Here is a 461,373-nt window from a genome sequence, read left to right as displayed (position 1 = left end):
GTGTGTTCAGGGACCTTGGTCTTGAGTCTCCGCCGAGTATCAAGAATCGCTTGAAGAAGGTGGCACCACCCAGTTCGAGAGCGTCCACTGACAGCCGACAGACTCGTACTTTTCCATCATTACCATCTTCTTCGCCCGGTCCGACTCCTATGCCGCGAAGAACCGCTCAATCACGGCGGAAGGCACGTGTGTCATCTCGTCTGGAGGCTCAGAAAGTCACTCGGAAGACTGCCCCCGGGGGACCATTCCTGTGAAGCCTGATCCTTCCGGAAGGACGTCCTTCGATCGAGTTTGGCGGGCAACAAAACGAAGTCCGCCCGGCGGCCAACTTGCCCCCGGACGGACTTCGTATGCTGAGGAAAAATGCTCTTCCATCGGGCTTATTTCGGCGAGCTGACCGCCCGCTCCAGATGCCAGTCCTTCACCCCCAGGATATCTTTTAATCCTTCATACGCTTCTCTTCTGGCTGTCAGATCCTGCGCCGTGGCGTCAGTTCGCCTGACCGAGCGGATGAGAAGATTTTTCGGGGTATGCTCAGTTTCAATGAATTCCAGCACCTGCGTTTTATAGCCTTGCAGCTCAAGAAACTGGGCTCGCAGAGCATCCGTGGCCAGAGAGGCAAATCGCTCTTTCAGGATGCCATACTCGGTGAGTCCGATGAGGGACTGGCGGGAAATCGTCTGGCAGATTTCGTGCTGGCAACACGGTACAGCCAGGATGACATTGCTCTTCCAGCGCAGCGCTGCGGCGATGGCATCATCGGTAGCGGTATCGCAGGCGTGCAGAGAAACCGCCAGATGCACCTGCTCAGACGGCACATAAGTCTCGATCCGACCAAGGTGGAACTCAATACCATCGCACTTCAGCGACTCTGCCACCCGTGTACAGTCGTCGATGACATCCGCTTTGACGTCCAGACCGACGATCTTAACTTCGCGTTCGTGAATCCGGGTCAGAAGGTGATGTAAGGCGAACGTGAGATAGCTCTTCCCGCAGCCGAAATCGACGACGTGGATTGGTCCGGTACTCGGGAGCTGAGGAAGGATATCCTCGACGAATTCGAGGTAACGGTTGATTTGGCGAAACTTGTGATACATCGTCGGACGAACCTGTCCGCTGGGCAGCATGACGCCAATCTCGATCAGAAAAGGGCAGGGGATGCCGGCAGGAATCAGGTACTGCTTCTGGCGGTTGTGCCCCTCTCCCTCCGATGGCTGCTGTGTCGGAGGTTTTCTTTTCACCTTTTGAGGCTTGCCGTAGTTCCAGCGAACGGTCAGATCAGCCTGTGTTGTAAACAGGTGAGCGTCGCCAAGATTCACACCGAAGACCGATTTTGTTTGAGCGATTAGCTCGTCCATCGTCAGATTTTCGTGTTTCTCCTGCAATTGCGATCGCACCGCCCACTGGTACTTCGTTTCCCCCCCAACCTCAACCAGACGAACCGTCACTTTGGAGATGGCGGACTCGGATTTTGAAAGGGGCTGACTGAGAACCAGTCGCAGGAACGTCCGTTCGCGGATGGAACCTGCCAGCAACGAGATCAACGTCACGGCCGGTGGTCGCTCCCCACCTGTCGGCTTGGCGGCTTTCTTAGGGTTCTTGCCGGACTTTGTGCGTTGCGGCACCGGTGGTTTTGAGGAAGCCCGAGAGGGGGCGTTAGATCGGGAATTCGGCTTCGCTCGTGGCATGCTGTTTAGTAAGTCTCTCTGGTTTGCAGGAACAGGGCTTTCTTCTCACCCGGCAAGGTGAAATCAAAGCCACAACGTTGGAAAAATTCTTCTGACGAGGTAATCGCCATGACTTCAAAGACATTTTGCGACTTGGCCCGTGCAATACAGGCAGCGACGAGTTCTTTGCCCACCCCCTGTCCCTGATATTGTGCAGAGACAGCCAGACTTCGCAATTCAGCCAGCTTAGCAGAATAGATCTCGAGCGCCGCGAACCCAATGATGGCGTCTCCAGAAATCGCAACAAACCCGTGACGGGTGAGATCAAGCAACTCGTCTCGTGTCCGGGGCAGCAGGCGACCGTTCTCGACGAACGGTTCAATAAATTCCCCCAGCGCTTCGACATCGCTTTTTTCGGCGGCGCGAACGAAGAAACTCGGCTTCAAACGGGTCTCGGGCGGCATGGAAACAACTTATCAATTGAATTAAGGAACTCCCCCTGGTCACAGGAGAGTCAGCAGTTTTGATCCACCATCAGGGACAGTCTTACCTGATCGTCAAATCAGTCAAGCGCAGAATCACCTTGAGAAAAGTATCCCGTGTGCATCAGGCGAATTGCTGAGAGCGGGCCGGTCAGCGTTTCACGATTGTCGCCTTCACTACACCGTCGAGCCGAGGAAACTTTGCATTGAGGTATTCATTCCCATGCATCTGGACCAGCATCTGGTCGGGAGCTTCGCCGTATTGGGCGTTTATGGAATCAACCACTTCCATCCCTTCGACGATGCGTCCAAATGGAGCAAATCCCTGCGCGTCTAAAGCAAGGTTATCCTGATAGTTGACGAAAACCTGTGTCGTTCGCGAGTTCGGGACCCCCGCCTTCGCGAACGTCACGTAGCCCCGTCGGTTCGACTTGATCACCGGATCATCTTTGATTGTCGCCGTTTTCCACTTCGCAGCGACCTGGGGATCACCGTTAATGCCAAACTGGACCATGAACCCTGGCACAACTCGGAAAAACTTGCAGTCATCGTACAGCTTTGAAGTCACCAGCTGATAGAAGCGATCGGCGCCATTCGGGGACCATTCACGCTGGACTTCGATGACAAAATTCCCGGCCGTGGTTTCAAATTTTGCCAGGAAATGTTTCGGTGATTTCTTGAACCGGGGCATTTCCAAAGCAAAGAGATTAATCCCAAAAGCGATGATTACTCCACACCCAATCAGAACCGACCAGAATTTGCTCGTCATCACTTCCTCCTGAAATGTGATATCTACGGCCCATCCTGGACCGATCAGGCTTGATTTTATACCAGATGCCAATCCGAATGAAGCCACGAAAACGGTCCGGCCACCGAATCAAGGCTGCCGGACCGCATCATCATCACCGAGGTTCACATCCACTGTCGCATATCGGCAGAGACTGCTGTTAGAACCGGTCTGGATTGAGGAGCTTTTCCATCTCCGGTGTCTTCATGTTTTCGGGTGTCGCCAAAAATTCTCCCGTTCCGATTCGCTTCTCGACGGACTCTCCACGGATGGATTTCACAATCGCCTGCACAGATTCGTACCCCATTGTGATGGGATCCTGCAGCACGATCCCATGGCACACGCCGTCACTCATGGCACGGATCAGTTCTTCACTGGAATCGAAGGCGATGAACTTCACCTTTCCGGACAGTTGAGTCTCTTTGAGCGCGATGAGTACACCATTGGCATTCGGCTCGCAGACGGCAAAAATCCCGTCGACCCGATCCTTGTAGTTGGTCAGGATCTGCGTCGCTTTATCCAGAGACTGTTCCGGAGTTGTCCCGGCATACTCGTCCGACGACAGCACATGGACATCTGGAAACTGCTCATTCAGGGTCGTCAGAAAACCTTCTTCTCGCTGTTCGGTGCTTTCGCTACCGGCGTTGTACCTCAGCAGGATCACATTGCCTTTCCCGCCTAAAACGTGAGCCATGTGCCGTGCTGCAAGTTCCCCACCCTTGTAGTTGTCAGTCGCCACGTAGGTGACGATGGCAGACTCATCCTGAAGAGCACTGTCGAAGATTGCTACGGGAATCCCGGCCTCCTTCGAGTCTTTCACCGGTCCGATGAGTGCCTGTTTGTCGAGGGGAGCGAGCACGATCCCGTCGACTCGATTCGCGATAAAATCCTGGACAACGTTGATCTGTCCGTCGCGATCATTTTCCAGCAAAGGGCCTTTCCAGAGGATCTCGACATCACCCAGATCCTTGGCCGCCTTAACGGCTCCTGCATGCACCGATTTCCAGAAGACATGCGTCGTCCCTTTGGGGATTACGGCAATTTGCAGCGTCCCGCTGCCCTTGCTGCCCGCGCCCTTCCCAGCGGAATCCAGCCCTGTTGTGGATGCCTGGTCCGCACATCCCATCAGGAAGGCGAGGCAAAGAAACGAACACGCGAAAATTCTCATGGTGCGAATCTCCTGACGAGTAGTGAGGTATTCCACGGACGTTACCGTGTCACCGTAGCGAGTCGCAAGCCGAGTAACAGGTCGCTCGGAACGAGAGCGGCCCGCGATCTCCGTTAGTCCGGAATATTCCAGCCTTTTGGTCCTCTCTGACTTCGATGACAAGCGGTCATTCGTGAGGTCCGCTGACGGCCATGTTCCCGCGAAGTGTTCACTTAAGCACCCACCAGACGCGATTGGCGGTTACTCCGCCAAAGCCTCAAGCAGTTCCCAGCGTTCAAAAGCCGTTGTCAGTTCCTGTTCAATCGCTGCCAGCCGATTGGAAGCTTTGGCAATTTCCCCCTTGTCCTGCTGATAGAAGCCCGGACTCGCCATGGTCTCATGGAGCTCCCGCTGTTCAATCTCCAGCTGTTCGATCCGCCGTGGCAACTGTGTCAGTTCCTGCTGTTCCTTAAATGTTCGACGCCTGACACCGGGTGTAGTCGAGGCGGGATTTGAACGTGCCGCAACGGGTGGCGTTGAGACAGGAGCAGGTCGAACTTCTGGCGATGCCGTGATCGGCTTTCGCTGGGCGAGCCAGTCATCGTAGCCCCCGCTGTACTCCCGAACGTGGCTGTTACCTTCGAAGACCAGCGTATTAGTAACGACGTTATTGAGGAACGCACGATCGTGACTGACCAGAAGGACTGTCCCCGTATAGCCCACGATCAGTTCCTCGAGCAGATCCAGAGTCTCCGCATCGAGGTCGTTGGTCGGCTCGTCCAGTACCAGGACGTTGGACGGCTTGGAAAAGAGACGTGCCAGCAGCAGCCGGTTGCGTTCGCCCCCCGAGAGATAACGCGCGGGACTTCGGGTCCGTTCCGGTGTGAAGAGAAAGTCTTCGAGATAGCCGATGATGTGACGTTGCTGACCGTTAATCGTCAGCATATCTTTGCCATCCGAAACATTTTCCTGTACCGTTTTCTCTTCATCCAGTTGGGCACGAAGCTGATCGAAGTACGCAACTTCGAGATTGGTCCCTCGCTTCACAACGCCGGAATTGGGCTCAAGCTGGCCCAGCAGCAGCCTGAGCAGCGTCGTCTTGCCCGTTCCATTCGATCCAATGATCCCGACCTTGTCTCCCCGCATGATGGTCGTGGTCAAGTCACGAATGATCGATCGACCACTCACTTCGTAAGACAGGCCTTTGACGTCAACAACCAGTGCTCCTGACCGTTCCGCCTCCTGGATTTCGACTTTGACGTTCCCGACTTTCTCGCGTAGCTGCTGCCGTTCTTCACGCAGCTTCTTCAAAGCGCGAACCCGTCCCTCGTTACGGACACGGCGTGCCTTTACGCCGCGACGGATCCATGCTTCCTCGACCGCCAGCTTTTTATCGAACAACGCCTGCTGCTGTTCCTCAGCCGCCAGGGCCGCTTCCTTTCGTTCAAGGAACGTCGCATAGTCACAGGGCCAGTCGAATAAGCGCCCGCGGTCCAGTTCGATAATACGCGTCGCCAGCTTCTGCAGAAAGACCCGGTCGTGGGTTACGAAAATCAGCGTCCCGCTGTACCGCATCAAGAACTCTTCCAGCCACTGGATCGCATCGATATCCAGATGGTTGGTCGGTTCGTCGAGCAGCAGGATTTCCGGTTCTGAAACCAGCGACTTACCCAGCAGGACACGTCGCTTCATACCGGACGACAGGCTGTCGAAACGGGTCAGGGGCTGGAGCTGCATGCGCTCGAGAATCTGCTCGATCCGATGTTCAAGTTGCCAGCCGGTATCGTGATTCAGCGATTCCGCACGGCGTTCCAGTTCCGCCCGGTCCTCATCGCTGTGTATGGCATCCGGATGGTGCAGCAGGTACTGAGCGGCGACAGCACTCCCTTCCGCTCCGAGGCCGTCGGCCACCTCTTCAAAGATTGTCCCGCTACGTCCAACCGGCACATCCTGGATCAGTCGGGCAATTCGAATGCCCGTCTGCTGCTCGATCAACCCCTGATCAGGAGGAAGTTCTCCGATCATGAGTTTCATGAGCGTGGATTTGCCCGCTCCGTTGCGGCCTAACAATCCCACACGTTCGCCACGTTCAATCTGCAGGTCGACGCGAGAAATCAACGGCGGAGAGCCGAATCCAAAACTGACATCTCGAAAACTCAGTAACGCCATCCAATTCCTCGTATTCACATTTCAGTCGACAACTCGGCCCGTCCCGGATTGCAGTTTTATGTCACCTGATCCCAGAACAAAAGCAGGTACACCGACTTCCCTCGGAATGCGCCCGTTTTTGAAACCAACCCGTCTGTTCGCATTCCGGTCAATCAGGCAAATTGCAGTTAAGTCAGCCCGGTGATTCCCCCCGGCAGACACCGCGAACCAACTCGCAAGGAGTTTCGGCTACGCTGCTGACCCTGCCGGGATCAGGATTTCCCCCCGTCCCACCGACAGCAGATCGCCATGGAACAGGTCGTAATCGGACGACATCAGCTCTTCTCTGACAGGGAAGCCATACGATCGCAACAGGCGAAGTAATAAGGGAACCATCTGAGGCTGGTACCGGGCCGCGTAGCGGAAACTGGGAAGTAGTGGAGGCGGATTCTTGCCGAAAATCCCAATGGTCCCCCGTCGCATTCCTGCCCCCGGTCTCTGACCGCAATCGCCGAAGACCAGCACCGAGCCGGCGATTAAACTGGCCGCCAGCATGTCTCCGACAGATCCGGCAACTGCAATCAGCCCTCGCCGCATCCCCAGACCGACTTCGTCTCCAGCGTTTCCCTCGACGAGAATCGTCCCTCCCGTCATCCCTTTGAGCGAACCACGATACGCGGCACCGACAAGGTGACCGGCGTCACCTTTAATACGGATCAGACCGCGATGCATCTGCATCCCCACCCAGCCACCTGCGTTTCCTTCGACCGTGATTTCCCCACCCCGCATCTCACTTCCCAGGTGCCGGCCGACGTTCCCGTGAACGCGGATCGAGCCCGAAGTCATATGAGCCCCGATCCAGTGAACGCCTGCCAGATCTCCCTGCCAGACAATGGTCCCATCACCGGGATCGCCAGCGACGGAAAACATCTCCGCGATCGGCAGCTTCTGATTCCCGTGAAAGATCGAGAACTGCTCGATCTCGGCCAGAGTTTTGTCACGAGTCCAATCGGGAGTGAAACCTTCCACTTCCACCGGCACTGGCGTCTGCGCCCGGTAAGTCATCGTCAGTGCCATGAAGTCCTGTTCCTCTTCCGAAATCGATCGTGTGAGAACCATTTACCTGTCGAAAGTCAGCTGACAATCGCGGTGCGATCACCCAAACTATCCGTGGCTTCGCAAACGTACAATGTCGCCAGACCCCGGGCGAGCCGCAACGCAACAAACAACGCCAGTTGATAAAAAGGGCCGATCCGTGGACAAAGGGGCGATTATCTTGTGCGGTGGCGAATCGACCCGAATGGGTCACGACAAGGCATCGCTGCCGTTTGGACCGGAAACGATGCTGCAGCGCGTCGTCCGCCTGCTGAGTTCCGTTCTTGACTCCTCCCGGATTGTGGTAGTGTCCGCAGCCGGACAACACCTTCCCAACCTTCCACCAGAAGTCCGTCTGGCCCGAGATCAGTACTCCGGTCGTGGCCCGCTCGAAGGATTTGCGGCGGGGTTGCGTCTGCTGCAGTCACAGGTGGACGCCGTCTTCCTTTCCAGCTGCGACTCTCCCCGACTCGTTCCAGGCGTTGTGGAATTATTGTTCCATCGACTTGGCGAGGCAGACATTGCCGTTCCCTTCGACGGGGCTTATGAACACCCCCTTACGGCAGTCTACAGGACTTCCGTTCTGGAACGGGTGGAAACGCAACTTGCGGGAAATCGATTCAGCCTGCGTTCCCTGTTCGATCAGGTCTCAACCGTGAGAGTCCCCACGGATGAGTTGCGTACCGTCGATCCCCACCTCACTACGCTCGCAAACCTGAATTCTCCTGAGGAGTACCGCAAAGCACTCTTGGAAATGGGGTTTGAAAGCGATCACCCCTCGTTTCTTGAGTGATTTGCCCCGTCATTCACTCGGCCATGCAATGATCAGTCCCCTCCAGATCTCTGGTCTGGCTCGATCAGATCAAGATTTTTCCGCTCTCTCGGCTGCGGGTACTCTCCACCAGCAGTGCTATTCCGGCTAAGATACGGCTTGTTCCGTTGAAAATGATTGCCGCAAAGGATGCTCCGAATGCCGATTTTTGAGAGTCGAACAGACCTGCACGGGTCTCTTGACCAGGTGTTTGATTTTCTGATCCGTCCAGCCAATTTGCAGGCGATCGCACCTCCCCAGATGCAGTTCGTGTTTGTAACGCCACCTCCCATTATCGAGCTGGGTAGTCGTCTGAAGGTCAAGGCACAGGTCTACGGGATGGTTCAGGAGCTGACGTACGAAATCGTCGAGCTCAACACACCCACTCAATTCCGTGAGAAGATGGTCGAAGGTCCGCTGAAGCTGTGGCTGCATGACTACATCGTCGAACCGCACTCCTCTTCGGATAAAGTCACATTGATCAACCGGATCGAGTTCGAACCTCCCGGCGGCGTCCTGGGCTTCCTGGTCACCGCAGACAGTATTCTCGAAGCACTCGAAGATGGTTTTGAACATCGCCGGGAAGCCTTGCAGAAACAGTTCCCGCATCCCGGTGCCTGAGAGTCAACCGGCCCAGGCCGGCATCTGGTACCAAGCTTCCTTCAGTCGCTGCCGGGCCCGTCGATAGTCGGGATAGAACTGACCGACAAGGCTCCAGAAGTTCCGTGAATGGTTCATCTCGCGCATGTGGCACAGTTCGTGGATCAGGACGTATCGGACCAGATCCGGGGCGACGAACAACAGTTTCTGATTCAGGCTGATGGTTCCGGTGCTCGAGCAACTTCCCCAGCGGCTCTTCTGGCACCGAATCACCGTTTTGACGTACGCAATCCCCGTCTCTTTGCTCAACTGGCGGAGCAGGGGATTAAGTACGTTGAATGCCTGGCGCCGGGTCCATTGCTGCAGGACCGAGTGGCAGGCGGGAATGTTGTCGATGGCCCCCACCACCCGCAGGCCTCCCTGGCCATCATCAAACAGGGTAATTGTGTCTGACCGACGGGGATGATACTGGACAATCCACGAGCGACCGCAGGCGGCGAATGAAAGCATCTGTGGCAAAGTCTCGGTCGGTTTGATGCGGCGCTGGCGAGCCTGATCGACCTTGGACAGGGCCGTTCGAACCCATTCATGCTTATCCCGCAAAAAGCCGGGGATCAGCTTCCGATCGAAGCCGCGCGGAACGACCACTTCCAACCCCCGGTCTACCGAAACGCGCAGGCTCATATACTTCGCTCGGACGCTTTCGCGAATCCGATATTCGAAATGAGGCTCCGTCATCCCTGGTCGCTCCTCACGATCCCGCTCGCCTTCGTCTGTCCGTCCACCAGGCACCCAGCCGTCCCTGTTTCAAACCTGGTCCATGGGAGGGGACGCAGGTGGAACAGGCCCCCCACAACGCTATGAGCGTGGTCCATTCCGGTGTTCTAAATCAAAATCATTGAAGACGGAAGAGACGTCCAATTGAACCACCGCGTCGTCCCGGAGGAATGTTCCGGCTTCGGTCACCGCATCAGGATGGAAAAGGATCATCAAAAGGACGGGCGTCAAAGTCGTATCTCATCCAGTCATGGGGTAATTCAGGATTACGGTGCTTTGACCGTGAGACAGCAGTCAACCGCTGCAATTCTCGAGCATTCGTACCTTGATATTGCTACCTCACCGTCGCTGTCTCGATGACAATGCTACTTGGAAAATAATCGTGCTCTGGACAGTGCATTGAGCAGAGCCCTTCGTGTCGGAAACTGCTTCTTGAGCTTTAACGCCTGCGATTCGGCGATTCCCGCTTGATCAGTCGATGCAACTGCGTCCCGGAGATCGCAGAGTAACACTACCGCCCGGTGATTTGCATCACTTGTCTTTTCTGCTACGCAGAGTTCAATTTCACGCAAAACCTTTACTGGATCGGAAGCTATTTCGGCGAGTCGCTGCTGACGCATCCTCGCAGCAACGGCCGCTGCTTGCTCTTCAGCCCGTCTCAAAGCCTTCTCTTCAAGTTCCTGCAGTTGGTGCATTGTTCGACGGGGATTGTTTGTCGGCCAAAGTGCGCGCCCCTGACTGCGTCGGAATTGTGCCAACATCTCGGATCTGACCGAGGCACTGTCGCCCCTGAGAACGGAAAGGAGCCAGGTCACTTTAAGCTTTTCCGGCAGTTGACGAATCCAGTCTTCCTCTTGCCTTGATGTCTCGTCGCAACTGGAAACTGGCAACGGAGGACTCTCGATGGCAGCAGCCTCGATCAAAGCCTGACTGAGACCATAGAAATCGGCCAGTGCCTGCTGTGCTGGCGTCAGCGATGTTAATCCAGCCGGGACAGGTGCTTCGTGGGTTTTGTCTGGTCGATGGCTGGAATCCTGAGCGACGGCCAAATGTGCCAGATAAAGCGGCCTCAAGTCACCCTCCATCAACTCTGCCCGAAGTGGTTTCAGAGAGTTAAGCATTTCTTCCGGATCAATCAGATCGCTTTCGCCGCACCCATCGTAATAAGGATCAATGACCAGAATGCCTCCTAAACCGCTCGGATCCTTGACGAACTTCAGTCCTTGTCCCAGCAGATACTTTCTCGTCATCGATCGGTTCGGTAGTCCGGCAGGGAGACGAATCATCAGCTTAGTAATGCCAAAATCAGCGTAGTGCAGATGTATGTCGTAACCACGACGTAACATCTCCAGCGCGTCGCCTCGAAAATCTCCGAAGTGATATTCGTTGCTGAAGGACCATTCCGTGATTTCGGCTCTGGAAGACTGCTTGTGCATGTACCTCAGGTCTTCAGCGGAAACCGGTCCGTCGATGGCCAGAAACCCAATGTACTGATACTCACTCACCCAGCGACCTCCTTCAGCGAAACCCGCAGCTTGCTCGCGACCTTGACGACAAACCTCTCCTGACAGTGCGGAATCGACAATCGAACCCTGTTATTTCAATGAGCATAAGTACTCAATCAAATCCGCAAACTGTTCGGCGGTCAGATTCGCCACGATCCCCTCGGGCATCGCCGAAACCTTCAGCAGGAGTCTCTCTTCGACATCACCTTTCTTTAGTTCCCGCCTGCGACCATCGGCCTCTCGAATGATCGTCGCATCAGCCCGTTCGCTGACGACAAACCCTGCGAAGGTCCGGCCGTCGACCGTCACGAACTGGTAACTCTCATACCCTTGAGCCAGTTTGGCACTCGGTTTGAGGATCGATTCCGCCAGTTCAGGACGCTGGTAACGTTTGCCAATTTCGAACAGGTGAGGGCCTTTCGGAGTCTGACCGTCGGCCGTCGTGTGGCAAGCCGCACAGGCTTGTGTCTTGAACAGAGCCTCCCCGCGACGCGCGTCCCCGCTCGCCAGTAACGTCTGTGCAAGGGCGGAATCGACACTCATGTTTCCCAGTTGCTTCCCGTTCGCAGGATCCGCTTTGGGAACAACCACAATCAGGTCTGGTTCATTCACGACCGATTCGGAATTGCTCGAGATTCCCGCAATTTCAACACCATGCCGCCGCAGTTCCCTTTTTAGGAGCGAGACTGTTTCGGGATCACTGTCTTTCGCGGCGTTGGTAATGACTCCCGCAATCCGGGAACTCATCTCCCACTCGACTCGATCATAGTAGGGGCCACTATTATCCGGCCGAATTCCCCACCAGGAACCGTCGTAGTCGGCTTCGCGGTGGTAGAGACGGATCAGGGACGTGAGGATTCCGTTCCGCAATTCCTCCGTCCTCGCCGTCGCCAGTCGCCGGATCAAACCATCGACTACCCGTGGCTGATGAATCGACCGCAGCACCCACAGAGCACCTACCGAACTCGGTCCATCCAGACCCTCCAGACAGGTTTCGACGGCCTGCAGTTGGACAAGAGCCTGTACCGCCAGATGCGGGATCACTCGTCCGGGATCGGGCTGGTTCTGCAAGGGCCGCTGTGTCGGCATAACTGAGCCGTCCGATCGCATGGTCAACGGCAGGAGACTGGCTGCCGTCTCAGGACAATTTAACCTGCCAAGACTGATCACCGCCTGGGCCCGCACGCGCGGCGAGGGATCATTCAGGCTGTCCACGAAAAGTTGAGGATCCAGTTCAGCCGTCTCACCGGACCGATCCGTTAACGCCCGCAGCACGGACTCACGCAGTGGAGCGATCTCCGCCAGTTTGCCGAGTGCCACATGCGAGGCATTCCCGTCCAGTTGCTTGAGTGTCCAGACGGCTGCCACGCGTCCTTCCAGACGGGCATTGTCGCTCGATGCCAGCTCGATTAGGGCTTTCGTCGTCTCCGCATTTCTCCCACGCGACAGGATTTCACCCTGCGCATGCAGTCGAGTGACCGACTGAGGTGCAGCGAGAGCCTCGATCAACTGATCGACAGATAGCGTGTTCAAATCGGGGAAGGGGACATCCTGCATATCTCGAGGCGTCACCCTGGCGACGAAACCGATGTTCGGCCCAGCGAAAACCGATGCTTCGCCCCCTCGCCAACTGGCGACGTACAGTCGCCCATTTCCATCCATGTCCATTCCTGTCGCACGGGGAATCTCGATGAAGACTTCTTGCTCCAGGTCAAACGTCGGTCCATTTTCCTTGAGCGCGTGCCGGTAGACTTCACTGCGGCCCCAATCGCCAGTCAGCAAAGTATCCTGATACGGTTCAGGCCAGCGAGGATCCTGGATGAACAATCCCCCCGTGCCACCACTATTTCCGAACGTCCCCAGCGTCGGCATGGTCTCGTCAGTGAAGTTCGCAAAGAGTTGGGTGTACCCGTACAGAGCAGACTGCTTCAGCAGACTGACACGCGTATCCCAGCCTGCGCCGTCATTGGTATTGTCACGCGTGAAGAGATTCAGAAAAGGATCGATAGCCAGATCGAATGGGTTACGAAGTCCACGGCAGTAGATTTCCAGTTCCGTCCCGTCAGGCCGAACCCGAACGACGCCGCCCCCCCGCAGGACGATCTTCCGACCATCTTTCCCCTGGGCTTCCTTGATTCCGTAGTCTCCGACACCGATGTAAAGCCACCCGTCGATTCCCATGCGAACACAGTTCGTCGTGTGGTCGCCCCCTCGTTCTGTGATCTGATCCGTCGTGAGACCTGTGACGAGCAACTCGCTTGACTCGGCGATCCCATCCCCATCCAGATCCTGAAAGACCGTCAGATCCGGCGGATGCATGACCCAGACCTTGCCATTGCGATAAGTCACACCGCGTGGATGCTCTACCCTGGCAAAGACTGTCACGTCATCGACTTTGCCGTCGTCATCCTGATCGACACACCGCAGGATCCGCCCCCCACCCGGAGTCCGCCCCAGCGAACCCTGTTCGTCAACAGCCACGTACACCGCGCCGGTCGGCTCGCAGGCAATCGCAACGGGATAACTGACGTTGGGTGGGGCCGCGAAGAGTGTCGCCTCGAACTTGGCCGGAACGTGGACTACTTCTTTGAAGGTCGACTCGTTGATGGCGGGAGCATTCTGGGACGACTGGGGCGGTCCAAAACTAAAGGGCTGAGGTACATAGCCGACTCGTTTCCCTGATAACTGTTCCGAGATCGACGCCAGCCGCTTGTCCACGAATGTCTTGAGATCAGGGGGCTGAGGCCCACCCGCTCCCGGTGGGGGCCCGAACGGAGCCACGGGTGCAGGACGGCTGGCGGTCGCGGCCTGTTCTTTTTCGATGACGCCCGCCGTCGCCTGTTCAATCTCGGCGATCTCCTTCATCAACCGGTCATGAGTAAAAATGGTTGCAACCTGATCTGCCAGCAGCTGGCGATACCGCTCAGTCACCTCGGGAATCTGGAACAGTCGATCGGGCAGCTTGTTCTCGCCCGGATAGGGCTTTTGCAGACTGACATCCATCAATTGGTCAGGAGTGCCAAACAACAGCAGATTCGCGAAAGAAAACTCCAGATCACCCGGGATGAAGTGGAACCGGTTCGAGGCGGGATCAAGGTACAGCGAATAGTTGTGCCCGAGGGCAAGAAAGCTTTCGAGGTTCGAGGTGAGTGCGTTCGCGGAGACATACTTCAGGAACTGATCGAGATCGATGAACGATCCAATCTGGACCTGAAATTCCTCGTCAGAGGCAGTGTTGACCAGTTTTGCAAACGCAATCACCCGCTGTTGTTCTTCCGGCGTCGCCTCTCGCTGGGGACGGTAAAAGGCTTGATAGGCCTCCCAGTTCTCACCCGGAGCATCGATTCCCCGGATCCGGAACGGCTTCATCACCAACCCCTTGTCGGATCCGAAATGTTCCCTCAAAAATCGCGCGTCAATCTCTTCGATGACGGTGTACAGCCCAAGGTATTCCCTGTTGTACCGGCCGGGCACCGTGAGGGTAACTTCTGCAAAGGCCGTTCTCGACGCTGGAACTCCCAGTGCCCGAAACAGATTGAAGGCCAGAGCTTCGCGGGCTTTCGAGGGATCAAGAGGCATCGAATGCAACTGAATCGACGACAGCCCGGCAAACGTCTGCTGCTCAAATCGATCGAACTCAATCTTCAGCGGGCGTTTCAGACCATTCGCCGCCACCAGATAAGTGATGTCACCCGCATAACGAATCCCCACCTTCTTAAACGTTTTTCCCTCAGCGGTGACGTTCCCTTCGGCCCAGCGGAACTCGGTTCCGAACAGGTTTCGATCACTCGGACGTGTCCCCTGCGCGGCGGGGGGTGGGGCACCAAACTGGGCCGGAGGAGGGGGCTGCATCGCTGCGTACTCCTTCTCCGACAACTCCAGATGCAGCGTCCAGACTTTCGCAGGGCCAAACGGACTGGCTGCCGTGGACGGATCGGACTGCGCGAGCAGCGAGGTACTCAGCAGCGACCACAGCACAAGACTCGGCACATGACTTCGCACGCAGAATCGCCAGATCATTCGGCCCTCTCCTGTCGAAAATCGTAGGGTTCTCGCCTGTGACGTCAGAAAGTCAGGAAAGCATCAGAGCGAGACGGGTTATTCAATCGCGACATCGGAATTGAATGGAACAGGATCGGACTGAATGAGATGACCAACACAGACGAGTCATTGAACGGCTTCGTGGGAGCATCCTGATGATGAAACCGACTTCATAACCCGTAACACTCGTAACCCCATAACAACTGGGAGTACGAAACAGTGTCTGCCCCGTTCTCTCAGTTCAAAATCCGCTGCTCAATGAACGACGCTCACCATTAGTTAGGTCGTTCCGTATGAATCAACCAATCCTCATTCAGTTCGACGTGCTTGATAGAGTAACGCCTGAAGGTAAATGTCACATGAATCTTGCCGTCACGTGTCTGAATGATACAAGGATAAGAATACTCGCCGGGATTCGACTCCAGATGGAACGGGGTCTCCCAAGTACGACCTTCATCGACCGACCGGACAATGCTCAGCGGCGTACGGGCCAGCTCCGAATCGTTGAACACTGCGACGACGTGGCCGTTCGCGAGTCGGGTCATCGTGATTCCCGAATCGGGGCACCGCAACGCGGAGGGAGTTGCTTTCGTCCAGGTCTCGCCCCCATCGCTCGATTCGATCTGCGTGATTCGGGGAGCGTGCCGCATCATGCTGAACAGCGATTTGTCATCGCGCTGGATAACGGCGGGCTGGTTTCCCCCGTTTGTAAAGCCTCCCCGGCGCCACTGCTTTCCACCATCAGCACCAATGAGAAAGATGGAACCGGCCACACCATCGACGTTCGCTTCCAGTGGCAGCACCAGATCCCCGGACGCAAGTCGGACGGGTGGATTGCGGGGGACGGCCCGCAGTTTGGCGTCAAGGAACTCGCTGTCCTTGCTCCAGGTGAAGCCATGATCGGTCGAGACGCGCGACATGAGACGGCAGTTATCCCACCCCTGGCCACGCCCTAGCGGTCGGGTGTATTCCATCCGGCACCAGATGATCCAGACACGGTCATGCCCGTCGACAAAAATGACCCCGTTTCCGGGCAGGGGGTCTGGTCCCGAGATCAGAGCCTGTGGTTTTCCCCAGGTTCGCTCTCCGGCCGGACGACGCGAAAGAAACAACGTCTGGTCGTCGGCAGACTCATAACTTCCTCCATACCAGAGGCAGAGCAGATCGCCATTGGCCGCTTCCGTGATCGTCGAACAATGATAGACCGACGCACCCGGGATTCGTTCAAACAGAAGTTCCGAAGAAAACGAGATGGCCCCGTACTTATCGTGCAGCTTCTGCTTCTGTTCTTTCGGCGCCAGAGGCGACGGTGTGACCACCGCTCCCTCGAACTTGGGTTTGATGCCGTTCACCACGGCCGCATCAAACGCCAGTTGACCCGCGCGCGACTCCAGCCCACCCCGATGAACCAGTTTCCCCGTCCCATCGACCAGAGCCACGGAAGGAATCGTGGATATGTCGAGCTTCCGCGACAGCGTCCCGGTGGGATCACGATAAATCGTAAAGATCAGTCCCCGGTCGCGTGCATACTCCGCCAGTTCCTCCGCAGACTCGGCGTTGTTGGAGCAGACGCCGATATACACGACTCCCAGCCGACGATGTTTTCGGTAAAGCGTGCTGATCGCTTCCAGCGACTGATCCACCGCTTCGCTGCGTCCTGAAAGAAACAGGAACGCCGCTGCCGTACGCTCTTTCGTGGGGGCGACGGCGAGTTCTTTTCCCCGTGCGTCCATCAGTGTGATCTCGCCGACATCGTCACCCAGTTCGACTGAAGCGCTTGCGGAATTTCCATTCAGCAGCACGAAACTCCCCACTGCGAGGATCGTGAAGACTTTGAAGCAGCGAAAACTGGTCATTGACAGCTTTTCCGAGTTAGATGATTCGATCACCAGAACATCAAAAGATGATTACACTGTCTCTGCCCGAAATCCATTGAGCGACAATCAAACAAAGACTGATCGGTGATCTCTCTTGAATGGTGGCCGAAGTCGGTCTTCAAGGGGGACCACATGACAGGAACCTAGGTGGTCACAGCTCAGCCAGAACCATTTCGCAACCGCAAGTCCCCGTTCAGGCATCTCCAGTGTGGTCCTGATTGAGTGGTTTCAGCCGGGCACGACGCGAACAGCGCAACTCTTATAAGAAGGCTGCTTCGAATAGGGATCAAAAACCGGGTCGGTGAGCCGATTCGTCCCTTCATAATGCATGGGGATAAACACGACTCCGCTGGGAACGGCGGGTGTGAGGAACGCCATCGCTCGTATCTCGCCTCGCTGGGATTCGACTGTCACCCATGTGTTCGGGGCGATCCCCAGCTTGCGGGCGTCCGCTGGATTCAATTCCACGAAGGGCTGCTCAGGGTAAAGCTTCCGCAAGACAGCGGATTTCGACGTACGAGTCTGCGTGTGCCACTGCGAGGCGGAACCTCGTCCGGTCAGAAGATTAAAGGGATACTTCTCGGAAGGGGGTTCTGTCAGTGGCCGAGGATCTTCAAAGACGAATCGCGCCCGTCCGTTGGGATGGTAGAATTTACCATCTTCAAACAGCCGACGTTCCTGGCGAGCATCCGGCACCTTCCCTGCGTAAGGCCACTGGATACCTCCTCGTTCTTCCAGGAAAGCGTAGTCTGAAATCTGGGAGATATCGCACGGTTGTCCCCGCGAAAGCTCCTTCATGATTTCAAAAACGGCCGCGGGACTGGACCAGCGCCGAAACATCTCTCCGCAGCCCCAGTAGTGCGCAATCAGTTGAAAGATCTGAAAATCGGCAAGGGCGTGACCGGGCGCATTGTGCACCTTCTTTATCACGCCCAGTCTTCGCTCAGAGTTGATGAAGGTCCCTTCTTTTTCACCCCAGCCAGCGGCAGGCAGCAACAAATCAGCCCGGACCGCCGTCTCGGTAGAATGGTACATGTCCTGTACGACGAGAAAATCAAGTCGCTCGAGAATATCGCGCGCCTGGTTCTGGTTGATCCACGAATGGGCCGGATTCGTACAGACGACCCACAAGCCTTTGATTTTCCCCCGCAGAATACCTTCCATAATTTCAGGATAGGCCCAACTGTTTTCCGCTGGAATTCGATTCGGATCAATGCCCAGGACCGATGCGACTTTGGCTCGATCGTCGGGACACTTGAAGTCGTATCCTCCCATCAGGCTGGTTGTGTTGCTGAACAGTCGCGATCCCATTGCATTGCACTGTCCGGTGATGGAGTTGGCCCCGGTCCCCGGTCGCCCAATGTTTCCCGTCATCAGCGCCAGGTTGATGATCGCTTGAGCCGTCCGAACCCCCTGATGACTTTGATTCACCCCCATCGTCCACCAGAACGAAGTTCGGTTCCGGTCGTGAATCGTCTCTGCAAATCGCACGATCTGATCGGGTCGTAATCTCGTTTCGGCTGCGACACGCGAAACCTCAAACGGTTCAACAAACCTTGCAAACTGGTCATACCCTTCCGTCGATTGCTCAATGAATCCTTGATCGACCCAGCCGTTTTCAATCAGAATTCGCGCAATCCCATAGAAGAGAATCTGATCCGATTTTGGTGCGATTGCCAGATGCTGTGTGGCGTACATCGCGGTTTCGGTCATGCGGGGATCGATCACGACGATCTCAGGCGATCGGCGATTTCGCATCACGCGTTCCCACATGATGGGATGGGCCAGACACGGATTGGCTCCCGTAAAGACGAGTACGTCAGACTCTTCGAAGTCCGCGTAGGTGTAGGGGGGGGCATCGAATCCGAAAGCCTGCTTATACGCGACCACGGCTGTCGCCATACATTGGCGCGTGTTTCCATCACCGTGAAGCATTCCCATTCCGAATTTCGCCAGCGCCCCCAGAAAAGCCATCTCTTCCGTGGCGATTTGTCCTGTGCTGAGAAAGGCAATGGAATGAGGTCCATGTTGCTCCTGAATCCCCTTCATGCGGGATACAAACTCGGTCAGCGCCGTGTTCCAATCCACAGCGACCAGTTTACCGCTGGCATTCCGCATGAGGGGTGTCGTCGCTCGATCTGGTGCGTCAAGGACCGTGAGGGCTTCCCAACCTTTGGGGCAGGCCATCCCCAGGTTCACCGGGTAGTCCGTCGATGGAGATAAGTTTGCTGCCACGCCATTGCGAAGATGGATGTCCAGACTGCAACCGGTTGAGCAATAGCCGCAGACCATCTTCGTGACAGCTTCGGGCAGATGACGCGAAGGAAGTTGCCCGAGACCGAATCCGCCAGGTTCCTGCACCAGTTCTCGGGTTAATGCCCCTTCGCGCTGATGAATGAGCGACAACGGAGGAACTTGTCGAAGACTGTCAATCAGCTTACTCATGAGCGTACTCCACCCGGCATGCGGGGGCTCGAGACCGCGGCAAAGAACAGGTAGCGTTCGAACAATTCCGCACCGAGACAGCCGAACCAGATGAGACATATCGTGCTGGCAATCAGCGGTTCCGCAAGGACTGATCCATCCTTCTTCAGCAGATGCAACAACACCACTGGCAGAGCAAGTCCTCCCAGCAACCCCAGGCAGAGTCGCGCCCATGCCACGGGGAGCAGTGGTCCGCAGACAAGCAGGGCCGAACGCTTCAGCGACGTCATCCGCGAACTTAATCGATGTCTCAACAACGCGAGGTCAAACAGCAGCTTTGCCAGATTGAACGCGATGACCAGGGGAACCAGTGAACGACCGATTCCAAGCAGCATCCCTGTTGCGATGTTGACATCGACGAACCATTGCATCAGCAGGCACGAAAGCAACGTCGTCGTCGTCCCCAGCAGCGCAGTCGTCAGTGTAAACCGAATGAGTGTCTGTTCGAGATTCCACAGGTCTCGTTGGGTGAAAACATAAATCATGACCGAACAAAAGACCCCGCTGAGCCCGACCGATGAGACCAGTCCCCCGAGAATCGGCAGGTAGGGGCGGACAAAACGCGCCATCGGCAATGCAGTCGACGAGGGCTGACTGTCAATCCAGCATGCCACCGCATAGAGAACTGCCAGGCACGCGAACAGTCCGAACAACACAATTTCGCGACTCAGCCATGAGTGTCGCCAGCCCAGAATTCCGCGAAAGGCGTAAAGAGGACGCCCCAGATGGCAGGTGCTTGCGGCGAGGGCGAGCAGGCCAAGAATCAATGCACTCGTCGCATGCAGTGGACGAAAGAACGCCGCCAGATCCGCCCCGACCGTCGTATCGAGAATAAACCCAATCGTGAACGCCCCGACCGACAATTGGGTCAAAACCAGCATCAGGATCAACGGCCAATGGGGGTGGGCAGGGCTGATTGAATAATAGTCAGCAGGCAGCATATTCCGCGGAAACTGACGTGAGGTCTTATAGGTCGTCGTCGGCAGTGTCAGACTGGGATCGGGAGCCGCGGGCAGAAAGTTGTTCGCCTCGGAATCTTCGATCACTCGCTGAATGCTCACAACCCGAATGGCGATCGCTTCGTGAGGACATGCCTGCACGCAGGCTGGGGCCTCCCCCTTCGACAACCGATTCGAGCACATGTCGCACTTGCGCACGATCCCTTTCTCTTGATGATATTTGGGAACGTTGTAGGGGCAGGCAAGTGTGCAGTACTGGCAGCCGAAGCATTGATCGTCCAGGTGCTTGACAATGCCCGTCTCGGCATTTTTTTCGTAAGCATCCACAGGGCAGGCACTCATGCATGCGGGCTCGACACAATGATGGCACGCCGCTGTCACATGCTGCATGACAGGATTGAATTCGGTCCCGCCGACAAGCAGTCCCACATCACGCCACGTTTCATTCTGATCCAGTCCATTTAACGAGTGGCAGGCCGTGACGCAGGCTTTGCAACCCGAACAGCGGTCGAGGTCCACCTCAAACGCATACTGCTGCCCTGCTGCGGGAGGTGTCGCCGGGAGAAGCTTCTCATAGTACCTGGCCTGGGCGGGTCTGTTGTCAGTCTGGTGTTCGCGAGAAAAGATCTCAACAGCGCTTAATTCCTGCTGCTGCTGAAGGAGATGGGCGATCAACGAAATGCCATCAGGACGCTCGGGCGGAACCGGAGAAAGATCATGATGAAAATCCTGCAGTGTCAGGGGACGGGTTTGGAGTGTCGTCATGATGCAGTCACCGATTCACGGTGTTCTGCACAGCTCGTTGCCAGGCTGCAACCAATCTCGGTGGCATACACGTCATCAAGGATTTCGACGCGAGGAAGATCCAGGTAGACATTTCCCCCTTCGACTTTGATCGGAAACGTTTTGATTTTGTACTCCGCATCCGACAGGGATTCGCCGGTTTTCAGCGAGAAGGTTTTCTTGTGAAGTGGACAAGCCACTCTCGGGGTCCCGTTCGCATCACCAATCAATCCGCGCGACAGGACGAACGCTTTCTTGTGCGGGCACATGTTTTGAGTGGCGTACCATTCCCCTCGGCTGGAGTAGTTGAAAACCGCGATCTGCGTTTTGCCGTATTTGACTGTCGCACCTCCATCCATGGGAAAGTCATCGACCGCCCCCACTTTGACCCAGCGAGTCTCCGCGTCAGTCACCCGACCGAATTGCCGGTCGACATCTGACTGGAACTGTTCCAGAGAGACAATTTCGTTCGGCCAGTCGGCCGGACGGGTCTGGCCCCGTTCCGTCACGAACTCGATGCAGGGCTCCGTCTCTTCGGTATTGACGAATTGCCGGAATCGCTTGCGCTTTTCGGGGTCATCCACGACCGACTTCCACTCGCACTGATACGTATCAACCAGATGCTGAAGCATGGACTCCAGTTCTGAGGCCAGTCCCAGCGAGTCGTCGATCACAACCGCGCGGATGTGATCGATCCCCCCTTCAAGCTTGTCGCACCAGACCGATGTTCGCGTAAGCTTGTCGGCCGTCGCGATGTAGTACATCAGAAATCGATCGATATACCGAATCGCGGTCTGTTCATCGATCCCCGCTGCCAGAAGTTCGGCATGGCGTGGTTTTGTTCCACCGTTCCCACAGACGTAGAGGTTATAGCCCCCTTCCACCGCGATCAGACCAACGTCCTTCGACTGTGCCTCGGCACATTCCCGGGTACACCCGGAAACGGCCATTTTGATCTTGTGAGGTGAACGAATCCCCTTGTAGCGGTTCTCAACCTCAATCGCGAAACCGACGGAATCCTGCAAACCGTACCGACACCACGTCGTCCCGACGCAGCTTTTGACGGTTCTCAGCGATTTGCCGTAGGCGTGTCCGCTTTCGAATCCGGCATCGACCAGCTTTTCCCAGATGTCGGGCAAGTCCTGAACCTGTGCGCCGAACAGGTCAATCCGTTGTCCACCCGTAATCTTCGTATAGAGATTGTACTCCTGAGCAACCTCACCCAGCACAATCAGCTTTTCAGGAGTGATCTCACCTCCGGGGACACGTGGCACAACCGAATACAACCCGCCTCGCTGCATGTTGGCCAGAAATCGATCATTGGTATCCTGTAAGGCTTCGTGCCGTGGGTCGAGGATATTGTCATTCCAGAGCGATGCCAGAATGGAAGCAATCGTTGGCTTGCAAAGTTCGCAACCTGTGCCCGTTCCGTATTGCTTGAGAATCTCTGGAAACGTTTTTAACTGCTTGAGTTTGATCAGCGCAAATAACTCGGTTCGTGAATACGCAAAGTGTTCGCACAAATGGTTCGACACGTTCTTTCCGAGCCGCTTCATGTGAGCCTTGAACAGGTCCGTCACTTGTGCAAAACAGCCGCCGCAACTGGCCCCCGCCTTTGTGCACGCCTTCACGGCCGCAGGGGACTCAAGATTGTGTTCCGTAATCGCCGCACAAATCGCCCCTTTGGAGACGTTGTTACAAGAGCAGATCGGGGCCGAATCGGGCATGCCGTCGATTCCACCCACCGCCGAAGCCGAGGTCGAACTCCCCACGATCAATTCATGAGGAGGGCAGGGGAGAACAGTACGTGTTTTCGCCAGCATCGAGAGCATCCCGTACTGAGACGCATCCCCCACGAGAATCCCCCCCAGCAGATATTTGCCGTCGCGCGAGAACAGCAACTTTTTGTACTTGCCACCAAACGGGTCTTCAAATTGCAAAGGTGTCGCGGTCTCTATAGTGGCCTCATAGTCACCGAAGCTCGCAACTTCGACACCCATCAGCTTGAGTTTGGTTGAGACATCCGCTTTTTCGAATCGCTTGTCCCCCCCTGTCAGAGTGGAGGCCAGCGCATCCGCCATCTCATACCCCGGTGCCACCAATCCGTAGATCATCCCGTTGTGATACGCACATTCGCCAATGGCATAAATGTGGGGATCAGAGGTTCTCAGGTGGTCATCAATTTTGACTCCCCCCTGCGGGCCGAGTTCCAGATGAGCCTGAACGGCGAGTTCGTCTCGAGGGCGGATTCCCGCAGATACAACAATCATGTCGACAGCCAGTCGAGTGCCGTTGTCGAACTCGATCCCTTCCACCTGGGTTTGACCGTGAACGGCCTTCGTCGTGCAGTTCAGATGTATGTGGACTCCCAGCGCAGCGATCTGATTGACCAGGACCCGGGATCCTGCATCATCGATCTGGCGGTGCATCAGGCGGCCGGTGTTCTGGATCACGTGCGCTTCCAGCCCCAGATCGTAAACTGCCTTGGCCGCCTCCAGCCCCAGTAGACCACCACCGATCACCGCACATCGTCGCGACGTGGAGGCGTGGGAAATCATCCGTTCCAGGTCTTCAATCGTGCGGTAAACAAAGACGCCTCGTTTTTCGATGCCGGGAACTTTTGGAACGAATGGATAGGAACCCGTTGCTAAGACCAGCCGGTCATATTCAATCACCACTCCTTTTTGAGATGTGACTGTCCGTTGCTGGCGATCGATCCGGTCGGCACGATCGCCCACATGCAGTTCGACGCCGTTCGCCGAGTACCAGTCGAGCTTTGCAAGCATTAGCTTTTCTGCATCGCGATGGGCGAAGAACGATGTCAGCCCGACCCGGTCATACGCCGCTCGAGGTTCTTCGCAGAAGGTCACGATCCGATATTGCCGAGCTGTGTCGTATTGAACCAGCTTCTCGCAGAAACGAAGTCCGACCATTCCGTTGCCAATGACAACGATCGTCTGTTGGTCCGAAGCGCAAGTTTGACGGGATTGGGCAGTGATCATGACCTACTCATCCTGAGCAACAGAAAGTTGAAGCGGAAATCGACGCAATGAGACAGGCACCCCTCAAACCACGGCGGGGGCACGTGAGAGTTCCAGGTCTGTCTGGTCCGGCAAGCGGTCGCTCAATGGGGGACTCACCGTCTCCGGTTCGCCAGCGAAGCGGACCGTCAGCACAGTGAACGACGCACACGTGACGCAGATGCCAAGAATGAACAGGGCTGTCGGCCAGGTGAGTGCGTTACTTTTGAAGAGGAACCCCGCAGCCACGGCCCCCGCGTTGCCTCCTGCTCCAACAATCCCCGTCACGCTGCCCAGGGCTTTGCGATTCAGGAAAGGGGCAACAGAATAGGTCGCGCCGTTGGACATTTTGACGAACAATCCCAGCAGCATCAGCAGCGGAATTCCTGCCATCAATGTGCGAGCTTGCGAAAAGAGAAGCAGAGCCAGTCCTTCACAAAATAAGGCGATGAACAGCCATTTGACTCGTCCATTCACCCCCCATCGGTCACCAAACCGGTCGCCGATAATTCCTCCCAGCGCCCGTGCGAAGAGATTCATTCCGCCAAACAGGCCTGCAATCATCCCTGCCGTCGCCACGGCTTGAACCTTGTCGCCGCTGCCCAGTTCGCCGAAATAGTCGACGAAGTACAACGCAGCGATATTGTCGAGCGTTAATTCCATTCCAAAGCAGCAGCCATAGGCCAGAAATAGAATCCAGACTCGATAGTCACAACAGGTCTTCCATAAGGATCCCGATGCTGCTTTTGCGGACGTCAGGTGTCCCTGGCGTCGCAAGTCCGAAAAGTTGCCCGCCGGGGTGTCTTGCGTCAGGAAATAATAGGCGACCCCCGTGAGCGCACAGACGATTCCCGTGATGAGCAGGCTGACCCGCCAGGCACTGGCAGAGCTGAATCCAGGAAGGCTGAGGAAAGCGGCGAACATGAGCGGAATCACCATCTGCGTGACTCCTCCACCCAGGTTTCCCCAGCCCGCGGTGGTCGCGTTGGCCGTCCCAACACAGTTGGGAGCAAACATGATCGAAGTGTGATATTGGGTGACGACGAACGAGGCCCCAATCACTCCGATCGCAATCCGGAACAGCAGAAACGTCACATAGTCATTGGCAAGTCCGATCAACATGACCGGGACCGACCCCACGATCAAAAGCCCCGAGTAAGCGAGTCGAGGCCCGATCCGGTCACACAGCCAGCCGATAAACAAGCGGGCGAAGAAGGTAATTCCCACCGATCCGATGATACACCAGCCAACCTGATCCCTCGTCAATTGGAATTCGTCGCGAATGATCGGCATTAAGGGAGCAATGCCAAACCACGCGAAGAAGCAGAAGAAGAAAGCGATCCAAGACATATGAAACGCACGCATCGGCGGCGAATGAATGTCCAATAATTGAATGCGTGTGGCCTTGGCAGAAACATCCATTCAGTTTTTCCTGTCACAGATCACCGACGAAATGGAACTCACGCAGTCGCTGGCTCGTGCGAAGTCTCGAAAGGGAATCACTGCGAGAACAAATTCATTGCGGCGGTGTCGCGCTATCAAATGGGTGACTTCCCAGCGGAGAACCCATTTCTGGCTCCGAAGAAGTCGCGCCGAAATCAACGAGGAACTCGGACAACTCGAGGTGCCAGTCCCATGTTCTCAACACGGGGTTGAGTACGATGCGGAAACGAAAGCACTTCTGTTTTTCATGCCACTCAGTGGATTGACCCTCGTTGGCAAAGGATGTGCCTGCAGTTGTTCGGCGTGATTTGCACGGGCTCGAAATTTCGGACAGCCGAACGGTTCCATGTGGAAAGTCACCATCACCTTGAGGAAGCGAGTTGCGTCAGGCCAAGTATGCCTGATGGCACTTCCTCAATATGCTTTCCCGACCAAGATCCGGTGCGTAAAACTTATCATCGGAATCACTTACAACGTCGTACAGACAGCGAGACACGTAGAAGAGACAGACTCCACCGCTCGTTCTCCCGCAACATTCCTGTCCTTCGATCGCCTCTGCCGAGAAGCCGCCTGCGCACAGTTCATGCACACAATTGCCGCTTTTGGTGGCATAGCATGTTCTCAAGGGGCCGCCGCGAAAAGAGCCCGATTCTCAAGGAATCTCTCCCCCCGGCCTCTCTTCCTTGAACCTCTCTTCCTTGAATGCACTTGGCAACCTGACACCTTTCCTGCCGCAATAAGGGGTCACCTGTCAGCGGAACGAAGTTTGCGTCCTGCCACTGCTGGAACTGCTATCCTCCCTGTCTCGGGCACGATGCTCACAACAGACTTCAACAGGACTTTTGGCCGCCCGATCACTGGTAAACTTTCCCGCACACACTGGCTTGGTACCTTTGGAAAATGGTGCGAGAAAACCCCGCTCGACGACTCGACAAACGGATCTGGTTTTCGCTGAGTCTCTCAGCGGGGCTCGTCATTCTGCATCAATTCCTGATTCAACCGTCTCTCGTCCAATTGACGTCCGATGCCCCGGTGATCAATCTCGCGGGACGGCAACGGATGCTGTCCCAGAAACTGGTGAAGGAGGCACTGGCCTTCGTCGCCACCACCGAGAATACGACGCGGGAACTGCGACGCGGGGAGTTTGCCGAAACCCTCGAAACCTGGCGATCTGCCCATCTGCAACTCCGGAGAACGACCGTCGAAAGGGGCCTCTCGACCAATCCAGAGCTTGACTCGGGATATCGGCGCCTTGAGCCGCTCTTTCAGGCGATGAACGATGCCGGGATAAAGCTTCTGGCAAGTCATGATTCCCATGCCCAGCAAAGTGCCCTCGAAGGATTGCTGCTCAATGAACCCGAGTTCCTGAAGGAAATGCACAGTCTGGTCGGCGTGTACGAAGACCAGGCACGAACGCACGTGCGGCAATTGCAGGGGCTCGGTTTTGTCATCATGGTCGGAATTCTGGGAACGCTCCTGCTGGTTCAGTTTGGTGTGATGCGCCCCGAACTGAACAGTGTGGGAAAGGCTTGGGAAAAATCCGAAGCGAACTACGAACTGCTGGTGGAATCCATGACGGATGGCCTGGTCGTCCTGGATGCAAACGGCAGGATCGAATTCGCCAATCGACGGCTCGGAGAGATGCTCGGCCAGGAGAGTGAAGTCTTCATCGGACGTTCTCTCTCAGAGTTCGTGGCAGCAATCGACCAGCCGACTTATCAGCGCCTGCTTGCCATTGATGAATCCCCACAGTCAGCCGACATCAAGTTTGTTCGCTTTGAGGGAGGGGAGGTCGAGACCTCAATCTCGCCTCAACGAATGAGCCGCATTCAGGGAGACCCGCCCCGTCTACTACTGGTCATCACGGATACCACCATTCGCAAACAGATCGAACGTCGCAGCCAGGACCTTCAAACGCAACTGGTACACGCGAACCGGTTGAAGTCGATGGGAACCATGGCAGCAGCTCTGGCCCATGAAATCAACCAGCCACTGGGAGCCATCTCCAACTACGCGGAAGGCTGCCTCACCCGGCTGACCGGTGCTTCGCCTGATCCCCGGGAACTCGTCAGTCCCTTGCGTGCCATACTGCAGGCCTCTCTGCGCGGAGGCGAAATCGTTCGACGCACACGCAACTTTTCCCGCCGTCGCCCCTTTCGACTCGCCCCCGAATCCCTTAACGAACTTGTTCGTGAGATCGACGAACTTTGCCGGCCCGAAGCCCGGCGACGCTCCGTTGTCCTGGAACTCGACCTCGACGACACTCTGCCCGACATGGCCGCCGATGGAATCCAGATCCAGCAAGTCTTGGTCATCCTCATTGAAAACGCTTTCAACGCACTCGATCACAGGGAGCCTTCGCAAAGGAAGATCACGCTGACAACGCGTGCTCGACCGATCGATGAGATCGAAGTCTCCGTCAAGGATTCAGGACCGGGTCTGATGCCTGACACGTTAAAGTCCCTCTTCGAACCCTTCGTCACCACGGAAGTGAACGGGACTGGCCTTGGCCTGACCATCGCCCGTGGAATCATCGAAGCTCATGGCGGAAAAATCTGGCATGAACCCAACGACGCTGGCGGTGCCGAATTCCGATTCACTCTGCCGATTCTGGCCGAGTCACCCGGGTCCGACCAAACCGGGCGCAAGGCACAGCCACCAACACCGCTGGATGTGAGCGAGGCTGTGGACGCGGATCTCCTGGAAACATCCCTTCTCGGTAACCAACCCCTCCCTTCCGACATCCAGAACGTCTGTACTTCCGTCGCCTCAACACAGAGGGACCGAACATGATTGGAGACGGTTCCCCTGTCGCTTTCATCATCGATGACGACGCGGACATGCGTGGATCGCTGGAATTTCTGATTCAGTCCGTTGGAATTGCGACCGTCTGCTATGCTTCGGCAACCAGCTTCCTGACGAACCTGCCCCCTTCGCAAGCAGGTTGTGTCGTGTGCGATGTGCGCATGCCCGAGATGAGTGGTCTTGATCTGCTCGAACACCTCGTCCGACTCAACAGCCCTCTCCCCGTCATCCTGATGACGGGCTTCGCCGATGTCCCCATGGCCATTCGGGCCATGAAGCTCGGCGCCGCAGAATTTATCGAAAAGCCCTTCAGTGGCCAGGTGATGCTGGAAGCCATCCAGCGCACCTTGATTGAAGATCGCACTCGGCGCACCTCGCGTGAGATATGGAGCGACTTCGCTGGCCGCATGGCAAACCTCACAGACAAGGAACGCTCGACTCTGGATCTGCTCATCTCGGGTGCCCCCAATAAGACAATTGCAGCGCGACTTGAGATTACCGAGCGGGCGATTGAAGGGCGAAGAGCCTCCATCATGAAGAAGCTCGGTGTCAGCACCTTCGCCGAACTTGTCCGCCAGGTCACTCAATATGAACTTCTGCCCCAACTGCACGAGCGACCCCGCCTGTGACCTGTTGAGAGACGACACGGAACCGCACGAGACAGATGCGGTCCCGTTCAACCCATTCCCCGGATTGATTCCAGGTCGTTCGCACCTCCCGCCGTCGCATCGAGTCGCGGCCGTGACGTCCCCCACGAGCCTCCGGTGGAGACGTCCTGGCCTGTGTCGCCCATCTCAAATATAAAAGGTTCCCTTGAACGGAGAGGTCTAACGGGAATGACCCCGCGTCGAGATCAGGTGAGCCACATTCCTGACCCGAGTGGCCGAAGGAGGGTGGATTGCGAACTATTCCGGTTGGCCCTGGTCTGTCGACTGTTCGGGAGTATCGGGCGATGTCAGCCAGTTGCTGATGACGGGATAATCGGCCCGATCATGGCTGACGACCTGGGCATGCCGTCGTCCACTTGCGCGACGATGTTCACTCTCACCATCCTCGATTTCCGCATAGGCAGGGACCATCACCGTCAGCATCATCAGTTGCGCAACACCGACTCCGAAGATTCCACGAATTGTATCCATACATCACTCTCGACTTTCTTACGTGAACCATTCGTTACGATCGAAAGAGCGAAGTTGCTTTCGATCTTACTGGCGGTAAATACGTCATTCCGGGCCACTGCTGACAGGTGAATCCGAACCGTCTTGCAGTAATGAAAGTGAATCGCGATTCACCGCTGAATTTCGCGAAAGTCAGCCCGCGAAGCTTTCAGAACTGTAAACGCACTCACATCGCAGAGCCCCTATTCAGCTCCCCCCGTCCACGCGCCGCCACTTTCCTCTGCCTAGCGCTCGTCATTTAATCACCACCAGGCCCATTGAAGGTCAACCGGCATTGAGAAGTCGTGACGAGCATTGATAACGACGAGAGCTCACGGAGAGATCTCCCGGGGAATGGCTTCGGCGTGACGGGGCAGAGGGGGGATCCCATTCCGAGTTGTTCCAGCCCCTCCGTTCCCCCCCCGCCGTCGACAATTGAGCCAGCGCGGGATAGTTTCATAAAACGAACTGCGCGCTGCACATCGTTTGAGCACCTTGAGCACCTAATCGCAAAACACCTGTTTTTCAGGCGTTTCAATTAGATGCTCAAGCTTGAGCATCTTGAGCACCTTGAGCATCTAATCAACCCCCGGCCAGGAACACGTCTCCTGTGCATCACGCACCTCCCTGAAAAAAGCTCCATGCCCCGTCGGCCCCCAGTGCCGTCGGCTCTCCGTGCCGGGTCAAACTCCACCAACAGAATCTGCGCCAGCGCAACCCGCCCCCGCGTCGACACAACACGAAAAATATCGACAAAGAGCTTTGTAGCATAGAGACCACCACAAATAACGTCAAGATGTCTTGTCGCAGGATTGCTTTATGCGGACAGTCTCGCAGCATCCGCGCCGAGGTGCTGTCCCCCCCGCTGCAGAGGGACGGCGCGACGCAACGGCAGAGGTCCAGTCTGCTCCCTTCAGGTACCGAGCGTCACCCGACGGTCGATCCGGATCCGCTCGAGGAACGTCTCATCATGGCTGATTACCAGCAAAGCTCCGTCATAGGCCCTCAGCCCCGTTTCGATGGCTTCAATCGAATCGATATCCAGATGATTCGTCGGCTCATCCAGAATGAGCAGCGGCGGTGGAGTCTCCCCGCCAAGCACGCAAGCCAATCCCGCTCGCAGAAGCTGCCCACCGCTCAGGGTCGAGACCGCCTGTAAAGCGGCATCCGCCCTGAACATGAAGCGAGCCAACGCGGCACGGCATGCCTGCTCATTGCTGGCGGGGTTCAGTTCGAGATAGTTCTCTCGAATCGACTTGGACGCATTGAGGCAACTGACTGTCTGATCCATCACCACAAAAGGAACAAACGATTCCACGACCCCATGCCATGGCTTCAACTGACCGGTGATCAGCCCGAGCAACGTCGACTTTCCCGAGCCGTTGCATCCGGTAATGGCGACTCGTTCCGGCCCCCGCATGTGAAGCGAGAAATGGCTCAGCACAGGCCGGTCGGGGTGATATCCAAAGGTGACGTCCTGCACCTGGATGACGGACTTTTGCCCGGAAAGGTGAGTCGACGCCAGAGAGACCGTCAGCGGTTGCAGAACTTCGATGGCCTCGCGCGCTGCGGACGCCGCAGCCTGAGCCTCTTCTCGCCTGCGCGCCGCCAGTCGGGCATTTTCCCCTGCAGTGTTTTCACTCCGGTCTTTCATCATTCCCAGAATGATATGCGGAGTCCCTCCGTCCGCTTTTTTCTTTTTCCCCCGGCTACTGACTCGAGCATGTCTTTGAGCCGTCAATTGCGCGTTCCGTTCGATCTGATCGATCTTCTGTTCGGCGTCGTCGAGCTCGCGCTGGGCCGCCGCGAGTTCGACAGCTTTCAATTCCCGGTAAGTGCTCCAGTTCCCTCCATAGCGTTTCGCCCCCAGCTTCGTCAGCTCGACGATCTCGTCCATCGTGTCCAGTAACTCACGATCATGACTCACGACGATCGCGCCACGCGTCCAACCGGCAAGCACCTCGGTCACCGCTCGTCGACCTGGCCGATCCAGATTGTTCGTTGGCTCGTCCAATAGCAGAAACGCAGGCTCGTCGAACAGCAGCGCGGCCAGTCGTACACGCGTCAACTCCCCCCCGGAAATCTCTGCCAGTTGCACACCGGGCTCAAAACTCAGGCCGACTCGTCCCAGCGCCGCGGCGATCCTGGTTTCCAGCGTCCAGTCCGCTTCGGCAAGTTCGGTTTCGCTGATCTTCCCCTGCTCGGCACGCCGGAGCAGTTCAAGTGCAGCCGTGACGCCGAACAGATCTGCCACCGTCATTTCGGACGGGACCTGGACGGATTGGCGAAGGACCCCGAGCGGACCCGACACGAAAACCGTCCCGGCAGCAGGGGCAATTTCCCCCGCAATCAGCCTCAACAGTGTGGTTTTTCCGACACCATTCCGGCCGACAATTCCGGCCTTTCGGTTACCGAAATTCAAGCAGAGGTCATCGAATAGCTGCGGCCCGTCAGGAACCGACCAGGAGAGATGAGAAAGAGACACAGTGAATGCCATAGACGGATTCCTTCGAGGTTACGAGCCGGTTTACGGGAAACGGATTGGGTTCGTACGAAGTCATCCATCGTGTCATTGTCATCTCCGGAACAAAGAGAATTTGAGGATCAGTATGAGACTGACACAGGCCAGGTCAGTCAGGTTCGAAGGGTCGAGATCCAGGAATGTCCATCCCTACCCAGAGTTCAGCCGAGGGTGACATTCAACAGGGTCGGGCCCGAGTGCGTCCGAGGGACAAGACAGCAAATCGCCATCGAAACCGGTGATCGCGATCAAGACACCATCAACGCCCGCGTTGGCGAAAGAACAAGAACCAGGGGCGATCCGATGACTGCCAGCAACGTATTGCGGCGTCAAGAGTTCACGACTCGCACCACTTTGGGTCTTTGGGTCAAATCAACATCGGTTGCATCACCTGTTCAAAAATCACATGAGCAATCGAAGGCTCACGATCCCACTGACCCAAGATATCGGCCCGCGGGAGCCGTGGGCTTTGGCCAATTTTTTAGTCTGTCAGGGAAACAACAACGCCAGCGTGTTTCCGCAATGCGCATAAAAAAAGGACGGGCACAGGGGCTCGTCCAACGGATAACACTGTGCGAGTGAGAACCTTGCAGTGAAGACCCGTTGCAGCTTAAATCAGTCTCCATCCGCGCTACGTGAGGGAGCGATGTTTCGGTTTCGCTTTTGCCGCAATGCTGAAGTGATAGTTTTAATCCGCGCTCCCGTGAGGGAGCGATCGGAAGCGCTGATGCTCCTACTGAAGCAATATCTTGTTTCAATCCGCGCTCCCGTGAGGGAGCGATGGGAGCGATAGACACGTCGGCGCTTGGGATCGAGAGGTTTCAATCCGCGCTCCCGTGAGGGAGCGATCCGAGACTGCTGACAAGCGGCTGCGCGTTGCCTCGTCGTTTCAATCCGCGCTCCCGTGAGGGAGCGATGTGATCGGCAATTGGTCCCGGCCATCTCACTATGAGTTTCAATCCGCGCTCCCGTGAGGGAGCGATTGGCGTCAGAAATCAAGCACAAGAGGGACAGGGCGTTTCAATCCGCGCTCCCGTGAGGGAGCGATCTGCCCGTCTGGCGATTGAGTAGCACCAGGTCCGGGTTTCAATCCGCGCTCCCGTGAGGGAGCGATCTGCATGGGATGCCTTTCTATGGGCAGGTCATTTCGTTTCAATCCGCGCTCCCGTGAGGGAGCGATTTGCGCCTTGTCGCGGAACAATTCGAATCCTGAATTGTTTCAATCCGCGCTCCCGTGAGGGAGCGATCACTTCAACTCCGGTCCAACCGCCGAAAACCCCTCGGTTTCAATCCGCGCTCGCGTGAGGGAGCGATTGCACATTGAGATCGTGGACGGTCGGGTGCAACTGGTTTCAATCCGCGCTCCCGTGAGGGAGCGATCTGATGCGCGCGGGGTTTTGATCGGTGGTTGATTTTTGTTTCAATCCGCGCTCCCGTGAGGGAGCGATGGACGCACAGACTCGCGACTTCAGGCGGCCGGAATGTTTCAATCCGCGCTCCCGTGAGGGAGCGATCGTTGATCCTCGAGAACATCCGCAAGGTCCACAAGTTTCAATCCGCGCTCCCGTGAGGGAGCGATCCGAATGATGTTCCAACCAGGACACCCCATTCAATGTTTCAATCCGCGCTCCCGTGAGGGAGCGATGCGCAACAACTGCGGCGGATCTGTCATCTACCTGTTTCAATCCGCGCTCCCGTGAGGGAGCGATCGGCCAAGGGAAAATCGGAGCCGTGGTGATGTTCGAGTTTCAATCCGCGCTCCCGTGAGGGAGCGATGGCGGTGATCGGCAATTCATGCCGGTTGATGAAGAGTTTCAATCCGCGCTCCCGTGAGGGAGCGATAAACAACCCGAACGGCAGGCCGAAACTGCCTGAGCGTTTCAATCCGCGCTCCCGTGAGGGAGCGATCGTCTTGCGGGTGAGTTCCGGCATTTCCAACAAGTTTCAATCCGCGCTCCGGTGAGGGAGCGATGGTCGAGGGCTTCAGCACAGGAGCGTCCTACGCGTTTCAATCCGCGCTCCCGTGAGGGAGCGATCCGATCGCACCAGATGGTAGCGTCCCAATCGATGTGTTTCAATCCGCGCTCCCGTGAGGGAGCGATCATCTCAATTCGCTGCATTAACTGCGGTGCATAGCGTTTCAATCCGCGCTCCCGTGAGGGAGCGATTTCTCGGGCTGGCATCCAATGCCTCGCGGGTGGTTTCAATCCGCGCTCCCGTGAGGGAGCGATCTCGCGGCAGCAGAGCGGCGGCCAACCCCAACAAGGTTTCAATCCGCGCTCCCGTGAGGGAGCGATTGTCGACCCACTTATGACGCTGGACGCTTACGACGTTTCAATCCGCGCTCCCGTGAGGGAGCGATCTTTGCGTCGCGTCTCTCCGCGTTCCTTGGGGCTGTTTCAATCCGCGCTCCCGTGAGGGAGCGATTGCCGTGCCGGGATTGCAGAGCCTGCTGATGAAGTTTCAATCCGCGCTCCCGTGAGGGAGCGATCAAGGTCGATCGAAACCGGTGCGAGTACTTTCTGTTTCAATCCGCGCTCCCGTGAGGGAGCGATGGTACTCACGTACGACGCCGGTAGTGACGCTTGGAGTTTCAATCCGCGCTCCCGTGAGGGAGCGATGGTAATGCTCGACACATTCCCCGGTGCGAGCGTCTCGTTTCAATCCGCGCTCCCGTGAGGGAGCGATTTCCGACGCTCGCCTGTTTTGCCAGTCCTGCATGTTTCAATCCGCGCTCCCGTGAGGGAGCGATCTGCCGGTAGGCGTTGCAGCTGCGTTGCTCGCAGGGTTTCAATCCGCGCTCCCGTGAGGGAGCGATCTGATGGCTCATAGGTGATTACTTCATCCTCCAGGCGTTTCAATCCGCGCTCCCGTGAGGGAGCGATACAGATTTGGCGATGCTGGAATCACTGTTTCAGGGTTTCAATCCGCGCTCCCGTGAGGGAGCGATATGCTTCACTCGTTTCTTCGGAGCCGGGATCAGCAAGTTTCAATCCGCGCTCCCGTGAGGGAGCGATACGCTCGCACCGATTCTCCGACGTGGAGCAAATGTTTCAATCCGCGCTCCCGTGAGGGAGCGATCTGGTGTGTCCGTGCCGGGGTCGTAATGCCCGCAGTTTCAATCCGCGCTCCCGTGAGGGAGCGATACCTTTTCGTTTGCCTTATTCTCGTTGAAGACGGTTTCAATCCGCGCTCCCGTGAGGGAGCGATCCAATGCAGTGCGGACTGTCACAGATGGCGTGCTGTTTCAATCCGCGCTCCCGTGAGGGAGCGATCTAAAGCAGTTTCGTCCGCGACTAATGCTCGTGGTTTCAATCCGCGCTCCCGTGAGGGAGCGATAAGCTGGCCTGGTTCATGACGCCACACCAGTTGAGTTTCAATCCGCGCTCCCGTGAGGGAGCGATTCCGGGCGGTTTGAATTCAGCGTGAAGACTGCCACGTTTCAATCCGCGCTCCCGTGAGGGAGCGATTAATTGCCGTTTCCAGCCCCGTTTGTGCTTCCGTTGTTTCAATCCGCGCTCCCGTGAGGGAGCGATGTGCTCGATGGGGATGTCCGGTTCGGACTTTGCCAGTTTCAATCCGCGCTCCCGTGAGGGAGCGATGTGTGTTCTGGGGTCAGTGCATGCAGCGTGCCTGTGTTTCAATCCGCGCTCCCGTGAGGGAGCGATTCGGCGTCGGGATGACAAAGAAACAGCGAGCGAAAGAGTTTCAATCCGCGCTCCCGTGAGGGAGCGATGCCCGCCGCATCGAAGCCAGCGACACTGAGCCAGGTTTCAATCCGCGCTCCCGTGAGGGAGCGATACCGCGAGTTTAAGTGACGATGGGCCATGAGTCTACGGAGCTGATTCCGCGAACCCTGCCGTTTTTGCTGGACGCTTTGCGTTGGAACGAAAGGCATTTTCTCTAAGTTGTTCCCGTTAGAAAATTTGCGAGGATCGCGAACCTGTCAGGAAAGCTGTGCGCGCTTCGGGTTCGCGTTCGCTGCCTGCTGAAGAGCGGGACAGGCGCCTGGAGGCATGCGAGATCTTTGGTGAATTCGAGGCGAACCCGGAGCCAGTCTCCGTTTTTCAACAGGCTGTCAGACGATCAACGGACCATCCACATCATACGCCGGTTTCGATCCCACGTGCTCGACGCGTCGATGCCAATTCGTCCCAAGATAATAGTAGCGCAGGCTATCCTCGTCAGGTTTAATAATCGATTCCAGCCGCGATTTGCAATTTGTCCATTGAGCAGGATCGACTTTCATCTCGAACACCGAATTCTGAACACGCTGACCAAAGTCCAGACAGGTGCTGGCGACCTGGCGCAAGCGTTTCTTCCCCTCGGGCGAACTCGTCGAAACATCGTAAGTGACCAAAACATACATTGAAGCCGACTCCCACACGAATACAGGCCGACCTTGCACAACTCACGCCGCAACTGACGCCCCAGATGCGCCCCTCCCCCCGCACTTCCGAGCAGGGAACCTACTTCCAGACGTACGGAGGATAGGCGTCAAGATCGCCGCGGATCCAGCGGGACATCAAACGAGCCTGGATGTGCAGCAGTTGTCCAAAGGTCATTTTTTCCCCCAGAAAGGGATGGGTGACTACCTCCTGCTTCCGCTCCTGATAAGCAACCAGTACGGTTTTTCGCGTTGAATCGCTCATCCGTACCGCCCCGGTTTCCACTTTTTCAAAATCTCTCGCATGCACCTGACGGCGATTAATCAGGGAAAAAACCAAGCGGTCAGCCAGACACGGACGAAACTCTTCCATGAGATCCAGCGCCATTCCCGGGCGGCCTGGCCGGTCCTCGTGCAGGTAGCCCACCGCCGCATCCAAACCTGCTCCTTCACACGCAGAACGGGCATCGTGCGACAGGAGCGCATAGACGAACGACAGCAGCGCATTCAAGGGATCCAGGGGAGGGCGACGAGACCTTCGCGTGTAGGTAAATCCCTCGACATCGATCATCAGATCGTTAAAGGCTTCAAAATAACTCGCCGCAGCTTCTCCTTCTAGACCCCGCAGGCGCTCGACATTGGTCGCCGTCCGCACATCAATCTGGTTCGCACTCAGTCTGTCCGCGATCTTTCTCAGCCGGTCAGCACGAACAGGTTCATCGGTCTCGCGCGCAGCTCGCAGCAGCAGCGTACGACAATTGGCCAGCTTTCCCAGGATGATGCAGCGCGCCGCGAGGGCGGATTTGACAGCGTCATCCGCCAGCCGATACTGCTGGCGTCTCAAAATCACGTTGCCAGGAGAAAAGCCGACTACCGCGGCATGAAAACGTCCCGTCGACGATAGGAAAGAAATCGAAACTCCCTGACTGGCGCACTCACCCATCAATTGCGGGCTGACACCGACTCGCCCGAAACAGACGATTCCATCCAGGTTGTGAAGCGGAACCCTGAGGCGCGTCTCTTTCTTGATACGGACCGCGACAGCCTGTCCGTCCTTGCACAAATACGCTCCGTCGGTCGTCACGAAAAGTGTGTTGAGGTGAGTCTTCATCGAGCCTCTCATTGCAGAACCAGGAATGGCAGCAGTGCAAATCAAGTTCAGTCCGAACGATGGGCCGCAAGAACACCGAACCAGGGCAACACTTGGGATTCACAGGGGGTTTACTCTGAAAGTGTCCCTTCGCTGTACTGCAGCATCCGTTGCAGGTAATCCATGGCGGAATGGTTGCGGGATGTCGCCGTCGGCAGACACAACGATTTTAACGAACAACTGTCGCACTTCTTCTCGTAGACCGCAGGGGGAGTCTTCCGACTCCGGATCATCTCATGCAGTCGCTGGGCGGCCGCGCGTGTCCGTTCTCTCAGGACGTCATCGCAGGGGACGTCGACCCGTCGTCGCTGTTGACCATAAAAGAGCATGGCCGTCGGGATGGTAACTCCCAACATTTCTTCCAGGCAGATGGCCTGGGCACAAACCTGCACTCGATCGCAATCATTCGTCTTGGGCTGACCTCGTTTGTATTCGACAGGTGTCACCCGCCAGTGGATCCGATCTGCAGGGGCGGCCGACTTTAAAGCCTGCGCCAACGTCTGGCCTTTTTTGCGCAATCCCGCAGGGGGTTCCCATTCGATCACATCTGCCTGACCTGCCAGGCCCAGCGTCAAGCTGTGTAAGTCCAGTCCTCGGGTAGTCCGGACCCCGCGGCGGGAGTCCGGATTTCCCGAATGAGCTTTCTGATGAAGATGATTCCCCTGAGCAGTGAGCAGATTGTCGGCCCAGAGCCGTTCAAGGTGGATCAGCGCACACTGCCGTTCGCAGAACAGCAGGTGCTGCAAGGCCGAAATCGGTAGCAGATCATCTTCAGAATAGGCCATCGCAATCTCCGTCTCAATGACCGTACGCAATTGGGCTCATGTCTGAGGGGGTCAGTCCCCTTTTCTCGAAGCAAACAAGGCGTCAGACCCCGTGCATATTCGCGCACGGCCATTGAGCAGGCTGTTGAAAATGGGGACTGGCTCCGAAGTCCGCTCGAAACCGATGAGCAATCTGCATCGCTCAAGGTGCCTGTCCCACGTTTTCAACAGGCAGTTAGAGCTTTCGATGCACCGTGATCCCCTCAGGAAGACTGGACTCATCAACGCTGACGACGTAGTCAGCGAATGACCGGGCCGGAACGGCATCCCCTTCCGCACTCGGCTTTCGGCCGACACGCACCCGCTCAAAGAGCTTATTAGCCGGTGCATTTCCGAGGGGACTTTCGTGCTCGAAGACGATCAGCCCCTGCGGTGACATCTCCCCGCGCGACGCCGATCGGTCCGTTTCAAACATCTGCAGCAAGGCGGTCCAGAACAGGTCCAGGTCCTCGCCGTTCTGATCGAATCCGGTCTGAATGGCCAGATGCGGATTGATGAATCCATGAACGCGATAAAGTCCGTAAGGGATGGTGAATTTCCGCCCCATCGTACGGTTTCCCCCATCCTGCTTCTCAGCTTCCCGTTCTGTCGTCACCGCGCATCGGGTCACGGCATGTTCCATCGCGACGACCGGTTCCACGCTTCGTCCCATGGCGAATTGGACGGGTCCGCGAACCTGTCCGCAATTAACTTCGGTCGTCATTACAGCACCAAAACTGCGGATATCGAAAAAGTTCTGGCACATCCACGCCGTCAGATTGCGATCTTCTTCGGCCTTTTCCTTCCCTTTCGCGGTCCGTTTTTTGGGATCAATCTCCAGTGCCTTGTAGGCTCGGGCCTGCTGGTTATTCAGAATCGCCTTTTCTTTGACATAGATCTCGTAGGGGGGCTGTTCCTGTTTGACCAGCCCGACAAAATTGCGGACCTTTCGTTTGAGGCAGACATCGGTGACCAGCCCCTGGCCGGTTTCGGCATCCACGCGAGGCAGATTTCCTGCATCAGGATCGCCATTGGGATTACCGTCTTTGACATCGAAGAGATAAACAAAGTCGTAGCGCGATTTCATGAGTGTCGGTTCCTGAGAAGTGATGTAACGGATGGGCTAAGTCAGTTGACAGCAAAGAGGGCATCCGGCTCTGCCTTCTCTTTGCGGATGAAAAAATCCTGTCGCTGGTGGTAATAGCCAATGGCGAACAGCCCCTGATCCTGCAGATTCAGATGGCCGGGAAACTTTTGCAGCTTGCCGACAATTTCCTGGATACGCTTTTCATGAAAGACAGCGGTATCCTTCTTTTCGCTCTCGAGTTTTCTAAGGTGGTGTTGACTGAGGCGAATCAGGCGGGGAAAGACGCAGGCAGGCGTCGCAGACGCAGACCCGAAGTAACGATCTTTGATCGTGGCGTTGATCTTGTTCGCATCTCCGGTCCTGTTCAGGGCATCTTCCTGGATTTTTTCCAGTTCTGCGAAAAGGCGTCCGAGGCAATAGGCAACATCTTCGCGACTCGTATCCAGCGCCATGGCAATCTCCTGAATGGGTGAAGAATTCAATTTGAACTGGCGATTGAGACAGGCTTTGATCGGGGCGACCCGCAGATACCTCAACTCACGGTCAGCACGGACCCTGCGAATCAAGGCGGCAAGCAACATCTGGGGGTAAGCTTGACCGCTGAGGATCGATCGCATCAGCGCACCGCTCAATTGAGGCGGGATATCCTTTGAGTCACGAACGGTCTCGCGCAGGATCTGCCAGGGGCTGATAAAGTCCGGCTCGTTCTCCCGGTGCTGCAGCGCCAGATCGTCAAAGTGTTGCTTGAGGTTGGCGACAATCTCACCAAGTGAGCTGACTCGCCAGAACCGGACCGAGATGCGGGCTGCGTTGGGTGAAAGCCCGAGAATATAAAACGGAGTCTCTTTGTCTCCGAGTTCCGCCGGATACTTTCCCTGGGCGATCAGATGGAGAATATTCTGCAGTTTGTTCAGCAGTCCCTCGTCTTCTGGTGGGGGATTGCCCAGTACCAACCCGAAGATATTTTCCATGGGTGTGGGCTTTTCGGTCCAGAAGACGGTCGTGGCGTCACCGATCTGAACTCGGCGACTTCGATCGGCCAGCAGACTGTTGAGTGCGGTGCAGTATTGAAAGGCAGCCGTTTCGCTCACCGGGGCATTTCGTGATTGCTCCTTCCCATAGGATTCAAAAGCGTCCAGATTGAATGAGACGATTGCGGCGCCGGAAGACTGAGCGCCGGAGACCCCCTTAATCTTGGGATCATGCAGTCGAGCGATCGGAGCTTTTCGACCGGTCACCAGACACTGTCCCAGTTCCCCTTCTGTAGACGTGGTCGCCTGCTGGAGTTGGTCCTGCCACCATTGCCGAACGGCGTCGACTTCGTGTACGAACTGACTTTTCCCCCGGATGCGAAAGAGGCCAAATCCAGTCCCGATCTCGACTAGACCGGGATGTTCGACAGACTGTGCAGGATCCCACTTTTCGAGAAAGCGGCAGACGGCACTGAACTGCGGATCTTGAATCGTCTGCTCTAATTCAAGGTGACGCTGGCGGAATGCTTCGAACGCCTGGCGAGTTCGTTCCGGCTTGGGGTCGTCAGGCTTGTAGCCCAGCATGTAGGCGGGATTGTCCCACAGAAAACAGGGATTGACACCAGCCCCAGGCGGCTTTGAATCGCCACACACCAGCAGCGAGGCAGCGACCTTTTTCTTGCCGTCACCGGTCCTGAGATCCTCGATACCATGCAATGATCCATCCGGATCGAGAACCACCGCGTAGGAGATTTTCTGTCGGCTGAATCCTGCGGGCGCGATTTCGGAATCGGGCTCACTGGCCAATCGTTCGTAGTAGCTGTTGAGTGCCTCAAGGATCATGAATGCACCTCCTGCAGCGCCGATTGAAGGGGAGGAACGTCGATCACACCGTCGTGCATGCGGGCACGAAAGAAGTGGGGCAGGGTGTCACGACGCTCACCGGTATGGCCACAGATCGTGTCCGACGCCTTCCCGGTAGCAGGTCGAAACTCGATATCGTGCAGGAGGTAGCCCAGGTCTTGTTCACCTGTGAGGGGGGAAGTGGGAATTGAGCCATCGATCCACTCGAAGTCACAGGGAAACTCGCGGCATCCCAGATAGGGGTGGTGGAAATACTGACCCCGTTCCGCACGGCGTTTGAAGATGTTGTAGTGCTTTTCGATGGGATCGCTGGGGTCCAGAATTTCAAACCGCGCTTCGATGGCATACGCCACGTCCGTGAGGATGGTCGCTGCACGTTGTTGCCGCGTCTCTTCGATAAAGAGCGACAGTGGCTCGGTCGACCTTCCCGCCATGGCCTGTCGGGCATTGGATGCCGAGGCCTTGGAGGAAACTTCATTCCGGCGCAGATTCGTGAAGCGGATCGGCTTCAGGACGTGCAGCCGCTCGACAACCCACCGGACCTGAGGCTTCCAGTAGATCGCTTCCAGCACCCCCCGCGCAGCGGACGGAGTAATAACGTCGTAGCTGACACGCTCGACCTTCATTTCCGGGCGAGTGAAGCAGGCGTAGTCCGCCCAGACTTTTAAGCGAATTGGCGACATGATCGTCCGATGCTCCTTAACTAAGGTTTTGAAACACAAATGAAGTTTGGAAATGACGCCAGTCGTAACGCTTCGGTGCGTGCAGTTTTTTTGAGAGGAACTTTTGATTTTTCACGACGAAATCTTCCGGCAGTATGCCACTGCTTCGGAGTCCTGGCAGAAGCAGTGTCTTCGTATCGTTGATGCATGACAGTCCACGACATGTTCGAGGTCATTACTGGAGCGACATCCTGAATTCCGTTCGCGAAAAGCAATGGCGGATGGCGACTAACAGAGTTGCATGTGACAAATAACCGATCTTTCGCTCACCCCTCCTTCGAATGTTCAAGCGATCCACTCGGACGGCTCCACGAACCCTGGGCGGTCGATGCGAATGCCCAACTTCTTGTCATAGGCACTCACGTTAATCAGCGCCGGGTACTGGCCATGGATCAGTTCGATGTCCGGAGCCATCGCTTGATAGAGGTGTTCGTAAAGCGTGACAGAATAGCGTTGGAGTTGGCGGAGGAGTTTTCGATCAGGGCCATCCATCCTCAGTCGCTGAATGAGATCCTGGCCGACGCACCCATAAGGAACGAACACCGTCCTTCCCTGTTCTTCGATCAATCGAAGTCGATCTGCGGCGTGGCGGAAGTCGGCTGAAAATTCGGTGGTCGGACAGGGGAAGCATTTCATCACTCCTTCTTCCGGTGTCTTGTCCCAGCGATTGGGTCCGGAGCGTTTCCAGTAATGAAGCTCAAAGTACGCGCGTATGGCGTCAGGACTCAGAACGTCCTCTTCAAAGGCTGGAATAATTTCACTCGCCGACATCGAGGTCGAACGGAGGTAGCCGTGAAGAGCCACCTCCTGAGGGTCGAAGACAAAGACAGTGCCGTTCTCGGCTCTCCCTTCCCTGTTGCAGCGACCCGCCGCCTGAGCAATCGAATCGAGACCCGACAACGCACGAAACACGACCGGGAAATCCACATCGACGCCCGCCTCGATCAGTTGCGTCGAGATGACGCGGCACGTCTGTCTGCGTTGAAGTCGCCGCCGGATCTGAACAATCGTGTCGGAGCGATGCTGACCGCACATGAGTGTGCTGAGGTGATAGAGTCCCTCAGCGTTCCCGCTTGATTCCAGCTCGCGGAACAGTTTGGCGGCATGGGCGCGCGTGTTGACGATCGTCAGGAACGATGCCTGTTCCTCCATCCGTGCGACAAGTTCCTGATCAGTGATCTTACCTGGAACAATCTTGTTTTCTCGAGAACACGGTTCGCCAATGACGCGAACCTGAACCCGTTTCATCTGGGCCGCAAGCTGCGCGGGATCAGGGATGATTTCCCTGACGTCGGGAAGTCCAATCGTGAACTGGTCCCGGTAATGAACGGCAGGTTGTGTCGCGGTACATAAGACAATCGTGCAGCCGTAGCCGCGGACAAGCTCCTGCAGCGCTGCCAGACAGGGCCGAAGCCGATCCACTGGCAACGTCTGCGCTTCATCGAGGATGATGACACTGTTGACGAGATTGTGCAGCTTGCGACAGCGGGACGTTTTCGCGGCGAACAGTGACTCGAAAAGTTGAACATTGGTCGTGACGACGAGTGGTGCATCCCAGTTCTCGGTCGCCAGGCGAGAGCGGGGCGATTCACGTTGATCCTCCGGATCCACATTGGAATGGTGCTCCAGAACGATCTCGTCGCTCAACGACTGGAAAACCTGCCGGAAGACATCTGCCGTCTGCTCGATAATACTCGTAAACGGAATGGCGTAGACGATTCTCGACTTGCCGCGCTGGATCGCATGTTCCAGGGCGAAAGCGAGCGACGACAACGTCTTGCCTCCCCCGGTGGGCACGGTGAGGGAAAACATCCCGGGTGGCTTCGCCGCTGCATCACGGCACGCTGCCAGAATCTGCTGCCGACATGTTGAGACGGTCCCTGGTACGGCATTGAACTGCTTCTTTTCCAGTTCCGCATCAAGCGCTGCCTGCATTGTCATGAACGGCGGCAGATGCCCTGACGCACGACGTTCCGATTTCTCCCGATCACAAAATTCCTCGGTGGCCAGAAAGTCGGCATCAACCAGACACGAAAAGAGCATGCGTGTAAAGAACGCGTACCGGAACCCTAGAATATCACGGGTGTCCTTCGAAGCCTGCATTTCGAGCGGTTCGAGGTCGCACTCAGGACGGAGGATTTCATCTGGCACAGCGACACAAGCGGGAACCTTCTTTCTCAGTCGCTCAAACAGACTGGAATCTCCGCCACTGGCATTTGCCAGACCAGCGTGATGTCCTGCGATCACATAGGCGAGGATTTGGCCATTTCCGCCCAACTGCTTCGCCGCGAGCTGGGCACCCGCAGTGGAATGGTCAACTCGGTTGAACTGTTCAAGGTGAGCTTCAAAGCCATTGGCGGTGAGTAAGTAGTCCTGGAAGGCATCGCTATACTTTCCGAGATCATGCCAGAGTCCGGCAAGCCGGCCCCAGTTCTCCGCCTGAAAGGACTTTGCGAACGCAGCACAACGGTCACTCACGCGCTGAATATGGTCACTTAGTAGCTCCCAGCGGGAAGTATCTGCGTCACCTTGAACACTATGCCCATAATAGGTCCTCTGTTTCTTATCCAGGTGGTTCATAGGAAACGACCGTACACATCCTAAAACCGACTGTCAAACGAATCGCTTTGATATTAGATAAGAATGTGATGTGGATTGTCTATTCGTCGGCGGAGGGACGTGTAGTGTTCAGATCAACCGGAAGCTAATTAGGACTTCGGGATCGAAACGGTCTCTGCTGATTGCCTCGCGTGCCCGGTTCGCTGGCCAGGCACCAGAGGCGATTTCGATTGGGTCCCGCCTTCGCTCAAAGAGGAATCCGGGGATATGGGTGCAATGCGTCACTTGTCTTCGCCCCATCCGCCAAAGGTGCTCGCAGTGTTGGCTGAAGTTGATCTGACGATCCGAGTCCGGTGAAACAGTCATCGTTTCGAACCTCCTCACACAATGAAGACCTCGGCCAAGCACACAACAAAGCACAGACACAAGCAAGAACAGTTCGAGTGACAACCGCCATTATCTACCGTTCGTGATGATCCATGCGGCGAGTTGTTCGTCGCTGAGGTCCTCGAGCAGCAGCAGGGACTCGTAGGGGTCGCCGGACAGGCCCAGGGCCTGGGCGAAGGCGGGTTCGGTTTTCTGTCCCTTGTCGCGCGCCTGCTGGATCAGCGGCCGTAACTCGGGGTGCAATCTCAATAGCCGCTGCTCGATCAGAAAGTGTCTGACACCTGTCTGCCTCTGCACGGGGATCTGCTGGCAGAAGATTTCGATGGGCCAGCCCCGATACTCGAAATTGGCGATGCAGGTCGGCTGCTCTCCGATGGAGAGTGATCGGACGGCGAATGTGGGCCGTTGCTGAAACTCGGCGCAGACACGGTCGCGGAAATGGTTCAGTTCGGCGGCCTCGCAGGCGACATCGATGTCGCTTGAGGCCACCGTGATGCCGAGCGGTGGGGTGCCAATCACGACTGGCCGGAATTCCGCCAGTTTCGCCAGTAAGTCCAGATCGGCCAGAATTTGTTCGTAGTGAACTCGCATGGTTCTCCCTTCGTGCTGCCGGGCTGCACTGACTTTTCAAACAGCTCTGACTGCATCGGGTTCGGTTGTAACGGCCGGCCGTCGGCTCCGTACCCCCGCCTGGCACTGATTTCCGCCGATCGACACTGCGTGTCATGCGGATCAGGGTGCTGAAAGTGTTTGATTTCGGAAAGTACAGAAATTGGCATCATTGACTGACTCTATATTATCGATAATATATACGCGTCGTGCGGTAGGGCTGATGTGATAGCGGATTTGTTCGCAACCTGTTCAAATGTTGCTGGTTACATCGGGCACGAGTTGGAAAGAGAGAATCGGCAATGCCTTCCCTGCGCCAATGCATGAGTGACAAGATCAGAAACGCACTGACTTCCAGGATTTTCGATGGAAGCCTGAAGGCGGGTGAGCGGCTGGTTGAGTTGGAAATTGCACGGGAATTTGACACCAGTCAGACTCCCGTCCGGGAAGCCTTGCGGGAACTCGAATCACTGCAGCTCGTGGAATCGATTCCCTACCGCGGAACTCGCGTTCGGGAAATTTGTGATCGGGAGATGATCGAGGCGTACACTGTGCGTGGCGTACTGGAGCAACTCGCTGCCGAGTTGGCTGCACCGCGACTGGCCGGGAATGTTTCCTCGTTGCGGACGTCCCTGGCGCTGATTCACGAAGCAGCCCGAACGGGAGACATTGAGGCGTATGCTCGCCACAACATTGAGTTTCATCGAACCATCGTCCTGGCATCGGACAATCAGGTACTGATTCAGTCCTGGGAACGACTCGCGTTTGAAGCACGCGTCAGGCTTCATCTGCATCGTCGGCATGAGCCAAGTTTAGTTGATCGGGCGCGCGAACATGATGGCCCGGTGGATGCTCTGGAACGGGGTGACGGAGTCACTGCCGGTCGTTTGCTGCGAGAGCACGCAGAGTCGTGTAAGCAGCGCTGGTGTGATCGAGTCGCTGGTTCGGCTGCTTCGCAGCAGACCGGTACGACGGAGTTGACGCCCGTCACTGCCAGTTGTTTGTCCTGATGACCGTCGTTTGTCCTGGAGAATGGTGGCGTGAGTGACCTGCCTGAGCCTCGCGGCCGGGGTCATCGCGTCGATTGACCTTCCCTTTCTGTGACTCACTTACGTCATGCCGACGCAAGCAGGTCGCGGTACGTCCATTTACAAAACGTGACACCATGTGGATCGTTCGTCTCGCTCTGCGTAAACCCTACACCTTCGTGGTGATGTCCATTCTGATCGCAATCCTTGGGATCGTGACGATCGCCCGGATGCCGATGGATATCTTTCCGGAAATCCAGATTCCTGTGGTGGCTGTCATCTGGACGTACACCGGGATCTCGCCGGACGAAATGGAAACGCGCGTCGTGGGAAACTATGAGCGTGTGCTGGTGTCGACCGTCAGTGGCATCGAACACATTGAAAGCCAGTCCCTGAACGGCATCAGTGTAGTGAAGATCTTTCTCCAGGAAGGGGCGAATATCGACAGCGCCATCTCACAGGTCGTCGCGACCTCGCAGCAGGTGCTTCGTTCGATGCCACCTGGCATCTTTCCCCCGCTGGTCATGCGCTATAACGCGGCGAACGTGCCGATCGTGCAGGTCTCGCTGAGCAGCGATGTGCTGAACGAGCAACAGCTCTTCGATAACGCCACCAACGGGCTGCGGCCCGGGATGGCGACCGTGCCGGGTGCTCAGGTGCCGTATCCTTACGGCGGAACCGTAAGACAGATCATGATCGATATCGATCCTGAAAAGCTGTATGCGTGGAACCTGTCGGCCGCGGATGTCTCGGCAGCCATCTCGGTGCAGAACCTGATCGCTCCTTCGGGAACGGCGAAGATCGGCGAACAGGAATACAATGTCCGGCTGAACAACAGTCCGACCGTGGTCGAAGAAATCGCGAACCTGCCGATCAAGTCGGTCGGCACACGCACCATCTTCATGCGGGACGTCGCCCATATTCGCGACGGGGCCGCTCCGCAAACCAACATCATCCGGGTCGACGGCAAGCGTGGGGTGCTGCAACCGGTGCTCAAGTCGGGTGCCTCGACGCTGGAAATTGTGAATGGCGTGAAACGGCGCATGCCCGCCATCCTCGCCACGTTGCCTGATACGCTGAAAGCGACATTACTCTCGGACCAGTCGATCTTCGTGAGTGGCGCGATTCACGGAGTGCTGATGGAAGGAGCCATCGCCGCAGGGCTGACAGGTCTGATGATCCTGTTATTCCTCGGTTCGTGGCGCAGTACTCTGGTCGTGGTGATCTCGATTCCGCTGTCGATCCTCGTCTCAATTATGGCATTGTCGTTCCTGGGGCACACACTGAACGTGATGACGCTGGGTGGTCTGGCTCTCGCGGTCGGTATCCTCGTCGATGATGCCACCGTGGAAATCGAGAATATCCACCGGAATCTCCATCTGGGAAAACGGCTGGTTCCGGCCATTCTTGACGGAGCCCAGCAGATTGCGACCCCGGCGTTCGTTGCAACGTTGTGTATCTGTATCGTGTTCGTCCCCGTGGTGTTCATCACCGGTGCGGCCCGCTCGCTCTTCGTCCCGATGGCGATGGCGGTGGTCTTCGCGATGCTGACCAGCTACTTCCTCAGCCGAACCCTCGTTCCGACGCTGACCCACTACCTGCTGGCTGGCGAAGTGGAAATGTACGGAGGCAAGAAAGAGGGGGCGTCAGAAGACCAGGAACCACCCAAGTTTGGTCTGATCTGGCGGGTGCACCACCGGTTCAACCACTACTTTGACAAGCTGCGCGATTTTTATGGAGTCTGCCTGCTGACGGCCCTCAACCACCGGGCTCTGGTCGCGATGGCGTTCCTGACACTGGTGGCGGCTTCGAGCGCGTTGCTGCCGATGCTCGGACGCGATTTCTTCCCCAGTGTCGATTCGGGACAGATGCGAATGCACGTGCGGGCCCCCGCGGGAACCCGTATTGAAGAGACGGAACGCTGGTTCGGGCGAATCGGTGATGTTGTGCGCGAGATTATTCCTCCGCACGAACTGGAAACGATCATCGACAACATCGGCATCCCGAACAGCGGGATCAATCTGGCGCTCAGTGACGGATCGTTGATGTCGGCGGCGGATGGCGAGATGCTGATCACGCTGCACGAGCACCACGCGCCGACCAATGAATACATTGCCAGGCTGCGGCGTGAACTGAACAAGCGATTCCCCGACCTGACATTCTACTTTCAACCGCCTGACATCGTGACGCAGGTGCTGAACTTCGGTCTGGCAGCTCCGATCGACGTGCAGATCGTCGGGCCTCGGGGCAACTATGAAAAGAACTACCAGATCGCCAAGCAGATCCGGGACAGGATTGCCGAAATCCCGGGAGCGGTCGACGCTCACCTGCAGCAGGTCATCCGTACGCCGGAACTGAACATCGACGCCGATCGAACGCTGCTCAGTCAATTGGGTATCTCGGCCCGGGATCTATCGAACGACATGCTGGTGTCGCTGAGTTCCAGCGGTCAGGCAGCCCCGAACTTCTGGCTCGACCCGAGGACCGGGGTGCAATATCCACTCGTGGTGCAGGCGCCTCAGTTCCGGATCGATTCGGTTGATGCCATTAACTCGACCCCCGTTTCCCGCAGTGGCGACAGCACCGAAGCCCAGCTACTGGGGAACCTGGCCAGCGTACGTCACGCGTTCGGTCCGACAAACGTCACCCATTACAACATCGCGCAGAGTTTCGACGTCCTGGCGGGAGTTCAGGGAACGGACCTGGGCAGCGTGGCGGCGGCGATCGACAGGATCGTGGACGAGATTCGTCCGACACTTCCCCGAGGGACAACAATCACCGTGCGAGGTCAGGTGCAAAGTATGATGACCTCGTTCCGAGGACTCAGCTACGGGCTGATCTTTGCTGTGGTACTGGTCTATCTGCTGATGGTGGTGAATTTTCAGTCCTGGCTCGATCCCTTCATCATTCTGATGGCTCTGCCAGGTGCACTCAGCGGCATCCTCTGGATGCTGTTCGTCACTCAGACCACGATCAGCGTTCCTGCGCTGATGGGGTCGATCATGTGTATCGGGGTCGCCACCGCCAACTCAATTCTGCTGGTGACGTTCGCGAACGATCAGCAGTTGGCAGGCATGAATTCGATTGATGCGGCGTGGTCTGCGGGAGTTACGCGACTGCGTCCCGTGATCATGACGGCGTTAGCGATGGTGTTAGGGATGCTGCCGATGTCGCTGGGGATCGGAGAAGGGGGGGAACAGAACGCTCCACTGGGGCGGGCGGTGATCGGCGGCCTGATGATGGCAACGTTTGCCACCTTGTTCTTTGTCCCGGTCGTCTACAGCGTGCTGAGACGGCACCCGAAAAAAATCGAACTGGAACCCGAACTGATGGACTGAGGAACGCCTCATCACAGCATAAACCGCGAGAGACCGGAAAATTAGAAACGGGCCGATCTCGTCAATGTGCCGCAGGCAGGTACGGTGGAGGAGGAATGCGACGCCCTATGGACGAGAGTTTTCTGTTTTCTTCGCAGGCTTTGCCCGTTTCGTGTTAGACGCCACCCCGCGGCCGGTAAGTCGAGTAGGGACCGACGGCCGCGATCGAAGTCGCTCGCAGCTCCATTCCCAAGACCGCGAATGCACCAAGCCAGTCGCGTTAAGTTTTCGATGAAGGACACATGATGTCAGTTGCTCAGGAAATTGATTCACCCGGTGTCTCAAAAACACATGCACCGCCACGTGTGCGGACGGCTGAGCCTCAAAAACATCAGGCTCATGAACAGCATAGTCACGAGGAAGTCATCCAGAAGCCCGCGCAAGGGCTGTCATGGGGCACCATTCTGGCCGTGATGCTACTGGCCGGGTGCAGTCTGGTCGGGCTGTTCTTTGCGGGCTGGCTTCCACGCCAGCAAGTCACCGCGCAGCTTGAGCACGAAGCACACGAGATCAAGAACTCACTGCCGACTGTCCGCGTGACCAAGCCCGTCCCGGCAACGCCGATTGCTGTGGTCACACTTCCGGGCGACGTGCAGGCGATGGAAGAGATCACCCTCTTTCCCCGCACCACGGGCTACGTGAAACGCTGGCTGGTGGACATCGGTGATGAAGTTGAGGCAGGCCAGTTAATTGCCGAGATCGATACGCCCGAAGTGCGGGCCCAGTACGAACAGAGTGAAGCCGCACTGGCAGAATCCCTGGCCAGTCTTGAACGGGCTCGCGCAACGGTGAATCTGGCAAAGATCACGACAAACCGACTGCGAACGCTGGTCGCCCGCAAGAACGCCGCACAGCAGGATCTGGACGATTCGGAAAACAATCTCGCCGTGGGAGAAGCAAACGTTCGACTGGCGGAAGCGACCGTTGCCGTCAACAAGTCGAACGTGCAGCACATGCAGGAACTGCTGTCGTTCTCCAGGATCCATTCTCCGTTCGAGGGGACGGTTGTGGGGCGATTTCTGGAGACAGGGAAGCTGGTCTCGTCGGGGAACGGCACGGGGCAAGCGCTGTTCCGTATCGCTCGTACCAATCCGGTCCGAGTCTTCATCAATGTTCCACAGGCCTACGCGGCGGGCGTGGTGAAGGACCTGACAGCCGAAGTGAGGGCACGTGACATTCCCGGCCGTGTCTTTCAAGGCGTTGTGACACGCACGGCCCGCGCGATCGATCCCCTGACCCGGACACTGCTGACCGAGATTCAAGTCCCAAATGACGACGGTGCTCTGCTGACCGGCTCGTACGTTCAGGTTCAGATGGAAGTGCAGCGCTACAGTCCACCGTTGCTCGTCCCCGCTTCAGCACTCATTTTCAACTCGGGCGGAACACAGGTCGCCGTCGTCGGCCCCGATAACAAGATTGAGTTACGGGTCATTGAAGTCGCAGGAGACATCGGCAAGCAGATCGGGATCGCGACAGGGATTTCGGAGAATGACCAAGTCGTGATCAATCCCGGGGATCGGATGTCTCAGGACTTAATGGTTGAACTGCAACAAGACGCCGTCGGCACGGCTGATTGAGGCATCGGCGATGCTGGGCAGAGCTCTAATACTGCTCGATAGGCCGGTCCGGCGGTCTTGGAATCGATGGTAGAATCAGGGAGCTGGCTGAGTAAGCGGACTGTCGGCCAGAACGTTGACGATGAGTGGCTCGCCCTGGATGGTGCCGAGTTGTACGGCTGCGGAAATCGGGTGAGCGCTTTCCTCGCGGAAATCGCAAAACCGAAACTGCTCATTCCACTCGATTGCGGTCATGTCCTTCGGTAGCGGCAAGAGAAACTGCTTCATTTGCTGGGACCTGTTCGCACCGACAAGGATGAACGTCACCTGCAGTTGAGAAGGAACTCCGCTCCGAAAATCATGAGGTACGATCATCACAAGGGCAGTGGTTTCAGCCAGTCTATGGCGGTCCAAGACTGGCGACTGAAGCCGGACTTGATGACTGCCGAATTCGATGGAAATCGTGGAGGGAACAGCATGCCTGACTTCGAGTGTCAGGTTCGAACCTAAGTAGGGGTTCTCTGGTTTCAACGAATCATTCTCGAGCAGATTGGGTGGAGCCCAAAGTGCAAATTCCGACTTGGAAAACTCCAGCCGGGGAGGCTTGTGATAATAGACCTGAGCCCTGATCTCAGGAACAGAGAATACCGTTTTTGAGAAGAGTCCCATGTGCAGCATTCCGATCAATCCCATCGATCCCGCTGCCACCCCCCAGAGGATTTTCGGAATTCGGTGCCGAAGATAGGCGAGGGGCAGTACCCCTAAAGCAATCAAGTCCAGTGCGAACAGATTGGCGAAGAACATCGTCCGTCGAATTACGCTCACGACGTTGTCACCGAACGGAACCACCACAGGCGTCACGTCGAGCATCAGCACGACAAACGTGACTGATAAGGCCGCCAGCAAGGGAATTCCCAACATGGCGCAAAGAACCCAACGGGGCGGTTCCAGTTCTCTCATCCGCTGTATCACCACAGGATCAACAGCGCCTTGGTTGAGCCAGGATTGGTAACGGCAGATCACAAGAACTGCGATCCCAATCAGGAGAGTTACCCAGGTGATAAGACATCCCACGGACATCCAGAACCAGTCCGTACTGTCGGCCGCTCGAGAGAAAAGCCACGGTGACGAACAGAGCTTTGCGAACAGCAGCAGCCCGACAAATGTATAAGTTAACAAGAGCGCGCCATCGACGGGCGGGATCGGCAATTGCGACTCGACGGGCGGTGCCTGTCGACATTGGCGAACTTGCCACCAAATCCGTATCGCCATGAAGAGATGCCACAATGCACCCGCGATCGGCAGAATCCACAATCGGATCCCGATGGGAAGCATTGTCAGCCCAAGCAGTTCTATTCCAATGACAAAGTGATATGTCATCCAAATCCGCCATTCGGGCGGCGGTGATGCCCAATTCCAGCTTGAGAATGGAAAGAATGGCCACTCGTAGATATTGGGATCTTGTCGAGTGAAACAGAGAATGCGAACCCATTCTGGCCGACGCCAGCCAAGGTAGGCGCACCAAAGCGCCAAGACAATCAAAAAGGCGAGCTCGCCCCAGTAGACACCTGCCACAACCGGAAGAAACAGTAACGCGATGGTCGCTTTCATGATCGAATAGAGCGATGAGAGCACTGACCATCCACCGGTCGCCGAAATCGTCGATGTCCCGACCCCCATCAGGCCGATTTTGGAAATCGATGCGGTCAAGGCAGGCGATGCCGCGACATCGGTTGAAGCGCAAAGCCAGGACAGCAGCGTCGCCGTGGGTACGACGATTCCCATCCGTCGAAGCTCATCTCTCAGGCGTTCGATCCCGATATTCAGTCGCCGAGAAATCGTTGATTGATTCACCCCCAGCAGGTTCGCGATTTCGCCTTGAGTCGATCCTTCCAAATAGTGCATCAGGATTGGTGAACGAAGTTGTTCTGGCAGCTTACTCAGCACTTCATCGACGACCGGGGAGAGTTCGCTCCACGATGCCTCCGTCGGTGTCGAGTCCGTGCTTTCTGAGGGACTCGTTTTTTGCAGACAGCTGGAGTATTCATGGTGCTGACGCCGTTTGTCGCTGCGAAGTCGGTTCAGTGCGCGATTCGTGGCGGCCTGATGCAGCCACCCCACGACGGACGTTCGTATTTCCGCCGCTTGACGGGCCAGGTCAAAGAAACACTCTTGTGAGATGTCCTCAGCGTCGTGAACGTTCGCGGTGATTCGCAGACACGTCCCGTAAACCAGCCCCATATGGCGACGCATCAGGTGGAGGAAGGGTTCAGGAGAACCGGAGCGGGTGTATCGGTTCAGCAATAAATGGTCGCTGATGTCGGTATTGCAATCGCTCGGTACAGAGGGTTCGTCAATCATGCTTTCTCTTCAACTGCAAAATTTACGGCTGTCTCGGACAAACGATCTCTGCAATCAAAGGAACCACTCGGGCAGGCTTTATGCACTCGAAATCAGCGAGGTCTCGTTTTTGGAAATGCACGAACCTCGACGCAACGCGACAAGTAGAAATGACAATTCGGCACGGCAGAAGCGGCTCTGCCCGATCTACTGTTGAAGCAGGGCATCCGGATGGCAGTAGCAACTGGCAACCGGTTTGACGTCGGCCCGCCCCCACGCTCGCTTCACCCGTTCCCCCAGGGCATCAGCAAGTTCGGTTCGGCCCTGCCGTCCGAGTGACTGCTGCAGGCCCAGCAACGACCAGGCGTTTTCAGGATGCCGCAGGAGATCGGCCTGATATACGTGTTCCGCTTCGGCGGGCCGATTATCGGCCAGCAACAGTGCTCCCAGCGCGTGCCGCACAGGCTGCATCCAACCGGGAGGTTCGTCGTACCGCAATTCTTCTTCCAGCGCGACCGCGTCTCTTAACAGGGCAAATGCCTCATCTCGCCTTCCTTCGCGAAACGCCAGTTCGCCTTCCGCCATCTTGCGGGCAATGACGAGGACGTCCTTTGCCGGGTTGTTGCCGACGAGCCATTCATCATTGATCTGTTCGGCCACGACATCGAACAACCGCAGCTCTTCGCGTGATTCGTTCAGCCTTCCCAGCGCTGTCAGGGCGAGGCTGCGGGCGTAATGCCGCTCGGCCCGACTGAAGAGTCGCCATTCCTGGGGCTCGGGTTCGTCAAGGATTTCGTTCCATTTTCCGAACCGAATCAGTACGTGCAGGGCGGTCGGCATCAGTCCGTCGACACGGGTGACGTATTTTTTCAGGAACTCATGCGGGACCTGCTTCTCAATTTTGCGTGCCGCGTCGATCGCAATCTGATACCGCCCCTCCATCATGGCGGCATAGGAAAGAAAATGAATGTTGTGCAGGAAGTAGGCACTGTAGAAATCGGGTGGGGGTGCGAGCCGGAAGTAAACTTCATCCGCCTGGATGGCTCGTTCATTGGATTCGACGGCGTCGGCGTAGCGGCCCGTACGGATGTAGATATGCGAAGGCATGTGGACCAGATGCCCCGATCCGGGGACCAGATGCAGCAGACGATCGGCCGCGGCGGTCCCGCGTTCAGGCCAGGGTGAAGCTTCAATGGCATGGATATAAAGGTGATTGGCACCGGGGTGGTGGGGCATCTTCGCCAGTGCTCGTTCGAGGATGCCCACAATTTCCAGTGCCCGACCTTTCGGAGCGGCTTTTGTCGTCCAGAGGTCCCACGGCTGAAGATTCATCAGCGCTTCGGCAAAGAGCACACCGATGTCGGGATCGTCAGCAAACTGATGCCAGGCCCGTTCCATGGCATCAGCGTACGCCTGATCAAGTGGCGTACGATCCTCGGGAACGGGCCAGGCGTACCGCTGAGCCACCGCACGAACCAGAGCCACCTCACCAGGGGTCTCGTCGTCCAGGGCGAGCAGCCCCTTTTGGGCCGCCTCATACGCCAGCCTGCTTTGTTCTTCCCCCATCACGGGATTGTTGATGTGCAGCCCCCGGGCATAGGCGGAACCCCACCAGCCCATGGCACAGGACGGATCGATCTCGGTCGCTTTTTCAAACGAGCGAATCGCTTCGTCATGATTGTACCCATAGAGAAGCTGAATTCCCTGATTGAACCAGCGCTGCGCTTCGGGTGACGAGGTTGTCACGGCTCGTGCGTAGCCATCAAATCCGGGGTAAAAATTGGCACCCACGGCCGCATAAGGCCGCCCCGGTAATGAATCGGGATGATCGGCGGTTGCGGAAGATTGCGTCTGCTGTGGCTGTGCGGAGATCGATGCTGCTGCCAGAATGCACGTCGACAGCAGCAGACTTCTCGTCAGGAACCAGGAGGAACGGAGTGACATGGATGCCTCATCTCTTCTGCGATACCGTAATCAAGGTTGACAGCACGAATGTCTCAGACAGACTCGCCCCCGTCGAGGAATCTGCCCAGGTGAAAGCTTCATGAATTTTTGAGCAGTCATTCGTCACTTCTTCATCGCGTCAGCGTATTCAAAAAATTGTGTGACGGTAAAGTTGTACGGAATGAAGTTGCCTTTTGAACGGATAGGATTGTTCGAGAGGTTCTCGAACTTGCCATGGCCAGGAGCCACCAGACGATGAATCGGTTTTTGAACTGCGGCCGTTCCCTCTTGGCCTGTGTTTGTCTGCTGCTTTCAGGAATGACGGTCGAGGCTGCGGACTGGCCGATGTGGCGGTATGACTCAACGCGCAGTGCGGCGGCTCCCGAGTCGCTGCCCGACGGACTCAAGCAGATCTGGTCGCGAAAATTTTCTCCCCGCAAGCAGACGTGGGATGATCCTCTCAACCTGGACCTCATGACGTTCGATCGTTTTTTTGAACCGATTGTCATGGGGGGTCGTCTGTTTCTGGCGTTCAACGATCGAGACAAAGTCGTCGCATACGACCTCAAAACGGGAGCAGAATCATGGACCTTCTACGCAGACGGCCCCATTCGCCTCGCGCCAGTCGCCTGGAACAACCGTGTCTATTTCGCCAGTGACGACGGTCACATGTATTGCGTCAATGCCGAGGATGGTTCCTTGCATTGGCGATTTCGGGGGGGACCCAATGGTCGACAGATTCTGGGCAACCAGCGTCTGATCTCGATGTGGCCCATGCGGGGTGGCCCGGTCTTGCGAGACGGGCATCTCTACTTCGCCGCCAGTATCTGGCCGTTCATGGGAACGTTTATCTACTCACTGGATGCGGAAACCGGTGAAGTCGAATGGGTCAATGATGAATCGGGTGCACAGTATATCCTTCAGCCACATGGAGCCCCTTCGTTCGCCGGTGTCGCACCGCAGGGGTCGCTCGTCGCGACGCAGGATGTGCTGCTGATTCCCGGGGGCCGTTCTGTCCCCGCCGCCTTTAATCGTCACACGGGGAAGTTTCTGTATTTTGAACTGGCAGCGGGAGGCAAGGGGACCGGTGGTTCTTTCGTGGCTGCGAACGAAGAGTCATGGTTCGTACACACTCGATTGAAGGGGACACGCGAATTCTCGTTGCAGACCGGCGTCAAGACGGCCTTCCTGCCGGATGAACCGGTGCTCGCCGGTGATCGCATTTATGCGGTGCTCGAGAAAGACACCGCGCCCCTTATCCGCGCGTTTGACAGTCGCAGCAAAGAGTCTCTCTGGCAGATTGCGGCAGACGGTCGCGGGGATCTGATTCTCGCCGGCGATCGTCTCTATGCGGCCGGCAAGCCGTCAGAACATCCGGGCGCCGAAGTCCGCACAGAATTGACTGCCATCCAGCTGCCGCAAACCGGAACCGAGGCAATGATCGCGTGGACAACCTCCGTTCCCGGAAGCGTGGTTCGACTGGTTGCGGCAAATGAAACGCTGATCGCTGTCACCCTCGAAGGACACCTCTACGCGTTCGGAAACACCTCTACTCCCACTGAAGCGGTCCAGGAAGAAACCTTCACCACGTTGGAGGTCTCAGACGAGGCTGCGGGAACGACAAAGAGCGTCTTGAACGCCGGGGCGGCGGAAGGCTATTCGTTGTGGCTGGGTGCCGCTGACGAAGCGCTCGTCACCGCTGTCGCCAGTGAGTCGCCGTTCGTTGAATTGTCGGTGATTGATCCAGAGCAGGACCGAGTCGACCGGCTGCGTCGGCACTTCGATAAAGCAGGGATTCTTGGTCGGGTGACGGTTCGACGTTCCACTCCTGCCGAGTTTCTCTCTCCACCGTACCTGGCCAACATGCTTTTTGTCGGTGCCGAATTGACTCCTGCACTCTGCTCAACTCCAGAATTGCTCGCGCGGCTCTACGATTCAATACGCCCTTATGGCGGGGTAATGTACATGCTCGTCCCTGCGGCTGACCGGGAACAACTTATCCAGCACGTTGCGGCATTGGAGCTGGAGTCGGCCGAGATCGAAAGGGCCGAACATGGCATCGTGGTTCGGCGAGTCGGGGCACTTCCCGGGTCAGGAACATGGACACATCAGAATGGCGATATCGGGAACACGAATAAATCCTCTGACCAGCGAGTCAAGTTGCCCCTCGGCGTGCTCTGGTTTGGCGGATCCAATCACGAAGACGTGCTTCCGCGTCATGGACACGGCCCGACCGAACAAGTGGTCGGCGGCCGTTTGTTCATTGAGGGAATCAATTCGCTCTCTGCCCGCGATGTTTACACCGGCCGCAAACTCTGGCACCGCAACTTCGAGAATCTTGGGACAAAGGATGTCTACTTCGACGAAACGTACCAAGAGACACCGCTCGATCCGTCGTACAACCAGATTCATATTCCGGGTGCCAATGCGCGGGGAACGAATTTTGTCGTGACCGCAGACAGGATCTACATCGTCGAGGGGGTCACCTGCCATGTCCTCGATCCCGCCACGGGTGAAGATCTGACCACGATCACGCTCCCTCAGCAGGATCCGAACCAGCCCCACGAGTGGGGCTTCATCGGCGTCTACGAAGACGTGCTGATTGGGGGCGTTGGCTTCGCCCAATACCAGAAGCGACATGAGCTCGAACCTGACAAGGCGGACCCCAAGCGCGCGGTGTTTGGAGCGAAAAGTCTCGACCGCGCGGCAAGTATGTCACTCGTCGGATTCGACCGCCATTCAGGCGAACAGCTCTGGAAAATTGACGCTGCACATAGCTTCTGGCACAACGGCATCGTGGCTGGAAACGGATTGGTTTTCGCTCTCGACAAGAATCCCAAACCCGTCGAAGAGTTTCTGAAGCGACGCGGGAAGTCCAATCCGGACACGTACCGAATCGTCGCCTTCGATGCAAAGACCGGTCAGGAAGCGTGGACACTGCCCGGAAAAGAAGTCTTCGGGACGTGGCTGGGTTATTCCGAGAAACGGGACCTGCTGCTGCAGGCAGGGGCGGCGGGAAGCGACCGACTGACTGCCGAAGTGGGGCAGGGGATGGCCGTCTACCAGGGCCGCACAGGCGAAACTGTCTGGAAAAAAGAGGGGCTCAAGTATTCCGGTCCCTGTGTCCTGCACAATGATTTGATCATCACCAATGCCGTCTCCTACACCGATTCTGCCGGTGCTTACTATCTGGCGGATGGCTCACAGAAAATGAACAAAAGCCCGCTTACGGGTGAGCTTCGCCCCTGGAGCGTCAAACGGGCTTACGGCTGTAACTCCATTATCGCCAGCGAAAACATGCTCACGTTCCGGTCGGGCTCCGCTGCATTTTATGACCTTTTGAATGAAGCAGGCACCGGAAATTTCGGTGGATTCCGCTCGGGATGTACGGCCAACCTGATTGTGGCTGACGGAGTTCTCAACGCGCCAGACTACACGAGAACGTGCAGTTGCAGTTATCAGAATCAGACTTCGCTGGCGCTTGTCCACATGCCCGATATCGATATGTGGTCTGTCAACAATCTGCTGGTGCTCGATCCGCAGGCTGGCCGGGTACAGCAACTGGGAATTAACCTGGGAGCCCCGGGCGACCGACGCGACCAGCACGGACTTGACTGGTTGGAGTATCCTCCCGTTGCAGGAGATTCCCCCAACCTGAGTCTCGAAGTCGATGGAGAATCGAGGTTCTTTCAGGATCACCCCAGTACCAAGTCGTCCGCCACCATTCCCTGGGTCGCGTCGTCAGGCGTGGAAGGGATGCAGTCACTTCGCCTCAGCCTGAAGGCCCAGCCGCTTCACAAGCTGCAGACAGGAATCCCTGTTGAGCACGCCGACGACGACGCCCGCGAATCGATAACGAGTGGTGCCGTCGATCTTGACAGCGGCACAGCAGAACTCGCGGGAACCACAGCGGAACCGCAACTCGTCGGATTCCGTTTCAATGGCATCCGGCTCGCACGTGACTCGGCAATTCGATCAGCGCACATTCAATTCAGTTCGCGCGCCGCCGTTGAAGAGCCGGCCGAATTCGTCATTCGTGCTGAGGCAGCGGGTCACGCGGCCCGGTTCACGGCTGAGAAGAATAACCTCTCCGCGCGGAGACTCACCTCATCCGAAATTCGCTGGAGCCCGGAGGCCTGGAAACTGAGTACCGCAGGGTCCGCTCAACAGAGCCCTGACCTCACGCCTCTCATTCGCGAGGTCATCAGTCAAGAGAGCTGGCAGCCCGGGAATTCGATCGTCTTCGTGATCAGGGGTCAGGGACAGCGGACGGTGGCAACGGTTCGCAGTCGCGACGCCACGGGGGCCGCTCGACTAGTTGTCGATGCCGATGAGGTCGCTCCCGTCGATGATGCTGCGGCACGACTCGACCCCTACCGGGTTCGGCTGCACTTCGGCGTCCCGGAAAGTGCACCGAAGGAATTCCGTCAGTTCGATGTTGAGATTCCGGGACAGGGGCGAATCGACAACATCCAGCTGGGAGGAACCGCCCCGAAGAGCATCGTCAAGACATTCGATCGCGTCCTGCTAGGCGACTGGCTCGAGTTGATGTTCATTTCCCAACACGGACGACCCCTGGTCTCGGGTATCGAACTCCACCGGCTGGAACAATGAACGCAAGTTCCTGACCGAATGGGGCGGTGACCATCCCGCAGTCTGAGAAAATCGTGATCGAAACGGATACGCGTCCAATGAAAACCTCACCCGGATTACTCGTTCCGCGAGTCGCTTTGTGCTTCCTGCTGGCAGTCACCGCACCATGGTCCCTTGCTTGGGCCTGTAACGTCCCCGTCTTCCGTTATGCCCTGGAACACTGGGCTCCCGACGCCTATCGGGGAGTTGTCTTTCATCGCGGTCCTCTGTCGACCGAAGATCAGAGCCAGTTGGCATTCCTGCAAAGTCAGTTCGAAGGGCGACGCGTCAATCTGTCCATCCGCACCGTTGATCTGGATGACTCGTCAAACCTGGATGAAAAGCGACTGCTGGACGCTGCCTCCAGACTGAATCCTGGGGCTCCCGCAGGGACGGACGAAACGAGTCTTGTCGTTCAGCTTCCCGCCTACCTCGAGATGGATCAGCCCATCTGGATCGGCAACCTCCATGCTTCGACCCTCGCAACGCTCCTGGATTCATCCGTCCGGCAGAGCCTGCTCCAAAAGCTTGCTGATGGTCAGACGGCCGTCTGGGTGCTGATCGACAGTGGCGACCCGGCACAGGACGATGTCGCGGCGGCAACGCTCGAACAGGAGCTCGCCGAATTGACTCGGACTCTGACGCTTCCCGAGCTGACAGATTCGCCAGAGGACATCATTCAGGACGGTCCGCCGGTGCGAGTCGAGTTTTCGCTCATCCGCATTCGACGAGACGATCCTGCCGAGCAGGATTTCATTGCTCTGCTGCAAAGTTGCGAACCGGACCTCGCGACGCTCAACGAACCGATGGTTTTCCCGGTGTTCGGACGGTGTCGAGCGCTTCTTCCTTTGGTGGGAGCGGGAATTGCGTCCGATACGATTCGCAGCTCAGCCGCTTTTCTGGCGGGAGCGTGCTCGTGCCAGGTGAAAGAACTGAATCCGGGTTTTGACCTGCTGATCACGGCCGACTGGCGGCAGTTACTTTCATGGGCCAAACTCCCCGCCACGGCCGGCCTGGATCACCTCGGAAAGGCACCCAAGGAAGCAGAGCTGGTTCCCATCCCTCCCGGTTCTGCGAAGGGCGAGGCAACTTCGGTCGACACGACCCCGCCTGAGGTCAAAATCCCAATCGCGAGCGCGGACCAGAACCAAACCCCCGCGACGTCCCGCCGGACACAATTCGGAATCACTCAAATCCTCATTCTGGCGGGAGGGGTCTTGCTAATCGCGGGGATCGTGTCAGCACAGTTCCACCGCGGTTAGTCCGGTACGGCCCCTCATCCAGCACGGATCTCGCGTCCCTTTGGTGTTCATCGACCAAAAGTTCTCTTTTGAAGAACGCCTGTGACGACCTCGGGGGATCGAATTTGGTCATCGCTCCAAGCAGACCGGCCTGAATTTCAGAGATCGTCACTGGTTCCGGCTGTCGTCCCTCTGGAATGATCGGTCCCGCACAATGCCCTGCACTGAACACAGTCTTGCCGCCTTTCGATCGGCAAGGTCCGGAATCTCATCTCACGCAGATCGAACAGCAACAGCCGTCCCGCCAGAGATTCCCCCACACCGGTGATGACTTTGATCACTTCCATCGCGGCCAGCGCTCCCACCGTCGCGGAGACCGCGCTGAAGACGGGAAACTGGCGTTTCCACATCGGTGGTGCTTCGGGATAGAGGCATTCCAGGCAAGCCGTCTCGCCGGGAATGACAGTGGTGAGCTGCCCTTCGAGTTCGTACATCGCACTGTCAACAAGAGGCTTTCGCTGCCGCACCGCTTCTTGATTCATCAACAGGCGTTCGCTGAAGAGCGGAGCTGAACTCACGACGATGTCGCATCGACTGACGAGTTCAGCAGCATTCGTTTCCGAGATGTTCTGATCGACCATATCGATCTGCACATTGGGATTGAGCGCCAAAAGTCGGTCCCGAGCGGACTCGACTCGAGGACGATCGATCCAGTCTGTCGTCATGAGAGTCTGACGATTGAGATCATTCCGACGCAGATTACCCCCATGTGCCAGAATCAGCCGCCCGATCCCCGCTGCGGCCAATTGAAGGGCAACAGCACCACCCACGCCACCCACGCGCGAGATCAGCACGGTCGCCCCCTTCAATCGACGCTGCCCTTCACGTCCGAAGTCACGCACGTCGAATTGCCATGCGTAGCGGTCTTCTTCTTCCGGAGTCAGATCCGGCAATTCGTCCGTCATCTCACCCCCCACCGATCGGCGGAAGGAACTCAATGCAGTCCTGGTCCGCCAAACATACCGCCCCGGCCTGTCCGCTCGAATGTGCTACGCCATTCACAATGACCAGAAGACTGCGCTGGAGCTCACCTGCCGGATTCAGCAGATACGCTCGTACCGGATTGCCGTACTTTTCACCCAGGTGAGCAACGAGCTGTCCGACAGTCCCCCCATCGACCATCTCGATGCAGTCTTCTTTACAATCCGTCACCGACCGCAGTTGAGCGGCAAATTCAACCCGCACTCTCATTGCGATCCTCCTTCGGGACGATCGGCTGCGACCGGTCCTGGCCCCGTCAGATTCGATAAGGGCCGTTCGGTAATCTGGTTCGCTTCCATCACGAACAATTGATCGGCGAGAGCGACCGCTTCCGCCCGGCTGTGCGTAATGTGCAGCACGGTCAACTGACGTTCGCGCTGTAGAGATCGAAGCAAGTCGCAGAGTCGGTTACGTGTCTGTTCATCCAGTGCGTTCAGCGGTTCATCGAGCAGCAGCACCTGAGGCTGAAACGCGAGAGCACGTCCAAGCGCCACCCGCTGACCTTCGCCGCCACTCAGATGCTGCGTACGTCGATCAAGTAGACCTTTGATTCCCAGTACCTCCGACAAATCGTGTACGCGTTGGCGAATGGTCACAGGATCCATTCGGCGAATCCGCAGGGCAAACTCCAGATGTTCCCGGACAGTCATCGTCGGAAACAACGCCAGATCCTGAGGAACATAGCCAATCCCGCGATTGGCTGACTTCCACTTCGTCATCTCGTCACCGCAGATCACCACCTTGCCGGCGGTCACCTGTCTGAGCCCACAGATCGCTTCCAGCAGTGTTGTTTTCCCCTGGCCGGTTCCCCCCATGAGGATTCCGTAACGTCCACTCTCCACAGTCAGGTTGACGTGGCTCAGTTGAAACGGTCCTGAGCGGATTGTGACATCGATCAGTTCGATCATCGCCACCCCGCACCAAGCCAGCGGACAAGCCCCAAGACTAGAACGGACGCGACGACCATCAGCAGCGAGACTGCGACCGCCGCCTCAAGCTGACCGACGCTCAGTTCGAGGAAGACTGTTGTCGACAAGACTTCTGTCCGCATGCGTGTCGCGCCGGCAAAGACGAGGATGGGTCCAAATTCTCCCAGCGACCGAGCCCAGGCAATCGTGAATGCAGCGATCAGGCCTCTCCACGCTTGCGGTAGCACCACGAGAAAAAAAGCCTGGCTCCGACGACACCCTAAGGTCAGAGCCACGAGTTCAGCACGGGGGTCAATCTGGTCGAACGTGATTCGCATCGTCTGCACGGCAAAAGCGCACGCTACGGCGAACTGAGCCAGTACGACAGCCGGCTGCGAGTAAGTGATCCTGAGTCCCAGACGTTCCTGAAACCATTGTTCCAGATTTCCCCCTTCCTGAGGGATGTGGAACAAAATTAACAAGCTCAGTCCAATGACCAGCGGCGGCAACACGACCGGAACATCGATCAAGGTGTCGATGATCCAGCGGCCGCGAAACTGAAATCGCGACAGCAGATACCCCAGCGGCGTCGCCACCCAGACCGAAAGCAGCGCGGAAATCGTGCAGGAGATTAGCGTGAGTCGAATCGCCGAACGAATCTCGGGCTTGGCGAGAGCCTGCGAAAAGTGTGCTGGAGAGGTATACGCAATGTCGGCCGCCAGCATGGCAATGACGAGCACCAGATAGCTGCCGCCAAAACCACTCATCACCGTCAGGAAAGGGACGTCCGAACGAGCCCGATGTTTCTGAACCGTTGAAGCCGGACCGTGCGACTCAATCATTCGTCGCCTGCCCCTGATTCAACCAGCGGAATCCTTCGTTGGCGAACTTCTGCTTCGATGATTCGGCGCGAATGGCCTGAAGGAGACGTTCGCTGAGCTGTCGTTGTGCTGATTCCCTGGCAACTCCATAAGGCTGCGTGGCGATCGAGCAGGGGATCCCCTCGATTCGAATCGCGTCCAGAAAATCGGCCGATCCGGCCGCGTTACTCAAGTAGGCCACGGCGGCGTCGAGCGACCCGGTTCGCATCTGATTAACCAGCATGTCCCCCGTCGGCGTCTGCACGACGACATTCTTCATCAGTTCTGACTGCAACCCACTTTCGGCAAACGTTCGCTGTGTAATCCAACCCATGGCACACTGCTTTTCATGGCCGATTCCCACTCGCAATCTGGACTTGGCCAGGTCTTTCAGCGACTTGATCCCGTGGGGATTCCCTTTCTGCACGAGAATCACCAGTTCGTTTTGTGAGACCGCTTCTGAAGTGGGAAAAAGCTCCTTCACCTGATTCATGAACTCCACGTCACAGGCAAAATAGGCGTCGGGAACCTGCCCGGCTTTCATCTGTGCCACGAGGATTCCGCAACCGTTGTAGACTCGGGTCACACGGACCCCTTCGTGCTTCTCAAATGCCGCGATTGTTTCCTCAATCGCAGGTCGCAGCATGGACCCCGCATAGAGGGTCAGTTCAGGCTGCTCATTCCACAAATCGCCATCGGCCACCTGAAACCCGAACTCACGATAACGAAGCTGGCCCTTGTCCCGTGCACTCATGTACCGAACAAAATGAGCCGCCTGCTGAGGCTGGGAACTGGAATTCAAAACGGCAATTCCAATGCGCGATCGAACGGCCGTCAGTTCCGGAATCGTGACCGCTTCCAGCGTGTCATAGTCATGCAGAACAGCGTCGAAGACGATTCCCGCATCGACAGCGCCGATCTTCACGTCGCTGGCCACTTCATGAATGGTCGTTTTGAAAACGGTTGTTTGCTTGTTGAGTTCGTCCCAGCGGTTGGATTCGATAAGAATCTCTCTGGTCAACTTGCCAATCGCAGTCCCTTCGGGGTTACCTTGAGCGATTCGAACTTCGTCGCGTAACAGATCGTCGAGACTCTGGATTCCTTTGGGATTTCCCTTGGAGACCGCGGCGACGGCTTGCATCTCTGCCAGAGGTGACTCGCTGGAGACAAGCTGCTGTTCTTTCGCCAGTTCAAGAAAGCTCACATCAGCCGGCAGAAAAAGGTCGCCGGTCTTCGAGACACTGAGCGAAGCGAGCAGCGTTTGAGAGGGGCCGTATTGAACTTCGACCGCCCTGCCAAACTCACTTTCGTAGTCCTTGCGAATGGCCTCCATCACGCTTTTGTTGCTGGCCGCGCAGTACACCATCAGAGGTTGTTTGCCTGCAGCCGATCCATCACTCTCCCGAGTTTGCTGTGGCCGTTCCAGCAGACTCAAGACGAGCAATCCCAGCAGGGCCGCGGATGCAGCCAACACGGCGAACGGCTTCAACGCGGCACCTCATTGCTTTCTGAACAGAGCATCTCAGGAAGAATTTTTCGTAAGAGACCCCTAGCATAAGTCCCGCTGCTTCACAGGACAACGCTTCTGGAAGCCAGTGCGAGCCTTCATCAAAGTTTGTCCATAACCTGGCAGGAATTTCACACGCGAGGCATCGCTGCGGAATGGACTGGAAGCCGACAGACTGACTTGCCGCGTCTTACTTCCGCATGATCGCCCGGACATGCAGCTTGTCGGGGGATTCACGGACAACGGCAACCCCAGAGCCAGCTTCCTCCAACTGGACCAGCAATTCTCCCGTGGAAGACCAGATGCCACTGCGACCCGCCGATTTCAAACCACCCGATGGTCCACCATAGTTTGCCAGTGCAACCATCATTCGATACTGCTTCGCATACCGAGCCAGCTTTGCGATATCCCCCGCGAAGTCGGAAGGAATGACAAACATGCTCGCCAGATACAGATTGGCCTGCCGCTCTGCCGCCCGCTGAGGATGTTCAGGACGCCCAATGTCAGCGCAGATCGCGACTGCTGCGACGGTCTCGTTGAAGGGAATCAAAGGATTCCGGTCGCCCGGTTGAAAGTGATTCGGCTCGGGAGGTGGAATTTCACCCGTCAGACTGTCGCAGACGGAACTGGAGGGAAAAGTCCCCAGCCGATGCTTCGTGTAAATCTCGACGGAACGATCAGGGAGTATGATGAAAGCTCCCACGTAAAGCTTCTGCTCAAGTCTGATCGGAGCCCCCACCACCAGCCGCGTTCCCGATCGCTCTGCCAGATCCACCAATGCTGCCAACCGCGCATCGTTCTCTTCGAACGCCAGCGACTCTCCCAAAGCGAGCTCATATCCGGTCAGCGACAATTCCGGGAACAGGACAATATCCGCCCCTTCATCGACGGCCAATTGTGCCAGTAACAGATGTTCCTCGACATTCGCGGCCACATCCCCCTTTACAGGAGTCGTTTGCGCAACAGCAACGCAGCGTGAAAACATGATGACGTCCCTCGCAGAAGATCCCACACCATCCCCCGATCAGCCCCCGCGCAAGAGCGTCACGCTTCGTCCGTCTCACAACGAAACCTCAGCGTTCCATCAATCTTAAGCGTCCCTGACCAAGCAGGGTAGCCACCCCACCTGCGCTTCGCCCCTTAGCGTCAGTAATGCTGTCGCTCCGAGCGTGTGATTTTTTCCCAATCGGCGCTCAGTTTTCCGCTTTTCACCGCTTTTTGATTTAGTCGCGTGTTGAATCCTCGGCTGCGTGGTTCAATCCATTGCCAATCCTCATATCTGCAGTCGACGTTACTCCATTTCGCTCAGATTGAGCGATTCCCTTTCGATTCCAATCCATTTTCAGGTCACTAATCCCAAGTTGATGAGTCGGAGAAGATTGAATGTGATCGCATACCACTCGACCACCGTTTGGACTTTCTCCAACCCACGGACTCGGAACTGGGTGAGTCCTCGATTACGAAACTCGGCATTCACATATTCCGCGATCGATGGCCGTTGCTTATATCGCTGCTGGGCGGCTTCAGTTGCCTTTCGTTGACGAAACGCAAAGCATTCATCGGTGTCGCATTTCTTTCTGGCAAACGGATCATTTCCTCGCTTCTTCATGGCCTTCTCACCATGCACGGGAGCGTGAACCTGGCTGCCTGCATTCTCCGTTTTCGTGATCTGATCATTGGTTGCAAAACCATTGTCGACCAAGTAGTTCTGAGGAGCCTTACCATAGTTCGCGATGATTTGTGATTGCATGGGGAACATCTCCTGGCCATCGTTCCCCTTCTTTGTCACGTCTACTCCCACGATGATACGTGAAGCTCCGTCTGTGGCGACCTGTACGTTATATGCGGGCCGAAATCCTCCATCTCCCATTTTCATTTTGCGAGCATCGGGATCGGTCGTGCTGCAACGCGCTTCTTTAGGAGTCTCGTCCTTGCCTCGGCGTCGCTGGTCTTGCTCCTTCTGCAGTTCGGCCACCTGTTTCAGTGCTTCTTCGGCCCGGGCCAACTTGTCTCGGACGGCTCGTTCTTTCGCCGAGCTGGAACCTCGCGAAGTATCGTCGGAATCTTCGTTCTCCTCGAGAGCAGCGAGGTGAGCCTTCGCTTCCGCAATACGCTTTTCGATGGTCGGTTTGCGATGAAACGAACTGGAACCGGCACTGGCTCTCACTCGAACACCGTCTTGGGCCACGGTGTCCAGTGTGATGACCTCGGCATGCAACAGAGAGGCGACTGTCGTCGTCAGAACCTGCTTGAGAAAGTCGCGATGTTGAGAACGAAAATCACTTAACAAGTGATAGTTCACGCTAACGCCACCGCATATCCACATGTAAGCCAAGTCTCGTTGCGAAAGACGTTCGAGCGCTCTGGCACTGCTGATGGATTCCACTGTCGCCATCAGCCAAAGCGCAACAAGGATCTTAGGGTCAACAGCATTCCGGCCCGGTTGGAATTCAACCGCCTGAATTTTGTCGTAAAGAATCGTCAGATCGAGAGATTCGACATACCGCCAAATGATCCGCACCTTGTCATCTTGTCGAACATATCCGTCCAGAGAAAAGTCCCGCCATTCCAACTGACGACGTTCAGGAGAATTCACACGGACATCAGGCTTCTTGGGTGGGGGGGTGGTGCTCATGGCCGAGTTTTAGCGCATCCCGGAAGGATTGCTACCCTGAACTTCCAAAAAAATCACAACCTCTCCGCGACAGGATTACCGAGTCGCCATCCGTTCCCCATTTGAATCTGCGGTTCAAACTGCCAAATTGCTTTGGTGCAATTTCTTCGCGACATGAATTAGCCTTAGTGGCGGATGAGTAAACTGATCCGAATGTTGTGGGTCGGCGTTATCGACGGCTTTCCTGTCGCGGAACGACAGGGCTACTTGGATTACTTTCAGGGCTTTTGCATGAAAACGCAGTTCTATACCGCGACGAGTCTGGATGGATTCATTGCGACAGAGGATGACTCGCTGGACTGGTTGTTCTCTCTGGGGGACATCAATGATTCGAGCTATCCCGAGTTCATCGCGCAGGTCGGTGCCCTGGCGATGGGGTCTCATACCTATGAATGGATGCTGCGGCATGCAGACAAGGTCATCGAGGAAGTCGGATCGGCCTGGCCGTACGAGCAGCCGACGTGGGTCTTCACACGACGAAAACTTCCGCTCATCGAAGGAGCCGATATCCGCTTTGTCAGTGGAGACGTCGCCGCTGTCCATTCCCAAATGCGGGCGGCCGCCGGGGGCAAAAATATCTGGATCGTGGGCGGGGGAGAGCTGGCAGGTCAGTTCTATGACGCCGGGCTGCTTGATGAATTGATCCTACAGGTGGGGTCTGTGACGCTGGGACAGGGAAAGCCACTCTTTCCTCGCAGGCTACTGAACCCCGTCCTCAGGCTGACTTCTGTCCAGCAGAAACAAAATGAGATGGTTGAGCTGCGATATGACATCCGGCATCCCGGGAGTCAGAACGGCGACTGATCTGTCCAAGTCGGTTCCCTCTTCGTTCAGATACCCTCGCGCTCCTGAGAGTTTCAGTGAGAAGTTGTCGAGCAAGTTGAAACTTTCGAAGGCAGGGTCCCGAGTAGTTCGGTTCACTTTCCTCGGCAGACCTTTTCGGAGGTGGGCGGATTGGACATGATGCCCCTTCTCCCGGCTCAGTGTCGCTGACTGCCCCCAGACTATTCCTTATCGAGATCGCTTTTCGTGAGTCCTCCCAAAAACGTCATCGTGGCCGATTCGGACATCTATGTTGTCGAGCCAGAAACGCTCCAGCGACTTCGCCAGTTGGCTGCAGACTCACCCCTGAAACGCTCGCGAATCTGCCTCCATCGAACCAGCGATGACCCCATTCAGGAAATGGTCATCCTGTTCGACCGCGACACCTACGTGCGAGTCCACCGTCATCGTAACAAGAGCGAGTCATTTCACGTGGTAGAAGGTCTGTTGCAGGTCATCTTTTTCGATGATCAGGGGGTGGAAACACAACGGATCTCACTGGGTGCTCCCGGCACGGGGCGTCCCTCCCTTTACCGACTGGCATGTGATGCGTGGCATACGGTCCTGGTTGAATCCGATTGGGGGGTGATTCACGAGACCACGAACGGACCTTTCGTTCCGGGGGACGCCCAATTCGCACCTTGGGCTCCGGACGGGAATGACGCGGCTGAAGCAACAGTATTTCTGGAAAGTCTTCGTACCGGTTCGCCCAGGCAGTCAGGTCCGGCAGGTTCTGCGGGTACGAATCCTGCCGATTCTCGTGGTGCTGAATTGGTCGTGGACGCGAAGCCGAGCAGCTCCCTTCGGTCGCCCACGCTGACGACGATTATCTGCAATTACAACCACGGTCGGTCGATCTCTCGCGCGATCGAAGCGATGCTGACTCAGTCGCGTCCCGCCGATGAATTCATCATCGTCGACGACGGCTCGACAGATGACAGCCTGACCATCATCCGCTCCTGGGTTGAGAAGTATCCTCAGATTCGCCTGCTGGTGAACGAACGCAACCTCGGGTTTCATGCATCGTTTCAGCGAGCCATCACAGTGGCGACAGGCGACTTTGTCTACAGTGGCGCCGCTGATGACCGGATTCTGCCCGGCTTTTTCGCTGGGGCGATGCAGCTTGCGGAACAGTACCCCTCAACGGGAATCATCAGTGGTCAGTTCGTCAGCGTCGATCCGCTGGGCCAACCTCTGGGAACTTCGGGACTGAAGAACATTCATCAGGCAATCTTTCTGGAACCGTCACGCTACCTGCATGAAGTGCTTGAGGTGGAACCCGCCACCCATTCGCTCTCCGCCGCGACGCTGTTCCGGCGAATTCCACTGATTGAAATCGGTGGCTGCCCGCAGGAACTCGAGTCGTGGGGAGACACGTTTGCCATCCAGACGCTGGGACTTCGCCATGGCTTCTGCTACTGGCCATTCCCCGCCATGGAATGGACGATCAATCCGGGAAGCTTGTCGCAGGAGACTCGATCCAATCCTCTGAAAGGGATGAGGATTCTGGAACGAGCGAAACAGTGGATGCGATCGGAACGATTTCGAAATGACTTTCCCGAGGATTATGTCGAGCGATGGTCGCAAGATTTCCTCCGGTGCATCGTTCACGAACAGCTCAGTCCCGCCATCGAAGGAAATCAGGCGTTTCAAAAAAGCTGCCGCCGGGTCGCCGCCACGGCTTCACCGCCTGCGCGACTTTTGCTGCTCTGTTTATGTAACGTGATGCGTGTCCTCTATTTCGTGACGTTTCGCGTCATGAGGCGCGCAGCAACTCGGCGACTACGGCAGATGTACATGGCGGAAGAAGCGTCGAAGGGCGTATGAACACCACTTTCGGACAAATTGATTCAATTCTTAAAGTTGGCTGGTCGAATAGAAGATTTTGATTCCGGTAGCATTTCGCTCAAGTTGCGACGTGTGAGGTCGTAAGCCGGTTGAGAGAATGCGTCGCGGGGTCAGTTTTGACTGACAGACGCTGTTGCCTTGTCGGAACTCTTTCAGAAAAGACTGTATGTCGCACCGACGCCGTTCGATCCTGATTGCCGAGAGCAATCGGGCCATGTCTCAATCTTTAAGAAATCATCTTGAGGGGGCTGGATACTCTGTCTTTGTTGCACATGACGGTGAGCAGGCAGCTATTCTCGCCGCACGGCAGCGATTTGATCTGATCATCGCTGACCTGGAACTTCCTGCCATGACCGGCACCGAATTCTGTCGGCACGTACGGGAAGACTTGCGATTAACGGAAACTCCGATCGTGGTCTGCTGCCCTGAGGCCATGCAGAGCGAAGCGGATCGTCTGGTCTTTGCCCACAAGGTCCCTCGAGTCTTCTCGAAACCTCTCGACCCCGCTGCGGTCGTGCAATTCACCAACGAAACCGTGAGAAACCACGCATCGGCGGTCTGACAGCTACCCCTCGCGCTGCCAGCGGCCCCGAATGGACCTGGCGGCGTTACTTGCGGACCAATTATTAGAGCACTGGTTGACCAAATTGGATCAGCCAGTGCTTTTTCTTTTCCTGATTTGTCCGGAACATGCCCTTTGCTGCGAGGCACCAATCGTCCGTAAGCAGAGACCGAGAGCTCGTCGGACAGTGCCAGCCACAGACAGGGAATGCAACTCGCCCGTGACATAGGTGATGACGGGTACTTGTTCCCAAACGGCTTGGGTACCGTTGCCGCGTTCAAGCCTGCCCCGCTCCTGGGTCGAGTCGCATGGTCAACAATCGCCCCCCCCAGTGAACGCCCAGAAGTCCGGAATTTGGTTCTGGATTCCCTCCGCCGCGGCGACAGAGGCGTGTCGACCAAGCGCTGCGTGTGCGTTGTTGAGTTCGAAAGTCAGATCATCTTTCGCAGCTCGAAGCGGGCCTCTTTGATGCCCGGCGCGGGAGGCCGAATGCGGTCGCAAGAACAAGTACCGCTCAAGATGCTCTGCGTGGAGACGCTTCAAGGTCAATTCTGCGTCGTTTCCACAACAGCCAGGTCTTAAGATGTCGAGATCCGCCCTGTTTGATATCTGGGACTCGGACGATTCTTTTCGGCTTCATTCTCAACCTGTTCAGGGGGCCGGGCACGCCATGGCAGGAAATTGCCGTCGCAAAGGTTTGCTACGATGTGGAAGCTCCCGACGAGCTGGCCACTGCGTGGGGCAGCGGCAGCAGTCAGGCCGACGAGCCCCTTCGAGCCAGACCGACGCCTCAAGGCCCTACTTGGTGCGACCTTCCGTTGACCTCGTAGTCGAGCTGCATTCCCTGGCGAGTTCGGTAGGCCCGGTCTCAGAAGATAGATCGCGAACACCAAAGCAAAAGAGCCGTCCCCGATAACAGGGACGGCTCCAAGTGTACTTTCAGCAATTCACCCAACGACTATGGGAACATTGGGGTGCCGGTAAATGGATTCCCCGCTTGCTCGTAGTAAGTTTGTGGGAAATCTGGGTTCGGGAACACAGGCGATGGCCCATCGCTGATGAACCAGCTGCTGAAGTAGAACTCGTCCACCAGATTCTGAGTGGTCCCATTCTGATTGAAGAAGTTCGTCGAGTTCAGTGCAGGACCATTCTCCACCTGGAACAATTGTACCAGACGGGGGTTGGGGTTCAGGTAGCCAAAGTTGCTCTTGAGTGGGTCAGCCTGATAGTACGCTCCGTTCGGCGTCGTATTCCCTGGCAAAGACCCGTTAGTCGCTCCGTTCACCGATGGGTTCACGATGTTGATCGTGTTGCCAATGTTCCCAGTGAACCGAAGGTCCATCTGTGCGGTGTCATCGAGGACGACAATATCTGGGTCATCTGTATTGGCCACGCTGCCTGTCGGCTGTGGCGCAACTCCCGTGGCAGGGTTGTAGGCGAGGAACGATTCGATGTGAAGGTCGTTCGCCAGGTTACCTGTCATGTTGTTGTTACGAATATCAGCCCCCAGATACGAGTTGGTACTCACTCGCAGGAATACCCCGTCACCGGCCTGCAGGTCTCCACCACGCCCATTGAACTGGATCGTGTTATCGGTCATGACCAGATTCGTGTTGTTGTAAGTGATCAGATTCATGAAGCCGCTCATGACTCCACTGTTGAAGATCGGAGCGTTGTCTCCCGTATTCCAATCAAAAGCGCGATTAATCAAGTCGTTAGGATTGAACGGCGTTTCTGGGTCGGTCGGCTGAGGCCCGAAGAATTCGACAACCCTGAACAGATCGTTGACCGTGCCGGAACCTCGGTACTGCAACGCGGCATTCTGTTCGAGGAAGACACCAAATCCAGCGTTATTGGAGATGTTATTCCCGCTCAGCGTAATCGCATTTTCAGCACCACGCAGTCCCAATCGTCCCTGCAAGTCGATGTTCACTCCATTCAACTGATTCTCAACGATCGACGAATTGGTGATGCTCGCATTCAACTGACCCCACCCGTCTCCCTGGTTATTCTGGATTCGGGTCGCGAACGTGCCGTCTGGGTTATAACCATTGAAGGCGAGTGCGTTTCCGACAAGGCTGATCCCGTGACCTGAGTTGTTCTGAATCAGAGAATTGTCGACGTTGAGTGTCCCGACTCCAGCTGCGTTGAAGATCCAGTCTTCGGTTGTGGCACCGTCCACAATCCGCATCGTGCTCTGAACCTGGAAGTCGATACCGTCTCCGCCGTTGCCATCAGCAACTGTCGGACCACCGACGATGACTCCGTCGACACCCAAGGTCACGTCAGCCGCGATTCCCGCTTCAGAGTGAATACCGTCTTCTCCGTTGGACTGGATGAAGGTCCCAAACTGAGGTGTCGCATTTAAAGTGTCACCGGTCACCAGGATGTCGTGGCTTCCACCCGTGTACTGAGCCAGAATACCATTCAGCCCGTTGTTGCTGATCGTGCTGCTACCCGTGTTGGCACTGACCTGCATGTAGGTGCGGGAGGGTGCGTCGTAAGGCATCCAGGGATTGCCTGGCTGGGTTCGTGTAATTTCGCTTGTCACGAAGATCCCGTTCGATCCGTTGTTGTTGAAACTGACGTTATCGAAGGTGGAACGTTCGCCGCCAAGTGAGTATCCGAATTCAGCACCTGGGGTAATGTCGACGCGAAGGCCGTTCTGAGCATTGTTGTTGAACGTGGTGGCAGTGGCATTCAGTACCAGTTGCGAATCACCCAACAGGTCGACTCGTGCACCCTGGCCAACTCCGTTGATACCATTGTTGTTCAATGAAGACTGGATCAGGTTAATCCGGTTAGGCCCCGCGAACATCTGATTCGGATCCTGCGGATCAGAGCCAAGTCCGTGGAAGTTAAAACCATTCACTAGGTTTGCCTGCATCGAGCTGTTGACGATATTGGCCCGAACCAGCGAAGCAGACGACCGGTTGAACAGAATACCGTTCTCGTTATTGCTGTTCATCAGAGTATCGTAGATGCTGGCATGCATGTACGACCGGCCGTTGCTGTTCAGGACAATACCGTTGAGGCGGTTGTTCGATAATGAACTTCCCGTGACCAGCAGGTTAAGGGTACTGCTGTCGTTGGTCGTTCCGGACAGACCGTTGCCGGTAAGAGCTCCATTCGAAGTTTGACCTGTGCTTGATGAGCTGTTGGAGAACACGTTCTGGAGTGTGACGTCCAGGACTGAGTTTCCATTGCTGACAAAGGCCATGTTATCGCCACCGGTCGTGTCGATGTTGTTACCCGAACCAGCACCGTTTCCGCTGTAGTCGTCGCGCTGCGAGGTGAAGTTCAACCGAGCGTTACCGCCTGTCGAGATCTGCAGACCGTTCCCTGCGTTGTTCAGGACGTCATTGTCACGAGACACGACGGTCATCCCGCCTGTTGACGTTCCGTCGGACCGCAACGAGATTCCATCATTGAAGTTCGAGGAAATGATGTTGGCATCGATGATCGCGTTGAGCGTCGAGCTGTCATGTCGTTCCAGGGCCAGTCCACCACCGGTGAAGGCAGAGATACCAGCGCCTGTGATTCCCGTACCGTTGTTCGAGATCTCGTTGTTGCGGATCAGCAGGTTGTTGGATGTCGAGGTCCCCGAGGTTTCGACCCGGATACCGTAGCCACCGTAACCCGTGACCGTATTGTTGAGGATGTTAGCCGAATTCACGACCGAGGCACCGGACGAGGCGATGTGGATTCCGTCCTGGCCATTGCCGAAGCCGGGAATCGATGCACCGAAAACGTCACCCGTGGCCGAAACCGCGTCGCTGGTTGTATTGAGCTGTGTGACTCGCTGCGTTGACGACAATCCATTGCTGAAGTTCACCGTGATGGATGAACCGTTCGTCGCGGCCGAGGTCAGCGGCGAGCTGCCCGAGGCGAGTTCCAGTCGAGCCGTGGCACTGAAGACTTCGTTTGGATCGAAGTCGGTGAAGCCCAGCGGGATCAACTGACTGCCAGCGGCCATCCCGGAATTGGCATTGGTAGCAGGAGCGTTCAGTCCGGTAATCAGCAGTGGTGAAGATCCCGGGGTGACAGCCAGCCCGTTCAGCGAAGTCAGCAGGGAATCGCTGATCGGCTGAAGGACGACTGGGTTCACAGTTCCATTGGGTCCCTGACCGGTGGCTGCGATCGTCGCAGGTGTACCTGCCAGGTTCCAGATCACACTGGTGATCTCGATTCCAGGATCGGACTTGTTCGTGATGGTGAAGGGGCTGGACCCGCTTGTGCCATTGAAGAAGAATTCGAACGAATCACGTGGGGCGGCGACAGTCGAAGTCGCTCCGTTGGTGATAGTGTTGTTAATGATGTCGTAGGACAGAGCGGCAGTCCCGCCGACAGCCAGGTTGATCGCCGAAACAGAGTTGTAGTCAAAGGTGTTCCCGGGGTTGTAGAACGTCCCGTCAGGATTCTCGATCAGGGCACCACCGATCGAAATCTCGGTCACACCACTGTCAGACAACAGACCCAGACCGTATCGCTTGTTGCCACTGGTGGTCGACGAATCCAGACCAAAGCTGTTGTTGGTGACGTTGATGCGAGCGATGGAGTTGTTCGTGGTTTCGATGTGCAAACCATCCAGCGTGTTGTTCGTGAAGATATTGTTGTAGATGCCGTATGCATCGTTCGGTACGCCGAACTGAGGAATATAGGGTGGAGCATTCGGCACAGGAGTCACTGGTGGCGACTTGAACAGCAGGGTGCCGCCATTGGCCAGCAGGTTCAGACCGTTGCCACCGTTGCTGTCGAACGTATTGGAGCGAGTAATCGCTGGAGTGGTGTCTGTCGCGGCGACATTTGTACCACCGATAATCCCGCCAATTGTTGCACCGGCGCGAGCTTCGAGTCGCAATCCGTCATTCCCGTTGCTCGTGAATTCGTTCCCTTGAACGATGACGTCAAGCGGTGGCACGAAAGGAGGCGAGCCGGTGTTCAGCACGCTGATACCGTTGCTGACGTTGTTCGTCACGGTGTTCGCGAGGAACTGGGATTCGGCCCCGTCGGCGATCGAACCGGAAAGGTTCGTCAGCAGCACACCGTTCAAGCCGTCGTGGATGTTGTTGCGGTTGATGTTCACAGCACGGTTGTTGTTACCGCGAATGCCGTTACCGGTCCCACTGCCATCGATGTCAAAGCCCGAGACTTCGATCATGCGGGTGTTTCCACCCACCAGGGTGATCACGTCGCCGCCACTGCTGTTAAACAGCTTGGGAGCCGATCCACCGGTGAATCCGGGCAATACCAGGTTCTGGCCGGGCAGGTTGGCTGTGGTGAAGCTGTGTGCAACCGAAGTGCTCAGCAAACGCTGACCATCAAACAGTTCCATCGTCGAAGCAGTGTCGAGGTTGGTGTTGGACGAGTCGGTTCGAGGTCGGACCAGGACGATGTCGTACTGACGTCGTTGAGCTTCCGTGAGCGATTCGTACTGAGCGATGCTGTTAAACGGATTGGTGATCTGACCGTTTCCACCGAACCCGAGATTCGGGTCGATGTTGGCCACGAAGTAAGGTGCATTGGTTTCGGGATTGATGGCAACGTCAATTGTCTGATAGCTGTCGACTTTGGCCATCACGCGGTTCTGGCGGAACACGTTCTGGACCATTCGGTCATGGACGCGGAGGTTTCGCAACCAGCGACCTGGCTTGCCGTCAGGCAGATTCATGAAGACCTGGAACTGAGTGTTCAGTCCGAAGACATGGTCGTTCGTCACTTGCACGCCGAACTGGACGTCTTCATTGATCTGAGCCATGAACCGGCCGCTGACCCCGGTGAAGTTGCCACCCTTGTATCCGTTGCCGGTAAAGTAGTAAGCACCGATGTAGGCGTTCAGTCCGTAGCGACCCAGATACGGCATTGGACCGCCGGTCTCGGCGTCCAGACCGGTGTAGGACTGTTCGACCGTGTTGTTACGAATCAAACCGATCCCGCTGCCGTAAAGCACGGCCTGGGGAGAAAGTTGACTATAAAGAACATGGTCAGCGTTGCTGAACGGAATGTATCCGTTAACGCGATAGTCGACGTAGCGACCAAGCGATTCAAAGCTGAGGCCGACCTGCTGATACGGCTTGGCGTGGCCGTTGTCAAAGTCGAACCACACAGAGAGACCCGCAATGCGGTCAATCCCCTCCATGTAGTATCGCCAGCCGGTACCGACCGTACCGCCGCCGCGACTATCGTAGGTGACCATACCCATCCCGTGAACGAAGACCAGGGCGTTGTCTTCGATCTTATAGGGGACGAACACCCCGATGTTCGAGTAACCCGCATCGTAACCGTACAGGCTGCCGCCGCGAGAATCGATGTTCACCCGAGGCGCGAACACCCGATCGACTCGGGTCATCCCGTACAGGGACCCGGATCCGCTAGGAAGCGGCTCGGATCCATACTGATCGAACGGGATTGCCCCATCGGGGACTCCCTGCCCACCCTCATAAGCTGGCGGACCAAGTTGCACGGTGCCAACTGGCTCTTGCGCCTGAGCCCGAGTTATTCCGAACATAGTTGCCCAGGCAACCAAGCCCAATAGACACCGTCTTACTGAAAGATTCATCGGTTGCTCCAGCGTCCTGCTGCGAAAACCTGCCCTTGTAAACCGCTTTAACCATCAAGTCCGGTGCATGTCAGACCCTGACGGATATTCCGCCTCTAGCGGTTATCTGTTGTTTTCGGAAAAGGGACGTGCGCTGGTTGAGCGAAAAACCGGTAAGTCACGTAGTTTTCCTACAATCGTGAAAAAGGCGACAAACTTCCCAAACCTCCCAGAACATCGGTTTAGTCTCTCGCCCTGCGGTGATGTCATCCCCTGACGCCCCCAACGGCAGATTCTGCCCAAGCCGGAGCAACTCTCCCTCCCGGCAAACGGGCAGAGTTCCTGCAGATCGTCCGGGCGTAAGTTGCGACACCCCTGCGGCGCCGTCCTCCCCCGACGGTTCTGTATCATCCTTGCCGCACTCATTGGGGCCGATCAGGTCGCTCTTCGGTCGTCCCCACGCAGACATGCCTGCCCAGAGAAAATCCGAACCGGCACGTCACCACCGGTGCTTTTCATTTCCGGGGGCGATACAAGATTCAGTGTCAACATCAGAGGCACACCACCTCGAACGGTTTTCTCGAATGAGCAACAGGAATCTTTTGTGAGCGATTTCGCTTTACGTGTTGAAGGACTGACAAAGTCTTTTCGTTTAGGGCATCGCGTCTCCTACCACCGGTTCTCGGAACTGATCGAGAACGTGGCGACCAATCTGGCGCGGCTACCCCGTCGACTGATGTCCGCACGTGGTGCGTCCCCGACGAACTCGCCCGAAATGTTCCAGGCTCTCGACGACGTGTCCTTTGAAATTCAGCGGGGGGAAGTCGTCGGTTTCATTGGTCGAAACGGGGCGGGCAAAAGCACGCTTTTGAAGCTGCTTTCACGAATTACCTACCCAACACATGGACGGATTGAAATCCGGGGCCGGGTCGGCAGTTTGCTGGAGGTCGGCACAGGATTTCACCCGGAACTGACCGGCCGGGAAAACATCTTCATGAACGGTGCCGTCCTGGGGATGACGCGCCGCGAGATCCGCAAAAAATTTGACGAGATTGTCGCCTTTTCAGAAGTTGAACGCTTTCTGGATACCGCCGTCAAACACTATTCCAGCGGGATGTACGTGCGACTGGCGTTTGCCGTCGCGGCGCATCTGGAACCCGAGATTCTGATTGTGGATGAAGTGCTGGCGGTCGGCGATGCCGCCTTTCAGCAGAAATGCCTGGGCAAAATGGGATCGGCCAGTCGACAGGGCAAGACGGTCCTGATCGTATCTCATAGTCTGCCCGTGATCACAAATTTGTGTAAGCGGGCAATCCTGCTGGAAAAAGGAAAAATCACTGCCAACGGGACCCCCGCCGAAGTGGTGAAGCAGTATCTGGCCAACGTCAGGTCGGCATCCGGTGAAGTCGTCTGGCCGTCACAGGAAACCGCTCCCGGCAACGACATGGTGCGGTTACATGCCGTTCGCGTCGTCCAGTCAGAAGTCGAAGGGGCTACGGCCGACGTCGATATCGCACACGATATCTCGGTCAAAATCAGTTACTGGAATTTGATTCCCAACCAGCAGCTCTATGCGGCATTGTGGCTGAAAGATTCGAACGGGACATTCGTTCTGGCGACTTCCAACGTCAAAGCGATCAGTTCGACCGATGATCCCTGGTATGGCACTCCGCAACCGGTAGGACTGTTCGAATCGACCTGCACAATCCCGGGTAACTTCCTGAATGAGGGGCGGTATACGATCTCTGCCATCGTCGGGCGGGTGCCTCAGAAAACCACCATCCTGCAGGAGTCGGTCCTGACGTTCGACGTCCATGATACCGGTTCCATGCGAGAAGAATACTTCGGGAATTGGACCGGCCCCGTGATCCGCCCCCGACTTCCCTGGAACACCGTACAGAGCTAAGTCCGCAAGCGCGTCAGGAGATTCGCCTGTCGTCAAACAGTCACCGTCCGGACGACGTATGTCTTTGCATCCATCCGCAGTGGGCCACACGCAACTGACCGAAGATGATAAGAGTCTGTGGGAAACGACGGCGCATGCACCGTGACTGAGAGACTCATGCGGGAGAATTCATACGTGCGAGGGAGAGACAGGCCCCCGTGGCAGGGGGCATTACCCACGGGGAAATTTGGGCCGCTCCACATTGACGAACGGAGCGGGAACCTTGAAACTTCCTCCAGAGATCGACTCGCAATTTTTGAAATTGACCGGGACAATTGATGGCGTCCTCCGCATCTCACGACAGCGCACGTCGCAAAATAGGGTCGATCGAGCAGTTGGCTGCGGAAATCGCGGCACGCCAGGCGGAAGGAAAACGCGTCATCCACTGCCATGGGGTCTTCGACCCGATGCACATCGGACACATTCGCCATTTTGCGGCGGCGAAGTCTCTGGGAGATCTGCTGGTCGTCACCGTCACCCCTGATCGCTTCGTGAACAAGGGCCCTCATCGTCCCGTCTTTCCGGACGAACTTCGAGCCGAAGCGATTGCCGCACTGGAAACAGTCGATTACGTGGGCATCAATCTGTGGCCCACGGCGATCGAGACGATTCAAACCCTGCGCCCGAATGTGTTCGTGAAAGGATCGGAATTCCGCGGAGGAAAAGATCTGACTGGTGCGATCAAGCTGGAAGAGGAGGCGATCGTCTCTGTCGGGGGAAAGCTGGAATTCACCGATGACGTGACCTTCAGCGCTTCACACCTCGTCAACCGGCATCTCTCGGTCTTCCCGCAAGAGGTGAGCGACTATCTCGCCGATTTCTCGCAGCGGACTTCAACCGGCGAAATTCTGAAATTTCTCGATCAGGCTCGCAAACTGAAAGTCCTGGTTGTCGGCGAAACCGTGATCGATGACTATCAATATGTCGAAGCGATCGGCAAGTCATCGAAAGAACCGACTCTTGTCGTGAAGTCGCTGAACAATGACCGTTTCGTCGGGGGGGCGGCCGCAGTCGCCAATCACGTTGCCGGCTTTTGCGACAATGTCACCCTGCACTCCATTCTCGGCGAAATCAATTCCGAGGAAGACTTCATTCGGTCCCGGTTGAAACCCCATATCGACGCGGGATTTCTGATTCGAGAGCGTTCGCCGACGATCGTCAAACGACGATTCATCGAACAGTACTTCTACAGCAAACTGTTCGAAGTCTATGAGCTGAATGACGAGCGTCCCACGATTGCCGAAAGCCAGGCCTGGACGTCCGCCATTGCAGGTCGGCTGAACCAGTTCGACGTGGTGATTGTGATTGATTCTGGGCATGGGTTTCTGACCCGGGAAATGATTGACCTGCTCTGCCGCGAAAGTCGCTTTCTCGCCGTCAACACGCAGGCAAATGCGGGAAATCAGGGATATCATGTCATTTCCAACTATCCCCGGGCCGATTACATCTGCATTGCTGAAAATGAAATGCGGCTGGAGTCGCGTGATCGACGCAGTGATCTCAAACCGATGATGGAAGATGTCTCCCGCCGGTTGAACTGTCCTCGTGTTGTCGTGACCCGTGGAAAGAAGGGATGCTGTACCTACCAGCAGGATGTGGGGCACGTCGATGTGCCCGCTTTCGCCTCGAACGTGGTCGATCGAATCGGCGCAGGGGACGCCTTCCTGTCGATTACATCGCTTTGCGCGGCACAAAACGCTCCCATGGAAGTGCTGGGCTTCATCGGAAACGTCGTCGGAGCACAGGCCGTGGCCACCGTCGGCAATCAATCGCCGATCGAGCGAATTCCACTCTCACGCCATATCGAACATTTGCTGAAATAACCCATGGAAATGAATGACGGGGCAATCACCTTGAATTCTATCAAAACTGTTCTGGTGACGGGCGGGGCGGGCTACGCCGGTGCAGTCCTGGTTCCCCGACTGCTGCAAGCCGGCTATCACGTGCACGTGCTGGATCTCTACCTTTACGGCAAACAAGTCTTCGACGATTGCCGATGTGACCGCTTGACCGAGTTTGAAGGGGACCTGCGGAACGAGTCCCTCGTCGCGAAAGCGGTTGCCGGTTGCGATGCCGTCATTCATCTGGCATGCATCAGCAACGACCCCAGTTTTGAGTTGAATCCCGTGCTGGGACGCTCGATTAATCTTGATGCGTTTCCCCCCCTCGTGAGACTGAGTCGGGAAGCGGGCGTTCGGCGCTTTGTGTTTGCGTCGTCCTCGAGCGTGTATGGGATCAGTGATGCTCCCAACGTGACCGAGGATCATCCACTGAAACCCTTAACGGACTACAGCCGTTACAAAGCCGACTGCGAACCGATTCTGCTCCAGCAACAGGCCCCCGACTTCACGACGCTCGTCCTGCGTCCCGCCACACTCTGCGGCTACTCTCCCCGACAACGGCTCGATCTGACCGTCAACATCCTGACCAATCATGCCCTCAACAACCGGAAGATCACTGTCTTCGGTGGAACGCAGCTTCGTCCGAATTTTCACGTTGAAGATATGGCCGACCTGTACCTGCAAGTCCTTCAAGAACCAGCCGAGCGGATTGCAGGCCAGATTTTCAACGCGGGTTATGAAAACCACAGCGTGGCTGCACTCGCAACCATCGTGAAACGGGTGGTCGAACAGGAAATGGGCTGGAACGATATTGAGATTGTGACGACCCCATCAGATGATCTCCGGTCGTACCACATCTCATCGGAAAAGATTCTGAAGGTGCTGGGGTATCGGCCATGTCGATCGATCGACGACGCGGTCCGTGGCCTCGTGGCGGCCTTCCGAGCTGGCAAGCTGCCCGACTCCATGACACGTTCAACCTACTTCAACATCAAACGCATGCAGGAAGTTGAGCTGAAGTGATGGAACCGAGCGCCGTGACATCGACCTCAACATTGCCCGCGACGGCTCGGCCGATTCCGACGATCGACGAGTTGCAGATTCTTGCCAAACGGATTCGCAGTCACGTTCTGGGACTGTCACACCAGGCCAAAACGGCACATCTGGGTTCATCTCTCTCGTGCGTTGAAATGGTCGTTGCTGCCTACTGGGGAACGGCCAATCCTCCGTCGCCCAACGGGGACGATGCAGAGCAGGACTGCTTCCTGCTGAGCAAGGGACATGCAGCGACCACTCTTTACGCCGCCTTGGCGATGAAAGGCTTTTTCCCCGAGAACTGGCTCGACAGCTATGCCGAACCCGGTAGCCCTTTAGGAGAACATCCCAGTCCGGGGACTCCGGGAATCGTCGCGGCGACAGGATCACTGGGGCACGGACTTCCGATCGCCATCGGAATGGCACTCGCCGCCAGGATTCAAGGCCGCCAGAACCGGATCCATGTCCTGATGAGCGACGGAGAATGCAACGAAGGGTCCGTCTGGGAGGGGGCTCTGTTCGCTCCTGCACAGAAACTGGACCGATTGACGGTGATGATCGATTACAACAAATGGCAGGCCACAGGTCGCAGCGATGAAGTGACATCGCTCAGCCCGTTGAAAGAGAAGTGGGCGGCCTTCGGATGGCGTGCTGTCGAGGTTGATGGGCACAATCTGGCTGAGCTGGTCGAGTGGCTGAATAAAGCCCCGGATCCGGACGGGCGCCCGACCGCACTGATTGCCCATACCCTGAAAGGGAAGGGGGTCTCGTTCATGGAAGATGACAACAACTGGCACTACCGCATACCGACGGCAGCGGAACTGGAACGAGCCAGAGCGGAGCTGCAACTCTCATGAGAAACGCATTCGCTGACGAGATCACCGCTCTCGCTGATCAGGATCCCCGGATTGTGCTGCTGAGCGGCGATATTGGTAATCGGCTGTTCAACGATTTCAAAGACAGGCATCCCGATCGCTTCTACAATGTCGGTGTCGCAGAAGCTGACATGATCGGAATCGCGGCCGGATTGGCGCTGCAGGGCTTGAAGCCCGTCGCGTATACGATCGCCTCGTTCGCCGTCTACCGGGCTTATGAGCAGATTCGGGTCGATCTGTGCTATCTCAAACAACCGGTGGTGATCGTCGGTGTCGGCTCGGGACTCGGGTACGCTGCAAACGGCCCTACGCATCACTCGTGCGAAGACCTGGCAGTCCTGCGTGCGTTACCCGGCATGACGGTGCTCTCACCCGCCGATGCCTGGGAGCTGCGGTCCCTGCTGGGATCGGCAGTCAATCTGTCCGGCCCTTCCTACATTCGAATCGGAAAGAAGGGTGAGCCCACGGTGCATGCCGAACAGCCAGGGCTGACGATCGGCACGGCCTTTCCCCTGCGCCAGGGAAGCGACATTGCGTTACTCGGAACGGGGACATTATTGCCCATCGTCCTCGAAACTGCGGATCGACTTCAGCAGCGGGGTATCTCAGCCGCCGTCTACAGTGTGCACACAGTAAAGCCACTGGATGAGCACCTGCTGGCCGAGGTCTTCCGTAACACGAAACTGGTCGTCACCATCGAAGAGCACTCGCGGATCGGTGGATTGGGTGGTGCGGTCGCGGAATGGCGCGCCGACCAAGTCTGTCCCGGGGCTCGGCTGCTTCGATTCGGGACCCCTGACGAAATTCTTCATCACACGGGCGAACAAGAACATGCCCGACACGCGGCAGGACTGACGCCAGAACGTCTGTCTCAGGACATCGACTCCGCGTGGGAACAGTCCCAGACTGACAGCGACACCTCGAATCGGATCTCCCCATGAAAACCCCAGCGGCCATCCTTGTTGAACTGTCGCAACCTCTGGAACTCGTCGATCTGGAAATCCCAGCCCTCAAGCCGGGCCAGGCCCTCGTCGAAATCGCGTTTAGTGGCGTCTGTCACACGCAGGTCCTGGAAGCACGGGGCCGACGCGGTCCCGATCGCTTTCTGCCACATTGCCTCGGCCATGAAGGGAGTGGGATCGTCCGCGAAGTCGGGGCGAATGTGACTCGAGTCCAACCCGGAGACCATGTCGTTCTGTCGTGGATCAAAGGGAGCGGGGGAGATGTCCCGGGGACCAAATACCAGTGGAATGGCAAAGAGGTGAACGCGGGGGGGATCACGACATTCAGCCGCTATTCTGTGATCAGTGAAAACCGGTTGACGAAGCTCGACCAAGGCCTCCCCTTTGATCTGGCCGCTCTACTGGGATGCGCCATTCCGACGGGCGCAGGGATGGTCTTCAATACGGCCAACGTTCGAACAGGCCAGAGCGTGGCTATCTTCGGCGTTGGAGGAATCGGACTTTCTGCCCTGGCCGCAGCCAGCGCCAGTGGGGCCACACCCCTGATCGCCATCGACCGGCTTCCGTCCAAGCTGGATCTCGCGCGCGAGCTGGGTGCGTCTCACACGATCTGCGTTACAGAAACCAACCCCGTAGAATCGATCATGGCGATCTCTCCGGGAGGCGTCGATATCGCCATCGAAGCCACGGGACGAGCTGCCGTCATGCAGCAGGCTCTCGAATCGGTACGGGCTCAAGGTGGAGCCGCAATCGTCGCCGGAAATGCACCGCAGGGGGAATCGTGGCAACTCGACCCACGTCAGCTCAATCAGGGAAAGCGAATCATCGGGACCTGGGGAGGCGACAACGTCCCTGATCGAGACTTCCCTCGATATCAGCGACTGCTGCTCGCCGGGAAACTGCCGCTGCAGAGTCTCCTGGCCAGACAGTACCCCTTGTCAGGTATCAACGACGCCCTGAATGACCTCGAAGCCGGGCTGGTACCTCGTCCCCTGATTGACCTGTCACGCATCTGACGCTCAGCGCATCGTGCGGGCCCATTCGCAGCGATTTCCGCTGCCATCACAGTCGCCCGGCCCTGACCCTCCTCCTGAAGTAGACGTATGAGAATCGGCATCGATTTTGACAATACGCTGGTCTGCTACGATCAACTCTTCTGGAAACTGGCCAGTGAGCAGGGTCTTGTTGATGAGTCTGTTCCACCCAGGAAGAACGCGGTCCGTGATCACCTGCGACGACGAGGTCTCGAAGAGAGATGGACGCAGCTTCAGGGGCTGGCGTACGGCAGTCGGATTCTGGAAGCAGATCCTTTCCCAGGGATGCTGGCGGCACTGAAGGAACTGCACGAGCGGGGAGCGGAACTGGTTCTCATCAGTCACAAGACCCGAACCCCGATCGCCGGATCCCCCGTCGATCTTCATGCCGCCGCGCAGTCCTGGCTTTTGCAGAAGGGGCTCTGGAACCCGAATTCAGAGCAATCCCTGTTTCAGGACGTCTACTTTGAACTGACCAAAGAAGAGAAATTGCAGCGCATCGCATATGCCGGTTGCGACTGGTTCATCGACGATCTGATCGAACTTCTGACCGAGCCCCGTTTCCCGGTCGGTGTCCAGCGAGTCTTGTTTGACCCGCACACCGAGCAGCCCAATTTGCCGACCGGTATTCTCCGACTGAAGGCGTGGAACGACGTGACATCGCTTTTCCCGTGCACCGACAAATCATGACACCACCCCCTGTCACCCCGCTCGATCTGGAGATTGCACACGCCCTGCTGCAGCAATGCGGAAAGGACGATGCGGTCTCGCTCGAGCCCCTGAGCGGCGGCCGAAACAATCGAACGTTTCGCGTCCGGGGAACTCGGGGTACGTGGTTACTCAAGCACTACTTTCACGACCAGAATCAGGGGTGGAATCGGGCGGAAAGGGAATGGGAGTGGGCCACCTTCTGCTGGCAGTGCGGAGTGCGATGGGGGCCCGAACCATTGGCCTTTGATCGGTCACTGCACGCCACACTCTCGGAATTTCTCGACGGTCGAAAACTGAACGCCAGCGAACTCACGGAACGACATGTCGAACAGTCAGCAAGCTTCGTCGCTGACATTAACGAGCACCGGAACAGTCCTCCGGCAACCAAGATTCGTGATGCTGCAGAAGCCTGTTTCTCACTGAAGGAACATCTCGACTGCGTCGAACGACGAATTTCCCGCCTGGCGGCGGTTCCCGTGAACGATGACCTCAGCCAGTCCCTCTCTGACTGGCGCGAGCGAGAACTGGAGCCCCGCTGGAAACAGCTCGTTTCGCGTGTGAAGGGTCGCGTTACACAAACGGAACTCGAGGAATTTCTGCCTCGTTCGTCGCGGTGTCTGTCACCGTCGGATTTCGGCTTTCACAACGCGCTCCTCACGGAAAACGACCGCCTGCGGTTCTTCGATTTTGAGTATGCCGGGTGGGATGATCCTGCAAAACTGGTCTGTGATTACTTTCTGCAGCCAGAGGTCCCCGTCCCGCTCCAGTATCAATCGCAACTGCTGCACGTCTTTTCGGATCGTAAGCTGTGGGGAGAAGTGGAACGCCGGGTCGAGCTCTTGTTTCCCGTTTTCGGAATCAAATGGTGCTGCCTTTTATTGAATGAATTCCTTGCGCAGGATCGCCGCCGCCGCGAGTTCTCGCAGACGGCGCCGATTACGGAATCGCGAAAAGCCGAACAGTTCGCTCGAGCCAGACAGCGACTGGCGTCTCTCGAAGAATTTCAAAGTTGAGTTGATGCGAAGAAATTGAGCGGCCACTCAATTCAGGACCGCTAAAGCGTACCTCTGATCGTGTCTGCATCCCATCTTCATGTGGTCGATTGCACAAGTGTCGCACTTCTTACTAACTCACCGGCTGAATTTCTGGGGAACGGGGTAACGCCACGCAGAGCGTGATAACGGTCATCGATCTCAAGTTCATCTTCGGGAGAGAAACGGTCACCTTCACGTCTGCAGCGGATGACCTGTTGCTGCACTCAGGCTTAGATCGGGCTGAGATGAGTTTGAACCCGATTTCGACGAAATTGTAGAGTATCAAGATAGTTGTTGAGCTGGATTTTAGGAATTCGTATGGTGATTCTCGAATCGTGTTACGCCCCGATCGGTTTTTACTTTGAAAGGCAAATTCATGAAGCTTTGGGCCAAGCAACTCATTCGATGTAGCCTGTTCGCAGCGATCGCATGTTTCGTACCTGTTCAAAGTTCGTTACGCGCGAGTCCCATCTACCTTTCGTCTGACGTGACAATTTCGTTCGACCCGGATTCCGCCGTGATCGGCGACGAGTTCACGGTTAATGGGAGTGGAGTGGGGGGCATCACCCTCAACGAAAGTCTTACGAAAGGGGGAGGAACCACTTACGGCTATGGTTTTGTTAATACCGTAACCTACCCCAGCCTCATCGGATTTTTTATCGGCAACGGCACAGGAGTCACCCGTGTCGATCCTCCAGATGCATTCCTCGGAACCTCGTCACTTGAGATCAATCTGCACGGCCTCTGGAGGAATGAAGGAGCTCCCTGGGGACCGCCAGTAATCGATTTTGCCCACTTCGGCGTGAGGAGCAACAATGAAGATGCTGTCGACGTCGGCCGATTTGTCTTATCCGTGGACTGGCACAACGGTAACACCTACCAGGTCGATAAATCGTTTACTCAGGTGGGCGAAGCGTTTGAGGCATTCAATTACTTGGCACTTCATAACCCGTCACCCGTTCCGGTGGGAACCGAACTGGAACTGACAGCTTTTATAGGCTTATATTTCACCGGAAACAGCCTGGGTGGAACAACGTTATCCCCTTCCGGAACAGCCGTTCCCGAGCCATCGACATTCGAATTGGCAGGACTGGGAGTCGTGAGCGTTCTCGTCACTTCCCTGCGGAAAAAAACGTCCCCTGCAGCTACATAATCGACACCGCTGAGCGTGTCTAACCGAACTGCTCTTAGTCTGCATAGCCTCTTGGACAGGGTGCAGCGGCATATTCAGCATGGGCTGGACGTGCCGCTGCACCCTGTATCGCTGCTAATTCACCAATCGTTCATGACTTCGAGTGATTTAGAGGTATTGGATCATCGCTCACCTGAATGACTTTCTTGCCGAAGTTAGCCCCTTTCAGAAGACCGATCAGTTCCCCGGGCGCGTTCTCAAGTCCCTGAGTGATATCTTCCTTGAACTTGATCTTCCCCTGCTTGAGCCACTGGCTCATGTCGCTATGGAACTGGGGGAACTGAGAAGCGAAGTCCCAGACGATAAAGCCCTGAAAGGTCAGGCGCTGAACGAGAATCTGTTGCATCAGCAGTGGCAGGCGATCCGGTCCGGGGGGTAAACCGGTCGCGTTGTAGTGAGCGATCAGCCCGCAAACCGGGATACGGGCAAAGTCATTAAGTAGTGGGAAGACGGCATTGAAGACGTGACCACCGACATTCTCGAAATAGATGTCGATCCCCTTGGGGCAGGCGGCCTCCAGACGCTCGGCCAAATCCCCCTCATGATGGTTCAGGCATTCATCGAATCCGAGTTCCTCGCGCACGAACCGGCATTTCTCTTTTCCACCGGCGATCCCGACGACGCGACAACCCCGTATCCCGGCAATCTGGCCGACCAGCGAGCCGACCGCGCCCGATGCTGCCGCGACGACCAGTGTTTCGCCCGACTTCGGTTTTCCAATGTTGTGCAGCCCGGCATACGCCGTGAACCCGGGCATCCCCAGCACGCTCAGCGCGTAGGAAAGAGGACCGGCGGCGGGATCAATCCGGCGAACATTTTCTCCCCCCGAAAGAGCGTATTCCTGCCAGCCCTGTCCGGGATTGAAGACAAAGTCCCCGGGTTTGTAGTCCGTCAGGTTTGATGCAACGACCTGGGTCACCGCACTTCCTTCCATGACATCGCCAATCTCGACAGGTGCCGCATACGACTTCCCCTCATTCATTCGGCCTCGCATGTACGGATCGAGTGAAAGGTAGATTGCACGTAACAGCATTTTGCCCGCGCCAGGCTCGGGGATCTCGCTCTCCACCAGTTTGAAGTTTTCAGGAACAGGCTCACCATGCGGGCGCGAGACAAGCAGGATCTGCTGGTTGTTTTCGGACATTGCAGTACCTCGATTCCATCAGGAGGTCAGAACACGTTGCGAGATGCGGGACGATGACAGGAAGTTTCATGCCAGAGCAGGCCGAATTGCAACGATTATTTTACAGGGTCGCTCGGCCTTTGGGAGAGTACGATCAACTTACGACGACGATCTTCACGGGGGCGATCTTCTCTGTGCAGGCGATTCGCCATTGCCCCTAATGCCACGCACCAATTGAGCTCCCGCAACAAAACGGCAGCCCACGCAACAACGGCGGCGCGGAAGAGAAGCTCCTTTCTGACAAGATGCCGTGGGACAGAACCAGACGATTCAACGAAGCTGAATCGAGTTATTATTCCATCCATCGCGCACGTCGTAAAAAACGGCGACCGGTAATTTGAGTACGAACAGATCGTCATCAGCAGCGCGAATAAAGACAGCACCGTCACCGGAACGAGCGTCTAAAAGACGAAATTGTCTTCCGCACCGCTGACCAGAGGGAACGTGTTCGCTCCTGCAGGGAGATTCAAATTCGATCTCCCTTCGGGATCGCGAACAACCGCTCGTTCAGGCTGGGATGTCGCGACCGATGGCTGTATTCTTCCCGCATCAACGAACTTTGATTCCTCAACTGAGATTTCCCTGATGATGTTTGGACGCTCCCGCGCGATTCACTGCCTGATGCTGATCGGCGCAGTCACCTTTTGCGAGTCTTCAGAACGGGTGCTGGTCTGGGGCCAGACAGCGTCCCCTGGTTCCGCGCCACTGCGCGCGGCAGACCGGACAGACTCGTTCGAAACCAAGTTGAAGCTGCTGGAAGAGGCGTGGGCTCGCAAGGACTTTGACCTGGCTCGATCACTGACGCATTCACTCCGGGACACCGTCCTTCAGACACAGATCGAGACCGAACCGGCCCCTGATTCACTGGTCGAAGCAGGACAGTTTCACCTGGTCGAATCGCTGGGGAACGCGGCAGCCAAGTGGGCTCAGGGCTGGAAGTACTACAAACAGATTTCCGTCGAAGAGCGGGCTCATGAGCCCCGTACGGGCGAACCGATTGAGATTGCCTTGAGCTTTCCCCAGGACCAGGTGACATCACTCGCGCGTGAAATCCGACTTGCCCGCATTGACGGTGACCAACTGGTCGAGGTCCCATGCCAGGTCCACAGTGAACTGCTTCGAGGCGACATTCGAAGCTGTCGCATTCTCTGGCTGATGGACAGTAAACCCCGGGAAACGCAGCGATTCCTTGTCCTGTACGGGAACCCCAATGCCGAGTTACCCGGGTACCCGTCGGAGATGTCCGTCGAAGGCGAAGGTTATGGGTTGGATATTTCCAACTCGTTTTACAAAGCGTCACTCTCACGCCAGACGGGGCAACTTGAAAGGTTAACACTGCGGCGTGAACATGGCCTGGAACTTTTTTCGGGAGGTCAGGGACACGGTGAGCCACCGGGCATCGACTGGGCTCATGACTATGTCGACAAAGGCTTTTTCCAGAAGCTCCGGATCTCGCTCTGGGAATCCTGTCCTGACTACGAAGTCATTCGCGGCCCGCTGTGCACCATCATCCGCCGCTGGGGATTTCCGCACTCACCTGTTCACCCGATCTATTCCCCCAGTCGCCTGAATGTACACGTTGAGTATCGGTTCTATGCCGGCCTGCCCTGGTTCGAGAAACGGGGATCAATGAAAGCCGTACAGACGTTCGAAGTAGAGGCACTGCGGGACGATGAGTGGGTCTTTTCGGGCCAGTCATTCACTGACACCCTGTGGATGGGACGTAACGGCAAGCTGCTCACGGGGAGTGTTCCCGCGGATCAGCACGAGGACTTGTGGGGAGTTGGCTTTTACCACAAAGAAAGTAAAGATTCGTTCGTCGCTCTCTTCTTGGAGCATCATGCGGAGGGGTTGCCGGAACTGAAGCACACGGGAACCCCTCAAATGTTCTATCGCTGGCACGGACCAGTCTGGAGCCGCTACCCGCTGCCGGTGAAAGTGGTCCCCGCCGGGGCGGTCCTCAAACAGAAAAACGCCTACGTCTCGATCCCGTTCTCAGAACCGGAAGGAGCCGCCACCATCGAGCAACTCCGTCGCTCCCTGCTCGCCCCGCTGGTCCCCGCAGCAGTGGACTCGCCAGTCAATTGGAAATCCCAGCCTGCGGCCGACAGCGACGTCGCCAATCCCTTCAATCGACTGGCTCGCCCCGGGGAAGGGAACGAGGGAACCGCCATGAAACAACGAATCTGGGACGCCCTGCGCGACTGCAAGGACGCTCAGCTGTATAAAGCCGACATCAATGTTGTCGATCTGGGACTTGTCTACGACGTGCGACTTCGGGGTGATGGGGTCACAGTCATCATGGCCATGCCGCACCGCGGCCGACCGATGCTGGGCTACTTCATCGATGGCTCCATCTCGGTTCATCCCACATTCTCACTTCCCGTGCGTGAGCGGTTGATGAAAGTCCCCGGCATTCGGCAGGTCGTCGTCGAGCAGACCTGGGACCCGGGCTGGAGTTCCAATCGCCTGACCGATGTAGGCCGTGCCAAGCTCGGCCTGGACTAGGTCGCGCTGACAGCATGACCGGCCGTCGTGAGAGCGGGGCCTCGTCGCGACAGTCTTGGGACACGACAGAGCGGCGGGCTTACCCCTGCGTCGCCGTGGGTGCCAGAAAATCTCTCTCTTCCACGAGAGCTCTCTCCGCAGTCCGGCCTACCGTGTGTGTGCGTGTGTCTGGATGTTTGTGGGTGTACGCGTCCGCGAGAAAATCACTGATTCACATCGCGAGACACGCACCGCCGCACGCCGGGATGAGGCCGGGAATTCTTATGGCTTGGAATACCACTCGTCGACGTACTGTTGGACCAGTTCAAATGCGGACTGCTCACGGGGGCCTGCCGTTTTTTGCACGGGACTTTGCAACGCGGCCAGTTGACTACGGACGTCCGCTTCGGGAATCAGATGCAGCCGCGTGGCCAGGATCGTGGCCTCCAGGACCGCGTGTTTAGCGCGATTGAAACCAAACATGTCGCGCAGTCGCCCCTGGTAAACGACGCGGACCGAAAGAGACGTCCGTTCCGATTTGTCGTCGAAATCAACCACTTCAAATTCGTACCAGCGACAGCAATCGGCAAGCACGCGACCAGGAATCTGGTGCGCGGCAAAGGTCGTTGGAGTCCCCTGCATTCGATTCAATGCCGCTTCGGCGATTAACAGCACGTCATCGACAATGTGAAAGACACCACAGGGACGTGCTTTCAGATTCTGATACGTTGTTGAGGTCTGAAACGGCCTGAAAACGAATGATTCCAGCTGCTCGTCGACCAGCGGCCCCATGGGTGCGACGTTGACTTCGCCCGATTCGCTGAGCGTGGTCACGATTCCTTCGACAATCATAAAGGTTCCGTAAGAAACTGACAGCAGTGGTTGACGTTCACCTCTAGAGTCTACCGGCTGGCGGTGAATCTTTCTCATTAGACGGGTGGAAACCACGTCATGACCCAAAAATTGAAATTTGTTGGACCAACTCTTCCCGCGTTCCTTGAATCTCTCGGATCGTTTGTTAGTCTCGGGTGGTTTCGCGCGATTCAGCCTTGGAGTGGAGTGGTCAAGGACTGAGTCGCCCCGCCTACCTCGCCTCACGCTCCCATCAAGGTCCGCCGCCGTGCCTCGTCGCGACGACATTCGCAAAATTCTGATTATCGGTTCTGGTCCAATTGTCATTGGACAAGCTTGCGAGTTTGATTACTCCGGGACTCAAGCCTGCAAGGCCCTCCGCGAAGAGGGCTACACCGTCGTTCTGGTCAATTCGAACCCTGCGACCATCATGACCGACCCGGAGATGGCGGATCGCACATATATCGAACCGATCACCTGGGAATATGTCGCAAAAATTATCGAGATCGAGCGTCCTGATGCGCTGCTGCCCACACTTGGTGGACAAACAGGGCTGAATACCGCGATGGACCTCGTCCGTCATGGCGTGCTCGAAAAATTCGGCGTCGAAATGCTCGGGGCTCGTGTCGACGTCATCAAGAAGGCGGAAGAACGCGATACCTTCAAACAGGCGATGCTGAAAATCGGCCTGGATGTCTGTCACAGCCGCATCGTCCACAACATGGAAGAAGCGCGTCAGGCCCTGGAGGACATCGGCCTGCCCATGATCATCCGGGCCAGCTTCACCCTGGGCGGGGTCGGCGGCGGTATCGCCTACAACCGAGATGAATTTGAAGAGAAAGTCCGCAAAGGGCTGGAACTCTCTCCCATCAATGAAGTCTTGCTCGACGAGAGCATCATTGGCTGGAAAGAGTACGAGATGGAGGTCATGCGCGATCACGCTGACAACGTCGTGATCATCTGTGCAATCGAAAACTTCGACCCCATGGGGGTACATACCGGCGACTCCATCACGGTCGCCCCCGCCCAGACACTCACCGACAAAGAGTATCAGCGGATGCGCGATGCCACGATCGCCGTCATGCGAGAGATCGGCGTCACGACCGGCGGTTCGAACGTCCAGTTCGCGATCAATCCGCAAACAGGCCGGATGGTCGTCATCGAAATGAATCCCCGTGTCAGTCGGTCGAGTGCTCTGGCATCGAAAGCGACCGGGTTCCCCATCGCCAAGATTGCAGCCAAGCTGGCCGTCGGATATCGGCTGGACGAGATTCAAAACGATATCACCCGCGAAACACTCGCCTGTTTCGAACCGACCATCGACTACGTCGTCACAAAGATTCCTCGCTGGACCTTCGAAAAATTCCCCGACGCCAATGCTGAACTGAGCGTTCAGATGAAATCCGTCGGCGAAACCATGGCCATCGGTCGCACGTTTCAAGAGTCGCTGCAGAAGGCACTGCGGGGACTCGAAATCGGCCAGTTTGGTCTGGGTGGCGGGAAGAAGGACCTGTGGGGGACACCCAAGCAGCCGACAATGGATGTGATCGAGAGCATGCTCGCCAAACCCAACGAGCATCGCATGTTCTACATCCGCTACGCCTTCAAGGCAGGCATGACCGTTGAGCAGGTTCATGAGCTGACCTATATCGATCCCTGGTTCCTTGATCAGATCTACAACTTGACTCAGGTTGAAAATGAGATCCGTCAGGTTGAATCACTCGAGAACGTCTCGAAAGAGTTGATGCGACGAGCGAAGCGGCACGGCTTCTCTGATCAGCAACTCGCGTTCTGGTGGGATTCCACCGAGGCCGACGTCAGAGCGGCCCGCAAAGAAATGGGGATCATTGCAACCTTCAAGCAAGTGGACACCTGTGCCGCTGAGTTTGAAGCTTACACCCCTTACTACTACTCAACGTACGAAACCGAAGACGAAACCCCTGCGAAGGGTGACAAGAAGCGAATCATCATCCTTGGCGGTGGTCCAAACCGGATCGGGCAGGGGATCGAATTCGACTACTGCTGCTGTCAGGCCTCGTTTGCACTGCGCGAATTGGGCATCGAGAGCATAATGGTCAATTCGAATCCGGAAACCGTGTCGACCGACTACGACACGTCGGATCTGCTCTTCTTCGAACCGCTGACCACAGAAGACGTCCTCAATATCTGTGACCGGATGCAGCCTGATGGGGTCATCGTTCAGTTCGGCGGTCAGACACCGCTGAACCTCGCTCGTGGACTCGAGGCCGCAGGCGTCAAGATCATCGGAACCAGTCCCGACATGATCGACGCCGCAGAAGACCGCAAGCGGTTTCAGGGAATCCTGCAGAAGATCGGACTTCGTCAGCCCCCCAACGGCACCGCGTTCGACGCAGCGGGGGCACGAATTATCGCGAACGAGATCGGTTATCCTGTCCTGATCCGCCCCAGCTTCGTGCTGGGAGGCCGCGCGATGGAAATCTGTTACGACGAAGAATCGGTCACGAAATACATGAACGAGGCGGTGAATGTCGCCCCGGACCGTCCTGTGCTGATCGACCTCTTCCTCGAAGATGCCGTCGAAGTCGATGTCGACGCCATCTCTGACGGAACCACCACACTCGTCGGCGGTGTAATGGAGCACATCGAAGAAGCGGGTGTTCATTCCGGGGATTCGGCCAGCGTTCTGCCGCCGTACTCGCTGTCTGAATCGGTCATTGAAGAGATCAAGCAGGCGACCTACGCACTGGCGAAAGCCCTTGAAGTGCGCGGCCTCATGAATATCCAATTCGCCGTCAAACGGTCGGGTGACGAGAATTCTCCTGAATTCCTGGTCTATATCCTCGAAGTCAATCCTCGAGCCAGCCGTACCTCGCCATTCGTCTCTAAAGCGACGAATGTTTCTCTGGCCCGCATCGCGGCCAAGATCATGGCCGGTGTCTCGCTGGCAGAGCAGGGGATCACCACCGAAGTTGTTCCCAAGCATACCGCGGTCAAAGAAAGCGTCTTCCCCTTCAATCGCTTCCTGGGCGTCGACATCATTCTCGGCCCGGAAATGAAGTCAACGGGAGAAGTGATGGGGATTGCCGATACCTTCCCGATCGCTTTCGCGAAAAGTCAGATCGCCGCCGGAAATCGACTCCCTCAGTCGGGAACTGTCTTCATCAGCCTTGCGGGACGCCACAAGCACGCGATTATTCCTCAGGTTCGCCGCCTGCAGGAACTCGGTTTCAAAATCATGTGCACCAGTGGAACCGCTCGGGTCTTCCGCGAATATGGTCTGGAAGTCGAGACTGTCAAGAAGCTTCAGGAAGGCCGTCCTAACCTGCTCGACCACATGGCCAACAAGCAGATCTGCCTGATCTTCAACACACCCAGCGGAAAGGGAGCCCGCACCGACGAAGGACGAATTCGTGCCGCCTCCGTCGTCAATGGGATCCCCTGCGTCACCACACTGCCGGGTTGCACCGCGGTGGTCCAGGCGCTGGAAGCGCTCCGAACGCGTCCCGCACCGGAAGTGAAATCCATTCAGGACTGGGCGAAGTAATCGTGATAGAACATGCGTCGTTCTCACAGGGCGACGCATATTCGTTGCGGTAATCGTGACATGCTATAATTTTCAGACCGATCGGGTTGCCCTGCTCGGTCCGTTTTGTTTCGACGACAGACGCGGGCAACTGATCTGGTCGCCGATGCTGCCCTGAAGAAGAGCGGGCCGCAGTCCGATGCGGGTTTGCAGTCCGTTCGGCATCACCCGATTCGTTTCGCAAGGGAGTGTCTGAAGCGTGAGTTCTGCAGACGATTTAACCGTATCTCAACGCCAGGCAGTCGAGCACTTCGAGGGACCGCTGCTGGTGGTCGCCGGCCCCGGTTCGGGCAAGACACGTGTGATCACGCGACGCATCGCCCGGCTGATCGAACGGGGAGTTCACCCCAGCGAAATTCTCGCGATCACGTTCACGAATAAGGCTGCTCGCGTCATGAGTGAACGGGTGCAGGCACTGCTGCCGCGCTCGTTCGTCTGGGTCAGTACGTTTCACCGCTTTTGCGCTCGACTCCTGCGGGAACATGCTGCCGTCGTTGGATTGCGATCGAACTATTCGATCTACGATGTCAGCGATCAGTTATCACTGCTGAAAGAGGTTCTCAGTGATCTCGACTTCGATGCGGCCCATTTCCCCCCCTCGAAGTTACTGGGACGCATCAGTAAGGCGAAAAACGACCTGATTTCGGCCGATGACTTCGCGGCGCGTCACGCCGGCATGGTCGGCACCCACATTGACGCCGTCGTCTCTCGAGTTTATCCCGCGTATCAGCAGCGACTGTTACAGGCTAACGCCGTCGACTTTGATGATCTGCTGCTGCACGTGTCGCGCATGCTGGTCGAAAACGAGGAACTGCGGCGGTCACTGGATGAACGCTACCGCTTTATCCTTGTCGATGAGTATCAGGATACCAATCGCGCACAATACCAGATTGTCGCGGCGCTCTCGCAGATCGAGCCAAACCTCTGTGTGACAGGGGATCCGGATCAGTCCGTCTACGGCTGGCGCGGGGCTCAGATTGAAAATATCCTTCGGTTCGAAAAAGACTTTCCGAACGTCGCTCTGGTGAATCTGGAAGAGAACTTTCGCAGCACACCGGAAATTCTCGCGACGGCCGATCAACTGATTCAGCACAACACCCGCCGCAAAGCCAAGTGCCTGATTCCCACTCGCCCCAGCGGCGAACCGGTGCAACTGCGTCAATACCTGGACGGTCAGGACGAAGCGGCGTCGATCAGTGCCGAGATTCATTCCCTCGTGACATCGGGAAAGCAGAACTGGTCTGACTTCGCCATCTTCTATCGTGTGAACTCGCTCTCCCGTTCGCTCGAAACAGCGCTGTCACGCTGGAAAATTCCGTATCAGGTGGCTGGCGGAGTCGCGTTCTACGAACGAGCCGAAATCAAGGACGTGCTGGCCTATCTGCGACTGATCGAGAATGCCCGCGATCGGGTCGCCTTCCTGCGGGTCGTCAATGCCCCCGCCCGCGGTGTGGGAAAAAGTTCACTGACTCGCTTTCTGCAGTGGGCCGATGCCGAGGGACAGGAATTGCTCGACGCGGCCCGTCATTCGGAACGCGTTCCCGGTCTCTCGAAAAAGGCTGCTGTCGGCCTGCGTGCCTTCGCCGCGCTGATCGATGAATTCAGTCAACTGGCAGCCAACCCATTCGGGGAAGATGCAGGATCGACCGAATTCAACTTCGACGACATCGAGAACAAATCTGCGGAATCGGCCCCGGAGCACGGCCCCGTGTCGACCATCGTCCGGGCAGTACTGGAACGAACGGGTTACTACCGCCAGTTTGAAGGCTCCATCGAAGAAGAAGACGTCCAGCGGAAATCCAACGTCGATGAACTGCTCAGTTCCGCCAGCTTATACGACGCTCAGATGGCGGAGACGGAAGAGGTCGCAACCCTGGGCGGATTTCTGGAAACCGCCAGTCTGGTCCAGGACGTCGACTCGCTCAGTGACGACAGCGGTGCGGTGACACTGATGACGTTGCACGCGGCCAAAGGACTCGAATTTCCCAACGTCTACCTGATCGGCGTCGAACAGAACCTGATCCCTCACGAACGGTCGTTGCGGGAAAACGACCGATTGCCCCTGGAAGAAGAACGTCGCCTGCTCTTCGTGGGAATCACGCGCGCCCAGGAGCGATTGGTTCTCACGCACACGCTACGCCGGGAAATGCATGGCCGAACGCTCTCGACGATTACCAGCGACTTTATTCAGGAACTGTTTGTCGAGAAGCACAGTGTCAATGAGATCGAGTTCGCTGACGAGTCCTCTGCCTTTGATGGCTTCGAACCCGACCCTGATCCGGGGGATGATCATGACGAGATTGCCGTCCAGCACCCGGACTACGCGACGACTTTTCGCCGCAAGAAAGGGAAGACGACCAAGCGCAAACCACCGATCAATCCTCATCTCACCACAGGAGCCGCCCTGGAATCTGGGTCGCGCGAAGGAGTCGCACTGCCGCTGGGTTTTGCCGTGGGGATGCAGGTACGGCACCCCCGCTATGGACTGGGAACGGTCGTCGAAGTCAGCGGCTTTTCGCGAATGCGGACTGTCACCGTCGAGTTCAACACGGAAAGCCGGCGCGAAAGCTTCGTCGCCGCCAAGTGCCCCTTGCAGCCAGTCGGCCTGACCTAGTCTCAGCCACAGGCCGGCCGCAGCGGATGTCCCCTCGCTGTACCGAGGCGGCGCCAACCGCATCCGCGTTTTGTCTCACCCCGGCGGAAACAGGCCTCCAAGCGACTGCTAAAGTAAACCAGCTAACTTGCAGCCTCTGCGCAAGGGGCGGCGATTCGGGGACACATTCCCAGCAGAAACATGGGTGACTGCGGTTCTGAACAAGAGTTCCACGCCATCAGGCTTGGAGAGCGCTGGTCGGAAAGCCGCTGTCCAACCGTCGGTCGAGACATGATTGATCTTTACCAAAATCAGGGGTTCGTCTAAATATTTTCGAGAAATGACATACGCCCTTGCAGGCGAGAGCTTTCGGCTCGCGGTTCATGTGATGGACGTTGATGGGGCGGTGCGGAAGTCAGAATGGAGACTGACACCGTTTGTGATCAGGAACAGTATCCGCGTCATTGCGGCCTCTGCTGCTGATCAGTGACTCCCTCCAACGTCACAAAGTGCACTTCAACGGAGTGACCGACGGTGAACCCCATCGCTCGCGGTCAGCAATCGAAGTGCTCGACGTAACGTCGAATCACCGTGCGAAGGACAAGGAAGTCACTGGCGAGAGTTTCATGAACAGGCGAATGTTTGTCCCATTGTGGTCTCTGGTCTGCGGACTGGCTCTGTTTCCGGCAGGCAGCCTCTACGCCGAACACTGGGCGATGCGTCCCAAAGCCAGTCGGCACCATAAGCTGGCTCCGGAACTGGACGTTCTGCGGCACTGCAAATCCCGGTACCGCGGGATCAATCGCCGGGGGAAGGCCGTCTTCGAAGTTCCCGCCGAGGAAAAGATGGCCATGCAGTCGATGGCCGTCAGCTTCGATCCGGATGGCGACAAGGTCCATCGCAAGGGACAGCGACTGCTGATTCACTACGAGAGCCCCGACAAAAAGCCGTCTGAAGAGACGATGAAAGCGGCGGGACTGTCGACTGTCGAAGACTACGAAGATGGTTCGTTCCTTGTCGTCGAACCCAACAGCGAAATCACCACGGAAACAGTGGAAGCATTGATCGCGGACGAAGCGGTGCTGCACGCGGCCCCGGATTACGTCGTGAGCGTCCCCCCAGCGGGCGAAGGTCAATCTGTCGTCGCCGCGTATGCCGCGACCGTGCCCAACGATCCGCTCCTGAAAAATCTTTGGGGGATGGAGAATATCGGAGCATCCAAAGTCTGGCCGACGATCCGCGAGTCTCCCAACATCATCGTTGCGGTGATCGATTCCGGAGTCGACTACAACCACCCTGATCTCCGCCCGAATATGTGGTCCAAGAACGGGAAGTTTGGTTACGACTTCTTCGATGACGACGCCGATCCGATGGACGAGCAGAATCACGGAACACACTGTGCCGGAACGATCGCTGCTGCTGGAAACAATGGCGTGGGCGTCGTCGGTGTCAGCTGGAAAACCCAGATCATGGCGCTGCGGTTTATCGGACCTGACGGCAGCGGGAACACGTCCGACGCCGTCAAAGCGATCGACTGGGCCGTCGCCAACGGAGCCCACATTATCTCGAACAGTTGGGCTGGTCCCAGCAGTGTCCCGGCACTGGAAGAAGCGATCGCCCGCGCGGAACGTCGTGGCGTCCTGTTCGTCGCTGCCGCGGGAAACTCACCCGGTAACGGTAACAACAACGATCGCTCGCCTTACTATCCCGCTGCGTGCTCCAGTTCGAACATCATCACCGTAGGGGCCATCGACGTGAACAATAACCGTGGCTCCTTCAGTCACTACGGCTCCAAGACCGTCGATATCGGTGCCCCTGGCGTGGCGATTGTCAGCACGGTCCGGAATAATCAGTACGCTCAGTACGACGGGACCTCCATGGCAGCCCCTCACGTCGCCGGCGCCGCGGCACTGGTCTGGGCCAAGACATTCGCCAATCCGGTTCAGGATCGAGCTCAAATGACGACGGTGAGAGATCTGATTTACGCGAATGCCCGACCTGTACCTGCTTTGAAAGGTCTGTGGGGTGATCTTCCCCCGGCCAAGGTGAGCGGCGGAGTGCTGGACATATCATTCCTATCAAAGGGATCTTCGAACGAACCGTCACCGAATACCCCCATCGCCCGTCGATTGGTCGAAAATCGGATGAAGGTCGATCCCGCCAGATTACGATGAGACGAATTAAACCTTACCTCCCGCATCGGGGATCAGCTATGTCCAGATGGGTCACCGCTTCGCTACTTGTCCTCGGCATTCTTGCGATTGCCGCCGGGCGCGTCTCGCTGTACGCGACAGAGTCCATTGCAGAGGTGATCTGTCACGGTAAGTTGCGCTGCGGTATGGTTGCCGTGGGGGGGGAAACCACGGGAACGAATCTCTCCCTGGGGGGGTTTTCGTGGGAATTACTGATTTCGGATCCCCAATTGAAGGATTTCGCAGAAGCCAATCACCATAAACTGGTGACGGCCACGGGGACGCTGCAGTACTTGAACACCCCTGAGCGTCCCGGTCGCTGGGTCGTCTCTGTCAATTCGTTGACCGCGCGAGATCCGAAGATCAAGGAAGATGCCGTCGCGATCACAGTGCGGGGAACCGTGGAAAAAACGAAGTCGACTCTCAAGTTGAAGACGGACGATTTTACCCTGACAATCACTCCTCCAGACAACGCTAAGCTGTTGAAGAAGTTGGATTCGCTTGAGTCCAGGACTGTGATTCTGAAAGGGCAAGTCGATCTCCCTAAGTCCCGAAGCACGGCGAAGACCCTCAAGATCACCCCCACCGAAGTCGTAGCGAACTGATTCTGGACGGCGCGCTGCACGACGGCGAGCACCAATCTGAGCGGCATCGATGGACTGCGATCACAAATGGCGTGTGCCCGTGGGCGACACCCATCGATGAAGCTCTCCTTGTTCGTCCAAAGTTCCCGTTCCAAACGCCGCAAACGCCGCAATCGCGGCACGGCTGAACGGTCTGCTGCATATCTCTGGCAACCAATTTCGCGGCCGACGGGCGAGCGTTCTTCCCCAGTCCGATTCAGCTCACCAAGATCCTTACGGCAGGAATGCCCAAGTCACGCACCGCAGACCACAGCAGGTGAACTTGCCCCACGCCGCGGATCGAGCCTGATAAACGTTCCTCGCTTGACCCCGCATCGCCGCAGTCCCAGCGGGTGAACATCTTGACGGCGGCATTGACTCGGATGTTCCTCCGTCACATCTTACACTCAGCTTCATGGCCTGCCTCGGCGAGACGGAAAGCCAAACAGGCAAGCATCATCGCTGATAGCAAATTTGAGGAAAGGGATTCGTACGATGTCCTGGCTTGAATGGTACAACTCACTCGCAAAGCCAACCTGGACACCTGCGCCCGCCACGATCGGACTCATCTGGCGGATTCTCTATCCGATCATCGCAATCAGTTTTGGATTCGTCTTCGTGCAGGCCGTGCGAAAAAAGATTCCGGTGTCCGTTGCCATTCCCTTCGCGATCAATCTGGTCGCCAATCTGATCTTCACACCGATTCAGTTCGGAATGCGAAACCTGCCACTGGCTGCCGTCGACATTCTCATCGTCTGGCTGACCCTCATCTGGTGCATGGTTGCCGTCTGGAGGCACTACCGCTGGGTCGCATTTGCGCAGATCCCCTATTTCATCTGGGTCACGATCGCCACCTCGCTGCAGCTCTCGATCACCTGGATGAACTCCGGCAAAGTCAATTGAAACTTCATCGGCACGCATCCAGGGTCATCCAGGACAGCTCAATCCCTTTCCTTCAAAACGGGACAAAAGTCCGTTCCGTCGGCGATGTCCAGGGTTCCCTCAGCAGCAGCCCGGCTCATCTCCTTTCCCCGGATCGGTCGCGATTGGCCGCTTCTCAAAACTTGAGAACGAAGCACGTTTGAACGACGTGATCATCTCGCTCGGGTGCGACAATCCGAACGCTGCGGGTGGATTCCGTCCGGTGTTCCTGGACGCCGCCAGAGCGATGCATTGACAGCAAGTCAACTCCAGCGCCGCTGACGTCATTTGCCTGGCATCAGGACGCAGCGATCTTGCAGGGGGACTGGACTGCCAACGATTCTCAGAAAAACCTGCGACTTTTTTGCATCCGATTTTGCCACGGCAGCGAAAACAGGTCTGAGCAGCTCAATCAGGAATGTCGCGACAAACTCTTAACAATCCCCAGGCGTTTCACCTCAGAAACGTTCAGTCAAAATTTAGATGAAGGTTTCTCAATGAAGTCGTTTTCAGTTCGCATGCTCGTACTGGCTTTGGTCACAAGCTTCAGTGGTCTTCTGAGTGCAGAAGACAAGGCCAAAGATATCGTCGACACCGCCGTTGCCGCAGGCAGTTTCAAGACTCTGGCCGCCGCACTGACGGCCGCCGACCTCGTTGATACCCTGAAGGGGAAGGGTCCATTCACCGTCTTCGCCCCAACCGATGAAGCATTCGCGAAACTGCCGAAGGAAACACTGGAATCGCTGCTCAAGCCAGAGAACAAAAAGAAGCTGGCCTCGATCCTCACCTACCATGTTGTTCCCGGCAAAGTGCTGGCCAAGGACGTCGTCAAACTTTCGAACGCGAAAACCGCCCAGGGCTCATCAGTGAAAATTGTGGTCAAAGATGGCAAAGTAATGGTAGACGGTGCCAATGTGGTCAAGACGGATATCGAAACCAGCAACGGCGTGATTCACGTGATCGACACAGTGATCATCCCCAAATAGGTCCCTACTGACGGACAATCGAGTGTCTGCGAGGTCGGCAGCGATGCCGGCCTCGCTACGTTGATGAAAACAGGAGAGATTGAATTGCAAGCGCCGATACTTCCCCGTGTAGCGCAGGGTGAGACGAATGCGATCGATGAATGCATCGACCGATATGGTGGTCTTGTCTGGTCACTTGCCTGCAGACTGTCACCTTCGACTGCTGACGCTGAAGACGCCGTCCAGGAAATCTTTGTGGATTTGTGGCGTAATGCGGGACGGTTTCGCGAAGAACTTGGCACGGAGGCAACCTACATTTCCGTCCTCGCGCGACGACGATTGATTGATCGGCTGCGGAAGATTCGTCGGAATCCCGAGCCACAATCCATTGAAGAGGCGGAGATTGACCTCCCCGCTCCCAAGCCGGTCTCCAGGCTTGAACTCGCAGAAGACGGAACACGGGCAACGGCCTGCCTCGAAAAACTTCGCCAGAACGAACGCGAAGTACTGGAACTTTCGATCTATCACGGTTTGACTCAATCTCGAATCGCAGAGCGGACTGGCGTTCCATTGGGTACGGTGAAATCACTGATTCGCCGCGCCCTGGTTCAGCTGCGCAACTGCATGCAGTTTGGTCGCCAGCTTGGTGTGGAGGGGGGGGTGCCCCTATGAACAATCCCGCAAATGGGGACAACGATCGTTGGGAAGAACTGCAAATCACGCGGTTATTATTCGGACTCTCGCCAGACGAACAAACGGAATTTGATAGACTGGCAGAGCAGTCCCCTGTCGAACAGTTGCATCACTTCGAGCAGGTGGTTGCATCACTTGATCTCGCATGGTCGGATTCAACGTCAATGCCGCTGCCAGACCATCTTCGCAAGGCAATCAGATCGCGGGCCATTGAGGAACTGGGCGGTCCTGTCACCGTGCCGACCCGTCCGTTGGAACCAACCAAAACCAGTTCGCCTCGATCCAGTAAGTTCCCGTGGCTGGTTGCAGCAGCGTGCATGGTCATCACGATGCTGACACTCTTCAATTCGAAGCTGGATCCACTCGATCCTTCCACCGCGCTGGACTTGTCACAGCAACGTTTGAAACTGATTTCGACCATCGACGATGTTGTCCAGGTGGACTGGGCGCCCGGTCCCACCGAGATTGCGAATGCCGCTGGCGACGTTGTCTGGAGTCCTTCAGAGCAGTCCGGGTTCATGCGTTTCCGTGGCCTGCCCGTTAATGATCCCACTCGGGAACAGTATCAGTTGTGGATCTTTGACAAGAACCAGGATGACAAGACTCCCATCGATGGCGGTGTTTTCGACATTTCGTCCGAACAGGAGGCGATCGTTTCTATTCATGCGAAGCTCAGGGTTCAAGAAGCCTACCTCTTCGCGGTGACGATCGAGAAGCCTGGCGGTGTTGTGGTTTCGTCACGCGAACGATTGCCGCTGCTGGCTGAAGTCAAGTAGCTGCGGCATCGGTGCAGATTGTTGCCGACGACATGATTAAGGTCCGCTGAGAGACAAGTCTGGCGCCCGTTTCAGCAACCCGCTGGACAGGATTCCTCGGGTTCAATGATGTGCAATCACCTCAACAAACTAAGATGGATTCAGGATCGACTATGATGACACAATCAAGAGCAATGGCTTGCCTGATTGCATTTTGCACCGCTTCGTTCTTGTATTCCTCGCAGACCGGTCACGGGGAGGATCGAGCCATGACTCCGGTCGAGGTCGCCGACAAATTGGATGCGGCATTGAGCACGGCGGAATCACTGCGTGACCCGGTGAAAGAGCTCGCGCACTTGCAAGCCGCGGCGTTGGAAGCGATGAACGCGGCACCGGCGAATGTGGTCCTGGCAGAGTCATTCACAAAAACGGCCACGTCGAAGGAGTCGGATTCCAAGAAATTTGTCAAACAATGGCGGACCGCCATCAAAGAAGCACGCGACATTTTACGGTTCGAACCTCAAGAGGAAGCCCCCCGACCTGAGGGATTCCCGGAACTGACACCAGTTGGTGAGATCCGTCTGCAGCAGTACCCCAAATATCGACTCGCGAAAACCGAGATGACGCTGATTGAAGGACGGGCTTTCTGGACTTTGTTCAATCACATCAAGGAGCGCGATATTGCAATGACTGCTCCGGTCGAGGTGACCTATGCGAGTAACGAAAAAGCGACCAAGAAGACGTCCATGTCTTTTCTTTATCGCACCACCGAGCAAGGCAGCCTCGGCCCCGCTGACAAGGTTGAAGTGGTCGATATTCCCGCTCAGATGGTCATCAGTATCGGAATCCGTGGCACCGCAAATCGGGATCGAGTCTCAGAGGCCAGACGTCACCTCGATACGTGGCTGCTCGCACATCAGGACGAGTATGAATCGTGTGGCCCCCTGCGAGTGATGAGTCATAACAGTCCTTTCGTATCGGACAGCAAGCAATACTCCGAAGTACAGCTGCCCGTTCGCCTCAAGGACAGCCCCGCGGAAACGGCTCCGCGACAAGATTAATCAGCAGGTTCCAAGCGAGGTTTAATTTTTTGACCTCGCTTGCAGGCAATCTCGGCCGTTTCCTGGCTGCTCGCTTCCCGAGTCCCCCGTGGAGGAAATCAGCAGCGGGAACAAACCTGATCCAGAGCAGATTTGCCTCGATCCACTGGCGGAATCGCATAGGTTCATTAACATGCGTTTCAGACTCGAATCACGCCACAGAGAGAGTGCCAAAAATGCTGAAACGGCCCCTGATTGTATTTCTTTATCTGGCCTCGCTGGTCCTTTCACCGGTTTCAGTAGTACACGCAGCCGACGACCTGTTCCGCGATGAGAATCTCGTTGCCTGGTGCATCGTTCCCTTCGATTCTAAGAAACGCGGTCCCGAAGACCGTGCGGCCATGCTCGAGAAGCTCGGCTTTTCGAAGTTCGCGTACGACTATCGTGCCGAGCATATTCCGACGTTCGATGCAGAAATCGAAGCCTTGAAACGGCACAACGTCGAACTGACAGCCTGGTGGTTTCCCACCGTCTTGAACGACGAAGCGAAAATGACGCTCGAAGTCTTCAAGAAGCACAAAGTCACCCCGCAGCTTTGGGTCACCGGAGGGGGGGGCCCCACCGCAACCCCCCAGGAGCAGCGTCAGCGAGTCATCGACGAAGCAGCCCGGATTCGGCCAATCGCACTGGCGGCTGAACAGGCTGGCTGCAAGGTTGCTCTGTACAATCACGGCGGCTGGTTCGGACAGCCCGAGAATCAAATCGCGATCATCAAAGAACTGGAACTTCCCAATGTCGGAATCGTTTACAACCAGCACCACGGACATGAGCACCTTGATCGCTTTCCCCAGCTTCTGAAGGCAATGCTGCCGTATCTCTACACGTTAAACCTCAACGGAATGGTGATCGACGGGGATAAAAAGGGGCAGAAGATTATCCAACTGGGTCAGGGTGATCTGGACCTCGCACTTCTGAAGGTAATTCGGGACAGCGGGTACAAAGGTCCGATCGGCATCCTGGGACATACCGACGATGATGCGGAAGAACGATTGCACGACAACCTGGATGGTCTCCATTGGTTGAAACCGCAACTCGCCGGCAAACCGGCAGGTCCCAAACCTGTCCCGCGAACTCCCGTCCCGGTGCCACAAGCCGCACTCCCCCGAGTCACCCCCGCCGACCGACTGACGGCAGGCAAATTTGGACGCGCTTTCAATGCCGCGGGAGGCGGTGTCTCTGTCGCCGCGCAAGAAGGTTTTCGGCAGTTTCCCCTGACCGTCGAATGCTGGACACAACTGACGGACAAGGGCCCCTACAACATCCTGGTTGCGCACGAAGACAAGTCGTCAGGGACGCATTGGGAACTCTTCTCGATGGCCGGTAATGGTCATCTGACGGTTTACACGCCCGGGTTTACTCCTGACCACTGCCATTCCACTGCCAATATCTGCGACGGGAAATGGCATCATGTGGCGATGGTCCTGGAAGCGGATCGCATTCGATTGTTTGTCGATGCCAGGCAAGTTGCCAGCCAGCCAGTCCAGCGCACTGACAGGCAAACCGTCCCTGGAGGACTGGCGATCGGCAGCCTCGTCGATCAGGGGATCGGATGCAGTGGTCTGATTGATGAGGTACGTATTTCACGCGGCGTTCGGACGTTTGAGGCCTCCCCTTCCGGCCCCTTTGAAGTCGACGAGACGACCCTGGGGCTTTGGCATTTCGATGAATTGAAGGACGAAAAGCATTTTGACGACGCCACCGGCAAGAGCACGGCCTCTGTGACTCAGGCTGCCGCTGCCGCCGGTTCCCCGTCAAAAAAAAAGGATCGAATTGAAGGACATTGGGGTGAAGACGCACTCGGCTTTCGGTGGACCGAGGAAGATTCACGCGATGATCGTTTTGGCCAGATGGATACTGGCCCCTTCTTCAGCGGATCAATTACCGGCCCGGGCGGTACCGTCTACAAGGGGATTGTTGTCCGCGTCGGTCCAGAGCAGACGGATGCTGTTCTTTACGACACAGAACTGATGCGCGCCTCGGCCGGATGGAAGGGCTTTATCCGGTTCGATGCCGCTCGATTCGGAATTATTGTTCCTCCCCGGATTGAGGGCGACGTCACGTTCACAAATCCGCTGCTGGCAGGAGTGTCACGCGATGGTCAGTTCACGAACCATCGTAAGGAGAACCCCTATGGGCCGCTTCCCAAAACGGAAGCTCACTACGAAGGGCTATACCGACACGAGCAGCGTGTAATCCTCAAATTTACCATCGGCACAAAAGAGACTTCAAAGGCCGGTTCCCAAGCACCGACAGTTCTGCTGGAGTCCCCCTGGCGCGAGTCGGCTGAAGGGATCAGTGCCCTCAGTCGAACCATCTCCATCGGTCCTTCCGACACTCCGATTTCGATCCTGGCGGCGGATGGCTCGGCACGGGTCCGACTGATCAAATCAAAAGAAAATGCAACTCTGACGCGGGGACCAGACGGAGCTCACGTGCTGACCGTTGCTCCGCATGCAGGCCAGGTCCTGGTGAAGCTACTGATCGGGTCTCCTGCTTCGGACGAAGTCGCCTTCGAGCGTCTGGCGGCGTCTTCGTCCGCAGCGGAAGACCTGGCAAAACTGATGACCCCCGGTCCCACGATCTGGGGCGAGCCCCTCGTCACGGTCGGTGAAGTCGCGAAGGACACGGCCCCCTACGTCATCGACACAATCACGGTCCCATTTGAGAACCGATTTAACGCATTGATGTTCTGCGGAGGTCACGACTTTCTGCCTGATGGCCGGGCTGTCGTCTGCACCCTGCATGGAGACGTCTGGCTGGTCGACGGAATCGACGACAAGCTGGAAAAAATCACTTGGCGTCGCTTTGCCACCGGCTTGTTCCAGCCGCTGGGCGTGAAGGTGATTCATCGGAAAAAAGGGACCGGGAAAAGTGCGAGTCCAAGTGAAATCTACGTCGTCGGTCGGGATCAGATAACGCGTCTTTACGACATCAACAATGATGGCGAGGCTGACTACTACGAGAACTTCAATAACGATGCGTATGTGTCTCTCAACGGCCACGAATACGTTGCGTGTCTCGAAACGGATCGTGCCGGGAACTTTTACTACGTCAAAGGGAACTGTAATTCGGCCATACCTCACGATGGATCGCTGCTGAGAGTCTCGGCGGACGGACAGAAGCTGGACGTTTATGCGACAGGGTTTCGCAACCCGAATGGCATGAGTATCGGCCCTCAGGATGAAATCACGGTCGCGCCGCAAGAAGGGGAGTGGACCCCCGCGTCCGCCGTCTTCGACGTCCATCAGGGGGGGTTCTATGGGGGGATGATGTCGCATCATCAGGCGACACCTCCCACCGACTTTGAACGTCCTTTCTGCTGGTTCCCACGGCTTGCAGACAACAGTTGCGGCAGTCAGGTCTGGGTCACCAGTGATCGCTGGGGACCTCTCTCGAATCAACTGCTGCATCTTTCCTACGGCCAGTGTGAGTTGCGACTCCTGCTGCGTGAGAAACTGGTCCGAACCCCGGAAACGCAAGCTGTCACCGGCCCCGCAGGACCTTATGCCGGACCGTTGATGAACGGTGGATCGACCGAATTCAATCTGCAGTTCGCCTCGGGCGTTCATCGTGGAAAGTTTCATGAAAAAGATGGCCAGCTTTACCTCACCGGACTCAAAGGCTGGGTGAGTAGTGCGGTGAACGATGGCTGCTTTCAACGCGTTCGCTATACCGGTCAAGGCGTCGATCTTCTGGTCGGAATGAAGACCTACCGAAATGGGATTTCGCTCACGTTCTCGCGCGAGCTACTTCGCAGTGATGCAGAGGACATCGACAACTATGACCTTGAAGCCTGGAACTATCGCTGGTCTGCTGAATACGGTTCACCCGATCTGAAGCCTTCGGCACCAGGACAGATCGGACGTGACGTGGTGGAACCCAGGTCAGCGACATTGCTGCCCGATGGGCGAACCGTCTTCATCGAGATTCCCGACCTGAAGCCCGTCGATCAGATCGGAATCAGCTACCTGCTGCGGAGCACCGACAAAACAACGTTCGAGCAAACCGCCTACCTCACTTTGAACGGACTTCCCGGGGATGTCTTCCCTGAGGATCAACTCCATCGAACAACGCTCGATCCCGAGAAAGAAGCACTGCTCGCGCGACTGCAGCCCGGCGTGCTTCTGGCTGGTTCCTCTTTGCCACATCCCGTCATTCGGCGGCAACTGGCGTGGTCAGGGATCGCCCCCAGTTTGAATTCTGAGCCGGTCACCATCTCTGGTTACCTGAAAGTCCCCTTCACGGGGGACTTTCGATTCAGCGTGCGAGCGAGAGTCAGGGATGACGCGAGCAGTGACACTGAAGACACGGGCGCAGAGCTTGCCCACTCTCAGACAATTCTCGAAATCAATGGAGAGCAACAGCGAATTGGCCCTACCCCCATCACCTTTCGCCTGCGAAAAGGCCTGAACTCCATTGGAATCAGCCATGTCCCCACCATCACAAGTCCGCACTTCGGTCTGATGTGGGAGAGTGACCGTTTTCCCAAAGAGTTGATTCCAGCAACGCTGTTGTTTCATGACTCGGCACAGGATGCGGATCCCCGCGACACGACGGCCGACTCGGGACGACTTCTCTACGAGAAACATCAGTGTGCTCGCTGCCACATTGAGAATGTCGAATCATCAGCATCATTCCCCACCGGACTGACCGTGGAACAGATTCGTCTGGCGCCACGTCTGGACGGCATTGGTTCGCGACTGCAACCAGGCTGGCTGAATGAATGGCTCCGCCATCCCGCTCACGTACGTCCTGACGCAACGATGCCGCGCCTGCTCGGTAAAACTGATGATCAAGCGGTCGCTGACCTTGTCGCTTATCTCACTTCGATACCGGATTCGGAGCTTTCGCCTGCAGGATCACAGGAGCCGGCCGATGTCACGGACGCGATTGAGAAAGGGGCCGTCCTCTACGAACGACTTGGATGCATCGCCTGCCACACATTCACCCGGTCTGACGAGAACGCCGAGTGGGATCGGGTTTCACTCCATTTCGTAAAGTCCAAGTTCAAGCCAGGACAGTTGCAGCGATTCCTGGCAGCACCTCATCGGAATCACACGACAAGCCGGATGCCCGATTTTCATCTGACACCGGAGGAAGTCGTCGCCCTGTCGGCCTATCTCGAACACTCCTCGACAGGCATGGTCCCCGCGTCAGCAAATCCCCTTCAAGGGGACGTCAAGCGAGGTCACAAACGCTTCCTCGAGCTCCGTTGTCATCACTGTCACCAGACAAAAGAGACCGACCAGCTGGCACCACCTGATGTCCGTTCGCTTTTCATGGGGACTGCTACAAAAGGCTGCCTGCAAACCGAAGCGACCGGCCCGCATCGCATCACCTACGACCTAAACGACGACGATCGCTCATCGCTAGGTCAGTACCTCAAGTCCGGGCGCACGCCTGTCAACTCCACTCCTGAAGACTCAGGACGCCTCCAGCAAATTCTGACATCACTCCGCTGCTCGGCCTGTCACTCACGAGATTCCGCATCCTCCCTGTGGCCCGAGATCATCGCCGAAGAAGGTTCGGGACAATCGCCCGAGGCGGTCCCGCATCTGACATGGGTCGGTGAAAAGCTGCAGGGGCCGTGGACTGCCCAGTTCCTCGCAGGCAACATCAAGCAGAAGCCACGTCCCTGGCTCCGCGCCCGCATGCCCAGCTTCCCTGCCTACGCCAACCTGATCGCACACGAGTTGGCCTCCGAACACGGCGTCGCTTTCGAAGAGCCAGTACCGACCGAGCTGACATCGGCCAAAGTCGAACAGGGGCGGCTACTGACCCTGCGGGATGGTGGGCTGGATTGCCGCCAGTGTCATGCTGTCGGGAAGGATGTTCCACGTGGAGACAAAGCCACTCAGATCGCCCTGGGGATCAACTTTGCCTTTGCGAAAGACCGACTCCGGCCTGAATTCGCACTGCGTCAAATGCTCGATCCACCCCGTTACGACATGGGCTCTCGCATGCCCAGGTTTGCACCTGATCTGAAAACAACCGCAGCCACTCAGGTCGAAGGGGGGAACGCCCGTCGGCAGTTTGAGGCGATCAAGCAGTATTTGTGGTCGATCAGAACGGACGAGTGATGGCAGGTCATCGGTCATCGCCCGCGTTTCGATCCTGTCGCGGGCGTTCCATGGCAGAATGAAGTCCCTCTTTCGCAGGGGACTTCACCGAAGTAAGTTCCAAGCCCATCCAAAAATCAGAATGGCAAATCACCCTCTAAACCGGTCTTGTTGCGTTCTGATTTTTTGGCTAGTGTCCGCGACATTCCAGTCATATTGAATCTCATCTTCGATTGTGCACCTCCAATACTCGTATTTCCCGCCGAAGTTGTGGCGTTTCCCTTTGGATATCGGTATGCGATCCGTGTTCGGCCCGCTGATGCTCGTACTTCTCTCGCTTACGGCGGGGGGATGTATGCTGCCTGCGCCGTTCGGTCGGGCAGAGAGTCTGGGTGACCGCCCCCTCGCGTCACCCTTCCTGAAGGGATCGCGCAAGGCCAAGTCAGAGTCGGATCTCAAGTCGCAGTCGGATATTTCCTTCCGCTCGCCAAAGACAGCGCGCGGTGCAAGTCGATCGTCCGAAGACCGTCCTGCTGATGCAGAGCATATCGAGACGGCGGAACATTCGTCCGGCGACCATCCAGGCGATTCCGCCGTCAGTACAACGGGTCACGCCTCCCTGGCTCACGATTCGTTCGATGCTGATGAGCCACAGTTCGACGCTGAATCAATTCCCTCAGATGATGTACGCCACAAACAAGTGGACGAGCATGTCTCGAAGGCGAATCAGCCGTTCTCTGACGAGTCGGATGCCGTTTCGGAAATCGGCAAGGTTCGTTTCGACTCGGTCGAAGAAGACGAAAAGGCCGACCAGGACGCTGTCGAGACGGGCCATCCAAAGAAGGGCGAGGCCGCCGCAGCCGAATTCACCGCAAGCGAAACGAACGACTGGGATGCCGAACCCGCGAAGCCAGAACAGGCCGCTGCAACCGCTGACACCCTCGCAAGCGACGTCGAACAGGTGGCCGCCTCAGAGTCCGGCGTCCCCAAGTGGGCCGATCGGCACCTCGGTCACGCCGCCGCGTCTCGACTCGCCAAGTCGAAGTCGGAAGGCTCCGACAAACCAGAAACGACGCGTCTTCCCTACGACATTGATCAGTCCGAGATCCCAAGTGGTCCCATCACCGTCGGCACTCTCCCCATGTTGCCCTGGCAAGACGACCTGGAAGCCTTGATCTCCCGGATTGAACAGGAACTTGCCTCGACCAAGTCAGACCTGGACGGGGACCGCATGAACGAGCACATCCGTAGACACGCCCACTTGCGACTGCTCTACCTGATGGCACAACGACAGGAACAGGCACTGACGGCCATTCCCAGTGTGGACAACGCACAGCAGGAATACTGGCAGCAACTTCTCTGGGCCATGTCGAACAGCCTGGATACGGCTCAGTTTCCCGACGAGGTCGAACGCGCCGCCAAAACAGTTCCGCCACTCAGCGGGGCTCTCAGACAGATGCGCGAACAAGCCGGATTGTCGATCAAGAACATGACCTTCTGCCGGAAGATCTCGTACTTCGGAAACTATGAACGATTTCCACGTAACGAGTTTACGCCGGGACACGAGGTCCTGCTCTACGCGGAAGTCGAAAATTTTGTGAGTGCGATGACCGCGGACGGCGAATACCGCACTTCACTCAAGTCCCTGATCGAAATCAAGGACTCCGAGGGGCAGATCGTCTGGACGAAGGGCTTCCCTTCGACGGAAGATTTCTGCCGTAACCCACGCCGCGATTACTTCCACAACTACCAGTTCTACATCCCCGAGGGTCTGTCGACAGGCGCATACACGCTGAAGCTGACCATTGTCGATGAACTGAGTAAGAAGCGGGCTTCCAACTCGCTCAGCTTCGTCTTGAAATAAGCCGCATCGGGATTGCGGGCTCGCGAGTCCAGCACAATCCCCTGCGAGCGGCCACCGTTTCTACTCAAGCAGACTTCGTTTCAAGACCTCTTGTGCCTGGGCGAAGTAAGGCTGCCAGACAATCTCGGGGCTGCCGTTCTTGAGACAGTCCCTGACCTTCTGCAGTGTGTTCCGGGCCATGTGAGGACAGCGGTTGCACGCACACGTCTCACCCGTGGAGGCCATGATTCCGGGAACAGGGATGTATTCGTGCTGCGGAGCCAGTTTTTTCAACGGATGAATCATGTTGGCTTCGGTCGCGACGAGGAACGTCTTCGGTTCCGTCACGGACGCGACGTATTTACGCATCTTCTCGGTGCCGCCAATGACATCGGCGATCTCAAGAATATTCGCGGGGCATTCCGGGTGTGCCATGACCAGCGAACCGGGGTTGTTACGCTTGGCTCGCAGCAGGTCCTGAATGCTGAACACCTCGTGCACCATGCAGGAGCCGGGCCACAGGATCATCGGGCGGCCCGTCACGGAACTCAAATAGCGTCCCAGATGCTGATCGGGAACGAACAGAATTTCTTTATCTGCGGGAACCCGGTCGATGATCTCTCGCGCGTTGCCGCTGGTCACGATCCAGTCGCACAACGCCTTCACGGCTGCGGTGGTGTTAATGTACGCGACTGTCTGGAAGTCGTGTCCCTTCGCACGCAGTTCGGCCTGATAAGCGGCCAGTCGGTCTGCCGGACAACTGTCAGCCAGCGAACAGCCGGCCTGCAGGTCGGGCATCAGAATCCGTTTTTCGGGATTGAGAATCTTGGCCGATTCACCCATGAAGTGAACGCCGCAGAACACGATCGTTGAGGTCGTCACCTTGGTCGCATCGCGAGCCAGCTTCAGACTGTCTCCCGTGAAATCGGCAATGTCCTGCAGATCACCGTCCACGTAGAAGTGAGCGAGGATGGTCGCATCCTGTTTCTTTTTCAGCTCGTCAATTTCGTCCATGAGAGCCAGCGGATCTTCATAGACTTCGACAGGAGCGGCCATGTCCAGGACGGGAAGGTCCATGTTCTATCCAATTCTCGAATCGCAGGTGTACACGGTTCGGTTCTCATCAGCAGATCGATTCGCCACCGTGCTGATGAAGGTGAGGATCACTGTCACGTGCCTCGGCTGTATTCTATTTCGCCAAATCCGAATAGGAAATGACCTGTAACAGACTTTCTCGAATCGACGTCCGACTCCCAAGTCTTGACGCCACTTTGGGATCGAGGAAGAAAGCGGTTTTTCCGGGGATTTCGGCTGTCATGACATCGCTCGCCCCAAGTTTCTGCGGCCCCGATTTTTGAGTGAAGTTACCATCGCAGACTGCCGATGGCACGCAAATGAGCATCACGTAAGGGACGGGAACGCGCTGACTTCAGGAGGCGGAGGACGCAGCAGGAGAATCCGGTGGACTTGTGCCGTCAACTTTTTGTCGCCTTCGCAGCCCTGTTGCTCGGCTTCGGGCTGTTGATGGTTCACAGTGCCAGCGTCACGTCGTGGCCGACCGAATACGAGCAAGTCTATCTCTCGCGACATCTGATCTTCCTCACAGTAGGACTTCTGTCAGCGTACTTCGCAGCCACACGGGACCCCGAATTCTGGAAGTCATGCGCACCGTGGCTGTTCGTCGCGACGGTGATTCTATTGATTCTGGTGCTGATCCCTGGAGTGGGCGTCCGCGTGAAAGGGGCTCAGCGGTGGATTCGCGTCCCCGGCATGACCGCTCAACCGTCCGAACTCGCCAAAATTGCCGTCCCGCTGATGATGTGCTGGATCCTCGATCGAAACCGGCACCTGCTGTCCCGATGGGTTCAGGGGACTGTCCCGTTCCTGCTCCCCGTGGTGCTCTCGGTCCCCCTTGTTCTGATTGAGCCCGACCTTGGAACGTCACTCTTCCTGCTCGCCAGTGCAGCTCTGGTGCTGTTCATGGGAGGATGGCCGCTACGCAACTTTCTGCTGGGGCTGGCCGTTGGTATCCCCACGATCCTGACGACACTGGCCATGAAACCTTATCAGCAGCGACGCATCGTGGGTTTCATCGAGTCCTGGACGAACTTCGAGAACTCGCCCTACCAGTTGAAGCAGTCGCTCGTCACGCTCGGTGCAGGGGGGCTGCACGGCGTCGGACTGGGCCGAGGCTGGCAGAAACTGAGCTTTCTTCCCGAAGCGAACACGGACTTCGTCTTCGCGGTGATCGGAGAAGAGCTCGGTCTGATCGGCGGACTGAGTCTCATCGCACTATGGTGCGGACTGTATCTCTCAGGTCTCAGAATGATCAGTCACCTGGACCGCAGTCGCTTCGGTTTTCTGATCGGATTCACACTACTAACGCAGCTCGCCGGTCAGGCAATGCTGAACATTGCCGTCGTTACTGCCATGGTCCCCCCCAAAGGGATCTCGCATCCGCTCATCAGTGCCGGGGGAAGCAACCTGGTTGTCAGTCTGCTCGCGATTGGAATCGTGCTGAGCGTTTCTCGGGACGATCCATTGACGTTAACGACTGACGAGAGTGAGCTGACCGACTGAATGTACCGACGTGGCTGACTGCCTCGGTTCACTGACAGGTGGGGAACGGAACGACTACCACTCCAGAATCCGCCGTGGCTCGACATTGTATTGAGGACTCGTTCTGCCGACCTCATCGGCCCGATCACTGCGCATGCCTCAAACGTTTGAACATCCGGTCGACGCATCAGCCTTGGGCTGAACAAAACAACCCCACCGAATCGCTTCGGCGGGGTTGTTGTCTGCAATTCAGATCAACAGAATCCTAGTACTCGCGGGTGGTTTTGATACCGGGGGCTGGTACAGGGTACTTTCCTTCGGCGTTGGCCAGCAAAGGTGCTGGGCCGTCGAGGGTCAGCTTGTCGACGTTCGGAGCAAACTCGTGGTCCGAGTTCAGGATCTCGTCGAAGGTGATCACGCGGCCTGTATGGCAGGCCATACGTCCCATCGAGGTGACGAGACTGGCTTCGGCGCCCCGCTTGGCTTCGTTGTAGGGCTTGTCTGAACGGATGGCGTTCATCAAGTGATCCCATTCCAACTGGTAGGGGTTTGGTTCGGGTTCTTTGGCACGCCAGACGACTTCGTCTTCGGTCATCTTCTGTGCCTTGAAGATCCGAGCCTTCGAAGGAGCGTGGCCCGATTGGGAAATCACTGCCGAACCCTTGGTCCCGTGACAGTAACTGGCGAACTCATTCGCACAGTTGATCATGCCGCGACCTTCGAGCATCAGCTTCGCACCGTCGGCGAACGTGTACTCTACCGTGTACGAATCGAAGTTCTGATCGACGTACTCACCACGGTAGTGACGCCCACCGTAGCCCTTTGCTTCCACAGGCCAGGCATCCTTCATCCAGCAACATTCGTCGATGTTGTGAATGAGGAAGTCGCTGAAGGCACCACCACTGGCCCAGAGGAAGCCGTGGAAGTTGCGGATCTGGTACATCAATTCACTGATGTCACCCTGGCGCTTACCGACGAAAGCCGAACCGGTCGGACCGGTCACGCGGTAGGCTCGCATCAGGTTGAGCTGACCGAGCTGGCCATCCTGAATCCGCTCGAACAGTTCTCCACGGGCTTCGCAGTGGCGGCACATCAGACCGACACCGACCTTCAGATTCTTCTTCAGGGACTCTTCGTAAAGAGCCAGCATCTTGCGAGTGCTGGGACCGTCGACCGTGGTGGGCTTTTCCATGAACACGTTCAGACCGCGGTCAATCGCGTATTTGAAGTGAACCCAGCGGAAGGCCACAGGCGTCGTGAGAATGACAACGTCACCCTTTTTCAACGAATCCATCGCCTGCTTGTACCCGTCGAAACCGATGAACTTTCGGTCTTCCGGGACATCGACCATCTCGTTGAACTTGGCTTTCAGCGCGTCATAGCTTGATTTCAGTTTCTCGGGAATGACATCCGCGATGGCAGTCAGTTTGACGGGGCCGAGCTTCGTCGACAACGCGTTCTCGGCAGCTCCCGTGCCACGTCCCCCGGCTCCAATCAGAGCAACTTGAATCGTATTCGTTTCGCCAGCATAGACGTGCTTTGGAATCACGATTCCGGCCAGTGCCGATGCGGCGGCGACGGTGCCGGTCGTTTTCAGCAGGTCGCGGCGCGAAACACCGCCGTTTGATTCGATACTATCCACAGTTGAAACTCCTCTTGAAAATGCTTCAGGGGCTCAGCTCAAAGCGAATGAGCCCTCAAATACACACGACAGCGCTACGTAGTATGTGGTCAGATGACATTTCAGTAAGCCGAGCAGACTGTAACAACGATACTCGTTGTACCGACATCGCGTCCGGCACGCGAGTGTTCCGGGGGCGAGAAAACGAATCGTATCGAGAGGGTAAGGTTCCTATTAACAGGTGATATAACACCAACAGTCGAGAATCTCAGAGGACCGACCACTGCACAGGGGTCGTGGCCGGTTTCGGCTTTCTGCCAGATCACCTTGCGACACAGTCATTTCGGATCCATCCATCGCCGATGCCTTCAAAGTGGCCGAACGTCCAGCCGGGTGTTTCACCGAGCACCCGAAATTCTGCTCCATCCCGCAGTGGATGATCAAATGCCGCTTCGTAAGCTTCTCCGGTCCCTTTTCTGGCAATCGTTTCTAGAGTGATGACAGCTCGGTCAGCATCCAGTAATTCGGGATCGGTCAGCCAGGCGTCCAGGCCCATCGCCAGGCTCGCCACGACGAGGCCTGCAATCGGCAAACAAAAACGGGGGCGACGAAACCAGAATGCCACAACCGCTGCAACCGCACTTATCGACATTCCGATCAAAAATGTGAGGCATTTCGACGGAAAAGAAAGCCAGTCCGTCCAGAAGAAAACGTGTGTCCACCACGGCTGCGGAACTTCGGTCAGTCGTCCTGGAGCCATCGCCAGTGCCTGTTCCAGGTTGGCTTTGAGATAAGGATCGGTGGGAAGGTAGGACCTGGCCTTGCGGTAATTCAAAATCGCCCGACCGAATTGCCCAGCCCGGAAGTAGGCATTCCCCAGGTTGTAATAGACGGCACCGTTGCGGTAGCCGTCCGCGACGATCGACTCCAGTTCGCTGGCGGATTTGAGGTAGTCTTTGGTCGATTTTGCTGAATCGAAAAGTTCCAGAGCCCGCACGAACGAACGCTCTGCTGCCCCGGAATCCGCAGCAGAAACTTGCTGTCCCGTCATCAGGAGAAATACGCAGAGTAGTCGAGAAACAGTCGCAATCAATTTCATCTTAACCCGCAATTCACAACGCCTGTGATGTCCCCGGACGCGAGCTTCAGGCTCGTTCCAGACCGCTTGTCAACCTGCCGATCAGACGAGACGTCTCGCCCATCGCCTCTTCAATTTGAACCGATTGAGCCCCCCCGTACTCTGCCGACTCGATCGACTCCAGCAGTCGAATCACCGCCGCTCGGTCTTCTTCCGTCACGGACGAACCGGCAAGAATTTCACGAACGTCCGCCGACGTCAGACCGTCCGCCACCCGGTTTTTCAGGTCGGCAATCAGTCCTATTAACGCAGCACGCAGCGTACGAAGAGCCACTTTCGCGTCACCTTTGCCGGTGAGTGACCGGGCTTCACTTAATCTTCGCTGTGCGTTGCTGCGGGCCTGCTGGCGTCGCACGAATCGCTCGTCTGAATTTCGACGCCGGAGCAGTGCAGTCAGTCCGATTGCAACCCCCGCACCACCCCAGACCGCGCCAGACGCGACCACGTACGAGAGCAGGCTGACTCGCTGATTTCGAACGGCCGAAAGGTTCGTAATGTTCTGAAAGATCCCCTCCGCACGCGATTTGATCGCTGCGGGCGAGGACGTCGTGAGGCTCCCTTTGATATCTCCCACGCTCAATCGATCCGCCTCCGTGATTTCCAGCGGGATTGGTTGAGTCGCAATCGTCTCGAACTGCTCGCTTTGAGGATTAAAGGTGGAAATCGAAAGGGGCGGGACACCCGACGAGAGGCGTTTTGGACGCAGTGCGTAGGTAAACAGCTTCGAAGTCCCTTCAACTCGCCCGGTCGGACTTTTGTCGATCAAATCAAAATTTTCGGCGAGCTCGGGAATCTCGGCCAGACCCGGAGCGGAAATGAGATCGAGCGACCCTGCCTGGTTCCCTCGATCGAACTTGAGCGTCAAAGTCAGGGGATCCCCGACTCGAAGTTTCATCGGGCTGGCAGACGCCGTGACACGATACTCACCAATGCCTCCACAGTATGTCGGGGGGCGGGGCGAGGGAACCTCACGCACCTCAAGCTTGATTGCTGGAGAACTGGCGACCAGCCGTCGCCCGCGATACTCCCGCCGCTCGACCCCGGCGACGAACGTCCCTTTCACGAATGCGGGTCCAAGTGCGTATTCCCCCGTCTTCTCGGCAGTCAGGGTCCTGGAAAGTTCATACACAAAGTAGTCGACGTCCTTCCCCTCAAAATTTTTGCGGCTTTCACGTCCTTTCACCAGGTTGAAAACGGCGGCGCGGGAACCGCCAAAAAACGAGTCTGTCCGTGTACTGAGATCATTCAACGTAAAGCCAACTCCGTCATCCGAGAGCATTGGCTGCAACCACATCTGCTTGTCGGAGGCTGTCAGCCCTGAAGGAGGATCGACCCAGTTAACCTGCAAATGCGGTGGTCGTTGTGTGAGCGGTGTCAGGGGATCCAATTTCGGGTTATTCGGAACAGGCTGCACCAGAACCCGCAGCGTCACCGTGAATGGCTGGGTCGGGTAGACTTGCGAGGGATTCACCTTCATTTCCATCAGGACAAGATCCTGCTCCTCAGCCGCAATCACCTTGAGCGGCACTTCCTCGCTCGAATAGGTCTTCCCCTCAATGCTGACCTTGGCAGGGGGAATCGTCAGTTCCCCTGCGATGCGAGGTGTAAGACGGTAGAGAAAGACATGGCTCAGAATGTTCTGCTGAGACACTTTCCCGTTGATGATCGTGATGGACGACTGATTTCGGGAAGAATCTCCCTTGGCAGCGACGTCAAACAGCTCTTCGAAACCTGACAAATCGGGGCGAGGTGGACTTTCTACATTTTGAACTTCCACCTGATAGTCGATGCTGTCGCCGACGTAAATTTCCTCGGCACTGGTCACAACGCGAACCTCAGGCGCAGCGGCAATCAGTTCGGCAGTTCCGATCAGGCAGACCAGCAACCAGATCCCTGCTGAAAAGAAATACCGTCGATTCCGAAAATCAAATTGTACGCGCGATGACATTACCAATCCTTGTCGACTGGGACGCGACCGAGAAATTGTCCCTTCAGTTTACGATCTCGATCTCGCTTTTCCTGCTGCCGTTCACGCACCTTTCGGAGTGCATCCTCAAGACGATCATTGGACGCCTGAACGGGGTCCGGCCGACGCTCCTTCGATTCGTCTTGGCCCTTGTTCTGACTCTCATCTTTCTTGTTCTGTTCTTCTTCGGGCGATTCCTTCTGATTGTTGTCCTGCTGCTGATCCTGTTTCTCGTCGTTCTGCTGGTCCTGCTGATCCTGATCCTTCTGGTCCTGCTCCTGCTGCTGGTCATCCTTGGGTTGTTCCCGCTCGATTTCCTCCAGAATCCGCAGTGCTTCCTCTGCCTGTCGCGCGGCGGCCCGCCTGTCGTTCTGCCTGAGGGATTGGATGGCTTCTTCCATCTGCTTCACGGCATCCGGAGTACGAGCGATGGCGACTCGAAGTCCTTTCTTCGCGTCTTCCGGATCCACTTTTTGCATCGCGGTCGCCGCTTTATCGTCCTGCTGAGAATCATCCCTAGGGGCCTCGAGCTCGTCGAGTTCTGCTTCTGCCTTGGGAACAAGAAGTTGAGTCCGCTTGAGCGTTTTCAACTGCCTGGCGACAACTCTTGCGAGTTCCTCTGCTGACATCTCAGTCCCGGCGAGCATCTGCGGCAGCCGATTCGATGGATTCGGGTTTTGATCCTGCGATTCTCCAGCAGGTGCCGTGTCATTGACGAGAGGCAGCGAGTCCGATTCCGCTGAAGCAGGGGGTTCTTCCGAGTCAGTCTCTTCCGGCAAATCTGCCGCGAGGGCGGCTGTGATTTGTTTCTGCTGAACAATGTCTTCAGCGAGCAGGGGCTTGAAGGGGATGACTCCTTCCCAGATACGATCAAGCTCATCCAGTGCCGCCTGCTGATCGATGACCGCCTTTTCCCGATCTTTTCCAGACAGCCGCCGCGCTGCGGACCCCATCTTTTCCGCTGCGGTGTCGGCCCAGCTCTGTAGCAGCTTGATTCCGTCCTCCAACTCCTTCGATGGAGCCGATGCGTTGCCAGACTGCGGATCATGCGGCGAGCGGAGCTCGGAATCGATCTTTTCCCGCAGCGTCGGGATCTCTTCTTTGAGCAGTTCCTGGGCCCGCTTCAATTCGGCAAAGGTATTTGAACGGACAGGTTCCTGCAGTCCCTCAACAGAATTTTTCAGGGTCGTCTGATCTTCGACGATGTAATTCAGAAATGTCAGCAGGTTTGATTCGTCCCGCCGCTTCTGTCGATCAATTTCGTTCCACCGGTCTGAGTAGTACTTGATCCATCGTCGAACCAGTTCCAGATTACGTCGTGCAGAAGGATGATCTGACTGAAGTTCCAGACAATGCCGGTAAGCGGCAACCGCATGCGACAACTGATCCAGGATTTCCTGACGGTCCTTTGGTGCCACCAGTTCGGGCTTCTCACCCGCCAGAGTCCGCGCCTTTTCGGCGGACAGATTTCCCAGGTTGTAGTGTGCCGATGTCGCGATTCGTCGGTCCAGACTGAGACCCGCGCGGAGGTAGGCTTTCCTGGCCACTTCGAAATCACCTTTTCGATGAGCCGCACAGGCTTCGTCGAACGCGGCAACGGCGGCATCCGCTGACTTGCGCTGATCCAGTTCTTCTTTCGCTTCTGTGAATCGCGTCAGGGCCTCGTCATATTTCTCCGACGAGTAGAGCTGTAAACCTTCTTTCAAACTGGCAGCCGGTTCGATGGCATGGACGACGTTACGCGGACCAGGGGCCCACGGAAGGACCGCCAGAAGGGCGATCAGACTGGATACGGTGGCCCCTCGACGACGTTCCCTGGACGGATTTCCGGGCAGCGAAAGCGCATTCTGTGGCAAGCCAGCCGGCTTGCGATAAACGCTGATCCCCAAGTCCACGAGGAGCAGCAGCAGGCTCATCGCCAGAAACGTCTGGAACTTCTCGGAATAGCGGATTTTCTTCTGACTGGCCTCTTCCGCTCCCCGTCGTCCCCGCAGGTGGGCTTCGTACAGTTCACCGAGGTCATACGAACGCGTTCCGGCAGGAACGTAGATGCCGGCCGTTTTCAGCGCAATCTGTTCCAGCAGATCGCCATCCAGTTTGCTCCAGACCTGTTGCCCCTGGTACTCGAGATAACCCTGTACATCTCCCTTCAGCGGGACCCGTGCCCCCCGTTCTGCGTCTCCGAGACCGATGGTGAAGATGGATACGCGTCTCTCGTTGGCCGCCGCGGCCGCTTCCAGTGGATAGGACTTCTGATCGTCGCCATCGGTGATCAGAATCATCGTCTGATCACGTTCGGCGTTTGCGCTGAACACCTCCAGTCCCTTCCGAATCGCGTCACCAATTGCCGTTCCTCCGCGCGGTGCACTGTCGGGATCCAATTCATCCAACGATCGACGAAACGAATCGTAGTCAACCGTCAGTGGGCACTTCACCACCGCCTGCCCCGCGAATGCGATCAGTCCCACCCGCTCGCCCTCAAGACGATTGAGCAGCGATGCAACGTCCGCTTTTGCGCGGCCGAGTCGCGAGGGGACGACGTCATCAGCCAGCATCGACCGGGAGATATCGATCAGAACATAGATGTCAGAACCGCGCGGCACGACTTGTTCGACTTCTGTCCCGAATCGTGGTCCGGCCAGCGCCACCAGACCGGCGATCATCGCACCTTCGCGAAGAAGCAGTTTGGTGAAGAACCGGAGACGCGATTCCTCGGGAAGGATCCGCTCCCACATCGCCTGAGCTGCAAATGCTTCTCGCGCACGTCTGCGGCGCCGCTGAGACTCCAGTGCAAGCACGAGCCATCCGACGCACAGCGGCAAGATCAAATACAAAGCTTCAGGATGCTGCCAGTTCATCTTTCGTACCGACAAGAAAGAGGGATTCGCACGTTCATCTTTTCAATACGGATTCATCACGCGGCTTGAGAGACCGACCGGCGATTTCCCTGTGCGATTGTGACCATGTGATTCCCATTTTGTGTGAAGTTTGCCTGCGGTCTCCCGCCGCTTGCGGACGGTTGTCGACTGTAACGTCGTCTACGGGAGCGAGCGAAAACGGGTTTCGCTCAGTATCCCGATTCCCAGGACGATGGCGAGGCCAGGTCCTGCAAACCAGCGGAACAGCTCTGTGTACTCCGAGTACTTCGTTTCCTGGAATTGTGATTTTTCAAGTCGGTCAATATGTGAATACACCTTGGTCAGGCCTGACGCATCAGACGCATGGAAATATTCCCCGTTGGCGGTCGTCGCCATCTCGCGCAGCAGTTCTTCGTCGATGCGAAACTGGGCGGGAACCAGCACTCGCTTACCAAACTCATCTTCTTGAGGAAGCGGAACAACTCCATTCCGTCCAATACCAACCGTGTAAACTTTCACTCCCGATTCTTTGGCAATCTCTGCAGCCTCTCGCGGATCTACGACACCGGCGTTGTTATCGCCGTCGGTCAGCAGGATCACGACTTTGCTTTTCGCATTGACGTTCCGCAACCGGTCGACACCCAGTGCCAATCCATCCCCGATCGCCGTCGCGAGGTCTTCTTTCAGAATATCCGCTTTGATCAACCGTCCCCGTCGATCGCGTATCGGTTTCGGAACCTCAAGGCTGTGCACGATGTCCACCAGAGCACCGTGATCCAGTGTGAGCGGACATTTGCTGTCGGCAAATCCGCCGAAGGCCACCACGCCCACCAGATCATCCTTTCGGCCGCTGAGACCGCTTGCTCGAGAACCGAGGATGAATTCCGAGATCACGTGCTTCACCGCTTCGAGCCGACTTACATCTTTATCACCAAGCTGAAAATCGATCGCCTCCATTGAGCCCGAGATATCCAGTACCAGTTCGATCGCAATCCCTTCGCCCGTGAGTCTCGACTCGGACTTACCCGATTGAGGGCGAGCCAACCCCATGATGATCAGCACCAGCGCCAGTCCGTAGAGCAGCGGCAACGTTCGGCGGACCCTCTGCGCGAAGGTGACCGGCAATCCCTTCAGTCCCTCAATACTTGAGAAAATCGCAGCCGGTCGCGATCGCAGCCTCAAGCGAAACCAACCCATCAGCAGAACGAGGACGATGGCGAGAAACCATCCCCAGGAGTGAAAGCGAAACGCGTCCATTGTTCAGTTTCCCTCCGTGGAAATCGGCATCGATTCCTGTCGTCGGTTGAGGTCGACAAATTCGTGAGCACGGCTGATCGACAACTCGATCTGGTCAGCAGAGGGTTGCTGGCCAGCATACTTCACCATGTCTGCCACCTCGAGAAAGTCCTTCAGACGGACAGCGCGTTCGGCAGAGAAGATGTCCCTCGTCCGCATCGTCCGAAGAAATTCTTCGGTTGTCAGTTCGGGCGCTCGGACTCCTGTCGTCCCTTCGATAAACCGGCGGACGATCCCCGTCAGACGAAGATAGAATTCCTTTATGAGTCCCTGTTCCGGCAGCTTTTCTGAGAGCAGCCGTTTCAGTTCGGCGTGAGCAATCTCCTCTGGTGACGGCGGTGGCGAAACTGCGATTCGCTTTCGTTTTCGAAGGTATCGCCACCATACGACTGCCCCTGCTGCAATTGCCGCCAGACTCAGCATCCACCATTTCGGAAGTGGCGAAGAATCGAGCGCACGAGGGGGCAGCATCGGATCCAGGTCAGACAAGCTGGGAATCTGATCAGCCAGTTCGGAGGTGACCTCGACCTCAAGAGGTTCCGACTCGATCAAGGCGAGCTGGTCCCGGATCTCGGACGTTGGTCGCCGATCAACAAATTCCAGAGCGAGTGAGCGAATCAGATGACGACCGGTCTGCGTCGGTTCCAGTTCATACAGGAACCGGCGACTGTCGAGTCCCTTATCCTGAAGCGAACTTCGTGGTGGTTTGGTTTCCGAGTAGTCTCGGACCAGGAAATCGCCGACCCCTTCACCAAAATCGGGTGAACGGACTTCGACTCCTTCCGGGAAGATCACAGTGGCTTCCATCTGCAACAGGTCGGAAAGCCGGGGTTCTGGCGGGCTGACTCGTACGACAAGTTTGACGGGACCTTTCTCTGTGACCCGTTCAAGGAAATCCCCCTTCTCGGCAACAGCACCGCCACGGTCCGGCTGAGAAGTCCCGCACGCACTGCAAAATAGGAGCAGCAACGGCACGGCCAGCAACCGTCGCCCCAAAACGAATACTCGCAGCGATTCCCTATTTCCTGGCGGGCGTAACGCAAACCGTCGACGCGTCAGGCCCCAATTCGACACGCATGGCGCCCGTTTCATCGTTGTCGCTCCCGACTACGAAAGAACTTTTGCAGACTGAGCGCATAGGGCTGGTCTGTCTGGATCGCAAGCCGGTCCACATTGGCTCGACGAAGCCAGCCCGTCAGCGTCGCTTCTCGCTCCGCTGCCACTTTGGCGAACAGGGCACGAACGCGGGGATGCCGGGTGTCGAGTTCCAGAATTTCATCAGTTTCTGCATCCCGCAGAGTCAAAAAGCCGACATCGGGAATTTCGGACTCGCGCGGATCCGTTAACGTCACGGCGACGCAGTCATGCCGGCGGTTGGCGATGGCCAGTGCGTGAGAACAATCATCCCCCAGAAAATCACTCATCAGAAAGACCACACATTTCCGCCGCTGAACACGTCCCAGATACTCCAGCGCCTTCGTCACGTCAGTGCGGGCTTTGACCGGTTCACACGCCAGAAGTTCGCGAATCAACCGCAGGACATTGGCTCGACCTTTCCGTGGTGGGATGTACTTGATCACATCATCTGCAAAGAACAGGACACCCACTTTGTCGTTGTTCTTTAGCGCAGTGAACATCAACACGGCGGCAACTTCTATGGCGGTCTCCATCTTACTTCGCTGCTGCGAACCAAACGCCCCGGACGCAGAGACGTCGATCAGCAACAGAACCGTCAGTTCCCGCTCTTCGCAGAATGTCTTCACGAACGGCGATCCTGCCCTGGCGGTGACGTTCCAGTCGATAGATCGAATCTCGTCGCCCGGGACATACTCCCGCACGGCATTAAATTCCATCCCGCGTCCCTGAAACGCACTCAGGTACTCACCCGCCAGCAAATCATTCACCTGGCGTTTGGCAACGATTTGCAGTCGACGAACGTCTTTAAGGATGTCTTCCAGATTTCGAACGGCCATCAATCTTCCTGCCGAATATCAACGATGACTGTAACCCTGATTGAGGGGGGCACGGTGAGCGCGTGCCTCACCACTGCATCCTGTCCGCAGCCTGGCCCCGATACCACTGGAGCGGTCGTGGCCCGGACACGAAGTCTGGAGTATCGTGGAGAATCAGGGGACCGGCACGGACTCCAGCACCTTTCGGACAACATCATCCGAGGTCATTTGTTCTGCTTCTGCCTCATACGTCAAGACAATCCTGTGCCTCAGAACATCAAGGGCGATATCCTTGACGTCTTGCGGAGTCACATAGCCACGCCCCGCCAGGAAGGCGTTGGCTCGGGCCGCCAGACAGAGATTGATCGACGCGCGTGGAGAAGCACCATATTCGATGAGCGGCTTTAATTGCTTCAGCTTGAACTCTTCTGGATTCCGCGTGGCAATCACGAGATCAAGCCAATACTGTTCGGCACGCCATTTGCGCATGGCCAAGATACTGATTGCAAGATGCCAGAGGGGCATTTTTGCCCGTCATTTGGTCAGTTTATCTGCCATGTCAGCGTGCCCGGATGCCAAAAGAGCAAGCTCCCGACTCGGATGACGAACCAGCGCCGAAGATCTCGGCCAAGAATATTCATGGTCTGAAGTACTTTCGGGTGCTGAGGCCCTTCCTGAAGCGTTTACATGCGGTTGGAACCGCACGGGATACAGCGGGAAATCGACAGCTGCACATGGACCAGTATTGCACGCTGGTGCTGCTCTGGTTCTATTCTCCCATCGTCGACTCGCTGCGTGGCCTGCAGCAGGTGTCGCAGCTGAAGAAGATCCAGCAGAGACTCAAGATCCCTCGAACGTCATTGGGCTCCCTCTCCGAATCGGTGAAGCTCTTTGATCCTGAACCGCTCAAAAAGATTGCTCGCGAGTTGGCTGACCAGTTGCCCGACGCACCAGCCCCGGAGCGCTTCCGAGGGCTGGGTAAGACTCTGGTCGCTGTGGATGGTTCAGTGATTCCCACCTTGGCACGGATCGCCCGACTCGCCTGGATCACCAACTGTTCCGAGAAACCAACGTGCGGCTATCGCCTGCATACACATTTTGAAATCCTGCGTGGTCTTCCGAAGCGGATTGAAGCCACCTCAGCCAACCCGAAGGGAGATGCGGACGAACGAAAAGTTTTGGAGCGGACAATCGAACCAGACCACTGCTATGTTATCGATCGTGGTTACATGACGTTCCGACTCTGGAATAAGATCCATAACGCTGGAAGCAGTTATGTCTGTCGAGTCCGTGACAGGCTGGCGTATGAGACAATTGAAGAACGACCGCTCACGCCCGAAGCGACGGCTGCTGGAGTTCAGGCTGACCAAATCATCGAATTGCGACACAAGAAGACACGAACCAACCATACCTTGAGGCTGATCTCCGTCCGCTGCTCCGCTCACACCAGCCGCGGTCGACGCCGGGGACGCAAGTTCTCCAGTACAGCCCCCAGCAGCGATGGAACCCTGAGAATCGCCACGGATCTGCTGGACGTCCCCGCAGAACTGATCGCAGAGATGTATCAGCTTCGCTGGACGATCGAGCTCTTCTTCCGCATGTTCAAGCACCTGCTGGGCTGCCGCCACCTGCTGAGTACCCGACAGCAAGGTGTCGAGATTCAGATTTACTCCGCGCTCATCGCCTGCCTCTTGATTCTGCTTTACACCGGACGCATGCCGACCAAGCGGACGTTTGAGCTGTTGTGCTTTTACCTGATCGGCTGGGTCGACTTCGATGAGATCCAAGGACACATCGATAAGCTTAAGACCGCGTCTTCCTGACGTGAGTCTTTGATAAGAGATCCGTTCCGCGTGAACTACATTCCGCGATGAGAACGGGTGCGCGCCTATATAAACATCCTAATCGACAACCACTAAATACTAGTCTCACGTCGCGCCGAACTCCTTGCTTCGCGGGATTGACCGGGCGTGAACAGCTACAGAAAGAACGAATCCAGGATACAGACGAGCCACATCAATTCTCGTGCCGAACAGTATTGAGATCAAGCACATAGTCCTTGATCTTGTCATCCATGTAGATCGTCGAGACGGTCTGTTTCATTTCGATCAGGTGCTGCGGTTCCAGAACCGGCTTGACGTCACGCCGAATGTCATCCAGTACGGTATCCACGACTTTCCGCTCATCACTTTTCGTGGGATAGCCCACCATAATCTTCAGCATGAAGCGGTCAACCTGGGCCTCGGGCAGGGGATACGTCCCTTCCTGTTCAATCGGGTTTTGAGTGGCCAGAACCAAGAACGGTTCTTCCAGAGGGTAGGTCTCGTCACCAATCGTGACCTGCCGCTCCTGCATTGCTTCCAGAAGCGCGGATTGTACCTTGGACGGAGCCCGGTTGATTTCGTCCGCCAGAATCAGATTGGCGAAGATCGGCCCTTTCCGCGTTCCGAAAGAACCTTCCCGCGGGTTGTAAATCATCGTGCCGATCAAGTCGGCGGGAAGTAAATCCGGAGTGAACTGAATCCGGTTGAACTTGCAGTGCAGGGCGTTTGCCAATCCTTTGATTGCGGTTGTCTTCGCCAATCCCGGCAATCCCTCGAGCAGCACATGCCCCCCCGTCAGGATTGCAATCAGCAGGCGAGACAACATCGTGTCCTGTCCCACCAGAACTTTTCGCACCTCAGTCCTGACCTGTTCGAGTTGATCAGAATGCTTGAGAACCTGTTCCTTGATTCGCTGAATATCAACACTCATGCTCGCAAAACGCTCCTCAAGTGACGAAGTTTTCTGAATCCGGTCGTCGGTGCAGCACACTCGCGCCGCCCGCTCGGTCGCTGCGGAAAGGTGTGCCTCAACGAACGAACAAGGTTACGACACAATCGTCCGATTCACTAAACGCTCAAGAATCCCCGTGCAAGCGATGGATCGCATTTTATGGGACAACCCGGAATTGTGACGAGGGGACCGCCAGCGTCAACTCTTCCTCAATGGGACAGAATGGGGCAACACCGCTTTGCCGAGCTTGCGGGGTCACAGACACTGCCGTCAACGCCGGCGCACCCGACTTTCCCTTCGAGGTGATGTTTAACGTCACCAAGGGGGCGACCGGAAACGCTCTGCAACAACTTCGTCGGGGACGTCTGCCTGCCAACCCTGCCTGAATCTGATCGAGAGTCCCATTTTCGAACGTTGACTCAGTGTTGAAACAAAAATTCAGTGTTGAAACAAAAATTCTTTTGACGTCAGCACACTCCAGAACAGGTCTTCCACCACCGCACGCCTCTCCTGGGCCCCCGCATCCGCGAACGCCTGCACCAACTCCTGTCGTTCCAGGTTGGTGGGGTACCGCGAAAGGGCAGCCAGATATACGGTCTCGACGATCTCGTCGTTGGAAAGACTCGATTCAAGGATTTGAGCGACACGCCCCTCGGTGGATTCGAGCTTCTCCTGGATCGTTTTCCCATTCAGCAGATGCAGCACCTGGGTCATACTCGGCTCGTCGGATCTCTCACACGTACACGTCAGCACACGTTCCGGCCGTCCGAAGGCATCCAGAAAGTACGACGCAACGCTCGCATCCGGCAACTGCATGGCCCGGGTCCCTTTGGGCAGATCTTTGAACGAAGTCGGAACCCCTGTCACCTGTGAGATGGCGTCGAGCAGCACCTCTGCCTTCAGGCGCCGCGGTTGACTGTGAGCCTGAAATCGTACGTCCGCAGCATTCTCCTGCAGGACCGCATGCGACCGCTGATACGCCTCGGATTCCAGAATTCTGCGAATGATCATCTTCAAATCGTAGTGGTTCCTTACCAGGTCATTCGCCAGATGGTCAAGCAACCTGGCATTGCTGGCAGGATTTGTCAGCCGCAGATCGTCGACCGCGTCGACCAGTCCGCGTCCGAAAAAGTTGGCCCAGATCCGGTTGACAATGGCTTTCGCAAAATAGGGATTGTCCGCTGCGGTCAGCCAGTCAGCCAGGTGCTCTCGCCTGTCCCCCGGTTCGTCGAAAGAAATAGGTGTCCCGTCGAGCGGTCTGGGGGGTTGCGGTCGGGCCGTGCGGGGTTGAAGCACTTCCCCCTGGTCAGCCAGAAAAATCGTCCGGTTTCCGTCGCCACTGCGGAAGTCGCCTCCCCACCCTTTCCCCCGTACCCGCGCGAAGAGACTCACCATTCCATAGTAGTCGTCGTTCGTCCATTTCTCATTGGGGTGATCGTGGCAATGAGCACATTGAATCGACATCCCGAGAAACGCCATGGAGGTCGTTTCGACCATATCCTGCGGATCCTGGTGCAGCGCGTAGAAATTGGCCGCCCCATTCTCGAAGGTGCTTCCTTGCGAAAGAATGATCCCGCGTGCGAACTGGTCCCAAGGGGTATTCTGCTCGACACGCTCGCGGATCCATTTGTAGTACGCCTTCAGCGCCTCTGGCCGCAGACGATTGCCCGTGAGCAGCAACAGGTCAGACCACTGGTAGGCCCAGTAGTCAACGTACTCCGGGCGTGACAGCAATCCTTCGATCACGCGACTTCGCTTGCCGGGTTCCGGATCCGAGAGAAACGCCCTCACTTCATCGACGGTCGGCAAAACACCAATCGTATCGAGGTAAGCACGACGGAGAAATTCGGAATCGTCAGACCGCGGAGAAGGGGGCATGTTCAGAGCGTGCAGTTTGTCGATGACGTCGTCGTCAATGAAGTTCGCACGTTCTGAATTGTTGAAGAGATCTGGCGACACGGGCTGAACATACGGAACCGTGACGGTCGCCGTCGCATTCTGTGCCAGATACCAGGCAACGATCGCTCCTTCGCCGCTGCCGTTCACCTTCACGCGTCCCAGATCATCGACCGAACAGACCGTCAGATCCGAAGCGGTATATTTGGCCCACCGCGTGACATCTTCCGAGTGGCCGTCCTGAAAATGAGCGACGACGATCATCGACAGTTCTGTCCCGGCTTTCAGACGTGAAGCGGGCGGCAGAACTTCAAGCCGGGTGATTCGCGAATCGGCCTCGGAAGGGCCGGGAAGTCCCTGAGCAATCCATTCCGAAACGACTCGGTATTCGTAGGAATCTTCCGTGAATCGCAGTCCCCCTTTGTGAGGAATCGCCCCTGTCGGCTTGGTCAGAATCAGGCTGCGTCCGGGGTCACCGGGTGAAACACGCCGTCCCCGGGCTTGGTGCGTGATCGAAAAGAAATCGTGCTCGGGATCGTATCCTCTCAGCGACAACTTGAAGCCGTTTTTGCCGGCAGCAGCGCCGTGGCAGGCTCCGCTGTTGCACCCGGTTTTCGAAAGCACGGACTGGACGTGGTTTCGAAAGCTCCACTGATGAGCGTCTTCGAACTTGTCTACGGTCACGGTCGCTTCCGCCGTCGCCCCGTCCACCTCAACGACGATTCGGGTCGATCCATTTCCGGTGGGGATGACGGTTCCCTGGTCGATTCGGGCGACCGCTTCATTGTCACTTCGCCAGACGAGACCCGAGCGGAGGGACGCGATCACGCTTGATCCACGGTCGCGTCGAACGGCGAGTAAGCCATGACGTGCTTCCGGCCCTGTCAGTCTGATCTGACCGGGAAGCACGACCAATGATCCTTCTTCGACTTCCGCGGCAGAAGCCAGGGCGTCCCATGAAAGCAGGCAGACAGCAACAACGCCAAAGGCCAAGGTGCAGCACTTCATGGGACATCCCGGTTCTGTCGTGAATCAAGACCAGATCATGTCGCTACAGAGTACCCATCTGATCACTGCAGCGGAATCTCCCCATCGAGATACCGCCAGTTCTTGAGGAACGAGATCAGATCGGCCATCTGTTCAACGCTGATCGTTTTCTCAAACCCCACCGGCATCAGTGACTGTCCGGTCGTTCGCAGCTCGTCGACGTCGGACCGAAGGATGGTTTCCTCTTTGCCTTCCGGCAGACGCATCGTGATGGAGCCAGCGGTCTCGGCCTTGATCAGTCCGGTGAAAACCTTACCCTGATTCGTAACCAGGGTGTAACTGAAGTAGTTGGCATCGACAGCCCGGTTCGGGTCAAGGATGTTCAGCAGCAGGTATTCGGGCAGCTTGTCACGCGTATCACCGATATCGGGACCCACGTTGATCCCCATGTTATCGACACGGTGACACGTCACACAGTTCTTCTCGAAGACGGCCCGGCCCTTGAAGGCATCACCCTTCATTTCAAGCACAGGCTGGTAGGTCGCAATGACCGCCGCTCGGTCGGGAGCGATCGCGGAACTGAAAATTTTGGCTGCCCGTGAACTTAAATCCTTGTTTCGATGCCGAGTCAGGCGATCCTGTCGAGTCGGATCGAGTTCACTCAGCTTCAGTTCTTCTCGTTCGAGCAGCCCGAGCAACTGCTCAGTCCGTCCCTCCTGAGCCAGCATCAGGTCCAGAATGGCGCGACGGATCGACGGTGTTTGCGAGTCAAACGCCGCCATCATTTCGTCACTGATCGAACGATCTGGCATCGTGGCCAGCACGTCAATGGCGGCCAGTCGAACGGGAACTTCCGTTCCGGACAGTGCCAGTTCCATCAGGGCAGAAACCAGTTCCGCTCCCTCGCCGTACGCCATGGTGCGGATCGCCATCAATCGCCGAGTCGCAGGTCCGTTTGCATCTTGCGCAATCCGCTGAATCGCCGCCATAAAGTCTCGGAACCTGGCTTTCTCGCCCTCTGTCAGATCGGCCCGTAACGCGGGAAATCCGACTCCTCGACGCAGCAAGCCCCGCCCAAGTCCTTGAACACCCGCAGCCGCCAGTTCGAGCCCTCCTTCGGCAGCTTTTTCCCGGGTGAAGTCCATCAGCTTACCGAGGATGGCTCGCGACTGAACCGGCTCAATCTGTGCACCGGCAACTTCGCAAAGCTGTTCCGTTAATTCGGCTCCCCCCTTCGGAGGCTGCGGCAGCGTCATCCAGTGGTCAAGCAGTTCCAGGAGCAAGGCCTGCGGCGGTTCGGAAAACGTCGTCCCGATAGCCGCTCGCAGCCACGGATCTTCAGCCCCGCGGTCAAGCAGCCTGACCAGTGCTTTTCGTCGGTTCGGCTGCTGCTCAACTCCGCCACTCAGGTCCAGAGCCAGTCGGAAGCGAACGCGGTCGTCAGTTTCCTCCGTCGTGAGCTGGATGATTTCCTCCGGCAACAGTTCTTCGAGCCGGTCTCCAATCGCAGAGACAACCTGCTCGCGAACACGAGCATCACGGTTATCGATATCCGACCAGGCAATGACCGGAGGTGTCAGTCGCGGGTCCAGAATCTTCATCAGCCACAGAACGGGCAATCGGCTGCGGGTCAGGCGATTCTGCTTCCAGTTCTGCTTGAGTGCCTCGAGCACGGCGTCGCGATCGTGCTCCAGCAGCAATCGTGTCGCGGTTTCCCGATGCCATGAGTTGGCATGGTCCAACAGTTTAACCAACTGCGGAACCGGCAGCTTATCCAGTGCGTGCTCAGGGCGATCCTGCGGCATGACGGATTCCTCTGACTTCACGCGCCAGATTCGTCCCCGGTCATTGCCGTCATGAAGATCTTTACGAGTCCGCAATTCATTCGGCATCCAGTCCGGGTGTTCGATGACGGCACGGTACATATCGACGATGTACAGAGCTCCATCCGGGCCGTTGGCCAGGTTGACGGGACGGAACCACGTGTCGGGACTCGCCAGAAACTCGCTCTGCCCGTCCGAGGGATGACTGATGAACGAGGCGCCGCTGGGGACGAGTGTTTCGCGGTGGACGAGGTTTGCGGTCGGATCACACGTGAATGAATTTCCCTTGTACTCGGGAGGCAATCCGTCACCACGATAAATCGTCACACCGCAAGCCGCCGTGAACTGGTTGGCATGCAGAGTCGACGTCGTCCAGGCCTGACTGATGGGATAGAGCTTCGAATGCTCACCAAACGCAGCCACGTCCTGAACCGTGGATCTGACGGCGAAGAAGGGATTTCGCTTCGTGTAGTGGTCTTCAAGGACAATATGCTGGACGGGATTGCGGTTTGAACAGACAAACCGGTTTCCGTAGTCGTCAAAGCAGAGTCCGAATTGACCGTGACCGGAAACAGCACCATAGTCGCCCGTCAGCGGATTGAATCGAAAGTCGAATCCTGCCAGGGGCAACGGAGCTCCCTTATCGCGCCACTCCGGCTTCGTCGGGACGATTGTGCCACCTCGCAGACCGTTGGCGACATAGATGTAGCCGTCTGGTCCCAGCGTCGGATGGTTCGCCCGTAACTGGGAATTTTCCTGGCTGAAGCCCTGAAACCAGGTTTCTTTGAATTCCGCTTTCCCGTCTCCATCGCGGTCAGCGAAGAAGGCAATTTCCCCCGCCAGAGTGACGATGATTCCATCCTTCCAGGGAAGCAGTCCTGTCGCAAACAAAAGCTCGTCGGCGAACACCGTCGCCGTTTCGTAGCGGCCATCATGATTGTGATCGAATAGCCGTTTGATACGAGATTTGGGCTTTTCGTCGGTGCCGGGTTTCGGCCCGTACGGATAGTCCCGCATTTCGACGACCCACATTGATCCGTCGGCACCAAAGGCGATCGCGACCGGATCAATCACTTCCGGCTCGCCCGCAACGAGTTCCACCTTGAGATCGGGTGAGGCGAGTACGAACGAGCCCAGGGAGTCGTCGGTGGAGAGCGGGCTCTTCATTTGCTGAGGGTCCGCCGCAGCCAGCGGAAGTACCCCGCAAATCAACAGTAGCAAGAATCCGAATCTGTAGCTCATAACTTTCCCTCGCGTTGAACTTCGATCGACGAAGACCCGGCTCCCCTCATCGTGAGTTGATTCATGAGACAGAGTCGTTCGGTCGAAGCCCCTCACGCAGTCCTCCGAGTAAAAATCTATGCACTGACATCGCGCACCATGATAAGTCGAATCACCGCTCAATCCCACCTCGGCGCAGGTACCCGCCTTCGTCTTCCCGATGGTTTGATTCTGAAAACCGTCTCGCCGCGCACTGTCAGGTCAACGCGTTCAGCCAGTTCAATCAATCCCTAGAGTGACGATTGTCTTCAACAATCACAATTGCGACGGAGGAGCGGCCGTCTCGGCACTGCTTTTCAATGTGAACTTCGGCTCTTCACCCGCGAGCAGGCGGCGAATGTTGCTGCGGTGCTGAATGATAATCAGGAGCGGCACCATCAGGGCAAACACGCCCTGACTCCACGTCGCTTCAGAAAACGGGTTCGGACGAAGGCGGATAAATTCAAACAGGCTGAATCCGACCGCCGCCAGAATCGAACTGAGTGAGACGATTCGCCAGCAGATCATCGAGCCGAAAAACAAAGCCGCGGCCACCAGCAGGCCCCACGGGCTGAGAATCAGCAAGACCCCCAGCGAAGTTGCCACCCCCTTTCCTCCGCGAAATCCGAGCCAGCAGGGAAACATGTGCCCGACGATCGTACACACGCCTGACAACACCACCGCGTGAGCGAACCAGGGGTTGCCCTCAGAAATTAGCAGCCGCGGAAGCAGTGCAACCGGCAGCAGCCCTTTCAGTGCATCTAGAGCCAGACAGATCAGCCCCCATTTTTTCCCCAGCACGCGCCCCGCATTGGTCGCACCGATATTGCCGCTGCCCAATTTGCGAAGATCAACACCCTTCACGATTTTTCCGATGAGAAACCCGAAAGGAATCGACCCGGCCAGATAACTGACAAATGCCAGAACCGCAAAATTTACCCACATTCCAAAAACGCCCTTCTCGTACCGCCCATCCGGATCAACTGTGCACTATTACTCGACATCCGCCAGCCCGAGCCGAGAGTCTGATTCCCGTCGGCGATTTTCGCAACTTGGATTCGCAAACGGCTCCCGCCAAAAAAGCACAACCTCATTCCCGCAACTCCCACCGTACAAGTTGATGATCACCTTCAAGGACGACAGACCCGCGGGCTGACAAAGATACAGCCAATGACATCCATCGAGTTCAAGACCGAAGAATGCCACGGCAAACGGAACCACTTCGGTCAAAACCACTCACAGTGACCTCGTGTTGGGAGCCAACCGCTGGTATCGTTTGAAGCGCCCACCGGCAACAAAAACAAGCCGACTGCAACTCCACTTCCCCGTTCTCAATCTGCGCGAATCAGCGCAATCTGCGGACGATCTCAGGCAAGGTTTCATTCCTCACGATGCAGGTTTATCCGCAGATTGCGCAGAGGAACGCAGATGATGAATTCCCGGGATGAACAGACCTATGCGATCATCGGCGCTGCGATGACCGTTCATCGAGAGCTTGGTTGTGGATTTCTGAAGCCAGTCTACCAGGAGGCTATGGAGCGTGAATTTCAATTCCAACAGATTCCGCATGAACGCGAGAAGATTTTGCCAGTTGTCTACCGTGGGAGGCCACTCGAAACGTTCTATAAAGTCGACTTCGTTTGCTTTGGTTCCGTGATTGTAGAAATCAAGGCATTGCAGCAACTCTCGTCACTAGAAGAAGAGCAGGCCATCAACTACCTGAAAGCGTCCAGTTTACAGAAAGCCCTTCTGATCAACTTCGGAACAACCAGCCTCCAGCAAAAGCGCCTCGTCCTCAATCTGCGCGAATCCGCGCAATCTGCGGATCATCTGAGGGCGGAAAACGGACAATGAACTTTGAGTGAATTTCCGTTCTGCAGATACAGGGGATCATCCGCAGATTGCGCCGAGGGACGCAGATGATGAATTACAGCTTCATTGTCGGCTATGCGTCACCTTACGACATTGACATTTGTCGCATCTTCTTGGTATGCTCATGAAGTTATGAAAAAACCGTTTTGATCGAAAATCGATTGGCAGAGCCGAATTAGCTGGAACGCGGGTTCCCGCAGTGATCGAATTCGTGGACATGAAGTTATTCGCCGAGAGAGAGCGGGGTCTGTCTGCCACTTGCTCCCAAGTTCGCCCTGGGTCTGACAGATCGCGGCCGTCGCGTCATTTCGGAGCGGTGACTCGATTACGGTTTTCGCGATCCGAAAAATACAAGATTGGAAGTTGCTCATGTCGCGCAAATTGAGCAACTTCGAAACCGCTTCCGACACAGCAAAACAGGGATGTTGCTCAACTCGCTCAACTTGCTCAATGTATTTTTTTCCGATGAAAACCTGTAGCGGACTTGTCTCCCTTCAACGCCGACGTTGTTCGCCTTTTGAAATTGCTTCGCGGAAGACGCGGTACCCCGTCGTCTCACCGCAGTCGCACCGTCGGCACATTGCACCAAGGGTGTCGAAGAGTGGTCGTCGCGATGGGGGGCGACATGGACCTTGTTCCAACGCTCGACTCGACTGCCTGCGATGGGTTACAACCGCGTACCAGAGACAGTGCCTGCGCGGCACCACTTTTCGATCCGAATGAGGGCGAAAACGGGAAGCGTCAACGCACGTGGCCAGCTTGATCGGGCATTCCTGAAGGACTCCTTTTGATGGTGAAATCGATGGCGGTATTTCGAATGGGTCAGATGAGCCAAATCGGTTTGATGGCGTTCGTGCTACTCGGGAAAATTGCAGCCGCAGGCGAATTCACCATCAACGAACACGTCTTCACGCTGCCAGACGGATTTGAGATTGAAGCGGTCGCAACGTCCCCGCTGGTGGATCGTCCGATTACCGCCGACTTTGATGAGCAAGGGCGCCTGTACGTCGCAGATTCATCCGGATCGAACGAACGTCCCGATCAACAGTTGCTCAACCCGACCCATCGGATCGTCCGCCTCGCCGACACAGACGGAGATGGTCGATTTGATGAAAGTGTCGTCTTCGCAGACAAGATGATGTTCCCCGAAGGAACCATGTGGTACGACGGGTCCCTCTATGTCTCCGCTCCTCCCAGCATCTGGAAACTCACCGACACCGACGGAGATGGGGTTGCCGATCAGCGGACCGAATGGTTCGAGGGCAAGACACTGACCGGCTGTGCGAATGATCTTCACGGCCCGTATCTGGGGCCGGATGGCTGGATTTACTGGTGCAAGGGGGCGTTCGCTGAACAGACCTATGCACAGCCTGCCAAGCCTCACGCAGCAGCAAGTCAGGACAGCCCACAGCCGCAACTCGTCACAAAAGCCGCTCATATTTTCCGGCGTCGCGCCGACGGAACGGGATTTATTGAGAACGTGATGACCGGGGGAATGGACAACCCGGTCGATGTCGTCTTTCTGCCGGGGGGTGATCGGATCTTCACGACGACCTTTCTGCAACGACCCGGAGGAGGACTACGCGATGGTCTGATTCACGCGATTTACGGTGGCGTGTACGGAAAGGTCCACGATGTCACGAATTTCCATCCGCGCACGGGTGACCTGATGCCTCCTCTGGTCCATCTGGGACCGGCGGCTCCCAGCGGACTCGCCCGCTATGAGTCGACCGTGTTCGGGAAAGAATTCCAGGACAACCTTTTCGCCACTCAGTTCAACATGCGCAAAGTCTCGCGACATGCACTGGAACGAGTCGGTGCCACGTTCAAATCGACGGACAGTGATTTCGTTGTTTCCAGCAATCTGGACTTTCATCCGACCGACGTCATCGAGGATGCGGATGGAAGCTTGATTATTTGCGACACGGGGGGCTGGTACACACTCTGCTGTCCCACATCACAACTGACGAAACCCGATATTCTCGGCGGAATCTACCGCGTTCGAAGAGCGGGGTCACCACGTCAGGCCGATCCACGGGGCCTGAAACTGAACTGGACCACCACCAGCGATGTCGAACTGGCCGCCCGACTGGGCGATGCACACCCCGCCGTCACCAGCCGTTCGATTCAGCTACTCGCCAAGCAAGGCCCCGCTGCGGTCGGCGCTCTGAAAAAGTCGCTGCAGTCCAAAAACGACCGCACACGTCTGAACGCCGTCTGGACGCTCACCCGCATCGACGATCCCTCGGCACGAACTGCGGTTCAGACTGCTGTCAGCGATCCCAACCTCGACGTCCGGCTGGCAGCCCTCCATTCCATCAGTCTCTGGAAAGACACATCCGCTTCCGCCACATTGAAGAAATCCCTGACCGACAAATCGCATGCGATTCGACGAGCCGCCGCCGAAGCGATCGGTCGTATCGGCGATGATACGGCTGCAGCCGACCTGCTGGGTGCGGTGACCGGCTCAGAAATCGATCGTGAGCTGCAGCACTCCGTCACGTACGCCCTGATCGAAATTGGGAAGCCGGTCAATCTCTCCGTGGTGCCGAAAGAGCGGGTCTCGCCCCTGATGCAGTCGATCGCCATGATCGCCAATGATCAGATGCCGGGTGGACACGTGGAACCGAAATCGGTCATCCCGTGGCTGACTTCAAACGAACCGAAATTGCGAGAAACCGCTCATTGGCTGGTCGGACGGCACTCAGAGTGGGGTGATTCACTGGCCGAGTACCTGCAGCAGCGGATTGCGGAACGCAATCTGACCGACGACCAGCGTCGGGAACTCGTCGAACAACTGGCACAGTTCGCAGGAAACGGGGCGATTCAACAACTGCTTGCCGATCAGATCCGTCCCGGCGAAAGCAATCCACTTGAAGCCCGGCACGTTGCTTTAGACGCGATGCGCAGCAGTGGGCTGAAAGAACTTCCTGCAAGTTGGCTCGAAGGACTGACGCTAACCGTCGCCGAAGGGAATCCGGTCCTGGTTCCTGCCGCGATCGGCGCCCTGCGGGCGATTCCCGTGAAATCGGCCCACGAACCACTTACGCTCGCGCTGCTGGAAGTCGCCAGTCAGACATCGTTCCCTGACGGTGTTCGTGTCGAGGCGCTGGCTGCAATTCCCGAGGGGCTCTCCCAGCCGAAAACCGAACACTTGCAATTGCTGGCGAACAACCTGGGGGAACTGGTCAGCGTCAGCACACGCTCGGCCGCCGTCGACGCGCTTGTCCGGTCAAAACTCGACGCCGATCCGCTGAGCCTGCTGGCTGAATCCATTCCTGAAGTCGGGCCGTTGGAATTGAATCGATTGCTCGGCGCCTTCGAACATTGTTCCGACGAAGCTGTCGGGCTGAAACTGGTTGATTCACTGAAGAACTCTCCCGTGCTGACCAGTCTACGCGTGGATACGGTGAAGGCCCGCTTAGCTAAGTTTCCTTCATCCGTGCAAACCCGCGCCGAAGAACTTTACGCCGCGATCAACGTCGAGGCAGGCCGCCAGCAGGAAAAGCTCAACGAGTTAGCCCAGTCCCTGACGGGCGGGGACATCCGCCGAGGTCAGCTTGTCTTCAACAGTGAGAAAGCGGCCTGTTCGGCCTGTCACGCCATGGGCTACAAGGGAGGGGATATCGGCCCGGATCTGTCGCGCATCGGCAAGATTCGGACCGAGCGGGATCTGTTGGAAGCAATCGTCTTCCCGAGCGTCAGCTTTGTGCGAAGCTACGAGCCGGTACTGATCGTCACTTTGGACGGAAAACAATTCAATGGTCTGATCCGTGCTGAAACGCCTGAAGAAATCACACTGGCGACCGGAGCCCGGGAAAAGGTCCGCATCCTCAAGTCGGACGTGGAAGAAATCCGTCCAAGTACGATGTCGATCATGCCCGCAGGACTGGAGACTCAGTTGACCAGACAACAACTGGCCGACCTGATCGCATTCCTCAAGGCCAAGCAGTAAGACGACTAAATCGTCGGTAATTCAAATCCCTTGCGGCGAGCACGAGTCAGGTACTCATTCGCGGACTTGTCGTCCGCGAACTGTTCCTTGACGGGGTCCCAGCGGAGGGGACGTCCAGCCGCACGAGTGATGTTCGCCAGATGACAGACCGTCACAGACCGGTGGCCGATTTCGACATCGGCAACTGGTCTCTTTCGAGTACGAATACAATCGAGCCAGTCCTGCATATGCCACCGCGCCTGCCAGAGGGCAAGATTGTCACTCCATTTCCGTTCTTCCTCGTCGACGTCGACCATCTTCTTCAGATTCTCGGCGATCTCCGGGGGATTGGACGCGAACTTGTTTCGATTGATCTCCAGCTTTCCTTTTTCGCCGATAAAGATCGCCCCACCCATCGGCCCTCGACCGGGCTCGATCACGAAGTGAACTTCGATCCCGTTGGCGTACTTCATGAAGACTTGCCCGTTGGGACCTTCTGATAAAGGTTTCAGTTCAACCGGACCGGTGTCATCCATCCCCAGCGCCCATTGAATCTGGTCGACTCCGTGAGCACCCCAGTTGGTCATTTCTCCTCCGGCAAAGTCGCGCCAGCGCATCCACGACATCCACTCGGGATTAAAGGGGCGCGATTCCGCCTGGTTGAGCCACATGTTCCAGTCGAGTCCCTCGGGAACGTCGACCGCGTCAGGTGTTTTTGCGGGCGAGGCTTCCGGTCCGCCATAGTTAATGGCCTGCACTTTCAGGATTTTTCCGAGTCCACCACTCCGGATAAACTCACATGCGATCCGATTCATCGCCATCGACCGCTGCTGCGAACCGACCTGCAGGACGCGTTCCGTTTTGCGGACCGCATTCACCAGGGCCCGACCTTCGCTGACATAAAGCGTCAAAGGCTTTTCGGCATAGACGTCCTTCCCCGCCTGACAGGCATGAATGCACGGCAGGACTCGTTGAAATTCGCCTGTCGCGACAATCACAGCGTCAATATCTTTTCGCTCAAGGAGCCGCTGATAATCCTGATAGACGGGCCAGGCCCCATTCTGTTTTTCTTTAAACTTCTCGGCTCGCGCCCGATTGCAGTCACACAGCGCCACGATCTTCGCAGACTCGGGTAGCTGCTGCAGCAGGAGGGAGGCTCGTCCACCAACGCCGATGGCCCCGACGCGAATTTCTTCGTTCACACCCAACCGGTCCAGCGCGCCCACAGACCGGGTGACGGTACCGAGAGCGACTGAAGAGGCGACGGCCCGGAGAAATTGCCGGCGAGATGCTGCTTGCGGACGTGAAACCATTCCGGCCACCTTTCGAGCCAACAGGCGATACGCAATCGACGGATCTCATCACTGTCCGCAAGGAAAGCGGACGAGTGTCTACAAATACAGACAGGTCAAATGGAGAGATGTGTTTCGATTCAGTCTACAACTTCGAACAGTCGAACGGCAATCAATCGACGGTGTGGGGTCCCGCGAAATGACCGATGTAAGTTAGACCCCGCTCGCAAGTCATCGCCGTTACCGTTCCGCAACCCCACGCTGCCACCTGACAGCGTGGCCCCCACCGGGATGCGGCTGGACTGCGCTCGAATTCGGCGTCGGGGATCCTGTTGTCGCATTCAAATGAGTACAGGAACCGCGACCGAAGGGAGCAATGGTCCCGATGCTGTCCCCCATGCCGCTCTGGTCTGTTACCAATCAGTTTCGACCCGGAACAGCGTGCGAGCAGGGGGGATCTCCACACTGCGGCGCTGAGTTAGCTCATCGGTATGACAATTGCGACTCTTCCGTCCCCAGGAAAAATACTCCCATCGAGCGGGCTGCACAGAGGAGAAAGACAATGAATCCAATCGTCCAAGCTAACGAGTCGGTTGTCGGCGTCTTCGATACACTCGAGGCTGCACAGGATGCCATTAACGATCTGAAGCGTGGGGGATTCACCGAGGCGCATCTTGGCTTTGTAGCCCCCTCGGAAGAACCTACGACGACCTTTACCGATGATGCAGCCAAGACTGCGGCCGCCGGTGCCGCAACGGGACTGGGTGCAGGAGCCCTCTGGGGGCTGGCGATTCTGGGAGGTATCCTCCCTGGAATCGGCCCGGCTCTCGTCGGCGGAACCCTGACGGCCATTCTCTCCAGTGCGGCCGTCGGTGCTGGATCAGGGGGACTCCTGGGTGCACTGATCGGGCTCGGCTTCACAAACGAAGATGCCCAGATGGTAGAGGATGAGTTCCAGGCCGGCAAAGTGGTCGTGACCGTCACTGCGGGTGATCGAGCAGACACGGCACGGGCCATCATTGAACACCGCCGCCAGGTCGAAGCGGGCGCGACAACGTCGGCTGTCTGAAGTACGTGTCGCCACGACGTTCACTGTCGTTTTGCCGGATTGCGGCACAAACCATGTTGGAAAGGAATAAAAAGTGAGTACTCAACAAGAGCCACCACGAGAAGGGAAAGCGATGGTTGATCCTCGAAACCTGCCCGGTAATGACTGTTGTTCCCCACCGCAACAACCGGGTCAGTCTGGTCAGAACGCAAAAGATAACTCAGCGCGTGGGCGGACGGATGAGAAACCGACAGAAGCTGCGGAAGGGAAGAAGCCCATCACGGCACCCTGAATTTTGTGCGCGTTGGGATTCCGTTTAATCAATCAAGAGAGGACCTCCGATGACCAAGCCGACACCAACGCAGTCCGATACCAAACAGACCCCGAAACAAAAACTCCAGCAGACCACCGAGCGTGAGCCCGATTCCGTTGAAGACGTTCCCGCCGTTGACCGGGGTGAGCGTATTGCGACAGGAAAGGGGATCGCACGGGGTGGCAAAGATTCGGGGTTCGTCCCCGGTGCCGATCCGCAACCTCCTGATGGGTCTAAGTAGATCTCTGCACATGAATTAAGGTATCTCTGAAGTCAGAGTGAGCGTGAGCAAGCAGGTGGCCGAGGAGCTGTTGATTAAACAGCTCCGCACGGCCCCGCTGATTTTCGAGGCCTGCGAGCAGCGCAACCCGCTACGTCAGGTGTGAACCCGAGCGAGGCGCTAGGACAATTGAGGAGATCTCACCACTTCCAAGTGTGACGTCTCACGCTGCTAATGCGGCGGCCCCTGACGTAAGGGGCCGACCGAGTTTCGCGCTCTCTGTTCCCGGAGAAAGTCGCTGCCTCGGATATTACACACCGAGATCTCTTGCACGCGGCCAATCTATCCGCCGAACTCCGAGGTTCCCCATCAGTCCCCATTGCCTGAGCGCTGCGACCAGGGATCATTTTCTGCGGACTTCCGATATTTTACAACGACCTACATCGGGTCCGGTTGACCTGCAGTTTTAACAGCCTGATGATCGTGACCTGCGGACGTAGAAAATGGTCTGCAAAGTGGCTATAGAGGTTAGCTCGGTCGACGAAACATGTGAGTCTGTTGCAGAGTGTGATTACGGGGTCGGGTCCTTGAGATCCGCGTCGGGCACTTGATTAACTGAAGGTCTCTATGAAAATCGAACGCATCGAAACGATTCCCGTCGAGATTCCCCTCAAAGAAGGGTTTTCAACGAAGACTGCTCACGGCGTGCACGCGGTTTCCAACTATGTCATCGTTCGCGTGCATACGGACCAGGGGTTAATCGGCTTGGGAGAGGCGACGGTAGCGCCACGCTGGACAGGTGAGACAAGTGCCACCTGTATCAGCGTGATCGAACAGCTTCTTGCGCCGGCAGTCGTCGGGCAGAATCCTCTCGATATTACGCGACTTCGGCATCGCATGGATCGCGTCGTCAAACTGAACCCCTTCACCAAAGCCGCGATCGAAATGGCACTCTGGGATATCGCCGGAAAAGCGGCGAATATGCCGATCTGCCAGCTCCTGGGGGGGCCCGTTCGCGAGAAGATGCGGATCAAGTTAGTGATCGGAGCTCTCGACATTCCGACGGCGGTTCAGCTTGCAGAACGCTTTCTGAATATGGGTGTCACCTGCCTGAAGGTAAAGACCGGCATCAACGCAGAAGATGATATCGCTCGGGTGCGGGCTGTGCGGGAAGTTGCTGGACCCAATATTCCCATTACGATTGATTCCAACTGCGGCTGGAACATCACGACCGCACGCCACACACTCCAGCGGATGGCTGACCTCAATATCCTGCTCGCGGAACAACCAATTCCGCCGAACGATCCTGCTGCGATGGGGGCGCTGCGTGCTTCGGTCCCAATGCAGATCATGGCGGATGAAAGCGTGTTTACGCTGACGGATGCCTGGAATGTCTGCGCGGCAGGCGGAGCTGATATTCTGAGCGTTTATCCTGGAAAGCATGGGGGGATTGCCGGGACCGTCGAGATCGTCAACGTCGCCAAGGCTGCCGGGATCTCTTGCGCCATTGGCAGTAACCTCGAACTGGGGATCGCAACGGCAGCAATGCTTCACTTGGCCGCCGCATTGCCGACGATCGAAAGCGAAACGTACCCCGCCGACCTTGTCGGTCCTATTTACCATCAGGCCGATCTCCTGACCGCACCGTTGGAGTTGGGTCCTCCCGCTGCGGTTTGTCCCATGGGTCCTGGCCTCGGCGTGACGCTGGATGAGAAACAACTCCAGAAGTGGCGCGTCGGTTGAAGGCGGATTTCTCGATGGGCGAACGGATATCGGCCAACGAATTAAGTCGCCAAATAGACGATGGGACTGGCAGGCGGTGCTCGCCGGTCCCACGATCTTCGACGGATTGGAAGTCTCGGCTTTAAGACATCGCAATTTTCAGCTAAGACCGAGCCTGCGCGCAAAACAAGCGCTCGACCGGGATGACGCTGTCACTAGCGCATGGCACTCAGACCGGATACGGGTCATTCTCGTATCCGCTCTGAATGCTGTCCGTCGCTGCCTCAGTTCAGTCCCAGCAACGGCAGGCTATCCCGGTCGATAAGTCGCTTGATCGCGGCCTCGTTCAGACGGGGCAGGGCAGTCCCCTCCAGCATCTTGTTGAGGTTGCGGAGGCCGTCAAGAGTCGCATTAACGGTAGTAAAAGGGTAATCGGTACCAAACAGCAACTTGTCCCACACCCCGTATTCCTGCACGAGCATCAGGCTGTGATAAAACTGGAATGGACGGTAGTGAAGCGCGGAAATATCCGCGTACAAGTGAGGATGCTTACGAATCACCGCAATACATTCTCCCTCGTAAGGGTGCCCCAGGTGAGCCAGAATCATGCGGACTTCAGGATACTTCGTGGCAACGGGATCGAGATGTCGCGGTAGGGTGCACTCGATCGGAGCCTGTGAGATAAACGTCGTACCGGTATGGAGCAGAACGGGGAGGCGGTGTTTCTCAGCGTATTTCCAGAGTGGATCGAGTCGTTCGTCCTGAGGCAGGAAGCCGGCATACATCGGCATCAGCTTGATCCCTCGCAGGCCAAGTTCCTGATGTCCAAAATGCATCTCCTTCTCCCAGCCTGGCTGGGTCGGATCAAGCGAAAGGAACCCAATCAACTGTTCAGGATGAGCCGCGACATAATCGTGAATATCCCGATCATCGACCCAGAGGCCTGACAATTGTGCCTTGCCTCCGAAAACAATGGATCTCACACCAGGCACAGACTGGCGCTGATAGTCTTCAAAGCGGACGGTCAAATCCATTTCGACCCCGGCTTTGGCACGTTTCGCCTGCTGGCGGAAATCATCCTGAAAGTGATCGGGATATCGCCAGAAGTGGCTATGGACGTCAATGAGTGGCATTGGCGAGTTCTCCGATTTCTTCTGGGGGTTCTACGGGGACGAACCTGAAATTTGCCCAGAGCAACCCCGCTACGATCAGCACACCAATATCAATATAAAAGATGGGGTCCCATTGGACGCGCCCCGTATAGCCGTGCTTTCCCAGCCAGTCCGCGATACTACCCACCAGGTACTGAGAACTCAGTCCTCCAAAAACTCCTGCAGAATTCATTAGTCCAAACAGTGCTCCCACATGTCTACCGCTGATGCCGATTGCACAGGACCACCAGAGAGGTTGAGTCGACTGGGTCAGAAAACAGGAAAGTGAACAACAGATCGTAGCGAGCCAGGGCTCGCGACTCATTAAAGCGACGCTCAGAAAGATGGCGGCCGCGAAAAATGCAGTCCGCGCAAAGACTCGCTGACGGTCCTGGCGACCGGATCCCAGGAAACGATCGAGAATGATACCGCCGAAGAATGTTCCCACCGCCGAAGAAGCAAGGACCGTCGAAGCCATCCAGCCAGCCTGAATTTGATCGACGCCCCGACCTTTGACCAGATAGGTCGGGAACCACGAAAAATAGATGTAACTGTTAAACGTTCCGAAAACCATTATCAGACTTAAGAACCAGATGCTTGGATTTTTTGCGACGAGTTCCCAGGGGATTGCAGTATGTACATTTTGAGAGGTCGCTCTTCTGCCAATCAGTTCGACTTCTGCTGCGTTTACTCCCCAATGCTTTGCCGGATCATCACGAAACCATAACCAGAAGCCCACCGCCCAGACGACCCCGACTGCCCCGAACAGGACGAACGTCCATCTCCAACCAAACTGACTGATGAGAATTGCTGCTAGAAAAGGAGCTAACGCTCCACCAATTTGCGATGCCGCTAACAGAAATCCTTGTGCCCGCCCCCGTTCCTCGTCGGGAAACCAGCGCGACATGACCCGGGCGACGTTGGGAAAGGCTCCCGCTTCTCCGGCCCCAAATAAGAACCGTACAACCACCATCATCCACAGGTGAGTGCAGGCCCCCGTGAGCGCCGTGAACGCAGACCACCACAACGAGATCCGGGTCAACACACGACGCCCCCCCAGTACGTCGCCCCATCGTCCGGTCGGAACCTCGAACAGCCCATAGGCCAAAGTGAAGGCCATCAGGATAAAGCTCGTTTCCGTGTTCGAAAGCTTCAGGTCCTGCTGAATTGAGGGGAGTGCCTGCGAAATGCAGATGCGATCGAGATACAGCACACCTGACAACAGACACAGCACGGCTAAAACGACAAATCTCGTACCTGTCGCAGGGGCCGAGTCCATAACTTCGGGAACCGTTGTTTCCGTGACAACATCCGACATGAGCTGAACCTTGAAAGAGTGGCCGAGCAGATGGGAAGCCGCTTGGAAAAAGAGATGATTCGTCGCTGGCATAAACAAGATCGTTATTGTTACCTTAAGCACTCCATGCATCAAGGAACACAACTGCGATTCTGACCTGCGGAACGCGCAACTTCGGATCGCCGTAACCTCGTTCACTACTCCTCCATGCAGATTTTGTGAGCCCGAAACATGCTGATTGGCTACGTGAGTGACGAACGCTATGTAGCGCTCGCTGACGTTGTGTTAGAATTCGTCAACGAAGAGGGTTCGTCTTGGGAAACCCGTTCCAGAGCCACCGGTTCGGTGCATCTGGCTATTCCGGCGGGCAAGTATACGGTCACACTGCAGAAGCCAGGATACGGTGCGAAGCGCAGCCAGGTGAGCGTTCCACTTGCAGTCCCGCACCAGTTCCGCCTGCTGAGCGATGGATTGAGCGGGTATGCATGGCCAAAGTGGGTGAGAAGCGGCGAATCCAGCGAGTTTCGAGTCCACTCCGTCGAACCCTATCAGCTCGAACTCTGGCGATACGGCTGGAAGCCTGAACTCGTCAAGAGTCTCGGCTGGCACGATGAACATGGGCCCCGTGCCACAATGCAGGTCACGCCGGATGGTGACTACACACAGACAGGAGTCAAATGGAACAGTGTAGGCTATACAAATGAAGCTCACAAACAGTATGTCGAGGCGCCGGAATTATCCGGGCTCTACTATTTTCGTGCGCAGACAGCTTCCGGACTAAAGTTCTCGTTTCCCTGGATTGTGGCGCCTCGTACTCCAGTCGCCCCCCTGGCTGTCCTTGGAAGCAATATTACCTGGAACTCCTATAACAGTTTCGGTGGCCGCAGCAATTATATTAGTGCCGATAAGCTCCCCCCCACACCGACGGTCAATTCGCGTTACGATCTGGTTCGTTACTGCGATCCGCGGTTCCTCACATGGAACTGGCCATCCTATGCGCCGCTGTCGTTTGACCGGCCCGAACCGTTCAACCACATCGACTTCGATACTCAGATCACCGACCCCATTCATGGCCGGCAGGCGTGCCACCTTGCCCCAGCCGAATGGCGATTGCTGGGCTGGCTGGAACGGCAAGGGCTGGCCTATGACTTTTACGGCGAAACTCAGCTCGATGACGAAACCCTCGATCTGCAGGCTTATCGAGCACTCATCACAGCCGTTCATCCAGAGTACTGGACACGAAAGATGTATGACCGTGTCAAGAAATGGGTCTTCGAAGAAGGTGGACGTTTAATCTATCTCGGCGGCAACGGACTGAACTGCGAAGTGACTCTACAGGGGTCAGCCATGGTCGTACATAATGGCGAGATTACAGGACTCGATGTTGACGGTGTGGGCGGTGAAAGCCGGCTCGCTCTTCGACATGAATCCGAGGCAAGTCTTCTCGGAGTTGTCTTCACGCCCACCGGGATCATGACGGGAGCCCCCTACGAGGTCGTCGATAATAATCACTGGGCGTTTGATGACACCGGTTTGAATAATGGTGACTTGTTCGGCACCAGGTCACTGCATATGCGCTGCCCCGGCGGAGCCTCCGGGCACGAGACAGATAAGATTTCGGCGAGTTCTCCGCCCGATTCCAGGTTGCTGGCCAAAGGACTTAACCCCGATGACGGAGGGGCCGAAATGGTCCATTTCGAGACTTCCAAGGGTGGAAGTGTCTTCTCGGTAGGGTCAATTTCGTGGGTCAGCAGCCTTCCCGTCGATGAACATGTCGCGCAGATTACGGAAAATGTCATCCGGCGATTCATTGAAGAATGAAAGCAGCTACACCGAATCCCCGGAATCAATAGCTGCCCAAGACGCTCAGAATCTGATGAATAGCTCCGTTAACGTGGGGTGACTGAAGGGTATGCACGGCATCCATGTCTCACTAACGCACTTCCGACCAGACTGACAGCAGGCCCAAGTCGAGGCCGCTCTTGTTCATTGTTTCATGAGATCAACATGCAGCTTGTCCAGTTCGTTCTCCCCAGTAACGGTCGACGCGTCGGGTACATTCGTGATGGGGGTGTCATCGACCTGACGTCCGTCGCTGCCGACTGTCGGACTGTGTATGACCTGATCCAACGGGCGATAACCCAGAATCTCCGTCTGGGCGACGTTGTGCAAAAACTCACGACGGGAAATCAGCCCGACACTTATGCCTATGCAAATCTACTGAAAGCGATTCCCGGTGGTCCTGATCCGTACCTGATTGCGCCGATTGACCACCCCGAACCAGCTCGCCTGCTGATCAGTGGAACAGGGCTATCTCACTTGGGAAGTGTTCAGTCACGAGACCAGATGCATGGTGGTGCGGCCACAACCGAACCTCAGACCGACTCAGCCCGAATGTTCGCCATGGGACTGCAGGGAGGTCGCCCGCAAGGGGATCAACGAGGGGTTGCACCTGAGTGGTTCTACAAGGGGAACGGGTACAATTTGCTTGGCCCCCTGGCAGAACTCGATCTTCCGGCTTATGCACTGGATGGGGGAGAAGAGCCCGAGATCGTCGGCTGTTACATCATGGACCCTGCAGGGCAGCCACGTCGAATCGGATTCGCTCTCGGCAATGAATGGTCGGATCACGCCACGGAAAAGATCAACTACCTGTATCTCGCTCCTTCCAAACTCCGCGTTTGCGCCATCGGCCCGTCCATTCAGGTCACTGAAGACTTTTCTGACATCCGACTGCGCTGCTCGGTAACTCGAGAGGGTCTGCAAATCTACGACAGCGGAGAATTGCTGTCTGGTGAAGAGCACATGTGCCATTCACTCCAGAACATCGAGGATCATCACTTTAAGTACGCGCAGCACCGGCATCCTGGCGACATTCATCTTCACTTTTTCGGAACCAGTAAACTGAGTTTCGGTACCCGTACGTGGAAGTATGAAGCGGGTGACCGCATCGAGATCTCAGCGCCCGGATTCTCTGAACCGCTCGTCAATACGGTGACTGTGGGGAATGAGCTGGAAGGCATGCCGATCCGGGTCATGCCGATCTGATTCCGACAAATTATTTTTATTCCCGCCGCCTCACCATCGTCACCTGGAGACGGACGGTGAAGCGGACGCGACTCTCGGCAGGTGTCGGAAAGACTTATGTCGACGGCACGGTGAGAGAGTGCTTCATCGCTGGCTCTCATATTGATCCTTCGAAACCTGCGACAATCGCTCAGAATTCAACGTCACGCCGAGGCCGGGGTCTGCCGAAGCGCGTGCGAAACCCGGTTCGCCCAACTGGGACGTTTCACAAGCATGTTCTATGTGGAAGACAGGACCGATGATGTCTGCCGCGTAGCGTTCGACACAGATATTCGGAATCGCCATACACGCATGAATCATCGCCGCCGAACCGACATCCCATTCCAGATTACTGCCGATCGCACAGTGTACTCCAGCCGCTTCCGCTAATGCGGCGATCGCCAATGTATTGAGTAGTCCGCCGTTCTTTCCCGGGTAAACGCTGATAATGTCAGCCGCCCCCTTCTGAATACAGGCGATGGCATCCTGAATCGTGAAAACGGACTCATCAGCCATAACAGGGAGACGAACGTGCTGGCGAACGCGAGCCAGTCCATCAAGATCGAGCCGATGGACGGGTTGCTCGATAAAGACCACTCCATATTCTTCCAGCAGAGGCGCCGCGCGAATCGCCTCGTTCACGCTCCAGCCTCCATTCGCATCGACTGTCAGTCGAATCTTTGGACCAACCGCCTCCCGCACCTGACGCACCCGTTCGAGGTCATACTCCAGTGGATCGTGGCCCACTTTGAGCTTTAATGTCCCGAACCCTTCTGAAACCATTCGCTTGCCGACAAGAGCGGACTCTTCCGGTCCCACCGGCATAATGGGGAAGCGCAGTGGTAGATCAGCACTGCGAACGGCCCCACCCAGGAGTTGGTAGACGGGCGTATTCAGCGACTTTCCAAGGAGATCAAATAGTGCCATTTCGATCCCTGCCTTGGCGAAGGGATTGGCGAATGTTTTGGATAGCCTGTCCATGCAGTGGCGAATTCGTCGTGGATCTTCACCAATCAACTTGGGGATGAGATGCTGTTCCAGCAGGGCTTTCGCCCCCAGGCACGTTTCGCCGCTCCAGTCGGGTGATCCCGTGGCTTCACCGATTCCCATAAGTCCGGTGTCAGTCTCCACAAACAACATCAGGATATGAGAGGTAAATCGAAATCCCTTTGTGTTCTGTACCTGCCCAACTCGACGGTCAACGCCGATCCGCACAGGCTGCGTTCTGATGTTGGCGATCTTCAATTCGGACCTTTCACACTGTTGCCTGGCTATCAAACTCAACCATCGCTTTTGCAAGGGCGTCGACCGTAGCATCCAACCAGCGCCGACCCAATTCTGACGTTCCCCGATCAGGGCTATCGGTGAAACCGTCGATCGCCTGCCAGCTTCCATGGTGTTCTGCACGATAAGGACGGACGGAGCCTCGGGGATCCGTTGAGCCCGTGTGGTCTCGATGCGGACGTGGTTCGTGAATCAGATCGGGCCGTAACGCCATCATGACGGACGTCTCGAATTTGCCCGCGTGCCCCGGTAAGCGACAGTCATTATGTGCGTTCAACTCGACCAGCGCGTCCCACGCGATCGTCCAGTACGAGGCCGCGGCGATGCTCACGGGATAATTGAGAGCCAGATCCCGCGCCACCAGTTGCACAAGTTCGTGATTGCCACCATGACCATTCAGGACGAAAATCTTCCGGTACCCGCAGACGATCAGTGATTCGGCTAATTCATAGACTATCCGGTAATATGTCTGGGTGGTCAGCGACATTGTCCCGCCGAAAGGAAGGTGATGGTGAGACGACCCAAACGGAAGTGTCGGGGCGATATGGACAGAGATCTCGGAAGAGGCTTTCTCGGCCGCTTGGCGGGTCAGAAATTCGATGGTGAACGTATCTGTACCAACGGGAAGATGGGGTCCGTGCTGCTCGATTGCCCCGACGGGCCAGACCACGAGCGTCTTCTCGGCGGCCGTCCGGGATTCCGTTCGAGTGAGTTCCTCAAGCAGTCTGCATTCAGTCATCGCTTTTCCCTGGATGAGCTATCCATATTTCACAAACCATCGCCACCAGCCGCCGTCGACAGCAATCAGAGAGTCACATGTCTGTCCTTCACGGACGAAGAAGCCCTTTGCGAGAAAGCGCACTCGGTCACCACATTTGCATCTACCGCAGAATTGTTCTTTTCTCGATTCAGATCAACTCCCGAATCGGGTGTCCCTCCCCGAGGATGGGAATCGGACGTCCTGCCATGTCCGGGAATGAGACCTGCGGATCAATCCCCAGGTGACGGTAGATGGTGGCCATCAGATCGAATGGCGTCAGCGGGCATTCTGTGGGAAACTCGGCCTTCGAGTTGGTCGCTCCGACCACCTTACCCATCTGCAGCCCACCCCCGGAAATAAGGGCGCTGTAGGCGTCCGGCCAGTGATCCCGTCCCGTGCCGAGCGAGTTTGTTGCGATACGCGGTGTTCGCCCAAACTCACCCACAACGACGACCATGATCTTGCGATCCACACCCCGCTGAAAGATATCCTCAATCAAAGCGGACAGAGCCTGATCGAGATAGGGTAACCGGGTGCGCATATACCCTGCGAAGTGCCCTGGGCGTCCAGCGTTTCCGCTGTGATCGTCCCAGTTCGTGTAGTCAGGACCCGTTTGCGGCGTATCGATATAGAGATTCACGACCGCAGTGCCCGCTTCAGCCAGACGACGGGCGAGCAGGCAGCCTTGTCCCCACAGATTTCGGCCGTATCTGTCTCTCAGCACTGGGTCTTCCCGCTGGATGTCGAAGGCGTCGGCCACTTCCGGCGCCGTCAGCATTTGGAAAGCCAGATTTCGGAACTGATCAGTTCCCTCAAGACTTCCGCTTTGATCCAGATTACCCCGCAAACGATCGAGATGCCGCAACAGGTTCTTGCGGTCTTCCAATCCCTGTCCTTCTAATCCCGCCGCGAGCTTCAAATGAGGTGGTGCAAAGTTCGGTATCGATGGATCGCCGACCTCGAAGGGACCATGATGAACGCCCAGGTAAGTTGGGCGCGTCATGTATGGCTTCATCGGAAGCGTCACGTAGGGGGGCAGAGAATTATGAGTCATTCCCCGAACTTTACTGGCGATCGATCCAAAATCCGGATGCTCGCTCTTCGACTGCGATGTCGGATCGAGTCGGCTGGGTCGCTTCCCCGTCAGAACAATGATCCCGCCGTCGCTATGAATTCCGATGTCATGATGCAGCGAGCGAATGAGAGAAAACTTGTCCGCGATCTTCGCCTGAAGAGGGAAGTGCTCACAGATGTCAATGCCCGGGACGTTAGTGGGGATGGACCCGAACAGACTGCGATATGTCGAGGGAGCCTCGGGTTTGAGATCGTACGTTTCAAGCTGTGACGGACCGCCATGCAGATACAGCATGATGACCGAAGTCTGTTCAGACGACCGCCCTGTCGCAGCGCGGGCCGCGAGAACATCCGACAATGACAGGCCACCGAGAGCTAACGCACCGACTTGCAGGAACTCCCTGCGGCGATGTGGGCCACAGCATTGATTCAGCATCGGGATCACTCCTCTCTCCAACTCATTGGCCTGACACGAAATCCGGCATGGTCAGGAATCGCGTAATCACGTTGGACGTAATCCGTGAAATTGCATCGTCGACAAGCAGACAAGGAACATAAGTGATCGACCCGGCCGAGAAGACCGCCCCTCCGCTCTGTGTTTCATAGCATACGATTTCGGCACCCCCGTCGTCGCAGTTGATCCCCTTCGCCAGCAATACCGTCCCCGGTGGGGAATGTGGCCCCCTCTTGTCGGTCTCATGGCCGGACGCACCACCAGGAATTCGTTCCTGCAGACTTTTCTCACCGAACAGATCTCCATTCTTCAGTCCTGTTCCGGCGAAAACCCAATGGTCGTCCCGCACCACTCGATAAGGAGCTGCCGTCATAATTCCTGTATCGGTGCAAACAACTCCGAGCAGGTTCGCCTCTGACTCTACTGTACGATGCATCCTGCTATCCAGATAAATCTCCGGATTCGCAGGGTCGGGCATTCCCAGAGCTCCCCCGGTACTGGGGGCGAGATAGGTCTTGAACCGAAGCCGGTCTTCTCCCAGAAACTCGACCTCACAGTTCAGGCCATTACCGCCCAGATAAATGAGCTTTCCACCCCGATTCCAGACCCAGTCCTTGACCTTTTGGTACATCTGCTTTGACCAGTATTCCGGATGAACGCTGATCATCAGGATTTTGTACGAGTCCAGATCGAGATCTCCATTGTGGAGTTGCCATTCTGAATAGCAGTCGTATTCGAATCCTTCCCGCTCCATCCATCCCAGCAGACGCCACTCTGCGGGTGCCATCCCGCAAGTCAGGCGTCCTTTGATCGGGTCTGTCACTTCTTCGTGTTCGCGAACAACATTCCCGATTTCAGGCCGCTCGAAGGAAAGAGGAAGATACTCGTGGTCCTGATAGCCCCAAACGTTGAACGAGCCTGCATGCGTGTAACGGATCAGGTCCTGCCGCGCGTTGACGACTGGCGCGTCCGGGAGCTGATGAGCGTTGATGTAATTGCTGCGGCCACCAAAGTTATTATAGGCAAGCCAGGTATTGGTCGATGCCAGAATGGCAATCGGGGCCGACGGTTTAGCTGGCGCGACGACCCACGGAAACGAGAAGAACTCACCCGTGCGTTCCCCTTTGGCGTGCAGGTAGTAGAGCCCTGACTTTTCCGGTCCAACCACAAACTGAGTGTGATGAGCGTTATTTCCATAGCCAACACGGTTCCACCCGACGCCGGTCTGGGTGAAATCCCCATCGGGCAGAATCTGCATGACCGCGCGAGGGCCATGTTCATCGAACCAGCCGAGGAGTTTGACGAATTCTCGCTTCCAACCGTACCGCCACAGGCTCAGCCGGTAAGGCTCGGTAGCATGCACGCGGAACTCCGATCGCCCCCCCGTCTGGACTGATCGAGGCCAGACATAACCCAGGATCCCGTCTGATAACAGGCGAAAGTGATGTTGGCGGCGGGAATCAACGGTCATGCGAGAATGCTTTGAGCCGTAACCCTCTTTGACGAGAGTAACGACGTATTCACCTGGCTCTAGATTCGCTACGACCGCTCCTCGGGGAGTCGATCGAACAATCGCCCGTGTTTGCCCTCCCGACTGAAACTCCAGCAGTACGTCGGCAAGTGCTACGTATCGTTCATCACTGACATAGCCAATCAGCACACCAGGGCCCTCAGTTCAGACTTTGCTGTTCCTATCGAGAACGGTAAGAAATCGTTACGCCAGCTTTGTTGCTGATGGTCCTATTTTGATCACAAATTCGAATTAAGTCGCAAGAGTTCCTCCGCTGCTCCCTTAATTGCCGCTTGGTCAGATTCTTTCGTCGGAGACAGAAACGGCGTGATGGGTCCTGTTTGACTGACACCACAAAGTGACACGGCGTCATGGAGTACCCGCACGGGGTTGATCGAATCTCGCAGTGATTCCAAAGGAACAAACTGCTGACGAATCCGCTCAGCAGTCTCGTCATCCCGTGCCTGAAGGGCTCGCAGCATATTCGTTGAAAGCCGCGGAGCGATGCAGACACACCCCGACGTGAAGCCAGCGAGGTGGAAATGCCGCAAATGCACGGCAGCCGGTTGCTCGCCCATCCCACTGACGATCAATGTGGGACCGATCGCATCGATCAATCCACTCAGAAAAGGATCGTTCAGAGTGTCTTTGCGAACGATGGCATACTTGATCCAGGAAATCAGACCGTCTTTAAACATCTGCACGACCGTCCCGACGTCGACCATTTCCTCGTGTTTGAGATACAGAACTGCCGGACGTTCAATCCGATCAACGAATCGCTTCATGCCGCTGGCAATTCCCGCGGGTGTCGTCCCGTCGCGACTTGGCAACAGCATCACAGTGGGAAAGGAAAACTCTCTCAGAATGGCAGCCTGATCCATCATCATGCCGAAGGTGGGACCAACTGACGGTATGACGGTGGTGTCTGATCCCGCCGATTCGGTCAGCATCTTCAGTAGCGAAGGATATTCCCGCAGGGAGACATGCGCTAGAGCGGCGTTTCCGCCATACAGCAATGTTCTCACGCCACCCGATTCCAGATGACGGATCTGCCTGACATTTTCCGCGACATTCAGTTCCAGATTCGAGTCACGAGCTAACGGAGGAACAGCAATCACTGAGTTCGCCAATGAGGCAGGGGTCATTCGTCGCGTGTCCATTGTCGAGCGTTTCCAACGTAATGAAGTGTATAAATGAGTTTCGACCGGGTCTCATCACGACCGAAGGCCGGACAACCTGGCAGTGCAACAAACAAACGTCGTGGCGATTAGCAATTCCAGTTTCCAACCGGACGACGTAACACTGAGACTCTATTCTTCGCTGCGGGGACGACTATTTCCTGATCAGCTTCCAGACATCGGGCTGCATGTTGTTCCCGGCAATCATCCAGAGGTTTCCGTCATGCACCACCAGACTGGCGGCGTGACGAGGATTCCAGGGCGTATCAGGAAGCTCGGTCCAGTCGGTCCCATCCTTCGAAAACCAGACATCTTTACGATTTCCGCCGTTTTCGTGATATCCCTCCATCACCCAGAGTCGATCGTCCCAGACAGCGACATCATGGTACTGACGAGGGTGCCACGCAGCCTTGGAGGTGTGCAGTTTCCAGTGAACCCCGTCCTCAGAACTCCAGACATCGTTGTAGTACTTGCGTTGAGGCGTAGTGGGAGTGTCGTAAGTCCCTCCGCCGAGGATCCAGATCCGGCCATTCATCACGGCCGATCCACCGATCATCCCTCGAACGGACCAGCAGGGTTCTTCAGGTTCAATTTTCTCCCAGTTCACACCGTCCGTCGTGGTCCAGGCGTCACGGTAGAATTTTTCTTCTCCACCACCAAACGCAGGCATCGTCTGACCACCGATGACCCAGATCTTGTCCTTGTGCACCACGGTGTAGTGCAGAGCCCTCGGCCCCCAGGGAACATCCTTTCCTTTATTGACGTAGTCCCACGTCTTTCCGTCCTGCGAGGACCAGACATCGTTCTGGTAGTGGCGCTGATTGCAATCGCCACCGACGATCCACATCCGATCTTTGTAGACAACATATCCAGCGGTGTGACGCCCCTCCCAGTCGCTGGTCGGATCGAATGATTTGTCTTTGAAGGTGTTGGGTTTGACGAGGGTCCAGTCGGCACCGTCTTCTGAGGACCAGACCTCGTTATTGCAGATCAAGGGAAAGAACGGGCGGTCGGCGACGATCGGATTCCATCCACCTAAGAGCCACAGTTTCCCCTTGTAACTCAGAATTCCCGCTCCGTCCCTCGCCACCCACGGCGCCTTCATCGTAATTAACTGCCACTCATATTTCGGATCGCTTGACGGTTCCGCGGCCTCGACCAGTCCCATTGAGCCAAACACGACTCCCAGAAGTAAGAGTCGACGACAAGCTTCTCGCATCATGCAGTCCTTCTTTGTCAGTGTTCCCGGATGCGCGTACCATGGTCCCAAATCGTTCTTTCGCTTCGGGTGCGATCAAACACCGTCGGCTTATAACCCATCCTGGATGATTGATTCGAGCCGCCGATTCACCTGTCCCCACAGTTTTGCGGTGATTGGAAGTACCCGCCTTTATCAACTCCTGCCAAGTCATTAATGGGTAGATCCCTTCATGCGTATTCGGGCAGGAACTGTTTCCAGTTTTCATAAATGATATTGTGAATGACTTCATCAGAGACACGAGGAAACTTCGTTCTCTCGACGACATCGTTGACTTTCCATTGTCCCGCGATGACCTGAGGGAATGTCGCGGACGGAAAGTCCGATCCAATGATCAGTTTATGCTCGACCCCGTATTCAATCGCCGTCATGAAGGCCTGGTAGTGACGGAGCGGTCGGTAGTGTAATGCTGACACATTCGCATAGAGATTGGGGTGCTTCCGAATCAGGACAACACACTCGGTTTCCCAAGGGTGCCCCATGTGGGCAATCACGATTCGCAAATCCGGGCAGGCAATGGCAATATCTTCCAGCTGCACAGGGTTGGCATACTTGAGCGGACCGGGGCGAACGAACGACGTCCCCTGATGAATATTGACAGGAATGCCAAGCGATTCCGCTTTACGGAAGAGCGGCAGGTGACGGGGGTCTTGCGGGTCCCAGTTCTGATAGATCGGCGACACCTTCAGACCACGGAAACCAAGCTGGTTCACGTAGTAGTCCAGTTGGCTAACACACTCAGGGTCATTGGGATCGACGGAACACCAGCCGATGAAACGATCCGAATGCTCGCGGACGAATTTCGCGATCAATTCCTGGTCGGCATGAATGCCACAAAAAGGGGCGACGATCCCAAAGACGATCACCTTATCGGCGGAACGTGTGGCCTCCAGTAATTGCTCGGGTCGGGAATCGAACGTGTTTTTATAACTGACATCGTCGCCTGCATAGTAAACATCGGATGAGAGCTTCATCTTTGCCCGTTTAGCTTCCCAGGCGAATTCGACAAATTCCTCAGAGTAATGATCCGGGTACCACATCAAATTCGTATGTGTATCAAACAGCACGTTGCACTCCGGCAGGTATCAGAGATGGTCGAGCAGAGGTCAGTGATCGGCACAAGCTCCCAACGGTTTGAGCAGAGGATTACGCTCTCGTACCTGAACTGGTTTCAACGGTCTCGGACGAGGAAACACCAATGACGGCAATTTAAGGAACGCGCGTGTCACGAATTTGATCGACATTCGAAGTCTGGACAGCACAATGCGAGTCGATCCTGTGGATTCTTCATTCTTTCTTCGTCATAGGAACTGCGGGACCGACATACTTGCGATCGATACCACACCCCACCGTTCCACTACCGTAGTAGCCGATGGAAATTCGTCCCACATGCGTCAGCAGGTCATAGGCATCCCAGCGATTCCAGCCGTAATCCACTTCCATCCAGAGAATCAGCCTCGCGTAGGCTTCGGCGATCGCCCGTTCTGGCGAGTTCTGAGTGGCAACCGTCATGAGAAAATCGGGGTTCGAGATTCGGATTCCTGTGAGCGGTGAGCCACGAAGCAGATCGACCTGAATTGTCGACCACGCTGCCATCTCAAGACCGGTTGCAGAAAGCTCACCATGCCCCATCGCGGCGTGCGCATCTCCCAGATACAGGTAGCCACCCGGCACAGAAACAGGAAGAAACAACGTGCTTCCTGGACAGACCTCCACCAGATCCATGTTCCCCCCGTGGGGTCCGGCGGGGCCAGTGGTGGGTACGCCCCAGTCAGGCGCTGTTCCGATGCATCCGAGCATCGGCTGGTAGGGAATCTGAATTCGTTCTTTCCAATGGATGAACCCATCGCGAATCGGACTGACGTGAGCTCCATGAGGGACCTCCGCCCCCAACCATTCGACCAGTTGTTTCGGGGCCCCCGTATAGGTCGCACACTGACCGTCCCGAGGTTCGATCGACTTGATCGTGACGGCCAGATAGTCCCCTTTCTCGGCCCCATCAACGACAATCGGACCCGCGACGGGGTTGCTGTAAGGGACGACAGACTTGTCCCGACGATCCCCCGCAGAACGAATTTGACCAGAGAGAGCGTCTTCCGATTCGACACAAAGAGTCTCACCCGGCTTAACGCGACATCGCGGTTGGCAGTGCCGGCTGAATTCATAGACGAGAGGTTGCGCTGGTACCCGTTGCATACACATCCCGCATCAACTGCCACCCCGATATGGGGGGATAGGTTGGTGATGATGCAGGAGCCACGCACCCGCATTTTTTGGATACGGTATACAATCCATCCAGACTGCTGTCAAACGGCCCAAACGTATTGAGCGACCCAAGCGGCTGGCCACTTCCGGGAGACGGATCCCGCCTGACGAAACTGGAAGGGGATCTCTCTCTGCCCAACCCGCTGCTATAATCCTTACGGCTTAACGATTGAGAATCATGGAAGATTCTTTAATGTTATCGGCATCCTTTACTCAGACGAATCGACGGAATAACAGATTGCCTGCGAGCGCACCGCTTCTGGCAGTCCGTCATTTTTTGTGCCAGGACTTAACACTCCCCCCGATATGCGTTCCATTCTCCCTGATGACCCTGGCCAAGTTTCATATGTCCTCCTAGAGAGGATGTCCGGCGATGACGCCCGGATTGCAACCAATTGTCGATTGTGTACAACCCACTTCCTCGATATCGTAGATTTCAAACGGGTATGCCCCGGGAAAGATAAACCACATGAGTCGGCCCGTGATTTCCGTTCTGGATCAGATTGCTTCTCGATTGCGCGCGGACGTTCGCAAAGGGGTCTTCGTTCCAGGTGACGCTCTGCGTGAAGAGCACCTTGCCAGTCGCTTTGGCGTCAGCCGCAGCCCGATTCGTCAGGTGCTGCAGCAGTTGACGTTCGAAGGGTTGCTTCACGCCCGACCGAATTGTGGCACCGTCGTTGCGGAACCGCCAACCCGCGAAGTTGCGGAGGTGCTTTACGAATGTCGGGCCAAACTGGAATGCATTGCCCTGCGGCAATGTTTCCATCTGCTGGACGACGCTGACTTCAAGCAGTGGCGCGATATCCTTGAAGAAATGTATGAGTGCTGCGACAGGGAAGATCACAGCGGCGCATTCCACCAGGATTCGCTATTTCACCGGGTCATCATCGATAAGGCATCCCCGGCTGGATCACTGGGGGTCTACTTTGCGATTGCAGGTGCAACAAGTGAGTACCTGACGGTCGACCGGAATCGCCCGTTCCATGCGGATTTCCGGGAACTCTATGGAATGCACGCAGCGCTCTATGCCATGTTTCAACTCGGCGATCTCGAGGTTGCCTGCGAAGCGTTATCACAGCACATATTGAAACAGGAATTTGTCGCCGCCTCATGTCGTTGCTGGACCGAAGCGGGGAAGCCACGTGAAATTGACGGAGTCTATGACAAGCTGGCACAACCTTTGCGGCGGGCCGTAAAAAAGAAGAAGGAAGCAGACAAGTAGCACCTGGTTAACAGTGCGCTTCAATAACCAAGACCCCTACTGAGACGACTACTCGTGGTGGTCAGCAACAAAATGGCGGAATGGAGAATACCCGGAAGTCACATTGAGGGTCAGGCGTTTTCAAGGGCAGAGGTGCTAACCAACGAGGCGGTCGATGCTTCATTTGTTCACGAATCCCACGCACAATTCCGGGCAAGTGACACGACGTCAATTGCTGAAAATGAGTGCGCTCTCGACCGGTATCGCGGGCGGATTAGGCCATCTCCCTCAAGCCAAAGCAGAGACACATTCTTCCCGCGGCCGTGCGAAAGGATGCATCTATCTCTTTCTCTGTGGTGGGCCCTCACAGCCGGATCTCTGGGACCTTAAGCCCTTAGCTCCCAGCGGCGTCCGATCAGAGTTTGATTCGATTGCGACGAGTGTACCGGGATTGCACTTTGGGGAACTCATCCCACAGGTCGCACGTCATGCCGACAAGTTGGCAGTGATCAGGTCGATGACACATACAGACAACGATCACGTCGGAGCGATCGTTCACTCGCTGCTGGGTCAACTCCCTGCTGGCCCCGGGCAGTTCTATATCGACCGAAAAGATCACCCCGGCCTCGGAGCCATCGTTCAAAGTCAGCGACCTCAAAATAGTCCCCTTCCGCCCTGGATCGTCTTACCCAGATACTTCACCACGGGATCCCCGGCATACAAAGGCCAGTCTGCGGGCTTCCTCGGTTCCCCCTACGATCCGCTCGTTTTCAATAAGGAAACGAAAGCTTCTCTCTCCGATTCCCCCCTCACTTTAGGAGATTTGGAGCTTTCAGCCGGTATCACACGTGAACGTCTGATGGCACGTCATGACCTGTCCCGTTCCCTCGGTCAGAAGTTGACCGCCGGGAATACGGCGCGTGCGGGCGAGATGTTCGAACAGGCTTTCGGCATGCTGGTTACTCCTGCTGTTCGCCGGGCCCTGCAGCTCGACGACGAATCGACACAGACCCGAGAGCGTTACGGCAGAAACGAATACGGACAAAGCCTGCTGATGGCGCGACGTCTGATCGAAGCAGGGGTCCAGTTCGTCAACGTCTTCTGGACGTTCTTTGATTCCAAAGGCTGTCAGTTTAACCTGTGGGACAACCATGGTGTCGCCAACGACGTGTGTGGAATTGACGGTCAACTGACGGGACGGCAACAACTGACGCACCAGTACTGCACTCCCTCCTTTGATCGATCATTTTCGGCCCTGATTGAAGACCTGTCTGATCGGGGACTTCTGGACGAGACACTCGTAGCGGTGGCAGGAGAATTCGGCAGAACGCCCAAGATCAACGCTACGGCCGGACGCGATCACTGGGCACACTGTTACACACAGCTTCTTGCAGGAGGGGGCGTTCGTGGTGGGAGTATCTGGGGTGAGAGCGACGCACAAGGGGCTTATGTCGCACGCGATCCCGTCAGCCCGGACGACTTCGCCGCCACCATCCTGCACGCCTTTGGCATCGATGCGGAGTCGCTGATTAAAGACAACCTGGGCAGACCTTTACCGGTCACAACGGGGCGTCCTGTCACAGCGTTGTTCTGAATCGCCCTCATTCTGTTGTTAGCGGAAGCAAGGCTTTACGGCAGCTTAATCTGGAATCAGCGTCATGCAATGGATGATCCGGCTACTTTCCGTCAACGCCTTTGTCGCAGTCGCCTCTGTCGCGGGCGCACAGGAAGTGGACTATCTGAAAGAGATTCAACCCATCCTGAAACAGCGGTGCTGGTCCTGTCACGGTGCATTACAGCAGCAGGTACAACTTCGTCTCGATACCAGGCAAAGTATGGTCAAAGGAGGAGACACCGGTCCCGCGATTGTTCCTGGACATCCCGAACAGAGCTTGCTGATAGAGCGAATCTCGTCCCCTGATCCCGCGATGCGGATGCCCACCGAAGGGGCCCCTTTATCGGCCGCTCAAATTGACTTGATCCGGAGATGGATCGAGCAGGGTGCCACGGCTCCCGCTGACGAACTCCCCGAGCCGGATCCACGAGAACACTGGGCGTTTAAAGCCCCCGTCCGACCGAAGATTCCTGCGGTTGATTTGCCTGGTACGCCCCAGCATCCCATTGATGCGTTTATCCTGGCTGAACTTGGTCGCCATGGACTCAAGCCGGGTCCTCAAGCCGACAAGTCCACTCTTCTACGACGTGTCTACCTGGACTTGATCGGCGTTCCGCCAACCCCCGAAGAACTGCGTCAGTTCCTGGCAGATGATTCTCTCGTCGCGTATGAAGTGGTGGTCGACCGGTTACTTCAAGACAGCCGCTATGGTGAGCGTTGGGGCCGTCACTGGCTGGATATCTGGAGATACAGCGACTGGTACGGACGGCGATACGTCCCCGACGTCTGGAACAGCGCACCACAGGTCTGGCGCTGGCGCGACTGGGTCGTTCGTTCCCTGAACTCCGATCGTGGCTATGACTACATGGTTCAGTCGATGATCGCCGGTGATGAAATTAACCCGGAAGAGAATGACTCCGCAGTCGCAACCGGCTATCTGATTCGCAACTGGTACGCCCTTAATCACAACGACTGGATGCGGAGCACCGTCGAGCACACAGGGAAGGCATTCCTGGGACTCACGTTTAACTGTGCTCATTGTCATGACCATAAGTATGACCCCATCGAGCACGATGACTACTTTCGATTGCGGGCCTTCTTTGAACCGATCTCGATCAGGCAGGATCGCGTTGCAGGAGAGGTCGACCCCGGTCCCTTCCAGGAATACAGCTATGGTGTGCTGAGAAAAATTCAGCGAAACGGAGCGGTTCGGGTGTTCGATAAAAATCCCGAAGCTCAAACCTGGTTCTACACTGGCGGTGACGAGCGGAACCGCGTGACGACGCGCGGTTCGATTACCGCAGGGGTTCCCAAGTTCCTCAGCACGTCGGAGATCAAGATCGAACCGACGACTCTTCAACCCCAGTCTTTCTATCCTGCATTACGAGACGACATCCAGCAGACACTGATTTCGGATGCGACAGCGGCGATCGCAGCAGCCGAAAAAGACCTGGAAGCAGTGAGACAGATGGGAACTGATCCGTCCCCTGAGAGCCTTCAAGAGCTGAAGGCGGCCGAAGCGGCGCTCGCCGCAGCAGAACAGGAAGCCCGGACTTCAGGTCAGCCCGGCGCTCTGACGGGCGATCAGTCCCTGGTGATGGACGCTTCAGGTGGTCGTCGTACGCTTCACAATGGCATAACGACCCTGACGACTCTTCCGACCGGGTCAACCATCGAATTCCAGTTGCTGATCCTCAAAGACGCCCATTTCAACTTTCAACTGGCCAAGGATGTGGCCAAGGGACTGACAGCCGGAATGGTCGCCTTTGAAAAAGGACGAATCCTTTCCTATCAGCCGGGGTCGGTCACCGAATTCGAAGTGGGACGGTACGATTGGGGAAGTGGACAACAACGTTTTGAGGTGTCGATTCAATTGGATCTGCCGGCAGACCGATGCGAACTGACTGTCGTCTCTCTCAGTGATCGCACCCGCCTGGCGAACAGTGTCCCCATTGCTTTAAGCGGCTGGAATCCCATCGGCGACAAAACAAAAGCAATCACGTTTGACGCGCGGACGGGAAGTGTCGTCATTGTTGATGCTCTGAGAATTCTTCCTCCGATAGAAGTCGCTTCGGCAATTCATGACAGGCCGGATCCGCTGCTTGCCTTTGAATTCGAAGCCCCTGTTTACGCGAACGGCGGAGACGTCCTGGCGATTGAAGGGTGGATGGACTCTCAGTATAGCGCCGCGCCGGCATTCTCGATGGTCTCGCGCGACTCTGCCTCTCCCGCGTTGTTCAAGGCAGGCCAGACTGTCGAACTGGCCCGTCGCAAGTTGCAACTCCCCAAAACACGTCTCGAAGCCGTCGAATCCCGATTGAGGGCAGCAAAAGCACAACTGGCCAGCATCGAAGCCAGACTGTCTGCAGAAAAGGTGAAACACGGGCTAATCAAGGTTGATGATTCCAATGAGCCCATCATTCGCGCCAGTCGGCTTGAACGGGAGGCGGCCGTCGCACAGAGCCAGGCCGACATCCTCGCACAGGAGCGGGCGATGGGAGAAGCAGAATTGAAACCGGCAACAGATGCAAACCGCGATAAGGAAATCGGTGCCGCTAAAGCGGCTCTCGCGACAGCCAGGACCGCCCTCGCCAAAGCGGAAAGCGCCCTCGCTGACTCGAGTTTATCAGACAAATATACCGCTCTCGGTCCGACCTATCCTCAAACGAGTACCGGTCGGCGTAAGGCGTTGGCCCAGTGGCTCACCTCACGGGATAACCCGCTGACCGCGCGCGTGGCCGTGAATCACATGTGGGGTCGACATTTCCACGTACCGCTCGTGTCTTCGGTCTATGACTTTGGCCGAAACGGCAAGTTACCGACACATCCGGAACTGCTCGACTGGCTGGCCGTCGAGTTCATGGATTCGGGGTGGAGTATGCGGCGGCTGCACCGGTTGATGGTCACGAGTGAGACTTATCGCCGATCCTCATCCGCGAAAAGTGGTGGCGACAACGCCCAACTCGATCCTGACAACCAGTACTACTGGCGCATGAATACAGGACGGATGGAAGCCGAGGTGGTTCGTGACAGCCTGCTGTCGACCGCGGACAAACTTGATTGGCAGATGGGAGGCCAGTCGATCGAGAACACGGAATCACTCAAAACCTACCGACGCAGTCTGTACTACACCTTTCATCCTGAAGATGGTGGGAAAAGTCCACTGGGGGAACTCTTCGATGCTCCCGACCCGCTCGATTGCTACAGGCGAACAGAAACCATCATTCCGCAGCAGGCACTCGCTTTAACGAATAGCGACCTCGTGCATGCAATGAGCAGCGCGATTATCCAGAAATGGCCACCGTTGAATGCCGAGCAGGGGACCGTTGACGTGGATTCGTTCATTGTCAATTCCTTCGAACGGATCCTGTCTCGCCGTCCGACCGACGTCGAAAGACAAATCTGTGCCGAATCGATTGAACGGCAAAAGAACTTACTCATTCAGGAGAATGTATCGGAACCACTGCTGAAGGCTTGTGAGAGCTTCATTCGCGCATTGTTTAACCACAATGACTTCGTCACTATTCGATAGGCTGCCAAATGCTTCCCGTCGATGACAAATCCTTTATAAGGGACTTCCCCGCCAGCCCGCCGATTCCTGGCGTAGGGCAGCGGGGGAGTTCGCGTGCGTTGAGGAACGACGGCGACAGGACGATGTCTCGTCGAGGTGCCATGAAATGCGGTCTTGCATTCATGACGACTGCTGCGGCCACGAGTATCAATACCCGGCGAGTCAGTGCCAGTGATCCACCAGGTACACGCGGCATCGGTGATGTTGAGACACCCACCTTCTATCGACGCGATATTGGCACTTCGCCGGGCCGAATGCACGAACCTACAGCGGGACAGGATGGGAACATCTGGACGAGTCCGCTTGACGGAAGCCTGTGGCAATACCACACCCGTTCGGGCAAGACCACGATCCATGATCTGCACCAATTGACGGGTGAAGAGTGGTCTGGTCGTCATTTATGGCCAATCGCTTATAAAAACAAAGTCTATCTCTGCACACCTGGTCTTTCCCATCTGACAGTCTGGGACCGGGAAACGAATCAGGTTTCACGGCATCCCATTCCCTATGAAAATCCTGCTGTCTATGGCGGATTCGTCGATCGGCGGAGTTCTCGCATTTATTTTTATGACACGAAGCACGCCAGCGTTCTCGAATGGGAGCCCGATTCTGAAACAGGACAATCGTTTCCCTGCCCTTACAAGCTTTCCGGCACGCTCTATATGACGTTTGAAGAGTTCGAGCGCCGAGAAATCTGGGGCAGTACCTACACAGGAAACGACATCGTTCGGTTTGATCTCGATTCCCGCACCTGGACGGGTCACTTTCAGTCCCCGGAACCGGAGGCAACCCCGAGTGCCGGTAGTAAAGTCTTCGGCGAAACTCTGTACTGTAGTGATCATCTGAAGGGTCGAATCCTTCCCCTCAACGTCACCACGGGTGAATGGGGTTCCCCCATCAAGGTCCCCGGGTTTGGCAAGTGGTATGGGTACCTCAGCGGAGGATGGTACTTCCGCGGCAGGCTCTACATCTGCCATTCCACCTGGACGGGGGGAAATGGATCGCTGGATGGTGAACCTCATCACTTTATTGGTACCTGGACTGTCTTTGATCCCATGACACAAGGGTTTTCTCGATTGGAAATCCCGACTCTGCCCAGTGAAGAGCGCAAGTACCTGATGTCGGACTACTGTGCCATTTTTGAAGACGAGCTTTTTATCCTCGCTGTGAACAAGTTTGATCCTCAAACGGTCATCGTCCTTCAAACTCGACCGATCTAAGATCACGGACTTCATTCCACTGACTGATGCGGAACGACAGGAATCTGAGAATGCCACAACCCAATAACGATCACTGTGACTGCCAGACTGACCGACGCTCACGACGCGCATTTCTTTCCGATATCGGCCTTGGATTCACAGGTCTCGCACTGGGTTCGATGCTGGCCGATGACGGTGTCGTCCGAGCAACAGAATCCTCTGACGGCGTTCTCGGAGTCCACACTCCTCCGCGGGCGAAATCCGTCATCTGGATCTTCCTTTCGGGGGGATACAGCCACGTCGAAACATTTGATCCCAAGCCGGCTCTGAATACGTACGCGGGCATGACGTTCGACAAAACGCCGCTGGAAAACCCCCTGAATTCCAAGCTGCACCAGAAGCGATTCCGCTCTGTTGCGGCAGAAGAAATCAATATTCGGGATGTCTATCCGACCATTTACCCCATGCAGGTCGGCTGGAAGAAGCACGGTGACAGCGGCATCGAAGTCACTGACTGGTGGCCGCACCTGTCAAAATACGTCGACGATCTCTGCTTCGTCCGAAACATGTGGACGACCGACAACGACCACGCGGCCGAAAACCAGATCCACACGGGTCGACATCGGCTGGATGAACCGCAACCCAGTGTGGGGGCATGGGCGCACTACGGACTTGGATCGCTCAATGACAACCTGCCCAAGTTCGCTGTACTGGGAGGCCCGACCAGGTCCGACACGAGACAGTCGATCGATTCTCTCTATCTTGGTCCCCAATACGCAGGTGTGCCCCTCGCACTGGACCCCAAAAGTCCATTGCCTTTCGGGCTGCGACAGGCGAATCAGACTTTCGAGCAACAGCGTCAAGAGTTTGAATTGATCAACCGGCTCAATGGACTGACTGCAGTCGAATACCCTGAAGATCAGCAGTTGCAGGCACGGATTCGTTCCTATGAGCTGGCGTTCCGTATGCAAGCGGCCGTCCCCGAAGCGATCGATTTTGCTCACGAAACCGAAGCCACGCAGAAGCTGTACGGTTTGGACAACGATGCCACAAAGCTTGCCGGCCAGCGGCTCCTCGCAGCCCGACGGCTGGTCGAGCGCGGTGTTCGATTCGTTCAGGTCTACCCTTCAGCGTATGGTGTCTGGGACTCTCACCAGAAGTTGAAAGAAAACCACACCCGCCTGTGTGCCACCGTCGATCTACCAGTCGCAGGCCTCATCCAGGATATGAAGCAACGAGGACTTCTTGAGGAAACCGTCGTAGTCTTCTGCACGGAATTCGGCAGAACCCCGGGACTTGAACTCCGTGGGGGCGGCACCGATGGACGTGACCATCACCCCAACGGCTTTACGATCTGGCTGGCGGGAGCGGGAATCAAGCAGGGTTATGTGCACGGGGCGACGGATGAACTCGGTTATCACGCCCTCGGTGAAGGGCACTACGTTACCGACCTGCACGCAACGGTGCTGCACCTGCTGGGACTCGACAGCCATAAGCTTGAGTACCCTGGTCGCAAACGACTGGAAATCGATTATGGAGAAGTGATTCACGACGTCTTGACCTGATTGACAACAAGATCCGGCCAAGCGCATGGCCCTCGTCGAGCGGAAGGCGACAATGTCTCAGCAAAGACCTAGACCGCCAATTAATCGTTTCGAGACGGTGACACCTCGGTTGCGAATCTGGTTATCGATCGTCTTCTTCCTCGTTGCCTTACTTGGCGTGAATTCGGCCTACTTATCGAGTGTCACTCTCCTTGAGTGGCTCAGCCGCATCCGGGGAGCCGGAGCGGGTCGAACTTACCAGAACTATTTCTCGCTCTGGATGTTCATGATCCATATCGGATTGGGACTTGCCCTCCTGCTGCCATTTATGGGCTTCAGTATCCCCCATCTACTGGTCGCAAGAACATCACGTAACCGCCGCGCCGTCCGCGTCGGTTACGGTCTGTTCGCAGTGTGCCTCATCTTACTTTCGACAGGCATCCTGCTGGTGCGTGTCGGGGGTGTCGAGCTGAAGCAACCTGCCGCAAGATCTGTCGTATACTGGCTGCATGTGGCTGCTCCCGTTGCCGCCGTGTGGCTTTACTGTCTGCACCGGCTCGCTGGACCACGAATCCGCTGGAAATCGGGCCTGAGCTATCTAGGGTTCGTCGCGGTCACGATTGCAATTGGAGCCTCGCTCCATGCCTGGGATCCCCGCGATATCAACGTGCCCGGACCTCAAGAGGGTGAAGCCTACTTCTTCCCGGCGCTGACTCGAACAGCGTCGGGTAAGTTCATTCCTGCGGAAACCCTGATGCGGGACGACTACTGCAAGAAGTGCCACACGGATGCTTACGAGGGCTGGTTCCACAGTGCCCATCACTTCAGCAGCTTTAATAATCCGATGTACCTGGCGAGTGTGCGGGAAACGAGAGAAGTCTCGATGAAGCGGGATGGGAATGTTAAGGCAGCCAGATGGTGTGCGGGCTGTCACGACCCAGTCCCGTTTCTGAGTGGGGCTTTTGATAACCCTCATTTTGATGACGTTGCTGATCTGACCGCCCATGCCGGCATCACCTGCACGAGCTGCCACGCGATCACGCACGTGAACAGCACACGGGGGAATGGTGATTACACCATCGAAGATCCAGTACACTATCCGTTTGCGTTCAGCGAAAATCCGTGGCTTCAGGCCCTGAGTGATCAATTAATCAAGGCACGTCCCGCACTGCACAAGGCGACATTCCTCAAACCGCACCATAGCACATCCGAATTCTGCTCAACCTGCCATAAAGTCCACCTCCCGGAAGCCCTGACTGGTTATAAGGAATTTCTGCGAGGGCAAAACCATTATGATTCGTTTGCATTGAGTGGCGTCTCGGGTCGAGGTGCTCGCAGCAATTATTTTGGCATGCGCGCGATTCAAAACTGTGCTGGTTGCCACATGCCGGCACAGCCATCGAACGACTTCGGTGCGCGACTGTTGGGGGACTCGGGCAAGCTCAGCATTCACAACCACTTGTTCCTCGGTGCCAATACGGCCCTGCCGTTCCTTCGATCTGACGAAGCGACGATCGCAGCTCACCAGAACTTTCTGCAGGACTGCGTTCGAGTCGACTTGTTCGGGATTAAAGAGGGAGGAACGCTCAGCGGCAAACTGCATGCTCCTCTGAGACCGGAAATCCCGGAACTCGTCCCCGGTGAGAGCTACCTCCTTGAAACAGTGGTGAGGACGCTCAAGATCGGACACCACTTCTCACAAGGGACCGTCGACTCCAATGAAATCTGGGTCTCGGTCGAAGTCTTCAGCGGCAACGAGTTAATTGCACAAAGTGGCCATGTCGACGAGTCCGGGTCTGTCGATGAACACGCGTACTTTATCCGCAATTATGTGGTGGATCGGGACGGAAACCAGATCAGCAGGCGAAACCCGCAGGATATCTATACAACCCTCTATGATCACCAGATTCCCCCTGGGGCCGCACAGGTGATCCATTACCGACTTGAAGTCCCTGCGGCTCTAGAAGGGCCGATCACAGTGAAAATCAAACTGCAATATCGCAAATTTGACTCTGCCTTCATGAATTTCGTTGTACGGTCGAATCGAGAAAAAGATCACCGCATCCGCGGAATGACCCCAGGTCAGCCTTACTTTAATGAACTCCCTGTCACGACGATGGCAGAAGACACCATCATCTTTCCCGTCTCAGGTAAGTCACAATCTGTCCCGGAGCAGGAATACCCCATCAAAATCGACCATATCTATCAGCGGCGGAATGACTATGGCCTTGCGCTTTTACGTGAAGCCGATGGGTTGGGCCAGTCCTCAGCCGCAACGGCCGAACTCCGTCAGGCGGAAGAAATCTTTCGAGAGCTCGACGAGAAATTCGGTTACATCGATGTTCGATTGAACCTGGCACGAGTCTATCTAACTGAGGGACGACTGGACGAAGCGGCCGCGGCGGTGCAAAGAGCAACCTCTGTCGGTAAGCCACTGTTCTTCACCGAGCCGGTCTACGCCCCTTGGGCCGTCAACTGGGTGAGTGGACTGATTCATTTCCAGCAGAATCAACTGGATGAGGCGATTCGATGTTTTCGAGCTGTCCTGGAAGATCAGAATGAGGAGATGGCACGTCGCGGCTTCAATTTCCGTCGCGATTACGTCGTTCAAAACGAACTGGGCCTGGCTTTGTTTGAACGGGCCAAGCTGGAGCGCGCGGAACAACGAACGGCAACTTTGAACGAGGCATTGCTGCACTTCGGCGAGACACTGAAGCTCGACACCGAGAATGCGACGGCACACTACAATGCTTCATTGATCCATGAGCTTCTGGGGAATTCCAGCGATGCAAGCTTGCATCGCGAGAAATACCGGACCTACAAAGTTGACGACAGCGCTCGGGACCGCGCAGTTCAGGGGGCCCGTCTGCGAAATCCCGTTGCCGCACATGCCTCGGAACCGATTTCAATCTATCCACTGCATCAAACTCGTCCGCAGCCCGTCGCGGACGTCGTGCCAGATGATCGAAGCGTCTCCGGGGTAACGACGGGAGGAACTCCATGACAGATCGGACTGGTGCCACGGACGATCGTATCATCGACGGTGGGATTCGCTGGTCAATCGCCATTCTGCTGATCATTCTGAGCGTATCCTATACGGTCTCACGGATCGGCTCCTCGAAAAGTTCAGCCCCCATCACTTCCGCTCGACTTCCGACCTATCCGCCGCGCACGACGTTTCCACCGAGACCCGCTGTCCCGCAAATCCTTCTGACCGACATCACACAAGCAGCGGGAATCGACTTCATTCATGACCGAGGCGCACGGGGAGAATGGCGACTTCCCGAAGCGATGGGCGGGGGCTGCGTGGTCTTCGACTACGATCTGGATGGACACCAGGACATCCTTTTGATTCATGCAAACGATCAAGTTCCCTCATCGTCGATCAAGCTTTACCGCAATGATGGAACAGGCTCGTTTTCTGACGTGACTGTTGAGGCCGGACTCGCAGCCAGTCTTGTTGGAATGGGTGGGACCGCCGCCGACTTTGATAACGACGGGTGGCCTGACATTCTGATTACATCGCTGGGACCGAATCGTCTGTTTCACAATCGGGGAGGCACTTTTCGCGAAGTGACAGACGCAACGGGCATAGCCGGAGATGCCAGCGTCTGGAGCATGGGAAGTTGCTGGGTCGATTATGACCGTGACGGTGATCTCGATCTCTTCATTGGAAACTACGTCAATTGGTCGGCAGAGCTCGATCGTGGGCTGAACTGCTGCTGGGATGGTGCCACTCGGTCGTACTGCGACCCTGATCTTTTCGCGGGTGTGCAGCCCTATTTCTATGAGAATCTTGGCGATGGGACGTTTAACGATACGACAGCAGCGGTCGGCGTCATTGTCAAAAACCGTGATACGGGTCAGCCAGTTCCGAAAACGCTTGCTGTCGTCGCCTGCGATCTCAATGACGATGGATGGACGGACTTGGCTGTGACGGGGGATGCGGGCCAGAATCTGGCATACATTAACACGACCCAGGGCGGGTTTCAGGAAACCAGCACGGAACTGGGCATGGCGTATGACCGCTACGGGATGGCTACACGCTCGTTCGGAATCGATTGCGCTGTCCTGTCCGATGACAAGGCGATCGCGATTGGAATGGGGCGGGCGGGAAATCTCCCCGACTCGCTCTATGTCAGATCGAAAGAGGACAAGGTTTTCACAGACCAGAGCCTTACAGCAGGAATCGCTACGGTATCTCGTCCCTTCCTGACGTTCGGGATCTGTTTCGTAGACATGGACCTGGACGGCAATCTGGATGTGGTTCTCAACAACGGTCAGATACAGGAGAACTTCGACACCCTTCAGCAAAGCCAGTCCTGGCGACAGACCCCTCTTCTATTCTGGCAGTCCAGATCCGATCCACCTGAGTTTGTGCCGCTGACGTCGGCTGACTGTGGTGAACAGTTCTGCCAGCCAATCTCCGGCCGCGGGGTCGCCTATGCAGACTTCGATGGAGACGGAGATCTGGACTTGCTGATGACAACAGTCGGTGGAAATCCTCGTTTATTCCGGAACGACCAGCAACTTAAACGGAACTGGATCGGGCTCGTCCTGCATGCACGAACCGCAAATCGGGATGCTCTGGAAACCCGAGTCGAATTGAAGATTGGCACCCGCATCCTTACCCGCACCATTCGTCCCGTCGGTGGATATCTGTCCCAGCATCAGACCTCTTTGGTCGTCGGCCTGGGCGAATTCAAAGTCGCCGATCGCCTGACGATTCGCTGGCCGGATGGCTCGCACGAACACCTCGCTGATGTCTCAGCAAATCAGGAAATCCATCTCGTGCAGAAGAGCCCGGATGGTCAACCGAGTCTTGCTGAGGCCATCGACGACACGAGACGGAAAGAATGACTTCAGCGAAATCCTGGGGCACAGGTCCACTGTTCACCGGCGTGACATTCGTCGCGGTGTCAGTTTGTATTCTCGGGTGGCTGGCAACGCGGGAATGGCTATCCTCAGACGAATTGTTTCGGCGAGGGATCGAAGCGGTCGAACAGAAACGAATCGCTGACGCAGAACGCTACGCGGCACGTTTGCTGAAGCAGGATTCCCAGTCCAGCGAGGCGATCTATCTCATCGCCCTGACACTACGCGAGACAGGTAGCTGGCGAGAAGCAACCGACCATTTCAACCGGATTCCTGATGACGGTAGCAGCATCTCGGTCAAGGCCCGTTGTGCCGCGGGGGATCTCTATCTGTTCCGGGGTTTCCAGCTTTCGAAGGCGGAAGGGATGTTCCGCCGTGCCTTGAAGCAGAATCCACTTCACGCCGAAGCCCACAATCGAATGGCCTATATTCTGGGCCTTCAGTCACGCAACTACGAGGCTCTTCCCCATCGCCTTGCTCTCATCAACTCTGGCTCACCGACGGAAACTGACATCTATTTGATCGCTCTGGGCGATCGAGCGATGGACGACCCTAAAGTGATCACACAGTATCTGAGCCATAACGACAGCGACCCTGCTGCCATACTCGGCTGGGGACGGCTCATGGCAGAACAGGGTCATCAACTTCAGGCTGAGCGAGCGTTTCGGACCGCGCTCCGTTCCCCCGCACACGCTTCCGAGGCGTTGTCGCGTTGGGGATTGATGATGATCACAGATGAATCAACGAAGGACATTCCCGAGTGGTGGGACGCTTCGCGACAAGAGAATCACCATCCGGGAATCTGGTACGTTCGTGCTGTTTTGGCCAGCCGACGCGGCGAAGCCATGTCGGCCGCTCGCTGCTACTGGGAAGTACTACGACGCGATCCTGAGCAGGCAACGGCAAGTTATCGACTTGGGCAACACTTGCTTCAGCTTGGCCGAAACTCCGAAGCCGAGACCTTCCTGCAGCGAGCCAGCCTGTTGGAGGAATATGCTCGCGCTGCCGAACTCGCGTTCCGCGTGGGAGAAGAGTTTCATCTCAAACTGGCTCAGAAAGCCGCCCACAGGTGCGGGCTCGAAGTGGAACATACAGCGTGGACCCGCATCCTTGCTGGATTTCAGCAAAAGAAAGGTTCCGTCCCGAGACGTGTCACTGAACCCGCGTTCGTTGCCGGGGAAATACTGACCCGCTCGCATCCCGGATCGTCCCCCGCATTGCAGATTGATTTGTCGGACTGGGCATGGGACAAACCTTCGTCATCGGAGAGCGCCTCGTCTCTCTCCAAGGTTCAGCCCATCGCCGAGTCGTCAATTCAATTCGAGGACTCAACCGCGAGCGCCACCCTCTCATTCCAATTCATCAATGGCGGAAGTCCTGCCGAAGGAATCAAGCATATGTTTGAGGTCACCGGTGGGGGTGTGTCCGTCATCGACTTCGATCGCGATGAGTGGCCCGACCTCTATTTTCCTCAAGGGGGGGACTGGCCGGCCGGAACTGAGCGAACGGAAACAGACCGTCTGCACCGTAATCTAGGGAACGGATCGTTCCGCGATGTGACGGAGTACGCAGGACTTGTCGAGCGTGGTTTCAGCCAGGGAGCGTCGATCGGAGACATCAACGGTGATGGCTTCCCTGACATTTATGTCGCGAACAGCGAAGCCGATCGGTTGTTTCTGAATCAGGGTGACGGGACGTTTATGGATGTCACCCAACAAGCGCGAATTGGGGACCACGACTACGGGGCGAGCGCAGTCATTGCTGACTTCTCTGGAGACGGTTTCCCAGACATCTACGTGGTCAACTATCTCGCGGGCGACGACCTGTGGGACCGAGTCTGCGGCGGAAGTGATGGCATCGCCCGCTCCTGTCTGCCTCAATCCTTCCCTGGGTCCCATGATCGCTTCTATCTCAATCAGGGGGATGGAAGCTTCGATGATCGAACGTCCTCTGCCGGTGTCGGGAACTTCGTCGGTAAGGGTCTTGGCGTCATTGCAGCCAGGTTCCCGAACTCGGGTCCCCTCGAACTTTATATTGCCAACGATGTCGGTCCCAACTTTCTGCTGCATAACACCCCATCTGCCGATGGTTTGGAGCCTCATTTCACAGACGAAGGACTGGTAAGCGGATCAGCTCTCAACGCCGACGGTCGAATTCAGTCCGGGATGGGTGTCGCCGCAGGTGACATCGATGGAAACGGGTTGATCGACCTGTTCGTGACCAACTTTGAAGGGGAAACAAACACCCTGTACCTTCAAACCGAACCGAGCCAGTTCGAAGACGCATCAGTGCGGTCCGGCCTGGCAGATCCAAAGCGAAACCTCGTCGGATGGGGGACACAGTTTCTCGACGCCGATCTGGATGGATGGCTCGATATCGCCATTACGAACGGTCATGTGAATAACCTCAGCGACATTGGAAAGCCATATCAGATGAGACCCGCCCTCTTTCGCAATCTCGGCGGCGGACAGATGGTTCCTCTGACCCCGGCGAAGGTCGGGGATTATTTCGAACGATCATACCTCGGTCGCGGAATGGCCCTTCTCGACTGGAATCGTGATGGTTACGAAGACATGGTCATCACTCATCTGGATGTCCCCGCAGCGTTGCTGACGAATCGCACGTCCCCCACAGCACACGGCATCAGGCTGTTCTTTTCCGGTACCAACTGTGAGCGAGATGCTATCGGCACGGTCGTCCGAATAAAAACCGGTGCAAGAACAATTGTTCGTCAGCTCACTGCAGGGGATGGCAATCAGAGCACAAATCAACGCTGTATCGTCATTGGATGTGCCGACGACTCAACCGTCGATTCGATAATCGTTGAATGGCCCAACGGCTTCGTCCAGTCGTTTTCCTCCCTGAAACTCAATTGCGATTATCGAATCATCGAAGGTACAAAGACTCCCTATTTGTTACGCTCATGGAAATAGCGTTCATCGCGTTTCACCCCGGGAGTACACCGTTCGCCTGAATCGCCTGTCATTCTTCTTGAATGACAAGGGACTGATTCGCCGTTATTGGCCCCGCCACGGTCTGGGATCGTCCAGAGGGCCAATGAACTTCGATCTGCTCAACGACGGTCGACGTTCCCAGCCCGAAATACAAAGGCAAAACACTTTGGGATAAGTAGCCAGACTTGCCATCGTGCACTTTCAGCGAACGCTGGTCGGCAGTCTTGATGGCAACAACCGCTCCGCACCCATCTCGGTTCGAACCCTTTCCGATCAATGTCAACTTCAGGTAGTTCAGCTGCTGCTGGTCCGACAGGTTACTGATCAGGACCAGTGGCTCTGATCCGAAATCGTTTGTAACAATGTCGAGGTCGCCGTCGTTATCCAGATCAAAGATAACAGAGGACCGCGATCCGATGGCGGACCAGACGGTCAGGTGCCCCGTTCGTCCCTCGCAATCGAGATGTCCTTCGTCCGCTCCCGAGCAGTCAACTTCAAACCAGGGAAGGGCAGTGCGACCGTCGCTGCGAGGTTCAACCCCCACGACAAATTCGGCGTCAACAAAACGCTTTCCGGCCTCATTCAGTAAGAGCGAGTTCACTGCGTAGCGGAACGGAAAGTTCATGCTGGCAGTGATGAACACGTCATCAAACCCGTCCGCGTTGAGATCACCGACACTCAGTCCCCACGGCCAATAGTTTTCAGCACCGACCTGGTCGGAAATTTCGGTATACGAGTCCGGTCCCAACTTTCGGTAGAGCGCATTCCCCCAGACGCTTTCTCCTTTCGTCTGAAGGAGCGATTCGGGCCAGACCATCTGAGACTTTTCCTTTTCCCTGTCCGGGCCCACCTGCTGACTCATGTCGGAATGCATATCGGTGATGTATATGTCGAGCTGTCCGTCGTTATCAAAATCAAAGACTTTCACTCCCATCGCTCCCCACGGAGTTTTGGGAAATAGCTCGCGACTTCGCTTCCGAAATTCTTTGCCTCCGATGTTTTCGTAGTACTCGTTATGTCCCTGCATATTCAGGATGTAGAGGTCAATCCATCCATCCTGGTTCGCATCCAGTGGAGTCGCATCCCCCGACCAGCTTTCGTCAACCAGCTTCATATCCGTCGTCACATCGGCAAATTTGAGGTTGCCCAGATTGCGATACAAAATGCTTTTCTCATTCCGTTCTTCAGGTTTCAGATGCCCGGCGAAGGCATCCGGAAAAGCAACGTGGTAACCCTCCGGGGCCAGTTCGTTTGAGGAATACGCCCCCACATTGCAGACGAAGATGTCCAGCAGGCCATCTCGGTCGTAGTCGAAGAGCACGGCCGCCGAAGAGTGTCCCACATGACCGACTTCGGCAACTGCCGTGACGTCGGTGAATTTCCCGTTTCCTTCATTTCGGAAGAGGACATTGCCTCCTCGGACCGTTGTCACGAACAAATCAGGGTCGCCATCGTTGTCGAGATCTCCAAACGACGCCGTCACACCAATCCGCCCCTTCAGAGCGACTCCCGCAGTTTCAGTCATGTCCTGGAAGATCCCGCCCCCCATGTTCTTCCAGAGCTGATGACCTCCGAGTTGCGACACAAAGTACAGGTCGATGAGACCGTCGCCATCGACGTCGGCGGCGGCAACTCCGTTTCCGTGATCGTAGTGCGTCGCCTGATACCGCTTTGCAGCATCGGGGACCACTCGGTTCACGAAGCCAATGCCGCTCGAACCCCGGTGATCTGCAAAAGAGAACTGATGAAAAATTGAAGACTCTTTGATCTGCTCTCTCTGGCGCCGGGCGCGTTCATCGAGCCAGGGAGGGGACATGATCTCGTCCGGGACCGGTTTCAGTTCCGCGATGAGGGACTTCACATCCCGTTTCAACGAATTCAAACTGCTTTCGGAGATTCCGTTGTAGTACCCCCGCACACGCCCCAATTGATCGACAAGGACAAACTGAGAGCTATGCAGGATTGGCATGGCAACATTCGCTACGTCCTCTTGTACAGGCAGCTTGAAACCCTGCCGGCAGAGTTCCCACAAATCCTGACGCGGCCCCGTGAGGAAATCCCAGTAGCGATGATCAATCCTGCGAGTTTCCGAGTAACGCGAGAGAATCGCGGGTGTGTCAAACTCTGGATCGACAGTGAAACTGACGAGTCTGAGCTTGTTCGATGCGACTTCCGTCTTCAGTCGGTCACTCAGGTCCGCCAATTTCATCGTCTGCTGAGGACACGTCGAAGTACAACGAGTGAAGATGAAATTGGCGAGCCAGACTTTGCCGTAGTACTTGCTGGAACGAGCGATTTCTCCTGACTGGTCGACAAGAGAGAAGGGAGGAATTTCTCCCAAGACGGGCAACCTGTCCTCTCGCGCAGGGCGGTCCTGATCATCGGACTTGGATTCCACCGCAACAGGAACCTCGACCGCTGCGCTTGGTGCCGAATCTCGGCCGCACCCCATCAGGAATACGACTCCGACGATTCCGGAGAACAGGAACGTGGTACATGCTGATCGGTGCATTACGACTCTCACGGCCACAGGCCATCTCTCTCGTCAAAATCTCTTCGGGCACGGCGATCAACGCGGTTCGCAGGTACTTACCCAACGTCGAAAATTCTCAGCGGGATCGACAATGAAGCGTCCTGACAGGCGACGGTGACTTCCGCCACAAAACTGATCACCGACGAACTCGAGCGACTCGTGACGCAAGGGGGGAATTTCCAGCTCAAATTGCAGGTCAGGTACTGCCATCTGCCGAAGTTGCAGCGAAGGGAGTGAAATTGAATAAAGGTAATCGCCGCTGCTCATTTGAAGCGTGACTGCGACGCCTCTGGGCAAATGAAATGGTCCTTGCGTGCATACATCATCAGCCGTGTGCAATCTTTTGTCGGGCCCCGGATACCGCATGGTCCAGTGAAGGTCGCCCCCCCGCATCTCGAGAATGAGTCGTTCACCTGGAACCACGGATGGAGATGAATTCTCGAGCAAGCGAGTTCGGGAGTGACTCGCACCGAGATGCTGCGCACACAGCGCGAGTGCGAGCACCGCAACGCTGACCGCCATCCGTTGACGGACAGAATCTTTCATGGCAACTCACCCGTCTGTTTAGCATCCGGCGGTTCCTTATCCGTACAAACGACGCGAAACCCGACAATACAGTTTCGAATTTGTGGCTGCAGGCAGACACGGTCGGCAGATCGAGTGAAAGTGGTCAAACTGAGGAATGAACCACCCCGGGTGATTCGGGCTCCGGAAGGAATCGGCTCGTCGGACGGAGGCAGTTTAAGCCCGTCATAACCAACCTCGGGCCAGAAGTCAGCGCACCATTCGAACACATTCCCATGCATGTCGTAGAGTCCGAACGGATTCGGACGGAAGGTACCTACGGGTGCAGTGAAAGCAAAACCGTCACTCCACTCCACGGACCATGTGGCAAAGGGATAGGCCGCCTGCAATTTGGAATCGCACAAGTTGCTGTAATCTTTCAGCGATTCTACCGAATCACCACAACTCCATTTCGTCGTCGTTCCGCCCCGACAGGCGTATTCCCATTCCAGTTCTGAGGGAAGGCGATATCTCAACGGTTCCTTTGTTGTGAGCCAGTCACAAAATGCCATTGCGTCTTCATACGCGACGTTAATTACCGGGTGATCATCAGTTTGGAGAAACCCCGTGGACTTCCACGAACTTCCGGCCTTGGGTTCCAGTCTCCTGGACTGCGAATTGAAGGCAAAGCCCATATTCTCTCGCTCCGCCATCGTTTCATACCCGGTTGCCGCGACAAACTTTCGGAACTCGCCGAAGGTCACTTCATAGACGCCGATCGAAAACGGGCCTTTGACGTCTGCCCAGTGCTGAGGTTTCTCATCAGGCTGGGCTTCTGAATCACTCTCCGGCGAACCAATGAGCACACGCCCCCCTGGAAGCGTGACCATGCGAAGACCGATACTATTTTGGAAGCTGATGAGTGGTTCGGCGGAGCGAGAACTTTCAGCCGTCTCAGACGTGGTCTCCAGATCAGGGGAAAGCGCCCGGGGGGAGGCGGTCGTCGCCAGCTCAACTTTGGCATGCGGCCATTGGACCTCGTCAGATGACAACGACGGGTCCGAGCAGCCACCACACAATAGCAGAATCAGCGGAACTGGAAACGCGGAAACCCACTTTCCCCGCAAGGACGTCGTCTTGACCTGGAGGATCGTCATACACATTTTCCGGCAAATCGAGTCGCTTAGGCGCCGCTGATGTCTGATTTCGAGAACGAGGAATCGCGGGAGATTCCGTTCGCAAGTTTGGTGCCGACGTTCGCTCATTGACGCCCCTTTTATGAGTCCACTCACGACGTGGTCAAAAGGAAATCACTACGACAACTGTGGCTCACTAATTTACGCTCATAGGGTAGTGATCATTCATGCAAGCACGGGCGTCGGTATCGATTAGCCGCCATGGCTGGCAGCTCTGCAACGAATTGTCGCAGTAATTGTGTCGTAGTCCCCCCATCTTGCTTACTAGGGTGGTCGTCATCAGCAGGCGACAGACGTCTTGGAGGAACCGCTTCCCACGGCATGCACTTTGCGTGTCCACTGTCGATTGTATACAAATCGATTGTTGGTTATATTTTGTAACAACTTCGTTTGCAATCGACGGTATCACTCCTGTCTGACGCTTCAGCCTTGGTTTTCAGCCCTTTCGGCGTAAGGAAGCTGCGAATGAATTCCGATTCGACACTCGCGACGGCACCGAGAGATCAAGTGGGCCTCACAGAGGATCCGACCAAGGTTCAAGCAGCGATGCCAGTAATTACGGCACCAGCGACGAACGTGGCATCCCGGCGCCTCTCGCTGCTGACGACGATCATCGTCGCGTTGCTGGGAGCGGCAACTTCACTCCCCGCGGTCATGTCGCTTGATGGAGCATTTCCTGTCGAAAATCTCTCGGTGGAAATGACGAATCGAATCCGCGCCCGGCGTGACGACCCGATTGCCTGGGCAAAAGAGCGGTCAAACCGTTGGACATCCCTCTATAAAACGACCGCCTCATGCCTGGGTGTCTTCGGTGCTGCTACGGGCGCCTTCTTCGGCTTGCTTCTTGCATTTCCACATTCTTCACCCACGACCATGCTTCGGACGACTCTTTCGGGCAGCCTACTGGGAGGGACGTTCGCCGCTGCCGGTGGCGTACTAGAAGCGGCACTTCTAATGAACCTTGAGACACTCGGGCTGGACCCTTCATTGAAGACGATCATCGGTCACGCTGTCGGGTGGAGTGGAATGGCAGCGGGCTTGTCATTGCTTCTGACCTCGGTCAGGACAGATTCGATTGGCTACCTGCAGCGTCTGATCTCCGGCGCGGTGGGAGGGGCGCTTGCAGCGCTAATCTATTCGCCACTCTCTGCAGTGCTGTTTCAGCTCGAACGTTCAGATATGTCCATTCCCGAAGGAACACTGAACAGACTGATGTTTCTGACAATCGCAGCACTGTTTGTCCTGATCGCAGTTCAGCGACCGATTCCAATCCCGAACAAAGGATCTGAGTCAGAAACTTCTGATTCGTCCCTTCCATCTCCGACGACGGTGTCAACGCCGACAATCTGATGCAGATGATATCCCGCTAAGAAGCGTTCTTTACTTTTTGCTCTTTTGTGTTTCGCGTCTTACCGCTCTGAGGGGTCGTGTTTCAAGCATTTTCGCTTCGACATTTGATTCCGCAGGCCTTTTTTGTTCGGGAACGGAGGTTACTGATGATCATGAAGAGACAGTCCTACGTAAGGCATCTATTACGAAAGGCGAGGGGATTTACGCTCATTGAACTGCTGGTCGTGATTGCCATCATCGCAGTTCTGATCGCTCTGCTGTTACCCGCGGTACAGCAGGCCCGTGAGGCAGCCCGCAGGACCCAGTGCAAGAATCATCTCAAGCAGATGGGGCTTGCACTGCACAACTACCACGACACTTACAACAGTTTTCCCCTGGGCAATCACGCCAACTACCTGGGGAACTGGCGGCTCAGCATTCTTCCCTATCTGGATCAAGGTACCGTCTTCAACCAGATTACCTTTACTTCCGAGCCGGGTGACTTCAACGCCTGGGGCGGCACGTACGGAATTAACTCCGTACTCCGGGGACTGCTCGTTCCGGTCTACAACTGTCCCTCCAATCCTTTGCCCCGTAATTCGACACTGGGGGTCATGAACAATTTCGACCGTGGCCAGACCATGGACTACGTCGGAATCTCGGGTGGGGTTGATGAGTTAGCCCCCAATCGCTGGGATCCCTCCGGACAGGGGCTTTGTACGGACATCGTTTACTCTGGACGTGCTTGTCATAACGGTCTGCTGCCCGCTCTGCGAAACCAGAACATGCGTGACGCGGTTGACGGCACCTCCAACACCATGATTGTGGGCGAGCAATCTGCTGCGCTCGACAATCAGGACGTTCGCGCGAACTACTGGGGTGGCTGGGGCGGCACCAGCCTTGGTCGTACCGTATTCCCCGCGGTCACCGGATGCGAAATCGTTGTGGGGATCACCACTGTCCGTTATCAGATCAATGCTTCGGGTGCCGCCAGCGGCAATCAGCCCTGGTATTTGAATACAGTACTGAACTCACATCACACGGGAGGATGCCAGATTCTTCTCGCAGATGGATCAGCTCGATTCATCTCGCAGAATGTCGATTTGGGAACACTCATCAGGCTCTCCGTCATGAACGACGGCAAAACGATCGGTGAGTTTTAAGTGGTCTTGCGAGCACGAAAAAAGTGAAAGGTTGATATGAAGCGCGCACTATCACATCTGTTCTTATTTGGTCTGATATTGATGGCGTTGAATGGTTGCGGAAAATCGGGGCCCCCGAAATACCCCGTTTCCGGCTCCGTCACGTTCAAAGGAACTCCTGTCACCGAAGGGATGATTACCTTTTACCGGCAGGATGGCGGGGGGATTGTTGCGTACATCGACGGTTCCGGAAACTTCATCATGGACAAAGGCCTGATCGAAGGGCAGTACCGTGTTTACGTCGAACCGCCTCCGAGTGTCCTGACGCCACCTCCTCCGGGTGGTCCGCCAAAGACACCTCCCAAGACGTATCCAAATTTTCCGGTGAAGTACCGCCAAGCCGCGACCAGTGGCTTGCTCGCAACAGTTGAACCCACCCGGAGCGGCAATACGTTTAAATTCGATATGCAGCCCTGACGGGTTCATCCCCGTTCGTTGTGTCCTCGTTCTTCTTTACAGATTTGCCTTACAGTGATGTCACCGGCGATTGAGTGACGCAATGTCTCGACCAATGACGAGAGCTCTGATTGCCTTCTCAGCCGCTCTGGCATTTGCCGGAGCGGCCTTCTGGTGCTATCTCCTCGATTCTCATGATCTCGACGCGACCCTGGCTGCGGCGAGAGCGGCCTTTGAAGAGCGACGCTTTGCAGACGCCGTTCGTCTTTCCCGCCGTGTATTGACACTGGACGAGAACAATGCTGCGGCGATCGTCATCGGGGGTGCCTCTGCCACTGCAGAGCAGCAGTTCGATCAGGCCTGGAGTTTTTACTCACAGCTTGGCGAAATTGACACCTCACAAAAAGCCAATGCAGGCTCCGTTGCCGCCCACCTGCTTGCTTTTCAACGGCATCAGCTTTCCTCTGCCGTAAATCTCAACTTGAAAGTTCTTCGCCACGATCCCCAACACGTCGGGGCGAACAGCGGATATGCAGATCTGCTCGGCCTGACAGGCCAGCGATGGGAAGCAATTCCGCCGACACTGAAGTTGATTCGCCTCGGAGCATTTTCAACGAGCCAGTTGATCCTCATCGGATCGGAGACTGGCGTTCACGACGATGCCCCCTTATTGAAGGCCTGCGTTGAGGCCGCTCCAGACGATCCGCTCGCTGCACTGGGGATGGGATGGAATGCTTATCGGGCCGGACGCCTCGATGAATCGCGTTGCTGGGCGGCGCTCGCGGTGAAACTTGACCCCCAGCAGATTTCCGCTCAAGCCTTGCTCGGGGGACTGCTTGCAGCACCGGAAATTCGCCTTAGCGAATTTGTCGCCTGGAATTCACAACTCTGCGAATCCGCCCGGGAGCATCCAGAAATCTGGCTGGCGCTCGGGCAGCGAGCGCAAGTGGAAGGCATGAACGATGCAGCCATTCGCTGTTACTGGGAGTCAATTCGCAGGAATCCCAATTACCGACTTGCCCTGAACCGCATGTCGCAATTGCTGCTCCAGCCCGATGAAGTGGAGCGGGCTCAACCCTTTCTGCATCGTTTAGAACTCCTGCAAGAACTCAAAGATGCGGAAGCGGCTCTCTTCACGGGAGTGCAGGAATCGCTGAAACCGCTTCAGCGCGTAGCAGAGCAAATGGAACGACTGGGCCGTTACTGGGAAGCCTGGGGTTGGAGCCAGCTTGCCCAGCGTCTGGACCCGCAAGCTGCCTGGCCACCCCTCATGATCGAAAGCGCGCGACGACGACTGACAGATCTTTCGCCATTGACGGACGAAGCATCCAATCCCGCCTTGCACGTTGATCTCTCGATGTACCCCGTACCTGACTGGCCTGTCACGAATCAGGAACGTCAGGCGTTTGCCTCGACGAATTCTCCGATCCCAACAGCCATCTCTTTCTCGGATGACGCGGCAGCGACAGGAATCCACTTTACATATTTCAATAGCGCCGACCCCCAAACCGCGGGTCAGCAAATGTTCGAATTCACAGGGGGTGGGGTCGGAAGCACTGACTTTGACCTCGACAGTTGGCCCGATCTCTATTTCACCCAGGGCTGCAAATGGCCGGTCGAACTCTCGCAAACCGACTATCTGGACCGGCTCTACCGGAATCTCGGAACAGGCCAGTTTCAGGATGTAACCGACTCGTGCGGAATTCGTGAGTCCGGGTTCGGTCAGGGGCTGTCTTTCGGCGATTACGACAATGACGGATTCCCGGACCTTCTGGTTGCAAACATCGGGGGTAACCGTCTTTTTCACAACGAAGGGGACGGTACCTTTTGTGAGACGACTCATCTGCTGCCGCCGCATGAAGGGCGCTGGACGACAAGTTGCGCGATCGCCGACTTGAACGGCGACACATGGCCCGACTTGTACGCAGTGAACTATCTGTATGCGGAAGATGTTTTCGAACGGATGTGCCACCATAAAGATGGCGTGCCAAGGATGTGTGCTCCCTTCGAGTTTCCTGCAGCGGAATCCCAGTTCCTGCTCAATAACGGGGACGGTTCATTCAGCGACGCGTCCGTGGTATCAGGTCTCGCAGCGCCGAACGGCAAAGGATTGGGGCTTCTGATCGCGGATTTCCACCAGTCCGGCAAACTCGATGTGTTCGTCGCCAATGATCTTGTCTCCAATTTCTTTTACACCAATCGCGCGCCACACCGGGGTGGCTCACCTGAGTTTGAAGAGGTGGGACTATCGCATGGAGTCGCACTTAACGCGGACGGCCAGGCACAAGGGTGTATGGGAATTGCAGCGGATGACTTTAATGGCGATGGTAAGCTGGATCTGTTCGTGACCAACTTTTACATGGAATCGAACACCCTCTACCTTCAGGTTGAGAACGACGCCTTCGTCGATGCGACCGCGTCTGTCGGCTTAACACAACCCAGCCTTCCGGTGCTTGGCTTCGGAGTTCAATCGATTGACGCTGATGTGGATGGCCTTCGCGATTTTCTGGTAACGAACGGGCATGTGGACGACCAGCGAGCATACGGTCAGCCGTACGCGATGCGTCCACAAATCTTTCGAGGACGGGAGGATGGAATCTTTCAGGAGATTTCTCCCCAATCCGCAGGCCCGTTCTTTCAGCGTGAGTATCTGGGACGAGGAATGTGCCGACTTGACTGGAATCGTGATGGGAGAGAAGACATTGCGATTTCTCATCTTGAAGCCCCCGCCGCGTTGTTGACGAACCGAACAACGTCCGCCGGACACTCGCTCGTCATGCATTTAAGGGGGATTGTATCTGACCGTGACGCGATCGGAGCGATCGTCACCGTCCTTGCCGGAGAGCGCAAGCAGACGCAACACCTCACGGCAGGGGATGGATATCAGGGATGCAACCAGCGGTCGCTTACTTTCGGATTGGGTCAACACACATTGGCAAGCGAAGTTACGATTCGCTGGCCAAGTGGCATCCGTCAAACTTTCCTAAATGTGCAAGCCAACCACGAATGGTTATGTTTAGAGGAACAACCGGATCTGATTCCGATCTCCCCGGTGATTCCTCAGAGTGCTTCGGTGATTGCAATGCATGTCTCGCGAGAAGTGGCAGAGGACTGATATGAAACAGCAACTGAATTGCCTGGGACCTGCGACGCGACGTGAGTTCATGCGGATCGGGGCTTTGGCCCTGGGAGGTATGACGCTTCCTGACGTCCTCGCCAGCAGGGCAGCGGCAGGTCAGTCCCATTCCGAAACCTCGGTGATTCTCTTCTGGATGTGGGGCGGTCCCAGCCAGCTCGAGACCTACGACCTGAAACCGAATGCGCCAACGGACTATCGCGGCCCGTTCCGGCCTATTGCCACCAATATCCCCGGCATGGATATCTGCGAGCATCTGCCGCTGCAGGCGAAAATGGCGGATAAGTTCTCAATCATTCGATCGCTGCATCATGAAATGTCTGCCCACAACGACGGCAGCATCGAGGTGCTGACCGGAAAAACACCGACCGTTCCCGACGTGACCTCCCAGGCTCGTTCCGAGCATCCTGACTTTGGCATGATCGCGGCCCGGATGCGGGGTCCTCGACCGGACGGGCTTCCTCAGTACGTCGGCGCTCATAAAGCACCGTTCATGACGCAGCCTCAGTACCTGGGCCTCAGCTCAAAAGCGTTCGAAACGGGAGACCCTTCGGTGAAGGATTTTTCCCCACCAAACCTGAAACTGATCGCCGATACAGACAACAACAGATTCATTGAACGTCGGTCGCTGGTCTCACAACTCGACCGGTATCGCCGGGATCTTGATCTGAACGGCTCTCTTGATGGCATTGATCAATTTCGTGGGGCAGCTTTTGACATCCTCTCGAGCACCTCGGTTGCCGCAGCGTTTGACTTAAAACAGGAACCGGATTCCGTCCGCGAACGCTACGGTTCCCATCGCTGGGGACAAAGCTGTTTGCTTGCACGACGACTGGCCGAAGCGGGAGTCGCGGTCATCAACATCGATGCGACGGCGACCAATGATAAGAGTCCTCACTTCAGCTGGGACGACCATGCCGCCGCGTTTGATCTGGGCGTCGCCAACTGCGAACGCCTCCCGCAAATGGATCAGGCGCTCAGCGCACTCATCGGGGAAATTTTTGAACGGGGCCTTGATCGGAAAATCCTCGTTCTTGCCTGCGGAGAATTCGGGCGCACGCCTCGCCTGGGTTTTGCACAAACCAATTTCCAGGGGCAGCCGAGTTACGGACGAGACCACTGGCCACAGGCGTTCAGTGCCTTGATCTCAGGGGGTGGCCTGCGAATGGGACAGGTCGTTGGGGCCACGAACTCAAAAGCAGAATACCCGACACAATCTCCCGTGACTCCCCAGGATCTGCTCGCGACCGTCTATCGGCACCTTGGTATCGACGCTGCCCACAACTTTATCAACTTCGCTGGGCGCCCTGTTCCGATCCTTCCCTTTGGGGATCCGATCAAGGAACTGATCTAACCCCAGGCGGCGGTCAACATCGCTGAGAGGAAGTACCACGCTTCGATAGGGCCGCTGCAGGCTATCTGGGATCCGATTGCGTTCCTGCAGACTTCAGGAAATTCTGTTCTCGACCAAACGAGGAATGCCTGCTCGCAAGTTAAGCGAGGGGACCTTGAGTCCCATCGTGCTGACGGTCCTACTTGCTGATCGCATGCATGGAACGTGTGGCGAGTTGTCCGGTGTCGCGTGCGATCGTCAGACAGTAAGACTGCATGTCGAGACAATTATCGTCCGTGCCGAACGGGTCCTCGATTTCCACGCTCGCCTCTTCCATTCCAAACTGGCCCAGCGAGATCACGATCATCAACAGGGGCGACCACCATCCGCAGCGTTCGCACAGGACGAGAGGGAGAGTGATCAGGTAGGCCAGAATCAGTTGCTTCACCATCACGACGTAAGCAAAGGGCAAGGGTGTTTTCTGGATCTTCTCACACGCCCCTTGTGCATCGACCAGTTTCGACAACTGCTCTTCAAGTTGACGGACAGTCATCGTGTCGATGGTTCCCGCCCGAAACTGGCGTCCGATCCAGGCCGAGATCGCTGCGGCAACACCAGTGGGGGGATTGCCGAAGCTCTCGACAGACTGCCGGACTTTCTCACTCAGGTAGTATTCCGTGTCCTGCGTATCGCGGTGTCCTTGTAACGACCGTCGCAGACAGATTGCAAAACCTGCAACCAGTCCAGCCAGTTCGCGACCTTCAGTTGAGAATTCGCTTCCGATTCGCACCAGATTTCGACTGGCATTGATGATCTGTCCCCAGCTCGATCGGCCTTCCCAATATCGGGCATTCGACGAGTTCATCCGGAACACAATCAGAAACCCGAGCAACGACCCCAGCACCGCGTGTGCGACCGGATCAATCCCGAAGAATTTGTCGTACAGCCCGGTACTCAACCCCGCTTCGTAGACCAGTTGAACGCCAGCTGCATAAGAGGTGAACAGCAGGACGCGTCCCGCGACTCGTGAGAGCGCAGTCCCCTTCCAAGAGAATGTCGTCTTCCACCAACTGTACCGATTATATTCGATCATTCGTTACGTGTACTGCCTGTTTCCGTTTTCCGTGAGTCGCACGATCGTAGCGATGGGATTGTCCAAATGCCATTCGCGTCTGATCATGACTCATTCGAGCACATGCATTCCGACGACGTTCCGTGCCCATCGGCACCTTAAACGGTGACATCGTCGTTAAACGTTTCGCAAGCGCGATCAGTGAGGACTACGGATAAGTGTTATCTTTGCTTCCCATCGGGTCGAGCCGTTCGATCCGATCAAAGACGTTCTCAACGCGTTCAGAGATCACTCGCACCGCGATCTTTGTTTCCCTGAGCAACAGCACTGTCCCGTAAACCATTGCGCCAACCGCGACCATCCCCGCAATCACTGCTGCGATTTCCATGGTAATCACCAGAACTGCAAGCTGCGCAGGAGCAGTTACCGCCCCGAGCAGCGAGACGAACGCGGATGAAGCAAACGCTCCCAGCGCGAGGTAAAGGCTTCTCAGTGCGTGCAGCAGCAGGAGCGCACGACGCTTGGCTGCATTGACCTCCCGCAGTCGCCGCTGTGCATCTTCGGACTCATACCGCGTCGTCTCTTCAAGCTGCTTCGACAATTCACGGGCACGGTCGACGCTGCGGGCGAGCCGATTGCTGGTGCTCATGATGAGGACCGAGGTTGCATTCGTCAGGATCGCCGGAGCAACTATCAATGAAAGGACGGCAAAAGGATTCGTTTCCATTGGGAACTTTAGACTCGAAGAAGGTCTCTGCGCATCAAGAATCGGCTGGAACGGGACGCTTCAGACAGACTTCACTGCACCGAAGGCCGCAAAGCAACTGTTCTTATGCAGTATTTCAACCTGCTGGAACCCCACTTGCCGCAGCAGATCTAACTGAAACATCAGCGGACGCGGCGTATCTTCCTGGTCGATGTAGGCATAAACATGATCACGATAGGCTTCGTCCTTAAAACCTTTCAAATAGTCTCCATAGCGATGCCACATGAGGGACTGAATGGCAGGAATTGAGCTTTCCACCAGATCAAAGATCCAAATGGATCCGCCCGGTTTCAATGCTCGATGGAAGCCCTCGAAGACGCTTTTCCATTCCGCATCGGTCCGCAAATGATGCAGGACCGCAGCCGCGAGGATGATATCACACCCCTCCGCTGGCAGTGCAATCTCGCGAATATCCCCTTGAAGGGTTGTTACTTGACCTGACGTTGCCGCTTCAACCCGTCCCTTGGCCCGTTCAAGCATGGGCAGGCTCAGATCAATCAGCGTCGCATCGAGATTCGGCTTTTGTTCGAGCAGTTTGAGCGTGTAATTTCCGGCGCCGCATCCCACATCAACGACTCGCTGTCCAAAAGGAGTTGCAGCAATAGCGGCCTGAGCGACCAGTTCCATGGCGAGGGGAGCATCGACTGTCGCCGACTGACCTGTCGAGAGATTTGAGAACCTTTCCACATCCGCATCAAACCGACGTCGGATCTCTTCCACCGTGGACTTCATTCCGTTTTCTCCTGCTTTTTCTTGACTGATTCGACCGCAATTGTCAGCACGGATGAATTCCCACTGATGCGTGACGATTGCCATGACCAACCCGGCGATTCGGGGCTGCCAAAAATGAGAGTGATTTCTAAGATAGTTGATAGAGCATCGATTCGAAACGCTCTCACATCTTCGACCGAAGGTAACTTCTCATGTCTGATGGCCAACTGCAAACTTTCCCTGATACGACGGCGTCTCCCGCTCCCTCTCAGCTTCGATTATGGCCCGCGCTCGTCATTCTGGGCGCGTGGGGATTAACTCAGATCTGGTCCCTTGTCGGTGAACCATTTCCCCTGAAGTTCTTCCTGACGATGCTTGTCAGCCCTGCTGTTGCCATGGTGCTCCTGCTGGTCTGGTGGCTCTTCGCCAGTCGCGTTCGCTGGAACGACCGATTACAGGTCGCGGGGACGTTTGTGCTCGTCGCCATGATCACGGTACTGGTTGCCGGAAAGAACTTTCCTGCCCTGGCTCTGGTCCTCTTTGCAGTGCCAATGGTCGCCGTGTTATGGGTTGGGTGGCTGCTTCTCACCTACTGGTTGCCGTGGTCAGTCCGGAAGACGGGTCTGATCCTGATTTTTGTCGTAACGGGAGTGTATTTCTCCCTCTTGCGTGTGGATGGGATGGATGGAAACTTTAAGTCGACTTTCAATTGGCGGTGGATCCCCACCCAGGAAGAAAAGCTCCTAACTGAATTAAGGAGTGCAGATCCGACTCCCCAGAACCCCGAACCGAATGAAGCGATGGAACTCAAGGTCACAGACGGGGACTGGCCCGCTTTTCGCGGTCCTCAACGTGACAGTCGCTTGACGGGGACTCACATCCGCACTGATTGGGACACCGCTCCTCCCAAAGAGCTTTGGCGGCACCGGATTGGCCCGGGCTGGTCATCGTTCTCGGTGATTGGCAGCCACCTGTTCACACAAGAGCAACGGGGTGGTGACGAACTCGTCATGTGCTACGACACCAACACAGGAAAGGCGATCTGGGAACACCGTGATGCCACTCGTTTCGAAGAGATCGTTGCAGGTCCCGGCCCTCGTGGAACACCCACGTTTCATGAAGGTCGCCTGTACGCTCAAGGGGCAAATGGGGTACTCAATTGCCTGGATGCGGCCACCGGCAAGCTTTTCTGGTCGGCTGATATTGTGAAAGATTCCGGGGCGACCGTCCCTCAGTGGGGATTTTCAAGTTCTCCATTCATCTGTCGTGGACTCGTTTCAGTCTTCGCGGGTGGGCCGGATGGAAAAAGCGTCGTGGCCTATCATATCGAGAACGGAGATCTCGCCTGGACCGGCGGCGAGGGTCTGCAGAGTTACTCTTCAACCCAGTCGGCCGTCATGGATGAAGTCGAACAACTCCTGATTTCGACCAACGCGGGGATCTGTGCTCTGGATCCTGATACGGGAAAAACGCTATGGGCGCATCACTGGCCCGTAGAACAGGCCCGTATCGCCCAGCCCGCCATCCTGACGAGTACCGATTTGCTGGTCGGAACGGGGATGTCCGAGGGAACTCGACGACTTCATGTCCAAAAGGACGGGGACCAATGGAAAGTCAGCGAACTGTGGACCGCCCGAGTCTTCAAGCCTTATTTCAACGATTTTGTCGTGGCGGGAGACGATCTTTATGGCTTTGACGGCAACATTTTCATGTGCATCGGCCTGAACGATGGCAAGTTAAAGTGGAGGGCTCGAGGCTATGGCAATGGTCAGGTATTGCTCGTCGCGGAGGACAATCTCCTGTTGATCCTGACGGAGCAGGGGGAGGTGGCACTTGTCGAAGCCAAGCCCGATCATCACAAAGAAGTCAGTCGATTCAAGGCGATTGAAGGTAAGACCTGGAACCATCCTGTCATCGCACACGGCAAGCTGTTTGTCCGCAATGCCGAAGAGATCGCCTGCTTTGAATTGACCATGCAGGATACGGCCCCCGTATCGCCGCCCTCCGCCGCCTCAGACTGAGACGTTAGCCGGGACACCGATCTCAACTGCTCACAAGAGGAATGAAGGTCACAGGCGATTGTTCGATCGGGCCCGCAACTCCATTCCTGCGGTGCCCCGATCCAGCGTCGCTGACGTCCGACTATTCATCCAGGTTTTCAATATCAAGTCGGGTCTTCGACACGAATTCGGCCAGTTCCCGAGCGTTAAAAACCCCCGTTGTCGCGCCGACTGAACGGACACAACTGGCTCCCATGGCACTGCCGAACTTCAGACACTCTTCTTCGGGTACACCCCGCAAAACCCCGTAGAGGAACCCGGCAGTGAACGCATCCCCGGTTCCGGTGGCATCAACGGGAGTGACCGGATAGACACCGGACCTGATGAGTTTCCCTTCACCCGCCAGCACTGCGCCATGCTCGCCGTGAGTGACAATGGCGGTGCCGGCCCCGAGATCCCGCAACGCCTCAACCTGCTTGACGGCACCCAGTTCACCCGTGATTCGACGGGCTTCGTCATTATTACAGAAGAAGTAGTCGGTCCAGGGCAACACACCTGTCAGCCACGCCATCGTGTCTGTATTTTCCGAGAGCACGACGTTGAGGAACGTTTTAACGTTGTTTTCCCGAGCCAGACGGAACAAGCGGATGGCTTGTTCGGGTTTCAGTGAGTCCATCAGGCAGAATCCCCCGATGAAGATCGCCTTCACCCCCCGAATCTGCTCGGCGGTGATCTCGTGACCGTCGAACTCGCCGTTGGCACCAACGCAGTGTACGAATCTGCGATCCTCGCCCGCCACGTTAAGGACAAACGTGCTGCTGGTCGGAGCCGTTGGGCTGACTTCAATCAGGGACGTATCAACCCCCGAATCGCCAAGTAATCGGCAAACTTCCCGACCGAACAAGTCTGAGCCGACGCGACCGGAAAGACCGACGTTGAGACCCAACCGGGCAAGGTCGACCCCCAGATTGGCCGAACATCCCCCAATCGAGAACTGAATGCTCTCGGTTTTGGTCAACGCGCCGGCCCGTGGCATTTCTTCGATTGGGTGGCAGACCATATCGGCAACAACAATTCCCACGCAGAGACAATCGAGTGTCTTCGCCATCGCAGATCCTATCCAGAAACGTGTAAAAGCAAGAATTGCAGTCGTCGTTCCACCACTGTGGGAATCAACGGGAACTCTACCGAGCAAACATCGAGAACGGGATCTCAGTCAATCAATCAACGCCGCTGGAGGCACAGGCGCAAACGAGAGACGCCCGTGCCTGCCAAAGCGGATTGACACTCAGACCCCTCGGTTTTGCAGGTCTCAAACGTGCAATTCTTCGACTGAGCGGTTCAGATCGCCGGCATACTTCCGGCGGATCGGTTCGATCACGTCTTCGATGAAGCGGTCAACCTGCTCCGGCGAGCGGCCGATGAACCGTTTTGGATCGAGAGCCCCTGTCAAATCGACATTGGCGAAGCTCGGCTCTTTCTTTAATCGGTCGATCAGGTCGTTGGCCTGGCCGTGAGCCTTCACCTGCTGGCCTGCTTCGATACTGTGAACCCGGATTTTTTCATGGAGTTCCTGACGGTCACCTCCCGCGCGAACACCCGCCATCAGAATCTCTTCTGTCGCCATGAAGGGGAGTTCCTCTTCAAGATGCCTGGCGATGACCTTGGGGTAAACGACCAGTCCCTCGACGATGTTCCGATACAGGATCAGGATCGCGTCAGCGGCCAGGAAGGCCTGTGGAATGGTCAGTCGACGAATAGCGCTGTCGTCCAGCGTTCGCTCCATCCATTGGGTTGCGGTCGTCTGAGCGGCCGAAGACGACAATCCCATAACGAATCGAGCCAGACCGCACATGCGCTCGGAACGCATCGGGTTCCGCTTGTAGGCCATGGCCGACGATCCGATCTGGTGCTTCTCGAAGGGCTCTTCCACTTCCTTGCGACTTTGCAGCAGTCTCAAATCGCTGCCAGCCTTGTGCGCCGTTTGTGAGAGTCCTGCCAGTACGTCGATGACCTGCGAGTCGACTTTTCGCGAGTAAGTCTGCCCGGTCACGGCATAGGCCGAATCGAAACCAAGCTTCTTACAGACGATTCGATCGAGTTCGTCCACTTTGGAATGATCGCCATCGAACAGTGCCAGGAACGTCGCTTGTGTCCCGGTCGTCCCTTTGACGCCGCGCAGCTTTAGCGAATCGATGCGGTGTGAGAGCTCTTCCAGATCGAGGACCAGGTCGTAACACCACAGCGTCGCCCGCTTGCCGACGGTCACCGGTTGCGCCGGTTGGAGATGGGTAAATCCGAGGCAGGGGAGATCTCGATATTCGGCGGCAAACTTTGCGAGTCGGTCAATGGTCGCGACCAGTTTTGCGCGCAGCATTTCCAGTCCGCGGCGCATCAGAATCAGATCGGTGTTGTCGGTGACATAGCAACTGGTGGCCCCCAGGTGAATGATCGGCCGGGCCAGCGGGCAGACATCTCCATAGGCGTGGACGTGTGCCATCACATCGTGACGCAATCGTTTCTCATGCTGTGCCGCTGCGGCGAAATCGATGTTGTCGACATTTGCCTTCAGTTCATCGACCTGAGCCTGACTGATTTCGAGCCCCAGTTCCCGTTCCGATTCGGCCAGAGCAACCCACAGTCGCCGCCACGTCGAATGCTTGGTCTGTGGAGACCAGAGCTGGCTCATCTCTGTTGAGGCATACCGACCGATCAGCGGATTGTCATACACATCGTGGTTCAAAACTTGTCACCCTTCGCAGTTGACTTCAGTAAACACAATACAAAACAAAGCTCTCGCGAGCGGAATATCGTTTCTCGGGAAGCAGAATCCCATCGTAACTCATCCTGCTCAATTAAAAAATCCGTCCGTTGTGCCGGAATATCGCGGCATCAGGGCGATCAACCGATCCGAGGTATTTGATTCGTCAAATGAGGACCTTTTCCCTGAGGCACCGGCATGAATTCAAGGGCCGGTCCCCGCGCGGCTGCACCGAATTTCCCTTTTGTTCCAGCGTCTCAGAAACAGCCTGAAAAAAACCGAAAAAATGCATTGCTCTGTTCTTCCGGCAGGGGATCGCGAAGTAGTCCATCCTTGACGGTAAGTCGCTCCAAAGTCACAAGATACAATGGATTTGGTCGGTCCATCACTCAAAACCTTTCGACTTGCAGCGATCCTCCGTTCCCGCGTCTTGAGTTCCTTGAACATCGGAAACACTCCCATGAACGAAGCGATTGCCTATTTGAATGGTGAGTTTCTTCCCGTCTCGAAGGCGGCGCTGTCCGTTTTTGACCTGGGAGTCGTTGCGGGGTCGTCCGTTTCGGAAATGGCAAGAACATTTCGGCATGTCCCCTTCCGCCTTGACGAGCATCTACGACGGCTCGAGCAGTCGCTGGACGTCGTCAAGGTCGATCCGGGGCTTTCGTCATCCGAAATCCAGTCGATCTGCCTTCAAGTTGTCCAGAACAATGCCAAGCTGATCCCACGGGATCACGATCTGGGACTGATCATTTTTGTTACCGCCGGTCAGAACCTGACCTATCTGGGAATGCATGAGCGAACCCGGGCACGGACACCCTCAGTTTGCGTTCATACATTCCCGCTCCCATTCGAGCTCTGGTCCGGTCGTTACCTTACGGGCCTGCATCTCGTGACAACTTCTGTCAAAAGCCTACCAGACGATGTCATCGACACCCGCATCAAACACCGCAGCCGCCTTCACTGGCATCTGGCCGACCTGGAAGCGAAGAAAGTTGACCCGGCCGCCATGGCGCTTTTGACCGATCACGATGGGTTACTGACGGAGACCGGGACGGGAAACCTCTGCATCGTGACGGGGTCGACGATTGCGACGCCCTCCCAGCACGTTCTTGCTGGAATCAGCCGTGATGTCGCCGGAGAGCTGGCAACGTCGCTGGGGCTCACTTTCGTTACCGCCCGCATCCGACCGGATGAACTTTCGCGAGCAACCGAGGCCTTCCTCACTTCGACTCCTCATTGCATGCTACCCGTAACCCGATTCAACGGCAGCCCGATTGGAGCCGGAGTTCCGGGTCCTGTCTTCCAACGCCTGATGGCTGCATGGAGCGACCTCGTGGGAGTCGATATCGTGAAGCAGATGCATGACGGCGCGCTGTCGAGGACGGCGACGCCGTAGCCGGAGAACCGGTGCCACGACGCACCCTGATAAGCCTGGCTGCATGATGGATGTTTCGCCCTTGTGAAGGGAAATCGAATGCGTCGCTGGTGGATCCTGCTTACGGCGTTACACCTTGCCTCACAGGTCGCTTCCGCCGCCGACCGATATTCTGCTCTGTTTGCAGACGGAACCAGGGCAGAAGCACCGGAGGTTCTCGACTGGAACGAACCCGATGCTTCCGCCCGCATCGGTGACAAACCTCTCTTCAGTACAGAAAGTCCCTTCCGCTGGTTGCTCGATCGACAAACCCCGATCCCCCCCGTCCCTGTTTCCTACCTCGAGTTCGACAACGGTGACCGACTGGCGGGTGAGGTGACTGGTTACTCGACCGGTCGAGAGAACACCTACGAATCTTCGTTCCCTTACCTGCTGGTCAAGCCTGCGGCGGATATTCAACCTCCCGACGTGACGAACCCCGTCATTCTACGAGTGACCACGGATTGGCTGCGCAGAATCGTCTGGACGCCGGTGGCCCCCCAGTCTCCACAATCAAGCCAGACTCTCCAACCAGGAACGGTCTGGCTGCGAACGGGACATTCCCACTCGTTCCGTTCGCTACGCTGGGCCCCTCAGGGGGTGACTCTACTGACGGCAGAGGGCATCAAGGAATTTCAGCTTGTCGATCTGGCCGAACTCCATCTGCCCGAACGGGACCCCTGGAACTCTTATTACGAGCAACTGGGAGTTCTCTCTCCTCAACTCAAGTCACGAATTCTGCAGCTTCGAACAGTCGACGGCAGTATCTGGACGACATCGACGGAACGGTTTCAAGCTCGACATCACGGCGACCGCAACAGGCCGGAACAGTGGCTGCAACTCATCCAGCCTGCGTGGAGCCTGGATTCCATCTGGCTGCGGTACCGCACGATTCGTCAGTGGAGGTCGTTCGCCCCCGAGGAAGTTCCGCTGTCGATGACGCTCCCCGTCAACGTCTCGCATCAGGCGGTTTTCGGACGAATCTGGGACTACCAACACGATCAGAACGTTCTTCACGGGCCGCTTCAGTCACGACATCAGGAATTTGGATGGGGGTTCGGCGTTCATGGGTCATCCTCGCTGACATTCCGCTACCCCGAATCGGCTCGCGCCTTTCGAACCCTGTTCGGACTGGACCGCTCGGTGCATGAGGGGGGATGTGTGAATGCTGAGATTCTGTTCGGACAGCACCAATCCATCATCCAGCGCGACGGGCTCGTCGGTTCCACGAAGGTCGAGGAACTTCCCTGGACCGAACTTCCAGTCGGTGATGACGACGAGAAGCTTCTGACACTTCGTACCGAGATGGCGCATGAGGATCGCCCGTCGGGAGCAGATCCCTTCGACATTCGCGACGTGTTCAACTGGTACGAACCCGAACTGAAACTGGATGCCGCGATGTTACGGGAGGAAGTCGCGCGACGAGCCACAGGCCGTATGGCCGGTCTGATCGGCTGGACAATTTCGCCCGTCGATCTCCATTCGATGGTGAATTGGAACACAACGAACTCGCTTGATCCCCGCGATCCGCATTTCCAATTAACAGCCCTCTCAACCGATTCTTTCTATACGATGTCGCGGAAAGTCAAAGTGGGCGAGAGTGATCGCTGGCTGGTTCTTAACGGTAGTCGCTTCCTTGAGACTTCGTCTCCGTCTGCAGTCCAGATAAGAATCGATGGGCGAGTATACGGGGAATTTGATCTCCCAATTCGTCAATCGATTACGGATCCGGAACCAATGCTGATCCCGGTTGAAGGGTTCCAGGGATCAACAATCGCCGTTGATGTGGTTGTCTATCCGTCAGACGAACGCTCATGGATCGATTGGCGTGGATTTGCGCTAACGAGGTACCCTCCCGGAGTACTGCCGCTGTTCGAAGATCATGAGAATCTTTCCCGACAGCTCACCCAGGGTGAGGGAAGGGTGGAAGTCGACCCTGACCAACCCTTCTCGGGAACGCACTCATTGAAAGTCTTCCCTCCTTCGGTGGGCAATCCGGCAGTGCCAGGGCTGGAAGCGGCAATTTTTGAGCATCCGCAACTGGGTCAATATCGTTACCTGCTCTTCGCATGGAAACAGCAGACGGGAACCCGAATTCAGCTTCAGCTTGCCAATCATGGTGAATTTCGTGATCAGGGTTTGCATCCCATTCGCGAACCCCATTCGTTCGACGTCGCTCGTCGCCGTACACTTGTTCCTGATGAGCGTGGTCAACGTTTCGCCTACAGCTATGAGGCTGGTGCAGTCACGACGTCAGTGCGCCATCCCCTGTGGCTGCACGGTAATTTGCCCCGGAACTGGCAGACAATCCAGCGTGACCTTTTCGGGGACTTCGGAACCATGTTGCTGACAGGCATCGCACTCAAAGCCACAGACGGCGATGCCTGCTGGTTCGATTCGCTCTACCTCGCAAGGACACAGTCCGATATCGAATACATCTCCCGGCAACGCCGACACCAGCAATCGACTCGTTCACCGGACGCATCGGACGACGATGTCCCCCTTCGTGCCGCAGAGTTCGCCACGGAATTCTCGCGGGTTGCTCCTCTGTTCTCGTCACCTGAGATGACGCAGGGGTTAGGCCGTCTGGCAGAATTTCGCGGTCAACCCCAGGTCATGCAAACGCAACCGAACGGTCTGGACCAACCGCTGACCTTCAGGGCCGGAGTTCACTTGCCAGCGGAGCGTCCCATGGAACTGGATCTGGTCGTCACCAATTCACCGAAATCAGAATGGCGACTCATTGTTCGTGCAAACGGTGAGACGATTCATGACCGGCTCATCAACGATGAGCTGACAAGTCAAGAGGGATGGGTTCGGCTGCAAGTCGACCTGGCGCGTTACGCGGGGCAGAAGGTTTTGCTGGAAGTGCTGAACCAATCGGGCCAGCTCCCCAACGCGACAGCCTATTGGAAGCAAATTGCTCTGACGGAAAAACAGCCCGAAGAAAAATGAGGCATGGGACAGCCCCCGATGCCTCATTCTGTCACCTCGCGAATAGATCGTCTCGATGCGTCAGCACTCGATTACTTGTCATCGGGATTGATGATCTTGAAGACGATTGCCGCCAGTGCACCCCCCGCGAAATCGCCTGCCAGATACACCCAGATATCCGACAGAGCGGACAATTTCAGGATCACAAGGCCGACGGCAACGGCCGGATTAAACGCGCCATTCGAGATGGCTCCGACGGAGAAAGCCCCGACCAGGACTGTAAATCCGATCGCGAGGCCGTAGAACGAATTATTGGCATTCGCTTTCGCCGTAGCGACGTTCAAAACGACGTAAGCCAATGCGAAGGTGTAGAGGAATTCAGCCAGCAGAGCCTGTGGAATCGTCTTGGAGAGATCAAGCGTTTGAATCGCGGCGACTTTCTCACCCGCGAACAGGAACTGCACGGCCAGCGCAGCGACGAGCGCCGCAAGAACCTGCGAAATCATGTAGGGAATCGCGTCAGCGATCGAGCAACGACCACGCAACAGGACGGCCAGCGTCACGGCGGGATTGTAATGAGCTCCCGACACATGGCCACCTGCAAAAATCATCACCATCAATGCTGAACCAATTGCCAGAGGGGGCAGCGCTGCTCCTCCCACGACGCAGCAGCCAATCGTCAAGACTAGAAAGAACGTGCCAATAAATTCGGTAAGGTATTTCCCCATGCTTCGTCTTTCTTGTGCAGAGACCAAAATTCTTGCCCACGACTATCGCAATTGCGGCAGGAGACTACTCGAAGTGCTGCAACGATTCCACTAACGGAGGGGCCGAATCGTATTTTTTCACTGGATCAATTCTGCACAAACTACCTGTCGCGGCTCAGACAGTCTTTAGAAGCGGGCCTGTCGTTGCGAGAGGTATTCGACCAGCGCCCGGTCGAATGGCAGACTCGTATCGAGCGCGACATAGTCGGCGCCCATGCGGAGACATTCCCGTTTGTACTGGTTCCGCAAGTTCTGCATGGCCTCGAGATAGTCACCCCGAATCCCCACCGCATCAACAATCAGCCGGTCCCCTGACTCGGGGTCTTCGAAATCAGAAAGGCTTTCAAAGGGGAAGTTCACTTCTGCTTCGTCGAGAACATGAAAGACGATCACGTCATGACCACGATGGCGCAACATCCGGATTGAATCGATGACCGGTTCGGGGTCACACAGTAGATCTGAAAACAACATGAACAGACTGCGGTGGCGGATCATCGCGGCGACGCGGCGCAGGTTTCCGGCAACGTCGGTCTGACCGGCAGGACTTGCTTTGGATAAGAGTGACAGAATGTTGCCCAGCTGGCTTCGTTTGCTGCGTGCGGGCAGACAGGCATGTAATTTCTCTGAAAAGGTCATCAGTCCCACGGGATCCTGCTGGTGAATCATCAGGTATCCCAACGCGGCGGCAAGACAGATGCAGTAGTCGAATTTATTGAGTTCCTGCCGATACGTGTACGACATACTTTCCGAGAGATCCATCAGCAGATAGCCCGAGATATTCGTCTCGGCCTGAAACTTTTTGATGTAGTATCGATCTGTCTTGGCGTAGACCAGCCAGTCGATATTCTTCGGATCATCTCCCTGCGCGTAACGACGGTGCTCACTGAATTCGACGCTGAAGCCGTGAAATGGACTGGAATGGAGCCCCGTCAAGAACCCTTCCACAATAAATCGCGCTCGCAGATCGAGACGCGACACATTACGGATGACGGATGGTTTCAGATATTGTTCGGCTCCCGCCATGGAAAACTCACCTGCAGAGATCGTTGAACCAGGAATCTGTTCCGCACAGATTAACAGGTTGAACTCGTCTGCGTGACCGTGAGCAGGCCTTCATCGGGAAGCTCAGAAAAATCTCTCCAGTGCTTGATTCAACAGTTCTGACGTTTTGAGCTCACGTCGTCCTGCTTCACGCTTTCGATCTTCTTGCACGCTCGGCGAAGGTCCGCAGATCCACAATGGCAGCTCGATTACCTGCTTTCCGGACCAGGTCGCAGATCAGTTCAATCGATCGAAACTCGGGATCAACAACGTACAGACAACTCGGATGAGCCAGAAAATCAAACACGGCGCGATTCTCGATCGCCCATTCGAGCGACAGCCGGATTGCCTTGAGGAACCACTCCAGTTTCCACCGCCCCGTCCGAAAGGCTCCGATATCACTGATCGGACTCATCGGAATCTCGATCAATCCGTCGGGATAGATGAACGGCTGAGCGTTCTGCTGGGCCGCGACAATTCCGTCCAGCACCGCTGTCGAGGGTTCTTCCATCGGTTGGGTATTGGGATGCGGCGGATAAAGACTGCTGACCCAGTCATAGCCAAGTTCCATCAGCAGCGACCGGACCTGAGGGTGTTCCTTTAACCCGTTTGCGAACCCGCCAGGAGTGCGAAATCCCACCGGTTCCAGTTCCACCCGCGATTCCATCGCCCGCTTCATCAGTACAATATTCTCGCGGATTGCGTCCGGGACAGACTGACCTCGCAGCAGCCACGGAGATCGCTGAAATCGAAACTGAAGGTCATTCACTGTGGTCGCGGTGACATTGATATGGTCGTAAGTATGATTGCCGATGGGATGCCCCCCACGTGCAATCTCCTTCAGCCAGTCCGTGTTCTCCTGTTCGAACACGCGTCCCACCGCAAAGAAGTGCAGCAAGCCACCGGCTGCTTTCACGCGCTTCGCTGCCTCGACCGAGTACCGCTTTGTCTCTTCATTCAGATTCCCTTTCTCGAAATTCCAGTGAGTCATTTCCCGAGTCGGAAAATTGGCACTCATTTCGAGATCCAGCGTGATCGCAACGAGGCATTGATCTGAGTCGGCGGCACGAAGTTGCCTCCCACCCAGCATCCCCGTGGCGATCCCGCCGCAACTGAACGCAGTCATTGCCTGTAACCAGTCCCTGCGTGAATACGAATTCATGGTGCGGTTCCTTCCGATTTCACCCACGAGACTTGAGTGATCAACTGGTTCAATGCGGCAAATGAGATCGCGGCATTCACGGCAAATTTCGGAGTGTTATTCGAGGGGAAAGTTGCCAGCGAAGCATCCCCCACCAGGAATACGTTGAAGTCTTTGGAAAGGTTTTCATAGCCGGCTGTCGTGCGGCAGAAACACATATCCGTTGCATAGCCCGTCAGTAATACATGGCGAATGCCGTTAGAGATCAGGAACTTCTTGAGGGGTTCATAGCCTTCGGTATCGTAGATGATCACGTCATCGGGGTGGACGTCGACATCCGTCGTTACCGGGATGGGTAACTGCCAGAATCCTGCATTGTTGTACTTTGGTCCCGAGTCCAGACCGGGAAACTGCTTGAAATAATCGATCACGGGTTTATCCCGTGACAGCAGCAGTTCCGGGGTCAGCGGCTCGCCCTCGTACTTGAAGCGAGCGAGCTTTTCCGTCAGTTCTTTCGCCCCTTCGGCACGATCTTCGGGAGTCGGTTTGTGAGTGAACGAGCGGTACAGCTTATGACGGATTGGATCGCGTTCACCGGGCAGACTATAGAGAACAGCCCCAACCTTCTCTCGTAACGAATTGATAAAAGGCTTTACGATCTCTCGCGTGTGCCGTGCCGCGAGATGATTCTTTTCGATCGTACAGAAGTCAGCGACTCCGGCAGGCTCGGGTGTAATCCAGCCCTGACCATCATCGATTCCCCAGGGATGAACCATAATAATCGCCGTTTCCGAGGCCCTCAGGTGATTAGGCATTTCGATAATGCCGCGCGCGTTGTAGGAAAATCTCCAGGCACGCACGTGCAGGTCGGCTCCGTCGTCCACCACGATCGGGGGAGCTTCAAAGTGAAGTGATTCTTGGATTGGTTCGAAGAACTCGGGAAAGTCGGCGAGAAGGGGCGTCGGCTGCTCGATGCGCTTCAACTGATTGTGATAAGTCCGTTTGGCCGACGGTGACTCCTGCGATGAGGCGGGTAAGCTGAACAACACAAAACAGGTCACGGAAATCCAGATCAGACCACGATGCATCGAGAACTCCTCATCGATAGGGCCAGGAACGTGACGTGAAAGCGTGAACGAGTGCAGCTTCACTTTCAACGCATCGACTGTCACAATTGCAAGTTCAGATTGACCATTCAACTGTGGACCACTTCATCCACCTCCCGTAGACCACAAAACGAACACGATAAACGACGTCTGAGGGCTAAAATGTACCGATGCTTCCCTGTCCTGTGCCTGATTCTTGCTCTGCTAGCGACCGTGTCAGTAGATGCAGACGAACCAGTCTTTCGCGTTGGATTCGCTCAAAAAGACGTGACACCCCCGGTTCCCATGCCGATGTGGGGCTATGGAGCCCGCAAGGACATGCTTTCACAGGGCACGCTTGACCCGTTGATGGCCAAGACGATTGTGGTGGAAGCAGGAGACGACCGAGTTGCTTTGGTCGGGCTCGACATGGGACGAGCCCCGACCACCGCGATGATGAACGAAATCCGCGCCGCGATTCGTGAGCAAGCCCGGATCGAACACGTCCTGATTGTCGGATCGCATACGCATCACGGTCCGGTTCTGGAACTGACCGATCGTGAAGGATTTGGCAAAGGACGATTCGACGCCGCAATTGGATACCTCAAGACACTCCCACAAATGCTGAGCGAGACCATCATCGAAGCGGCGACGAAACTGGAGCCAGCCCGCCTGGGGGTGAATTCGATCGAAGTCCCCTATAACCGGAATCGCCAGAGCAAACGCCAGCCCCCCGCCCGCGACCCACTCCTTTCTGTCATGAAGTTTGACAGTACGAACGGTCGGACGATCGCCACCCTCGTTAACTTTGCTGCTCATCCTGTCATGACCAGCGGTGAAATTCTCAAATTTTCTGCGGACTACCCCGGCTTCATGATGAACCACGTCGAGAAGGAGCTGAATGCCCCCTGTCTGTTCATGCAGGGTGCATCGGGTGATATGAGCGTCAACGCGATCAACGTAAAAGGACCGCAGGCGTTCGGCGAACTTCTGGGTGAGGAATGCGTGAAACTGGCGAACGCGATAGAGACGACCGTGCCGGAACATCCCTCGATTCAGGGGCGTGTTGATCACTTCGAATTCGAGACCCGAATTGATCTCAATAACCCGGCAGTGCTGTTTCTCTATGGTCAGGCCTTCTTTCCCGAGTTGGTTCGCAACTTCGCGGAAGAATACAAAAACGGGATGCACCCCGAGTTGAACACCATCCTGCTCAACCGCGAAATTGCGATCGTGGGGGGTTCGGGCGAATTCTTCAGTAACCATGCCGTGCGGTTGCGCGAACGTAGTTACGTGAAGCACACGCTCTTCTTTGGATACTGCAACGGCTACATGAACTACTTTCCCACCATCGAGGCCATCTCAGAGGGTGGCTACGGAGCGGATCCCCCCGTCTCCCCGGCCCAGATCGGAGCTGGAGAAGAAATGATGAACCGCGCCCTGATCAACATCTATTCCATGCTGGGAAAACTGGCAGAGGGGAAACCGGAACCTTTGAAATAGCAGTTCACTGCTCTGCAGACCGAAGCGCCGTAGCCCATAGGGAAAAGAACCGAATGACAGCGTGCAGAATCGTCTAAGGGTAATCACGCCCGAGTCTCACCACCCACACCACAACAGACGTGCGAAGCGATGTCGGGACCACACCGCGACATCGCTCGTATTTTTCGTCCAGGATTCAATTGTGCGTGGCGTTGTAGGACTGTTTTCGGAATGCAGTGCTTGCTCGACCCTGGATTCGGACGATGACAAGACACGTCAGTTCGGGGACCTCGGCTCGGCCACAACTCCTGTTGTTGCATGGCAACCCAGACGTCCAAATCGCCGTATGGGCCACCCCGCCGTCGGGTCCACCGGATACATGACTTGGCCACCCGACGACGATCAGTGTCTCGTGAAATTACGCGTGATTACCGTTCGCTGGATTCCAGGTACGAGAACAGATCGCGAAGCTGCTGAGGCGAGAACTTCTTGTAAAGATCATCGGGCATCAGGGAAACGGGCGATTCGTTGAGTTCTTCAATCTCGCTCAGCGGTATTGTCGTTTTTTCGTTCTTCGCGTTGATGAGCGTCACTCCTGCGTCATCGCGTGCCGCCGCGAGTCCGGTCAGCACACGTCCATCTTTCGTCTGGACAATGAGACTGGCGTACTCCTTCCGAATGACACTGTTGGGATCGACCAAACTGATCAGCATGAAGTCGCGATCCTTGCGATTGGCCGTCGTCAGGTCAGGTCCCAGTCGCGTCCCTTCACCATGCAATTGATGGCATGAAGCGCAGTGCGTCTTGAACAGCGCGTGTCCCGCGCTTCGCTGACCTGCGTCAGCCCTCAGATCATTGCTCAGGCGACGAACTTCGGCCAATTTTTCGCCCGGCGAACTGCCCAGTTGGCCCCAATGCTTTCTCACGAGAGCGTCTAACTCGGGATCATGGAAAAGGGCCACGCGCTGGAGCTGCTCGTGATTAGTCGCCGTGGCAGGGACCTCACCGTGATCCACTGCCGCGAGCCAGATCTTTGCGGATGACTTGCGCCCGAGCAGAACGTCACAGATTTGTCGCTGGAGCGGTACCAGACTGGTTGCCTGGTGGAGACGAATCAATGCGGGGGGAATCCGTCCGTCCTCGAACCGGCCAAGAAACTTCACCACGGCAAGTCGCAGTTGTTCGTCCCCGTCGGCCGCGGCGATGTTCAGCAGTGGTACAATCTGGCCGGGATCAGCGTAAGGAGACAGGACATCCAGCAGAGCGATCCGGCGACTGGTTTCCGTTTGCGGATTCAGGGCTTCGGCATACGCACTCGCCAACGCGTCTTTGGCACCCAGGCTGAGAGACAGATTGAGCAGAGTCAGATCCATAGGCCGCTCGTCGAGGCGTGCAGCAACCAGATGGCGTAGCTCTTGCAGACTTGTTTCGTGAGCGCCGGAAATGGAACTGAGGTTGCCAGCGACTTCGCCTCGCCCCAGAAAAATGGAGCTCCAAAGAGAATCACGGCCCTGTGCAGACGGGGCCGACTTGAGAAGTTGGACAACAGATTCCAGTCCGGCTCCCTCTTCCTCGGCAGCATACCGCCGGATCAGTCGGGGCAGGAGAAACTGGCTCCCCAGCCGAGACTTCCACAAAGTTGGTCGAAGGAACCTTCGCATCACTTCGTTCCGGTCGCTGACGCTGGAGCGTTCGATCGCCCACCACCACATCAAAGGAATCGCCGGGTCATCTCCATCAATGTCACGATTGATATTGGCGTTGATCATGGGCATCCCCTGTGCGGCCGGAAAACGTGCTGCGGACGAGGCGATTTGTCGCCTCACCCGGGCATCGGGTTCCTGCTCGGCAAACTCATCCAGTTGATGAGCCATTTCAGTCGAAATGACACGGGCATCGCCGAGAAATCTCACGGTCCAACTGCGGACAGCGGGATGCGGACTCTTCAGCGTGCGATGAGCCAGCTCTTCAGTGAATTCACCCGTGGCGTGCAGCGTCCACAGTCCCTGCAAAGCGACTGTTTCATCAGGGTCGTCAATCATGTTCAGCAGTTCGGACTTGCCGGCACCGCGCTGAGCCAGTTCCCGTTGCGCCCAGCGGACGTACCACTGGCTTCGATGCTTGAGAAACGCAAGCAGTTCCGTAACGGATAAACGGGAGAAGTCGATGGGGGCTGCGGACCGCGTCTCCCGCGGGGCAACTCGATAAATCCGACCGTTGGATCGATCCCATTCCGCATCAGGATCCGGATGGGCCGTCCGGGCGTCGTGCCAGTCAGAGACATAGATTGCACCGTCCGGTCCCATAGTCACATCGGTCGGAGCAAACCAGGGATCATTCGCAATAATCAACTCACCTCCATGCGCCGTCTGAAATGTGGACCCGCGTGGTTCGATCGTGTGCAAGTAGAGGCCGTGCCCCAGCAGGTCACCTGCGACGTATGTATCGCGGAACTGCTCAGGAAATGAATCTCCCTGATAGACGATTCCTCCGACGGTGACGTGCCCCCCCTGAAAGTTTTTGTGAGGCGCGTGGTCGAAGTATCCATAGGCATGAGGATTATGCAGGGCACCATGTTTCGCGAACGACTTCACCAGATAGGCACCCTGAATCCCATGCAGCAGAACATGCCCCCCGTAGTTCGTGCTGTATAAGAGCTCACCCGTTCGGTCAAAGTCGAGTCCCCAGCTATTGCCGCCCCCCTCACAAAAGAGTTCAAACTCGCGCGTCTTCGGATGGTACCGCCAGACCCCTTGCTGGAATTCGATGCCGCGAATGTTGGCTGTGACGGTGCTTCCCTGGCATCCGTATAACCAGCCGTCCGGTCCCCACGTCAGCGAATTGGCGACACTGTGCGCGTCTTCCATCCCGAATCCCGTCAGCAACACTTCCGGGTCGCCGTCCGGGATATCGTCCCGATTCCTGTCGGGATAAAAGAGGAGATAAGGCACGTTCAGGACGAAGACGCCGCCGTGTCCAAATGCCAGGCCTGTCGCTAGATTGAGCCCGCTGACAAAATCATGACCCTGATCCATTCGGCCATCGCCGTCGGAATCAGAAAGGATCGTGATGCGATCGGCTCCTCGCGGACCGTGTGGAGGTGGTTCGGGAACCCGGTCGTAACGCGTACGGGAATACCGATCGACTTCGACGCGCTTTAATCCTTCCGGGTTGGGGTACTGAAGGTATTGGATGACCCAAAGTCGACCTCGGTCATCGAACTCGATGCAGACCGGTTGGCGAACGAGTGGCTCCGAAGCCACAACTTGAACTTCGAAAGGGGCCGGGACCGTCATTCGCTTCACGGCTTCATCGGGACTAAGTCCCTGAGCGAAGATCATGGATGACGCAACTGAAAACCAGCTGCTGACGACCGCCACAACGAAGACTCTTGGCATCTGCGGATCACCCTGATGTTGTACGGATTGTCCGGGGGCTCATCACCTGTTTACGCGTCTGTTGTTCGAACGTGCCGGAGAATCCTGGCCGTTACGAACTTCGAGCAATTGTCATGTGACGGGCCTTGGAACACCATAACCGAGTGGCAGACGACATCGCCAGTCAGCCCCCGACGCAGATCAGCCGCGTCACCCCCTCACGCTGCTGCGGGGTTCATCCCAAGGTCACGCTGATGCTGATACTTCACCACTGTGATACTACCACAGTGATACTTCGCCACGGTTGCAGCGTGAGGCTCAAAGTCGCAGGTGGCTCTGCTGAGATCCGCTTTCGTCAGAGATGATTCGGCGCCACCCACGCCCTCTGAATCACACCAGTAACAACAAAAAACTGCTTGATCCGACTGGACCAAGCAGTTCCCGCGATTCCCTGTATCTGTGTCAAAATCGGCTGTCGATGGTTATTGCCGCTTGAAGCCGTACTCGCTGTTGTTGTGGTCGAAATCGAGAGCGACCAGATTCGAGCGGAACTTGATATTGGCGAAGCTGTAGTATTCCAGCAGAGTCGCCGAGTCATACTCATCCGGATTAGCAGGGACCTGACCGTCCAGCCAGCCATAGTTCTTCGTGTAAACGGGCAGGGACCATCCTTTATCGATATACGTGATCGATTTGCGATAGTGTTCGCACGCCTGTCGATCCCGGTATTCGATCAGGTAGACGTGACAGGGACGGCCATCGAATTCCTCATCGGGCAGCTTTTCGAATCGGGAATAGTTCTGCTTTTCGAGGTCTTCGCGATGAATTTCGACCATCATCTGAGCGAGACTATATAGTCCCGCCTTCGTAATGGGATGTCGCGACTCGGCCATCGCCATACTCCCGTTTGGTTCCAGCGACACGGTCGGCAGGCGTGCTTTCCATCCTCCTCCATGAGCGGTAATCCGTCCGTCATTCATGCCGTCGACGTAAAGCACTTCACGCCCGACTTCGCCCGTAGACCACTTGAGGTACACGCTGAACGGCTGATGACGAACCTTCATTTCCATTTCCTGCTCGTCGAGCAGTTCGCCGTTCACCAGTTCCTGTTTGACGAACACCGCGGTGTAATGAGGAACCTTCTCCAGAAATTCAATTCCCCGCTCAAGCAACCGAATCTTGCCACTCAGATCGTCGAGGGCAAACTCTTCCCCCTCCCCGGAGGCAGATCCCTCGGCCCCGCCCGCTTGACCTCGCGAGGCGTATCTGGCAGCCGCAATGACGTGCGTCTGTTTCTTCGTGATGCGTCGCGCAATGTCGGCTCCAGCTGGGGTCGGTGAACTCTCCAGATGCAGGAAGACGATCGCGGCGAGTGCAATCATGATCGATACGCTATTCGCCGCTTGGTCACGGCTAAGACATCTGAAGAGACGAATGATTTTCATTGAGCAAGACTCCAGGGACGCAAAACTTGGGGAGGTGTTTTTGCCGTGCGCGACAGCAATTCCATCCATCCCTGGAGGTTCAGTCCGTATGTTGACGGCGCAGCCAGATGGCCCTCGGGCGGCAGCGTTGGGTCTCATGAGGATCGGCAGTTTTTGCGACTCGAGATAATTTCTTGAGTTGAGGCTTGCGCGAAAGAAATATCCCGGGCGGTTTCCCTCAGCTTCCGTATCACTACGACCCGCAAGGTCAGCGTCCGAAAATGTTCTTCCGCTGGCCTCAGCCCTGCGCAGAGAGCGCGCCAGATTGGGAACGCACCGCAACCGTCCGCCGTCCAGTGGCACCTGTCGTTTGACGACAACCGGAATGAAGGATTCCGATCGGGCTTTTTCGTAAGATGAACCCCTCACCGACGGTTGAACCTGCTCACATCCTCACCCCGAGCTTGAAGGACGCAAAATGCGTGCTGGCCTTCTGATCTTAGCGCTCTGTGTGCCATTGATTCTCGCGCGCCAACAGATTCGGGCAGAGGATCGCGCCGGCAGAATGCCAGACAGAGTGCCCGTCGAAGCGCAGCCATTGAGCGAAAATATTCGCCGGATAAATACGGCACTCAACATGGTCGGGCATCCCCTCCCGGAACCCACCGTGCAATCGCTGGAACTGGGGATCGAGAAGGGAGACGCTGACCAGCTTCAGGCGGACCTGGATGCCGCGGTCCTGCTGGTCGTCACGATCAATCCCGAAGAACGCGTTCGGGTCCGTCGGGGTCCCGCACCGGCCACTCTCCAGCAATATGGCTTCACCCCGGTACTTGTGAAAGTCCTCAATGCCAGTACCGCGACCCGACGACTTCGCATCGTCAGTCCGCAGGCAGGGGCCGTTTACTCGGGCGTAACAAAGCTCAGCATGCAGCGGCAGCAATCCCTTGAGCTAATCGAAAACGAAAACTCAAATCGCGACCGAGGACGATTCCTGGCGCTGGAGATGTATGAGCAGCCCCCTATGACTGACCGGCTGAGCGGTCTGGAAGTTGAATACGCCGTGGCATTGATCCTGAGTACCGAGGCGGGCAAGCGAGAAGCGACGCTCGGCTTCGATCTGGGTCAGGGTGAACAGGACCTGGGCTTTCGGGGAGAAGTTCCCGTGCTATTCACAGTTCGTCCCGCCATTCCCGTCCGACTCTCCATTCTGGATGAAACGGGAAGGCCAACCACGGCATCACTGCTGATTCGTGATGAGCAGGGACGTGTCTATCCGCCTCAAGCAAAGCGACTCGCTCCCGACTTCTTCTTTCAGCCACAAATCTACCGGGCGGACGGCGAATCGGTGCATCTCCCCCCCGGTCGATTCCGGGTCCAGTCGGGCCGAGGCCCGGAATATTGGACCCTTGAGCAGAAACTGACGGTGCCCGATCGCTCCGACAGCGACCGTAAACCTGAGGCAAACGACGCGGATATCAAACTGGAGATTCGTCTGGAACGGTGGGTTAATCCCCAGGCCTTCGGCTTTTACTCAGGCGATCACCATATCCACGCGGCGGGCTGCGCGCACTACACTTCCCCTTCGGAAGGGGTCCTCCCTGAGGACATGTTCCGGCAAGTCAAGGGAGAAGGTCTGAACGTTGGCTGTATCCTCACCTGGGGGCCTTGCTACGGGCATCAGCGACAATTCTTTGGACCCAAGCCTCATGATGTGAGCGAACCGCTCACGATTCTCAAATACGATCTTGAGGTCAGTGGATTTGGCTCGCAGGCGCTGGGACACGTTTGCCTTCTAAACCTCCAGGACCAGACCTATCCGGGTTCCGAGGGAACCATGACGAAGGGCTGGCCAACATGGACTACACCCGTCATGCGTTGGGCAAAAGCGCAAGGAGGAGTGACCGGGTATGCTCACTCGGCCAGCGGACTGGCAATCGATCCTGTCGCTGCGGCAAGACGTGCTCTGCATCGATACGACGGAAATCAGGATGGGATATTGTCGTCGGACGAAGCGACCACCGCACTTCTTCCGGAACCGTGGCAGGAAATTGACAAGAACGGTGACCAGTTACTGGATGAAGACGAACTTCGATGGAGTCACGATCGCGCGGCAGATCGGCTGCCCAATCTGGCGATCCCCGAAATGAATGGCGTCGGCGCCATGGAAATTTGCGTGACCGCAGTCGAAGGGGTCTGTGATTTCATCAGTGCCATGGATACGCAACGCATCCAGGAATGGAATACGTGGTACCACCTGCTGAATTGCGGATTCCCAATCAAAGTCAGTGGCGAAACGGACTTTCCCTGTATGAGTAGCCGCCGGGTAGGGCAGGGGCGAGTCTATGTACAACTCGTCAACCCGGACGGAACACCCCGAACAACGCTTTCGCCCCGTCGACCGCTCGACTTCCCCGAGTGGTGTGAAGGGTTGGCGAAAGGACACTCGTACGTCTCGGACGGGTTTGCACACGCTCTCGATTTTCGCGTCAACGAGGTCCGCCCCGGGCACGATGTGAAACTGACCGAACCTGCGCAGGTCCGTGTTACGGCACGTGTCTGCTTCGCTCCTCAGACGCCTGTTGCGGTCGCACACGGGACCGACAATCCTCCCTCGGGCCGGCGCACGATTGGAGACACCGTCCTCCTGCACGGCCCCCGCCAGGACGCCGTCACGACCGGTGGCGAGCGTGAAGTCGAAATTGTTTCCAACGGTCGCCCCGTGGCAAAACAGACCGTTCCCGCAGATGGCAAAGTGCACGAGCTCGCTTTCGACGTACCACTGACAAAAAGTAGCTGGATCGCGCTGCGGCAGTTTCCTCAGCTCCACACGAACCCGGTGAATGTCCTTATCAACGACCGTCCCATCCGCGCCTCGCGCGACAGTGCAAGGTGGTGCGAACAGACCATCGAACTTCTCTGGAAAAACCGGGAAAAAAATATCGCCGCCGCCGAGCGGGATGTCGCGCGTGAAACGTTCGATCGCGCGAGAGCTCGATTTCGAGAAATCGCGAATGAATCTCGCTGAGCATCATAATGACAGGGTCCGAAAGGATTCCTGTTCCGCGAATGGGTACTTAAGATGCGGAAGAATCTCGCTCTCTCTCCCGGCCGTGGCCTATTTCCAACAGGGGCGATTCAGTTCAACAGAGCGAGCTGACGATCGTTACTCAACATGACGGAATCAGCCCTCACACAGTTGCAACAGGTTTGTCAGTTTCGGCACATCAAGTGCGCATGCCTTACCGCCAATGACCACCCTATGAAGAAGACAACATGAATAAGATCCTTGTCCTGTTCGATTCCCGTTCCGGCCATACGTCCAGGATGGCAACGCTCGTTGCGGAAGGGGCTGGCAGTATCTCCGACACCGAAGTTCGGTTGCGAAGTGTGGATGAAGCCACTGCCGACGATGTGATCTGGTGCGATGGACTTGCCGTCGGAAGTCCCACGAACATGGGATTACTCAGTTGGAAAATGAAACGGTTCTGGGACGAAGTCATGATTCCCCAGTGGGCCAAAGTCGATGGCAAAATTGCCTGCGCCTTCAGCTCATCGGGAGGATGGGGAGGTGGATCGGAAATGGCCTGCCAGAGCCTTCTGACCGTGCTGATGAACTTCGGGTTTCTGGTGTTCGGCGTAACCGACTACGTCAGCGGTGATCTAACACTTCACTATGGTGCCGTCGCCGCCAAGGAACCCCGCGACGAAGACACTGAAGCGGCATGCCGGAAGTTGGGCAGGCGTCTGGCTGAGTGGACCGCCGTCTATGCACATGGTCGAACTGACGAACACCCGCTGAACAAGAGTGCCGAACGGTATCTGCCTTAATGCTCTCTCGTGACGGTTTTGATTCGATCGTACGAGAAGCCAGCAGCAGTGCCGCAGTGTGCGAGTGAACTCTTTCGCCCTGACATCGCTGGCGTGATTCTCACGCCAGCGATGTCACACGGAAAAGGGAAGTAGGCGATTTCAGCTAAACTGGAGCTGCAGGGCCAGTTCCTTAACGCGGGTCATGGGGAGATCGTCGGTTTCGATCGCGCGGCTGGAACTGATGAAGACAGGGGCTTCGCTCGTCTCGTGACCGGGTGTCGGAAGTCGACCGTGGCTTCCTTTGACGAGAGTGGCATCCAATCCGATGACATCCATGTAGTAGCGAAATCCGAGCAACTTTCGCGCAAGCCGACAGGCGATCCGCAGCTTGGGGAAAGCAATTTTCGGATCGATAAACAGTTCCACCGGGTCGTAGCCGGGCTTTCGGTGGATGTCGATCGTCCGTGCATAGTCCGGTGCGAGACGATCATCTTCCCAGAAGTAATAGGTGAACCAGGCGTTTTTGTCAGCGACCACAACCAGTTCGCCAGATCTCTCGTGATCGATGCCGAATTGGCGTTGCTCTGCGCGGTCCAGAACAAGATCAACTCCCTCCGTCTGGCTCAGCAGCAGTTTGATCGCCTTGATATCGTCCGGCCGCTGCACGTAAACATGAGCAATCTGATGATCGGCTAACGCAAAAGCGCGAGACGCCCCGCAGTCGAGCGTCTCCCAGCCCAGCGCCTCACGCCGGGTCGCCACGTAGCCGTGTCTTCTCAGGATTCGGTTAATATGAACCGGTCGTGATACTTCCGTGATGGCGTACTCGGATAATGCGATCACATCCGCCCCCATCTCCTGAGCTGCGGCGATGCACTTGCCTGCTTCGGCGTCGACAAGGCGGATGTCCTCGGCGATGCGAGGATCGTGCGGCCCCAGCCGCTGCAAACCGTAATCCAGATGGGGAAGATAGATCAGTGTCAGGCTGGGCCGGTGACGCTTCATCACTTCGACCGATGCATCGGCGATCCAGCGGGAGCTTGTAATATCCGCCGCAGGGCCCCAGAAGCGGGGAAGTGGAAAGACACCGAGCCGGGCCTGAAGTTCGTCTTTCAAACCCGCCGGCTGGCTGTACGAGTCAAAAACTTTCCGTCCGTCAGCGGGATAGCTGGGTCGTGGAGTCATCGACCATTCGACATCGGCATACATGTTATACCACCAGAACATTTTCGCGGTGGTGTAACTCGAATCCCGCTTTTTCCCTTCGTCGTAAATCCGACTGCCATGCACCAGCCTGTTCGACTGGCGCCACAACCAGACTTCGGCCAGATCACGGAAGTACCAGCCGTTCGCAACGATGCCATGCTCTCGAGGCAGGGCCCCGGTCAAAATTGTCGATTGCGCCGAGCAGGTGACTGCCGGCAGCACGGTCCCCATGGGACGAGCAAATCCTTCACTGGCAAGTCTCGACAGATGAGGAGTATTCGGCCCCAGCATTTCGTGGGTCAGGCCAACGACATTCAGAATCAACAGTGGTTTAGGCATGCGTGAGGGCTGGTACTTTGAGGTTGCAGGGTACGGTTCACTGGCAGGGTTCAGTGACACTGATCGCACCGATGCCGGATCGAGGCGTTGCGCCCGGCATTCGGTGTCCGGAATCCAAAATTGATCGGCCGCGCAACGGGCTGTACAAAGGACGAACCAAGGGCCGGATCGAGTTCAGGACACCGACCCTGGTTCCGCCATGAGACGACGACGCGGGTATATCTGCAGTCGTCCCCGCAGCCCGATTGAAATACGCGGCCCCTTCGCTGCCAACTTCGGCTCAGTCAACCTGGTATTTCCCGGTCAGACGATACTTCGGATGCTTCTCGAGATAAGCGGCGACTCGGTCCGACCGGCCGATGGCCACCGGCAGGAAGTCGAGCGCCTGCTGCAGTCGCTCATCCGGTTCAGCACAACTGAATCGTAAGAAGCCACCTCCCGCATCGCCGAAACATTCCCCACCCAGACAGGCGACTCCAAATTTGTCGTCGGCCCCTTCCAGCAGATAGAGCGCCAGACCGTGACTTGTGATACCGAGCTTATTGCAGACCGGAGCAACGTTTGGAAATACATAGAACGTGGCAGCGGGGTCCAGCGACCGAAAGCCTTCCAGACGGTTGAGTCCGTTCGTAAGGAGTTCAACCTTCTTGCGGAACTTCTGCATCACGACGTCACGCTCGGCAGTATCCCGTTCCAGCGCGGCCTTGCCCGCCAGTTGCACCAGCGGGGGCGTACACGAGAGAGTGGTATTGATCATCTTCCCGATCGCATCCGAAACCTCGGCCGACGCGACAGAGAATCCGAGCCGCCAGCCACTCATGCTGTAGCTTTTACTGAACGTGTACGCGGCCACTGATCGTTCCAGCATGCCCGGTTCGGACAGCAGTGACTCATGCGTCCCCTTCCAGACCATGTGGCAGTAGGGCTCATCGCTGAAGACGGCGATGTTCGTTCCGCGAAGCAGGTCAGCAACGTCCCGCAGATCCTGACGCGTCATCACGCCGCCGGTCGGGTTGTGTGGAGAGTTGAAGAAGATCGCTTTGGGCGAGGGATCCGTCTTGAGAAAGTTTTCGATCGCGGTAAGTTCCGGCCGAAAACCATTGGATTGTTTCAGTGGGGCGAGAACAGGTCGCGCATTGCGACGAAGGATATTGGGAAGGTATGTCGGGAAGTAAGGGCTGAAGACCAGTACGCCATCCCCGGGATTCAGGAATGCCTCACAGAAATACTGCTCGAATACTTTCGCCCCGGGAGCGACGACGATATTGGCGGCCTCAGCCGGAATCCCGAATTCGTGTTTCACGAACCGGGCGGCCGCTTCGCGGAATTCAGGCAAACCCGGTGACGGACAATAGTGAGACTTGTTTTGCTGGATCGCTTCGACACCCGACGACTTTGCGGATGCCGTGCTATCGAAGGGGCTGTCACCGATTTCCAGCTCGACGACATCCTTCCCCGCGGCCTTCAGCGACTTGGCAACTGCCAGCACATTGAACGCGGTTTCGACAGAAAGCGATTTAGCAAACTCACTCAGCTGGACCGTCATAGAGGATTTCCTATTTCGTCGAAATGGCCTGTTGTAGGGGACGAAGCACTTGATCGATCACGTATTTCTCGAGCAGTGACTCGCACTGCGTCCGGAGTTCGCCGAGCGTCCCTTCGTAAGAGCTGTCGGATTCGAGACTGCCGTACTGACGCACGGTAAAGAATACACTGATGTGTTCTTCCGGAAAATCGCCCCGACGCACCTGATACGCATTCGTACGGGTTTCGATCATGAGCCGTGCCTGTCGTCGGCACGTTTCTTCCAGCGCAATCGTCATCATCGGTTCAAAGTTCAGAACCTGACGACCGGGAATCTCGAGTAGTCCGTCCAGTGCCGAGCTGACTCCCAGCGCTTCGGCGACCAGTTCGTCGTGGTTTCCCCGGTAGTTAAAGTCGAAGCCCATCATGTAGTCGAGAGCTTCGCAATCGAGCGAACTGACTGAGAGCATGTAGGGAACAAGTTGCAGTACCAGTTTATGCTGTTCAACTGCGTCTTCGACGTCATCGGGATTGATGTAGCCGCTGCAGATTCGTCGCGGTTCCAGCGTGCACCAGCGCTGATGTCCCTGATCTTTGTCCTCTTCAAGGACGTGGTCCCCATTCTCGCGGGTGTAGAAATTCCGCATCGTAGGGTATTGCTTACGAACCCGCTCGAAGAAACTGAGGGTCGTTTCACGCCCTGCGGGTAGTGCCATCTCCGTATTGAGAGTCATGTTGACGTAGAAGTCGTCGGCGAGGGTAGAATACGAAGACATCAAATTTGTTCCTCAAATGATCTAACGTGCCGGAACCGGGGTGAGATCGAGAAACAATCCCCCCTCGGACAGCACCCTGCCTGAATTTCGCAGCAGACCGTGTCCTTCGCAGAAGCTCGTAACAGGTTACAACGCGCAGGCAGCCGCATTGTAGGGGTCGGCGGAACAGGGGTCAAAGAGTCAGCCCTCTCATCCAAGATCGTCGACTCACGGCGTTCTGATGCCCACTGACCTTACGCAAGGTCATGCAGTCGTCTGATCCGGCCCCGCACGAATGCCTTGTCGCTCAAAAAATACGACCAAAACGAGTTGTTGAACCGGGGCCCCGTCTGTTGAAATAGTGTTTGTGCATTTCACAATTTCCCTGTGCAGGCAAGCCGGGCTCGCGGAACGACACGTAGAACGTCGACACGCGCGGGCTCGCGGAGTTTCCTCAGTGAAGAATTCAGCCCGTCCGTCGTCCTCGCTTGAGCGGGAATCGGCCGCAGCGGAAAATCCCGCACCGCTCCTGCTTTCAGCCTTCACCACTCCGTTGGGCTGGATCGGCCTGCTCGGCCAGAGGAACAAACTGATTGGTATTTTCGCTGGCTACGGGTCGGAGACAGCGATCCGGAATCAGGCAAAGTCGCGATCGGGGGGGGCGTGCCTTTACGATGACTGGAGCCCCGAACTGCGCGAACTGTTTACCGCCTATGCCGACGGCGACGTTGTCGACTTTTCCGGGGTCGAGATTGAATTGCCAAAGCTGACCAGGTTCCGACGAAATATCGTTGACGCCACACGCCGACTCGGTCACGGGCAGACCGCCTCGTATGGAGAGTTGGCCACAATGGCTGGACATCCCGGTGCTGCCCGAGCTGTGGGAACTGTCATGTCGACCAACCAGTTTCCGATTCTGATTCCGTGCCACCGTGTCCTGGCTGCAGGAGGAAAGCTGGGAGGTTACACGTCACCCGCAGGAACAAAGTTCAAACTGCGATTACTGGAAATGGAAGCGCGCTCCGTCGGTCGCACCTTCAATCTGGCGGAACTTCGGTAAGCAGAGCGTGAACCGTCGTCTCACCCCCGAAGATGCGATCAGCCACAGTCGCGATCAATTTCGCTTTCTAGGCAAACGGTTCAACGCAGCACAGGCGAAGCCTGACACATGCGACGTGCCAACATGGGTTACGTGAATCGGGAACGTTGAGAGCCGCAGAACGGGAGTCACATCCTCACATCTCTCAAGGGACCATCGGCCAAACTTGACAGCAACAGTTCAAAGCGGCCCAATGGACTGCCGAGTCGTCTGCTGGATTCTCCTCTGACCATCGCACTGCGAAAGCTACTGATGAAGTTGCCTCAACTGTTTTTCAACCTCACGGCCGTCGCCACGACGGTTTTCGTGATCACGATCCTCGCCATGGTGGCGATGCTGCTGGGGAATCCTGAAGCTCCCGTGAACGTCTGGTTCAACCGACATGGGGCGACCGTAATGACGGTCGAGGTGATCTCCATCGGGGTACTGGGTGTCCTGGCGATTCTGCTGGACCGTCGCGAAATTCAGAGAGAACTGCAGGAACGAAAGAACCCTCCCAAGTCCTAAGACTCAGGAGGGCTCAAAATCCGTCACATCAGCGAATCGCTAACCGATCGTAAGCCGATCAGCTGGCGACGGCGAAGGCTTCTTCGCTCTCTTCCACATTGGTGTCCCCTTCGACATCAACTGGGACCAATGCTTCATCGCCGGTGGTGTCAACAAATCCACGCAGGTGATTAGCGCGGGTTTCGTGCTGCAGCTTGCGAAGCGCCTTGGACTCGATCTGTCGAATGCGTTCGCGCGTCACCTTGAAGATACGGCCGGTTTCTTCGAGGGTGTAGCTGTAACCATCGCCAAGGCCATACCGCAACTTGATGATTTCGCGTTCACGGTAGGTCAGGCTGCGGAGCACCACTTCAATCTTGTCCCGCAGCATTTCCTGCATGGCCGATTCAGCGGGGTTCGTTTCGTTGTCGTCCTGCAGGAAGTCACCGAATGAGCCATCTTCGCTTTCACCCACAGGCGTATCGAGACTGACGGGATGCTTCCACGTCTTCATGATTCGTTCTGTTTCTTCCAGCGACATGCCGACGGCTTCGGCGAGTTCTTCCATGCTGGGATCGCGACCCGTTTCCTGTCGAATCTGTTCGCTCTTGGCCTTGAGCTGCGAAATGCACTGGAACATGTGAACGGGAATACGAATCGTTCGTGCATGATCGGCGACGGCACGGGTGATCGCCTGACGAATCCACCAGGTGGCATAAGTCGAGAACTTGTAGCCACGGCGATATTCGTACTTTTCGACACCGCGCATGAGGCCAGCGTTTCCTTCCTGAATCAGGTCGAGGAAGCTCAAGCCGCGGTTGCGGTACTTCTTGGCGATCGAGACGACCAGTCGCAGGTTTCCACCTGACAACTGCTGCTTGCCACGTGTCCACGCGTCAAACTTGGCCATAATGCGTCGCATCCGATCGCAGAATTCGGCCGGGGTCTCAAGCACCAGTTCGGTAAGGTCGTGAAGTTCGCGACGAAGGATCTCTGCTTCGTTGGCGGCAGCCACCGTGCGGCGTTCCGACAGCTTCTGAATCTGGCCCTGCAGTTCCTGCATCCGCTTGGCGATCTGCTCCATTCGGCGCATGATCGGCTGGATGCGCTGGGTGCGGACGCTCAGCTCTTCGCACAGCCAGGCGAGCTTGCGTCGGCGCGTTTTGATTCGTTCTTTGATCGCGTTGAGTTCAGGCTTCGTCTTGGCAGCCTTGCTGGCTTCCCAGTCAACTTTGTTCTCTTCCAGCAATCGCTTGATGGTCGGCACGTTGACGGGGATTCGTCCCTGGATCTGCTCTTTGCGCAGGTTTTCCGTTTCGCTCGTGCGGAGTGTACGTTCAAAGGGAAGCTCGTTTCGGCAGACCTTCTCGATGGTCTCAACGACGAGTCCGATGGCGAAGTCGGATTCAGCGATCTTGCGACGGAACCATTTGCGTGCGACTTCGATCTGCTTGGCGAGGAAAATTTCCTTCTCGCGGGACAGCAGGGGGATATGCCCCATCTGGCTGAGATACATCCGGATGGGATCGCGCGACGAGGAGGGCGTCTCGGGTTCCATCATAGATTCGGGGATCGCTTCGTACTTGGGCTGATCCCGTGGATCCGGCTCATCAATGATATCCAGGCCCAGGTCTTCCAGAGCAATGATCAGTTCGGGGACCATATTGGGATCCCCCCCTTCGTCAGGGAGGTACTTATCGACCAACTGGTACGTGGCGTACCCTTTCTCGCGGCAGGCGTCTAACAACTTGGCAAATTCCGGGCTAAGACAATGCATTGGGTCAAACCTCCTGTGATTCGTTCACGTCCCTGTGATTGTAGCCTGTGCGGACAAGCATTTCGTGAAACAAATTTACTTCCTGGGAATTCTCAGCCGGTCCATCAACACTTGACGGACGCTCAGCTATTTTCAAATCTGGCCGAAATCGAAAGGTTCAAGCGACCCTTCAACTTTATATCCTCTCGCAGCGAACTCGCCGGCACGATCAGCCGTTAGCAACGGGAAGCGATCTCCAACCAATCTGTCGCTGATCTGGTACTTCGATCCAGGCAAGCCATAACAGAGGGGCCGCCATCCCTGTGGACGGCTGCAGTCGCGGCGAAGTTCGCATTGATAGCATCCTTTCTTTCATTGCGAGTCGACCGGGCGTCGTATGCTCCGGCGGGTCGAAATGCTAACAAAATGAACTCGTCAGCGCCACGAAAACTTCTCAATTGGAAAAAAATCTTGAAAAATTCTTCTTTCACCTCAATTTCCCGTCCTGTTTACGAATCCGTTACTCACGATCACTGTCTGACAATGCCACAGAATGGATCCGTATTCACTTGAATGAGACATCCCGATCCCCGTGGTGACTCACGTTCCTGCGGCCAGGAATCCGGTCCCCCACTTGGTTTCTGTGACAGTGTCGGTTTTCCGCAGGCCCATGACACCCGTGAAAACAGGTGTCACGACTCACCGAGGCCCTCAGAAGGGGAGGGGTTGTCCGAGCCCTTCCAGACGAGCTCGCTGATAGATCCGCACTGCAACTGCCAGGTCTTCCAGTGCTAACCCCACCGACTTGAAAAGAGTAATGTCTTCCGGAACAGCCCGTCCCGTTTCGCGTCCCACAACCACCTCACCCAATTCTCGCACTCGAGTCCAGTCCAGACTGCCATCTTCGATGGCGGGAACGAAATCACCAGCCTCCAACTTGCACGCCTCCAGGCTGTCGCAGACAACATGATCCGCACGACGAATCGTGGTCACATCAATCTCAGCCTTGGTCAGATAGTTGCTTCCGATCGCACTGACGTGCGTTCCCTGTTCCAGTATATGCCCGTCAAACAAGGGGGCCTTGCTGGTTGTCGCGCACAGGACGATGTCTTTTTCTGCAGCCGCTTCCTCCGGCGAATGCACCGCAACCATTCGGACGTTGCAGTACTCAGACATCTCATCCGCAAATCGACTCCGCCGCTCGGCATTGCGACTGTAGACATCGACTCTTTCAATTCGTCGCACGCTGCAAATCGCCTTTAACTGGGCTCTTGCCTGAAACCCAGTCCCAAAACACCCCACGATCCGGGCATCCGGACGAGCCATATACTTTGTAGCAACCCCGGAAGCCGCTCCCGTCCGCATTTGCCCCAACAAATTCGCCTCAATTAATGCGACGGGCTGCCCATGTTCCGCATCGGAAAGCGCAAATTGGAACCGGTTCCCCCCCCGAGTCGTTACGTATGCCTTGTACCCGACGAAATTCAGGTACTCTGCAGCAGCGGACATCATGTGCAGGGTGGAAGTTCCCGCACTGGCTCGACGGCGAGGCTGATGGTCTGCCTTTTCAAACGCTAATTGACGAAATGCTTCCTCGACACAATCAATCGCCGTGTCCATATCGAGCAACCAGGCGACGTCTTCCTCAGTCAGATAGATTGCTGGCATTTCCATGAACCTCTCTTGATGCGTACCGAGCATCCCAGTTCTGTGAACTGCAGCCCCTCACATTGAGGAATCTGCCTGCCGGACCCCAGTCGAAGCGTTTCATACTTCGACTGGTTAGAAGTTTACTCAGTGACCAGAACCGCACTTTTCCAAAGTGCCTCCGTTGTCGAACCGTCTGTCGTGGATTGAATCAATTGAATCAGTCGATCCTGCCCCGCCCACGGGCTCAGGTCAACAGTGATCTCTTTCCAGCCAGGACGAACCGTATTCTTTTCACCGACACTTTGCTCCAGAATGATTTGATCTGCCACTCGCACGGCCAGTTGCCAGGTCTGTCCCGGTTGATGGCCGACTCGCAGTTGCAGCATCTGCTTTCGTGCAGGTTCTAAACGAACCCGACTGATCCATCGGGCTGATTGTTCTGGTTCGAGGCGACTCCTCAGCGTCAGCGGCAACCTGTCGGGACCGTCAGACACGACTTGAATGCGGTTACTGTTCGTGGCGGGATACCAACCGGGGAGCACGGTTTGGATCTCAGCAAATTGAGCTTCCGACAAGCCAAGGTCCCAGTGCGCCAGCGGATCCGAGACCGCCTCGGGGGCGACCGTGGCAGAAACCATCACAAACTCGTGGATTTCCCGTTTTGCATTTTTCCACGATTCCCCAACAAGTGACCACCATTTTCCTCCCGCGGACCACATCGGCCCCATTTGAAACTCATCTCGGGGGGGCACATCGACGAGCGACTCTTGCGTGACTCGTCCCGTCTGAAGATCCCGCCACGTCAGCAACGGACGTGATCGGCGATCCTCCCGGGTAACGCGACGACTGGTCAGCACGGTCGTGTCAGCGATGCAACAAGCTTCCAGTCGATTTTTAGACGCCGAGCGCCACATCACTTTACCAGACCGAGTATCCATAGCCACCAGTTGCGTAGTCGTGTCGGCAATCGCAATCGTGCCGGAGACACCAATGAGTCCCCGTAGATTCGCGATTGGCCGTTCCCAGATCGTCATCCCTGACTCGAGACTCAAGCACTGAACTTCGCGGACACCGGGAATCGAGACGACGACCCGGTCAGACTCGATCACGGGCGGAGTAACCCGCGTATCTTCCGCCAATTCATCAACGGGTTTCTGCATCAACATCGATTTTTTGAGCCAGTGCATCACGCCCCGAGCATCAAAACAGGCGACCGTTCCTCCCAAAGTACAGACAGCACGCTGATCGCTGATGGCTAGTTGGCCTCCGTACAGTCGATGCTGCCAGTCACGAAGCCCGAACAACGGACTTGAGCCAATGACGGCTCCCGACGACGGTTCAAACCAGGTTGCCTCAACCTGGACAGTATCTTCATCCCCTCGATCCGCAGTCAGTGCAAACAGGCGTCCGTTCCAGATCATTGGGTCAGAAACGATGCCCTGGACAGTTCGTTTCTGCCACACGATCTGTCCGTTCTCGCGGCGCAGGCAGGCAAGCTCGACACCCGCTCTGGTCAAACGTCGTATGAACAGGTGGTCCTCCGTCAACAACGGCTTCATCGGATGGAAGGCCAACGCGTAGGCGTCGCCCTGGTCATTCCCCAGGCCTCGTGTCCAAAGTTGCCGCCCATCCTCGACGGAGTAAGCGCCGACCTCGAAACGGTTGCTGAGAAACATCTGCTTTTCATCTGCCGTTACGGCGAACTGCCTGCCGAAGGGATCACCATCGCGATACTCATGGCGACCTGGCAGGTTGCCGGAATCACCGTCAAACTGAGCCCGCCGCTCAAGCCTGTAGAACCCTGGCAAAATCGAGGGAGCAGGGGAAGGAGACGACGGTCTCAGAAGTCCCGACGGGTTGGGACGCTGGATGACGTCGTCGAGTAGCCTTTGAAATTCAGACCGAGAGATTTGCGTGCCATTGAAATCAATCGCGTCGACAGTCACTTCATCGAGCCTCGTTCCAGACGATCGGCCACCCGTCGCCTGGGCAAGCAGTTTCCGGGGAAGGAGTATCGCTTTCCAGCTCGGACTGGCAGCGACGAGTGCTTGATCAAAATGCTGCTCGGCCGCGTCGAACTGCCCGCTGGAAAGCGCAAGATCTCCCAACCAGAGATGAGCCGATCTTGCTGCATCCGTTCCCATGAACTGGACTGTCGCGGTTTCGAGAGCGGCAACGTCTTTGCGGTTCACCGCAGACTTCACTCGAATCTGGCCGAGTGGCTCATACTTTTCTTCCATCGTTCGAACCAGACCCGGATACTTCCGGCGTGCATTCTGAATCGCGGTCGACATCGATACATAAAGCTGCCGATTTTCCAGGTCGGGCAACAGCCCCGGTCCTTCCTGCTCGGCCACCGTCATCAGCGTGCGACAGGCGTCCTCGTAGGCATGACCTGCCAGTGCCGATTGAAGTTCCGCCCGGATGTTGTAGGCCTCCTTACTGAGGACCGGGACCAGAGGATGACGCTGAGCGACCGGAAGCACGCCTGCCGTGCCGTCGTCCAGTTGAGGCAGGTTCTCTGCCACGACACATTTGGCCCATTTTGCGTGACGAACGACAGCATCCCCTTCATCCGTCAAACGCGGATCCTGCTGCGGTGACTGGTGCCAGAACAAAGTCGCCTGTGAGCGCTCCCACGCCCGATTCCAGTCGCGCTGGTAGATGGACTGGATGACTTCGGCCGATTCGAGTTGATCCCATACGCCAGCCATCCGTATGTCAGTCCACAGTGGGGACCTCAGCCACAAAGGTCGGAGAGTTTTCATCGGAGGGACATCGCTCCCTTCCGCCAATTGCCCGCCCAACTCCTGATACCAGGTTGCTGCGGTTTTTGCTGCCGTTTCATCAAACAAATCGCACAGCGACACGGCATCGTCAATCAGTAATCGTTTCTGCTCGAAACTACGGTCCGACTTCAAACCGCAGCTCACGAGTTGCCGCAGTAACGCTCCACCGGTCTCTTTCGGAGGTCCCTGTTCAAGTGCCACAACAGCGCAGGTACTAAGCCACTCCTCCGTTTCCACATCACCCGGCTGAGCATCGAGAACGCCGTTCAGCCACGTGGCCAGATCCTGGACCTGGCCAACGAGAGCCAGTGGCACACGACTTCGAAGTTGTGGGTCAGCCATTTGAGTGACCCCGGATAATTCTCGAACCTCAATATGACTGACACAGATTTTCCGGGGGGGCATCCCTGGCTGAACGAACAGCCCCATTGAATTGACCGCGCCGGGCAAGTCGAGACCGGGAGCCTCGCCAATCGCCCCCCAATGCTGACCGTCACCACTGACCATGATGTGCAGCGTACCGAGACCGGCGATCAGCTTCAGCCAGCACGATCGGGAAACGAATGGAGTCGGAACCGAATCCGGGTGAGGGGTCGCTTTGCTCTTTTTCTCCTCCGGTCGAAGGACGCCGAACGTCGTTCGCTGTGTCGCAGGGTCCAGAAAAAAGCCCAACCTCTGTAACGGCCCGCTGTCCTGATTGCCAAGGAAGATCCCCGTTCCGGGCTCGGCAGATTCGATATTGACGATGACTTCGTACAAACCTCCACGACGAGTTGCATCGGTGATTTCCGGTTTTCCGCTACGAACAGGCAAAGTGAGCAGGCTTTCGGAGTCTGCCGATTGCGAAACGAACGTAATGGAACCATCCTCATTGACAGTGAAATCGGGTGAGGAAGCAGAGGAGACGGCCCACGGGAGTGACGCTGCCGCTCCTGAGATCACCACGGGATGTGGATTCTCTGGCGGCTCAGAAAACGGCTCACTGCGGTGCATCGACACCCCGCGAAGGCGGAACTGTCCCTCAATGAAAACGTCCTCAGGTGGTCCGGAACAGGGCACACTCAGCAGAATAATGCCCCCGCGCGCCAGGACGAAGTGGTCCTGCTGATGGCGGACTTCCAGCGTACCTCCCCCCGACCGGGAATACGCACCGCTGTCTGTCGTGAGCAATCCGAAGGAGTCCGGCAAAGGCGACCGACCCTCACGCGAGATTTCAAATGCGCCCCACATCTGCGGTTCGCGCCTCGCGTAATAGCGAAGTGCGATCCCCTGAGATCCTCGCCAAAAGTACAGAGCCAGGTCATTCACTTCGAACGGAGTCAGTCGCAGGACCGCATCCGTGGGCCAGGGAGCACGCAGCTTCGACAGTCCCTGAAAGCGAGCCGTACGACGGCCTGGCACACCAATCAGTTCGGTCGTCCACCTGGAGGAATGACCATCGACGGGGGCGAACCAGCGTTTGGCTTCCAGGTCAGAAAATTCATCATGCCCCGTCGACTGAGGGGGACTTTGCCACCAGAGACTCTCGGCAGCGAGAAGGACACTGTCGGGCGAAAGTTGCGCGGACCAGGGCTCATCGAGTGCCACGGAAACGTCCGTCGCTCCTTTTGGTGGAGAAACAGGGAGCGACGACGCCTCAGCAGAACTGACCTCTGGCACTGGTTCAGGGACAACAACGTCAGGAGTGGTTTTCTCACCCAGTCCTGGTTCGACAACCTGTTCAATTGCCGGTTGGGGGATATCCGTCGGTAGGGCGTCCGAAGCAACCCGGTCGGCCAGCCCTCTTTCCCGAAGCAGGTAACCCGCCCCGACCCCCATTAAGAGAACAAGACTCAGACCGATTAACCACGACCAGCGAGGCAGCGTCAGCCGCGTCTTCGGTGGCTGCTCGGCCGCTCGCTTGAGAATCGTCTCGACATCGACCTGTACGGTCGCGAGTCCACCGTGCAGTTCGGATTCGAGTTGCAGGTATTCCTGCAGCGCCTGCTGAAGCGCCGGCGACTGCTTCCAGCGGGTCCGGATCAGTTCCAACTCAGCAGAAGTCAGTTCTCCTGCCGGTTTCTGTTGCAACAGTTCGATGAGTTCTTGATCGGTCATGAAGTTATTCAAGCGTCAGAAGTCTCAATTCTTTAGATGCTGTGCCCAGTGGGGGATCTGCGACCAAACCTCAATGAATCCTGTGTTGCTGACAAATTTGCTCAATCCCTTCAGCCTGCATCTCGGCGGCGTTTCAGATGCAGTTCCTTCAGGCACCAGATCGGGCAACTGCCGAGTGCAGGCAATCCCTCAAAGCCTGACGTGCCCGGTGCATCAGAAGTTTCACAGCACCTTCGCTTCGATGCAGTTCTCGTCCAATCTCCACCAGCTTTCGCTCAGACCGGTAGTGCAGTTCAATCGCCTGTCGGGCGCTCGGACCAAGATCATTCATGCATCCGGGAAGCTGTTGCAGCCGATCATCCGCATCCGTCCAGAGCGCATCTGCGGGTAACACGGATTCCAGTTCCAGACAAAGTTCCGTCCAGGCGACTTCCTTGCGTCGCCGGGCATGTCGAACATGTTCATGCAGCAGGTTTCTCGCAATTCCGATCAACCACGGTCGGATTAATGCCGTGGAGTCGAACCGTGCTTGAGACAGGTAAAACCGCAGAAACACTTCCTGGACCATATCGTCCGCGTCAACTGCCTGTTGGACGCGAGCGCGCAAATAGCCATACACCACCCGCTGATGTTGCTCGATGACCTGAGCGAACGCCGACGTGTCTCCCTGCCGGAGTTGCTCAATCAACATCTGGTCCGAAGCAGGGGTCAACATTCACTTCCAGAAAAAGCAATTTGGCGAAAAGTCCGTTCATTCTCCGCAACGATGCTACGCCACTCATGAGTCGACAATCAACCCGGAGTCTCGCTGACCGGGGCGACCGGACGGGCGATCGTCTTCTCCTACGAGTCGCATCCAGGTGGACCGGAATTCTTCGATGCCATGACAGTAAGAAGCTCGTAAACGCGGAGTCACGATATTCCGGTTTCGACTTTCCCCGGCCCATGAATCCCGCGAGCATCCGGCCTGAAGGTTTTCAGGGTTTCGAGCGACCAAAGTCCCAGCCCGACATCCTCGTTGAGGACTACAAAGACGTTATATTCAACAGGCGTTGACGATGATCTGTTTCGCAAGTTCACCGTACAACGATTATGCTCGACGATCAGATCCCGAAGTCCATCGAACGTCGCAGAACTCGCCTCACTTTATCTCTCCTCACAGGCTGAAGGGAGTGGCGGAACGATGGACAATGTCACACGATGGCGACGTGGTCCCTCCCTTTCGAAAAAGCAAATCAGAATGACTGAGAAAGCCCCAAGCTCTGCCAGAAGTCCACGGAGGACTTTTCTTTTGCGAGATTGGAGAATTGCATTATTGCTGTTGTCACTCGGGGGCGTCGCGACGGCCGTGAGCTGGAATTTCGGCCGGTTCCATTCTCGCACATCGGGAAATCATCAAAATCCGCTTTCGCAGGGAGTTTCGAAGACCTCGACCGCCGCAGCAATTCCTGCCCCAAAGTCTGTCGAAGTCCCGAATCATCAATCGTCCTCTGCACGAGGTGAAACTCCCCCCGTAGCCATCAATCCAGAAGGGTACATCGGAATTGATGCCTGCGCTGCCTGCCATGCCGAACGCGTCGCGGAGTTTCGCGAAACGCGGCATTTTCAATCCTGCCTGCCGACGCCTGTCGACACGATGCCTCCCGGATTCCTGACTGGCCGAGGTACATTTATCCCGTCGAACAGTCCCGTCCACTTCCTGATGTCGCGAGAAGGAAATCAATTTCTGCAAACGGCGATACAGAAGACACCCCAAGGGGAACGCCGAACCTCGACGCCAATAGAATTGGTCTACGGCTCAGGGGCAGAAACAGACGAAGTCTATTTCACCTGGAAGGGTGATCTGCTGTCCGAACTACCGATGTGCTGGTTACACCCGATCGACGACTGGGGCGTCGCCGGATTCGATCGGAATGGTTCAGGCGATTTCACCCGTCCTACAACCCCACGCTGTATGGAGTGTCACAACACCTGGATGAACCATGTTCCCGGGACATTGAACGAGTATAAGCGCCATCAATCGATCTACGGCATCACTTGCGAAGTCTGTCACGGTCCGGGGACAGACCACGTTCGTCATCACGAGGCCCATCCTGATGAAACAGCCGCGTCTAAGATTGTCCACCCGGGACACCTTTCGCGAGAACGGCGGATGGATCTTTGTGCCCAGTGTCACAGTAATGCATTGAAGCACCGGGGCCCTGCATTTCGCTATCGCCCCGGCCTGCCGCTCGACGACTTCTACAAGACACTTCAGACGAAACACCCCGAAGACGACCACGTTGCCAACCAGGTCAGCTATCTGCGTGAAAGCGAATGCTTTCAACAAAGCGATCAGATGACCTGCATTACCTGCCATGACCCACATGTACACAAGCCGCGTCCCCAGCGCGGGGTAGGGGGGGCAGATTGCCGACAATGCCATCAGCCCGACGCATGTCATGACAAAGAAAATCTGCCGCTTGCGGTTCGAGACAACTGCGTTGGCTGCCATATGCCAAAAAGCGAAAAGATTCAGGTCAGCTTTGCCACCCGAGACACAGCTTATTACGCCCCGGTCCCGCGCTGGGAACATCGCATTGCCGTATATCCCGCCGCACGTGACGAAATCCTCCTGGAGTGGTACCGCACTCAATCCGACCCAGCAAGTCAGGCCGAAGTTGAGAGGCTCAGGGCAAGCCTGTTTGATCATTGGGTCTCGCTGTCGGAACAATACGCCACGGAATACCGGCTTCTCGCCGCGATCCACGCCTGCCGACAGGCACTTCGATTCAAAGGTGATCCCACCGTCGAAAGTCGGCTCAGTCAGTTAATTGTTTCGTACACCAAAACCGATCAGGGGCGTCCGAAAGTTCGGCACCTGATGACATCAGGAAACTATGACGAGGCCTTCAAACTGGCTCAGGAGATTCTGACTCTCAAACCTCACGATGCCATCACCGTCGGAAATTTAGGGACGCTTTACGCCCTGCTCGGACAAAAAGAGCAGGCTCGACAGCAGTGGGAAGCTGCGGCCAAACTTGACGCCGACGACCCCTACGGCCCTTCGATGCTCGGCTGGCAGTCTTTTCTGGACGGGGACTATGAGTCGGCGGTTGAGCAATTCCTGATTGCGGAATCGATCGAACCCTATCTCGACAAGATCAACTACCAGCTCGGACTGACGATGCTGAAACTGGAACGCTGGCCGGATGCAGTCAGCCGCTTTCGGCGAGTACTGATCATTAACCCCCGGCACATTGAAGGGCACATCGGACTGAACACGGCCTTGCGTCAGACAAAGGAATACGCCGAGGCCACGTCCGTTGCGCGTCAAGCGGCGAATCTGACCCGTGAACAGAATCTCTCAGTCCTCGAAGCACTGGCCGAAACCTACGCGGAAGCGGGGCAACCCGCCAACGCGGAACGCACCGCTCGAAAGATGCTGGATCTCGCTCAAAAACAAGAGCCGCAAAAGGTGCCCGAAATCCGCCGGAAGTTGGACGAATGGGCTGCAGCAGGGCGGCAACCTAAACCGTAAAAACCGACTCAAGGAACGGCACGAACTCGGGGGCGGCGTACGGCTCAATTTCGGACAGCAATGCACGCTATGGCGATGAGGACTGAAGACCGAAGGCGGCTTTTCTCCAGGATTCGGCCAGTTCGTGTTTACCAAGCTGGTCGGCAACGTCCGCAATCTGCAGGCACAAATCGGGTTGGCCCGGACGATCGATAATCTGCTGATTGAGTTCCACCAGCTGATCCATCAATTTTTGCGTTTCTTCCTTTAACTTCATCGACTCCTGAAACGCGTCCATCTTGCCTGCCTGGCGCTGGACCTGTGCAAGCTGATAACGAGCGACAACATGGTGGGGGTCAGTCTCGAGAAGTTTCTGAAGCTTCTTTTCTGCGGAATCCAGCTTGCTTTGATCGAGATCAATCCGTGCAGACAGTAACAAGGCGTCGGGGAAAGAGGGTTGCTTCTCGAGAATTGTCTCCAGCGTCTGTTGCGCCTCGTCGACCTTCCCCTGGCTCCACAAGGCGTCGGCACGACAGACCTGTAGCTGGGGATCGGGTTCCTCTGGAGAAACCGTTGCAAGGAGTTCGGCGAACTGGCGATCCCCCTGCAACGACAATGCCAACCCTTGCCGGAGTTCGAGTTGCCGCTCGGGGATCTTGCACAGTTCTAACGCTTTTTTGTAGTGCTCGACGGCGAAAGCGTGTTTCTCAAAATCAAGGTCAATCTGGCCCAGCAGATGATGTGGCCGATAGTCATCGGGAGCCAGTCGGATGACTTCATGTAATTCTGTCCGTGCCTCTTGCATCGCGCTGATGTCGAAATAGATGGCGGCCAGACAACGGTGACCCTCGACATCGTCCGGGAATTCCGCGACGAGGCTGTTCAGGATTTGAATGGCCTTCGTCAACTGACCCGTCTGAAAAAGTGCTTCTCCAGCAATCCATAATGAGGTAGACCGGTACGGACCAACGGGAGAAACCTTGGCCATGTAGTAGAGGGCCCGGTCAAATTCCTGCCGCTTCAGGTAATAGGCTGCTCGCAGGACCGCCTGTCCTTCCGGTCCGCCACAGGCTTCTTCTCCCTGAATGATTCGCTCCATCAGTTCGCCCGGTTCTTCTTTCCGGGCCAGACGGTCGATCTCCGCAATGGGATCGCTCGCCTGAGTCGATCGGAATGAACCACAGCCCGACGTCAGGCAACACGTTAGACCCGCCCAGACCGCAATCATGAGGATGCGGTCCCATCCCATCCGTCGCGACGCTTTCGGTCTGGTTCTTCTCGTTCGATTTTCAGGAGGGCACATCGACATTAACCGGTGATCCACCAGAGATATTGATTCGGACTGGGAAGGTGTTGCTCAGTGTACCACAAGGACAAAGTAAGCAATGCGAAAGAGCCGCACTCGCGACAACAGCCTTCATCCGCGCACCCCGCGATAGCCGTTCGGTGTTCATCGCTCACAACATCCGAATCGTCAGGGAACGAAGGACGTTCGGCCCATGTTGTTTTCTCGACGTGGCGTGTCACTCGACGGAAGCACTCGTCGGAGTTGTTCTGCTCCGTGTCAAATTTTCGTAGACGGTGAAGGGGGGGCGTTTCTGGTCCGGATTGGGTCCGAAGAGCCCGAGCACGATGTCGAGATCGCCGTCAGAATCGACATCGGCAAGAACCTGAGACGCATGGAGTGGATTACCAAACTCCAGCGGATGAGGCGAAAACTTGCCCGGTTCAGTCTGTTCAAACCAAATGGCCGAGGGGATCGCCGCCAGTTGTTCGGCACTCATCCCGTTGATCACCCGCAGCGGGAAACAACTGGAGGTGACGATGTCGAGATCACCATCCAGATCAAGATCACCAAATGCCGCTCCGCAAACCCCCGGCATGCAGGCCAGGTGATGGTCAGCAAACTGCAGCGAGCCCAGATTCTCCAGCCAGCGTAACTGGTGATAAGGCTTGATCATGAAGTTATCAAACATGTCTCCGTTTGTGACGACGAAATCGATATCGCCGTCGCCGTCGAGGTCAGCCGCTTCCAGGCCATTCAACCCGAATGCGGGCTCACGAGGGGGGGAGAGCTCCTGATTATCAAATCGAGCGTCGCCCCGATTCACGAAGACTTCAACTGCCTCGTATTCCTGCGCAATCAGTGCGACGAAATCGATATCTCCATCCTGATCGAGATCAACAGGAGGGACTCGGATCGCTCCGTGCCGTTCATCCAGTCGGCGGATCTGAAACCTGGGTGTCCCGTCACTGGACGCACGCTGTTCCATGATCCGGATTCCCCCTTTCTTATGCCAGCCAAACTCGGCAACGACGATGTCCAGTCGACCGTCACCATTGAAGTCGGCGGTACGAACTTCACAGACTCGCCCCAATCCCGAGGCGACAGTCGTTGAGCTCCAGGCGTCGTTCGGTTGCTGCTTGAGCAGGTAGACATTTCCTCGGTCGTGATCGGCTGGCTCCACGCTGCCCAGATCGGCAACCACCATCTCGAGGACGCCGTCCTGATCAATGTCAGACCATTCAAATTGCGAAGGATGAGGAATGCTGGCCAGCTTGGAATAGCTCTTTGATTCCGGGTCCCAGTACGAGACCGTCCCGCCGCTCATGTCAGCCATAACGAGCCGTTCCGTTCCGTCGTTGGTCCACTTCTTCCAGCTCAGGAACGAAATCATCGGGTACTCGACGGGCTCGGGATCATACTCCGGTGCCAATCGAAATCGCGGAGAAGATTCCGCAGCAAAGCGGATCGGTTCCGGATCAGGCAATGTCTCGGGGGCGCGACTGGTGTAGTAATCAATCGCGCGAGGTTTCTCGGGAGGCTTGATATCGCTTTTGGGATTCGATTCTGCGAAGAAGCGATATCCCTGGTAGACCTCGTGTACCCAGCGATTCTTCGGGAACGAGGCAGGGTCAGGTGGTTGATGGCACTTCGAACAGAATTCGACGATATGCCGTTCTTCCGCAATTTCCCCTGCGGTACCGCCAGTGGATAACGTACCCGGCATGGATCCCGATGGCCCGCAAGCGGGAACAGTCAGCAAACAAATCAGCGGGAAGAGCGTCAGCAGACGATTCCGGTTACGGTCACAACTCCAATGACGCACAATCACAGCTCCATGAAATCCTGCGCAGCAGCAATTCTGATATAGTGGCCAGTGAACCCGGGGGTATGGCCCAGCGGCTCATGGATGACCGTCGTAAGGACATTGGGCGGAAGTGTTTTTAGAGTAGGCCTTTGAACTTCAGTTTGCAACCCGTTGCTAAGCGTGATCGATGACTCAGAAGAAGCCGGCATCCCAGAGGAAAAAACCATCAGCGACCACCGCGACACCAGATAGCCCCGTCAGGAAACGAGTCGGAATTGGGCTGATTGTGATTGCGCTGCTCGCAGCCGGATTCTTCCTCACTCCTGTGTTGATCGTTGCCCGCGCCAGGACGCTGCTCGCCAGGCGAGAACCCCAACCAGCCCTGGCTTGGCTGGACCGAGCCCGGTGGTTTGGAACTTACCATGGGGAAATCGAGTTTCTCCGCGCCCGCGCTTACCGCAGACTGGGTGACCTCGATCGATTTCGTAATTCCATGCAGGCTGCGCTGGAGCAAGGCTATCCTGCCAGGCTGCTCGAACGCGAACAGGTCCTGATGCTGGCTCAAGTTGGACGTTTAAGAGAAGTCGAGGCAAAGCTGCCCGACATTCTCGTCAACGCTAACGAAGATTCCGGTGAGGTTTGCGAAGCATACGTCGGCGGACTGCTGCTGAATTTTCAGCAGGAACGGGCGTTGGCCGTGATCGATTCCTGGTCGAAGGATTATCCGTATGACCCCCAGCCCGAGCTGATACGTGCGCAGGTCCTCCAGAATGCAGGAAGATTCAAAGAGGCAGACGCTGCTTACCTTCAGGCGATGAAACGGGCTCCACACTCGTCCGAAATCAAGATGAGACGTGCTCTCGCCCTTTTGGCGGACAGGAAGATCGAACCGGCCAGGGCGCTGCTGCAGACGCTACTGACGGATACTCAATACCACGACCGTGCCAGCCTCCAAATTGCCCATTGTGAGCGTGTCCTCGGCAACCACGCCCAGAGCCAGGCGGCGCTCGATCAAATCACCGACCCGGGGAAACTCCCTGACGAAGATCTGAAGCTGGAACAGGGACTACTGGCTCTCGATCAGGGCAACTTCCAGATCGCAGTGGAATGCCTCGAACAAGTCAAAAAATTGCAGCCGAGATCTCTCGAAGTGGGCCATGCACTGGCTCGAGCTCTGCGGGGTGCCGGTCGAATCGATGAGGCGACCAGCGAGGCGCATCGCGTTGTGGAATCGGAAGCTCAACTCAGCAGGGTCGACAAACTCCAGGTCGAAGTCGCCGGTGATCCCGCTAACCTGGAGTTGAGACTCGATATCGGGAAAACGCTGTTGAAGTATGGAGACCCCAAGCGAGGTGTCTCCTGGCTGCAGTCGGTCCTGAACCTTGATCCCGGAAATCGGGACGCCAACCTCGCACTGGGGGACTATTACCAGTCGCTTGATCCCCCGTCCGCAGAGAATCACAAGCTCGCTAACGTCTATCTGGAACGTGCGAGACAACCGAGCAAAAGCCCGACGGATTCCCCAGCAGACAAGTCAGAAAACGAAAAACTCCTCTCGCGGTAACCACAAGAGGAGTCGAGAAGTACCAGAGTAGCCCGTCAGCAAACTGTTGTCGGCTAAGTTTTCAGTGCCAGAACAAGTTATCTACGGTTAGTCGTCCGTCAAATCGAACGTGAAATCGTTCTTTTCACCCGGAACCACAGTTCGCTTGAGCCCTGATTTTGAGGCGTCTGCGTATTTGGCAGGAATCAGTTTTCCTGTGTTTCCGGCGCCGGGTGGTTGCAGCTTCTTTCCCTTTGAGCTCTGCTGGGCCTGCTGCATCTGTGCCAGGTAGTCCGTCGGGGAGGCATTGGCAGGCATAGCACTGCCGGGCTCTGGCAACGTCACGATGGTAATAACGTGCTCTCCAGGGACTGCTCCGTCGTTGGAATTGATTGTCGTGAGCTTAAACTTTCCGCTCGCGTCGCAGACTCCCACTGCCGTTCGCGGCGTTTTATCTGTTGCGAAAGTAACGACAGCACCTTTCACCGGCTGCCCCTTATAGTTCACGGTTCCCGAGACAGGAACAACTTTCAGGGTGGAGCCCCCGCCGCCACACCCGATAATGGCGATTACTGCGAACAGAGCACAACGAGACAGCATCGAAACCTCCGAGTCACAAACAAAGCGAGAAAACCATAAGAGGACATTATCTCTTGCATGACAGATGTCTGCTGTCGCAAGGGTTCAGACGGAAGCACAAGAGGCGCGTCGTTCGACGCGCCCCTTGGCAGTTCAGCACTTTGAATCAGGCGGTCATCTTTAGCCAAGAGGCTAAGAGAAGGCCTGAACCACACGGACCACTAGAAGGAAACGGTGTTACCATCACGTCGATCACCCATTCGCTGATAGGTGCCGTAATCGATGTTTTCGCTAAGGAACTGGACCGATCCGTCGCAGAACAGGAAGTGAGCGCCGCCTGTGTGCTGTGACTTGAATCCCTGTGACGTGTTCCAGGTATCGGCCCGGTGGCAGTTATCTGCTCGCGGAGGCGACTGTGGACAGGTTGGGAAGTTGATCGGAGCCGTCGTAGCGGTCCAGATCGAGTTGTTGTGGAACCAGCCGTTGTTTTGATGGTCAGCACACTCGGGACGAATTTCCCCCATCAGAATCGTGTTGCTGGTACCGTCGGTGACGTCCCGCATGCGGGCGGCCCAGATTCCGCGGCTGAACATTCCGGAGATTTCAGCAGGATTCCAAGTGTTTGAGTGACCGGCTGGTCCGGTACCGAAGTAACCACCCGCATTTGTGCCACCGCGAGCGGCGTGCTGTGGGTCTACCAGGGGACCGTGTGGTGGATACAAGCCAGGGCAGCCAGTTCCGCCGTTGACGTCCATTCGCTGTGCACCGAGCGATGGAGCATAGTTCGTCTTCGCACGGCCCGTGGTGTCGGGTGAAGTCGACGTCGGGCAAATGAAGGCGGGGATGATGATGTCGTAAATTGGCTTACCATTTACGACAATCGTTTCTGCGTTGGGAATAAAGAAATTGATCTGGTTGTACAATGGCGCTTGATCGATGAAAGGGAGAATCATCGTCAGTTCTGTACCATGCTGAGTGGCGGTCCACTCGGGCGTCAGCGCTGGGTATCCCCACTGCAGACTGTTGTTAGGAAAGCGGTTATGGGTGTCATGGTAATTGTGCATTGCCAAGCCCAGTTGCTTGACGTTGTTCTTGCACTGTGTTCGACGAGCTGCTTCGCGTGCCTGTTGAACTGCAGGCAGCAGCAATGCGATCAGAACTGCAATGATGGCAATCACCACCAGCAATTCGATCAAAGTAAACCCCTGATTCCGAATTCGGCGCAGCATAGAACGATCTCCGAGAAATGTGAGAACGACGCAACGAAAACGTGGCTCGCAAGAAACGAGTCAACGACAAATCAGAAGGGAAGAGAGAGAATTTGAGATTTCATCGAGTCAATTGAAATTGATGGAACTTTTTTACCTAGTTCGTTATGAATTCGCAACACAAAAATTTCATGAATCTTTAATCTGAACAGTAGGCTCTTCAAAATCTTACACGATCTGGGTGATCAATAATGCGTTTTGACAAGCAATCTGTTCTGCCCCTGCTTGCGACCTTATGCGTCATTTTCCTGTCGAGCTGCCAACAAAATTCTGAAATTCCGGAAGCCCCTCTCAGCCAGTCTGAACCAACGCCCGCAAGTCTTTCGGCACCGATCACTTTCGTCGAAAAACCGGATTTCTTTGCGAAGCCGTTCTCTTACGATAATGGAGAAAACAGCGAGTATTTCGCGATTATCGAAGCGATTGGGGGAGGTCTGGCGACCTTGGACTATGACCGGGACGGGATGTTCGACCTGATCATCGCTGGCGGAGGCGAATTGCTTCCCGAAAATCAGATCAAGCCCAAACCGACAGGGTTCTACCGTAACATCGGAAACTGGAAGGGGGTTGATTTAACACATCTCTTTCCGCCCGCTGCCTTTTTCTCACACGGTGCCTACGCCGCTGATTTTGACAACGATGGATTTTGCGACGTGATCATCACGGGCTACGGTGGAGTTCAACTTTTGCACAACACGGGCGATGGCCACTTTCAGGATGTGACTCGCCAGAGTGAACTCATCGACGATTCCTGGAGTACTGCGGCAGCCTGGGGAGACTTTAACGGGGATGGAGTTCTGGACCTTTACGTCGCCCATTACGCAAACTGGTCCTTCGAGAATAATCCCGTTTGCCTGGAACGCCCCTCTAATCTTCGCGACACATGCGCCCCGCGTAACTTTGTATCACTCGATGACTCGGCATTCCTCGGGACAGGGGATGGGCGGTTCAGGTCTGCCCATTCCGATTTGGGCTTTTCACCCGGAGGAAAGGGGTTGGGCGTCCTGTCAATCGATCTCGATGGAGATCTTGATCTGGACCTGTACGTCGCAAATGACGGAGAACCGAATTTCGTCTACCAGAACAACGGAGGCACCTTCAGCGATGTCTCGATCGTGAGCGGTGCAGATCGAAATGAACGAGGTCTGCCTGATGGCAGTATGGGCTTGGAAGGGAATGATTTTAACGGAGATATGCTGCCTGATCTCTGGGTCACCAATTTCGAGAAAGAGTCCATGGCCTTGTATCGGGCAATGCCGGGAAGCTACTTCCAGCATGTAAGCCAGCCCTTAGGAATCACAGGGATTGGATCCGAATACGTGGGCTGGGGAATTTGCCTGCGGGACTTCGATGGTGACGGGGATGAAGACGTCTGTATTGCCACGGGCCACGCCAACCGCCACTCCCCCACATCTCCCCGTTTTCAGGTCCCCATTCTGCTCGAAAACCAGGACGGACGGCTCTTCTCGAGCGTCGCCGCGAAGGCGGGCTCCTATTTCACGACGGGGCATCTTGGCCGAGGTCTGTCTGCCTGCGATCTGGACAACGACGGACGGATTGACCTTGCGGTCTCGCAAATCCTGGCTCCCACCGTCGTCCTCGAAAACACAACTCCCCATACTTCTCGTTGGATCGGACTGCAACTTGTCGGTCGCACCACATCCCGGGACCCGATCGGAACACGGATTGTGCTGCGGTATGATTCGGCCCGCCAGACCCGATTTATCACCAGCGGTGCCAGCTACCTCTCAACATCTGACTCGCGTGTCCTGTTTCATGTCCCCGAGGCAGCAGAGAACGTTTCCATCGAGATTACCTGGCCGTCAGGTCAGGTGCAGATTTTGTCTTCTCCACAGTTCAGTCAATATTCCGTCATCGTCGAGCCCCCCAGCGATGAGGTCGCTGCCTTGGAAAAACGGGGGTAAGACATATCACGCTCAGGTCGAATCTCACGCGTTCGTTCCCGCCGGAACTTGCAGGCCTGAATGGGAAGCTCAACCGCAGCCACGTCGTGGCAGCATTGCAGACATCGTCCTTTGGATAGGTGGGCCTAACACCTCGTTAGAGAGATGAATTAAGTTCCAGGTCCGGGCCTCTGTTCAGGCAACCTGCCAACGGACTTTCAACAGGAAACCAGCACATGAATCACGATGCCTGTTCACGCCGTTCGTTCGCCGCCATGACGGCCGGAGCATTCCTGTCAACGGCCGCATCGTTACGAGGCCAGGAAAGTGCTGCTACCGATGCCGCCAAAGCCAACGCGTCACCTGCGGGGCCGCGAGAAGCTCCCTTCGAACGAGACTACGAAGCACCTGCATTTCAGCCCAAGTGGAAAAATCCCCAGATCAACCGCTTACTCATTCAGGACTTCGTGATGTTCGCACACACGGACATTGAGATGGTCAAACGATTGCTGGAGAAAGAGCCGGGGCTGGTCCTTTCGACCATCAATTGGGGAGCGAACGACTGGGAAAGTGGACTCGGCGCAGCATCACACTGCGGTCGACACGACATCGTAGAACTTCTGTTGGAGCGGGGAGCCCGTCCAGACATTTTCTGCTCGGCCATGCTGGGGCAAGTGGATATCGTCAGGACACTGCTCACGTTCCAGCCCAGGCTGATCGATGTCAAAGGACCGCACGGCTTTTCGCTGCACTTCCATGCACAAGTGGGGGGCGAGCGGTCCGCGAACGTGCTGGACTATCTCCAGTCCATCCGGTACGTCGAACTGAAGCCGAATCCGTTCCTGAAAATGAACGAAGAAGCAAAAAAGAAAGCGGAGCCGGAAAAAGGGGAGGGTCTCAAGGATCCCGCAAACGCCCCGTGAGGCCACACACACTCTCTCTCGCTCTCTTGGTTTCACACACCACGCGAAAAATCATCAGGTGGGGTCGGGTGTTGCGGCGGCATAGGCCTTTGCGGTGTCGTAGAAATCGAAATATTCCACGATCTTGCCATCTCGAAAGCGGAAGAAGTCTGCCTTTGGCGACTCAGCCGACTTCCCCGTCAATTTACTTTTGAACGAGCAGCGTCCCAGCATGACGACACGGTCGCCCTGCTCGATGAATTCGTCAGCATGGAAGTAGAGCATCTCCCAGGTGGCACGTAATTCGTTGAAGTAGTTCTTTGCCTGCTCCTTCCCCGTGAGCGCTTTAGTAAACTCCATTCCCGCGTTCCCATCCGACAACGAGGTCATCCTGACATCGTCACACATCAGATCCAGCCATTGCTGGACAGATTCCCCACGCGAATCATTCCATTCTCGATACGCGACTTGAAGTTTTTTCAAATTGGGCGAAGCGTCTGGTGCTGGCATCAGTTTCCCTCCGGATCCTTGTGAACGACACGCAACAAACTGAACCGACCCGTAATCATGCACTTCATCTGTCCCGGAAGTAAATCCGGAGGGCACAAATGTTCCCTTCCCGAGAGATCGGAGGCGGAACGAGGTGAGTGACCCGGACGACCTTCCCGTCACGGTCAACCACAATTTCAAGTCGCGAGAACCGATGAGGCAGCCGAATCAACAGGCAATCAGGTAATCGGCTTGGTCTAGACGCATTTTCCCACTTCGACGATTATCCCGACCAGCCGAACCTCACAGGAGTTACTGATGTCCACTGCAGCCGCTACGACCGCCGTTCCGAATCGACTCGTGGTCACACTGTGCACGTACAATGAGCGAGAAAATATCGCCAAGCTTGTTCCGCAAGTGCTGGAGCAGCTTCCCGACGCACATGTGCTCGTCGTTGACGACAGCTCGCCTGACGGAACTGCCGATGTGGTACGGCAGATGATGGCACAAGATCACCGCATCAAGTTGCTGCTCAGAACGGCCAAAGAGGGACTCGGCGCGGCCACCATTGCCGGATTTCAGTGGGCCATCGATCACAACTACGAATTTGTCCTGAACATGGATGCCGATTTCAGCCATCATCCGCGCTACCTTCCTGCTTTGAATGGAAGCATGGAAGTCGCTGATATCGGAATTGGCTCCCGGTATGTACCCGGAGGGAGCATCTCGGGATGGAGTCTCACTCGACACTTCATGAGTCAGTCGATCAACTGGTACTCGCACATCCTGCTTGGGCTGAAGGCTAAAGACTGCAGCGGCGCATTCCGCTGCTACCGCGTCAGCAAATTACAGGAACTGGACTTCGGCAAAATCCGTTCGAAGGGCTACGCCTTCCAGGAAGAATTCCTCTATCGCTGCACTCGAATTGGCTGCCGCATCGTCGAAACCCCCATCCGCTTCGAAGACCGTATCGTTGGACAATCCAAGATCAACATCCCGGAAATCATCCGCTCGCTTCGCGACCTGTTCCTGCTGGGACTGGAAGGGATCCGCGAAACTCCGGTGACGCACGACGAACCGGCACAGCAGACATTTCCCGCAACGGTGAAGTTTCAGCGCGAGGAGTGCAGCAATTCAGCGATGCCGATGCCCAGGCAATCCAGCCGTGCCGCTTAAGCACCGTCGTGGAGTTCATTCCCAAGAACGGGCTCGCAAATACCCTCTTCACAGTCAGTCCCAGCAGAATCATCTGCAGGACAGCGGACACCATCTCGCCAGGTGATCCGCGTGGATCCGTTCACCCCGGCAAATTGTCCGGGGAAATACCCCCACCTGACGGGCCAATTCCGGTAGAGTGAATTCGATTCACGTGCGGATTGATCACATCGACAACGCCAAGCGGCGGGTATTGACCTGGGGCGGGGATATGCTGAAAAAGCGACTTGGACGGACCGGACTGGAAGTCAGTCAGCTCGGTTACGGAAGCATGGGACTTCGCGGTCCTCGGACGTGGGGGGTGCGAGTCGTCAGTGACGAAGCGGCCGATCGTTTTCTGAATCTGGTTCTCGATTCGGGGATCAACTTCATCGACACGGCTCCGGACTACGGCATCACGGAACAGCGAATCGGGCAGTTTATCGGTCAGCGACGCTCCGAATATTTTCTGGCCACAAAATGTGGTTGTGCACCCATCCAGCATGCTGACCATCTGGAGACCAGGCATACCTGGAGTCAGGATGTCATCACCAGAAATCTCGAAAGCAGCCTGCATCAACTTCAAACCGATCATCTCGACATTCTGCAATTCCACGGTGGAGATGCGGACAGCTTGCAGCGAAACGGCCTGATCGACCTGCTGCTGAACTTCAAATCGCAGGGGCTGATCCGGTTCATGGGTGTTTCAAGCAGTCTGCCCGAGTTGCCGGGCATGATTGCACTCAACGTCTTTGACACATTCCAGATTCCGTACTCCTGCCTGGCCCCAGAGCACCATGATCTGATTACTCAGGCGGCGGAGACGGGAGCGGGAATCATCGTCCGGGGCGGGATCGCTCAAGGGGGGCCCGACGCCGAGATTCAGCGTCCCGCACTCAATGATGTCTGGACGCGTGCCCGGCTCGATGAGGTTCTGCCGTCAGGGATGAAACGGGCAGAGCTTGTGTTGCGGTATACACTCACTCATCCCTGCTGCCATACCACGATCGTCGGGACGTGCAACCCGCAACACTTGTCTGAGAACATCGCCGCGGCTTCCACCGGTCCGTTGCCGCAGGACCTGTATGCGGAAGTCAGCAACCGTGTCGCCAGCCTTTCGCGCGACGTCTGAGAGGACGATCTATTCATCAGTCCAGGTATTCAGTCTCCAGCGAACGTGCAAATGAAATGCGACAATCGTGGCGATCAGAATGGCCAGATTTGAAGTGAAAGCAACTTCAGTGGGAAGGGCCATCCAGAAACTCACGATCATAAAAATCAAACCGATGAAAAGAATCATCAAACCGGGTCCGGTCCACCAGCACTGGGAATAGAGCTGACCGATCACCGAAGATTGCATCAAGAGCGCACCCGATGGGAGTGCGATGGCCAACACCATGACCATCACCCATGGCCTGTCGACGGCCCCGGCCCCCACAGCGCAGACGAGGGGAATGAACAGGCCGTCGAACTCCCAGACTGCTGTGCGGAATTTCTCGACGATCACTTGCATGGGGTCCGAGGGAAGCAGCATGAGGCTGTTCCACGTCTGATGTCGAAACTCTGCCGTGACCAGGGCATCGAAACGGACGGTGATCGCCAGTATGACCAGGCAGATCGCGGCGATTCCCAGAACCAGAGCCTCTCCCTTCGCAATCCCCAACACGACACCAATCAAGATCAAAAAAGCCACCACTCGCCAGCAGGATCGGGAAAACTGTCCCCCTCCCAGGATGTACTGGTCCTTCCATCGCAATGGACGATCAGTGCAACGAGGTCGCAAAAAGTGAGGGGTTGAGTTTATGAGATCGACTCGCGACTTGTGCTCCGCAGTCGGATTCCCCTCAGTGGTGACCCGAAACCTTTTCTGCATGGTCAGCACTGCCCGCCAGATGCAGATCGAACCTGTCATCAGATGCAGCCAGTAAGAGATGTCTAAGCACGAGAACGTGCCGGGAAAAATGAGAGTTCGAGTCACGGCAACGATCGGTGTCAGATTGATCATCGCGACCATGCCCTGGTGCCAATCGAGAAAGCCCATCACGGCCCCGGCAAATCCGAACAGAAAATTGTACAGAATCCCCCATGCCAGCGTTGCGACTGCGGCCGCTCTGTCCGGATTGCCTTTTGGCTTTGAGGAAACGCTGGAGATCAGCGCAAATCCCGACATCAACACCGTCAGCAGAAACAGCCAGCTCACTGCCGCAAATGCGATCCCAGTATCCAATGGCCCCATCGTCAGTACGAAGCCCCATAACGGGACCAGCAGCAGCAGCGACAGCAGAATCGTCAACCAGCGACAGAAGGATTTGCAGAAAATCAACGTGACCGGATCGATCCCCGTCAGCTTCACTAAGTCATTCAGTTCGTCAGAAACTTCCCAGCAGACCGCTCCGGAAACATGACGGATGCTCCCCAGTACAAGACTGAATGCGGAAACTCCCCACAGGGCCCGCTGTAGATGGATTCCTAATCCAGGATACCAGGTTGCCGCCATCAGCTTGAGCACGACTCCGGCAAGGAAGACCGGAGTGAGCAATACGAAAAAGTTCCAGCCCCGCACGGCTTCACGCTGAAGACACCAATACAGGAACACCTCGGTTCGCAATCGTTCAGAGATCGAATCCATTCGCCCGTAGAGATGATCCGGACAGATCGATTCTGAATCATCCATCAGAACTTCTCCTGCCCGGGACGGGAATCTGCACGAGCTATTTGCGGCGTTGCAGGGGATTCAACCGTCGCAGGTCCAGCGGTGAAAACTTGACAGGTTCAAGCGACGGAACAGCGGGTGAAGGGACATCGTAGTCCGCTTCCAACTCGACCGCCACAATCCGCAGATCGTCCAGCAGAATTTCCCCCAATCCCTGCAGTGCGATGGTCACTGACATGTCCTGAGATTCGGGGACCGGGCGTATCAATTCAAATTGCCGCCAGTCTTGTGCGGCCTTGAGCCTCACCGCGCCGGATTTTCCCAGCAGGCTGTCGTAGATGAGAGCCCCTTCAATGCTCCCCACGATCGTCGCGGGAATTTTGACCCAGCCTGTGATCTTCACGAACTGACCTTTGTGAACCGTAACACTGGGGGAAACGACGGTTACCGGAGCACTCGAAATGACACTGGGAACTGGTCCGCCCGGTAGCGGGCTCGCCGCGAGTCTCAAACTGAAATCACCCTGTCTGGCGACGTGATGCAGTTCGGCGATGGACTGGACGGTCTCAAGCATCGATTGCTCATGCTTCCAATGCTCTCCGATCAGAGTTTTGATGTCTTCGAACTCACCGGACGGAAGCAGATTCTCTTCCGAGTCCAGCGAGCCGAGCTGACCGATCCGTCTCATCAGACTCCAGTGCTCGGGCAGTGACTGAAACGATACGGCCCACGGGCTCGAAGTGACATTCGGCATCGACTGAATGGCGTACTCCCAGTGGTTTCTCTGCAAGAGACGAGCAAACTGGAGTGCTTCCGATGCGTGCTGCTGTGCTTCAAAGTAGTTACCCGCCTGCATTGCAGACTCGGCTTTGTCCAGTTGCTGCCTCGCATCAGAAATCAGTTGCGGCGCTTCCGGTCGACCAACCCCCATTCCCTGAAGGGTCTGGTCGATTTCGAGAACGCGGGCCATTTTCAACTTCGCCAGTTCGACACAGAGGTAGGCGCTTCGATCTTGAATGCTGGCGATCTGTTCGTTCAGTTCCGCGACGAGTTGCTGGTCCGACGTCAGCAGGATCGCGGCTGTCTGATCCAACCGTGGAAGACTGATCTTCACACCTCCTGCGGCCGGTTCGCGATTGAGATTTCTGAGGCGACCGGTCGTCGTGATCTCCCACGCCGCTGCTGTCTCCCCCCCACCGGGAACGATGATCGACATATTCCGTGCGGCGAGTGGCCCAGGCACAAACTGGCTGTTTTCTTCGAGCCACATTGGCAACAGCAGAGCCCCCCGGTCCGATCCGATCATTGCCGCCTTAAGTTCACGTGATTGGTTCGCAGCCAGGATCTTCGCATTCCTCGCCCGACTTGCCGGACTGGCAGGGGGAGTAACAGGCCGAATTCCCCGGACGCCGATACTGTACTGCTGGCGTGGGGTATCGATGGCGAATGTGACCAGTTCGGGCTTACCACCCGATGCAATCCAGGGCTCGAAGAGTTGGAGTTCGAGATTCAGTTGCGACAGAGCCAGCAGTCGCTCGCGTGCAGCCGGCGAGTCCTCGTCTAACGGAGTCGTCGTCCAGAAACCCAGTCCACGGCAACCCGCCCCCAAAGCGGCGTAGACCTGTAGCCGGATCTGTTCAGGCTCCAGCATCGGTCGCGTCCGCACGCCTCGAGCCAGATCGCTGACCTGAGGTGCCGGTTCCGTTTGAATCCAGGTAAAGCAGAATGAATCAGGCCACGCCTGCTCGCGTCGTTGAATCATCCAGTCACGATAGTCGGCCAGCGAGCAGATGCTGTGAATGACATGTCGACTGACTCCCAACATGTCAACGTGCCGGGATACGAGCCGCTCGTTCTCGATCACATCCGCCGCAATGGGTCGCCGAACGCCCCGATCGGCGTCGCGGATTTGGTTGGTCCAGCTCGTCAGCTTGGGAGGACCATCCAGTTTCATGCGTGCTCCCAGCATCCAGAAAAGAACCGAAGACGTGTTCGTGCCGAATGGAAGCAGGCTGGCATCTTCAGAATCCAGTGCCTCACCGTCGGCCCCCTTTGCATAGGGAGGTGCCGCAGTGACCCACAGCCCTTGCCGACGAAGTTGTCCGGTGACGACAGAATCTTCAAAGTCAGGTACCCAGACAACATTGGCGCCGGCATCGGCGAGGACTTCGGGGCGCTCGTTCTGGTAGGTGATCATCCGGGGAAAGAACGGGCGATCCTCGACTGAAAGTCGGTGCAGTCGAAACTGAACAGGAATTCGCGCCGCGGCGACCGCCGGCCGCGGATTGTCGGTTGACTTCCCGGCCTGCTGAATCGATTCCGGGTCCGTTGCCTTGAGTGTTTTTTCGTAAGCGACAAACGGCCTTACCGACAAATCATCCAGAGCAACGTCAGTGGGACCGGGTGGAAGCTGCCCCCCCAGAATCACCTGGTCGACGTACATCTCTCGCGGGTCACGGGTGATCTGTTTGAGCGCCCGCTTCAGTTGCAGTTGTTCTCGGACAGCCCGTTCCTTCGTCTGGCATTTCAATTGTTGCCACTGCCCCGGAGTCCGGTACTGGTCCCCGACAATAATGAGCGTGCACGGCGCGTTGGTCTCAGGATCGATAAACTCGGGCAGGATGACTTTCAATGCGAGTGAAAATCCTTCCCGATCCGATTTCACCCACACCGCCACCTCAAGCTCATCCAGTACAGTGGCGGGAGGTAATGGATGTTCAATCCGAACGGGCGTATTCTCTTTGAGGGAATTAACGCGAATGACTTCTGCGCCCCCCTCGCGACCCGCCCCGCGTCGGCGCTGGTGGATCGCAAGACTTGCATCCTGTGCGCGCAGCCGCACCTGCCACGAATTTTCCGGCCCTTCAAATTCGGCCGTAAAATCCCCTGCATTAAGAGTTGTTCGTGGAAGAAACCACAACGCCAACAGCACGACGATGAATGTCAATTTTGGCATGAATGGACTCGTCCCTGAGTACAAACTGGTCGGCTTCAAAGTCGCTTCGTTTCTGCAATGCAATTCGAGAGCGAATCTGACGGCATAACTCGTATAACCGATCAGATCCCCACTCCGGTGCGGTGCGACCGCACCATCTGGGCAAATTCAATGATACACTCGCTTGTCGGCAATCCTTTTCGAACGAGTTAAGTCGATAATCCTAATGGACTTCCCAAGAATCGCCTAGGTGAATTGTGACGGGACGGAACAATCGGCCACAGATGCCGCAAAACTGTGACGCCGACCAGTTTTTTGATTGTGAACGCTCCGGTCTGCAGAACACAATCGGATCACGAAGGCATGAGCCAGAGTACTGTACAAATTACGGCGAGAAGGAATCATTCGTGAGCCCAAGTAATCGACGGTTCAACATCCCAACTCCACAGGACGACGATGTCGTGCCTGAGGAGTTGTCAGAACTTGGACAATTGATTGACACGCTCTCGCCGACCCGGCCTCCGGAACTGGAAGTCGCCTTCCAACGCGTTCTGAACACGGCTCTCCGCCGCAATCAGACTCTGGAACGCGTACAGGAAGCCCTCTCACAACTGCGAGTCGATATCAAATATTTGATGTTTGATCTCGAGATTACTCGCCGCGAGCGGGACGAACTGCGTCAACGGATGGAAGGCTAATCCTGCGGGTTAGTTACTTTGAAACTCTTTCCTGTCCGGCAAGTGTCCGCGGAACCCTTTCCTGTTGGAACAGGTCGTCCGTGCCGGCCGATGGTGGGTATCAACGCAGGGGTCCCATCGGCATTCCCTCCGAATGATGGATGTCCATAACTGGATTTTCGGGCCTGATGGCACTGCTTCCGGGTCGTCCGCGAAGTGACGTTTTTCTCGTTATTGGCGCGGGACAAAGCTCTGCGCCACTGAGCACAGTCCTTCAGTGGCAGCCAATTGTGATTCCTTGACGATGCCCTACAGGTGAGGCTGGTCACCGTTCGTCTCTGGGACCGACGCCATCGGTCTCTGCACTTTGGCGCGCCGACGCTGAAGAACAAAGTCGTTTAAGGCGTCTTTCAAACTTTCCGGCTCCACAGGTTTTACGAAATGCCGGTGGAATCCCGCACCTTCTGTTTTTCGCCGGTCGTCGTCCTGTCCGTAGCCACTAAGGGCAATCAGATAGACATCCGACAAATTCGGCTCGGCTCGCAATGCATTCGCGAGTGAATATCCATCGATTGCGCCTGGAAGTCCCAGATCCGAGATGACGACCTCGGGCAATACCGACAATGCCAGCGCCAATCCCTCAGGGCCGTCATGTGCAACGCACACATCGTGGCCCATCAGGGTCAGCAGCATTTTGAGTGTGATGGCGGCATCGCGATTGTCTTCTACCAGCAGAATTCGTAACCGGCATTCTTCGTCCTGCGAGCTGTCACTCGCCAGCTTTTCAAGCTTTCCGATCGAATCTGGTTCGAGTGGAATCCGGAGCGTGAATTTGGAGCCTTTACCAACTCCGTCGCTCTCCGCCACAACCGACCCGGAATGAAGCTCCACCAGGCCTTTAACCAGTGCAAGGCCCAGTCCGAGGCCACCTTTGTCACGATCCAGCTTCTGGTCTGCCTGGGAAAAGGGCTCGAAAAGATTCTGAAGTACGGCCTCGTCCAGTCCCACCCCGGTGTCTCGAACGAAAATGACGGCCTGCGATGTCTGCACATCAGGCCAGGCAGAGATTTCGACTAACCCGCCACGCGGCGTAAATTTGGCCGCGTTGTGCAGCAGATTACCGAAGATCTGCGCAATTCGAATTGGATCGCCGGAAGCCCACATCGGGGCTGCTGCCACATTCAGCTTCAGGGTGACCCCCGCGTCCGCCAGTGTCTGTCGGTAGTCTTCTGTGGTTTGTCGCACGATTGCGCCCACGTCGCACCGCTCGATCCGCAGGGCAATTTTCCCCCGCGCAATTCTTGCCACATCCAGCAGATCATCCACCAGACGGACCATGTGCGTTACCTGGCGGAAGATGATCTCTCGCGTCTGAGCGATCTCGACTTCTGTCACGCCCGGAAGTCTCAGGATTTCGACCGCATTCCTGACCGGTGCAAGCGGGTTGCGCAATTCGTGCGCCAGCATAGCCAGAAAGTCGTCTTTCCTTTGGTCGGCGTCACGCAGCGCCTGCGCGTACATCAGGCTTTCTTTTAACAGCCGCTTGATCTCTTCCGACGCGGTTTTGAGTTCATCCCGTTGATGAGCGACTTCCTGACGCTGTTTGAAGAGCTCAAAAAACACCTCGGCCTTGCTTTTGATCACATCGGCTTCGATCGGCTTTTGAAGGAAATCGACCGCTCCCGCCTCGTACCCGCGAAAACGCCGATTCCAGTCCGAAGCCCCCGCCGTCAGGAAAATGATCGGAACACGCCGAGTCCGTTCGCTTCCTCGCATGAGCTCCGCCAGTTCAAATCCATCCATTCCCGGCATCTGAACATCGACGATAGCTAGCGCGACCTCCTTCTGAAGCAAATACTCAAGCGCTTCGACACCCGATCGGGCTTTCAGCAGAACCAGTCCCTCACGCCGTAACAGTGCTTCGAGCGCGAAGAGATTCTCTTCCAGATCGTCCACAAGTAGAAAATAAACAGGTTCAACTGCGCTAGTCATCGCTGCAACACGGCCTCCATCAGGTAAGTTGCAATCTGTTGGAGGGTAAGGGCCCGAGCGTGAGTGCACGCATCGAGTGCTGACTGTGGCATTTCTCGAGCGTATGCCGTATCGGGTGATTGGACCAGAACAGTACCTCCGGCATCTTCAATGGCTTTCAATCCTCGCGCCCCATCGCGGTTGGCTCCTGTTAAGATGACCCCAATCAGGTTCCGTCCGTAAACATCAGCGGCCGATTCGAACAGCACATCGATCGAGGGACGTGAGAAATACTCTGGTGCCTCGTTTGATAGCGAGAGGCGACTGTTGTCTTCCACCAGCAGATGGTAATCGGGGGGTGCGAGATAAACAGTACCACCCACGAGTGGCTCTTTGTCCTCGGCCTCGCAGACCCTGATCAGACACTTGTGGCTCAGGCATTCGGCGATCGAGCTTTTCATATCGGGATGCAGGTGCACGACACAGAGAATCGGCACTGAAAACGTCGACGGGAGGGGGGGCAACAGCGTCGAAAGGGCCTCTAAAGCCCCCGCAGACGCACCGATCACAACGGCAGCGACCTGTTGGCGAGATTCCACCTTCATGGCAGGGGTCAGCCCATTCACGGCGTCCCTCGTTTCTGAAAAATACGATCTTCGCGAGAGAATTCGGTAAATGAGTCTGCATAACGCGTGAAGCGCAAACTCTCTTTCGAACCTAATCCAAGAAATCCTTTGCGGACAAGCGAATCGACAAACAGCCCGATCGTTCGGTTCTGATTCTCCAAATCGAAATAAATCAATACATTACGGCACGAGACAAAATGAACTTCTGCAAATGCAGAGTCAGACACCAGGCTATGATCCGCGAAGACCGTTCGCATCCGTAAAGTCTTATCAAAAATGGCGCCGCGATAATTCGCTGTGTAATAGTCGGATAACGAGGATTTCCCACCGGACCGCTGATGATTTTCGGTAAACTTGGCGATCCGATCGAGCGAATACACCCCCGCTTCCGCCTGTTTCAAGGCGTTCGGGTTTATATCGGTCGCGTAGAAGATCGTTCTGTCTTCCAAGTCTTCCTCGCGGAACAAAATTGCTAATGAATACAGCTCTTCCCCTGTACTGCATCCGGCAACCCACACCTTCAGCGAGGGATACGTCTTCAGGTGGGGCACCACGAGTTCTCTCAACGCTTTGTAGTAGGATGGATCTCGGAACAGCTCGCTCACCTGCACGGTGAGATAGGACAAAAGTGCCGGTAAAACAGACTCGTCATGCAGAACGCGATCCTGCAGTTGAGAGATCGTCTTGCACTCAAAATGCTCTTTCGCCTGTTTCATTCTCCGTTTCACAGAGGCCATCGAGTAGCCCCGGAAATCGTAGTGGTACTTCCTGAAGACCGCTTCCAGAAGCAGCCGCACTTCAATGTCCTCAGTTTTTCCGGTCACGACACACCCTCGTCGGTTACCTACCACCGCATCCAGACACGAACAAGCGACAGCAGTTTCTCCACATCAAGCGGCTTCGACATATAGTCGTTGGCCCCTGCGGCCAGGCACCGCTCCTGGTCGTCTGCCATCGCCTTCGCAGTCAACATGATCACGGGTAGCTTTTTCCACTTTGGATTCTGACGAATTTGCGTCGTTGCGGTAATCCCATCCATTTCGGGCATCATGACATCCATCAGGACCAGGTCGATCGATTTGGAAGGATCCTGGTCACACCGTTTGAGGACATCAAGTGCTTCCCGACCGTTGCGGGCAATCTCGAGAATCGCGCCACGCGGTTCCAGGATACTCGTCAATGCGAAGACGTTTCTCACATCGTCTTCCACAATCAAGATCCGGTGTCCTTCAATCGAGGCGTCTCGACTTCGGGCTTTCTCCAGCATTCGCTGATGTTCAGCGGGAAGTTCCGCCACGACCTGATGCAGGAACAAAGTGACCTCGTCAAGCAGCCGTTCGGGGGACTTGGCTCCCTTGATGATGATTGATTTCGAGTACTTGCGCAGTTTCTGTTCGTCTTCAAACGAGATGTCTTCGCCCGTGTAAACGATCACAGGGGGAAACGAGTAAGCATCATGACGACTCAGTGTCTCCAGCAACGAGTACCCGGTTGCATCCGGAAGAGTGAGATCGAGGACCATGCAGTCGAACGTTGATTCCTTGAGTTGCTCAAGACATTCCGCCGCGCTACGGGCACCGACAGTCTCGACATCCTGAGTACCCAGCAACTTCCTGAGACTCTCCAGCTGCACCGCGTCATCTTCGACAACAAGAATGCGACGCAATCGCTGAGCCAGCCGTTCCTCTAACTGGCGAAGGGCACTGGTGAGATCTTCACGCTTGACCGGTTTGAGCATGAAGCCGACAGCCCCCAGTGACATGGCTGTTGTTTCATAGTCATTCCCCGACACCACGTGGACCGGAATATGGCGAGTCCGAGCATCATGCTTGAGCCGGTCGAGTACCGAAAGCCCCGACTGGTCTGGAAGCCCGACGTCGAGCAGCACCGCACTCGGCAGATACTGCCGCGCCATCGCCAGCCCCTCCTCTGCCGTCGTGGCAATGAGACACTGGAAATGCAACTCTCTGGCCAGATCGTAGAGGATCCGAGAAAAGTGCTCGTCGTCCTCTACAACCAGGATCACACGACTGTCGCCATTCAGACTTCGCCGGTCATCATCCACACGACGGTAGCTGGGGGGAACGGGGCTCGAAATCGGCGTGAAATGTTCCACGCTTGCGGATGCGGGTCCCTCGTCGATTTCATCAATGGCCTCGACCGGATCGTGAGACGTGCTGCGCGGAGGACGCGCGGGGATCTGGCTGGGATCGTAAACTTCCGGAAGTACGATCACAAAAGTACTCCCCACGCTTGGTTCACTCGTCAATTCAATCTCACCACCAAGCCGCCGCGTTAACTCTCGTGAAATGGAAAGTCCCAGACCGGTCCCCCCATACTTACGGTTAACTTTACCATCGGCCTGCTGGAACGCTTCGAACACCAGACGCTGCTGGCGAAGGGGAATGCCAATACCCGTATCCCTGACAGTGAAGGCGATTCGATTGCCGGGAAGAGGACTGGCTTCGCACGCAACCTCCCCCTTTTCAGTAAACTTCATGGCATTTGAAAGCAGGTTTTTCAGAACCTGCTCTAACCGTTGTCGATCGGTCACCATGGTGGCGGGACACCCCGGCAGAAGTCGCTGCACGAACTTCAGTCCCTTCTGATCTGCCACCGGCTGAAAGGTCCGCTCCAGATCGTCCATCAATTGCTGGATTGAGAAGGTGTCGGGATGCATCTCCATGTGCCCCGACTCGATCTTCGACAGATCGAGAATGTCATTGATCAGCGTCAGCAGGTCGTTACCGGCAGCCTGGATGGTCGTGGCGTATCGAACCTGTTCGCTTGTCAGATTCCCGGACTCATTGTCTGCCAGAAGTTTGGAAAGGATCAGCGATGAATTCAGCGGCGTCCGCAGTTCGTGCGACATGTTCGCCAGGAAATCTGACTTATACTGACTGGCCTGTTCCAGTTCCTTGGCACGCTCTTCGAGCGAGGCCTTTGTCCGAACAAGGTCATCTCGCTGAACCTCGAGTAACTGAGCCTGATCTTCCAGTTGAGTATTCGTCTGTTCCAGTTCTGCCTGCTGCTGTTCCAGTCGGGTCTGTGACTCTTTCAGCGCACGACTTTGTTCTTCAAGTTCTTCATTGGAAACCCGCAATTCTTCACCTTGAACCTGCATCTCCTCGGCCTGCCGCTGCGTCTCTTCGAGCAGATTCTGCAGCCGGATGCGGTCGTTGGCAGTGCGGACCGCAATTCCGATCGAGCCCGCTTCCCGTTCCAGCAGTTCGACCAGCGATTCGTCGATGGGTTCGAGAAACCCCAGCTCGATAATCCCATTCACTCTGTTGTCCTCTTTGACAGGGACGATCAGCAGTTGGCGGGGTTGAGCACTTCCTAACGACGAGCCTGCAGACAGATATCCCTCCGGAACGTCCCGCAAAAGGATCCTATTCCCGTTCTTAACGGCCTGGCCCAATAACCCGTCAGAGGGACCAAACTCTTCAGGAATCGTGGCAGAGCTGGGCACGCCGTAGGTCGCTACCTTTCGAAAAAGATGCCCGTCCTTCGCATAGAACGCGCCCGCCTGAGCGTCCATGTACTCCGCCAGAAATGTCAGAATATTTTCCCCCAGTTGTTGCAGTCGGGATTCGGCGACCATCACCACACTCAGTCCGATCTGCCCCGCCTGTAACCACTCCTGACGCTGCCGCATCAATAAACTCTTCCTGACCAGATATGTCAGGATCGCAGACACGATGACGCCAAAGATGCAGGTGATGAAACCGCTGGTAATGGCTCTGGAATAAGACCGATCCATCGCCGCCAGGCGTTCCTGCCTTCTTTGTCGCTCGACCGACCTCATTTCTGTGATCTCGGTCCGAACGGCATCCATCGCCGCTTTTCCCCGGTCCGTAGCGACCACGTCCCGAGCAGGTTCAAATCCACCCTGCCGACGCAGAGCAATGGTTTCTGCAAGTTCCTCGAGCTTGTCAGTGATCCCCGCTTCGAGAAACGTAATTCGCGCTCGCTGTTCTGAGCTGTGACTCATCATTCGATCCAGGTCGACGAGTCTAGATCGAATCCGCACCACGGCGACCGTGTACGGTTCCAGATATCTTTCGTCCCCCGTAATCACGAAACCTCGCTGCCCCGTTTCCGCATCGGCGGACAATGCAAGAAGATCCGTCAACCCCATCAGAAGCTCGTGCGTATCAGCAATCTGCCGTGCGTTACGACTGAGCGCCAATGTATTCGTGTACGAGATGACCCCACTGAAGATGAATAGAATGAGAGCGGCGACCATCCCGAGAATGACAAAAGTCTCAGATCGAAGAGTCAGCGACGTGGGCGAAATGCGGCTTTTCTTCATCAAGCGAGTTCACATTCTGTGGTCGGCAAAAAACAGGGAGAGGAAACAGTACAACGATCACCGGTTATCAGACAACCTGGTCAAGAATAGACCACAGTGACGCCCGATCGTCCCAATCGACCAGTGAGCCACTTAACCTATACACTCGATAGTCCGCCATCGGAGCCAGCCGCGACGCGAGGCACTCTGCATTTTTTATACCAAAGATCATGGCTATCAGGAGTACCAAGAGAACACCTTGGAGCCAGATTTCCAAACAGTGAGACGGACCAACAAAATTCTCCTCAAGCGTGCGACTTCGCAACCCACGCTGAACTCGGCGCGAGCAGACGTGACATGGAATCTTGCTGGCGCAAATTCGTGGTGGTCCACGCGACGTCTCCGCACATGCGTTCCAGGCAGCAGGGCGGTGCAACCACCTTTGTCCATCTGCACTGAAGTCAAGCATTGGTTTCGCTGCTTCCCGCTGGCTCCGGTCAGAGAAGCAGCCATCTCAAGCCAGTTCCGTCTTCTCAAATATCAAAGTCGGTCCGGCAGCGACCCAACTGTCTTGTCGAGGCTGTTGCGTTCTACCTCTGCATCTGCCGCTACAGGATTTAACCACCTGAAATCGATCGCTAGAATGCCCTGCACGAAAAGCCCTAAGCTGAAAGTCAGTTCATGAATCCGCATCCCCCTCAAGAACTCCTCGAACAAACCCACTCTTTCCCCGGACGATTCGTTTTTAAAGCGATTGGACGTCCAGCAGATGATTTTGCGTCCCGCGTCGTCGCCGTTGTACGGCTGACTCTGGAACTCGATTTCGATCCTCCTTATGAACTGAAGGAGACCGCCGCGGGACGACATGTCTCGGTGACCGTCGAACCCCAAGTTGAAACATCGCAACAAGTGATCGAGATCTACAGCGCCATTCGAAATCTCGATGGCCTGGTCATGCTGTTGTAACCTGCGCCGATGCACGTTGCGGTAGATCTCCGAACAATCAGACTGCACCTTTGGAGCATTGCTTCAGGCGTGCGCGCAGAGGTCTGGTGCGGTGGCTTTCACCATCATCGCCGGCCCCACGATCGGGCGATACGGTGTCAAAGGTGACGCGGTGAAGGTGACGTGGTGAGGATAAGTCACCCCGGACCAGTTTGAGCGAGCGAGGCGCAATCCGCAGAGTTGGACGTGCACCTTCGCGTTAGCGAGTCTTCAGACACTGCAGCAGCAGGGCTTCGAATTGGTTCCAGTCGAAATCCGGCTGGTCCAGAATGACTTCCAGTCGGCTGTCTCGGCGATAGGGAATTGACTCGTACGTCAGTTCCCCACCGACGCGATTGTAGAGAATCCATTCACTCCCCACGTTGAATACGCCCTTCAACCGGTGAACATCGAGGCTGCCGCTGAAGAGTTCGAACAGGCTGATCTGACGGAACGTGTCCAGCGGTGAAAAGATCCAGCCGCATGCCGCACGATCGCTCAGTCGGCTCTCTTTTCGTACGGGATGCCCGGGGATCAGCATCGAAATCAGCGGACGATCACTAACCCGAACTGTCTCACTCGCGCTGGTTGCGGTCACCTCAGGTTTAGGGCGCGCAGGATGAGCATCCGGAAACAACGCGGTCCGCTCCGGAGAGATATCCGTATCCAGCAGCGATCGATCGATCCGCCCCCCAGTCGTCGTCAAAACCTGAGCCTTGGGCGGAAACATCCCATTCAAAAACGTGAGGAACTCACGAAGTCGATCAGGGGAGGTGCGATCCAGTTTGTTCACGACGACGACGTCCGCCATGTGAAGCTGATCCTGAAAGACGTTCACATTCGTGACGGCGGGATTGGCATAGTCAGCCGGATCCGCGAGACAGATTGTGGCTCGCAGATCAACGATCCCGCGGAACCAGGGTCCACGCAGAGTGTCGAGAACCTTCGCAGGATGCCCCAGTCCGGTGGGTTCAATCACAACGCGATCAGGATTCGTCTGACGTATCAGTTCCATTAAAGAGAACTCGATCGGCGAATCAGACGAGCAGCAAAAGCACCCGCCGGCAATCTCAGTGACGGCAACGTTGTCCGAACCCGCCGATTCAATCAATGCCCCGTCGATACCGACTTCACCAAACTCATTGACCAGAACGGCCCAACGCTCTCCCGCAGGCTTCTGACTGATCAGGTGTCGGATCGCGCTCGTCTTTCCCACCCCCAGAAAGCCCGTGATCAGGTTTGTCGGAATCCGCTTTCGGTCGGTCATAAACATCGGCAATCGCAATGAGAAGAAATTATTGAGGTTTCTCACCAACATACAGGGTGGCAATGCCAAACGTTAGTGGCGTGAACGTCACCTTGGTCAGCCCGCACGACTCCAGTTTGTCTGCCAGTTCCTTTCCGTAAGGGAACTCAGAAACCGACGCAGGCAGATACTCATACGCCGACTGCTTGTTTTTTGCGAAAAGCTGGCCAATCCGCGGCAAAACGTGTTTGAAGTAGTTGCGGTATACGAAGTTGAACATCGGGTTCGTCGGCATCGAGAATTCCAGGATGGCAACCCGTCCACCCGGTTGGCAAACGCGGGTCATTTCCCGAATCCCCACTTCCGTGTTCGTCACATTTCTGAGACCGAACGCCACCGAAACAATTTGAAACTGATTATCTTCGAATGGAAGCTGCTGTGTGTCGGCTTCGCGGAACGTCAAACTCGCCGCTCCTTCCGCGATCTGCTTTCCAAACTGGCGATCCCGTTTCCCTTCCGCGATCTTCAGCATTTCCGGAGTAAAGTCCGTTGCCATCACCGGTATTTTCCCTCGACCGGCTTTCCAGTAAGCCAGAGCCAGGTCGCCCGTTCCCGTGCAGACATCCAGAATCGGCGCGGTCCCGGAAGGGGCCACCTTACGGATCGTCTGAGCACGCCAGTAGTAATCCACGCCTCCGGAAAGCACGTGATTCATGAGGTCGTATCGGCCCGAAATCTCGCCAAACATCTGACGGACGCGGGCTTCCGATTTATCAACAGTCGCAGACATATTTTACTTCAGCTGGTAGTGTAATTTTTCAATTGCAATGTCGCGGACATGGCGGAACGGCTCTCCCATCCAAAGGAGAGTGCCCACATCAATTACAAACCTGGCCAGACCTGTCCTCAGTGGGACCCAAACGCCTGATCTTAAGTTTGCAGTCAATGTGACAGCATCAATCCGCCAATCCATATTCGGCCCAACGCTCCGTAACGCGAGCCATCATTTCGTCCGAAGCCTGCAGCGTCTCGGGCCACGGTCGCTCTGACTCTCTCGAACTCTTGCGAGTCGCATCGATTCCGACCCGACTGGCAAGCGACTCCGTCAGTGGAGTGTAGTCATCATCTCGCGCCAAACCATCTGAGAAGAGAAAATCTCGACTCGGACACGTATTTGTTCCCACTGTAAACCAGACGGCCGCCTCGTTCTGGACGTCAACGTCTTCGTCGACAATGACAATCATCTTGGTCTGCCCCAGTTCTTCGAGTCCCCACAGGGAATGAAGGATCCGCCGTGCCTGGAATTCAACCGTCTTGCGAATGCGGACAAACAGGATGTTTCGGCCCGCCGCTGAAAATGGCTGGTGCAGATCCATCACTTCCGGCAACAGGCGTTTGACCATCGAGAGCTGAATTCGCTCGCGAGCAGCGGTGATCCAGCTCTCTTCGCTCGGGGGCAATCCGACCACCGTCGCGGGAAACACAGGATTGGCGCGATGCGTAATCGCGGTCAGTTGGATCAGCGGCAGTTCTCGAGAAACGTACGAACCATTTCCCCGGGCGACGGTTCGCGCTCGGGACGTCCTTGAATTCGCCGCGTCAATGTACCCTTCGAGGATAAATTCGGATCCTGCCGGAACTTCGATTTCATTCGTCCGGCAGCGAACCAGTTCCAAACTGGCGCCGCGAAGTTGTCCGACAAACCCGCGCACATCCCCAACCCAGGGAAGTCCCGTTGCCACGCAGAGCAGGGGGTCGCCTCCCAAACTGATCGAGACCGGAAGATTTTGTCCAGAGCTGATGGCGGCGTGGATAATGTCTCGCTGAACCGGATGTTCGTCATACCAGCCCAGTTCACTTTGTCCTGCCACAACGAGCGGCGACTGGAAAAGATGGAGCTTGCGTGTTTGCGGGTGAACCACGGCCAGCTGCCCTGACGTAATGACAGGATCCAGTTCCCCTTTCCAGTTTCGGGGTACGGGCAGATCCCACAGGTTTACGTCACGCCCGACACGGACCACCTGCTGGCACGCAGCAGTCTTGACCAGCTTCGGCGCAAATTGTCCCATGGATCCCCGCGACGGGACGAGCTTGAGCGAGTCGAGCCAGCTTGCCGGCTGAGCCAGTTCCAGGCGTCGTTCGACCTCGCCGCAAACCTCGGTCAGGTCCGATACCCCCAGACACAGGCAGATTCGTCGACGACTTCCCAGCAGGTTTGTCACGACAGGAATCGTGCTATTCTTTACATTCTCGAAGAACAGGGCCGGACCGCTGGGAGTCGCCTTTGTCGCGCGATCGGTGATCGCAGCAATTTCGATGGAGGAATCGACCAACGCAGAGACGCGGACAAGCTCATTGTTGTCCTGCAGCAATGCGAGGAAATCGGCCAAAGAGGCATGCGACATAATCGTCCAACATCTTCAGGAATGGCAACATTCCCTTCCAGGGTCGTTCACGATCCGGCTCAAGGTCGTCACGATCAGCGAGCCAGGATTCTGATACAGTCAATTGGTGTGGGCACTGAACGCGACCGCCCGCAGATACTAGGAAAACGAGCATGGAATTACGAGCATTTGCTGAACGAGTTCTCCTGAGCGACTCGCTGGAACTCAAAATTCAACGCATGAGCGAAACTTTGACGGACGAGAATCCGGGGCCATCCGTCCGCCTTGCCGAGCCTGTTCGCCCCGCCAATCTGCAGTTTGCCCCGCGACGGGCCGCACCGTCGATGCCGCATCCGTCGAACTTTTCAGACCCCCGAAAACGGGCGATCGCTCATCACATCCTCGCCAACCACGAGCTGCAGGCTCTGGAAGTCATGGCCTGGGTCCTGCTCGCCTTCCCGGATGCCCCGACGGAATTTCGAATGGGACTTGTCGAAGTGATGGCCGACGAGCAGCGGCATACACGCATGCACGCAGATCAGGCCGCAGACCTGGGTGTGCAGTTCGGCGATCTGCCGGTCAACTGCTACATCTGGAAGAAGGCCCAGGATTTTCAGTCGGTGCTCGACTATCTCGCCGGCATCCCCCTCACCTTCGAGGGACGCAATCTGGATCACACGCTCGAATTTGAAGAATACTTCGCTGCCGCAGGTGATTCACGCAGCGCCGCGATCATGAAGGCGATCCACAAGGATGAAATTCATCACGTTGCCTTCGGCCTGAAATGGCTGAGGATTCTCAAACCTGCTGCGCAAAGCGAATGGGATGCCTACGTCGAACACCTGCATTGGCCGCTTCGCCCCGAGAAATCGGTGGGAGACATCTTCCACGAGGCCCCCCGAATTGCGGCAGGTATGTCCCGTGAATTCATCGAGCGCCTTCAGGCACCGGAACCGAATGAAGGATCGTCGACCGAGCCTGCGGGCCGCTGAGCACAACAACGGATTACTGCGAAATTGAGTACGTGAAGCGTTCTGATCGGCGACATCCAAGTCCGCTCAAGAAACGTCCACCCGTACATGAAAAAACACTGCTTGACCTGAACAGTCAAGCAGTGTCATCGTTTCTGTCACGTCAAACGGTTGGGGAGGCCCGCCTGATTACAGACCTGGCTCAAGTCGAACGAGCCCTCCGGTGGGCTTTTCGCCAGTGTTCTCACCCGTGCCGAAGACGGTGAGGTACAGTGTCCCCTCTTTGTCAAAGGCCAGGGCCGTTGGTCGATCAAGACTGACAATCTTCTTGGCAGTGACCGCTTCTTCGCCCACTTCCAGTTCGAACAGTCCGCCATTTCCCTTGATCTCTTCAGCCCAGGCAAAATCGGTGGCGTACAGTTTTCCCGTCTTGGGGCTGTAAGCCAGACCGGTGATGTCGTTCAGGCCTGTCGTCAACTTTTTGGTCAATTTGCCTTCTTTGTCGTAGAAGGTCAGCAGCGAATCACCGGGGACGGTCATCTCGCCCATCTGACCCACGACCAGGCTTGAGCCATCGGGCGTAACGGTGATCGCAACGGGTGCGTCGACTTCGGTCGCTTCCTTCGTAGCGATCGTGCCGGTCAATTCACCTGGCTTCCCGTCGACGATTTTTGCCGTGGCGATCCACCCCTTGGTGTCGTCACCGTTGGAGGTGACATAGATCGTGTCATTCCAGACAACAGCGGCGTAATAGTTCCCTTCGCCCTTGTAGTTGATCTCAGGATTCCCTTTGATCGGACCAAGAGCAAATTCGGTCTCCGTGGCCTTACGTGGCTTGGCGGGAAGCTCGTCAGCGATCTTGTAGACCCGGACCAGCTCTTCACCGTCCTGAAGGCCCCCATCCGGGACGATCAGTCGGTCAGTGCCCCACAACGTCACCCCCAGAGGTCCGATATTGTATTTGGGTCCTTTGCCGTAGACATCGGTGGGAAAGCCTTCGACTTCCAGATAGACCTTGCCGGGAGTCGACCGATCCCAGCGGAAGACTCCTTGATTCGAGGTCACGAAGACATGCCCCGTCCCCGGATGGACGGTAACGCCCGAGGGATTATTCAGGTGCTTCACCAAGAGTTTCGGAGTAGGCTCCGCTGGCTTCTCCGCCGCCTCTTGGGCGTACGACATCGGGGCGAACGCCAGAACCGCGAGTACCGCAGTTAACGGTTGAACAAACAATCGACGCATACTCACTCCATTCATCCATACCACAGAAAGTTTCACCGCGCAACACCATCTATGAATCACTCAACCAGACCGGGAAATCGATCTGAAGAAGTCCACATAGGAAATGCATCCCTGCACTCGCCCTCGTTTGCGGAAGACGACTGCCACTCCCTCTGACGCCCCGCAAGGCTTCAGTGGAAACAAGCCGTGACGCTGTTTCAATTACTTCATCAGCGTGGTGATCGTACTGGACCTTGACCCACGATTCAATTTTACAGCGGAATCTCTCTGCAGAGCACCGACTTTTCATTCCCCCAGTTTGACGACAGGGAAGGTCGCTGACACACTTAACACGCGGTCGATCGTGAAAGGCAGTCAAGACGATCTGGCATCGGCTCACACCACTGCTCGTCCGAATGACTATCTCACGGTTGGCATTCAACCTGGGATCGCTGCCTCCCCCGATTGCCCCCCCGCTCGTCACATTCCCCTGTAATTGGACCTGAAGAGATTGATCGAGGCCCTGGACATGATTCGCCCTTTCGTACTGACATTTCTGTTTTCCATCTTGGCGGCGAGCCCTTTAGTGAGGGCTGGGGATTGGCCGAGTTGGCGAGGACCAACCGGAGACGGGATTTCGACCGAGAAGAATCTGCCCGTCGAGTGGAGCCCGACACAGAACGTTGCCTGGAAGCTTGAACTCCCTGGCCCCGCCGGTTCGACACCTGTCGTATGGGGCGATCGCATCTATCTGACATCAACGGCCGAAGACGGCAAACTGGTACTGATTGCCGTGTCACGCGATGGCAAAGAACTCTGGCGGCAGATGGTCGCCCAGGGAAACAAGGATGTTCGGGGTGACGAAGGAAACTCAGCCTCACCTTCACCGGTCACGGACGGTAAGCATGTCTGGACATTCTTCGCGAACGGCATCCTGGGTTGCTATACCGCAGACGGGAAGGAAGTCTGGAAATTCGACGTGCAGGACAGGTACGGAAAGCTGGAGATCGCCTTCGGCCTGACAGCCTCACCGGTGCTGCACGAGGGAGTGCTTTACCAGCAGTTGATCCACGGGGACGGCGATGCCGCCACACGGGAAGCCTGCGTCGTGGCTCTCGATGCCGCCACGGGAAAAGAAATCTGGAAAGTCGATCGTCCCAGTGACGCCCATTCCGAAAATGAATCGTCCTACGCCTCGGCAATCCTCTACAATGATGGGAACGAAAAGTTCCTGCTGTCTCATGGGGCTGACTTTGTGGTCGCTCACGATCTCAAGGATGGGCATGAGCTCTGGCGATGCGGCGACTTGAATAAGAAATCCAACTACGATCCCACGCTGCGGTTCGTGGCTTCGCCCGGAGTTGCAAAAGGACTGATCGTCGTCCCCAGCGCCAAAAAGGGGCCTGTCGTGGCTCTCAAGCCCAACGGCCGCGGAGATATCACCAAACAGAGCGAATTCCACTGGTGGTCCTCCGCAAGAACCCCCGATGTCCCCTCTCCATTGATCGTGGGTGATCTGGTCTACCTGTGCATGGAAAACGGTGACCTCGCCATCCTGCGCGCCAAGACCGGCGAACAGCTCGACTACCAGCGCACCCACCGTCAACGCCACCGCGCCTCTCCCGTCTACGCCGATGGCAAGATCTACCTCACAGCGCGAGACGGCCAGGTCACCGTCGTGAAGGCGGCTGAAAAAGTCGAAATCCTCGCCGAAAACCAACTCGGCGAAGACATCTCCTCGTCCCCCGCCATCTCCAACGGAGTCATCTACATCCGCTCTTTCCAACACCTTTGGGCCATTTCCCAAGGGAAGTAAGAACGCGAAGATCAGACCTGGTGTGCCCCTCGGCACACCAGGAATTTTGGTGAGAAGATTGCAAAGATTACAGGCGACGCGCCAGTGCCCACAAAAGAGCTCTCCACCGATCCCTGTGTCGGTGGAAGCAACGACTGACCAGCTAAAGCCGACAATGATCCCTACATTTATGCTCTCCACCGACCCTGTGTCGGTTGGAAGCAGCGACTGAGCCGCTAACGAGCCACCCCACACCTCGATCTCTGTAAGACTTGCCTGTCAGCGACTGTAGCCTGTTTCACTTTTCGTCGATGACCACTCGGCATGGACAGACAACCGGTTGCCCGAATTCAGACAGACTGCCGAGTCAGACAGGGTGTATTTTCAGAAACCCGATCATGTCCTGTCGCAGCCTGGTAGACGCAGCCCGAGGTGGCACTACCTGAGATCGAATGGTCCGGGTACAGAACCCGAGCAGGTTCGTAGCGCGTTGAGTCAAGTTCAACGGGAGTTCCCTCAGGTGGATCTTTGCACTGACCGGGGAGGGCGTTTGGGACATCCCTCGACAACATGTAACTGGTCCTGGCACAGGCCGAACGATGGAAACAACGTGCGCAAGCAGCTTCGTCTCAGCAGCTCAGTCGTGGCTTCCACCGACACGGGGGTCTCATCGTACCACACATCTTTGTCTTCTCGGTCTTCCGGCGGTTATTGCCGATGTTGGCTTGTCGTGAGTTGTTTTTATTTGAATAGAAGCGATTTTCGTGGTCCGTTTTTGTGTGTGACCTGGACAGCGAGTCATCATTGGACGTGTTCACGCAAGGATTGCGTGAGGATTGGTTTCAATTCTCTCGTGAAAGTCCTTGCCATGCCGGAGATGATCTTTGATCAGTTGGACACAGCCCAATTCGGTGACAAGCGGTTGACGAAGCGATTTGTCAGGATCATGGAACGCGTCTCTGAGAAGCCGAACATGAGTATTCCGGCCGCGATGAAGGGGCGCGCCGAAATGGAAGGGGCCTATCGGTTTTGCGATAATCCGAAGGTGTCCCCCGAGGCGATCCGCTCTCCCCATGTCGCCGCCACGTATGAGCGAATTCGCCAAACAGACGTGGTCGTCTTGGTTCAAGACACGACCCAACTCGATGTCACTCGCCCCAGGCAGCAAGTCAGAGAAAGCGGCCCGCTGGAGTTTAAAACACGCTTTGGCGCGTTCGTTCATCCGTTGATTGCCTTTGATACCAACGGGATTCCTCTGGGCGAAACCTGGAATAAGACCTGGGTTCGCAAATCGATTGAGACGCAGGTCCCTCGTTCGGAAAAGCGAGATAGACGCATGGCGACTCCGATCGAAGACAAAGAGAGTTTCCGCTGGCTGGAGGGCCTTCGAGCGGCGCGAGAGGTCGCCAAAGTCTGCCCTGACACCCAGTGCATCTGTGTGGGAGATAGTGAAGCAGATATCTACGAACTGTTCGCCGAGCCGCGAAACACGGGTGAAGGACAGGAATTGCAGTTACTGGTACGCGCCTGCCACGACAACAGGGTTCTGAGCAATCACCCCCAGAATTTGGTGGAAACACTGCGGGCGTCAAGCAGTTTGTTGTCGTGTAGCGTCAAAGTGAGCCGTCGGACTCCCAAGGTAAAGGCGAATAAACGAAAACGCACACTAGAACGAGACGCTCGGGTCGCGGCAGTGGAAATTCGTACGGCGACGGTCACACTTCGACCACCTCACCGCCCCGACCGCAAACTCCTTGAAGCGACGTTGAATGTTGTCCTGGTAGAAGAACCAAGTCCTCCAGAAGGACAACAGCCAATCCAATGGATTCTCCTGACAACATTGCCGATCGATAACCTCGAACAGGTTCAATTGATCGTGAAATACTACGGTATCCGCTGGCAGATCGAAGTTTATTTCAAAACCTTGAAATCGGGTTGCCGCATTGAAGAACGGTACTTCGAGGAGATGGATCGACTGCTGAATTGCGTTGCCGTGTACTCGATCGTTGCGTGGAAAATCTTATATCTGTGTCGGCTCAGCCAGCAGTGTCCCGACCTGGACTGCGAAGTCGTCTTCGAGCCTTGTGAATGGAAACCCGTTTACATGGTCACGCACAACAACGTGCTCCCTCAGAGCCCCCCGACGCTGAACGAAATGGTCCGGATGATTGCCTCGTTGGGTGGTTACGTGATGCGTTCGAAAACTCAACCCGGCTCCCAAACGCTGTGGCTGGGTCTTCAACGTCTGCATGACCTCTCCCAGGCCTGGAATTCATTTGGACCCGAGGCTTCTGCGCGAATGCCCCGCGGTGGTGATCAGCTCTGCAATGACGGCCCCTCCCGCGGATCCGATCGGGGTCGAGGCAGGGTATGACACAGAACGTCATCAACTGTCCCTGAGCACCGCCAGCCCAACGACTTCCCGCAGGTCTGTCCAACGGTCGGAACCGTCGACGAGTAACCACGCTCAAGATGAGCTCGCTCGCCGATGTACGCTCTGACAGCCCGCCAGTTGCCATACAAGAGCATCGTTCCCCACTCTCGTGCTCTCTCTCATCCGACTACTTGCTCGGGTGGACCCCGTCTCCAATCATTCTCCATCGTTGAACCTCATTCGCCCCAGAAACAAAGGTCAGGATGCCACCGACATCGCGTTTCACGAACCCGTTACGGCAGACTTGTGTGGTACGATGAGACACGGGGGTCGGTGGAGAGCTCTTTTGTGGGCACTGGGGCGTCGCCTTAGCAGCTCAGTCGCTGCTTCCACCGACACAGGGATCGGTGGAGAGCTCTTCTGTGGGCACTGGGGCGTCGCCTTAGCAGCTCAGTCGCTGCTTCCGGTCGACTCGGCGTCGGTGGAGAGCGGCTCTGCTGGGGGGGTGACAGTTCGAAAGAATCGCCTGCCTTCGTTTCTGCGATATCGTCCACACCTGCCTTTCACGGGCAGGGTCGAGTCCAAACGTTTGGATGTTTGGGCTCGCTGTGCGGCAGTTTATTGCTGACACTGCTTACTATTGAAAAGTAAGAATTATTGGAACGCCAGCGTTGATCAGGTCAGGAGGGTGAGCAACGTGACCTGATTACAGCGCGTTGTTGTTCACCGCGCGGTGTCAGAATCATCAACGAGTTGCGGTTTGCTTAACTATCTCGGTCACGGTGGCCGGTGGGAATAAGATCGTGATTCGACTCGTCCTGACGAAACTGAGGCTCGGCTGATGGTCAGGTTATGGCGTGAACTGATCGTGCGGAGGGGAAAGGTCAGGACCTTGAGCAGTCACGCAAGACTGGGAACGGCGTATCGGGCGATCAATGTCGCGGTGATGACGATAGTCGGTGACCGGTCGAGCTCGAAAGAGACTATTGCGTGTAACGGGCGGAGACGAGGGTTTCTTCTCACTCACGGATCGAGTTGTGATTTAACTTCCGCTACCGCAATCGTATTCACAGAGGGGATCAGCGGCGAGACGCCGCTGATCCGATTTCGATTTCTTGATTTTTGTGACGGGCTGGCCAACTGGCCAAAGTTTGGCCAGTCGGTGGCCAGTCCCATGTTTTTCAGCAATCACAGGTTAAGTCGTTTTACGTGACTGGCCCGGCCGGCCAGGGATACCGTAATCGCAATGCGATCGTTTTGCCGGCGCAGACAATATTGAGTCCGGGCACACGGATAGAACGTCATTCTGAGTGCCTCAGTCTGATACTGATGATTTGCCGTTATTTGACAATTCGGAACAGGTCGGAGCACCTTCCTCGCATGAGGAGGTGTCGCGAAAAGCAAGCCGAGCAACAACAGGGACCCTCAAAGGATTTCCGCCGACGTCACCACGAGACGACGGGTACCTTGGGTTCTTCCGCTTCTGCCGAGGTCTCTTGCCAGTTGGTGGCGGAGGAAATGGTGGAGGGGAGGGCGGAGAGACGGAGAAAGTTTGCCAGAAGCTGGTGACCAGACTGGGTGAGTACGGATTCCGGGTGGAACTGGACTCCATAGAGAGGGCGTGTCTCGTGCTGCAGGGCCATCGGGATCCCCTCCTCGGTGCGGGCGGTGACTCGCAGCGAGGAAGGCAGGGTTTGCTCATCAACGATCAGCGAGTGGTATCGTGCAACTCTTAACGGTTGCGGCAAGTCCTGAAACAGGTCTTCGCCCGTATGCTGAATCAATGACGTACGACCGTGGACCGGTTTGGGAGCCCGGATGACGTCACCGCCGAGTGCTGCGGCAATGGCCTGATGGCCTAAGCAGACGCCTAGCATGGGGATGGCGTGGCTCAACTCACGGATGAGGGGAATTGAGACACCCGCTTCATGGGGTGTGCAGGGGCCGGGAGAAATGATGATGGCACGAGGGGCCAGTTCCGCGACTCCTTCCACGGTAATGGCGTCATTGCGGACAACGCGGGTTTCGCACCCTAACTCGACCAGGTACCGCGCCAGGTTGTAGACGAAGCTGTCATAATTATCGATCAGAAGTAACATCAGGTGTTGCCAGCAATCAAAGGGCCTTCAGCATCCCTGCCGCTTTCGTCAACGTCTCTTCGTACTCCGCTTTGGAGTCCGACTGAGCGACGATGCCTCCTCCGACGTTACATTGTAGCCAGCCATGCCGCTGCACGTACGAGCGAATCAGGAGATTGCTGTCCGCCTGCCCATCGGCCCCGACGTAGAACAGGCTGCCGCAGTAGGGGCCTCGCACGGTCGGTTCCAGTTCTGCAATAATCTCCATGGCCCGGACTTTCGGAGCTCCGGTAATCGAACCGCCCGGAAAAGTCGCTTGAAACAGATCCCAGATCGATAGTTCTGGTTTGAGCTGGCCTGTGACAGCAGAAACCAGATGCTGAACGGTTTCGTATGTTTCGACCGTGCAAAGCTGTGGGACACGGACTGTCGACGGCAGGCAGACTCGGGACAGGTCGTTCCGTAACAAATCGACGATCATCACATTCTCGGCTTGGTCCTTTTCACTCTGTCGTAGCTCGTCACGAGTAAACAGATCGGCCTCGGGGCCCCGTTTCCTTTGACGAGTTCCCTTAATCGGACGCGTTTCCACCTCGCCATCCTGAACCCAGAGAAACCGTTCGGGGGAGGCGCTGACGATGGCCCAGTCATTCCAGACCATCAAACCGGCAAAGGGTGCCGGATTGACAGACCGCAGCCGCCGATAGAGCGACACAGGCCCACACGGTGCCGGTGCCAGCAGCCTTTGCGACAGGTTCGCCTGGAAGATGTCGCCCGCCTGGATGTACTCGATCACTCGCTCAACCGCCCGCAGGTAGCCCTCACGCGTGAAGGTACTCGACACATGCGGCACGGAGGGAAGGGGAAACTGGTCCGCCAGTTCGAGCTTCCGCGGAAGGGGAGATGTCTCGTCTGGGCGGGCGCGGCCTGCTGCCAGTGCAGCCTGAACATTGCGTATCCGGTCAGCGGCACGAAAAGCACGGCGGTCCGGCTCCCGCTCCGGCCACCCCTGCGAGACGAGCCAGACTTTGTGTAGTTCATGATCCCAGGCGATCACCCAGTCATAAAGTCCCACCGCCAGGACCGGCAGATTGAATTCGTTGAAGGTGGGTGTCGGAATTCGCTCCCAGGATTGCCCCAGTTCATACCCCAGCAGACCGGCGATCCCCCCTTGAAAAGGGGGGAGGCCCGCAACCCGCGCGGTTGGTAATTCCTTCCACGCTGCGCGGACTTGTTCGAAAGGATCGATTCCGTAGCGGGAACGATCAAGCTCCCAGCGGTTGATCGGATCAGCCATCAGGAAGGTGTAGCGACCGACCCCCCTCCGTTGAAGAGCGCTTTCAAACAGCAGCAGATTCGGCCAGTCTGCAAGGGCCTCTACTGCTGACATCACGTCAGTAGATGGAGAAAGCTCTTCGACGAGGGGAAACGTGATCGCGGTCATGCGTGCTCTCGCACTCCCAGAGGGCATCCATGCATCTGCACTCTCGGGTCGCAGTACTGGAAACGTCGATTACTTATGCTCTGCCATGGCGGGCGTCTTCAGCGCCTCTTCGACGAGTGCGAGGGTCTCATCGAGTTCTGGCCGAAAGAGATCACCAATCAGCAGGTCTGTGATATCCCCCTTGCGATTAGGGTGTTTGGCAACGAATCTGCCGAAGCTGAAACCGGCGTAGTAAGCGTTGACCAGTGATCGCATCCGCTGCATACCTCGGACATAATCGGGTTCCCAGGCTCCCAGTTGAGCCGCCGACGTATCCCCCTTGGCCAATCCCTCACAAACCGCATCAGCGGCGAGTTCACCTGACTTCAGTGCCAGGAGCACACCGGAAGAGTAAAGCGGATCTAGGAAGCCAAAGGCATCGCCGACGAGGACCCAGCCATCTCCGGCGGCACGGCGGGAGCGATAGGAATATTCCTTCGCGGCCCGATAAGGGGCGACCCGCTTTCCAAGACTGATTCGTTGCTTCACCGCCGGACATTTTTCGACTTCCGCGTGATAGATGGCCTCGAAATCTTTGGTATCGCGATTCTTAAACAGGTAGTTATGGTCAGCGACGACACCGACACTGATGATGTTGTCATGCAGCGGGATGTACCAGAACCATCCTGTTTTTCCCTGAACCTGCAGTACGACCGTCGCCCCCTCGTCGCGTCCCGTGTCTCGCTGAGCACCTTCCCAATACGTCCAGACGGCCGCCTTCTTCAGTTCCTGATCCCATTCGCGCAGACCGAGCTTACCCATAATCAACGAGCTTTGACCGCTTGCATCCACGATCACGTCAGCTCGCTCGATCCGCTCTTCGCCACCGGCTTCGTCTTTCACGCGCACACCGACGGCTCGTTCGCCCTCGAAGAGGACTTCGAGAACTCGCACACCTTGCTGCACATCGACGCCGTGGTCGGCGGCGTTCTGGAGCGTCATCTGGTCGAACTCACTACGCCGGACTTGCCACGTCTGGGACGACTCATGCGGCTTGTGGTCGAGAAAATAGAAAGGCTCCGACAGTCGACCACTGGCGCCGACGAACTGCACGCTGTACTTTCGGATGAACTCGCTACTCTTCATCTTATCCAGCATATTGAGTCGTTTGAGGACCCAATACGTTTGCGGGATCAACGATTCACCAATATGGAACCGCGGAAACTGCTCTCGCTCCAGCAGCCGAACTTTGTGACCGCGCTGAGCGATCAAAGTCGCTGCTGTCGAGCCGGAGGGGCCGCCACCAATCACGATCACGCGAGGGTCAGTCGAATTCACCATGGCTACGGTTGCTCCACTAAACAAGGAAATCTATGGACAAGAGAGGATTGATGAACGAATCACGCTTCTCGACACCAGTGGCTGCCTTCCACTTCGTGTGGGAAGCGAGCCGCATACAAAAGTTCTACCAGTTGCTTTAACTGAGCTTCTGACAAATGACCGAGTTGCCGGGAATGACACTCGCTGACGGCGGTGGAAAGTTCATCGACGAGTTGCAGCCCGCCAGCGGTGATGCTGACTTCGACGACGCGGCGATTGTCAGCGCGCCGCTCGCGTTGAATTAACCCACGTGCCTCAAGGCGGTCGAGCAGGCGAGTCATATCGGGGGCCCGCGAAATCAGCTTATTTCCCAAGGCAGATGTCGGCATCGAAGCGGGATGCACGGCCTGCAGAAGTCGGAGCGCGTTGTACTGCTGCGCTGAGAGTTCATGCGATGCGAAAAGCTCATCCTCCAGCGACTTCAACCTGTCATACGTGCGCCAGAGGTTTAGATAGACCTCTTGCTGCAGGGAGTCGAAACGAGATTTTCGGGCCGTCGCAGCCAATGATGATCATCCCATGAGTTGACTTGTAACGGAATCCGCTCAACGAGGCGCTGCTTGCTGCTCGTTGCCCCCAACTGGGAACGGTTCATGCGAATTGTAGGCCGCTGGATTCATTCGTCAAGACGACTGTCGTTTCAACACCTGTCGACTGTTTGCTCACCCGAGATGAAAGAGATTTCCTTTCCTGTCGGAATTAATCTGTTTGACATTTTTTGACGATCCGTCGATAATTGACGCATGGGAACCATGACACGCAAACAACGTCAGATCAAAGAACGAGAGCAACTGTTTCTGCAGGTTGCCCGTAAGCTGTTGATCGAGCAGGGCTATGCGGGCCTGAGCATGGACCAGTTGGCAGAAGCGACGGAGTATTCGAAGGGTACGGTCTATCAGCACTTCTCAACGAAGGAAGATCTTGTCACGGCACTGGCCATCGAAAGCATGGAACGGCGTGTTGAGCTGTTCCTGAGGGCCGAACAATTCGTAGGACGTTCCCGTGAGCGGCTGGCGGCTATCGGGGTGGCGGATGAGATTTTCTCGCGTCTCGAACCACACCACTACCATTCTGAGTTCATTATCAAGCTGGCCAATCTGCGGGAACGTGCATCCGCAGAACGTCGGGAAGCACTCGATCGGCTGGAATCTGCCTGTTTTGGAACGGTCCTGCGAATCGTTCAGTCAGGCGTGGATGCAGGCGAACTGCGACCGACCGTCGATTCGAGGGAACTGGTCTATTCGGTCATCACCATGGCGCTAGGGACGCACATGACGGCACTGCATTACTGCCCAATGTTGAAAGAATTTGAGATTCAAGACCCGGTTAAAGTCCTGATGAAAGGAATCCATACACTGCTTGACGGGTTCGACTGGAAACCACTTTCAGGGGAATGGAATTACGAAGTCAGCCGTCAGCGAGTCCTGTCCGAGATTTTTGCACCCGAACAGGCCTCCCTGGGGCTCAACTGAATTTTTTTCGCCCGTTCTTGGCGCGTCGTCAAAATTCGACGCATTTTTGCCTGACTACAATAGCAGAACGAAACTGAACCGGGATCACCTCGAAGACGTACTTTATGAACTGGCTCGCACTACGAATGCTGACGGGCGACAAAAGCAAGTACCTGAGCCTGATTCTCAGCATCACATTCGCGACGTTGCTGATGTCACAGCAGGTCTCCATTTTCATGGGGGTCGTCGAACGGTCTGCCAGCCAGATCATCGATGTCCGCGATGCGGACTTATGGGTGATGGACAGCAAAGTCCGGTACATCGATGAAGCTCCATTCCTGCCGAATAACGATTTGCAGCGTGTCCGCGGCGTTCCGGGGGTCGAATGGGCCGTTCGCTTTCACAAGAGCAGTGCGACCGCACGCCTGCCGGATGGGAATTTTCGAAACGTCATGTTGCTCGGGGTCGACGACGCGACGATGGTCGGATCACCCCGACGAATGGTCTTGGGGGAACTGAGTGACCTGAACCGTGCCAACGCCGTGTTCATCGATAAGGCGGGCTACGAATACATGTGGCCTGGGGAACCATTCCAGTTGGGACGCGAATTTCACATCAACGATCGACGAGTCGTTCTGATGGGCATTTGCAAAGCATCGCCTCCCTTCACGACTCTTCCGATTCTGTATTCGCGGTTCACGGAAGTGGAACGCTTTTTTCCCACCAATCGCAACCTGATGAACTACGTCCTTGCGAAGGCCATGCCGGGTCAGGACCCGCAGCAAGTCTGCCAGGCGATCGAGCAGCAGTGCGGGTTAATGGCGCTGACTCAGGACGGTTTCTTCTGGAAAACAATCGACTATTTCATGAGTTCCACCGGGATTCCTATCAACTTCGGGATCACGATCGGCCTGGGATTCATCGTGGGAGCAGCGGTAGCCGGTCAGACCTTTTACCTGTTCACGCTCGAAAACCTGAAACAATTCGGAGCACTCAAGGCCATGGGAGTCACCAACGCCCGCTTAATCTCGATGATCCTGCTGCAGGCCAGCGCCGTCAGCGGTATTGGCTACGGCCTGGGAATGGGCACGACGGCAATTTTCTTCACGTTCACGAATCGAATCGCTCCGATGGCAGGCATTCACCTCAACCTCGTTGCGGCCATCGGCGTGGGATTGGCCGTGGTGATCATCATTCTGCTGACCAGTCTGTTCAGTCTGCGAAAAGTGTTGTTCCTGGAACCTGCGGTTGTCTTCCGAGGCTGATCCATGACCGTAGTTTCCCCATCACCGATCAGTGACATACACCCGCCTGAGGTGCTGGCCGTCGCGTGTCGTCAGATCTTCAAAGAGTTCGGCACGGGCGAAACCAAAACGATCGCGCTGCGCGGTGTCGACCTTGATGTCCTTGCGGGGCAGATGACGCTGCTGGTCGGTCAGTCTGGCTGCGGTAAGACGACGTTAATTTCGATTGTTGCGGGGCTGCTGAACGCGACGAGCGGATCGCTGACCGTGCTGGGAGAAGACTTGATCGGAATGAGCGGTTCTCGTCTCGTCCAGTTCCGGCAAAAGAATATTGGCTTTGTGTTCCAGCAGTACAATCTGCTGCCGACCCTGACCGCCGTGGAGAATGCCGCGATCCCCCTGATCATCGCGGGGATGTCACGGCGAAAAGCATTTGCAGAGGCCAAAGAAATTCTCGCGGAAGTCGGACTGGCGCAACGAAAGCACCTGTTTCCCAATCAGCTTTCGGGGGGACAGCAGCAACGAGTGGCGATTGCGAGGGCCCTCGTGCATGAGCCACGTTTGCTGGTGTGTGACGAGCCGACTGCGGCACTCGACGCTCAGTCGGGTCAAACTGTGATGGAATTGCTGAGACGTGTCGCACTTCAGCCCGACCGTGCGGTCATTGTCGTGACTCATGACAGTCGTGTTTTCAGTTTTGGTGACCGGATCATCCACATGGATGATGGAGTGGTGACAAAAGTGGAAGTCCCCGATCCCACGGGTGTTCGTCCTCTCGAAATTCATCACTAACACGACATCGCAAGACGGATGACAAGTTCTTCCTGAAACCGAAGCAAACCGATCACAACAGTTTATTGAAATGTCAGAAGGCTGGACTGAAATGTTGAAAACCGTGCGTGCCCTCTTTCTTCCCGTGCTCGCCACAGGCATGTTCGCATTTTCCATCTATCACCTGATGTTTGCCGCGGAAAAAATTCCGAGAGCGACGCCGCTGGTCGAGCCCCCCAAGCAATCATTTAAGGTCGGTATCTCTGGTACAGGTCTGGTTGAGGCCCGTACCGAGAATATTTCGATCGGAACGCCAATCGCCGGAGTGGTTCTTGAAGTTTGCGTCACTGCCGAGCAACTTGGTCAGCGCGTGACAACTGGAACTCCGCTCTTTCGCGTGGACGACAGGCACCTCCGATCTCAGTTACATGTCATGCAGTCACGGGTGGCCATGGCCGAAGCCCAGCTGAAAAGGCTTGAGCACATGCCGAGGCCGGAAGAGATTCCTCCAAGCGAAGCCAAAGTCCGCGTTGCCGAAGCGAACCGAACCCGCCTGAAAGACCTGCTGGACCGGGGCGAACAGCTGTTGGGACGCAAGGTCATGTCGGATGAGGAATTCACTTCGCGGCGATTCACTTTCGCGGCGGCCGACCAGCAATATCAGCAGGCCCAGGCTGAGCACTCGCTACTGATGGCCGGTGCGTGGGATTCCGACAAAGCCGTAACACAAGCTTCCCTCGAATCAGCTCGTGCCGAAGTCGAAAATATTGAGACAGAGATTGACCGCTGTCTCGTCCGAGCCCCCGTCGATGGTCAAATTCTGAAAATCGATGTGCGGCCGGGAGAATACGTTAATTCTTCGTCGTCCAAGGCGTTGATTCTGCTGGGAGACCTGCAGCGTCTTCGCGTCCGTGTCGATATTGATGAACGAGACATCAGCCGGTTCCATGTGACGGGGAAGGCCATGGCCACACCCCGCGGCGCCTCGGATCAGAACCTCAAGCTGGAATTCGTGCGAGTCGAACCGTACGTGATTCCTAAAAGAGCGTTCACGGGTGACAACACTGAACGGATCGATACGCGTGTCCTGCAAATTCTGTATGAGATTGATGAACCTGCTCCGCGAGTATACGTCGGCCAGCAACTGGACGTTTCAATCGAGTGTCAGGCCTCTTCTTCCCCTAAAGCGTTTGAACAGGATCGCTCAGTCGAGTAAAAGTAACAGAACGCAAGTAATACCGACGGTGATGGAGAACCGGGTATGGTACCCGTTTCGGGCCGTCGTCCATTGTTGAGTTCGACCTAGAAACGGCCGTATGCCAGCCAAGTACATCATCGGAATCGATCTCGGGACCACCAACAGCGCGCTGGCCTATGCCGCACTGGACGCCGAGCATCCGGAAGTTCAGCTACTGCCGATCCCACAACTGGTCGCTCCGGCGACAGTCGAAGCACGCGATCTGCTTCCGTCTTTCCTTTATCTTGCCGGTAAGCAGGAAGGGGCGACCGGCGCCTATGACGTCCCCTGGTCAAAGGGACGTGATTTTGCCATTGGAGAAATGGCGCGAAGACAGTCTGCTGAACTGCCTGACCGAACCGTCGGTGCCGCGAAATCGTGGCTCTGTCATAGTCGAATCGACCGACATCAGGCGATCTTGCCATGGGGTGCCGGGGACGAGCTTCCCAAGGTATCGCCCGTCACGGCAACCCGCAGATATCTGGAACACCTCGTTGCCGCCTGGGATCAGGCACATCCGGACGCCCCCCTTGCCGGTCAGCATGTCGTTCTAACGGTTCCTGCGTCATTCGATGCCAGTGCGCGCGAACTCACACGCGAAGCTGCCTCTGCGGCAGGACTGCCTGATGACCTTGTTCTACTCGAGGAACCTCAATCCGCCGTCTATGCGTGGCTGACCACAATCGGGGACCGGTGGAGAAAAGTGCTGAAAGTTGGCGACACGCTACTGGTCTGCGACGTCGGCGGGGGAACGACCGACTTGACGCTCGTAGGCGTCAGCGAGGAAGAAGGGGAACTGACTCTCAAACGGGTCGCTGTCGGCAATCATCTCCTGCTGGGAGGTGACAACATGGACCTGGCGCTGGCGCACTATGTCTCCGGACTGTTTGCCAAGAAGGGGGTCAACCTCGATCCCTGGCAATCGGTCTCGCTCTGGCATTCCTGCCGGCAGGCCAAAGAGGTCCTGCTCGCCCCCGACGGCCCGAAGAAGCATCCGATTTCGGTATTGGGCCGCGGCAGTAAGTTGATCGGGGGAACGGTTACTGTTGAAGTGAGTCGTGAAGCCGCGATGCAGTTGCTGATCGACGGATTCTTCCCTGCGTGCAATTCAACCGAGCGCCCCGCTCGCCAGCGTGTGTCGGGGTTCCAGGAAATCGGACTTCCGTACGAAGCAGACGTGGCAATCACGCGTCATCTGGCAGGCTTCCTGCAGAGTCATGGTACCGACGAAGACGGGGCCGCCCGTCCCACACACGTCCTGTTCAATGGGGGTGTCTACAAAGCAGAGCAGTTCCAATCTCGCCTGCTTGAGACACTTAAATCCTGGTTCCCTGATCAACCACCTCAGTTACTGGAAGGGGTACACGATCTGGACCATGCAGTCGCTCGGGGAGCGGCCTATTATGGCTGGGCCAAAGTGAAAGGCGGGGTCCGCATTCGCGGGGGGACCGCACGAGCATACTACATCGGAATTGAGACCGCCGGTCTCGCAATCCCCGGAGCCGCGCGGCCTTTGCGTGCCCTGTGCGTCGTCCCCTTTGGAATGGAAGAGGGAACCGAGCTGGATGTCCCCTCTGACCCGATCGGATTGATTGTGGGCCAACCGGCTCATTTCCGGTTTTTCAGTTCCTCCACGAGAAAAGACGACCAGCCAGGGGTCCGTCTGCAGCGCTGGGGTGATGACGAGATTGTCGAGACCGATTCACTGGAAGCAACACTGCCCAAGGATGACGCCATCGATGACCACTATGTTCCTGTTCAGTTTCATACACAACTGACAGAACTGGGCGTGCTGGAACTATGGTGTGTCAGCACACGCGGCAGCGGCCGGTGGAAGCTCGAATTTAGTATCCGTGAAGACGCAGAAAAATAATCTGACACCTGTGATAGGTTTTCCGCTCTCTCGGGGAGATGTCCTAGTGTCGTCTCACATCGAGTGCACCCGGGAAACCACATCACGGCTCGATTCAGGCGTGTCTGGCGCACAAAAAACGCCCACTCTCGGAATTCCAAGAGCGGGCGTCTTGATATTAACTGAAGGCGAGATCGACTTTGCAAGAACCTTCACGGTGAATCAGAAACATGACCCGGACTCGAAGGCCGGGTCATGCGGTTCGAGATTACTCCGAGAATGCTGAGTCGAAGGCTCGTCCTGAGGGAGCGAAGTCGATGTTCTTGACGTACTGGCAGGATTCACGTGCACCGTGTTCGCGATCCATTCCGCTGTCTTCCCATTCTACGGACAATGGGCCCTGGTACTTGATGGCGTTCAGAGCGCGGATGACTTCTTCAAAGTTCACGCCACCCCGTCCCATGCTGCGGAAATCCCAGCCTCGTCGTGAATCACCGAACGACAGATGGCTGGCCAGAATTCCGGAACGGCCGTTAAGCGTTACTTTGGCGTCCTTCATGTGGACATGGTAAATCCGGTTCGGGAAGTACCGGATAAATTCCACTGGGTCGACTCCTTGCCAGATCAAGTGGCTGGGGTCGAAGTTGAATCCGAACTCTTCTCGTCCACCCAGCGCGGCAACAGCCCGCTCGGCGGAATACAGGTCGAAGGCGATTTCGGTGGGGTGTACTTCCAGCGCGAACTTGACTCCGCATTCCTGGAAGACGTCGAGGATCGGATTGAATCGCTCGGCGAGCAACTTGAATCCATCGTCGTACATCGATTTCGGTGTGGGAGGGAAGTCGTAAATCAGGTGCCAGACGCTTGAGCCGGTGAAACCATTGACGATACCGACACCCAGCTTCTGAGCTGCGCGGGCAGTATTCTTCATTTCCTCGATCGCACGTTGCGTCACGCCTTCAGGCTTGCCATCACCCCAGACGTAGGGTGGAAGAATGCTTTTGTGACGTGCGTCGATATTGTCGAGAATCGCTTGTCCAACCAGATGGTTAGAGATCGCGAATACCTGGAGATCGTACTTTTCGAGAAGCTCTCGTTTACGGGCACAGTAGGTATCATCCGACAGAGCCTTGTCCACTTCGAAGTGGTCACCCCAGCAGGCCAGTTCCAGCCCGTCGTAGCCAAAATCTTTGGCCTTCTTGCAGAGGTCTTCGAGCTTCAGGTCAGCCCATTGGCCAGTAAACAGGGTAACAGGACGACCCATCGGAGTTGCCTTTCAATCGTTGAAATTGGAAACGAAGAGTGAGAAGCGAGACCGGCATTTTGGCACGAAACTAGACCGGTATCAACGGAATGTCAACCAAGCTGAACTTGACCGGCCCACGAGTTTTCACGGCCGCAGCACACGTTGTTGCGGCAGACAGCCAACCGATACCCCTTACGCCGCTCGAGAGTTTCACGAGTGACAAGCGCGCGATGTTCCGCATCCCATTTGCGATTGCTGCCGGAATTCTAAGTTGAAATACCGCCTTCAGCAGCTCTGTCGTACGAACCGACTCCGGCTGATTCAGTCGGTCCTTCGGTTCTTTGGATCGACATGTATCACCTTCGGCTTGTGCGTTTGCACTTCTGACTCTTCGAACTGGGCATAAGCGCAGATAATGACGAGATGACCGGGGGAGACCAGATGCGCTGCCGCTCCATTGATGCAGATGGTCCCACTCCCCTCGGGCCCGCGAATGGCATAGGTGATCAGTCGATTGCCATTGTTCACATCGTAAATATGAACCTGCTCGTGCTCGGCGATATTCGCCGCGTGCATGAGGTCGTAGTCGATGGTAACGCTTCCTTCATAATGCAGTTGAGCGTCAGTGACGGTTGCACGATGAATCTTGGATTTGAGCAGAATTCGCTGCATGCTTTTTCTAAGTTCTATCGATATCGCTGATCGGGGCGGGGGGCAGGTCATGGTGCCGCACGCTGGAAATCAATGGATTCTGTAGTTTTATGAGAGCGATTATGACCTGATTGTGAAAATCTTCCCTGACTAATAACGTTGCTCAGAGCAGGACACTTTAGCCGTCGCGACAGCCTCCGCGACATTCCCCCCGAGCTCTTTCACCATGTGCCACCGGATAAATCTCTGATAGCCAACCCGAGCAGGTTGAACCCTCGGAAAAGGTTTGCCAGAGAAAAACTCCCCGGCGTGACCGCCCCCTTCAGCAGCTTCTTTTTGGGATTCTGCTGCCGAGCCAACTCGTCCGACACGAATTCTACGGGCCTTGAGCCGAAATCAAAGTTACGTTCTCAGTCGTCCTGCGGCGTCGTTATTCTTGCCGAAACAGGTTGACTCTCCAAGCGGTGCAGCGCAACTTCCCACGAAAATTCGGCTTGTTGCATTTTTTGTTGTTCGCTAAAACGCCCCGGCAATCTCCCTTGCACCCAAATCGAACAATTCATTAAGCCGGTCCGCCAGAGCTTGTGCCAGGCCTTGATCCCTCCGTGGGCTCAGTTCTGTCGTGTTCTGAACGGGATCGCAGCAATTCACTTCGCGTGTCCGCGTTGGCCACGATCTCTTCAGATCGGCGACACGTGTCCTGATTTATCCAATCCCAAACCAGCGCGGACGAGGTAGAGTCGATGGCAAGGCACATCCTGATATTTTTGCTGGCGATGGGCCCGTTCGCAATGGGCTGTTCCACGATGAAGCGGTCGGACACGGCCCGCACGGCCCGCGAGCAGTTTCTGATTTCCGGTGCCGTCGATCAATCCTTGGCGAAGTGCGATTTCACTGCATTTCAGGGTTCCCGTGTCTTCGTCGAGGAAAAATATCTCGAAGGTATCGACAAAGGCTATGTGGTCGGCTCAATCCGGCACCGTCTCATGTTGAACGGGGCCATAATTGCCCCCAAAGCGGAAGATGCGGACATTGTTGTGGAAGTCCGCAGTGGTGGAATCGGCACCGACAATTCGGACTCCTACGTGGGAATTCCGGAAATCGTCCTGCCCGGGATGATGACACTGCCCGAAGTCCGCTTCTGGCAGAAGCAGAAACAGTCAGCGCTTGCCAAAATCGGGATGGTTGCCTACGACGTCAAATCGCATGAACTTCTTGGCCCAGGAGGTGTTACGGCATCGATGTCCCACGACACCAACACGTTTCTTCTCGGTTTAGGTCCCTTCCAGTCGGGGACTGCGCGGAATGAAATCGAACGCACAACGTCACGCCGGCCAGGCCAACCCAATCAGGAACTTCCCTCGACTGTTGCATTTCAGGGGCCAAGTGGTCGAGCCGCGCCTGATCGGCTGCAGCTTGCGGGAGAGCAGCGAGAAGAACAGTAATGAGGCGTCAAGGATTGCCAAAAGCGGGCAAGTCTTCTCGGACTGGCTGAACTCTTTAGAGAGCTCTGCTATGATGTAAGGTTCCGAAAACCTTGCTTTCAGTAGAGATCTGTAGAATGTCCGTGCCTAAAGTCGCCATCGTCGGCCGTCCCAACGTTGGCAAAAGCTCGATCATGAATTGGCTCGCCCACAAGCGAGTTTCGGTTGTGGACCCGATGGCGGGGGTGACTCGTGACCGCGTCACCTACCTGATGCATGTCGACGATCGCTATTTCGAATTGATTGACACGGGTGGAATCGGAATCGTTGACGTCGGCGAGCTGTCCGAGGAAGTCGACACACAGATTCGGATTGCTCTCGAGCAGGCTGATGTGATCATGTTCGTCGTGGAAGGTCCTGCCGGCATCACGGCGTTGGATCAGGAAGTCAGTCGCCGGCTCTGGAAAATCGACAAACCCAAACTGCTGGTCGTCAACAAATGCGATTCCCCCAAAGTGGATCGCGAAGCTGCCGAGTTCTATCAGGTTGCGGATGCACCGCTCATCACGATCAGTGTGAAAGGGAATCGTAACCAGGACGAACTGCTGCGAGCCGTTCTCAATATCCTTCCGCCTCCTGACAATCTGGAAGCGGAAGAAGGTGAATCGCTGGAAGAAGTTCCCGAGTTGAAACTCGCCATTGTCGGGCGGCGGAACGTCGGAAAAAGCACGTTCATCAACCAGTTGGCAGAAGACGATCGCGTCATCGTCAGTGAAATCGCCGGGACGACGCGCGACAGCATCGACGTCCGTTTTCAGATGGACGGCAAATCGTTCATCGCGATCGACACCCCCGGGGTCCGCAAACGCAAAAGTCTCGCGAACAACGTGGAATGGTACGGACTGGCACGGGCGAAACGGAGTATTCGCCGCGCGAACGTTGTGTTGATGTTCTTCGACTGCATGGAAACGATTTCGAAGGTTGATAAGCAACTCGTCGGAGAAATCCATGACGAGCACAAGCCATGCATCTTCGTCATCAACAAGTGGGATCTCGCTCCAGAGTCGACCGGGACTTCGGAATGGGCCGAGTACTTGTTCAAGAACTTCATGCACATGCGGCACGTCCCCGTCTGCGTGATCACCGCGAAAGAGGGACGCAACGTCAAGAAGTTGATCAACCTCGCGCAGTCGATCTACAAGCAATCCCGATTCCGTACCAAAACGGGTGAGCTGAACAAGCTGATTCGGGCTGCAGTCAAGAACGCGCCACCGCCAACGCGAATGAACCGGACACCGCGAATTCTGTTCGCTACGCAGGTGGCAACCGAACCCCCAACGATCGTCATCAAGTGCAACGCCAAGGAACTGTTCGACGAGGACTATAAACGATACCTGCTGGGGGTTCTGCGAGAACGGCTTCCGTTCAAGGAAGTCCCGATCAAGCTTTACTTCCGCTCAAAGGCCGATGATCACACCAAGGGCGAGCGGGAAGAAGCAATCTCGTCGGCCATCGACCGTGGAATTGATCTGGATGAATTCGAAGACGAAATTCTGGGTGTCGATCTCGACGATGAATGATTACCACTCCTTGCCTTTCGCGATTTTGCCGAGCGAGGCATGACATCCCTTATGACGCCATAACGATCAACAAGCGTTTAACGGTCGTCGACCTGCTTTTCGGTCGTTCTGCTCTGATGAGGAAAGATGTCTGCCCGTCGGGAGATCCCGTTTTGATTTCCCCGACCGACAGAAGAGGATTAGACTGTCGGGCGGGCCGCACTACTCCGCCAGGTGCCTTTCGCCTGATTCACAACCCAATTCACCCCCCGGTGAACTAAGGAATCGATAATGTTTCGCGTAACTCGAGAGATCGAATTCTGTTACGGCCATCGTCTGCTGAACTACGATGGAAAGTGCAAGCACCTCCACGGACACAACGGCAAAGCAATTATTGTCCTGGAAAACGACGCGTTGGATGACAGAGGAATGCTCGTCGATTTCAGTGACATCAAGAAACATGTGGCGGGCTGGATCGACAAGAATCTCGACCACCGCATGATCCTCAACAGGAACGATCCGGTGGTTGATTATCTGCTCGCTCAAGGCGAACCACTCTATCTGATCGACAGCAACCCGACAGCAGAAAACATTGCTCGATTGATCTTTGATTTCGCTAAATCGCAGGACCTGCCCGTCGTCGAGGTTTCACTTTGGGAAACTTTTCAGTCTTACGCCACTTACCGTGGTTAATCTGCTGCCGGAACCGCGAGAAAGAAGTGGCGTCCTCCGTCACCCGCCGCCGCGCGGTCCAGGTGACAGCCTCACCTTCCAATCGATTGATGAACCTGAAACAGGACCTTCTGACATTGGCCGCCTGTCCTTTGACACATGGCGTTGATTGACCGGCAGGGGTCGGCGGTGGTGACAATCGTTACCTTCGTCAATTTCATTAGGGTCGTCCCCGAGACGTTCAAAATAGCGGCATTTCCGGAAACTCCACAGCAGTTTGCAGAAGTGGTCAGATCAGAGAGCGGATGCCGAAGCTATTGGGTGTGAATGCGAAATTCCAATTGAACTCTGTCAGTGGTACCGTATCCTTTAGTTCCTGAAAGCAAGGGAGTCTCGTTACTGGCCGAGAAAGCAGGGGCCGGGAGAGTCGGCGGGGACTTTGGAGGACACATGTTCTACCTCACGCACCGTTCACGCCGCTGGTTGCGAAACGAAAAACGGGCAACGATTGACGGTTTTCATTCCGGGGAGCGTCCACGCTGACGACAGAGTTCTAGCAAAGCGGCCGTCGGTGGAATGGCCGCGTTTGGAGCTGCGGAAATGGAAGACATACTGACGGGCTATAAAGTCAACGAACCGACATGGTTCTATTTGTCGTTACTGCTGATCATCGCGGTGTTCTTTAAATTCAGTCGGTTCTGGTCCATCCGAAACCTGGACTTGGCACTGCTGCTCTCTCTCGCGCCAGGGCTGCTGCTGGTGAAATCCAACTATGCCGGGTCAACGCTGGGCTACTGCTGGCTGTTTGCCGTGAGCGGCCTGTTGCTGATGCGACTGCTTTTTGACTGGACTCTTACCCGACGTCCACGAATGGAGCAAAACCTGAACCCCGCTGGTATGGCGTTTCTTTGTGCAGCGGCCCTGCTATTCCAAACGACCAAGATCATCACCGAACCCACCGACATCGGTGCAGTCCAAACCGCCAATCACGCAGTCGAATTGCTGAAGCGACAAGAGCCCTCAACGCTGTACAGCCCGGCCGATGCCGGAGACACGACTGGTCCTGCAAGCCGACTCCTGGCCACGTCCGTAGTCCCGTTCACCGGGGGAGCCGCCAAGGCGGTCGCACAGTCGATGGCCTTCCTTTCCCACTTGGCCGTCCTGTTGGGCTTGATTGCAGTCGGTCGCTGGCACTTCAGCGATACCAACCTGGGTCTGGCGATGGGAACAATGTATCTCCTGCTGCCCGTCACGGCCTTTGACGTCACCCGAGTGAACCACTTGCTGCCCGCGGCTTTGATCGTGTGGGCTGTTGCCGCGCACAATCGTCCTACGGTTGCGGGAGGACTGCTTGGACTGGCCTGCGGGACCCTGTTTTTCCCAGTCTTTCTGTTGCCGATCTGGATGGCATTCTACTGGGGGCGCGGCGCGATGCGATTCGGAATGGCGCTCGTCCTGACCGGTGCGGTACTGCTGGGAAGTCTGGTACTGACCTCAGCCGATTCTCACAGCTTCACCCGGCAGACGATTGGGTCAATCGACTGGAGTCTCCTGAAGTTTCAAGCGGATGAAGGGGTGGGGTTCTGGAGTCTCTATAACCCTGCTTACCGTATTCCCGTGTTCGCAACATTCACTGTGCTGCTTGCGACGTTGACTATCTGGCCCCATAAGAAAAATCTGGAAACGCTGCTCGCCAATTCCGCGGCCATCATTGTCGCCACGCAGTTCTGGTACCCGCATCAAGGCGGAATCTACGTCCTGTGGTATCTACCTCTCATGCTGATCGTCACATTCCGACCACGACTCGCTAATCTGCCCGGCGATACGGCAACAGTCGATTCGCGTCTGACGATTCCGCATGGAGGAACTCATTACCGGCACGAACCCGTGTCGGGGCTTCCAAGGACGCCTATGTATCGGTAAACCCGTCCAAGGATGAATGTGTATGGGCCCGTACACCGTGAAACTTGATCTTCCGCTTCTGACGAAAGAACTCATCGAGCAATCGGCCCGAAAACGGACATACATCTTGCGAGCGCTCTTTGCGCTCCTTCTGTACGGGATGACAATCTGGATTTTTCAGCGTCAGCAGGGGGGATGGAACGGGCTGAACATTCTGGGAGAAGGTCGCAAAATTTTTATCTCACTGGGATTTCTCCAGTTTGTAGCGATCTACCTGTTTCTCCCCGCAATGACCTGTGGCGTACTGACTGCAGAAAAAGAACGAGATACGCTTGGTCTGCTTCTGCTGACCAGACTCGGCCCCTGGACCATCATTTTCGAGAAACTGTTCAGCAGATTGGTTCCGATCGCATCGTTCATGATGCTGTCATTGCCACTTCTGGGGACTGGCTACAGTCTGGGAGGTGTCGAAGCGACTGACATTGTCAAGTTGACGTGGGTTTTGGTAGCAACCGCGCTGCAGGTCGGAGCGTTCTCGATTCTCTGCTCGGCGTGGTTTCGTACGACGGCATCTTCGTTTCTGGCTGCCTATCTGCTTGGTGCGCTGTGTATTGCCGGATCGGCGGCTCTTTACGAGTCTCTCTACCGTCCGGCATTTGAGATGCTCACATTGCCCCTTCTCAGCGATGAAGCTCATACGTGGCTGTTCGAAAGAGGTTCGACCTTTCCAAGCGGGGTTGTCCTCGCATTTGGTCCGGCAATTGTGAACGGAAATGAGCTGATCGCCGCCGAGGCAGGCCGGTTTCGGAACTTGAGACAGCAGACCGTGCTAGACTGTATGGTCATGACGCTGCCCACGCTTGGGACAGCCGCTCTCAGCATCGCGTTCGCACACTGGTCCTGTGGCGGCGGGCCTTCGTTCGAGCAAATAACCTGATGCTGAAAACGTTTAAGGGGCTCGATCGATTCTTTGATAAGGCCAACAACAACCGTTTGACGAAAGGAGTGGTCCTGGTCCGGGAAACCGTCGGACTGCCGTACTACGATCCGATCCGCTGGCGCGAAACATCAAAGCGATCGCTGGGGACCACCCGCTATCGGTTCAGAATGTTGATCCTGATTCAAGCTCCGATCACTTTCCTGCTACTGTGGCCCACCAATGATCATTCAATCTATTCCCGATTCGCTCCCGCGTACATCGCCAGTTGGATCCTTTGGATTGTCGCAGCCCTGGTGATCTCAATTCAGGCGACTGGACTGATTGGCTCGGAAAGATCTCATCAGACGCTCGATGTTCTACTGACGACACCGCTCAAGAGCGAGGAAATCGTCAAGCAGAAATTCGCGGGGATCTGGCGTACAATTCACATGCTGTGGATCCCATTCGCAACAGTTTACGCCTTTCAGCTCTGGTGGGAGTCGTGGGTCCGAACTTCGAACTATCATCCCCGAGTATTGTCCGAGACTGCGATTCTATTTTCAGCCATTCGGGCCATTCTCTCAGTCACGCTCTACCTGCCTACGATTGCCTGGTTTGGTTTCCACCAGGGGCTCCGCCGCCGCTCACAAACCCAGGCAATCCTGATCACAATGACCGTGATCAGCCTCGTCTGTACTCTCCCGCCCCTGATTGCGTGGGCGCTTTTCCCCGAGCCGGTACCTCCGTTCTGGGTCACCGCAATTCAGTTTATCAGCCCCGCTGTGGTTCTTTCCGATGTTCCCGACACACCCGGGCACTGGATTTTCCTTCTTTTGCATTTCCTGGGTGTTGGATTTCTGTACTTGTGGCTAGCCAACCGCAGCCTCGGTATCTTTGCCAAAAATGTCGGACGCAATGACGGCTCAGACTTCGACGAGATCGAAGCTGACGTTCCGTCTCCCTGGAGCGACAGCCCGTTACTTCGTCAGCGTCGCGAAAGAATCGGTACCCGGTTAGAAGATGATCTGAATTCTGCGGAAGTTCATTAAGGTGACGAATTGATGTTGAAAGAAAGCAATCAGGTTCGAGTTCTCGCCATTCACGCACACCCCGACGACATCGAACTCCAGTGTGCGGGAACTTTGATTCGCCTGAAGAATCTTGGCTGTCAGGTATCACTGGCGACGATGACGCCTGGGGATTGCGGAAGTGCCGAGCTGTCGGCAGAAGAAATTGCCGAAGTCAGGCGCAATGAGTCTTTTCGATCGGCACAGCTTCTCGGTGCGGACTATGCCTGTCTGGAATTCCGCGACCTGAGCATCGTCGTCGACAACGAAAGCCGACAGCGCGTGACTGAGGCGATTCGCAAGACACGACCCGACATCGTCATCACGGCCCCTCCGATCGATTACATGAGCGATCATGAGATGACCAGCCGCCTCGTGCGTGACGCGTGCTTCAACGCAAGCTGTCCCAACTACGTCACACACCAATGGGATCCGGCCACCCCTACCACGAAGATTCCGTACCTGTACTACGTGGATGCCATTCAAGGGATCGACTACTACGGCAATCCGCTTCCGAAAGGTTTTATTGTCGACGTCTCCGAAACCATGGAGAAGAAGCTGGAAATGCTTGCTTGCCATGAAAGCCAGCGAATGTGGCTACGTCGTCAACACGGGCTGGACGAGTATCTCGATGGATGCCGCCGCTGGTCGGCCGCAAGAGGGCAGGAAATCGGTGTGGCGTACGGCGAAGCGTTTACACAGCACTGCGGACACCCCTATCCACACGATAATCTCCTCCAGACGATTCTTGAGGGTGGGGCGCCCGCTGCACAGGCACACTAATCGCGGCGGATCCTCATCCTGCGGACTTCGAAAGGGTGATCCTCTGCCTGGACTCCGATTAAACCTTCGCTGAGGAAGTCTGGCTTGGAATGCGAGATCAGGCTGCCGTTCAGAAACACACGAAGCTCGCCACTTCTGGAGACAACTTCGATCGCATTCCACTGTCCGACGGGGGCTCGGGAGCGCTGCCGAGCTTCGTTGTCATCCTCGACAGAGACTGGCTGGGCCCCTCCGTTTTCTTTCACGGTCGCGATCTGAGCGTGCTTACCTTGTACTTCCAGGCAGATCGGCCACAACTTGTGTGGGCCGGTGATGTAGACCAGGAAGCCCGTGTTCCCTTTGAATTTACTGTCGTCCGTGAGTTTAGCCGGACGGGGAAAGCGGTAATCAAACCGCCAGGTGAAATCCTGATAAGCGTCTAATGAATAGAGATATCCTCGAGGCTTTCCCGTACAAGAAAAACCTTCCTCACTGGCCCCCCATGTATCGGGCTCAGCGCCGAACTTGTCGAAATCGTCAAGAGTCAGCCGTCGGAAGTCCGGCTCCAGTTCGAATTCTGGCTGAGTCTCCACGACAGGCTGCGCCGCGGTCACCACGTCAGGCGACTTGGCCACGTCTGAGGGGGGGCAATCTGTCATTGTCACGGGTGCGGTCGCTGGCTTTTCAACCCGGCAGCCCAAACTGAGAGAGGCCACGAGCAGACTGGAGAATAATGTACGAAGGACCCGTTTGTTCAGCTCATGCAAGACTTGCCCGCGTCGAGGTGAAAGAGTCAGAGCCGCGACAGAGTCGAGTGGCGACTCCATCGCGCAATCGTTTCTATGGGGTGGAATGGGAAATCTCCTTGAGTTTGCTACGAGCACGTTCGACGAATGCCTCTAGGCGTTTATCACCCTGATAGAGCAGGATAATCCCTTCATAAACTTCTCGCGCTTCTTCTTGTCGGTCTTCGGGAAGACCATCGGCACGACTCAGTGCTCGTTCGACGAATTCCTGCTGGTCCGGAGTTTTCGTCTGCTTGGCAATTGCTGATCGGAGTCGCTCGATGGAATTCCGTACGGATTGGACATCGGGATCCCCCTGAATGACCGCCTGAAGGGCGTCCAGCTGAAGCAGGGCCGCGTGGGGATCACCGCCTTTCCAGCGCCATCGCGCAGCCTGAACGATCCGTTCTGCTTCTGTTGCTCCAGTAAATTCCACCTCGGATGATTCCGTTTGAGACTTAGAATTCCATAGTAGCCAGCCGACTCCGGCGAAAATCATCGCCAGCAGCGTTAACAGGACCCAAGTGTTATTGAACACATGTCCCAATAAGGAAGGTTCGTTTGCGATCTCCATTTTGACGATGTCTCTGACGAGTTCTCCGCCAATCGCAGCGTGCGCGTCGCCGGAATCCGATCGGGTCCTGTCCGTGGGCGAGACGACAGCGTCAGAGATATCTGCGTCGTATCGTGACAACACCTCTTGCAACTTTTTGGACGTCACGAACGCGTCCGGGAGGCGCTTGTCGGGTTCCTTCTCGAGTAACTGGCAGACGAGATGGTCCAAGGTCGCAGGAATTTCTGGCACGTAATTTTTGGGTGGATCAAAGCGGCCGAACCGCTGCTTCTGCATGATATCCGTCGCATTCATTCCCACGAACGGGGGCTGGCCCACCAACATCGTGTAGATGACCGCTCCTAGCGAATACAGGTCGCTGCGTTTATCTGTCCACGAACCCTTCACCTGTTCGGGTGACATGAACTCTGCGGTCCCGATTACCCCTCCGGTAGCAGTCAGACGTTCCGCGGCGAAGACCTGAGCGACACCAAAATCGGTAATCTTGACCTGCCCGTCCTTACTCAGCATCAGATTCGACGGCTTCAGATCACGGTGTACGACACCCGCATCATGAGCATGCTTCAGTCCAGCGCAAATTTGCCTGGCGATTTCAATCGTCTCTCTCCAGGGGATGCGTTTCTCTCGACGCAGTTTGGCCGTCAGAGTTTCTCCGTCCACATACTCCATCGCATAGTAGTACGTATCCCCGTCAGAGCCACTGTCATAAAATTTCACAATGTTTGGGCAGTTGAGCTTTTCCATCGCTTCAATTTCGCGATTGAAGCGATAAATGAATCCTCCTTCCCGCGCTAGTGACGCGGGGAGTTCTTTCACTGCGACGGATTCCGTGGAATCCTTGTGTCTGGCGAGGTAGACGTTCCCCATCCCGCCGGCACCAATTCGCTTCTCAATCAGATAGGGGCCGATACGGTCTGGATGCATAAGTCCCGCCGGAATTAGAGTTCAAAGTCGCCAGAACGACAGCAGAATCCACGCGGCATGCCACCGTCATCAGAAACAGGCTCGATCTGAACCACCGATTCGTCTAACGAATCCGGCACGGAATCCGGGTGAGTTGATTTCGTAAGCCTCTCTTTATCGGCTCGGTCACCCAAATTGGGGTGAGTCGAAGGCATGAGAGACGATCGTCCTGGTCTACCCGGAAAGTTCACGCAAATCGAACGTTACCAGATCCTGGCAAGGGACCACGTCATCCGTGCTGTCGGAATCGATGGGAAGTCGACGTCATCTCCCACGCACCGTGTCTTCGCGACCACCTACTTTTGCAGGAGGACATTCACACCCTTTTTGTTGGAAAGCACGATGTCGAGTCGACCATCACGATTGAAATCGACCATGGAGAACTGCGTTCCGACACCTGTGTCCCGACCCGCTTCAATCTCGTGCTTGACGAACCGGGGTGGCTGCCCCTTCGTCCGTTCGATCTCGAACCAGTACATCACGACCGGCTGAAACTCGCCGGGATCACTTCCCATATGAGCGAAGAATCGCTTTCCCGTCACGAGAGCGGGCTTGTTCTTCTCTACCAGATCGACAAGAGCCAGTGCGTGGGTTTGCGAGAATGATTCGTCAATCAAGTGATACTTAAAGGGTTCTGAGGAATCCTTGCCGGGATTCTCGAACCACCAGATCCCAAAGGCATGAGCTGAACTGAGGATCAAATCATTGTCACCATCCAGGTCGAGGTCGATCACCTGGATGTTTGAAGCGGGCAGGGGAGCCCCCTGATTGTCTTTGGCCAGCGGGAGTGGATGGAACGTCCAGGTACCATCACCGAGCTTCGCCGGTGCTTCCCACCATCCATGGGGGATGATGACATCGATCCGTCCGTCCGAATTGACGTCGCCAGTCCCCAACCCGTGGTAATACTTGAACGTGCCGTTCTCATGAGGTTCACCCGGTTCACTGATGGGGGTAAAGACCCATTTTTCATTGCATTTTTCGGTCGCCGGAATCGTAAGATACCCCATCTGTCGTTCTGGTTGTGATCCCAGAATCAGTTCGGGCTTGCCATCGTTGTTCACGTCGGTGAACAGTACGGTCTCATTACAGGCACTGTGCCAGATTTCGTGAGCCTTCCAGTCCCCCTCTTTATTTTTGGGGTTTTCGTACCAGTAGAACGGGTCGCCTGGATAGCCGACAGCAATGATGTCATCCCAACCATCACCATTCAGGTCGTAGGTAAAACTGGCAAAGCAGTTCGAGTAGCCTTTCGTGCCGTCATATGCCTCGGTTGGCTGTCCCTGCTGATTGAGCGGCTGCCGATACCGTGACCGCTTCCAATCGGGAGCGGCATACCAGACGTCGCCAGCGGCAACATCGAGTTTTCCGTCCTTGTTGAAGTCCCCCACGGTGACTCCTTCGGATCGAAATGTCGCATCCAGTTCGATTCGTTCAAACCTCGGCTCGCCCGCACTCAGGATTCCCGGCAGCAGTCCCAGCACAGATGCGACAGACAACACGCGTAGCAGCATGAACGAAGGCTCCTCAGCAGCGATGAATCAACAGATCGATATCCCCTGGTCGAAAATCTCGACTTGACCTGTCAGTGTCACGTCGCTGAATTGGTTCGTCAACCAAATGGATGCAAAACGCTCAATTGCTCATCGCAACCGGGTCAAATCCATGGTGGTAAAATTCGCAATGGATTGCCCCACGAGGGGGGAGTTACCGCTTGGATGGCGGCACAAGGAGTATTACCGAAAAGCAAGCTATTCTCAGTGAACACTCGTCCAAGAGGAAACCTATTTGGCTTTCACACGCTTCACGGCCTTCTTTACTCCTTTCCTGGGTGAAACGGAATCATCGATGATTTCCTTCAACTCCAGTGCCTCGCTTTTGGAGATAGGACGGAGCGTCACCAGTTGCTGAACCAGGGGAAGGATACTGCCACTGCCAACAGTATCGACCAGTAGTTGCAACATTCCGGCCCCGGCCGCATTAGGGTCTAGTAAAGCTTCGTAGCGCATAGGTCGAGACTTCGACCGTACGGCAACCCCTTTGTCTACAAGGCGGTTAAGCTGCGTCTGAATCGTCGTGTAGCCGACATTCCCAGGCTGTTCACGGTAGGCCTCGGAAAGTTTGAGAGGTCCTAATCGCCAGAGGACGGCCATTAAGCGCAGTTCTCCCACTGACAGTTTTGCTGTTTGCTTCTTCTTCGCCATGTCTGCCTCGGTGTCAATGACGCTCGCGAGCGGGTACCGGTCAGAACGACCAATAACAGGATTGATGTGATAGAGTCCTGCGATCAAGAGTACACCGAAGCAGAGGGGACCGAAACTGTCCGCTACTCAATTGCTAAGACGCAATGGCCTCGCAGGTATAACCCAATAAAAGGGACTTGACGCAGGGCGGGTAAATCCGTAATGGGCTCTCTTGCACCGCGTGACGCTCGGGACCAGTCCGTTTCTTCGCCTCGCTAATTAAGTGTGTGGCGGTGACATCGCATTCACCCTGCATTTTTTTCCCGCAACACTTCTTCAAAGAGCTGAACGACTTGCCGGGCATTATCTTCAACTTTTAAGCGGGAGGCGACCTGCCAGCAGGCATCGCTCATCGCTATCCTGACATTGGAGGGAAGCGCGAAGAAATGGTCGATTTGTTCAGTCAGCTCCTGAACAGACCATGCATCCGGGATCACGTATCCATTGCGGCCCACCTGGATGATGTCGGCCCCTCCAGCCGTCGCCGTTGTAATCACAGGAGTTCCGCAAGCCATGGCTTCGAGGTTCACATTCGGGAAAGGCTCATACACCGTTGGCAGGACGAACAGATCGCCGGCCCCATAGAATCGCGCGATCGAACTTTGCCTCCCCGCGAAGTAGACCCGTTGTTCGATGCCCAGCGACCGCGCGATGCGGCGGTAGCCCTCAATGTCACCTGCCCCCAGTACAGCTAGCCGGATGTCGCGATTTTTCGTCTTTGCCAGAGCTGCCAAGAGAGAATCGAGACCCTTTCTGCGGAAATCCATCGAAGCGAAGATGATCAGCGGGGTGTCGTCCTGCTGAACGTCAGCACCAGTTTCTCTTGCGTCGTTCCCCGCCTGACCAGAAGCTGCCGAAGGAAACTGTCCGAACAGCTCACTGCGAACGGCATCCCGTTCGAATCGAACGCCCGGGTGAAAGACGCTCGTATCCACACCATTAACGATATGGCGAATGCGGGACTCATCAATGCCGAAGTACTGAGTCAGCAGGCGAGCGTCGAGTTTTGATTGAACAATCACCCGACGAACCCCCGTCGGTCCATACAGTTTTCGTTCCAGTTCGAAGATCGCGCGATGTCGAGGGTTCAGTTGCTGAAACCACTGCGAAACAGGATTGCGGTACCAGACCTTCACCCAATGCGTCTGCATGGGGTCAGTTAAACGAAAGGTATCGAGACCTTCAACGCGTGACAGCCCGTGAACAATGTCGAAGGGGCGGGAACGCACGAATTTAGCACAGTTTGCCGAGAACGACAGGTTTCGAGTCCAGGAAGTCATTCGATCGACGTGAATCGGCACGAATTCCACTTCATTGCGGAGTTCATCATCAATTCCTTCACCGATGACTGTGACCTGGTGTCCAAGTTTTTGCAGCCCCCGAAAAAGATTGACGCAGTACCGTTCAGCTCCCGCCTTTTTCAGCGAGCAGAAACGGCGGATCAGAGCAATGTGCATAGAACGTCTCGATGTGAATTGAGTTGGCCCCAGACGTTCAGATCGGGATTGCTGACAAGGGTGGGAGCTTCCAGGCAAAACTGAACAGGTGCGATTCTCTGGCAAGCGCGTCGGCCGTCTTTCACCGCTTCCTGCGAATCACGACCTGCCGACGTTGCAGACACTGAGTTTACTTTTACGGATGTCCCTATGCGACCTTGGGAAGGGATGAGCGCCGCTGAAGTTGACGCTGCACTGCAGCGTACACATTCTCGACGCTCAGATCCCGCAGACAGCGGTGGTGCTTTAATGGGCATTCTCGCTGCTGACAGGGTCCGCAATCAAGTTTCAATTGCAAGTGCTCTGCCAGTTCATACCGCGTTTCACTCCATTCGATATGCGTTGGACCGAACAAAGTAATGACGGGCGTACCAAACGGAGCCGCGAAGTGACGTGGCCCGGAATCCGTTGTGACCAGCAACTGGGCCGAGCGAATCGCCGCTTTGGTCAACCCGATGCTGGGTGGAGTATCAGCCAGACTCAGCACCGAAGGATGTCGCGCCTGTTCCGCAATCCAGCGCGCGTCATCCCGTTCTGCAGGTCCACAGACAATCAGGACCGAACGGTTAAGCTCTGTCGCGATGCGACGTGCCAACGCGGCAAAGTATTCTCGGGGCCAGTTCTTTGCGGCACCGAATGCTCCACCGGTATTCAGACATACGTAGTTGGCGGGACTCTGACTTGTGATCTGCTTCCATTCCTGGTTCTCCGTGACCCATCGGCCCGACCAGAACTCGTCCAGCCGTGCCTGGTCCTCGGGAGAAACCGCCAGTTCCGTCTTCGTTGCCAGCGAACGACACCCCATTCGATCGGCCAGACGCAGATACTCGTCCATTACCGGATGAGGCGTCGATTTCGATTTGGGAACGACTCGATCCGTCAGCAACCAGCTCCGCAAATCACGCGCAAATCCCACACGCCGACGGGCACCAGTCAACCAGGCGAGCACTCCGCTACGGAAGGAATTCGGCAGAAGGACAACCGTGTCGCATCGCTCCGCGCGCAGGCGGCGAATCAAACTGATATCTCGCTGCGACGAATCCTTGCTGCGGGGATTATAGAACAGCTCACGATCGATCAGTCCGGTCCCCGCGAGGACATCAGCGACGTAAGGACGCATCACACCGACGATCTCTGCCGACGAAAATTCGTTCCGAATCGCGCGGAGAGCGGGCGTCGCCATCACGACGTCGCCAATCCAGTTGGGGAGGAAGATTGCAAGCTTCATGGGATTTAGAGCCATTGAGCTGAGTTTTGCCTCACGCTGCACGTCGTTCAGCGGGTTGAGGCAACGGAATCGAAATTGCCTCGGTCTGGACGGCCCGTAACCGCCTTACGATCTCAGTGGTCGAAACCCCCGGGGTAATCCCCAACGCCTTGACTCGTCCACCGTAGCCGAGCACCACCTCGCGTCCGACGATCTCGTCTTCGCGATAGGTTCCCCCTTTCACGAGCACGTCCGGCTGTATCTGGCGCAAGACGGCATGGGGAGTCTCTTCATCGAAGACAACGACGTAATCAACCGATTCCAGCCCCGCGAGCATCTGAGCGCGGTACTCTTCATTGAAGATCGGTCGATCGGGCGCCTTGTTCAAACGTCGCACGCTATTGTCGCTGTTGATTGCGACAATCAGGCAATCTCCTTCCTGGGCGGCTTCCTGCAGGTAGCTGAGATGCCCCACGTGGAGCAGGTCAAAACAACCATTGGTGAGGACCACCTTTTGTCCCGCTTTGTGCCTTGCGGCAACATGCCGCGTCAACTCGTCGACGGTACAGACCTTTCCTGCCGCGCGACGGGATCCTCGCAGCAGGTCGGTCAAAATCTCTTTGCGACTGATGCGAACGACGCCGACTTGTTCGACCTCAAGTCCCCCGGCCACGTTCGCCAGTCGACACAGATTGGTCGGATCGATGCCGGCGGCCATGCCCAATCCGAACATGGCCAGAACCATATCGCCGGCTCCGGTCACGTCGTAGACCTCACGCACGCGGGTGGGCAAGTGGACAGATTGACCATTACGCGGCGCCAGAACAATTCCGTCCCGGTCGAGCGTAACAAAGGCCATGTCGAGCTCGAACTTTTCGACAAGCAACTGCCCCGCCTGATAGGCAGCATCGATCGTCCGGATTTCAACACCCGTTGCCTTTTGAGTTTCCGAGCGATTGGGTGTGACGCCTGTTGCGCCACGGTAGATGTTGTAATCGCCGCCTGCGGCGGGATCGACAATCACCGGCAATCCCGCGGCCCGTGCGGCCTTGATCAAAGGTCGCAGCAGTTCTGCAGTACAGACTCCTTTCGCATAGTCGGAAATCAGCACCGCTTGAAATTCATGCAGCCGGGGAAGGATGGCTGCCAGCAGTTGCACGACAATGGCTGAGGCGACAGGCTTTCGATCTTCCCGATCGACCCGCAGCATTTGATGAGGATGACGGTGCTGGGCACGTCCCATGAATCGGACTTTGCAGGTCGTCGGCCGGTCACTGTCCACGACCAGAGCCGCACAGTCGACTCCAAATCGTTCGAGCTCTTTCGCGACCCAGACTCCATCGGGATCGGCTCCGACAACGCCGGCGAGAGTGACTTCCGCCTCCAGTCCGCGCAGCATGTTGGCGACGTTTGCCGCGCCACCCAGCCGCGTTTCCTGTCGATCCTCTCGCAAGAGAATCACGGGGGCTTCCTGACTGATCCGTTCGGCATCACCCCAGACATAGCGATCCAGGATCAAGTCACCGATGACGAGCACCCGCGGAGTGCCCAGTCGCGCCATTTCATCGATCAGTTCAAACGTCATTGTCCGCCATCCTTGGCTGATTGACTAACGCTCTTCGTCCAATTCGTCGCTCAGGATCCGTGAAGGAACTTCCCGAGTCAGGTCCGGACTCCGCCGGATCCATCAGGTTAACTTCTGATGCCCGCAATCATCCTCACGTCAGGCGGTTCCGTCAATGCGGTTTCAAAATCGAAATGCCTCGGGACAGGTTTCTCATGCTTTGACGCTCGTGGCCGTGAGGCGTGCCCAGGTGCCCCGAACCCGGCAGAGTCACCTTCCACTGGACCCTAAATCACTGTGTCAAAGTGCGAAAGTCTCCGTGCTGGAACCCGACTGGCACCCCGGGACGACCGCGAAACGGCGTCCGGGCGCGCGATTCATCTCGGATGCGCATTCGTGCGAAGCAGATCAATCGCTTAGAAAAGTCCGCCAGCAGTCGTACTTGCGGCTACTCAAATGATGAAACAACAACGGATTTCTCGCTGGTTTGTGAGGCTGCTTCATCAGCTTCATGTTCGCTTCATAGGGAGTACGCCCCCCCTTTCGCACATTGCAATCCAGACAGCAGCAGACGATGTTTTCCCAGTTGGTTGGCCCTCCACGACTTTTGGGCATCACATGATCAAGGCTGAGCCGATGTGTTCCGAAGCGTTTTCCGCAGTACTGGCAGCGGTTCTCATCCCGTAGGAAAATGTTGCGGCGATTGAACTTGACCCCATTTCGGGGCAATCGGTCATAGCGGAGCAACCGAACAATACGAGGGACCTGGATTTCAAAGTTCACCGCGCGAATCCAGTCCACATCCTCCCGGTCATCCATTTCGAGACGGAGAAAACCCATCTCCACCCAGTTCTCGAAGTCGTACGAATGAAACGTACCGTCGTCGACGGAGATGACTTCAGCGGCCCCTTTATAGAGCAGGCAGAAGGCGCGACTGACTGAAAGAACATGCACCGGAAGATAGTGACGATTCAGTGCCAGTACGCTCGACTGAATCGCCGGACTGTGTGCTGCAATCATCTCGCCTGTGCTCCTCCGCACTGGACAAGTAGGGGCGTCACGTGCATCACAGTGGCGAGTTGCAAGAGGCAGAAACAGGAATAGACCATGCAAACCGCCAACCGTCCCCTCATTGTAGACGGGGTCTCAACCAAACGGCAACAATGGCGCATCGACGGATCAGCGGTCACCTATCCCTGAGACCGGGTTCGAAAACATCGCGATTACAGAACTAACGAGACTGTCAGGATCATCGTCAGCATTCACAAATGCGAGCCTGCGAATCGTCTGACCTAATCAAAGCATTTACGCAAACAGCAACTTACGACTCTTAAGATGACCGAGAGCACCGCGTTGTCCGCTTTCTGAAGCGGGTCCGCAGGCGATTGATTCGCCACCGCGCCAGACTGTCCCCGTCTGACACTGTCGCCTCATCCTGGATTTTCAAGCAGTTCCAGCCCCGACTCATAAGTCCTTTCGATGCATCAAGCTTGCAGCATGCAGTTTCGTGTTTCCGAAACCGCACGCCTCTACGGAAACAATGCTGCTTGTTCCACCCAACCATCAGCGATGGGCACGCTTCTGAGCGCCTGGTGTGTTAAGGCCGAATGCAAGCAAGCCCGTCCAGAACTGGGCGGGCTTGAACAGAAACGAGTTCGAAAGGTGTTGTTGCAGAAGGTGGCCTAAGCAGCTATTGCGTCAACCGCCTGTTGGACTGGAGCGACAGGCTCGGCATTGGCCACTTCTGCTCCGAGAACTTCCGCGACGAGAGCTCCGTAGTCGATGGCACCGGGACTCTTCGGAGCGTAGTCAAAAATGGACTGACCGAAGCTGGGGGATTCCGCCAGCTTGATGTTACGTCGGATACGGCTTTCGAAGATTCGAGCGTTCTTCCAGGGAGCCCGTGGGTCACTCTGTTCCAGGAAGTGGATCAGGTCGTCGGTAATATCGGCAGCCAGTCGCGTCGATGTTTCATACAGGCACAGCACGATTCCGCTGACGATCAGATCGCGATTCAGTCGGCGCTTCACCAGGGCGGTCGTTTCGAACAGTTTTGACAAGCCCTGCAAGGCTAGAAAATGCGGCTGCAGAGGGATGAAGACTTCTTTCGCAGCCGTCAAGGCGTTGATCGTGAGAACACCCAGGGAAGGGGGGCAATCCATGACCACATAATCCAGCGGTTGCTGCTGGCAAAGCTTTTCAATGGCATTGCGCAGGATCAGTTCACGCCCCTGCATGTCGACAAGTTCGACTTCGGTCGCCGCCAGATCGAGGTCAGACGGGACGACCCACAGGTTGTCGACTGCGAGCTGCTTAACGTCGGCCATCGACTTCCGACCGGAGAAAACATCGTAGACGGTCGGAGTCTGCCCAAATGCATCCACACCCATATGCAGGGATGCGTGGCCTTGTGGATCCAGATCGATCAGACAGACACGACGGCCCTGCTTTGCGAGACCAGCCGCAAGATTCACACTGGTAGTCGTCTTGCCAACGCCACCCTTCTGATTCATCACACAAATGCTGCGCATCGGGCGTCCTTTCCCGGAGAGTCAAAATTCGATGAGGCAATTTTAGCCGACAGTGCGAATCGGTGAAAGACGGGTTTCACAGACAGACACCTGATATTGAAGTCATTGACTTGAATTGACTTAGCGACGATTCCACTCGCAATCTGACATTCTGGCGGCGAGCATGAGACAGGGCGAGACTACCTGCAGCATCTTCACCCCATCCACTGTGATTCGTGCAAGTCAGGAAATGAAAAGAACCGGAGAGATTCCCCCGGTTCTTTTCGTTCGGTTGTCTATTTCACCATGTAAGGTTTTTCTCGCGACTTTTCGACCAGGTCTCGCCATTTGGCGGAACCATCATCGGGAACCAATCGGGTGTTAACCCCTTTCTCGAAATAGGGCATTCGTCCGGCGATGGCGTGGGTGAGCATGTAGTTCACGGTGCCGTTACTCGCCGTGTACATCGTCCGACCGTCTGGCCACGTTGTTTCCAGCAGCCGCTGGGGCTCTGGTCGCGTGGCTGGCTTCGTCACAGCGTACTTCTTCAGTACGTCACGATTCAGCTCAAAGCCAACACCCGGGGCGTCCGGGACAATCGCAGTGCCATTCTCAACCACGATCGGAGCCGTGAGTGTCGATACGTCGAATAGCTGGTGACAGTTCACTGCCGGCCATTTGGCCCATTCCAGAACGCCACCGAAATGCAATGAGTGAGCGGCAGTGACGGACGAGCCGACCAGTTGCAGCCAGAACGGCTTTCGTGACATGGCACAAACCGCTCCCGTTCGCATCAGCGTGGATGCGCCTCCACCCACCACGAAGCCGTCGCAGGCGTCTGTCTTCAGCATGTCCCACGGATCAGGGTTACCGTAGTGGAGCGCGACCTTGGCCTTGAGTGCCTCTTTCAACTGGTGATTTCCCTCCAGGTCCGCCTGAGGAAGCGGACCTTCCCAGATGTCGACTTGGGGAATACTGTCAAACTCCTTCAGAATCGGAATCGCCCGCTCCGCGGTCAGCAACGTGTCATTGAAATCCATGTCGATCTTGAACGACTCAGGAACTACCTTGATCGACAGTTTGATCTGCTTCCACAAATCAAACCAGGGCCGACCTTTAGTCTTCAGAGACATGTACCCTGACTTGTAGGCAAGTGCACATTCGCTCGCCAGGTCTTCGGGGGGGAGGTCGATATTCCACCATGAAAGCGGAGTCCGGGGGTAGTGCTTCTTACCCAAGAGAGCATGCAACGGGACTTCCAGCGTCCGGGCCACGGCGTCGAAGAGCGCCATCTGCAATCCGGCTCCCAGAGAATCGTCCCACATCATTTCTGCCGCATTCTTCCCCCGACAGCGTTCGACAGCCTGATCGCTGGTGGTTCCCCAGGTATAGAACAGCATTGTCTCACCGAACCCGGTTTTCCCGGACTTCAGAGTAACTTCGCAGATCTCCAGATACTGCCAATGCGGAATCTCGCGCGCCATCGCACGGGCAGGGATTTCACGGAACGGAAGATGAAGTGTCGTTCGCTCAATCTTTTCGATCGTCAGCCAGGTCGACGACACGGCCGCCGGCAGTTGGGGAGCAGACCAGTGTCCAAGCAGAGCTGCGCTGCTCGCCATTGCGCCCCACCGCAAAACGTCTCGACGGCTCATCCGTGGACTGTAAGAGATGTCACTTCGTTGCTGCATTCTCAGTGTTCCCGATGTTTCCAGTAAATGAATTCCGCGAGCGCCAGATAATGGCGACTCGCGCCGCTACGGATCTTTCGAGCAATGTCGCAACGTACCATTTCCGCCGTCAGAGATCGAATCAAAAGCGGTCTGGATATCACCCAATTCGCCAAGATCGGCTCTCGCAATTCGGGAACGCGAAGCGCAGGGACGTCCTCAATTTGAAGACTCACATCTTTCAGGGAGCACTCCTCAAGCGAGGCTTCCAATTTCCGAAAGGAAGATCGCAAACCACTTGCGGAGATGGAGACGTCTGGCTCGAAACTCAGTTGGTGGCGATCTTCGTCCTCAATGCCGATTCGCCTTCAGTGCCGATCAGTGGAGAACTTCGACGCCATCCAGAGTGCGTTGCAGTTTCCTGACACCGCTCGGCGTAACCTGCGAGCCTGTCACATTGACGCGCGCGGGGGTCTGCGATCCCTGGAATGTCTTGCCGATCGCATCGAGGCCCGAATCTGTTACCGAAGTGTTATTCACACCAAGCGACCCGATTTTGGAGAAGTACTTCAGCCTCGGAAGCAGACGTTTCAGGTCAGCGTCGTGGCACTCGGTTCCACCGAGGTCTGCGTTGATCGATCCGTCCTCATCCTGAGTGATCGATCCCCCCAACCGTTGAACCATTCCTACCGCAGCGCGTCGCTGCGCACCGGGGTAGAGTCCGTCGAGTCCGATGACCGCACCAATCACACCAACCGCCCAAACGACTCCGAGTATCTGCTTGAGCTGAGGTTTCAAGTTGGATCGAACCAGCAACAGCAGACATAAGGTGGCGACAGCCGCCACAGTGGCGAGCCAGGCCGCGTCCATTTGAATCTGGCCCTTCAACAGCTTTGCCCCCAGCAACGCCGTCATCACAGCCGACAGCAGTGTCAGATTGAGAATCGTGACCCAGCCCAATGGGCCCTTAAACAAGCGTCGGTTGCCAAACGAGAGGCTCGTCGAAGTTTTGGTGAACGTGACCGCAAAGACGACCAGCACCCCGACGATCAATCCTTCGTAGACGTCAGCACCTGTCTTGATGATCTTCGCCACACCGTCGATGACGACGCGCAGAAACAGTGCCCCGAGAAGCGTCCCCTGAATCGTGCCGACGCCTCCTTGCAGGCTGCAGCCTCCGACGACCGAAGCAGCGATGGCATTCAGTTCGTACCCCCGTGCGAGGGTCTGCGGATCCGCGACACTCAACTGGCTGACAGAAAGTATCCCCACCATTGAGGACAGCACGGCACTGATACTGTAGGCGAGCCACTTCAATCGGTTCGTCTGAATCCCACTAAGTCGCGCCGCCTGCTCATTCCCTCCCAAGGCATACAAGTGGCGACCAGTGACGGTCCTGCTCATCAACAACCAGAGCACGATCGCGACGACTGCGACCAGGATTGTCAGGTTCCAGACGGTTCCGGAAATCGCGCCCGACAATTCACGGAACGGACGATCCGCGATATTGATCTGGGTGCGCGCTCCCCCCAGCATCGTCTGGGTCACACTTTCGACGATGGCTCGTGCCAGGCTGCGCAGACCCACGAGCGTCCCCAGTGTCGCGACGAATGGGGGGAGCCCAACTTCCGTAATCAGCCACGCATGCAGGCTGCCGATTAACAGTCCGACGATCAGCGTCCCCGCAATTGCGGTCGCAATGACCCCCGTCCCCAGCGGTAACGATTGATTCACCGCCTCCGGGGCGAGCAGCACCATAAACGACGCACAGATGGACGCACTGAACGCGATCACCGATCCCGCAGAGAGGTCGATCCCTCCCGCTATGATCACGATTGCGGCGCCGAAGGAAATGAGCGCCAGCATCGTCGTCTGGCGCAGCAGGTCGATCAGACTGAGTTCCCACTTTACGACGTAGTTATGCTGTTCATCCAGTAACGTCGTACAGCACAGCACGATGAAGATCGCCGCCACTAAACCAAGCTGGTGTCGCTGGGCAGCGTTTTGTGCGATCAATCGACGCAAGCCAATCATAGTGACTGCCGCGATGATCATCGCAATCAGCGCCGCGACAACAGAAGTGTTCATACAGACTCGCGATCAATGGGGTGGCAAAAGGGAGGGGGGGCAGAAATGAAGATCAGGACCCGGTGAGATCGTATTTGCTCAACCACTCTTGGAATTTCTCGAGCGTGATCACTTCGACTCCCTCAAAGTGATTGGGATTCAATGGTGATTCATTTGACGGAATCACAACTTTGAGGCCGGTGTCGAAGATATCCCCGCCATCCTGACCATATCGGGGGAACATCTCCGTGAGAGTCTCTTTCTGATCGCGAACGAGAGCCGCCAGAGCCCGGATCCCTTCATAGCCCATGCCGAATGGGTTCTGGACGACCATGGCGTCGATGTTTCCTTCTTTCATCGCCGTAATCGCCGTCGGTTCGGCGTCGAATACGACAATCGTGAAATCCTTCCGGCGGTTTGACTCTTTGACAACGTCCACGATGGCGGGAGCATTATATGACCAGATCCCCACCAGGAAGTTCAGATCAGGATGATTCCGAATGGCGTTACGGACGTTGTCGCGTGCTTTTGTTTTGTCCGTTCCATCTTCCATGGTGTCTTTGGAATTCAGCTTCTCGCCGGCCCCTTCGGCAAACCCCTCGATGCGATCGATCGCGTTCTGGGCTCCCCGGAAGCCAACGAAGGTGACGTATTCTCCACCTTCGGGCTTCAATTCCGCTGCACATTTTCCCAGCAAGCGGCCACCTGCGAGGTTGTTCGTACCGATGAAGGCATACCGGGCATCGGCGAATTGCGACCGATCGACGTCCGAGTCGATGGTCAGGATCTTAATTCCCTTCTTCTGCAGCGAACGAAGTTCGTCAGCGATCGCGACATTTTTGGCATCAATAGCGGAAACGCCGACGCCCGCAATATCGCTCTGGGTGGCGTACTGCTGAAGTTTACTGAGTTGTCCCTGAGCAGTGCCGTCGTTGACGTCGAGTTCCGCGACCAGCCCGTCGTCCTTCAGTTTCAGATCACTTCCCGCCGCCAGTAAGCCTTGTCGGCAGGCGTCCCAGTACGGGGAATCTCCATTGGTGAGGATGATGAGACGCTTCAAGGTTCCCGAGGTGCCCGTCGGTGATCCCGATGCACTGGCGGAAGGGGCCGATTTGTCCCCGGTCTCGCTTTTAGGAACATTCGGCTCACATCCGACGAAGACCAGTGACACGAGCACCAGCAGGATCTGACCGGGCAGAATACGAGACAGCGTCATGGGAGCGCACCTTCAGCGAATTGAGAGGAGAGACCGGGGTCAGAGATTGACGATACACACCCTGCAAAGTGCTGGTCAAGCAGCGTGAGCATCGCATTGAGTAGACACAGGATCGGCCTGTTTTGCGCATGCGTTCGGCTCCTGATGCGATCTCAATCGAACTGGCGCGGACAGGCCGATTGGCGTCCAGTGACTGCGATTTTCTCGCCGCAGGCCCGACTTGGATTGACAAGACGATTCGCGGCTTGCAGTTTTTCGATGGTTACTTTAAGTTTCGACCGCCGCACCAACTCTGGTCGGCAACTGTCCACGTTGAGGATAGATTTCGAACGGTATTGGTAAGAGAGCCGCAAAAAATCATGGGCTCGACAACGCTGGCCGATACGTCAAAAGCCTCTCATTTTTGCGAAGGAATCTCATGGCCGATTTGATCGTTCCACACGGCGGGCTGTCTGCTCCCGTTTGCCGTACTGTCAGTGCAAATGAAATCGATGCGTTCAAGGCAGAAGCCGCGGGACTCACAAAGGTTCCCGTTTCCGCCGCCGATTTGTCCACTGTCTACCGACTTGGCGATGGTACCCTCAGCCCCTTGACGGGCCCCATGACCAGCGAAGTCTATCACAAGGTGCTGGACGAATGCTGCATTGAAAGCAACGGCAAGAAGTACGCCTGGACAATCCCTCTCGCCTTCCCCGTCTCAGCGGAACTGGCGAAGACCCTGAAGGCAGGTGACAAGGTTGCCCTTACTGGTCCCGATGGCCAGATCGCCGCCACCCTCGACATCACCGACGTCTATCCCTGGCCAAAACTGAAATACCTGCAAAGCGTTTATCTCACGGATCGCATCGATCATCCCGGTGCGTCGATGGTGCTGGAAGGCGATAAAGGCAATTCTCACCTCCTCGGTGGTGAAATCCGCGTTCTGCCGCAGCCCAAGAACGCCAAGTTCGGCAAGTACGTTCTGACCCCACGTGAAGTTCGTAAGCTGCTGGCAGAGAAGGGCTGTGACTCTGCCGTGGCATTCCAGACCCGTAACCCTTTGCACCGCGCACACGAGTACGCATTGGTGCACGGACTGGAAACGTTGATTCGTGAAGGCAAGAACCCTCTCGCCGTTCTCAATCCATTGATTGGGGAAACCAAGGGTGACGACGTCAACGCCGAAATCCGGATGGCGACCTACGAAGCTCTGATCCAGCAGCGCCAACTGGGCGACGGAGATAGCGATCAGTCTCTGTGGGGTCCACGAAATGAGTCCGTGCCTGACCGCGTCGTGCTGCTTGGCCTCGACATCAAGATGTTCTACGGTGGCCCGAAAGAAGCCGTGATGCACGCCATCTATCGGCAGAACATGGGATACACGCACATCATCATTGGTCGTAAGCACGCTGATGCTCCCTACGCCAACGGCGAGAACATCTGGGGTGACTTCGATGCTCACCAGATCTTCGACAAGCTCGGCGGTGACCTGCAGATCAAGCCACTCAAGGTAGGCTTTGCGGCTTACTACGAATCCTGCGGCCGCGTCGATTTGACAGAGCGTCACCCGGGTGAGAAGCCAGTCTCCATCTCGGGTAAAGACATCCGAGCCACCCTGCAGAAGGGTGAACAGGTCGATCCACGAGTCATGCGTCCAAGCACCAGCCAGATCCTGGGTGCCGCGATGAAGACGGCATAGTCGCCAGATGATCAGGTGGCTTTCGTGTCAGTCGGCTGATTTGCAGGCCGAATGAACAGCGATCACGAACGGGGCGGTGTCGATCACCGCCCCGTTTCTGTATATAGACTCTGAGCCTCCTTCGACAATTCACCACTGTGCCCGTTTCTGTAGTCGTCCTCCGCTCGCACTGGAGTTTTGGCGATGACCGAAGATCAGGTAGTCGGCTGCATTCTCGGGACAGCAGTCGGTGACTCACTGGGACTGCCGTATGAAGGACTTTCGCGGCGACGGGGCACAAAACTGCTCGGCCCTCCCGATCGCCAACGCTTCTTCTTCCGACGTGGCATGGTTTCGGACGACACCGAACACCTCTGCATGGTGACCCAGGCATTGATCGACGCCAAGGGCAACGTTGAGGTGTTTCGCAGATCACTCGCTCGCAGGCTGAGATGGTGGCTGCTGGGAGCCCCCGCAGGAATCGGTCTCGCCACGCTCAAGTCGATTATTCGGCTGTGGATGGGATGCTCTCCCGAACACAGCGGCGTTCGCTCGGCCGGAAATGGGCCTGCGATGCGTGCCGGGATCATCGGAATCGCTTACGGTGACGCGCCGTGCTTTCGCGACCTCATTCGGGCTTCGACGAGATTAACTCATACGGATCCCAAAGCCGAGTATGGAGCGTGCGCAATCGGTCTGGCAGCCGCCATGGCGAAAGACGTGGAATCTGTTTCACCGCAGAACTACATCGAGCGGCTCAGGCAGATTCTCCCGGAAGAGGGCGCACACGAGTTTCTGGAGCTGATGTCAGCCACGGTGGCATCTGCAAGCCAGTCTCAGAGTACGGATGCCTATGCTGGCTCTCTCGGACTCTCACAGCGAATTTCCGGGTACATGTATCATTCGGTCCCAATTGCGATTCATGCGTGGCTCACTCATCCCCTGGATTATCGAACCGCCATCACATCTGTGATCCGCTGCGGTGGTGATACCGACTCGGTTGCGGCCTTCGTCGGGGGAATTGTGGGGGCCTCGGTCGGGCAACAGGGAATCCCGCAGGAATGGCTTTCCTCAATCATCGATTGGCCCCGGTCAGTTACATGGATGCAGCGTCTCGGGAAGCAGCTTTATTTTTCGATGAAATCATCAGAAGTGACTCGGCCCATCCGTTTGCCGGTCATCGCCGTTCTCGCTCGAAACCTGTGCTTCGCAGCGATCGTTCTGTACCACGGCTTCCGCCGTCTCGGTCCGCCGTACTAAGTGTGGAAACCGAATGCAAAGCGGGCACTGGACCGAAACCAGCCCAAGGGTTAGTTCAATCACAAATCGAAAAGATCCCTTCGTTCAGAATTGATTTTGCCACCACTCCCGTTCCTTCTGCAGCGCCGCTGCTACCCGTTCACCGTCCCAAGAATCTGTCGACAGCCAGCCTGTAAAAATAGAGGGCGGTCAACTCTCCGTCCGTGATTGCTTGCAGATCATTCGTCGGACGTTGACCGCCGCCGGTAGGCAGAACTACTCAGCAGCCGGGGTATTGAGGAGCACTGTGATCTTTTCTGTCAGGCCATTCAGAACCGGCTTCAGGACGTCTTCGACCCCGGGAATGGAGAGAACCTTATCAATCTTTTCCTGGAGCTTGCTCTGAGATTGCTTGACGATGCTCGTGACGATAGCGCGTGACGAAGTGGGAAGGTCTTCGATGACACTCGTTAATGAATCAACTTTTGCGGTGACAGCCGTCAGCTTCTCAGTTGCCGCTTCGGCTGTCGCCACATCGGTTACGCTGTCCAGAGCTTCGTACGCGTCGCGCATGTAACCACCAAAATCTTTGGTGACCGTCTCTGCAGGATCTTGTGGCCCCGGCGCCGAGCCGAGTGTTCCCACTCCAGCAGCGGGTGGATTGGCCGGCGTCGGAGTTCCCCCAAGTCCGGCAGGGGGCTTGGAATTGTTAAGCCACCACGCCCCGGCTGCCAGCAAAACGACGAGAGCCACGAGGGGAACCATCCATTGCATCGAGTCTGAAGCGGCCGCAGCAGCTTTATCACCGGCCGCCCTGACACTTCTCGCCGAGTCTGCGGCAAAGTTGCTGAAGTCGCCCAGTCCCTGGACGCCTGAAAGGCTGTCCGCAAGCCCGGCGGGCATAGCCTTCGCAATGTTGGACTTCTGCGACAAGATCATTTTCAGCAGACCACCCAAATCGAGACCCTGCGACTTGACCTGTTTACCGAGGAAACTCAGGATGAACGGGGCCACGAGCGGAAGGAGTTTTTTCACCAAAGCCGGATTGCTTGCCAGGAATGAAGCAATGGAGCCGATCAGCGCTGTCAGGCCACCTTTGCCCAGCAAGTCTTCAAGGATCCCGGTCCCTTTTTTGGCGAGATCGTCGGCTCCTCCACCGGAAAGGACACCCCCCAGGTCGTCAGCGACATTTTCGTCGACCTTCCGAAGCGAGTTCCAGATCTTCTCGCCCCCATCTGGCTTTGCAGCCAGACTGCCCAGGCCGCTCAGCAGAGTCGGCACGATGGCCGAGATCGCCTTTTGAACATTCTCTGGCGTTTCCCCGATAGCGGCCGAGAGCGTCTTCAGCGTGTCGCCCGACAATGCTTTCAGGATCATTTCGACGATGTTCATAGTGTCGCTCCGTTGCAAAATCCAGATGAAAGAGGGACTGACGTGAGAGACTCGATTTGTGTCCGACGACATGAAAACAGTACCCCAAAGCCGAACGCCTTGCACGGTATCGTTCGGATCAGGTAACGCGAGAGGTTGGCAACTAACTTTGATGAAAGTCGTTTTAAATACACAGGAATGTGAGTCGGCCGATGAGGTCCACTGCAGCGTAATCAGACGCAATCTGATCTTCAACCCTAACGTATCCAACTACGCTCATAGACGTAATCACAATGGCCCAGTTGAGATGCAATCCCAGCTACAGCCGTGTTTGAAGGTTTAACTCAATGAATTAAGTAGTCGGGCTGATAAACGTTCCTATGATCTCGATTACAAACCCGAGAATGAAGGTCACGTTCAGGAATGATAATAGAACGTGAGCCAGAACAACTCGTCGACAACGTCTGCTTCGGACGGAAATGTCCGACACCTGGTAACAGATCGCCAGTGTGAACGAAAAGTACATGAAGTCCCAGAAATCGGGCATGGTGTCGTCCGGGAATTCGAGCGGAGGACGATCTGCAGGTTCATCCGCCGGCGGCGTGGGATCGTAATATAACCGCGCGTAGTGGATACCAAACAAGAGGTGCAGCAGTCCCCAGGTGAGAAAGACTGCGGCAAGCGATAGGCCCAGATGCAGATTAGTCATCGCGGGTGACCAATTCACCGACCGATGAAGCATCAGTCCCACACCGACGAGACTCAGTCCCGACAGCAAACCCGCAACCAGCAAAACGACGACGTTGTTGAATTCGATCTGTGCCGCGTCTTCCCGTGTGGACGTCGCATCCGCCGCCGCCATTCTCCAGACGAGTGTCACAATGTAGCTCGTAACCGCCAGATCAAATCCCAGCAGAATCCGCGACTCGAGTTCTAGAGCCGTCGATACCCCGAACGCCGACAAACCGATCAGTGCCGCAAATACCATTCGCCCGAGAATCACTTTCCAAGGCGACATCTTCGACTTCTTGTTCACGTTTCTCCCAGGCCCCCATAGTCAGATTGACGCGCCACTGATCCACGCCGGAAAGCTGCAGACCGTATGTTCGACCAGTCCTCAGAAAATCGATTCAGGTCTCGTTGCTCGCTCACCTGTCGGTGAGTTCGGCAGGCAGGGCATTGCCTCGGACTGGTCGAACTCATACTCTACGAAGGCGAAACTTCGTTCTACCGAAAGAGTTCGAATGCGGTTCTTATCTGTTGCTGGACAGTGGCAATCCCCGTTCCCGATCTGGCAACGTACCCATCTTTATAACTGAAGGAAGCATACAATGCGTTGGGAAGGTGGAAGGAAAAGCGGTAACCTTGAGGATCGGAGGGCTATGCGGCCCGCCACAATGGCGGCAGGCGGCCTGGGTGTGATGATTGTCATGCTGATCGCTGCATTCATGGGAATCGATCCCCGAAAAGTTCAGCAGTTGATGAACAACGTCAATCCACCGGGAGGACAGGGAGGACAAGTCGCCGAACGGGAACTGACTCCTGAAGAACGCCGGAGCGGTGATTTTGCAGCGACCATTCTCGCGTTTACGGAAGAAGTGTGGGACGAGCAATTCCGCAAAGCAGGCGAGCAATACGTCCCCCCCCGCATGGTGCTCTTCGCGGACGCGGTCGCCACCGGTTGTGGAAACGCACCGTCAGCCGTTGGTCCCTTTTATTGCCCCGCAGATCGAACCGTCTATCTGGACCCGACATTCTTCACGGAACTGAAGGAGAAAATGGGGGGTTCTGACGCAGAGTTTTCGCAAGCTTACGTGATCGCACACGAAATCGGCCACCACGTACAAAACTTGCTGGGATACAGCGACCTCGTCAACCAGAAGCGGCAAGGCCCGAAGGCTGAATTCAATCGCTGGTCGGTCCGGCTGGAACTTCAGGCAGACTATCTTGCAGGTGTGTGGGCCCATTACGGCCAGAAGAAGTTTGATTTTGTCGAACCCGGTGACGTGGCAGCAGCGATCCAGTCGGCGCAGTCGATTGGAGACGACCGGATCCAGAAGAACTCCCGCGGTTTCACGTCCCCAGAGAGTTATACGCATGGGACTTCGGCACAGCGAACAAAGTGGTTCAAACTCGGACTGCAGACGGGTGACCTGAACAGACTGAAAGAGCTATTCGAAATTCCTTATGAAGATCTGTGAAACCCGGCTCTCGGATTGAATCTGCGTGACCATTCCTTCCTCACAGTGAAAGAACATCATGGGCGCTGGGCAGTTCAACATTGCGGTCCACATGGCGATGCTTCTCAGTATCTTGACGGGTTCTCACCAGTCGGCATTTGCGCAGACACGTGAACGCCTCGACAAGTCTGATGCCCCGCTTGTTGTCGAGGGAGTGGTCCGGCAGGTTTTCAAGAGTCCTCGACAGGGACGGACAGACTACCTGGTGCAGGTCGATGTACAGAAATCAGAAGGCCGAACCGCTCTTAAAAAGGGAGAGGCCACGCGATTCGCGGGGCCGGGCGAGTCTGTTTACATCCATATTTCCCAGCGGCTTGATCCGTCGGGAAAAGTCATCGCTTCGGAAAGTTTTCAAGGTCCACCCGAAGAGCGAGCGCAGATCAAAGCGTTCCTGACAGCCCGCGAACAGGGGGGATGGGAAGGATCATTTCCAGACTGGTACGAAGTCGCTGGGGAGCGAGGTTCATTTAATCCTGCCGACGATTCAGCATCAATTTCGCTCGACGACCTTCCCGCCGCAGCGGAAAAATCACAGCTCGGTATGACAAGTGAAGTTATCAAGATTCAGAATCGGATTGCTCTGCGGGTCAGGAGCGTGGAACGGAGCGGTCCTGCCCAGAAAGCCGGTCTCGAAGTCGGTGACATCATTGCCGGTATCGATGGTGAAGCGATCAAATCTCCGGGACAGTTGGAGACGTTCGCTTCTCAAGGCAAAAAATTCTCGCTCGTCGTAGTCGATGTAAATACCGGGAAAAAGGCTCAGATCGAGATCGACCCACACGCCGCAACGACTTCAGATAGGGAGGCAACGTCCGAGACTGCAGAAAAGCCAGCCACTCAGCCGGGAAAGATTTCGCTCGGGATTTCTGCTGAACCTGTCACCCTCGGGACGCGCAGTGCGCTGAAGGTGACGGGAGTTAAACCCGAAAGTCCAGCTGGGAAGGCGGGACTCGAAGTGGGAGACATCATTGTTTCTGCGAATGGAGCTCCCCTCACCGGTCCAGAACAGTTGCTCGCCGCCCTGCGAAAAAGCGGTCCGACTCTCAAACTGGCTGTGCGTGATTCGCGCACCGGACGCGACGCGGAAGTCACAGTGAATCTGGGTGGCACACCTCCCATCAAGTCATTCCCGGCGGACGTCGAATCTTCAACGAATTCGGTACCCGGAAAGTTGGGCGCGGTGACAGAGTTAGCCTTCCACGATGACGACTTCGCCGTCAAAGTCACTGAAGTCGAACCCGGAAGCGCTGCCGCTCGTGCGGGTCTGAAACCCGGCGTCCTGATACTGGCGGCCAATGGCAAGGCAGTCCTGCATCCGAACGATCTCAACGACGCGGTTCACTCCAGCAAGGGAATCCTCAAACTGACCATCCTGAACCCTTCCGGAGGAAAGAAAACGACTCTCGACGTCGACCTGCGGAATTGATTCCGGGCCCCTGTCAGTTCAGTCCGTCGGGTTGGTGGGCGGGAGGAATTGATAACTCGATCAACACTTCGCCTGACTGACGCGAGAAACAGACGTTTGATGCTTGATCCAGTACTCAAATCCCTCAATGACTCCGTCCGCGAATTGACGTCGCGCGTGGTAGATATGAGGACCGGATGCATCGGCAAGCTCTGTCTGTGCGTTTGCCACGACGACTCCTCGATACCCCTGCTGAAACATTGACAGGTCGTTACCGGAATCCCCCGCGACGAGTACGTGCGTCTTGGGAATCTGCCAGGATTGAGCCAGAAACTCAATCGCAGTTCCTTTGCTGACTCCCATCGGAAGAACATCCAGGTCGCGGCCGGAGCTATAGACCAGTTCCGCAGCAATCCGTTTTTCTCGCAATCGATCGCGGACCTGTGCAAGCCATTCTTCGTCAGCATCGTATACGGTATAGCTGCGTTTGAAATCGGATTGGCACTGCGGTGGCTGAAGGTTCAGTCCAAGTTCCCGATCCAGCAGGTTCCGGACCTCATCGAGTTGCCAGCGAGTCCGCCAGCGATGAGACCATTCCTCCAAGGGCCTTCCGCAGGGATACAGTCGTACTTCACTGCCCACGTTTGCAACGACGGCATCAGGAGAGGGCAGTTTCCACTCCTGAACGGAAGCAACGATGGACGCATAGTATCGGCCTGAAGCGTATACCAGTCGCGGCGTGGGGTGGAGCGACCTCCACCACGAGCGAAAACGCTCGACTGCCGAGGCGTCGTCCAGGAGGGTGCCATCCAGGTCGCTGGCAACCAACCAGGGAAATCTATTCACAGTAAGTATCCCAGCCAATGTTGTCAGCAGATCAATTCAGGATTGCACATCATTACCTTACCGCGTGAGTTCTACGCCCGTCGTACTGGCGATCCATCCGCGATTGACGCACTTCGTCAAAAATCGATGAGCAACTTTCTTCCAGGTGTATCGCGAGCGTGCGGTAATGCTACCATTGAACGAGAGCTGCTGTCGAATTCTGGGATGAAGCAGCGGGGAGCAGATCGCCTGCGATAATGCCTCGGTGTCCTGGGGATCACAATAAATGCAGTCGTGTCCCCACGTCAGCTCTTCCCAGAGTCCGCCACGCGTCGAGACAATCGTCGGCGTTCCACACGCCATCGCTTCGACCGCCGTCATTCCAAAGGGTTCGTTCCGACTCCCCAGCACAAATACATCTGCGGCGCGGTAGTAGTCCGCCAACCGCTGCTGGTCTACGCACACTGTGAATCGGACGTGTTCCCGCACCCCCACCTCGCGCGCCAGATTCTTCAGCGATACAAGTAACTCGTTTTCTTCTCGCGACCGCGTTACCCCACCAATGGCGAGAACCAGCGTGGCATCGGGGATTCGCTTGACGACCGCCGGAAATGACTGGATTAACAGGTCGTATCCTTTGCTCGTCGCGAGCCGCCCCGCCGAAAAGACCGTAGGCGAGTCCCATCCCAGGTCTCGCTTGATCGCCATGCGCCTGCTGTCCTTGAGCTGATAAAAGACATGATCATCCAGACCTGGAGGGATCTGTTCCACTTTTTGACTTGGCACGTTGTATTCATCGCATTCCGACAGACAGCGGGTTTGCTCTGCGGCGGTCGAGAGGACCAGGTCCGCACGGTGGTAAATCACACGCTCCTGCTGAATTCTCTCGGTCAGATGATCCGCGGTCGATTCACCGGCGTCACCCCATGCGCGATTTTGTCGCTTAAGAAGTCCCATCGAGTGCGGTGTATGAACATGGGGGACCCCCAGTCGTTTCGCCAGCTTGACTCCGGCTACTCCCGCATCCCAGTAGTGACTGCTAATCAGCTGATAGCACTTATCATGAAAATGTGGATCTTGAAAATAAGCGTCAAGCAGCTGAGGAACATATTGCGCCAGGACTTCCTTGGGCAGAAAATCATTGCCGCCGTAGGCACAACGAAGAATGCGGACTCCTTTTGCGACTTGCTCAAATGCCGGCTGACCCTCGAATCGCCGTGTGAGAATATCCACTTCAAAACCGCAATGAGCGAGTGCTTTTGACATCTCTCGGACATAGACGACTTGCCCACCCGTGTCAGGCCGTCCCAGTTCGGGTTGAGCCGCCACATATCCGTGGGTAGAAATCATCAATATACGAGGTGATCTCATAGTGAATTCCTTTCAGACTATTCAATCGATTCAAGAACTTTAGTTCACACATGCACTGGCCATAGGAAGCATCTGTGAACGCCATTCGTAGTATGACTCAAGAGCGAATTCGCTGGTGGAGTGAGTGGGGGAGGCGAGCGAAGAGGTGGGATTGAGGGCGAATTGCAGTAGCAACGTGAGTGGTCGTAGCGTGACATCAAGAATCTTCAAGAACATGCACCCCTCCTTCGATCAGCGAGGAAAATCCCGTAGTATAGGTCCCCGCGAAGAAGGCAAGTCCCGTACCAATCCGTCACTGAGTTCAGCTTTCCCTTGAAGTCACTGCGACGTCCGAAGTTGCGGCAGAAGAGCAGGGTTTCTCAAAACCTGCAGGAGCCGACCCGCAAGGTGTAACTACGACAGATTGTCCGCCGCCACCCCCTCAGGTCCGACAATTTGTCGTAGTTCAAGAGAAGGGGACAACGACCCATGCGCCGCATTGAGCCGATTATGGCACATCAATTGCGTCGCAAACTGATGTTCAACTCCCCGAGTGTGTCTCCGAGGATCTGCCTGAAGACAGCGACTTAAGAGATCCAGGCCATCACGCATTTTTTAAGTGCCCGAGGCTGACGCATCTCTTAGCTACATAGACTTGTGGCTCCTCGCCGCGAGAAACGAACGTTCTCTCGGGGCAAGGGGAGTCGGAGGACCACTGGGACTTAGCCTAAAGGAGGCGCGTATTTGGTTTTCGCGATGTCAATTCTGGCGATTCTGCTGTGTTTAGTCATCGGGGTTCAGCGGCAGACAATCGCCCGATTGAAGCAGGAATTATTAAAATCGGAATCACAGCGGTTGCTGGAGCTGAACCAGTTGATGGTCGGTCTCGCGCATGAGGTCCGTAATCCGTTAAACTCAATCCGCCTGAATCTCTATACCGCTGACCGAGTCTTCCGGGGCGATGCGCAACTCGCCTCCGAAGAGATTACCGCGATGCTGGGCGAGTCCGTTCGTGAGATTGAACGGGTGGATGGTCTGATGAACCTGCTTCTAGCGTACGCGCGTGCGGACGATTTGGAAGTGAACACTGTTGATCTGCGCCGCGAGATTCACAGTGTCGCGGCTGTCATGGAACCGACGCTTCAGGCGAGCAGGATCAGCCTGAAGCTTTCGCTTCCTGCGAAAGGGGAGTTCCTGACTCGCGCAGGTCGTGGTCACGTAAGACAGGTACTGCTCAATCTGCTTTCCAATTCGAAAGAGGCAATCCCTGAAACCGGAGGAAAGATTGAAATCGACCTGAAGCAACATCAGCAGATGGTCGAAGTCAACGTCACGGACAGTGGGAGCGGTATCTCAGCGGCGCACCGGGATCTCATCTTCGCTCCCTTCTATTCGACGAAAGAGCAGTCATCAGGTCTCGGTCTGGCCATCACACGAAGTCTGATGGAACGGGCAGGGGGGACGGTGAATTGTGTGCGAGTCGACCGAGGGCAATGTCAATTTCGAGTCAGATGGCCAGCCCATCGCAATCAATCACGTGAGTGATCGGCCCTATGACAAAATTCAACATTCTGATCGTCGAAGACCAGCCACGGGAGCGCGATGCGCTGGCCCGTTTTCTCAAGACTGAAGGGATGAATCCCCTCACTGCGAAAAATCACGCGGAGGCCCTGGCGTTTCTTTCGGAATCCGTGGATGTGGTCATCTGCGATCTCAGGCTCGGCCAGCAAAGTGGAGTTGATCTGCTGCATATCTGGAAAGCCCAGCGTCCTACGACACCTTTTGTCATTGTGACGGCATATGGTGAAGTCAGCTCTGCCGTCGAAGCGATCAAGCTTGGTGCAGAAGATTACCTGACGAAGCCGCTCAATCCCGACAACCTGATGCTGCTTTTGCGACGTCTCATCCAGAACAATCCTGCTCCCTCGGTGACTGAACCCGAATCGGAACGACGTGAGAGATTGACGGGAATCATCGGCCAGTCACCTCAGATGCAGGATGTGGTTGAACGCGTCGAACGAGTCGCCCGCACGGATGGGCTGGTATTGATTCTAGGTGAATCGGGTACCGGGAAAGAACTGGTTGCTTCCGCCATCCATCGATTGAGCCGTCGGGCTAACGGTCCATTCGTCGCCGTCAATGTCGCTGCTCTCCCGGAAAGTCTGATCGAATCAGAACTGTTTGGCAGTGTCAAAGGTGCCTTCACAGGAGCGGCAGAAGATCGGATTGGGCGATTCGAAGCTGCTCACGAAGGAACGTTGTTCATCGACGAAATCGGCGATTTCCCACTTTCGTCGCAGGCGAAATTACTGCGAGTCCTGGAGAACCTGAAAGTGACTCCCGTGGGAAGCAACACAGACCGCGATGTGGACGTCAGAGTCGTTGCCGCAACGAGCCGTAACCTTCCCGAGATGATTAAGCAGAATCTCTTCCGAGAAGACCTCTTCTACCGGTTGCATGTGCTGACCATCGATCTTCCCCCATTACGCCAGCGGCCAGGTGACATTGCCAAGTTGACAGACAGGTTTCTTCACGAAAGTCGCGAGCGACATGACCGGATGAATGTGCAACTCGCCCCGGAACTTCGGGAGTTTTTTATTGGCTACAACTGGCCCGGAAATGTACGACAGCTTAGAAATACGATTGAAAACATGGTCGTCATGGGCAAGCACGACGTTCTCACCCAGGAGGACCTTCCAGCCTACTTTACCGGTTACCCTGCATCCAAACCGTTCGTATCGTCGAGCGATGGCGAGTTGCAGGAACTGGAGCGAGTGGCCATTCAAGCCGCTCTCGATCGATTTCACGGAAACCGGACGCACACTGCAGAAGCGTTAGGAATCTCCGTCAGAACCCTGCAGCGAAAGCTCAAGGTACTTCAGTCTGAGCAGGACCAGGACTAAAGGTCCACAGCCGTTCACAACTCATCATGATGAAGTTCATTGAAGGCATTCCTCCAATTGCGAAGTTATCACGCCGTGTGAGTCGCAGGTCTGGTCCGGACTGGACGGGATTGCAGGTGTCTCACCGCGATCCTTGGACGCGGGAGACGTGGTGGTTCAGAGGAGCTCCGTGAGAGGACGGGTATGGCGCGGCGGTCGGTGGCCTGTCCAGCCCGCGCCACAGTATCCGGAACCAAAATCTCGTACTAAATCCCGTTCGGTGTCGCGTCCGTTCTGGCGTCTTCGGCCACCATGGCTCGGATTTTTGCCCGCAACGTAGGGCGGCTCAGCCCCAGAATTTCAGCAGCGTGCGACTGCATGCCCTTCGATATCTTCATCGCCTGACTTACCAGTAGCCGATCGAAGTAGAGCAGCGACTGACGGTAGACGTCCGACTTACCTTCTGTCATCAACTTTTCGACAACGGTCCCCAGATTTCTCCAAGCATCGTTGTTGACGTTCAAAATGGTTTCGACCGGTTCGGGCTCTGCGGGTGGCTCACCATGCAGTTCGATCGACAGAAACTCGGGGAGCAGCGTCGGGCCGGTGGAAACAATGAGAGATTCGCGAATCACGCTCTGGAGTTCCCGGATATTGCCCGGCCAGCGGTACGACTGTAGCCGCTCAAGCGACTCTTGCGAAATCGACTGAACTGCGGTGCCAAGCTGGCGATTAAATCGGAATAGAAAATAGTGAGCCAGTTCGGGAATGTCGTCGATTCGGTCCCGCAGCGCCGGCATGTGCAAAGTAACCCCGCGTAGCCGATAATACAGGTCGCGGCGGAACCGGCCTTCTTCAATCATCGCCTCGAGATTCTGATTCGTTGCAGCGATCACCCGGACGTCGACAGTAAGTGTTTCGTTTCCCCCGACACGCTGGAACTGACCATCCTGTAAGAGCCGCAAAATTTTAGCCTGCGTTGCCAGAGGCATATCACCGACTTCATCCAGGAAGAGCGTTCCGCGATGACACTGCTCGAACTTTCCCACCCGTCTGCGATCCGCACCTGTGAAGGCCCCTTTTTCGTGACCGAACAGTTCACTCTCCAGCAGTGTTTCGGGGATCGCGGCACAATTGATCGCCAGAAAAGGTGCCTGGTTCCGACGACTGTGCTGGTAGAGGGCGCGTGCAACAAGTTCCTTACCAGTGCCGCTTTCACCGAGGATCAATACGTTGACGTCTTGGGGAGCCGTCCGCCCGATCTGCTTGCAGATGGACTGCATGGAAGGACCGTTCCCCACCAGTCGGTCAGACGCATCGTCAGCCGAGGTGTCATCATCGATGGCTGCAGCGGCATGCATCAGCCGGCCGATTTTGAGCGCCTGTTCCACAACCTGGGTCAGTTGATCGAGATCAAGCGGCTTGACCAGGTAGTCGAAGGCCCCCACCTTCATCGCTTCAATCGCAGTATCCGCTGTCCCATGCCCCGTGATGAAAATGATAAGGGCCTTGGGGTGGATTTCGTGGATCTGATCGAACAGGTCCAGTCCAGATTGTTTCCCAAGACGAATATCGAGCAGAACAACATAAGGCAATTCTTCGCGGAGAATGCTGAGTCCTTCCGCTGCAGTCGAAGCGGTCAGGATGCGCAGGGTGCTGCTTTGGAGCACATTTTGAATTGTTTTGCAAATTCCCGCTTCATCATCGATTACCAAAAGCGATTCCATTGTGCTCCTCAAATGCATTAAATCCGTCAAGAGGTTGCCATCTCATGATCGGTACGTCTCGACGAGGGGCCCGAGACTTCAAATTCGATGATAGGAATACAGAGAGTAAACTGGGCGCCGCCCGTCTCTCCGTTTCTGGCAGTGATCGTTCCGTGATGCTCTTCAGCGATCCGATGCGATACTGCCAGCCCAAGTCCGGTACCCCGGTCCTTCGTCGTCGCGAACGGCTCAAACAGTCGCGGCAAGACATCGGGCGAGATCCCTTCGCCCGTATCCTTTACGACAATTTGCGCCATCCTGGTTCCGCAATTTCCAAATTCGACTACCATCTCTCCCGAGAGTCGGCAATGCGTTCTTTCTACGATTCGGGCCTCGATCGTCAACTGCCCTCCATCGGGCATCGCTTCGATGGCGTTAATCAACAGATTCACGAGTACCTGATGTAACTTCTCGGTATCACCATCGACCATGAGGGGAACCTCACACGGTCGAACGATGATTTCAATTCCCTGCTGCCGGGCACGTGCACTGACCAGATTTAAGGCTCGCTGCAGTGTCTGGGCCAGGTCATGCAGGACACAATTGAGCTGCGGAGGACGGGCGAAGTCGAGTAAGCCCTGAATCGTCGATTCCATCCGACCAATCTCTTCCAGAATCAGTCGCAGCTTACTTTCGTCGAGCTTGGGCCCCGAAGCCTGCCGAATCGCATGCTGCAGCAGAAGCTTGACCGATGTGAGCGGATTTCGAATTTCATGGGCTACCCCCGCCGCAAGTTCACCGACCGCAGCGAGTCGCTCGGATTGAAGAACCTCGCGACGCGCGGCCTGAAGGTCACGGCTGACTTGGCGCATTCGAAAAGCAAATTGCTCAGCCTTCTGCTGAACCTCCTGAAAATCGGTTGATGCGTTGATATCAATCGTGCCTATGTTGCTGTCGCTCTTCGACGCGGCATCGTGTAGGGTTACCGCGATTCGTGAGATTGATTGATTCAAACGCCGGGAGAGGCGCCAACCAAGAAAAATGCCCAGTAGTGGTCCGACCAGCAGAATTCCCGAGCGGAACCACAGGATCGTATTCGTCACGCGGCGCCGCTGTTCTTTATACAAGTCCGTCGCATGCTGATTGACGCGGATGATGTCATTGGCAGTGACCGTAATCTGATGTGCCAGTTCGATCGCCTGAGGGCGGATAGATGCGTTCAGGTCCGGATCGAAGGTGTTAGTAGTTTCCCTGACCTCGAACAGTCCCCTGAAAATATCCAGATAGGCATTCAGTGGCCCTTCAAGAGCCTGCAGGACCTCCTGATTCCCTTCAACATGTTCCGACGCCTTCAGACGATTGCGTTCCTTGGCAATCTGGTACTTGGAGTTCTCCCAGCGCTCTCGGAACCTGGGCAGATCTTCCCGACTCGAAGGGCACTCCGCGACCATTCGCCAGATCACGACTTTCAATTCTTCAGCAGCCCGAACAGGAACCACGTTTTCGACGAATACGCGTTGATTGGATCGTTCGATCCAGACGACGTAGTAGGTTGTTAAAATGTTCATCGAAATGTACAGAGCGAGCACCCAGAAGACCGGGATCAGCGCCTGGACAAAAAGAGATTTGTAGAAGTTAGTCTTCATATAGGGCCTTGGGCTGAAGCGGCTTTCCCGTCAGTACGTTCCATTCCGTTTGATACGATCTGACATGCTTCCGCTCCCACCGAGTTCAAATCTCTCTGGTTGGAGGTTCAGACAATTCTGCGGGAAAACTCTCACCGCTTTTGGCGATTATCACGCAGTTATGGTCTGCATGCTATCTACCCGCGTAAGAAAATTCCTGAATCGCAGCACTCCCTGAACTTCCGTGGGATACGAATTTCCCAATCGCGCTTCAAGACGACCGCCACCCTCAAGATTTAATCGATGGATTTTCAACCCATACCGCACTACTGGGCTTGCGACCGCTCCCGCGTTGCGACTGGGTCAATCCCGCACTCTGATCAGAATGTGTAGTTGTTTCCCAATTCGCTCCGCATGCGCGAGCCGTTCGTGATCGTGGAAATTGGGGATAACGACACAGCCTCTCCCTCCATCCCTTCTGTGTTTGACATTTAGTCACCTAGTCACCGTCGTACTGGGTGTCAGAGGCTGACAGCTTCGTTCGGACAGATAAGTACCTCTTTCGATCACTCACCCCCATAAAAAGTGAGCATCAGTTCATTGTAAAAACAATGATTTCACCGCGAATCAATTTCACGCCACTTCATGTTGGTTTGCACCATCAGATTGAAAGCAGGTGAAAATGGAGAAATTATTCCACTTGAGCTACTTCGTTGGCAAAGTAATGCGCAAAAGCTTGCGACGGTGTCAGCCTATTGCCGTGATTCAATCCGGGGTCGAGAACTTTCCTCGACAAGTTCAAGACCTGAATCACCCGCCGTTGGAGCTGTCGCTAGCAAGGCCACGGAACTCCCTCATCGGCGAACCCGCGATTCTTGAACCGCAATTGGGGAAAACGGCCCCGACTGAGCAGGTTTAGTGCCGAATTGATCGCCGTCGGCAGATCATGCCGCAAGAAAATCATGTGTTCACTGACAAAAGGAGTGTCGAAAAGCTACCGTCCGAAGAGAGTGTTTCGCTTTGATTGAGCAAATCGGCGACGCTCCGTTCTTTGTTCGATTTGGCAAATCGCTTTCCGCTCCTGTAAGTCTGTTTCCACCGGCCACATGTAATTTCGTTTATTTCTTCTCGGCTTCGCTCTTGGCATGTGAAGTGCATAGGGATCGCCTGTATTGAGGACTCAGCAGGGGCCAGTGTAAGTCGTTGAGTTTAGATCAGTTTCGTATTGGACGGGATGAGTGTAGAGGGAAATCATGATGCCGATTCATGTACTCGTCGCCAGTTCCTCCGCCTACCGTCGCTGGTGGTACGTCGAGCAATTGCAGCAGCACGATATGGAAGTCACGACGGCTCATGATGGGCTGACGTGTATTCAACAGATGAGAGCTTGTCTCCCCGATGTCGTTCTGCTTGAGCCATCGCTCTTGTGGGGGGGAAGTCACGGAGTTCTCGCCGTACGGTCGCAGGAGCCGGAATTTCAGCACATTCCTGTGGTCCTGGTCGCAGTCGACGGCATCTCGCCGGACTGGTATGAGCTATCTCGTTATTCGGTCCAAGGACTTCTCTTGCGAAGACCCTCCGCTCAGAAACTGGCTGCGACACTCTATGCCGCACTCAACGAGGAATGCGACGTTGCTTCAACCTGCAGCGATTCTCCCGTCGCGCTCTAGCAGCAGCGGATTCGGCTGTAAACAGGTAATAGATCTCTGCTGAGACGACAGTACCTCGCTGCGTCTTCGCAGAGATCAAACTACCCCTTCCTCAATAGTCCCGAATCGTCGCGGCCCACACGTGGCGTGAAGGCACTGTCAGCGCGAACTCGGGTCATTGACACGTCCATCCTGTCCGTCAACCTGACGAGCGTACGTCCGCCGGACCGACGGCCATACGATTACCGCTCAACTTCGTCGAGTATCCGCTGGAGCTTTTCCAAGTCAGATGGCTTGATCAAATGATGATTAATGCCCGATTCGATTGATCTTTGTCGGTCATTGTCGTCGCCGTAACCGGTCATCGCCACGATCAACACTTTTTCAAACTCAGGCTGTTGCCGCAACTTCTTGGCCACCTCGTACCCGTTCAGTCCGGGCAGTCCTATATCAAGTATGATGACGTCGGGGCGGTAATCGAGAGCCGCTTCAATCGATGTCGGACCATCGTGCACCGTCAGCGCTTCATAGCCCAACTGCAATAACAGCATTCCCAGCGTCTGCGCACCATCTTCGTTGTCATCGACGATCATCACCTTCAGGGACGAATCCACTCGTCCCTTCGATTCCTTACCGCGCACCACCACCCGGTGCTGAGGCGAAGCGGATAACGGCAGGAAAAATCCGAAGTCACTTCCTTGACCCGGGGCACTAATGACATTGATTCGGCCACCATGTAGTTCCACCAGTCGCTTGGCCAGTGACAAACCAATCCCTAAGCCGCCGTTGGTTCGGTCGTGCAGCCGATTCCCCGTAGTAAACGAATCGAAAATTCGAGGCATTAATTCAGGTTCTATCCCGACGCCCGTATCGACGACGTGAATTTCGCATTGGTCCCCAGTAGCCCTCACGGTCAAAGACACTCTTCCACCGGGGTTCGTAAATTTTGCAGCGTTGGAAAGGAGGTTGGCAAGAACTTGTTCTAACCGTGCAGGGTCAGCCTCCAGCCAGATCGAATGTGGTTGAATGGACGTTTCCAACTGATGGCCGAATTGTTCCAGAAGCGGACGGACATCTTCGATAGCGTTGTCGACAATTTCGCGTAGGGGGCAGCGAACCTTCTCAATCTGAATGGCCCCTCTCGACATGCGAGAGACCTCCTGCAAATCGTCGATTACCCGCTTTAATTGTCTGACCTGTCGTTCGATGATTGCTCGTGCATGCTGCTGAGTCTTGCTTTCATTGGGTTGAAGTCCCAGAAGTTCGAGGGCACTGGCAATGGGGGCCATCGGATTTCGTAATTCGTGGCTCAACAGTGCAAGAAATTCGTCCTTCTGCGGAGTCTGCATCCCGAGTTCACTCGGTCGCTCACCTGTGACGTCGAATGCCTGACTTGTTGAGTCCACATTGACTATCTCAATCGCGAGCAACACCAGATCAAGGCGATCGGCATCCACTGGAAACGGACGAGCGGTCATTCGTACAGTACACCTTTGTGCCTGCGGCGAAACGTACTCAACCTGAATGTTATCTACTGGCTCACGTTGTTTGAGAACGCGTTCCAACATGGATCGGACGGGGGGTAGATCCCATTGCCCATTCGCAAGACGAAACAGAACCTCATTCCGGGCATCTTTCTCGTCGACGGAAAAGTTGGCATGGAATGCCGAGTTCCCGAGTCGCAACCGCAGTTCCCGATCCAGAATCACGTACGGCTGTTGAATCGTGGAAATGATCTCGCCTGCCAGCGCGAGTAATCGAGAATCCTTTAATTCGGTTTTGACGTCGCCTGTCACATCATGGAGGGGGTGCTCCAGATCCTTTGTCCGATGGTCCAGAGCACCTGGGTGAGATTGGTCGTCGCTCATTGCCTCACCCGCACGCTTCTTGACGAATTTGAGCGATGGTTGATCAGGATTGGTTCCCTTCTTCGATGTGGACGATTCGAGATCAGCGTTGTTATCCATGGAATCGACTCCCTGAACGTGTGCCCCGGCTCGGTAATGGCAGGCGATCAGCAATCAAGCGAGCGAAAACGCTCACAATCCCGATTCTCATCCTTCCCGCGGGGTACATCTTCCTAGTAAGCCCCGCAACCTGTTCAATCTCCGTGCCAATTCTAAGAAATTCGGGTCAGCACGGTGGTTTGCGCTCAAGAGAAGGACCTTCTGAACTTCGGCCGCCAGAAGTTGCTCGAGGGCCCTCTCGATGAATGGGCCAATGCATGGCATCAGTTCTCCGGCTTCCCACACAGTGAACGGGTGTTGGCCCCCCAAACAAACCCGGATCTCTGACCGGCGTTCGCATGCGCGATCAGTGCGGATCCAGAGTTCGATCGGGAGGAAGAGACAGAGCCTGCTGACATTGCTCCAGTAATTGATCGAGTCGACTCCTGACGGCTGACCCGGATGGTGTCGCAGTGAGGATTGATTCCAGCAAATCACGGGCATCGGACGGACGGCCAACCTCGAGGAGGGCCGTCGCCAGATGCACGTAGGTCTCATACAGTGCTGGTGCCAGGCGAGTGGCAGTTTCCAGATAAGGAATCGCTTCTGGCGCACGCCCCGACTCCAGCAATTCCAGTCCCATGTTATACGGAATCGATACCGACTTCAGGTCGGTTTCGAGTGCGTGCTTATAGTGGCTGAGAGCCTCCGTTGATCGCCCCAGAATGGAAAGTGCCACTCCCAGATTATTATGTGCCGTCGCCGACTTGGGACGAATGGCGAGTGCCGCCTGGTAGAACCGAATTGCCTCCGGGGCGTTGACCGAATGCAGGGAATTTGCCAAGACCAGATTCGCCAGAAAGCTGTCAGGGTGATCATCCTGAACTTGTGTCAGGAACGGAACCGTATCCAGACCAGCCGCCTCCATTCGATCACCCAGAACCCTCAATGATTGCACAGGTCGCCCTGCTTCCGGGGCAGATTGCTCAAGTGTTTGAAGCGCGTCAACGTGATTCCAGTTCTCTGGATCGCGTAAACGCAGACTCCAGGACGAAGGTGCGATATCAGCTTCTCGAATTACTTCCAGCACCCATCGTCTCTTGCGGGCATCCACTTCACACACGGACCAGTCTTCGAGAAATGTCACCAGAAGTGATCGAATTTCAGAGCTGCGAATCCGTTGTCCGGCCTGCTTCGACTCTGCCCCGACGTCTCCCAACCCCGCCATGGAAAACAATGTGGCATAGTTCGCAGCCGCATTCAGACGATTCACGCGGTCACCGTCAGTTTCCTTGAGCACCATAGATCGCTTGGTTCCTGCGGAATCGAGGTTCTCTACCAGAGATAGATCCGAAACAGCCTGGTCGATCCGCTGCCTCAAATCACCTGATCCCCCGTCTCCAAGCTTCTCCAGAATGGCACGTGCCTCGGCCAATCGTCCCTCCTGAATCAGTTGCACCCCCGATTCCAAGCGAGCCGTCAACCGGCTTTTTTCTGCAAGTCGACTCGCAACGAGTGCCCCATTTTGGAGCGAGTCGATGATGATCAGTCCAATCAACAAAATCCCCGTAACCGCAAGAGTGGTAGGCAAGGGGTTACGACGAATCCAGCGAGCACACCGCTCGATTCGACTGACGGGTCGTGCTCGAATCGGTTCATGCCTGAGAAATCGAGCAAGGTCTTCAGCCAACTCGCCTGCCGTCGCAAATCGCCGTATGGGGTCTTTCTCCAGACATTTCAAGCAGATCGTTTCCAGGTCTCGCGGCACTTTCGCATTTCGGCGCGACGGCGGATCAGGATCGACACTTGTCAGACGGCGCTCCGTGTCTGAGAGAGTGGTCCCCTTGAAGGGGGGCTCACCCGTCAGCATTTCGTAGAGGATCGCCCCCAAGGCGAAGATGTCGATTGCGGGGCCGACGGCGGTCGGATCGCCCGTCATCTGTTCGGGAGCCATGTAGCTGGGCGTTCCCATCCGGGCACCTGTATGCGTGAGTCCATCGTCCGTATTAAGACGCCGCGCCAGTCCGAAATCATTGATCTTGGGAGTACCGTCTCTATTCAGCAGGACATTCGCCGGCTTGATGTCACGATGAATGATTTCAGACTGGTGGGCCGCATGGACCGCATTCGCCAAAGTCGCGATCATCTGCGCAGACTCGGTCACGGGTCGGGGTGAACGAGCAATCTTCTCTGAGAGATTGCCCCCCTCTATGTACTCCATCGTAAAATAGGGCCGCCCGTCAACATCGCCAATGTCGTAAATCTGAACAATGTTCTGATGCTTTAGCCGCGCAACCGCCTCAGCCTCGCGCAGAAATCTTGCGTGCTCCTGCCGACTGGCATACTGTCCCGACAGCAGCATTTTTAGCGCGACCACCCGATTTAATTGCAGGTGCACGGCCTTATAGACAACCCCCATTCCTCCCGCGCCAAGCACAGCTTGAACTTCGTAACCCGGGATTCTGGGGAGCCCCGTCTCGCCGAGATTTACCGGGGACGTACTCTCTTCAATCGCCGTTGACGGAAAAAGCGAATCGAGCTCGGCTTCAAAAGCTCGTACTTTCCGCAGGCGTGCTTTGACTTCCCCCAGCAAATCCGGAAGTTCGACACAGACTTCTTCGGGTGTCCGATCCGAGTCGAGAATCTCTTCAATCAATTCATTGATTTGTGAGTCATTCGACAAAGCAGACTCCCAGGATCTCAGGGTAGCAGGGTAGGGGGGCGTTCCACTTTCGGTCGTGACTTGCGGGCTTCGATTCAGCTTCCACTCAGCGGTGCAGCGGAAGGATTCAAATCACCCAGTTTTTCGTAAAGCAGGATCAAACTGCGATTCAGTCGGCGCTGCACCGTTTTGGTGGAAGTCCCCAGAATCTCCGCGACTTCCGGGTGCGTCATTCCCTGAATTCGGACCAGACTGAAGACTTCCCGTTCGTCCTCGGGAAGCACTTCGATTGCTTCGAGCATCCGCCTGGCGTTAGGTGTCAACTGCGAGACGCTCGATTCGGGTGACATGACGAAATCGTCTTGCAATCCCAGCGCTTGTGAGCGGTCGTCGAGCCGCCGCGCCAAATCATTCAGTTCCCACCGCATGTGCTGATTGGCCAGCGCGAAGAACTGTCGCACGGAGGTCGGGCGCACTTCCTGCATGGCTTTCAGCAACCGATCGACCACGGAACTCAGCAGTTCTTCCGTCTGCAGGTTCATCGGCGGCCGGGTCAATCGCGGGTAACTGCGAACCAGCAGCGAACGACATAACAAGTGCAGACGACTGACCGAACTATCGATCAGACTTCGAATGATCGGATCGGCAGGAGCATCACCACTGAGTCGAGCCAATTCAACCAGATAGCGCTGAACAGCAACAGTGGTTTCACCTTGGTTCATCGGTAAACGCTCGAATGTCCCCGAAATTGACAATGACCGCTCGGCAGGAAGTGAGAAGCAGACGGATCGCTGAATCTCAATACGGCTCTCATGTTGCTCAACGGAACGCTGCCACGTGCAGAAGCCAGCAAGCAGAGGAAAGGATGTTACCATAGCTTCGTCGCTCGTCCAATCGTGGTTCGCAGTGACCACTCCCGTTTTGTGTCCATTCCGATACTCAGTTGCCTGCACTTAACACTCGCCGGTACATGGTTCACCAGGCAACCGAGGATGGCCTCTCCCATGTCCCGCGAGCGACGGCGAATCCTGCGGACTTGCACATCCCTCCTTGGAAGACTGCCCGGCGATTCCGCCTCATGCACATTGCGTCAAAAGTCACAGAATTCGTTGCGACCACGGTTATCCCTCGCTAGCCTATCGATCCCATTGTCCGTATCGGGTCTTGGAACGCCAGGAGTATCACTATCGGCATACCGGTCAATCTGTTTCCTCATGCCCCGCCGTCAGGAGACAAGCGGCGAATCGTCAAGTTTACGACGAACGAAATTTTGCTCGAACACGGGATTGCCCACCGGATCGAGTTTCGCGAAAAGCGTTGTAATCTGACCCTGAAGAACGTGACCAATCGGCGTCAACCGGTCAACGTCCGCGTGTGGGTCCTAAACAAATCCCTGATTCAGTTGTGGCATCAGGCGGAAAAATGGACGCTCTCTTCACTGCAGCCAAACCAGATCCACGTATTTAGTTGGAACTTTAATCCCACCGTACCCGACGTCATCTGGAACGTGAAGGCCCGCGGACAAGCCCCCGCGTGGATTGTCATCGACGCAATCTAAGCTCCCGCACGACCGCCCCCTCAGAGGTTACCCCCTGGCTTCGCTTCCAGATTTAGAGTTTTCCGGTACCTCGCGACGTCCGTCGCTCGATACGTCACCATCGAAGGCCATCACGCGGTCTGTTAGCATGAAATCATTCTCGGCAGGCTGCCAATCCTGCAACTTAGTTCATGCCAAAACCTCGTTAGTAGTTGGGGATTTGAATGGATGCGAAGTTTCTGCCCGCACAAGCTGCGATTCGCGCCGACCAGCCAGAAGAGCTGGAACAGTTGATACGTGCCGATTCCACCCTGGCCACTGATCGATCGCTGAGTGCAGGAGATCATCCGACACTCTTATGTTGCCTTGTGCTGGAGATGCCGGCCCGCCGCGAGCTGAACCGGTTGATTCGTCTTTTTTCGGAACAGGGTGCGGAGCTGACCGAAGCCTTGACTGCCGCGGCGAGCATCAACAATACGACGGCCATCACGACACTTCTGGACCTGGGGGTTCCCATCGCAGGGGATCGACGCTGGTCTCCACTCGATGAGGCCCTTTACTGGGGTCATGCGGATTCTGTTGAGCTTCTTGTGAAACATGGTGCACCGATCGACAACATTCGCAAGTATGCCGCACTCGGACATCTCGACGGAATCCGACGCTGTTTCGGTGACGCGGGCCTGATCGTCGAGACAGCAGGCGAAGTCGCCTGGCCGTTTGGAAATTCAATCGAACCCACGAGCCGCAGCGATCCCCAACAGATCACCAACCACGCCTTGATCTACGCTTGCGCGTGGGGCCAGCTTGATTCAGCGAACGAACTCATCACTCATGGTGCAGAAATCAATTCGATTCCTGCTGGATTTGACTTCGCCGGGACGCCGCTGCACTACGCAGCGCTCAATAATCGTCGAGAATTGGTCGAATGGCTGCTCTCTCAAGGAGCCGATCCGACCATCTGCGACACGAAGGTCCAAAACACTCCTGACGGCTGGGCTGAATATGCCCGTCATGGACAACTTGCCCAATTGCTCCGTACAGCACGAGAAACCTGGCCGACCTCGCACAGAAACGACATGAAATTCGCCCCATAGACTGCGTTTCAGTGACAATCAGAGGTTTTCAAACCTGACTGCCGAGGTCATGGCACCCAACATGACTTGTACGTTAGAGCACGGCGACCGTACATGCTGAAGCGGTGTCTTGAAACAATTCACCTTGAGTCGCCGGCTGAATCACATCATTGAAACGGACCCGTTACGAAGTCACAACAACTCGACTTCAACTCATCGAGCAGTTCACCACTACTTCCGAATATTGTAACTGGTGATCAGGTTTCGATAGGCGGGAAGATGATTGGAGAACAACGTCCCCAGTCCATCGACGTCGTTGCGCCAGTCCCGATGCAGTTCACAGGCGATTCCAAACCAGCTCATCAGTTGAGCTCCGGCGGCTTCCATTCGTGACCAGGCAGCATTCCGAGTGGTCAGATTGAAGGTCCCTGACGCGTCGGTCACGACAAACACCTCATATCCAGCTTCGAGCGCTGACAAGGCGGGAAATGCGACACAAACTTCCGTCACCACGCCAGCAATAATGAGCTGCTTCTTCCCTGTCGCTTTCACGGCTCCAACAAACTCTTCATTGTCCCACGCATTGATCTGGCCGGGCCGGGCGATGTACGGAGCATCCGGAAACAACGCTTTCAACTCGGGCACGAGGGGACCGTTCGGCCCCTGTTCAAAGCTCGTCGTCAGAATCGTTGGTAAATTGAAATACTTCGCGGCATCTGCGAGAGCGAGTACGTTGTTCTTGAACTCATCGGGAGAAAAATCGCCGACGATATTGCAGAGGCCGGACTGATGATCAACGAGCAACACAGCAGCGTCATTCTTATCGAGCCGACGGTATTGGAAGTTCGTGGCCATTTGCTCTGCTCCGAAGTTGCGAAAGGATTAGATACGGATTGAGACCGAGTTGTTTACTCTCAGACCCACGAAAAGTGCGATTGGAACTGACTGAAGTATAGAGATATGACCTCACCCGGCAACTCGACGGAACTTCACTTAAACCGCGTCCCATGCGTCTGGCCGCAAGAGATGGTCGCAGCCCCGATCGGCTGATCTCCCCATGACGGCAGCAAGAGGCTGTTCGCGGCACAATATCGACAGTCGTCATATTTTTCTCTTACGCACTCATACGATGAAAGCGCTATCCACAAAAATTCACACATTCTTTCGATGCTTCAGCAGACCGGTTCCTCAGTGAGGTGAGATCCCTCGCGGCGAGAATGAACTCAAACCCGACTCCCCTACGTGCCATCCCAATTGACCTCGATTTCAATCCCGGATCGTCCTGGAGCCGAGTTTCATGCCCCTTCCCACGAACTACAAAACTTTCGGCATACACAGCGAAGTTGCTGGATTCTCGGATCAACACACCAACCCGATGGCGCATCAGATTGAGCGGGCGAAGACTACGCACTAAAACTGCACCGTCTCTGGAACGGCGACTGATGCTGATCCTTCCTCGGCCGGTCTGGTCACCATCAGTTTGTTTGACGGCATCCAGCAAACGCGGTCTGCGATCTTGATTTCTTGACAGGGGGTCGACAGTGTCCCGGTTCGTGCGACTGATACTGATTTTAAGCTCGCTCAACGCCACCGCGCTTCGCTCCGAAGAGGAACGTCCTCTTCTGATTCCGGCCCAGGCTGGTATGAGCGACGAAGTTCTCAGCGAGATCGATCGACTCATCGCCGACGCCATCAGCAAAGAACACTTACCCGGTGGTGTTGTGCTGATCGGCAGGCCAGCAGGTACTGTCTGGCTCAAGGCGTATGGCCATAAGCGAATCGAACCTGACTCCGAAGTAATGACGGTCGAGACCGTCTTTGACCTGGCATCCGTGACCAAGCCAATGGCAACCGCGACGAGTATCTTCAAACTGGCAGAGATGCAAAAACTCATCATCGATGACCCCGTCGTGAAATACATTCCTGAATTTGAAGGCGAAGGTAAGAACGAGATTACGCTCCGGGACATGATGGTCCATCGCAGCGGCATGATCCCCGACAATGCACTAAGCGACTATCTCCAGGGCCCGCAAGTTGCCAGAGAACGACTCTTTGCCTTGAACCCAATTGCCCCTAATGGAACAAAGTTCCAGTACTCGGACGTCAACTATCAAATTCTCGGCGAAGTCGTGGCCCGGATCTCAGGTGATTCGTTGTCGGACTTCGCGAGGAAGCACATCTATGAACCGCTCGAGATGAACGAAACCGGCTATCTACCGCCTGAGTCCCTGCGGGCTCGTGCAGCCCCGACCGAGCGGCGAAACGGATCGTGGATTCAGGGAGAAGTCCACGATCCCCGGGCGTACCGTATGGACGGTGTTGCGGGTCACGCAGGTCTGTTCTCAACGGCTCGGGACCTGGCCCGTTTCGCGCAGGACGCACTCGCCGGGATTCAACACGATCAAAGTCGTATTCTCAAGCAGTCGAGTTGGCTCGCCATGACAGCTCCACATTCCATCGAAGGTTCCGACAAAAATGGTCAACCGACGCGGGACGTGAGGAGCCCCGGTTGGGACATTCAATCCCGCTATTCGTCGAACCGTGGTCAAGACCTCTCTGCCCGCGCTTTTGGGCACGGTGGGTTTACCGGAACGTCGCTTTGGATCGATCCAGAGCAGGAGCTCTTCGTGATATTTCTGAGCAACAGATTGCATCCGAATGGGCGCGGTATGGTCAATCCCCTCGTGGGTCGGATCACCGATGTGGCGGTCAAGGCCGTCAGGCAAGGCCCGGATCGTTAAACGCCGGTTCCGTCTCTTGCTGTGTCTCCAGAAGGCTCAGTAGATCCCATTCTGTCTGACGTCATTCCAGTTTCGACCATACTGCGGGCATAGGCCGAGTATCGATTGCCAGAAAAACCCCCGTTGATGTCATCTCAGGGGGAGGGTGGACAACCTCAACTCAGTGTCACAATTATTTGATCCCGACAACCATCGAATCAGGGCCACTGAGCGGTTCAACTCGAATCTGTTTGAAGCCAACTTCGCTCATCCAGCCAGCACAGTCAGCCCCTGAAAAATCGAAACCGCCCGGAGTTTCGACCAGCATGTTCAAGCTCATCAGCAGTCCCATGGCGTTGGTCTTGCGGTCGTCGTCGATAATCGCTTCGCAAACGACCAGTGCCCCACCTGGCGGCAATGCATCATAGGCCTTGCGGATCAGCATCTTCTTTGTCGGCAGATCCCAATCATGGAGTATGTGGCCCATGGTAATGACGTCTGCTTTGGGAAGGGGCTGTTCGAAAAAATCGAGCGGTGCGAATTTAACCCGATCCTGCAATCCATGAGAGGCGACGTACTTCTCGAAAATCGGTCCCACGATTGGCAAGTCGGCTCCCGTCCCCTTGAGATGTGGATGGGTTTGAGCAAGCACGACGGGAACGCCTCCCTGGGCCGCACCGATATCGACGAAAGACTGGTACTCAGACCACGGGAATTTCTCTGCCAGGACCCTGGCAAGTCCGAGACTGAGTCCCGTCATCGCCGAAAGAAACTGTTCCAGTCGCCGGGGTTCACTGTAGAGGGTTCCGAAAAGGTCGCCACCATGCTTACTTTCGTTCTGCGGTAATCCCGTCCGCAACCCATCAGTCAAATCGGCCCAAAAGCGGAAAAGACGGGCGCTCATCATTTCCAGCATGCCGCCGATGTAACCCGGTTTCGCCCTGTCCAGATACAGATCCGTTGCTGGCGTGTTTCCGTACTTGCCGTTTTCCCGCGTCAGCATTCCGAGCGCCACGAGAGCGTCGAGGAAGTCGCGTGCACCCCGCTCGTGCAGACCGACTTTTGTCCTGACTTCTTCCAGAGTCAGCGGCCCTTTCGCCAGTTCCGTGAACAGTCCCAGTTCCACCGCGCTTAACAACGTCCGGGAACCCCAAAAACCAAACCCCAGTTGCATAATCGCATCGGGCGTCACAACTGCCGACATCGTCTCGCTCCTTGAACTGTCGAATTGAAAGTACGGCTCCATGCCTGAACCTGTCGCAAAGCATCTTGTTGCTCAGGTGCCGCAGTTTAGTCGAAAAAGAACGGACGAGCGAGCAGAGCCTCAGCACCAATCAGCGTCCATTTTTACGATCTGCGTCATCCGGACAAAGATTCAAATTCCAAAAGAATAGAAAGCAGTGACAGCATTCCCACTTCGAACAATCATCACACCGTCGCACAGTGCGGCAGCAGACGATAAGACCCCCAAAGAGGGCTTGCAGACTGACGCAAGTCACCGTGTCACGGCAGAACAGTAATGAAACGGTTCGGACACACGGGCCTCCCGTGTTCAGCCAACAGCACTTCGCGATCTGCGTCCACATACTCCTGTGATTGCAGTCCTGGCATGTCCTCGGCACCGCGATTGATTCTCCTCTGCTGCTCCTCTAAATTCGCCCTCTGCGTCGACGATCACCACTATGCGAGTCTGGTGATCGATGTCGGCGACAGGCCGGATTGGCCAGGAGGGACATATGAACCTGCACGAATCCTACCGAATGGCGGCAGACGCACTCCGCAATGCGGATGCTCTGTTAATTGGGGCCGGGGCAGGCATGGGAGTTGATTCCGGCTTGCCCGATTTTCGTGGCCCGGAGGGATTCTGGAAAGCCTACCCACCGTTCCGCGGCCGGCCCTTCAGCGAGATGTCGACGCCACACTGGTTTCGTTCGGATCCTCAGCTTGCCTGGGGATTCTTCGGACATCGCTACAACCTCTATCGGACCACAACTCCTCATCCTGGTTTTCAAATACTTCAGAAGTGGGCGAAGCGATGTCCACTGGGGGCCTTCGTTTTTACCAGCAACGTCGACGGCCAGTTTCAGCAGTCCGGTTTCTCCCCCGACCATGTGGTCGAATGCCATGGCTCGATTCTTCATTTGCAATGTTGTGCACCTTGCCATATGGAAATCTGGAATGCCTCCAACCATACATTTGAGATCGATATGGAGACCATCAGAACGGCTTCGCCGCTGCCCGATTGCCCACAATGCGGTCGGATCGCCCGGCCCAATATCCTGATGTTTGGTGACGCTAACTGGATTGCGACACGAGCGGACCAGCAGTACCAGCGATATATCGAATGGACATCGAAAGCATCCTCCCACCGGATGGTGATCGTCGAACTGGGAGCGGGACTTGCCATTCCAACCGTCCGGTATGAGTGCGAGTCCCACGCAGGAACGTTAATCCGGGTCAATCCTCGAGAAGCCGACGTCCACTCCCAAGGTATCTCCATTCCCACGGGAGCATTATCGGCTCTTCAGGCAATCGATGAATTGCTTGAAGCAGGGTAGTGAACCCGGGTTTGTCGGATCGGCTTCGATCAGGCAGTGCCTGTGCATTGCTTGTACGACATCAACAACTTTGCCAGATTAGGCAGTCAGCGCCGTCAGAAATCAGCTCTCTTGAATGCCTCCTTCGGATTGCTCGTAGTTCACGGAATTCTCGCTGGAAAACTCATCACCTCTTTAATCTCACATCAGGAAACGACCATGCGTGGAGTTCGTTCGGACAAGGAACTTTCCCCTGAGGTACGGGAGCAACTGCTGACAAAACTCTCTGCTAGGTTTGAAAAGAACATGCATCGTCATCCCGGTCTCAGTTGGGACCAGATCCAGAAGCGGCTGGATGAAAACCCCGATAAGCTCTGGTCACTCAGCGAAATGGAACGGACTGGCGGGGAACCGGATGTCATCAGCCACGATAAGAAAACCGGACAATACCTGTTCGTCGATTGCTCCCCCGAAACCCCGAAGGGCCGTACCAGCATCTGCTACGACCGCGAAGGACTGGAGTCGCGGAAAGAACACAAGCCGAAGCACAATGCCATCGATCTGGCGACCGAAATGGGAGTCGAGATCCTGACGGAAGCCCAGTATCGTGAGCTCCAAAAGGTCGGTGATTTCGACATGAAGACCTCCAGTTGGATCAAGACCCCCGAAGATATCCGCAGCTTGGGAGGAGCCCTCTTCTGCGACCGCCGCTTCGGTCACGTCTTCGTCTATCACAACGGAGCTCAGTCCTACTATGGCGTCCGCGGTTTCCGAGCAGCACTTCAAGTATGACCCCACGTCACAGAACTTCAGTTAATCCGAATACCAAAAGGCCATTGGATCAAATGAAATCAGACTCAACGCTTTCATGATGTCGCTCAGGCGCGTGCTCGTCCACGGATTTCAAGCCGAGATCATCATACCTGCAGGTGGTCATCTGGCACGTCGAGCTGATGGCAGTCCTCATTTGCATCATGACGGCATTCGTCGATCAACCAGCACGGGGCGACTTCTGCATCAACGAGAAGTTGCGCAGCACTGTGCCGGCAAATTTGGCACGGAGTTTCGAAATACGAAATTAACCCCAGTTCCAGGCAGTGAGCGTCAACATTTTCTTCGAGCACGCGGGTAACGTCCATCAGCACTCCATGTCGCTGGTGCGGATCATCAGGAATTTCGACGTGCTCGAGGATCCACTGCTCATCTCCTTTCTCGAAGTTATTGATGAAGAGCCCGACGGCGAGTCCGTCCGACTTCGGTTTTATTAGCTCTTCCAGTGCAAATTCTCGCACCAATGGATTCGAGTTTTGACTCAGCGCATTAAACGCCCTGCGACGAACATCAGGATTCGTGTGACCGCAAAGAGCGATCATCCGAGCGTCAAAGCGCGGCATCGGCTGGCCTGAAAAAACCAACAGTAGTTTGGCAACGACGGCGGCTTCGGGCTCGGTGAAAATCGCCTCGATGATCGATTCCAACTCATGGGTCTCGGCACAATTCGCCCAGAAACGCAACTGGAATGGCCTGCCGTCGCCATGAGCAGCCTTAAGAACGTCGGTGACAGTCAGTCTCTGGTCTCCTTTCACTGACCGCATTTCAGAATGATCGCGACGTTCAGAGTCCGCCAGCCAGCAAGCGTAGAAACGGCGGACGTTGGTATCCGTGGAATTCTTCAACAAATCCAGAACTGGTACTTCTCCCAGCATCTCAATCGCATACTTGACGACAGCTGAATCATGCCACTCCCAGGCATGGGATGAGAGATGTTCGCCTCGAAGACGTGCAAGAAATGTCAATCCATCCAGACCGGCCAGAGAAAGAAGCTGCCACTCACCCATTTCAGGGTGATCCTGAATCTGTCGCTGCCCGACAAACTCATACAATTGCCGACGAAACCCATCGTCACCTGCAAGTGCAAAGTGAAGTGCCAGTTCACAAAGTTGGGAAGCTTCCCACCCTTCGGTCACTGTTCGTAACTTCTGGAAGAGAGGATCGCGGACTTGGGACGTCATCCCAGCAACACAGGCAATCTTCCACAGCCATTCGCCCCGATTGTCCTCGCATTGGCGGTCGTAGCGATGATCGTTTAGACACGCATCCATCAATGCGTTTAACTGCAACTGGCGGGTTTCTGCCCAATGGAACGTACGCCCGAGCCCTTTTTGCAGGGCATCACTTTGCTGTTCCCGTGAGGGGTGCATCGGCGGCGAAAAGTCGCGAAATTGCATCGTTCATCCGCATCGCATCAAGAAAACAGAATCTCTCAATAGCCTGACTCACATGAACAAATTTCGTCCAGCGCCGCTTTGCAGCGGATCTCGCAGCCGAGAAAATCGATACTCGGTCATTTCTCAACCACTTCAATCAATTCGACAGAGGGATCCTGGCCTAAACCATAATGGACTTTGACTGAATAACTGCGCAGTCGTCCCTTCCAGGTGAACGTTTCAACATCGACGGCTCCTACCGTGTTCGTACCCGCTTTTTCGGATGCCACCAGTGGATTGCCTTTTGCGGGAATGGCTTTGAGTTGAGATTTCGTCAGATCCGTGTTCTCACCACTCGATCTCAACGCTGCCTGCCAGGCCTCATTGGTGGAACTGAATGCCTGTTTGACCTGATATTCCTGCCAGGCGAGGAACAGCAGTACCACAGCAGCGACGGCGACCAGGCCTCTGACGGTCCACACAACGGCCGAATTCGTTGCCTTCGTGTCCTGGGATGAATTCTTCGAACTGGAAGAACGGTTGCTCATGTCTGTCTCTCAAAGCGATGAAATGGGAACGAAAAAAGGAGACAGATCACATCTCATCATCGCGGGGAAGTCAATCCAGATGAACCAATCCGGGTTGGGCTCCTCAACTTCCTTCTGACGCCCGTTCAAGGCTGCTCGAGACCTGACACGGTTCTGGCTGATTTCCAGTGATTGCCGGATTTCGATCTTCCTGATAAAAGGCCGCACCGAATTGGATCTGGCAACTGGAAACCATCCTGGAATCTATCGCAATGGCAAAGAAACGACCGCAGGAAGGGAGTGAATTAAGCCCCATCGAGGCAGACCTCAGCCCCATGAAAGAAGCAATCATCATCGAGGACCTCGCTGGTGAAACAACTACCGATCTGAAAAGTGAAATCGAGACTTTCATCAGTCTGCGCGATGAACTGGCACGCAAGCTGGCCGATGAAATTGCTGCGACCGAACTGAAATTGGCGCAACTCAGGGAAACCGCCGCCTCACTATTCCCCCGCACGAGTGATTCCCCTGAAGACAAGAAAGCCAAGAAGCCCAAACCGAAGCCCGCAAAAGAAGAGAGACCCTCCTCCGTCAGCGCGGAAGAACAGGACAGCACTGAAACATCCGAGTCCTAAAGGCTCAGTGAAGGTTGCATCCGGAACCGAAAATCCCGATGGCACTGGCACCGCCCAGAGTTCAATCGCGAGCCCCCATCCGGAACTTTTCCGGTTCCCATTGCTAGACCAGTCTTCGCCACCCGCTTCTTTTGGAGCATCGTGGACCAGAGCCAGCCACCCGTCCCTGAATTGCGATCGACGCACCTCGACGTAAGCCCTGGACTTTCGCACAGAGCGTAGGTGGCTGCACATTCTGCCACGATGACGAATGCCGGTCGTCGCGGATCTTCATTCCATCAACTAGATCATTCCAGACGCGACACGCATTTAAAGTTCCGTTGATGAAATTCATCGATTGCGAAATGGGATCCACACCCGTCTGAAGCCATCATGCCCGCGGACTTGCCCATTATCTTTCGTTTTCTGTACGGGCTCACCGCGGATGGTTCCTCTTTCATCAGGAAGGCTGATCGCGTGTAAGGCCCGGCAATGATAGACAGCAAGTCTTGCCCCAGTGTCATCTGCGCTTGCCGAAACCTTTTGAACTGCTGATAGTGCTGTGAAAGTCACCCCCGCATTACAAAGTGGGAGCACGCAGCATGCAGGACTATTTTAAGGACCGCAGACACTGGTTCGGCTGTCTGGCACTACTGTTCTCGTGCTTCATCACGACCGGTTGGATCAGAAGTTATTCCCACATCGACGAATTCGACATCAGCCAGCTTGTCGACATCCCTTCAAGCGCTGGCCACATCTCACTTGTCCAGAGTCGAAAGGGCCTGGGGTGACACTGATCGCTGTCGACCCTCAAATTCAGACAGTCGAACAAACAATTTCTGCTCCACAGTCCCCATCACCAAACAAAACAGGGGACGGTGACGACGCATTAAGTGAAGTCACAGACGGGATCATACTCTGCAATACGCTTTTCCTGAGACTGACAGAAGTGGTCTCTGTTCCTTACTGGGTCTTCGTCGCTCCCTGTATCTTGGTCTCAGCGATTCTCCTCATCAGTAGCAGACACGACCACCCTCGACCCCAAGCTCTGCGGTATCAACAGGGTCCGGACGCATTGAGCAACGATCATCACGCGGCTATGCACAACCGTTGTTCATAGTTGTCACGACCTCAGCCCCGGTCACTATTTCATCTGAGAAGGGGACAGATGAGCCCCCGATCCCTCGGAGGAAGTCAATTCGGATCAGGGCTTCGATCCGGAATTGTACTCGCCCAACCTGTCTTTCTCCGGTAAGTGATCTTTGAGGCGAAACTTGGGCCTTTCATGTGAATTCACGTAGTCTGCGATGTCGAGTGCTTCTTGATCCGAGAGATCGGTGTCGTCCAGTGGCATGGCCACTTTCAGCCACGAAGCCAGTTTCCGCACGTCTGTCAGTCCCGCCCCCTCATTGTACGAGCGTGAGCCCCAAACGGGCGGGTTTTCTTCATCACCCGCCCCGTCTGCTCCATGGCATGAGGCACATCGGTCCGCGTAAAGTTCGCTGCCCCGTTCGCGCTGGGCGCGGCCAACGTCGAGCTTCAGATCAGGAACAGCATTAGGACCAAGCGAACGGACGCCGTTCATCTTGAGTGGCTGGCCTGTCGACAACCAGGTGATGTAGGTCGCAATCGCGATCGACACTTCACTCCCCAGGGGAGGACGAATTCCGTTGCAACTGCGCATGAAGCAGTTGAGGATGCGATCTTCCAGCGTGATGACCCGCTGCTCACGTGGAGACCAGGCGGGGTACGCCGTCGCAACCCCGATGAACGTCGCGGCCTTCGGGTCGGTCCCGTTCTTCAAATGGCACGATGTGCAGTTGAGATCGTTACCGACAAACCGCTTTGATAACGGATGTTTCACCGTCTGCTCGACCAGTAACCGCCCGAGTTCGATCGTGTCACCCAAGGGACCTTCCGGCAAAGGTTGTTCAAGCGGAGGAGACTCGCTCACGGGAGACTCGTCTCCCGAACTCAGTCCCAGCATCGCAGTGCTGCCTCCGAGTAGACAGATCAGTATCCACAGGCGGCGAGTTCGTTTGATCATCCCGTTTCTCCTGCTGCCGTTGTCGTTGATTCGGCATGACGACAACTGGCAATCCCTTAATGCAGCGGCAGGTAGCCATATCCATCCATCTGACGATTGGCAATCACGGATAGAGCCGACTCAGCGACGGAGATCCCTTTAGCCACGGCCGATTCCGGAAACGCCTTGTAATTGAGTGCCTGTCCGCAGACGAACACTTCGACGCCCGCGTCCTGCAGCAATTTGATCAGGGAAAGATTCGGGTTTTGCTCGACTCCAAATCGCGCCTGATAGAACTCGTCGTTCAATACCGATTTGGTCGCCTCGCCATGCAGCACGACGACAATCTTTACGTCGGACGCCTTCAAGCCCGCGACACCATAAAGATTCAGCAATCGAGCGGCCCGATCAAGCGACTTATGAATACTTCCTGCTGGGGCTGCAGCAGTTGCATCCAGCAGCAGCTTTGCACCTGATCGAGGTTTCTCCGTGGCATTCGGGACCGCCACAACACCGCCATGTCCGGCGATGATGGGATACAAAGGGGACTTCAGGCCCGGAGTCGCACTCTTGGTAAATTCCACGAAGTAATTCTCTTCGAGGAATTCATTGACCTCCCGCGTTTTGAGAAACCCCGATTCGACAATCTCACTCTCGAAGACTTCCTGGCCCGCACGAACGTGATTCAGCGTCCATTCCTTCGTCTTTCCGGGAATGCGGCGGAAATCGATGACAATCACTCGCCCGCCCGGCTTAAGTGCTCTCCGTAACGAGGCCATTGTTTTCAGCGGGAATTCGAAGTGATGGTAGGTGTCACAGATGAAGGCGACATCGATGGAGTCATCCGGCAGCTCGGTCGATTCGGGAGTGCAAAGCTGGGTCTCAACATTCTTCTGGCCGCGCTGATGACTGGTGAGCTTCACGTGGTCGAGAAATTCCTGAGCGATATCCACCGCGATCACTCGCCCCTCATCGCCCACGGCATCGGAGAACATGCGCGTGAACAGCCCCGTTCCCGCACCGATATCCGCCACCGTCTGGCCGGGTTTGATCTGACAGGCTTCAAGAATGTTTTCACGCTGCTGGAAGACTTCGCGGCTTTCAATTTCAAACCGTTCCACGAACTCTTCTGGCTTTGGATTCCGGAAAGTGTCGTTGATCCCCGGTTTGACACTTTTTTCCTGTCCGGAAGAGACCCCTGAAACGAAAAGCACCAATAGCAGCAGTGTCAGCAGACGAATTGGCCGTAACTCCATGATCTCTCTCGGTCTTTCCATCGTTGGTGGCGCAGGCAAACATGACAGCGTTCTTCATCGGGGACCGAGCAACGGAAATTTGCTGGCCCCCCGCGGATGCAGTGTACGCCAAGCCCCTTTGAGAAGGACATCCTTCCGCACTGCTGAGCTGTAGCCGCAGCGAAAATCAGGAGACACGTCTCGCAGAAGATGATGATCCCCGATGAGTTCAAATGCTGGACGATCTGCCAGCCGACATTTCGCAAGCCGAGCTCAAGGGCAGAGTTTGACCGACGCTCGACAGCCGCCTAAAATGGCGTCATTCTGTTTTTGCCATTTCGGCCCGGACGATGAGCGACGTACCCGGTTAGGAAAAGACGACGCGGATTGAGGAGCGTCGTGATGCCGTGGATTCTACTTGTCATTGCTGGCTTACTGGAGGCAGGCTGGGCCATTGGTCTGAAACAAAGCCAGGGGTTTACCAAGCCGGTACCGAGCATACTCACAATTATCGGGATCATCGCGAGTATGTATCTGCTCGCTGTTGCCGCCCGCACACTTCCGATCGGGACTGCCTATGCTGTCTGGGTCGGGATCGGGACCTTCGGAGCCATGGTACTCGGCATGGCATTCCTGGGTGAACCTGCCAGTGCAGGTCGAATCTTCTTTCTCAGCCTGCTGATCGTCGCCATCATCGGCTTGAAATTCACGGCAAGCTAACATCGCGGCCACCAGACTGAGTCTGGTGGCCTGCCGGCGGATGGACCGTGCGTGTGTTCACAAGACGAACAAGGGAATCGCATCCAGACGGGTCGGGTATTGCAACCCGATGCGCATGGAGGATTTCCCATCAAATTCGTATGACTCGCGGGCAGGGGACTTAGTCGCCCAACGGAATTCGGAGCGATGCCATAATCTCGGAGAGGACCTCGTGTCGAACGTCGCTCTGTTCCTGGGCGCTCAGCACGCCGACTCGGGATGCGTTGGCTCCCTTGGTTCCACTCATTCGATTCTCGGCCTCAATGGGCGAGCCCTCGCGGGGAGTTGAAGCTGTTGTCGCTGTACGTTGACCCCAGATCGTCGTCATAATTTTCATCTTTTCAGTTCGTGTTTTACGGAGCAGCGTCGGTTACGTCCGTCCTATCGCAACAGACTGATAACGAAGAAGGTTGCAATCTTCAGGCCAACCGGTTCCTTTCCAGTTCCAGGCTAGAGAAAGCAGACAGTCTTCACCCCCTTGGCAACCCCGTCTCAGTCACCGGGCAATCGATCAAAACTGTGACCGTCGCCGTTGCATACCGGACACATGTCGAAGCGACAATGTTCGCGACAAGACGAAGTGAAAGAGAGCAATCCACAGGATTTCAACGGAGGATGGGATTCTCCCAAAAAGCCCGGCCCCACCCGCGTGTTGAAGGGGAGGACGTTCTCCAGACCTCCCAAAGTCCAAACAAGCAAAGTCTGATGGTCGGTCATAGCGCGACCTGACCAATCAGACAGCGAGCAACCCGCAGATCCGTCAGGGTATTCTGACCCGGTCTTCAGATCCACCGGAGGCGCGGCTCCGGCCACTGCAATGCGTCAGGACCGAAAGCCTCGCCACGAACTCGTCGCGCGTGCGCCAGCGCTCGACCTCGGGGACCCCACCAATGCCCAAATGTGCCCAAATGGCAAACGCTCTCCGACTCATTTCGCATGCAGTGGTCCAGGCCCCCCACCCAGGAGGGAAGTCGACGGATGTGGACACCCCGGCTCGCGCTGCAGGTCCGACAGCGAGGACCACCTTCGCGACCGTCTGAAATGAAGACGAAGGTGGCACGACTCGTCCGAAATTGTCAAATAACAGCTAAACGATTGATTCCGTCTGAGATTCTCAAATCACTGCCATCTACCCAGACACCGAGCTGTAGTGCCCGTCAACGTAAAAAACAGAACTGACGCGACTCTGCTGGCCAGCCGGGCCAATCCCCCGAAAACGACACAACCTTTGACTAATGAAATACATGGGACTGGCCACCGACTGGCCATGGGCTGGCCAACTGGCCAGCCCGATCCGTTATCACCGAGATGCCGCTGACAAAGTGTCAAACTCCCCATCACACCCCTCCTCACATTTCGACTAACGATCATCCCATCTAAACAGTGTGATCACCGGACAGCGTCCCGGCGAGTCCAACCCTCCAGACGTTTGGAACAAATCATGGGCTCGAAGTTCAGAACGTGTATTCGTTCCGCTTCCCCCAAATATCAAGCTCGCTGTTTTTAGCAGTTGCAGACCATCCAACCACGAACCGGATTGGGACAATTCACAGGACGGCGCTTCGAATCAAGAAAAGACCTCGCGGTCTTTCTTGGACACCAACACTGATCTAGAACACAGGAATCGCCCTTTTCTTTCTGATGGAGCGTCCCCGCGACTTCGTCCGAGGAATGTTGGCCATTTGCTCGATTTTGTTCGGTTGCAGAACCGACGCCAGCCCGCGCAATGATTCGACGATCGGATAACGCAACGGCAGCATCACCCACAGGAGTGACTCGCCCATCTCTGAGAGGGAATGTTTTCCTGGTAGGCAGTTTGATCAGTACTCGGATCCGATCCACTTCGAGTCAATTGGACGATTGAACTTCGTATGCACGCGCCTGAATCGAATGAAGGACTGCGTGAGATCGTCGTATGAATGACAAGATCCCGCCAACTCGAAGAATTGGCGGGATCTGCATCAGACAATCAACGAGGGTATCAAGCCTTCATACGTTTTCGGAGGACGTTTCCTCCCAATCCAACGATGCCCAGTGCCGCCAGAACGAAAGCGCTGGGTTCTGGGACTGGGGACTGCAAGGTGGTACTGAATGTATGATTGTCGCTTTCGAATTCAGATGCCCCTGGAGCATTTGTGAATACAATTGAGTCAAACATATCGGCCGCAGTTTCCGAGTAGAAGTTGACAAACACATAGGGCTGGCTGGGGTTTTGTCCCTGGAAGGCCGCGTTTGGGTTACCGAAGTAAGCAGGCCCCAGCAGGGCTTCAATGGTCGCCTCATCAAAGGAACCGACCGAAACGCCGTTGTTGAAAAACTCGATTGAATTCGCGACGTCACCAGCCGAAAGCCAGAATCCAAAGTAAGCTTGGGCATCTTGAAGTGTTGCAGTCACCGAGTTACCCGTTTGGATGCTGAGGTACCTGCCAGTCCCTCCCGCTCCACCATACTCACTGGCTTCTCGGACGAACTGATTCCCGACATACGATACTGATGAGGTGGGCGTCAGATCAAAATTCTGAGTGAAGTGATAACCTGGATTTGCTGAATTGAAGTCGACCAACGTTGTGTTTGTCGCTGAGGAAGTTTGCACTCCTGGACCTTCTACCGTCATTAGAATTCCGGCTTCGGCCATTCGGGAGGAAAGAGCAAGCAAAGCAACTGCAGCGAAACGAGAAAACCGCACCATCGAGAGAGTCACCTTAAATTCGGGGGGAACTTTATCAGGCCCGCCGCCGAAAACTCTCGCATGTTGGAGAAGGTAGGGATACAGCGAAAACGACAGTTGTCACGGTTTCGCAGCAAATACGTATTGTTTCGTACTCAGATCACAGTCGTACCAGAAAAAACTTACAAAGCCGTCATGTTGATCCACTTTCGACCGTCGGACTGAATGGTTAACAAGCTAACCCAACGGACGCTTGTGCAACTTACCTTACGGCGTTCTGCACCAGCCGTAGACGTCCCGTATTTCAGTGCGGATCGACGGCACATTTTCGATCCCAGGCGACGCGGCGGTGGTAATTGAAGAGCTACCGACTGAGCGTGCCTGGTGAGGGGCCACGAAAGCGACTGGAAGACCACCGACCTGTCGGTGCACCTTAGTGACTTCATTTTTTTAAACGTTGGCCTGTCTCTCGACGAGTCCCGGGTAACGTGGTCCAACTCACTGCGGGAGACATGACACGCGCCGCGGCCCTTTGCATTGGCCGCTGCTGATGCTAACCCTGTTGGGCTACGTTTTCCTAACGCAACTGGTCAAGACGTGGCTGCTACGAATAAAGTGGATCTAACTGAGTATTCAAGGAACAATCGGCATGTATGTGCAACACAGAGAACGACACCGTACGGATCGGATTGGCTGGCTGCGCGCTGCGGTGCTGGGCGCGAACGACGGGATCGTATCCACGGCAAGTCTGGTCGTCGGCGTGGCTGCAGCACATTCGACAGCGAGTGACGTTCTGGTTGCGGGTGTGGCGGGCCTGGTGGCGGGAGCCATGTCGATGGCGGCCGGAGAATATGTTTCCGTCAGTTCGCAGTCGGATACTGAAAAGGCCGACTTGGATCGCGAGCGGAAAGAGCTGGCAACGGAAGATGAATCGGAACGGAACGAACTGGCTGCGGTCTATACGAGCCGAGGAGTCGAACCGGCACTGGCTCGACAAGTGGCCGATCAACTCATGTCCCACGATGCCCTCGCAACCCATGCTCGAGACGAACTGGGCATTTCGGACCTGACGACCGCCAGGCCCATCCAGGCGGCCTTGGCCTCGGCTGGAACATTCGCCGTCGGTGCGGCGATGCCGCTCGTCACCACCCTCGTCACGCCACGGACGGTATTGATCCCTGTCGTTATCGCCACATCGATCCTGTTTCTCGCGCTCCTGGGTGGTTTCGGTGCCCATGCGGGAGGAGCCCCGGTCATGAAAGCCGCCTTCCGCGTCACATTCTGGGGAGTGCTGGCGATGGCACTGACCGCCGGGGTGGGTGCGTTGTTCGGAGCAGTGGTATAACCCAGCTCGGACCTCTTCAAGACAATCGTCTGTGCAATGCGGAACACTGTCTGCCTCTGCTTGAAATCATCGAGACGACTGAACCGCCAGAACGGTTGTGGGATACTGATTCCGTCGCCAACGGCCTGAGGAAGTCCCGGCGGCGAGGCGAACGGCAAGCTTGGAGTTACGCGTCGTCCTTCACCAGGACATCGATCGTCCCCATCTTGACCGCTGCCTCCAGTGCTGCATGGTCTTTTTCATTTTGGTCAGCGTAAGCCAAAGCGAACTCACCGACGGCCTGGTCAAAGTCATCCGATTTGCCGAGATAGCCACTCATCAACGCCGCATCTCCTGACTTGGCATGGGCGTGAGCCAAAGTCCGGCCGCACATTTCAGCGTAGCGAAGCAACTCTTTAGCCGAGGTCCCTTCCGCTACCCGCGCCGACATCTTCATGTCTCTGAGCTGGCGAATGAAGTAGTCGCGGCCATATCGGCCCCGCGTCCATCCCAGAAAGATGTCGCTGGCAGACTGCATCAGGCGTTGCCCCACGACGACGCGCTGGCCGTGGTTTTCATACAGGCTCTTGCCAGCAAATGGTTCCAGCACAGAGGGACAGGCCTGTTTGAATTGCAACAGCAGGGGGTGATTCTCTGCCGACAGAAACAATCCCACAAAGCAGAGCGTGCCCACGCTGCCGATGCCGACCGCTTTTACAACAACATCTTCGAGGCGGTAGCGGTCAAACAGGACGCGGCGTTCGTCAGGCAGCGACAAGCGGTATTGGTCCACGGCTTCCTGGACGATGGCTTCATGTTCCGGCTCTCGCTCTTTCGTGACATGGAACATGATCGGCGGTTGATCGACCAGACGCCTTCGCCCTCCCACCGTCTCGCTGATCTGGGGATAAAGATACTCGCTGATGCGCTGCCGGGCCTTGGCGATGATCGCCTTCCTCTTCTCCTCGGTCTTGGCATCTGGAGCCGAATCGATGAGCGTCTGGGCATCCAGGCGGTGGTACCAGACGTCCAGCGGGCTCATCTTCGAGAACTTCCGTAACTGCTCGCGATAAGCGCGAACGCACTCAATTGCGGAGGCTCGGGCTTGCTTGTCGGTGAGTTGGATATCGCGTGCGGAGACGGCGAAACTGACCGCCAGGCGCTTGACATCCCACTCCCACGGTGCGGGGAGGGTTTCGTCGAAATCGTTGATGTCGAAGATCAGGTTGCGCTCGGGCGTTGCGAACAGGCCGAAGTTCAGCAGGTGGCAGTCCCCGCAGGCCTGGACCCGTATTCCGCTGACGGGAGTCGTCGCCAGATCGGCCGCCATGAGTGCGGCCGATCCACGCAGAAACGCAAACGGACTGGCTAACATGCGCCCGTATCGGATCGGCACGAGTTCTTCCAGACGATCACGGTTGGATTCTTTCAGGATTTCGACCGGGTCGCGACGGTTTGCGGGCGGTACCCATCCGGCATGACTTTCGCGCGGAACTCTGTCGCGCAAGGCTTTGCCGGCAGCGAGGCACTGGCTTCGCGAACGAAATGTTGCGGGGTCGCAATCCTGAGAAAAATCTTCGGTTGTGGACATCTGATTTCCAGTTTCGTGCAGAAAGTCAGGCGGACGCCCCACCCAATCTAATCGCTGGGACATGCATCAAGAGCGCGTCCGAGCCATCAACATCGTACCCGATTGATTCCGAAAAAGAGTTGCGATGAAGCGCGGGCGACGGCTTGGACTGAAGAACGCCGTCTTTGATGATGCCGCCGAACTTCGGATCGGGTGGTGGGGGCTGATTCCCGGGAATCGACGTGGTAGCGCTGGGACTTCCCAGTTGGCCAGTGACATCGACCTGGGTAGCTGTATTTGCCGCAGCCTGCGATTTTGCTTTCGTTGATCGCTGATCAGTCGCTTTGGTCTGCGTAAACGGGACATTTTTGCTCTTCAGAGCGGCGTCCTGCGACCAGCAAGCGCCCAAGCCAGGCTCGCGAACACAAGCAACGAACCATGCATTTTGACCCAATCGCTGGATTGTTGCATCGTCTTTTCTGTCTTGCTGTTAGAGGCAACGCCAATTCTATCCTCGATGCCAGGCATCTGACATCCACTCGTTTAGCGATTTCGATCTCAAACATCCGGCACCATGTTAAACCAGCCCGATGGGTGCCAATTGCCAGGTGCCATGTTCGCATCGCGCCAGCAGGGCGAACATGCCGAAGATTGCCGAGCGAAATGTTGTTGGCGGTTCTCTGCCAGTCTTAAGCCCCTGGAACCGCGCTTAGCACCAAAGCGGGGCTCGCGATTGAAGTATCATCTTCCACTAAGGCAAATTATTGCCTGCGAACGAAGATGGGGTTCGTCTGACTTTGGTCTCAAAATGGACCTGAACGCGAGTGATTAAAAACCGGACAGCAAGATTCAGTGCCCGTTTGAGATTTCTTGCTCTTCGTACTCGATTTTTTGGGACGATTAACGCTCAGGGACTTGAATACAAGCTGCCACTGACGAGGGATCGGACGTTCTTGAAGTCAGTGACGACTTGTCTCGCCGCAACGGAGTCAGTGCAGCCGTCTATTTCTTGGAACACATCTGCCGTCACCAACTCGTCGGTGGGCGTCAAGACCAAGGCCAGCGCATATCAAACATATTGACGAGTAATAACTTGTGTAAGGAAGTCTGTGTTCATTGAGCATCGGATCATCTTTCCGCGGAGGCTGTCTTTGATGGGATGGCTCTTGAGCAGCGTGACCGCGAAACGCCTGAGCCAGCTGAGGTTGTTTCCCAGCGTCCGTTCGCGCGTGCGGCTATCGTCTTCGCGGAAGGTCACATCAAGCACCCAGTGCATCGATTCGATACTCCAGTGGCCGCGGACAGCCTCACTGAAGCGTTTGCCGCTGAAATAATGACTGCTGATGTAGTAACGAACCTCGCAACTTTGTGGTCCGTTCCCCTGTTGTGACAACCGCAATGAATAACCGATGGCCTTCACCCAAGGCCACTCTTTCTTCAGCGGGAAGTCTCCCGGGACTACGGTCAAGTAATAAGAGCGTTCATCGAATCGACCGTGCCCCTTCTCGTTTGTCTCATGACTGTGATACTTCAAATCGTCTAGGTCAGTCTCAAGATGTTTCGCAAAGTAGTCTTCTATCGCCTGGCTCAGTGTCGGTTGGTTGTCTTTCACTGCGATGACAAAATCGCCCCCGCCATCGACGATCTGTTTTGCAATCTCTTTCTGACAGCCCATCGCATCGATCGTAATCAACGAATTGGTGAGACCAATTTGGCGGAGAAGTTCAGGGATTGCTGTGATTTCATTCGATTTTGCCTCCGTGGCCACTTGTCCCAGGGCGATCCCTTCTTCGCTTGCCCAGGCGCTGACGATGTGCAGCGCACTCAGTCCCTCAGCAACAGAACGCGAACCTCGACACGTCTTCCCATCGATCGCAATCAAGCGTTTCTTATTCTCTTTACCATCCTCTTCGGAGGATATCAGCTGGCTGGCAATCCATTGCTGAAAGCACTTCTGAAACGCTTCGGGGCTAAGCACCATCAGCAAACGTCGAATGCAATCGCGCGAGGGGATGCCGTTGGGCAGCGGCAAGAATTCCGACAACCATTCCTGACGATTTGCTGCCCAGCGATGAATGGCTGTGGGACCGTCGCTTCCGCAGAGGATTCCGCAGACGGCGATCACGATAATGTCTCCCAACAGGTGCTTCCGATTCCGTTCATGCCGAGGATCCGAAAGCGACTCGAAGTAAGATCCAATCGACTCGACATTCACCAGCTTTTCCGCCATGAAAGGATGCCCCGCTCCCGAGCGGCTCATCTCGTCCTGTGTCGATCAACAGAGAGTCCCACGAGAAGTGCCATGTCTAACATGTACCAGCGCAAAGGTCTTTGCGCCAGTCTTCCCAAATCGCCTATCTATGCGCGCTGGCCGTGGCGTCAAGACGATGATTTGCTGCTCAGTGAAGTCTTCACGGGTTAGCATGGTGCTACTCCCCAATGTCTTCATTCCAGAGTTCCGGCTTCGACCGAATGAACTCTTCCATCAGCTTCACGCACTCCGTGTCGTCTGCGATCTCAATGATGACACCTCGTGATCGGACGTAATCTTCCGGTCCCTGAAAGGTGCGATTCTCCCCGATGACGATTTTCGGAATGCGATAAAGCAGGGACATCCCCGAACACATGTCGCACGGTGACAGCGTGGAATACAGCACGGCTCGGCGGTAGTCGCTGGCCTTGAGTCGCCCGGCGTTCTCTATAGCGTCCATCTCGGCGTGCAGGATGGCACTCCCTTTCTGAACCCGGCGATTGTGGCCACGACCAACGATCTCACCGTCGATCACCAACACCGAGCCGATGGGAATTCCACCCTCGGCCAGCCCCTTGCGGGCCTCTTCGATGGCGGCTTTTAGGAAGATGTCTTTTGTTGGTTGAGTCATGGGACAGTCCTCGTCAGTACCGAATCCGGTCTTCTTTCTTCATCCATGTTTGCAAAGCCACCAGTGCTTCTTCCCGCAGGGCTTGCTGCATCGGAATCGCACGCTCGGCAGTGGGTCTACTGATCTCACGGTAAAAGCTCCGGTCATCAAAACCTGCTTCCGCCGCATCATCGCAAGTGGCGGCGTAGTAGATGCAATCCAGCCGAGACCAGTAGATGGCGGCCAAGCACAGCGGGCATGGTTCGCAACTGCTGTAAATCTCGCAACCTGCCAACGAGAACGTTTTGAGGCGGGAACAAGCATCACGGATCGCTACGACTTCGGCATGAGCCGTGGGATCGTTCGTCGACGTGACCTGATTCCAGCCCCGTCCGACAATCTCGCCGTTTCGCACGACGACGGCTCCGAACGGACCACCCTCGTTGGCTTCCATCTTCTCGATGGAAAGGCGAATCGCTTCACGGAGAAACGTAGGGTCGAGCGGTGTTGTCATCGGTACTGCCTCCAAGCCGAGTTGAAGCTCGAAATCGACGTGGCCGACCGGGGCAGGCACGAAATCATCGACATTGCGGTGAAACCGGTTGAACTTTCGCAAAGTCTTGGAGAGAAATGGCTTACCGCCGACTACGCCGCAGAACGTCGAATCCTCGAAATCCTCTGTTTGAACTGCTCTCTCGATGGCGTAAGTCTCGTCGCCACAATGAGAAAGCCCTTCGACCTGTTGGCCAAAGGGCTTCTTCAGAAAGATAGTCGGGCTGACAGGATTTGAACCTGCGACCTCTTGACCCCCAGTCAAGTGCGCTAGCCAAGCTGCGCTACAGCCCGCGATTGACGGCTTGCGTCGTCTCTCTTGGCGAACTATTGCAGCGATGGGCGATCAATGCAAGAGAAACAGGGTTGTTTTCGTGGCTCCAACTTCATTGACTCGAAATGGGAGCGGTTTTTCGGCAATTTCTGTCGCAAAGCGGCGTCGCAACCGGGCAGAGATGCGTGAGGCAACATCTGTAATGTTGCCTCCACAGGCCTGAAGCGCCCCCTGGCCAGAGGCGATCCGGAGATCGTTCACGCCTGCTTGTCATCGAAAGTCTTGAGAATTTTGGCGTATTCTTCCTTCGTCCCGCATGCTGATCGGCGAAGTGCGCTGCCTGCAATGCTTCATCGAGGCGGGCCGCTCATGCGAAGTTCAACGACGTTGTCGCTCTGCTGACTTTACGACTCGACGGCGAACGCGGAAACTACTTTGGTCCGCGATTCTCACATAGAATCTCGTTGATTCATTGACCCGCAAAGTTTGATTTCTCGCTGGCTGGAATTTTCTCATGCGGATGCGGCAAGTGCTTGTTGTAATGGGGATGCTGGTTCTGGCGACCTGGGTCCCGTTCGACGCTGCTCCGGTGCTGGGGCAGGAGTCCTCCGTTGCCGTCGATCCTGACCATGCCGCCAAACGGACGAAAGGTTTGGCACTGTTTCAGGCAGAGGTCCGCTCGATCCTCAAACAGAATTGTGTTTCCTGTCATGGCGAGCACGAGACTGCCGGCAAACTGGATCTCGTCACTCAGGAAGGTTTACTTAAGGGGGGTGAACGTGGCCCGGCGGTGGTGATCGGAAGAGGGGACAAGAGTCTGCTGACGCGCGTCATCACTCATCAGCAAGAGCCCCAAATGCCCAAGGACGGGGAGAAGCTGACGGCGGAACAGATTTCGGCCATCACGGAATGGATCGATCTGGGAGCCCCATACGATGAGCCATTAATCGCCGCCCGCAATGACACGATCCACTGGACCGAGCGAAAGGTGGGTTCCGCAGCGAGAGATTTCTGGTCATTTCAACCGCTGCAGTCGTCTCGTTCACCGGAAGTCGTTGACACCCACGAATGGGGACAATCGCCCATCGATCAATTCATCCTGGCCAAACTGAGAGAAGCGAAACTGGAGCCCAATCAAAAACTCCCGCGAGAACCGCTGATCCGTCGATTGTCATTTGATTTGATCGGCCTTCCTCCCACCGCAGAAGAAGTGGTCGAGTTTGTAGAGGACAGCCGACCGGACGCCTATGAACGTCTTGTCGATCGACTGCTTGCGAATCCCCACTACGGAGAACGCTGGGGACGTCGCTGGCTGGATCTGGCTCGCTTCGCAGAAAGCCATGGATTCGAGCACGACTATGACCGAACCACGGCCTTTCACTATCGCGATTTCGTTGTGCAGGCCCTGAACTCGGGCATGCCTTACGACCAGTTTGTTCGTTGGCAGATTGCGGGAGACGAGATCGCACCAGAGGATCGATTGGCCATGATGGCGACGGGATTTCTGGCGGCCGGGGTCCACTCCACCCAGATCACCAAAAACGAAGTTGAAAAGCACCGCTATGACGAAATGGACGACATGCTGGGGACGATTGGCACGTCGGTCCTGGGACTGACAGTGGCCTGCGCCCGCTGTCACGACCATAAGTTCGATGCCATCCCTCAGGCGGACTATTACCGACTGCTGTCCACCTTCACGAAGACGATCCGCAGCGAAGTGGAACTCGACTTCGATCCCGTCGGCTTCCAGCGTGAAAAGTCCGAGTTCGAGCTCAAGCATGCTCCGTTCGCACGGGCAGTGCGCGACTACGAAGCGAACATTCTCCCTCAACAGTTTGTCGCGTGGCAACAGACGGGCATGACCGATGTTGTCACCACGACCTGGTTACTCCCCGAATCGATCAACTACAGGTCCGCGGGTGATGCAATCTTTACACTGCAGGAAGACGCGTCGTGGCTTGTCAGCGGCCCTAACGCGGCGAACGATGTCTGGACAATGACCTTCGACACGAACCTGCAAGGAGTTCGTTCGATCCGCCTGGAGGCACTGGCGGACCCCAGTCTCGATCGTTCCGGTCCGGGTCGTGCGTCGAATGGCAACTTCGCCCTTTCTGATTTCGTCGTGACGGTTCAGCAGAAAGGGACTCCGACCGATTCCGGCCAGCCACCCGTCCCCATCCCGCTGGTCTCTGCCAAAGCGACATTTGAGCAGAATGGTCTTCCCGTGGCGGCAGCCATTGATGGTGACCCTGCCAGCGCCTGGGCGGTGGACCCCGAATTTGGCAAAGGCCACGCCGCCGTATTTATCGCCAAAGAGCCGTTTGGGTTCCCCGAGGGAACACGAGTCACGGTCACGTTGAAGTACAACACCAATGTCCATCATTCGATTGGTCGACCACGGTTATCGGTGTCGACCGAAACGGATCCACCGGCGACAGTAGGAGGGGCCTTAAATGAGTCAATTGTGACGCTCATCACCCGTCCGTTCGCAGATTTAACCAGCGAACAGCGGACTCAGGTGCTCGACTGGTTCAAGGCGCGGGATCCAGGCTGGGTTGAAGTTGACAAGCGCCGTGCCGAGCATGCAGCGCTGGCCCCCAAACCCAATCTTCAAAAAGTTCTCGTGGCCAGCGAGGGGCTTCCCGCCGTGACCTTGAACACTCAAGCCGATGCGGAATTCCTGCCGGAAACGCATTTTCTGCGACGGGGAGAGCCGAACAATAAAGAGTCGGTCGCGACTCAGGGGTTCCTCCAGGTTCTCATGGCAAATCCCGATTCACCACAGCGGTTCCAATCGACGGCCCCCGCCGGGTGGCGAACGTCCTACCAAAGGCGTTCGCTCACCAACTGGTTGTTTGACAGGGAAGCGGGAGCAGGCAATCTTGCAGCGCGGGTCATGGCCAATCGACTCTGGCAGCATCACCTGGGCAGGGGAATCGTCGCCACCCCCTCCGACTTTGGAACACGTGGTGAGCCTCCAACGCATCCTGAACTGCTTGACTGGCTGGCACAGGAACTGGTGCGACATCAGTGGGAACTGAAGCCATTGCACCGCGCGATCCTCTCCAGCAGTGTCTATCAGCAAAATTGTGACACGGACGAAGCCCGCGCCTCGGTGGATCGAGGGAACAGCACTTTCTGGCATCGACCTCGACGCAGACTGGAAGCAGAAATCATTCGCGATTCCATTCTCTGCGTGAGTGGCATGCTGGACGACCGTTTGTACGGGCCTGGAAAACTGGATGAAACCCATCGTCGCCGCAGCCTGTATTTCATGATCAAACGCAGCCAGCTCATGCCGTCGATGACCGTCTTCGACGCTCCTGACGGGACGACACCTGTGGCGGATCGCTCGGAGACGACCATCGCGCCTCAGGCACTTCTGCTGATGAATAATCCGCTCGTCCGAGAATCCTCTCGGAAATTTGCCGCGAGTTTGCTCACGGACACTCAGAGGACCGACTCGGACAAGGCACTCGAATCGATCGTTCGCCTGGGATATGCGACCGCACTCAGTCGGCAACCGACCGAAGACGAATTGCATGACAGCATTGGTTTCCTCCAGCAGCAGCGTCAAACTTATCCCGATCCAGCAGCCGAGGCGGCGTTGCGGCAAGCGGTGGTCGACTGGTGCCAGGTTCTTTTTTGCCTGAACGAGTTTATTTATTTGGAATAAACAAGTTTGAATATCTGACGAAGAAAATCGCCCCACCGGTCGAATTCTCGGCTTCTTCAGCAACTTTTTTCGCCCCGTGAACAGTTCACCAGCCTGACAATCCGTAACTAAGTATAAACGCGATCGGGAGTTTCGCTCGGTCGTTCCGATCTGGCATCAATTCCTCCTGGCAAGCGAAATATCGATGCGGAGTGCGGTGCTGTGGAGTAGAATGGGCGTGTGACCAAATCCCCGCGCAGGAGCGGTCATCTGTCGCGCGTGCCGCCGGTTCCGGAGGGCGCCACAGAATAATGTCAGTCGATGCATTCAGAAGCCTGTCGGGAGATTGCCAGATTCTGAACCGCATTCCAGTTCCAGATAAAATTGAGTTCCATGTCGAAATTGAGGGCCAAGCCGATGCAGGGAAGCACGACGCCGTCATTAAAGCGGTTGATCAACGTGCTGATTTGTGCGTTGAGCACGCTCGGTGTCTGCGTACCGTCATTGGGGCAAGAGGGTCCCGTAAGTCCAAAGCCGATCGAGGGGGTGTCTCCCGCAGAGCCTGCCCGCAAAGAGGCAGCGACGAGCAACGGAAAGTCCTCACTCGAAAATGTCCTCCCCCCGCCTGCGTTTCGGTATCTCTACGATAAGAAGACAAATGAACCCGTCGCGGTCCCTTACGATGTGACGCTCGAAGACTTGCTACGAGCCAAAGCGGGAGGCGACCGGAATCAGACCGGTCCTAAAGTGGCAACCATCAACGCTATTGCCATCGACGGAGTTGCCGACGACGAACGGGCTACTCTGAAAGTGACGTTCACAATCCGTCTGCTCAAGTCGGATCAGTTCGTCAGCGTTCCTCTCTACCTGAACGAGGCAGTTCTGATTCAACCACCGGTCTACACGGGTTACGGCGAAGAATCTCCGTTCGAGAAAAAAGACCCGGAATTCGGCTACGTGTGGTGGTTCCGTGGTCGCGGCCGGCATGACCTTGAGCTGACAGTCAGCGTGCCATTGAAAAAGCAACTCCCGTCGAGACGCCTGGTATTGTCGCTGCCACCCAGCCCCGTCAGTCGAGCCAAGCTGATCTTGCCGGGCCCCTCACTGACCACCAAAGCCAGTCGCGAACAGACGAGTCTCGACATTACGCCGACTCGGGATGCAAGGACACTTGTCGATGCGATCGACCTGGGGACGCGGTTTGATTTGACGTGGAACCCGGCTGTTGAGATCAAGCCGAGCGAAGCATCGCTGGAGTCACAAACGATCATTCGAGCCCAGATCGAGGCGGATCAGGTGGTGCTGCGGGCCGAGCAGCAAGTCAAATCACTTCAGGGTCAGTTCGACAAGTTTAATGTGCGACTGCCCAGTGCGACCGAGCAATTCAAACTCGACGATCCTGAGCGGCTTTCCTACACAACCGACCCGAAAAATCCGACGCGCGTCGCCGTCACGCTCAAAGAAAAATCAAACTCCGCGCAACTTTTCTGGACCGTCAATCTGCCGACAAAGTCCAAAGTTCTCATGCTCGATGGCTTCCTGGTGGAAGGGGCCAAGAATGAGAGCGTCCGGAAGCAGGTTGGACGGATCGGATTGTCGCTCGCAGAAGGACTTCGATTCACCTCAGAACCGAGCGATCCCAACATTCTGCGAATCAATGCAGGGGAATTTCCAGCATCGTTGGGACCGGTAGTGCGGGCTTATCAATTCCTGGGTCAGCCCTTCAAGCTGACCACGAAATTCGATGAAGTGAAGCCGTACTTTCAGGTAAAGCCGCAGTTCGTGCTGAAAGCTTCCGCACAACAACTGGAACTCGACGGCGTCTTCGATTATCGCGTTGACCGGGACAGTCTGAACGAAGTCATCCTGGCGTGGCCCGATTTGAAAGCGGAAGGCTGGACACTCGAATCGGTCGACGAACCGGGTGTCGTTGAAAGCCACGCAGTGGACGAGAAAGGGCAAATCACAGTTCGCCTGGTGAAACACCAGCCGGGTGGTTTCTCATTGCACCTTCGAGCGACGCGTCCGGTCAAACCGGGTGAAGAGATGACGTTGACACTTCCCCGTCCCAAGTCAGCGTCTCGCCTGTCACCGACTTCGCTGATTCTGGCAAACGCCGAAAATGTCGAGACGGAACTCACCTCCCGGGGTGAAACGTTCATGCAGCTTCTCTCATCGACCAATCTGGAACTTCCCGAGTCCGTACGAGGACGAAAGGTGACTGCCTACAGGGTCGATACTGACGAACAACGTTTCAGTCTGCGGGTCACTCCACAAAAGCAGCGTGTCCGAACCGACTCGCTGGTCGAAGCCCATTGGCAGGACAATCAATTTCAGATTGTTCAACACCTGATCTATGACGTCTCGTACGAACGGCTTTCCCAGATTCGGGTCGCAATCCCTGCGACCCTTGAGCCCGAACGAATTCGCTTTTATACGAGTCGCGACGTCGAACTGACATCGGATCCGATTGCCACTCCACCGGGCACCCCTCGTCAAATCCTGCTCAAACTGGGTGAAGGGCATCTGGGACGATTTGAGATTCAGGCCCGTTACGCTGTCCCGTTTGCAAAAGACTCTGCCTTCGACACCGACGCGGAAGTGGCTCTCCCCATCCTTGGGAGTTCGGACGAGGCATTCTCGGAAGTCCGTGTCTCACTTTTGCAATCAGACTGGTTTGACGCGGAACCGGTTTCGCGAGACCTCTGGAAGCCACAGTTCTCACGCCAGGAAGCATGGCAGTGGCTGGCGGATGGCAGCCCGGCAGCCATTCCCTTGAAACTGGTCCGATCAACGCACGCGACGGGGAAAGGGAATGTCTCGCACGCACTGATCACCGCGCAGGTTGATGGAACGGGGCAGGGGATCGTGCGAGCACAGTTCCGTGTATCAACACGTTCAACGGCGCTCCCGGTCGTCCTTCCGGCGACCGCCACATTGACCCGGTTTTACTGGGATGAGCGATTGCTTCAGGCGCGGGACTTCGTCGAATCTCCCGCTGAATCCCGCAAATACACAATTCAGATCCCCGAAGAGTCCGACAAGAACTCCTATGCAGAACATCTCCTGACGATCGAGTATCAGGATCGCTTCAGCTCGATCCTGGGTTGGTCCGAGCGATTAGAGATGCGTCCGCCGACACTTCCACGGTGCTTATGGGATGGAACCGTCATCTGGCAAACGGTCATGCCGAAAGACCAGCACCTGTTTACTTATCCCTCGTCGGCCACTCCGCGGTTTCACTGGAAACGAAACGGGATTATCTGGAGTCGCCAGTCGGATTACACGCCGCAGTACCTGTCTCAATGGGTGACGCCCAATTCCATCAAGCCACCTGCTGAAGTCGATCTGGGAATCCCTGAGTCATCGACCAATCGCTACGTCTTCGTGCAATTCGGCTCGCCTCAATTGCTGGCATTTCAGACGATGAACAGTTCGATGGTCCTCTTTTTCGGAGCCGGTTTCTCGCTGGTGGTGGGCTTCATTCTGCTCAGGCTCGTCGTCTTGCGGCACGTCATGACCGTACTGCTGTTGTCGCTGGTGATCGCCACATTTGGATTGTGGTACTCGGCACCGCTCGAACTACTTGTTCAGCCGATGATTGCCGGACTGATCTTTCCCGCCACGGCGGTACTCCTTGATAGCTGGATTCGTCGACGTAGCGACACGGGAATCCTGTCATTCGAAAATCAGGGGGAATTTCCGCCGATTCAGGCATTCGGCAGTCACCATGGTTCTCGCCAGGCCGACCCGAATGAGGTCACCGTCCATCGCGCGTTTGTCCGGGACAGCCAATCCAGTCTTCCCGTCGAATCTGGAAGTGGAGTGTCATGAGCCGTTTTCGCTGGCATGAAGTGGTGTGGCTCGGCGTTTTGTTTGGCCTCTTCCTGACGGATTCGATTGGGTGCCTTGCCGGGAATGCATCGGGCGCGGAACCGCTGCGCCCGGGCATTGAGTTTGAACGAGCAGACTTTCCCGCCGACCAGCCGAACGCCTGGCCGAAAGAGGTTAGTAAAAGCGTCGCGGTGCCGCGGGATGAGTTTGTCTCACTGGTCGAGAAACTCAACGCTCGTACCCGCGGTCCTCGTCCCGCCTGGCTGAAGTCGGCTCACTACGAAGCCATTCTCGTCGATGACACACTGGTCAGCGGACTGATGACAGCATCGGTTCAGAGACTTGACGGACCTCCTTCCCTGCTTGAGCTGGGACCATTCTCTTTCGCGATTAAAGAACTCAAATGGCAAAACCGAAGTGCCATCTGGGGTTCATCCGCCGATGGCCGCGCCTGGGTCCTGACCGACGAGAGAAGTGATGAACTGCTGGGGGAATGGACGTGCGCAGGAAGGAAGTTTCCCGGCGGAATCGACTTTGATCTTCAGTTGCCTGAAGCAACCACGTCGTTTCTGGACCTGCGGATCCCCCGAGCCTACATCATTGATGTTCCCGGGGCCGATGTGACTCTGTTGTCTGACGCCCCGTCCGAAGCAACTCGGTTGTGGCGAATTCAGTGCGGAAACAACAATCGTTGTCGGTTGACGTGCGTGTCCAGCGACGCCATTGAGCCTCGGCGGAACGCGCTGCTGGTTGAACACGATATGCACGTCGTGGTCCGAGAAGAAGATGTCCGATTTCAACTGGTCCTGAACCTTGAGGCACTTGATGCTCCGATCCGGGAGTTTTCGTTGCGTGTCCCGGCCGGTCTGACGATCTACTCAGTCGTGTACGGCTCTGAGACTCCCATTCAATTTCAACGAGTCCCTGAGACGGATCCCGATGGAAAACTGCTGATTCGCTTGCCCGGGCCACTGCTCGGAAGGGGGCGCACGCTGCGTATCGACGGCATGGCCGTAAAGGAACCCGACCGTCCTGCGATCTCTCCGCAAATCATTGTCGAGAACAGCACATTTTCCGGCGGACGCCAGTCCGTGATTGTACAGTCGCCGCTGCAGATCCGGTCGATCAGGTCGACCGCGTATCGCCAGTTGACCCCTCTCATGCCGACCTCCGATGGCGAGAGCCTCATGTTCCAGCAGTTGTCGCCCGAAGCGCAACTGATTCTGGACGTGCATCGGCCCCCGGTCACGCTGACCGGTCAAATGCTGGGCCTGCTGATTGCGGACGAAGATTCGTGGATGCTGGATACCGAAATCACCTGGACATCGCCGACCGTCGGGGGATTTCGAACGAGCTGCCTGTTCCCTCCCCAGTGGGAAATCACCGATGTCCAGATGGCAGATCCACTGCGGGGAGCCCCACTGCCGCGAGTTCCGGATACGAACGCGGCCAACAGACCACCTGAGCCGGAAAAACTGATCTGGGATGTCAAACTGCAGGAAGGGGGGCAGACGCTCTCGGACAGTCAGTCGCTGCTGGCCATCGAATTTCTTGAGGCAATTCAGCCAGGTCAGCCGCGCGCTGTGAGGGTGATTGCGCGCCGGCGTCCCCCCGAACCGGGTCAAGTCGTCTCGATTCCATTGCCTCAACTTTTGAACTGCGACACCTCGGAAGTCCTGCTGGGAATCGAAGTCCCGAATTCGATGACCCCTGATATTTCTGATGATGCGAGGTTCGAACGGATTCCGCCGCCCCCTATTACGCCGTTTCCTGCAGCGCCCGATCACTTCGAGCGGCGCTGGTTCCGTGGAGACGCGCTTGAAGGAGGGGGAACGTTTAAGGTCACGCCTCAACTACCCCCGGTGCAGGTCAAAACCGAGACCGTGATCGAGGCTTTTCCCAGCGAATACCGCGTTCGCTATACCATTCAATACCAGCCCCGGCTTCCCAATCCCGATCGACTGCTCATCTATCTGACTGAGTCGAATACCGATGTCCGCTGGAGTTTAAAGGGATCGAAACCGGCCGAGCTCTCTGCTTCTCGACTCAAAAAGTCGGAGCATGTGGAGTGGAATCTGCCCCCCAAAGGGGAACTGTGGGAGATCCGTCTGCCCCGGGGAATCGAACGGGAGTTCACCGTTGAGGGGAACTCGACCAACCGCTGGTCATCGCCGAATCGACCGGCACTGGCAATTGTGCCGCACGCCATTGAGAAAATCGCTCAACTGAAACTGAATCACCCTGACTCGCTTCAGTTAACCATGGAAACTGACGGACTGAAGTCGACCGGCGAACGTTCGACCTGGTGGTACGCCACTCCAGAAGCGATCTTTGGGCTGGAAATGCGAAACCCCGAGCCGTCGAAGGACTTTCCCTTGATGGTGTCGATGCAGCTCAGCACATTGATGACGACTGACGACAGCGGGTTCGATCTTTACCGCGCCCGCCTGCAACTGGAAAACGGTTCAGCGCAAGAGTCAATGCGGATCAAACTCGCACCCGACGCCACGCTGCAGGATGCGACCGTGGATGGACAGTCCATCGCGGTCAACCTTCGTGATGGCGAATTCGTTGTCCCCGGACTCAATGCCACTCGCAAGGACGCGGTCGAGTTGATCTACAGGGTCCCCGCGCACAGCAGTGTCCTTTACGAAAAACGTCGAATCATCGTCCCGGAAGTTTCTGCCCAGGTTCTGGTGTTTCACTGGGATTTCACCGTTCCTCCTTCTGCCCGGCTCTTCGCCGAGCCCAGTGGGGCGCGATTGTCACGGCCTCTTCCTTCGCCCACCTGGCAGGAGCGACTGTTTGGACCACTTGGCCGTTCTCAGTCGGAGTCGATCTTTCATCCGTTTTACAGCGAATCCTGGTATCGACTGTTTCAACCACACCTGACAACCCCTCCCGCGTTGGCCTTCCCGGAAGCATCCCTGGAAGCGGCCGCCGAAGGTCAGCGACATGAAGCCGTCACGCCCGGTGTGCCTACGAATCTGTCGGTTGAGCTGTGGCACACCTCTCGTATCAAGCTGCTCACCTGGATCAGCTTCGGGGTCTGCCTGACGCTCGGCATCGGACTGCGGATGATTGGCTGGTCGAACCGAGACCGTTTTGCTGCTTACGTCCTCGGGTTGTCCATGGCGGCAACATTCTCAGCCCCCATGCCCTATGCCGGTTTCTTGGGAGGAGCCGTTGCGGGAACGCTGATTGCCTTGTTGATTCCCCGTCGGCTACTCACTCCGGTGAAACCTCCGGCGGAATCGATGGGCTCATCTCTACGTACCTTGCCCGCAACGCTGACGGCCTGCCTGCTGGGGGGCATCACGTTCGCGGGATTGTCGTTAGTTTCCTTGACGCCCGCATTTGCCAGGCAGCCAGGTGGCGAAGCGGGTCTGGTCCAGACGATTCCCCGTGTCTACATCCCCGTCGACGAAGAGGGGAACCCCTCCGAATCACTCCCCTTCGTTTACGTACCCAAGGACGTCCTGTCACGATGGAAAGAACTTGCCAGCGAACGAGGGGCTACCCCCGATTATCTGATCTCAGCCGCGAACTATGAATTGCGGGGAACGACCGAGAGTCACTGGAATATCCTGGCCAGCTACGTCGTCCATCTGCTCCCCTCGTCAGACCCGAGTGTCCTGGTAGAACTGGCGCTGGCCGATGTGAGCTTGCCCGATGCGGAGTCATGCCTGGTCAACGGTAAGCCGTCTCCGATCGGCTCACTGCCGAATGGAAAGGGCTACTCGATCGAGCTGATGCGGCCCGAATCGAGTTTCAAGTCGGACGAATCCGTCAGTGCTGCCGATGAGCTTCAAGAAGAGAGGATCTCTACGTTCAGGATCGAACTGCGGCTTCGCAAGCCGCGCCCCGGGGGTCGAATGCTGGATCTGGCCATCCCGAGCGTGGTCAACAGCCACCTCACCCTGTTGCTACCTGAGCCCTATCCCTATGCCGAGGTCACCGGTGCGCGGGGTGCGTCCGAACGAGATCCGGATCGGTACCGCATCGAAACGGACCTGGGCCTGACCTCATTAATTTCTGCTCGCTGGGGTCAATCTGCACCTCCTCCCAAGGTCCTCAATGCAACGGCATCGATGCTGCAGCATCTCGAACTTCGCCCCTCCAGCGTTGAACTTCGGTTTCATCTCGTCGCCAATGTCGAAGAAGGAAGTCTGGAGGCACTGGAGTTCGAACTTCCAACCGACTCCATTGTCCGTCGCGTTCACTCACGTGACGACGATTTGTTGAGAAGTGACGTGATTGTCCTTCCGTCTGGCCAGCGTCGTCTGAGGCTGATTTTCGAGTCCCCCCGGCGTTCGCAAATCATCGTCGATGGGACACTGCTGCTGATTCAGGCCGACTCACTGGTCCAGACCGTACTCCCCCGGTTTGGGCTGGCAGGTTCTGAGACGCTCGTCTGGCATTTTGAACGAAACTGGTGGGGAATCTCCGCACCATCGGACTTCCGTGTCGAAGCGGGCAATCTGGACCCCGAATACGTCAACAGCATCTCGCCCGAGAGTTACCTGCAAGCGTGGATCGACGCGACGGCCCCCGTCCTGCTGGAGACCGTCGTTCCAACCCAGGCACAAACAGCGTTTGAGCTACGTGCGGCCGCGGCCCCGACATTCTCATTGGTCCCGTATCAGCCCCGTCGCCGGGCGATGCAGTGGCGACAATCAGGATCGATCGGCAAGCGGAGAATGGAATGGTCGCTGGTCGGAGAGATTGAAACCTCGCTGGCACCTGTTTTTCAGACGGTCCTCGATGTCGATCGGCGACTGCGGGTAGAGAAGGTTTCGGTCATCGAGAACGGCGCGGAACGCCGGATTCGCTGGGCCGAGTCACGCACGAATCCCTCGCGCATCGTTATTTTTCATGACAAGACCCAGGGGCGGCAAACAATTTCCCTCCGCGGCAGCTTGCCTATCCGTTCAGGGGTCCAGATCAACTTGCCGTTCGTCCGCCCCGAAGACTGTGATGTCACGAATTCAAAGCTCACACTCACCCGCGATCCTGAAGTCGACGTCGTGTTGACCCCCGCACGTGACTGGAAAGCCGATACGGAAGGACTGAGCACAGTCAACTTCGAACAGGACGGACAAATTCTGCTCGGACGATTTCTGCTGACAGATCCCGTCGTAAGGGGAACCATACAAACGTCATCCCGTCACTCGCGGTGTACGGCACGTGCGACTGCTGTTCTTCGCCGGGCGGATACGGGGGAATGGAATTTGAAGTACCGCATCCAGATGACTCCCGAAGGAGAGTCACCCATGCGAATGGGGCTCAACTTCCCGGAGACATTCACAGCCATTGAAAGCGTCACCGTTGATAACGCAGAACCTGCCTGGCGCGACCCGAGCGAAGGGGGGAGGCAACTGGACCTTCTGCTCAACCGTGGTGACGGTTCGGGAACAACTTCCGCTCAGTTTGAGATGACGCTGGCCGAGCCCAAAGCGTCCGACTGGGGACTGCCGCTGCCAGTCCCGCTCAACTCCAACACTCACGAAACCTTGCTCGTGATTGAGCCTGAAGATGTCTGGTTTGCCGCCAGCGGGCGTGAAGTACGAGTCGCAGACCTGCCCCAATGGTCGACCAGTTTCTTTCAAGAGATTCCAGGTGCCGGAACGGCTTTTCGTGTCACTGGTCCTTCGGTCCGCATCCAGCGTGACGTCGTTACACCGCACCTGCGCGAAGCATCGGTACGACTGCTGGATCAGCGAATGTGGCTGCACTGGAGTGGCCAGCGTGCCGGAATCACGCAAGCCTTCCTTTCGAGTGTCAGAACAGATCTGGATTTCGAGCTGCCTGCGGGCACGGTGATCACGGCAATCTTTCTGGATGATCATCCGCTTCCGTTGATGGACCCTGTCGGACAAAAATTGACGATTCCGATGACCGATGCGGGTACGGAATCACTTCTCACTTTGGCATGGACAGCGGACTCATCGTCCTCATTCCGCATGAACTCGACCCCCACGGAGACCTTCCCCTGGCCGACAGGAATCCGGCTCGAACGGAACCTCATCACAATCCTCCCTGATGATTCCATCCGATTGTGGGCACGGTCAGGACTGACCGAAGTCAATTCGTTCGATCAGGGACTGGACCGACTGGAAACCCTGCTGGAACGCCACCAGGCACTGGGACCCGAAACGCGTGGAGCGGCTGCCAATCGATGGAGACTTGATCAGCTACAAACACGTCTGCTCACCCATGTGACGAGAGAACTGTCGTCACCAACCAAGCAGACGGAAGCACGACTTCAACGGCGTAGTGACATCATTGCAGCGATCGATGAATTAGAACCCGTTCCTGACGCACCGCAGATCAGTTGGCAGTCCCGCCTGCTGGAAGAGCCTCCTGCCGATTGCGAAGGTTGCATTCGAGGACTCAGTCAACACGAAGGCCGAATCAACATTGTTCAGATCAACGACACGTGGCTGCTGTGCACAGTGTCGTGCCTCCTGGCACTGATCCTTGTCCCGCTACTGCGACAAGTCATTCGGGTGAAGTGGGGCCAATTCCTGGATCGGCATATTTCCATTTCGTGGCTGCTGCTGGCATTGATCTGGTGGTTCTTCCTAACCCCCAGTGCGTTCGGGCCACTGCTCATGATTGTCCTGGCTCTACGAATGCTGATATCGCAGACATCACGTAAGCCAGCCACAACACTCTGAGAGCCAGAGGAGTTGTCAGTGCGAACGGATCACGAGTGACGATCGGCTCGCGGCCACGATGTCTTTATTTCTCGTGCAGAGAGAGGAACCCGCAAAAGAGCGATGGAGGTCGTTCACATACGGCTTCAATCCATTGCAACTACGGAGTTGGGCCGAGCAGGGAGCTCTCGTCAGTGCCCTCGGCTGATCACTGATCATGCGGTCGGCCGGATCTCGCCGGACGACCGCACAACCGATTCCGTCCAAACCTGGTGGTCGCACTCTTCGCGTTCGAAGCGGGCGATTGCACGTCTGAAAGTCACCCGTCGGCCCTGATTCAAATCGTCAAGAAGCGGTCACGTGAGGTGACGTCCCATTGATCAACCACTTTGCCTCCTTCGATGACGTAAGCCTGTTTATGCAAGGCGGACGTGGGGCAGACGTGTTTGGGAACCGCATACAGTTCGGCACCAGGCTGATACTGATCAGCCAGCGGTGACTCCAGAACCATGTGCTCTTCATTATGAATTGCCTGCACCGCGTCGGGCAGGTCCGGGAAGTAGGCTCGCTGTCCTTTGGGAGGGTCCGAAGCGACGGCTTTGTTCCCCAGATCGCACGTCAAACGGTTAATGCCCGGCCGACTGATCACGCGAGTCAGCATGAGGACCGCCGGTTCAAAGTCCATGTCAGGAAAGGCCGTCCCGTACCCGGAATCGTGGAAGACGCACGTCCCCGGTGCCAGTTCAATTGCCGGATCATCCAGCTTGGCGTACACAGGGAACGAGCCTGTACCGCCGCAGACGATCGCCGGAACCGGCCAACCCCGACCCACAAATTCGTCCCGCAGTTTAGCCGCACTTTGCCAGCACGCATGCACGGCAGCCGTGCGTTCCTCGAGACTCGTCTGGTTATTATGACCATCGTAAAGATGGAAACCACGCGGCTCGAGGCCCAGGGCGTCGATGATTTGCTGATACAGCTCGGCGGCTCGCGGACCGGGTAGTACTCCCGTACGGTGCATACCCGAGTTCACGTCGAGAAACACCCCAATCGTTCCCTTGATGGCGGAGATTGCTGAACTGAGTTCCGCAATCATCAGTTCATCGTCAGCCGTGACGCTGAAACGGACATCAGGATAGGTCTGCAGGAATTTGACCGCCCGTTGAATGTTGGGGCCAACCAGGTTGTAGGCCAGAAAAATATCCTTCACGCCGCAATCCGCCAGCATTTGTGCTTCCGCAAACGTGGCACACTTATGCTTCTTGATGCCCATCGAGAGTTCGATTTTTGTGACGGCAGCCATCTTGTGCGTTTTGCAGTGAGGTCGAAGCCGCTCCGCACTTCCGGCGATCTTAATCATCTTCTCCAGATTACGAACAACAATGTCACGGTAGACGAGTAGTGCTGGAGAGAAAATTTGTGATGTATCAGCGATCGCGTACTTAGAATCCATGTTAACCTTTTGGTCCCTTGTGCAGTTGTCTTGGGGTGTAGCTGTCTTTGAGGCCCCGTCCGCAGGGACCATTCGTTCTCAATTCGGACGGGTTTCCCCACTTTTTGATGATCCCATGTGCGGACGGGACGACGTTCCACGCTGACCCTTGCACCCGACTCCGAATGACTGTGACAGACGACCCGTCGGGTTCTCGGAACAGCGAACAGTCGGTCCCTTAGCCGCCTCAGGTGAGCTTCTTCAGTTTTGAGACACGACCCGTGCCGACCCATTCCGCCACGAACAGGCTACCATCCTGAGCGAAGCAGGCGTCATGTGGATGGACGAACTTTCCATTCTGCCACTTGGATTTGTCACCCCGGATCGTGAAATTGTCTGACGTGACCCGCGCCACATCGTCGCCCAAACGAGCGACAACTTCATTCTTTTCATTGAGCAGCGTGACTCGCGCGTGCAGTTCTGGAACGACCATGAGATTCTTCCAGGTCTCAACATTCGCGGGCAGGCCGAAACCCGTGAGGGTTTCGAGGTACTTCCCGTCCATGGTGAAGTACTGCAACGTGTGATGAGCCCGGTCGCAGACGACGATGGATGGTTCGCGACCGGAACGCTTATCAACCCAGATGCCGTGCGGTGTGGCAAATTTTCCTTCGCCGTTGCCAACACCTCCGAAGCAGCTGACCCATTTGCCGTTCTTGTCGTAACGGTGAACGTACGATGCTCCGTACCCGTCGATCAGCAGGAACCCACCATCATCCAGAAATGCAAAGTTGGTAGGAAGAAATCGATCTGCTCCCCAGACCTTCGCAGGATCAGGACGATCTTCAGGTCGAGTATTTTCTCCCTCTGCATAGACGCCTGATTCCATTGGTGCGTACTGCTGCCAGACGATCCCTCCTTTGAGGTCCATCTTGGCAAACGTCTTCAGGCTCTGATAAGCACAGACGTACAGGAATTCTTCGTTTCCTTCCTGACGAATCTCGATCCCGTGGCCGCCACCCTGAAACTGTGCTCCGAACGAACGAATATACTTTCCTTCAGAGTCGAAAACGAAGATCGCGGGGTGATCTTTAAGGTCAGTCCGACCTTCGTGGATGACGTACAGGTTTCCTGACTTGTCGGTGGCGACGTTATGGGTAGTCTGCCATGTGAACTTGTCAGGAAGCTGGGGCCACTCGTGCTGAACTTCAAATTGATGTTCGCCTTCTCCCACGATCAACGGCTTGTCGGTTTTCGCCGCTGTCAGAACCATCGGTGCTCCCATGATCACCGTCGCGGCCGCTGCCGAGGTCGAAAGAAACTCACGACGCGAAACGGATTCTGAATTCATGAGAATTCTCCTTGGGGTGAAAGCATTGCTCGAGCGCTCGTTCACAGTTTCACATTGACCTGCCTGACGCAACGATATCGCCCGCCGACTTACTTCAGCGGAGGTTGACTCGACAGTTGCACGAGTGCTTCCAACGTACGGGGCTTCTGCTGGTCAGTCAGCTTCAGGTATTGATGCCGTCCATTCTCAGCCGGAGTGAACCTGGTGAAGCCGTCAGCCTCGACAACAATGTTTCCTTTGGGCGACAGATCGAAGAAGTGTCGATCAGGTTGCACAGCGTAAAGAACGCTCGTCAAATCCCAGGTGGGACGGTTTGCCGGAGGTGGATCGTAGCGATGGTAAGCTTCGGCGACAGGATGATCCGCGACGTACCCGTAATCCTTGAGAATACTTTCCGAGGGGTAGGGGACAGCGATCCCGATCTCGAACCCGCTCCAGACAACCGGCGTGGGCCATTCCTCGGCGAGCTTACGGCAGTTCTCGATGTCATTCACAACATTGTATTCACAGTAGTGTGCGTTGCCATCGATCGGGGTGAATGCGCCCGCCATCACAGACAGCAGCTTCACCTTTTTCTTGACCAGTTCGACCCCACTCAGGGAAGATGCGCTATCCGATTTGCTATCGAGCAGTCGGGCCAGATTGGTTGAAAAACCAACCTGAGCGATCGTCACAGACTGATCCGGCTGTCCTGCCAGCGACTTGCGAAGCAGCGCGACCGCTTCAGGCGCTTTGCTGTTGCCTTCGAGGTCGTGGGGGTAACGGAATTTTCCGTCCTTCTTTTCCGCGGCCATGGGGAGATATTTATACGGATCAGGAGTTTTCCCCGGTCGAACGACTCCAATCGGAATATCGCCACGACCGTAGAATGTGTTGATCAGATCAACGAAGGGGGCTGCCAGTTCGCTGTCCTTTGTGATGGTCACCGCCAGCAGTTCACACGCGCCGCGCGACTGCAGCCCATGGATGACCGCCAGCGCCTGAACGTCGTCGACGTCGTTGCCCATGTCGGTATCAAAGATCAGCTTGATAGGCTCTGACGCGGCTCCGGCAGGAGCAAAACCGCATAGAGAAATCGTAAACGTCGCAAGCAGGCAGACCAGTCGACTCGCCATCGGCGAAGGCTCCTCTCTCATGTCTTTCATGGGGATCATCCTTGTTTTCACCTCGAAGGGGTCAGGATGTTACGGATGGGAAAGAACTGCAAGCGAGGACAAAATTTTTGTTGATGGTTTAAAGCCACCGACGTAATCGACGTCAGTCCAGCTTGGATGAGTTTCGATCTGGACTTCGAGATTGTTGTTCAGAAACGCGCTGAGTATCATGGACTGGCAAAGAAAACTTCTCCGCAGCCTTGTGGTTGAACCGGTCGAAATTTCCTGACCCGCAATCGGGAACGCATACGATGACTTCCGAACGACTTCTCCGACTGGCCTCGTGCATCCTGGCTTCCATCGTACTGGCCGTACCGATGAGTGCAGACGCAGGCATCCCCCATTCTCGAGTGGCCCGCAATGCCGCGATCTCACAAGCTCGAAAAAACTACCAGCAGCAAATGAAACTGCAGACCCAGATGCAGGCGGAAGAGCAAAAAGCGGTTGCCCAGGAGATGCAGAAAGCGGCCGAAGCGGAAGCAGCACAAGAGAAGCAGAAGCGAGAGATGCGCATTAAGGCCAATCGCGATCGTACAGAACGTGAGAAGAAATCCCGCGAAGCGGCAATTGCGAAACGGAAGGCCGAGAATTCTGCCAAAGGCGATTCCGACAATGGCAAGGTGACCGAACCCACCGCAAAACCCAACGCTTCGAGTAAGCCGAAAAAGTAGTTGCTGCTCGTAAAGCCCTTCGTGGGGATACGGCACGCTGCCGGAACGGAATCGAGCTTGGACAGAAGTTTCCTTTCATCCACACCCTCAAACCGTCTTCAACGCATCCTGATCCCCCCGCTGGCATTCGATCTGCGCGTTCCGACCCAACGAGATACTCATGCAATTGTCGATCATCATTCCGGCTTTCAACGAGGCCGAAAGTCTGGTCGAACTCTACTCGCAGATCAATCGCGTCGCTGCTGAGAACGAGCTGGCCATCGAGATCATCTATATCGACGACGGATCGACCGATGGCTCATGGAAAGAGATTCAACAACTCGTCACTTTCGACGATCGCGTGCGCGGCATCCGCTTTCGCCGCAACTTCGGGAAGGCGGCTGCGCTCACGGCGGGAATCTCGGCAGCCAAAGGGAACATCCTCTGCATGCTCGACGCAGATTTGCAGGACGACCCCGAAGAACTACCGAGGTTTCTCGCAAGGTTGAATGACGGCTTTGATGTCGTGAATGGTTGGAAAGTCAGACGACTGGATCCATGGCACAAAGTCTATCCCAGTCGCGTCTTCAACTCGCTCGTTTCCCGGCTAACCGGACTGATCCTGCATGACCACAACTGCGGAATGAAAATGTTTCGTGCCGAAGTCGGTCGAGAGATTCGGATCTACGGGGAACTGCACCGTTTTATCCCGGTGCTGGCACATGCACGGGGATTCCGCGTGACCGAGATCGGGATCCATCACCGATCGCGTAAGCATGGGCACTCCAAGTATGGTTTCCGCCGATTCACGCGCGGCTTCCTAGACCTGATGACCGTGGCATTTCTGACAGGGTACGGTCAGCGACCTCAACATATGCTGGGGGCGATCGGGCTGTGTGCCTTTGGTCTCGGTTTTGCCGGGCTGGGATATCTGGCGGTGACGTGGCTGCTCATGCACGCACTGCACATCTGGGAACCGACTCCGATTGGGAATCGCCCGTTGCTCGCTTACTCGGTCGCACTGACGATACTGGGCGCACAAGCGATTTCGCTGGGTCTGCTGGCCGAGTTGCTCGTTTACTACACGGGACGAACCAGCGATTCTTACAGCATTGCCGAGGAAGTCTTTCGGGAGAAGGGGACCTAAATCCGCTTCGTGGGATTCGCAGTTCCCGCTTCGGATCGGTATTTTGATGTCGCCCATGCAAGCGAGTTCCCTCAAGGGTGAATTCATCCTCCCGCTCCGGCCTGGCCAGATCGTCTGCGGACGATGGCCGATGTCAGCCGTTTGACGAGGGTCCATTCACCGGGAACTTTGACGTTAGACAACTCGACTCATGAAGGAACAGCCGATGTCACACCAGCTCAATCGCCGCACCTTTTTGCAGGCTTCCACGCTTGCGGCAGCCTCCTCTGTCTTTTCAGGGATTTCGTTCGCTGAAGGGGCAAAAGATCCTTACCTCGGCCTGAAGATGGGGTTGCAGAGCTACTCTCTGCGGGAATTCAAAGTTGAAGAAGCACTCGAACAGACAAAGATGCTGGGTCTGAAGTACTGGGAAGCGTTCCCCGGTCACCTTCCCATGGGCAGCGTTCCCAAGCACATCGAGTCACAGAAAGAACTGCTCACCAAAGGTGGCGTAACACTTCTCTCGTACGGTGTGCTGCCGTTCGATGGGAATGAGACAGCAGCCCGAGAGCGATTCGACTTCGCCAAAGCAATGGGAATTCAGTCACTGAGCGCTGACCCCAATCCAGACAAAGTGACGTTCGATCTGCTCGACAAACTGGTGGCCGAATACGACGTTGCCATTGCAATCCACAACCATGGTCCCGGCCATCGGTATGACAAGATCAGCGATGTCGAGAAAGTGGTGAAAGATCGGCACCCGAAGATCGGCGCCTGCGTCGATACGGGACACTTTCTGCGTAGCGACGAAGACCCCGTCGAAGCCGTTCAGCGACTCGGAAAGCGCGTCTTCGGCGTTCACCTGAAAGACGTCAAGTCGCTTCCAGGGGGACAGAAGCAGTTCAAGATCGCAGGCGAAGGCGATCTGAAGGTGACCGAACTGCTGAAGGCGCTGAAAGCACTGAAGTACCAGTACTGCGTGGCCATCGAGTACGAAGAAAATGCCAAGAATCCACTTTCGGATATCGAAGCCTGTCTGAAGCACGTCCGTGACTGCGCAGCGAAGGTTTCCTGAATCGAACAGGGATCGAGCGTCTTGACCTGTTTCGTTATCAGGCTCAGGCGAGATGATCCCATGTCGGCGAAACACGAGCATCGAGCTGCTTGAACATCATGGTTCAAGCAGCTCTCTTCGTCTTATGGGTACCTCACCCACCACAGCGGTATGACTCTTTGCGTCCCGTACTCAATTTCGTTGGAACCGTGTCAGGAAGCATTCCGCATCTGGCCGAAATCCCCTTAGCCCTGCTGGCGGAGAAACTCGTAGTCGAGACTGCGCTCGATGCGGCGCAGGACGTCATCACTGATTTTCCCCTGATCGCGTAGTTCAATCACGGTTTGCCGTTCCGACATGAGCAGCTCTTCACGCAGTTGCCGGACAGCGTCTGCACACATCGAGTTCTCCTGGCAATCAGCGGGATTCAGCTGCGCGTTGGCCTGCTGAAGCTTCTTCCCGTAGGCCGAACGGAGTTCGTCCAGGACTTCAGGATCCACATCGCGGGCGACGACGTGCTGTTCCAACCGATTCAGCGCCGCTTCGGCGGCAGCGATCCGTGCCAGTCCTTCTTCCACTTCGTCCTGATTATCGTTCTTGAGTTCCAGTCGCCGAATCAGGAATGGCAGACTCAGGCCCTGCACCACCAGCGTGGCCACGATCACGCAAAATGACAGAAACATAATCAGATTTCTGTCCGGAAAAGGGGTCTGGCCGCCCGACATCACCAACGGGATCGCCAGTGCCGCGGCGAGCGAATCAACACCCCGCATTCCGGCCCACCCCAACAGCAATACATGCTGCCAGACATAGGGAGGTTCCGCTTCCTGGCGTGTGCCCGTCCAAATGCGCGGCAGGTACGCGAATCCAAATACCCAGACAAGTCTCAGCAGGATGACAGTCACACTGATTAACAGACCATATGCCACCAGTTGCGAGAAGGGAACGTTGCCAAGGTCTTCCATGATCGTCCGCAATTCCAGACCGATCAGTACAAAGGCCAGACCTTCAATCAGGAACGTCACCGTGTCCCAGAAGAAGTACGCCTGAATTCGTCCTTCGGGCAAAAGGATTCGTGAAAGCTGCCTGCCGACATACAGGCCCGCAGTGACCGTCGCGAGAATCCCCGAAGCGTCCAGCATCTCGGCTCCCAGGTAGGCGGCATAGCCAGTCAGCAATGACACACTGACGCTCTCAACCTGGTCTTCTAACCGCTTTCGAATCTGGCACGCAGCAATTCCTACCACCAACCCGACAGCGATTCCGGCGGCGCTGTTCCAGATCAGGGCGATCACTGCTGTCGAAACCGGAATTGATCCACTCGACACCGCATCGATTGCCATCTTATAGGCAACCAGCGCCACGATGTCGTTGATCAGACTCTCCCCTTCCAGAATCGTTCCAATACGGCGCGGAATCGCCGTCTCACTCGCGATCGCTGTGACGGCCATCGTATCAGTAGGACCAATAATCGACGCCAGTACGAAGGCACCTGCCCAGCCAAGTCCCGGCACACTCCAGTGCATTACGGCTGCGACCACAACCAGTGTGGCGGCAACCAGACCAATCGACAGAACAAGGATCGGCCGCAAGTTCGAGCGGAAATCGCGGAGTGTCGTCCGCGTCGAAGCGATGTAAACGAGGGGTGTAATGAAGACGAGAAATACGATGTCCGGTGGAATATGGACGATGGGCAAACCGGGGACGAAACCGAGGACAATCCCACCCATCACCAGGAGCACGGGATAAGGGATCTTGATCTTGCGGGCCAATGTCGACAGGACGGCTGCTGCCAGGATCAGTCCGACGACCAGTTCCACGGGATTCATCATGCTGGCTACTTCTCACGGATACACGAGAGCGCAGGACCCCCGACTTCGGTTCTTACTGGTTCCCTCTCGCCCTTGTCATCGTTCCTTCACATTCATGTGAAAGTCAAAAATTTCGGTCCTGGGATTTTCGCACTTCTTGAACTTGCGCCTCACGTCTCCGTCGAGAACTTGCGAGCACGCGAATCCCCCAATGCCCTGCGTGGCGACGAGTTTCTCCACATGGACTTTCAGAGTCTGACACAGGCAGGACTTGTACTCGCGGGAGACGCATTGCGCGAAGATGAGTTACCCCCAGGGGATTGTTCGGATCGTTCGATGGGGATCGAACCAGGCAACGCCTTCTCCCGGCGATCTGGGATGAGCACGAGCCCTCGAGAGAGCACTCTCTGGTTGAGCTTCCTGCCGGGCAATCGTCAGTGGCACGCAAAGTGCTTTCTGTTCCGCTGCTTATTCCCCACTCAATTCAGAGGAGTTTGAAAATGGCTGATACAGCGAAGAACGTGAAGTCGGGCATCGACAAGGCAGCCCAGTCAGCAAAGGACCTGACGGATAAGGCCGCCGACGCCGCATCGAAGGCGGCGAAGAACACCGGTGAAGCCGTGAAGGCGGCCGGACAGAAGATCAAAGATGCCGGCAAATAACAGGTGTCAAATAGCAGATGTGTTGTGTCGCCTGCCGCTGGCCTTTGGGCTGCGGCAGGTTCTTTGGTCATTGGACTTTGCGAGGGCGGGTCTGAGTTGGGACAAACAAACAGTCCAGTCTGAAAGATTGCGATTGCAGTTCCATCTCATTAGTGACGCGTGAGTGGGAGCAATCGGCGGTGACGTCTGATGCAGAGTTCACCCTCAGGCGTTGTTGTTCGCGGCTCTCGCCGGATTCCACGAGCAAATCAAGCCGGGTTTCACCCACTCAGAAACCAAATAGCCCCGGTATCCTGACGCTTTCGACATCAAATCGATCCTTCACCCCGAGGATAGTTGTGTGGCTGATCTCCTGTTAGTCAACCGGATTGAGCATCGAACAGTTTATTCCTATCGACAGCCCGTCACGCTGGGTCAGCATCGGCTTGTGCTTCGCCCAAGAGAAGGTCACAACCTGCGAGTCGAGAACATGCAGATTGCCATCTCGCCGCGTCACGAGATTCAGTGGGCTCACGACATCTATAACAACTCTGTCGCCCTCGTGAGTTTCGTCGAAAGCGCGAGTACCCTGGAAATAACGAGTACGGTTACCGTTCATCGTACTTTTGCAGACGAAGTCCCTCGCAACGACGCGACTCCACGAGTCCCGCTCCCTCTGAACTACGATACGCTGGAATCCCACCTCGTCGCTGTGTACCAAGCTGTCTCTTACCCCGATGATGTCCCTCAGGTGCAGACGTGGCTGAACGGGTTACCTGCGATCCGTTCGTCGAACGACGCGGAATCAGTGTTATCGGACCTCTGTTCGACGATCTGCCAGAAGATCAAATACCAGCGGCGCTATGCCAAGGGAGTCCAGTCGCCTGCAGAAACCATCAATCTCAGCAGTGGTTCGTGTCGCGATACAGCAACGTTGATGATGGACGCCGCGCGGGGACTGGGGCTCGCCGCCCGCTTCGCCAGTGGTTATCTCGATTGCCCGGCATCAGAGGCCGGCAGAGCAGCGATGCACGCCTGGACCGAAGTTTATCTTCCCATTATCGGCTGGCGGGGCTACGACCCGACCCTCGGCGAAATTGTTTCCAGAAAGCATATTCTCGTCGGAGTCAGCCATCATCCGCGCGGGGTGATGCCCGTATCAGGCTTGTTTACCGGTCTCACGGGTGATTTCATCAACATGACTGCCCAGGTGAAGATCGAAAACGTATGAATGATCTACAAAAAAAGGAACGACGCGTTGGTCGTTCCAGGACAGAAGAAAGTAGAGAATCCGCGTCGAGACGTCACTCGGTGATCAGGTACGATCGCGGAATTGATTGAGGACCGACAAAGCCACCTGTTCACGAGCACCGGCCCGAACAGTCAGGACGATCACTTCCGCAGGGCCTGTGGAGTGGTCCAACCCCTTCGTCGATGGATATCCAGTGGTACCATTGGTTCCGCCCGCAGTCACTGCGGCGGCAGCCCCGGAAAACAAAAGGCCGAACGTCCCAGCCGTCATCACGGGACTCATCAGGTTTGTTTCCATGGCAGGAACAATGCCTGACAGCATTCCCACCCCACAGAGGGCTCCGATCCCCAGCCCCAAAAGGGTGCGTGGGGTCAGCTTACTCTCTGGTCCTGGGCCTTCTAAAAGCTCACCATCGACGTGCGACACCTGCAATTGCGAGTCACCGAAACCTGCGTTGCGCAGGTTTCTCACGGCAGACTGAGCACTCGCGCGGTCTTCGAAAACCTCTACCAAAACTCCATCTCTTTGAGAAAGTGTGACCATTTGTGTACTCATCAATCTTATGGGGAATTGGTTTAGAACTTCAGTTGATGGGCAGTACAAAGCAAACCTCGTGCCGAAGGAAATCAGTACGCGGCAAAGTGAGATTTTCCCATCAAAACAAGGGAAACGGCACGCCGGGCAAATCCTGAATCGTGAAGCAGACCTCAGGCAGCATTGGATAAACTGATCGGTAGCCCTCCTTCTTGTTTTCCCGACGACCTGTGGCGGCCGGGAAGAATTGGCGCCGGTGCTGTTACGATCCGGACCAAACGATCTCTTGAGGCGGGATGGTGAACGGGCGCGGGATCTGTTCGTTCGATCAGTCTGCCCCTGTTTTACAGGGGCGGTGGGATCTCTCGGCGGAAACTGGTCTTCACAGATTCCGAGTCCTTTCTTATAAGCCCAAACCGCGTGTTTTCGCACGGAACCGATCGAGTCACTCGCAACACGCCTTCACCCCAGCCCTTTGTACGTTGAAATTGCTATGGAGCCTCATTCGCCCAGTCATGAATCGCAAGCCGTTCACGTCCCCGTCATGGTTCGTGAAGTGCTCGCACACCTCAGACTGGCTCCCGGAATGGTGGTTGTGGATGGAACTGCGGGTGCAGGTGGCCACAGTAGCGAGATTCTCAAAGCGATTGGCCCGCAGGGTCGACTCATTGGACTGGATCGCGATCCGATGATGCTGGCACACGCCGCGAAGCGGGTCGCTGGCGAAAACGTGTCGCTGCACCACGCGAGTTATGTCAAACTCCCTGCGATCCTTGCCGAACTAAAAATCGACGCCGTTGATCGCATCCTCTTGGACCTCGGGCTGTCATCGGATCAGCTTTCTGATCGATCGCGCGGATTCGGCTTCAGTAGTGACGGCCCTCTTGATTTGCGATTCGACATTTCCACCGGACAAAGCGCTGCGGACCTGCTGGCCCAAGGGAGCGCTGAGCAACTGGAAGAGATCTTTCGTGAATACGGTGAAGAGCCATTAGCCCGGCCGCTCGCGGAATACCTTGTGAAATTGCGGTCCACTCGCCCTCTTCGTACAGGTTTGGATCTCACTACTGCGGTTTCGGAATGTCCTTCGATTCGTCGCCAGGGCCCCAGTGACAAGAATCCGGCCACACGCGTTTTTCAGGCCCTGCGCATCGCTGTCAATCACGAGCTCGATCATGTCCAGCAAGGGATTGCATCGAGTTGCTTCCAGTCCTTAAAGGTCAGTGGCCTGCTCGCCGTCATCACGTTTCATTCTCTCGAAGACCGCATCGTTAAAAATGAATTTCGTCAGAAGCAGCGATGGGACAATCTCACATCCAAACCGATTGTCGCATCGCCGCAGGAACAGCGTTTTAATCCCCGATGTCGTTCAGCCAAGCTGCGAGTCGCAATGAAAAAAGCGTGATGAGGTGACTCATCAGGGATCCGTGAAACCTGGTACCGTCACTTGCCGGCCCCAGGCCATCGAAGATAAAGCAGTACCTATCCGCCAGACCATCGGTTCGAGAACGTTTTCAGCCAACAGTCCAAACAAGTCTTTCGAGGAAGGAACCTCACTATGACACGCGAAACCAAAGTCGGCCTGATGATGGTCGCCCTGCTGGTCGGCGTGTTCGGATTTCTGATCTACCAGCGAATCCACCGGCCCCTCGAGGGCCTGGCGGTCCAGGATTCGCCGAAAGATCGATCGGCCCGGGAAGTCCCGGAAGCTTCCGACGAGGAAGAACTGAGTCACCTGGAACAGAGCGAACTTCGGAGAACGGAACGTCCCTCGGTTTCGCAACTTCTGGCTCGGGATGAAGTGAAAACGGCACCCCGGATGAAGGAAGAACGAGGGTCCGAGTTCAAGGCGACTCAATGGAAGAATTCACCTCCAAAACTCCCGTCGGACGAATCGGACGAAGTGGAGTTCGATTCACCTCAGCAACGGACATCCGTTCGCAAGGCGTCAACCCCGCAGAACCACACCGTCTCGTTTGATGAAGATTTCGCTGAAGCCACGACGGTGGTTGAAACTCCAAAAGTGATTCCCGCAGCCGCTCAGATACCAGCACCGGACCCATTCGATCTCGATGAGCAGACCGAACCGACAGAGGACGATTCCGCAGAGGAGGACGAGCCCCAGCGAGAACCTCGGCCGCTTGTAATGCCCCCTGCGGACGAGGAAACGTCAGAAGTCGACGAACCATCATTCGATGAAGACCCGTCATCCGAAAGCGCGATGGACCTGGAACCGGTCGAGACCACCCCGGCGCTTGCGCCAACTCGAAATCGCCAAGTCTATCAAACGAGCGAGTATGACACCGAGCTTCAGCCCCCCCCGGGAAGCGAACGTCGTCCAGCCCCCGTTGCGATTGATGAAACGCCTTTCTCACCCGAGCCAAGTCGGACGGTATCGACGGCACGAGGGTCGACCTATGTGATCGAGCCCAATGACAACTTCTGGGTGATCTCCCGTAAACGCTACGGGGAAGGCCGGTTCTACATGGCCCTCGCTCGTCACAATCAACAGGTGATCTCTGATCCGAAAAGAATGAGACCGGGAACGACTATCGAAACTCCTGATGCCTCGGTGCTGGAGCAGTTGTATTCCGACGTCATCCCCAAGCCTGCGGCGCCCGAGTCGGCTCCCGGCACGACCACCTCCCGCCCCCGCAATACCGAGGAAGCGAATCCTGCAGGCTTCTTCATTTCCAGCGACGGTCAGCCGATGTATCGCATCGCCGATCAGGATACGCTGTCGGACATTGCCAAATCGCATCTGGGACGTTCCTCGCGGTGGGTCCAGATTCTTGAAATGAACCGCAACGTTCTCCAAGACGGTAATGAACTCAAAATCGGCACCGTTTTGCGATTACCCGCTGACGCAAGCCGAGTCCAGGTGGTGGGGGCCACTCGCGAATACCGATAGGGGTGAGACCACTCGGCCAGTTCCCCACTACGGATCGTCCGATGTTCTTCCGCTTTGGTTTCGCTCTTTGCCTGATTGTCCTGATTGCGCTGATTGGAACGGCGCTCGAAAAGGAAATTCTGCAACTGAAACGGGCCCTCAGTCACCAGCAATTCCGCATGGAGGCCCTGCTGGATGCCCATGTTCGCCTGCGATTGGAAGCCCAGCGACTGGGGACACCCGAGCGTCTGCTGGGACCACTCGAACGTGGGGAACTCCCCCTGGAACGTCCTGCCCGGCCACAACGTTCGGATCAGCGCCGCGCCCCATTGATGCAGTGGGACCGCGCCGCGGAAACGGCGGGCTGATATGGAAAGCGCTTCCTGCAATCAAGACGGCACTCCATCACTGGGCCGGGCACGCCTGGTCGTGACGCTGCTCGGTCTCGGCTGGCTGGTCCTGGCAGCTCGATTGATCCAGATTCAGTGGTGGCAACAAGACCAGTTCGCCAAAAAGGCCGAACAGCAGCGGGAATTCTGGGAAGAGACTCGGGTCCGACCGGCTGATATCGTTGACCGACACGGAAGGCTGCTGGCAACCACGCTCACGACTCGCAGCCTGTACGTCGTCCCGGCGAGAATCACTCAACCCGAAGCGTTCGCATCGGCGCTTGCTGAAGTCATCGGAGTCGATGCGGAAAATCTGCGTGACAAGATTCGGTCGAACGACAAACGTCAGTTTCTGTGGGTGAAAAGACGCCTGACTGAGTCGGAAGTCGAGGCCGTGAGAGCGCTGAAGTTGCCGGCGACGACATGGGGATTTCGCGAAGAGTATCGGCGAGAGTATCCCCAGGGTGACCTCGCCGCTCAGGTGCTCGGGTTGCGAGATATCGATGGTGTGGGACGTGGAGGAATTGAAGAGCGATTCGACGCCATCCTGTGTGGAAAGCATGGCCGACGTCAGATGGCTCGAGATTCTCGCGGGCATGTGATTGAGATCCTCAATGACGAAAACGAAGACGTACCGGCCGTGCCTGGCCGCGTCGTAAGACTAACTCTGGACGCAGTAATTCAGCTCTATGCCGAACGCGAACTCGACCGCGTCATGGAGGAATGGCAACCCGAAAGCTGCAGTGCCGTGGTGATGGATCCCCGCAACGGGGATGTCCTCGCCATGGCGAATCGTCCCACGTTTGATCCGAACCGCCCGGAAAAGGCATCCCCCGAATCGTGGAAGAACCGCGTCATCGCTGACATCTACGAACCGGGTTCGACATTCAAACCGATGATCGTCAGCTATGGCCTGCATGAAGGAATCATCCAGACCCAAGACACCTTCCATTGCGAGAACGGTCAGTACCGGATGGGGCGGCGCGTGCTACACGACCATCATCGGTACGGTCCACTGAGTCTGACGGATGTCCTGGTCAAATCGAGCAATATCGGGATGGCCAAGATCGGTGAGCAGATGGGCAACGAACGCCTCTACGATGCGGCGAGAATCTTTGGTTTTGGCCGCAAAACGGGGATCGAACTTCCTGGCGAGTTGCCCGGGATTCTTCGTCCTTTGAACGAATGGACGACCTATTCCACTGGATCGATTCCGATGGGACATGAGCTCGCCACAACCCCGCTGCAATTGATTACGGCCCATTCGGCTCTCGCCAATGGCGGCACGTTAATTCGCCCTCGCATTGTCCTCGTCGAGGATCAGGATTCGATCTCCGCAGTTACGCACATCGAATCAACCACCGTCTCGAGCGAAACGGCACGCTGGGTGATTCAGCAGCCCATGCAGGAGGTGGTGACCAGAGGCACGGGTAAAAAGGCACAGATCCCCGGCTATCGCGTGTTCGGAAAGACAGGCACGGCCCAATCGCTGTCACCAGAGGGGGGCTACCTGCACGAGAAGTACATTAGCTCGTTCGTCTGTGGGGCCCCCGTCGAGTCACCCCGGCTGCTGATCCTGGTCGTGGTCAATCAATCCTCGGTGGGCGGTGAGACGTTCGGAGGCAAAGTCGCCGCACCCGCCGCCGCTAAAATTCTTCGTCAGTCGCTTATGTATCTCCGAGTCACCCCGGACGACCAGCCCCCGCGATCGGCGACCAACGCAAAAGCCAGTGATGCTGAGCAGGAATAACTCAGCATCTGTTCCGCCGCCCGATATCGCCATCGTGAGTTCCCGACTCCCATCCTGTGGATTTCGCCGCATTCGGGAACAATCCGGGGTCGTCTCGAGAACCTCCCCTCGCTCGGAATGCGTGAACTCCAAATGACACGTCGGGGACGCTATAGTGGAAGTTGTACGCCCGCTCCCGCAGCGGTTGTGATCTCCTAATTTTGTCACGTTTCCAAAAGCCGAGCCGAATTCTGATGAGTGAATTTCGTACCGAACACGATTCGATGGGTGATGTCCAGGTCCCAGCGAAGGCCTATTACGGCGCACAAACACAACGCGCGGTTGAAAACTTCCCCGTGTCCGGCTGGACGCTGAGGTCCGAAATGATCCGTGCCATGGGACTGGTCAAGTGGGCTGCCGGAGTCGCCAATCGCGATCTGGGCAAACTCACCGGTACGGGAAAGAACCCGCTTACCGCCGAACAAGTCGACGCCATGCTGACGGCCGCCAAGGAAGTCGTTGCCGGAAAGTTCGACGCGGAATTCCCCATCGACGTCTTTCAGACGGGATCGGGAACGTCCAGCAACATGAATATCAACGAAGTGATTTCGAACCGTGCCATCGAAATCATGAAGGGGAATCGCTTCGAAATGAAGAAGCCGATTCATCCCAACGATCACGTCAACATGGGACAGAGCACCAACGACACCTTCCCGACAGCAATCCACGTTGCCGTGGGGATCGCCATTCATCAGCGACTGATTCCCGCCCTGGAACGATTTGCCACTGTCCTCAGTGACAAGGCCGCTCAGTGGGACAAGATCATCAAGATCGGCCGAACCCACCTCGCCGACGCAACGCCACTCCGACTTGGTCAGGAATTCGGGGGCTTTGCCCGCCAGTTGCAGTTGAGTGTTGGACGAGCAAAGCAGGCACTGCAGGCTGTGCTGGAACTTCCCGTCGGGGGAACGGCAGTCGGAACGGGAATTAATACCCACCCCGATTTTTCTCGACTCACCTGCGCTGCGCTCGCGAAAGAGACGGGCATCGAGTTCATCGAAGCGGTCAATCACTTTGAAGGAAACGCCCAGCGTGATGGTCTGGTCGAATGCCATGGACAGTTGCGCACCATCGCCACGACCCTGTTTAACGTCTCCAACAACATTCGTTGGCTGGGATCGGGACCTCGTTGCGGCTTTTACGAAGTGATGCTGCCCGACCGCCAGCCCGGCAGTTCGATTATGCCGGGGAAGGTGAATCCAGTCATGTGCGAGAGCCTGATGCAGGTTGCTGCCCGCGTCATCGGCAACGACCAGACGGTGGCTTTCAGCGGTGCGACTGGCGGCCAGTTCCAGTTGAACATCATGATGCCCATCATGGGGCATGCAACCCTGGAATCGGTGGCGCTGCTCGCTCAGGGAACCACCGCATTCGTCGACCTGTGTGCGGTGGACATGGAAGCCAACACAGAAGCCTGCGAAGCAAGCGTCGAAAAGAGCCTTGCCATGGTCACCAGTTTGAACCCCTACATTGGCTACGAAAAGGCCGCTGCCCTTGCGAAGGAAGCATTCAAGAGCGGTAAGACCATCCGCCAGTTGTGTCGTGAACAGAATATTCTGCCAGACGACCAACTGACAAAGGCGCTCGACCCGTGGAGCATGACTGAGCCGCAAGCATAACTTCCCGTGGTATCACTGCTCCCCGTTTGTCCCGAGCGGATTCACTGGTGGAGCCACTGCTGACTTTGGAGAAGTCGGCCTTTTGTCCGTCAGACAGAAGGCCGACTTCTGCTTCCAGCGAGTCCTCAGGCATCCGATTCGCGGACTGCAGACTCGCAACAATCGTCGTCCACCCCCGTCGCTTTTGGCTGGATTGAATCCATGGGACTTCTCACAGGAACGATTTTCGATCGCCCGCTCCATTGTGAACGCTGTGATCGCCCAGAGACCGAATGCCAGTGTCCACCTGTCGAAATCGCCCCAGGCTGGACTGATCCCGGTAAGCAGACCGCCCGGCTCTCCACCGAGAAGCGCAAGAAGGGAAAACTGGTCACGCTGATCAAAGGACTTCCCGCAAAGGAGAATGATCTGCCAAAGCTGCTAACGCAGTTGAAAAATGCCTGCGGTGCAGGGGGAACCATCGACGGCGATGTGATCGAACTTCAGGGAGACCAGACAGAACGTGCCCTGAAAACGCTGACGCAGATCGGTTATCGCGTCCGGTCGACCTGAGATCGGCGGCGGATCTTTGGTTCCGTGTTCCCATACCTCTCAAATCGACTGGAGATTCGGTAAAACAACGGCGGACCGACTCCCTCATCATGCAATCCTGAAAGGCGCACGTCCTCACGATGTCGCATCCGTATCGCTCGATTCCTGAACTGTTCGATCTGCAAGCGGGTGGCCCACTCGTCCGAATTCCGCATCAACTGGATGTCCCGTTCACCCCGCGAGTCCGTTCGATCGTCGACACGGCCGAATTTCAGCGATTGCGCCACATCTCTCAGCTCGGGCTGGCGTCCCGCATCTATCCCGGTGCAACCCATAGCCGGTTTGAACATGCGCTGGGTGTCTTTCACAATGCACTCAAGTTTTTGTGGCAGCTGGGCAAAGACGAACGATTCGCGGCGGCGGTTTCTCCGCATCAGGCAGAAGTTCTGATCGTCGCCGCTTTGCTGCACGACCTGGGTCACTGGCCTTTCTGCCATCCCATCGAAGATATGGGACTCGTCGATCTTCCCCCTCACGAACAGTTCGCCGCCGAGTTTCTCTCACCGGATCGAGAACTGGGTGCCGTCCTCCGATCGGAATGGGGAATTACAGCCGAAGAGGTGCTGGACGTCCTGGTTGCGAAGACTCAGTCTCCGTCACTCAGCCTGACCCGGTCGATTCTGTCGGGACCGATCGACATCGACAAGATGGACTACCTCGAACGAGACAGCCTTCATTCGGGCGTCCCATATGGACGCAATTTCGACCGAGCAAGGCTCATTCAATCGCTGCTGGTCAACGAGGCCGGGGATGGTCTCGCCATCAGTTCCAAGGGGAAGACCGCTGCGGAATTGATGGTCTTTGCTCGCTATGTGATGTTCAGCGAAGTCTACTGGCACCATGCAGTCCGTTCGTCCACGTGTATGTTTGCCCGTAGTTTCTTTGAACTCCACAAGTCGCTCGACCTACCGGTCCTGTTCCAGCAGAGTGAGTTCGATGTAATCCGGCAACTTCGTGAAGCCGGGGCCGGAACGGACGTCGCTCCCTTGCTGGAAGGGCTGTTTGGCTCCAAACGCCGGCTCTACAAGCGAGTCCTGGAGTTGAGTCTCTATCAGACACCTGAACTTTACCGCCAGATTGCCGGACGTCCCTACGCGGATCTGCAGCGCATGACGGAACGGTTGTCCGAACGTGTGGCACACGAACTGTCCTGCAACATCGGGCCCGTCGCAGTCCTGATCGACGCACCTCCGATCCACAAGGAAGTCGAATTTAAAGTCGATATTTACTACCCCAAGGAGCGGAAGTATTACCCGCTCAGCCATGTCTCGCCGGTCGTCAATGCGCTCGCCCGTACTCAGTTCGATGACTACGTCAAACGAGTCCGCATCTTTGCGGATCCTTCGCTGTCAAAACGGCTGACCGGGCATCCTCAATTCGTCGAATGGTTGGCCGAAGCGGCGGCAAGCTGACTCGTCCTGCGCTGCCTCGGGGATCAGCGTGCCCCAATCACCGCTTTCCTGTTTCCCGACTCCTACTCGCCTCGTAAGGTTGCAACGATCGGTAGTCGGATGGCCGATCGGACAGCGAAGGCCGCCGCCATCATCCCGGTTGCAAACACGATCAGCAGCAGGATTGAGATGGAACCTGCGGGCAGCCCGCCTCCGCGACTCACCAGATTCGGGGCGGTCGCCAATAGTGCGGATCCCGCACCGGCAAGCAGGCCCCACAGCAGAATAAACGCATTCTCCCAGAGCACAAGCATCGCGACACCGCGCTGGCGGAAGCCCACGGCACGCAGAAGCGACAGTTCTTTCTGCCGCTCCAGCACGTTCCGCAACATGACTGTCGCAAGTCCAAATGTTCCCAGGAACAGGCCTAACCCTCCGAGAGTCTGAAACGTCGACAGATACGTATTCTGCACAGATAGGAACCGGGCAAGCCGTTCAGCCACGGGTTCCGTATCGAACCCGTATTCCGCCAGTTCGGTTTCGAGGAGCGCCGCAGCCGCTTCCGCCTGTTGGGGTGGGACTTCGATCAGGAAGTATCGAAAGCCTTTCTGCTCGGGATACAGCTTCAGAAAATTCTCCTCCGACATGACCAGGACTCCCTGGAAAATGCTGTCCTGAAACATCCCCTTCACGATCAACTGGTGCTGCGGATGATCTTCATCGGGAACAGCGATGGCGGCTCCCATCCCCTTATGGAGTGAAAACATCAAGGTGTTCAAATCACCCAGGACCGGGATGTTGGGAACGCTCAATCCGTTTCGGACTGTGGCCCCTGTTTCCTCCCCCTTCGGCGAACTCTCCGCAGACACGGGCACGGTCGACGGGGCTAATGATTCATTGAGTGCGCTCCAGGACCCCATCGCGAACGCGAAGCGGCCTTCGTCGATCATCGATTGAGGAACTCCCAGAATTGTGGGGACCTTCGTCTGGTAAAGGTTCAGGCAACTCGCATCTTCGCCCGGCTTGACCCGAAACGGGACTACATGCATCGCCGCCAGTGCGCTCGCACCCGGAGAACTTTCCGGTGGATTGAGTTGCAGTTTCTGACGCCCCTCGGGCGTATTGATATCGTAGAGCAGGGGACTGCTCGATTCCGCGACGAGTGTGTATCCCCCGTTACCAGAAGACTTCACCGGCAATTCATTTGTCGGATCTCGACGGAATGCCGCCACGGTGATAATCAGAAAGGTGGCCGTTGCAATCATGCCAGCCGTCATCACCGTTCGACTGCGTTGACGGGCCGCATTCCTCAGCCCGAGACGTCCGAGAGCCATGGATCCGGTCCCACGCACGCCGTTGCCTTCGTCACTCTGCAGTCGCGATGACAAGAACGACAACGAGGCGGTCAGCAAGAGGATCCCAATTCCGAAGAAAGCCGCCGGAGCGGGCAAGACCCCCACTGCGGCACAGGCCATCAGCAAGCCCGCCAGTCCCGTGCAGATGATGGCTCGCCTCATCACTCGCTGAGCGCGCTTTCGCTGCGCCACGACGTCAATGTCCTTTTCTGTCACCCCTGCAAGTTGCTCACGAAGGCTCAATGGTTTGAGCTGCCTCAGTGCCCACCAGATTGCCAGGAGTGCAACCCCGATGGCGATCGCAAATCCTGTGAAAAGCGACAGGGGCTGGATTTTGAGGGACAGATATTTTGTTCCAACCGCTTCCACCCACCAGTGCGTCAGTCCGTAGATCATCAGCCTGGCGTACCAGACACCCACCAGCACACCCACCAGCCCCCCGACGAGTGACGTTGCCGATCCTTCGAGCAACATCTGCCTCTGCACCTGTCGGGCCGAGAAGCCGACTGCCCCCAGCAACCCCAGGTCCCGAACCCGCTGCTCGATTCCCAGTCGGAAGAGCAGGCCGATCAAAATCATGGCCGCGATGATCAGAAACAGGCTGAACCCGACGAACAAACCCGAGAAATCCGTCGCCCCACTCGCCGCGGCAAGGCCAATCGCCTTCAGTGGCTGGAAGGCCAAACCGACTTCCACGGGCTCGATTTTCGAAAGCAACTTCTCCGTGAACTGCTCGTGTGTACGCTGGGTGGCGTCCTTCCTTTCCGACTCCGGAACGGATTCGCGAGGTGCTAGACGAAGTGACGTCAGCGATCCGTAGCGACTGGGCCAGAGTGTCTGAGCCGTCTTGAGCGGCATGAAGAGCTTCGGCGTGGCACGGTAGCTGTCCCAGTATTCGTCGTCGCGAGGTGTCACCGCGTCGAGATCCATCGGGAAAGGCTGGTCCCAATCCGCCAGCGAAGCGACGTCCGTAATTCCCTTCACGATGGGGGTCAGAGTTCGGTCGATCGCGGCACCGGTCATGGCCACGATGCCGCGCACGGTCACCGTTCGTTCCAGTTCCGGCAGTTCACCTCTTGACCCGATGGTGTGGTAGGTGAAATGAATGGTGTCTCCGACTTTGGCCTGAAGATCAGTGGCCAGAAACTCGTTCAGAATGACATCCCCCTCACCCCACTGAGTCGGTTTCTCCCCGATGAATTCGAAACCGGAGAAGGGTGTGCCATCAAGATCGAGGACATCGAGTCCCGCGACGGCCGAGTACATCGAGTAGCCCGGTCTTTTTCCCGGGACGTAGACACTTGGGTTCCATAGCTTGTTGGCGAGGTAGACCATGACGGGCGATGTGGCCAGATTCAGCTCGGCCGCAGCGGTCTCCGCCGCCTCCACCAGTTTGTCCTCCAGAATCATCTGTTCCGAGTCGAGAACAACGCCGCCAAACTGTTCATTGTCGATCACCCGCAGACTTAAGTCCGCAAGAGTCCATGTCTGTTCAAGCGATCGCTGCAATCGCTCCCCGTGCGCACGTGGATCAGATCCCGTCGTTGTCAGGTCCTGGTTGAACAGTGTGTTCACACGCGCGGGCTTGCCTGTCGGATCGCGACGGGAGGGCTTCACCTCTTCCAACCCTAGTCGTTCCTGGAGCACATGCAAATCAACGAAGGCGTTCAGGGGTAATGCCTGAGTCGGAAGAAGTCCCAGTCGGGCTGCCCCGGTCGTCTCGGGTGCGATCGCGCTGACCTTCAGCGTAATCTCCTGAGAGTCGTTGTCCTTCTTCCCGAGCAGAGTGTCACGCGGTACCGCGCTGGGTATCTCGATCCACAGTGTCACCTCGTCACCAATTTTTGCTCCGACCGCTTCCGCCGCTCGAGCGTTCAATACAATTCCGTCCCCTTGCGGTGGATCAAGCCTGTCACCTTCCACGTTGACGAGCGACCACGCTCGATCATCAAACCCGTAAACGTTGACCTGTCCGGCACGGCGTACGGTGTCGTCCCGCTTCGACTGCAGTCCGGCTCGCATGACAATCGCAGGGGCAATCGGCCCGACCGCGTCTGCAGTCTGATCCTTAGCCGATGCGGGACTTTTCGTGAGTTCATCTGCCAGATTCTCACGGACGAATCTCGGACCAGTCAGGGCAAAGTCAATTTTGCCGAGCCGTTCCAGGGTCATTTGTCGGAGGCTCCACCGGACGGAATCGCCGACGATCAGCGCCCCGGTGATCACGGCGGTTCCCGCCACCACACCGAACATGACGGCCAGGTTGGTACGCCAGAAGTGACGTAAGGTTTGAAGGATGAAACGAGTCGAATTCAATTGGGTCAATTCACCGGTTCCATGTTCGTCGGGGAGTTTTCATCTGAGCGAACCCATGCCGCTCGGTCCATCGCAGCCGCCGCTGTTCGTTTTCGTTGAAGATGCACAGTCATCTTCTCATAAGCGGCCAGCACAGGCGAGAGAACCGAACGAATTCGTCACGGTGATGCAACGACGCGTTCCGTCAGCCCGATCCCTGTCTCATCCGTCGTGTTTAAGATCGAGGTAACGAAAGTCGATGAGAGTCAGCAAGTGCAGGGGAGTGATCGCACTGCATTTCCCCAGCGGCAGTCCCTTCCACAATGTGCCATCCCGCTTGCACGACGATTCGTCCGGCTCAGAATTACTGCGTATGGTATGGCACACTTTTGGGCGGAAATGGCTATGATACTGGTATGAATACCCCGCCCCCCGGAACGATTTCTCGCGACGAACTGGCTCTCCGCTATCTCGATTCGCTGCCTTACGTCCCCTATCCCGTTCAGGAAGAAGCCCTGCTGGCCTGGTTTGAGTCCACGCAGGGAGTCATGGTCTGTGCCCCCACGGGAACCGGTAAGACCCTGATCGCTGAAGCCGCCGCCTTCGAGGCGCTCCACACCGGTCAGACGATTTACTACACCACGCCTCTGATCGCGCTGACAGACCAGAAGTTTTCCGAGTTGCAAGACTCGGCCGAACGTTGGGGGTTCCGTCGAGATCAGGTGGGACTTGTGACGGGAAACCGACGAGTTAACCCACAGGCGAACGTGCTGGTCGTCGTCGCAGAAATCCTGTTGAACCGCCTGCTGACTTCGCACTGGGCCGCTCATGAAGAGGCGGCCGCGGAAAAAGTCCGGCAGATCGCTGCGGAACACCTGAAGGCGGAATCGGCCAAGCACCATGCCGGGGGGCTTCATTCCTACAAGGATCTGATCGGGTGGGATGACGAACTGGTTGAAGAACTGGCGGAAGAAGAGGCCAGCCCATCCGGACCCGCGACCCCGTTGGCGCTGGACTTTGACCGCGTCTCGGCCGTTGTCATGGATGAATTCCACAATTTCTCCGATCCCGAACGCGGGATCGTCTGGGAATTCTCGCTGGCATTGCTCCCCAAGCACGTTCGCCTGATGTTGTTGTCGGCAACGATCGGGAATTCTGCCAAGTTCATCTCGTGGTGCAGCCGAGCGCACGATCGTCCACTCGAACTGGTGCAGAGCACGGATCGCCGGATTCCGCTGCAGTTTCACTGGATTAGTGATGCGCTGCTGACGGACCACCTGGAGGACATGGCAGCAGGTGATGAAGTCCAGCGAAAGACCCCGGCACTTGTCTTCTGCTTCAACCGGGACGAATGCTGGAATGTGGCGGAGGAATTGAAAGGCAAGTCGATGCTGGCGAGTGGTCAGCAGAAAAAGCTGGTCGCCGCGCTGGAAAAGTACGAATGGAAACAGGGGGTCGGCCCCAAACTGAAGCAACTGCTGATGCGCGGTGTTGGCGTTCATCATGCCGGTCTGCTGCCAAAATATAAAAAGATCGTCGAAGACCTCTTCCAGCAGAAACTGCTTACGATCTGTGTCTGTACGGAAACGCTGGCAGCGGGAATCAATCTTCCTGCCCGCTCGGTCGTCCTCCCCTCATTGATGAAGGGGAAGCCCGGTGATCTGAAGTTGATCGATGCAAGTTCCGCACATCAGATTTTTGGTCGTGCAGGACGCCCTCAGTACGACACGGAAGGTCACGTCTTCGCCCTGGCGCATGAAGACGACGTCCGCATTCTTCGGTGGCGCGAACAATATGATTCGATCCCGGAAGACACCAAAGATTTCGGGCTGCTCAAGGCCAAAAAAGCACTCAAAAAGAAGATGCCGACGCGGAATCCCAACCGGCAGTACTGGAACGAACAGCAATTCGAGAAGCTCCGTTTCGCGACGCCCGGCGATCTCGTCAGTCGGGGTCCGCTCCCCTGGCGCCTGCTGGCTTATATGCTTCAACTCTCACCCGAAGTCGATCGTCTGCGACGTCTGGTCCAGAAGCGATTGATGGAGCCAAAGCAACTGGAAGCCGCCGAAAAACATCTGGAACGCATGCTGATCTCGCTGCACGCAGGTGATTTCGTCAAGCTCACCCCGGAACCTCCCGCACCTCCCAGCCCGACTCAACCGACCACCCCCAACGCGGCGGCCGCTGCGGCGGCCCCGGTAGAGGAAGAAACCCGCAAATCAACGTGGCTGTCGAAGCACTTGCAGAAGTCGGTGGACGCCAAACACGAAGCCAAAACGGGTAAGAAAATCGACCGGGCCGCGGAAGAACGGGAAAAGAACCGTTACCGACCGCAACTCGCGGAGCCGACCGAACGCCTGGAACAACTCTTCGCATTTCGCAGCCTGAATCCGGTCTATGGGATGTTTCTGCTGGAACATCTCGGCCTGGCTGACTGGACCGAGCGAATGCTCATATTTGAAAGCGTCCTGGAACTTCCCCGCGCGCTGATCCGCCATGTTCGCGTTCCGCCTCCGTTCCGACTGCCCCCGGGTCCGCTCGCCCTGGAACGACTGGATATGGAGATCGTTCAAAGAGGGCTGCTCCCCGCGTCGGACCTTTATCCCGAGTTTGATCCGGATATCCCCCCGGAAGAACGAAAGTATGCACCGACGCTCGCCGACAAACTGCGCATGCTGTTCGACTCGGAATATCCCGACGTCACCGATGTCAGTGTTCAGCCAGTTATGGTCGCGACTGAGTTGCTGCTGAACTGGAACGGCAATTTCTTCAACTTCGTCTCCAGCCGCGATCTCGGCCGCCAGGAAGGGTTGATCTTCCGCCATTTGCTCCGAATGGTCCTGTTGCTGGACGAATTCCGGCAGGTGACGCCCGTAGGAGTCGACCCTGTGGAATGGCAGAACGAACTTGCTGAAACGGCCGAGCGATTGACCGCCTGTTGCCGCTCCGTTGATCCGACCTGGACCGATTCGATGCTCGCCCAGCAGGACAATGCCGATTTCATCGAGCGTTAGACTCTGCTTGCCAATTGAGGCTGGCAAAACAGGAAAACCCGTTATCATGATCTCGTAGTGATGCAGTGATCCGGCGGCATCCGCCCCTTCGATCCCGATTCTCCTGTGACAGGAATGGCAGACATGACGAATAGTAACGACCTCCCCAACTCCACGGATTCGCCATCAATTCCCACCTCCGCCAAGTGCAACCAATGCTGCCCGGGGGTGATGAAGGCAGTGCTGTATACTCCGGTCATTCTGTTCGCCGGGGCACTCGGGGCGGTCGCGATGTTCCCGGATCTGGCAGACTATGGATATCCGCTGATCGGAAAGCCCTCCCAGACGGGATTCACCGGTGAATCCGCCTGCTGTGCCGGTGACTCATACACCTGCCCGGTTCCTGCCGCAGGCTGTTCGTCACAAGGGATCTCGCTGGAACTCATCAGTGCTCCCGACGGAGCCTGCTGTCCCACTGGTCGTTCCTTTGCTTTCCCCGCCCGCCCCCAAGCCAGCAGCGAAACGGCGACATCCGAAACCGCCGCGACGGCCACCGAAGAATCGGCCCCCGCTGATGCGGACACTCCATTAAATTCGACTGATGAGACCTCGCTTTCGAACTGATGCAGTGTTGTCGCACTCGTACCGCGGACGAACCCGTCCGCGGTCCGTCGTCGTATTCGTAGATTCACAGGTGGATGCCCGATGCGGCTGGGGATTTATGGTGGGACGTTTGATCCCATTCACTACGCACATCTCGTGCTGGCAGAACAATGCCGCGAGCAGTGCCGATTGGACGAAGTTTGGTTTGTGCCTGCGGCGCTACCTCCCCACAAGCTGACCAGTAACATCTCGTCCGCCCGGGCCCGCTTTGACATGATCGAGCTGGCCATCGCAGGTCACCCTGAGTTCCGCATCAGCCGGATCGAACTGGACCGCGTCGGTCCCTCGTTCACCGTCACCACGCTGGAACAACTGAAGTCTCAGGACGCATCGCGCGATCTGTTCCTGCTGATCGGGGCCGATTCACTGAATGACCTCCCACAGTGGCGCGAACCGCGTCGCATCCTCGAACTGGCGACCGTTGTCGCCGTAAATCGCGGGGATCGACCGCTGCCCGGGACCCAGGCGCTTCGGCAGGCAGTCGGACCCATCGTCGATGAACGGGTCACCTTCGTTTCGATGCCCGGATCTGATCTCTCTTCGACCGAAATCCGCAAACGGGTACGGGAAGGGCAGAGCATCCGATATCTGGTGCCCCGCGCCGTCGAAATGTATATCCGTGAAAATCACTTGTATGAAGACAGTGAAAAGGACGCATCAGCATGAGTTTCGGAGGCCCCCGTTACACCCGGCGATCTGCACGAGGCAACGACCTGCAGATTGGCCTTCTGGTCCGCATGATCCCGATTATTTTCGGCGTCTGCGCTGTGGGATTCACCATGGTCCGGGGTTGCCAGCAGGGCCCCTTCGGTCGTGTCCAGGTGGTAGCGATGAATCCCGCTCAGGAAGCGAAACTGGGTCTCCAGGCTTTCCGCGAAGTCCTCAGTGACGCTCAGGTCGTCAGACAGGGGCCTGCAGCCAGTAAAGTTCGCGAGATCGCCGAACGCCTGATCGAAGCGACCAGCAATGAGTCCTTCCAGAAACTGGTGGGCACGCCGATCCCGGATTTCGATTGGCAACTTGAAGTGGTCCATGATCGTCAGGTCAACGCCTTTTGCCTGCCGGGGGGTAAGATCGTGGTCTACACGGCCATTCTGCCCGTTGCCGAAACGGATGCGGGGCTCGCAACGGTCGTCGGCCATGAAATTGCCCATGCGCTGGCTCATCATGGCGCCGAGCGAATGGCCCAGCAGCAAATGGTTCAGATTGGCCTGGTCTCGGCGAGTGCCTCGATGGGAGACATGGATGCTTCCCGGCGGCAACAGCTTCTTTCCGTACTTAATGCCGGAGCCAAGTTCGGCATCCTCAGCTACAGCCGAAAACATGAATCGGAAGCAGATCACATGGGTCTGCTGCTGATGGCCGCAGCGGGCTATGATCCGAAGGAATCGATTCGATTCTGGGAACGGATGACGGCTACAACCGGGGGAGGGCAGGCACCGCCGGAATTCATGTCGACTCACCCCAACCATCAGACACGAATTCGAGACCTGACCCGCTGGATGCCCGAGGCCGAGGCGCTGTATCAACGCAGCCCGCTGAAATCACGGACCGAAGTTCTTCCCGAACACTGAATCGGTCGCAGACGGGTCCCTTTCGAACAAACAGACAGGAACGCTGCGCACGCCTCAAGAGGGCTGAGCGGTCCGCACGACTTAACGCAGGGGCGCCCGACCGAAAACCTGGCGCGATTCAGATTCCGCTGCCATCCTCAAAGTGATGTGGAAACTGCTGGTCCATATCGAGAGCTGGCATCTTGGGACTGTTTCTCGCAACGATTCGGGCGGGAACGCCCGCTGCCGTGCAGTGCGGGGGAACCGAATCAAGGACGACGCTTCCCGCCCCGATCTTGGCTCCTGCGCCAATCTCGACGTTCCCCAGGATCTTGGCTCCCGCTCCGATCAGTACCCCCTGACGAACTTTCGGGTGTCGGTCGCCCGACTGCTTCCCCGTTCCCCCCAGCGTCACTTCGTGCAGAATCGAGACATTGTCTTCGATCACCGACGTTTCCCCCACCACGATCCCCGTCGCATGGTCCATGAGAATGCCCGAACCGATGCGGGCCGCCGGATGGATGTCGACAGCGAAGACCTCTGAGATGCGGCTCTGCAGGAAGGCCGCCAGAAATTGACCGTCGTGATTCCAGTGCCAGTTCGCAACGCGATAAGCCTGTAGCGCCTGAAACCCTTTGAAGAACACAAAAGGTGCCAGGTACCCCTTGGCAACAGGGTCCCGATCCACAATCGCCTGGAGATCGTTACGGATCGCAAGACGAATGGCGGCACTGGATTGATACGCCACCATCAGCAGTGATTGGATGCGATCCTTGCCGACAGATTCGGTCGCCAGCTTTGCACACAGAATGCTCGAGAGAGCCTGTTCGAGATGAGTAGACTGAAGGACGGTCTCGTTAAGAAACGCGCACAAGCAGGAACCACGCCGCTCTTCGTCGCGCGCCTCGCGACAGATGGAATCCCAGACTGCATCTGCAGAGTGATAAGATGGAAGGGGACCCTCGTCACTGGAATCAACACTGTTTCGATCTGGTACCCGCAAAGAAAGACCATCCGCCATTTCGACCGGCGGCTGAACTGTATTCAACGGCATCTGAATCAGGCCTTTCCATCGCGAGCATTCAAATCGGTGGTTCGAATGACTGCAGCTTCCGCTGCAGTCATCTAGTCATTCTGATTTGACTTGAATTGCCGCTTTCTGGCAACTCGTTCGATCTGAACAACGCTGCCATTTCTTACCGTAATGGTAATTTCGCCGAATTGAAGCCCCCGCAGCGCGTGCCGGATATTTTCAGCGACGTTCTCGGGAATCTCATACGTGGACGACAATGGCTGATCGTTAAGGACAAGAGTGGAAGCTGCAGACATCCCGATTCTCCCAAATGGACAAAGGATCTTTTAGTGCGAAAAAACAATTCAAGCGGTCAAACAAGGGGTGACTGTTCACTCATGCGGCAGGTCGAATCTCCTGCAAAAGCCCTCGTCCCCCACCGCGGGAGGTGCTTCCGCCTGCATGTGATACTGCGAATCCAGGCCGTCACGCACTGAATGACCGGCTGAATGGATCCGGATTGACTCCACCACCGTCGATACGCCATCCACCTTTTCTGCGATGCCGATCGCCAGCAGTTTGTCGAAGTACGTGGCAACCTGACCCGACAGTTCGACAATCCCGCAGAACGCCACAGCGTTGACACGTCGAAAGCGAGCGTCGTCGTAGCTCATCAAAGTTTTCGTAACACGGGTTCCGGTCTCAAAATTTGTGACCGACTGATAGAGATGATTTGCTGCAACCATGAATTCACCTGGACTGAACCGCGAGAGCCTGGGACTACTTTCCGTCCAACAGGACGCGGCTAAAGAAAAGAAGTTCGCGGCTCTTCAAGCCGTCGAAGAATCATGAAGAAGGGGATTCGCCGTCCGGTCGACAACAGCGGATCGTCTTCCACGCAGCGCGATTGATGGAATGGCGGCTTTGTAAGGTGAATTGACTCACGCACGAAAGCCGCATCCCCGAGACAGGGGCTGCGAACTTCTCTGTCTGAATTCGTTTCTCCGCAAGCAATGGTGTCATTGGAATCCATCCAGGATCTTGAGCGGCCCCTTGACGGGGACCCTGCCAGAACAACGGAGTTTGCCGGTCACAGTGAAAGATCACTATCTATCACCAATTTAGTGTTGGTTTATTATCGACATTCAAGATCGGAATGTCAAGTCAGCTTGTTGCTAAATTGCGATCCGCTGAAGGAAAGCTGGACTGAGCGAATGTCCGCGCTCGTAAAGAAATTGCACGAAATTACGCCGAAGGAGCGGGGTGAGAGCCGCTGCGGGCCTGTCCCGGCCGCCATTCCGCAGAGCAAAAAGTGAACACAAGTTCACAACTCAGCAAAATTCAATCTCGACCTGACAGGTAATAGTGTGGAAAGAATTGTTGTCGGAGATCCCGGCCAGTGCACGATGCTTCCAAGGCCCCAAATCATTCGCCTAGGGGATTTGACCAGAGATTCGCCGAAGTCAAACGGCGCGGTCCACCCCTAGATTCATTCCGATTCAAACTCAGGTCTTTTCAATACGCACTTCGTCCAGCACCACATAACCTTCTGGCAGGCGACTGCGCCACACGGGATAGTCCTTCTCGGGACGCAGCAGATGAGGGTCCCCCTCCAGTGGTCCCATCGGAGCAATGTCCAGGGGATACAGCACGAGCAGGATATCCGCGTTGACATCCCCCAGCACCGTCTTCAAAGGGGTTCGGCCATAGAAGTCACTGCGATCATGGCGACTTCCCAGGCACGTCCATTGAGATTCGTCGGGCACCGCCGTGATTCGCTGCTCTGACCACTCCTCTGTCACCTTGATCGGCTGCCCGGTCAGAATCCAACCGGTGCAGATGCCGTTATGGATTCCCTGAATCAGCAGGTAAAGCTCAGTGTCGAGTGCGCGCAGTTCTCCCTTCAAACGAAACGTCAACTCGGCATTCGTGAAGTCGGTTCCGAACCCACTTTTGGTAAACTGATTCTCGCCACTCACCTCACGCTGATACTCGCCGGGATGACCACTCGTCAGCAGCATAAAAAGCAAATGCATGTAACCCGCGCCAGGGGGAGCGTGGTTGTAATCAATCCACCAGGGACTGCGTGAAATGACCGTGCTTTGCCCCCGTTCGAGCGCCTTGGGTCCTCGAGCGTTATCGACCCAGCCGAACCACCCACCCGGCCCATGCTCGAACGATTCCACGTAGCTCTTCATGATCTGTGGTTCCCTGGTCATGTCTATCAGAAGGGGATCTGAGACAGGCTCGTTGGCAGTCGATTCGAAACCGTTTAGACTGCTCGATCATCTCTACAACGCGCAGTACGACACGGGCAGGTTATACCAACCGCTCCCGCTGACAGACACCGAACTCATGCCGGGGATCGTGTAAAACATGAAGCAAACCAGCCCGTCATCCCGCCGTTTTCTTGTTGTGCAGTCGATCCTTTTCCTAGCGGCGTTTTGCGGGCCCGTCGATCAGCGTCTATCGCAATCGGCGACAGCCGCTGATCCAATCGCCCTGGGAACACGACGTGAACTGTTCGTCGATCGCCTCCTGATCGAGCGACTGTCGAACGCGCACCTTCAGCTTCACGCGCCGCACGATGAAGGACCTGTGCTTCATTTCGACGCCCGCTGGGAAGGACCTCACGCTGGCTACACGACGATCATTCAGGATCACGCCAAGTTCCGTATGTACTACCGCGGCATCTCGGAACCGGGTCTGGACGGCAGTGAGCACGAACGAACGTGTGTCGCCGAATCCCCTGATGGAATCACCTGGACGAAACCCAAACTGGGCCTGTTCGAATACGCGGGGACGACTGCCAACAATATCGTGCTGGCCAACGTCGCGCCGGTCACACATAACTTCTGTCCCATGCTCGATACACGCCCGGGCGTCCCCCCCGAAGAACGTTACAAGGGGGTGGGAGGAACCGGCAAAGAACTGTTCGCCTACAGTTCGGCCGACGGTTTGAAATGGGTCAAAATCCAGGATGAGCCAATTCTGTCCGGCAAACAGATGCCGTTCCGATTCGACCATCTGTTCGATTCGCAAAACCTCGTCTTCTGGTCCGAGACAGAAAACTGCTATGTCTGTTACTTTCGGGTCTGGGATGGAGTCCGCCGCATAGCCCGTTCAACGAGCGAAGATTTTCGGAACTGGTCGGCAGCCGTCATGATGAAACAGGTTCACGACGATGGGAACTCGATCACCGCCGCCCCGGTTGAGCATCTCTACACCAATCAGACGTCCCCCTATCCACGTGCCCCGCATCTCTACCTGGCAATCGCTGCCCGATTCTTCGAAGGCCGACAGGTACTGAATGAGCAGCAGGCAGCCGCCATCAAGGTCTCGCCCACTTATTTCAACGACACGTCGGACGCTGTCTTCATGTCGTCACGCGGAGGCAACACCTACGACCGGACCTTTCTGGAAGGATTTTTACGCCCCGGCATCGGCCCCCAGAACTGGGTCTCACGAACCAACTATCCTGCGCTGAATCTGGCGCAAACAGGACCGGCAGAACTCTCTTTGTACGTGAATCAGGACTATGCCCAACCGACGTCCCATGTCCGTCGCTACACCCTGCGTCTTGATGGCTTCACCTCCCTCCGAGCGGGCGTCAAACAAGGCGAACTACTGACGAAACCATTGACGTTTTCTGGCGACGAACTCGAAATCAACTTCTCCACATCCGCCGCAGGGGGCCTGTACTTCGAGTTGCAGAACCTGGACGGAACGCCGATCCCAGGCTTCAGTCTTGAGGAATGCCAGGAGCAGATTGGTAATGAACTTGACCGCGTCGTGACATGGAAAGCCGGCACGTCGCTCAAAACCATCGCAGGCAAGCCAGTCCGCATGCGAGTCGCAATGAAAGATGCCGACTTCTTTTCCTTCCGCTTCCGCGATTCGCGCCGGCCGTGAGTGCAGATCTCCTCACTTCCCAGGTGACAGGCCGACGTCTTAACACCGCCCGATCGTGTTGAAAGCCGGCTGACGTGTGAGAGATTCGGCAATCGAAAATCCCCTGGAGTTTCGCCGCCCCGCGCGAGACCTAGGGGTCATCACCCGACTTGACGGGCCACTCGGCGCAAGGCGCCTCCACCGACACTCAAAAAGTCGCACTATCACAGTCGATTTTTCCTTCTTCGAGGCCTCAACTGCGGCATCGATCTGTCAATTATTGCGAAACACCATTGCTTGACAGGGTAAAACACGCCCATTAATATCCCACTCGCACGGTGATATTTCACGTATCGCGTGAGGTGCGATTTTTTCACGACTGGGACATTCCCCATTTGCAAGCAGGGCCGCAAGCATGCCGTTGTTTAAAGACAACTCAGAATCCATCGGTCGTACTCCGCTGATCCGGATCAACCGATTGACGGAAGGACTCGACGTCACGATTCTCGCCAAGATCGAGGGACGGAACCCCGCCTACAGCGTCAAGTGCCGGATCGGTGCTGCGATGATCTGGGAGGCCGAAGCAAGCGGCAAATTGAAGCCGGGCATGCATGTGGTCGAACCGACCAGCGGCAATACGGGAATCGCACTCGCCTTTGTCTGTGCCGCTCGCGGATATCAGCTCACGTTGACGATGCCGGAAACCATGTCGATCGAACGGCGGGCCATGCTGCGCAGCTTCGGGGCGAATCTGCTTTTGACACCCGGTGCCGACGGTATGAAGGGGGCCATCGCCAGGGCCGAAGAACTGTCGACCCAGCCGGGCTGGTATATGCCGCAGCAATTTAAGAATCCCGCCAATCCCGAGATCCATTTCAAAACCACGGGGCCGGAGATCTACGACGACACCACTGGGAAAATCGACTACCTTGTCGCCGGTGTCGGCACGGGGGGAACGATCAGTGGTGTATCCCGCTTTCTGAAGCAACAGAAGCAACTGCCAATTCAATCAATCGCTGTGGAGCCACTGGCCAGTCCTGTCCTCTCGGGGGGCTCGCCCGGTCGACACAAGATTCAGGGGATCGGCGCAGGATTCGTCCCTGACAACTTCGACCGCAGTGTCGTTGACGAGGTGATCCAGGTCACCGATGACGAAGCGATTGAAACCGCCAAGTTGCTGATGAAACGGGAAGGAATCTCGTGCGGCATCAGTTGCGGAGCCGCAATGGCCGCCGCATTGAAGGTCGCAAGACGGCCCGAAGCGGCAGGGAAAACAATCGTGACGATCCTGCCCGACAGCGGTGAACGCTACCTCTCAACGCCGCTGTTCGACAACGATCTGCCGGGCTAAGTGTCCGCGCCTTCCAAGCACAAGGTACCCATTTTGAGTCGGGGAACACGCGGGCATTCCGTCCCGTTTACGCTCAAGTTCGCTTGCTGTACAAATGATTTCGCATTCACCAGCGATTTGAGAACCCGGCTCAGGCTTCATTCAATTTCTGAACTCAAACGCAACGACGCTGACAGATCCTTAAATCGAACATCGCTAAACGGGACTTGGTCAGTATCGCCATTTCGGGAAGGGTTTCCGTGTCCGACAATCTTCTGCAGCGTAGCGTCACGACAGCTGTTGCCAGAAATCTGACAACCACGACCAAGACATCACCCAAGATGATGTCGATCACACCCCGGTGGCTGCTGAGGCTGCTTCCCTGGGTGCAGGTGAACGGCGGGACCTACCGCGTGAACCGGACAAAGGTCGAACTTTCGAAGGCCGAACGAATCGACGTCGATTTTGTCGATGGCGCCGCAACATTCTCTCCTGACGACCTGCGCAAGGTCCCGTTCTTTTCGCATCTGCCCGGCGATATCACGAACCGCATGGCGGGCCGCTTCAAAACGGAAGTCGTGTCGCTCGGTAATGAACTGGTCGTCGAAGGGAAGGACGGAAACAAGTTCTTCATCATCGCTGAAGGGCAGGTCGAGGTCCTCAGCAAAGGAGCACACGGCAGTAATCTGCGGATCGCTCTGCTGACAGAAGGCGAGTTCTTCGGTGACGCCGATCTCGTCTCTGAAAAACAGTCCGACGTCACGATTCGAACACTGACTCCCTGCGTTCTCGTCACGTTCTCACGCAAGGATCTGGATGCCGTTCTGAACGAGTTGCCCAGCGTCAAAGCGGAATTCCAGAAAGCGATCGATAAGCATCTCGTCCTTCGTTCCGCGACGAATCGCTACGGTGAACGAAACATTGATCTCGTTTCCGGATTCGCAGAGAACGTCGAAATTCCAGAGACGTTCGTCGATTATTCGGCCACCCCGCGTGAGTATTCGCTGGCGGCCATCCAGACGATTGTCCGTGTCCATACCCGCGTTTCTGACTTGTACAATGGTCCGTATGACCAGTTGGAAGAGCAGATGCGGCTGACGATCGAAGGGATTAAAGAACGTCAGGAATGGGACCTCATCAACAGCAAGAAATTTGGCCTGTTGCACTCGGTCGATCCCGCCATGCGCATCAGTACCCGGTACGGGGCTCCTACCCCAGACGACCTGGATGAGCTGCTGGCACAAGTCTGGAAAAAGCCAGCGTTCTTCCTGGCACATCCTCGCGCTATTGCGGCCTTCGAACGGGAATGCACGTGGCGAGGTGTTCCACCCGCAACCATGATGCTGTTTGGAACTCCCGTCATCACATGGCGCGGCGTCCCACTGGTTCCCTGCGACAAGCTCGAGATTGGCAAGAGCCGACGCTACCAGACCGATCAACGGTTCGGCACCACCAGTATTCTCCTCCTGCGAGTGGGTGAAGCCGATCAGGGGGTCGTCGGACTGCACCAGACCGGAATTCCGGGCGAGATCATGCCGGGCCTGTCTGCCCGGCTGATGGCCACCGACAGCATGGGAGTCGCGTCCTATCTGCTTTCGCTTTACTCATCCTGTGCTGTCCTGACCGACGACGCCGTCGGCGTCCTCGAAAACGTCGAAGTCGCCTACTACCACGATTATGACCACCGCAGCCCGTCCGGCTTCGAGCACGGCCTGGGGATCTAAGTCCGTCCGCACCGGTCACGCCTCTTTCGAGAGTCAGTCTCGAAAGGTCTTTTCCAACTTTGCTGAGGGTAGGGCGAGGGAATCCGAAACAGCGGCCTGCCCGTAAATCCCAATCCGACTGACCTCATACAGATTTCAATTTCATAGCAGAGACGAACAAAGGAGTTTTGGAGTATGTCGGATAACCTACTGCAGCGCAGCGTGACCACGTCGGTTGCCCGGAACCTGGCAACGACCACGAAGACATCACCCAAGATGATGTCGATCACGCCCCGCTGGATGCTCAGCCTACTTCCGTGGGTGCAGGTCAACGGCGGTACCTTCCGCGTGAACCGAACCAAGGTCGAGCTTTCCAAGGCCGAACGGATCGGTGTCGAACTAAATGGCGACATCGCCTCGTTTCCTCCTGAAGCACTTCGTAGCGTGCCGCTGTTTTCCCGGCTGCCTGATGCGATCATCGCCCGGATGTCGAGTCGATTCAAAACCGAAACCGTCTCACTGGGAAACAAGCTGCTGGTCGAAGGGGAAGATCGCAGCAAGTTCTTCATCATCGCTCAGGGTCAGGTCGAAGTCCTCAGCAAGGGCGTCCATGGCAGCAATCTGCGAATCGCACTGCTGAACGAAGGGGAATTCTTCGGCGAGACCGATCTGGTCTCGGAAAAGCGGTCCGATGTGACCGTGCGGACGATTACTCCCTGCGTGTTGCTGACGTTCTCGCGCAAGGATCTGGACGCAGTTCTGCAGGAACTTCCCAATCTGAATGAAGACTTTCGTAAAGCGATCAAGGAACACCTGGAACTTCGTTCCACCGTCAATCGGTATGGCGAACGAAACATCGATCTGGTGTCCGGGTTTGCCGAAAACATGGAAATCCCCGAGACCTTTGTCGACTATTCGGCCAATCCGCGCGAGTACTCACTCTCGGCCGTGCAGACCATCGTCCGCGTTCATACCCGCGTCTCCGATCTCTACAACGGGCCGTTCGATCAACTTGCCGAACAGATGCGGCTAACGATCGAAGGGATTAAAGAACGTCAGGAATGGGAACTGATCAACAGCACCAAGTTCGGCCTGATCCACTCGGTTGATCCCGCCATGCGAATCAGCACTCGCTACGGTGCACCGACTCCCGACGATCTGGACGAACTGCTGGCGCTCGTCTGGAAAAAGCCCGCCTTCTTCCTGGCTCACCCGAAAGCGATCGCGGCATTTGAACGGGAATGTACCTGGCGCGGTGTCCCACCCGTCACAACACAGTTGTTCGGGACCCCGGTGATTACCTGGCGCGGCGTCCCTCTGGTTCCCTGCGACAAGCTGGAAATGAAGAGTCGCTATCAGTCAAACCAGTGGTTCGGCACGACCAGTATCCTGCTGTTGCGGGTCGGTGAAGCGGATCAGGGTGTGGTGGGTCTGCACCAGGCGGGAATTCCCGGAGAAATCATGCCGAGCCTTTCGGCGCGTCTGATGGGGACCGACAGCCTCGGCGTCGCCTCGTACCTGCTGACTCTATACTTCTCTCTGGCGGTCCTGACCGACGATGCCGTCGGTGTGCTCGAGAACGTCGAAGTGGGTTACTACCACGATTACGACAATCGCAAACCCAAATTGAAGTAAGGTAGAAACAGGTCAGATGCACTGTTTCGGAAACATCGAGCCAAAGGCACAGACATGAACGAAGTCACCCCCGATCTGATTGCCCAGATCGCGACGCAATTATTCAACGGCGTTCCGCAGCCTGACGGAATTCCGAATTCAGCACCGTACGGACCTTCCTTCCCGACCGGAACGCCGCCATACGGGTCCGTCCCGCACGAGTCTGTGCCGTACTCGTCCTTTCCTCAGGAAGCGGTGCCGTTTGCCACCGGACAATACCCCGCAGGGGCTTATCCGGCTGCCGGACAGCATCAGAACGGGTATTCATCAGGATCAGCTGCGACGAACCCGTATGCGTCCGTCCCCAGCGAATCGACGCCGCATCTGTCGACCGCTCATTTTACGACATCGCAAGCGGCGGTCCCTTATGGGTCCGGACCGTTCCTCTCCGGTTCACACCACACCGCCGCCCCCGTCTCGTTGCCCCAGCGTCCCGCTCCTTATTCCTCGGGTTCGCATCTCACCGACGCATTGACTTCGGTGCCCCACTCGACCTCAGCCCCTGGCTACGTGTCGAACACACCTCATAACGGGGGGGGGCCGTTCTCGCCTGAACAGTTCCAGACCGGATCGTCTTACTTCCCGACTTCGAGCCTGCCGGCTCAAGGGGGTATTCCGCATCACCCGGGGATCAGCGCCCGTAGCGATGAGAGGTACGCTCCATCCGATGTGCAGGGGCACGCACCGCACGGCGTTCCCCAGGATTTGCACTCGGTACCAGGACAGTCCGTTACCGGATACAGCGGTGGACTGCATCAGGTTGCTGATATCTCTCCGGACGGACTCCGCAATTTTGTGAACCAGATCCGGAATCCGGTCCCCGAAGTGGACCATGGGTTCTGCCCCGGCTCGCCTGGAATTTCGTTTCTAAAACAGATCCTGACGCCCCCTCAATTGCCTCAGCCCCCCCTCTCGGGAGCCCGGCCGTTTGATCTGCCGTCGATTCGACGTGACTTTCCTGCTTTACATCAGCGAGTTCACGGCAAGCAGCTGGCCTGGTTCGACAACGCGGCGACGACGCAGAAACCTCAGCAGGTGATCGACGCGATCTCGTATTACTACGCTCATGATAATTCGAACATTCACCGTGCCGCCCATTCGCTGGCGGCCCGCTCGACCGATGCATTCGAAGGAGTACGTGATAAGGTCCATCAGTTCCTGGGTGCCGCTTCGTCCAAGGAAATTATCTTTGTGCGTGGAACGACCGAAGGGGTGAACCTGATCGCCCAGACCTACGGACGAAAGTTCCTGCAGCCGGGTGATGAGATCGTGATGTCGATGCTCGAACATCATGCGAACATTGTTCCCTGGCAGATGGTGGCGAAAGAGAAGGGGGCCGTCCTGCGGGTCATCCCGGTGAATGACCGTGGGGAAGTGATTCTGGAAGAGTACCAGGCGCTGCTGGGCCCGAAGACGAAGTTCGTGGCTCTCACGCAGGCGTCAAACAGCCTGGGAACGATACTTCCTGTTGCCGAAATGACGCAGATGGCGAAGCGGTACGGTGCCCGTGTGCTGATTGACGGAGCTCAGTCGGTTTCTCACATTCCCGTGAATGTCCAGGAAATCGGGTGCGACTTCTTCGTCTTTTCGGGACATAAGATTTTCGGCCCCACGGGGATCGGAGCCGTCTACGCCCGGCAGGAGGTGCAGGAGATCATGCCCCCCTGGCAGGGAGGAGGCAACATGATCAAGAATGTGACGTTCGAAGAAACGTCCTATTCGGCCCCCCCCAACAAGTTCGAAGCAGGCACGCCGAATATCGCGGACGTCGTCGGACTGGGGGCCGCTCTCGACTATGTCCAGAGTCTGGGTCTACACAACATCGGGAAGTACGAACATCACCTGCTGCACTACGCCACCGAGCGGTTGCTGCCGATCGACGGCGTGCGCATTGTGGGACAGGCCCGTGAAAAGGTGAGTGTTATCTCTTTTGTGCTGAAGGATTTCCGTACAGAAGAGGTTGGCAAGCTGCTGGATCTGGAAGGAATTGCCGTTCGGGCCGGCCACCACTGCTCACAGCCATCGCTGCGACGCTATGGACTGGACGCGACAGTTCGCCCTTCGTTCGCTTTCTACAACACCACTGAGGAAATTGATCATCTGGTCAGTTCGGTGAAACGGATCAGTTCTCGATCGATCAACTTTTCACAAGGGGCATACGGCACCTACGGAGCGCGACAGCGTCATTAACGACGGAGAGTCCGTTAGCATCGTTAAATTCCGCGACAAAAACCGGGGCCCGAAATTGCCAAGCTGATCCGGGTTTTCAGGCCCCGCCTTGTATTGTAGACGCAACTCCAAAGCGGCTTTTTGCCGAGAATGAAAGAAGTCGGCTACGGGGGGGATGGGCCGCTGAGACGGCCCGCGTATCCAAATTGACCCAATCCGGCATTTGTCTATAATCCCGTGTTCAGAACATTTGCGCGGTTTATTCGATCCGAGAGGAAAATCATGGCAGGCAATGTAGCGGAATTCTCCGATGCAGGATTCCAGTCCGATGTGATCAACAGCAAGGAACCCGTTCTGGTTGACTTCTGGGCTCCCTGGTGCGGTCCCTGCAAAATGCTCGGCCCCACCATCGAAGAACTCGCCAAGGACTATTCCGGCCGTGCCAAGATCGGTAAGGTCAACATCGACGACAATCAGGACGTCGCCAGCGAATACGGCGTCAGCTCGATCCCGACTGTCATCGTGTTCAAAAATGGTCAGATCGTCGATCGATTCGTCGGTGTGACTCCCAAGTCAAGGCTCAGCGCCGCAATCGATAAGCACCTCTAAGAGATTGCTGTCGGATCAACTGGACCAATCCCCAACAGACGGATCGATTGCGGGATTGGCCAGCCGGTTCCGGTCAGCCATTGCCGCCAGCCCCGCTGGCCAGCATGTCTGACCAACGAGCCCGTTTCAGTAGAAAAACTTATCAGTCGCCTCAGTAGTTTGATCGCTTGTGTGGTTGCGTTGTGATGTAACACGCAAGTCTGGGAAAGGATTCCCGTATGAACGAGCGAGTCAAGGATGGTCAGGACCATCTCTCTTTGCGCCGGTCCCCCGACTCGCAACGGCCCGCATTACTTGCGAATGGCCTGCGAATCGATGGCCCCCATATCTCGGCAGCCCCCACGACGACCGTTCGAATCCCTGCTGACGAACCGGATGTTGACGTCATTGAGCATCGAGGGCTCTCGGTACCCGGTGCTCCTGCTTCCGAAACGCCGTCCCGGGCAACAAGCATCGAAGTCGGTGATCTGCCGGGAGTCAGCCAGCTCGCACAGCGACTGCAGCAGCAGATTCAGTCCGAATTGACCGACCTGATGCAGCGGGATAACGAGCTGCGTGAACGGCAGAGTGTCCTCGAAGAGGAACGTCAGCGGCTGCTGCATGAAATCACTGAAGAACGTGCCGAACTCGATGCGCGAAGGGCCCAGCAGGACACCATCGAAGCCTCGTTCGCACAGCGCACGGCCGAACTGGAAGACCGGATCCGCGAGCTGGAATCGGGGCGCGAGTCGCTGCAATTGCTTCAAGTTCAGCTTTACCAGCGTCGGCAGACGATTCATCAGGAAGTTCTCGCAGGACTGAACGGAGAACGGGCACAGATCGAGCAGATTAAGCAGTCTCTCAAGGAAGAAGCGGACCGACTGCAATTGCTGAAGGACGAAGTTGAGCGGGCGCGGGAAGAGTTGAGCGTCGCGAATGCGCGCACCCTGCAAACGGAACGTGAAAACCTGTGGAAGTCTTTAACGACAGAATGGGAACAGCGAAATGAAGCGTTCCAACAGGAAAAAGAGGCGTGGCTGAGAGCCCGCGAACTGGAAAAGAACGAGTTTGACCGTGAAAAGTCTCTGCTCGAAGCGACGGTCCAGAGCGCCAATGCCGAGTTTCTCGCCGCTCGCGAAGCACTCTCAATCGAACTCACAAAAATGCGGCAGCAGCATGCCGAAGCACTTCACGCGGAACGAAGTGAGTTGTTGAATTCGGTTGAGCAACAACAGAAAACGTTGACACTCCAGCAGGAAGAGCTGGCCCGCGAAAGAACACTGGTCGAAAATCGAATTCGCTTCCAGCAGGAACATCTCGATAAGTCACGTGCTGACTTCGAACGTGCCCAGAACGACTATCGTCACGAGCGACAGGTCGAAATGACGCGTCTGGAAGAAACGAGCATGCTGCTGGTGATGCGACTCAGGCAGATCGACCTGTACCGTTCGTCGATCGACGAACGTGAGAAGTCCATCGACCGCGAATACGAGACATTTAATCGAACTCGACAGGCACTCAGCAGTACGGCGGAACTCGACCGCCAAAATTTTCAGGCCGAACGGGACGCCTGGGAACAGGAACGTCAGCTGCAGCAGGCGGAAATCCGACGCCAACTGGACGCCCTGGCCGAGCGCAGTGAAGGGATGGAAAGTCGACGCGCCCGTCTCGACAAACTAAGAGCTGAACTCGAAGAGACCCATCGCGCCACGCTCGAAATGAGACTGGCTGTCGAGGAAGCCTGGGCACAACTGACAGAGGTCGTCAGTCAGGAAGAAGCACGTCAACGCGTCGAACAAGTCCGCGTTTCGCTCTCGGGCTACTATCAGCAGATGTACGAAACCTTGCAGGAGCAGCGTCGCGAACTGCAGGAAACGCAGACGAAGTTCGAGCGCCAGCAGCAGGAATTCGTTCAGGAACGACAGAAGCTCACGGCGTGGTTCGAAGCCCGGGACGAAGAACTGCGGCAGGGTGAAGAACGACTGAAGCAATCCGAACAGGAATCGTCTTCAAGTCAGGCGAACTGGCTGGCGGCCCGAGACCGCTGGTTGATCGAAAAAACTGAGGCTGAACAACTCATTCGTCGACTGCTGGCCTCTTTGGGCGAGAACAATCGAGGCCAGATCGTCGACATCGATACGATTCTTCCTCCTCCCTGATCATCTCACTTGCGACGCTTCGACTTGACGCCGGATCCACCGGAGTGAGATGGGTTCGAAGAGGGTGTCGCCACTACGGGAACCGGGACGGCCGCGTCGATGACCGCTCCGGTTTGCGATGGCAGCGGAGTGGGAGGTTCAGGGTTCGCCTGGCTATTCCCTTGCTGCACGAGTTCCTTCAGCTCGGCATTGAACATGTGAATTAATGCGAACAGGCAGGACGCCACGATGGGGCCGATGAAGATTCCCCACAGTCCAAGTACCTGAAGGGCCCCCACCACGCTCAGAAACGCCAGCAGCGGGTGCAGGTCGGTATCATTCTGTAGAACGTAGATTTTGACGATATTGTCGAGCATGCTGACGATGCAGACACCCCAGAACGTCAACAGCGAAGCAGCCATCCAATTGCCTTGCAGCCCCAGCCAGACTGCACAGGGGACCCATACAATCCAGGCTCCCACCAGCGGTACGACCGACGCGACCGTGGCGACTGCCAGGAAGACCCAGAAATGGCCGATCCCGCAGAAGTTAATCGCGATCGCAGTAGCGAATCCTTGAATTAACGCTGCAAGAAACGTGGCGGTAACGACCGCTCGTACCACGCTCGAGAACCGCTCGCGCAACCGGCGCTGATGATCTGCCGGAACCGGAATCAGTTCCTCTGCGGCTGCAATCAATAACGGCCCGTCGGCAAGGAAATAATAAAGGGCGGTAATAAAAATCCCCGCCGCCACAGTCAAAGATACAAACATTCCCACCGTCGACGAAGCATACTGGAAGGTGCGTCCGGCCAGTTGCCGCGCCAGTGACTGCATGCTCTCGCCAAACTGGCGTTTCCAGGTATCAATACGTTCCTCCGACAAGCCCCCAGGAACGATGGGTTCCAATCGTTCGATGGCCGGAGTGACCGTACGGGTCCACAGCAAATCAAGGCTGCGGTGCCAGTCACCGTCCAGATGCTGCTCTGCCAGCGAATAAAGCTGCACGGCAGAGAAGAACGTCCCAATCACGAGCGGTACCACAACCAGCGCCACCACGGCGCAGGTCGTCAACGCGGCTGCCAGCGAACGGCGTTCACCACACTTACGCTGGAAATACGCCTGCATCGGCTGACAGATGACGGCCAGCACAGCAGCCAGGAACAGTGGGAGGATGAAAGGTGCTATGACATGAAACAGCATTCCGCCCAGTAGCAGGATCAACGCAAACAGCACGGAGAGAGAGATGACCCGGTTCATGCAGACTTTCAGCCCGAGAAAGTGACAAGACGATCGAATGGAACAGTTCCGCAGCGGCTCCCCCTGCGGGACTGGATCCGATTATTCCGCGGTGATCGGGACCCAGAAGATCGAAGCGTCCGGTACCCCTGCCTTCGACAATTCCTGTTTCAGATTTTCCTCAGCCTCAGCGCGTGCCGTCATATTTTCATAGATTCGCACTCGTAGCCCGTCAGCATCCCCCTTCGCCTGCTCGACCAGTTTGATCAGTTCCGGAAGTGTAATCGGTACATCTTTCGACCCGTCACTTTCCTGCCGTAGCAGGTAACTGTCTTCGTCGATCACCACGCGAACGACGTCCGTGACAGGGTAGACGCGCGCAGGGACTTCTGACTTGAGGGTTTGTGGTGGATTGACGACGCCGTCAGAGTTCACACTGACGTGAGTCTCGCCGCCCCCGGTTCCCCAGCCGTCACTTCCCCCGGTTCCCAACCCCCATTTGCCGAGGTAAAGCCCCACACCCAGGCCCACCAGCAAGGCAGCCCCCAGTATGTTCCGCGTGCGGAACAATCCTCCGCGTGATTTTCCCGACATTGGATTCGACCTTTCGTAAGGATCGTATAGTTCACTAGTCAACGCCCCAGCTCAGGCTGAGGCCGGTAACCGAAGACGGCATAATCGAACTTTTGCGTACTTCCGCCGTCCCCTTTTAACCGTTCGGCGAGGGCAGGCAGGCCACGCGACATCGCCAATCGATGGCGAAGTCTGCAATTTCCATAGCTGCACAGCATCAATACGCTATTTTTCGTCGTCGGAAACTTCTTGCTGACCTGCAGGATGGTATCGACAAAGTTTTCAGCCGATTCAATGACCTGCGACTTGATTCGCTGCCGATCCTGTCCGATTGTAATCAACAGGGAACCGTCTTCTTGCATATAAAGTTCCCAAACGTCGAATTGTTTGCGCATCTCGTTAAAGGTGAGCAGGTGATCGACGATTTCATCGCCCCGCGATGATGCCAGTTGTTGAAACCTCGCTTTGAGATCAGCCACATCGGCAGGTGAGATTCCACCCGACTCATTCTTGCTGCGCGGCTGCAGGAACTTAGTCAGCGTCGCTTCCGGAATCTTGAACAGTTCCCGGACGAGTTGCCCGAGCTGCTCGCGTTCGTCATGTCGTGATTGATCAATCGACCGCTGCTGCAGTTCCCATTGGTCGACCTGTTGACGAAGCGCCGCGTTCTCTTCGGTGACCGATTCGCGCACTTTCGCCAGCCGATCCGCTTCCTGCGTGGCGACGATGCGAACTTCCATGTACTGGGCGAAAATCACGATCAGCATCAGATCAAGCAGGGGGGTCAGTTGGAGCGTCAGGCGGCGAACGTGCATCATGTGCGCGCTCCTGCCGTGATCGATAATTCCCGCTTGGCTCGCGCTACCGTCTCCCGAACGTGGACCCGATTCTCGGCCAGGCGTCGAAACTTCGTCTCGACGATACTGTTAACGAACATCAGCACCATTGCAGAGAACAGTCCCATGAACGTCGACCAGATCGACTCACCGAAATTGCGGACAATGTCCGAGACGGTTTGCTGAGCGTTGGACTGCCCCGACTGCAGGCCGGCCCCGATCGCAAGAACGGTTCCCAGCACTCCTGCCAGGGGATAGGCTTCAATCATGGTACGACTGATGTTGTACCACGTCTCAAAGGCGTGTGACTGAAGATAGCGGCGTTCCTCATCGAGGATCCGCATTCGCAGCCAGAGGTTCTGCCGTTCGGTCGTCTTGGAAGGATCATCGAGAACATCTTTGATGTCGGCGAGAAAGGCGTCGATCTGATCCGACAGGTTTGATCCCCGATCGAGAATGCTTCGATACTTCAATTCCCGCGTGAACTGGTCGAAATCTGAAGCCATTCGCCGCAGGTCACGCCGCGACCAGACAATCAACCAGAAGAACACCAGCAGATGCACAAGTGCCACCGAGGCAATAACGGGTGTCGACAGATGGGACAGTCGATTTAACAATTCGGCCGAAGTTTCGGACGTCAACACTGGCATGAACCTGCCTCAGCAAAGAAACCAAAACGGGACGGATCCTGAACCAATGATTCTATAACGAGATCGGGGCGAGAAAGAACCGTTGAGCCACTCCCACCCAACAGTGTAACCAATCGACGGCGGCAATCGGCTCAGTGGCGGGGAAATTCCCCGCGCGCCCATTCCGATCCGGACGGAGACCTTCCGAATTGAATGATCGTCAGGATTTCAACGTGTCAGTCGCTGCCAGCGTCCTTCCGCCGCTCGAACGCAGGATAAAAGCGTTGATTCGTTGTACACTCCCGCCGTGCAACATTTCTTTTCTGTGACGACAATGCCAGGACTGCTCCGACGAGCAGCCATGTGCATCTCGTGAGAGCGTCCGACAAAGATTCAGTCCGCGTGGCGTGACCGATGGGTCCCTGAAACTGAAAGAAATATGATCAACGAAGTCTCAATTACGACTGGCGCACGCCTGCACTTCGGACCATTGTCAGTGGCAGCACCGGCAGGTGGCCGCTTCGGCGGAGTCGGAGTCATGATCGACGCGCCAAGACTCGTTCTCAAAGCACGGCGTCAGACACAGGATGCCGTACTGGGCGAGACGCACCTGATATCCCGGGTGACCGAATTTCTGAGACGCTCGCGTGAACATCTCGCACCGCAAGACCGCGTGGCCTGTCAGATTCAAATCCTCGAAACGGTCCCTTCCCATTGTGGATTCGGTTCGGGAACGCAGTTAGGTCTGGCCGTCGCCAGCCTGATCTCGCGACTGTCCGGTGAGTCTCAGGTACCGCTTCCAGTCCTGGCTCGGCGCGTGCAACGCGGGATGCGATCCGCCGTGGGGTTGTATGGGTTTCAGCAAGGGGGGTTCCTGGTCGATGGGGGACGGCTGGACGCGAATCAGCTAGGCACACTGGTCGCTCGAGTTCCTTTCCCCGATGAATGGAAATTTGTACTTGCCAAACCGGTTTCAGCAGCGGGGCTGTCAGGCGAAGCCGAGCAATCGGCCTTTGCACGGCAACCTCCCATGCCCAGCTCACTCACCGCTGAGCTTTGCCGGATCGTCCTGATGGATTGGTTGCCGGCCGTCATCGAACGTGACTTCTCACGCTGCAGTGAATCGATGTTTGCCTTCGGCCATGCCGTCGGTGACTTTTTCACTCCCACGCAAGGCGGGGTCTTCGCGCATCCTCGCATGGCGGAATGGGCGGATGTCATTCGACGGCAAGGGATCGAGGGCGTCGCTCAAACTTCGTGGGGTCCCACGCTGGCTGCGCTCTGCGATAGCAAAACTCACGCAGACCAACTTTGCAGGGACTTCCGACAGGATCCGCGGTGGTCCGATTGCACGTTCGACGTGGTCTCACCATTAAACCATGGTGCCCAGTTGCAAGTTGCATGAAGTCCCGGCGCGGGAGTTCAGACCATGCCCGACAAACCTGGTTACACTTACGGGAGACAATGAACAATTGAGTTTGCAAGCGGGGAAACTCGATGACTGCTTGTCGATGACATAATAGTGGCCAGGTCGAGATGAAAAGAAGCAGTTCGTTTTTGATGGCATGATTCTTCCCCCAGCCGTAGGATGAGGACTCTTTACGCACCTGGTTGCAAAGGTCCGTTCCATGCAAAGTCGGATGCTTCTCGCTGGTATCGCTTGTCTACTGTTCGCGCCAATTTTCGCCAATGCCACGGAACCACCCGAGTTCAATCGGGATGTGCTCCCGGTGTTGCGGAAGTACTGCGTCGGCTGCCACAACCCCCAAGAGGCGGAAGGTGGCCTCGTCCTGCAGGACTACGCCCGCACCGTGCAAGGGGGAAGTGAAGGGCCGGGGATTGTGGCGGGCAAGAGCCGTGAAAGTCTGCTCTGGAAACGCCTGACCGCGACCGACGAATCCAGAATGCCGCCGAAAGATCATCCTGCTCCCGCGCCCGAGGAAGTTGCTGCGATTCGTGAATGGATCGATGCCGGCGCAAAAGCGCCTGCTGCGCCCCTCACTCACCCTGATCTCGTCACTCCCAGGATCCCCCCCAGAGGGAAAGTCATCGAAGCGATTACATCAGTCGCGTTCTCTCCTGATGGAAACACGATTGCTCTTGCTCGGGCTCAACGAATCGAAATCATCACCGGGGAAAACGCCATCCACCTCAGTGGACACACAGGGTCGGTGAATGAAGTCCGTTTCTCTGCGGACGGAAAGTGGCTGTGTGTGGCAGCAGGGGAAGTGGGACTGCTCGGCGAAGCGACCCTCTGGAACACTGCCGACTGGACCCGCAGTGCTCTGTTTCAGGGACACCAGGACACACTCTACTCGGCACAGCTCAGTCCCGATGCACAAACGCTCGCAACCGCGGGATATGACCGCAATCTGATCGTCTGGGACGTCGCGACAGGTCAATCCCTGAAGACTTTTCAAGGACACAACGACGCGATTTACAGTGCGAGTTTCTCGCCGAACGGGAAGTTGATTGCCACGGCAAGTGGCGATCGAACCGTCAAACTGTGGGATGTCGCTTCTGGCAGTCGACTCGACACGTTTTCGCAGCCAGCCAAGGAACAGACGTCGGTGGCGTTTCGTCCTGATGGGAAACACGTTGCCGCAGGAGGGGCTGATGCCCGAATCCGAATCTGGCAGATCAGCGACACGGGTCAGGAAGGGACGAACCCCGTTCTGTTCGCTCGGTTCGCGCACGAAGGCCCGATTCTGGCTGTCGTTTATTCCCCTGACGGTCGCCTGCTGGCGTCAACGTCCGAAGACCTGCGCATCAAGATCTGGGAAACAAACACGTACACCCAGGTGGCCGTCCTTGAACGGCAACCCGACTGGGCGTCGGCACTGGCCTTCGCCCCCGACAACAGACGGTTGCTTGTCGGACGCATGAACGGCGATCATCAGATCTACCCCATCGATCCCGCCCTTGCTGACTCACACACAGAAATGGCGCCACTGGTCGAGACGACACGTCCTGCAGAGATCGCGTTCTCGCAGCATCTTAGTCCCGTAACCGAGATCGAGCCGAATAACACTCCACAAGCCGCTCAAACCTTGTCGGTTCCCTGTCTCGTGCAGGGAGAATTGAATAGCCCGAACCGAGCCACGTCCGACGGCGATTACTACCGGATCGAAGCTCGTCAGGGTGACCAGTTCGTCTTCGAGACGATCGCCGCCCGCAACGGATCACATGCCGATACGAAACTCGAGATTCAGTATCCGAATGGAAAACCGGTGCTCAGAGCACTCCTGCAGGCAGTGCGCGATTCCTGGATTAATTTCCGGCCGATCGATTCGTCTTCGCCCGACGTCAGGCTCGAGTTCTGGGAAGAAATGGACCTGAATCAGTTGGTCTACATGAACGGAGAAGTCTGCAAAACATTTCGCGCCCCTCAAGGTCCTGACTCGGGCTATGTGCTGTACTCGGTCGACGGGAAGAGACGTGGTTATTTCGACACCAGTGCAGCGGCCCACGCCAAAGATGAGCCCGCCTATATCGTCGAAGCATATCCTCCCGATTCGAACATCGTCGAAAATGGTCTTCCCGTCTTTCCCGTGTATTACGCCAACGATGACGATGCGGAACGAAAACTGGGCAAGGATTCGCGAATCTTGTTTACTGCACCAGCAACGGGTGCGTATTTCATCAAAGTGACAGATGTTCGGGGGCTCAGTGGTCCAGACTTTTCCTATCAGTTGAAAGTTCGTCGGCCCAACCCTGACTTCACCGTGACCGTCAATACGATGAATCCCAAAGTTCCAGCGGGAAGCGGACAACGCCTGAAGTTCACACTGTCACGACTGGATCACTTTGACGGGCCGGTCAGACTCGATCTGGCTGGTTTGCCGAAAGGCTTTGATGCCTCGTCACCGACTATAATTGAGGCGGGGCTTTATGAAGCGTTCAGCGTCCTGACCGCCTCTCAATCTGCTCCAGAACCGACTCAAGCAGACCTGGACAGAATTACGATCCTCGCGACGGCAGAGATCAATGGACGGCTCGTCACGAAGACCATCGGAGGACTGGGAGAAGTGAAACTGGACAAGCCCGGTCCTGTCCGAGTTTCTCTCGTTCCCGATGACCCCCATTCGACCACAGAAGAGGGTGGTCTGGTCATCGAGCCGGGCACGACGATCACCGCCAAAATTATCGTTGAACGGAACGGTCACGAGGACGACGTTCGGTTTGACATCGATAACCTGCCTCACGGAATCATCGTCGATAACATCGGACTATCGGGAGTGCTGGTCCGCAAGCAGGAGACGGAGCGACAGATCTTCCTTACCGCTCGTCCCTGGGTCCCCGAGACCGAGCGACTGATCCATGCTGTCACTCAGGGAGTCGGCAATCAGGCATCCCCGCCCGTAACATTGCGAGTGAAAAAGAAGTCCCCTGCCGATGCCAAAGCAGTCGCCGCTCAGTAGGGCGCGGGACCGGAGCGGGCCACTTAACCGGCCCTTGAAACAGTTTCAATCTGATCGAACACCACCTCGTCGCTCAACAGAAATTCGGATCGGACCTGCTAGAGGAAGGTTCTCGAAGTTTCGCAACTCGTCGGAGGCACCGCAGCGCTCTACGAGCAGCGCGAAGGTTCTGCTCCGTTTGAACGAAAGTGGGTTCACCTGCTCTAATAGAGGCCGTATTCCAGCACCCATGGTCTGACGAGCCACCGAGGTGGCCTGCGGATTTTGAAGATTCGGGGCCGACGGGGCACACGTTAATTCCCCCCGACCCTTTCCGACGGAAAAAGAGATTTACATTGAGCACAACGGAGAAATGGTATTCAGACGGACTGAAGTTCAAGTGCACGCAGTGCGGTAACTGCTGCACAGGTTCTCCGGGTGTCGTTTGGGTCACTGATGAAGAACTGCAGGCGATCGCCGATTTTCGCGGTGAGTCGATCGGGGAAACCCGCATCACGCACACCAAACTGCTTGGTGGCCGAAGAACGCTACGCGACTACCCCAACGGTGATTGTACTTTCTTCGACGGACAGACTCGTCGATGTACAATTTACCCGGTTCGCCCCCCTCAATGCGGCACCTGGCCGTTCTGGAATTCAAACCTTGAGAGCCAGGACACCTGGAAGCGGGGACAGACCGTTTGTCCCGGCATGGGGAATGGGGACCTCGTGCAACTGGAAGAGATCGAAAGACAGGCGGCAATCATCGACATTTAGTCCGCGCTCCCGGACGTGCTTCCAGCACGTCTTTCATTGATCGGCAGGATATCCCTCCTGTTACTCAGGAAGCTGCGGTCGCCCGATCCCCAGAAGCGGGCGGAGGAACGGACCGAAAGATGAAAAGCCCCGAAGCGTTGCGTCGGGAAATCAGCACCGACGGGCTTGGGCCAACTCCTGAAGCTGCGCCGTCAATACACGCAGCTTGTCGAGTGTCTTTCCGGTGAACTTCGCCTCCCCACTGACGACTCTCTGAACAACCGACGTCTTGGAGCGAATCAGGGCTCGGCGCAATCCCGAACAAGGTGCGATGGTCCCGCGACTTTGACCGCTCGAGCAGTTCAGCGAGATCAGCCGACGACGCCTGCAATATCGCGTACAAGACTGCTTACAAAAGAGAAAAAAGAGCATAGACCGGGGATTGTCGAGCCATTTTTTGATGGTTAGTATCGACCTGCACTTCGTCAATCTCAAGTCGGCGTTCGTACTCACCAGAGACGCACCATGCAACCTCACCGCGAAGTAAGGTTCGATGAAGACGTCACACATCTGATAAGGCCTGAGCTCAAAAATGCACTCTCGTTATTGCTTCAAGCTCACGAGACCGCATTTCGTTTGAGCCTTCCGAAGTGGGAATTCGCCCTCGAAGTTCACTCGATCAAGGAAGCGGGACTGAACAACAATGATTTGCGTTATCTGATCTGCCAGGGGATGACCGAACATCGCGTGGAAATCACCCGACGGGGTGCCCGGCAAAGAAGTTTCGAACTTCCTCCCGGTATGTCGATCGACGCTCGCAGCTGTTTTGTATTGGCCGATGAACGCGTTCAACTCGTGCAGAAAATGATTTCAAACGGTCCAACCGTTATGGATGCAAGCCATTCTTCGCCGCAGCGGGGCCCGCACGCGGCAATCCCTTTCTGGGACTGCCATCATCGAGAGCTGAGAGTGGGCGAGATCCTGGCAAAGCGGTTTCGTCAACCCGCAAAAAACCAGGAAGCGATTCTCAACGCATTTCAGGAAGAGGGCTGGCCTCCGCGAATCGACAACCCAATTGCAGCGGCGGTTTCAACCGATGCGATTGAGCGCTTACACGATGCCGTGAAGCGTCTGAATCATCAGATTAACCCGGTGATCCGATTCTTTTCCGACGGTCAAGGACGGGGTGTAACCTGGAAACAGCGAGCGGCCCAGTAGCGCCCCAGATGCGTCCCTTGGTTTCGGTCGCAGGTCTGCCTAACCTGAATCGGTTGAGTTTGGTTGTCAAGCTGTGAATCAGCGAATCAGGTAACCAGGCGACTAAGACCATCTCACCTCTGCGGACAAGGGGGAGCGCAGCGTGGGTGTATTTTCGGATGGGGCGCTATTCCGGTTCACTCAGGACTCATTCGTCGCTGACTGGCTGACAAATCAGGCCGGTCTGCAAATGCTCTTCAGCCAGGTTTACCGGGGCGAATCGGTTGAAGTTCGCGAACTCGAGATCGGCGCGGTCCGCCGTCAATTCCAGGTTCCTGCCTGGGAAACGCTGCAATACCATGGCGTCGACGAACGGATCGTCCCTTCGACCGAGCGGACACGGCGCGACGGACGCTGGCCACGTCGTGGTCGCCTCGAATGGATCGATATTTTCCTTGAAGTCACCATCGCCGCAAAGGTCGCCTCGCTGGCAGCACCGATCGAGCGAATTACATCACACGACTTAAGTCAGAAATTGGGAGATGTCGCGTCGATCGCCGATCTGAAAGCGGCACTCGCGAACCTTTATTCTCCTTCTATCGTTGATGCGTTCTTCGAAAGGTTTCGGATTGAGAGCATTGAAGATTTTCGAGAGCAGCCGATGCTGTTTCTGGAATTCATCTACAAGGCGCCTCCCGTCTTCGATCCGAACAGTCCCGCAAGTTCGCAGACCTATCCGCTCAACGTGTGTGTGCTGATTCGTGAGACATTTGCCGCTCGTGAAGCGCTGCAATCCGCGAAGATTTGTCGTCTGATCCTCGAAAAAGAGCAGGATCACCTCACGAGCGTCGCGGGAGCCACCGTCATTACACCCTATGCTTTCGTCGTTGTCTTCCCTGGCGCGTCGGTGGTCGATGGAACGATCCCCGGGATGGACGCGACCAAGGTAAAAGCGAGTGCTTTAACCCTGTTTCAGGCTGAAAACATGTTCTGTCTGTTTGCGTAATCGCTCAATCATCGATTCAGTGTCTCCGATCGGAGAGGAGCATCAATGACAGTTCGATACATCACGGTGACCCCCGTTACCAATTTCTTTAAACCGGCAACGCGGGCGTTTGGAGATATTGCCATTGTCGGCGACACCTCTGATGACGCAACGGGACCGGTGAACATTGCGATTCCGGTCACGAATCCAGACAGCGTATCGGACCCGAATGATCCGGCCAGCGCCAAAAACAAGAAGGCCGTGGATAGTGCAGACTGGTTTCAAGGGCCGCTGGGATCTGCTGTAAGAACCGCATTCGGGCAGTCTCCCGGTCCCTCTCTCGTCTGGGCCATTCGAACTGACGATGACGTCGCAGCTTCATTCGCGGTGGTCGGGAAACTTGACGTTCAAATCGTCATGCTTGCTGACAAACCATTGAACGACGCGAATTCTGCAGCTGTCAAGTTGTTGGCCTCACACGTCGCGACGCTGTCGGGCGCCGGTGGTGGTGACGGTAAAGAACGAATCGGTGTCACCATGCTGGATAAAACAGCAGCGGCATCGACGGCCGCAGGGCTGGTCGCTGGGCTCGGCTTGTCCGTCTCACGGATGGTCGTCGTCGCACACAAATCGGATGGCGATGCGGCCGCGGCCGTGGCTGGTACGATCGCAGGGTATGAACCGCATATTTCGCTCATCCTCAAGCCGGTCGGCTTAACCATGGCCAACACCTTCGACGACTCCGAAATTGAGACCCTGAATTCGGCAGGGGTCAATTGGCTCACCCGTCCCACATTGATCCCCGGAACCGGGCTTTATATGGGCGAAGGCTATATCTCAGGCAGTGCCAACGTCCGCTATATCGACATCATTCGCACTCTTGACGATGTGACATTTCGCTTGAAGGCGCAACTGATTCAATCGATCGGTGTCCTGCGGATTAACCGCCCCGGAATTCGCTCGCTCGAATCGCAGATGGCGTCGGTCCTCGAACCCCTCAAACAGCGCGAAGTCATCGATAACTATGACATTTTTCTGCCAGTCCTTGTGCTTCTTGATAAAGACCCGGCCACGCTGTCCGTTCTCGAAGCTCAAGAGCTGAAGAATATCCGAAACTCGCGCACGGTCGATTCGATCATCACCGTCACGTATGCGGGTGCCATTCATCGACTCAATATCACCCTCAAGTTTCAATAGGAGTCCTCGCCATGCCCGACGCACCTGCCGCGCCGGTAAGTCTGAACTGGAAGACTCGACTGGAAATTCATGCCAACGGCAAGAGTATCAGTGCCGTCGAATCGTTCACTCCCACGTTTAATACGCAAGTGACTCCGATCCATTCGATCGAAGCGGACAATATTGGAGCAGTCTTTCATCCGCAGGCCGCTACGTTTTCACTGTCCCTCAAAGCAATCGGACCGGCCGTGGCCGAACTGACTCGACTGGCGCTGGCAGGGACCAAATTCGACATCATGCTGGCCGAATCTGGCGATGGGAAAGACTGGACGTTCAACAAGATGCTGTTTCGCGACTGCCTAATCACATCTGCCAATCCAAGCAACGTCGTCATCGATGGTGCACCGACCGCAACATTCAGTGGCATCATCCTTGGATTCCGGGGGGAAAAGGACCGAGATCCCGCATGAACGAGCAACCGAACATTCCTGTACTGATTGGTGCTGTCCCGCTGCTGGCAGTGACGAGTTTTGTCATGAACGAAGGATACAAGACTGCGACAATTGCCGGCAGTACCTTGACGCAGATGGTGGCACCAACAACGAAAACGATCACGATCGAGGCGCTGCTGATTGGGAAGCAACGTGCGCTCCGACCACCATTGGAGGCGATGGCGCTCACGTCGCGACTGCTTGCATCCGCATCGGCCCCCCTGATGAAACTGGCCGGAGTTCCCGTCGTTGCGAAAACCAGCGTCAACCTGGACATGCAGATTACCAGCCTCATCTTCACCCAGGACAATCAGATGCGCGACACATTACGGGTAACGATTTCACTGATTCATGTCCCTCGGACGCAGTTGGGTGGCCTGTTAGGAGGATCGCTCGATCTGGTAATGGCCGGTGGTTCTGCGTTTATCTGAAAGTCGCTCGTGCCGGAGGACTGGAATGGCAATATCGTTCTCTGATTCGACAAGGACATATACCCCGCTTCCAATCGATGCGGACCAGGGGTTTCCACAATCGTTTCCGGTGGTATTCGGGGGAGTCACTTATCGATTCCGCATGTATGTCAACGCATCGCCGTCCCTGACCTCGAATCCGAGTGCGATTTTTGACTTACCCGCGATGGAACCATCACTTGCTTCGTCCATGCTGCGACCGTCGCCCGATCTGACACGCCCCCAGATGTACCTCGTCGTCAGAGTCGATCGAGACTTGCCTGATGGTAAGATGCAATCCGTATTCATGAGGAAGGTCGTCCCCGAACTGGAGTACCTGGCCGGCGAAATTGCGCTCGCGTTTCCCGTTCAGCGTGTCGCTGTCCGCAATTTGAACGGAACGGGAACTTTTGGCTCCAAGGTGACGGGAGGGATCGCATCTCGATGGGCGTAATTCTCAAATACCTGATTGATTTCCCGGATGCCAAATTCAAGGTATCCAACGATCTGCTGAAGGGAGACTTTTTGATCGATGTCTCAGTCAAGGTGTCGATGCAGCCTGCGGTATCAGGTACGACGTTTGAGGTCCAGCTGATCGATCTGCCGGAAGCCAAAGCAAAAATCTTGAGCGAGGATCCGAAGCAGGCACGCATGATCATCAAGCTCGGATACTTCGACGGCTCGTTCGAAACTGTCGTCGAAGGGTTCTACACCGAGGTGAAAACTCAGGTGACGGGAGACCACATGGTCACGACGTTGAAAGGAGAAGAAGTCGCCACGCTTGGCCTGCGACACACGATTTTCGACGAAGGTCTCGAGGGAAAAATCGGTTTTACGTCGCTCATCACAAAGATTCTGACAAACGCAACTGCCGATGAAGACTCTGAGAAGGCGGGGGGTAGCGTTCTTACTGCCGCTTTGACAAGCCTGACAGGGAACAGTGCTCCCGATCTCAAGGTCAATACAACCCCCGTCGTCAAGAATATCGACATCGAACTCGACGCCCCGAGCTTCCGTGGCAAATCAGTCATGAAGGTCCTGGATTCACTGGCTGAAAGAGCGTCGGCAGAATTCCTCGTCTCAGACAAGACGATCCGGATTGGAAAACCGATTGAGAGCGATGACTACAAGCCCGCGGGATTCAAACGGGATGTCAATCTGGCCGAACTCAGCCGCTATTCCAAAACACTGCCTGAAGTCACGGGCAACGGGCGATTGAAGAGTCTGCCGAAGCGGGAAATCAAGGGATTCAATTTCCGAATCGCCGGAGATCCCAAGTTACGACCAGGCAACCAGGTTACCACAGACGTCGTCGGATTCACGTCGAAGGACGACACGTTTCGAGTTCATTCGATCACTCACACACTTAGCCTTTCGGGCGGATATCTCTGCGAAGGATTAGCGGTCATTCCCTGTTCTGACGACAACTGCCGGCGACAACAACTGGCTGTGGGCCAGATCAGCGCGGAAGGGGTGAGTACCAGGCTGACGGAAAAGATTAAAGACGAAACCAGTCGCCAGCCGGTGGTCGAAGTGTGTGGAATCAGCACCTACTCTGGTGGGAATTCGTCACCTGCACACCAGGCAACGCTTCAGTTTGGACAACGCTTCGAGAAATCGGAAACACAACCCAGCGTGAGAGCGCCGGTTGATGACGAAGTAAATCAGGTATTCAACAACAAGCCTTTGGTTTCATCCTTTGCCTGGAACAAATGCGGGCAGATCACGCCTGTCTATCCCGGCATGAAGGCCGTCGTGACTCACAATCTTGGCCTTGCCGATGACGCACTGGTGACCGGGTTCATCTGGTCCGAGAAACCCCCGTTTGAACCACCCAGGAATGAACCCGGTGACTGGTGGCTTTGTCTTCCAGTGAATTTCGACGGCAAGACTCCGACAAGCGCAACAAACGCCGCAAATGATCTGATTTCGAACAGAGGACATCGTGTTATCGAGGTGAGCGGACTCAGGATTACTACAGGCACATCAACTCTGGGAACGGTGGGAAATCGCCCTGAGGAAGGGAACGACGATGAAATCCTGATCGAGCACAAACCCTCGGGTAGCACGTTCCACATCGATCCGGATGGAGCGATCACCATCTCCGGGAGATCGGGATCCAAGTTCCAGATCGACAAGAACGGAACGCTCTCACTCGAAGCAAATACCATCACGATTAAAGGTGATGTCACCATCACCGGCAACGTTGATATTCAGTGAAGGACAACAAGTGGCGTACGTCTTAACCGAAGCAGGAACAGCAACCTGTGCTCACCAAGGGGTGATCGTTCTGAAATCCGGGCAATCCAAACTGACAGTAAAAAAGAAAAAGGTGCTCGTCGACGGAGACATGGACGGCGCTTCGTTCGCAGCCCCTCCAACTTGCATGACCGTGCCGGCATCGGCTCCGGCACCTGTGTCGGTGAAGTGCACGAACGTGGCCAAAGTGACGAACAAAGGGACCGCCAGCAAACTCAAGGTAGAAGGCAAATGTGTTCTCTTGTCCGACGTCAGTGGGACCACCAATGGCACGGTGGCGAACGTTGCTTTCCCGACCTGGTCGGTTCAAAACGCCGGGCAAACGAACCTTAAGGCGCAATAGGTCGCATTAGACATGACAAGTTTACGAGCCCCGAATGTGTTGGGTCGCAGCCTGCTGCTCGAGGAGGGCGATCTCGTTTTGACTGATGGGGAGGATGGTCGTGATTTCACTTTCGTTTCGGGACGTGACAACCTCTCACAGGGGTTGCGAGTCATGATCGGAACGGCATTTGGTACCGACGTGTTCAATGTCAACTATGGCCTGGATATGGCCGCGATCTTAACGACCGCTCAAACCAAACAGGCAGTAAAGGATCTGATTCGATTGAATCTGGTCAAAAGTATCAGCCAGGACGATCGCATCACCATGATCAGCGAAGTCGTTTTCGACGACGACCCCCGGTACTACGAATTAATGCCAGGTGAAGATCCAAATGAGAACGAAATCATTCGTCGCAATACCCGGAAATGGCAAGTCATTGTCGTCATACAAGCGGTGATCGAAGGAGAAGTCGCGCTGCGTCTTGAGGGGACAGGGCTGAATACATGAGCGATTTTGGCGTCACATCCGATGGCTTTGCGATCAAGCCGTTACAGGAGATCATTAACGACAAGGCCGCGCTGGCACGTGAGATCTTCGGTGACGATATTGATCTCCGCTCAACCAGCGCCTTTCGGCAGATCATGAATATCGTTGCCGCTTCCGACATGGAACTATGGAAACTTGGTGAGTCGTCTTACTACAGCTGCTTTCCGTCAACGGCGACAGGCGATGCACTCGATCTGCTGGGGGATGACCTGGGAATTCCGAGACGTGCACTGAAGTCACATGGGACCGTGGTGCTCACTTTGGAGGGTGGCAAGAACGGTCGAAGCTATAACATCCCCGCCGGAGCCGTTGTGGAAACTCTCTCCACTGCAACGGATCCCGCCGTCCGTTTCCGTACACTTCAACGCGTTTCTTTGACGAATCAGGCACCAACTGCATCGGTCGAAGTGGAAGCGATAGCGAGGGGTCCCGCAGGAAACGTGGCCAAAAATGCCATCAAGCAATTGAACCCGGATTTTGCCAGGGCGAAACTGAGTTTTGATCCAGCCCTTGTGACCGCCACGAACGCCAATGCGACAATGGGCGGAGAGAACTTCGAATCCGATGAGGCGTACCGTCTGGCGATTCTCGGTCGCCCTCGCACCCTTTGGACACTTGAAGCAGTGCGAAGCGCTGTCATCGCCCTGGACGGAGTTCGAGATTGTCGTTTGTTCGATCCGCTCGGGGGTGTGGACGTTTCTCAAAGCAAGTTCAGTTTTTTTTCATTCGGGCGAGGCCGGTTCGGCAAGCAGCGACGAGTCGGAACTCCTTTCTATTTTGACATTCTTGTCGCAGTGGCCCCGGGATTCTTCTGGGAAAGCACCACTGGTAAAGCAGACGGCGTTCGGGATCTCGTGAATCTTGCTGTCGAGGAAGTCCGGCCGATTTCGGTGTTCCCAAACTTGCGACTTGCCAACGATGTTCAGATCGGATTACGGGCCATCATCATGATCCAGCCGGGGCATGATGCCGATGCCATTATCGGGTCGATCAAGGACCGGTTGGAACGTCGAGTCAATTCGTTGGGCCTTGGCAATTCGGTTCTCTATTCACAAGTGATTTATGACTGCAAAGACGTGACAGGGCTGATTGATATCCAGCAGTTGCATCTTCGCCGCAATCCTCCGCTGATGGGTTCAATCGCGTTCGGACGCAGTCCTCGTTTCAACAGTGCTGTCATCGAATTCCCCATCGGAGAGAACATCAACCTGCAACCTGACGAGATCGCCGTCTTCCACGTCGATTCGCAGTTGATCGATATCCAGGTGAGGAATACATGATACTGGACACGCTCGACCTCACCAGCCAATCAATGGTGAAGCTGCTCCCAGCCCCGTATGCACGGGGAGCCGAGATGCTGTCGCTTCGGTTGAGGGAAGTCGATCAAACACCTGCACCAGGTTCGAATGCCGCCAGCGAAACGATCGTTCTCGACTATCATTTCAACGAATACTATGCGCGGTACGGGGTCTTTCCGACTCAAACGAGATATGTGTTGATCGTTCGTGCAAACTCGGGACCCGATGCCGTCACTGTTGAAATTGTTTACTCAGACGCATCGATCAAGCCAAGTTCCATTGTCATTCCGCCGCGAACATTCGCGGGGACGTCATTCGTCATCCCTGAACCTCCCGGTTTTAACTTTCAGACGAAACTCACTGCCCTTCGTCAAAAGCCGAAGGCACTGTCAGGAACCGGTGCGTCAAACTTCGGGTTGCTCGCCTTGCTCGGGAACATTGCGAAGCTCGCCTGGATACTGGGGTGGGAAAAAGACCAGTTAAAAGCGCTGTTGTCTCAGGTGCGCCTCCAGCGATCCCGCGCTCACGCCAACGGATACAGCCTGGACCTGATCGGTGACGAACTGCGAGTGCCCCGGTTCCCGCCGCGAGAATACTCATATGACGCGCAGACGATCGCGCTCTATCACTGCAATGATCCAGCCACGGGCACGATCATTGGAACGACAGGCAGCGGCATCTCTCCGATCGTGATCACGAGCCTCGTTCACGGACTGGCAACGGGCCAGAACGTCACGATCAACGGAGTGGCTGGAAATACCAGCGCCAATGGCACGTTCAACATCACTTCAATTGATGAAGACCGATTCTCCCTCGCTGGAGGAGCCGCAGGAAATGGGGAATTTGCCGGTGGAGGAAGCTGGCTTCTGAACGGCGTGTTGACTGGTGGGGCAGTGAAGGGCCTCGTCATCGACGAAACTACGCGATTCGGTAAAACCGGGCATCCAGGTTTCAACGCTGGGGCCACCTGTGGTGTGACTGGCAAATTCAATGCAGGACTTCAATTTCCAGGTCCCAATGGATATGGCATCGTGCGGGTACCGCATGATGCGAGTTTCAATCTGGCAGAGTCAGCTAACTTCACCATCGAGTTTTTCGTGAAGGCGGATCCCGTTAACGATTCGGACCTTGCTGTCCCCGCCGCACCACGACTTCTTGCGTGCAAAGGTGCAATTGATTCGGCAGCCAACCACACCGAGGCAGGGTGGTCGATGATGCTGGCCACCTGGCACATCGGTGGAACAGCCAATAATCTTCGCTGGGAGGTGAGTGACGGCGGAACAGTCGACAGCATTCTTGCGGATATCGATATTGCCGACGGTCGGTTTCACCATATCGCCGGGGTCATCGACAGAGAGCGCAGCGGCCTTCGGTTGTTTGTCGATGGTGACGAGATCCTGGCGGAAGCGAAACCTGCTGGGGCAAGCATGCTTGGAGCCGTCAAAAACAATAAAGACTTGCTGTTCGGCAACGATGCCGCCGTTCCTGCAAAGTTTCAATTTTCGGGTGTTCTGGATGAAGTGCGGCTTTCCAGCGTGGCACGCACGGAATTCCATCCTGTTCTCGGCGAGGGTGACGAACCCTATCGCAAGCGGCTGGGGCTATTTCAAAAGTGGTTTCTGCCCACTGCAAAAAACCTGCGCACGGCCATCAACGACCTCGTTCACATCAATGGTCAACAGGAATCCTTCGAGCTGATCGAGAAACTCGCCCCCTCCGCCGTCGCGACCAAAACAGTCAGAATCGTCCCTGAAACATTACCGATCGGACAAAGTCTTTGCTTCGAGGGAAATCCGTCAGCAAACGGAGTGGAAGTTTGTGGACGTCCCTCTGACGATGTCGATTTCCTGCCGCACTACCTGGTTGGTCATTATCGGCACGGAGTCAATTATGGATCCGATTTGAACAATCACCTGATGCAGCCAACCACGCTGACAGCGCTGCAGTCGTTGATCGATCTCCTGGTGCGGCAAGGCGTGAGTGGGAACTTGAACGTCCTCAAGTCGTATGATCCGGCTGATCCCGGGTTGCATTCGGTAGGGCGAGAACTTCAATTGTCGCACGATTCCCTTGTGCCGGAAGTACTGTCAATCGCCGCACATCAAGCGGGATTCGACTTCGTCCTCTCGACGCCGACGCACATCGACGTTTCGATGGCAATCGGGAACAAGCTCGCCATCGCAATCAAGTCGCTCACGCCGATCTCGACAGCCACGGAGACGGGGACAACTGTCACAATTACGACATCCGTGCCGCACAAACTGGTGGCTGGCGAGCGGATCAACATCTTAAATGCATCCCATCCCGGATATCACGGAACAGTCACGATCACAGCGGTCACAGCGTCGACGATTCAATTCAATCTGGCATCGTCCGGCCTGCCTGCCGCAACCGGTGGGATGGTGGAGGCTGACGCCTTACCCCGTTCTGACGGGTACGATGCGATCATAGGTGGTGCGATCAATCTCGTGCTGTGTCCCGAGAATCTTCCTGCGACGGGTCGAGTGAAATGGACGATCATCCATTCCGGTGCCGGGCGAGCTCATCTACTGCCTCACCCGCTGGATGAACCGAACCTGCGTACCCCGATCACTTCGCGCCGTCACGTACAACTGTTTGCGGATGCTCCCGGTGAGGTCGACGTCTCGGTTGAATTTGCGTTCGCGGGCAAGACGGTCGTTGGGACCCGCACATTGCGAATCGGGATCACCAGCTTGCCTGATAAGACTTCGATTGCGTGGAATGGCGCCAGGTCGAGCAGCGAAGAGACGGTCGTCGGCTCGAATAACGCCACCCCTAACTCGATTTATCTGATCACCAGCAACGTTGCCGGCATCGACTACGGAGCAGATCCTAACAACAAGAGGATGGTGATCGCTCTTGAGAAGGCATTCAATCGGCTGACAAATCTGGCATCAGCTCTTCCCGGACTTCGGGTGATTAAGGCATTTGACCCGGCGGAGACGGCTGGTCGCCATCAAGCCGGTCGCGGAATCCTACTGACCCATTCAACCCTGCCGTCGGATCAGCTTGGTGCCTTGGCACATCGTGCGGGATTTGACTACGTCAGGACGCAAGGCACGCAGGTCTACTGTTCCGTTGCAGAAGACGAACTGATCGAGATCGTGCCGCAGGATTCAACTCTGGTCCCACTTGAAGAACATCTGTTTCTTAACAAGCCGATCATCCTGCAGGCTCGGTTCGGGCGACTTCCTGTTCAGCCAATCACAAACATCAGCCAGACTGGAACGACGGTCACCACCGTCACTGGAGGCCCTCATGGCTTTCAGATGGGAATGCGCATCGCTGTCGCAGGTGTCTTGATCTCTGGCTACAACGGTGTGCACACGATTACAGAAGTCCCCTCAGCGACCAGCTTCAAGTATCAGACAATCAGTTCCGGCTTTTCCCCGGCCGCTGGCAGTGGAACGGTGACATTGGGTGATTTCAATTGGGCCCTGCAGACAGACGGGTTTGCGAAGGGAACATTCGATTACTCGCAGAGATCCCAGGTCAAATTTACTCCAACTACTCCCGGGGTAATTACGCTGCAACAGAGTTACTTCGAATCGAACTCCGAGACGGCAGACCCGTATTCATTCGAAGTCCGAGTCAAGGAAGTTCCCGGGGGTCCGACTCCCATCCTTTCGAAAGATCAGTACGACCTGATCATGAATCTGCTCAATTATTTCCGCCCGATCGGCGTCCAGGTTGTCACCGAAAACCTGCGTCACCACGTCAAGGAGATTCGACGAGACGAACGACAGGCATTTCCCGCATACACCTATCCTGATTTTCGCTCCTGATTGAAAACGAGGCGATCAAATGACAGCTGCGCTCTATAAGCGGAACTTTTCTCACGACCCCTGGATTGACGGTTTTGATGCAGTTCAGGCCGACGGCGAGCGTGGACTGAATAAGGTGGTCTTCTCGTTCCAGGATGAGCTGGACAGCGTGTCGTCCGCGTTCGCTACGCTTCAAGGGATTGTGGTTCCGGTCAGCCCGACAACAACATTAACCTTCGCCCCAACGCTCTTCCCGGTGCTGACGACGCCGGCATGGAGCAGCGGCTACGGCATCGCGACAAAAGGAACCGGACAAACCAGCGCGGATGGTTGGATGCCGATCCAGCTTCCGGATGGAGGCAAGATCCAAAGTGTCGCCGTAAACGGGGAAGGGTCAGGCAGCCTGGGTTCTGTCAGCGTACAACTGCTGCGTCAGTCGTTTTCCACGAGTGAGCAGTCCACCCTCGTTGCGCTGCAGCTTTCGAACGGAGGGACTGGGGCTCAGATTTTTGCATCGGTCGGCTTTGTTCCCGACGACAAGAGCCTGATCGACAATGGCAACTTCAAGTATCTCATCGCCGCAAAAATCATTGGCGCTGATGCCACCGCCACAGCCAAATTGAGTGGAATCCAGGTCGTGTGCAAACGAGTGTAATTCGACTTCGATTGAGGAAAGGATTTACCGATGCCCTGCGATGACACAAAGCCCGATTCCAATCTTGCCGCCGACACCGCAATCACGGTCAATGACGGAGCCTCGCCAAACTGGTGGTTGAGCCCGGACATCGACCTGAACGGCTTTACCGACACGGCTGCCGGAAGTGTTCAGAACACGATTGATGTCACGGTCCACCGAAGCCAGTCACCACTTCCAGACGGCACGGCGGCGATTGTCGTTGAAGTCTACGTCTGCAACCCCGGTCTCAACCTGGGGCCCGGACCCAACGCCAAGTTGATTGCGCAAACGATCATGCGCACGGAGACTAACCCCGAGATTCAAGCGGGTCAGACCAGACGGTTATCTGACGTCGGAAAAATCATCAAGTGGACACCGAACGGCAGCGCAACGGATCCGGACGGACCCGGTCATCGATGCCTCATCGCCCGCTGCTACCCTGATTCTCTCTCGCCAGAACCGGACTGCTTTCATGTTGTGGGTGATCGGCACGCGGCACAGCGAAATGTCACGATCGCTGCCGCAGCGTTTAACGAACCTTTCTCGATTCTCCGGTTCTGGACTGGGAACAACAACCAGGAGGATTCTCAAAAGGCGACGGTGCGAGTCGTTGCGGATTTGAATCCAAGTCGCAAGGTCATCGAAGCCCTGATGCCGGCCTTGCGCGCGGTCGAAGGGTTCAGACGTATTGGCAGAACTCCTCCTGCAAAGTTCTCTGTGAGATTCGACGATTTTGAAGTGCCGACGACGCGCGACAACTCGAAACTGGTCGATCACGGGCCATTCGAACAAGTTTGGCAATTGATGTTTGGACAACGCAGTCCCACCTACGAGGCAGATATCGAATTGGCACCGGGTCAGCAGACGTACTTTGAACTGCAATCCGACTTAACCGGTGGCCGCCCGGGAGATGCCACGATATTCCATCTGACACACATCAATCCGAATGGTCGCGTTACAGGAGGCCTCACCTGTGCAATCGTGTTGAGATAGTCTCCCTTGTCTGTCTTGTGGAATAAACCTATTGAACGACGAATCCGCCGTCTCAGGAATCTTTCTGCAATGGAAAGACCTCAGCACTGCCCAGCTTCAACGTGCCCGAGTGAAGACTCGCTTGTCGTTACACATGGCCCGACACGGCCCCTCAATTCCTTTGATGAAGTTCGATCAAGAACATGTTTCGCAGGAGGCTGCACTGCAGACAATCCATGACGAATCAATCCCCCCCGCCGAGCGGCGTCGAGATCAAAGAAACCGGTCTGGCGATTGTGCACAAAGGGGAGTTCATCTTCCCTGCAGCAGGTTCTCAGGCAGTCCTTCAATCGGCTACGGGACCAGAAGCGACAGTGGTCAACTATTACTTTCCAATCGAAATTGTGCTCGTCGGTGATCTCAGCGAACAGACTCACCAGGAGATCCAGTCACGAATCTGGGAAAAACTTGGCGACGCACTGGAGCGATCAGGATCGTAGGTACACCGTGTCTGTCATCAATTGCCATATTCCGATCAAGATTACGATCACGGGCCGGCCGACAGACGCTCAGCTCGAGGAACTGTGCGACCGGCTAAGTTCAACACTCAATGCCCGTCTGGAGATCGCAGAGCGAACGATTGCTCAAGCTTTGGAAAGTAGCAGCCGGCCTGGTGACGTAGACGTCGTTCGAGCTCCCTACGAGGAAAGCCGCGACCTTCGCGACCAGCAACTCTACGCCTTACCCTCATACGATAATCGTGGCGAACCACATGGTGTCTCTTTTGAGATCACGGATCCGCTGGAGATCATGGCAGGTGTTACTCCTGCCTCAATCCAGGAGATTGTGCTCGATACGGCTTCTCATCGTGTTCGATTTCTGACGGTTGGCGGCAAAGCACACAATGGAACAATCACTGGCGTAGCCACACGCTTTGGCGGGGAAGGGAAGTACGAGCTGCGTCGCCCCAAGTCAAAGCCCGGACACGCTGCGGACCCAAATCGAACATGGGACATCTTCTATCCCGACGGTCGCCCTTTCAGAGGAGGAATGGAGTTCTCTGTAGCACTCGATATGAGCGACGTTGCGTTTCAGAACCTCAATTACAAGGAACCGGTACGTCTCTCTGTTGTGAACGGCGTGCTGCCCAAACTCGTTAATCTCGAGGCAACGATCAAGCTGATCTCGGAATTGGCAGGCTCAGTCCTTCTGTCAAATGTCCAACAGCAAGAGATCATTCGATTGCTGTCCGAGGTCCCTGTGGAGCAGGCGCCGGAGATCGTGAAAAGGCTGCGAGAAACGCTCGTGAATGGTCAGCCTCTGATTGATCGACTCGACGACGCGATCGATAGCGACGCTAACATTGAGCTTCACGAAGTGCTTTCCAGGCTGAAAGTGCAAAGTGGCGGCGATGCCGCAGCAGCAAAAATTGCAAATGCGATCGTGCTGGCCTGGCATGATGTGATGGGATTTTTCGAGCAGACCTCTGTTTTTGCGATCGAGAAAACGAGTAAAGGCAAGATTCGAATTCGCTATCTTGGGGGCATTGCCGGGGGACTTTATTCGAACCCGGAATACGACGAAATAAAGGACCTCGACGGCGAGACGCGTCTGAACTTGATGACGGCAGACGGCCTTGAATTTGATCCAGAACAGCCCGTCATTGTCCATGACTACGACAGCGGTCGGCAGATTCTTATGACAGCCGAGGATCTCATCGCGTTCCAGCACCTCGGCATCCGCAAGTTCCTCAGCGACGTTGGAACCCTGGCTTCCGTCGCCACCCCGATTGGAGCTGAGACGGCACTTGCTCGGGTTGCCTCGTACGCCATTCAGATTACGCGAGTTGCGGTCCTGATCGCCGAAGAAAACAAACTGAACCTCAGAAAATGGTTCCCGAACTGGGGGCCCAAGATCCTTGCAGCCACAGAGAAAATCAAGATTGCACTTGCAGTCGTCGATATGGCGCAGCTTCTACGAGGCGGCTGGGGGCTGTTCAGAAACTTGAGACGTCTCAGAAATGCCCGGAAAGCAATGGATGCTGCTCCCATCGTTTCATCGGTCGAAGAAGCGGCTCGAGCTGATCAGCAGGCCCTGACACTTGAGAGCCAGGCAGACAAAATTCTCGATGACGCCCAGAAAGCACGCCGCGAGCTTGGGTTGCCGGATGACCTGTCACAATCGATCGAGCAATTTGCCGATGAGACTGCACAAGCGGAAGGTCAAGTCGCACAAGCGATCGATTCCTCACCAGAGCAAGCCGCCGTGGTGGGTAACATTGTTTCTCGAACACCCGCTCAGCGGGCCCGTGAATACATTGCACGGTGGCAAGGACGAATTCTTGATCCAGACAACGCTCTTGAGGAAACTTTCCGACGAGCAGCCGATCCTTCGCTTCGGGTGCAAGGGCGTGCTGCAGCCGCCGAATTGCGCACGATCGAGGGAATTCTGAATGAGGGCCTGGGGGGGCGCAGCGTTGCAAGTGTCGAAGTGATCCCCTCGTCCTCCGCCGGAAGGACTCCTGATCTCGTCGTCCATTTTGGCGATGGAACTGTCACTCGAGTTGAAATCCGAACTGTCTCTTCAGCTCCCCGGGGAAGAGTTGTACCGAAGTCAACGGGAAGCAGAGGCGCTGCCGCACGACAACTGCTTGAGGATACTGAAGTCCGGCTTCCAACACAGACCGATGTCGAAAATGCAGTGCTTGAGAAAGCCAAGGATACGACGAGACGACCGAGCCAGCTGACGGCTCCACTTACTGGAGTTCCTTCTGGAGGAACCATATTTGTGCAGTTGCCATACTCGGATATGGATCCTGCGATGGTGACAGCGGCGATCGTCAAGATATCACCATCACTGGGTGCACACGTCGAACAGATCGTCGTCGTCGTTCAACTACCCCGACCGAGTCCGACCGAGCCTTTGCGTTTTGGTGCCCTGACCTACGTTCGTCAGGGGAATATTTTCAGCCTGATTCCTTAACACTCATTCAAAGGCGCATCACATCAGGATTCTCCAGACTGCCTGTGAGCAGCCTGTGGAGAAATGGGAATTGTCTCCGAAGTCGTCTGGATCTCAATGAGGAATTTGCATCCTTTGAAGTACCTGTCCCCCCCTTATCAACAGCCAGTCAGAATCACGGGTTAGAAATTATGAGCATTCGATCGTGAAGAAGGTGTACCATCTTCCGGCTCGGGCCCAGTGGAATGGAACCCTTCCGGCTGACGAACGAGCCCGCATTGAGAACGCAGCGACTCGCGCCATCCAGCAGGTAATCAGGCGGATTGCGCGCAACGACACCATCATGGAATCCGTTGCAGCAGGCACGACGTTCAACTTCCAGGAAGTATTCCAGAAGTCACGACTTGGACCGCAGGAGGACACGTATTCGGTTCCCAGCTATGATCGTAAAGGTGAGCCGGAGAGTGTCGAACTTCGTCATGATGATGAAGTATTGCTTCCAGCCGACGACAAGGTCATCAGCAGTCCGCCGCCATTTCAAGATGCGGCGGTTCTCTCAGTCCCAGGTCCTAAATACATTCACGTCCGGTCGACTCGCTATGCCACCAGCAACGACATGCTGCACGCCGTCATCTGGGGGAAGCTTCTCTTCGCCACGACGAGTTGGGTGCTCGTCTCCCGGGCGACGAAATCTGACGGCAAGTTGTACTACGTCGCTGCTCTTGAGACTCGAGTGACACAGCAAGATTTGAATGCCCGCCCCACTTCCTCTGCAACATATCCAGGGACATACACTCATCATCGCACGATTACCGACTCCTTCACCGGGGGATACAAGGTCGAAGCCGTCTTCCTGGCAAACGGCGAGTTCACACTTCACTCGCAGCAGGCGCTCGACGCATTCCTCTCAGAGATCGACCCGGATCAGAGGTTAAGTCCATTTGGACCGATCGATCCACGACTGGTCCAATCGGCAATTTTCTCGAAGATCGACGAAATGCTGTCTCGTGGAGACAGTAACAGTCTGGAACGGGCTGCTGACTTGCTGGGTGAGTTGGATCAGACGGCGTTCAGCCTGTTGAAACCGACCGCGCGGATACGTTACATCGAGGCGCTGATTCGAAGCTGGACGAGTGAGCCTCAGGAAAAGGCGATCATTGAAATCTTCAAGAGTGTTGAAGATCAAAACGAACTCAAGTTGCTGATTCAGAAGTTAAAAGACGCAAAACTCTGGGATCAGCTTTTTGACGATCTCGATAGCGAGCTGTGGTCTTTGCTGGTCGTGGTAGGCAAGAAATTTGGAGGTACCGCACCGCTGACCTTCGAACGATTGCTCGCTTTGCTACTGGAAGCGAAGCTGATTCAGATCTTTCCGAGCCTACGTGTTACCGATCAGGGTGTGGAACCGACGATCGAGTTCGTCGATGACGCTTATGAAGCCGCTCGCAGCTTTATTCGATTTATCGGCGGCGCATTCGACGGCGTGCTGATGCTGATCACTCATCCGGACAAAGTGCTTGAAGGACTTGACCAGATCGTCCGCATGATTGTGACTGTTCAGCTTGCACGCTGGGGCGACACAAAAGCCACCAAAGAAGTGACCGCCGCACTTCAATCGGTCGGAGAGCAAATCCTTTGCGCTCTGAAAGGGGCAGCCGCCATGGGAGTCGGCCCGGCTGTTGAACGTCGGATCAAATGGGCGCTGATCTGGGAAATTGCCTCGTGGTTCATCGGAACAGGAGCGATCAAAGCGGCAATGAATGCTGTCGGGGTTACCGAACGAATGCAGTCGCTGGCTCGAATTCTTCAGATCATCGGCCTGATTGGCAAAGCGGCCGAAAGCGAACGGGCGGTGACCAAAATCGAACAACTTGCTCGCATACTGACGAAAGCGAGTAAGACATTCAACGAAGAGGACGCGCTGCTGCGAGCATTATCCAGACTGCCCGAAGAAGATGTGGCACGACTCACCAGGAGGCTCGAGCGGCTGGAACTCAACGAGGCGACTGACGCCGCGAAGCTGCTCAGTGCCAATTCTGATATCGCCGCGACTCTTCGTAAAGCAGAGGTGATCGAGAACTGGGCGAGGTTGGCCGGAGGCTACACTGACGAATTGACAGTCGCATTCGCCAATCTCAGCGGTCCTGGCAAATTGTCCGCCGATGTCATCGATAGCTTGATCAAGCTGGTGCCCAAAGGGAGTGAATCGAAGTTCGCCAAGGTCGTCAGCTCAATGCCACGACAAAGCTACACGACCGCCGGTTTGCAGGCGACAGAGTATCTTAAGACACTTGCATCCAGTTCGGCTCGTATGGACTCATTTCTGGCGATCCATCACGAAACATTTTCGGTCATCTATCTGAGAGCGCAAGGGGATGCGGCGAAACTGGATCAATATCTTGCTGCACTGGAAGAACTCGAGAAGACACTTCCGGCGGCCAATCGCGGCACCGAATATCGAAGAGTTCTCGACCAGATCGCCCGAGGCGATGTCGAGGCATGGTTGCAATTAGAAGATGCCCGCCTCGCAAAATTCGCACCGGAAGAATTGCGACTCGATTCAAAGACGATTGACCATTGGGTCGACGAACTTTTGAAAGACCTCAAGGAACCTGCAAGCGGCGCACAGCCAGTCGTCCTTGACCAACCAACCCCGCCCGCGGTGGGGCCTCCACCAGTCGGCACGTTCCGTGAAGCACTCGATGCTGTCGACATCACCGGGATACCACCAGAGACATTGCGTAAATATCAGTCCAAATGGAAAACGTACACTGGGAAGAATTTGAAGAACGAATCAGATTACATCCGTTTCCGATATGGACATGAAACAGGAAGTCTTCCCAAGGTGATTCGTAACGCACCGCCCCGGCCGCGACAACTGGGGTTCTACAGTGGAGTCGAGAAAATCGGGGGATCGATTCTGCAGAAGGTCCTCGACGAAAGCCTCCCTGCCGGCAGCGCAAATTCGAAGGTCTTTCCGACAGCAGTCGGAAATTGCATTCCCGATCACCTGCCACCAGGTAAGTCGGTGGTCCATCTCAAACCAGACGGTTCCGTCTCTTCCACCAGCACGGGAACACCATTCTCGGCAACATTTGTCGGCGATTCGAAGTACCGGGACATCATTCCTACTACAGATCAGACTCGGGCTTTTGCCAAGCTAGCTGCACACAGCGACGACAAGCGACTCGTCTTCTACGTTCGGTGGCAGCATTCATTTGGAAGTCCGGACAACCTGCTGCGCGACTTCTACGCGGGCTATCGAATCCCGGGCCATCACGTCGCGACGATCGTCGGCAGCGGTGTTCGAGAAGAGGCTGCCAAGGCGGGCGTGACCATTGAATTGATCTCAGATCCGCTGTGGAAATAGTTCGCCGCGTCCTCCGCCAAACCCATTCGGTTCACTGAACCGGCCTTCCCAAGCCGCCCTTCTATTCGATCACTGTATTCGTGCGCCGGGGGGGCAACTGTCCCGGCTACGTGATGCGCGGTCTCAAACAAGACGCGTTTTTCGTGATCGCACCGAACAGGAGCGAGTTCCCTGCTGAGAGGCATGGCATTTCGATCATGGAGACGGGCAGGGGCGGCAGGCGAAAGGTTGAGAGGAATTCGAGGCAGCTGCGTTCCATCTGTTTCCCAGCCACCACACCGGAAAGAAGAGGGCCAGAAAAATGGGCCAGAAACGAAAAAGCCCAGAAGCAACCGGTCCAAGGGGGGCGAAGGACATCAGTTGCTTCCGGGGCGATCGGTCACACAATATTCACGGGACAAATCACATCCATGTGAGACGTCCCGTATCTACTCTTCGTCATCGAAGACATCAGCATCCGTGCACAGTCTTCGATACCGTCCAGCCAGGGGGCTGAAACGAGTAGAGGTATTTCAGTTACGGTAAGGAACTTGAACTAACCAACTCATCTGCTGTTCGCGCCTCGTCAAGGAATCTCAACGTGGCTATCAGACGTCAATTCGCAAGAAAACTTTGATTTGCTGAACGACATGCGTAGCGAGCGGGCGAACAATAGAGGCTAATTTCATCTGGGTCAACACATCTTTTCCAGTAGTACGCATTTTGTAAGAAGCGCAAAAACGAGGGATTTTTTTCCGTTTGCTGGCACACCCCGAATCAATCAACCGAGTGTTCCGAACTGATACGGCTTGCTGACCGATCGCTCAGCAGGGATGACGGCTTTGTCACCAGCCCCAGTTCGACCAGCGTCTTCAAAAAGTCATGAGCCACAGGACCTGCCACAGCACCCCCGCTTCCTCCGTTCTGAAGCACCACCACAAATGCGATGCGAGGCTGTTCCGCAGGGGCGTATCCCGCGAACCAGGCGTGATCGACACCGCTAGTCTCTGCAGTCCCCGTCTTCCCGGCGATCGTGATCTCCTTCATCCTGACCGTCTTATAAGCAGTGCCTCGCGGATGATGTACGACCATGGTCAGCCCCTCACGAACATAGCCGAGCGTCTCACGCCGCAGGCCTTCGATCGGTTGCGCCTGCGATGCGGGAATGGCACTCCGGAGATAGCTCGTCTCATCCATCGACGCAGGCCCCGAGTCCGCAGCAAAATGAGGGGTCACGAGGTGACCGTCATTCGCAATGGCCGCCATGATCCGGGCCATCTGCAGAGGAGTCATCATCAACGACGACTGTCCGATGGACAGGTCGAGTGTGGTTCCGGGTTTCCATTTTTCCTGAACCTCCCCAACCCCCAGCGGTGCATCAGGGACAGGGAGTCGTCCGGCTGATTCGGACGGAAGATCAATCCCGGTGGGCTGCCCGACCCCAAACCGCCTTGCCCAGTCGACCAGCGAGCGTGGCCCCATCCTGCGTGCGGCCGTATAGAAATAAACGTTGCATGATCGGCACAAGGCATCGGCAAGACTCACGTCTCCATGACCGACACCGCTGTGCCGGAAGGGAAGACAGCGATTTCGATCGGGGCGATCAAGAAACCCCTGACAATGGAATTGCGATAAAGGAGGCATTTTTCCACTCTCGATCGCGGCCACGGCGGACACGATCTTGAATACCGAGCCTGGCGGCAATGCCATTTGCGTCACACGTGACAGGAAAGGGCTGCGAGGATCAGATTTCACTTCATCCCATTGCGCCGCGTCAGGTGTGATCAACAGGTTCAAGTCAAATCTCGGTGCCGCTGCGGCGGCCAGGATCGCACCGGTCTGCACATCCAGAGCAACAAGAGCTCCTCCCTGCGGACAAGTCGGATCCCGAAACTGCCCCTGACTCGTTTCCGGATCGACTGTTCCTTTGATGGTGACCTTGGCGAGTGCCTCATCCAGCAGTTGTTCTGCGCGTCGCTGGACATCGGCATCCAGCGTCAGCACAAGGTCACGGCCGTGCTGAGGCAGGCGGACAACACGCGTTTCGACTATTTCACCGCGACGGTTCTTGACGAGCGCTCGTTGACCACGTACCCCTTTCAGCAGGGAATCATAACTTAGTTCGAGCCCACTCAATCCGCAGGGATCACCGAGCCGATAATCCTGGGGGTCGCCGTCAGGAAATCGCTCTTTGCGTTTTGCCAGTTGCTCGTCCGTCAGCGGTTTTCGAATCCCAATGACGTGAGAAGCCAGCTCACCTGCTGGATAGTGCCGCCGCCGATGGACAATGATCTGCGTGTAGGGATAGCGCTCAGGATGAGCTTCAATTTCTGCCCGGCTCTCTGCATCAATTCCGGAGATGACTGTGTGGTATTCGAACTCTTCCTTGACGGGTTGAGGACCGCGATCTCGTTCCGGCGGTTCCGAAAGTGCCTGCTGTAGCTGATCCCAGATTGAATAGACGACGGACGGTGATTTTTCTTCACTTTTCGGCTGCATTTCGCCTGCCGCTTCAGAGCGCTGCAGTTGCCTTCGATAGACCGACTCTTTGATTCGCTCGACCCGCTGCTGCTCTCTCTCGCGCGCCTCGTTGATCTCATCCAGAGATCGATCGGTCAGCTCAGCAATCTTTTGCCAGGCGACTTCTCTCTCAGCGAGAATCTTTGCTTTCTGTTCCTCGACCTTCGCCTGATCCTTGCGATCCGTCTTGCTGAGACGCATCCTGGACTGGTCGGCGACCCACTTCTCGTCTGGGGGATTCTTCAATGCCGGATAGTAGACCGCCAGGTCGTACGTCTCGGCATCGCCCGCCAGAATACTGCCATCCGCCGCGAGAATTCGGCCATCTCGTGCTGGAATGTCTTCCAGTGTCTCTGTCGTTAACGAGAAGGCCGCAGCGAAATCTTCGCGGAGGCTCAGTTGGAGTTGAGCCACACGACCTGTGACGACCAGTACGGGCAGCAGCATCCCAATCCACAGTACAACCAGTCGAATTCGCGGATCCCGGTCAGGGTTGAAGCCCCGATCGGCCGCTGCGTCGTCTCTCTCGGAAAAGGATACGGGTCGATTCAGCATCATGTGCTCAAGAGTTCCCACAATCAGCACGACAACGTCAACGTTCAAATCGGGTCAGCATCGACCATTGGTTATTCAGCGAGAATGTCGATCGCGATTCCTGGCGGCGGATCATTCTGCGAACCAGACGATAAGCAGTCGTCAAGAACAGTACGATGGCCGTCGTATAGGACGCATCGCCGGATGCGAGAATGAGCACGCGCATCGGGTCAACCAACTCTCCGACCAGCCACGCCTGCGTCAGGACGTTCAGACTTCGCCACAGGAATGTGGAGACAATGACAAAGATCGAATAGATCACAGTCCCCCGAGAGGGTGTCTCTTCGAGCGCCACTGTCAACAGACTGGCGATCACGGTCGCGATGGCGAGTTGCACACCGACCCGTTCACTCGAAAGCGAATCGACGCCCAGTCCCAGCAGGGCGGCCCACAGAATTCCCGCCGTCCCCTGATTGAGGAATACCGACGCCACCAGCACCATTCCGGGGAACCATGGCCGCACTTGTTCCCAGCCCAGAATGGGGGCGATGGTCGACTGCAGCACGAGGGCCAGCGAGACCAATGCGGCCGTCACAGCGAACCGGGTCATCATCTCACCACCAATCGTTCCGGGTTGGCCTCGATCCGTAAGACCTGAACCGTCGTGAGTTGCGCGGGGAGCGGAGCAGGGCGAACAAGGACAGTCCATTCATGGTCGTCTGGTCCCAGTTCAGCCTCCACGACACGACCGTAGTAGAACGGCGTGGGGACAACGCCGTCGCGGTCTGCTGTGTAGACAGCGTCATTAAGTCGAACAGATTTCTCGGCTGGAATCCCTTCCAGTTTGCACAGAGGCCCCCCCTGTCCCTTCAGGATTCCCTGGGCTTCAAACACGAACCCCGAATCCGTTTCCCGGATCAGTTGAGCACGTCCGCGGTAGCGAGAATCCGTCACCAGTTGGAATGTGCTGGTCCATTGCCCGACGGTTTCGATCTTCCCAATCACGCAGCGTCCCAAGAGCATTTTGTCCTCAGCCGAGATGCCAAAATCCTCGCCCCCGTCGACGAGCGGGCGCAGGGGCTTTCGATTGGAAATGACGAGTTCGTTTTCGCGCAGCCCCTGATTCGCCCCCTGGGCCAGGAACTTTCCAGCACGCCACTGCTCAGCGACAACATCACCCAGCACAGCGACTTCGGTCAGTGCGGGGGAGACCAAACGCTTCGTCTGGTTGATGGCCGAATAGATTTCGTCCTCTGCGGCCAGTCGTTCGGTCAGTTGCGCCAATCGAAGTTGTAGAGCCCGATTGTTGGCTCTCTCGTCATCCAGTTCTTCCGTCAGTTTGGCCACCAGCGGCCCCTCTGCTCGGTCACCCGCTCCAGCGGATGGATCGAACGGCCTCAAACCAAGACTGTTCGCTGCGTGATTCACTGCAACAAATGCGGGGCGAAGTACATCCATCACTCGTGCCCGAACAACGGTCGTCAGCCCCTCGGGAGCGAAATAGAGACCGATTCCCGTCAGCAACAGACAGCAGCATGTCATTACGGATCGAGTTGCCATGGCCAGCAGCAATTCTCGTTGAGGTTTCAGGACGTGTGTTAGGATGCATTCCGAGATCGATGTCTCACGTCGACGAAAATGGACTCCCGCGCTGACAAACTCCGAATCGCGAGAGCTTCCTGCTCGTGAGGAGAGCCGACTGTGCGACTCGGCCGGTCACGAGGGCAGAAATCCCTGTTCGTCACAAGTTCCGATCGTTTGTTTCAAGCCCCTCTTTCCACTGCGAAAGATGTTCAATGCAAATCGCCGCACCACGGACGACCGTTCGCAGCGGGTCATCTGCGACCCGCACCGGAATCCCCAGGTGCTCTTGAAAATAAAGCGGCAGCCCCGGCAGAAGTGCTCCGCCCCCCGACAGGACCATTCCTGTATCAGAGAGGTCTGCAACCAGTTCGGGATCACATTGTTCAATGACGGACTTCACGCAGCCCAGGATGGCATCGAGCGGACCTCGCAGGGCGTCTCTCACCTGCTCGCTGGTTACCATGGCTTTGCGAGGAACACCGCTCACGATATCCAGCCCACGGACTTCGCAGGTTTGTTCCTGATTCAGCGGGTATGCACACCCGATTTTGATTTTGAGCTGCTCTGCCGACTGGTCACCAATTCGCAGCGCGAAATGCTGTTTCATGTACTCCACAATCGCCTGATCAATTTCGTCTCCGGCGACGCGCAGTGATTTGCTGGCGACAATTTCTGCCAGACTCAATACAGCGACCTCTGTAGTCCCACCACCGATGTCGCAGATCATACTGGCAAGAGGTTCAGAGATGGGCAGACCCGCACCAATACTCGCCGCTTTGGATTCGTTGATCAGATAGACGCGTCCGGCACCGGCACGTTCCGCACTGTTGAAAACAGCACGCTTTTCGACGTTCGTAATGCTCCCCGGAACCGAGATCACAACATTCGGTTTGAATCCGGGAGTGGTTCGAGCGGCCTTCTGGATGAAGTAGCGAAGCATTGCCTCGCACAGTTCAAAATCGGTAATGACGCCATCTTGAATCGGACGGACGGCGGTGATCGAGTCTGGCGTGCGACCGAGCATCTGCTTCGCCAGCTTTCCGACGGCCGTACCGCGTCCCAGAACCTTTCGCGTGCCATGCTGCAGAGCCACAACAGAAGGTTCGTCCAGGACCACTCCTTCGCCCTGAATGGCTACGAGCGTGTTCGCCGTACCCAAATCAATGGCCAGGTCAGGACTCAACCAACGTCGCAGACGATTCAGCATCCGTGCATCCGCCCTTGTCAATATGAATACCGCCCCCTGCCGGTCGAAATCCTTTCGCCGGACTGGTGGACATCGGCACTGTAGTCGAGAATCGGCAATTTTAGCAAGACGCGGTTTTGAACAGCGAGACTGGACAACCCATGAATGCCAAAACAAGTCTGCAGCCGACCGGTTTGCAGCGGAACAGGACGCGACGCGGACTGCCGTCGGCGGTCTTCCCAGCAACGATGGATTGCCAGCACCTCAAGTTCGTCCGTCACCATCGTAAGCTGCTGTGCCGCGCCGGTCGTAACAGGACAAAATCATGACGCACCAACGAAATTTCCCTTTCCTGGACCGCGTCGCGAAAGTTCGCAGCGGTGGAGGAAAGGGAACAGTTTCGCCCCCCATAGGGGCGGCATCCAACGGTGCCTGAGTGAGAGCCTTCCCAGGAGCACAGCGAAAACCGCTGAGACTGGGTGAGCTCAATGGATTACGTCAGATTCGACAGGATACCTTGACCGCAGAAGTCGGGATTTCCAAATCGATCGATTCGGTGACCAAACCCATGAGCAAGCGACATCAGTAGTCGATTGTGCGGAGTACCACCGAACTTCAGCGATCGCCCCATCTTGAAGTCGAGGCCGTTGCCGACAAGCACAAATGGGATGTCGTCTAACGTGTGCGTGTTGCCCTTGCCGAGTTCATTCGTCCAGACGATCAGAGTGTTGTCGAGCAGCGAGCCACTGCCACCCGGTTCCGGAGTTTCGGCCAACCGCTTCGCCAGGTAAGCCACTTGTTCGGCGTACCACTTGTTAATGCGCGTCAGTTTTTCTTGTGATTTCTCATCATCGTCACCGTTGTGTGACAATTCATGGTGTCCTTCGTCGACACCGAGGAACTTCATTTTCTGATCGCCGACCGAGTTGGTGTACTGCAAGGTCGCAACGCGGGTGAAATCGGAAGCGAAGCTGTTCACCATCAACTCGATCTGCATCTTGCTCAGTCGAGGCATGTTTTCCGCGTCTTCTTTGACCCCTGGCTCCAGTTGGGGGACCGCGTGCCCGACGTCGTCTGCCTTCGAGGCACTCAGTTCTCGTTCCATTTCCCGGACGAACGTCGTTTGCTCTTCAAGCAGTTGACGATCCTCGTGATTTACCGAGGCAGCAAGAGTCTTCAGGTCCCCCTGAAGATCATCCAGGATGCTCTTCAGATTCTCCTGCCCCTTCATCCGTCCGTACATCTTCGAGAACATCTGGTAGGGGTTATCGATGGGCGTGTTTGGCTTATTCGGACCTGCGTAGGACATGCGTGTCCATGTATCCGCCCAATCCGGTACCAGCACACCGAATTCCATCGAGCCAAAGCGTGTCCGTGTTGCCGGATTCGCCTGCAGAAAGTTCTTGATTTCCTGATCGATCGAAAGACCGCTCGACCATCCCGCAGGGGTATCCGAGCCCCCTTGAATGTTACCGGGGAAAAGTTCGACACCAGTCAGCAAGCAACCGATGCCGCGCATGTGACTGTCGCCGTCCCCTTTGACGCGGTCACAGACGCCGTGCAGCGTCAGCAGGCGATCCTTGAAGGGTTGAAGCGGCGTCAGACTTTCCTTCAGCGTGAACTCAGAGCCTTCTTCATCAGGCCAGAATGTCGGCGGGACGACACCGTTGGGACTGAAAATGATGACGAGTCGTTGCTTGCGGGCGGATTGATTTGCAAATCCGAGACTCGGCAGGTTCAGTACGAATGGCAGTGCGGCAGCACTCAGGCCAAGGTCCCGAAGAAACTCGCGCCGGGATTGATGAGCCATGATCTTCCCTTCTTTACAGTCAACACGGTTTCCACAACCGTGCTTCTCGATGTGACGTTTCTCGAAAAGGTTGCCCGATCGCCAGGCATTTTAAACCGAATATTGTGCCCGCAAGATGACCCGCTGCCCACTTAACGGGGAGATGACCCATTGAGGTCTCCGACAGTCTCTGTTTTGACATCGGCGGCCGTCAATGCGGAAGTTGCGATGATCTGAACGAGCAACCGTCGAATGTGAAAATTGTCTTTGGTAAAGGCCTCTCGCAACGACTCTTTCACGTCGGTTCCATAGGCCTGGATCGGTTGCTTGACCATGCCATGAAACAGTTGTTCAACGATTGCTCCGTGTGTTTCCGAACTGTCTGCCAGAAACCGCGCCAGGTCCGTCACATCAGAGAACTGTACTGTATCACCCTGGCGAGTTCGGTACGATCCTGTGGCATCGATCGGCTTGCCGTTTTCCACTTTCCGAAACCGTCCCACAGCGTCGAACTTTTCCATCGTGAACCCCAATGGATTGATCAGGGAGTGACACGACAGACAGTTTTCGGGACTTGTCTGCAGTGCGACCCGATCCCGAGTCGTCAGGTCCGGTTGCAATTGAGGAGCCAGCGGTGTCACGGCTTCCGGAGGTGGTCTCAGTGTTCGTCCCAGCACGCTGCGTGAGACGAAGACTCCGCGATGAATGGGCGAACTTGTGGCGGTGTAGGCGAATCCGGTCATCATGTACGGATGCGACAGCACGCCGGCTCGCTCTCCCGGTTCGAGAGACGTCTTCTGGAACGGGGCGTCTTCGGCCAGATCCGCACCATAAAACTTCGCCAGCCGACCGTTCAGATAAAGCTCTTCAGACAGCAGCAGAGCACGAAAATCTGCGGTTTCACTCGTCAGAACGTCATCCAGGAACAGTTCCAGGGATGTGCGCAGATCATTTGCGAGCGTTTCGTTGAAGTCTCCATAGGCGACCGGATCCTTGCTGAGATCTGCTCCACGATCGACTTTCAGCCAACGCAGAAAAAACTCGCGTAACTTGGAAGTCGTCCGATCGTCGCTCACCATTCTCTCGGCCTGAGCGATGATCTGTTCTCGGGTCTTAAGTTCCCCACGGGACGCCGCATCCAGCAGAGGGCGGTCCGGCAGCGAGTCCCACATACCGAATGAGATTCGCGAGGCGACGTGATACGGATCATCGACCTGATCGGGCGATCCCCCAATTTCACGGTACAGGAAGCGAGGCGACTTCAGCGTGAGGAGCACCACCCGGTTCAAAGCTGCTTCGAGATCAGGAGTCCCGGCGAACTGGCGTTCAATGTACAGCTCTCGCTGCTCTGGAGTGAGCGGCCGGCGAAACGCCAGTTCCACGAATCGCTCACAGAACGCTTTCAGTTTTGCCGGATAGTCGGGCGCATCCTTCTCGACCCCTGCAAGTGAGGTGTGATGAGTCGTCACATAACTTGCCACCTCAAACGCGGCTTCGGTTGCTGCCTCGTCCCAATCTTTCGAGATCGTCGTCGCCCGCTCCCAGCCCAGACTGCGATCGTCCGGCGGAAACGGAGTGCTAACGACAAAGACGGGAGCAGCCATTCCCGCGATCAGAAATCGCGACGGAACCACTTCTTCGAGATGGTCAGGTCGTTTCCACTCAAGAAACACGGACGCCGGTGCCGGCGGACGCTGCTTGACCTTGTCATCCTGGACCCCTTGAGAGGCTTTTGAGAACTCTAGCCGCAGAGGATAGTAGCGGCCCCCGATGAGGTAAATCGTATTGCTGTAGACGGTATCGGATCCGGATTTCACATGTGCGTCGACCAGCGGTTGCCGGAAATCGTTCAGATAGAATCGCATCGACTGGTCGGTGCGAACGGTGAACTGGTAGTCGCCTGTTTCTGGAGCGTAGACCGAGCCATGCCATTTAATGCTGAACTCATAGGGTTCCATTTTCGGACCATCTGGCGCATCGGCATCGGGGCTTTTGTCTTGAAAGTCGAAAGCAATCTGGGGATCGAGTCGATCAATCACTTTGTCATCCGCCCAGACATTGCGGCCCTTGTGGTAGTCCGCACAAAGGCCTTCGCGACGGTCTGCGGATCCCTTCGCCAAAAACTCTGACATCAGGTCAGCCATCACATTGCGATACTGACGTACGGTCAATCGAGACAGTTCAATGCGGGCCGGCTTGTTTCTCGCCTGGGCCGTGGCCGAATAAAAAGCCTCATGGATAAACTCCGCCACGCGCTGGGCTTCTTCGCCCGTACACGTTCCAGGATTGTCTTCAGGCATCGTACGGCTGATGTACTCCGCCAGTTCTCCGATCGAGCGGTCGCCGACAAGAGGATGCGGATATTCCGCCGTTTTGCCTTCCCCTTGAGCACCGTGGCACGAGCCGCACTTCTGCTGATAAATGGCTTCCCCCGTCAGTCCTGACTCGCCTGCGAGGACTGGAGCGACGCTGAGCATTCCTCCAAAAACCATCAGCAGCATGAGGCAAAGGCATTTGGCAGAGCTGTGAGACGGAAGGGAGATCGAAAGCATGGGCACAGTTCACCAGTGGAGTCGAATCAACGCAGAGAATTTGGCTTCTGTTCGGCAGGGTCATTGAGGGCGGGCTGATCTATTTTAGGCGTCTGCAACAGGAAAGTCAGCCCTGCAAGATCACCGACTGTGACTGCCGATGGACCGCTATATGGACAGCCGTATAATTTCGCAGATTTCAAAATCACATCAACGCTCGAATGTGTGACGTAGCCGGCCTCACCGGCGGGAGACATGCTGAACATGTACGATCCATCATGGAACTTTCTTTTTACCGCAGATCACGACGACCGACCCGAGTCCAGCCGCCCGCATTCCCGGACACCCGCGCCCTCGCAGGATGAAACTGATGTACTGGATGCATATTCCCGTGCTGTGATGCATGTCGTCGACACCGTGTCACCTGCTGTCATTTCCCTGGCGGGCCGCGCAGGGTCTCGCGAGGGAGGGCAGGGGTCGGGGTTTATCGTTTCGCCGGACGGACTGGCCATTACGAACAGCCATGTCGTCGGAAATCGATCGAAATTGATTGCGCTCACGACCGATGGTGACCGGTTGGACTGCGACGTCGTGGGAGATGATCCCTCCACGGATCTCGCACTGGTGAGACTGTCGGGTCGAGACCTTCCCTATGTGCAATTCGGTGATTCGCAACAGCTTCGTGTCGGACAACTCGTCATCGCGATGGGAAGCCCACTGGGACTCCAATCCACCGTCTCAACCGGCGTTGTGAGCGGTGTCGGACGGAGTATGCGCGCCGGTGACGGGCGATTGATCGACAACATCATTCAGCACGCGGCCCCCATCAATCCCGGAAACTCCGGAGGACCTCTGATTGATTCTCGAGGACGCGTCGTCGGCGTCAATACAGCGATTATTGCCTTCGCCCAAGGGATCGGATTCGCCGTTCCCAGCAATACCGTCCAGTGGGTGGCCGGAGAGTTTCTCCAGCACGGTCGAGTACGAAGACGCCAATTGGGGATCGCTGCCGCAGTCGTACAACTGCCCCGCGCTCAGGTACTCGACCTGGACCTTGTCTCGGACCTGGCTGTACAGGTCATGGAAATCGATCCGCGGGGTGTGGCTGGCCGAAGCGGCATTCAGCCAGGCGATCTCATCGTGTCGGTCAATGATCGCCTTGTCTCGAGCATTGATGACCTGCATCGATTTCTCACCCGGATTCCGGTCGACGCAGCGCTGGAACTGGCTGTCGTGCGAGATACCCAGCTTCACCATTTGAGACTTCAGCAACCTGCGGAATAAGTTCGTTGCCCCTGCAACGTAAGATCAAACGCAAGATGACCGGTGGACTTTCACCACATCCCCAGAGTCCATCAGTGATCCTGCGATGACGGGCTCCCCAGTGACGGAAATTGTTGTGCAGGTTCTCGATCACATTCAACAGCCGAATTCACCGTTGAACTGGACGACTCAACGGGATGCATAAGGACCACTGGAAGTTCGCGCTACATCAGAGAATCCCTGCTGAACACAGTCTCGAACGGCTGCTGCTGCCTCCAGAACCTGCATCCTGTCCACATCAAGATGCGTGCAGGCTCGCAGTTGATGTGATCCCATCGGATTGATGCGCACACCTCGTTCCAGCAGGCGAGCCGACAGTTGCGCCGCGGTCCCCAGTTCTGGATCGATGGTGAAGAAAACGAGGTTCGATTCGACTTCCTCCACGTTGAGTCGGATCCCATCGATCCCCGCGATCAGTTCGGCGAAGGCACGCGCATTGTCGTGGTCTTCCCGCAGTCGCTCGACGTGATTCTCAAGCGCATAAATTGCTGCAGCCGCCATCATCCCTGCTTGTCGCAAGGCACCGCCGAACAGCTTTCGGGCGCGCCGCGCCAGACGGATCGTCGCCGCGTCCCCCACGAGAATCGATCCCATGGGGCATCCCAGCCCTTTGGAAAAGCAGATCGAGACGGTATCAGCATGCCGCGCGAATTCACGGGCGGTATACACCCCAGCAATCGTCGCATTGAACAGGCGAGCCCCGTCGAGGTGGACTTTCAACCCCTGAGAGCGCGACCACTCGCTGACGCGAGTCATCTGTTCGAGGGGCCAGACGCGTCCTCCCCCTAGGTTGGTAGTATTCTCAACGCAGACCAGCCGGGTAATGCAGCAGTGCTGGTTATCAGCCCGAACCTTCCCCTCCAGATCTTGAACGTCGAGCAGGCCACCTTTTCCTGGCAGACAGCGAGCCGTCACGCCGCTGAGCGCGGCCGCTCCCCCCGCTTCGAAATTGACGATATGTCCCGATTCCGCAATCAGGATTTCATCCCCCTGCTGACAGTGGGCTCGAATCGCCATCTGATTGGACTGGGTTCCCGAGCAGTTGTAGACGGCCGCTTCTTTGTCCAGGAGTTTCGCGACCATCTTTTCGAGTCGATTGACGGTGGGGTCTTCCCCTGTCATGTCGTCACCCACTTCCGCAGCAGCAATCACGGCGCGCATTGCCGCAGTCGGTTTGGTGACGGTATCGCTGCGAAGGTCGATCATGGGGCCAACGATCGAATCGGTCATTTCTTTTTCACTACCTTCTTGGTGCGAATCTGATAGTTGCCACGCTTCTCATCAAAGTCGAGTTCGATCAGTCCGGCATCTTCGATATCGTGCAGCAGATCCGAGAAGCTTCCGTATCCGTAATAGCCTTCGTTAAAACCGGGATGAACTCGCTTGATTGCCTGCTTGAGCATGGATCCCCAGATCGGCGGATCGTAGTCGAGTTCCAGCGAATTCAAGACTTCGATCGTCCGATCGAAAGCCTCTTGCGTTTTGTCTTCGAGAGTCTTGTCTTCCTGAGAGGCTCCCGGTTTCGGAACAACCACGGGTTTCCGCGCAACGCGAATCAGATCGTCGTAGTAAATGAACTCGTCGCAGTTGGCGATCAACAGGTCAGAGGTTGAGCTCTTCACACCGCACCCGAGCACCCGTTTGTTGTTTTCTTTCAGCTTCGACACCAGGGGCGAAAAATCACTGTCCCCAGAAATCAGTGCAAACACGTCGATGTGCTGTTTGGCGTAACAGAGGTCGATCGCGTCGACGACCATCCGAATATCGGCGCTGTTCTTCCCACTCATCTTACTCTGCGGAATATCGATCAGCTCGATCCCCTGAGCATGAAACTCGCGCACAGCGTCGCGGTAGTTACTCCAGTCGCAGTAAGCCCGCTTGTGAACGATTCTTCCTTTTTCCAGCAATCGTTTCAGAATCAGTTGAATCTGAAACGCCCCTGTCTTCATATGCCGGACTCCAATCGCCAGATTTTCGAAATCCACAAACACAGCGATCAGAGGCTCTTCTGACATCATTGGCTGCCTTACATTGAAAAGATCATGGTTCTTGTAATTGCGAGGGGGACCGAGCCTGACAGTACCGAACAGCGAGCTTGACCATCGCCAGCCCAACCAGTGCACCGGCAATGTCACAGTACCAGTCGGCCAGGTCCGCATTCCGATTGACCAGCGGCTGAGTCAGTTCGTCGAATGCTCCGTACAGGGCGAGCAGAAGCCAGCAACCGGCGACACTGAGCCACGTACAGGCTCTTTGCGTGGATCGGTAGGACATTAACAGAATTCCCAATCCTGCGTACGCCCAGAAGTGAATCAGCTTGTCGGAATCCTTGGGAAGCAGCCCCTTTGGAACTCGGGTATGCGTACCGTAGAAAAGGGCGACCCAATAGATCAGCAGCACTGCGAGCGCGATACGCGAGGCAAGCAGATTCGGGTGAGGTGAACGATCCGATTGGGGAGTCGGCGCAGCATTTGACATGGTTGGCAAGTCTACCCTAAATCAGCATCAGGGGACGGCTCGGATGCGGGTTCATCCCGTCGATTCTCTGATTCGCCTTCACCCGCATTTCGCCGAGGTCGCGGATTCGGGCGATTGTCCTGGCGCGGCTTGTTTTCACGCCGCGGGCGGGAACTCGGCGCATCGTCGTTTCCCGTCGTGTCAGTCGCGGTCTTTTCGACGGGGGCAACGGGCTTCTTTTGTGACTTGGTACTGACAACAGTCAGCACGTCCTTTGCATCCGAGATGATTTGCCGCTGGCCTTCGTACTGAATCACCAGCTTCTGAGCCAGCAGTTCCACGCCGATAACCCGTCCCGTTCCTTGCTTGGTGATGACCGTTGCACCGACCGGGGGTAATTCCTTGCGATGCTCTTCGTAGGTGTCGTATTCGTACCGCAGGCAGCACTTCAGACGACCACAACGCCCCGAAATCTTGGATGGATCGAGAGTGGCTTTCTGAAGCTTGGCCATCTTCATCGAGACGGGGGGCATCTCACGCAGAAACGTATTGCAGCAGACCGGTTGCCCGCAGTCACCGTAATCGGCCAGAAGTTTTGCTTCATCTCGGATGCCGATCTGCCGCATCTCGATCCGGACATGAAATCGCTTAGCCAGCCCTTTGACGAGATCTCGAAAGTCGACCCGCTGTTCTGACACATAGTAGAAAATCAGCCGCTCACCGCCGATGACGAGTTCGGCATCGACGAGCTGCATTTGCATGTTTCTTTCATTGATCAGTTCCAGGCAGCCGGCGAATGCGTCTTTCTCGGCCTGGATTTTTTGATCGCGCTCGGCCTCGTCTTCCGGAGAGGCCAGCCTGATAATTCGTCCGTGCGCGTCGGACGATCCCAGGTACGTCCGCGTTTGCTCGGTGGCCGTGCTCAGCACGGTTCCCCATTCATGGCCGCGATCACTGCGAACAATGACAGCCGTTCCACGCGGGATCGGAGCGAATCCCCGGGCCGTAAATTCGCCCAGAATCCGAGTCACTCCGTAGCGTACGACGTATGATGAATCTTCGGCAAAAGTATCCATAAAGCCTTCGAAATTGAGGCACCTGTGGCGAAAGACCTCTCTCTGGAGAGCCTGCGACCCGGAGTATACTCAGCGAGTACCCTGCGATGCCAAGGTAACCTCTAATTCCGTAGCCTTCCGGTCGCCTTCGGGAACTTCCCCGTTACACCGGTCATCAGAATTGTGTGGGAGTGTTTTCAAGCAACACACAGCGATAAGCTCTGCACATTCTCTTCCAATCTCAGCTGGAAGGATGCCTCCGCCGACTGTGTACCACGTGTCACAAGAGCCCGATCACTTCGGAAGAGAACTTTGACACGCGTGTCAAAGTTCCCCTGGCGCATTCTACCGGGAAGCAGAACAGCAGCGGCTTCCTCGTGAGCCGCTGCTGTCGCCATTTCGGAGGCACTTGCCACAGGTGGCACCCTGGAGTCCTGCGAACACTCGGCTTGTTCCGGGATTTTCCGCTCTAACACCTCGACCTGCTACCTGACCATGATGATCGACTTCGGCAGCAGCATCACGCGTTCAACCCGGCGTTTGGCATCCGGAAAAAGCTCTTTCAACATCGCACAGTCGAGCAGTCGAGAGCTTTCTGCTGTCCGGACGGCATTATCAATCGTCTTGCTGCGAGTCCAGTTCCCGAGATTGAAACGCATATTCAATTTGACACGGAGGGAAAAGGGGAGCCAGTGATAGAACGGAGTCATGTTGTGCGGTTCGATCGGGAACCAGAAGTAGGGGGTCTGAACCCAGTAACGAGGAGCGATGCGGCGCACCTCGTTAGCGTACTGAGTCATGTTCTTCCATGTTCCAACGTGTTCAATCACCGAGTTCGAATGAACGATGTCGAATTTCTTATCACCAAAGTCGGGTAAACTGCATCCGTCTCCCTGGATGAATTGGATCCGCGAAGTAGGCTCGAATGATTCAGATTTGAAATTAATGACAGTGACAAAGATGTTGTACTGTTCCATCACTTCGGGCGGGACCAGATTCCAGTAGTTGCGTGTCCCGCCAACATCAATAATTTGCACCTCCCCTCGTTCCCGAAAAACTTCCTCGACAATACCGAGAAATGGTTTAAGACGACGCGTCCTCAAAGTTTTTCGCCATGGACCCACCGCCTTAACTACAGAATCAGCAAAGCTCATTACTTTCGTCTCCGAATGGATATTCGATGCCGAGCCAGTTATACCTCTCAAAATTCCGACGGTCTATTGTGTCGAAATCACCGTAACCGCAGTCGCTGTACACTCGTCTTCTCAAGATTTCGTCGCCACCAGGTGAGCATCGACCAGTTGTGCATCGCCCCTTGACTCACCATTGCGGTAGACGTCCTTCGGCTGCAAGTGTTCCTCATCACCAGTTTCGAGTATCTTCGAAAAGCGCAGGAAATCATTCTGCGGTCAGGTTGGAAAACGCTTAGCACCTGCTCCGTCGTTTGTTTACGGCGGGAATTAAACACAAAAAAAGTCCACTGAACGCTTGTGAGTTCAGTGGACTTACATTCTCGTTAGCAAACTATAAATCTCAGCTGCACAGCAGTTTAAAATCTGGCTCGGGCTGCTCATGGGTTGCTATCGGGCAGTCTGACGCTGACGACTCGGCACTTCCAAGTTGGTTCACTTCCGACCGAATCGGGACCTTGATCACGTACCGGGCTGCGGCGCTGGAGCCGTAGCAGGTTCCTGTGGAGGAGCAGGATTCGTGGCGGGTGCTGGCGCGATCGGAGTGGGTGCTGCTGAAGGGGCAGCAGGACTCAATGCCGGAGTCGCAATCACGGCCGCCGGGGCAGAAGTGCTGATGCTGCTATCGACAGGGTACGCGCTGAAGCCAACGTCACCGCAGCTGCTGGCGACGGGAGCACAGCAGGTTGCGATGGCTCCGGTGTAGATCGGGGATGGGAGAGCACAGGCAACTGTACCACAAGCATAGGTGTAGCAGTGGGGACGGCAGGCACGAATGCGACGTGGACGAACGTAGCACGCAGTCGTGGTCGCACAGCCACCGTAGTAAGCGGGTCGGTAATAGGTGCCGAAATCACAGGGTGACGCACAGTAGGCACGTCGACGACGGAGGTGTCCGAACAGGCCGCATCCCGTGTTGCAGCTCGAACCGACAGCATACCCAGAATAGGCGTATGGAGCGGCTCCGTACCCGATTCCAGAGTAACCGTACGAAGAAGGGAAGGTTGGGGTGTAGCCGTACCCAAAGCTCGAAGTGGAGTGCACAGGAGCAAAAGCATAGTCATAGTTCGATCCGCAGCAGCCTCCGCCGTAGAGCTGTGCGTCAGCGGCCTGTGAAGACACCGCGATGGCGAATGCGGCGAGCAGGACGCGGGAGAAATTGACCAGGTTCCGTTTCATTGCTGAGTTCTTTCTCTTTCACTGAATTCAGAGGGTTCATACAGGACGAACAACTCAGCTCATTTTGCCTATCCTACACAACGCAATTCAAGCCCCTATTCCGACAACTCGCGTAAGCAGACCTGAAGATCAACCGAAGAAAGGGATTCTGACGAGTCTGGCGAGCACGGTTTTCCCACTAGGCGCACGATGCTGCTCCCCTTTCACGGGGACAGTGCAGACTTCTGAAGGTCATAACCCCTTGGCATCACAGGACCGACGAAGTCAGTAGCGGCATAAGGGATCGCCGCAGCAATCGTCGTCCCACCCGAAAGTGGCCTCGGGAAAAAATGTCGCGCATCGACGACCCATACGCGCGGATCTTCGGGGGAAGGACAAAATCTTCCCCCGAATGCTTCAAACCAGAAGTGAGAACCGATGCGGACGCTCGATCCGTCTGGAAAAGGGAGGACGACGGCAACGGGAGTCGGCCGAACACAAGAAGAGAATTAAGGCGCAGGAAGTCCGAATCAGCGTCCTCACCACACGCCGTCCTCAGTCACAGGATCGCCGGTGCGTCGGGGACCAACGGAGATGAGAGAAACAGTTCAGGCCCGTTGAAGAAAATCCCTGCTCGATGGGAACAGGAACGGGCGCCTCCGGAGTGCCATACTTGGTGCGGGGGATGCGAATACCCCCCGTGCTCGATACCGCAGGGCGATATTCAGCGGGCCCTGTGTTATCGCCAAATTGTGTGGTCGCCTAGCCGATCGCGTTCAGCGTCCCGTCAACACGTCGGTGAAACGCAGGGCCAGCTTCCACCGGAGGTCGGGAGTAGATTTTCAAGCAGACCTGATTGTCATCAATCGTGCCGACCAGAGTCACAAATGACGAGTTCGTGCCACTACTCGAAGCACCGACATTCCAGAGAAACTGGTCCACCTGCGTGAACAGGTCCGTCAACCGGCGAAAATCGAACTCGAATCCAATCAGTTGCGAGTGACCGTCATCCTTGCCCCCGACAATTTCTGTAAATCCGAGATACAGCCGCGCTTCCCAGCCGCCATCTGTATATTCGCATTGCGAACCGACTCGTCCCACGCCGCGGAGGGGAGAAAACAGAGCGGCAGACTGGTGAACCAGCGCGGTCAACCATTCGGGTCGTCGTACGCGATCGCGCCGGTCCCGCTGATGAGTTTCCAGCTGTTTTAGTAGGTGTTGAACCAGCAAATGCGAATGGGCCAAGATGGCGGACTCCGGTTGAATGTGCTCTGGATCTCTGTCCAAATTGTCCTGCGAGATCCATCCCGCCTGAGGGCCATATTCCGGCCTGCCGCGTTTCAGTCAGCGACGAACTACATATCGGGTAAATCGCGGCGAAAGCCGAGTGTAAGTTTTCAGACTTAATGGCCCCGTTCCAGCCAGGGTGCAGTCAGGCGCCGTTTGCTGCCGTTCCGCAAATCTCGGGGGATGTGGATTCCATCGATTCTAACACCTGAACTCTCTCGCCATCCCTGCAAAGTCTCCTCATCTCCGCTAAACTCCTCACCATCCGTGTAATCTTTACAAGCTGGACATCGCCCGCCTGATCTGGGAGAATGCATTGCCGGGCCAAATTCGAAATCCATAAGAGATTTCGGCGTAAGAGATTCCGACTCAAAGAGTGTTCCGGCAGCTTTTGCCGAATGTGATTCGGTGCGACAGTTGCTTGAATTTTCCCTGCCCGATCGCGAATTGGCATGATGCTGATTCGACGAAAAATCCGCTTCATTCGATTTCGGAACCAGCATGGACGCTTTCTTCCGTGGATTACTTCTGATTGGCGCTCTCGCGTCGGTCGGCGCGACCTATCGCACTCCCAATTTTTCAGTCGATGCCCCCACACCGGATTTTGCCAAACAAGTCGGTGACGCTGCCGAAGTCTACCGTCGTGAGCTCGCCATTGAATGGACCGGCAAGCCGCTACCGGGAAACTGGAAGCACCCATGCCCCATCTCCGTAAAGGTCGGGTCGATGGGGGCAGGGGGAGCCACCACCTTTAACTTTCAGGGTGGTGAAGTCTACGGCTGGAAAATGGAGGTTCAGGGAAGCGAGCAACGCATTCTCGATTCCGTCCTTCCCCATGAAATCAATCACACAATCTTTGCCAGTCACTTCCGCCGCCCGCTGCCACGCTGGGCTGATGAGGGAGCTGCGTCGCTGATCGAACACGACTCCGAACGAAACCGTCTTCGCGATATTCATTCCCGTGTGATGGGGACGCGACGGAAAATCCCGCTGCGAACACTGCTTGATATCAAGAACTATCCGGAAGATAAGCAAGACGTCCTCACCCTCTACGCAGAAGGACATTCACTTGCGGATTTCCTGATTCAACACGCTGACAAGCCGCAGTATCTACGACTGATGGCTTTAGCACACGAACGGGGCTGGGAAGTCGCATTAAACCAGCTCTACGGGTTCCAGAGTATTGAATCACTGGAACGGGAATGGGATGACTGGGTCCTTGCGGGAAGTGCCAAACTGCCTGCCGGAACACAGATCGCCACACGAGACCGCAATCGGAACGACGGCCCGCTGATCCGTGGTCAGTCGCCTGACAACGAACCGAGACTGGGCGATCCTGAAGAGATTCATCCCTTCTCCCTCGACGCCGAACGAGACCTGGAAATCGCCCAGGTCCCCACTCGACGAAGCCGTGATGGAATGCAGGAACCTCTTTTCACCGTCAGAGCAGTCAACTCTGCCGCTGCCAAAGTCTCACAGAACCGGAAGGTCCAACAGCGTGACGATGAAGACCGCTGATCCGTCGGGGGCAGCCTGGTAACCTGCAGAGCCCGGCAAATTGTCTGAGATTTACCTTTAGAGCAAGCTTTTCACAGGACATCGCTGCGAACCGGATCTCTGCAGGGTCTAATCTGCGATAACCCAATTCCCCAGCAACGGCATCGGACGCGGGCGGCCTCGCACGACGATCGACCTGATGATCCGTTCCTTGAGCAACTCATTCAAAGCTCAAGCGCTCGATGACGGGCCGGACCGCTCTTGCCAAGACTGAGTGCTTGCAATCTTTACATGGGAACGGACTGGTCAATCAGTGGGCATCAATCCGTTGCCACAGTTCGACCAGTTAACACAGTTCGACACCTCGCGCCCATCGGAATTGAAATTGAGGGAAATCGCCCTATTCCCCAGTCGAAGTCGTTTTCGATGACATGTCCAGACTTTTGATCCAGGTGCTCAGCATTTCGACCGCGGGCTGGTCAACGAGCGATGTGGCCAGTTGCGGCATCTGACCCCGACCTCGCTTCGCGACGCGCTGGAGAATGACGGATCGCTCAGGGTGTCCGGGAGCGACGATGCGAGCGTCGGGCAATCCGAACTTGTCGTGGACCGGCACCGCGTCGATCACTTTCATCTGATCCAGCGCCGTCACAAATTCAAGCTGTATTTGTGAGTTACCACCTCCTGCTTCCACGTGACAGTTCGCACA

Annotated in this window: 316 protein-coding genes, 1 tRNA gene, 1 CRISPR repeat array and 1 riboswitch (1 of these 319 running past the window's edge); of the genes, 152 read left to right on the top strand and 165 right to left on the bottom strand. The window is 56.2% G+C overall.

The features are described from left to right. Positions 1-380 precede the first annotated feature (380 nt). From ACGY09_RS24850 to ACGY09_RS24825, 6 genes are all read right to left on the bottom strand, one after another. On the bottom strand, positions 381-1,625 hold the full coding sequence (locus ACGY09_RS24850) for a class I SAM-dependent methyltransferase (protein ID WP_397569872.1): 1,245 nt from the start codon (positions 1,623-1,625) through the stop codon (positions 381-383). A 68-nt stretch (positions 1,626-1,693) separates the two neighbouring features. Beyond that, complete coding sequence (locus ACGY09_RS24845) at positions 1,694-2,131, bottom strand: GNAT family N-acetyltransferase (protein ID WP_397569871.1); 438 nt, start codon at positions 2,129-2,131, stop codon at positions 1,694-1,696. 169 nt (positions 2,132-2,300) lie between these two features. After that, complete coding sequence (locus ACGY09_RS24840) at positions 2,301-2,918, bottom strand: peptidylprolyl isomerase (RefSeq protein ID WP_397569870.1); 618 nt, start codon at positions 2,916-2,918, stop codon at positions 2,301-2,303. A gap of 178 nt (positions 2,919-3,096) precedes the next feature. Then, positions 3,097-4,104, bottom strand: coding sequence for a substrate-binding domain-containing protein (locus ACGY09_RS24835; RefSeq protein ID WP_397569869.1), 1,008 nt, complete (start codon positions 4,102-4,104; stop codon positions 3,097-3,099). Between the two features lie 240 nt (positions 4,105-4,344). Further along, positions 4,345-6,252, bottom strand: a complete 1,908-nt coding sequence (locus ACGY09_RS24830; protein WP_397569868.1) for an ATP-binding cassette domain-containing protein — start codon at positions 6,250-6,252, stop codon at positions 4,345-4,347. A gap of 228 nt (positions 6,253-6,480) precedes the next feature. After that, positions 6,481-7,308 (bottom strand): formylmethanofuran dehydrogenase subunit C, encoded by an 828-nt coding sequence (locus tag ACGY09_RS24825; protein WP_397569867.1) that lies wholly within the window; start codon positions 7,306-7,308, stop codon positions 6,481-6,483. 112 nt (positions 7,309-7,420) lie between these two features. Between ACGY09_RS24825 and ACGY09_RS24820 the strand changes: the two genes are divergently transcribed. Then, positions 7,421-8,119, top strand: a complete 699-nt coding sequence (locus tag ACGY09_RS24820) for a molybdenum cofactor guanylyltransferase (RefSeq protein WP_397569866.1) — start codon at positions 7,421-7,423, stop codon at positions 8,117-8,119. A 177-nt stretch (positions 8,120-8,296) separates the two neighbouring features. Continuing rightward, the gene (locus ACGY09_RS24815; protein ID WP_373652285.1) at positions 8,297-8,758 is read left to right on the top strand and encodes a hypothetical protein; all 462 of its coding nucleotides are present in this window, start codon (positions 8,297-8,299) and stop codon (positions 8,756-8,758) included. Positions 8,759-8,761: 3 nt separating this feature from the next. Here ACGY09_RS24815 and ACGY09_RS24810 read toward each other — a convergent pair whose 3' ends face one another. The 8 genes from ACGY09_RS24810 to ACGY09_RS24775 all read right to left on the bottom strand — a co-directional run bounded on the left by ACGY09_RS24810 (position 8,762) and on the right by ACGY09_RS24775 (position 25,605). After that, positions 8,762-9,475 carry a M48 family metallopeptidase gene (locus ACGY09_RS24810; RefSeq protein WP_397569865.1) on the bottom strand — a complete coding sequence of 238 codons (714 nt, stop codon included), beginning with the start codon at positions 9,473-9,475 and terminating at the stop codon, positions 8,762-8,764. Positions 9,476-9,879: 404 nt separating this feature from the next. Then, complete coding sequence (locus ACGY09_RS24805) at positions 9,880-11,019, bottom strand: hypothetical protein (RefSeq protein WP_397569864.1); 1,140 nt, start codon at positions 11,017-11,019, stop codon at positions 9,880-9,882. A 90-nt stretch (positions 11,020-11,109) separates the two neighbouring features. Then, positions 11,110-15,039, bottom strand: coding sequence for a PVC-type heme-binding CxxCH protein (locus tag ACGY09_RS24800; RefSeq protein ID WP_397569863.1), 3,930 nt, complete (start codon positions 15,037-15,039; stop codon positions 11,110-11,112). A 296-nt stretch (positions 15,040-15,335) separates the two neighbouring features. Continuing rightward, the gene (locus ACGY09_RS24795; protein WP_397569862.1) at positions 15,336-16,916 is read right to left on the bottom strand and encodes an exo-alpha-sialidase; all 1,581 of its coding nucleotides are present in this window, start codon (positions 16,914-16,916) and stop codon (positions 15,336-15,338) included. A 249-nt stretch (positions 16,917-17,165) separates the two neighbouring features. Further along, the gene (locus ACGY09_RS24790; protein ID WP_397569861.1) at positions 17,166-19,382 is read right to left on the bottom strand and encodes a molybdopterin oxidoreductase family protein; all 2,217 of its coding nucleotides are present in this window, start codon (positions 19,380-19,382) and stop codon (positions 17,166-17,168) included. After that, on the bottom strand, positions 19,379-21,145 hold the full coding sequence (locus tag ACGY09_RS24785) for a DmsC/YnfH family molybdoenzyme membrane anchor subunit (protein WP_397569860.1): 1,767 nt from the start codon (positions 21,143-21,145) through the stop codon (positions 19,379-19,381). Before ACGY09_RS24785 ends, ACGY09_RS24790 begins: the two co-directional genes overlap by 4 nt. Beyond that, positions 21,142-24,165: a nitrite reductase large subunit NirB gene (gene nirB / locus ACGY09_RS24780; RefSeq protein WP_397569859.1), complete on the bottom strand. Its 3,024-nt coding sequence runs from the start codon at positions 24,163-24,165 to the stop codon at positions 21,142-21,144. Before nirB ends, ACGY09_RS24785 begins: the two co-directional genes overlap by 4 nt. Before the next feature lie 63 nt (positions 24,166-24,228). Further along, positions 24,229-25,605, bottom strand: a complete 1,377-nt coding sequence (locus ACGY09_RS24775; protein WP_397569858.1) for an MFS transporter — start codon at positions 25,603-25,605, stop codon at positions 24,229-24,231. Positions 25,606-26,526: 921 nt separating this feature from the next. Here ACGY09_RS24775 and ACGY09_RS24770 point away from each other — a divergent pair. Both ACGY09_RS24770 and ACGY09_RS24765 read left to right on the top strand, forming a co-directional pair. Continuing rightward, positions 26,527-28,419 (top strand): ATP-binding protein, encoded by a 1,893-nt coding sequence (locus ACGY09_RS24770; RefSeq protein WP_397569857.1) that lies wholly within the window; start codon positions 26,527-26,529, stop codon positions 28,417-28,419. Beyond that, positions 28,416-29,060: a response regulator transcription factor gene (locus ACGY09_RS24765; protein WP_397569856.1), complete on the top strand. Its 645-nt coding sequence runs from the start codon at positions 28,416-28,418 to the stop codon at positions 29,058-29,060. The genes ACGY09_RS24770 and ACGY09_RS24765 overlap by 4 nt, the downstream gene beginning before the upstream one ends. A gap of 276 nt (positions 29,061-29,336) precedes the next feature. On the opposite strand, the gene ACGY09_RS24760 is transcribed toward ACGY09_RS24765, so the two are convergent. From ACGY09_RS24760 to ACGY09_RS24715, 10 genes are all read right to left on the bottom strand, one after another. Next, positions 29,337-29,570: a hypothetical protein gene (locus ACGY09_RS24760; protein ID WP_397569855.1), complete on the bottom strand. Its 234-nt coding sequence runs from the start codon at positions 29,568-29,570 to the stop codon at positions 29,337-29,339. A 931-nt stretch (positions 29,571-30,501) separates the two neighbouring features. Next, positions 30,502-32,085, bottom strand: coding sequence for an ABC-F family ATP-binding cassette domain-containing protein (locus ACGY09_RS24755; protein WP_397569854.1), 1,584 nt, complete (start codon positions 32,083-32,085; stop codon positions 30,502-30,504). Positions 32,086-32,726: 641 nt separating this feature from the next. Further along, a CRISPR array of direct repeats spans positions 32,727-35,910; the repeat unit is 31 nt; unit sequence GTTTCAATCCGCGCTCCCGTGAGGGAGCGAT. A gap of 277 nt (positions 35,911-36,187) precedes the next feature. Continuing rightward, a complete protein-coding gene (gene cas2, locus ACGY09_RS24750) occupies positions 36,188-36,478 on the bottom strand; it encodes a CRISPR-associated endonuclease Cas2 (protein ID WP_397569853.1) in 291 nt (96 codons plus the stop codon). A gap of 100 nt (positions 36,479-36,578) precedes the next feature. Further along, positions 36,579-37,607, bottom strand: coding sequence for a type I-C CRISPR-associated endonuclease Cas1c (gene cas1c / locus ACGY09_RS24745; RefSeq protein WP_397569852.1), 1,029 nt, complete (start codon positions 37,605-37,607; stop codon positions 36,579-36,581). A gap of 110 nt (positions 37,608-37,717) precedes the next feature. Continuing rightward, a complete protein-coding gene (cas4, locus tag ACGY09_RS24740; RefSeq protein ID WP_397569851.1) occupies positions 37,718-38,431 on the bottom strand; it encodes a CRISPR-associated protein Cas4 in 714 nt (237 codons plus the stop codon). Positions 38,432-38,645: 214 nt separating this feature from the next. Next, positions 38,646-39,536 carry a type I-C CRISPR-associated protein Cas7/Csd2 gene (gene cas7c, locus ACGY09_RS24735; RefSeq protein WP_397569850.1) on the bottom strand — a complete coding sequence of 297 codons (891 nt, stop codon included), beginning with the start codon at positions 39,534-39,536 and terminating at the stop codon, positions 38,646-38,648. Positions 39,537-39,577: 41 nt separating this feature from the next. Next, positions 39,578-41,350, bottom strand: coding sequence for a type I-C CRISPR-associated protein Cas8c/Csd1 (gene cas8c, locus ACGY09_RS24730; RefSeq protein WP_397569849.1), 1,773 nt, complete (start codon positions 41,348-41,350; stop codon positions 39,578-39,580). Beyond that, positions 41,347-42,054, bottom strand: a complete 708-nt coding sequence (gene cas5c, locus ACGY09_RS24725; RefSeq protein WP_397569848.1) for a type I-C CRISPR-associated protein Cas5c — start codon at positions 42,052-42,054, stop codon at positions 41,347-41,349. The genes cas8c and cas5c overlap by 4 nt, the downstream gene beginning before the upstream one ends. 324 nt (positions 42,055-42,378) lie before the next feature. Beyond that, entirely contained in the window at positions 42,379-44,673 is a 2,295-nt protein-coding gene (cas3, locus tag ACGY09_RS24720; protein ID WP_397569847.1) for a CRISPR-associated helicase Cas3', read from the bottom strand. 435 nt (positions 44,674-45,108) lie between these two features. Next, positions 45,109-45,630 (bottom strand): DUF4269 domain-containing protein, encoded by a 522-nt coding sequence (locus tag ACGY09_RS24715; RefSeq protein ID WP_397569846.1) that lies wholly within the window; start codon positions 45,628-45,630, stop codon positions 45,109-45,111. A gap of 320 nt (positions 45,631-45,950) precedes the next feature. Between ACGY09_RS24715 and ACGY09_RS24710 the strand changes: the two genes are divergently transcribed. The 3 genes from ACGY09_RS24710 (at position 45,951) to ACGY09_RS24700 (ending at position 51,630) form a co-directional block, all read left to right on the top strand. Then, a complete protein-coding gene (locus ACGY09_RS24710) occupies positions 45,951-46,658 on the top strand; it encodes a GntR family transcriptional regulator (RefSeq protein ID WP_397569845.1) in 708 nt (235 codons plus the stop codon). Positions 46,659-46,813: 155 nt separating this feature from the next. Continuing rightward, on the top strand, positions 46,814-50,014 hold the full coding sequence (locus ACGY09_RS24705) for an efflux RND transporter permease subunit (RefSeq protein WP_397569844.1): 3,201 nt from the start codon (positions 46,814-46,816) through the stop codon (positions 50,012-50,014). Between the two features lie 281 nt (positions 50,015-50,295). Next, positions 50,296-51,630, top strand: coding sequence for an efflux RND transporter periplasmic adaptor subunit (locus ACGY09_RS24700; protein WP_397569843.1), 1,335 nt, complete (start codon positions 50,296-50,298; stop codon positions 51,628-51,630). A 75-nt stretch (positions 51,631-51,705) separates the two neighbouring features. Here ACGY09_RS24700 and ACGY09_RS24695 read toward each other — a convergent pair whose 3' ends face one another. Together ACGY09_RS24695 and ACGY09_RS24690 are read right to left on the bottom strand one after the other, a co-directional pair. Further along, a complete protein-coding gene (locus tag ACGY09_RS24695; RefSeq protein ID WP_397569842.1) occupies positions 51,706-53,970 on the bottom strand; it encodes an RNA polymerase sigma factor in 2,265 nt (754 codons plus the stop codon). A gap of 186 nt (positions 53,971-54,156) precedes the next feature. Then, positions 54,157-55,893 (bottom strand): hypothetical protein, encoded by a 1,737-nt coding sequence (locus ACGY09_RS24690; RefSeq protein WP_397569841.1) that lies wholly within the window; start codon positions 55,891-55,893, stop codon positions 54,157-54,159. Positions 55,894-56,148: 255 nt separating this feature from the next. Here ACGY09_RS24690 and ACGY09_RS24685 point away from each other — a divergent pair, with 255 nt between their 5' ends. Both ACGY09_RS24685 and ACGY09_RS24680 read left to right on the top strand, forming a co-directional pair. Next, positions 56,149-60,507: a PQQ-binding-like beta-propeller repeat protein gene (locus tag ACGY09_RS24685; protein ID WP_397569840.1), complete on the top strand. Its 4,359-nt coding sequence runs from the start codon at positions 56,149-56,151 to the stop codon at positions 60,505-60,507. Between the two features lie 77 nt (positions 60,508-60,584). Then, positions 60,585-61,787: a hypothetical protein gene (locus tag ACGY09_RS24680; protein WP_397569839.1), complete on the top strand. Its 1,203-nt coding sequence runs from the start codon at positions 60,585-60,587 to the stop codon at positions 61,785-61,787. 137 nt (positions 61,788-61,924) lie between these two features. On the opposite strand, the gene ACGY09_RS24675 is transcribed toward ACGY09_RS24680, so the two are convergent. The 7 genes from ACGY09_RS24675 to ACGY09_RS24645 all read right to left on the bottom strand — a co-directional run bounded on the left by ACGY09_RS24675 (position 61,925) and on the right by ACGY09_RS24645 (position 68,717). Next, on the bottom strand, positions 61,925-62,731 hold the full coding sequence (locus ACGY09_RS24675) for a ThiF family adenylyltransferase (protein ID WP_373652313.1): 807 nt from the start codon (positions 62,729-62,731) through the stop codon (positions 61,925-61,927). Position 62,732: 1 nt separating this feature from the next. Further along, on the bottom strand, positions 62,733-63,017 hold the full coding sequence (locus ACGY09_RS24670; protein ID WP_373652314.1) for a MoaD/ThiS family protein: 285 nt from the start codon (positions 63,015-63,017) through the stop codon (positions 62,733-62,735). Continuing rightward, positions 63,014-63,715: an ABC transporter ATP-binding protein gene (locus ACGY09_RS24665; RefSeq protein WP_373652315.1), complete on the bottom strand. Its 702-nt coding sequence runs from the start codon at positions 63,713-63,715 to the stop codon at positions 63,014-63,016. The genes ACGY09_RS24670 and ACGY09_RS24665 overlap by 4 nt, the downstream gene beginning before the upstream one ends. After that, positions 63,712-64,557: an ABC transporter permease gene (locus tag ACGY09_RS24660; RefSeq protein WP_397569838.1), complete on the bottom strand. Its 846-nt coding sequence runs from the start codon at positions 64,555-64,557 to the stop codon at positions 63,712-63,714. Before ACGY09_RS24660 ends, ACGY09_RS24665 begins: the two co-directional genes overlap by 4 nt. After that, positions 64,550-66,064 carry a substrate-binding domain-containing protein gene (locus ACGY09_RS24655; RefSeq protein ID WP_397569837.1) on the bottom strand — a complete coding sequence of 505 codons (1,515 nt, stop codon included), beginning with the start codon at positions 66,062-66,064 and terminating at the stop codon, positions 64,550-64,552. Before ACGY09_RS24655 ends, ACGY09_RS24660 begins: the two co-directional genes overlap by 8 nt. A gap of 208 nt (positions 66,065-66,272) precedes the next feature. Beyond that, positions 66,273-67,067: a carbon-nitrogen hydrolase family protein gene (locus ACGY09_RS24650; protein WP_397569836.1), complete on the bottom strand. Its 795-nt coding sequence runs from the start codon at positions 67,065-67,067 to the stop codon at positions 66,273-66,275. Between the two features lie 357 nt (positions 67,068-67,424). Beyond that, positions 67,425-68,717: an IS1182 family transposase gene (locus tag ACGY09_RS24645; RefSeq protein ID WP_397569835.1), complete on the bottom strand. Its 1,293-nt coding sequence runs from the start codon at positions 68,715-68,717 to the stop codon at positions 67,425-67,427. Between the two features lie 270 nt (positions 68,718-68,987). Between ACGY09_RS24645 and ACGY09_RS24640 the strand changes: the two genes are divergently transcribed. The 3 genes from ACGY09_RS24640 (at position 68,988) to ACGY09_RS24630 (ending at position 71,988) form a co-directional block, all read left to right on the top strand. After that, on the top strand, positions 68,988-69,560 hold the full coding sequence (locus tag ACGY09_RS24640) for a dihydrofolate reductase family protein (RefSeq protein ID WP_397571909.1): 573 nt from the start codon (positions 68,988-68,990) through the stop codon (positions 69,558-69,560). A 225-nt stretch (positions 69,561-69,785) separates the two neighbouring features. Then, positions 69,786-71,405 (top strand): WbuC family cupin fold metalloprotein, encoded by a 1,620-nt coding sequence (locus tag ACGY09_RS24635; protein WP_397569834.1) that lies wholly within the window; start codon positions 69,786-69,788, stop codon positions 71,403-71,405. A 187-nt stretch (positions 71,406-71,592) separates the two neighbouring features. Then, entirely contained in the window at positions 71,593-71,988 is a 396-nt protein-coding gene (locus ACGY09_RS24630) for a PleD family two-component system response regulator (protein WP_397569833.1), read from the top strand. A gap of 958 nt (positions 71,989-72,946) precedes the next feature. On the opposite strand, the gene ACGY09_RS24625 is transcribed toward ACGY09_RS24630, so the two are convergent. Next, a complete protein-coding gene (locus ACGY09_RS24625; protein ID WP_397569832.1) occupies positions 72,947-78,451 on the bottom strand; it encodes a beta strand repeat-containing protein in 5,505 nt (1,834 codons plus the stop codon). A 679-nt stretch (positions 78,452-79,130) separates the two neighbouring features. On the opposite strand from ACGY09_RS24625, the gene ACGY09_RS24620 reads away from it, so the two are divergent. From ACGY09_RS24620 to ACGY09_RS24580, 9 genes are all read left to right on the top strand, one after another. Further along, positions 79,131-80,432 carry an ABC transporter ATP-binding protein gene (locus tag ACGY09_RS24620; RefSeq protein ID WP_397569831.1) on the top strand — a complete coding sequence of 434 codons (1,302 nt, stop codon included), beginning with the start codon at positions 79,131-79,133 and terminating at the stop codon, positions 80,430-80,432. Positions 80,433-80,749: 317 nt separating this feature from the next. Then, positions 80,750-82,294 carry a PfkB family carbohydrate kinase gene (locus ACGY09_RS24615; protein ID WP_397569830.1) on the top strand — a complete coding sequence of 515 codons (1,545 nt, stop codon included), beginning with the start codon at positions 80,750-80,752 and terminating at the stop codon, positions 82,292-82,294. Between the two features lie 3 nt (positions 82,295-82,297). Continuing rightward, the gene (locus tag ACGY09_RS24610; protein WP_397569829.1) at positions 82,298-83,335 is read left to right on the top strand and encodes an NAD-dependent epimerase/dehydratase family protein; all 1,038 of its coding nucleotides are present in this window, start codon (positions 82,298-82,300) and stop codon (positions 83,333-83,335) included. After that, entirely contained in the window at positions 83,335-84,204 is an 870-nt protein-coding gene (locus tag ACGY09_RS24605; protein WP_397571908.1) for a transketolase, read from the top strand. The genes ACGY09_RS24610 and ACGY09_RS24605 overlap by 1 nt, the downstream gene beginning before the upstream one ends. After that, positions 84,201-85,163, top strand: coding sequence for a transketolase family protein (locus ACGY09_RS24600; RefSeq protein WP_373652327.1), 963 nt, complete (start codon positions 84,201-84,203; stop codon positions 85,161-85,163). Before ACGY09_RS24605 ends, ACGY09_RS24600 begins: the two co-directional genes overlap by 4 nt. Further along, entirely contained in the window at positions 85,160-86,200 is a 1,041-nt protein-coding gene (locus ACGY09_RS24595; RefSeq protein ID WP_373652328.1) for a zinc-binding dehydrogenase, read from the top strand. The genes ACGY09_RS24600 and ACGY09_RS24595 overlap by 4 nt, the downstream gene beginning before the upstream one ends. Positions 86,201-86,287: 87 nt before the next feature. Then, positions 86,288-86,908, top strand: a complete 621-nt coding sequence (locus ACGY09_RS24590; RefSeq protein ID WP_397569828.1) for a haloacid dehalogenase-like hydrolase — start codon at positions 86,288-86,290, stop codon at positions 86,906-86,908. After that, positions 86,905-87,942, top strand: a complete 1,038-nt coding sequence (locus tag ACGY09_RS24585; RefSeq protein ID WP_397569827.1) for a phosphotransferase — start codon at positions 86,905-86,907, stop codon at positions 87,940-87,942. The genes ACGY09_RS24590 and ACGY09_RS24585 overlap by 4 nt, the downstream gene beginning before the upstream one ends. A gap of 397 nt (positions 87,943-88,339) precedes the next feature. Further along, entirely contained in the window at positions 88,340-89,116 is a 777-nt protein-coding gene (locus tag ACGY09_RS24580) for a hypothetical protein (protein WP_397569826.1), read from the top strand. Positions 89,117-89,246: 130 nt separating this feature from the next. Here the strand turns inward: ACGY09_RS24580 and ACGY09_RS24575 are convergent, their stop codons facing one another. Next, entirely contained in the window at positions 89,247-90,299 is a 1,053-nt protein-coding gene (locus tag ACGY09_RS24575) for an NADP-dependent oxidoreductase (RefSeq protein WP_397569825.1), read from the bottom strand. Between the two features lie 624 nt (positions 90,300-90,923). Between ACGY09_RS24575 and ACGY09_RS24570 the strand changes: the two genes are divergently transcribed. Then, a complete protein-coding gene (locus ACGY09_RS24570) occupies positions 90,924-92,846 on the top strand; it encodes a metal-sulfur cluster assembly factor (protein WP_397569824.1) in 1,923 nt (640 codons plus the stop codon). A gap of 261 nt (positions 92,847-93,107) precedes the next feature. Here ACGY09_RS24570 and ACGY09_RS24565 read toward each other — a convergent pair whose 3' ends face one another. Then, the gene (locus ACGY09_RS24565) at positions 93,108-93,677 is read right to left on the bottom strand and encodes a DUF447 domain-containing protein (protein ID WP_397569823.1); all 570 of its coding nucleotides are present in this window, start codon (positions 93,675-93,677) and stop codon (positions 93,108-93,110) included. A 268-nt stretch (positions 93,678-93,945) separates the two neighbouring features. Here ACGY09_RS24565 and carB point away from each other — a divergent pair, with 268 nt between their 5' ends. From carB to ACGY09_RS24510, 11 genes are all read left to right on the top strand, one after another. After that, positions 93,946-97,203, top strand: a complete 3,258-nt coding sequence (carB, locus tag ACGY09_RS24560; protein ID WP_397569822.1) for a carbamoyl-phosphate synthase large subunit — start codon at positions 93,946-93,948, stop codon at positions 97,201-97,203. Positions 97,204-97,441: 238 nt separating this feature from the next. Next, positions 97,442-99,856, top strand: a complete 2,415-nt coding sequence (locus tag ACGY09_RS24555) for an ATP-dependent helicase (protein ID WP_397569821.1) — start codon at positions 97,442-97,444, stop codon at positions 99,854-99,856. 617 nt (positions 99,857-100,473) lie between these two features. Next, entirely contained in the window at positions 100,474-102,009 is a 1,536-nt protein-coding gene (locus ACGY09_RS24550; protein WP_397569820.1) for a S8 family peptidase, read from the top strand. 38 nt (positions 102,010-102,047) lie between these two features. Next, positions 102,048-102,632 carry a hypothetical protein gene (locus ACGY09_RS24545; protein WP_373652338.1) on the top strand — a complete coding sequence of 195 codons (585 nt, stop codon included), beginning with the start codon at positions 102,048-102,050 and terminating at the stop codon, positions 102,630-102,632. A gap of 513 nt (positions 102,633-103,145) precedes the next feature. Beyond that, positions 103,146-103,553 (top strand): TspO/MBR family protein, encoded by a 408-nt coding sequence (locus ACGY09_RS24540; RefSeq protein WP_373652339.1) that lies wholly within the window; start codon positions 103,146-103,148, stop codon positions 103,551-103,553. A 515-nt stretch (positions 103,554-104,068) separates the two neighbouring features. Then, complete coding sequence (locus tag ACGY09_RS24535) at positions 104,069-104,557, top strand: fasciclin domain-containing protein (RefSeq protein ID WP_373652340.1); 489 nt, start codon at positions 104,069-104,071, stop codon at positions 104,555-104,557. A gap of 84 nt (positions 104,558-104,641) precedes the next feature. Continuing rightward, the gene (locus tag ACGY09_RS24530) at positions 104,642-105,208 is read left to right on the top strand and encodes a sigma-70 family RNA polymerase sigma factor (RefSeq protein ID WP_373652341.1); all 567 of its coding nucleotides are present in this window, start codon (positions 104,642-104,644) and stop codon (positions 105,206-105,208) included. Continuing rightward, positions 105,205-106,005, top strand: a complete 801-nt coding sequence (locus ACGY09_RS24525) for an anti-sigma factor domain-containing protein (protein ID WP_397569819.1) — start codon at positions 105,205-105,207, stop codon at positions 106,003-106,005. Before ACGY09_RS24530 ends, ACGY09_RS24525 begins: the two co-directional genes overlap by 4 nt. 248 nt (positions 106,006-106,253) lie before the next feature. Then, positions 106,254-107,045, top strand: coding sequence for a heme-binding protein (locus ACGY09_RS24520; protein ID WP_373652343.1), 792 nt, complete (start codon positions 106,254-106,256; stop codon positions 107,043-107,045). Between the two features lie 215 nt (positions 107,046-107,260). Then, entirely contained in the window at positions 107,261-113,164 is a 5,904-nt protein-coding gene (locus ACGY09_RS24515; protein ID WP_397569818.1) for a DUF6797 domain-containing protein, read from the top strand. A gap of 274 nt (positions 113,165-113,438) precedes the next feature. Further along, positions 113,439-115,007, top strand: a complete 1,569-nt coding sequence (locus ACGY09_RS24510) for a hypothetical protein (protein WP_397569817.1) — start codon at positions 113,439-113,441, stop codon at positions 115,005-115,007. Between the two features lie 60 nt (positions 115,008-115,067). On the opposite strand, the gene nadA is transcribed toward ACGY09_RS24510, so the two are convergent. Then, entirely contained in the window at positions 115,068-116,063 is a 996-nt protein-coding gene (gene nadA / locus ACGY09_RS24505) for a quinolinate synthase NadA (protein WP_373652346.1), read from the bottom strand. 384 nt (positions 116,064-116,447) lie between these two features. Here nadA and ACGY09_RS24500 point away from each other — a divergent pair, with 384 nt between their 5' ends. Further along, complete coding sequence (locus ACGY09_RS24500) at positions 116,448-117,566, top strand: FtsW/RodA/SpoVE family cell cycle protein (protein WP_397569816.1); 1,119 nt, start codon at positions 116,448-116,450, stop codon at positions 117,564-117,566. Positions 117,567-117,810: 244 nt separating this feature from the next. Here ACGY09_RS24500 and ACGY09_RS24495 read toward each other — a convergent pair whose 3' ends face one another. The 8 genes from ACGY09_RS24495 to ACGY09_RS24460 all read right to left on the bottom strand — a co-directional run bounded on the left by ACGY09_RS24495 (position 117,811) and on the right by ACGY09_RS24460 (position 128,901). Next, positions 117,811-119,187, bottom strand: coding sequence for a Gfo/Idh/MocA family oxidoreductase (locus tag ACGY09_RS24495; RefSeq protein ID WP_397569815.1), 1,377 nt, complete (start codon positions 119,185-119,187; stop codon positions 117,811-117,813). Between the two features lie 301 nt (positions 119,188-119,488). After that, complete coding sequence (locus tag ACGY09_RS24490) at positions 119,489-120,265, bottom strand: tetratricopeptide repeat protein (protein ID WP_397569814.1); 777 nt, start codon at positions 120,263-120,265, stop codon at positions 119,489-119,491. Positions 120,266-120,311: 46 nt separating this feature from the next. Continuing rightward, positions 120,312-122,252 (bottom strand): BatD family protein, encoded by a 1,941-nt coding sequence (locus ACGY09_RS24485; RefSeq protein WP_397569813.1) that lies wholly within the window; start codon positions 122,250-122,252, stop codon positions 120,312-120,314. Next, a complete protein-coding gene (locus ACGY09_RS24480; RefSeq protein ID WP_397569812.1) occupies positions 122,252-125,128 on the bottom strand; it encodes a VWA domain-containing protein in 2,877 nt (958 codons plus the stop codon). Before ACGY09_RS24480 ends, ACGY09_RS24485 begins: the two co-directional genes overlap by 1 nt. 180 nt (positions 125,129-125,308) lie before the next feature. Then, complete coding sequence (locus tag ACGY09_RS24475; protein WP_397569811.1) at positions 125,309-126,385, bottom strand: VWA domain-containing protein; 1,077 nt, start codon at positions 126,383-126,385, stop codon at positions 125,309-125,311. A gap of 3 nt (positions 126,386-126,388) precedes the next feature. Continuing rightward, positions 126,389-127,399, bottom strand: a complete 1,011-nt coding sequence (locus ACGY09_RS24470) for a hypothetical protein (RefSeq protein ID WP_397569810.1) — start codon at positions 127,397-127,399, stop codon at positions 126,389-126,391. Between the two features lie 113 nt (positions 127,400-127,512). After that, positions 127,513-128,397, bottom strand: a complete 885-nt coding sequence (locus tag ACGY09_RS24465) for a DUF58 domain-containing protein (RefSeq protein ID WP_397569809.1) — start codon at positions 128,395-128,397, stop codon at positions 127,513-127,515. Between the two features lie 153 nt (positions 128,398-128,550). Next, on the bottom strand, positions 128,551-128,901 hold the full coding sequence (locus ACGY09_RS24460) for an AAA family ATPase (RefSeq protein ID WP_397569808.1): 351 nt from the start codon (positions 128,899-128,901) through the stop codon (positions 128,551-128,553). A gap of 47 nt (positions 128,902-128,948) precedes the next feature. On the opposite strand from ACGY09_RS24460, the gene ACGY09_RS24455 reads away from it, so the two are divergent. Then, positions 128,949-130,199 (top strand): IS4 family transposase, encoded by a 1,251-nt coding sequence (locus ACGY09_RS24455; RefSeq protein WP_397569312.1) that lies wholly within the window; start codon positions 128,949-128,951, stop codon positions 130,197-130,199. 193 nt (positions 130,200-130,392) lie between these two features. On the opposite strand, the gene ACGY09_RS24450 is transcribed toward ACGY09_RS24455, so the two are convergent. The 4 genes from ACGY09_RS24450 to plsY form a co-directional block, all read right to left on the bottom strand. Next, entirely contained in the window at positions 130,393-131,130 is a 738-nt protein-coding gene (locus ACGY09_RS24450) for an AAA family ATPase (protein WP_397569807.1), read from the bottom strand. Between the two features lie 459 nt (positions 131,131-131,589). Next, on the bottom strand, positions 131,590-134,055 hold the full coding sequence (locus tag ACGY09_RS24445) for a DUF1553 domain-containing protein (RefSeq protein ID WP_397569806.1): 2,466 nt from the start codon (positions 134,053-134,055) through the stop codon (positions 131,590-131,592). 62 nt (positions 134,056-134,117) lie between these two features. Next, complete coding sequence (locus ACGY09_RS24440) at positions 134,118-137,099, bottom strand: PVC-type heme-binding CxxCH protein (RefSeq protein WP_397569805.1); 2,982 nt, start codon at positions 137,097-137,099, stop codon at positions 134,118-134,120. A 294-nt stretch (positions 137,100-137,393) separates the two neighbouring features. Continuing rightward, positions 137,394-138,062, bottom strand: coding sequence for a glycerol-3-phosphate 1-O-acyltransferase PlsY (gene plsY / locus ACGY09_RS24435; RefSeq protein WP_373652359.1), 669 nt, complete (start codon positions 138,060-138,062; stop codon positions 137,394-137,396). Positions 138,063-138,545: 483 nt separating this feature from the next. On the opposite strand from plsY, the gene ACGY09_RS24430 reads away from it, so the two are divergent. Then, positions 138,546-138,971: a GxxExxY protein gene (locus ACGY09_RS24430; RefSeq protein ID WP_397569804.1), complete on the top strand. Its 426-nt coding sequence runs from the start codon at positions 138,546-138,548 to the stop codon at positions 138,969-138,971. Positions 138,972-139,779: 808 nt separating this feature from the next. Then, the gene (locus ACGY09_RS24425) at positions 139,780-142,944 is read left to right on the top strand and encodes a PVC-type heme-binding CxxCH protein (RefSeq protein ID WP_397569803.1); all 3,165 of its coding nucleotides are present in this window, start codon (positions 139,780-139,782) and stop codon (positions 142,942-142,944) included. 5 nt (positions 142,945-142,949) lie between these two features. Here ACGY09_RS24425 and ACGY09_RS24420 read toward each other — a convergent pair whose 3' ends face one another. Beyond that, entirely contained in the window at positions 142,950-144,236 is a 1,287-nt protein-coding gene (locus tag ACGY09_RS24420) for a Gfo/Idh/MocA family protein (RefSeq protein ID WP_397569802.1), read from the bottom strand. 541 nt (positions 144,237-144,777) lie between these two features. Between ACGY09_RS24420 and ACGY09_RS24415 the strand changes: the two genes are divergently transcribed. The 4 genes from ACGY09_RS24415 to ACGY09_RS24400 all read left to right on the top strand — a co-directional run bounded on the left by ACGY09_RS24415 (position 144,778) and on the right by ACGY09_RS24400 (position 147,539). Continuing rightward, positions 144,778-145,284: a general stress protein gene (locus ACGY09_RS24415; protein ID WP_397569801.1), complete on the top strand. Its 507-nt coding sequence runs from the start codon at positions 144,778-144,780 to the stop codon at positions 145,282-145,284. A 73-nt stretch (positions 145,285-145,357) separates the two neighbouring features. Further along, positions 145,358-145,555: a hypothetical protein gene (locus ACGY09_RS24410; protein ID WP_397569800.1), complete on the top strand. Its 198-nt coding sequence runs from the start codon at positions 145,358-145,360 to the stop codon at positions 145,553-145,555. Between the two features lie 49 nt (positions 145,556-145,604). After that, positions 145,605-145,817, top strand: a complete 213-nt coding sequence (locus ACGY09_RS24405) for a hypothetical protein (RefSeq protein WP_397569799.1) — start codon at positions 145,605-145,607, stop codon at positions 145,815-145,817. A 606-nt stretch (positions 145,818-146,423) separates the two neighbouring features. Further along, entirely contained in the window at positions 146,424-147,539 is a 1,116-nt protein-coding gene (locus tag ACGY09_RS24400; RefSeq protein ID WP_397569798.1) for a mandelate racemase/muconate lactonizing enzyme family protein, read from the top strand. 263 nt (positions 147,540-147,802) lie between these two features. On the opposite strand, the gene ACGY09_RS24395 is transcribed toward ACGY09_RS24400, so the two are convergent. Both ACGY09_RS24395 and ACGY09_RS24390 read right to left on the bottom strand, forming a co-directional pair. Further along, positions 147,803-148,651, bottom strand: coding sequence for an amidohydrolase family protein (locus tag ACGY09_RS24395; protein ID WP_397569797.1), 849 nt, complete (start codon positions 148,649-148,651; stop codon positions 147,803-147,805). After that, on the bottom strand, positions 148,638-149,987 hold the full coding sequence (locus tag ACGY09_RS24390; protein ID WP_397569796.1) for an MFS transporter: 1,350 nt from the start codon (positions 149,985-149,987) through the stop codon (positions 148,638-148,640). Before ACGY09_RS24390 ends, ACGY09_RS24395 begins: the two co-directional genes overlap by 14 nt. A gap of 210 nt (positions 149,988-150,197) precedes the next feature. Here ACGY09_RS24390 and ACGY09_RS24385 point away from each other — a divergent pair, with 210 nt between their 5' ends. Together ACGY09_RS24385 and araD1 are read left to right on the top strand one after the other, a co-directional pair. Next, positions 150,198-151,787, top strand: a complete 1,590-nt coding sequence (locus ACGY09_RS24385; RefSeq protein WP_397569795.1) for a N,N-dimethylformamidase beta subunit family domain-containing protein — start codon at positions 150,198-150,200, stop codon at positions 151,785-151,787. Positions 151,788-151,973: 186 nt separating this feature from the next. After that, positions 151,974-153,014 carry an AraD1 family protein gene (araD1, locus tag ACGY09_RS24380; protein ID WP_397569794.1) on the top strand — a complete coding sequence of 347 codons (1,041 nt, stop codon included), beginning with the start codon at positions 151,974-151,976 and terminating at the stop codon, positions 153,012-153,014. Positions 153,015-153,137: 123 nt separating this feature from the next. Here the strand turns inward: araD1 and ACGY09_RS24375 are convergent, their stop codons facing one another. The 8 genes from ACGY09_RS24375 to ACGY09_RS24340 form a co-directional block, all read right to left on the bottom strand. After that, a complete protein-coding gene (locus tag ACGY09_RS24375; protein ID WP_397569793.1) occupies positions 153,138-154,277 on the bottom strand; it encodes a mandelate racemase/muconate lactonizing enzyme family protein in 1,140 nt (379 codons plus the stop codon). A gap of 10 nt (positions 154,278-154,287) precedes the next feature. Next, positions 154,288-155,055, bottom strand: a complete 768-nt coding sequence (locus ACGY09_RS24370) for a creatininase family protein (protein ID WP_397569792.1) — start codon at positions 155,053-155,055, stop codon at positions 154,288-154,290. 169 nt (positions 155,056-155,224) lie between these two features. Next, positions 155,225-156,586 (bottom strand): DUF1501 domain-containing protein, encoded by a 1,362-nt coding sequence (locus ACGY09_RS24365; protein WP_397569791.1) that lies wholly within the window; start codon positions 156,584-156,586, stop codon positions 155,225-155,227. Positions 156,587-156,608: 22 nt separating this feature from the next. After that, complete coding sequence (locus ACGY09_RS24360; RefSeq protein WP_397569790.1) at positions 156,609-158,264, bottom strand: N,N-dimethylformamidase beta subunit family domain-containing protein; 1,656 nt, start codon at positions 158,262-158,264, stop codon at positions 156,609-156,611. A gap of 89 nt (positions 158,265-158,353) precedes the next feature. Next, positions 158,354-159,274 (bottom strand): dihydrodipicolinate synthase family protein, encoded by a 921-nt coding sequence (locus tag ACGY09_RS24355; protein WP_397569789.1) that lies wholly within the window; start codon positions 159,272-159,274, stop codon positions 158,354-158,356. A gap of 172 nt (positions 159,275-159,446) precedes the next feature. Beyond that, on the bottom strand, positions 159,447-160,514 hold the full coding sequence (locus ACGY09_RS24350) for a hypothetical protein (RefSeq protein ID WP_397569788.1): 1,068 nt from the start codon (positions 160,512-160,514) through the stop codon (positions 159,447-159,449). Between the two features lie 206 nt (positions 160,515-160,720). Continuing rightward, a complete protein-coding gene (locus tag ACGY09_RS24345) occupies positions 160,721-161,617 on the bottom strand; it encodes an amidohydrolase family protein (protein ID WP_397569787.1) in 897 nt (298 codons plus the stop codon). Positions 161,618-161,837: 220 nt separating this feature from the next. Further along, positions 161,838-162,746, bottom strand: a complete 909-nt coding sequence (locus tag ACGY09_RS24340; protein ID WP_397569786.1) for an acetamidase/formamidase family protein — start codon at positions 162,744-162,746, stop codon at positions 161,838-161,840. Positions 162,747-163,284: 538 nt separating this feature from the next. Here ACGY09_RS24340 and ACGY09_RS24335 point away from each other — a divergent pair. The 8 genes from ACGY09_RS24335 (at position 163,285) to ACGY09_RS24300 (ending at position 179,753) form a co-directional block, all read left to right on the top strand. Beyond that, positions 163,285-164,037 (top strand): GntR family transcriptional regulator, encoded by a 753-nt coding sequence (locus ACGY09_RS24335; protein ID WP_397569785.1) that lies wholly within the window; start codon positions 163,285-163,287, stop codon positions 164,035-164,037. A 154-nt stretch (positions 164,038-164,191) separates the two neighbouring features. Further along, positions 164,192-165,610 carry a DUF1501 domain-containing protein gene (locus ACGY09_RS24330; protein WP_397569784.1) on the top strand — a complete coding sequence of 473 codons (1,419 nt, stop codon included), beginning with the start codon at positions 164,192-164,194 and terminating at the stop codon, positions 165,608-165,610. A gap of 64 nt (positions 165,611-165,674) precedes the next feature. Beyond that, positions 165,675-169,163 (top strand): PSD1 and planctomycete cytochrome C domain-containing protein, encoded by a 3,489-nt coding sequence (locus ACGY09_RS24325; RefSeq protein ID WP_397569783.1) that lies wholly within the window; start codon positions 165,675-165,677, stop codon positions 169,161-169,163. A 140-nt stretch (positions 169,164-169,303) separates the two neighbouring features. Beyond that, positions 169,304-170,422: a hypothetical protein gene (locus tag ACGY09_RS24320; protein ID WP_397569782.1), complete on the top strand. Its 1,119-nt coding sequence runs from the start codon at positions 169,304-169,306 to the stop codon at positions 170,420-170,422. A 50-nt stretch (positions 170,423-170,472) separates the two neighbouring features. Continuing rightward, positions 170,473-171,966 carry a DUF1501 domain-containing protein gene (locus ACGY09_RS24315; protein ID WP_397569781.1) on the top strand — a complete coding sequence of 498 codons (1,494 nt, stop codon included), beginning with the start codon at positions 170,473-170,475 and terminating at the stop codon, positions 171,964-171,966. Between the two features lie 52 nt (positions 171,967-172,018). Further along, on the top strand, positions 172,019-174,949 hold the full coding sequence (locus ACGY09_RS24310) for a multiheme c-type cytochrome (RefSeq protein ID WP_397569780.1): 2,931 nt from the start codon (positions 172,019-172,021) through the stop codon (positions 174,947-174,949). Continuing rightward, positions 174,946-176,805 carry a CRTAC1 family protein gene (locus ACGY09_RS24305; RefSeq protein ID WP_397569779.1) on the top strand — a complete coding sequence of 620 codons (1,860 nt, stop codon included), beginning with the start codon at positions 174,946-174,948 and terminating at the stop codon, positions 176,803-176,805. The genes ACGY09_RS24310 and ACGY09_RS24305 overlap by 4 nt, the downstream gene beginning before the upstream one ends. Next, positions 176,802-179,753 carry an FG-GAP-like repeat-containing protein gene (locus ACGY09_RS24300; RefSeq protein ID WP_397569778.1) on the top strand — a complete coding sequence of 984 codons (2,952 nt, stop codon included), beginning with the start codon at positions 176,802-176,804 and terminating at the stop codon, positions 179,751-179,753. Before ACGY09_RS24305 ends, ACGY09_RS24300 begins: the two co-directional genes overlap by 4 nt. 49 nt (positions 179,754-179,802) lie before the next feature. On the opposite strand, the gene ACGY09_RS24295 is transcribed toward ACGY09_RS24300, so the two are convergent. Together ACGY09_RS24295 and ACGY09_RS24290 are read right to left on the bottom strand one after the other, a co-directional pair. Next, entirely contained in the window at positions 179,803-182,286 is a 2,484-nt protein-coding gene (locus tag ACGY09_RS24295) for an FG-GAP-like repeat-containing protein (protein ID WP_397569777.1), read from the bottom strand. 563 nt (positions 182,287-182,849) lie between these two features. Beyond that, positions 182,850-183,968: a formylglycine-generating enzyme family protein gene (locus tag ACGY09_RS24290; RefSeq protein ID WP_397569776.1), complete on the bottom strand. Its 1,119-nt coding sequence runs from the start codon at positions 183,966-183,968 to the stop codon at positions 182,850-182,852. 504 nt (positions 183,969-184,472) lie between these two features. On the opposite strand from ACGY09_RS24290, the gene ACGY09_RS24285 reads away from it, so the two are divergent. The 5 genes from ACGY09_RS24285 to ACGY09_RS24265 all read left to right on the top strand — a co-directional run bounded on the left by ACGY09_RS24285 (position 184,473) and on the right by ACGY09_RS24265 (position 191,424). Then, positions 184,473-185,357, top strand: a complete 885-nt coding sequence (locus ACGY09_RS24285; RefSeq protein ID WP_397569775.1) for a hypothetical protein — start codon at positions 184,473-184,475, stop codon at positions 185,355-185,357. A 146-nt stretch (positions 185,358-185,503) separates the two neighbouring features. Continuing rightward, positions 185,504-186,499: a DUF1559 domain-containing protein gene (locus tag ACGY09_RS24280; RefSeq protein WP_397569774.1), complete on the top strand. Its 996-nt coding sequence runs from the start codon at positions 185,504-185,506 to the stop codon at positions 186,497-186,499. Positions 186,500-186,535: 36 nt separating this feature from the next. After that, positions 186,536-186,955 carry a carboxypeptidase regulatory-like domain-containing protein gene (locus ACGY09_RS24275; RefSeq protein ID WP_397569773.1) on the top strand — a complete coding sequence of 140 codons (420 nt, stop codon included), beginning with the start codon at positions 186,536-186,538 and terminating at the stop codon, positions 186,953-186,955. 82 nt (positions 186,956-187,037) lie between these two features. Beyond that, positions 187,038-190,049, top strand: a complete 3,012-nt coding sequence (locus tag ACGY09_RS24270) for an FG-GAP-like repeat-containing protein (RefSeq protein ID WP_373652391.1) — start codon at positions 187,038-187,040, stop codon at positions 190,047-190,049. A 1-nt stretch (position 190,050) separates the two neighbouring features. Continuing rightward, on the top strand, positions 190,051-191,424 hold the full coding sequence (locus tag ACGY09_RS24265; RefSeq protein ID WP_397569772.1) for a DUF1501 domain-containing protein: 1,374 nt from the start codon (positions 190,051-190,053) through the stop codon (positions 191,422-191,424). Between the two features lie 178 nt (positions 191,425-191,602). Here ACGY09_RS24265 and ACGY09_RS24260 read toward each other — a convergent pair whose 3' ends face one another. The 3 genes from ACGY09_RS24260 to ACGY09_RS24250 all read right to left on the bottom strand — a co-directional run bounded on the left by ACGY09_RS24260 (position 191,603) and on the right by ACGY09_RS24250 (position 193,973). Continuing rightward, positions 191,603-192,496 (bottom strand): bestrophin family protein, encoded by an 894-nt coding sequence (locus ACGY09_RS24260; RefSeq protein WP_373652393.1) that lies wholly within the window; start codon positions 192,494-192,496, stop codon positions 191,603-191,605. 187 nt (positions 192,497-192,683) lie between these two features. Next, entirely contained in the window at positions 192,684-193,202 is a 519-nt protein-coding gene (locus ACGY09_RS24255; RefSeq protein ID WP_373652394.1) for a DUF2721 domain-containing protein, read from the bottom strand. A gap of 60 nt (positions 193,203-193,262) precedes the next feature. Beyond that, positions 193,263-193,973 carry a class I SAM-dependent methyltransferase gene (locus tag ACGY09_RS24250; RefSeq protein ID WP_397569771.1) on the bottom strand — a complete coding sequence of 237 codons (711 nt, stop codon included), beginning with the start codon at positions 193,971-193,973 and terminating at the stop codon, positions 193,263-193,265. A 191-nt stretch (positions 193,974-194,164) separates the two neighbouring features. Here ACGY09_RS24250 and ACGY09_RS24245 point away from each other — a divergent pair, with 191 nt between their 5' ends. Next, on the top strand, positions 194,165-195,973 hold the full coding sequence (locus ACGY09_RS24245) for a PQQ-binding-like beta-propeller repeat protein (RefSeq protein WP_397569770.1): 1,809 nt from the start codon (positions 194,165-194,167) through the stop codon (positions 195,971-195,973). 121 nt (positions 195,974-196,094) lie between these two features. Here ACGY09_RS24245 and ACGY09_RS24240 read toward each other — a convergent pair whose 3' ends face one another. After that, positions 196,095-197,060 carry a carbohydrate kinase family protein gene (locus tag ACGY09_RS24240; RefSeq protein WP_397569769.1) on the bottom strand — a complete coding sequence of 322 codons (966 nt, stop codon included), beginning with the start codon at positions 197,058-197,060 and terminating at the stop codon, positions 196,095-196,097. A gap of 204 nt (positions 197,061-197,264) precedes the next feature. Next, entirely contained in the window at positions 197,265-198,695 is a 1,431-nt protein-coding gene (gene purB / locus ACGY09_RS24235; protein WP_373652398.1) for an adenylosuccinate lyase, read from the bottom strand. A 478-nt stretch (positions 198,696-199,173) separates the two neighbouring features. Between purB and ACGY09_RS24230 the strand changes: the two genes are divergently transcribed. Further along, the gene (locus ACGY09_RS24230) at positions 199,174-200,109 is read left to right on the top strand and encodes an aminotransferase class IV (protein ID WP_397569768.1); all 936 of its coding nucleotides are present in this window, start codon (positions 199,174-199,176) and stop codon (positions 200,107-200,109) included. Between the two features lie 78 nt (positions 200,110-200,187). Further along, a complete protein-coding gene (locus tag ACGY09_RS24225; RefSeq protein ID WP_397569767.1) occupies positions 200,188-203,082 on the top strand; it encodes an NPCBM/NEW2 domain-containing protein in 2,895 nt (964 codons plus the stop codon). A gap of 71 nt (positions 203,083-203,153) precedes the next feature. Here the strand turns inward: ACGY09_RS24225 and ACGY09_RS24220 are convergent, their stop codons facing one another. The 4 genes from ACGY09_RS24220 to ACGY09_RS24205 all read right to left on the bottom strand — a co-directional run bounded on the left by ACGY09_RS24220 (position 203,154) and on the right by ACGY09_RS24205 (position 207,098). Next, a complete protein-coding gene (locus tag ACGY09_RS24220) occupies positions 203,154-203,789 on the bottom strand; it encodes an MIP/aquaporin family protein (protein ID WP_373652401.1) in 636 nt (211 codons plus the stop codon). A 165-nt stretch (positions 203,790-203,954) separates the two neighbouring features. Continuing rightward, positions 203,955-204,851: a DUF58 domain-containing protein gene (locus ACGY09_RS24215; RefSeq protein WP_373652402.1), complete on the bottom strand. Its 897-nt coding sequence runs from the start codon at positions 204,849-204,851 to the stop codon at positions 203,955-203,957. Positions 204,852-205,017: 166 nt separating this feature from the next. Then, entirely contained in the window at positions 205,018-206,031 is a 1,014-nt protein-coding gene (locus ACGY09_RS24210; protein ID WP_397569766.1) for a polysaccharide deacetylase family protein, read from the bottom strand. After that, positions 206,028-207,098: a hypothetical protein gene (locus tag ACGY09_RS24205; protein WP_397569765.1), complete on the bottom strand. Its 1,071-nt coding sequence runs from the start codon at positions 207,096-207,098 to the stop codon at positions 206,028-206,030. The genes ACGY09_RS24210 and ACGY09_RS24205 overlap by 4 nt, the downstream gene beginning before the upstream one ends. A 180-nt stretch (positions 207,099-207,278) precedes the next feature. Between ACGY09_RS24205 and ACGY09_RS24200 the strand changes: the two genes are divergently transcribed. Next, entirely contained in the window at positions 207,279-208,598 is a 1,320-nt protein-coding gene (locus ACGY09_RS24200) for a neutral/alkaline non-lysosomal ceramidase N-terminal domain-containing protein (protein WP_397569764.1), read from the top strand. Between the two features lie 407 nt (positions 208,599-209,005). On the opposite strand, the gene ACGY09_RS24195 is transcribed toward ACGY09_RS24200, so the two are convergent. Both ACGY09_RS24195 and ACGY09_RS24190 read right to left on the bottom strand, forming a co-directional pair. Further along, positions 209,006-211,975: a PVC-type heme-binding CxxCH protein gene (locus ACGY09_RS24195; RefSeq protein ID WP_397569763.1), complete on the bottom strand. Its 2,970-nt coding sequence runs from the start codon at positions 211,973-211,975 to the stop codon at positions 209,006-209,008. 461 nt (positions 211,976-212,436) lie between these two features. Continuing rightward, positions 212,437-213,399, bottom strand: coding sequence for a DUF1571 domain-containing protein (locus ACGY09_RS24190; protein ID WP_397569762.1), 963 nt, complete (start codon positions 213,397-213,399; stop codon positions 212,437-212,439). 544 nt (positions 213,400-213,943) lie between these two features. On the opposite strand from ACGY09_RS24190, the gene ACGY09_RS24185 reads away from it, so the two are divergent. Both ACGY09_RS24185 and ACGY09_RS24180 read left to right on the top strand, forming a co-directional pair. Next, positions 213,944-216,406, top strand: a complete 2,463-nt coding sequence (locus tag ACGY09_RS24185; protein WP_397569761.1) for a CehA/McbA family metallohydrolase — start codon at positions 213,944-213,946, stop codon at positions 216,404-216,406. Between the two features lie 248 nt (positions 216,407-216,654). Further along, positions 216,655-217,209, top strand: coding sequence for a flavodoxin family protein (locus ACGY09_RS24180; protein WP_397569760.1), 555 nt, complete (start codon positions 216,655-216,657; stop codon positions 217,207-217,209). A 141-nt stretch (positions 217,210-217,350) separates the two neighbouring features. Here the strand turns inward: ACGY09_RS24180 and ACGY09_RS24175 are convergent, their stop codons facing one another. From ACGY09_RS24175 to ACGY09_RS24165, 3 genes are all read right to left on the bottom strand, one after another. Further along, positions 217,351-218,736 carry an alkaline phosphatase family protein gene (locus ACGY09_RS24175; RefSeq protein WP_397571907.1) on the bottom strand — a complete coding sequence of 462 codons (1,386 nt, stop codon included), beginning with the start codon at positions 218,734-218,736 and terminating at the stop codon, positions 217,351-217,353. Between the two features lie 280 nt (positions 218,737-219,016). Then, entirely contained in the window at positions 219,017-220,282 is a 1,266-nt protein-coding gene (locus ACGY09_RS24170) for a pyridoxal phosphate-dependent aminotransferase (RefSeq protein WP_397569759.1), read from the bottom strand. 10 nt (positions 220,283-220,292) lie between these two features. Continuing rightward, the gene (locus ACGY09_RS24165; protein WP_373652412.1) at positions 220,293-221,036 is read right to left on the bottom strand and encodes a hypothetical protein; all 744 of its coding nucleotides are present in this window, start codon (positions 221,034-221,036) and stop codon (positions 220,293-220,295) included. Positions 221,037-221,472: 436 nt separating this feature from the next. On the opposite strand from ACGY09_RS24165, the gene ACGY09_RS24160 reads away from it, so the two are divergent. Both ACGY09_RS24160 and ACGY09_RS24155 read left to right on the top strand, forming a co-directional pair. Then, entirely contained in the window at positions 221,473-222,075 is a 603-nt protein-coding gene (locus ACGY09_RS24160; protein WP_373652413.1) for a methylated-DNA--[protein]-cysteine S-methyltransferase, read from the top strand. 291 nt (positions 222,076-222,366) lie between these two features. Continuing rightward, entirely contained in the window at positions 222,367-222,621 is a 255-nt protein-coding gene (locus tag ACGY09_RS24155) for a hypothetical protein (RefSeq protein ID WP_373652414.1), read from the top strand. Positions 222,622-222,679: 58 nt separating this feature from the next. Here the strand turns inward: ACGY09_RS24155 and ACGY09_RS24150 are convergent, their stop codons facing one another. The 5 genes from ACGY09_RS24150 to ACGY09_RS24130 all read right to left on the bottom strand — a co-directional run bounded on the left by ACGY09_RS24150 (position 222,680) and on the right by ACGY09_RS24130 (position 231,607). Beyond that, the gene (locus ACGY09_RS24150; protein WP_373652415.1) at positions 222,680-224,377 is read right to left on the bottom strand and encodes a sigma-70 family RNA polymerase sigma factor; all 1,698 of its coding nucleotides are present in this window, start codon (positions 224,375-224,377) and stop codon (positions 222,680-222,682) included. Positions 224,378-224,585: 208 nt separating this feature from the next. Further along, positions 224,586-224,711, bottom strand: a complete 126-nt coding sequence (locus ACGY09_RS24145) for a hypothetical protein (protein WP_373652416.1) — start codon at positions 224,709-224,711, stop codon at positions 224,586-224,588. A 356-nt stretch (positions 224,712-225,067) separates the two neighbouring features. After that, positions 225,068-226,030, bottom strand: coding sequence for an ornithine cyclodeaminase family protein (locus ACGY09_RS24140; protein WP_373652417.1), 963 nt, complete (start codon positions 226,028-226,030; stop codon positions 225,068-225,070). A 116-nt stretch (positions 226,031-226,146) separates the two neighbouring features. Beyond that, positions 226,147-230,892: a PQQ-binding-like beta-propeller repeat protein gene (locus ACGY09_RS24135; RefSeq protein ID WP_397569758.1), complete on the bottom strand. Its 4,746-nt coding sequence runs from the start codon at positions 230,890-230,892 to the stop codon at positions 226,147-226,149. A gap of 148 nt (positions 230,893-231,040) precedes the next feature. Further along, the gene (locus ACGY09_RS24130; protein WP_373652419.1) at positions 231,041-231,607 is read right to left on the bottom strand and encodes an RNA polymerase sigma factor; all 567 of its coding nucleotides are present in this window, start codon (positions 231,605-231,607) and stop codon (positions 231,041-231,043) included. An 836-nt stretch (positions 231,608-232,443) separates the two neighbouring features. Here ACGY09_RS24130 and ACGY09_RS24125 point away from each other — a divergent pair. Further along, positions 232,444-232,734 (top strand): EspF repeat-containing protein, encoded by a 291-nt coding sequence (locus ACGY09_RS24125; protein ID WP_397571906.1) that lies wholly within the window; start codon positions 232,444-232,446, stop codon positions 232,732-232,734. A gap of 19 nt (positions 232,735-232,753) precedes the next feature. After that, complete coding sequence (locus ACGY09_RS24120; protein ID WP_375314981.1) at positions 232,754-234,412, top strand: tetratricopeptide repeat protein; 1,659 nt, start codon at positions 232,754-232,756, stop codon at positions 234,410-234,412. A 67-nt stretch (positions 234,413-234,479) separates the two neighbouring features. Here ACGY09_RS24120 and ACGY09_RS24115 read toward each other — a convergent pair whose 3' ends face one another. Together ACGY09_RS24115 and ACGY09_RS24110 are read right to left on the bottom strand one after the other, a co-directional pair. After that, complete coding sequence (locus ACGY09_RS24115) at positions 234,480-235,619, bottom strand: tetratricopeptide repeat protein (RefSeq protein ID WP_397569757.1); 1,140 nt, start codon at positions 235,617-235,619, stop codon at positions 234,480-234,482. Between the two features lie 295 nt (positions 235,620-235,914). Continuing rightward, positions 235,915-237,501: an FG-GAP repeat domain-containing protein gene (locus ACGY09_RS24110; RefSeq protein WP_397569756.1), complete on the bottom strand. Its 1,587-nt coding sequence runs from the start codon at positions 237,499-237,501 to the stop codon at positions 235,915-235,917. Positions 237,502-237,670: 169 nt separating this feature from the next. On the opposite strand from ACGY09_RS24110, the gene ACGY09_RS24105 reads away from it, so the two are divergent. Further along, a complete protein-coding gene (locus tag ACGY09_RS24105; RefSeq protein ID WP_397569755.1) occupies positions 237,671-239,047 on the top strand; it encodes a tetratricopeptide repeat protein in 1,377 nt (458 codons plus the stop codon). 87 nt (positions 239,048-239,134) lie between these two features. On the opposite strand, the gene ACGY09_RS24100 is transcribed toward ACGY09_RS24105, so the two are convergent. Together ACGY09_RS24100 and ACGY09_RS24095 are read right to left on the bottom strand one after the other, a co-directional pair. Beyond that, positions 239,135-239,626 carry a hypothetical protein gene (locus ACGY09_RS24100; protein ID WP_373652423.1) on the bottom strand — a complete coding sequence of 164 codons (492 nt, stop codon included), beginning with the start codon at positions 239,624-239,626 and terminating at the stop codon, positions 239,135-239,137. A gap of 200 nt (positions 239,627-239,826) precedes the next feature. Then, positions 239,827-240,834 (bottom strand): DUF1559 domain-containing protein, encoded by a 1,008-nt coding sequence (locus ACGY09_RS24095; RefSeq protein ID WP_373652424.1) that lies wholly within the window; start codon positions 240,832-240,834, stop codon positions 239,827-239,829. A gap of 230 nt (positions 240,835-241,064) precedes the next feature. Between ACGY09_RS24095 and ACGY09_RS24090 the strand changes: the two genes are divergently transcribed. Together ACGY09_RS24090 and ACGY09_RS24085 are read left to right on the top strand one after the other, a co-directional pair. Beyond that, complete coding sequence (locus ACGY09_RS24090; protein ID WP_397569754.1) at positions 241,065-242,798, top strand: CRTAC1 family protein; 1,734 nt, start codon at positions 241,065-241,067, stop codon at positions 242,796-242,798. Positions 242,799-243,013: 215 nt separating this feature from the next. Continuing rightward, the gene (locus tag ACGY09_RS24085; RefSeq protein ID WP_373652426.1) at positions 243,014-243,700 is read left to right on the top strand and encodes an ankyrin repeat domain-containing protein; all 687 of its coding nucleotides are present in this window, start codon (positions 243,014-243,016) and stop codon (positions 243,698-243,700) included. 54 nt (positions 243,701-243,754) lie between these two features. Here ACGY09_RS24085 and ACGY09_RS24080 read toward each other — a convergent pair whose 3' ends face one another. Beyond that, entirely contained in the window at positions 243,755-244,189 is a 435-nt protein-coding gene (locus ACGY09_RS24080; protein WP_397569753.1) for a nuclear transport factor 2 family protein, read from the bottom strand. Between the two features lie 297 nt (positions 244,190-244,486). On the opposite strand from ACGY09_RS24080, the gene ACGY09_RS24075 reads away from it, so the two are divergent. Both ACGY09_RS24075 and ACGY09_RS24070 read left to right on the top strand, forming a co-directional pair. After that, positions 244,487-245,344, top strand: coding sequence for a polyprenol monophosphomannose synthase (locus ACGY09_RS24075; protein WP_397569752.1), 858 nt, complete (start codon positions 244,487-244,489; stop codon positions 245,342-245,344). 193 nt (positions 245,345-245,537) lie between these two features. Further along, positions 245,538-246,494 carry an aldo/keto reductase gene (locus ACGY09_RS24070; RefSeq protein WP_397569751.1) on the top strand — a complete coding sequence of 319 codons (957 nt, stop codon included), beginning with the start codon at positions 245,538-245,540 and terminating at the stop codon, positions 246,492-246,494. Between the two features lie 9 nt (positions 246,495-246,503). On the opposite strand, the gene ACGY09_RS24065 is transcribed toward ACGY09_RS24070, so the two are convergent. After that, a complete protein-coding gene (locus tag ACGY09_RS24065; protein ID WP_397569750.1) occupies positions 246,504-248,036 on the bottom strand; it encodes a hypothetical protein in 1,533 nt (510 codons plus the stop codon). 37 nt (positions 248,037-248,073) lie between these two features. Beyond that, positions 248,074-250,971, bottom strand: a complete 2,898-nt coding sequence (locus tag ACGY09_RS24060; RefSeq protein ID WP_397569749.1) for a DUF4398 domain-containing protein — start codon at positions 250,969-250,971, stop codon at positions 248,074-248,076. 386 nt (positions 250,972-251,357) lie between these two features. Between ACGY09_RS24060 and ACGY09_RS24055 the strand changes: the two genes are divergently transcribed. Continuing rightward, positions 251,358-251,648: a transcriptional regulator gene (locus ACGY09_RS24055; RefSeq protein ID WP_373652432.1), complete on the top strand. Its 291-nt coding sequence runs from the start codon at positions 251,358-251,360 to the stop codon at positions 251,646-251,648. A 288-nt stretch (positions 251,649-251,936) separates the two neighbouring features. On the opposite strand, the gene ACGY09_RS24050 is transcribed toward ACGY09_RS24055, so the two are convergent. From ACGY09_RS24050 to ACGY09_RS24035, 4 genes are read right to left on the bottom strand one after another with little or no spacing between them, the layout of a single operon-like run. Continuing rightward, positions 251,937-253,619, bottom strand: a complete 1,683-nt coding sequence (locus ACGY09_RS24050) for a response regulator (RefSeq protein ID WP_397569748.1) — start codon at positions 253,617-253,619, stop codon at positions 251,937-251,939. After that, positions 253,616-254,203: a chemotaxis protein CheB gene (locus ACGY09_RS24045; protein ID WP_397571905.1), complete on the bottom strand. Its 588-nt coding sequence runs from the start codon at positions 254,201-254,203 to the stop codon at positions 253,616-253,618. The genes ACGY09_RS24050 and ACGY09_RS24045 overlap by 4 nt, the downstream gene beginning before the upstream one ends. A 17-nt stretch (positions 254,204-254,220) precedes the next feature. Further along, positions 254,221-255,048 carry a CheR family methyltransferase gene (locus ACGY09_RS24040; protein WP_397569747.1) on the bottom strand — a complete coding sequence of 276 codons (828 nt, stop codon included), beginning with the start codon at positions 255,046-255,048 and terminating at the stop codon, positions 254,221-254,223. Positions 255,049-255,068: 20 nt separating this feature from the next. Continuing rightward, positions 255,069-258,539 (bottom strand): response regulator, encoded by a 3,471-nt coding sequence (locus ACGY09_RS24035; protein ID WP_397569746.1) that lies wholly within the window; start codon positions 258,537-258,539, stop codon positions 255,069-255,071. A gap of 660 nt (positions 258,540-259,199) precedes the next feature. Between ACGY09_RS24035 and ACGY09_RS24030 the strand changes: the two genes are divergently transcribed. Further along, entirely contained in the window at positions 259,200-259,484 is a 285-nt protein-coding gene (locus ACGY09_RS24030; protein ID WP_397569745.1) for a YbeD family protein, read from the top strand. A 238-nt stretch (positions 259,485-259,722) separates the two neighbouring features. Here ACGY09_RS24030 and ACGY09_RS24025 read toward each other — a convergent pair whose 3' ends face one another. The 3 genes from ACGY09_RS24025 to ACGY09_RS24015 form a co-directional block, all read right to left on the bottom strand. Continuing rightward, positions 259,723-260,775, bottom strand: coding sequence for a CobW family GTP-binding protein (locus ACGY09_RS24025; RefSeq protein WP_397569744.1), 1,053 nt, complete (start codon positions 260,773-260,775; stop codon positions 259,723-259,725). A 22-nt stretch (positions 260,776-260,797) separates the two neighbouring features. After that, a complete protein-coding gene (gene ubiE, locus ACGY09_RS24020; protein ID WP_373652439.1) occupies positions 260,798-261,538 on the bottom strand; it encodes a bifunctional demethylmenaquinone methyltransferase/2-methoxy-6-polyprenyl-1,4-benzoquinol methylase UbiE in 741 nt (246 codons plus the stop codon). 166 nt (positions 261,539-261,704) lie between these two features. Beyond that, the gene (locus tag ACGY09_RS24015) at positions 261,705-263,153 is read right to left on the bottom strand and encodes a UbiD family decarboxylase (protein ID WP_397569743.1); all 1,449 of its coding nucleotides are present in this window, start codon (positions 263,151-263,153) and stop codon (positions 261,705-261,707) included. A 152-nt stretch (positions 263,154-263,305) separates the two neighbouring features. On the opposite strand from ACGY09_RS24015, the gene ACGY09_RS24010 reads away from it, so the two are divergent. Then, positions 263,306-264,124 carry a ferritin-like domain-containing protein gene (locus ACGY09_RS24010; protein ID WP_397569742.1) on the top strand — a complete coding sequence of 273 codons (819 nt, stop codon included), beginning with the start codon at positions 263,306-263,308 and terminating at the stop codon, positions 264,122-264,124. A 168-nt stretch (positions 264,125-264,292) separates the two neighbouring features. Here the strand turns inward: ACGY09_RS24010 and ACGY09_RS24005 are convergent, their stop codons facing one another. Beyond that, complete coding sequence (locus ACGY09_RS24005) at positions 264,293-265,345, bottom strand: hypothetical protein (protein WP_373652442.1); 1,053 nt, start codon at positions 265,343-265,345, stop codon at positions 264,293-264,295. 508 nt (positions 265,346-265,853) lie between these two features. Between ACGY09_RS24005 and ACGY09_RS24000 the strand changes: the two genes are divergently transcribed. Both ACGY09_RS24000 and ACGY09_RS23995 read left to right on the top strand, forming a co-directional pair. Continuing rightward, positions 265,854-267,140, top strand: coding sequence for a PQQ-binding-like beta-propeller repeat protein (locus ACGY09_RS24000; RefSeq protein ID WP_397569741.1), 1,287 nt, complete (start codon positions 265,854-265,856; stop codon positions 267,138-267,140). Positions 267,141-267,987: 847 nt separating this feature from the next. Then, on the top strand, positions 267,988-269,493 hold the full coding sequence (locus tag ACGY09_RS23995) for an IS4 family transposase (protein WP_397569740.1): 1,506 nt from the start codon (positions 267,988-267,990) through the stop codon (positions 269,491-269,493). 1,445 nt (positions 269,494-270,938) lie between these two features. On the opposite strand, the gene ACGY09_RS23990 is transcribed toward ACGY09_RS23995, so the two are convergent. The 4 genes from ACGY09_RS23990 to ACGY09_RS23975 form a co-directional block, all read right to left on the bottom strand. After that, the gene (locus ACGY09_RS23990; RefSeq protein WP_397569739.1) at positions 270,939-271,592 is read right to left on the bottom strand and encodes an anthranilate synthase component II; all 654 of its coding nucleotides are present in this window, start codon (positions 271,590-271,592) and stop codon (positions 270,939-270,941) included. A 16-nt stretch (positions 271,593-271,608) separates the two neighbouring features. Next, a complete protein-coding gene (locus ACGY09_RS23985) occupies positions 271,609-273,015 on the bottom strand; it encodes an anthranilate synthase component I family protein (RefSeq protein ID WP_397569738.1) in 1,407 nt (468 codons plus the stop codon). Between the two features lie 69 nt (positions 273,016-273,084). Continuing rightward, positions 273,085-274,335: an NAD(P)/FAD-dependent oxidoreductase gene (locus tag ACGY09_RS23980; RefSeq protein WP_397569737.1), complete on the bottom strand. Its 1,251-nt coding sequence runs from the start codon at positions 274,333-274,335 to the stop codon at positions 273,085-273,087. A gap of 59 nt (positions 274,336-274,394) precedes the next feature. Further along, on the bottom strand, positions 274,395-274,880 hold the full coding sequence (locus ACGY09_RS23975; protein ID WP_373652447.1) for a MarR family winged helix-turn-helix transcriptional regulator: 486 nt from the start codon (positions 274,878-274,880) through the stop codon (positions 274,395-274,397). A gap of 246 nt (positions 274,881-275,126) precedes the next feature. Here ACGY09_RS23975 and ACGY09_RS23970 point away from each other — a divergent pair, with 246 nt between their 5' ends. The 5 genes from ACGY09_RS23970 (at position 275,127) to ACGY09_RS23950 (ending at position 280,950) form a co-directional block, all read left to right on the top strand. Further along, positions 275,127-275,846, top strand: coding sequence for a TetR/AcrR family transcriptional regulator (locus tag ACGY09_RS23970; protein ID WP_397569736.1), 720 nt, complete (start codon positions 275,127-275,129; stop codon positions 275,844-275,846). 104 nt (positions 275,847-275,950) lie between these two features. Beyond that, positions 275,951-277,090, top strand: coding sequence for an ABC transporter permease (locus tag ACGY09_RS23965; RefSeq protein WP_397569735.1), 1,140 nt, complete (start codon positions 275,951-275,953; stop codon positions 277,088-277,090). 3 nt (positions 277,091-277,093) lie between these two features. After that, positions 277,094-277,861: an ABC transporter ATP-binding protein gene (locus ACGY09_RS23960; protein ID WP_397569734.1), complete on the top strand. Its 768-nt coding sequence runs from the start codon at positions 277,094-277,096 to the stop codon at positions 277,859-277,861. Between the two features lie 91 nt (positions 277,862-277,952). Next, a complete protein-coding gene (locus ACGY09_RS23955; protein WP_397569733.1) occupies positions 277,953-279,056 on the top strand; it encodes an HlyD family secretion protein in 1,104 nt (367 codons plus the stop codon). A 100-nt stretch (positions 279,057-279,156) separates the two neighbouring features. Beyond that, complete coding sequence (locus ACGY09_RS23950) at positions 279,157-280,950, top strand: Hsp70 family protein (protein WP_397569732.1); 1,794 nt, start codon at positions 279,157-279,159, stop codon at positions 280,948-280,950. A 247-nt stretch (positions 280,951-281,197) separates the two neighbouring features. On the opposite strand, the gene ACGY09_RS23945 is transcribed toward ACGY09_RS23950, so the two are convergent. Both ACGY09_RS23945 and panD read right to left on the bottom strand, forming a co-directional pair. Then, positions 281,198-282,193 carry a sugar phosphate isomerase/epimerase family protein gene (locus tag ACGY09_RS23945; RefSeq protein ID WP_373652453.1) on the bottom strand — a complete coding sequence of 332 codons (996 nt, stop codon included), beginning with the start codon at positions 282,191-282,193 and terminating at the stop codon, positions 281,198-281,200. Positions 282,194-282,496: 303 nt separating this feature from the next. Then, positions 282,497-282,847: an aspartate 1-decarboxylase gene (gene panD, locus ACGY09_RS23940; RefSeq protein WP_397569731.1), complete on the bottom strand. Its 351-nt coding sequence runs from the start codon at positions 282,845-282,847 to the stop codon at positions 282,497-282,499. Between the two features lie 722 nt (positions 282,848-283,569). Here panD and ACGY09_RS23935 point away from each other — a divergent pair. From ACGY09_RS23935 to ACGY09_RS23905, 7 genes are all read left to right on the top strand, one after another. Further along, positions 283,570-284,271 (top strand): DUF6655 family protein, encoded by a 702-nt coding sequence (locus tag ACGY09_RS23935; RefSeq protein WP_397569730.1) that lies wholly within the window; start codon positions 283,570-283,572, stop codon positions 284,269-284,271. Positions 284,272-284,387: 116 nt separating this feature from the next. Continuing rightward, positions 284,388-285,830 (top strand): ribosome biogenesis GTPase Der, encoded by a 1,443-nt coding sequence (gene der, locus ACGY09_RS23930; protein ID WP_397569729.1) that lies wholly within the window; start codon positions 284,388-284,390, stop codon positions 285,828-285,830. A gap of 270 nt (positions 285,831-286,100) precedes the next feature. Continuing rightward, positions 286,101-286,502, top strand: coding sequence for a 6-pyruvoyl trahydropterin synthase family protein (locus ACGY09_RS23925; RefSeq protein ID WP_397569728.1), 402 nt, complete (start codon positions 286,101-286,103; stop codon positions 286,500-286,502). Positions 286,503-287,081: 579 nt separating this feature from the next. Further along, positions 287,082-288,404, top strand: coding sequence for a hypothetical protein (locus ACGY09_RS23920; protein ID WP_397569727.1), 1,323 nt, complete (start codon positions 287,082-287,084; stop codon positions 288,402-288,404). Positions 288,405-288,426: 22 nt separating this feature from the next. Then, positions 288,427-289,320, top strand: coding sequence for a hypothetical protein (locus ACGY09_RS23915; protein WP_397569726.1), 894 nt, complete (start codon positions 288,427-288,429; stop codon positions 289,318-289,320). Then, positions 289,320-290,351 carry a hypothetical protein gene (locus ACGY09_RS23910; RefSeq protein WP_397569725.1) on the top strand — a complete coding sequence of 344 codons (1,032 nt, stop codon included), beginning with the start codon at positions 289,320-289,322 and terminating at the stop codon, positions 290,349-290,351. Before ACGY09_RS23915 ends, ACGY09_RS23910 begins: the two co-directional genes overlap by 1 nt. A 12-nt stretch (positions 290,352-290,363) precedes the next feature. Beyond that, positions 290,364-291,152, top strand: a complete 789-nt coding sequence (locus ACGY09_RS23905; RefSeq protein WP_397569724.1) for a PIG-L deacetylase family protein — start codon at positions 290,364-290,366, stop codon at positions 291,150-291,152. Here the strand turns inward: ACGY09_RS23905 and ACGY09_RS23900 are convergent. From ACGY09_RS23900 to ACGY09_RS23845, 12 genes are all read right to left on the bottom strand, one after another. After that, entirely contained in the window at positions 291,149-291,958 is an 810-nt protein-coding gene (locus ACGY09_RS23900) for a DUF1080 domain-containing protein (protein ID WP_397569723.1), read from the bottom strand. The two genes, ACGY09_RS23905 and ACGY09_RS23900, sit on opposite strands and share 4 nt — an antisense overlap. Before the next feature lie 13 nt (positions 291,959-291,971). Beyond that, positions 291,972-293,414 carry a serine/threonine protein kinase gene (locus tag ACGY09_RS23895; RefSeq protein WP_397569722.1) on the bottom strand — a complete coding sequence of 481 codons (1,443 nt, stop codon included), beginning with the start codon at positions 293,412-293,414 and terminating at the stop codon, positions 291,972-291,974. A 335-nt stretch (positions 293,415-293,749) separates the two neighbouring features. After that, on the bottom strand, positions 293,750-294,967 hold the full coding sequence (locus tag ACGY09_RS23890) for an FG-GAP repeat domain-containing protein (RefSeq protein ID WP_397569721.1): 1,218 nt from the start codon (positions 294,965-294,967) through the stop codon (positions 293,750-293,752). Between the two features lie 270 nt (positions 294,968-295,237). Then, entirely contained in the window at positions 295,238-295,657 is a 420-nt protein-coding gene (locus tag ACGY09_RS23885) for a BlaI/MecI/CopY family transcriptional regulator (protein WP_373652464.1), read from the bottom strand. A gap of 284 nt (positions 295,658-295,941) precedes the next feature. Then, entirely contained in the window at positions 295,942-297,153 is a 1,212-nt protein-coding gene (locus ACGY09_RS23880) for a glycosyltransferase family 4 protein (protein WP_397569720.1), read from the bottom strand. A gap of 187 nt (positions 297,154-297,340) precedes the next feature. Further along, positions 297,341-298,420, bottom strand: coding sequence for a lipopolysaccharide heptosyltransferase II (gene waaF, locus ACGY09_RS23875; RefSeq protein WP_397569719.1), 1,080 nt, complete (start codon positions 298,418-298,420; stop codon positions 297,341-297,343). Between the two features lie 31 nt (positions 298,421-298,451). Next, positions 298,452-299,984 carry a D-glycero-beta-D-manno-heptose 1-phosphate adenylyltransferase gene (rfaE2, locus tag ACGY09_RS23870; protein WP_373652467.1) on the bottom strand — a complete coding sequence of 511 codons (1,533 nt, stop codon included), beginning with the start codon at positions 299,982-299,984 and terminating at the stop codon, positions 298,452-298,454. 387 nt (positions 299,985-300,371) lie between these two features. Next, entirely contained in the window at positions 300,372-300,983 is a 612-nt protein-coding gene (locus ACGY09_RS23865; protein ID WP_373652468.1) for an HNH endonuclease, read from the bottom strand. Between the two features lie 662 nt (positions 300,984-301,645). Then, complete coding sequence (locus ACGY09_RS23860; RefSeq protein ID WP_373652469.1) at positions 301,646-302,494, bottom strand: ParA family protein; 849 nt, start codon at positions 302,492-302,494, stop codon at positions 301,646-301,648. A gap of 275 nt (positions 302,495-302,769) precedes the next feature. Further along, entirely contained in the window at positions 302,770-304,095 is a 1,326-nt protein-coding gene (locus ACGY09_RS23855; protein ID WP_397569718.1) for an enolase C-terminal domain-like protein, read from the bottom strand. A 426-nt stretch (positions 304,096-304,521) separates the two neighbouring features. Further along, a complete protein-coding gene (locus tag ACGY09_RS23850; protein ID WP_397569717.1) occupies positions 304,522-306,231 on the bottom strand; it encodes a hypothetical protein in 1,710 nt (569 codons plus the stop codon). A 52-nt stretch (positions 306,232-306,283) separates the two neighbouring features. Then, positions 306,284-307,426 carry a substrate-binding domain-containing protein gene (locus ACGY09_RS23845; protein WP_397569716.1) on the bottom strand — a complete coding sequence of 381 codons (1,143 nt, stop codon included), beginning with the start codon at positions 307,424-307,426 and terminating at the stop codon, positions 306,284-306,286. Positions 307,427-307,844: 418 nt separating this feature from the next. Here ACGY09_RS23845 and ACGY09_RS23840 point away from each other — a divergent pair, with 418 nt between their 5' ends. After that, positions 307,845-309,104, top strand: a complete 1,260-nt coding sequence (locus tag ACGY09_RS23840; RefSeq protein ID WP_373652473.1) for a sulfate adenylyltransferase — start codon at positions 307,845-307,847, stop codon at positions 309,102-309,104. Between the two features lie 183 nt (positions 309,105-309,287). Further along, positions 309,288-310,343 (top strand): ADP-ribosylglycohydrolase family protein, encoded by a 1,056-nt coding sequence (locus tag ACGY09_RS23835; RefSeq protein WP_397569715.1) that lies wholly within the window; start codon positions 309,288-309,290, stop codon positions 310,341-310,343. Positions 310,344-310,598: 255 nt separating this feature from the next. Here ACGY09_RS23835 and ACGY09_RS23830 read toward each other — a convergent pair whose 3' ends face one another. Further along, a complete protein-coding gene (locus tag ACGY09_RS23830) occupies positions 310,599-311,714 on the bottom strand; it encodes a DUF937 domain-containing protein (protein WP_397569714.1) in 1,116 nt (371 codons plus the stop codon). 331 nt (positions 311,715-312,045) lie between these two features. Next, on the bottom strand, positions 312,046-312,711 hold the full coding sequence (locus ACGY09_RS23825; RefSeq protein WP_397569713.1) for a DUF1345 domain-containing protein: 666 nt from the start codon (positions 312,709-312,711) through the stop codon (positions 312,046-312,048). A 313-nt stretch (positions 312,712-313,024) separates the two neighbouring features. Here ACGY09_RS23825 and ACGY09_RS23820 point away from each other — a divergent pair, with 313 nt between their 5' ends. Both ACGY09_RS23820 and ACGY09_RS23815 read left to right on the top strand, forming a co-directional pair. Beyond that, entirely contained in the window at positions 313,025-313,894 is an 870-nt protein-coding gene (locus ACGY09_RS23820; protein ID WP_375314922.1) for a neutral zinc metallopeptidase, read from the top strand. A 58-nt stretch (positions 313,895-313,952) separates the two neighbouring features. Next, positions 313,953-315,359 carry a PDZ domain-containing protein gene (locus ACGY09_RS23815; protein ID WP_397569712.1) on the top strand — a complete coding sequence of 469 codons (1,407 nt, stop codon included), beginning with the start codon at positions 313,953-313,955 and terminating at the stop codon, positions 315,357-315,359. 60 nt (positions 315,360-315,419) lie between these two features. Here ACGY09_RS23815 and ACGY09_RS23810 read toward each other — a convergent pair whose 3' ends face one another. The 3 genes from ACGY09_RS23810 to ACGY09_RS23800 are packed head-to-tail and all read right to left on the bottom strand — an operon-like array spanning position 315,420 to position 317,750. After that, positions 315,420-316,184, bottom strand: a complete 765-nt coding sequence (locus ACGY09_RS23810; protein WP_397569711.1) for an HAD-IIB family hydrolase — start codon at positions 316,182-316,184, stop codon at positions 315,420-315,422. A 57-nt stretch (positions 316,185-316,241) separates the two neighbouring features. After that, on the bottom strand, positions 316,242-317,534 hold the full coding sequence (locus tag ACGY09_RS23805; RefSeq protein ID WP_397569710.1) for a glycosyltransferase: 1,293 nt from the start codon (positions 317,532-317,534) through the stop codon (positions 316,242-316,244). Between the two features lie 39 nt (positions 317,535-317,573). Further along, on the bottom strand, positions 317,574-317,750 hold the full coding sequence (locus ACGY09_RS23800) for a hypothetical protein (protein ID WP_397569709.1): 177 nt from the start codon (positions 317,748-317,750) through the stop codon (positions 317,574-317,576). Positions 317,751-318,269: 519 nt separating this feature from the next. Between ACGY09_RS23800 and ACGY09_RS23795 the strand changes: the two genes are divergently transcribed. Further along, entirely contained in the window at positions 318,270-319,058 is a 789-nt protein-coding gene (locus ACGY09_RS23795; RefSeq protein WP_397569708.1) for a sensor histidine kinase, read from the top strand. Between the two features lie 8 nt (positions 319,059-319,066). Beyond that, positions 319,067-320,416 (top strand): sigma-54-dependent transcriptional regulator, encoded by a 1,350-nt coding sequence (locus tag ACGY09_RS23790; RefSeq protein ID WP_397569707.1) that lies wholly within the window; start codon positions 319,067-319,069, stop codon positions 320,414-320,416. Between the two features lie 245 nt (positions 320,417-320,661). Here the strand turns inward: ACGY09_RS23790 and ACGY09_RS23785 are convergent, their stop codons facing one another. Both ACGY09_RS23785 and ACGY09_RS23780 read right to left on the bottom strand, forming a co-directional pair. Further along, positions 320,662-322,122 carry a sigma-54-dependent transcriptional regulator gene (locus ACGY09_RS23785; RefSeq protein WP_373652486.1) on the bottom strand — a complete coding sequence of 487 codons (1,461 nt, stop codon included), beginning with the start codon at positions 322,120-322,122 and terminating at the stop codon, positions 320,662-320,664. A 26-nt stretch (positions 322,123-322,148) separates the two neighbouring features. Beyond that, entirely contained in the window at positions 322,149-323,747 is a 1,599-nt protein-coding gene (locus ACGY09_RS23780; protein WP_397569706.1) for an ATP-binding protein, read from the bottom strand. 1,232 nt (positions 323,748-324,979) lie between these two features. Between ACGY09_RS23780 and ACGY09_RS23775 the strand changes: the two genes are divergently transcribed. Next, entirely contained in the window at positions 324,980-325,396 is a 417-nt protein-coding gene (locus ACGY09_RS23775) for a hypothetical protein (protein WP_397569705.1), read from the top strand. Positions 325,397-325,617: 221 nt separating this feature from the next. Here ACGY09_RS23775 and ACGY09_RS23770 read toward each other — a convergent pair whose 3' ends face one another. The 3 genes from ACGY09_RS23770 to ACGY09_RS23760 form a co-directional block, all read right to left on the bottom strand. Continuing rightward, positions 325,618-327,342 (bottom strand): ATP-binding protein, encoded by a 1,725-nt coding sequence (locus tag ACGY09_RS23770; protein WP_397569704.1) that lies wholly within the window; start codon positions 327,340-327,342, stop codon positions 325,618-325,620. Positions 327,343-327,688: 346 nt separating this feature from the next. Then, entirely contained in the window at positions 327,689-330,004 is a 2,316-nt protein-coding gene (locus ACGY09_RS23765) for a protein kinase (RefSeq protein ID WP_397569703.1), read from the bottom strand. Positions 330,005-330,078: 74 nt separating this feature from the next. Continuing rightward, the gene (locus tag ACGY09_RS23760) at positions 330,079-330,858 is read right to left on the bottom strand and encodes an RNA polymerase sigma factor (protein ID WP_397569702.1); all 780 of its coding nucleotides are present in this window, start codon (positions 330,856-330,858) and stop codon (positions 330,079-330,081) included. A 395-nt stretch (positions 330,859-331,253) separates the two neighbouring features. Here ACGY09_RS23760 and ACGY09_RS23755 point away from each other — a divergent pair, with 395 nt between their 5' ends. Further along, positions 331,254-331,541: a hypothetical protein gene (locus ACGY09_RS23755; RefSeq protein WP_397569701.1), complete on the top strand. Its 288-nt coding sequence runs from the start codon at positions 331,254-331,256 to the stop codon at positions 331,539-331,541. A 203-nt stretch (positions 331,542-331,744) separates the two neighbouring features. Beyond that, positions 331,745-332,614: an ankyrin repeat domain-containing protein gene (locus ACGY09_RS23750; RefSeq protein WP_397569700.1), complete on the top strand. Its 870-nt coding sequence runs from the start codon at positions 331,745-331,747 to the stop codon at positions 332,612-332,614. Positions 332,615-332,824: 210 nt separating this feature from the next. Here the strand turns inward: ACGY09_RS23750 and ycaC are convergent, their stop codons facing one another. Then, a complete protein-coding gene (gene ycaC, locus ACGY09_RS23745) occupies positions 332,825-333,448 on the bottom strand; it encodes an isochorismate family cysteine hydrolase YcaC (RefSeq protein WP_397569699.1) in 624 nt (207 codons plus the stop codon). Between the two features lie 686 nt (positions 333,449-334,134). Between ycaC and ACGY09_RS23740 the strand changes: the two genes are divergently transcribed. Further along, positions 334,135-335,334: a serine hydrolase domain-containing protein gene (locus ACGY09_RS23740; RefSeq protein WP_397569698.1), complete on the top strand. Its 1,200-nt coding sequence runs from the start codon at positions 334,135-334,137 to the stop codon at positions 335,332-335,334. A 172-nt stretch (positions 335,335-335,506) separates the two neighbouring features. On the opposite strand, the gene ACGY09_RS23735 is transcribed toward ACGY09_RS23740, so the two are convergent. Further along, a complete protein-coding gene (locus ACGY09_RS23735) occupies positions 335,507-336,517 on the bottom strand; it encodes a methyltransferase (protein ID WP_397569697.1) in 1,011 nt (336 codons plus the stop codon). Positions 336,518-337,049: 532 nt separating this feature from the next. Between ACGY09_RS23735 and ACGY09_RS23730 the strand changes: the two genes are divergently transcribed. After that, positions 337,050-337,871, top strand: coding sequence for an SIR2 family NAD-dependent protein deacylase (locus ACGY09_RS23730; protein ID WP_397569696.1), 822 nt, complete (start codon positions 337,050-337,052; stop codon positions 337,869-337,871). 198 nt (positions 337,872-338,069) lie between these two features. Continuing rightward, a complete protein-coding gene (locus ACGY09_RS23725) occupies positions 338,070-338,642 on the top strand; it encodes a DUF4256 domain-containing protein (protein WP_397569695.1) in 573 nt (190 codons plus the stop codon). Between the two features lie 125 nt (positions 338,643-338,767). Here ACGY09_RS23725 and ACGY09_RS23720 read toward each other — a convergent pair whose 3' ends face one another. Both ACGY09_RS23720 and ACGY09_RS23715 read right to left on the bottom strand, forming a co-directional pair. Continuing rightward, positions 338,768-340,078: a hypothetical protein gene (locus tag ACGY09_RS23720; protein WP_397569694.1), complete on the bottom strand. Its 1,311-nt coding sequence runs from the start codon at positions 340,076-340,078 to the stop codon at positions 338,768-338,770. Positions 340,079-340,194: 116 nt separating this feature from the next. Next, positions 340,195-340,605: a hypothetical protein gene (locus tag ACGY09_RS23715; RefSeq protein WP_397569693.1), complete on the bottom strand. Its 411-nt coding sequence runs from the start codon at positions 340,603-340,605 to the stop codon at positions 340,195-340,197. Positions 340,606-340,856: 251 nt separating this feature from the next. Here ACGY09_RS23715 and ACGY09_RS23710 point away from each other — a divergent pair, with 251 nt between their 5' ends. Together ACGY09_RS23710 and ACGY09_RS23705 are read left to right on the top strand one after the other, a co-directional pair. Continuing rightward, positions 340,857-341,219 (top strand): hypothetical protein, encoded by a 363-nt coding sequence (locus ACGY09_RS23710; RefSeq protein ID WP_397569692.1) that lies wholly within the window; start codon positions 340,857-340,859, stop codon positions 341,217-341,219. A gap of 581 nt (positions 341,220-341,800) precedes the next feature. Beyond that, entirely contained in the window at positions 341,801-341,989 is a 189-nt protein-coding gene (locus ACGY09_RS23705; protein ID WP_397569691.1) for a hypothetical protein, read from the top strand. Positions 341,990-342,402: 413 nt separating this feature from the next. Here the strand turns inward: ACGY09_RS23705 and ACGY09_RS23700 are convergent, their stop codons facing one another. Together ACGY09_RS23700 and ACGY09_RS23695 are read right to left on the bottom strand one after the other, a co-directional pair. Then, complete coding sequence (locus ACGY09_RS23700) at positions 342,403-343,245, bottom strand: c-type cytochrome (protein ID WP_373652501.1); 843 nt, start codon at positions 343,243-343,245, stop codon at positions 342,403-342,405. 56 nt (positions 343,246-343,301) lie between these two features. Further along, on the bottom strand, positions 343,302-344,480 hold the full coding sequence (locus ACGY09_RS23695; RefSeq protein WP_397569690.1) for a methyltransferase domain-containing protein: 1,179 nt from the start codon (positions 344,478-344,480) through the stop codon (positions 343,302-343,304). Between the two features lie 306 nt (positions 344,481-344,786). Next, positions 344,787-344,846, top strand: a riboswitch (guanidine-III (ykkC-III) riboswitch). A gap of 15 nt (positions 344,847-344,861) precedes the next feature. Here ACGY09_RS23695 and ACGY09_RS23690 point away from each other — a divergent pair. After that, complete coding sequence (locus ACGY09_RS23690) at positions 344,862-345,179, top strand: multidrug efflux SMR transporter (RefSeq protein WP_373652503.1); 318 nt, start codon at positions 344,862-344,864, stop codon at positions 345,177-345,179. 160 nt (positions 345,180-345,339) lie between these two features. Here the strand turns inward: ACGY09_RS23690 and ACGY09_RS23685 are convergent, their stop codons facing one another. Then, complete coding sequence (locus ACGY09_RS23685) at positions 345,340-345,546, bottom strand: hypothetical protein (RefSeq protein ID WP_397569689.1); 207 nt, start codon at positions 345,544-345,546, stop codon at positions 345,340-345,342. A gap of 1,653 nt (positions 345,547-347,199) precedes the next feature. Further along, entirely contained in the window at positions 347,200-347,853 is a 654-nt protein-coding gene (locus tag ACGY09_RS23680) for a PEP-CTERM sorting domain-containing protein (RefSeq protein ID WP_397569688.1), read from the bottom strand. Between the two features lie 682 nt (positions 347,854-348,535). Here ACGY09_RS23680 and ACGY09_RS23675 point away from each other — a divergent pair. After that, positions 348,536-349,231: a VIT family protein gene (locus ACGY09_RS23675; protein ID WP_397569687.1), complete on the top strand. Its 696-nt coding sequence runs from the start codon at positions 348,536-348,538 to the stop codon at positions 349,229-349,231. 166 nt (positions 349,232-349,397) lie between these two features. Here ACGY09_RS23675 and ACGY09_RS23670 read toward each other — a convergent pair whose 3' ends face one another. Further along, the gene (locus ACGY09_RS23670; protein ID WP_397569686.1) at positions 349,398-350,801 is read right to left on the bottom strand and encodes a DUF2252 domain-containing protein; all 1,404 of its coding nucleotides are present in this window, start codon (positions 350,799-350,801) and stop codon (positions 349,398-349,400) included. 124 nt (positions 350,802-350,925) lie between these two features. On the opposite strand from ACGY09_RS23670, the gene ACGY09_RS23665 reads away from it, so the two are divergent. Then, positions 350,926-351,108: a hypothetical protein gene (locus ACGY09_RS23665; RefSeq protein ID WP_397571919.1), complete on the top strand. Its 183-nt coding sequence runs from the start codon at positions 350,926-350,928 to the stop codon at positions 351,106-351,108. A gap of 741 nt (positions 351,109-351,849) precedes the next feature. On the opposite strand, the gene ACGY09_RS23660 is transcribed toward ACGY09_RS23665, so the two are convergent. The 4 genes from ACGY09_RS23660 to ACGY09_RS23645 all read right to left on the bottom strand — a co-directional run bounded on the left by ACGY09_RS23660 (position 351,850) and on the right by ACGY09_RS23645 (position 354,487). Continuing rightward, complete coding sequence (locus ACGY09_RS23660) at positions 351,850-353,040, bottom strand: ISAs1 family transposase (protein WP_397568819.1); 1,191 nt, start codon at positions 353,038-353,040, stop codon at positions 351,850-351,852. A 169-nt stretch (positions 353,041-353,209) separates the two neighbouring features. Beyond that, a complete protein-coding gene (locus ACGY09_RS23655; protein ID WP_397569685.1) occupies positions 353,210-353,662 on the bottom strand; it encodes a nucleoside deaminase in 453 nt (150 codons plus the stop codon). 13 nt (positions 353,663-353,675) lie between these two features. Further along, positions 353,676-354,155 (bottom strand): nucleoside deaminase, encoded by a 480-nt coding sequence (locus ACGY09_RS23650; protein ID WP_397569684.1) that lies wholly within the window; start codon positions 354,153-354,155, stop codon positions 353,676-353,678. A gap of 257 nt (positions 354,156-354,412) precedes the next feature. Continuing rightward, positions 354,413-354,487: transfer RNA gene (locus tag ACGY09_RS23645), tRNA-Pro, on the bottom strand. A 494-nt stretch (positions 354,488-354,981) separates the two neighbouring features. On the opposite strand from ACGY09_RS23645, the gene ACGY09_RS23640 reads away from it, so the two are divergent. From ACGY09_RS23640 to ACGY09_RS23630, 3 genes are all read left to right on the top strand, one after another. Continuing rightward, a complete protein-coding gene (locus tag ACGY09_RS23640; protein ID WP_397569683.1) occupies positions 354,982-358,143 on the top strand; it encodes a PSD1 and planctomycete cytochrome C domain-containing protein in 3,162 nt (1,053 codons plus the stop codon). 372 nt (positions 358,144-358,515) lie between these two features. Next, on the top strand, positions 358,516-361,956 hold the full coding sequence (locus tag ACGY09_RS23635; RefSeq protein ID WP_397569682.1) for a hypothetical protein: 3,441 nt from the start codon (positions 358,516-358,518) through the stop codon (positions 361,954-361,956). Continuing rightward, the gene (locus tag ACGY09_RS23630; RefSeq protein ID WP_397569681.1) at positions 361,953-368,636 is read left to right on the top strand and encodes a hypothetical protein; all 6,684 of its coding nucleotides are present in this window, start codon (positions 361,953-361,955) and stop codon (positions 368,634-368,636) included. Before ACGY09_RS23635 ends, ACGY09_RS23630 begins: the two co-directional genes overlap by 4 nt. Before the next feature lie 316 nt (positions 368,637-368,952). Here the strand turns inward: ACGY09_RS23630 and ACGY09_RS23625 are convergent, their stop codons facing one another. From ACGY09_RS23625 to ACGY09_RS23615, 3 genes are all read right to left on the bottom strand, one after another. Continuing rightward, positions 368,953-370,068 carry a D-TA family PLP-dependent enzyme gene (locus ACGY09_RS23625; protein ID WP_397569680.1) on the bottom strand — a complete coding sequence of 372 codons (1,116 nt, stop codon included), beginning with the start codon at positions 370,066-370,068 and terminating at the stop codon, positions 368,953-368,955. Between the two features lie 226 nt (positions 370,069-370,294). Then, positions 370,295-371,398, bottom strand: a complete 1,104-nt coding sequence (locus ACGY09_RS23620; RefSeq protein WP_373652512.1) for a hypothetical protein — start codon at positions 371,396-371,398, stop codon at positions 370,295-370,297. An 89-nt stretch (positions 371,399-371,487) separates the two neighbouring features. Next, the gene (locus ACGY09_RS23615) at positions 371,488-372,513 is read right to left on the bottom strand and encodes a nucleoside hydrolase (RefSeq protein ID WP_397569679.1); all 1,026 of its coding nucleotides are present in this window, start codon (positions 372,511-372,513) and stop codon (positions 371,488-371,490) included. 290 nt (positions 372,514-372,803) lie between these two features. On the opposite strand from ACGY09_RS23615, the gene ACGY09_RS23610 reads away from it, so the two are divergent. From ACGY09_RS23610 to ACGY09_RS23600, 3 genes are all read left to right on the top strand, one after another. Beyond that, the gene (locus ACGY09_RS23610) at positions 372,804-373,223 is read left to right on the top strand and encodes a hypothetical protein (RefSeq protein WP_397569678.1); all 420 of its coding nucleotides are present in this window, start codon (positions 372,804-372,806) and stop codon (positions 373,221-373,223) included. A gap of 160 nt (positions 373,224-373,383) precedes the next feature. Beyond that, positions 373,384-374,349 carry a glycosyltransferase gene (locus tag ACGY09_RS23605; RefSeq protein ID WP_397569677.1) on the top strand — a complete coding sequence of 322 codons (966 nt, stop codon included), beginning with the start codon at positions 373,384-373,386 and terminating at the stop codon, positions 374,347-374,349. 205 nt (positions 374,350-374,554) lie between these two features. Continuing rightward, a complete protein-coding gene (locus ACGY09_RS23600) occupies positions 374,555-375,403 on the top strand; it encodes a sugar phosphate isomerase/epimerase family protein (protein WP_397569676.1) in 849 nt (282 codons plus the stop codon). Positions 375,404-375,627: 224 nt separating this feature from the next. Here the strand turns inward: ACGY09_RS23600 and ACGY09_RS23595 are convergent, their stop codons facing one another. Next, positions 375,628-377,214 carry a Na+/H+ antiporter gene (locus ACGY09_RS23595; protein WP_397569675.1) on the bottom strand — a complete coding sequence of 529 codons (1,587 nt, stop codon included), beginning with the start codon at positions 377,212-377,214 and terminating at the stop codon, positions 375,628-375,630. A 479-nt stretch (positions 377,215-377,693) separates the two neighbouring features. Between ACGY09_RS23595 and ACGY09_RS23590 the strand changes: the two genes are divergently transcribed. Together ACGY09_RS23590 and ACGY09_RS23585 are read left to right on the top strand one after the other, a co-directional pair. Beyond that, positions 377,694-377,855: a hypothetical protein gene (locus ACGY09_RS23590; RefSeq protein ID WP_373652518.1), complete on the top strand. Its 162-nt coding sequence runs from the start codon at positions 377,694-377,696 to the stop codon at positions 377,853-377,855. Between the two features lie 340 nt (positions 377,856-378,195). Next, entirely contained in the window at positions 378,196-379,065 is an 870-nt protein-coding gene (locus ACGY09_RS23585) for a transglutaminase N-terminal domain-containing protein (protein ID WP_397569674.1), read from the top strand. Positions 379,066-379,149: 84 nt separating this feature from the next. Here ACGY09_RS23585 and ACGY09_RS23580 read toward each other — a convergent pair whose 3' ends face one another. Continuing rightward, positions 379,150-379,629 carry a hypothetical protein gene (locus tag ACGY09_RS23580; RefSeq protein ID WP_397569673.1) on the bottom strand — a complete coding sequence of 160 codons (480 nt, stop codon included), beginning with the start codon at positions 379,627-379,629 and terminating at the stop codon, positions 379,150-379,152. Between the two features lie 484 nt (positions 379,630-380,113). Between ACGY09_RS23580 and rsmH the strand changes: the two genes are divergently transcribed. The 7 genes from rsmH to ACGY09_RS23545 all read left to right on the top strand — a co-directional run bounded on the left by rsmH (position 380,114) and on the right by ACGY09_RS23545 (position 388,310). Further along, complete coding sequence (rsmH, locus tag ACGY09_RS23575) at positions 380,114-381,025, top strand: 16S rRNA (cytosine(1402)-N(4))-methyltransferase RsmH (RefSeq protein ID WP_397569672.1); 912 nt, start codon at positions 380,114-380,116, stop codon at positions 381,023-381,025. A gap of 153 nt (positions 381,026-381,178) precedes the next feature. After that, entirely contained in the window at positions 381,179-382,531 is a 1,353-nt protein-coding gene (locus tag ACGY09_RS23570) for a LysM peptidoglycan-binding domain-containing protein (RefSeq protein ID WP_397569671.1), read from the top strand. A 41-nt stretch (positions 382,532-382,572) separates the two neighbouring features. Beyond that, positions 382,573-382,878, top strand: coding sequence for a hypothetical protein (locus ACGY09_RS23565; RefSeq protein WP_373652523.1), 306 nt, complete (start codon positions 382,573-382,575; stop codon positions 382,876-382,878). Position 382,879: 1 nt separating this feature from the next. Then, the gene (locus ACGY09_RS23560) at positions 382,880-384,649 is read left to right on the top strand and encodes a peptidoglycan D,D-transpeptidase FtsI family protein (protein ID WP_397569670.1); all 1,770 of its coding nucleotides are present in this window, start codon (positions 382,880-382,882) and stop codon (positions 384,647-384,649) included. 233 nt (positions 384,650-384,882) lie between these two features. Beyond that, complete coding sequence (locus ACGY09_RS23555) at positions 384,883-386,307, top strand: class II fumarate hydratase (RefSeq protein WP_397569669.1); 1,425 nt, start codon at positions 384,883-384,885, stop codon at positions 386,305-386,307. Between the two features lie 201 nt (positions 386,308-386,508). Then, positions 386,509-386,859, top strand: a complete 351-nt coding sequence (locus ACGY09_RS23550; RefSeq protein ID WP_397569668.1) for a translation initiation factor — start codon at positions 386,509-386,511, stop codon at positions 386,857-386,859. Between the two features lie 119 nt (positions 386,860-386,978). Next, on the top strand, positions 386,979-388,310 hold the full coding sequence (locus ACGY09_RS23545; RefSeq protein ID WP_397569667.1) for an HD domain-containing protein: 1,332 nt from the start codon (positions 386,979-386,981) through the stop codon (positions 388,308-388,310). A 62-nt stretch (positions 388,311-388,372) separates the two neighbouring features. On the opposite strand, the gene ACGY09_RS23540 is transcribed toward ACGY09_RS23545, so the two are convergent. Further along, positions 388,373-391,969, bottom strand: a complete 3,597-nt coding sequence (locus ACGY09_RS23540; protein ID WP_397569666.1) for an FtsX-like permease family protein — start codon at positions 391,967-391,969, stop codon at positions 388,373-388,375. Between the two features lie 386 nt (positions 391,970-392,355). Between ACGY09_RS23540 and ACGY09_RS23535 the strand changes: the two genes are divergently transcribed. The 4 genes from ACGY09_RS23535 to ACGY09_RS23520 all read left to right on the top strand — a co-directional run bounded on the left by ACGY09_RS23535 (position 392,356) and on the right by ACGY09_RS23520 (position 397,169). Further along, positions 392,356-394,953 carry a DEAD/DEAH box helicase gene (locus ACGY09_RS23535; RefSeq protein ID WP_397569665.1) on the top strand — a complete coding sequence of 866 codons (2,598 nt, stop codon included), beginning with the start codon at positions 392,356-392,358 and terminating at the stop codon, positions 394,951-394,953. A 123-nt stretch (positions 394,954-395,076) separates the two neighbouring features. After that, positions 395,077-395,556 carry a hypothetical protein gene (locus ACGY09_RS23530; RefSeq protein ID WP_397569664.1) on the top strand — a complete coding sequence of 160 codons (480 nt, stop codon included), beginning with the start codon at positions 395,077-395,079 and terminating at the stop codon, positions 395,554-395,556. Between the two features lie 81 nt (positions 395,557-395,637). Continuing rightward, positions 395,638-396,261, top strand: coding sequence for a nicotinate-nucleotide adenylyltransferase (gene nadD / locus ACGY09_RS23525; protein ID WP_397569663.1), 624 nt, complete (start codon positions 395,638-395,640; stop codon positions 396,259-396,261). Beyond that, a complete protein-coding gene (locus ACGY09_RS23520; RefSeq protein WP_397569662.1) occupies positions 396,258-397,169 on the top strand; it encodes a M48 family metallopeptidase in 912 nt (303 codons plus the stop codon). The genes nadD and ACGY09_RS23520 overlap by 4 nt, the downstream gene beginning before the upstream one ends. A 118-nt stretch (positions 397,170-397,287) precedes the next feature. On the opposite strand, the gene cysE is transcribed toward ACGY09_RS23520, so the two are convergent. The 4 genes from cysE to ACGY09_RS23500 form a co-directional block, all read right to left on the bottom strand. Further along, on the bottom strand, positions 397,288-398,202 hold the full coding sequence (gene cysE, locus ACGY09_RS23515) for a serine O-acetyltransferase (protein ID WP_397569661.1): 915 nt from the start codon (positions 398,200-398,202) through the stop codon (positions 397,288-397,290). 71 nt (positions 398,203-398,273) lie between these two features. Then, entirely contained in the window at positions 398,274-398,477 is a 204-nt protein-coding gene (locus tag ACGY09_RS23510) for a DUF2292 domain-containing protein (protein WP_397569660.1), read from the bottom strand. 75 nt (positions 398,478-398,552) lie between these two features. After that, positions 398,553-398,906, bottom strand: coding sequence for a BON domain-containing protein (locus tag ACGY09_RS23505; RefSeq protein ID WP_373652535.1), 354 nt, complete (start codon positions 398,904-398,906; stop codon positions 398,553-398,555). A 759-nt stretch (positions 398,907-399,665) separates the two neighbouring features. Then, positions 399,666-400,358 carry a hypothetical protein gene (locus ACGY09_RS23500; RefSeq protein ID WP_397569659.1) on the bottom strand — a complete coding sequence of 231 codons (693 nt, stop codon included), beginning with the start codon at positions 400,356-400,358 and terminating at the stop codon, positions 399,666-399,668. 178 nt (positions 400,359-400,536) lie between these two features. On the opposite strand from ACGY09_RS23500, the gene ACGY09_RS23495 reads away from it, so the two are divergent. From ACGY09_RS23495 to ACGY09_RS23465, 7 genes are all read left to right on the top strand, one after another. Further along, positions 400,537-402,072, top strand: coding sequence for a hypothetical protein (locus tag ACGY09_RS23495; RefSeq protein WP_397569658.1), 1,536 nt, complete (start codon positions 400,537-400,539; stop codon positions 402,070-402,072). Between the two features lie 394 nt (positions 402,073-402,466). Beyond that, positions 402,467-403,402: a cysteine synthase A gene (gene cysK / locus ACGY09_RS23490; protein ID WP_397569657.1), complete on the top strand. Its 936-nt coding sequence runs from the start codon at positions 402,467-402,469 to the stop codon at positions 403,400-403,402. A gap of 239 nt (positions 403,403-403,641) precedes the next feature. Beyond that, positions 403,642-405,105: a family 2B encapsulin nanocompartment shell protein gene (locus tag ACGY09_RS23485; RefSeq protein WP_373652539.1), complete on the top strand. Its 1,464-nt coding sequence runs from the start codon at positions 403,642-403,644 to the stop codon at positions 405,103-405,105. Between the two features lie 174 nt (positions 405,106-405,279). Beyond that, positions 405,280-406,719 (top strand): family 2B encapsulin nanocompartment shell protein, encoded by a 1,440-nt coding sequence (locus ACGY09_RS23480; protein ID WP_373652540.1) that lies wholly within the window; start codon positions 405,280-405,282, stop codon positions 406,717-406,719. Positions 406,720-406,773: 54 nt separating this feature from the next. Beyond that, positions 406,774-408,948, top strand: a complete 2,175-nt coding sequence (locus tag ACGY09_RS23475; RefSeq protein ID WP_397569656.1) for a SufS family cysteine desulfurase — start codon at positions 406,774-406,776, stop codon at positions 408,946-408,948. Positions 408,949-409,209: 261 nt separating this feature from the next. Continuing rightward, a complete protein-coding gene (trxA, locus tag ACGY09_RS23470) occupies positions 409,210-409,536 on the top strand; it encodes a thioredoxin (protein ID WP_373652542.1) in 327 nt (108 codons plus the stop codon). Between the two features lie 218 nt (positions 409,537-409,754). Beyond that, positions 409,755-411,674, top strand: a complete 1,920-nt coding sequence (locus ACGY09_RS23465) for a hypothetical protein (RefSeq protein ID WP_397569655.1) — start codon at positions 409,755-409,757, stop codon at positions 411,672-411,674. 5 nt (positions 411,675-411,679) lie between these two features. On the opposite strand, the gene ACGY09_RS23460 is transcribed toward ACGY09_RS23465, so the two are convergent. The 4 genes from ACGY09_RS23460 to ACGY09_RS23445 all read right to left on the bottom strand — a co-directional run bounded on the left by ACGY09_RS23460 (position 411,680) and on the right by ACGY09_RS23445 (position 414,950). After that, a complete protein-coding gene (locus tag ACGY09_RS23460) occupies positions 411,680-412,912 on the bottom strand; it encodes an AI-2E family transporter (RefSeq protein WP_397569654.1) in 1,233 nt (410 codons plus the stop codon). Between the two features lie 81 nt (positions 412,913-412,993). After that, positions 412,994-413,485 carry a hypothetical protein gene (locus ACGY09_RS23455; RefSeq protein ID WP_397569653.1) on the bottom strand — a complete coding sequence of 164 codons (492 nt, stop codon included), beginning with the start codon at positions 413,483-413,485 and terminating at the stop codon, positions 412,994-412,996. 38 nt (positions 413,486-413,523) lie between these two features. Then, complete coding sequence (locus ACGY09_RS23450) at positions 413,524-414,282, bottom strand: hypothetical protein (RefSeq protein WP_397569652.1); 759 nt, start codon at positions 414,280-414,282, stop codon at positions 413,524-413,526. Beyond that, a complete protein-coding gene (locus ACGY09_RS23445) occupies positions 414,279-414,950 on the bottom strand; it encodes a MotA/TolQ/ExbB proton channel family protein (protein ID WP_373652547.1) in 672 nt (223 codons plus the stop codon). Before ACGY09_RS23445 ends, ACGY09_RS23450 begins: the two co-directional genes overlap by 4 nt. Positions 414,951-415,368: 418 nt before the next feature. On the opposite strand from ACGY09_RS23445, the gene ACGY09_RS23440 reads away from it, so the two are divergent. From ACGY09_RS23440 to ACGY09_RS23350, 19 genes are all read left to right on the top strand, one after another. Next, a complete protein-coding gene (locus tag ACGY09_RS23440; RefSeq protein WP_373652548.1) occupies positions 415,369-416,334 on the top strand; it encodes a hypothetical protein in 966 nt (321 codons plus the stop codon). 223 nt (positions 416,335-416,557) lie between these two features. After that, a complete protein-coding gene (locus tag ACGY09_RS23435; protein ID WP_397569651.1) occupies positions 416,558-419,350 on the top strand; it encodes a c-type cytochrome domain-containing protein in 2,793 nt (930 codons plus the stop codon). 335 nt (positions 419,351-419,685) lie between these two features. Then, a complete protein-coding gene (locus ACGY09_RS23430) occupies positions 419,686-420,105 on the top strand; it encodes a YkgJ family cysteine cluster protein (RefSeq protein WP_397569650.1) in 420 nt (139 codons plus the stop codon). A 504-nt stretch (positions 420,106-420,609) separates the two neighbouring features. Continuing rightward, complete coding sequence (locus tag ACGY09_RS23425; protein WP_397569649.1) at positions 420,610-421,302, top strand: hypothetical protein; 693 nt, start codon at positions 420,610-420,612, stop codon at positions 421,300-421,302. Positions 421,303-421,444: 142 nt separating this feature from the next. Continuing rightward, complete coding sequence (locus tag ACGY09_RS23420; protein ID WP_373652552.1) at positions 421,445-422,287, top strand: hypothetical protein; 843 nt, start codon at positions 421,445-421,447, stop codon at positions 422,285-422,287. Positions 422,288-422,332: 45 nt separating this feature from the next. Then, positions 422,333-423,463 (top strand): hypothetical protein, encoded by a 1,131-nt coding sequence (locus ACGY09_RS23415; RefSeq protein ID WP_397569648.1) that lies wholly within the window; start codon positions 422,333-422,335, stop codon positions 423,461-423,463. 11 nt (positions 423,464-423,474) lie between these two features. Then, positions 423,475-423,912 (top strand): hypothetical protein, encoded by a 438-nt coding sequence (locus tag ACGY09_RS23410; protein WP_373652554.1) that lies wholly within the window; start codon positions 423,475-423,477, stop codon positions 423,910-423,912. Further along, complete coding sequence (locus ACGY09_RS23405; RefSeq protein WP_373652555.1) at positions 423,909-424,364, top strand: hypothetical protein; 456 nt, start codon at positions 423,909-423,911, stop codon at positions 424,362-424,364. Before ACGY09_RS23410 ends, ACGY09_RS23405 begins: the two co-directional genes overlap by 4 nt. A gap of 25 nt (positions 424,365-424,389) precedes the next feature. Further along, positions 424,390-424,836 (top strand): hypothetical protein, encoded by a 447-nt coding sequence (locus ACGY09_RS23400; RefSeq protein WP_397569647.1) that lies wholly within the window; start codon positions 424,390-424,392, stop codon positions 424,834-424,836. Next, positions 424,827-426,602, top strand: a complete 1,776-nt coding sequence (locus tag ACGY09_RS23395; RefSeq protein WP_397569646.1) for a hypothetical protein — start codon at positions 424,827-424,829, stop codon at positions 426,600-426,602. The genes ACGY09_RS23400 and ACGY09_RS23395 overlap by 10 nt, the downstream gene beginning before the upstream one ends. A gap of 10 nt (positions 426,603-426,612) precedes the next feature. After that, positions 426,613-426,984 (top strand): hypothetical protein, encoded by a 372-nt coding sequence (locus ACGY09_RS23390; RefSeq protein ID WP_397569645.1) that lies wholly within the window; start codon positions 426,613-426,615, stop codon positions 426,982-426,984. A gap of 12 nt (positions 426,985-426,996) precedes the next feature. Further along, positions 426,997-427,473, top strand: coding sequence for a hypothetical protein (locus ACGY09_RS23385; protein WP_397569644.1), 477 nt, complete (start codon positions 426,997-426,999; stop codon positions 427,471-427,473). After that, the gene (locus ACGY09_RS23380) at positions 427,470-428,792 is read left to right on the top strand and encodes a baseplate J/gp47 family protein (protein ID WP_397569643.1); all 1,323 of its coding nucleotides are present in this window, start codon (positions 427,470-427,472) and stop codon (positions 428,790-428,792) included. Before ACGY09_RS23385 ends, ACGY09_RS23380 begins: the two co-directional genes overlap by 4 nt. Continuing rightward, positions 428,789-432,616 (top strand): LamG domain-containing protein, encoded by a 3,828-nt coding sequence (locus ACGY09_RS23375; protein WP_397569642.1) that lies wholly within the window; start codon positions 428,789-428,791, stop codon positions 432,614-432,616. The genes ACGY09_RS23380 and ACGY09_RS23375 overlap by 4 nt, the downstream gene beginning before the upstream one ends. 19 nt (positions 432,617-432,635) lie before the next feature. Continuing rightward, positions 432,636-433,250 carry a hypothetical protein gene (locus ACGY09_RS23370; protein WP_397569641.1) on the top strand — a complete coding sequence of 205 codons (615 nt, stop codon included), beginning with the start codon at positions 432,636-432,638 and terminating at the stop codon, positions 433,248-433,250. 30 nt (positions 433,251-433,280) lie between these two features. Continuing rightward, positions 433,281-434,264, top strand: a complete 984-nt coding sequence (locus ACGY09_RS23365; protein WP_373652563.1) for a hypothetical protein — start codon at positions 433,281-433,283, stop codon at positions 434,262-434,264. A 215-nt stretch (positions 434,265-434,479) separates the two neighbouring features. Continuing rightward, positions 434,480-434,743, top strand: a complete 264-nt coding sequence (locus ACGY09_RS23360) for a hypothetical protein (protein ID WP_373652564.1) — start codon at positions 434,480-434,482, stop codon at positions 434,741-434,743. Positions 434,744-434,750: 7 nt separating this feature from the next. Further along, the gene (locus ACGY09_RS23355; protein WP_397569640.1) at positions 434,751-437,225 is read left to right on the top strand and encodes a hypothetical protein; all 2,475 of its coding nucleotides are present in this window, start codon (positions 434,751-434,753) and stop codon (positions 437,223-437,225) included. Between the two features lie 184 nt (positions 437,226-437,409). Continuing rightward, positions 437,410-440,574 carry a hypothetical protein gene (locus ACGY09_RS23350; protein ID WP_397569639.1) on the top strand — a complete coding sequence of 1,055 codons (3,165 nt, stop codon included), beginning with the start codon at positions 437,410-437,412 and terminating at the stop codon, positions 440,572-440,574. A 756-nt stretch (positions 440,575-441,330) separates the two neighbouring features. Here ACGY09_RS23350 and ACGY09_RS23345 read toward each other — a convergent pair. The 6 genes from ACGY09_RS23345 to ACGY09_RS23320 all read right to left on the bottom strand — a co-directional run bounded on the left by ACGY09_RS23345 (position 441,331) and on the right by ACGY09_RS23320 (position 450,718). Further along, the gene (locus ACGY09_RS23345) at positions 441,331-443,676 is read right to left on the bottom strand and encodes a peptidoglycan D,D-transpeptidase FtsI family protein (RefSeq protein WP_397569638.1); all 2,346 of its coding nucleotides are present in this window, start codon (positions 443,674-443,676) and stop codon (positions 441,331-441,333) included. Beyond that, the gene (locus tag ACGY09_RS23340; protein ID WP_397569637.1) at positions 443,666-444,220 is read right to left on the bottom strand and encodes a hypothetical protein; all 555 of its coding nucleotides are present in this window, start codon (positions 444,218-444,220) and stop codon (positions 443,666-443,668) included. The genes ACGY09_RS23345 and ACGY09_RS23340 overlap by 11 nt, the downstream gene beginning before the upstream one ends. After that, positions 444,217-445,167, bottom strand: a complete 951-nt coding sequence (locus ACGY09_RS23335; protein ID WP_397569636.1) for a rod shape-determining protein MreC — start codon at positions 445,165-445,167, stop codon at positions 444,217-444,219. The genes ACGY09_RS23340 and ACGY09_RS23335 overlap by 4 nt, the downstream gene beginning before the upstream one ends. A 181-nt stretch (positions 445,168-445,348) precedes the next feature. Next, positions 445,349-446,398, bottom strand: a complete 1,050-nt coding sequence (locus ACGY09_RS23330) for a rod shape-determining protein (RefSeq protein WP_373652571.1) — start codon at positions 446,396-446,398, stop codon at positions 445,349-445,351. A gap of 472 nt (positions 446,399-446,870) precedes the next feature. Next, positions 446,871-448,187 (bottom strand): DUF1552 domain-containing protein, encoded by a 1,317-nt coding sequence (locus tag ACGY09_RS23325; protein ID WP_397569635.1) that lies wholly within the window; start codon positions 448,185-448,187, stop codon positions 446,871-446,873. 131 nt (positions 448,188-448,318) lie between these two features. Continuing rightward, on the bottom strand, positions 448,319-450,718 hold the full coding sequence (locus ACGY09_RS23320) for a DUF1592 domain-containing protein (protein ID WP_397569634.1): 2,400 nt from the start codon (positions 450,716-450,718) through the stop codon (positions 448,319-448,321). A gap of 243 nt (positions 450,719-450,961) precedes the next feature. Here ACGY09_RS23320 and ACGY09_RS23315 point away from each other — a divergent pair, with 243 nt between their 5' ends. Then, positions 450,962-451,981 carry a S1C family serine protease gene (locus tag ACGY09_RS23315; RefSeq protein WP_373652574.1) on the top strand — a complete coding sequence of 340 codons (1,020 nt, stop codon included), beginning with the start codon at positions 450,962-450,964 and terminating at the stop codon, positions 451,979-451,981. 168 nt (positions 451,982-452,149) lie between these two features. Here ACGY09_RS23315 and ACGY09_RS23310 read toward each other — a convergent pair whose 3' ends face one another. The 7 genes from ACGY09_RS23310 to ACGY09_RS23280 form a co-directional block, all read right to left on the bottom strand. Then, the gene (locus ACGY09_RS23310; RefSeq protein ID WP_397569633.1) at positions 452,150-453,250 is read right to left on the bottom strand and encodes a threonine aldolase family protein; all 1,101 of its coding nucleotides are present in this window, start codon (positions 453,248-453,250) and stop codon (positions 452,150-452,152) included. Next, the gene (locus ACGY09_RS23305; protein ID WP_373653798.1) at positions 453,247-454,035 is read right to left on the bottom strand and encodes an NYN domain-containing protein; all 789 of its coding nucleotides are present in this window, start codon (positions 454,033-454,035) and stop codon (positions 453,247-453,249) included. The genes ACGY09_RS23310 and ACGY09_RS23305 overlap by 4 nt, the downstream gene beginning before the upstream one ends. Before the next feature lie 25 nt (positions 454,036-454,060). Beyond that, positions 454,061-454,498, bottom strand: a complete 438-nt coding sequence (locus ACGY09_RS23300) for a VanZ family protein (protein WP_397569632.1) — start codon at positions 454,496-454,498, stop codon at positions 454,061-454,063. Between the two features lie 11 nt (positions 454,499-454,509). Beyond that, positions 454,510-455,553, bottom strand: a complete 1,044-nt coding sequence (locus tag ACGY09_RS23295; protein WP_397569631.1) for a stage 0 sporulation family protein — start codon at positions 455,551-455,553, stop codon at positions 454,510-454,512. Between the two features lie 464 nt (positions 455,554-456,017). Next, a complete protein-coding gene (locus ACGY09_RS23290) occupies positions 456,018-456,569 on the bottom strand; it encodes a class I SAM-dependent methyltransferase (protein WP_373652578.1) in 552 nt (183 codons plus the stop codon). A gap of 615 nt (positions 456,570-457,184) precedes the next feature. After that, the gene (locus ACGY09_RS23285; protein ID WP_373652579.1) at positions 457,185-457,901 is read right to left on the bottom strand and encodes a hypothetical protein; all 717 of its coding nucleotides are present in this window, start codon (positions 457,899-457,901) and stop codon (positions 457,185-457,187) included. Positions 457,902-458,642: 741 nt separating this feature from the next. Then, entirely contained in the window at positions 458,643-459,125 is a 483-nt protein-coding gene (locus tag ACGY09_RS23280; RefSeq protein WP_397569630.1) for a hypothetical protein, read from the bottom strand. Between the two features lie 543 nt (positions 459,126-459,668). Between ACGY09_RS23280 and ACGY09_RS23275 the strand changes: the two genes are divergently transcribed. Next, positions 459,669-460,685, top strand: coding sequence for a hypothetical protein (locus ACGY09_RS23275; protein WP_373652581.1), 1,017 nt, complete (start codon positions 459,669-459,671; stop codon positions 460,683-460,685). Positions 460,686-461,064: 379 nt separating this feature from the next. Here the strand turns inward: ACGY09_RS23275 and ACGY09_RS23270 are convergent, their stop codons facing one another. After that, positions 461,065-461,373 carry the 3' end of a PQQ-dependent sugar dehydrogenase gene (locus tag ACGY09_RS23270; RefSeq protein ID WP_397569629.1) on the bottom strand. Its footprint extends 1,998 nt past the window's final position, so 309 of the gene's 2,307 nt are visible here — the last part of the coding sequence; its start codon lies beyond the right edge, outside the window — the gene reads right to left on this strand; it ends in the stop codon at positions 461,065-461,067.

Source organism: Schlesneria sphaerica, assembly GCF_044336245.1.
Lineage (GTDB): Bacteria > Planctomycetota > Planctomycetia > Planctomycetales > Planctomycetaceae > Schlesneria > Schlesneria sphaerica.
The sequence above is the reverse complement of the archived record's forward strand: the minus strand, read 5'-3'. Positions and strand labels throughout refer to the sequence as shown.

Bases quoted from the DNA above. Each gene is read 5' to 3' on its own strand.
- ACGY09_RS24845 (WP_397569871.1), bottom strand. From the start codon at position 2,131: ATGCCGCCCGAGACCCGTTTGAAGCCGAGTTTCTTCGTTCGCGCCGCC.
- ACGY09_RS24840 (WP_397569870.1), bottom strand. From the start codon at position 2,918: ATGACGAGCAAATTCTGGTCGGTTCTGATTGGGTGTGGAGTAATCATC.
- ACGY09_RS24835 (WP_397569869.1), bottom strand. From the start codon at position 4,104: ATGAGAATTTTCGCGTGTTCGTTTCTTTGCCTCGCCTTCCTGATGGGA.
- ACGY09_RS24830 (WP_397569868.1), bottom strand. From the start codon at position 6,252: ATGGCGTTACTGAGTTTTCGAGATGTCAGTTTTGGATTCGGCTCTCCG.
- ACGY09_RS24825 (WP_397569867.1), bottom strand. From the start codon at position 7,308: ATGGCACTGACGATGACTTACCGGGCGCAGACGCCAGTGCCGGTGGAA.
- ACGY09_RS24820 (WP_397569866.1), top strand. From the start codon at position 7,421: ATGTCGCCAGACCCCGGGCGAGCCGCAACGCAACAAACAACGCCAGTT.
- ACGY09_RS24815 (WP_373652285.1), top strand. From the start codon at position 8,297: ATGCCGATTTTTGAGAGTCGAACAGACCTGCACGGGTCTCTTGACCAG.
- ACGY09_RS24810 (WP_397569865.1), bottom strand. From the start codon at position 9,475: ATGACGGAGCCTCATTTCGAATATCGGATTCGCGAAAGCGTCCGAGCG.
- ACGY09_RS24800 (WP_397569863.1), bottom strand. From the start codon at position 15,039: ATGATCTGGCGATTCTGCGTGCGAAGTCATGTGCCGAGTCTTGTGCTG.
- ACGY09_RS24795 (WP_397569862.1), bottom strand. From the start codon at position 16,916: ATGACCAGTTTTCGCTGCTTCAAAGTCTTCACGATCCTCGCAGTGGGG.
- ACGY09_RS24790 (WP_397569861.1), bottom strand. From the start codon at position 19,382: ATGAGTAAGCTGATTGACAGTCTTCGACAAGTTCCTCCGTTGTCGCTC.
- ACGY09_RS24785 (WP_397569860.1), bottom strand. From the start codon at position 21,145: ATGACGACACTCCAAACCCGTCCCCTGACACTGCAGGATTTTCATCAT.
- nirB (WP_397569859.1), bottom strand. From the start codon at position 24,165: ATGATCACTGCCCAATCCCGTCAAACTTGCGCTTCGGACCAACAGACG.
- ACGY09_RS24775 (WP_397569858.1), bottom strand. From the start codon at position 25,605: ATGGATGTTTCTGCCAAGGCCACACGCATTCAATTATTGGACATTCAT.
- ACGY09_RS24770 (WP_397569857.1), top strand. From the start codon at position 26,527: ATGGTGCGAGAAAACCCCGCTCGACGACTCGACAAACGGATCTGGTTT.
- ACGY09_RS24765 (WP_397569856.1), top strand. From the start codon at position 28,416: ATGATTGGAGACGGTTCCCCTGTCGCTTTCATCATCGATGACGACGCG.
- ACGY09_RS24760 (WP_397569855.1), bottom strand. From the start codon at position 29,570: ATGGATACAATTCGTGGAATCTTCGGAGTCGGTGTTGCGCAACTGATG.
- ACGY09_RS24755 (WP_397569854.1), bottom strand. From the start codon at position 32,085: ATGGCATTCACTGTGTCTCTTTCTCATCTCTCCTGGTCGGTTCCTGAC.
- cas2 (WP_397569853.1), bottom strand. From the start codon at position 36,478: ATGTATGTTTTGGTCACTTACGATGTTTCGACGAGTTCGCCCGAGGGG.
- cas1c (WP_397569852.1), bottom strand. From the start codon at position 37,607: ATGAAGACTCACCTCAACACACTTTTCGTGACGACCGACGGAGCGTAT.
- cas4 (WP_397569851.1), bottom strand. From the start codon at position 38,431: ATGGCCTATTCTGAAGATGATCTGCTACCGATTTCGGCCTTGCAGCAC.
- cas7c (WP_397569850.1), bottom strand. From the start codon at position 39,536: ATGAAATCGCGCTACGACTTTGTTTATCTCTTCGATGTCAAAGACGGT.
- cas8c (WP_397569849.1), bottom strand. From the start codon at position 41,350: ATGATCCTTGAGGCACTCAACAGCTACTACGAACGATTGGCCAGTGAG.
- cas5c (WP_397569848.1), bottom strand. From the start codon at position 42,054: ATGTCGCCAATTCGCTTAAAAGTCTGGGCGGACTACGCCTGCTTCACT.
- cas3 (WP_397569847.1), bottom strand. From the start codon at position 44,673: ATGAACCACCTGGATAAGAAACAGAGGACCTATTATGGGCATAGTGTT.
- ACGY09_RS24715 (WP_397569846.1), bottom strand. From the start codon at position 45,630: ATGCGAGTTCACTACGAACAAATTCTGGCCGATCTGGACTTACTGGCG.
- ACGY09_RS24710 (WP_397569845.1), top strand. From the start codon at position 45,951: ATGCCTTCCCTGCGCCAATGCATGAGTGACAAGATCAGAAACGCACTG.
- ACGY09_RS24705 (WP_397569844.1), top strand. From the start codon at position 46,814: ATGTGGATCGTTCGTCTCGCTCTGCGTAAACCCTACACCTTCGTGGTG.
- ACGY09_RS24700 (WP_397569843.1), top strand. From the start codon at position 50,296: ATGATGTCAGTTGCTCAGGAAATTGATTCACCCGGTGTCTCAAAAACA.
- ACGY09_RS24695 (WP_397569842.1), bottom strand. From the start codon at position 53,970: ATGATTGACGAACCCTCTGTACCGAGCGATTGCAATACCGACATCAGC.
- ACGY09_RS24690 (WP_397569841.1), bottom strand. From the start codon at position 55,893: ATGTCACTCCGTTCCTCCTGGTTCCTGACGAGAAGTCTGCTGCTGTCG.
- ACGY09_RS24685 (WP_397569840.1), top strand. From the start codon at position 56,149: ATGAATCGGTTTTTGAACTGCGGCCGTTCCCTCTTGGCCTGTGTTTGT.
- ACGY09_RS24680 (WP_397569839.1), top strand. From the start codon at position 60,585: ATGAAAACCTCACCCGGATTACTCGTTCCGCGAGTCGCTTTGTGCTTC.
- ACGY09_RS24675 (WP_373652313.1), bottom strand. From the start codon at position 62,731: ATGACGGACGAATTGCCGGATCTGACTCCGGAAGAAGAAGACCGCTAC.
- ACGY09_RS24670 (WP_373652314.1), bottom strand. From the start codon at position 63,017: ATGAGAGTGCGGGTTGAATTTGCCGCTCAACTGCGGTCGGTGACGGAT.
- ACGY09_RS24665 (WP_373652315.1), bottom strand. From the start codon at position 63,715: ATGATCGAACTGATCGATGTCACAATCCGCTCAGGACCGTTTCAACTG.
- ACGY09_RS24660 (WP_397569838.1), bottom strand. From the start codon at position 64,557: ATGATTGAGTCGCACGGTCCGGCTTCAACGGTTCAGAAACATCGGGCT.
- ACGY09_RS24650 (WP_397569836.1), bottom strand. From the start codon at position 67,067: ATGTTTTCACGCTGCGTTGCTGTTGCGCAAACGACTCCTGTAAAGGGG.
- ACGY09_RS24645 (WP_397569835.1), bottom strand. From the start codon at position 68,717: ATGAGCACCACCCCCCCACCCAAGAAGCCTGATGTCCGTGTGAATTCT.
- ACGY09_RS24640 (WP_397571909.1), top strand. From the start codon at position 68,988: ATGAAAACGCAGTTCTATACCGCGACGAGTCTGGATGGATTCATTGCG.
- ACGY09_RS24630 (WP_397569833.1), top strand. From the start codon at position 71,593: ATGTCGCACCGACGCCGTTCGATCCTGATTGCCGAGAGCAATCGGGCC.
- ACGY09_RS24615 (WP_397569830.1), top strand. From the start codon at position 80,750: ATGGCGTCCTCCGCATCTCACGACAGCGCACGTCGCAAAATAGGGTCG.
- ACGY09_RS24610 (WP_397569829.1), top strand. From the start codon at position 82,298: ATGGAAATGAATGACGGGGCAATCACCTTGAATTCTATCAAAACTGTT.
- ACGY09_RS24605 (WP_397571908.1), top strand. From the start codon at position 83,335: ATGGAACCGAGCGCCGTGACATCGACCTCAACATTGCCCGCGACGGCT.
- ACGY09_RS24600 (WP_373652327.1), top strand. From the start codon at position 84,201: ATGAGAAACGCATTCGCTGACGAGATCACCGCTCTCGCTGATCAGGAT.
- ACGY09_RS24595 (WP_373652328.1), top strand. From the start codon at position 85,160: ATGAAAACCCCAGCGGCCATCCTTGTTGAACTGTCGCAACCTCTGGAA.
- ACGY09_RS24590 (WP_397569828.1), top strand. From the start codon at position 86,288: ATGAGAATCGGCATCGATTTTGACAATACGCTGGTCTGCTACGATCAA.
- ACGY09_RS24585 (WP_397569827.1), top strand. From the start codon at position 86,905: ATGACACCACCCCCTGTCACCCCGCTCGATCTGGAGATTGCACACGCC.
- ACGY09_RS24580 (WP_397569826.1), top strand. From the start codon at position 88,340: ATGAAGCTTTGGGCCAAGCAACTCATTCGATGTAGCCTGTTCGCAGCG.
- ACGY09_RS24575 (WP_397569825.1), bottom strand. From the start codon at position 90,299: ATGTCCGAAAACAACCAGCAGATCCTGCTTGTCTCGCGCCCGCATGGT.
- ACGY09_RS24570 (WP_397569824.1), top strand. From the start codon at position 90,924: ATGATGTTTGGACGCTCCCGCGCGATTCACTGCCTGATGCTGATCGGC.
- ACGY09_RS24565 (WP_397569823.1), bottom strand. From the start codon at position 93,677: ATGATTGTCGAAGGAATCGTGACCACGCTCAGCGAATCGGGCGAAGTC.
- ACGY09_RS24550 (WP_397569820.1), top strand. From the start codon at position 100,474: ATGTTTGTCCCATTGTGGTCTCTGGTCTGCGGACTGGCTCTGTTTCCG.
- ACGY09_RS24545 (WP_373652338.1), top strand. From the start codon at position 102,048: ATGTCCAGATGGGTCACCGCTTCGCTACTTGTCCTCGGCATTCTTGCG.
- ACGY09_RS24540 (WP_373652339.1), top strand. From the start codon at position 103,146: ATGTCCTGGCTTGAATGGTACAACTCACTCGCAAAGCCAACCTGGACA.
- ACGY09_RS24535 (WP_373652340.1), top strand. From the start codon at position 104,069: ATGAAGTCGTTTTCAGTTCGCATGCTCGTACTGGCTTTGGTCACAAGC.
- ACGY09_RS24525 (WP_397569819.1), top strand. From the start codon at position 105,205: ATGAACAATCCCGCAAATGGGGACAACGATCGTTGGGAAGAACTGCAA.
- ACGY09_RS24520 (WP_373652343.1), top strand. From the start codon at position 106,254: ATGACTCCGGTCGAGGTCGCCGACAAATTGGATGCGGCATTGAGCACG.
- ACGY09_RS24515 (WP_397569818.1), top strand. From the start codon at position 107,261: ATGCTGAAACGGCCCCTGATTGTATTTCTTTATCTGGCCTCGCTGGTC.
- ACGY09_RS24510 (WP_397569817.1), top strand. From the start codon at position 113,439: ATGCGATCCGTGTTCGGCCCGCTGATGCTCGTACTTCTCTCGCTTACG.
- nadA (WP_373652346.1), bottom strand. From the start codon at position 116,063: ATGGACCTTCCCGTCCTGGACATGGCCGCTCCTGTCGAAGTCTATGAA.
- ACGY09_RS24490 (WP_397569814.1), bottom strand. From the start codon at position 120,265: ATGAAATTGATTGCGACTGTTTCTCGACTACTCTGCGTATTTCTCCTG.
- ACGY09_RS24485 (WP_397569813.1), bottom strand. From the start codon at position 122,252: ATGTCATCGCGCGTACAATTTGATTTTCGGAATCGACGGTATTTCTTT.
- ACGY09_RS24480 (WP_397569812.1), bottom strand. From the start codon at position 125,128: ATGAACTGGCAGCATCCTGAAGCTTTGTATTTGATCTTGCCGCTGTGC.
- ACGY09_RS24475 (WP_397569811.1), bottom strand. From the start codon at position 126,385: ATGGACGCGTTTCGCTTTCACTCCTGGGGATGGTTTCTCGCCATCGTC.
- ACGY09_RS24465 (WP_397569809.1), bottom strand. From the start codon at position 128,397: ATGGCCGTTCGAAATCTGGAAGACATCCTTAAAGACGTTCGTCGACTG.
- ACGY09_RS24460 (WP_397569808.1), bottom strand. From the start codon at position 128,901: ATGCCCCTCTGGCATCTTGCAATCAGTATCTTGGCCATGCGCAAATGG.
- ACGY09_RS24455 (WP_397569312.1), top strand. From the start codon at position 128,949: ATGCCAAAAGAGCAAGCTCCCGACTCGGATGACGAACCAGCGCCGAAG.
- ACGY09_RS24450 (WP_397569807.1), bottom strand. From the start codon at position 131,130: ATGAGTGTTGATATTCAGCGAATCAAGGAACAGGTTCTCAAGCATTCT.
- ACGY09_RS24445 (WP_397569806.1), bottom strand. From the start codon at position 134,055: ATGAAGTGCTGCACCTTGGCCTTTGGCGTTGTTGCTGTCTGCCTGCTT.
- ACGY09_RS24440 (WP_397569805.1), bottom strand. From the start codon at position 137,099: ATGAGCTACAGATTCGGATTCTTGCTACTGTTGATTTGCGGGGTACTT.
- plsY (WP_373652359.1), bottom strand. From the start codon at position 138,062: ATGTGGGTAAATTTTGCGGTTCTGGCATTTGTCAGTTATCTGGCCGGG.
- ACGY09_RS24430 (WP_397569804.1), top strand. From the start codon at position 138,546: ATGATGAATTCCCGGGATGAACAGACCTATGCGATCATCGGCGCTGCG.
- ACGY09_RS24425 (WP_397569803.1), top strand. From the start codon at position 139,780: ATGGTGAAATCGATGGCGGTATTTCGAATGGGTCAGATGAGCCAAATC.
- ACGY09_RS24420 (WP_397569802.1), bottom strand. From the start codon at position 144,236: ATGGTTTCACGTCCGCAAGCAGCATCTCGCCGGCAATTTCTCCGGGCC.
- ACGY09_RS24415 (WP_397569801.1), top strand. From the start codon at position 144,778: ATGAATCCAATCGTCCAAGCTAACGAGTCGGTTGTCGGCGTCTTCGAT.
- ACGY09_RS24405 (WP_397569799.1), top strand. From the start codon at position 145,605: ATGACCAAGCCGACACCAACGCAGTCCGATACCAAACAGACCCCGAAA.
- ACGY09_RS24400 (WP_397569798.1), top strand. From the start codon at position 146,424: ATGAAAATCGAACGCATCGAAACGATTCCCGTCGAGATTCCCCTCAAA.
- ACGY09_RS24395 (WP_397569797.1), bottom strand. From the start codon at position 148,651: ATGCCACTCATTGACGTCCATAGCCACTTCTGGCGATATCCCGATCAC.
- ACGY09_RS24390 (WP_397569796.1), bottom strand. From the start codon at position 149,987: ATGTCGGATGTTGTCACGGAAACAACGGTTCCCGAAGTTATGGACTCG.
- ACGY09_RS24385 (WP_397569795.1), top strand. From the start codon at position 150,198: ATGCTGATTGGCTACGTGAGTGACGAACGCTATGTAGCGCTCGCTGAC.
- araD1 (WP_397569794.1), top strand. From the start codon at position 151,974: ATGCAGCTTGTCCAGTTCGTTCTCCCCAGTAACGGTCGACGCGTCGGG.
- ACGY09_RS24370 (WP_397569792.1), bottom strand. From the start codon at position 155,055: ATGACTGAATGCAGACTGCTTGAGGAACTCACTCGAACGGAATCCCGG.
- ACGY09_RS24365 (WP_397569791.1), bottom strand. From the start codon at position 156,586: ATGCTGAATCAATGCTGTGGCCCACATCGCCGCAGGGAGTTCCTGCAA.
- ACGY09_RS24355 (WP_397569789.1), bottom strand. From the start codon at position 159,274: ATGGACACGCGACGAATGACCCCTGCCTCATTGGCGAACTCAGTGATT.
- ACGY09_RS24350 (WP_397569788.1), bottom strand. From the start codon at position 160,514: ATGATGCGAGAAGCTTGTCGTCGACTCTTACTTCTGGGAGTCGTGTTT.
- ACGY09_RS24340 (WP_397569786.1), bottom strand. From the start codon at position 162,746: ATGCAACGGGTACCAGCGCAACCTCTCGTCTATGAATTCAGCCGGCAC.
- ACGY09_RS24335 (WP_397569785.1), top strand. From the start codon at position 163,285: ATGAGTCGGCCCGTGATTTCCGTTCTGGATCAGATTGCTTCTCGATTG.
- ACGY09_RS24330 (WP_397569784.1), top strand. From the start codon at position 164,192: ATGCTTCATTTGTTCACGAATCCCACGCACAATTCCGGGCAAGTGACA.
- ACGY09_RS24325 (WP_397569783.1), top strand. From the start codon at position 165,675: ATGCAATGGATGATCCGGCTACTTTCCGTCAACGCCTTTGTCGCAGTC.
- ACGY09_RS24320 (WP_397569782.1), top strand. From the start codon at position 169,304: ATGAAATGCGGTCTTGCATTCATGACGACTGCTGCGGCCACGAGTATC.
- ACGY09_RS24315 (WP_397569781.1), top strand. From the start codon at position 170,473: ATGCCACAACCCAATAACGATCACTGTGACTGCCAGACTGACCGACGC.
- ACGY09_RS24310 (WP_397569780.1), top strand. From the start codon at position 172,019: ATGTCTCAGCAAAGACCTAGACCGCCAATTAATCGTTTCGAGACGGTG.
- ACGY09_RS24305 (WP_397569779.1), top strand. From the start codon at position 174,946: ATGACAGATCGGACTGGTGCCACGGACGATCGTATCATCGACGGTGGG.
- ACGY09_RS24300 (WP_397569778.1), top strand. From the start codon at position 176,802: ATGACTTCAGCGAAATCCTGGGGCACAGGTCCACTGTTCACCGGCGTG.
- ACGY09_RS24295 (WP_397569777.1), bottom strand. From the start codon at position 182,286: ATGCACCGATCAGCATGTACCACGTTCCTGTTCTCCGGAATCGTCGGA.
- ACGY09_RS24290 (WP_397569776.1), bottom strand. From the start codon at position 183,968: ATGACGATCCTCCAGGTCAAGACGACGTCCTTGCGGGGAAAGTGGGTT.
- ACGY09_RS24285 (WP_397569775.1), top strand. From the start codon at position 184,473: ATGAATTCCGATTCGACACTCGCGACGGCACCGAGAGATCAAGTGGGC.
- ACGY09_RS24280 (WP_397569774.1), top strand. From the start codon at position 185,504: ATGATCATGAAGAGACAGTCCTACGTAAGGCATCTATTACGAAAGGCG.
- ACGY09_RS24275 (WP_397569773.1), top strand. From the start codon at position 186,536: ATGAAGCGCGCACTATCACATCTGTTCTTATTTGGTCTGATATTGATG.
- ACGY09_RS24270 (WP_373652391.1), top strand. From the start codon at position 187,038: ATGTCTCGACCAATGACGAGAGCTCTGATTGCCTTCTCAGCCGCTCTG.
- ACGY09_RS24265 (WP_397569772.1), top strand. From the start codon at position 190,051: ATGAAACAGCAACTGAATTGCCTGGGACCTGCGACGCGACGTGAGTTC.
- ACGY09_RS24260 (WP_373652393.1), bottom strand. From the start codon at position 192,496: ATGATCGAATATAATCGGTACAGTTGGTGGAAGACGACATTCTCTTGG.
- ACGY09_RS24255 (WP_373652394.1), bottom strand. From the start codon at position 193,202: ATGGAAACGAATCCTTTTGCCGTCCTTTCATTGATAGTTGCTCCGGCG.
- ACGY09_RS24250 (WP_397569771.1), bottom strand. From the start codon at position 193,973: ATGAAGTCCACGGTGGAAGAGATCCGACGTCGGTTTGATGCGGATGTG.
- ACGY09_RS24245 (WP_397569770.1), top strand. From the start codon at position 194,165: ATGTCTGATGGCCAACTGCAAACTTTCCCTGATACGACGGCGTCTCCC.
- ACGY09_RS24240 (WP_397569769.1), bottom strand. From the start codon at position 197,060: ATGGCGAAGACACTCGATTGTCTCTGCGTGGGAATTGTTGTTGCCGAT.
- ACGY09_RS24230 (WP_397569768.1), top strand. From the start codon at position 199,174: ATGAACGAAGCGATTGCCTATTTGAATGGTGAGTTTCTTCCCGTCTCG.
- ACGY09_RS24225 (WP_397569767.1), top strand. From the start codon at position 200,188: ATGCGTCGCTGGTGGATCCTGCTTACGGCGTTACACCTTGCCTCACAG.
- ACGY09_RS24220 (WP_373652401.1), bottom strand. From the start codon at position 203,789: ATGGGGAAATACCTTACCGAATTTATTGGCACGTTCTTTCTAGTCTTG.
- ACGY09_RS24215 (WP_373652402.1), bottom strand. From the start codon at position 204,851: ATGGCGGGAGCCGAACAATATCTGAAACCATCCGTCATCCGTAATGTG.
- ACGY09_RS24210 (WP_397569766.1), bottom strand. From the start codon at position 206,031: ATGAATTCGTATTCACGCAGGGACTGGTTACAGGCAATGACTGCGTTC.
- ACGY09_RS24205 (WP_397569765.1), bottom strand. From the start codon at position 207,098: ATGCATCGTGGTCTGATCTGGATTTCCGTGACCTGTTTTGTGTTGTTC.
- ACGY09_RS24200 (WP_397569764.1), top strand. From the start codon at position 207,279: ATGTACCGATGCTTCCCTGTCCTGTGCCTGATTCTTGCTCTGCTAGCG.
- ACGY09_RS24195 (WP_397569763.1), bottom strand. From the start codon at position 211,975: ATGCCAAGAGTCTTCGTTGTGGCGGTCGTCAGCAGCTGGTTTTCAGTT.
- ACGY09_RS24190 (WP_397569762.1), bottom strand. From the start codon at position 213,399: ATGAAAATCATTCGTCTCTTCAGATGTCTTAGCCGTGACCAAGCGGCG.
- ACGY09_RS24185 (WP_397569761.1), top strand. From the start codon at position 213,944: ATGCCAGACAGAGTGCCCGTCGAAGCGCAGCCATTGAGCGAAAATATT.
- ACGY09_RS24180 (WP_397569760.1), top strand. From the start codon at position 216,655: ATGAATAAGATCCTTGTCCTGTTCGATTCCCGTTCCGGCCATACGTCC.
- ACGY09_RS24175 (WP_397571907.1), bottom strand. From the start codon at position 218,736: ATGCCTAAACCACTGTTGATTCTGAATGTCGTTGGCCTGACCCACGAA.
- ACGY09_RS24170 (WP_397569759.1), bottom strand. From the start codon at position 220,282: ATGACGGTCCAGCTGAGTGAGTTTGCTAAATCGCTTTCTGTCGAAACC.
- ACGY09_RS24165 (WP_373652412.1), bottom strand. From the start codon at position 221,036: ATGTCTTCGTATTCTACCCTCGCCGACGACTTCTACGTCAACATGACT.
- ACGY09_RS24155 (WP_373652414.1), top strand. From the start codon at position 222,367: ATGAAGTTGCCTCAACTGTTTTTCAACCTCACGGCCGTCGCCACGACG.
- ACGY09_RS24150 (WP_373652415.1), bottom strand. From the start codon at position 224,377: ATGCATTGTCTTAGCCCGGAATTTGCCAAGTTGTTAGACGCCTGCCGC.
- ACGY09_RS24145 (WP_373652416.1), bottom strand. From the start codon at position 224,711: ATGCGAACTTCGCCGCGACTGCAGCCGTCCACAGGGATGGCGGCCCCT.
- ACGY09_RS24140 (WP_373652417.1), bottom strand. From the start codon at position 226,030: ATGGAAATGCCAGCAATCTATCTGACTGAGGAAGACGTCGCCTGGTTG.
- ACGY09_RS24135 (WP_397569758.1), bottom strand. From the start codon at position 230,892: ATGACCGATCAAGAACTCATCGAACTGTTGCAACAGAAACCGGCAGGA.
- ACGY09_RS24130 (WP_373652419.1), bottom strand. From the start codon at position 231,607: ATGTTGACCCCTGCTTCGGACCAGATGTTGATTGAGCAACTCCGGCAG.
- ACGY09_RS24120 (WP_375314981.1), top strand. From the start codon at position 232,754: ATGTGCTGGTTACACCCGATCGACGACTGGGGCGTCGCCGGATTCGAT.
- ACGY09_RS24115 (WP_397569757.1), bottom strand. From the start codon at position 235,619: ATGATTGCGGTCTGGGCGGGTCTAACGTGTTGCCTGACGTCGGGCTGT.
- ACGY09_RS24105 (WP_397569755.1), top strand. From the start codon at position 237,671: ATGACTCAGAAGAAGCCGGCATCCCAGAGGAAAAAACCATCAGCGACC.
- ACGY09_RS24100 (WP_373652423.1), bottom strand. From the start codon at position 239,626: ATGCTGTCTCGTTGTGCTCTGTTCGCAGTAATCGCCATTATCGGGTGT.
- ACGY09_RS24095 (WP_373652424.1), bottom strand. From the start codon at position 240,834: ATGCTGCGCCGAATTCGGAATCAGGGGTTTACTTTGATCGAATTGCTG.
- ACGY09_RS24090 (WP_397569754.1), top strand. From the start codon at position 241,065: ATGCGTTTTGACAAGCAATCTGTTCTGCCCCTGCTTGCGACCTTATGC.
- ACGY09_RS24085 (WP_373652426.1), top strand. From the start codon at position 243,014: ATGAATCACGATGCCTGTTCACGCCGTTCGTTCGCCGCCATGACGGCC.
- ACGY09_RS24080 (WP_397569753.1), bottom strand. From the start codon at position 244,189: ATGCCAGCACCAGACGCTTCGCCCAATTTGAAAAAACTTCAAGTCGCG.
- ACGY09_RS24075 (WP_397569752.1), top strand. From the start codon at position 244,487: ATGTCCACTGCAGCCGCTACGACCGCCGTTCCGAATCGACTCGTGGTC.
- ACGY09_RS24065 (WP_397569750.1), bottom strand. From the start codon at position 248,036: ATGGATGATTCAGAATCGATCTGTCCGGATCATCTCTACGGGCGAATG.
- ACGY09_RS24060 (WP_397569749.1), bottom strand. From the start codon at position 250,971: ATGCCAAAATTGACATTCATCGTCGTGCTGTTGGCGTTGTGGTTTCTT.
- ACGY09_RS24050 (WP_397569748.1), bottom strand. From the start codon at position 253,619: ATGACTAGCGCAGTTGAACCTGTTTATTTTCTACTTGTGGACGATCTG.
- ACGY09_RS24045 (WP_397571905.1), bottom strand. From the start codon at position 254,203: ATGAAGGTGGAATCTCGCCAACAGGTCGCTGCCGTTGTGATCGGTGCG.
- ACGY09_RS24035 (WP_397569746.1), bottom strand. From the start codon at position 258,539: ATGAAGAAAAGCCGCATTTCGCCCACGTCGCTGACTCTTCGATCTGAG.
- ACGY09_RS24030 (WP_397569745.1), top strand. From the start codon at position 259,200: ATGAATCCGCATCCCCCTCAAGAACTCCTCGAACAAACCCACTCTTTC.
- ACGY09_RS24025 (WP_397569744.1), bottom strand. From the start codon at position 260,775: ATGTTTATGACCGACCGAAAGCGGATTCCGACAAACCTGATCACGGGC.
- ubiE (WP_373652439.1), bottom strand. From the start codon at position 261,538: ATGTCTGCGACTGTTGATAAATCGGAAGCCCGCGTCCGTCAGATGTTT.
- ACGY09_RS24015 (WP_397569743.1), bottom strand. From the start codon at position 263,153: ATGTCGCATGCCTCTTTGGCCGATTTCCTCGCATTGCTGCAGGACAAC.
- ACGY09_RS24010 (WP_397569742.1), top strand. From the start codon at position 263,306: ATGGAATTACGAGCATTTGCTGAACGAGTTCTCCTGAGCGACTCGCTG.
- ACGY09_RS24005 (WP_373652442.1), bottom strand. From the start codon at position 265,345: ATGCGTCGATTGTTTGTTCAACCGTTAACTGCGGTACTCGCGGTTCTG.
- ACGY09_RS24000 (WP_397569741.1), top strand. From the start codon at position 265,854: ATGATTCGCCCTTTCGTACTGACATTTCTGTTTTCCATCTTGGCGGCG.
- ACGY09_RS23995 (WP_397569740.1), top strand. From the start codon at position 267,988: ATGCCGGAGATGATCTTTGATCAGTTGGACACAGCCCAATTCGGTGAC.
- ACGY09_RS23990 (WP_397569739.1), bottom strand. From the start codon at position 271,592: ATGTTACTTCTGATCGATAATTATGACAGCTTCGTCTACAACCTGGCG.
- ACGY09_RS23985 (WP_397569738.1), bottom strand. From the start codon at position 273,015: ATGACCGCGATCACGTTTCCCCTCGTCGAAGAGCTTTCTCCATCTACT.
- ACGY09_RS23980 (WP_397569737.1), bottom strand. From the start codon at position 274,335: ATGGTGAATTCGACTGACCCTCGCGTGATCGTGATTGGTGGCGGCCCC.
- ACGY09_RS23970 (WP_397569736.1), top strand. From the start codon at position 275,127: ATGACACGCAAACAACGTCAGATCAAAGAACGAGAGCAACTGTTTCTG.
- ACGY09_RS23965 (WP_397569735.1), top strand. From the start codon at position 275,951: ATGAACTGGCTCGCACTACGAATGCTGACGGGCGACAAAAGCAAGTAC.
- ACGY09_RS23960 (WP_397569734.1), top strand. From the start codon at position 277,094: ATGACCGTAGTTTCCCCATCACCGATCAGTGACATACACCCGCCTGAG.
- ACGY09_RS23955 (WP_397569733.1), top strand. From the start codon at position 277,953: ATGTTGAAAACCGTGCGTGCCCTCTTTCTTCCCGTGCTCGCCACAGGC.
- ACGY09_RS23950 (WP_397569732.1), top strand. From the start codon at position 279,157: ATGCCAGCCAAGTACATCATCGGAATCGATCTCGGGACCACCAACAGC.
- ACGY09_RS23945 (WP_373652453.1), bottom strand. From the start codon at position 282,193: ATGGGTCGTCCTGTTACCCTGTTTACTGGCCAATGGGCTGACCTGAAG.
- panD (WP_397569731.1), bottom strand. From the start codon at position 282,847: ATGCAGCGAATTCTGCTCAAATCCAAGATTCATCGTGCAACCGTCACT.
- ACGY09_RS23935 (WP_397569730.1), top strand. From the start codon at position 283,570: ATGGCAAGGCACATCCTGATATTTTTGCTGGCGATGGGCCCGTTCGCA.
- der (WP_397569729.1), top strand. From the start codon at position 284,388: ATGTCCGTGCCTAAAGTCGCCATCGTCGGCCGTCCCAACGTTGGCAAA.
- ACGY09_RS23925 (WP_397569728.1), top strand. From the start codon at position 286,101: ATGTTTCGCGTAACTCGAGAGATCGAATTCTGTTACGGCCATCGTCTG.
- ACGY09_RS23920 (WP_397569727.1), top strand. From the start codon at position 287,082: ATGGAAGACATACTGACGGGCTATAAAGTCAACGAACCGACATGGTTC.
- ACGY09_RS23915 (WP_397569726.1), top strand. From the start codon at position 288,427: ATGGGCCCGTACACCGTGAAACTTGATCTTCCGCTTCTGACGAAAGAA.
- ACGY09_RS23910 (WP_397569725.1), top strand. From the start codon at position 289,320: ATGCTGAAAACGTTTAAGGGGCTCGATCGATTCTTTGATAAGGCCAAC.
- ACGY09_RS23905 (WP_397569724.1), top strand. From the start codon at position 290,364: ATGTTGAAAGAAAGCAATCAGGTTCGAGTTCTCGCCATTCACGCACAC.
- ACGY09_RS23900 (WP_397569723.1), bottom strand. From the start codon at position 291,958: ATGGAGTCGCCACTCGACTCTGTCGCGGCTCTGACTCTTTCACCTCGA.
- ACGY09_RS23895 (WP_397569722.1), bottom strand. From the start codon at position 293,414: ATGCATCCAGACCGTATCGGCCCCTATCTGATTGAGAAGCGAATTGGT.
- ACGY09_RS23890 (WP_397569721.1), bottom strand. From the start codon at position 294,967: ATGCTGCTACGCGTGTTGTCTGTCGCATCTGTGCTGGGACTGCTGCCG.
- ACGY09_RS23885 (WP_373652464.1), bottom strand. From the start codon at position 295,657: ATGGCGAAGAAGAAGCAAACAGCAAAACTGTCAGTGGGAGAACTGCGC.
- ACGY09_RS23880 (WP_397569720.1), bottom strand. From the start codon at position 297,153: ATGCACATTGCTCTGATCCGCCGTTTCTGCTCGCTGAAAAAGGCGGGA.
- waaF (WP_397569719.1), bottom strand. From the start codon at position 298,420: ATGAAGCTTGCAATCTTCCTCCCCAACTGGATTGGCGACGTCGTGATG.
- rfaE2 (WP_373652467.1), bottom strand. From the start codon at position 299,984: ATGACGTTTGAACTGATCGATGAAATGGCGCGACTGGGCACTCCGCGG.
- ACGY09_RS23865 (WP_373652468.1), bottom strand. From the start codon at position 300,983: ATGATTGCAGCACACAGTCCGGCGATTCAGTCGAGCGTACTGGCACTG.
- ACGY09_RS23860 (WP_373652469.1), bottom strand. From the start codon at position 302,494: ATGCGCAGCATTTGTGTGATGAATCAGAAGGGTGGCGTTGGCAAGACG.
- ACGY09_RS23855 (WP_397569718.1), bottom strand. From the start codon at position 304,095: ATGGCGAGCAGCGCAGCTCTGCTTGGACACTGGTCTGCTCCCCAACTG.
- ACGY09_RS23850 (WP_397569717.1), bottom strand. From the start codon at position 306,231: ATGAACACTTCTGTTGTCGCGGCGCTGATTGCGATGATCATCGCGGCA.
- ACGY09_RS23845 (WP_397569716.1), bottom strand. From the start codon at position 307,426: ATGACGCTGTCTCGTATTCTGCCCGGTCAGATCCTGCTGGTGCTCGTG.
- ACGY09_RS23840 (WP_373652473.1), top strand. From the start codon at position 307,845: ATGGCCGATTTGATCGTTCCACACGGCGGGCTGTCTGCTCCCGTTTGC.
- ACGY09_RS23835 (WP_397569715.1), top strand. From the start codon at position 309,288: ATGACCGAAGATCAGGTAGTCGGCTGCATTCTCGGGACAGCAGTCGGT.
- ACGY09_RS23830 (WP_397569714.1), bottom strand. From the start codon at position 311,714: ATGAACATCGTCGAAATGATCCTGAAAGCATTGTCGGGCGACACGCTG.
- ACGY09_RS23825 (WP_397569713.1), bottom strand. From the start codon at position 312,711: ATGTCGCCTTGGAAAGTGATTCTCGGGCGAATGGTATTTGCGGCACTG.
- ACGY09_RS23820 (WP_375314922.1), top strand. From the start codon at position 313,025: ATGCGTTGGGAAGGTGGAAGGAAAAGCGGTAACCTTGAGGATCGGAGG.
- ACGY09_RS23815 (WP_397569712.1), top strand. From the start codon at position 313,953: ATGGGCGCTGGGCAGTTCAACATTGCGGTCCACATGGCGATGCTTCTC.
- ACGY09_RS23805 (WP_397569710.1), bottom strand. From the start codon at position 317,534: ATGAGATCACCTCGTATATTGATGATTTCTACCCACGGATATGTGGCG.
- ACGY09_RS23800 (WP_397569709.1), bottom strand. From the start codon at position 317,750: ATGTTCTTGAAGATTCTTGATGTCACGCTACGACCACTCACGTTGCTA.
- ACGY09_RS23795 (WP_397569708.1), top strand. From the start codon at position 318,270: ATGTCAATTCTGGCGATTCTGCTGTGTTTAGTCATCGGGGTTCAGCGG.
- ACGY09_RS23790 (WP_397569707.1), top strand. From the start codon at position 319,067: ATGACAAAATTCAACATTCTGATCGTCGAAGACCAGCCACGGGAGCGC.
- ACGY09_RS23785 (WP_373652486.1), bottom strand. From the start codon at position 322,122: ATGGAATCGCTTTTGGTAATCGATGATGAAGCGGGAATTTGCAAAACA.
- ACGY09_RS23780 (WP_397569706.1), bottom strand. From the start codon at position 323,747: ATGAAGACTAACTTCTACAAATCTCTTTTTGTCCAGGCGCTGATCCCG.
- ACGY09_RS23775 (WP_397569705.1), top strand. From the start codon at position 324,980: ATGATGCCGATTCATGTACTCGTCGCCAGTTCCTCCGCCTACCGTCGC.
- ACGY09_RS23770 (WP_397569704.1), bottom strand. From the start codon at position 327,342: ATGGATAACAACGCTGATCTCGAATCGTCCACATCGAAGAAGGGAACC.
- ACGY09_RS23760 (WP_397569702.1), bottom strand. From the start codon at position 330,858: ATGGTAACATCCTTTCCTCTGCTTGCTGGCTTCTGCACGTGGCAGCGT.
- ACGY09_RS23750 (WP_397569700.1), top strand. From the start codon at position 331,745: ATGGATGCGAAGTTTCTGCCCGCACAAGCTGCGATTCGCGCCGACCAG.
- ycaC (WP_397569699.1), bottom strand. From the start codon at position 333,448: ATGGCCACGAACTTCCAATACCGTCGGCTCGATAAGAATGACGCTGCT.
- ACGY09_RS23735 (WP_397569697.1), bottom strand. From the start codon at position 336,517: ATGTCGGCAGTTGTGACGCCCGATGCGATTATGCAACTGGGGTTTGGT.
- ACGY09_RS23730 (WP_397569696.1), top strand. From the start codon at position 337,050: ATGAACCTGCACGAATCCTACCGAATGGCGGCAGACGCACTCCGCAAT.
- ACGY09_RS23725 (WP_397569695.1), top strand. From the start codon at position 338,070: ATGCGTGGAGTTCGTTCGGACAAGGAACTTTCCCCTGAGGTACGGGAG.
- ACGY09_RS23720 (WP_397569694.1), bottom strand. From the start codon at position 340,078: ATGCAATTTCGCGACTTTTCGCCGCCGATGCACCCCTCACGGGAACAG.
- ACGY09_RS23715 (WP_397569693.1), bottom strand. From the start codon at position 340,605: ATGAGCAACCGTTCTTCCAGTTCGAAGAATTCATCCCAGGACACGAAG.
- ACGY09_RS23710 (WP_397569692.1), top strand. From the start codon at position 340,857: ATGGCAAAGAAACGACCGCAGGAAGGGAGTGAATTAAGCCCCATCGAG.
- ACGY09_RS23705 (WP_397569691.1), top strand. From the start codon at position 341,801: ATGCAGGACTATTTTAAGGACCGCAGACACTGGTTCGGCTGTCTGGCA.
- ACGY09_RS23700 (WP_373652501.1), bottom strand. From the start codon at position 343,245: ATGATCAAACGAACTCGCCGCCTGTGGATACTGATCTGTCTACTCGGA.
- ACGY09_RS23695 (WP_397569690.1), bottom strand. From the start codon at position 344,480: ATGGAGTTACGGCCAATTCGTCTGCTGACACTGCTGCTATTGGTGCTT.
- ACGY09_RS23690 (WP_373652503.1), top strand. From the start codon at position 344,862: ATGCCGTGGATTCTACTTGTCATTGCTGGCTTACTGGAGGCAGGCTGG.
- ACGY09_RS23685 (WP_397569689.1), bottom strand. From the start codon at position 345,546: ATGACGACGATCTGGGGTCAACGTACAGCGACAACAGCTTCAACTCCC.
- ACGY09_RS23680 (WP_397569688.1), bottom strand. From the start codon at position 347,853: ATGGCCGAAGCCGGAATTCTAATGACGGTAGAAGGTCCAGGAGTGCAA.
- ACGY09_RS23675 (WP_397569687.1), top strand. From the start codon at position 348,536: ATGTATGTGCAACACAGAGAACGACACCGTACGGATCGGATTGGCTGG.
- ACGY09_RS23670 (WP_397569686.1), bottom strand. From the start codon at position 350,801: ATGTCCACAACCGAAGATTTTTCTCAGGATTGCGACCCCGCAACATTT.
- ACGY09_RS23665 (WP_397571919.1), top strand. From the start codon at position 350,926: ATGAAGCGCGGGCGACGGCTTGGACTGAAGAACGCCGTCTTTGATGAT.
- ACGY09_RS23660 (WP_397568819.1), bottom strand. From the start codon at position 353,040: ATGAGCCGCTCGGGAGCGGGGCATCCTTTCATGGCGGAAAAGCTGGTG.
- ACGY09_RS23655 (WP_397569685.1), bottom strand. From the start codon at position 353,662: ATGACTCAACCAACAAAAGACATCTTCCTAAAAGCCGCCATCGAAGAG.
- ACGY09_RS23650 (WP_397569684.1), bottom strand. From the start codon at position 354,155: ATGACAACACCGCTCGACCCTACGTTTCTCCGTGAAGCGATTCGCCTT.
- ACGY09_RS23640 (WP_397569683.1), top strand. From the start codon at position 354,982: ATGCGGATGCGGCAAGTGCTTGTTGTAATGGGGATGCTGGTTCTGGCG.
- ACGY09_RS23635 (WP_397569682.1), top strand. From the start codon at position 358,516: ATGTCGAAATTGAGGGCCAAGCCGATGCAGGGAAGCACGACGCCGTCA.
- ACGY09_RS23630 (WP_397569681.1), top strand. From the start codon at position 361,953: ATGAGCCGTTTTCGCTGGCATGAAGTGGTGTGGCTCGGCGTTTTGTTT.
- ACGY09_RS23625 (WP_397569680.1), bottom strand. From the start codon at position 370,068: ATGGATTCTAAGTACGCGATCGCTGATACATCACAAATTTTCTCTCCA.
- ACGY09_RS23620 (WP_373652512.1), bottom strand. From the start codon at position 371,398: ATGAATTCAGAATCCGTTTCGCGTCGTGAGTTTCTTTCGACCTCGGCA.
- ACGY09_RS23615 (WP_397569679.1), bottom strand. From the start codon at position 372,513: ATGGCGAGTCGACTGGTCTGCCTGCTTGCGACGTTTACGATTTCTCTA.
- ACGY09_RS23610 (WP_397569678.1), top strand. From the start codon at position 372,804: ATGACTTCCGAACGACTTCTCCGACTGGCCTCGTGCATCCTGGCTTCC.
- ACGY09_RS23605 (WP_397569677.1), top strand. From the start codon at position 373,384: ATGCAATTGTCGATCATCATTCCGGCTTTCAACGAGGCCGAAAGTCTG.
- ACGY09_RS23600 (WP_397569676.1), top strand. From the start codon at position 374,555: ATGTCACACCAGCTCAATCGCCGCACCTTTTTGCAGGCTTCCACGCTT.
- ACGY09_RS23595 (WP_397569675.1), bottom strand. From the start codon at position 377,214: ATGATGAATCCCGTGGAACTGGTCGTCGGACTGATCCTGGCAGCAGCC.
- ACGY09_RS23590 (WP_373652518.1), top strand. From the start codon at position 377,694: ATGGCTGATACAGCGAAGAACGTGAAGTCGGGCATCGACAAGGCAGCC.
- ACGY09_RS23580 (WP_397569673.1), bottom strand. From the start codon at position 379,629: ATGGTCACACTTTCTCAAAGAGATGGAGTTTTGGTAGAGGTTTTCGAA.
- rsmH (WP_397569672.1), top strand. From the start codon at position 380,114: ATGGAGCCTCATTCGCCCAGTCATGAATCGCAAGCCGTTCACGTCCCC.
- ACGY09_RS23570 (WP_397569671.1), top strand. From the start codon at position 381,179: ATGACACGCGAAACCAAAGTCGGCCTGATGATGGTCGCCCTGCTGGTC.
- ACGY09_RS23565 (WP_373652523.1), top strand. From the start codon at position 382,573: ATGTTCTTCCGCTTTGGTTTCGCTCTTTGCCTGATTGTCCTGATTGCG.
- ACGY09_RS23560 (WP_397569670.1), top strand. From the start codon at position 382,880: ATGGAAAGCGCTTCCTGCAATCAAGACGGCACTCCATCACTGGGCCGG.
- ACGY09_RS23555 (WP_397569669.1), top strand. From the start codon at position 384,883: ATGAGTGAATTTCGTACCGAACACGATTCGATGGGTGATGTCCAGGTC.
- ACGY09_RS23550 (WP_397569668.1), top strand. From the start codon at position 386,509: ATGGGACTTCTCACAGGAACGATTTTCGATCGCCCGCTCCATTGTGAA.
- ACGY09_RS23545 (WP_397569667.1), top strand. From the start codon at position 386,979: ATGTCGCATCCGTATCGCTCGATTCCTGAACTGTTCGATCTGCAAGCG.
- ACGY09_RS23535 (WP_397569665.1), top strand. From the start codon at position 392,356: ATGAATACCCCGCCCCCCGGAACGATTTCTCGCGACGAACTGGCTCTC.
- ACGY09_RS23530 (WP_397569664.1), top strand. From the start codon at position 395,077: ATGACGAATAGTAACGACCTCCCCAACTCCACGGATTCGCCATCAATT.
- nadD (WP_397569663.1), top strand. From the start codon at position 395,638: ATGCGGCTGGGGATTTATGGTGGGACGTTTGATCCCATTCACTACGCA.
- ACGY09_RS23520 (WP_397569662.1), top strand. From the start codon at position 396,258: ATGAGTTTCGGAGGCCCCCGTTACACCCGGCGATCTGCACGAGGCAAC.
- cysE (WP_397569661.1), bottom strand. From the start codon at position 398,202: ATGCCGTTGAATACAGTTCAGCCGCCGGTCGAAATGGCGGATGGTCTT.
- ACGY09_RS23510 (WP_397569660.1), bottom strand. From the start codon at position 398,477: ATGTCTGCAGCTTCCACTCTTGTCCTTAACGATCAGCCATTGTCGTCC.
- ACGY09_RS23505 (WP_373652535.1), bottom strand. From the start codon at position 398,906: ATGGTTGCAGCAAATCATCTCTATCAGTCGGTCACAAATTTTGAGACC.
- ACGY09_RS23500 (WP_397569659.1), bottom strand. From the start codon at position 400,358: ATGAAGAGCTACGTGGAATCGTTCGAGCATGGGCCGGGTGGGTGGTTC.
- ACGY09_RS23495 (WP_397569658.1), top strand. From the start codon at position 400,537: ATGAAGCAAACCAGCCCGTCATCCCGCCGTTTTCTTGTTGTGCAGTCG.
- cysK (WP_397569657.1), top strand. From the start codon at position 402,467: ATGCCGTTGTTTAAAGACAACTCAGAATCCATCGGTCGTACTCCGCTG.
- ACGY09_RS23480 (WP_373652540.1), top strand. From the start codon at position 405,280: ATGTCGGATAACCTACTGCAGCGCAGCGTGACCACGTCGGTTGCCCGG.
- ACGY09_RS23475 (WP_397569656.1), top strand. From the start codon at position 406,774: ATGAACGAAGTCACCCCCGATCTGATTGCCCAGATCGCGACGCAATTA.
- trxA (WP_373652542.1), top strand. From the start codon at position 409,210: ATGGCAGGCAATGTAGCGGAATTCTCCGATGCAGGATTCCAGTCCGAT.
- ACGY09_RS23465 (WP_397569655.1), top strand. From the start codon at position 409,755: ATGAACGAGCGAGTCAAGGATGGTCAGGACCATCTCTCTTTGCGCCGG.
- ACGY09_RS23460 (WP_397569654.1), bottom strand. From the start codon at position 412,912: ATGAACCGGGTCATCTCTCTCTCCGTGCTGTTTGCGTTGATCCTGCTA.
- ACGY09_RS23455 (WP_397569653.1), bottom strand. From the start codon at position 413,485: ATGTCGGGAAAATCACGCGGAGGATTGTTCCGCACGCGGAACATACTG.
- ACGY09_RS23450 (WP_397569652.1), bottom strand. From the start codon at position 414,282: ATGATGCACGTTCGCCGCCTGACGCTCCAACTGACCCCCCTGCTTGAT.
- ACGY09_RS23445 (WP_373652547.1), bottom strand. From the start codon at position 414,950: ATGCCAGTGTTGACGTCCGAAACTTCGGCCGAATTGTTAAATCGACTG.
- ACGY09_RS23440 (WP_373652548.1), top strand. From the start codon at position 415,369: ATGATCAACGAAGTCTCAATTACGACTGGCGCACGCCTGCACTTCGGA.
- ACGY09_RS23435 (WP_397569651.1), top strand. From the start codon at position 416,558: ATGCAAAGTCGGATGCTTCTCGCTGGTATCGCTTGTCTACTGTTCGCG.
- ACGY09_RS23425 (WP_397569649.1), top strand. From the start codon at position 420,610: ATGCAACCTCACCGCGAAGTAAGGTTCGATGAAGACGTCACACATCTG.
- ACGY09_RS23415 (WP_397569648.1), top strand. From the start codon at position 422,333: ATGACAGTTCGATACATCACGGTGACCCCCGTTACCAATTTCTTTAAA.
- ACGY09_RS23410 (WP_373652554.1), top strand. From the start codon at position 423,475: ATGCCCGACGCACCTGCCGCGCCGGTAAGTCTGAACTGGAAGACTCGA.
- ACGY09_RS23405 (WP_373652555.1), top strand. From the start codon at position 423,909: ATGAACGAGCAACCGAACATTCCTGTACTGATTGGTGCTGTCCCGCTG.
- ACGY09_RS23400 (WP_397569647.1), top strand. From the start codon at position 424,390: ATGGCAATATCGTTCTCTGATTCGACAAGGACATATACCCCGCTTCCA.
- ACGY09_RS23395 (WP_397569646.1), top strand. From the start codon at position 424,827: ATGGGCGTAATTCTCAAATACCTGATTGATTTCCCGGATGCCAAATTC.
- ACGY09_RS23385 (WP_397569644.1), top strand. From the start codon at position 426,997: ATGACAAGTTTACGAGCCCCGAATGTGTTGGGTCGCAGCCTGCTGCTC.
- ACGY09_RS23380 (WP_397569643.1), top strand. From the start codon at position 427,470: ATGAGCGATTTTGGCGTCACATCCGATGGCTTTGCGATCAAGCCGTTA.
- ACGY09_RS23375 (WP_397569642.1), top strand. From the start codon at position 428,789: ATGATACTGGACACGCTCGACCTCACCAGCCAATCAATGGTGAAGCTG.
- ACGY09_RS23370 (WP_397569641.1), top strand. From the start codon at position 432,636: ATGACAGCTGCGCTCTATAAGCGGAACTTTTCTCACGACCCCTGGATT.
- ACGY09_RS23365 (WP_373652563.1), top strand. From the start codon at position 433,281: ATGCCCTGCGATGACACAAAGCCCGATTCCAATCTTGCCGCCGACACC.
- ACGY09_RS23360 (WP_373652564.1), top strand. From the start codon at position 434,480: ATGACGAATCAATCCCCCCCGCCGAGCGGCGTCGAGATCAAAGAAACC.
- ACGY09_RS23340 (WP_397569637.1), bottom strand. From the start codon at position 444,220: ATGATGACCCGGTTCGCTGTGACGGCCGCATTGGTCTCGCTGGCCCTC.
- ACGY09_RS23335 (WP_397569636.1), bottom strand. From the start codon at position 445,167: ATGGCAACTCGATCCGTAATGACATGCTGCTGTCTGTTGCTGACGGGA.
- ACGY09_RS23330 (WP_373652571.1), bottom strand. From the start codon at position 446,398: ATGCTGAATCGTCTGCGACGTTGGTTGAGTCCTGACCTGGCCATTGAT.
- ACGY09_RS23325 (WP_397569635.1), bottom strand. From the start codon at position 448,187: ATGGCTCATCAATCCCGGCGCGAGTTTCTTCGGGACCTTGGCCTGAGT.
- ACGY09_RS23320 (WP_397569634.1), bottom strand. From the start codon at position 450,718: ATGCTTTCGATCTCCCTTCCGTCTCACAGCTCTGCCAAATGCCTTTGC.
- ACGY09_RS23315 (WP_373652574.1), top strand. From the start codon at position 450,962: ATGTACGATCCATCATGGAACTTTCTTTTTACCGCAGATCACGACGAC.
- ACGY09_RS23310 (WP_397569633.1), bottom strand. From the start codon at position 453,250: ATGACCGATTCGATCGTTGGCCCCATGATCGACCTTCGCAGCGATACC.
- ACGY09_RS23305 (WP_373653798.1), bottom strand. From the start codon at position 454,035: ATGTCAGAAGAGCCTCTGATCGCTGTGTTTGTGGATTTCGAAAATCTG.
- ACGY09_RS23300 (WP_397569632.1), bottom strand. From the start codon at position 454,498: ATGTCAAATGCTGCGCCGACTCCCCAATCGGATCGTTCACCTCACCCG.
- ACGY09_RS23295 (WP_397569631.1), bottom strand. From the start codon at position 455,553: ATGGATACTTTTGCCGAAGATTCATCATACGTCGTACGCTACGGAGTG.
- ACGY09_RS23285 (WP_373652579.1), bottom strand. From the start codon at position 457,901: ATGAAACGGAACCTGGTCAATTTCTCCCGCGTCCTGCTCGCCGCATTC.
- ACGY09_RS23275 (WP_373652581.1), top strand. From the start codon at position 459,669: ATGGACGCTTTCTTCCGTGGATTACTTCTGATTGGCGCTCTCGCGTCG.